The organism is Pseudomonadota bacterium (assembly GCA_039024915.1).
Lineage (GTDB): Bacteria > Pseudomonadota > Alphaproteobacteria > Rhizobiales > MH13 > MH13.
Map to the genome: position 1 here is coordinate 1 of JBCCPK010000001.1, position 461,373 is coordinate 461,373.

Genomic DNA, 461,373 nt, shown 5'->3' on the forward strand with positions numbered 1-461,373 from the left:
ATTGCCCGCGCCGCCGGACAGATCATCGATACCCCCGCCGCCGCTAAGATTGTCATTACCATCGCCGCCGATCAGCGTGTCATCCCCGCCACCGCCATCAAGGACATCGTTGGAGGTACCGCCGTTCAGCAGGTCATTGCCGAGCCCACCATTGAGGGCGTCGAAGTCCGCACCCCCGAACAGCCGGTCATCGCCATCATCACCGTTCAGCGTGTCGTTGCCCGCGCTGCCCAGCAGCAGATCATTGTCGTCACCACCATTGAGCGTATCAGGGCCGCCGCCGCCATTGAGCGTATCTTCGCCATCACCGCCGTTCAGCGTATCCGTTCCCGCGCCGCCTTCGAGCGTGTCGTTGCCGTCCCCACCGTTCAGCTCATCGGTCCCGTTCTGACCGCGCAGCGTGTCGTTGCCGCCCTCACCGTTGATGGTGTCATTGCCGACATTGCCATTCAGCGTGTCGTTGCCAGAACCACCGTTCAGCGTGTCGGCGCCATCGCCGCCGTTTAGCGTATCCGTTCCGAGGCCGCCATTGAGGATGTCGTTATCAGCTTCACCGTTGAGCGTGTCGTTGCCGTCGTCTCCGCTCAACGTATCGTTTCCAGCATCACCATTGACGACATCGTTACCGGCTAGCGCCGAAATGGTATCGTTCCCTGGTGTGCCGTCTAAGGTGTCATCACCTGTGGTCGGGCCGACCGGCAGTTCGGAGCGCGTGTCGTACTCCGTGAACAAAATTGAGGAGTTCACGACGGTGTTTGTTTGCGAGTCGTTCGGGTTGTCGATGAGGTTCCAATAGACTTCACGAGGCCCGTCATCGACAAAGTCATTGAAGCCGATCAGCTTGATCCAGCCTTCCTGCTCCGTCACGCGGATCTCGATAATGGAAAAATCGAACCCAGGTGACACATCGTAGTTGTAGGTGAAGAGGTTCTGCACCCCCTGGAACTCGGGATTGAATAGGAAGGCCGGAAGGTCGAACTGGCTCAATTCGGAGTTTTGACCCGTTACGCGATCGTTCAGGGTCCCGTTCTGGTTCGGCGTCGAGTACAAATACAATGAAACAAAACTACCCGGAGCCGGGGCTTGGTCCAGCGAGAAGCGAAAGAAAACCGCCGTCGCTTCATCCTCGATGGTGAAGGGCGGGTCGATCGAGAACGTAACGTTGGTCATGTGAGGTCACTGTCCGGTGTATGCGCTTAATCGTTCGTCCGTTTGCACAGCTCCGATCACGCCTGAAATGAATGGCTCTTGTCGGGTGGGCAAGGTCAATTGCAAAGCCTGTTTCGCTGATCGCAAAAGCCTGAGTGAGCGTTATTATTGCGTACGATTTGTGTCAATAAGATGATTATCCCGTCAAAGTGATTATCAAGAAAATTGCTGAATAATATGGTTGTTTAGAAGGATTCTACGGTTTCTGCCCGATTTCTCTTATTGTAATTGCGTACGTAAATTGAGCACCAAGACATCCGGTCGGAAGCTGGTAACATCACCTAAGGGCCGCCCATCTGGAAAGCTCTTCGACGGGCTTGGCGCTCTTGCAAAACGCGCGCTGAATTGGCCCGAAAGCATCGAGCGGCCAAGAAGACTGTCAGCGGTTTAAAGAGCTTGGCGGAAAGAGGCGTGGTGCAGGCCCAACTGCCCCTCTTGATTACAGTGAAGTCAGAAAAGAAGCCGAGGCTCAATCATCCGGTGGCAACACAGCGAAGCGGTCACGCTAAACGACTAATTGATGCGCCGGCCGCTCCGGCGTTGGATCAATTGTGGCGCGTTTGCGCACCGTTTGCAGATCGTGTTGGGCGACCCAACCACCACTTGGTCGCCCTACTTGAGAGCGGCAATACCCGGTAACATCGTGGAGTGTTTCGGGCCGCTTGCAGGTTATGACCGTGCTGCCACTTTAGTTGCTTGAGCCAAACCCAGGGACATAACGGTAAGACGACCAGGTCAGGATTGTTTCGTCGGCCTGGGCCGCCCCTCCAAGACGCCATAGGCAAGGAAGTGCACATATCCTGAAGAGAACTTTCCGGAGTAAACCGCCTCTCGGACATCCGCATTGCTTACCAAATAGGCTTCTTCATCAAAGGTTGGGTGAACGCCGAGCGTAACCTTGCGATGATGCTTCTGTAGAACCCTCGATAAAGACGCCATTTGCGTTTCGCTGGCGTTCGATTTGCTCGGATGCAGTTTGGGTCGGTTCCAAGCAGCCCTGAAACCCGAAAGATGGTTCAACAACCACAAGCGATCAATTTCGCGTGTCGCGTCTTCGTTCGGCGCAGGAGCAACCGGGGCCGCAGAAACAGGGGCGACGGGGACCGGCTGTGGTTTATTCAGCCCTTCTGCAAGGTTGCGAACGCTCGCTCGAAGGTCATGCCCGAAGTACGCCATAATCGCGCCAGCCGCGATTGCGTTCGATTCAGCATGTCGGCGCATGAATTTGTTTCGCGCCACCGAGGAAAACTCCTCGTGTTTCGTTTGTCCACCTATGACAGAATTGGAATAGACGGTGTCCTTCGAACTGTCTCCGCGATCACGATGGTGATAATAGGCCAGCGGGTCGGGGATGACTTTGATGTCAGCCTTGAGAAGAAATTCGAGATTGAAAACCCAATCGCCCAAGACCGGGAACTCTTCATCATACCCGCCGATTTCGTCATAAACCGAGCGTCTGTAGAGGAAGGCGATCGGCGGGAATGTGTTCTCCGCCAACATCTCCGACAGATGAATGTTGCGCAGCCAGCCCTTGTAGGGTGATCTCTCATGCTCAACGACAGTGTCGCCGACGATTTCCTCGGACACGTAAATGGATCCGGTAACGACGCCACCATAACGGGCACCGGCCTCGCTATCCAAAAATTCGACCGCGCGTTTCAGGAAATCAGGATGAAGACTGTCGTCGTCATCGTGAATGAGCACATATTTGCTGTTCACAGCTCGGATGCCGACGTTGGATGCGGCTTCCATCCCCAGACTTTTGACGTTTGACACAAACGTTATGCGCCTCAAGTCGACGCAACCACTCAGCACGGTTGTTTTTGCTGCCTCCTCGTCACCACCATCGTTCACCACCACCCAGCTATAATCGGAGAAGGTCTGCCCAGCGACACTTGTGGCAGCGCGCTTCAATAGAAGCGGACGGTTCTTGGTGCGGGTGATAATGGCGACCGAAGGTGGGAGTTCGCTCTCATCGGGTCGCTCAGCCCTATCACTTTCGCCACCTTCAGCGATGGGGTCGAAATAGGTGGAAAGATCGGAGGCGCTGGTGATCCGATCCTGGCGCTCGGTTCTAATCAGGCCGGAAAACTCTAGCGCCGTTTGCCCCTGTGACCACAAAGCGTGCGCGACGCGCAGGTCTGCGTTTGCATGGGCTGGGTTGGATGGGTCCGGGTCCGTGATCAAGACCGGAACAAGAAGAGACTTTCCAAAATCCGCCGACCGATCCTTGCAAGCAAGCGCGAACGCTTCCTCTCGGGATGGTCGCAGCAGAATGCGAGCAAGCTCAGGTAACGCCTTCTGGTAATTCGCGACGATCTCTGCAGGGCCGAGGCCGGCGTTGTCCTTTATGTAGTCCAGAACACGGGCATAAACTCTGTCAGCTTCAGGATCGAGCGGGTCGGCCAGGTTCTGCTCGATTTGCTGGCGAACGATGGCATCTTCTGATCCGCCCGGAATATCCTCAATTGAGGGCCCGTTCGGCTCGAGCATGGTCTCAAACAGATGTCTGTGGGCAACGATAGATGTCTCGGGCCGAAGCAGATCAACGCTTTCGGCCTGAAACAGAATGCCGATTACCTTGTCGGCGATCGCTGGATCAAAACCAGGGGTTAGGATCCGCCCCACATAGAGGCCGGCCCACTCCGTGTCCGGGTAGGCATGCGTCAGGAGCGACTGCATTGTTCCGCGCCAGCCGCTATCGACCAGCACGATGCGGTCGCTATTGTCGGTCCAAGTTTGCAGATGGGCGTCGAACTGCTTGCTGCAATCTTCGAGGTAGCTCCGCGTCGGTTCGACCAGACGATGCTCGCTCTTGAGCCAACCGGGGAAGTTCTGGCCATGCGCATCCAAATCGCGGTCAGTCAGGGCTTCAAGGTTTACGGAAAGTCGCTCATCCGCGTTCCTCATCAGCCCTGCGACCACATCTCGAAGGGGCTGATGGAAGTATTCGTGCGCGATGATCTGCGAGGCCCGTTCGGGCTGTCGGGTGTAGGTGCCCTTGCACAAGGAGATCCGCGACGCCCAAAAGAGATGATGGGATGGAGGAACCTCCCGATCTAACCCCTTGAGATAAAGCTCATAGAGCCGGTTGATGCGCACACCGGCGCGCGCGCAATAAAGAAAAGACGTTCGCTGGTCGCCGAAATAGCTGAAATACTGGTCAAGCCCAAGCAACCATTGGTGGACGACTGGGCCGACAATGTTTCGACCGATGACATCGGTCAGAGCTTGAGACATAGGTATTTTGTTTTCAGGACGACCACGCGGCGTTCTCGCAGCTCACTGTGGACAGGCAACGGATGGGGTGAAACCAAACTCGGATACGACACGGCTCAAACTTTTCATATGATCATCTTTCCGGGCCGCGATCGCCGCATGTGATATTGGTAGGTGCATCGCGGTCCAACCTGATCGTCGAGGCTGCACGAAGTCGCCGCGCAGGCTATCGCCAAAGTGGACAAAGTCATCGCTCATGAGCGACAAGCTATCTTCGGCAAAGCTAAATATTTGGCCAGAGGCTTTCGATAGTTTTTCATCGGCGCTCGATATCAAAAAATCGTAGTCCTGCCGCTCGAGACCGGCCCGCTCAAGTAGCTGCGCAACTTGGCTCGCATGCATATACATGTCCGTCAGCAAAAGCACCCTGCCGCCGTTCTCGCGATGCCGCTCAATCACATCTATCCAAAATGGGTTTAGGGTGACGGTCTCACTTTCGTAAGTGAGTTCGATCTCAACAAATGCATCTGCGTAGGCATGAGAACCGCTCAGCACCCCGCTAGCGGTCTGATGAATCTCCGTCAATGAGCCTTCGCGGCAACCGTTCACAAGCCTCGACGCCCGGTAGGTTGCTTTCGTGCCCAATTCACGGGCAACGAACCCATCGATGTCGTTAACCTCACGACCGGTAACTGTTGCTGTATGTTTTGCAATTCGCCTCCCAATTTCAATAAATCGGCTTAGTTCCGATGAATTATCTCTCAATAATAAAGTATCAAAGACGTCTAAGGATAAAATCTGTCGATGCGCGACAAGTTGATCAACATGCTCGCCGATCTCGTCGGCGAATTGTGGATCGCGATACATTGCCAGGCGATCAGCGGACCCTTCGGTCAACCGATTTTCGAATCTTCCAAATTTTGCGACAGAGGAAAATTTCATGAATATACGTGGACGCGACTTCTTAACTTACTCAAGCGGAAATAGTCGTTAATCAGGCAATACGCGATACTGAAAACACGTGATAAGCTAACCATTTCATTGTGCTCATTCACGCAGCGATTAAACTCTTTGAGGTTATGACCTGATAGCTAAACGAATGTATGACAACCTTTTCGTCCCGAATGGGCGGAACGACGGCACAAGTCAAGATATTCAGCGTAGATCGGTTAAGCCAGCTTGATTGCATCGGAACGCCGTGATTACAAACCACCCTTCGTTTTGCCAGATCACTTAGATCAGCAGAGAGAATTGTCATCGTGCCGGCTACACAACAAGGTACGGTGAGCCGAGCGGGATGGGCCAAAGTCCACCAAACCTTCGGGACGCTATGTGGCAAAGGAATGACCAAGCGATGCGTAAAGCAGTAAATGAAGGAACTGGAATGGCCGAAGAACCGAGCGCATATGTCAAATCGCTGGCTGCTGCGCGTCAATCACATCAGGCGGCGGAACAGTCCATCATGGACACTGTTAAGTACTGCCATTTGCTCCCAGATACGGCACTCCCACCAATCTCTTATATCAACAAAATCGGCAGCGATGGTTACGCTCATTTCAAGGGGGCCATGACCAACATGTTCCGTGAGTTGGCCACCCGGTTCGACTTGGAGCATTCGTCCAACATCGTCGATATTGGCTGCGGTTCAGGCCGCCTTGCCTATCCGTTTGCGCACTTCCTCAAAGACGGGCGCTATTTCGGATGCGATGTTTGGGAAGACGGCATTCGGTGGTGCACGGACAACATCGCAGCTGGCCACGACAATGTTACCTTCCACACCATACCGTCCAAAAATAACTATTACTTCGACGACCGTGATGACGCGGTGCAGAACGAATACACCCTACCCTTCCTTCCGGACGCGGATATCGATTTGGCGTTTGCCATATCTGTCTTCACGCACCTTGTTAGGGAAGACAGCCTCGCCTACATGCATGAACTGAAGCGGATGCTGAAGCCGGACGGATGCGCGTTCATCACCGCCTTCATCATCGATCACCATTTCTTCAAATATGTCAAAGATACCGGTGCGCACCGCGCCGTAAAGGAAGCCGAGCCCGGGTGCTTCTATGCCTACAGTGGGCAAGACTTTTTTGGCGGGTACTCGTACAAGGTTTGGCGAGAAATGATCGAGCAAGCGGGGCTTCAGATCGTTTCTTACGAGGTTGGCAAATGGGCGGCCAAACCAGGCGCGCGAAACTATCAGGACACCTTCGTCCTCGTGCACGAGCCGAGCTAGCATAGCTATGCACGCATATCCCGACTTCCTCATCGTCGGCATGATGAAAGCCGCGACGACAACTATCTACGAGCATTTGTCAAAACACCCCCGGGTGACGCCGGCGAAGTTTAAGGAGCTCCATTATTTCAGTCGGGATTTTGTGGCCCTGCCGCCCGAGGGCTCATGGTCGTACGAGTACCACGAACTGCTCAATTATGACCCAAATGACGCCTCGGCGCTGACCGGCGAAGCGTCGCCGTCATACATAGCTGTGCCTGAGCGTATCTTCGCTTTCAATCCGAACTGCAAAATCATCATCATATTTCGAGAACCAGTTTCTCGCTGTATCTCTCAATTTCGGCAATACAAAGACCATAAACTAAAACACGGTAGCATTTCCGACGAGATCCTGAACACTGCCGACCTTTCTACGATCAATTTTATACATGACAGTGATTACAGCGCGAGATTCAAAAGGTTTCTGGAGACTTTTCCAACTGATAATATACTTACCTTATCTTTTGAAGCATTCGTGTCCGATCAGCAGCCGGCAATGGACCGTGTGTTCCAGTTCCTTGGTCTGGAGCCAGTAATCATCGACAGTGATGTTGTGACATCGAAAACAAAGCCTGCGGACGATGAACATTTGGTGCGCAAGCGACTTTCCGAGCATTTTGCTGATAAGCGAGGCGCCGTGAGCTCACTGATCGAACGCTACAAGCCTCACCTGTACCCAAATGAAATTGAGGCTTTCCACGAATATTGATAGAATCTTTATCGGGATTTTTCTTCTCCAAATCATCCTATCAGTATCCTTAGCTCCGTTAGGATTTATACTGTGATATTTGTTGTGAAATATTTCTTTATCCTATTGATCTGATAGCCAGAAAGTCATTTTTACTTTCCAGGTAATGACGCCCCATAGTGCCGCTAGGATACCTAGCGGTTTGCAGTTTGGGTTCGGCAGAGACCCGCTTTCCAAAGGAGAGCGCCGCCCCAAAAGGTCGACCGCGCGTTGGGCATGGTGGCCCCTGAACGAAGACCGAGCCGAGTTAGCCAATTAACATGACGCGATCAGACTGGTAGATCGTTCGAACAATGATCTGCGTTAGGAGACACACCCCGGCATGAAGAACCCGAAAAGCTCTTTATTCTCCGAGCGTTGGCTCGCAAATCAGGCTTTTTATGGCCGCGATTTGCTGATGCACGAACCTGAAAACTTGATGGCGAAGCTCCACAAACAGGAGCGGCAATTCCTCTCGAGTTTCTTTTGGCATTATTTGCGCACTGATCGGGAAGAGCCAATAGAAAGCGATCTGGACGAGATGTTGGCTTTCTTCTCATTTGCGTTCTTGCAACGACGGCGCTCCCATGCCCAAATACTGCAAGATCTTTGGATACTCTACAAGACGTCGGAAAAACATGGCGGATACTTTGTAGAGTTTGGTGCTTGCGATGGACACGCTCTAAGTAACACCCTCCTGCTTGAGAAGGGCTATGGGTGGACTGGCTTGCTTGCTGAACCGAACCCCACCTGGCACGCGGCCCTGGACGCAAACCGAACGGCGGCCATCTCGAAGAAGTGTGTTCACCATGTCACCGGAGAGCGAATTGAGTTCTCATGCTCCACAATCCCCGAGCTTTCGCGCATTGCGGACCTGGTGCCGAATGACATCCATGAGCGGAATGGCAATCGACAAGAAGCCGAGCGTGTAGAGGTTGAGACCGTCACTCTGCACGACCTTTTGCTCGAAGTTGATGCGCCAAATCGGATCGATTACCTGTCGGTGGACACTGAGGGCAGCGAGCTGGAGATACTGTCCGCCTTTGATTTCAGTTCCTTCCGCTTTGATTTTATGACGATAGAGCACTCCGGTGAGGAGAAGCGGCGACAGGAACTCTATGACCTGCTGACCGGTCACGGGTACCAGCGCTGGCTACCAGAAGTGTCGCTATGGGATGACTGGTATATCCATGAAGATGCCTTGAAGGCTTAAGGTGATCGAGTTGCTGAGACCGCATGCAAGCTACGGCTGATTAGCATTGATCAGCGATACACGTCGCTATGACAAGCGAATGGTGCCCATCTTGGCTGGACGCCGCCTCAAACCAAAAGATCATCGATCAGCTGGACTTGGGTGATGTTTTCGATCGTGAAGGTGTTGGGCCCGAAAGTGAATACCACATCGCCTTCGACATCAGCCGCGAAGGACAAGGCACCGGTCACCGTGGCGAGATTGAACGCAGTGAAATCCAGCTGATCGATATTGTCCTGAAAGTCCGTGACCGTGTCGTTGCCAAAGGCATGCGCGAACACGAATGTATCTGCGCCAGGTCCGCCAATCAGTATGTCATTGCCCGCACCGCCGTTCAGCAGGTCATTGTTTTCTCGGCCTTCCAGCCTGTCGTCACCTGAGCCGCCGAACAGAAAATCATTGCTTGCGCCCGCCTGCAGGACATCATCGCCCCCTTCGCCAAGCAGCGTATCAACCCCAAACCCGCCGAACAGAAAATCGTCTTCCGCTCCGCCCTCCAGGCGATCATTGCCTGCGCCTGAGGAGATAAAATCGGTGCCCGACTGCCCGCGGGATATATCATCGCCCGCACCGCCGAACATACGGTCATTGCCGCCACCACCATTCAACGTGTCATTGTCGGCACCGCCCGCCATGACATCGTTACCACCATTACCCGAAAGAAGGTCGACACCCCCACCACCGCTGAGATTGTCGTTGCCATCACCGCCGATGAGCGTGTCGTTGCCCCCGCCGCCATCGAGCACATCGTTGGAACGGCCACCGTCAAGCAGATCATTGCCCGACCCACCGGTGAGCGTGTCGAAGTCTTCGTTTCCGTAGATGCGATCATTGCCGGTTCCGCCGCTGAGAACATCATTTCCTTCGCCGCCGATGAGCATGTCGTTGCCGCCCCGGCCGTCCAGCTGATCGTTGCGCTCGCCGGCATTGATGACATTGTTCCCGCTGTCGCCAGACAGATCATCTTCGCCGCTGCTGCCATTGATATTCTCAATCGAGACATAGGTATCGCCAGCCGCCTCACCCGTGTTCCGGTTTAGGTTCTGCAAATCCACCGTCAAGCCGATCAAGCCGCCGTAGGCGACGGTATCTTGCCCATCGCCGCCGTCGAGCCGGTCGCCACCCGCGCCACCGGTCAGGATGTCGTCGCCAGCTCCGCCCTCTAGCGTATCGGCACCAGCGTTGCCGACGATGAGATCGGTCCAAAGCGTGCCGATAATGGTGTTGTCGCCCTCATCGCCTGTAATGAAAAAGCGCCCGAATTCGGTCGTCCCGGGCGATACGGGCTGAAGCGCGCTGCCATCGAAACTGGAACCGTTGCCCACCCGAATGGTGATGACTTCCGGCCGATCAACGTCATCGTTAAATGCGACTGTCGCGTCTGGCGCAATCTTCCCGATTCCGAACTGGTTGGCTGCAAGCGTCAGGCCGAAAAAGGCCGTCGAGGGCGTATCATCAAAGCCGAACAGTTCGATGGAACGGATGTCGACGTTTTCGAGGCTCGGCGCAGCGCGGCTGACAACGATCAACTGATCGCCGGTGCTATTGCCCCCATCGATGATCTCAACCAGAGGGTTGGTGTTTTGGTCGACGATAAAGACATCGTTGCTCGTGTGCCCGTAGCTTTCCACCGTGAAGGCGGTCAGCTGCATCTGATCGGTGCCCGGGGTACCAACCTGAACGCCGGAGCTGCCCGCCGACGGTAGATTGGGCCCGTCCCGCCCATCCCAAATCGCCATGCGGATGTCGGCGTCGCCGCTTTCGACGCGGGTCCATGAGATGGCAACCCGGCCGTCTTCGAGCAGAGCCAGGCTTGGGTCGCGGACGTCAAGAAAAGACAGATTGGCGAGGTCTTCGATGACGAAGGCATCGCCGTCCTTGACATAGTCCGTGCCGTCAAAACGGTAGGCTTGCCCCCGCAAGGATACCGTCGGCTCGTCGACCCAGACGAACAACCACCCGCCATCGCCAAGATCGACCGCGGCGGGCATGATCTGATTACCGGAAAACAGATCGGCCGGCACCAGCCGACCGGTCAGCGCGTTGCCATCCTTGTCGTAAACCCGTGCGCGCACGCCAGTGTTCGTCCCGCCAGCGCCGGAGGTATAGGTGATAATGAACTTGTCATCGTCCAGCGGCGCGATCCCGACATCAGCGATCTCATCGCTTGATGCGGCAACAGTGTCATCCTGAACGATGCGCGTGTATCCGGTCGAGGAGTTCTGATCGACGACCCAGATCGAGAAAGCTACGTCATCGGCGCCAGGGTCCTTGTCGCCGACGGCGAATACAAACCGATCATCACCCAAGGCGATAACGTCGGTGCCGGCGAGCCCATTGCCATTGCTGGTGCCATTGTCCCAAATCGTGACGCGGGAGAAATTGCCGGTAAACGGGTTCTGAAAGCGCGCAATGAGATCGCCATTGCCGCTGCCAAACACGGTCTCGAACGCATTGACCCGGAACAGGTCGCCATTGATGACGATCCCCGCCGTATTGGGGTTGGTCAACCCGGGGTCAACAATGCCATCGGGCCCCCCGGAGGCGTTCGTAGTTGCCTGCTGGCGGAAAAGACCTGATAGACCGAAGCTGTTGGACGAGAAAACGCCGTCTGGTTGTGAGACGCTGTCGGAGGTGCCTTCCTGGATCCCGATACCAATCAGCTGGCCATCAGATGTCACCCAATAGTCTTCATCGAACTCGATACTGCTGACGCGTTCCGAAAACCCGACATCGCCGTCCAGCGGCGAAAAGACACGCGTGATCGCCTGTGGCTCATTCGAATTGGGCGCGCTTGGCCCAAAAGCGTTGTTGTTCCAAGTAACCCCAATCACGCCATTTGGCAGAGCTATGATCTGCGAATCGGTCTGATCATTACCGCCGCTCTCCGCGCTATCGGTCAGGTTGACCTGAAAGCTCGGTAGCCATTCGAAGAATTTATGCGCCACGCCAAACTCCCTGTTTTTGCCTGGCACCGCGCAGCGCCATGGGCGTGCGACCGTGCACGAGCACCCAAGCTTCCGCAAGGGCAATCACGGGAGCGTCAGATAGTTCAAAGCGCCATCTCAGGGGTGACGCGCCAAGCCTCAGATCAGGATGTCATCGGTAAGCTGCGCCTGGGTTGTGTTCTCAATCGTGAACGTGTTGGGCCCGAAGGTGAAGACGACGTCGCCGCCGACATCGGCTGCGAACGACAACGCGCCCCCGACGCTGGCGAAGTTGAACGCGGTCAGATCAAGTTGATCAATATCGTCCTGAAAGTCGGTGACCGTGTCGTTGCCGAAAGCGGGCGCGAACACGAAGGTGTCGATGCCCGTTCCCCCTGTCAGGGTGTCGGTGCCCGAGCCGCCATTGAGCGTATCGGTGCCTTCGCGGCCATCAAGCAGATCATTGCCAGCGCCGCCGAACAGAAAGTCGTTGTTTGCGCCAGCCTGCAGCAGATCATTGCCGCCCTGGCCCTGCAAGGTATCCGCGCCCGAGCCACCGAAGAGAAAATCGTTCCCCCCGCCGCCATTGAGCGTGTCATTGCCGGACCCGCCCGCGAGACTGTCAACGCCCGCATTGCCGGAAAGGATGTCGTTGCCGCCGCCGCCATCGAGGCTGTCGTTGCCGTCGTTGCCGACCAGTGCGTCGTTGCCGTCGCCGCCGTTCAGAGTATCGTTGCCCGCGCCTCCGTCGAGAAAGTCCCCATCGCCCTGACCATTGAGCAGATCGTTGTCGGCACCGCCAAACAGCGAGTCTGCGCCGCTGCCGCCATTGAGGGTGTCTTCGCCGGAATTGCCAACGAGGGTATCGTTGCCCACGCCGCCATTAACGATGTCAGCGCCGCCGCCGCCCATCACGGTGTCATCGCCGACATTCCCGTTCAGTCGGTCATCGCCCCCATCGCCATTGATGACGTCGTTTCCGTCGAGGCCGGAAATCCGGTCCTTGCTCGCGCCGCCTGACAACACATTGACACTGTCATCACCGATGATGGTGTCGGGCGCCGAAGACCCGATGACGTTCTGAATGTTGATCAGCTGATCCATACCTTGGCCGAAGGCGTGGATCAGACTAGTGGAGGTCGACCCGGTGAACGGGATACCCTCAAGGAAAACCGAGACGGATCGGGCAATGGAATCGAATGCGGCCGTGTTGTTGCCAACACCACCATCGATGAAGTCATTCCCCATTCCCCCGTCGAGAATATCATCGCCGCCGCTGACGCTGCCGAGGCCGCTCAGGCCGCTTACATTTTGGAAGTCGCCGTACAATCGATCGTCGCCGGCGCCGGTGCGAATAGTGTCATTGCCGAAGACGACCGTCGAGCTGTTCGAAAACGACAGATCGAAAGCATCGCCGTAGGCGGTGAAATGGTACGTTCCACCCGACAATGCAGTGATTGTGTCATCACCGAATGCAACCGTGCTGCCTCCGGCCACATCCGATAGCTCGTTCACGTCGCCGTAGATCGATGTCGAAGCGCTCAGAGAGCCGCGGACATCGTAGATGATCGTATCGTCTCCGAATTCTGCAAACGCAGCGGTAAATTCGTTAACATCGCCAAAAATGATAGGACTAGTAGATGAGTATTGACGATCAAAAACTAAGGAGATGATGTCATCTCCGCCAAAAAAGGAAATACTGTCGCCCAAATGTGAGTCTATATCACCAAAAATGATATCAGAAAAATTATTGATTATTGTGATACGGTCGTTACCACCTCGAAATTCTTCAAAATTTGACCCTCCAATAGATACGAAGTCCCCGTAAATTACATTTGCCTTTCCTTCTGTTTGGAAGTGATTGTTCGTTGGGGTTCGCATGAACGTCGATTCGATGATAATCGTATCGTTTCCACCATCAGCACTTCTGCCAGAGACAGTGTTGAAATCGCCGACAACTCCGACAGTGCTCGCGTTGCGAAGTGTAATGGAATCATCGCCACCCTCGGCTTTGGTGGTCACCGTCGTAGTGGTTATTGCCTGCCCGTCACCAGTTATCACCCCTACTTCTGTAAAGTTTCGTCCGGGAATGAGGACTTCGACCAGAAGTGTATCGTCACCACCGGTGATGGCGCCCTCCACGTCCTCAACGTCCAGATAGACTGCGCCGCCACCGTTTGCGTTCCTGATCGTGACGGCGTCATCGCCACCGTTCACAACGCCGTCCACACCGATGTCACCGGCGTCGCCGAAGATGGTACTAAAGGTGAAACTGCTATCTGAACTTTGCTGGATCGGGTCGGTAATCGAGACGGTATCATCACCGCCATTCAGCGTGCCGGAGAGCGTTGCGCTAGACGCCGTGTCAAAAGCATCGCCGTAAATGGTACCGGTGATGTTTGTGAAAACATCGTCGCCACCGTTCAAGACACCGCCTAGATTAATGATGGCGGCGTCACCGACGTAAATGCCACTGGTGAAAGTGAAGTCCGCGCCGAAGAACTGATCCGCCGCGGCATTGTATGTGGTCGCGATGGGAACCCGCGTTATGTCGCCGAAAATCTCAAGGGTGCTTCCGTTTGTCGGCGCATAGAAAATCGTCTCGCCGTCGAGAACCTTGTTCCAGAATTTTTCGTAGTGCGCTTGCGAGGAACCCGTATCGATGAAGTCGGTGAGCGGATCGTTGAGCCCGCTGATCCCAAAAATTGCGCTGAAGCTGGAATCGAACAGCGTGATCGCGTTGACGGTTCCAGCCAATGTTGTCGCATCAAAGTCACCCAGATAGCCGAACGCCGTGATCTGGTTTCCGCCACCTCCTGAAGCTGTGTCCCACGTGTAGGAAAAATCGGTTCCCGTTCCCGGGTTGAATTCAACGGAGGATGTTTGAAAGGCGCTGAAGGTGCTGTTGAGCGCCGTTGCGTCGATCTGGACCATAGGGATTCTCCAAGGAAGTGGGCGCGGCATTATTTGCCGTAACGGAAATCATAAGTTGCACCGTTGCGCTTAATTTCGAGATTTGGCTAGTTGCAAACCGTCGCATTGAAATTTCTGCTTTTTGGGAAAAGGGACGCCTGCAGTGGTTCAACGAGCCCATAAGAGCGAAGCGGCTATACGCGCTCAGCCTTTTGGTGCTTGCTGAACAATCCGGTAGGCCTCGCAATTGGTCAGATCGCGCCAGAATGCCATGTTTGAATAGCGTTCGAAAAGGTCAGGCGGCAGGATCGTTTTGCGGGGACGCGGCGAAACCTTTGGATGGACTTTGTGCAGTCCGCTGACACCCAGTTGCGTGTCAAAGGCAGGCGCATCGTAATCGACGGCCTCAAAGTCATGCTGGTAGGGCTCTTCATCAAGAAAGGAGTAGAGCAACCCAATCGCATCCGCCGGTTGGTTGACGAAAATATCGTAGTCAATGATCACCAGGCGGTTGGCGTACTCGCCCCAGCATGCCTCGCGCAGGGCGTGGTAGGGAAACCCGACCAGGCGATTGGCGTGAGCCAAGGCCTCAAGGCGCGTGTAGACCGTCGCTCGTTCGCCAGGGTTGTTGTAAAGGCGCGTGTTCTCGAACGCGTTCTGGCGATACTGCCGCTCCATGGAGTCCATGATCCACGCGACATCGCGAACGCAACAGATGAATTTTGCATCAGGGAACAACTGCAGGACCGCTGACATCTTCGCCGTCCAAGCCCGGTTGGTATCGAAGATGACGTCCTCTTGCTGCTCACCATAGTAGCTTGTGAAAAGGCCCTTCAGGATTTCCGCACGCTGGGTATCGCTTACCATACTGGAGAGCTCCGAGCCGGCGGAGACCTGGCTTATGATGCCGTCGAACAGCGAAGCCATCGGGCTCGACATTCCGGCAGCAAAGCGCGGATTTTGCCGTAAAAGCGCGGCGAGCAGGGTCGAACCGGAACGCGGCAACCCGCTGATGAAATGGAAGGTCTTGGGCATTTGTCCTCGGAATGTGTGTTTCCCCGATAACGACAAGCGGAGTGAAGCTGTCAATGCCGCCGTCTGCCGCGAGTGGGCCAATCAGCGCGTGCATGCAGGCTTTTCAGATAAGTATATCGTTTGCCAGCTGCGCTTCGGTCGTGTTCTCGATGGTGAAGGTGTTCGGACCGAAGGTGAAGACGACATCGCCACCGACTTCGTTTGCGAACGATAGAGCGCCATTGATCGAGGCGAGGTTGAAGGCCGTCAGGTCCAGCTCGTCAATATTGTCCTGGAAGTCGGTGACCGTATCGTTGCCGAAGCCAGGGGCGAATATGAAGGTATCCGCCCCCGTTCCTCCTATCAGGGTATCGTCACCCGCACCGCCATTCAGGACATCTATACTCTCTCGACCGTCCAGCGTGTCGTTGCCGGACCCGCCAAACAGGAAATCGCTGCCGCTGCCCGCCTGAAGGAAGTCGTTTCCAGCTTCCCCGATCAAGGTGTCCTGACCGGAGCCACCGAACAGGCTGTCGTTGTCGTTGCCGCCTTCGAGCCTGTCGTCGCCCGCCCCCGAAGATATGAAGTCATTTCCAGCTTGCCCGCGCGATAGGTCATTGCCGGACCCGCCAAACAGACGGTCTACGCCACCCCCGCCATTCAAGGTGTCGTTATCGGCACCACCTGCGAGGACATCATCGCCTTCGTTGCCAGACAGAACATCAATCCCACCTCCACCTTCGAGGTCGTCGTTGCCATCGCCGCCAATGAGCGTGTCGTTGCCTGAGCCGCCAAACAGGCTATCGTTTTGCGCGCCGCCGTTCAGGAAGTCGCTGCCAGTGCTGCCGTTGAGGGTATCGTTGCCTGAGCCGCCAAAAAGCTGATCATTACCCGTGCCGCCATTGAGGTTGTCGTTGCCCGCCTCTCCGAGGAGCTCATCGTCGCCCTCGTCACCGGTAAGGATATCGTTTGAGGCCCCGCCATTCAGCACGTCGTTGCCACCCTGGCCGCGAAGCGTATCGAAATCGGAGCCACCAAAGAGCCGGTCATTTCCGCCGCCACCGTTCAGCGTATCGTTACCAGCACCACCGCTGAGAAGATCGTCACCGAGTTCACCTGAGAGCGTATCTCGGCCGGCGCCGCCATCAAGGTTGTCATTACCGTCGCCGCCGACCAGACCATCATTGCCCGCGTCACCTCTCAGAATGTCATTCGATGACCCCCCGTTGAGGAAATCGTCACCACCCTGACCGTCGAGAGTATCGAAGTCAGCACCACCAAACAGCTGGTCATTTCCATCACCGCCATTGATCGTATCGTTGCCAGCATTGCCGTTAAGGACGTCGTTTCCACCGTCCCCAGACAAGGTGTCGTTGCCAGTTCCTCCGTTCAGCGTATCGTTGCCATTGTCGCCGTTGAGCGTATCGGTGCCTGCACCCCCTTCTAGAAGATCGCTGCCCGTTCCGCCGTTGAGTTCGTCGGACCCGTTTTGACCGCGCAGCGTATCGTCGCCATTGCCGCCATTGACGATGTCGTTGCCGACGTTTCCGTTCAGGGTGTCGTTACCCCCCAGTCCGTTGATGGTATCTGCGCCATCCAACGCGCTTATGGCGTCGGCCTGCGCAGTCCCGGTCAGCAGGTCATTGCCGTTCGTCGGGGTCGTCGATGGACCCGTAACGCCGCCGGTTCCCGTACCCAACGCAAAGGACATCGATCCGGTTGTGTTAAAACCACCGAGGCCGCCTTGGAGAAGGGCCAACCTGTCAGGGAGAAAGCCAATCGGCGTGTCATCTGCGGTTCCAAAAACGTCGTCCGGGCCAGAGCCAATTTGCGCCTGCAGGGGCAAGCCACGCTGATCCTGGGTCGCAATGGGGCTTCCGCCAAGCTGATTTGAGGTGGTCAAATTCCCGAGCAGTTGACCTGCTGCTGCGGCAGCGCTCTGCGCAATCACTTCGGCAACAATCTGAATCTGTGTGACGTTGGACGCCCGAGATAGTGATTGGATAGAGTCAACGTCCGTTCCGGCAGGCGCGGCAAACGCATCGAGCGGAACGATGGCATCATCACCCAGGTCGAAATTGCCGATATCAATGGTTTCAGACAGCCAGCGGACAGGATCTTGGGCGTTGGTTGGGACACCGGCCTGATTGCGTGTCCCACCGATAACGATGCTCGACACGTTCGGGTTGTTGGTCTGATCGGGGTGATCGCGGCTGTTGAGGATTGTGACCGCAAACTCCCCAGGCGTGCCGGAAACCGCGAAGTTCCCGTTCTCGGAGACCGCAGCAATGTTGTCACGAATTAGCTGGGTGAATCGCGCGATAATCGCGTTGATGAGAGCGTTTTCCTGATTTGCCGAGATACCGAAACCCGGCAGGAAATCCGACAGCGGAGAGAAATTCTGCGGCCCAGCATTGGGTAACCCGGACAGGAGACTCCCCGGTGCCCCATTGAAGTCGAGGAAGAAAACCTGCGTTGTACCGACAGGCTGGTCGATGATTGCCCGCTCGGCTACCGTCAAATCGAGGGTATAGTTGTTATCCTGCGGGGACATGATCCCCACCGTGTACGTCCCCGACTGTGTCGCGATGAAACCGCTTGCCACGGTGCTGTTGGCATCGCCGGGCAAGGGCGAAACGGGGGAATACACGTTTGAAAGATTACCAACGGGCTCACCGAATTCGTCAGTCGCAGCCTGACCAAACAGCAGCTGTCCGTTGGGGTCGAAGACTTGAATGATCGCGCCAGGTAGATTGGTCTGAAAGCCTATAACCTGACCGGCACTGGCATCGACGGTATAGAAATCATAGTCGGGCGAAAGCACTTCAATCAGCGTCTGGATCGGTCCAGCCTGACTGAAAATTGGATTTAAGTCGGTCAGGAAGTTCGTCGATGGATCAAAGATGTTGTTCGTGGTGGTCGTCTGGGCCCCGGCTACCGCGAAGAAAAAGTTCTGATTGAAATTTGTGTTGCCGACCTCGATGAGGGCTGGATTGGCGGGAAACTGCGGAGATACGTTGCCGCCAACGGCGAGGCCCTGACCGAATGAATCGTGAATCGCAACACGCAGGGCAGTTTCCTGGCTGAAAGCCGTGAGGCGCACCTGTTGCCCGAAGTAGAGTTCGGAAATTTCGAACAGCTGGATATCGCCAACCCCGAAGCTAAACGGCGCCAGCACGTTATTGGCGAAGACAGCGTCCGATGTGCCCGGCAGTATGGTTGTGTTGGTGGCGTTGTTGGCCGAGTTGCTGGCGTCTGATGAACTTATCTGCCGTGGCTGGTTGGGCAGACCAACGGTGACAATCGAGCCGTTGATCCGGACGGTGGCGACATCGGCATTGCCCAATGCGAGCCCAGTGTTCTGCGCTTGCTGGACGTTGTTGTTTGCGCCCGTTGTTTCGTTGATCATCGTTTGCCCAACCCCTGTTTACTGGCATCGAATAAGCTTTTTGACGCTAAGGCAAGGGGTGCAGCACGAGCATTCGTAGTCCAGTCGGCAACTATGCCGGCTAGGTTTCCTTCGGAACGCTGAATTTAAGCGGCAAGCTCAAAGTAGATGAGCGATCTTAAACCGCTCGATACATGAAAAGCCAAATACCGCCGTGGCTATCGCCACTGGCTAGATCAGAATATCATCCACGAGCTGCGCTTGGGTGGTGTTCTCGATGGTGAACGTGTTGGGCCCGAAGGTGAAGACAACATCGCCCGCCACGTCAGCAGCGAAGGACAGCGCGCCATTGACGGTCGCAAAATTGAACGCAGTCAGGTCAAGCTGATCGATGTCGTCCTCGAAGTCCGTGACCGTGTCGTTGCCAAACCCCGCGGCGAACACGAACGTGTCCGTGCCAGTCCCACCAGTCAGGCTATCGGTGCCAGCGCCGCCGTTGAGAAGGTCGGTTCCTTCGCGGCCTTCCATGATGTCATCACCAGCGCCACCGAATAGGAAGTCATTGTTCGAACCAGCCTGCAGGAAGTCATTGCCGCCCTGCCCTTGCAAGGTATCGCTGCCCGAACCACCAAACAGATTGTCGGTTCCGCTGCCACCGTTGAGCGTGTCGTTGTCGGCACCACCGGCAAGCGTATCATTGCCGTTGTTGCCCGACAGGATATCGTTTCCACCGCCACCATTGAGCGTGTCGTTGCCTTCGTCGCCTACCAGAGCGTCGTTGGCGTCGCCGCCGTTCAGTGTGTCGTTGCCGCTGCCGCCATTGAGGAAGTCCGCATCACCTTGCCCGTTCAGCGTGTCGTTGTCTGCGCCACCGAACAGCTGATCGGCGCCGCTGCCACCATTGAGCGTATCAAGGCCCGAATTGCCAAACAGGCTGTCCGCACCCTCCCCGCCATTGACGATGTCATCGCCGCCGCCGCCGCTGACAGTGTCATTGTCACCATCACCGTTAAGCCGGTCATCGCCACCGTCACCATTGATCGTATCGTTGCCATCGCGGCCGGAGATACGGTCTTTGCTGGCACCGCCGGACAGCACATTGTCATTCGCGTCGCCAATGATCGTGTCTTCTGCCGAGGAGCCGATAACGTTTTGGATGTTTATGAAGCGGTCCATCCCCTGGCCGAATGCATGGATCAAGTTGCTGGAGTTGGAGCCCGTGAAAGGAATACCGTCGAGGAATACGGAAACCGATCGGGCGATGGAATTGAACGCTGCGGTGTTAACGCCCACACCACCGTCCAACAGATCATTGCCCATGCCGCCATCGAGAATATCGTCGCCGCCGCTGACCGTGACGAAGCTCAAGCCGGCCACGTTTTGAAAATCGCCATAGAGGGAATCGTTACCAGCGCCTGTGCGAATGACATCATTGCCAAAATGAACCGTGGACGACGCCGCGAACGATAGAGTTGCCGCATCGCCATTGGCGACGACGGAGTAATTCTGATTGGCCAGAACTGTGACGGTATCATCACCGAACGTTATTGTGCTGCCGCCGCTGACATCGGAAACAGAAGTCGAGTCTCCATAAAGCGCTGTCGACGTATTTTCGGAGCCGCGGACATCATAGGTGATGATATCATCGCCAAACTCCAGCACAGCCGCTGAAAAACTCGAACCATCTCCATAAACACTGGATGAAAAGGAGGTGTATTCTCGGTCGAAGACGACGGAGATGACATCATCACCGCCGAAAAATGACACACCTTCGCCAGACTGCGAGCTGACATCGCCGTAGATCGACGATGTAAAGGTATTGATAACCGTAATCCGATCATCGCCGCCCCTAAACTCTTCCGAGCCACCCCCGGTTACGGAAAGAAAGTCCCCGTAGATATCGCCGATGCTGCCTTCGGAGGTAAACGAATTGTTGGTTGGCGTACGAACAAACGTCGACTCGATTAAGATAACATCGTTGCCACCATCCGCATTTCTGCCAGTTACGTCTTCGAAGTCGCCGTAAATGGTGCCCGCGGACACATTCCGAGCGGTAATCGTGTCATCGCCACCTTCAACTTTGGTGGTTACGGAACCCGTAGTGACGTCCGCAGCGTCGCCGTAAACGTTCCCAAAAGACGTTAGGCTGCGTCCCGTAATCAACACTTCTATGAGGAGCGTGTCATCACCGCCCATGATGACACCTTCAACATCTTCTACGTCCAGATAGACGGTGCTACCTGATGAGGTGTTGCGGATCGTGATCAGATCATCACCACCATTCACGACACCGCCGATTGCGACCCTTCCTGTCTCGCCGTAGATCGTGCTCCAAGCAAAGTTCGTGTTCGTACTTTCGTCGTTGGGGTCGGTTATCTCGACCGTGTCGTTGCCACCATTCAATGTGCCGACCAGTTCACTGGTGCTCTGGTCAAAAGCGTCACCGTAGATGACGGTGGTGATGTTGGTGAAAACATCATTGCCGCCATTCAGCACACCACCGAGATTGATGATCGCGGCATCTCCAACATATGTGCCGCCCATTGAACCGGTATCGGTACCAATGAACTGATCGGCAGCGGCGTTGAACGTGGTCGCGATCGGTACGCGCGCAACATCGCCAAATATCTCAAGGGTGCTGCCGTTTGTCGGCGCGAAAATGATGGTCTCGCCTGCGAGCACCTCGTTCCAGAATTTTTCCCAATGCGCTTGTGACGAACCTGAATCGATAAAATCGGTGAGCGGGTCGTTGAGGCCGCTGATGCCCAGGATGGGATCGAACGACGAGTCGAAGATCGTGATGGCGTTGACGGTTCCCGCCAGCGTCGATGCATCGAAGTCGCCCAGATAGCCGAACGCTGTGATCTGATTGCCGCCACCGCTTGAAACGGTGTCCCACGTGTAGGAGAAATCACTACCCGTGCCGGGGTTGAATTGCACTTCGCTCGGAGAAAAAGCATTGAAGCTGCTATTCAATGCGGTTGCGTCGATCTGCGTCATGTCGTTTCTCCTGTGCGTCCGGCGCGCTTATGATTTCCGGTACGGAAACCCGATTACCTCTATATGCCCAGAAAAACGCGCCTTGGCCATCAAGCAGAGGTCTATGCGCGGACTTGGCTTTAGACGTAGGCGCCAAGTGCGTGATGTTTGAAGCAACTCCGTGTGGAGTTGACTTTCTTTTGCGCATGCCAATGTCTGCGGACCGGATGCGCTTGGGCGGCCAGCCAACCGAAAACTCATGGTGAGCGTTGCTTACGACCACCGAAAGCAGGAATGGGTGTGGGCCGCCAAGCGGACAACGCATGCGGGCGCAACAGCCGGGAAACCAATACCCGAAGGCTTTAGCGTAACGGAGAGATCGAGTAGTCCGTCAGATCAAGATATCATCAGCCAGTTGCGCTTCGGTCGTGTTCTGAATGGTAAACGTGTTCGGACCGAAAGTGAAAACCACATCGCCCGCGACTTGGCTCGCAAAAGACAGCGCACCACCTACGCTTGCGAAGTTGAACGCCGTCAGATCGAGCTGATCAATATTGTCTTGGAAGTCGGTGACGGTGTCGTTGCCGAAGCCAGACGCGAAAACAAACGTATCCGCACCACTACCCCCGATCAGCGTATCGGTGCCCGAACCTCCGCTCAACAGATCATCGTCCTCACGCCCGTCGAGCGTGTCGTCGCCTGAACCACCAAACAGACGGTCATCGCTGGCACCTGCCTGAAGAAAATCGTTGCCCGCTTCGCCAAACATTCTGTCGACGCCGAAGCCGCCGAACAGACTGTCATTGCCCGACCCACCTTCGAGAAGGTCGTCGCCCGAGCCAGAGGAGATAAAGTCAGCGCCCTCCCGACCGCGGGATATATCGTTGCCCGCTCCACCAAACAGACGGTCGTTGCCCACGCCGCCATCCAGCGTATCGTCGTCGGCACCGCCGACCATCACATCATTGCCGGAACTTCCAAAAAGCAGATCCATCCCGCCATCGCCGTTCAGGTTGTCATTGCCATCACCGCCATCGAGCTGGTCGTTCCCGCTGCCGCCAGACAGGATGTCGTTTGAGGCACCACCGCTAAGAAAATCGTTCCCCGCGTCACCATTCAGAGTGTCGAAGTCGGCACCGCCAAACAGACGATCGTTCCCGCCGCCTCCATTGAGCGTGTCGTTACCGGCGCTGCCGATCATCAAATCATCGTCGTCGCCGCCATTGAGCGTGTCGGGACCACCGCCACCATTAAGGTTGTCGTTCCCGTCACCGCCGTTGAGGGTATCGGTGCCCGAACCGCCTTCAAGGGTATCGTTGCCGTCGCCGCCATTAAGGACGTCGGTACCGTTCTGGCCGCGAACGATGTCATTGCCAGCACCACCATTGGCTGTGTCATTGCCAATGTTGCCGTTGAGAATGTCGGCGCCACCCTGACCGTTCAGCATATCCGCGCCGTTGCCGCCGCTTAGGACGTTCCCAAATTGGTTGCCGGTGAAGTCATCGTTGCCGTTGCCGCCGATAAGGTTGTTCACGTTATCAATGCGGTCCCCGCCCGTTTGCGAGCTTTCTGAATTCACAAACTGACCGTTGCGCCACTGCGCTTGGCCGAGGCTGGCCCAGACGTTGCTGGTTACGCCGCTGAAGCTAACGGTGTCGACGTAATCAACCGCGTCGTCGAAAAAGCTGTCCCCCCCAAGGATAATATCATCGCCGGGACCGGCGAGAATGACATCGTTCCCCAGGCCTCCGAACATATTGTCGTTTCCGGCGCCGCCATTGATCGTGTCGTTGCCCTTGAAGCCGCCGACAGTATCGTCTCCGCCACCGGCGTTGATCGTATCGTTCAGGCTAGAGCCAACGATCTCGGAGCTCGCGCCGCCCCAGGTCTGCGTGGTGCTAAACGCTTGTTGGTTAACGATGAAATTGGTGAGGCCGCCGCTTGTAGAAGGCGAAAACGTGTCGAGGCCGTACAAATACTGAATGGCCTCGACATCGAAGGGTCCGAGGTCCGACGTGTTGGACGACCCGAACGTGTAGGACATGATCGTGAAGTCGGTGTTGTCGAATGCAGATGAGAGCTGCGGGTTCCCCGAAAAGGGATGTTTCAGCCCGACCGCATGGCCAATTTCATGGGCGATCAAGTAATCGCTCATTGAATTCATGCGGCTCACATTGATGAATACGTCTCCGCCAATTTCAAACTCAAAAGAGTTGGTCGTGAAGATCGACCGGCCCGGCAGATAGGCAAACCCGCCGGAGCCGGAGAAGCTCGATTGGCTGAAGTCAAAGTTGCCGAACTTGATATCACCCTGACCGGGAGCGACCTCAACGAACGTGATCCCGCTTACCTGCTCGAACTTTGCAAGAGCTTGTTCGGTCGATTGCCTCTGAGCCGAATTGAATGGTTGGAAGCTATTGATGAACGCGGCGCTGAACCCCTCGTCGGCAAGATAGCTTTGAGCCTGCGTTTCAAAGGAATAGGTGAGCACGACCGGTTGCTGGCGATCGACGTCCCCGGTCCAACTGAAGTCGTCGAGCAGCGCGGTAAAATCATCCGAGAATGTGGTACTGGAGGCCGATGGCACCCCGGGCAAAAAACCATTACCTTGCGGGTCCGCCAGGTCACAGCAGTCTGGTAGCGTTGCCCCGTGAGCAATGCAATTTCCGCACATTCGATTATGTCCCCTTTAGTACCGGTCTGCGCTTGTGCACCGATCAAGATAATATTTCGCGAAGTCGCCGATGAAAATTCGAACGAATACGTCGTGGGATGAGCCGATCTGGTGATCGCTTAGTTGCAATGGAAGCTGCTTGGTTTCAGAGTTTCGTTGGTTTGTTCGCAGTAAAGCCCTGCGACTGCCGGCACCCCAAAAGCGACATGTTGAAAGCTTCCAAGCCCATCGCCCTTTGCTGTTTCAACGGCAGGCACCTGTCTAATTCAGCAGTCCTGGTATCTGCTGCTCTGCCAAGCTTATCACCGCATCCAACCTCGCGATCCGTCGAGCACCCGGCCTGAACGTCAGAAACACGGGAAATGGTCGGGAGGTGTAAGCGGGCATGCATCTTATGAGTGTTCCGTTGCTGATCGCTTCACTGACCATGAATTCCGGCAAAAATCCGACACCTTCGCCAGCGAGCACAAGGTCGAGCAGGATGGTGAAGTTCTGAACCCCGAATGGACCGGAGACGGCGATGGACTTTTGCTGACCCGGTGCATGCAGGGTCCAGTTTGTCATGGTCCGGTTGCCGCGAAACACGAGGCACGGTACCTGCTCAAGGTCTTCTGGGCGCCGAATGTCCTGTACCTGCGGCAGCTTGGGCGATGCGACAATCCAAGCTCTGAAGGCCCCGAGTTCACGTGCCACAAGGCGATCATCTTTGAAGGTGCCGACACGAAAGGCGATGTCGGTTCCCGGATCCTGCATATCCTCAAATGCGTATGCCGTGCGCAAGACCAATTTGAGGTCCGGGTGTGTCGCGGTGATGGTCGGAAACAGTGTCGCGGCAACCAGTCCTCCAAACTCAGGCGTCGCGGCGATGCTGACCTGCCCCGACACGCCAGCGCTCTCTTCGCGTGCGATGTCATCGAGCAAATCGACTTCCGCCAGGATGGATGCAACGCGCACCTGAAGCCTTTCGCCAAACGGCGTAAGCTTGACGGAGCGCGCGCTGCGTTCCAGCAGACGAACGCCGAAGTGGCTCTCAAGCTGCGCGACGTGGCGGCTGACCCCAGATTTTGCTATGCCCAAACGATCTGCTGCGGCGCTGATCCCGCCTAGCCGCGCAACGGTGCTGAAGCTCCTGAGCGCGGATAATCCAATCGTTCTAATATCTTGAACCATAGGTTTAAATATATCCGACTGTTCTGAATTATTGGCAAGAGCTATCTCGTTTCCATCATCACGCCCCAACGTCCGCAACGGACCTCTTGCGGCCACCGATAGGAGATAAAAGCATGAACATTCTGATCACAGCTGCCAGCAGCGGCTTTGGAACGCTGATTGCCAACGATCTGATCAAGGCCGGCCACCGCGTCGCCGGCACCGTCCGGGACCCAGAAGGCCGCAATGCCAAAGCGGCGGAGGCCTTGCGGTCCATCGGCGTTCACATTGTAGAACTCGATGTAACAGATGATGCGTCCGTTGAGGCTGGCGTGGCGCAGGCAAAGGCCGCTCTGGGCTCCATTGATGTCCTCATCAACAATGCTGGTGTCGGCTCGCACGGTTTGCAGGAGAGCTTCTCCGCCGACGATTTCCAACGTTTGTTCGACATCAATGTGTTCGGGGTGCAGCGGATGACCCGCGCAGTTCTGCCGGACATGCGCAGCAATGGCAGTGGCTTGATTGTAAACATTTCGAGCCTGCTGGGACGGGTCGCACTTCCATTCTTCGGTCCGTACAATGCGACCAAATGGGCGGTGGAAGCTCTTAGCGAAAACTATCGTGCGGAGCTGAGCCAATTCGGCGTCGATGTTGCGATCGTCGAACCCGGCGGGTTCCCCACCGCGTTCATCGGGAACCTCGTTCGACCGTCATCCAACGATCGCGATGCCGGTTATGGCGCCATGGCAGCTGCGCCGAAGACTGCGATGGATGGTTTTGAAGAATTCCTCAAGGCCAACCCGCAGCAGTCGCCGCAACTGGTGGCCGACGCGGTCGTCGCGGTCGTCAACGCTGACCCCGGGACGCGCGCCTTGCGCACAGTTGTGGACACCATTGGCATGGGCGACCTGGTGCAGCCGATGAACGATCAGCTTTCGGAGGCAACGCAAGCGCTCTTCACAAACAACGGCATGGCCGACATGCTCACGTTGAAGGTCGAAAACTCGAAAGCCGCCTAAACGTCGTGCTGTGCTGGTCGGCAGCCCGCCCGGCCAGCACAGCAAAACAACAATAACGCAGGATTGTTTACCCATGACACACCCAGCCTTTACCCCTGATTCTGTTGCCCTGGTCACCGGAGGCGCCTCCGGTATTGGCTTAGCCACCGCAACGCAGTTCGCGGAGATGGGCATGCGGTTGGTTGTTGTTGATCGAGCGGCGGACAAGCTCGACGCCACTGATCAGGCCTTGCGTCAGGCCGGTGCAGCGGATGTTGTGACTGCGTCGACGGACATCTCCGACCGGGAGCAAATCGAAGCGCTCGAAAAGCAAGTTGCTGATATGTTCGGCGGTGTCGATATTCTGATGAACAATGCCGGCATCGGCGAACGCTCATCGATAACCGGCACACTCGACGCGTGGAAAGCAACGCTGGATGTCAATTTGTGGGGACCAATTCACAGCACGCAAGTGTTCATGCCCCGCATGGTTGAGCGCTCTAGACCGGGCGCGATCATCAATACCGGATCGAAGCAGGGCATCACCACCCCACCGGGCAACCCGGCCTACAATGTTTCAAAAGCGGGCCTGAAAGCTTTCACCGAGGCGCTGGCACATGAACTGCGGAACACCGAGGGTGCGCAACTGAGCGCGCATCTGCTCATCCCTGGCTTTGTCCACACCGGCATGACAGGCGCTGTCGATAAACCACCCAGCGCTTGGACGGCCGAGCAAACCGCGCAGTTCTTCCTTGATAGCATGAACAGGGGCGACTTTTACATTCTGTGCCCGGACAATGATGTGCCGCGCGCTCTTGATGAGAAGCGGATCGCTTGGGCCGCTGGTGATATCATTGAGAACCGTCCGGCACTCAGCCGCTGGCATCCTGACTATGCAGACGCCTTCGCCGAACACGTTGCATCAACTTAAGCGTAAGCAACAAGGGACATCGATCGTTCGCCATAAAGTCAAGGTGCAGTTCCTTATACAAACATCGACCAAAGCAGAACCGCACCAAGACCGAGCAGAGGCCCGACGACCGCAACGACGAAGATGTCGAAATAGCTTTTTGCATGGGTAAGACCGGTGATCGCCAAGAGCGTAATCACCGCACCGTTGTGCGGCAGAACGTCGAAACCGCCGGATGCTAGTGCCGCAACGCGGTGCAGAAGTTCGGGCGAGATGTTCGCTGCCTGGGCCATCTGCAAATAGGTTTCACCAAGGGCTTCAAGCGCGATGCTCATGCCGCCGGATGCGGATCCCGTTACCCCCGCCAGCACGTTGACGGCTATGGCTTCTGACAGGAGCGGATTACCAGGTGCGATATTGACGATGCTATCCCGAAGGATTGCGAAAGCGGCAAGTGAGGCGATCACGGAACCGTAACCAACCTCACTTGCCGTGTTGAAGATGGGCAGAAAGGAAGCCTCTACGCCGCCTTTGATTGTGGTGTTGACACTCGCAAGTCGGCGATAGTTCAGCGCAACCGCGAGGAGAATTGCCGCAACAAGGCCGATAATGAGCGACCAGATTCCACGTACTGAGGCGATTGTCGTTTCGCCGTATTCGGGCTCGGCGAGGTAGGCCGTGTCGAGAAGAGGAAGGAAGAAGCGAGAGGCGACAAAATTCACCGAGATGACAACGACAATCGGAAGGACCGCTATCCAGAAAGCGGGTCTGTCTGCCTCATCATCGGCGTTGTCAGCGCCTGTCCGTGTCGAGAACTCATCCTCCTCCCCATAATGCTCCCCTCGGCTCTGCGCCTTACCGATGCGGGTCTGCAGCCACCACATACCGAACCCGGCAATGATAAAGGCCGCCAGCAGCCCCGGGAGGGGTGCGGCGAAGCTATCAGTTCCGAAGTAGGGCGCGGGAATGGCGTTTTGAATCTGCGGCGAGCCGGGCAAGGCCGTCATGGTGAAGGTGAAGGCACCCAGCGCAATCACAGCAGGGATGAAGCGTTTGGGAATATCAGCTTTCACAAACATGCTTGCGGCGATGGGATACACGGCAAAAGCGACCACAAACAGGGAGACACCTCCGTAGGTCAGGATCGCGCAGGCCATCACCACAGCAAGAGCCGAGCGCCGGACCCCGAGGCCGGAGATTATCGAGTCTGCAATGACCGGAGCGGAGCCGGTGTCGCGCATCACCCGACCGAAGATTGCGCCGAGCAGGAACAACGGAAAAAACCGCACAAGGTACTCGCCAAGCGCGGGAAGAAAGACTTGCGTGTAGGTTCCCAGTATCGGTCCACCATCGTTCAAAACGACGGCCAGGATTGCGAGGGCCGGCGCGAGTACGATGACGCTCACCCCTTTGTAAGCGAGGTAAATCAGAAGGGTCAAAGACAGAAGGATGCCGATCATAACGAAGCCTCGATCTAGCGGAACAACGTGTTTTATGGACATTGTCCATGAATAAAAACTGGGTTATAGCTTCGGTAAAGCGTTGAAAATGCGTATTGTGGCGGTGCACCATGATTAAATTATGTGCAGCGCCCGAAATGGAGGCTGTATGGTCAAGAGCATTGATGTCGCGCTCCAAGGTGGAGGCTCGCATGGCGCATTTACCTGGGGCGTGTTGGATCGTTTGCTGGATGAACCGGGCTTTAAAATCACCGGCGTGAGCGGGACCAGCGCTGGTGCAATGAATGCCGTTGCACTTGCTCAAGGCTTGGTTGAAGAAGGACCGGCAAAGGCAAAGACGCTGCTATGCACCTACTGGGAGAAGGTGACGGCATCAGCAGCGTTCAGCCCGCTGCAACGGACGCCATTCGATCGGTTTTTCAGCGGTTGGAACCTTGATCATTCACCGATGTACAAGATGCTCGATACCTGGTCGCAGTTCTTCTCGCCCTATGACGTGATCGACTTTGGCTCTCACCCGCTCAAAGAGATCGTTGAGAGCACATTCTCCTTTGACGCCATCAATAAATCCAAGAAGATCAAAGTTTTTCAGTCTGCAACAAATGTGAAGACCGGCCGGCTGACCATTTTCCGGCAACCCTCGCTATCGGTCGAGACAACGCTCGCTTCCGCCTGTCTGCCCACCCTCTACCGAGCTGTCGAGATCGCCGATCAGGCCTACTGGGATGGCGGATACATGGGTAATCCGCCGATCATACCGCTTATTCGAGAGACCGACACCCGCGATACGGTGATCGTCCAGATCAACCCGTTTCGCCGCGAGGAGATCCCCAAATCAAGCAGCGAAATCAACAACCGGCTGAACGAGATAACCTTTAACTCGAGCCTTGTGAGAGAAATCGAGGGTCTCGGCTTTCTAAAGGCCCTGGTTACGGATCAGGATTTACCCCTCGACGAATTCCGAAACGGCCGGTTGCACCGGATTGCTGCGGATGAGCAGATGCGGGAGTTGAGCGCATCAAGCAAAATGAACGCCTCACCAGACTTTGTGAAATACCTCTTCGATCTTGGACGGCATACCTGCGAGCAGTGGCTAGAAGAGAACGGTGACCGTGTTGGTCGCGAGACGACCTGGTTACCAAAGGCAGAGGACTGATGGCCGCGTCGCGCGTTCTGCTTGCGGTATCCGTCGTCACGATATTGGGTATCGGCGTTTGGGGCGTACTGAGCCCGCAAACGATGGTGTCTTTCGCCTCAGCACTGGTGAGCCGGTACTTTGAGAGCAGAGGCTGGTTTTTGATGCTGTCAGTCTCGGGGATGCTGGCGTTGTGCCTGGTCGTAGCGATCTCTCCCTATGGGAATATCCGACTGGGCGCCGATGATGATCGACCCGAATTCTCCACGCCCGCGTGGATCGCGATGCTGTTTTCTGCGGGTATGGGCGTTGGCCTGCTCTTTTGGGCTGTCGCGGAGCCCATTACCCACTTTAGCTTTGCCAGCACGGTTTTGCCCGAACCCCTCGCTGCCGAACAGGCGCTGCTGTCCACCAACTTCCACTGGGGTATTCACGCTTGGGCTATTTATGGCGCTACGGCGCTCACGATCGCGTATTTCACCTTTCGTCGCGGCACGCCGATGCTGGTAAGCAGTCCCGTTGTATCGCTATTTCCCAAAGAGCGGTGGGCAAGGTGGGTGGGCAACCTCGCCGACTTCATGGCCATTGTCGCCATAGCAATTGGCGTTGGTGGTTCGATTGCGATGGGCGTTTTTCAGGTTGCCGACGGTATTGATGTTCTTCTCAGTTTCGGTGGCACCGCCACATGGCTGATCTGGCTCATCTTCGCGCTTATGGTGGCGTCCTACACGCCAGCACTCTTGGTCGATCTTGGCGATGGGATGTCGAAACTGTCCAACATAGCGATGGGCATCGCGATCCTATTGGTCTGCTTTGTCGTTATTTTCGGTCCGACCCAATATCTGCTCAATTCAATTTTATCGAGCTTCGGCGACTACCTGTTTTCCGCTCTCCCGCGTGGGTTCCAGACACTCAGTTTCTATGGCGATGAGATCGAACGGTGGTTCCAGGACTGGACGCTCACCTACATGGTTTGGTGGATCGCTTGGGGGCCGTTCGTAGGCGTTTTCATTGCACGCATTTCGAAGGGCCGGACCATCCGCGAGTTTGTTATTGGGGTTCTTTTGGCCCCGACGATCTTTTCGGTTGTCTGGTTTGGCGCATTTGGAGGTATTGGACTGTTCGATGCGTTGCAAGGCAACGGTGGGCTCATAGCCGCCGCCAAAGAGAATTTCGGGCGCGTTACCTTCGACCTCCTTGAACGTTTGCCCGCGCCTTTGTTGACCACCATTGCGACGGTCATCGCCGCCTTTCTCTTCATCGTCACAAGTGTTGTGAGTGCGGCCTTTGTCCTTGCCACTTTTTCGGTTGGGGGCGACCCGGACCCAAGCCCGAAAGTACGCCTGATTTGGGGCCTTCTTCTGGGTTTGGTGGGCGCCGCGATGGTGCTTTCGGGCTCGATTGACGCGGTCAAGAAACTTATCGCGCTTGGCGCTCTCCCCTTCGTTTTCGTCAGCGTTCTGTTGTGTGTTTGTCTAGTCCGCGCGTTGCGGGAAGAGACCCCCAAGCCCGCGCAAGAGCGTTCCACGGAGAATGCCCATGCTGGTCGGTAGCCTGATTGATACGGCCGCAAACCTTATCACGTTCGCGTTTATCGGCTGGATGCTCTGGCTCCTGTTTCGCCGTGCTGGGTAGGATACAGGAAACATCAGCCGGAACGGGCCGACCCTTTTGTGGATGCTACCTGCGAGAGCCAGCACGCCACACCATCCATTTGCGGGAAGGCCCCTACGATCAGACCGAGCGGGTCATTCCCCCATCAATCCGAAAATTCTGCCCGGTTATGTAAGCTGCCTCGTCAGACGCCAAATAAGCAATGAGTGCGGCGACCTCTTCCATCTTGCCATATCGACCAAGCGGAACGCGGGCCCTGCGCTCATCCTTCTGCGGCAGACTGTCGATAAACCCTGGCAGCACGTTGTTCATGCGCACATTGTCGGCCGCATAGCGATCCGAGAACATCTTGGCGAAGCTCGAAAGCCCCGCCCGAAACACCCCTGAGGTCACAAACGTCAAATCGGGCTGGACGGCCGCGAAGCTCGAGATGTTGATGATTGTCCCGCCGCCTTGCTCAACCATGATGGGCGTGACGAGCCGTGTCGAGCGGATCACGTTCATCAGGTAGTAGTCCATGGCCGTGTGCCAATCATCGTCGCTGATCTCGAGGATTTCGCCCTTTGGCGCGTGACCGGCTGAGTTGATCACTACATCAATCCGCCCCCAGCGATCCATCACCGCCTCAATGAGCTTTTTCAGATCAGCCGTTTCGAGGTTCGATCCGGTCACACCGACCCCACCGAGTTCCTGGGCGAGGGCTTCTGCATTTCCAGATACGGACAGAAGCCCGATGCCATAGCCTTTTTCGGCAAGGTGCCGCGCTGCCGAAGCCCCCATTCCCCGCCCACCGGCCATTACGACCGCTACCTTTTGCGTCACCGCCCCAACCTCATCGTTGTACTTCGTTGATCAACCATGCCTAAGGCATGCGTGCCTCGCAATGCTGGTGAAGGCAATTGACAGCGCTGTGCAAGCCCTGAAGGTTGCAGGCTGGAAAAAGAGGCTAAGACAATGGATATGGGCATCGCCGGCAGGAAGGCGCTCCTGACCGGTGCCAGCAAAGGTATGGGACGGGCCTGCGCGTTCGCCTTGGCGGCGGAAGGAGCAGACCTGACGCTGGTTGCGCGCACCCCAGCACCCTTGGAACAGACGGCTAACGACATTCGTTCGAGCACAGGGGCGACCGTTTTGACGGTGGCGGCGGACATCACCACCGAAGAGGGCCGGGCAGCCGCGCTTAAAGCCTGTCCGCAACCGGACATTCTCCTGAACAATGCCGGAGGGATGAAACCGGGCGACTTCCGCGAGCACGACCGGGACCAGTGGATCGAAGCGCTGGACCTGATGATGCTGGCACCGATCGAAATGATCCGGGCAACGTTTGATGGCATGGTCGAACGAGGCTTCGGGCGCATCGTCAACATCACGTCGCGCGGCGTGAAAATTCCCCATGCCGAGCTTTCGCTATCCAACGGCGCACGCACCGGTCTGGTTGGTTTTTGCGCCGGGATCGCCCGCCTTGGTGTGGCGCGAAACGTCACCGTGAACAGCATTCTGCCGGGAATCGTCGACAGCGACGGCCAGCGTCAGCACGTTGAAAAACTGGTTGAAACGACCGGGCGTAGCTTCGGCGATATCTGGGGCGCGAGGGCCGAGAAAAGCCCGGCAAAGCGCTTCGGGCGACCGGAGGAGATCGGAGCGTTGTTTGCGTTTCTTGCGTCGGCGCATGCGGGTCTTATGACCGGTCAGTCCATTCTCATGGATGGTGGCGACTATCCGGGGACGCTTTGAAAATCATGCCGTTTCCCAAGTGTGATCTGCTCTCGATGACGAGAATGAACCGGTGACGACGCTGGTCTTGGGAGGTGGTGTGATCGGGCTGGCCACAGCCTACGCGTTGCACAAAGACGGTCGCGACGTTCACGTTGTGGAACGGCTGGATGGTCCCGGACGGGCCACAAGCTTCGGCAACGCTGGCGGGCTTTGCCCAGGATTCGCGGGCCCATGGGCTGCCCCGGGCATGATCACCAAAGCATTCAAATGGATGTTTGCATCGTCTGCGCCGCTCAAGATCCGACCGAAGCTCGATCCGGCGCAATGGGCATGGCTGGTCGCATTTGCGCGCGAGTGCGACAAACGGCGAAGCGCTGAGAACAAAAAGGCGATGCAGGCCATCGCGCATTACAGCCAGGAGCGGCTCGCGGCAATCATCGAGGAGACCGGCGTTGCGTTCGACCACGGCAAGGGCGGCGTGCTGCAAACGTTTCGGTCTGACCAGTCACTTGAGGCTGGCCACCGCTCCGCACGGGTGCTCGAAGAGCTCGGCATCCATCACCGTATCGTCGCGGCGCACGAACTGGCACAAATCGAACCTGCGCTCGCGGGATCGTCAGCAAATTTCGCCGGCGGGCTTCATTTGCCCGACGACCAAACGGGCGATTGCGCAGCCTTTTGCGAGGCCCTTAGCGCTTGGCTCTCCGATCGAGGTGTTCTTTTCTCCTACGGAAAGGATGCCATCGCGATCCGCTGCGATGGCGGTACGTTCAAGGCGCTCCAGACGTCAGATGGCGAGATTGAAGGCGAACAGCTGGTGATCGCCGCTGGGCCCTTTGCCAATCGTCTGCTTGCACCATTGCAGCGGTCGCAACCTCTCTATCCCGTGAAGGGTTATTCTTTGACCTACACCCTTTCAGACGACGTCATCGGTCCGCGCTCATCGGTCATGGACGAAGATTCAAAGCTCATGTTCACGCGACTGGGCAATCGGCTCCGGGTTGGCGGAGTCGCCGAGCTGACCGGCTTCGACACAAAACTGGCCGAGGGTCAGGTCGCTGCTATACGAGGCCATGCCGAGACGCTGTTTCCCACAATCAAGTGCGCTTCGGAGCCCGAGCCTTGGGCGGGACTGCGCCCTATGACACCTGACGGACGGGCACGGACCGGGGCCGTTCGAGGTTTTGAAGGGCTTTGGGTCAATCTCGGTCATGGTTCAAACGGTTGGACCCAGGCTGCCGGCGCTGGGCAATTGCTTGCCGATCTCATGTCAGGACGCCCATCTGCGATTGATGCGGCGCCCTATCGTCCGAATTGATGGGGCCCAGTTGACTTAAGGGGAGCACAGGCGGCATCGTTACGGGAATGTCCGGATCAGTGACCAAAAAGGAAGTACATATGCGCACCCAGTTCATTCGATGGTGTCTTGGCGCCCTGTTGGCGTTCACGCCATTGACGGCTTTGGCCGACGAAATCACGATCGTCATTGGCAGCGAGCCGACAACGTTGGACCCCCACGCAGCGGATGACGGCGGGGAAAAGGCGGTCAATGATAATATCTTCGATACGCTGATGGTGCGTGACAACGAGGGCAACCTCGACCTCGGAATCGCCTCCGAATTTCCCACGCAAGTCGATCCCACGACCTGGGAGTTCAAGATTCAGCCCGGGATTACATTCACCAATGGCGAGCCGCTGAACGCCGAAGCGGTCGCTTTCTCGATCGAGCGCATGATCGATCCGGAACTGAACTCCGAACAGCTTTCTTATTTCTCAACCTTCGCTGGAGCGGAAGCGATTGATGAGTTGACCGTTCACGTCAAAACCTCAGGGCCAGACCCGATACTGCCGGCGCGGATGTACTACTTCATGATTGTGCCGCCCGAGGCGAGCCAATCTGACGACTTCGCGGCTGCACCGATCGGGAGCGGCCCCTTCAAATTTGTCAGCTGGGACCGCGGCAATCAGATCGTTCTTGAGGCCAACCCGGAATATCGGGGCGAAGCGCCCGACGTGACCCAGGTGACCTATCGGTTTATCGAGGAACCAGGCACCCGTTTGTCGACCTTGGTCGCCGGTGAAGTCGATCTTGTGACCAATCTGCTGCCCGAGTTCATGGGGCAGGTTCCGCAAGCCGCATCGATGCGCAGCCTCGAGCACCCGATGGTGCTTTTGAATGCGGACGGCGGCATCACCGCTGACGCACGCGTCCGCCAGGCGCTCAACCTTGCCGTTGATAAAGAGGCACTCGCGTCGGCGCTCTTTGAAGGACAAGCGCAAGTCGAACAGGGACAGCTGCTTGGGCCGACCTATTTCGGCTACAATGAAGGTGTCACCGCCTATCCCTACGATCCCGAGCGCGCGATGGAGCTTCTGGAAGAAGCGGGCGCAGCCGGTGGCGACATCACGCTGGTCAGCACTTCGGGGCGCTGGTTGAAGGACCGTGAACTGACTGAGGTTATCGGTGGGTTCTGGTCCGCCGTTGGGCTCAACGTTGATGTTCAGATCTACGAGTTTGACGAATACCTTCAGCGCCTGTTCCGTTCCGAAGACGGGCAACGGTCGGACGCGATTTTCGTGGTCTCAGGCAATGAGCTTCTGGACGCCGATCGATCCTTCTCCGCCTATCTGGCACCTTCCGGTTTTGGCGCTTCTAACAGCGTCGAAGAGCTGGAGGAACTGATCACGACGGCGCGCACGGAGATTGACCTCGACGCGCGGCAGGCCCTGTATGAGCAAGTGGTCGAGTACGCTCACGAAGAGGCACTTTTGACCTTCCTGCTGAACATCAACAACATCTGGGGCATGAGCGAACGCCTCAGCTGGGAGCCTCGCGTTGATGGAAAAATGTTCGTCAGCACTATGACCGTCGAGTAGGGCGGCACGATCCGGCACGAAGACGATGAGCTGGTTTGTCGTTAACCGGTTATGGCAAGGGGCGATTGTTGTCGTTTCCGTTGTCATCGTCGTCTTCGTGCTCACCCGCCTGATCGGCGATCCGGTCAGGGTGATGTTGCCACTCGAAGCAACCCCCGAACAACGCGCGGTATTCGAACAGCAGTTGGGCTTGGACCGCCCGATCCTTGAGCAGTTCGTCACCTATGTGCGCGATGTCGCAGTTCTGGATTTCGGCGAGTCGCTTTGGCAGCGCCGGCCAGTTCTGGAGATCATCGTCGAGCGCGCACCTGCAACCATTTTGTTGACGTTCTCCGCCATCGCGCTGGCGGTGGCCCTCGCGATACCGCTTGGGGTTGTTGCGGCTCTGCGACCGGAAGGTCTTGTCGACCGTGTTGTCGTTATCGTCAGCCTGTTGGGTCTTTCGATCCCTCAATTCTGGCTTGGGCTCCTTCTGATCGTTCTGTTCTCGCTCACCCTTGGATGGCTTCCGACGTCCGGTTCAGGGGGCGTGGAACATCTCGTTCTCCCCGCACTCACACTCGCCTTGCCCGCCATGACGCGGCTTGTCATGGTCGTTCGCTCGACGATGATCGATGAATTAAACGCCCAGTACGTGAAGGTTCTGCGGGCGAAGGGGTTGCGGCCGTGGCGCGTGGTCGGCGTGCACGCGCTGCGCAATTCAGCGGTGCCCATCCTGACCATCGCCGGCTGGGAACTCATTCGGACCCTGTCGGGTTACACGGTCGTCGTGGAAACCGTCTTTGCCTGGCCAGGACTTGGCCTCACAGCCATTCAGGCGATAGAACGCCAAGACCTCATTCTCCTGCAGGCGATTGTGTTCGTGACGGCCCTATCGGTGGTTGTGCTCAACTTGCTTCTCGATGTCCTTTTCAAGGCGATCGATCCGCGCATCGAAATGAGCGCCAAATGAGCGTTTTGGAAACCGATACCCAGGCACCCGATACCGATATCCAGCCAAGTCGGGGGTATCTTTCTGACATTTTGGGCGACACGCCCGGCCTGATCGGAGTTATCTGCCTCGGGCTTTTACTGTTCATCGCCGTTTTTGCGCCTTTTATCGCGCCGCATGATCCAGCGGCCCAGAACATTATCGCACGCTTGAAGCCGCCCGCCTGGATGGATGGCGGCAGCTGGGCGCACATCCTTGGGACGGACCATCTGGGCCGCGATGTTCTGTCCCGGCTGCTGCATGGTTCGCGCGTTTCGCTTTTTGTCGGCTTCGCAACGGTGCTTGTCGCGGGAACGTTCGGCGTTCTGGTCGGCCTTACAGCCGGCTATGCGGGCGGTCGCACCGATCAGTGGCTGACAGGCTTCATCGACACCAATGTCGCGTTCCCAGGCCTGCTACTCGCGCTGCTCATTCTGGCTGTTATCGGGCCGAGCATGACAACGGTTATCGTCGTTCTCGCCCTCAACGGCTGGATGGTTTACGCCCGCATGGCGCGCAGCGTTGTTCTCAGCCTTCGGCAAACCGCCTTCGTCGAAGCAGCAGAACTGCTCGGATGCCGAACCGGGCGCATCCTCATCCGACATCTGCTTCCCAATCTCGCAGCACCGCTGCTTACGCTTGGGACCCTGGAGTTCGCGCGGATCGTGCTGGCCGAAGCTGCGTTGTCGTTCCTCGGCCTTGGCGTCCAGCCGCCCGCCACCTCTTGGGGGTTGGACGTCGCCCAGGGCAAGGATTACATGTTCCGCGCATGGTGGCTCGTCACTTTCCCTGGGCTTGCAATCGCCTTCACGGTGCTTGCGATCAACTTGATCGCGTCGTGGCTACGGGTCACGACTGATCCGGTTGAGCGCGAGAAGCGATTTGCCCGTCGTTTCGAAAAAACTGAATGACCGAACCGATCCTGACCGTTGAAGGCCTGAACGTTGAGTTTGTGACGCGGCGCGGACTGGCTCACGCTGTGCGGGACGTTTCTTTCGATCTGACGCCCGGCCAGGCCATGGGGCTGGTTGGCGAATCCGGCTGCGGAAAATCTGTTACCTCGCTTGCCATCATGGGGCTCTTGCAGCTTCCGGGTCGGATCGTTGGCGGCGATGTGCGTTGGAAAGGCAAGAGCCTGATAGGGCCGGAGGCCGAAGCCTTCCGCCGCGAGGTTTGCGGCCGTGACATCGCCATGGTCTTCCAGGATCCGATGACCAGCCTTGACCCGCTCTTCTCGGTGGGCAGCCAGATCAGCGAAGTACTGACCCACCATCGCGGCTATTCATCAGGAGCAGCGCGCAAGAGATCCGTTGAGCTTCTCGACCTCGTCCAGATACGAGAGCCCGACAAACGCGTTGATCAGTTCCCGCATGAGTTTTCCGGCGGCATGCGTCAGCGGGTCCTGATCGCGATGGCGCTGGCCAGCGAGCCAGACCTTCTCATCGCCGATGAGCCGACCACCGCGCTCGATGTCACCGTGCAAGCCGGCATCCTCAAGCTCCTCGCCGAACTTCAAGAGCGTCTGTCGCTCGCCTTGCTGCTCATTACCCATGATCTCGGAGTGGTGGCGCAACTCTGTCAGGACCTGGCGGTGATGTACGCCGGTGAAATCGTTGAAGAAGGCCCAGCAGAGCAGTTGCTGCACCAGCCTTCCCACCCCTATACCGCCGGTCTGGTAGCGGCGACGCCAACCCTTCGTGACACGCGCCGGCGGCTCAAGACAATCAAAGGTGAACCGACAGATCTGAAGCTGCCGGAAAGCACCCGTCGCATCCAGCCAAGCCCGGTGAATGGCACGCAGCCCCACACGGCTATGCCGTCGGAAGAGAAGCACGCGGCGCCTTTGCTCGAAGTTCGCGATCTTTCCGTTCACTATCCGATCGGACGTTTGGGCCTGTTTGGCCAGCGCGGTGTCTTAAAGGCCGTAGACCAGGTGAGCTTTGATATCTGGCCTGGTGAAACGCTCGGCCTTGTAGGCGAAAGCGGCTCGGGGAAGACGACGACAGGCCGGGCTGTGTTGCGAGCTGTTGATCCGACATCCGGTTCAATCAAATTCGATGGTCAGGAGATCACAAGCCTCAAACATGGCGAGTTGCGTCGCCTCCGGCGCGACATGCAGATCATTTTCCAGGACCCGTATTCGAGCCTCAATCCGCGCATGACCGTTCAAGACATCGTGGCTGAGCCATTGATCGTCCATGGGATCGAAACCAATCCAGCAAGGCTCCGGGATCGCGTCGCACACCTCCTAGAGTTGGTCGAAATGCCAGCCGACGCCGCGACGCGCCACCCGCATGCATTTTCAGGTGGCCAGCGACAGCGCGTAGGTATAGCGCGTGCCCTGACGCTGGAGCCGCGCTTCATCGTTGCTGATGAGCCGGTTTCGGCGCTCGACGTCTCGATCCGGGCGCAAGTGGTGAACTTGATGCAAGACCTGCAGGAACAGCTTGGCCTGACCTATCTTTTCGTCGCCCATGATCTGGCTGTTGTTCGGCATATCGCCGATCGGGTGGCGATTATGCAAGCTGGCAAGATCATCGAAATGGGACCGGTAGATGAGGTCTACGGCAACCCACGGCAAGACTATACGCGAGCGCTGCTAGACGCTGTTCCAGAGATCGGGAGCCCGAAGAAAGCGGGCGCCGCGTCCGCGCCCGAAGCGACCGCCCTCAGCGGCGAACGCGCCTAGGCGGCATGGAGTTCCTTGGCAATAGTGGTGTCCTATCCCTTGCCTTCGCCACTGGCTTCGTGGCTGTTCTATGCGCCTCGGCCGTCCAGTCGATCGCTGGGATCGGTTTTGGACTTATCGCTGCGCCGGTTCTTTTGCTGATTGATCCAAAATTCGTTCCCGGCACGGTCATATTCCTCGGCCTCCTGGTCAGTTTCATGTCAGCGATGCGTGACCTGCCACACATCAACAAGGCCTTCGTTGCGGCTGGTCTTGCCGGCCGTATTCCTGCGGCGATCCTTGCCGCTTCACTCGTCGCGATCCTCTCACCAACAGCGTTTCAAATCATCTTTTCGGTCTTGATCCTGGGCGCTGTAGCCCTGTCACTGTTTGGCCCTGCGATCCGGCCTTCGGTACCCGGCGTTGCGACTGCAGGTGTCGCTTCCGGATTTATGGGCACGCTGACCAGCGTCGGGGCGCCACCATTTGCAATTGCGATGCAAAACATGCCCGCCCAGCAACTTCGCGCAACGATGAACGCCGTGCTGCTCTTGGGAGCGTGCGCCTCCATCGCTTCGCTTGCCGCGTTCGGAAGCTTTGGTTGGGCTGAGGTCGTCCGCGGCTTCGCACTTATCCCCGCAGTGCTTTTGGGATTTTTCGCCGCCCGTTTTGTGATCGCTGACCCCAGGACTGCGCCACGATTGCGCTATGCGGTTTTATCCCTTTGCGTTGCGGCAAGTCTCGCTCTGCTGGCCCGCGCCCTTCTGAGTTGACGGCATGCTGCCAATACCTCACCTTGACCAGAACCAGCCTCATCTATCCCTTTTGGAGTATCACCATGACGCGATTCCGGACTTCAGCTCTTCGCACTTTGGCGGTCAGTTCACTGGTGGCTTTGCTGACGGCATCTGGCGCGGCAGCGCAGGATATGACGCTCAGACTGCACACGCTCGTGCAAGATCCGCACCCCTACAATGACATGGCCGCCTTCGTGGCTGAACAGGTGAGCGAGAGGACAGGTGGGGCGATTGCCGTTCAGGTCTTCGACGCCGGCCAGCTCGGCCAAGATGACGCGGTGATCGGCGAAATGGGGCTTGGGACGATTGATCTCATGATCAGTTCGACCAATAACGCCGTCAGCGCGGTTCCAGAGTATCAGATCTTCTCGGTGCCCTACCTGTTTACCGGTTTCGACGACCTCATGAACCGTGTCGGCCCGGGAACCGCTGCCGAGACCTATTATCGCGATGTCTACGATGCGAACGGCCTCAACATGCAGATGTTGGCGCTGGGCGGCTCCGGTTCACGCAACATGTCCAACTCAATTGGCCCTGTGGATAGCCTCGCCGATATCCAGGGCATCAAGATGCGCACCCCTCCATCTCCTATGATTTCCCGCACGTGGGAAACGTTGGGCACACTTCCGGTGAGCGTGGCTTGGGGTGAGCTCTATGCCGCGATCCAGACCGGCGTTGCCGATGGCCTCGAAAGTTCGATCCCGGGTTACGCCGGGGCGCAGCTGTTTGAAGTCGCGCCCTATCTGGCGCTGACTGCTCACACCATCCAGGTCAACCATATCTCGATGAGCGATCGGGCGTGGGGCCGCCTCAGCGAAGAACAACAGCAGATCATGCTCGACGTCGCAGCCGAAGCATCCGCCTATGGGGTTGAACGTGCTGAGTTCTACGAAGCGTCTCTTGTTGACCGCCTTCAGGCCGAAAACGACGTTACGGTGACACGTCCTGACACGTCCGAGTTCAAGGCTGCTCTGTCCGATCTGCAATCGGAACTGGCAGAAGAGCTGAACCTCGAAGCCGCGCTTGCCGCGCTGTTTGCCGAGTAGCCCGCGTTCATGCCCCGGTTCGAGCGCTTGAGCCGGGGCAACCGCTCTAAATCGCCCCGCATTCGGTGCGGACACCCTGCATGTTGACCCGCCTGAACGATCTGGTGGAGCGCGCAGCTCTATGGTTGCTGGCGCTGCTCTTCGCGGGGCTGATCGCGGTCGTTGGCTTGCAGGTGCTCGCGCGCAACGTGCTCCAGGTGCCGATGATCTGGACGCTGGATATGGCCCAACTGCTGTTCTCCTGGTGTATTTTTGTCGGCGCCGCGGTCGCGTTCCGCCAGAAGCGGCATTATGAAGTGAACATCTGGCCGGAAACCGGGGCGATCACGCTCATTCCTCGTATCGCGGCGACCGTTGCTTGCGTGATCGTGATCTACGTCTTGGCTCGGCACGGCTTCGAAATGGCACAGATCACGTTGCCGCGCTTCAACCAGTCTTTGCAGATTTCCGAGGTCTGGTTCATCGCACCCATCCCGCTTGGCGGCGCTCTCATGGCCCTGTTCCTCGTTGAACAGATCGCGGAGGGTTTGACCGGAAGCGCGAAAAACGCCGACGACCCGCCCACGGATACCGCACCTTGAACCCTTTGGTGTTGCTTATCGGCGGGTTCTTCGTGCTCGTTGCCTTTCGCGTGAACATCGGGTTCGCGTTGATCCTATCGTCGGTCATCGTCCTGATTGTCGAGGATCTGCCGCTCGCTTCGACGATCAACCAGATGTATTCCAACATCGACAGCTTCACGCTGCTCGCTGTGCCCTTTTTCATGTTTCTGGGCCGTATCTTGAACAAGGGCTCCATTACGGAGCGTCTGCTTGCCCTGTCGAACGCCTCGGTTGGTCACATAAGGGGCGGGCTCGGCCATGTGAACGTTTTCATCTCCATGGTGTTCGCGTCCCTCTCAGGGTCGGCTGCCGCGGACACGGCGTCCGTTGGTTCGATCCTCATACCGGCGATGAAGAAGGCTGGGTATTCACCCGCCTTTGCTGCGGCCCTGACCGCTGCCTCGTCCACGCTTGGGGTGATAATTCCGCCATCGATCATCCTGATCGTGTATGGCGCCTTCGGAAATGTATCGATTGGGGCGCTATTTCTCGGCGGCGTTGTGCCGGGGCTCACAATCGGTCTTTCCATGATGGCATACACCTACTTCATGGCGGTCCGGCAGGGGTTTCCGTCCAGCCCATTCCCCGGCCTCCGAGCGGTCGGCAAGGCATTTTTCCGCGGTGCCGCGCCAATGCTCATTCCAGTCTTTGTTTTGGGCGGCGTTATCGGTGGGGTCTTCACACCGACCGAAGCTGCAATCAGTGCCGTCGCTTGGGCGTTAATCCTGACCTTCATCATCTATCGCGATGTTCCATGGCGTGAGCTGCCAAAGCTCCTGATGCTCGCGACGGTCGACTTTGCCGTTCCCCTGTTTACTGTGGCTGGCGCGGGTATCTTCGGTTGGCTGATTGCTTTTCTTGGCGCCGCCGAGATCGTGGTCAACTTCATCACGTCGATAAGCGAAGACCCCAAGATCATTATCCTCCTGCTGATCGGCTTCCTGCTCTTGGTCGGGACTGTCCTCAACCCCATTTCGGCGGTGCTGATTTTCCTGCCGATCATTCAGGGGCTGGGTGACACCGCTGGCATGAACCCGGTCCACATGGGTGTGCTTGCAACGATTACGCTGTCCGTAGGCTTGATCACGCCGCCCTATGGCATTTGCCTTTTGATCGCCTCGCAGATCGCGGAGGTGCAACTTGGAAAAGCAATGCTTGCAGTCTTGCCCATTGTCGGGCTTACCGTCAGCATCGCCATTTTATCGGTGTTTTTTCCCGATCTTGTTCTAGCCTTGCCTCGACTTGCCTTCCCGAACATCTTCCCGTGAAGCACAGTAAACGGAGATCCCTGATGGCCCATACGAAACCAACCGGCAGTTTTGTCGCCCTCGTCACGCCGATGAACAACGACGGCACGATCGACTATGCCGGCTTTGCCGATCTTCTGGCGTTTCACAAAGAACATGGAACCCGCGCCGTCCTGATTATGGGGTCGACCGGCGAAGTCTCCATGCTGACGCCGGAGGAGAAAAGAGAGATTATCTCCAGAACCGTCAAAATGGCGCCGGCGGGAATCCAGATGTTCTACGGCTGCTCGGGTAACAACACCCAGGCAACCATCGACATGGTGCGTTACGCGGCAAGCGAGGGTGCCGACGGTGCCATCATTGCCGCTCCGTCCTATATTTGCGCGCCCAATGACGCGATTGCCGACTATGTCGAAGAGGTCTGCGACTCGACCGATCTCGCCATCGGTTTCTACAACAACCCACCACGGGTGAAATCTGACCTACATTGGGATGACATGCTGCGCCTCGCCAAGCACCCCAACATGGTCGTGCTGAAGGAGAGCACAACGCGGGTCGGTCAGGTTGCGCAGATGTGCGCGGCGAAGCCTGATCTTTCGATCATGTGCTGCTGTTCCCCGAACCTTGGCCTTGTTGTGCCAACCATGTCGCTCGGCGGCCACGGTACGGCCAACATGACCGGCAACATCATCCCGCGCGAGTTCGCGGTTATCTCGAAACCGTGGGATAGCGCCGAAGATGCCGAGACCTTCAAGCAGGCCTATTTGCACAATCTCGATATGCTGCATTTTGCGTACTCAGCGATCAATCCGGTGGCGATCAAGACATTGATGCGGGCGGTCGGACTGCCATCCGGCCCGCTGCGTAAACCGCTTAAGCCGCTCGACGATGCAGGTTTGAAACGCGGTCTGGATATCTTCGCCAAGCTGGAACTCGATCGCATCTATGGCTTGAAGCTCAACCCCGATATCGCGGCGTAAGATCGATGCCACTTGTGCGCGTGACCATGGCCGAGGGCCGCACGAAAGACCAGAAGGCGGCCCTCGCCCGTGAGATCACCGACAGTCTCGTGCGCATTTGTGATGCCCATGCTGCGCACTGCTATGTCATTTTCGACGATGTCGATCCCGATGAATGGCTGATCGCGGGCGAGACAATCACAGACCGGCAGATCAAGCGCGGCGAACGCCCCCCGCGGGAACGCGAGCCGGACGCCAGCACCTAGTCCTGTGAGCAGACGACAAGCTGTCAGCCTGTGCCACTGGGGCGCATTTGAAGCAGATGTTGAAGACGGCCGCTTGGTTGCCGCCCGGCCATGGGAAAATCAGGGCGCAAACGCAGCAATGATCGGCGCTCTGCCGGAGCTGGTCTACTCAGCAGAGCGCGTGCTGAAGCCACACGTTCGCGCGGGCTTTCTCAGCCTGGGTTACAAGACTGGAGGTGCGCAACGCGGATCCGACGCGTTTATTCCTGTCGAGTGGGATACCGCGCTTGACCTGGTAGCTTCCGAAGTGGCTCGCGTTCGCGATGACTTCGGCCACACGGCGCTTTTTGCAGGCTCTTATGGATGGTCGAGCGCCGGACGGTTTCATCATGCCCGCACGCAGGTTCGGCGGTTTTTCGGCGCCCTCGGTGGCTTCACTGATCAGGTAACCAATTACAGCTGGGGCGCCGGGCAGGTCATTCTTGAAGAAGTGCTTGGCTCTGCGGACGCGGTCAGTGGAGCGGCCACATCCTGGGATGCTATCGTTGGGCACACTGACACGTTCGTCGCCTTTGGCGGGCTCAATCCGAAGAATTGGCATGTGACGTCCGGCGGTGCTGGCCACCATCACATGCCAAACCATGTGCGCCGTGCGGCTGAGGCGGGGACCAAGTTCATCATCATCAGCCCGTTCGCCGACGACTGCCCCTCGGACATTGAGGCTCAGTGGGTCGCGCCCCGCCCGGGTAGCGACACCGCCATAATGATCGCGCTTGCGTACGAGATGGTGAAGCGGGGGCGCGCGGATCGCGCTTTCCTTCAGCGCACCACAGCAGGCTTCGAGGAGTATGTGCGCTACCTGAATGGCTCTGATGATGGCGTCGAGAAAACGCTTCGTTGGGCGGCGGCCATCGCTGATGTTCCCATCACGCAGCTGCAAGACCTCGCAGACCGAATTGAAACTGGACAGGTGATGCTCACCGCAGCGTGGTCGCTGCAGCGGGCGCAGCATGGCGAGATGACTTTCTGGGCGCTGATCGCATTGGCTGCGATCCTGGGACAGATTGGGCAGCTGGGAGGCGGCTTCGGTTTCGGCTATGGCTCGCTTAACGCTGTCGGCCACGGGTCGATCAAGGGTCTTGTGCCGACCCTTCCAAAGCTACCCAACACCCAAGGTACGAGCATCCCGGTCGCCCGCATCTCAGACATGCTGGAACACCCCGGTCGCGAAATTCCCTTTCGCGGTGGAACCGTGACGCTCCCGGACACCAAGCTGATCTATTGGGCGGGCGGCAACCCGTTCCATCACGCCCAGGACCTGTTTCGTTTGGAGCAGCTGTGGAAACGGCCACAGACCATCATCGTCAACGAGCAGTTCTGGACGTCGACTGCCCGGCGCGCGGACATAGTCTTGCCGGCGACAACCTCTGTCGAGCGCTGTGACATTGGCGGGACATCGCGCGATCGTCACGTTTTTTACATGCCGCAGCTTATCGAGCCGGTTGGGGAGGCGCGCAACGATCATGACATCTTCAAAGGCCTGGCGCGGCGGCTTGGTATCGAAGGTACCTTTGCGGAAGGAAGAGACGAAGAACAGTGGCTGCGACATCTGTGGCGGCAAAGTGAGACCAATGCGGAGCGGCAAGGGATCACTGCGCCCAGCTTCGAGGCGCTAAAGGCCATGAACGTCTGGAGGGTACCTTCCCCCAAACAGCCCGAAGTGCTTCTTGAGGATTATTGCCGCGATCCTAAGGCCAGTCCCTTGAATACCCCGACGGGGCGCATCGAACTGGTCTCGAAGCGAATCGAAAGCTACGCGCTGCAAGACTTCCCGGCTCACCCCGCTTGGCTTGAGCCCGATGAGTGGCTTGGTAATGCTCCGGACGGAGCCCTGTCCCTCCTCAGCCGACAGCCAAAGCTGTTCCTGCACAGCCAGTTGGGTCAGACATCACTGGCTGACCAGCCAATAATCGTGATGCATGCGAGTGACGCACAAGCACGCGGTCTCGCAGATGGTCAGACGGTCCGGGTGCGCTCTGAACGAGGAGCGTGTCTCGCCAAACTCTGTGTGATCGACGCATGCCGACGGGGCGTTGTTGCGATGGAAACCGGCCCCTGGTTCGTGGGCGGTTCCAGCGGTTACGATAAAGGCGGCAATCCCAACGCAGTTACGCACGACCGGCCCACGTCATCGCTGGCGCAAGCAACGGCGGCTCAAACATGCCTGGTTTGGGTGGAGGCCGCGCAAGCCGATAACAACGTCCAAGAGCACCGCTGAGAAGCACGCGTCTTGGGTTCTGCGTCTACGGCTCGCATGTGCATTTCTAAAAGACTGAGATCTTGCCAGTGATTAGCGAGACTGCGTTTTTCAGTGTCAGCACGTCGGTAGCCCAAGGAACTGGCTGGGGCGGCTGGATTCGAACCAGCGCATGGCGGTACCAAAAACCGCTGCCTTACCACTTGGCTACGCCCCATCAACGCAGGGCCGTTCCCTTCCACAGGGCTGAATCGAGGTCAAGAGGTGGAGGCGACGCGGCCTGCACACCCATGTTGACCGGCCATCGGCAGTCAGGCAGGACAGCGCAATGAACGCTTGGCGACCCAAACTATGCATCCGTTGCCGATCTGGTCGGTTTGTCACCATCAGGCAAACCGTCCTTGCCGGGGTCGTAAGCGCTGTCCTGGTCGTCACCCCGACAATGGCTATCGCGCAAACCCAGGCTGAAATCGACCGCGCGCTTTCGCGCCTGTCGGAGATTCTTGGTGCCCTTTCGCATTTGGAAAACATTTGCAGCCCGCAGCTGCGCAGCGGCCTATCAGATGACCAAGCCACCGCGTCGGAACCAGACGCACGACGCGCCCAATCACGTCGTGATATGGAACAGTTGCTCGAGAGCGAGGAGCTGAGCCCCTTGCGCCGGTCCGTTCTCATTGATGCCTACAACCGTGGGTTTCGGACCGTCGCCAATACACATAGACGCTGCACATCGGCGAGCGACAGGTTGATCGGGCTGCATCACAATCGCGGCGCACAGATCGTTGATCAGTTGCTCGATGCGGCACAAGACGGTGCGGTTGGCGGCGAGGCAAGCGATGAAAGCGGCGCTACGCCGCCTTAGTGGAGCGGTCGCCTGCTCATCATATTGGGACAGACGTTTTTTGCCCGACAAAACGGTTTGTTTACGTTTTGCTCAGGCAATCCAACACTTGCCGCTAGGAATGTGTAGTTTGGGCTCATGAACGCGGGCGGCAGAGTGCCGACCCGACGAGACCAAACGGACTGTGCCTGTGACCCACGCTCCCGATCTTCCAAGCCATGCCGGCGAGCCAGAAACCGAACGTCGCGCCGCAATAGCTTTCGTCCTTGATGCGTTCGATGCCGCCCACAAAGCCGGCATCGGCCGCAGCGCGCTTTCTCGCGCCGCATTGTTTCAAGCCATCATGCAGATTGTAGATGAGCTGGGCGAAGAGGGCGCAGCGCGCTTTTTGCAAACCAGCGCAACCGGCGTCGAGCGCGGATATTATTCGCGCGATCTGAGCCCCTCACAGCTCAATTGAAGCTGGTCGGGAAGTCGTCGCCTAATCGAGCGGTTCCAGGGCCTCAACAAACCGGGCAGGCTCGCCTGTCGACGGTGCCACTAGCTCACCTTCCCACATCACCGGTTGACCGCGGACGATCGTTCCGACCGGCCAGCCCTGTACCTGTCGGCCATGGTAAGGCGTCCAGCCGCAAATCGAGGCGATCCACTCGTTCGTGATCGTCTGACGGCGCTTAAGATCAACGACGGTCAAGTCAGCGTCATAACCCACCGCGATGCGGCCCTTTCCAGCCAGCCCGAACAGGCGTTGCGGGCCATGGCTCGTCATATCAACGAAACGAGCCAGCGACAGCCGCCCTTGCGCCACATGGTCCAGCATGACCGGCACAAGCGTCTGAACACCCGGCATACCAGACGGGCTTTGCGGATAGGGTTGTTCCTTTTCCTGCCGGGCGTGCGGAGCATGATCTGACCCGATCACATCAGCCACGCTTTGGTTCACACCCCACCAAATTCCTTCCCGGTGCTCCGCATCGCGAACCGGTGGGTTCATCTGCAAGTAGGTACCCAGTTGTGCATAATCATCAGCGCTGAGCGTCAGATGATGCGGGGTCACCTCAACGCTGACGTTACGTCTATGTTGGGCCAAAAACGGCATCTCATCAGCCGTCGATATGTGCAGGATATGGATACGCGCGCCGGTTTCTTCGGCAATCGAAACAAGCCGCTTCGTGCAGCGCATGGCGGCTTCCACATCACGCCAGACAGGATGGCTGGACGGGTCGCCGTCAACCCGTAAGTGGGCACGTTCGCGCAGCCTGGGTTCATCCTCGGAATGAAAAGCTGCCCTGCGGCGGATAGCGGACAGAATCGCGCGCACACCCGCATCATCCTCGACCAGCAAGTTGCCGGTTGAAGAGCCCATGAACACTTTCACGCCGGCGGCACCGGGCAGTCTTTCGAGTTCCGGGAGATCGCGTGCATTTTCATGTGTACCACCGACCCAAAACGCGAAATCGCTGTGCATCCGGTGCGTGCCGCGGCGTACCTTGTCGGCAAGCGCCGCCTCGTCAGTGGTCGTCGGATTGGTGTTGGGCATCTCAAAGACGCAGGTGACGCCGCCCATGACAGCTGCGCGCGACCCCGTTTCAAGGTTTTCCTTGTGCTCGGAACCAGGCTCGCGAAAATGAACCTGGCTATCGATGACACCGGGCAAAACGTGCAGCCCGGTGCAATCGATCACGTCTCCAGCCCGGCTTGGATCAATCTGCCCAATCTCGACAATAAGGCCATCGCGAACTGCCACATCACGCAGCCCCTCGCCTTCATGATTGACAACAGTGCCGCCCTTGAACAGGCGGTCGAAGGCTTTTTGCCCCGCCATCGCATCCTCACTTTGTGATGAACGTGCACCTACCAGCCAGCACGCACTGGCAAAAGCCCACCATCTTGCTATCAGCGGTCGATACCGCGCTGGAGTGGGCCATGAAGACTGAATATCGTGAAGCCGATGACGCTGGCTCCTGGCTGCAGGAAGCGGCACGCATCATCCATTCAGGCGGACTTGTCGCACTTGCTACAGAAACCGTGTACGGCCTTGCGGGTGATGCGACATCGGCAGATGCGGTCGCGGCGATCTATTTCGCCAAGGGCCGCCCATCCAATAACCCACTCATTGTCCACATACCGGGTCTGGCAGCTGCAAAACGGCTGGCCGTGTTTTCCGATACCGCCGAAGAGCTGGCCAACAGGCACTGGCCAGGACCGCTCACCCTTGTCTTGCCAGTTGTTCCAAGTGCCCAGCTCGCGTCAGCTGTGACCGCTGGGGGCGCAAGCATCGCGGTTCGCTGCCCGCAAGGCCCGCTTGCCGCCCTCGCCAAAACCAGCCAGCGCCCCCTCGCCGCACCGAGCGCAAATCTCTCAGGGACTGTGAGCCCGACAACTGCAGAGCACGTGCGGGCGGACCTTGATGGCCGCATCGCGATGGTTATCGACAGCGGTCCGGCCGCGGTTGGTCTGGAGTCCACGATTGTCGATGTGCGCGGCGACGAACCGATTATCTTGCGGCCGGGCGCGTTGAGTGCTGAGGCCTTATGTATGGGCTTGCTGAACGATGCGTCCGACGACGAGGCACCCGTCGCGCCGGGTTTGCTGTCGCGCCATTATGCGCCGTCACATCCGCTGCGCCTCGACGTTTCGCCGGGGGATGTTGCGCCGCACGAGATCTATCTTAGCTTCGGCCAGCCAGCACGCGGCTCTGCCATTGCGCTGTCCGAAGCAGGCGATCTTGAGGAGGCTGCCAGGCACTTGTACGCGGCCCTGCGCCTTGCTGATCGGCATGCAGCGAGCTCTGGAAAACGGGGGATCGCGGTCGCCCCGATCCCTGAAACCGGCGTCGGCGTTGCCATCAGGAACCGCCTTCTGCGCGCAGCAAGCGCATCTGGCTAGTTGAATGCGGGTGAGCGTCCGTGCACGGCATATCGAACGACCATGCCATCATCTTGCGGCCCACTTGGTGAGCGGCTATAGGGTGCGCTGTTGACGGGGAGGCGCTTGCTTCACAAAGGTCAGCAAGTCGGAGCGTAGCGCAGCCTGGTAGCGCACCTCGTTCGGGACGAGGGGGTCGGAGGTTCAAATCCTCTCGCTCCGACCAATCTTTTCAATACCTTAGGGTTTTTATAGAGACGCCTGCAGGCAGCGTTGGTGCGGAAATGGTGCAAAAAATAGCCTATTTGAAAGGGCTGTTCGTTGTGCCTGTGGCCATGCGCGCGATCTTTCTTGCCCACTCTATGGCTTCCGCGCGGGTCCATCGGCCTTGCCTTTCGCGTCGACCCGCGTCGAGATCATCAAAATAGATGTAGGCGATAACGCGTCCATCAGCTGCCCAGACCTGGATAGATTCGCCACGTTCCTTGATCTGCACCCGGCCAGACATGTCCGTGAACATTTGCGGAACATAGACGGACGGTCAAGGCCTCAGATCGTCGTGCCCCTGACCGCGTCTATGGCGTCCCGGTGGTCTGTCTGCGTGACCCTGAGGAACGGCGAACACATGTTTGGCCCGTCGATCATGCCCAAAAGAGCGCCGCGGTTGGGCACAACCACGATGATTGCGCTCCTGCCTTCTGAGTTGCTCGGACGGCCATGGCCCAGCTGGTCAAGATAGCGGTCCGTCTCAAGCGGATTAAGTGAGATCATGGCCGGCGCGGTGTCGGGAATGCCCGCGCGGACGTCGGCAACCGTGCTGAATTGCGGGCCGCAGGTGAGCGCGGACATGGCATTAGCAACGGACGGCGGCCATGCAAAGAACAGACCCAGAGCGACAAGCGCTATACCTGTCCAGGCACCGGTTTTCAGACACAAAAAAACCGCCTCTCGGCGGCGGACAATATCAGCATTGGGGGTCATGTCTGGTTCTCCTACGTTTTCACAATCGAGAGGAGTTGATCAATGCGATCCGTGAGGCGGTCTATGGCCACAGCAAGTCTCGCCTCCACTTCTTTCAGATGCGCTACCGACGCATATTTTTCTGCGATCTCCAGCTTGAGATCAGTTACCTCCTGACGAGCGTCGCGAGCAACTCGCACTGCAGTTTCAGCCTTGGCAGAGTTTTGCTTGGCCGTCATTTGCAGACGGATCAGCCAGATTAGTGCGCCGACAATGAAGCCGATGATCGTGGACAGTTCGCTGACCGTCAGACCGAATACGCTCATTCCTCACCTCGCAATCCATCACGCAAATCATTGTACCAGCCAGTGCATCGATCGATGCGCGCATTGGCGCGCCCAGTGGCCTGATCACCCTTGAGCGTTGCGACGTTGAGCGGGTCACCGGCAACGACGCCTGTGCGCTCATGCACGCGACAGTCGGGCGGCCACGGCGGCAGGTCGCGCGTCACGGTGAGCGCTTCGCTTACCTGACTAGCGGTCGCCTCGACCTCTGCCGCCGCCTCGACAGCACGCAAAGAGTCACTCGTTCCGCAGCCGCTCAAGCAAAGCATCATCGACAACACACTGATCGTTGATCGGTTGGGCGAGCAAGTCGGTAAGCTCAGCCTGGGCAGTTTCAAGGTCACGTGTCTGGTCCTGTAGTCTTGTTCGAAAACGGGTGTTGGCCGCTTCTGCGGCGGCGGCGCGTCGGCGCTCTTCGTTGGCGATGGTTTCGGCGGCGGAGAGTTTGGCACGCAGGGCACGCAATTCCGCGCCCGCCACAAGCTCGGTGACGGCACGATCAACAGCGGCACGGGCCGTCGAGCTTTTATCGAAGTGCACCCAAAGGCCCGCAGCGAGGATAAGGCCCAGCGGTATGGTGACGCCAACACCAAGCAAGCCCAGCACCCAGCGCAAGCCCTTGATGATCAGCGCACCGCTAAGCATCGATACCGCCCCGAAGGTCGCCGCCGTGCCTTGCCAGGTCGAACGGCTCATCAAGAGGTCGCTCGTACTGAGCACGCGCTTGAAACGGCGATTGCTTCCCCGCCCAGTCCATGCCGAAAGCCGCTGCCGCATAGGCCAGAACGGGAAAGGCAAGACCAGATACAACCGCGGCCCGTGCGTCGACCAACGCAGGATCGGTTGGCCACATCGCGAACCCGGCTAGTGCAAACAGACCGACGCACATCAGAAACGCCAGCTCTCGTTTGAACGTTTTGGTCTGCGGTTTCATCAGGCTTCGTTCCGCAGTGCAGCGCCCGTGCTATCAACAAGCGGCAGGTGCCGCATGCCAATATCATCCGGGATCGGGTAGTTGTCGGGCCAATAGTAGCGGGCATCGCGCGCATGCTCATCATAAGGATTGATGCTAACGCGATTGCCCTGATTGCCACCAAGGCCGGCGATCTTGCCACTGCGCGTGCGGCCGGCGACAAAGGTGATATGCCCGGATCCCGGACGCCCGGGCCGCGTCATATCCATGATCGCACCGAGCGCCGGGCCCTTGAGGCGGACGCCAGTGCCGGTCCAACGCCAACCCAGCGCGGCGGCCCGGTACTTCGGCGGGATTGGGTAACCAGCCTCTTTGACGACTGCGTTCAAAAAGCCCGCACACCACGGGGTTTCGTCGTCGCGGAAATGCAGCCCCAAATCCTTCCAGAAATTGACGATCGTCGAGTTGTGCCGACGGCCGCGATATTCCTGCAAGCCCAAATACCCGCGTGCGATGACGAGCCAAGGCGGTGACCCTGCGGGCCGCTTGTTCGGATCGACAGGATCAACCACGTTACCAAGCAAAGCCGCGCGTGTCAGACGGCCGTAATACGGCCTCGCGCGATACCCGATCGACCGCTTGAAGGCGACCAGCGCTTTGTCAGTGAGTGGCCCCATGACGCCATCTATCGGACCAGGGTCGAACCCCTTGGCTAAAAGAGCACGCTGCATTTTGAAGACATCGGCTTTTGTCAGGCGCATGGCCGGACTCCTTCTGGCTCTGCCGTTGGGCGGCAGGCCCAAACGGCGGACACAAAAAAACCGCCTCAGCGGGCGGTGTGGTCGGTTGGAATTGGTGAGTGTTGGCTAGGCGGCGATTGCCTGCGCACGTGCGGCGGCTACCGTCGTGGGGATTGCCGTATAAGTCGGGAACCGTTCGAGACCGGAGTCGGCAGGAAGCCCGGATGCTTCAGCCGTGAAATCACCGTTTGCCGGGTCGGCTAGCTGCGGGTCGACTTGCACGGAGTTTGCGTCGGTGTTCTCGTTTGCCTGCAGGTTGGCCAGCGTTGCGCTGACCGTGCCGTTGATCGATGCTTTTGGATTAGCGGAGTAGACATTGTTGTCCGATGCAGCATTCAACGTTCCGGAGCCGATGCTGATCACACGGTTCCAATCCCCACCTTGGTCGTCGAAGATAACGCCATCGACAAGCAGGTTGGTGTTGTTGGCGACCGATCCTTGGATCATAAACGCCGTGCCAGGATCGCCGTCCGCACACAGGACTGAGCGGGTCACCTGACCATTGTCACCAATCTCACGCAATTGACCGAAATCGCAATCGCCGTAGGCGCGCATTCCGGTCACGACATTGGTGCCGAAGTTGTAGAAGCGTAGGATATGTTCGGAATCGCTTGCAGCTTCGCCCCACAAGTCACGCACAAGCGATGTGGTGTGCTGCTGCAATCGCACCTCGCCGCGATCGACATGGACGCGGTCGAGCGTCATCGCCCCGGCCCAGCCCGTGGCGGTTGTGTTGATACCCGCAAAGCGCGTCGCGCAATCCTCGATTGTTATGCTGTCGTAGAGATGTGCGTTGGTCTGGGCATGCCCGCCAATGCCGTACATCAAATAGTTCTCGACCTCGACGCCAACGAAGACGCAGCGCCGCATGATGCCTGTCAATCCACGCGCATCATCGACATAGAATTCAAGACCGATGTGCTCTGACCGTCGATCAACAAAATCCTGCCAACCAAAAACATCTTCGTACAGACCGCTGGCCGCATACAGCGAATGGCAGCCATGCACCTGGTTCAGGAATACGTTGCGCACAGTCGCGTTGAGACCCAAACGACAACCGTTGCGATGAAGCTGACGGCCGAACTCCAAATATTGCAACGTGATATCGTTGCCAAAGACAGGGCCGGCAGCGTTCGTGTATGTGTATGTCTTGTTGTCAGAGCGCGGATCAGTGCCGCCGACCGGGTGGACAAAGAACGTCCAAGTTCCTGCAGTCAGTTCGCCTTGCTGGTCGCCATTTGTCGTCACATGAAACGACCCAGCCGCCGCATTGGCGTTCGCCACGGAATCCACCCAATCGTGCACCGTACCATTCTCAGCCGTAAACGGCACAAGGCGCTGGCTGTCCGGCGCAGCGAAAATCGGAAGGTCGATACTGTAGACGTTCGTAAAGGCGTCGCCTCGGTCAGCACTTGTCTGCCATCCGGTCATTGCCGCTTCGCTGCGGATAATCGGCAAGCCGGAGGTTGCAAAGTCGCCGTAGCCCTCCAATGTCAAACCGTTCAGCGACCGCAGGTCAAGCCCACCTTCATTAATGTTGGAGCCGGCAGCGATGCCGATTGATTGATTGGGCGCAGCCTGCGCGATGGTGTGCGCCAGCGTTGCAAAAGGCGCTTCGCGGCTACCGTCGTTGGAGTCGGACCCGATGACGGTATTGATGTGAAAGTCGAAACCAGTCCGACGCCCCATGCCCGGTCGTGGTCGCGGGCGGTGATTACCCTGTAATGCGGGCATGCCTCGTTGTTGACGTGTCAGCATAACGCGTTCCTCGTTTTCTAAAGACGATGTGTGTCAGGATTGGTCTTGCGGCGGGTCCGCTGGTGCTGGCGGCTGCGTCGCAATCGCTATAGCCTCTTCCGCAGTGTCTCTGTCTGGCGCGACAAAGACTTTGCGCTGAGACAGCACCACGTCTCCGTCGAGTTCTTGCACAAGCCAGCCGTTTGGCCGGCCTTCAATCGGCGTTGCTTTGAAGGTCATTGGATGTCCAATTGTACTGTGACGGTGAAGCCCGCCCGGTTTTCGATGAAGAATGTTCCGGCAGCGCCGCCGACATAAATCGTGATCCTGCCGTCCGGCCCGGTCGTGCCTGTGGGTGCTCCCCCGGTCTCGACAGCGATGTTGCCGAGTTCGCCGTAGGTAAGCAGGTTCGCTGGGTTGTCGCTCCACGCCAGCAACCATTGCCCGCCTCGAGACAATGGGCCGGCGGCGATATGGCCGTTGAGAACGATGGAAACGTTGCCTGAGAACCGACCGGAAGGCGTGATCGTCGCGAAAGCATTGTCAGCGATCGTGATCTCTTCGGAGTAGGACGCGCACCCGTCGCGGATCATCGTGCCGTCAGCCAAGCTCACAACGCCATTCGAGCCCACGCTCAGGCTGTTTGACGGCGCATTGGGCTGCGAAGCCAGACCGTTCGCAACGACGGCGCCGGTCGCGTTGTTGATAGTCAGCGCGGTATTCCAGGTCACGCCATCGGTTGATCGCTGGAGAACAAGATTATCACTGGCATTGAGCGCCATCCGAAACCGCGCGGCGCTGTTGGTCAGCCATTCGATTGATGCTTCACCGGCTGTGGTCGCACGGTCCAACAGCAAGGCAATGCTCCCGGTCGCCGTCCGCAATCGGTCTCGGAAAAACGACAGGGCGCTCGACAGTGCCTCGCGAAGCGCGCCGAGATTGTTCGCACGACCATACAGAATGCTGTACTCGATTGATGAGCCAGCGGTCAGGGGCGTAATCACCTCGACGGTCAACGACGTGGCAGAGTTCTTCGAAATGACCCGCGCGCGACCGCCATTAGCCGGGAACAGATCGTCGTTGACCTCAAACTCATTGGTCGTGTTCCAGGCCGTACCACTCCCCGTGATCGTGACCTGTTCTCCAATGGTCAGATCAACGGACGGGATGGTGATGGTGCCGACTGAATAGGCCATACATCAGTGTCCTTCTGGCAATAAAAAACCCGCTTCATCGGGCGGGTGCGTGTGCATGTTCAGGGTCGTTAGGGTCAGGTGAAGCGACCAAACCAAAGGTCGAATTCGATGGTCATTGGCGGCAATTCGAAGTAGCCCCAGGCAGACAGCGGACCGCCAACGCCTTGCGCGAGCAGAACCTCATTCAGCGCGGCCATTCCTGAACGCTCCAAACGTGCTTGCGTGCCTTCGGCAACAAAGTGGATACTGTTGATCACGCCGTTTCGCTCGATTCCCCGGTCCCATGCCGTGGTCAGCGCGGGATCCCCGGTTTCACGTGTCGAGACTGTGTTTGCGCCCTCATAGTAGCCCTTGTTGCGAAAGCAATCGAAGGTCGTCGGGCCAAGCGCACTGTGGCGCTCGCCTATCTGGATGCCTGGGTTGTAATCGTAATACCAGTTGATCTGCGGACCGGCGGAGATGATCTCTTCAATGAAGCGGGACTGTCCGGGCGTATTCAGACCGTCTAGGTCGGTGACAGCCCAAGAGCCGCCAACAATCTCCGGTGCGGTGTTCAGGTTGGCTAGAAAGAAGCTCTCTTGGTTGAAGTGGAACGGTTGACCACTGAATTCCGACGCGGGGCTGCCAAAGCGTGGATAGGGCAGGCGCGGCAGTGTGATCGAGCCGGATAGATACTCCACCGTGTGCAGCAGCCGCTCGTTCGTATCAAATGTGATGTTGCCTGCGCTGTCCCGAAGCAGCACCCGGTCTGCCAAGATTTCCAAAGACATCAGACGTTGAACTCAGCATAGACCGTGTTCAGTGTAACAATCGGGTCGAGAGTGGCACCGTCATTCGAGTTGTAATTCTCGTGCGAGAGATCCCAACGCCAGTTTGACGCGTAATTAAGCGTTCGGTCCCAGCGATATTCGCGCTGCGCACTGACCTGATACTTTGCGTGGATCGCGCGGTTCTTGGCCACCGATAGCGGGTTGGTCGAAGTCCGCCGCATGTGCAGATTTTGGGATGAGAACACGCCATCGGTGCCTTGGATTGAGACCCCCTGCCCTGCGCTGAGCCGCGTCTCATTGGGTGTGCTGTTGATCAGGTCAGTTGCTGGTGTGGCGCCAGTGCCTGTAGCGGGCTGATTCCCGACATAGAACTCAATGTTCAGCGTGAACGCCGGATACCCACCTTGGTTCGAAGCGGCCACCGATTGCTGGTACGTCAAATACAGATTGGTTGCATCCGCGCCCGCACCAGCAAACAACGCCTGGTCATTGTTTTGGAACGCCGCCGATGATCCTGAAATATTGTTCGTCTGGCCAAACTTGCGCTCTCTGATACGACAGACACCGCTATTGTCCGGCCGCTGCGTTCGGTAGTCCAAAAGGACACCACCGCTCAACACGATGTTCTGACCGACCCCGTTCTGATTGGGCCAGCCGATAAGAACGGGGATTGTTATCGGCGTGAAGCCGCGACCATGCGGCCCCAAATTGATCCGCTCGCGTGCATACCCGCCAACTGGCATGGCTGGGATTGTGAAAGTCTTCGTGACCCGCTCGAACCCAACATACTGCAGGTCAGAATGGAATTTGATCCGCGCCAGATTGCTGAGTGGGTTAGCCTCAAGCGCCGCATCCGGTGTGCCTGAGTACACAGCCATTCTTCCGTTCTGACCGTCGATAACCGTCGTATGCACCATCACTTGGTCATCCTGAAAATCTTGTTGTCGAGGTCGATGACCATGTTGCCATCCGCTGACTGCAGACGGCCGGCAGTGATGATGCCGAGATTGGCATTGATCGCTGACAGGCTTGTGGCCTGCAGCTTGTCGGCTGTGATTGTACCGTCGACAATCAGGTCTCCATCGATCTCGAGTGTGTAACTCACTACGCCGTCCAGCCGCTGCACACCCGTGAACTGAAACCCGCCGGTAACCCCATTGATTGTGCCGAGAACGCCAAACCGGAGTTCGACACCATCAACCGACGATTGCAGCGTGCTCAGGCTGGCGGTGTTCCCATCCACTGTGGTCGTCAGTGACGAAACAGCGGTGGTCCGCGCTGAGGTTTCATCCGCGATCGCCTGATTGACAACTGCGAGTTCCGCAGTCCGTGTAGCCGCCTCCGCAGCGATCGCGTTTGTCCGTGCCGTGGTTTCAGTGTTCAGGTCCGCTTGGAACTGCGCACTGAGATTGGTGATTGATGTCGCCAGTGCCGACGTATCGTTAGCCACCGTCTGCTCGAGTTGCGTCAGGCTGGCGGTGATATCGCCTGCAATTTGCGTCTCAAGGTCAAGGATGCGCTGGGCCGTTGCCTCTCCATCCTCGGTGATCCGCGTCGATAAGGCATCGGACGCACGCGCAAGTGCAAGCGCTTGGACACCGTTGGCTGTCAGCTGGCCAACGCCAAAATCCAGATCGGTGACAAAGCCACGAACACTCTCTGCGAGATCGTGGATCGTCGCCCCGCTCGCGTCCGCCAACTGCGTTTGCTGGACCTGATCAATCTGGACCTGGAGCGCATCGGTTGTCGATGTCTGGGCAAGGCCCGTGTATACGTTGCCGCCCACGGCGACGATATCACCAGAACCGTCAACGCGGTCCGTGAACGTGCCAAACTGCGTGTTGGTCACCCGGCTGGCGATCTCGCCCGCATTCGCATCAATTGATAGCTCCGCCGCTGTGACCCGCGCCTGCAGCTGCGAAATGTCCTGAGACAGGGGAGACGTCAAACCGATCTGGACGGTATCGATCTCGAATGCTTCCCCTGCCCCGCCGGTGAGGATCTTGAGTTTGTCGACCGTGCCCGACCAATCCGGGTTACCGGACAGGTCCAACTCAACGGTGGTGAGAACCGACTGATCCGCTGGTTCTGGCAAGGCAATGGCCGTCACATAGCCGGACCCTGCGTCAAAGCTGAAAGCAGCGGGCCATGTCGCATCCGAGCCAGCAGACCGGCGGAGGCGAACCGTCAAACGCGGGGCCGTATCAGCATCAATCGACAAGCCGGTCCGCGCTGCCTCTGCGTCGGCGCCAGTGTTGGTCACCGTCATGATTGAGCCAGACTGAGAGAGCGTGCTGTTCGTACCCACCCAACCGTCGAGACCCGTGTCGAACTGCGCCGTATAAGCTGGGGCTAACGCAGACGCGAGCGTGTCGTTCACATAGTCGTTGACGTAGGTCGTCGTGGCCGAGAGCTGGATAAGCGCCTGCTGTGCCGAGAATAGCGCCTCAATGTTGGTACGCTGGTTATCGACGGGGTTGGTCGCGAAGATACCGACTTCCCCCTTGGCCGGATCAATTTCAATGCCGGCGTCCGCGAGACCGCTGACAATGCGGACTTGCTCAAGCGCATTGTTGACCGTTGCTATAAAGTCCGCTTCCCAGTCTGGCTGTGGGCGGTTGGCCTCGACAAGGGTTTGCGCGCTGGTCAGCGTAACCTGAATATCGTTGGTCAGCCTGGAAAGGTCGACACTCGCGTCTGGCACCGTCCAACTGTTGTCGGTGGTGACCACGCCCCACGTCGTCCAAATCGCTGTTCGGGGCGGGTCCGTGGCCAGTGTATGACGAAACTCGTACAGCTGCCCTGCGAGAATGCCATCGCGGACCACATGCCGCGTCACCTCATCGACATTGGCCACCGCAATGCGTGTTGCATCTGACGAGCCTGCAAGCCGATATTCGATGATGACGCTGTCAACGCGCGGGTCCGTCGTCGCATCCCATGTGAACACCAGGGTCGGCAGGGACTGGCCATTGCTGCTTGTCTCAACACCGGGCGTGCACGCGAAGTTCTGCAGAAGCTCAACCGGCGTTGGCCCTGTCGGCACAGCCGGTGCGGTGACGATCGGTCCGACCGCGATATCCGTTTCCGAATAGACCGACGCATCGGTCTGGGCGAGCGTCAGATTGCCATCAGCCTTGTTCGTGACCAGCCATGTTCGATTGTCCCATGTACACCAGTCGCCAGCCTCTGCCGTGCGGTACAGCCGCGGCATCACGGGAATGGTCGCCTGTCCGCCGAAACGCCCCTGCCGGTAGCGGATGTTGAGGAGGTATTGCGCAACATCTGGATCGAACACCTGCGTAAAGTCATAAGCCAGAGACCGCTTGCGTTTGTCCGCGCTGACATCAGCGGCCACGGTCACCGGCTTGAGCGGTTCCGGCTTCCAATGGCTTTCCCGTGACATGAAATCGCCGGTCAGATGATTATACAGGGCGTCCGTATCCCGGCGGTTGCGCACACTCTTTGTCGCGTCCATGCGGATGTCATTAGCTGTGATGGCAAACGCCGGGATCTGCGGTGCGCCGACGATGATCCCCGCAAGCCCGCCCGCGTCGAACCTGTATCCCGCGACAGCATCGTCGAAGTCGCTCAGCACCTCTGTGTGGTCCATGTCCGCGTCAATCACCATGCCGCATTGATAGATCTTGAAAGTGCGCCCGCCCTTGGTGCGATCCGTATCAGCCACGTTTGCAGCCACGGTGTAAGACGGCAAATGCAACTGAGCGAAGGTCTTGCCCTGCCCAATCAGCGTTCGGCCTGATACGGTGCCCTGTAGGCCCAGTTGGAACGCGGCCCGAAGGATGGCTGGGTTGGTTGTGTGTTCCCACGTCACAGGATCATTGAAGCGATGATCACCGACACCGCCGGCAACGCTGCCATCCTTGCGCCAATCGTAGGCACGAAGGCCCCGAAGCACGAAGGTGAACTCAGGACGCCCACGCTCGAATGCGTCTTTGTCGAACTCCAGGACAACGACCACATAGGCTTGGTTGGTCATGCGGTCCGTTGATGACCAGCGCCGTTGCGCGGATGACGTCTCGCTGACCAGTTGCGCATCCGCTGTCTGACCAGGACGGCCATCGTAGAACCGAAACTCAATCAGGTCGTCAAAGCCTGAAACCTTCCAGCGCTGCGTCTCGCCCCCGATTGGTGTTGCGCTGACGAGCGTATGCTTCTCACCGTAGAAATAGACCTCGGGCTCGAGGCCATCGCACCATCCGTCCGACAGTTTGTAGACGAACCCGTTATAGCGGTCGCCCTTGCCCCACTTGCCCCAGTAGTGCAGATGCCCTTTGACCGCAGCGGTTCCATAGACTGCAAACCGCGGGACGTTGGCGCCGAACTGCACCTGCTGCGAGAAGGCAACGCGCTTGTCCTGATTGGGCGTCGGGCCCTGTTGGCGCGTGAAGTATGAAACCGCGAGCTGTGCAGCAACGCTTAGGCCCGCGGCGATAACCGATGTGGCGACCGCGCCAAGGCCCAGCGCCCCGCCTATGAGCGCTGCGGCAGCAGAAAAGATTGCCATGGATCAGACCCGGAAAGCCGCTAGGGCCTGCGTGTAAGCGAAGGTGATCGGACCATTCTCGCCCTTGATCCGGAAGTTGCGACCGTCATGCACGCCCACATGCTCCGCGGCACGTTTTGAGCCTTCGACAGGCAACGCATAGATGCCGAGATCCCCGATCGCAGCACGGGCTGGTGCGATGGGCTCAAACATCCCCTGAAAGAGTGTAACGAGCGATGTGTGCCCCTCGTTGCGCAACACTCGGTGTGCGCCCCTCAGTGTCGAATAGCGACCTTGAAAGTCGCCAACTAGCTTGGAGCCGCGCACGGCATCCGCCACGGTCAAGCCAGTCAGAAAGCAGTCGGACACTCCATACGCGTAAGGCTTCTCAAATTCTGCTTGGAGAACATGGGACACGGTTTCGAAGCGGCTCACACCCGCCCCCATTCGATTGCCCACTCGCCAACGGTGCCGAGGAATTGTGAACTCGTATCCGTCGGGTCGTTGTCGAACTGCTGTTCTTGCTGACCCGTCGTGGCCGCGGTTTGCTCTCTGATCGCTCGGCCCGGCGCGTCGAGGGTAATGCTCATCGACAGTGCACGCGTACCGTCATCAGCTATAGGCTCGTCGCCAAACACGACCGATGAGATCTCAAAAGATGCCGTCTCCACCGCCCCGGCAATCTCGCCGGTCTGCGGGTCAATGGCCAAAGACGTGATCTGCACCGGTGCGTTCTGATAAGCGTAGCCCTCTATTGCGGCGATGGAGTCGTCGGCATTTTCAGTGGGTACGTTTGAGAACTGCAACTCCCTCTGCGTGATCGCACTGCCAAGCGAGCTGATGCCTTCAATTGGCTGCAAATATCGGTTGGGCAGGTAAGTCAGAGCGTTGTACGTCACCGGGCGAGGACCGTTGACGTAGCCGACCGTTCGCCCTGGCAGGTTAAAGCGAACCAGGTAGGCTTCTCCCGCCCAGCCCTGATCGTAGAGGGCTTGCGCATCGGCCGGAAGTACGACGCTCACGGTAGGAAAACTTCCTCGGCATCGAAGCCGAACCCGCGATTGACCGTCGGCTGCACGCCTTGGGTGTCGCTCGTGATCGTCATGACGCAGCCCGGTCGTTCGAGATGAACTGTCGCTGACGTGGTAAAATCAGACGGAATGGGGTAATCGAGCGGCAGCGTGACGACCCCGCTCGAATTGCCCGTAATCGCCGTGCTCACCATATGCAGGGACCGCACCGTGTCTGATTGCCGGAACTCGACCAAATCGCCCTTCGTGAAGATGAAGTTGGCCGGCAGACCGGAGATTTCCGGGGACGCGCGATCCGCCAGACTGTTGAGAACCGCGTCACCGTTGAAAGCCCCGCCGGCCGCCCTTGTTCCCGAAAGGGGCGCGGATCGATAAGCTAAGGGCCTAGGCTTTTTAGGGTGTGTCGCAACGAATGGCGCGCGATCGGACAGGAAGACCGACAACTCCCATGCCTGCTGATCGGTCAGCGGAACGATCGTGTAACGCGCGATCCAAAACCGGTAATAACTTTCCAGCGAGGCTGTTTGACGGCCTTCTGACCTTGAGACCTGCAGCGGTCGCACCGCGCGAAATTCGCCTTCTTGTGTGCCAAATGTTGGCATGGCGACGGGCGTCACCATTAGATTTGCCCGCCATATTTTTTGTGCTTGGCAACCGACCGGACCGCAATGCCCGGAAACTCTTGACGCAGTTGGTTCGCTGCAGCGCCGACGACATCCTGCATTTCAGCGCGGGACACCGATCCGTTGACGGATATCGCCATGTTGATCGATGAGGCGCCGCCACCACCCATCGACATCGATGGCATGGCGCTCAGGTTGTGGTCGTTGACAGTCTCGTTCGGGTGCAGGACGGCGGCAAAGCCGCCACGACCATCAAGGCCACCGGAGCGAAGCCCGCTCCCCGTATAACCGCCACCCTCATAGCTCCGGCCCAGCAGCGACGACCCGAGCCTACCACCGAACACGCTGCTAAGCAGCGAGGTAAAGAAATTGCCGCCGCCCGTGCCGTTAACATCGCCCATCATCGTTAGAACACGGCTGAGCGCATTGAGCGCAATTTGTGCCCATTCGTGCCACTCGATCTTTCCGTCCTGCAGCGCGCTGCTGACATCGTTGACGATGCTGTCTGCAAGGTCGGTGAACCCCTGCGTCATCCGCTGCAGATTGTCGTTGGCGATGCGGATGTTGTCGTTGAGCAAATCCATGGGCTCGCCAGCTGCATCACGCAGCGCGCCACCCGTCGCGCGCGCGGCCTGTGTCCCGGCCTGTTCAAAAAGGCCAAACGCTTCAACGATGCGGCGGGCGTCTTGTTCAGTCGCCTCGAGCTGGCCGCGGAGTTCGCGAAACGCCTCGATACGGCGCGGGTCAACAATTTCGCCGACCGGATCTTGTGCCGGCATGCGGAACGTCGAGCGGTCGAAAAAGTTGTCTGGGGTTTGAAACCCGCGTGCGTCAATGGCCGCAAGCATGCCAGAAAGGTTTTGGCGCGCCGCGCCCTCCACTCCAAAAAGGGCCGTCTGAATTTGCGCCGCTTTTTCGGTGAATACATCCGCTGCTTGCGAAAACGTATCGGCAAAATCAATGGCGATATTTGCAGCGCCAACCATGCGGGTTTGTGACCAGAGCCACAGGTCGCTGGTCAGACGGTTAAACGCATCGTTCATCCGTTGCGCATCGTCTACCATTTCGTTGGACATCAATGTGCCGGTAGAACGCAACTGATCTCCAAAGCTACGGAGGGCGTCCTCCCCTTGCATCAGCAACGGCACAAGCCGCGGCCCGGCATCATCGCCGAACAGCTGGGCAGCGTACGCGGCCGCGACCGCCGGGTTTTCGATTTCGCCAAACCGTGCGGCGATCTGCCGAAGGATCTCATCCGACGACCGGAGATTGCCGTCCAGATCGAAGACCTCGAGGCCCAGGCCTTCGATCGCTGCCTTGGCCGGTCCCGCGCCGCTGTTGGCAAACTCACCCATTCGCCTTGTCAGGCGGCGAAAGCCGTCATCGGCATCGCGCGCGCTGGCGCCGTTCTGTTCGAGCGCGCGGCGGAAAATCTGCAGAGACTCCGCACTGGCGCCTGCACGGTCCGCTGCATCACCCAGTTCAGCAACAGACGCCACCGCACTCTGCGCCAGCACGGGCAAGCCCGCCAATGCCGCAGCGCCGGCGCCTCGCGCAAAGCCGATCATGAATTTTTCTGCTGACAGCGCAGCTGCTTTAAAGCTTCGATCAAGCCGGTTGACGGACGCTGTGTTGCGGCGCATTGACCGGCCAACCTGACCTTCAAGCTTATTAAGCTGGCGCTCGAACTGGCGCGTTTGCGCCTCAATCGCGACGACAAGGCGCTCGACATCAGTTGTCATGTTTCGCCTTTCTGTCGAGTTTCGCGCGGTGCGCGATCAGGTCGTTGAGATCGGAACGGGTCATGGGCTTGCGCTTGGTCGATCCGCCTTGCGCATCGTTCCAACCGTTGATAGCTGCGAGAATGTCGTTAAGGGTGGCGGACCAGAACACGTCTGGCGTCCAATGCAGGCACCCGAATGCGAAGCGCTGCATACGACAGATAAAGTCTTTCAGGCTTTCGTCTGGTCCGCTGCTGGCTTTCCCTCAACGGGACCCATCAACTCCGCGATAGCTGCTTGCGCGCCTTGCCCGATTGCGAACAGATGCAGACCCGACGTAACCGCTTCGCGCAGGTCTTTGTTCGCCGGCGATTGCAGCACGGCCAGCATGGCGCGCGGTTCCGCCCCAATGATTGCGCTGACTGCATCGCCCAGTGTCAGGCTGGACACCGACGCCGAAACCCGAGCAAGCGCATCCATGTCAATGACCAGCTCGTACGCCTGCCCATTGATTTCGACACGCCCCTCACCTCTAAGTGCGTTCAGCATTACGCTTCCGCTTCAAAGGTAATGTCACCTGCGCTTTCGACGGTGACGGAGACCTGACCCTCAGCATTGTGATCGCCGCTCGCCTCGACATTGATGATCTGGAAGTTACCGGCGAACGTGCCGACCCCAGGAACCGTGACGCGGTACGGGTCCACGGTCTGCGCAAGGCAGTCGGTCCACAGCGCCTTTTGCGCCGCGCTGTTGTTGATCACGCCCGAGCCAGTAAACGCCAGGCTCTTGATGCCCGCACCAGCCAGCAGCTCGCGAAACTTGTTGACATTATCGTCGCTGGTGACGTCGACCATCTCTGCGTTCAGCGCGATCGACTTCGACCGAAACCCGCCGATTGTCGTGTAGGGGTCAGCCCCCTTTTCCAGCAGAAAATCGCTGCCTTTAACGCCCATCTGTCTAGCTCCTGTGAATGATTTCGAGGGAAGCGATACCGTGCTGCGTCATGCCATCGGTATCGGTGAACACTTGCTTGTTGCGGACCCAGCAAAGCGCGGACACGCGGCCCGGCACGGTCAATGCGGCTTGGTGCAACCGCGTATGGATTTCGGCCACGATCAGCTTGGCTTCGCGCTGGCCGCGATACCGCGACCACACATGCAACTCGACGAACTCCGAACTGCCTTCATCACCGCCGGACCCCGACTTGTCCGCGTCATCCGGCACCGCCTGCGTCTCCCCGATGTGAATAAACGGGAAGTCCTCAGGCGAGGGTGTCGTGTTCGGCGTGTCGCGCACCGACTGAACACCGCTAATCACTGGGCTTGTTAGCGCTTGGTAAAGCGCCGTCTGCAGAGCGAAACTGTAATCGGTCATCGGGCCGCGATGCGCTTGGCGGCTTTGCTGATCGCCCGTGCCATGCGTGAACGGATGCGCTTACGCAGCGTCCTGTAGGCGGGCATCAGGTGTGGCCATGCCATGTTGTTCACGGTGCCGTACTCGACAAAGCGCCAGCGCCACGAGGCGAACACACCAGCCGCGCCAACCGCCCGCGACATGTACGCCTGACCCTGATGACGGCGGTCGCGATGCAGAAGCTGCCGCGCCACAATCGACTTGTGATACTCCGATTTGGTTGCCGGGTTTTTCGGCGCCAGACGGGCGGCCATACCCGCCACTTCCTCGGCGCCTTTCAAACTTGCCTTAGCCAGATCGGCTTCCATGGCGTCATCCATGGCGCGGAGCTTGTTGAACAGCCTTTCCTTGTTGCGCACATGCATGGTGACGGATGTCACGTCGCGATACTCCCGCGCTCTGCAACAAACTCTAGGTAACGATTACGCTGGTCCGGGTTTGACGGTGGGCCGAGATTGTACGGTTGCCCGTCGATCATCGCCCGGAAACCAGCGGTGACCTGACGGGTTATGGAACTGGACCGAACCTTGATCACGCCGCGCAGACTGTCTTCAAGCCGACCGGCTTCAACGCGCTCGGTTCCCCTTTCGGGTTTGAAAGAGCCCCACACAGTGGTTAGATCAATCCACGACAGATCGTGCCCGCCGGCACCGTCTGGCGCCTTGACTTCCTGTTGAAACGTGATGCGCTTGCGCATCGGTCCAGCCGCCATGGGAGAAAACCTTGCAGATATTGTTGGTTATTATTGCGATTGCGATCTGGCTAGGCGGTGTGTTGGCTATTTTTCTTAGCGCCGGCGCACCGATGACTGCGTTTGGGCCTGCGATCTCTACGATAGGGATTGGGACACTGTGCTTGGCAGCGGCACGGGCCCTGACACACATGGAAGATCAGGCAAGAGAAGCGAAGCGGGCGGCGGACGAAATCCAATCGATGCACCGCACCCTCGCACTCAACGCGCCGATGCCCAAAGACTAAGTCCACCTCTAGGCCTTTAGACACTGACGCATCGATGCTGCATCAAGAGCGCGTCAACGCCCTTGGGAACATCGGCAATCACCACCCCCGCTGACGCAGCCTCCCGATGCTCATACCAGTGCGCGATCAGCAGAAGCATGGCCTGCTTGATCGTCCATGGCACATCCGTCGCGTTGGCACCGAACCCCGCGGTCAGATCGATTGTGACCGGCTCGGCGGCATCGTCGTACAAGGCAGGATAGTCAAACGCCTGCCGCATGCGGATCGCCCCGCGACCTGGACTCGAAACCAGTTCGTAGACGCCGGAATCAAGCGTTTGCTCGGCATCGGCAGCATCGCGATAGCGTATAGCGACGTCCGACACATCGGGAAACGGCAACGCGATTTTTCCGGCCCAGCCACTAAGCCGCATGCGCCATGTCTGGTTGATCAGGCATCGCCCGAGAACGCCGCGATATCCGTCAACGTGCGCAACGGCCGCATTGATGTAGCCGTCAATCAGAACATCCTCATCGGGGTGATCCACGCGGCAATGCGCCTTGACCTCATCCCTTGTAAGCGGCGCGCTCACGGGTGCCGTGACGAGCGTCAACTTCACGCGTCGGCAGCCTTGTTCTGCACGGTTGGGGCGCCTTTGTTTGCGGGTTTGGTGGCCGCCTTGGTTTTACCGCCAGCTTCAACTGGCACCAGAACACCCTTTGCCACGAGATGCTTGACCGATGTCTCCGTTGCCTCGCGCGTGTCGCCAACATTGTACCAGCGATCGCCTTGGTGCGGGCGTTTGACTGTGAATTTCATGGTGCGTTCCTTCCGCGCTCAGTTCACAGAAAAGGCGGCCTTATGGCCGCCTTTTTTAGTCAACTGATCGCTGCGATTACGCGACGTAGCCTAGGTCACCAAAGATGAACGCTTCGGGGCGATAGACCGCCAAGGCGAGACGCTCTTCGCAAAGCATCGTCACAAGGTTGCGAACGAAATCGTCTTCGTTCTCGGTGGAGATCTCGACGCGCGCCTGCCACCGATCAAACAGCTGCGCACCAAGCTGGAATGCGCCGGTCAGGAACTTGTCAATGGTCAAGGCCTGTGTGGCAACAACCGGCAGTCCCCAAAGAGTCGGCGGTGTCGTGCCCTGCGGGTTGCTCATAATGTACCAGCCGGCATCGTCCTTGGTCAGTTCGATCCGCGTCCAGTCGGTCGGATGCATGACGTGACCGGTCGCCGGATACTCCGCCAGGGCAGCCTGCAGCATGGCGAGGCGCATCGTGTCGATAGCTGTTCCACCGGTCACCGTGAAAGGCGCAGAAAACGTAGTGGCCTGCGGGACGATGCCATGAAGGTTCTGGCCGGTGCCGTCGCCGTTTAGAAGCTGAAGCTCCTCGGCAAAGGCTAGCCCATAGCGCAGACGTCCATCGATGTAGGTGCGCAGCTGCGCCGCGTCATCGAGAATCTGCCGCGAGGCCTTTGCGGTGTGGGCGATGACCTTCGCGGTTGTCGGCACGAGATCCATCTTGATATCCGACTGCGGCTTGGCCGCGCCCTCCGCGACCGTGGCCGCGTTGTTGTTGAAGCCAATCTCCTGAACATATTCGAGGGTATTGCCGTCCATTTGACCGGGCGTGATCAGATCGCGAATCGTCATCCGACGGTTGGGCGGCGCGATAACGCCAGGCAACCGGGTCTCGTTAACCAGATCGCCGGCGGAACCGTCTGCGTCGGTCGTTGCGGTGGTGATGGTTGCTTTCTGCAACATCTGGACCTTGCCGCGCTTTTCCTCGGTCCCGAGGAACGACTTGACCTTGTCATCCTCAATGAACATCTGACCAAGCGATTTGCGAGCTTCGGAATCGCCATTCGGCCCAGTCCGATCAAGCTTTTGCTCCATCGTCGTGACTTGTTCGGTCAGCTCGTTCATCTTGACCAGCGCTTCGTCGGCAGCGTCTTTCAGAGACGTGGACAGCGTTTCGTTTTTTGCGGCCTTGCCCAGCGCCTCCTCTGCGATTTCACGCGCCTTGTCGACGGCTTCCTTGTGCGCGGTCTTGATTTCGTCGGCGAGCTTTGTGACCTCAGGTGAGAGGGAGCCGGTCTCGGTCGGTTTGTCAAAGGTGATGACCGGCGCGAAAGGCATGTCGGACATGGCCGCAAGCGCAGCCACGCCGCCGAGCGCCACCGCCCGCTGCGTTCGAAAAGACATGATTGTCTCCTATGTTGTGGTTTGGGGCCTGTCAGGCCGAAAGGGCGCGGAGAAATTCCGCGGCTTGGTCCGCCTTGGCAGGATCCCCCTGCCCTTTCAGGTGAACGCGGGCGGCGCGTTCGGCCTGTGAGTTCGACAAGTGCCAAGTCCCCTTGGCCAACTCTTCGAACTCGCGCTCGGTCAGCCGATCCCCGGCTGCTACCTTTGCAATGAGTGTATCTATGTGAACACGGGCACCTTTAGCTGACTTAACGTCATCGACGGTTCCGTGCCGGTTTGCCGGCATGCTGACAACTGAAATCTCATGCAAGTCGATTTCTGTCAGCGTCCAGAGAGATGGGTCGCTTTTGTCTGGATCATAATCCATGAGCCGATACCCAATGGAGAGACCGTTCACATCGCCGTTTTTCAAGTGCTCGTAGGTCTCGGCTCCTAACGCGGTTGTCGTCCGCAACTCACCGCGAACCTTAAGCCCGCGGCTGTCCTCTGTGACCTCTAGCCACTTTCCGATCCACGCCTTTGGGTCATGCTCTCGCAGCATGATGGGTAAGGTGTTGCGAGCGGCGTGCACCGCTAAGCTTTTGGAAAAAGCACCAGCCGCGATTATGTCGTTATAGTCATCCGGCTCGCCACCGAACGTGCTGGCATAGCCCTCGATTTCACCCTTGCTGCCAGTCGCTTTCACGTCGAGAATTGCGGCACCGGTCGTGCGTGTGTAGGTCATGCACCCTCCATGGGCGGTCCGCCATTGTGGCCGATCCCCGCCTCGGTGATTGGAACGTTCTGCATTTGCATGCGCGGAACCTCTCCGCCCGCAACCGGCGGCAGCCCTTCGAGCGCACGCACCTCATTGATGGTCATGGCCCCGATGCTGGTCATCTCGCGATAGTACGCGGCGCGGGCGGCGCTGTCGGCGCGCAGCAGACCTTCAATCGCAAACTTGACACCGATGCCCCGAGCCCGTTCAGCCCCAGTCAGCAGCTGCTTCTCGACCGCCTGTTCAACGCGGCGGAGACGGCGCCGTAACGTGTACTTCTGAAAACCCAGCGTTTGCTGCTCAAGCCCCGTGCCCCAGCTGGTGGATTTTTCGGTGTGCCCGATCATGAACGGCGGTACGCCGAAGAAACGGCATATGTCCTCAACCGAGAAACCCCGGCTTTCCAGCATCTGGGCATCTTCGGGATTGATCGAAAGGCTTGTCCAGCTCGCGTCCCCTTCGAGGATCATCGGCTTGCCGGCATTGTGAGCGCCGGCAAACTGTTCAATCAGATCGTTCCGCGCGATGGACCGGTTTTCCTGCGACAGGAACTCCTTGAACGACAGCACGCCGGACGGGCGCAGGCCGTTGGCGAAGGTTTTGCCCGCGGCCCTGTCGATTGCCCGCGCCAGGCCGAAGGCGTGGCGCGCGTAACTCAGCGTCGACAGCCCGCCGAGCGGGCTGCCGCCAAACCCGCGAATGTGAAACACGTTCGTATCGGGTTTGACAAAACTGGAGCCGTTATCGTCGGTCCAGCTGTACTCAATCGATCCGCTTTGCAGCCGACGGGCCTGCACCGCATCGGGAGCGATCGGGACGAGCGACGTAACACGCGAGCCTGATCGCAGGATCTGTGCATAGGCATTGCCCCACAGTTCCAGCGAGGCGAACATGAACTCCCAGAAGTCCATGGCCGTCTGATCGAAGTTCGGGCTTTCCTGAAGCAGCCCGGAAAGCGGATGCGTGGGATCGGTGCGCACCACACCAGCGCTGTCGCGTCGCCTGACATCCAGCGGTAGACTGGCGCTGGTGCCGGCCACCAGATTGACGCACGCCCAGACCGCGCCGATCGTCAGGGCATCCTTGCCGCCGACCAGCTCGCCCGCGTCGGACATGTGGCCCGTGCTCCACCATTCGTTCAGATTGCGAAGCGTCACAACCCGACGGAACAAGCCGCTCTTGATGCGGTCCATAAGTTTCATGAGGTAGCCTGGCCAGCACGCACCGACCGGAAATAATCGTCCATGGCGCCGCGCGTGGAGGGCTCAGGCCCGCGCGCCATGAACTGATATGAATTGAAACCAGCGATCAGCGGATCGATTTTAGCAGTACCGGAAGCCTGCTTGGTGATAACGGTAGCACTGCCGGAAAGCGTCGCCTTGGCGTTGCCGACAACCCAGTTCATCATTTCCGATCCGTTGTGCCACGCCGTGCCGTCCTTGAGTTTGCGCTCGAACCCCTTGATCGCGGAGTTCAGTCTGTAGCCCTGCGGGACGGCCTTAATCTGGTCCATTGTAAAACCAGCCTGCACAAGCAGGTCGACGATCTCCGCAACACCAACCGGGTCGAGGCCGATGGCATCTTCATCTGGGCAAAGACCGGCGAGCAACAACCTTTCGCAGATCTCCACCAGCTCGCGAAAGTCCCGCCCCATATCATCGTCATCGCAGATCACCAGATCGCAATCCGCCGCGAACGCCTCAAGTCGCGAGGCGATTTTTTTGCGCTTTTTGAGCACGTCCTTTTGGCACCAGGCTTTGAACCAGAACAGCCAATCGCGGCTGATGGCATCGCGACCCGTGACCGAAAGCCCTAGAAGATCGTCGAGCCCGCCGCCATCGACACCGACCGTCACGACATCGCACCGTTTGATTATCTCTTCTAGCGTGATTGAGTCGTCGGCCGCGCCCATCCAGTAGTCGGCGCCGGCCCACTGGTCGCCCGCCCGCGCCATGCCCACCTGAATGTTCAGGTGCTGCGATGCCCAGATGCGCTCATCTTCCTCGCCCTTTTCGACCGCTTGGGTATATTGCGGGATCAAACGGTCAACCGTAATTGAGCGGCCATTGTTCGGAGTCACAAGGTGCCACAGGTCAGGGTTCGCCCACGGCTTTTGCTCATCGCGTTGTATCGTTTCGGGGAACTCGTACAGCACCGGCAGCATGCGAACGCCTTCGGTTATCCGGCCATCGCGCACGCCTCGGGCATACTCTAGCTCCGTTCTGAAAACGCCGGTCGGTGCATCGTCGCTTTGGGTGGTGATCATCACCAGACAGCTTTCCGGGTTCGGCAGCAGCCCGCCCCTGATCTGCGCGAGAATGCGGCTTGCCGCACGCATAACACCCATCAAGTGCAGCTCGTCGAGCAGCACAAAAACCGGCTTTGACCCGGTGACGACTTTGAGGTCGAACGTCTTGATCTTCAGCTGCGCTTTCGTGACCAGATCGACAATCGTTTTGTTGTGGTCGCGAACATGGAAGCGCTGCCGCAGGAAAGCATCCGCTTCGATCATGCCCACCGCCTGGCGAAAGGCGACTTCGGCGACCTCTTGCGTCGGCCCGACATAGATCAGTTCGGCGCGCGGCCTTTGGTTCATCAGCAGCGCGGTAACCGAGATCGCGCCGCCGCCGGTGGTCTTCGAGTTCTTTTTCGGCACCATCCAGAAGACTTCGCCGACTTGGCGTTCACCATCGACAAGTGAACCGAAGATTGCGCGCACCATGTCGCGCTGCCACTCTCCAGCAGCCTCACCGAGCGTTGGGCACCCCGGCACGTCGGGCAGGTGCAGCTTGTTGAAGATGTTGACAGCTTGGGTGGCCATCCGGTCGTCAAGCGGCAGGTTAGGCAACAGAGTGCGGCCGTGTTGCAACCGATCCCACCAATCGAGAACGGCGAACGACCAACCGGTCACTGCATGGTTTCCGTATTAGGCAACAGACCTTCCCAAGGGGTGTCCTTGTGGGCCTCGGGCGCGGCGGCCTCGCGTGCCTGTTTCTTGCCCACCTGCTCTTTCTTCGGAGCCTTGCGCATGCGCGCTTCGGCAAGCGCCAGGTGCTCGCGTTGCAGCATCCGGTCGAATTCCTTGTGCGCCGGCACGCTGCCAGCCTTCATTTGTTCGAACAGCATTGAGAACCGCTGAGCCTTGACGCGATCGTACGCCACCGCGCGCATCTGCAGTTCGGAAAAATAATGCTCGCGCAAGGTGGGTGCCGAAATGCCCAGCGCCTTTGCGATCCGGACCACCGTCCATCCGGCCGCCAGTAACATCATGACTTTGTTGCGGTTTTCTGATGTCGCCACATGTTGGGGTCGACCGCGCTCGCCGTGATTGGCGGGCAGCTGCTCACCAAAGAGGTTGAAATCACAGTCCACCGAAAAAAAATCTCCGCGTAACACCACACCCGGTGCTTGGGCGGCGGCGCTGATGAAGTTTCGACCCACCCCCCACGGGGTTACCGGTTGCGGGCGCGCTTGGCTCTTGCGGTCTTCGTGTTGTGGCAGGCCTGACACAAGCACGCGCCGTTGCTGTCGTCGAACGGGGCGCCGGCATCTTTGCGCTCGACAATATGGTCCGCGATCAGCCGCACGCCATCGCCCGCTGCGCCGCATCGCTCGCACGTATAGCCAGCCCGACGCTTCACGCGCGCTGCCCACGCAAGGTGCCCCTTCGAGCGATAGAACGGTTCGGTGTGCTTAGCCGGCGGGCGCAGACGCGATCCCGCACGTTTCAGCTTAGGCGTCGCAGACTTGAGCGGCACGGCTCACGTTCATTCTTTGTGATGTAATCCGGTCAGCCGACAACCGCACGTGTCATGAACTGTTACGGCATGATCTCAAGTCACGTTCGCCCATGGCACCTTCGTTAAGGACACAGGCCAGCGCAAACGCAAAACGCCCCGGCGATGAACCGAAGCGTTTTAAGGTGCAGTTGTCGACTGTGCGTCATAAGTGCCGTTCACGTGCGCACGTGTCAACCCCCTTTTCGAAGACGGGTGTTGATTAGGTCTTGTGCATGGCTCAGACGCGCCAGACGGGCCGATGGCGTCGTATCTTGCGATTTGAAGCCAAAATGTACCGCAGCCTCTGTGAGCCCGCTCTGCACAGTCTGGGAAACGAACGTCAATTCATCGCGCGTGGCCTTGCGCCCCGCCCAGCGGTTGGCAACGGTCCGCAGGTCCAGACATTCACCGGCACACAGGATCACCAACGCATATTCGCTCTTGCCCAGATCTCGCACCAACCCGCCCAATGCCTCGATAGCCTGCAGCTGTGACAGCGATTCGGACTTGGCCGTCTGCCCGCCATCGACGCGCACCGCCTCAAGATCAACGCCGCGCGCACCGCCCGACTGCATCCGCTCATACAGCGCCCGGATACGGTCACCCGCATGCTTTTGCGCCGCATCGATCCGCCCGCGCGCATACAGGCTTTCGATCGCATCGGTCTTTTCGTTCACCTGCGCCTTGATCCGCTTTGGCCCGACGCCGTAAGGGTTGTCGATTTCGCGCTCGCCGATCTTCATACGGCCTTCGCTGCCATGCTTGGGCTGTGCGGCTTTGGTTCTCGGCATCGTCAGAGGTTCTCCGCGATATCTTGTGGTGATGGCGGTGCCAGCGGGCGCAACCCAACCGGCGTGATTTCCCACGCTTTGGCCAGATCGTCGGGCGGCACGAACAGCCAGAAATCATCCGGCAGGCGAAGCGTTTCGGGGTTCCACAATTGGTGACCTTCGAGGCGCGCGCACAACCATGCCACAAAGGCCCTGCCCTTCGGGCTGTCCACTTGCGCGCGCCCAAACCGTTCGGCCATGGCGACCAGTTCATCGTCGCGCGCCTTGCCAAAGCGCAAATAGCCGCCTTGACCGCGCTGGGCGAACCGCAACAGGGTGATGGCCGCCCTTTGCCCTTCGGGCGCCTTGGCGTGTTCGATCAACGCTGCAGTCCACAAGGGCGAATAGGGCTTGATTTCCGGCGGCAGGTACGCAGCGCCAGACACCGCCTCGCCGTCCAAATCTTCCCATTTCCGCTCGGCAAGATAGGTTGATGCCGCAGGTATCGCGCCGCGCTTCTTCCGCTTCAAAACCTCATGGAACGGGGTTATCCCGTCAATCGCGGCTTGCCGATCGGAATCGGTGATCGTGTCCCAAACCCGTTGAGCTTGCGGCTTGCTTGAGGCGACACGATCAGGCCATTTCGGCCAGAATTTCGAAAACGGGATCGTTTTGGGTGGGGCTGGTGGTGGGATTTGGGTTTCGGTTTGGGTGCTGGTTTCACCCGTTCGCTCCGTCGCAAGCGACGACCGCTCACGGGCGACGGGCTCGCGCGCCTGCGCGCCCTCTCTCTCAACCGATGATGGTTCTAATGGTGGTTCTGATGATGGTTTATCCTTTATAGGACCGGCGGCAGTTGCCGCTGGATGTGCGTCAGTTGCCGCTGGATGTGCGTCAGGTTCCGCTGGTGAAGACTGCTCATCACCAGCGGCGATATCTGCCGGTGGACCCGCCTCTTTTGACCCATTTTCGGCATGCAATTTCGGCTTACCTTCAAGCGCCAGTTTGTACCGGTTGCGCCCCAATGTGCCGTCTTGGTTGCGTTGCCGAACCTTCGTAACCAGCGCCTTGTCTTCCAGCCGCTTGATGGCGTCGCGCACCGTGCGTTCAGACAGGTCGGTATCGCCCGCCAACATGGCGATCGTCGGAAAGCATGTGCCCTCTTCGTCGGCATAATTGGCCAGCATGTACGCGACGAACCGCGCCGAGGAATCCCCCAGCTGCATGGACTTGACCCAGTTGAGCGCTTGGAAGCTCATGATGTGCCGTCCCCGGCACGCACGTAGGATTTTTGACGCGGGCAATATCGTATGGCCTCAGGATTGCGCTTCTGAAACAGCCGCAAATCGTTGACGGCCTGAGGCAGCGAAACGCCGAACTTTTCGCAGATATGGCGACGGTTGATGAAGCCCCAGATACGCACGCTTTCGGCGATCCAAGCCATTCTCTGTTCAACAAACCAGGTCACCCCGCCACCTCACCAGCCGCGAGCATCGCGTCCACAATCCGAAGACGCTCAAACACCAGCTGCCCACAATTGACCGCCCAAGAATTGCCTAAGGCCTTATATCGCGGCCCGTCTGGGCATTGGTCGGCGGGTTTGCCGCGATACGGTATCGCCGTCCAGCCATCGGGGAAGCCTTGCAGGCGCTCGCATTCCAGCGGTGTCAGACGGCGGACGGCGTAGCTTATGGCAACATAGGACCGAGAAGAACCGCCAGAGGCGGCACGCATATTTGCCGTTTCATGTGGGCCTTCTAGAACCGCGCCGCCCTCGCGTCCACGCAGGTCGAAGGCGACCGCTGTCGTGTGCTTGACCGACAAGGCGGGCGAGAGATCAGGCGTACTTGCAGCCTGAGTACTAGACATCTCGGCTGGGAAGGCAATCGCAGGCGGAACACCGGCATTCGCATGGCTGCCGTCATGCGCGCCCGCGCGCAAGGTCGGCGACAGGTTTGTCTCAACGTCACCGCCATGGTCCTTGCTTGAAAAGGCCATCGGCACCAGTGGCGTTCCGCGACCGGTGCCATCCTCGCCCGCGTCAAATCCTTCGGCTCGCAAGGCATGGCTGACATACGTATCCAGATCAGCGGAATGACTGTCGTTTGCTTTGGCAAGCAGAGTGTGCGCCACAACCGTCGATAAATCGGCTTCGGGCAATGCGCCCTTGCGTTCCCGCGCGGTCAATGTGCAGGCAGGATCGTCCGAAACGATCAATCCGCCGTCGCAGTCAAAGTCTGTTCTGAGACCACCGCCCGCAGAGCGGCGGCTAGGGACGGTGGGAGCGCTTTGCCCCGCTTCTCGGCGCGGCGGAGGATCCCCGCGCAGGCCCTCGCGCTCAAAAAGTACCGCGGCGGCACTGGCCCATCCTCGAGCACATCCGACAACGAACACACGCCGCCGCCGTTGGGGGACAGCGTGTGGCAGGCCGGATGTTCGGACATATTGAGCGTCCAGAACGCGGTAGGCCCACCCGTACCCGCACTGCCCCAGCCCTGCGAGGAAGGTTCCAAAATCCCGCCCTGCGTTTGTCGACAGGACACCGGGGACGTTTTCCCAGACGATCCATCGAGGACGGTATCGGCGAGCAAGGGCAAGGAAGGTGAGCATGAGGTTCCCGCGCGGGTCATCAAGTCCGTTGCGAAGTCCGGCCACCGAGAAGCTTTGGCAGGGTGTTCCGCCGACGAGAACATCTGGGTTTGCATCCGGCCACCTTTCAAATTGCGTCATGTCGCCAAGGTTTATAGTGCGACCAGTCTCAGGCAGCGCGGCAACGCGCTTGATCGCTGCACGGCGCGCACGACCGTCCTTTTCGCTCAGGTCTGGCCTGTCTGGGTCGGGCATGAACAGCGGTCGGGACGACCCGATACGATGGTGCAGCACGTGACACGGAAACGGATCGATCTCCGCCTGCCAGCGCCAGTCTATCCATGGCGCCGCCACCTCAGGCGCACCGATCCCGCTGCAGACCGTCATGCCGCGCATGCGACTCGCCCCGCTGCGTTCCATCCCTGTGGCTCCGGGCCGTTGGCCCGACCGCTCGTGACCAACCGCACCTTACGCCGCCCTTGGCGCATCTTCGGCCAATTCACGGGACATCGACTGGAACCGCTCAATCAACGGGTGTTTGGGATCTATTGAGCTTTGCATCGGCATCAAAAGTCGACCGCCATTCCCGTCCGTCGTGCCGATGGGTGCGCCGACTTGGAAGCTGCGCGGGTCCATTAGGCCGTGCACGGTGCAAACCTCGCCTGCCGCATGCTGCAGGAACCGTTGCAGATAGCGATTGTTGAACGATGCATACAAAGTATGCGGATCCGCCCATGTCGCTGCCTGCAGCTTATGCGGCTGCGGCAGCCGGATTGATTCCATCAACGCCAACCGCTCAGTGTCCGCGACGGTCTCAACGACAAGATCGAGCCTGTGCGTGCCCTGCGGCACCAGACGGACTGCTCTATCGCGATCATCCTGCAGCGCACCAAGCCGCCGCAGAGCCGCGCGCACGGCATCGACGGGAAGAATCATTGACCAATCGGTCTGGCCATACTCTGCGTTGCCGCCCAGCCTTTTAAGAATGACGCGATTGACATCGGGAAAGGCACCGTCAATCAACTTGCTGTGCAAGGTGATGCCAGGCGCGGTCGCCGTGAGACGCTTAACACCCGACGCTGAGCTGTCACCGGTATCATTCTGCACCGTTAGTCGGTCGATTGTGCCGATGAGCAACAAGGTTTCTATGGTCAGCCGCGGAATAATCGCGCCATACCACGCGTCGGGCATGGGTGCGTTGAGGAGGCCCCATGCCAGTTCATGCCCGTTCGTGGCGACCGCCACGGCTTCGCCATCAATGCGTGTCAGGCAGGCACCGTGTAGATAGTATCGGGTCTCTTCGGTCGACAACGCATAGCGCACGGCGCGCAAGGCGGGCAGAAGCCCAGAGATGGCATTACCGCCCAGGCTTTGACCTGTCGCTGCAGCCGTGGTCGGAAAGTCCGCAGCTGGCACACATGGCAACTCGTACCATGCGTGACCGTGGCGCAGATTGAGCGCGCCAGTATCGCGCGACAAGGTGATCACCGAATCGGGATCAATCAGCCGCACCACCCGCAAAGCACGAAGCGGAATCGCCAAGGCACCGGCATGCGCCAGCGTCGGCACGGTGACCGTCAATGTCTGGTCAAGATCGGTGGCCGTCAGCCGCCCGCCCTTAAACAGAACCGTGGTCAGGACGTTGATAGCCGAGCGGGACATGACGATGCCCTTAAGCAAGCCCAAAGCCTGCGCGAGATCGCCAGCGCGCATGCGCCATTCAAACGTGGTTTTGGTCATGATCCATCCCTTTTTAGAAGCTCAAACGATCAGCCCGACGTCCATTAAAAGGTGCCATGTGAATGTCGCGGCACAGGCCGCCCACACCCAGTGCGACAGCCGATCCAACATGGCGTCACGATCAGCGCGGGCCTGAATGCGGGCTATGCGCCGGTTGCTGGCGGCGATGATTTCGTCATGGGTCAAGGCGCGATAGCGCTCAGCGTCGCGCAGCGCGGCACAAAGGTCGCGCGCGCCGGATTTGCTCAAAGTCACGGTCGCGCCGTCCAGCGTAGGATGTTCCGCTATCCGACGTAAATGCGGTTGCATCCATCGGGCGGTGTCAGATACGCGGTCGTCGGACCGGTCGTTGCGGACAAACCTAGTCATGCCGCGCCACCTGAAAACAACGGCCCAGCATCGGGTGCAGGCTGCGTCTTAAGCTTAGCCACGGTGGCCTCAACCGACCCTTGCCACGCCTCTTCGATGCGCTTGCGCGCTATGTCGGCATAGGCCGGGTTCAATTCGATCAGATCGCAGGTCATGCCCTTTGCGAGAGCGACAAGCGCCGTTGTGCCAGCGCCGCCAAACGGATCAAGAACGCGCCCGCCCTTGGGCCCGCCGGCATCGAGGCAGCGCTCAACCAGTTCCGGCGGAAAAGTTGCGAAATGCGCATCCGAGAAAGACGCTGTGGCCATCGACCACACAGCGGGTGGCGCGGGCTCATAGTTGCGCAGGTAACGGCCACCGGATTGCTGTTCAGCTTTGTCCCAACGATCGTTGAACCCGGCATGGCGGCGACTGTGACCGCGTTGTTTGTCAGATATAGGCCCGCCAACAGCCTTCATGGTGCCATTTGTCTTCGCACCGCCGTTCGCGCGCGTTGAACCCGCTTGGCTGTCGATGTCCTGTGACCACCTCTGCAAGCTTGAGGGCTGCGCAGGTATACGAACGCTCTCTGCATCAAAATAATGCCCGAGCGCCGTCCACCTGTTGCGTTCCTTGCCGTTCGCCCCAATGCAGGTTTCGCCAAGGTCGGGGCTGTCGCTAACCTCTTTGGTATCGCGCGCCACCCACCACCCCTTGGCGTCCACCGACTTGGTCAAAAGGAAAATCTTTTCGTGCGCCGTCGCGGGTCGATACAGGCCGCTTGAGTCTGGCATGGCGTTCGGCTTGGCCCAGAAGATTTCCGACCGAACCCACCAGCCCGCGTCCTGCAGCGCGATCGCCAGCCGGTTCGGGATCATGCACAAATCTTTGGGTTTCAACGTGCCGCCAGCGACAATGCGACCGCAATGGCCGGTCTGCCGATTGTGGCCCTTGTTGGCGCCACCGCCACGCCGATCCGCCATGTCGTATTTTTGTGTGTAAACCGGTCCGGACGGATTGTTGCCACCGCCGCGACATCCAGAGCCGTTTGCAGCCTCTTGCGCCCCGCTCAGCGCGCCATAAATCGGCCCGACGGTCGAGAACGGTTTGTCGCGAAAGGTCCGGTCGTCGGTGCCTGCGGCCTTGGTGTCCTGTGCCGAACGCCCGTTGGGCTGCGTCGCATAGCAATCGCCATAGTTCAGCCACAGCGTACCCGTCGGCTTAAGCACGCGGCGAACCTCATCAAACACCGCGGCCATGACGTCGAGATGCTCGCCAAGCGTCCGCTCAAGCCCAATTTGACCATCGACGCCATAGTCACGCAGGCCCCAATAGGGCGGCGATGTCACGACGCAATCGAAATGATCGTCCGGTAGATCAGCAAGCCGCGCCAGCACATCGCCCATATGCATCGTCACGCGCCCATCCAGAAAGGTTTGCGATGCCGTCATACTGACCCCTTCGGCCGACGCAGCAGATCGATCTTTCCGACAAGCCGCAGCGGCCCGCCGGGGTGCGTGTTGCCTATGGTGCAGTCGAGATCATCGAGCTTGGCGCGCAGCCGCGACAACAGCGCGTCAAACGCGGCGGCCTGGTCGCGGTGACCCAGTCTATTGAGCTGCGTACACACATTGTTGCGGGTGCAATTTGAGGCATACATGAGCGCATGCAGAACGGCCGTTTCGGCCGCGTCGAACCCATGGCTGTGGTGGACCGACGTACGGTTGCCCGCATCATCGGGCGTTGACGGCAGGGGGAACGGGGAAGCGGATGGCTTGGTTGGCGATGCCTGCGGCGCAGCAGGAGTTTTGGGCTTGCTCTGGGACCCTTCCTTGGCTCCAGACCGTTGGTCCGACCGCGGCGGCACAACCGCACTTTGCCCTTTGCTCTGCTCCTGCGGCCCAACCGCACTTTGACCTTTGCTCTGGGCCTGCGGCCCAACCATGCGTGTTTCATCGGCCCAAGGCGGCAACACCAGCTCCAGGGTGCCATCGTCCAGCATCTCAAACGCGCAGCCTTGCGCCCGCTCTTTCCGGTTGACGAAAGACGGCACGTGACCAAGGTCCAGCCGGTAGTATTGGCCGGTGCCACGCGAGAATTTCCGCTTTTGCAAAGCGAAGCCGGACGCGCCAGACTCAAGCCGCCTCAGATGCAGCAAACCGTGATGCTCGCCGCTACCAAGATCGACTTGGAAGATGTCACCTTCGCTCCACTCTTGCGCTGCGACGAATGCACCGCTCAACGTAAGCCACAGGCGGGCATCACTTGCTTTGCCTGGGCGAGATAGCCACGCGCGGATGACATGCATGGCGGTTGGTTTGGGCGCGGTCGGCGTCAGCGTCTGAAAACCCATCAGTCCACCTCGCCAACGACACGCTGCGCGGCCCGCGCCGCACACGCCTCGCAATAGGAGCTATGCGCTGTCTTTTCGCTCTGTGCCTTGATTTCAGACCCGCGCGCATCGCCCGACCGCACCGGCACAACCGCAGTGCTATTGATCGGCGCGCCGCAAACCATGCCGTAATCGGGATGGAAACGATCCGCGTCATGCGGCCAGATCGGCCATGCGCATTGATTGGCGCGACGGTCAACAAGTGAGATGGGATCATTTTTGCTTGGCTCCGTTCCTGTGGAACGACCGCCGCTGTTTCCTTGCTCTGGGCCACCCCGTTGGCTCCGGACCGTTGGTCCGACCGCTGTGGCCCAACCGCTAGCATTCCCGCTCTGCTCTGGGCCTTCGGCCCAACCGCTTCCGTTAGAAAAGACCGCCGCAGATTCGGGCGCTGACGATGAAGACTGCGGCGGCAAGTTGGCGGCACAGGATGCACCGCCTTCGGGAGGCGCGCCCGTCAAATCCATGCAGGGCGCAGGGTTTGCCGCTACCGAAAAGGGATCGGCAGGCGGCAAATCTGTTGCATGCGATGCAAGCGGAACGGGGCGCTTTGCTGGGCTGCCACCACGGCGGCGCAGCTCGCGCTGCGGCTTGGCTTGCCGAACGGGCGCACCATTCAGGCCGTTGCGATCAATCAGCCCGCAAATCGCGTTGCGCGTCACGCCAAAATGCGCGGCAATATCCGAACGGCTCATGCCGTCGTCGAGCATCGCCGCGACATGGCGTTTTTGGCCGTCTGTCCATCGCGCGGCAGGCATCACGCACCACCATCAAACGTGCCTGCACGCGGCACACGGCTCAGACTGGTTTCAGGGCCATCTTTGAGACTGTCCTCGCGGGCAAACCGGTCGAACAGATCGCGCACCTTTTCGGTGCTCATCAGCATCGCGCCCGACACCTTCATCACCGACCATTCGGCACGCCACAGCATCCGTACGGCGGCCATACGCGCCGGGCTGATCACCGGCTCGTAATGGTGCTCGCCGGTACTCACGGCATCACCCATTGCTCTGTGCCGTCGGCACAACCGCCAAAACCTGCCTTTGCATAGGCTTCTGTCTGCCGAATGTGCTCAAACCCTGCGTTCGTTATGCCGTAACCAGCCCCTGCAGGCTGGCCGTCTTCGGTCCACAGACCCCGCTCATACACGACGAAATTGCGGGCGCGCAGGTCAGCGATCACGCCGCGAATGACCTCGCGATTGAGTCCAAGCGCATCTTGCAGAACGCGCAGACCAACGCGGCATTCAGGAAACCAGCCATGGATTTCGCACCGCGCCAGTTCGATCAGGATCGCATCCTCGACCCGTTGGATAGCAACAAGCGCGGCGCACGCGTGATCGGGCAAATGCGAGGGGGTATCTTTGGACTGATCGGGGTTGGCCTGGGCGGTCATGAACCAAGACCCGGCGCCAGATAGCCCGCAACGGCGGCCACGGTGGGAACCGCAAAAACCAAGAAGAATATCGACCAGAACGCGAATCGCCGCACCTGAGCATCGTCGCGGTTCTCTTTGTAGACCATGGCGGCAATCGCCAACGTCATGGCCAGAAAAAGCGACAAAGCCGATAGGACAAACGCCATCAGAAGCATACTAACGCCCCTCCCCTTGATCAGCCTGTCGCGCGGTCTCGAGTTCGGCAAGACGCCCCTCCCATTCAGCGTAAAAATTAGGCTGATCATTCATTGCAGACGCGGACTCAACGCTCTGAAAAATGGGAACCTGAGCAGATGCCTGACGTGGAAAAAAATGATCGACACGCAAATCATGCGCTCTTGCTTCGGCGTGCAGCTGCTCAATCAAGCTGCCCTTTCCTAAGCGGTTCAATTTCTCTGCTGTGCGCCGCACAAAACCGGACAAGACCTTAGAGCCATATTGATGCTTAACCATTGTCGGCCTCTTCCGGGGTCATCTTTCCGCTTCGCTTAGGCATCCGAACGCCCCTCCCTGCGGTCGTCGGCGCGCGATTGAAACCGCGCGTGCTGCTCAAGGCCGCGCTCCAAAAACCGCACCATGTCCATGTCGCTCGCCTTGCGGTCGACGCGCGTGGCATGCTCGCCAAGCCAATCGGACGCGAAAAAAAACGGCAGCGCAGGGATCTCAAAAACCCATGACAGCGCCCGCGCGCACACCGCCCAGACCCGCAAAGCGGTAATGGCAATCGCCCGCTTCATCGCGCAGCCCCGTCATCTTTTGGCATGTGAGCGTGCGGCCCGACGGCGTGTTTCCACTTGCTCTGTGCCTTCGGCACAACCGCGCGTTTAGCCCGCAAATCCGCGAGCATTCCTTTGCGGCGCTTAATGTCGGCGATCATCGCCGCCTCGGCTTCGGCAACCTGCGCCGCGGTCAGCCAGTCAAACGCAGACCCCGGCCAAAGCGCGGCGATAACCTGCGGGCCGTAGGCGCTGACGAGCGCCCAGAAATGCTCAAGCCGCATGCCCGAGCGACGCTCAAGCCAGTTGCGTACGGTGTCGGCGGGCAAGCCTGTGTCGGCGGCGACGGCGAAGCGGGTTGAATTGGGGTGCAGGCGGCGCAGGAATGCGGCCAGCCCGTCATAATCGGGCGAAAAGGACGATGGGCAGTTTTGACCATGCTTTGGGGCAGTCATGACAGGAACTCCGTGACAAGGTGAACTTGTCGCGGGGAAATCCTGCGGTTGTGCCGAAGGCACAGAGCAAGAAGCAAAACGCCGTTGGGCGGAATGCCGAGAGCAGACAGAAACGGCACCAAGCGGTCGGTCGGAAGGACCGTAGCGCGGTGCGCAAAGCGAAGATGCACCGGAGCGCGGTGCAGAGATTGAAACAGAGCGACTCATTCCGCAGCCTCCGCAGGCTGCGCAGGATCGGCACCATCGGCGGCAACCGATGGCGCCAAAGCGGCAGGGCCGGGGCGGGGCACATCGTCCGGCCAAATCGCATCAAGGGGCCAATTTTGAGAAAGCCATGAAACCAGCTGATCATGCTTGCGGACGTTAAAACCCCGCGCGTCGCTCCGAACCGCCAACATGAAGTCTGGTTGTCGTAAAATGCGATGGCAGACGGTGTTAATCGACCACGCGCGTTGCGATGCCGCTTCATAGGCGTCGCAAAGCGCTATCAGGTTCCGACGCAGTTTCTGTTCAAGCAAAGGCTCCATGGGCCGTCATAGATTTATGACGATTATCAGTTTGTCAATCAGATTTTTATGATCTGCGCAAATTTCTCAGTCAGCTAAAACTGACCGGTATGGACACAGTCTTTCAAAGTCGCGTCAAAGAACGCCTTCGCGAACTGAACATCAACGAGTACGACGCGGCCCAACGTATGGGCAAGAGCCGCACCTTCGTCTACGATATCGTCACAGGCAAAAAGACCAGCGTGCAGGGCGAAAACCTCGTGCATTTGGCACGTGCCCTCAATGTCAGCGCTAACTGGCTTTTGGGCGCTTCTGACGAAAAAACAGCGCGTATCGATAAACCACAAGAACGGCGCTCAGTCCCAAATTCTGACCCGCTTGAAATTGCAAGCATGACACCGCGCGACGTACCAGTCTTCGGCACCGCATCCGGATCGATCCTTGGCACCAAATCGGGTGCATGGCAGCTCACCGACGAGCCCGTTGACTGGGTGCATCGCCCTCCGGGGCTCATTGGCGCGCGCGACGCTTATGCGCTCTATGTTGAAAATGAGAGCATGGTGCCGCAGCACAACCCCGGCGATTTGGTCTATGTCCACCCAGGCCGGCCTGTTCGATCCGGCGACAGCGTCATCGTCAAGATCCAGAATGCCGAGCGCGAAACCTACATAAAGCGTTTCCGCAAGCGCGAGAACGGCGACGTGCGGTGCGAACAACACAACCCGAAATCCACAGTCACATACAAGCGCGACACCGTCATCGGCGTGCACAAGGTCCTGTCACTGGCCGAACTTATGGGGGTTTGATTTGATGGGTGTTCTTCTCGGCATTGTGCACTGGATCATCGCGCTGCCCTTACTGGGCTTCACGCTGGTCACGATTGTGCCCGTCGGCTTGTTTCTGCTCTTCGGAGCATTGATCCCGGCGGCCATCGCCAAAAGCAAGGACCGCAGTTTCTGGCTTTGGTACGCCTATGGCGTGAACCTTTGGATCGTGGCGCTGATTCACGCGCTCGTTCTCAGCCGACCGCCGCAGCGCGTGATTGTCGAATATCGCGACCGACCTGAGACCGACTGATAGTGCACAGAAAGGCCGTCTACCTTGGTTGGACCCACTATCAGCGACAACTCCAGGCGGGTATTTCCGAGCGCCGGCCTAAAGCACGATTGGGCCAACCATCACATCCAAGCTCTGCATCAACAGTGGCGAGCTTTCCTCGAATCGGATTTCTGCGAAGTCGCGACCGAGGACGATGCGACTGGGGGTCAAACGCTTCGGATCTACAGTGTCAAGAAGATGCCGGCAACCATCCCGCTCATGCTTGGAGACGCGATCCACGCGTTGAATTCTGCCCTGGACCACATGATTACTGACTTGGTCGACGTCAACGACCACCGGTCCAATTTTCCCCGAGACGAAACGCGGGAGCAGCTTGTAGCCGCCTTCAGAACTGAACCTGAGACCATCGCCGGCCGCACAAAGAAAAAAGGACGGTACGCGGCGATAGAAGAGGCTGTGCCCGGAATCGCCCAATTCATCATCGACGACATACAACCTTACCGGGGCGCGGATAACTTTCTTTGGGCCCTCAATAAGCTCGACGTCCGTGATAAGCACCGCATGCTCATCCTGATCACGGGGCTCAGCCATATCAGCGGCATCAACGCCGTAAACGAAAATGGCGAGCCGTGTATTCGCGACTTCAGCGCAGTCTTGAAAACCGATGGATCGATTGGGCCGATTGGCTTCACGAGGCAAAAGATCGAGATCACCAGTTATAACAAGCCCTCTGCCGAGATATTCATAAACGAGCCCGGCGTTATGACGCAGCAACGAGTCATGCCAACGCTGGTTTATGCTTCGCAAACCGTTTCTGAGACTATCGATCGCGTTGCTCAATTTGTTCTTTCCAAGAAACGTTGACGATCAGCGTTGCGCCGATCCAGTGCGATGCCGATCAATCACGCTAGACAGAGCAAGCGACATCGTACTCAGCGCCGCGCTGTAGGCTTCGCTTCCAGAAACATCGTCGTCATGGACGAAGTACGGCTTTGATGACTGAGCTTCCAACTCGCGTGCAAGGTCCGTGAGTACCGTCATCAAAAGCGGTTGCGATTGCGGCTCATCAAACCGAGCTTTTGTCCCGTTATCGTCTTCGTCCTGAGCCCGCGCCACCCATGCCTCAAACCGAACCAGATCTCGGATCACAGCGCGAAACAAGTCGCGCGTGGTCTCGCCATCGTCTAAATCGTCCCAATCGGCGGCGCCAGTTGGGTCCAGCCGTTCGATGTACGAGTAGAGGCGTTCGGCAAGTTTATCGATGGCCTCGTTTGGGCTCAGGTCCTCAGCCACCGCGCAGATCCTCCAGAACCGAGACAAACCAAAGTGCCGCCAGCCAACCGAATGTATCGGCAACGCGCATGTTAAGCAGGGAAGTCAGCAGGTCGGTTATATAAAGCATGTTTCTTCGTTTGTTTTCGACGCGGCTAGATTAAGCCCAGATCGAACAGCGAGGATAACAATAAGCAAACCCTCTACCACACCGATTGAGAATCGTCATTTTAAAATGATCATATATTTATGATTATCTGATTGACAGTCATATTTATCTGACTTACCGTCCGCCGCCATCACACCGATGGAAGGCGCGACGATGACGCATCACCCGAACCCCGCAAGCCCCCGACCTGTTACGTACCATCTGGACGTCGACGCGACACTGGCCATGATGCTGCACGCGCGCACCGCCGACGAGGCGCTGGCGTTGTTGCAGACCCCGCCGGGCGGCGCGGCAATCGCCAAATCTATAGCATCCGAATGGGCGGCGGACCCTGCCGCGGCCATGGCGCAGGTTGCTTTGCAGCGCCGCGCCATGGTCGCCTCCCACGATGCGCACAACCCTCACGACGTCGAGCGGGTCATCCCACTGTTCAAGGGTTTGGGCTACAGTTATGACGACCTGTTCGCCCACCTTCCTCGCGCCATTGAACTCTACGCCGCCGCCGTCACGGCGTCCGCGCAAGTGCTGGCGCGCACCTGCGGCGCGGTTGTGCCACAGGCACAGAGCGAAGCGGAATGTCCGGTTGTGCCGAAGGCACAGAGCGGAGCGGACGGAAAAGCGGCATGACCCACTCGCACACGATGCACGCCGTCTCTGTCGCGGCCATTCTGGCGGTGCTATTCGTTGCGGTGCTGGCATGAGCGCGAACACAAAGCCTATAGGCCCCGCCCAGCAGGAATGGGTGCTGCAAATCCCAATCATGCAGCAATCGGTACTGTTCGCCGCCGTGCGCGCGCCAGACGGCATCCGCAAGAACCATCCGGTCAAGGTGCTGTTGCGCTGGTATCGCCGCTGCGTGCTCTTGTCGGCCTTTGATCAGACGGCTTTGCTGTCGCCGTTTGAGCTAGGCGGCGGCAGCTTCACCGGACCGTTTGAGAACCATCACGCCGACGAATTCGTCTGGTCACGGCTTCCGGAACGCGGCTTGCTGGCAACCGCGTTCGACATGATGCGCGACGTTTATCTTGAGCACGTGGACGAGCTACCGCACCATTTTCAGCTGCACTTTATGCACGCCGCACAGATCGTCGGCGTGCACCATAGCGAGCAGTCGATCCGCAATTGGTGGTGGCACTTTTATTTGATGATCGTCAACGACGCGCATCTGCAGCCTGAATCGGTGGCGGACATGAACCGTCGCCTTTCGGACGATCGCGACGAATGGAAAGCACGCGAAGAGGTAACGGCCCGATGACCGAAGACCATTACGATTTTGGGCCGCGGCCCGTGCCCGAAGCGGCGACGCCCAAGGCACCAGCGAAGGCAAAGGCTAAACCCGCTGCGAAGCGGAAACCCAACAGCGCGGCAAAAACGCGGGCAAAGACCAAGGCAACAACCAAACCAAAGCCGACGCCTAAGCCAACGCCCAAGGCAGAAACGCCGCCAGAACCGAAACCGCAACCGGAAACAGTCAACCGTGGTGGGGTCGCCGGTGGCAAGATTCGCGCTTTTGTCGAGCGCATTGAGCGCTTGGAGGACGAGAAAAAGGGCATCGCGGAGGACATCAAGGATGTCTACGCCGAAGCCAAGTCCGACGGCTTTGACACCAAAGTTCTGCGCAAGCTGGTCGGCATCCGCAAGCAGGATCCCGCCGAACGGCAGGAGGAAGAGTCGCTTCTCGACATTTACATGCACGCGCTGGGCATGACCCCGCTTGAGAAGGCCATAGCGGGGGATGAGGCGTGAGTGATTTCGGCGGCGCGTCCGCCGATCAGGTCCACAGAAAAGCCGCCATCAGCGCTCGTAGCGAGGGGGACGGGTGATGGCAGAGAAGTTTGGCGGCTTCGCCACAACGCACGACGGGAAACACGTCACCCTGTCCCAGGATGAGGCTAGGGCGTTGCTGGACTCTGCGGAGAAGCAAAAACAGCAGCGCGCCTCAGATATCCCGACATCCCATAATGCGCTGGCGATCATATCGAACGCCATGATCAGGCTCCGCGAACTGGGATGGCGTGACGCCTGTTACTGCCCCAAAGATGGCAGCGAATTCGCAGTTCTTGAACTGGGCTCCACTGGCATTTTCCGCTCGTTCTACATGGGGGAATCGCCGGACGGGCGTCTGTATCTCGACGACTTCTTCGTGCACCCGGACGGCTGCTTGTTTAAGCCGCTGGACCGCCTCACTGACGACGAGCGCACGCAGCTCGAACAGTGCGACGAGCAAACCAGGCGCAACATAGAGCGTGATTGCGAGCGCTTCGCCTCCTTCAAGGATCAGCAAGATGAAGGGTGAGCGCACACAAACCGTCAAGCCCGCGCAGGGACTGGCTGAGTTCGCGAAGCACGTGCTGGGCGAAAGCAAGTTCTTTGGCGAAACCAACGGATCAGTGGGCGGAACCACTCACTACATTTCTTGGTTCCACATCCGGCGTGCGCGCCAATCCCTAAACGCGTTCAACAAAGCTATGGAGGCGGACAATGGATGAAACACTGACGACGGATTGGCGGCAGCATCTGGCAGAAGCACATGGAAGGCTGTCGGAAGGTCAGAAGCTCATTGACGCTCTCAATGAGTGGTCGATCGATGTCCACAACCATCTAACAGATGTAGGGGCGTCGTTGTCAAAAACGCAGCCGCACAGTGTCGAAACCCTCAACGGCAAGATCGCGTCCCTCACCGTCGAACGCGACGCCCTCACAGCACAGGTAAAAGAGTTGCGGGGAGCTTTGGCAAGCTTGCTGGCGCGTGTTGATGAACATGGTGTAGAGCATTGGGACGACGACATGCTGCCTGATCGTATTGAGGCAATTATTGCTGCGAGCGACATCGCCCATAAAGCCCTCGCCTCCACCCCATCACAATCGCTTAAAGCCGTTATCAAGCGGGCGAAAGCGGAGGAACGTGAGGCGTGTGCGAAGGCGGCAGACAACATGGCTGATGATGCCATTTACGAGCAGAGCGGCGACGAGGACGCGGACATAATGGAGTCCGTTCACTATCGAGAGATAGCCGCCGCCATCCGCGCTCGTAGCGAGGGGGACGGGTGATGGCTCCCCTAGAAGCAACGGAAATTAAGCGAGCGGCTGCTGCTATTGATGGTGTCGTTGCGATCGACAAGACCATCGAATGGTTGATGAAAGACGACAAGGCGCAATTGGCTCAGCATGGCCAGAAAGCCCGCGAATCCTTTGGCCGCAACCGACTCAGGCATTTTACCGACGAGCAGCTTGGTTCAATCGTTCGGCGCTCGATCGTGGAGGAGCTTCTACTGGAGCGTGAAGGGGTTGTCGCCGAGCACGGTAAGGTCGTGCAGTTCCCCTCACCGCCAGCAGTCATCGCCTCCCTCAAGGAGCAGCAAGATGAAGGGTGAGCGACCGATTCGCGTGCAGCGGCAACGCACAAAGGGTTGGGAGATGCCGCCAAACACGATTTACGTTGGGCGACCAACCCGCTGGGCGAACTTCTATCGTGTTGGACAGCCGATGTGTCGCGAGACAATTCTTCGCTGGGGCCACTCGCTTAGGGACTTCAAGAACCTTGACTATTGCTGCACCGACGCAGCCGACGCCGTTCGCCGTTTCACTGCGGTGCTAGGCTTCGACGAGGCCATATGGCCACAGCTCAAAGCCGAACTCGGCGGCAAAAATCTTGCTTGTTGGTGCGCACTTGATCAGCCGTGCCACGCCGACGTGCTGCTGAAAATCGCCAATGACTGACCCCACCACGCCACTCACACTTGAACGCGCTGCCGCGCTGGCTTTCCCCGAGGGGGGTATAACCGCCCGTTCACTGCGCACCGAGCGCGAGAACGGCCGGTTGCGCACGTTCAAGATCGCGGGCAAGGTCATGACGACCCTTGCCGATATCGACAAGATGATTCAGCGATGCCAGCAAAACGAGGAAGACCGGCCGAAGGCCCACGGCTCATCTACCGCGCGGACCGCGGCACATGGTCGATACACGACGGGGCGGTGCGGCGTAGCACGGGATGCGGCCGCGATGACCGCGCGTGCGCTGAAAGAGCGCTCGCAACCTACATCGCCGAAAAGCACGAACCGGGCGACACAGACCAACGTGATCCCTCTGCAGTCCCCGTAGCGGACGCTATCAACCTGTATTTGCGCGACTGCGCGCCTCACCACAGCCGGCCGCATGAAACCGCCGGTCGCGCGATGCGTTTGCTCGATTTTTGGGGTGATCGAACCATCGCCGATGTGACGTCCGCGACGTGCCGGGCCTACGCAGCACAAAGACCGTCGACGGCCGGCGCAAGGCGCGACCTCGAGGATCTTCGCGGTGCACTCAACCACTACATGGCCGAAGTCTTCGCGCGGCCCGGTCCGCCCGTGCGGCTGCCGCCGAAGCCAGCGCCGCGCGATCGATGGTTGGAGTCCGGAGAAGCGGCGCGCCTGATCTGGACCGCCTGGCGATATCGAGAAGTGCAAAAAGGCATGACCACACAGCGGCGCACCCGCCAGCATATTGCGCGCTTTGCGATCGTCGCGCTGTACACTGGAAGCCGCGCCGGCGCGATCTGTTCGGCCAGTTTCGAGCGCATGCCAGGGCGTGGCTATGTTGATTTGGAAAGCGGGCTGTTCTACCGCCGGCCGGAAGGCGAAGCGGAGACAAACAAGCGCAAGCCGACCATCACCTTGCCGCGGCGATTGCTCGCGCACATGCGGCGCTGGCGTGCTAATGGCCAGACCTATGTTGTCGAGTTTGGGGGGAAGCCGGTTGCGCGGATCGGCAAGGCGTTTCGGCACGTTGTCGCCGATTCGGGACTTGGTCCGGACGTGACGCCGCATGTCTTGCGGCACACCGCGATCACGTGGGCGATGCGCGAAGGCATGCGCCCATGGAAGGCCGCCGGCTATTTCGGCCTATCGGTTGACATGATTGATCGGGTGTATGGTCACCATAGCCCTGACGGCAACGCCGAGACCGGCGAAGCCATTACACGACGCGGTGCAGAAAAGGTGCGTAAATTATCGGCAATCACCGCCTGAAACGTCAAACGGCGCACCCAGACGCCTTGAAACTATTTATCTTTTACAAAAACACAATCGTTCGGGACGAGGGGGTCGGAGGTTCAAATCCTCTCGCTCCGACCATCCACTCAAAAATTGACGCGGTGGTTGGGCGACAGACTGAACCGGGCCGAACTTTTGTGCGGCAATTGCTCGCATTACAGGCTGCACTGGTCGTTCACCGAAGCTTACGAATTGGCGCGCTATGGTAGGGTTTCATTCACCTTGCCGATCACGAGCATGAGTGCGCCATGCTACCCGAACTTTCCGTATCCCTTTCTGATCCGATCTGGCTCATCCTCGCCTTTGCGCTTGGAATGGCCTCCCGAAGTATCGGGCTACCACCGCTGGTAGGCTATCTCATCGCAGGCTTTGGGCTTGCAGCCTACGGGGCGGAGACCGGCGATCTGCTCACCGGTATCGCCGACCTCGGCATCACGCTGATGCTGTTTACGATTGGGCTCAAGATTTCGCTGGGCAGCTTGAAGGCTCCCGAAATACTGGGCGTTGCCACAATACACATGGTGGTGACGATCATCGGCGGCATGCTGGGATTGATGGTGTTAGGACTGCTTGGGCTTTTGCTGTTTGACGGCATCAGCTGGCAGACTGCCGCGCTCGTTGCGTTTGCGATGAGCTTCTCGTCGACCGTATTTGCCGTGAAGGTACTCGAAGATAAGGGCGAGTTCTCCTCGCGTCATGGCCGCATTGCGATCGGTATTCTGGTCATTCAGGACATCATTGCGGTGGTGTTCATGGCTGCGTCATCCGGCACGGTGCCGAGCATCTTCGCGCTGGCGTTGTTGGGCCTTGTGTTTCTGCGCAAACCCCTGGACCGACTTGCCCAGAGGGCGGGTCATGGCGAACTTCTGATCTTGTTTGGCTTCGGCATGGCGCTCGCCGGGTATGCCCTGTTCGACTTGTTGAACCTGAAGGGCGATCTGGGCGCGTTGATTTTCGGTATGCTGCTCGCCTCTTCACCAAAAGCAAGCGAGCTGAACAAAGCACTTAGCTCTTTCAAAGACATCTTCCTGATCGGCTTCTTTCTATCGATCGGCCAATCGGGCCTGCCAGACCTGCAGATTGCGCTAACATCTCTGGTGCTGCTGCTCCTGATGGTACCAAAAACGGCGCTCTGGATGGTGCTGTTTCTGGGTGCACGGCTGCGCAGCCGTGTCAGTTTCCTGTCGACGCTCACGCTGGGAAACTACTCTGAGTTTGCCCTCATCGTTGCGGCGGTTGCGGTTGAGGCGGGATGGCTCGGATCCGAATGGCTGGTCGCGCTTGCGGTTGCGGTTGCGCTCTCGTTCTGCATTTCAGCCCCCATCAACGCATCAGCCAACCGTCTGTTTGCCAAGAGCCGTGGACGCCTGCAGCCGCTGGAGTCCGAAAAGTTTCTGACCGAAGACAAACCCGTCGATCTCGGCGAGGCTCAAACTCTCATATTCGGGATGGGTCGGGTCGGATCAGCGGCGTTCGCGAAACTTGCCGATGATATTCCTGGCAAAGTCATCGGGTTCGATGTCGATAACAAGGTCGTCGATCGTCACTATGCGTTGGGTCGCAATGTGATGCGCGGCGACGCGAACAACCCGGAACTGTGGTCCAAGCTGCACGGCTACCAAACGCAAATTGATCTGATCATGTTTGCCACGCCTTACCTTGCCTCCAACCTCTCCGCGATCGAACTTCTCCGGGAGAGCGGGTACAAGGGAAAAATCGCGACCATTGCCCTGTATCCAGACGATGAGGCTGAGCTTTACGAAGCGGGCGCCGACAGCGTTTACAACATCTACAAAGAGGCCGGCGACGGAATTGCCGCCGAACTGGAAGAGATCATTGAAGCGGCTGCCTAGGGCAGCACAATGGTGCGTCAATGCGTACGCGAAGTAGGCTTGATCCAATCAGCGCCGAATGGTGTATGTCGTTTTGAACAGTTCTAAGGTAGGCTTTTGCGTAGATACGTAAGCCGGACGGATATGGGGATGGTTGCGGATTTCGCGCGCACGTAATTTGCGCATCATGCGATCTGCACTAATCGTGGCGCTGCCGCTCGGGAGGCTGGAAACGTCACAAGGTTTTTCGGGAGCATTTGATGAATTACGAGCGCTTTTTTCAGTCTGGGCTAGAAGCGCTGAAAGACGAAGGCCGGTATCGGGTCTTTGCCGATCTTGAGCGTCATCGTGGCGATTTTCCACGTGCCACGCGTTACCGCGAAGACGGTTCTGTTCAAGAAGTCACGGTGTGGTGCTCAAACGATTATCTCGGCATGGGCCAAAACCACGATGTACTCGGTGCGATGCATGAGGCGCTTGATAAGTGCGGCTCTGGCGCCGGCGGGACGCGGAATATTTCGGGGACCAATCATTACCATGTGCGCCTGGAGCGCGAGTTGGCCGATCTGCACGGAAAAGAAGCTGCACTGCTGTTCACGTCGGGCTATGTGTCCAATTGGGCAACACTCTCCACGCTTGGTGCAAAACTACCCGACGCCGTTATTTTATCTGACGAAAAGAACCACGCCTCGATGATCGAAGGTATCCGTCATTCGCGGGCCGATAAGGTTATCTGGAAGCACAACGACCCCGATGACCTCGACCGCAAGCTATCCGCTCTGAGCCCGAACTGCGCGAAGATCGTGGCGTTTGAATCGGTCTACTCGATGGATGGGGACATCGCACCGATCAAAGAGATTTGTGACGTGGCTGAGGCACACGGCGCGATGACCTATCTAGACGAGGTCCATGCCGTCGGCATGTACGGTCCACGCGGTGGTGGTATTGCGGAGCGCGAGGGCCTGATGGACCGCCTTACCGTCATCGAAGGGACGCTGGGTAAAGCGTTTGGTGTGATGGGGGGCTACATTACAGCATCCTCTGCGCTGTGCGATTTCGTCCGAAGCTATGCATCGGGCTTCATTTTCACCACATCCCTCCCCCCGACGCTGGCTGCCGGCGCTCTGACGTCCATCAGCCATCTTAAGCAGAGCGACGTCGAACGGCGCGGCCAGCAGGCTAATGTGCAAAAGGTCCGGCGCCTCCTGGACCGGGCGGGTATCCCCTACATGCCAGCGCCGAGTCACATCATCCCCGTCATGGTGGGCGATCCGCGCAAGGCAAAGTTCATCTCCGACTACCTGCTGGACGGCTACGGAATTTACGTCCAGCCGATCAACTACCCGACAGTTGCTAAAGGCACCGAGCGGTTGCGCATCACGCCTGGGCCGCTGCACACCGATGAAGACATCGATAAGCTGGTCGGCGCACTTTCGGATCTGTGGTCGCAATGCGCGCTCGCACGTGCCGTTGCGTGAGGTGATAAGCGCCGAAAAGCTTAAAGCTAATTAAGAATAAGCGCTGCAAGTCTTAACCCCTTCTATTAACTGCATAATCGACTTTCGATTGTCGCAGCAAAGACCCGTTGCTACCGTTCAAGCTGCAAGAATTGTATGCAAGGCAAACGGTCCATGCTTGGGTCAACTTCACTATCGAAGACATCAAATGTCGCGTTGTACGCTGCCCTCGCTGAGGTGCTGCGGACGGCTGACAAGGATCGGCTCGCGCGCCATCTTGGGCTGGTAAGCGCAGGCGCAGCGGAGGCGCTGATCAGCCATCCAACCGCTCTGTTCCGTCTGTGTGAACGTCTGGCCGAAGGCTGTGGCACGATGGATCACGAGGTTGCTGTCGACGCGGCAGCCCAGCTGTTCAAAAGCCCGAAGCGCGCGACGCCAAAAGTCCCGCCGCAATCGGTTTTGGGCTGAGGTGAGACGCTATGAGCAAGGTGCTCACCAAAGCCAAGATGAACGAAGCAGCGGGACAACGCGAGCCGCTTGATCTTGAAGAACTTGTTGCGCCTTCAGCAGATGATCTGCTGGACCTGACCCAGGCAGCGCTAGGGGATATCGATCCCCCTTTATGGATGTCCAATAGCCAGCGAGAGCAGCTTCGTCTCGCGCTCAGAGCGCGGCTTGCCAGCGACCTGATCAGCGCTTCGGCGCGGCGCAGTGCAGCTTTCGCGCCCAAGCCGTTTTCCCGTTCGGGCAGCCCCATCGGCTCCGGAGATGAGTGAGATGAACATCATCAACCAACCTAAAGCGCTGGAGCGCGCCGCGCTGGTCCCCAGCCGTCCTGAGCGCGTTCTAAGCCAGAACGATCTTTCGCGGTGGTCCGCCGACGAGTTTGCGCTTGCGATTGCGTTGGCGCGCCGCCCGGCCCGCTTCATGAGCGGCATGAACGCTCAACCGGTGTCCCTTCAGCCGCTGATGAAATCCCAACTTGAGCCAGTGCTGGCCCATGTGCCACTGGAAACCAAAGATGGTGCGTGCACTTTGCACCTGACCGCGGAAGCCTTGGATACGTTAGCAGCATTGCTGACACCGGAAGTTGACGACCCGCGCGGGCTCGGCCGATCTCTTTCACTTGATGCATTAGAAGCGATCCTTGTGGCGTTGCTGTCGCCAGTTGACGGTCTGACGGTTGGCCGGGCGGCATGGATGGATGATCCTGCCCATGGCGCAAGTGCCGCGCTGTCGTTTGCTTCGATTGCGATGCCTATCTGGGGGGCAAGCGGCGCGCTCGTTGCCCTTTACCGGCTCATTGCCGCCGCCGGGATGGCCTCGCCGGACTTGCTGGCAGGCACGGTCGCAGAACGGTTGGCGCAGGCCGAAGCAATCGGCGTTCAAGCCGAGCGACTGTTTGGGACGGTCGAACTTAGCCCGCAAGACCGTGTTGCACTGGAAGTTGGTGGCGGCATCATGCTCGATACCTATTGGCCCAACGGCACGGTTGCCCTTGGCCGGCGGTTCTCGAAGGTGGGGAATGGTTGGCGCATGCTGCCTGACTTGCGCAAAAGTAAAGCGCTTGTGCTGCGTTCACATCACGCGATCCAGGCCCTCAGCGATCCAGAGCTTGGTTACCTTCCCGAGAGCACCCGCCAGCTCGACCTGCTAGACGGTCACACCGTGATCGCGACCGGTCGTCTGGTCCCAGCGGTCGTCAACGACAGTGAAGCCTTGGTGCTCCGTATCGACGAACTGCGGTAGCGGTCGATAAGCCTTTTGATCAGCCACTCCTCAAACGCTCGCGAAACGCCGGCATACCCATCAGTTCGCGCACCACTTCTTCCGCCCAAAGCTTCGCGCCAGTTTCGTTGACATGAAACCCATCACGGGCAAATCCCTCCGCTGGGAAATCCATATGGCGCGCGAACCGCACCACGCCCCCCGCTGCACAGAGGCAAGCCGCCCGTGCATCGATGACGTCTGAGCGCCAGCGCAGCAGTGTCTTCAAGGGCTGTGGCAGAAGCGGGATCACAGAAAGGGGCACGATCGGGCAATGCGCGACAAGCGCGCTGGGAAAGCGCGCCTTCAAACCATAAACCAACGTCGAAAAGGCACGCGAGAAGCGCTTTACGGTGTGCAGGTTCTTGGCATCGTTTACGCCAATGACGAGAACAATAACGTCAAAGCTGTCGCGCGGCAGATGTCGCAGTACGTGGTCGCGCAAGTCGGACGCAGTCGCTGAACTGTTGCCGGCGATATGCAAAGCGACGGGCCGGTCTACGGCGGCGCTTAACACCTGGGCAATCTGGACCGGAAGCGCGTCCTCGAGCCGCCCGGTTCCCACGCCGGCAACCGTGCTGTCACCCATGACAAGCAGCCGCAACGGAGCCCTATGGGGCTGATCGATGGCACCGCTGCTACCAACTGTTCGCAACAGTGGTCCGGCTGGTGGCATCAGCCGCGACTGGCGGCGGCGTACCCAGAAAGCTTGAGGAAGGCAAACTGGCAGCAAGAGCCAGCTTGCCCACGCTTTCAACCTGGTTCGGCGAACATCGTCCAGAAAGGGATTATCGCGCGGTTCGGAAAGCGGGTCTTTCATGAAGCCGCTGCCCGAACCAGCACGTGACGTTCGATTCTGCCGCTACTGGCCCCTGCGGGGTGAAAGCAGTGCCAGACCTGCGGGAACAGCTAAAGCAGCGAGCGCAAGCTTGGTCGCATCACCGAGCACGAACGGCAACAAGCCATGGGTGATAGCGGCTTCAAAGCCGATCAGCGTCGCCAGGTAGCCCACACCAAGGATAAACAGAACGATCAAACCGACGAGCATTGCGGCGCCGATTTTGAGGACCGAAGCGCCCCAGCCCCGGTCTGCGGCTGCCCCCACGATGGCTGAACAAGCAAGGAAGCCCAGTAGGTATCCGCCCGTCGGCCCCATCATGTAGGCCAACCCAATACCCCGTTCCGGCGTGCCTGTGAAAACGGGCAAGCCAACAGCACCTTGCGCGAGGTAGAGAAGAACCGTGGCAATCGCCAGGTTACGCCCATAGGCGGCGGCAATCGCCAAAATGGCGAACGTCTGCATCGTCATTTCGACGGGGTAAAATGGAACCTTGATCTTGGCCGACAGCGTCAAAAGGATCGAACCGATAAGCGCAAGGCCAACAAATCGAAGGGCTTTCACAGTTGCACTCGCCGCGTCTGAGGACGGCCAGATGCGATCAGCGAGTGTCGGCGCAATACCCGTGGGGGATAGGGATGCGGTGGTCATCAAAAAATCTCCATGGACCAGAAGCCGACAACGCAGTCTCAGCGGTAGCGGCGGTAGACGTCTGTGTGCTCGACTGATTAAACCGCCTGTGTGGGAGCGTAAAGTGTGCCGATCACCGTCGAAGGGATAGGATGGCGCTCCCATCGCCGAACCTTGAGCGCCGAGCCAAATGGTAAGCTTGCACTTCGATCGAAGTTTCAGCGCCCGGCCGGGCGAGGTTGTGGAAATCGCACCCGGACTTCGCCGTATCACAGCCAACAACCCCGGGCCGATGACCTTCACGGGCACAAACAGCTACCTTATCGGCTCTGACCCCGTAGTTGTCCTCGACCCCGGCCCCGAGGATGACGCCCACTTGCGGTCGCTTGTACGGGCAATCGGCGGTGCCAAAGTTGATGCGATCATTGTCAGCCATAGTCATCGTGACCACTGCGCCCTCGTCCCGAGCCTCAAGGCGAAACTGCAGGCTCCGGTTATCGGCGCGGCAGCACATATGCCTGCGCGCCCGGCGCATCCTGGGGAGGCCGCCGCTCAAGAAGCGTCGGACACCGTGTATGCGCCGGACCGGGTGTTGCTCGCCGGTCAGCATATCACGTTTGGAGGAACGGAACTGGAGGTCATCGAGACGCCCGGCCACACCATGAACCATCTCTGTTACGCAGTCGGCGGAACTGATTTCCTTTTTTCTGGCGACCATGTGATGGCTTGGTCCACGACCCTTGTTGCCCCACCCGATGGCGCGATGACACCCTATCTTGCGAGCCTTCAGACCCTCCTGGGTAGGAGGGAGACGATCTACCTGCCGGGCCATGGGGCCAAGCTCAACGATGCCCATCACTTCACGCAAGCATTGTATGCCCACCGAATGGATCGGGAAGCCGCCATTATGACCGCACTGGGCGTTGATGGGCTGACCGTACCGGAGCTGGTCGAAGCGCTTTATGACGGGCTGGACCCGCGTTTGCGCTACGCCGCTGGTCTGTCGGTTTTGGCTCACCTTGAACGGCTGCAGGCGCTTGGGCACGCTAGCAAGAGCCTTGCCGGCGACGATCGATGGATCGCAGCGAGCACAGCCTTCGAGAGCGCGTCTTGATCACGGGATCGACGAGCGCGCTAAAGATCCGACGCTGGCGGTGGTGTTGCCGATAAGGCTTGGTCGAAGGTGACCAGCACGCGCCGGAGGACCCGGGCATTGGTGCCGAAATCATGCATTGGCGTGGTTGCCACAGATCGAAAGTCAACCAGTGACCCGCGCCCATCATCAATAATACGCACCGCCACGAGATGCGGGACGAAGGGAATTGCCCCGGTCGCCGACAATTCGATTTCGAAAGTTTGATTACCGACCTGCTCGATGCGCGCCTGTTCCCAACCGTTCCCTTCGGCCAGATCTTCGACAATGTTCGCCAGATGCCACCCCGGCCTCTCGATATAAACGGTGGTGAAGTCAGGAAAGGCCTGAAGCAGTGCGCTGCGCTCTTCGGCACTGGTATCGTCAAGGCGCGTCAGGGAAGCGCGATCTCCGGCAGTAAGCACAGAGAATTGCGGCGGATTGGAAAGGTTGGTCGTAAGGTCTGGGTAGCTGGGCGTTCGCGTCAACACGAAATACAGCGCCGAGGCGCAAACGATAACCGGCAGCGCCCACACAAGAGCGATCAAGCAATCGATCGTGCCCTTCCCGGTTTCCCGCCAGATGCGCGCCAGACCATAAATGCTCTGCAGCAAAGCGAGCGCAGCGAGCGCCGAGGCTACGCCCAGTGCAACCAAAGCACCTTCAAAGGAGATCGCGCCGAAGCCAATGAACACAAACGCCACAAGGATCGACATCAGCCCGAGCGCGGAAACGGTACGCGCGCGGCGCGGAGCGAGCAAAGGTTTGCGCAAGGGGCGAAATTTCATCTCAGTGCCGCATCAGCCTATTGGGGGCTCGTCGTTGTCGAGGTTTAAGCGCCTGCTATGCCGGTATCTGCAGCGACCCGCAACAGGTACCGTGGCGGTCTTTGTCGCCGATCAAGCTCACAAAACAGCGCGGCCGAGCTGCAATCGGCTAACCATCTGTTCACCATGACGCAGATCGCTGGCAAAAGTCTCGGGAATACCCGCTCCTTGCCATGGTTTCGTCATAGCAGGCCGCGATCGTGTTTAGGTTATCAACCAAAACCCAAAGGACCTGCACTCCAGTGACCCTTCTGAACACCCACGACATCACGATGTCCGACCTTCACTCATCTGATCACAATGCTCTGCAACACGCTTCGCGTGGCGCGGCCGACGCGGACGGACAGATCAAGACTGCACTGGATTGCGACATCCTTACGCTGGCGCGTAGGACAAAAGCCGCCGAGAAAGCGGCTGTCACGCGTCATGATCGTTCTGCTGATCCGCTGGCACGCCATTACCGACCGCTCGGAAACCCGGACGTGCGCACCGTCATAGGCCAGCGCTGAGCCCAAACCTACGGATAGAGCCGCGCGCTGCTCCAGGCCGTGCCGGCTCTATCTCGTTTGAACTGAAGCCGATCATGGAGCCTGAACGGCCGATCGTGCCACAGCTCAAACTCCAACGGCGTCAGCTCGAAGCCAGACCAATGCGGCGGTCTCGGGACTGGCCCCTGTTCTCCATAACGCGCGGTCATTTCATCGACGCGCGCTTGCAGTGCGCCATCGGCTTCAAGCGGCTGTGACTGCTTGGACGCCCAAGCGCCAAGGCGCGAATTGCGCGGACGGCTTTCGAAGTAAGCGTCAGCGGTTGGATCGGACACCTGGGCCACGGTGCCCCGTACCCGCACTTGCCGACCCAATGTCTTCCAATGGAAGTTTAGCGCGGCGGCGCCTTGGCCAAGCAGTTCCTTACCCTTCGCGCTGGTCAGGTTGGTGTAAAAGACAAAACTGTCATCGCCGACAGCCTTGACCAAAACGACCCGCACGTTGGGCATACCGCCGGCATCGACGGTGGCAAGCGCCGCCGCATTTGGGTCGTTAGGTTCGCTGCCTGCTGCCTCTTCGAGCCACCCCCGGAAGACGGCAAATGGTTCGGTTGCGTTGAGAAATGTCGTTTCCGTCATCAAACCCGCTCAATTTTTAAGGTTTCAAAAACCGTTTATCCACATATTCGAAGTTGGTGGCTTGTTGGCCTGCTGGGCATTTGTCCACAGTTGTGTCACGGCGCAAGGGCGGCTGATCGTGTAGCTAGGGTTGGGTTATGTCCATATTGGGGAGCGTTTTAAAGCGGCAAGCGCCGCACCTTATGCCCCTCGTGCTTTCTGCCTTTGTCCTTTCCGGTTGCGCCAGCGTCAGCATTCCTTTTTCTTCGCTCGGCGGTGGAACATCAGACGCACAACTTACCACCGGTTCGATCGATAGCTCCACGGACCTCTCATCCTCGCAAACGGAAATGCCGCCACCCCTGGCAACTGCGGTTGCGCCACCTCAGCCTGTCGAGGTCGTTCGACCAGCAGGTGGAGACCGTCCTGCCGAGGCGCTGGTCGCGGTCGTTGAGACCACGCCTCAGCCCATGAGCTTTACACAAGCCGACCTCGACGCGCTCGGGGCCCAGCTCACGCGCAAGCTCGCCGCCGACGCGGCGGTGGGGACGTTTGACTGGTCGATCGAAACGTCGGGCCTGTCCGGGGCCATGACGCCGTTCCGGTCCGCGCAGACCGGTAATGAGGCCTGTAGAATGGTGTCCGTCGAGGTCAGCGATGGGAACCGCGATGCAATCGTTCTCGCTGACGCCTGCCAACGCGACGGCCAATACGTCTTTACAACGCCGCAAGCTGGCCAAGCGCTCTAACACAGGGGTATGGGCCGGCCTCTACCGGGGTGATGCTGGAATCCAGGCCTCATCGTGCTTATTTGAGCACAATCGAATGTTTCCCAACTGAGCAGTAGGTTTGTCATGCGTGATCCCTATTCGGTGCTCGGTCTTACCAAACAGGCCGACAGCGGCGCCATCAAATCGGCCTATCGGCGGCTTGCCAAAGCCCACCATCCTGATTCCAACCCCGATGACCCTAAGGCGAAGGAACGTTTTTCTGAGATTAGCGCGGCCTACGATATTCTTGGTGATGCCGACAAACGCAAGCAGTTCGACCGTGGCGAGATCGATGCTGACGGCAACCCGACGATGACCGGGTTCAACCCGTTCGGCGGCGCGCGCGCAGGCCGGGCCCAAGGCGGGCCGAACGCCGCATTCGACGATCTGTTTGCGCAGTTTCACGCTGGACAAGGAGGCGGCGGGTTTCGGCCTTCGGGGTTCGGCGGTAGCGGCGGCGGTGGTGGCGCCGAGGATATCTTCAATTCAATCTTCGGCGCTGGTGGGCCGCAGCCGGGAATGAACGGACGCGGTGGCCCAAGACAAGCCGGCGGACAAACACGCAAGCCGAGCCGCGGGGCGGATGTTCAGGCAACCGTTACCGTAACGCTTGACGACATTCTGAAAGGCGACAAAGTCACCGTCAGCCTTCCCGGCGCAGGTGCCGTCAAGGTCGCGCTTCCCAAGGGCGTTACCCATGGTCAGGTAATCCGTCTCAAAGGAAAGGGTTCGCCTTCGAACGCACCAGGCGGCCAACCTGGCGACGCGCGCATCACCGTTCGCGTTGCACCCCATGCCAACTTCAGGGCTGAGGGCACGAACCTCCTGATGGATTTGCCTGTAACGCTTGATGAAGCCGTTCTTGGTGCTCGTATTTCGGTGGAGACACTTGATGGAACGGTTGCATTGAGCCTGCCCGAGGGCACGCAGTCTGGTCGGGTGATGCGACTTAAAGGTCGCGGACTGCCGGACAGTGGTGGCGGGCGTGGGGACGTGTTGATCAAGGTGATGATCAAACTACCCGATGACGGTGATGAGGCTCTGCAGACGCTGATGCGACGGTGGCGCAGCACCGGTCGCTACTCCGTCCGATAGCACCGCTATTCGCCTAATTGGACCGGGCGGCAAGTGTATGACACCATGGCAAAGGTTGCCGCTTTGAGGAGGGCGGTGAGCCGATCCGGGGGGAGCCATGCACCAAACGCTTTATCTTTCGCATCCGAGCTATCTCGACCATGCGACGCCGACCGGCCACCCCGAGCGGCCTGACCGACTGCGCGCGATCGATCGGGTGCTGGAGGAAGAGTGCTTCATGGCGCTCGACCGCGATACCGCGCCTTGGGGAACCCTGGAGCAAATCGCTCTGGCCCACCCAACGCGCTACGCCACAGCCATTCGAGATGCATGCCCCGATGAGGGCTTGGTTCGCATCGACGCGGACACGACAGTGTCACCGGGAACATGGGAAGCGGCGCTTCGCGCCGTCGGTGCAGCCTGCCAGGCGGTCGACGAGGTGATGACGCGCAAGGTGAAAAACGCATTCTCCGCGTCGCGACCACCGGGCCACCACGCCGAGTATGCCACATCGATGGGCTTTTGTTTTTTCAACAACGCTGTCATCGCAGCCCGCCATGCACAAAAGCACCATGGCGCCGAGCGCGTCGCAATCGTCGATTTCGACGTGCACCATGGCAACGGTACGCAGGATATCGTCTGGAACGATCCGACAATCATGTACGCCTCCGCACACCAGGCACCGCTTTTTCCAGGGACCGGCGCCAAGACCGAAACCGGCGAGCACGATACCGTGGTCAATGCGCCGCTCGCGTCCGGCGATGGTCGGGCCGAATTCGCTTCGGCATTCGGTGAGGTTCTCTTACCGAAGCTTGAGGCCTTCGGTCCCGATCTGGTGGTGATCTCGGCGGGCTTTGACATGCACACCCGCGACCCACTCGCGAATATCCATCTCGATGAGACCGACTTTGCGTGGATCACCGAGCAGCTGATGGGCTTGGCCGAGCGAAAAGCGGGCTCCCGCGTGGTTTCGCTGCTGGAGGGCGGTTACGATCTGCATGGGCTGTCCCGCTCGGTGGCGGCCCATGTACGCACGCTTATGCAAGCCTAGCTTGCAACCAACGCATCGAGCCCCGGTTGTCCAACGCCGAGGGCCGGCCCTTTCTTGACGTTGCTGGCGCTGCCCGGCACGGTCAGAAGCACCTCCCAAAAAAGCTGCGGAATACGAATCACATGAGCGACGCAAAACCTGCCGATGTCACCAGCCTGACCTTCGAAGCGGCGATGGCAGAGCTTGAGCGAATTGTGGAACAGCTTGAGCGGGGCGAAGTCCCGCTGGAAGATTCCATCGCGATCTATGAGCGCGGAGAAGCGCTCAAGGGCCGGTGTGACGCGCTGCTTAAGGCAGCCGAGGAGCGGGTTGAAAAGATCCGCGTCGACGCTGGAGGGAGCGCGGTGGATACAGAACCGCTCGACCCCTAGCAGGTTGAACGGCGCGCGCAGATGCTGGCGGCGTTTTGCATTGTCTGCGGTTTGGTCCTCCTGGCTAGCTGGGCCTACATCGTGCGCGTCTGGTTCCTAAGCATGCGATGGGACTTTGCCCTGGGCACGGTTCGGGGAAGCCTCATCGAACCGGCGCGAAGCGATGATGCTCTTCGGCAGGTTCAAGGTTTCAAACCGGTCATCCGCTACGCGTATGATATCGATGGCCAAACCTACGTCTCATCACGCTTTTCGGCGACGAAAGAGCCCTTCTTCAGCGAAGAATCGGACGCGCGAGCGTTCATCGAACGATTCCCACATGGCGCGAAGCTCCGCGTCCGCGTCAATCCGAACAACGCCCGGCAAACGGTGCTTGAACGCCGGCTGACATTCATTGACGCGCTTCCGGCCTACCTTGCGATCGGCTGCATCGCGCTCGGTCTCTTGCTGGTTTGAAGAAGCAACCAATCTCCAAGCGATTGTCTCCTTGAAGGTGACAATGCGTTCGGCAACGGCTCTCTGGCTCTTTGTGGCTTGGGCTATACATTGGAAGCATTCCAAACCAAACAGGATAGAGTTCCATGAGCTGGTTGACCGACGCGGACCCCGTAGCGGGTGATCCGACTTCATGCGACGCCGTTGAAACGATCATTGTGCCACGCGCGCGCGACCTTGGCGGATTTGAGGTTCGCCGGGCCCTTCCGTCTGGCAAACGCCAAATGGTTGGCCCCTTCATCTTCTTCGACCAGATGGGTCCGGCGGAGTTTCTCGTTGGTGGCGGGATCGACGTTCGGCCCCATCCCCATATTGGTCTGGCGACGGTGACGTATCTGTTCGACGGCGAGATCAGCCATAAGGATTCGCTGGGATCCGATCTGGTGATCAAGCCGGGCGAGTTGAACCTCATGACCGCCGGACAGGGTATTGTGCACTCTGAGCGTGCGACCGAAAACACCCGCGCCTTCGGTGGCAAGATGTTCGGTATCCAAAGCTGGATCGCCCTTCCTGAGAACGTCGAAGAGAGCGAGCCCGCCTTTCTTCACTATGGCGCTGACCAACTGCCGATGATCAACGATCATGGCTTGTCCGTGCGTGTGATCGCAGGCGAACTTGCCGGGGTGAAAGCTCCCACGGAAACGACCTGGCCCACCCTTTACGCCGACGCCGTCCTCGCGGCGGGTGCGCGGCTTCCGTTGGACACCACCTATGAGGATCGCGCGATCTACACCCTGAAGGGCACCGTCCAGATTGCGGGCGATTCGTTCGAGCCGGGGCAGTTGCTGGTTTTCAAGCCGGGCGACCCGGTCCACATCACCGCAACCACCGACGCCCGTTTCATGGTGGTCGGCGGTGCGCCGATGGATTCGAAGCGGTACATCTGGTGGAACTTTGTCTCGTCGTCCAAAGAGCGAATCGAGCAGGCCAAGGAAGACTGGAAACAGGGCCGCTTCGACACGGTTCCCGGCGACGCGGAGGAGTTTATCCCGCTGCCCAATTAGGCGGTGCGGGCTTAGCCCGAAACTGCCGCCCAATTCAGCACCTGTACAAACGAAAGCGGAAGCTCATTGGCTTCCGCTTTTTGCTGATTTAAGGGACACAGCGCCCATGCTATCGGCGGTCGCATCACGGTGGCGTGACCGATCAAGGTGTCTTCTATGCACGGCCTGAAGTGTCAAATAAACTTTACACTTTATTGCGGCAGGCGTAGGCTGCCCTGTCATGCGCCCCTTCGCCGCGTTTCGCAACGTGGCCAACGCGCCGAATGAAGCGATAGTGTGCTCCCATGGATTTAATTGAACGCCCCCAGACCCCCCTGCTTGATACAGTTTCGAGCCCGGAGGATTTAAGGGGTAAGTCCCATGAAGAGCTCCAGGCAATCGCCGAAGAGGTGCGCGCCGAGATGGTGTCTGCCGTCTCGGTAACAGGCGGACATTTGGGGGCGGGTCTCGGCGTGGTCGAGCTATCGGTCGCCATCCATGCGGTCTTCGACACCCCTGCGGATCGGCTGATCTGGGATGTCGGCCACCAATGTTATCCGCATAAGATACTCACCGGTCGTCGGGATCGCATCCGCACCATCCGTCAGGGTGGGGGCCTTTCGGGTTTCACCAAACGCGCGGAAAGCGATTTTGACCCGTTCGGTGCGGCCCATTCCTCAACGTCGATTTCAGCCGGCCTTGGGATGGCCGTGGCGCGCGATCAGTTGGGTAAGACCAACAATGTCGTCGCTGTGATCGGCGATGGCGCGATGTCGGCCGGTATGGCTTATGAGGCCATGAACAATGCCGGGGCGATGGACGCACGGCTTATCGTCATCCTTAACGACAATGACATGTCTATCGCGCCGCCCACCGGCGCGATGAGCGCGTATCTGGCTCGGCTTGTATCGGGCAACACCTACCGCTCGGTGCGTGAAGGCTTGAAGCGTGTCGCCAAGAAGTTCCCGCCCTACTGGCACAAGAAGGCGGCGCAAGCGGAGGAATTCACCCGCTCGTTCTTCACCGGCGGCACCATGTTCGAGGAGCTGGGCTTCTACTATGTCGGGCCGATCGATGGGCACAATATCTCCCATCTCATCCCGGTTCTGGAGAACGTCCGCGATGCCGAGACCGGGCCGATCCTCGTCCATGTCCGCACGCAGAAGGGCAAAGGCTACGCGCCCGCTGAGGCCTCAGCCGACAAGTATCACGGCGTCTCGAAATTCAACGTCATCACGGGCGAGCAGGCCAAGTCCAAGCCGAACGCGCCCAGCTACACGCGCGTTTTCGGCCAGGGTCTTATTCGCGAAGCGCAAGAAGATGAGCGCATCGTCGGGGTGACGGCAGCCATGCCTGGCGGCACTGGCATCGACCTGTTCGGACAGGCGTTTCCGACCCGCACCTTCGATGTAGGCATCGCCGAGCAGCACGCCGTGACGTTCTCAGCGGGGATGGCCGCCGACGGATTGCGTCCATTCTGCGCGATTTATTCGACGTTCCTGCAACGTGGCTATGATCAGGTCGTCCATGATGTGGCCATCCAGGGCTTGCCGGTGCGCTTCCCAATAGACCGCGCCGGTCTTGTCGGCGCTGACGGGCCGACGCATGCCGGCTCGTTTGATATCGCCTATCTGGGCTGCTTGCCCGGCTTCACCATCATGGCCGCAGGCGACGAAGCGGAACTGATGCATATGGTGCGCACCGCCGCCGCTTACGACGAAGGCCCCGTCGCCTTCCGCTACCCGCGTGGCGAAGGCGTTGGGCTCGACCTGCCCGAACGAGGCGAATTGCTTGAGATCGGCAAAGGGCGCATCGTCAAGGAAGGCTCGACGGTCGCGATCCTTTCGCTTGGCTCGCGTTTGAAGGATGCGCTTAAAGCGGCGGAACGCCTTGAAAGCGATGGCCTGTCGACGACCGTCGCCGACGCACGATTTGCCAAACCACTTGATACCGATCTGGTCACTCGCCTCGCCCGCGAGCACGAGGTCCTGATTACCGTTGAGGAAGGATCGGTCGGAGGCTTCGGCTCATTCGTTCTGCACACGCTTAACGACGCGGCTCTGCTTGATGGTCGCTTGAAGTTGGCGACGCTCACACTGCCCGACCGCTTCATCGATCAGGATTCGCCCGCAAAAATGGTGGCGGAAGCGGGTCTTGATGCGGACGGAATTGTCGGCGCGGTGTTCCGGCTTCTGGGCCGCGACGAGGTTCCCCCATCAGTCGTGGCGCCAGCCATCGCCTAGCGATCTGCGGGGCGCCTGCGGGGCGGCGGCTCAAAACATTATCGGAAGATCACTTTCCGCTTGCGATGCGCCCGATTGCGGTGCAATGCGCGCTCAGATGCGTTGTCTCGCTTGCGAAGTGATGCCCCATGCGCGCTCTTGCCCCTTTTACGGCCCTCCTGATCTCTACAGCGCTGCTCGTTGCGGGGTATGCCCTCCAAAACGCGCTTATCCCTCTGCGCGGTGAAGCAGAAGCCTTCGGTTCCTTCTGGGTCGGGGGCATGGGATCGGGTTTTTTCATCGGTTTCGCCATCGGCTGCTGGTTTGCGCCATCGCTGGTTACACGCGCTGGGCATATACGTGCCTTCGCAGCACTCGTCGGCCTGATGTCGGGCACCATCATCTTGCATCCGCTGGCAATCGAGCCGGCCTTCTGGGTCTTCCTGCGTATGGTCACCGGCTTCTCGATCGCCGCGCTCTACATCATAATCGAAAGCTGGCTCAACGAGCGCACCGACAATGCCAACCGGGGCGCCGTCATGTCGTTCTACGTTGTCATGAACTTTGCGATGATGGCGGTTGGGCAGATGCTGCTGACGCTCTACCCGCTTGAAAGCTTCGCACTTTTCACCTTGGCATCGGTGCTGATCTCCTTTGCCGCGCTGCCCCTCGCCCTGAGCCGTGCGACGCAACCCGCGCCGCTGTACGATGTGCGGCTGAACCTACGCCGACTGGTCGACAATTCTCCCGTTGGTGTTCTCGCCATCTTTGGAACTGGGCTTTCCACCGGTGCTTTCTGGGCATTTGGCGGCGTTTTCGCGACGCGTGCCGGCCTCGATAGCGACGGGGCGGCGCTGTTTCTCACAGTCACCATCGTAGGTGCCGCATTGCTTCAGTGGCCGCTGGGCCGATTGTCCGACACGATGGATCGGCGCTATGTTCTGCTTGGTGTTGGCGCAGCGGCGATCATCATCTGCCTGATCGTCTTCATCATGCGGCCGGAAACCCCAAGCTTTATCTTCCTCGCCGGCCTTGCTTTTGGTGCGGTGATCTTCCCCGCATACGCGCTGGCCGTCGCGCACGCCTTCGATCATGCCGATGCAGATCAGCACGTCATGGTGTCTTCAGGGCTGTTGCTGGCCTTCGCCATTGGGTCCGCAGTGGGGCCGATCCTCGCATCGGTCACCATCGAATGGGTCGGAACGCATGGGCTGTTCGCATACGTTGCGGTGATCCAGTCGCTGGTTGCCGCCTTTGTTGTTTTGCGCCTTTCGACGCGCAGCGCGGTTGCGGCGGCCGACAAGGAGGATTTCACGCTCTACGGAACGTCACCACTGGGTGCCGTCCTCGTCGATTCCGAACTCGAAGATCAGGATATCGAGCTTTACGAGCCCGTTCCCATCGAGTTTGACTATGAAGAACCGCCAGACGAGCCCGCGCCGCGACACGATCACCCACAAGCAACACCTTGAGATCGCCACAAAAATCTATTTAGACGTTCTTGATGACTGCCAGACGCTCCTCCGTCCAGCTCCGCGGCCCACTCGTCGCCCTTGCTCTGTGCGCGCTGTGCGCGCAGCAGCTTGTCGGCTTTGTCTTGGTCGCGTCCCCCGCGATGGCCGACGATCTGGCATGGACACTGTGTCTTTCAAGCTCGGACAGCGACCAGCCCGGCGAAAAAGGTCTCGTTTCCGCCGAGCTGTGCGACTGTATTATGCACCAGACGGGGGCTATCCTGTCGAGCGGCGATCCTGCCGTGTTGGTCGCCCTTGGTCTGGCCAAGCAGCAATCACCCCTCATCGGCGAACGTCCGATTGGGATTTATCCAACGGGTCCTCCGCCTGCGCGTGGACCCCCGGTTTTCCTCATTTAAGCCAGTTACTTCGCCGGCTGTATGGGTGCGTCCCTGCAGGCGGCACCCTGCTTTCCTGAGGAAAAATCGATGATGATCACTCTACAAAAAACCGTTCTGGCCGCCGGTACAGCCCTTTCACTGATCGCTGTACCCTCCGCCGCATTCGCCTGGTGTTCCGGCGGTTATGCGCAAACGACAATCGCTGAGCAGCTTGAGGAAGCGGTATCAACGCACGGCGCTGATACGATTTCCGTTGGCGACTTGCACCTTTTCAACCGCCATGCGCTCGAGACACCGCCGAATGCCCGCAGCGCTGGCGGTTTTCTGTCGATCCACAATTATTCGTCCGAACCAAACAGGCTGGTGTCGGCCAGTTCCCCGGTGTCTGAGCGGGTCGAACTGCACACCATGACGATGGAAGACGATATTATGCGCATGCGTGAACTCGAAGACGGCATTGAGCTGCCTGGAGAAACGCAGGTCGATCTTGAGCGCGGCGGTCTGCATATCATGTTCATCGGTCTTGAAGATCCATTTGTGGAAGGCGATGAAATCCCGGTCACGCTGACGTTCGCCAGCGGCGAAAGCCGGGAGATCATGCTGCCGGTTCGGGCGCGGACGATGGATCACGGCTCAATGGACCATGGGAATGGTCACGGACACGATCACGGGAACCATAACTGATGCGTACGGTCAGACTTGTTGTTTGGGCCCTTGTGGGGCTTGCGCTCGTGGCGATGGGCCTGATCGCTTGGCAAGCGGCTCAGCGAGCCGGAGATGACCAGGCACTCTATGACGAGGCCGTTGAAACAATCGGCGGACCGTTTGAGCTGGTGCGTTCCGATACGCTCGAAACGGTCACCGACGCAGACTTCGCCGACAAACCGAAGGCGATCTTTTTTGGCTTCACCTTTTGCCCGGATGTTTGCCCGACGACTTTGTTCGAACTGGCGAACCACCTCGAAGCGCTGGGTGAGAACGCCGACAACATCCACGCCTTGATGGTGACCATCGACCCAGAACGGGACACTGCGGAGTTCCTGCAAGACTATGTGGGCGCGTTCTCCGACCGCATTGTCGGGCTGACCGGAAGCCAGGAAGCTATCGATGAAGTTGTCGCCAACTTTCGTGTCTACGCACGCCGCGTCGAGCTCGATGATGGCGACTACACGATGGACCACACCGCATCGATTTTCCTGATGAACACCGACAATGAGTTGGTGGGCACGATCGCCTATCAGGAGAACCCCGATACCGCGCTGCAGAAACTGCAGCGCCTTGCGCAGAGCGAAGGCTAGGATATGGCCGCGTCGGGGCGCACGCGCCTCGACCAGGCGTTGGTTGCGCGGGGATACTTCAGTTCCCGCGCCCGCGCCCGCGATGCGGTGGAAAGGGGCTGCGTCGTCGTCGATGGACAGGTCGCGCGGAAACCCGGGCAGCTCATCTCGTCGGATGACCCTGTGTCGGTGGATGACCCGGCATCCCGATACGTCGCCCGCTCAGCGCTGAAGCTGTCGGCCGCTCTGGATGCGTTTGGAGTTGATCCCGCTGGCCGGCATGCGCTCGATGTCGGCCAGTCGACCGGAGGCTTTACCCAGGTCCTTCTCGAGCGCGGAGCGGCGCACGTCACCGGCGTCGATGTCGGCCATGGCCAAGTGCACCCCAGCTTGCAGGACCATCAGCAAATCACGATCCTTGAGGGGATCAATGCGCGCCACGCCGACCAGATGCCCGTGGGCCCATTCGATCTCGCCGTCATCGATGTAAGCTTCATTTCGCTACGGCTGATCCTACCCGTCGTGGCGAGCCGACTTAAGCGCGGCGGCCCGGCCGTCGCCCTGTTCAAACCCCAGTTTGAAGTCGGCCGCTCGTCAGTCGGCAGCGGCGGCATCGTGACTCAACCGGACGCCGTTGACGAAGCGCTCGATGGCCTCGAAAGAGCCGTGCCACAGCTCGGTTTGCGCTGGCATGCGTCAATCCGCTCCCCCCTTCCCGGCGCTGACGGCAATGTCGAGCGGCTCGTGCATCTTGTCCGCTTGTGAGGGGCGAGCCATTTTATCAGGACGCACGACGCGACATACGACACCAGTTGGAAGCGGGGCCTCCTCCCATGGCTGAAGCACAATCCCTGAAACCCACACCAAGGCCAGCGCTTGGACGCGTGAGGGGCCTTTCGCAGCTTGCACAACGCGCCCGGTATGTTGCGCAACAAGGCACCCGCGTTGGCTGGTACGCTGGCCAGGCCTACCGGATGCGGAGGGTTCAACAGGCCGCGATCGAGGCTGACCCGACGCTGAGACCAAAGGTCGAATCCCCGAAGGGTCACGTTCCCGGTGTGCCCGAATTGCTGCGCGGGGTCGCGGCGCTGTCAGCCCGCGATCTGGCGAACGTTGAGGCGGGCCTGTACCCCGCACCACGCGACAACGCAGACTGGGGCCAGCGCATTCGCGACGCGCGGGCCTTTTTTGCGGACCTGCCAGAGGTCGCGCGCCGCCGCGCCGAACAGAACCACCAGGAAGTCCACGAAAGCGATGTGGCCGGCAAACGCCCACGCTACTATGAGCAAAATTTTCACTTCCAGACCGATGGCTGGATGTCCGAGCGTTCGGCGCAGCTTTACGACACGCAAGTCGAGGTTCTGTTTTCAGGCGCAACGGAAGCCATGCGGCGGCAAGCTCTGGTTCCCATAGCCGACTTCATGCGCGGCCAGGACCAGCGGTCGGTGCGCGCGGTCGACCTCGCCACCGGCCCCGGCAACATGGCCGACGCGTTGAGTCACGCGTATCCGCGCATGCCATTAACAGCGGTTGACCTGTCGGAGGCCTACACGCGACACGCACTGGGGCGTTTCAAGAAGGCGCGCCACCATCGGGGCATGGTTGCGAAAGGGGAAACGCTGCCGTTCGCCGATGGATCGGTCGACCTGCTGACCTGCGTTTTCCTGTTCCACGAATTACCACCGAAGATCCGCAAGCTGGTTGCGGCGGAGATCGCCCGCGTTCTCAGGCCAGGCGGCCTGTTCGCGTTCGTCGACAGCCTTCAACCGGGCGATACGCCAGCCTATGACGGGCTGCTGGAGCTGTTCCCGCAGTTGTTCCATGAGCCCTACTACACAAGCTACGCGACCACGGATCTGACCGCGCTTTTTACAGACGCAGGTCTGGAACCCGCCCACGATGATACCGCATTCGTCTCCAAGGTCCTCGCCTTCCGCAAGCCCGTCGGGGCCTAATCAAATGGCAACCAGTCGGCGTTAGTGTCGCCGATCTCAACGGGTACGGGGAGCGGACGTGACCAAGGTCGTCAAAGGTTGGATCATGCGCATCATAGGCTGGGGGCTGACGGTCCTTGGCTTTGTGATGTTTGTCCTGCCGATACCGCTCGGGATACCTGTCATGGCAACGGGCATGATGATCCTGATCACGACGTCGAAAACGGCGCGCCGGTGGTTTCGCTTTATCCGGATGCGTTCGCCAGTCACCGACAAGAGCTTTTCGTATATCGAGACGCGCGTTCCGGCGCGCATCGGTGCGGTCCTGCGCAAAACGCGGTTTCGGGCCATTGGCCGCAAGGTGGCGCAGGCAGTCAGACAAGGTGATCCCGCTTAGGCCAGCGTTCAGTCGATCGAGATATCGAGACCGAGATCAAGCGCCGGGGCCGACGCTGTGAGCCAACCGGACGAGATGTAGTCCACACCGCTCTCAGCGACAGCTGCTATCGTTTCCAGCGTGATGCCACCAGAGGCTTCAAGCACGACGCACCGCCCAATGGCCTCCTCGTTGAGCAGCACCGCCTGGCGCAGTTGATCGGGCTCCATATTATCGAGCATGACAACATCCGGCCTCGCCGTATCTGGAAGCTCCAGCAGGCTGACAAACTGGTCAAGTGTGTCGACTTCGATCTCGATTTTCACCAGATGGCCGGCAAACGCCCGCGCCGACGCCATCGCCTCCACAACGCCGCCGCACACGGCAACATGGTTGTCCTTGATCAGGATCGCATCATCGAGGCCGTACCGGTGGTTCGACCCCCCGCCCATGCGCACCGCGTACTTCTGTAGGGCCCGCAAGCCAGGAAGGGTCTTGCGCGTGCACGTGACCTTGGCATCAGTGTGAGCGATCGCGTCAGCGTAGGCGCGCGTTGCGGTGGCAATGCCGGACAGATGGGTCAGGAAGTTGAGGGCCACGCGCTCGGCTGACAGGACGTGGATCGCCGGCCCCTTGATGGTTGCAATGGTCGAGTCAACCTCGACGGCTGCGCCGTCGGCTGTGTGGGCTTCAAAACGAACGCCCTTGCCGATCTGTGCAAAGGCTTCCTCTGCAAGCGGCAATCCGGCGATGACGCCGGGCTTACGCGCCTTGATAACCGCGCTTGCCGTTGATCCTTCGGGCAAAGTCGCAAGGCTGGTGATGTCCCCTGCCCGGCCCAGGTCCTCCCGCAGAGCCATGCCCACAGCATCTACAATGATTGGATGCGGCAGCAGCGCGATAGAGCTGTTCATACGATGTGAGACCCTAACCACCAAACGTCACCCTCGCCCTCTTGGCGGGGGCCGGTATGGAACCAAACATGGAATGAATTCTCGCCACAAGGGCGAGAATGACACCGGCGCAGTTCACACGCTAGGCCGCTACAGCAGCCGGACCCACCGCAGCGCGAAGCCTATCCAGCGTCCAGAATGACCGCTGGGATTGGGATGGGTCGCTTTGCGGATAGTCTGATCGGGCGTGCCCGCCCCGGCTCTCGGTCCGACTTAAGGCGCTGGCCGTCACGATCCACGCGGCGAGCGCCATGTTGCGGATCGAAAGATTGATCGCGTTGGTCCGTATCTGATCCAACGTGACAAGCGCCGCGTTCAAGCCGTCAGCGTTACGTTCGACGCCGACATGCTGGCCCATCACCATGCGGATCGCCCGGCTTGCCTCCTCATCGGAATGGCTAAGCGCAATCGCTGATCCATCACCTTCGATGGTCGTGCGGTTGAGTTCGGCGACGGGCATAACTTGCACAATGTCCTGCGCTATGCGCGCCCCGAACACGACAGCTTCCAGCAAAGAGTTGGACGCAAGGCGGTTCGCCCCATGCGCGCCGGTGGAGGAGACTTCGCCCGCCGCCCACAGACCATCGAGGGATGTCCGGCCTGCCGCATCGGTCAGGATACCACCCATGTGGTAGTGAGCCGCCGGCTCGACTGGCAGGGGCTCTTTCACCGGGTCGAGACCCGCCTCAATGGCGCTCTGGTAGACCGTCGGGAACATGTCCGGGAATGCATCGCCGACCGCTTGCCGGCTATCGAGGAACGCTCCCTTGCCCGACTGGACGGCCCGATGGATTGCGCGTGCCACGATATCGCGGGGGGCAAGTTCAAGGTCTGGATGGATACCCTCCATCAACCGTGATCCATCTGCATGGATCAGGGTTGCGCCCTTCCCGCGCAGGGCTTCGGTCGCCAGCGGCGCAGGGTCCTTACCGACGGACAGGGCGGTTGGGTGGAACTGGACAAACTCGGCATCCGCAATCACCGCACCGGCACGCGCGGCCATTGCAAGGCCCTGGCCACGCGCTTCGACAGGGTTCGTTGTCATGGCGTACAGTCCGCCAACACCACCGGAGGTCAATACCACGGCGCGGGTGTTAATTCGCGTCGCTTGCTGCGCGTGGCCCCCGTCTGCGCGCGCCTGCACGCCAACAACTTGCCGACCCTGGGTCAGCAGCACCTCAACGGCGTGGTTCTCGATGATACGGATGCTCGGCGTCTTTTGAACCGCGTCAATCAGAGCCGCCATGATGGCTTTTCCGGCGCGGTCACCTTGAACGTGGACGATGCGATCGGCCGAATGGGCTGCTTCACGGCCGAAGGTCAGCTTTCCCTCGAGATCGGTATCGAAGGGCACCCCATAGCGCAGCAAGTCTTCGATGCTGGCATTCGCTTCGCGTACCAGAAGCGTCGCCATGCCTTCATCGACCAGCCCAGCGCCCGCATTGATCGTGTCGGCAAGGTGCGCCTGCCACGTATCGCCCTCGGCAATCGCCGCCGCGATGCCGCCTTGGGCCCAGGCGGAAGATGCGCCAAGTCCCAGCGGTGCGGACGTGATCACCGTGACAGGGCGAGGTGCCATCTTGAGGGCACAGAACAGCCCCGCGAGGCCGCCGCCGACAATCACAACGTCATCAGTATGGGTGGGTGAGTTCATCATCGGTCCACCGGGTTGGCTGCAAGGCCGGCTGTCGGCCCCGCGCTTAGTTTTTCAGATTGACCATCGCCTCGACCGAACGACGGGCGCGCTTGGCCATTTCCTCAGGGATAAACACCTCGCCCTCCATCGTGAGAAGCGTGTCGAGGATCTTGGGCAATGTGATCCGCTTCATGTGCGGGCACAGATTGCATGGCCGAACAAACTCGATTTCTGGCGCCGCGGTGGCCACATTGTCGGCCATCGAGCATTCGGTCACCATCAGCACTTTTCCGTTTTTGTGCTCGGTTACCCAATCGATGATCCCAGCCGTGGAGCCGGTGTAATCTGCTTCCGCGATAACATCAGGCGGGCACTCGGGATGTGCGATGATCTTGATCGACGGATCGCTTTGCTTGTAGGCGCGCAACTCTTCGCCTGAGAAGCGCTCATGCACTTCGCAAGCGCCTTTCCATGCGATGATGTCGACCGATGTCTGCGAGGCGACCCAACGCGCCAGATACTGATCAGGCAGGAAGATGACCTTGTCGGTATTCAGGCTTTCGACAATTTGAACTGCGTTCGAGGAGGTGCAGCAAATGTCGACCTCGGCCTTCACGTCTGCCGACGTGTTGACATAAGCCACGACAGGGATGCCCGGGTAGGCTGCTTTCAAGGCGCGAACGTCCGACCCTGTGATAGACGATGCGAGGGAACAGCCGGCGTTCATGTCGGGAATGAGAACCGTCTTCTCCGGGTTCAGCATCTTCGACGTCTCGGCCATGAAGTGCACGCCGCACTGAATGATGACGTCTTCACTGACCTTGGTGGCCTCTTTGGCCAGCTGTAAGCTGTCGCCAACGATGTCGGCGACCCCATGGAAGATCTCCGGGGTCTGATAATTGTGCGCCAGAATGACCGCGCCGCGCTGTTTCTTCAGCCGGTTGATCGCGGCGATCGTCGGCGCGTGAACGGGCCACTCGATGCGCGGGATCGCATGTGCCATCTTCTCATACAGATGACCGACTTCGGCCTCCACAGCTGGTGTGTAGGTCAGATCGGGCATCGGCAAATGGTCAAAACGAGAGCTGGCGGGCGGCGCTGCGGTGGCGCGAGCCCAGTCGGGCATTGCAACCGGCGACAGCGTACGCGGGCTTTCAAGTTTGAAGTCGCCACCTATTTGTAAACTCATGCGACCGTCCTCCTTGTGTCGCGGGGACCGAACGGCTCTGAAGACCGCTTCATCGGCTCAAATCGGTTTCAAGCAGCGCAAGATAACCGATCACTGGCCCCTAATTCTCATGATGAGCAAAAAGCGATTGGAAACGATACTGCTTTTGCTCAAGTTGAGTTTATACATAGAGCCAATCGCGCCGTGACGCAAGGGCAGCCTTGGCTCGCTGGGGAAAGTGGCCAGATTTCGCGGGCGACAAAAAGGCATCGTTGAAAAAAGTTGACGTCTGCCTTGAAGAAATTGCGTTTGGCTTTGGCCGTATGGGCGTGTAGGCGGGAAATCCGACCGGTGGCGGACATCGCGCCCCCTGCGGCGGGCAGATGAGGGACAGACATGGCCGATAATCCAGCAAAACAGGTGCCTGCGACGGGTATTTCCGGAAACGCGCTTTTGCTGGTGATCGTCGCCGGTTGCCTCATTGCGCTTTTGTCATTTGGCCCGCGTTCGATTCTCGGCCTTTTTCTCGTCCCGGTGACCGAAGCACGCGAGTGGAGCCGCGAAATATTCGCGCTGTCTCTGGCGATCCAGAACCTGATGTGGGGAATCGGGCAGCCTTTTGCAGGCGCTATTGCCGATAAGTACGGCAGCGCCCGCGTGCTGGCCGGCGGCGGTATTCTCTACGCGGCCGGGCTGATGCTGATGGCGTGGGCGCCAACGCCGCTGTGGCTTTATTTCTCCGCCGGTATCTTGATTGGTCTTGCTGCCTCGGCAGGTTTCTCGATCGTTTTGGCGGCCTTGGGCCGCCGCGTCCCCCCAGCGAAACAGGCTTTGGTCTTCGGCATCGGTACGGCCGCCAGTTCGATGGGGCAGTTCCTGTTTGCACCCTTAGGCCGCTCGTTCATCGCGGACTATGGCTGGGAGCAAGCTTTGCTGATGCTCGGGGGCCTGATGCTGGCCGTGCCACTTCTGGCGTACGCCCTGCGCGGCAAGGCGGACTCCGAAGCCGCCGCAGACTTCATCAAGGACCAGACCCTCACCGACGCATTAAAGCAGGCACTTGCTTACCGGTCCTATGTGCTCTTGGTCGCTGGCTTTTTCGTATGCGGGTTCCACGTTCAGTTCATCGCGGCACACATGCCCGCCTATATTGAGGATATTGGTCTCGATCCTGCCATTGGGGCGTGGTCGATAGCACTGATCGGCCTGTTCAACGTATTCGGTTCGCTTGCCTCAGGCGTCATCGCCGGGCGTTACTCGAAACCGATCTTTCTGGCGCTGATCTATCTGGGGCGCGCAGCCGCGATCACGCTTTTCCTGATCCTGCCGGTCTCATCTCTGACCGTTCTCGTCTTCTCGGCGACCATGGGCCTTTTGTGGCTGTCGACCGTTCCGCCCACCTCCGCCTTGGTCGCGATCATGTTCGGCCCAAAGTATCTCGCAACCCTGATGGGCATCGTGTTCTTCAGCCATCAAGTCGGCGCTTTCATCGGCGTCTGGCTGGGTGGGCGGCTGTTCGATACGACCGGTTCCTATGATGTCGTGTGGTATATCAGCATTGCCCTTGGCATCTTCGCGGCAATCGTGCATTGGCCGATACGCGAAGCTCGCGCCGACAGCCCACTGGCGACTCCCGCCGAATAAAGGATCACACCCATGGCAACTCCCGACCCGTTCAAGGCGATCTTGATCACGTCCGATGACGGCAAGCGCGCCAAGCCGGCCGTCGTGCAGGAGATCACGATGGATGATCTGATGGACGGCGATGTGACGGTGAAAGTCAGCCACTCCACGGTGAACTACAAGGATGGCCTCGCTATAACCGCCAAGGGGCCGATCGCGCGAAAATTCCCGATGATCCCGGGCGTCGATCTCGCCGGAACGGTGGTCAGCTCAGACCATTCGGACTTTTCGGAAGGCGATGAGGTCATTCTCAACGGCTTTGGCGTCGGCGAAGGCCATATGGGCGCCTATGCACCTTATGCGCGGCTCAACGGCGACTGGTTGATCCATCGACCGAAAGGGCTGACCGCAGCGCAGGCCATGGCGATCGGTACGGCGGGCTACACCGCCATGCTCTGCGTGATGGGCCTTGATGAGGCTGGCGTTAAGCCAGACGATGGCCCGATCCTTGTGACCGGTTCGGCCGGTGGTGTTGGATCGGTCGCCATCGCGATCCTCGCCAAACGCGGCTACCATGTCGTGGCATCGACCGGGCGGCCTGAAGAGGAAGCCTACCTTAAGGGCCTTGGCGCTGCGGAGATCGTCGACCGGAATGAATTCAATGGCGATGTCCGCCCGCTGTCGCGGGAAAAATGGGCTGGTGCGGTCGATGCCGTCGGCTCGAAGACGCTTGCCAACGTTCTTAGCCAGGTGAAGTACGGGGGCGCAGTCGCAGCCTGCGGTCTCGCGCAAGGTGGTGATCTGCCATCCTTCGTGCATCCATTCATTCTGCGCGCGGTCAAACTCATCGGCATTGAGTCCGTGATGAGCCCAATTTCAAAGCGCAAAGAAGCCTACGCCCAACTGGCGCAGGACCTCGATATGGACAAGCTCGACACAATGACCCGGCACATCGGCTTTGACGACCTGTTGCAGGCCGGAGCCGATATCGTCGAAGGCAAAGTGCGCGGACGCCTCGTCGTCACACTTTAGGCTTCGCACTGGCTGTCGACGTTACAACTTGGCGCTGACATCCGCATTGCGGATCATCTCGGCACGGGTCACGAGGTCGAGTTCCGCGCCCTGCTTGAAGTCAGCATCGCGATACAGCACGGCGGCAGCCCCGCCCGCGAGAAGTGCAGGCACGATGATGCCAAGAAGGTTGGACGCGTAGGCGCGACGCCGACCTACCCGCTTAGCCACCCTTGTGCGGGTCTGCCGCAAAGCTTCCCTGTTGGGCGCTATATGATGTCCCATTTGGCCAACCCACCAACCTGTTTTCCAGCGCTTTTGGTCTAGCAAATGCCGGGTGGGAAACCCTTACCTGCCGTAGAGAATTTGCGGCCAGTTTGTGGCAAAGCAAATCGTTCGTTGGGTCCTGCGTTCAAATGAAAATCGCATTTCAATCAAATGCGATGTTTCCGCGTAACCCGCCGCACGCTACCGCACGACGGATTGACCCAATCGCAGACCAGCGGCAGGGCGTTCAGCTGTCACTTCGCGGCGGAACCGATACAGCGCAGCGGGTCTTCCGCCGGTGGCCACAGCGGTCCCGCCGGTTGGCTCCACCAGTCCTGCCCGGTCAACCAGGCGGCGGAAATTCTGCTTGTGCAAACGCCGTCCGGAAATCGCCTCAACGGCCAATTGCAGGTCGGTCAGGGTGAAGGCTTCGGGCATCATTTCGAAAACCACCGGGCGGTATTTCATCTTGCCGCGCAGCCGCGCGATTGCGGTGGCGAGAATGCGCCTGTGATCGAGCGCCATACGCCTTCCCAGCGGGGCGTCTTCATGGGCCCGATCCGTGCGGCCATCACGCCATGCTTCGCCCACAAGTCCCGCCTCATACAGCAGTTCATACCGTTCCAGCACCCGCTCCTCATCCCAGATGGCCTCGTCTGCGGGACCGGTTGGAGAGAGCGTTGCACCAAAAGCCAACGCCGCACGCCTTTGGCGCGACATGGTTCGTCCCGGGGGTTCGTCTCCCGACGTCTCAGCAAGCCAGTGGCGGAGCCTTGGCAACAAGTTTGCCTCGAGAATGGCCGGGCGCCCATCGCGCCAGTCTTCCCAAGGGAAAAATCCATACCAGTGTTGCCACGACCACTCGTCGTGGGGTTCGGGTTGAACGACGGATTGCGCAGGCTGGCTGTCTGTGTACGCCCGGGTCAGCGCAACATAGCCCACTGACAACATGTGCGGCGTGTCGGTTTGGGCGGTCGCGTGCCGCCCGCGATCACCGAATGCGTACAGCTGTTCAATGTAGCCCAGGCGAAAGCCCGTTTGCGCTTCAACAAAGCCGCGCAGGCCAAGCTCCAACGTCCGATGTTTCAACGGCTCGAAGGGACCCGATGGCAGCGCTGGGTCAGGGGCATCGGTCTTACCGGCGTCCACGCTTTGGGGGACGGCAACAATGGCTGGGTTCCCATCAACCAGCGCGACGACCGCGGCCGTCAAATCAAGGCCAATCGACTGCACGGAAGGCGGCTGCTGAGCCTGTTGTGATGACCTGTCCGCCGAAGGGTCCGTTCGAGGCACGCTGATCAGCCTGCATCCACCGGCAGTTGAAAGGGGCGTCCCTCGTAGGCATTCGCACCCCGCCCGATTGCCTGGATCGCTGCCTGCATCTCGCCACCAGCACCGAGCGCCGCGTCTGCCAAGGCGATCATGCGCGCATTCGGCGTGGCCCAAGGAGCGCGCGAGCGCAAAAGGCGAGCCGTCGCGTGGGGCTCAGCCCCTTCGCTGAGGGCCAATGATAAAATGTAACCCGCTGCAGTCGATCGGCTGACCCCGGCCCAACAATGGACGATCATCGGCGCTTTGCGATCCCAGGCCCGGCCAAAAGCAAGAAGAGCATCGATATGTTCGCGCCCTGGGGGCGTCAGGCCATGAGCTGGGGCGGTGATATCATTGAATTCCAGAAACAGATGATTGTCAGCCGCAATGGATGCGGGGCGCTCAACTGGGCTGCCCGAGCTGAGAACGGACAACATATGGCTGGCACCGGTTTGTTCGGCGACCGCATCAATGGCCGAAAGTGAACAAACGTAAAGTGCAGCGTGGGGGGCGGACATGGGATTCGCCTAGCACACAGGCTCCGACCTAGTCATCACCTTCCGCAAGAAAGGAGGCGTTGAGGCGTCGGTGCCGGTTGAGAAAGGCCTGCGCAGCCTCCTCCGGCGGCATTGGCTCGAGCGTCACATCATGCAGTGCTGGCGGGAGTTTGCCAAAGAACTTGGTGGCCTCGGTTGGCTCAAAACCGGCGAGCTGTGTCGCCTCAAGCAGCGCGCATGCGCGGTCGGCGCGCTTGATCAGTTTCTGCCAGGCGTCAGGCAATTGGGCCGGAAGGCCATGACGGACAAAGATGGCCGACGCGAGACGCGCCTCAATCTGCCGATAGCTGTCGCCCAACAGCGCCTTGAAGGGCGAAATCATGTCCCCGATCACATATTCAGGGGCGTCATGCAGCAGCGCTGCAAGGCCAAGTGCAGCGGGCCGACCGGCCTTGCGCCGCGATACGGCATCCAGCGACTGAAGAATATCGACGACAACCAGGCTGTGTTGAGCGACCGAAAAGGGGTGTGCACCAATCGTTTGGCCGTTCCACCGCGCAACCCGCGCCAGCCCGTGCGCAATATCGTCTATCTCGACATCCAGCGGAGACGGATCGGCCAGATCAAGCCGCCTGCCTGACAGCATCCGCTGCCAAACGCGCGGCGGGGTCTGTTTTGGCACGGTCAGCCGCCCTGCAAGGTGATTTCCACCTCAAGCCCATACGTTGCGTAGGGCGGCACCGAAACCGATACAGCACGGCCCGCAACACTGAGCGGTCCGCGAATATGGTCGAGCCGAACCACCGCGATCGCTTGGCGGGCTGTGGCTGACCGCGTGACACCAATCTCGCGTTCGCCACACAGGACTGGCTCGCCTGCCCCGATACTTTCGCCCGTCAGAATCACTGGCCTTCGCCTTGCGGTCCCACGGTGTTTGACGCGGCTGACCACCTCCTGGCCGACAAAGCAGCCCTTGTTGAAGGCAACCGCCTCCGTCAAATCCAGCGCTACGTCATGCGGGAAATCCTGCCCGCTGGCGATCTCCTGCGGACCCTCAAGGACGCCGGCCGCCACGCGACGCGCGGTGTAGCGGGCCAATGCGGCCCCATCGTCTTGCGCGCTGCTATGCCCATAGGTCCGCGCTTCGCGGCTGCCAGCCACGTTGCTGAAACGCAGGTCCCTCAAGGCGCCCGGCGCTTCTGTTTCCCAATCGGTTGAAAAAGCACCCATCGCTTCGGGTTCTATGGTCACATTTGCCCGCAACTTATACAGCGTCAGCCGCTTGATCAGGGCATCACGTTCGGTCGCGTCGCACTCCAGACGGAAACCCTCGGGCGTACGGCTGAGGAGGAACGTGAACAGGATTTTTCCTTGCGGGGTCAGCAATGCCGATCCCACAACGTCTGATTCACCGGGCAGGCGGGCGGTCACCAAGCCTTCAAGCAGATGCTCGGCGTCCGGGCCGGAAAGGGCGATCAGCGAACGGTGGCGCAGCGGCGTAAGGGGCATGGTGCTCGGTCCGTGGGGCTTCGATAAGCCCAACGGACATAGGCGCGTTACTGGATGATCTCAAGCTCGGGTTCAAACGCGTACACCACGAAGGCGAAGGTCACGTCGTGGACAACGGGCTCGTCGTCGCGCATGACTGTGATGCTGCCGACATCGCGACCCTCACTCATGGTCGATGTATCGAGCGCCGAGGCTTGGCCTGCGGCAAAACGCAGTGTCACCCCTTCCATTTCGATCGTTCCTTCTTCGGCGATCTTGGCCGTGCTGATGGCGAAAACATTGTCGCCGTCACGCACCATCACCACACGCTCAAGCGGTGCGATGCCGTCGGGAAAAGGTCCATCATAAAGGAATGGCTGTGCGAGGGTATCGTAGCCCGGATAAGGGTTCTGGCCGTAGGGGCGGCGGAAATTGTTCGGGTCGTCGAGGACGAGTGCACTGGGATACTGCTCGGCGAACTGTTGCCAACTGATCAGCTTGCTGGGCAGCATTGTCAGTTCGGTTCCGGCATAGCTGCCAGCGATCGCTTCGCCGGAGAACTGCTGCCACCAGCTATCGGTCTGGCGGTCGTACATCACCAGGTCGGAGCGCCGCAGTTTGCCGGTCGTACCGAAATCAACCACCTCGCCATCAATCATGCGATCGAAGACAATCGCGGCGTTGCACAGCGGGCAATACGTTACGGCAACCGGATCGCCAGCGATGACGTCGTTGACGATCTCATGAAAGGTCATCACGCGCAGCGGGTACCCTCGGGTTTCGCCCTTGTGCGTGAAGCTGAGGATCGGGTCGCGCGGGTCGAGATGATCCACCTCCGCGACCGGCTCAAAGCGTGGGTTGTCAATGGGCGGGATGCCATCGCGCCGCGGTCCTCCGTCGAGGATCTCACCCAGATCAACCGTGGATTGGGAGAAATCGGTTCGCCAACCCTCCGCAGCCCAACGGTCTGGGTTTGCGAGGGCCGGTATTGCCGTGGCCATCGCGACGAGGGCGATCATCGTGGCAATCGCAATCACCGAGATTGCGGTCTCGCATGGCGGTCGAATATGGCGCAGCATGGATCAACTCTCCTGACAGGACTAGGACACCATGCCAAGCTTGAGCTGGATGCGCCACAAACGGCCGTTCACTTTGACGCGAGCGGCGCACGGATGGGTTAAAGCTGGGGCGGAGACTTGTCGCGACAAGCAGGCCGATTTGTCGCGACAAAGTGGGGGTGTTGTCGCGACAAGATTGGCCCGTTACGGCCGCGTTTCTTGTGCGGTGAAATCAGCTGAAAAGCTGATCGACTGCATCTTGCGCGCGCATGGATGTTTCGCTGACCGGGAGCGGCGCTTCAACACGGGTGCTGTCCGTCCCGTTAATGATCGCGCTGGCCCGGTCTATCGCCGGACGAATCTCGCCGGCAATTATCGAGGTCAGGCGGTCGCTGACTGCCGGGTCCAACGGTTCGTCAGGCGACAGACCGGACAACAGGATCTGCATTTCGCCGATCCAACCGTTCAGCTCGTCAACGACCGCTTCAAATCGCGTGCGCGGCTCATCGGGCGCTTGGGTGTAGGCGAGAACGGCGAGGTCCTTGTCGGCGAATACCGATTGCTTGAAATGCTCACAGTAGGACCGCGGCTCCCATTCCAGCACATCTTCAGCCATGTCGGGCATATCGGCGACCATCTCGATAAGCATCACCACCTCATTGAAATGGTTGAGATAGTCGGTCGCCAAAAAGCTTGCAGGGTTGATGTTGGCGGCAGCCAAGCGCTCCGGCGACAGGGTTGTGGTACTGGTCATTTTGGGGTCGCATACACTCAAATATTTGCGGCTTGCCGGGAGTTTATCCAATAAGGGTTACAGAGCTTTGAACGGCGCTTTTGTTGGCGTCGCAGCCCAAAAGGGTCAAACGAGCAGCTGAGGGTAGCCATGTGTGGACGGTTCGTTCTCGAAGCCTCGCGGGAAGCGGTTGAGGCCCTTTTCGAGGTCGAAGTGACCGGGCTTTTCGAACCGCGCTACAACATCGCGCCAAGCCAACCGGTCTTGTTCGTTCACGCCTTTCAGGGCGTTCGCGCCACCGACTACGGCCGTTGGGGGCTCGTGCCGCATTGGCACAAAGAACCCGACAAGGCCCAGATGATGATCAACGCCCGCATCGAGACCGTAGCGGAGAAGCCTTGGTTCAGAACAGCGGTGCGTCACCGCCGCGTGCTCGTACCGGCAACACATTTCTACGAGTGGCGGCGCGAGGGCAAGGCGCGGCAGCCGTTTGCCGTCAATCGGAAAAATGACGCGAAAACAGAAGGTTTATTCGCATTTGCCGGCATCGTTGACGAGACGCATGGCGGGGATGGGAGCGCCGTTCCGACGCTTGCGCTACTCACCGAACAAGCCGAAGGCGAGGTTGCCGACATCCATCACCGCATGCCCGTTGTCGTGCCCGCCGAGCATTTCGCGAGCTGGCTCGACTGCCGGACTGTTGAACCGACCATGGCGCTGGAGGCCTTGCGGCCACCGCCCGACGACGCCTGGACAATGTGGCCTGTGGATCCGGTCGTGAACCGCGCCGGCGTCGATGGCGCAAAGCTGCTGCTCCCGGTCGATATCGAAGCGGATGCCGCCAAGTCCGCGACCGCTGAGCCCAAAGCGCAGCTCGACCTGTTCTGAAGGCTAGGGCTGCCTTGTACAATCGCGAAAGAGGTCAGCCCCTCTCATCGGGCAGAAGTTTGCCCGGGTTCATGATGCCTTTCGGATCGAGCGCCAGTTTGATAGTGCGCATCAGCGCCAAGGCCACCGGATCCTTCACCCCGGGCAACAGATCGCGCTTCAACTGCCCGATACCATGTTCGGCTGAGATTGACCCATCCATATCGGCGACGATCGCATGGATCATCTCGTTCATCGCATCCCAGCGCTCTAAAAACGCTTGTTTGTCGGCGCCTTCCGGCTGAGAAATGTTGAAGTGAATGTTACCGTCACCGAGATGGCCAAACGGCACCGGACGGCAGCCAGGCACAAGCGATTGAGCGGCTTCGGTTGCCGCTTCGATAAACGAGGGAACCGCGCTGACGGGAACCGAGACATCGTGCTTGATCGAACCACCCTCGGGCTTCTGAACCTCGCTCATGCCATGCCGCAATGACCAGAACGTCCGGGACTGCTCGAGTGTTTGCGCGACGGCGGCATCCTCGATCAAGTCTGCTTCGAACGCTTCTTCCATGCATTCCATCAGGAGGGCCTGCGCATCGTCCTCGCTGCGCCCAGATGACAGTTCAGCCAACACATACCACGCTGAAGGACTGGTGAGCGGGTCACGGGCACCAGGTAGATGACGCAAGACGAACTCTAAACCAAGCCTTGGCATGATCTCAAAACCTGTCAGCCCATGTCCGGCCCGTTGTTCCATCGCCTCATATAGGCGAAGCGCGTCGTGGGGGGTCTTAAGGCCAATAAAAGCCGTGCGGACCCCACGAGGCTTGGGGAAGAGCTTCAGGCTGGCCGCTGTGATCACCCCAAGGGTGCCCTCTGATCCGATAAACAGGTTCTTCAGATCGTAGCCCGTGTTGTCCTTGCGCAGCTTGCTCAACCCGTTCCAGAGCCGGCCATCGGGGAGCGCAACTTCGAGACCGAGAACCAGATCACGCGTGTTACCATAGGCCAGAACGCCCGTTCCTCCGGCGTTTGTCGCGATGTTGCCACCGATCATGCAAGAACCCTGCGCGCCCAGCGACAGAGGGAAAAATCGACCAGCCGCATCGGCCTGTTTCTGCAGCGCTTCAAGCACGACGCCGGCTTCTGTGGTTATCACATTGGCCTGAGCATCGATCTGCCGGACGCGATTGAGCCTGGCAAGCGATAAAACAATGGCACGGCCGCTGGTATCGGGTGTCTGGCCCCCAACTAAGCCGGTGTTTCCGCCTTGTGGGACAACCGGCAAGCCGCGCTCACTCGCAAAACGCAGCACTGCACAGACGTCTTGCGCTGTCCGCGGCTGAACGATCGCGATCGCTTTGCCTTGGAACAGGTCCCGCCACTCGCGCAAGAAAGGCGCTTTGTCCGAAGGCTCAGTCAGCACCGCACCATCATCGATAAGTGCCGCCAGCTCTGCCCCAAGATCGGTTATGTGCTCCACTGCCTCACCCGCAATTTCGGCCCTCATTGGATATTTGCGGTACTGCCGCCAACCGCGCTGGTCTCTCATCCGCAAGCGGAAGCGGAAAACCAGCATGATGGTTCGTTTGCAGGCTTTTCCTGCCGCATCTCCTACGGTAAAGACCGCCCATTCGCAAAGCGGCAAACCCTACCGACGAGCTTGAGGCTATCCCCTTGACCGTTTCGATCATGCAAGGCAAGCGCGGCCTGATTTTGGGCCTCGCAAACAATCGCTCCATCGCTTGGGGCATCGCGCAAGCGTGCCGTGAGCACGGCGCCGAGCTGGGCTTCACCTATCAGGGAGACGCCCTGCGCAAGCGCGTCGAGCCTCTGGCCGAGCAGCTGGGTGGAACCGTGTTTGGCCATTGCGACGTCACCGACACCGCGAGCATGGACGCCGTTTTCGGAGAGATCGAAGCGCAATGGGGCACGCTCGATTTCATCGTTCATGCGGTCGCCTTCTCCGACAAGGACGAGCTGACGGGCCGCTATGTCGATACGAGCGCTGAAAACTTCGACCGTTCCATGCACATCTCGGTCTATTCATTTACCGCGCTTATGCAGCGGGCCGAGACGCTCATGACAAATGGCGGATCGGCGCTCACGCTGACCTACTACGGTGCCGAGCGCGTGATGCCGCATTACAATGTGATGGGTGTTGCCAAAGCGGCGCTTGAAGCATCGGTGCGCTATCTGGCTGTGGACCTTGGCGGCAAAGGCATCCGGGTCAACGCACTGTCCGCTGGCCCCATCAAGACACTCGCGGCCTCGGGCATTGGTGACTTCCGCTACATTCTCAAGTGGAACGAGTACAATTCGCCCTTGAAGAAAACAGTGACGATTGAAGAGGTCGGTGATGCGGCCGTGTATCTCCTGTCGCCACTATCGCGGGCGGTCACGGGCGAAGTGCATCACGTCGATTCGGGCTACCACGTGGTCGGCATGAAATCGGTCGATGCGCCCGATATTTCGGTGGTCAAGGACTGACCTGCCCACTGTGATCACCCTTTCTCATCCGCTGATCTTCATCCGGCACGGGCAGACCGACTGGAACAAGGAAGCCCGGCTTCAGGGCGGCCAGGATATCCCCATCAATGCCCTTGGCGCTCTACAGGCGCAGCGCAACGGGCGGGCGCTGTCGGAACTGTTCGCCGGCGGGGCTTTCGCTCTGGACGATTTCCATTTCACGGCCTCCCCCCTGTCGCGATGCATTGCGACCATGGGCCACGTGCGCGATGCACTCGGACTGGCACCGGACGACGGATTTGACCGCGACCCGCGCCTTCGTGAGATCACCTTTGGCCAGTGGGAAGGCAACACGTTCGCTGAACTGGAAGCAGCTCAGGCTGACGCCGTTGCCGCAAGAGAGGCTGACAAATGGGGCTTCGTGCCCCCCGGTGGCGAGAGCTACGCAATGCTGAGCGAGCGCATTGCGCCATGGTTGGAAAGCTTGGATCGTCCGACACTTGCGGTATCGCACGGTGGTGTGATGCGCGCAGTGCGCGGGCTGCTTTTCGATCTTCCCTCTGCCGAGATACCGCAACTGGACACACCCCAGGACCGTGTTTTCGTTTACGAAGACGGACAAGGCATGTGGGTGTGACGGCAAACGGGGACCGTCCGTTTGACGCTCTGGGGCGCGCGGTGTAGCACCTGCCAGTCCTGTTCAACGGCGATTTTTCATGTCTCACAATAGCTTTGGCCATCTGTTCCGCTTCACGACCTTTGGCGAGAGCCATGGTCCGGCGATCGGCTGCGTCGTCGATGGCTGCCCGCCATTGATTGCGCTGACCGAAGCGGACATCCAAGCCGATCTCGAGCGCAGGAAGCCGGGCCAGTCGAAATACACCACCCAGCGGCGCGAGCCCGACAGCGTTCGGATCGTGTCCGGCGTTATGGACGATGCGGAAGGCGTGCAACGCACCACCGGCACACCAATCGGGCTGTTGATCGACAATACCGACCAGCGCTCGAAGGACTATTCCGAGATCAAGGAACGCTATCGTCCGGGTCACGCCGACTTCACCTACGACGCAAAATACGGCATCCGCGATTATCGCGGCGGTGGGCGCTCGTCGGCACGCGAGACAGCGATGCGCGTTGCGGCCGGGGCCATCGCGCGCAAGGTCGTTCCTCGCATGGTTGTCCGCGGGGCACTGGTGCAGATGGGCCCGCACAAGGTCGACCGGGCGCGCTGGGACTGGGAGCAAACGCGGGCCAATCCGTTCTTCTGTCCTGACCCTGTCGCAGCCGAACAGTGGGCCGCCTATCTCGATGAGGTCCGCAAGGCCGGGTCATCGGTCGGCGCAGTCATCGAAGTGGTGGCAGAAAGTGTGCCTGTTGGCCTTGGCGCGCCGATCTACGGCAAGCTCGACAGCGATTTGGCAGCGGCGATGATGACAATCAACGCGGTCAAAGGCGTTGAGATCGGCAACGGGTTCGACGCCGCGGCGCTTTCAGGCGAGGACAATGCCGATGAGATGCGGATGGGCGATGATGGCCAGCCGGTGTTTCTCACCAACAAAGCAGGTGGGGTCTTGGGCGGCATTTCAACAGGCGACCCGGTCGTCGTCCGCTTTGCCGTCAAGCCCACATCCTCCATTCTGACGCCGCGCCAGTCCGTTACCGCCAGCGGTGAAGAGGTTGATGTGCGCACCAAGGGTCGCCATGACCCGTGCGTTGGTATCCGCGCGGTGCCAGTGGGCGAGGCGATGATGGCCATTGTGCTTGCCGACCATTATCTGCGGCACAGAGGCCAAAATGGCGGGAACGCCAATGAGACAAGTTCAGGAGTAGCCGTTGGATCGTGATCTTAGCCATGTCGAGGCCGCCATAGCCGCCTTCAAGGCGGGTGCCATGCTCGTTGTCACCGATGATGATGACCGCGAGAACGAGGGGGATCTGTTCGTTGCGGCTGAAATGTGCACGCCCGAGGCGATGGCGTTCATCGTACGGCATACCTCCGGGATCGTCTGTGCCCCGATGGAGGCCGAGAACGCCAAGCGGTTGCGCCTCGACCCCATGGTTTCGGCCAATGACGCACCGCTGGCGACGGCGTTTACCGTCACCGTTGACGTCAAACATGGCCTGACGACCGGCATTTCCGCCGAAGAACGCACCAATACCGTCCGCGCGCTCGCCAACGGCAACGTTGGAGCGGACGATTTCGTGCGTCCCGGCCATGTCTTCCCGCTCATCGCGCGCGAAGGTGGCGTTTTGGTCCGCTCGGGACACACTGAAGCGTGCATCGATTTGTGCAAACTGGCTGGGCTTGAGGCGGTCGGCGTTCTCGCCGAACTCGTCAACGATGATGGCTCTGTGAAGCGTGGCCCGGAGGTCAAGGCGTTTGCAAAAGAGCATGATCTTCTGATGATTTCGGTCGCCGATCTCATCGCGTGGCGGCAGCAATCCGAACGGCTCGTGGCGCGGGTCGATGAAGCGGACATCGATACGCCACACGGGCCTGCTAGGGCGTACAGCTACGAGGTCCCCTTTGATCCGATGCAGCACCTAGCCGTTGTCTATGGCGACGTTCGCGGCAAGACGGACGTACCGGTCCGGCTGCAGCTGGAACGCGTTGCCGATGATGTATTCGGCGCTTCTGGACGGCTGAATGCGGTGATGCAGCGGCTTGCGAGCGAGGATTGTGGCGTGTTGGTGTACCTGCGCGAGGGCTCGGTAGGCGTCGCCAATGTCAGCGGCCGGCACACGCGGACAATTGAGGGCCAGGACGAGCACGGCAGCGCGGACAAACGGCATAGCCAGTGGCGAGAAATCGGCCTTGGAGCGCAGATCCTGCGCGATCTGGGCCTAACATCCATCCGTCTACTGTCCAGTCAGAAGCGAACCTATGTCGGCCTTGAGGGGTTTGGCCTGACCATCTCGCGCACGGAGATCGTGTAGGCGTGGACCACAAGGAACCCACAGCGCAGCCTCGATCCCTGGGGGTCAACTATCTGCCCGGCTCCGGCGACATGATGGCCTATGGTGGCATCGTGCTCGCGGCTCTGGGGGTGCTGGCGTGGCTGGTCCGGGGCCAGCCGATTTTTCTCTGGATGGTTCCTGTCGGGCTTGGCGTTTCCGCTTACTTTTATCCGCTGATCGAAAAAGGCGTTGTGCGCCTGGGCGCAGATGCACGCGGGCTGTTCTTCGAACGGCTGGGTATCGTCCCCTGGGATGCAATCCAGTCGGTGCGCCATGAACGCCGGGCGCTGCGGACGCTGCGCCTTCACACGCTGCACATCGTCCTGACAAGCGAGCCGGAAACGGTTGTCGTCGATACAGACCCTGCGCCAGCATGGAAGCAGTGGATGTCCAAGGCTTGGAAAGCGGATGGCCGGACGATCAGCATCGATCTGCACCCGCTGGCGAAAGACCCCGTCGATCTTATCGATCACCTGCTTGCGTTCCGGCCAGACCTACTGGACGAGGTGCGCAGCAACCGGGTGGAGCTGGATTAGGCATCAAGCCAACCGTATCACCAAACGTCACCCTCGGGCTTGTCCCGAGGGTCCATGCAACGGTTGCGCCTGTGCTGTTGCTACACGCTTGGCGTGGATCCTCGCCACAAGAGCCTGCGCCGGGCCCGTTCCGGGGGCGAGGATAACCTTCGGGGGTGTCGCCTATCCCTCGACCTTGGACAGGTCGGCGATGGCGCTGATCTCAGAGCGCACGCCTTCGAGCAGCGCGAGGCGATTGGCCCGGACCTTCTGATCCTCTGCGTTCACCAATACAGCTTCAAAGAATGCGTCGATAGGAGCGCGAAGCGTTGCCAGCGCCTGCATCGCGGCTTCGTAGTCGCCGGAGGCAACCGAGGCGTGGGCCTTGGTGGCAGCATCTGTCAGTGCCGTATGGAGCGCGCCCTCTTCGGGCTGCTCGAACAAGGACGGATCGACCGAATCCGCAACTTCAGTGCCCTTCTTGGCCTCGGCGGCGAGGATGTTCGCCGCGCGGTCATAGCCAGCTTTCAGGTTCTGGCCATCGTCAGTCTTGAGCAGCGCCGAAAGGGCTTCTCCCCGCTGCACAAGATCGAGAAGATCGTCAAGGTTATTATCAAGGACAGCGTTTACAACGTCATGCCCGATGCCTTCGCCACGAAGATAATTCTTCACGCGGTCGTGCAGGAAGGAAATCAAATCACCGCTGTATATCTGGTCAGCCTTTCCCTCCAGCGAGACGCCATCCGGCTTCAGATGCTTCGGAAGGTGCTGGTATGATACCCAGAAAATGGGGTTCAAGGAGAGTTTCAAACCGTTTTCCCGCACAAGGCGTGCGACTCCCTCGGCCGCCCTTCTAAGCGCATAAGGGTCCTTTGAGCCCGTCGGCTTTTCGTCAATCGCCCAGAAGCCCGTGAGTGTGTCGAGCTTGTCGGCCAGCGTGACGGCAACGGCCACCAAATCGGTGGGCACCGAGTCCGACGGGCCTTGCGGCTTATAATGGTCTTCAATGGCCACAACGACTGATGGGTCTTCACCCTGTAGAGCTGCGTAGCGCGCGCCCATGAAGCCTTGAAGCTCGGGGAATTCGCCCACCGCCTCGGTTTGCAGATCCGCCTTGGCAAGCTTCGCCGCGCGTTCGGCAAGATCTGCATCGGCACCGATTTCACCCGCAATGGTCCGCGCCAAGGCCGCGATACGCGCGATCCGCTCACCCTGCGTGCCAAGTTTCGCGTGGAAAATCACGCCCAGGCTATCGAGCCGCGCCGCGCGCTGATCAAGCGGCTTGGCGAGATCAAGGCCCAGCCTCTCCGCGCTTTCTTTCAGCGTATCGAGATCGGGCAGCGGCGCTTGGTCGGTCTGCCAGAAATAGAGCGCATCGGCGAGCCGCGCGCGGATCACCCGCTCATTGCCCGCGACAACAGCCGCGCCACCATCATCGGGCACGATGTTCGAGGTCAGGAGGAACTTGTTCGCCAGATCGCCAGTCTGACGGTTTTTTTGGGGATCGCGCAGGACGAAGCACTTCTGGTTCGCGCGGATCGTCGCGCGGATAACGGCATCGGGGATCTGCAGGAACGCTTCATCAAACGATCCCATCATCACGACCGGCCACTCGACGAGACCGGCTACTTCTTCGAGAAGGCCCGGGTCTTCGACCAGTTCCAGCCCTTGCGCGAACGCCAGATTGCGCGCCTCGGTCTCAATGATCGCCTTGCGCCGTTCGGGGTCGAGAACAACTTTCGCGGCTTCAAGCTTGGTCTGATAGTCGTCAAGACGGCGCACCGTGAACCGCTCCGGTGCATGGAACCGATGACCTTCCGTGGTGTTGGACGCGGTGATGCCGCCAACCTCGACGGGAACGACCACAGGATCTTCGGTCTCCGGCCCGAACGTGCAGACGATTGAATGCAACGGGCGCACCCATTTCAGCGAGCCGCTGCCCCAGCGCATCGATTTCGGCCACGGGAAGGTCTCGACGACCTCCTTCACAGCACCAGCGATGATCGTCTCCGCATCCTGCCCCGGCTTGGTGATCTTCGCGACATAAAAGTCGCCCTTTTTGGGATCAGACGCAACCTGAGCCTCGTCAATCGAAGAGAGCCCAGCGCCGCGAAGGAAACCTTCGATAGCCTTGTCCGGCGCACCGACGCGGGGGCCCTTGCGCTCCTCGATCACGTCGGGCGAGCGGGTCGGGATCCCGGCAACGTGCAGAGCGAGCCGGCGCGGCGTGACAAAAGCTTTCGTTCCCTCATAGACCAGACCGGCATCCACCAGGCGGTCTGTGACACCCTTGCGCAGATCGTCTGCGGCGCGCGCTTGCATGCGTGCGGGTATCTCTTCGGAAAACAGTTCGAGCAAAAGGTCGGGCATTGGGGATCAAAGTCGCGGTTGCGGCAAAGAAATACCGGCTAGCCGAGGTCCTGTCCGAAGGCAATATCGTGCCCGTCGAGGTCCTGAATGCCGAATTCCAGAACGTTGTAGGGTTGTTCGCAAAGGCTGTAGTCGATCTTCGCGCCGCTGCCTAGGAATTCCTCGTAAAGCGCCTGCGCATCATCAACCCAGAAATAGGCGTTCCACATCGTATCGACCACTTTCCAATGCGGCGTGATGGTATGGCCCTCGGGCGCCTGCGAAAGCATGATGAAGCAGCTGTCGCGCTTGCCGATGGCGAATGTTGTCTCCGGCTCGCCATATTCGGCGAATGTGAAGCCGATCGATTGCCGCCAATAGGCGAGGCTCGCCTTGATGTCACTGACGAGCAGAACCGGCGCTTGTTCGAGCAGTTTTGGCATAAGAATTTCCTCCTCTTGGGGAGAAGTCACCAACCTCCGCCGCCGCCTCCGCCGCCGCCGCCGCCAGACGATCCGCCACCGCCACCACTTGAGCCCGACGAGCGCGGCATGGATGACGCGTACGCGGCACCAATGGTCGACGCGATGGCCGCCGTCGATGCGGCGATCGAACCCGAGTCAAACGAACGGCCGTGATAGTAGCTTGGCTGGTAGGTTGTCCGCTGCGCTGCGGGTATGGCCTCTAGATGCGCTTCGAGCGCCTCCGACCACGGCTTCTCGACGCCAAGGCCAATGGCGTACGGTAGGAAGCGCTCGTACAGATCGAGTGAAAAATCAGGCGCGCCTTCCATGTTCATGCGCTCGGATTCGGCCACAGAAAGGTAGAGCCGGAAACCCTCGATCTCATCCATCAGAGCCTGGCCCTCAACCGTGGGCGCGAACATCAACCGGGCGAACAATGTGATGGTGAAACCCATCGCGGCAGCGACCAACATTGTCAGCTGGATAATCCAGCCGGTCGCGAAGGCGCGCGGCGGCGAAATGTGAAAAGCGGCCGCCAGCCCCGCAACCACGCCGGCAGCGATGATCACAAAGGTAACGGCTAGAAGCCCCCCGACGCGCGTTGAGCGCCCTGCAAAGTGTGCCCATGCGCCGCCCACGGTGATGCCCACTATGAGACCGCCGACAAAGTGAACAACCACACCGGTCGCAATCGCATCGGTTGAGGCGAACAGGGCCAGAAAAGCAAAGAGAGCCAGAACGGCAATCACAACCCCGATAATGGTGTAGCCAGGATTGCGCTTGAAATAGCGGCCCTTGAAGCCGTCATAAATTGTCTTGCGGAACGTCGAGGTCGTCCTCGTAAGGATCGGAGCATTAATGGGCAGGAACGACATTGCCTCCCGCTGGCCGAACAGCCCCTTCATCAGCGCCCGCTCGCCCGGGGGCAGGTCCTTATGGCCGGAACGCCCCATGTCACCGGTGCGCCGGACGGTGACGGTGCCGCCCTCCTCGTCAATGCGCAGCTTGCCTTTCGCGCCCAACGAAACCAGCGCCGCCATGAAACTCTTGCCGGTCGACCCGCCCTTGTGGCCGCGAAACCAGACCCAGCTCAACTCCGCCGGGCTCATGCCGCGCGGCGGCTCGAAGCGCGGGAAAACAACGCCGCGGGGCGGGTCGCGCCCTACCCGCCACCAGCTCGCGACCATATAGGCAAAGACCGCAAGAGCCCCGACAAGTACCGCAGCGATCCCGGCATTGTCGCGGAGCAGCTTGAGCTGAACATCACCCTCGCTTGGAGGTTCGATGATGCCGCTTTGAAAGCTAGCGGCGACTGTCAGCCCTTCGCGTGGACCGAGCGGACCGACGGTTTCGAAACGAACGGCACCAGGCCCAACGATCCGGCTTGCGGCTTTCGAAGCAGTCGAACCAAATCGCCCGGTGAACGCCGCCGTTTCTTTGATGGTTGCACCTTCGGGCAAGCGGATGGTCGCAATCGCGCGCTGGATCGGGAACGACCAGAAATTACCGGTGGCGTTCCAGTAGACTTCATCAAATTCGTCGAAGAACCGCATCTGGTGCCGCGAGCGATAGCGCAGTGTGTACGTGTAGACGCCCGACCGAAGGAACACGTCAGCGCGGCCAATATAGACCCGCGTCCCACCAGTGATCGGCTCGGTGTGATACGGCTCTGCTTGATCATCGCGTAGCACCTCGATCAGTTCGAAGCTTGTCCGATATATGAGGCCCGAAGGCTCCCGCTGGACCGTGGGAAAGTCGCGGAAGATGCCGCGCCGAATTTCGACGCCTTCCGCCCTCACCGTGATGCGTTCGGTCACCAGGAATGCGCCGTCCGCTTCGACTTCGACGACTGTGTTGAATTCGATAATCTCTTCACGGGCATGGGCGGATGATAGGCCAGCCCCCAACAGGAGCAGTGCGACGATCAGCGCGTAACGAGCGAGTTCGGCCATCAGCTTGGAAGAACGCACGATGACGGCCATATTCGCGCTCACCCTCAGCCGAATGAAACCTGCGGATTGGCCCGGTCGGCCGGGTCCTCAAGCTCGAAATACTCAGCCTGAGCGAAGCCGAACTGGCCTGCGATCAGATTGGACGGAAATTGCTCGACCAGCGTGTTGAACTGCCGCACGGCGCCGTTGTAGTAGCGCCGCGCAAGCTGGAGCTTGTCCTCGGTTTCCTCAAGGGCCTCCTGGAATTCGATGAAATTGGCGGACGCCTTGAGGTCGGGATAATTCTCCGCCACCGCAATCAGCTTGCCCAGCGCTGCACCAAGCAGGCTTTCAACGCCTGCGCGCTCGGCGGGATGTTCCTCGCCCATGGCCTGTGCTCGTGCGCGCAGTGCGGTCACGTTCTCCAGAACCTATTTCTCGTGGCCCATATAGCCTTTGACGGTTTCAAGCAGGTTGGGAATAAGGTCCGAGCGGCGCTGCAACTGCACGGAAATCCCCGACCAGCCCTCGCGAACCATCTGCCGCTTCTTCACCAGAGTGTTGTAGACGATGATCGCGTAGCCGATCACCACGACGATCAGCACGAGAATGATCCATTCCATCGCCCTGCCCTCCGTTTAGGCCGCGCTGCGCTCGGCGGTGTGGCCGCCGGCGCTGGTCAGTAACCATGCTTCTCCGCAAGCCTTGGCCAACTCGCGAACGCGCAAAATGTAGGATTGGCGCTCGGTCACCGAGATCACCCCGCGCGCATCAAGCAGGTTGAAGACATGGCTCGCCTTGATGCACTGGTCATAGGCCGGCAGAACCGCACGGTGCTCCGCTCCCGGCTCGCTGGGCTCCGAGGCGCGCAGGATGGCTTTGCACTCGGCTTCGGCGTCTTCAAAATGCTTGAACAGAGCGGCGGTGTTCGCAATCTCGAAATTGTAGCGGGAATATTCCTGCTCAGCCTGTAGAAACACATCGCCATAGGTCACCTTATCGGGACCCTCGCGGCCGTTGAAGTTGAGATCGTAAACGTTTTCAACGCCCTGGACGTACATCGCGATGCGCTCAAGCCCGTAGGTGAGTTCGCCTGAAACCGGCGAGCATTCCTGCCCGCAAACCTGCTGAAAGTAGGTGAACTGCGAGACCTCCATCCCGTCACACCAACATTCCCAGCCAAGCCCCCAAGCGCCCAGAGTTGGGCTTTCCCAATCATCTTCGACGAAGCGGATGTCGTGGGTGGCGCTATCGAGGCCGATGGCGGCCAGCGAGCGCAAGTACAGATCCTGCAGATCGGGTGGCGATGGCTTCAAGAGCACCTGGTACTGGTAATAGTGCTGCAACCGGTTGGGGTTTTCACCATAGCGGCCATCCTTGGGGCGGCGCGAGGGCTGGACGTAGGCCGCCTTCCACGGAAGAGGGCCAAGCGCCCGCAATGTGGTGGCGGGGTGGAAGGTCCCCGCGCCCATTTCCATGTCGTAGGGCTGCAAAATCGTGCAGCCATGGTCTGCCCAAAACTGCTGAAGTGTCAGGATCAGGCCCTGAAAGGACCGGGTGGGATCATTGTGCGCAGACATGGCGCCTTATCGCTCATCAACGGAAAACCAGCCTTCCCGTACCAGCGCCAGCGCAAGGGTCAAGCCGGAGGCGTGTTAGCTCTCGTCACCGGGCTTGTAGTTACCGGTCGCCGGATCGCGCTTGAGCTGCGGCATGGCCTCGCGATCGTCGGTAGTTTTGGCGCGTCGCGTGTCGTCCATTGCACGGTTCACCCGCATCCATTCGCGGCGCATGATTCGGGAGGCTATGAAACCGCCGACAGCTAAGGCTGCCAAACCAAAGAATGCCGGCATTCGCGAAGTCCCCCGATCACTTTTTGTGTGCCGCGTGTCTCGATAGGCTGAAAGCCACGACGCCACAGACTAATGCGAACGCTCCCATCGGCCAATAGTTCGTCAACCAGACCATCAAAGCGCCCACGTCTTAAGCCCCTCAAAGCCCGAATCGGGCCCAATGGGCGCGGTCTTCAATGGAAGCAATTGCGCCCTCAATCAGCGCATCGCCGAGGGCTGCGGCCGAGAAGCCTCGGGCTGCCTGGGAACGAAAAAGCGCGCCGAAACCACGCCGCTGGGTCGGGATCGCCACCAGCTTCACCTTGTCGCCAAGGCGATCCTTCATCGTCGCGTCGAGATTGTCGATCCGGTCGGCGAGGCCAAGCTCCACCGCTTTCTTCCCTGCCCAGAACTCGCCCGTGAAAAGCTGCTTGTCATCAGGGTCGATACGGCCTTCACGTCGGGCTTTAACCAGACCGACAAAGGAATCGTGGATTTCCTTCTGGATCGTTTTCAACCGCTTGATATCATCAGGTTTTTCCGGCTGAAACGGGTCAAGCGATAGCTTCTTCTCGCCTGCGGTATAGACGCGCCGATCGACGCCCCACCGCTCGATCACCCGGTCGAAACCGAAGCTGGCGGAAATCACGCCGATGGACCCGAGGATCGAACTGTCGTCGCAAATAATCTCATCGCCCGCGCAGGCCAGCATGTAACCACCTGACGCGCCGACATCTTCGACCATCACCACAACGTCTTTCTCTTTCTCCTTGGCAAGTTTTCGGATCCGGTCGTGGATCAGCCGGGATTGAACCGGTGAGCCGCCCGGCGAATTGATGACGATACCAACAACGGGCGCATCGAACGAGAACAGCTTGGCCAGCGGACCGGCGACGGCGGCTAAAGACAGCCCGCGGTTGACCCGACCGCCACCGCCAATCACCCCGCTCAGGCGCAAGACCGGCACGAGCGGCGTTTTGGGTCGGATGGCCTTGGGCAAGTAGCGGCGAAGCACGGCAGGGTCCTTTTTGGTCGCGGCGGGTTGATCTCGACATGGGGTGGTTGTGTTGCCGCCGCAAGGGGTGGTGGATCGTTAGCGGCCTGCGGCCATCTCGATCCCCTCTCGACCCGCAAGAATGGCACGGGCGGAGGGCGTGTAGCTGCCGTCAGGCCCATGTAGAGTGATCCCCGGCAAAAGCGCGGGGCGGGTTCGCCGGCCCTTGATGGCCCGGATGAGGAGACGTTCGGCTGGCATGTCGGGCCCAGGATGCAGACCGCGGATGCATAGCGCGCCGAAGCGTCGCTCAAGGACAGCCAGGAGATCACTTAGCCCGTCAGCCGCGAAAATCATTGTCAGTGTCCCACCCGGCTTCAGGACGCTGGCAGCGGTGCGCGCCCAGCCTTCGAGCGCCTCGGGCGAGATGACGTGAGCGGCGAGTTTGCTGGCTTGAGCCCGCACATGCCCCTGCCGCCGATAGGGCGGGTTTGCCACCACATGATCAAACGATGCGCGTTTCAGCCCGGCCGCTGTTCGAGCGGGCTCAGCGGCCAGAAGGTCGACGTCGCACACCTTGACCCGGCGGCTAAGCGAAGGGTTCGCCGACACGCTTTGCCGCGCGCATTCGAGCAGAACCGGATCATTTTCAGCAAGGATCACGCGCGCGTCCGGGTTAGCGTGGGCGGCCATGAGGCCTACCGCACCGGCACCGGCACCCATGTCGAGAATGTCGCCAGCCGCTCCTGAAAGCGTGGCTGCGAGCAAGACAGCGTCCGAGCCGGATCGATGCGACCCGCGTGCTGGCTGAATGAGTGTCACGGCACCACCGATGAAGGCATCGCGCGTGACCTCTCCAGCCCCTTCGCCCGCCATCGCGCTAACGGTCACGGCACCAGACCTGCATCCGCCATCGCGCGCTCGGCCTCCTCCTTGCGGTCCGCGTCGACCATGACCCGGCGGGGCAAAACGCCGATCGACCCCTCCAGAACCGACATGTGCTGGTCGGCCACGAAGTAGATGATGTCCAACTCCTTCAGCAGCGCCTCAACAGCGGAGATCAGCACGATGTCGTTGGTCCGGAACAGTTCTTCCATCGGTCTTTCGCGTTGCGGTTGGTTTGCGCTGCTTGTTTTTGCGTCCACTGGCCTTTGCTTGCAAGTGGCGGGGGCCAACCGCCGCCAGGCCGATGCAGCTTTTGGGGCGTGACCGTTTGCCGGACTGTTCAGCGGGGCTGCATTGTGCTTTGCACCGCCCACTGAGAAAACGCGCGCATTCGAGCGCGCATGTGGGAGACCAAGATGGGCGTCGTTGTTCCGCTATCGCATCACCAGCAGGGCAAAGCATCGCTTGAGCGGGTGATGGGGCTGTCTTCCGAGCCGATGCAGCGGGTCAATCAGATTATCCTGAGCCGCACAGGCTCCGACGTCGAGATGATCCCCGAAGTCGCCAAGCACCTGATCGATTCGGGCGGGAAGCGTTTGCGTCCTATCCTGACGATCCTTTGCGCGCAGATGTTCGGATACGGCCACGACACAAGCCAGATCGGGCATCTCAAGCTCGCTGCCAGTGTTGAGTTCATGCACACCGCAACCCTGCTGCATGATGACGTTGTCGACGAAAGCGATATGCGCCGCGGCAAACCCGCTGCCCGCATGCTGTGGGGCAATCAGGCGAGCGTCCTGGTGGGCGATTTCCTACTTGGGCAAGCGTTCCAGATGATGGTCGAGGTCGGCTCGCTTCCCTCTTTGGAAGTGCTGTCGCACGCCTCAGCGGTCATCGCGGAGGGTGAGGTCATGCAGCTGACCACCGCCAAGAACACCAACACGACCGAAGACGAGTATTTGCAGGTCATCAAGGCGAAGACGGCTGCGCTGTTTTCTGCCGCCTGCGAGGTCGGCCCCATCGTCGCAAGCCAGCTCGATCCCCAAATAGGCGAAGTGGGGCGGGCGGCCTTGCGTTCCTATGGCACCAATCTGGGCCTCGCCTTCCAGCTTGTCGATGACGCGCTCGACTATGGCGGTTCGGCCAAGGACCTTGGCAAGGACGTCGGCGACGATTTTCGCGAGCGAAAGGTGACCTTGCCCGTGATCTTGGCCTACCGGCGCTCGGAAGGTGACGAAAAAGCGTTTTGGGACAGGGTGATCGTGCAAGGCGAACAGCGCGAAGGCGATCTGGAACGCGCCACGGCATTGGTCCGCGATCGTCAGGGGCTCGCGGACACGATCAGTCGCGCCCAGCATTTTGGTGCGGTTGCGTGCGATGCGCTGGATGGTTTGCCTGCCAGCGAAGAGAAAGCGGCGCTCCTCGACGCCGTGGCATTTTGCATCGACCGCGTCAGCTGAGCCCCGCCATAGGCTTCTTCTCTTAGCCATCGGTCAAAAAGGTGATGGACCGGCGCGCGCCCACCCGGTAGGTCCATGGCGGCTGTGCTGCACTGCACGCAAACCTGCTCGAAGCCGGGAGACCCCCAATGACGACCGCAACCGAAAAATGGGTCTATTCGTTTGGCGACGGAGCTGCCGAAGGTCATGCGGACATGCGCAACCTTCTTGGCGGGAAAGGCGCAAACCTGGCTGAAATGAGCCGCATCGGCCTGCCGGTTCCACCTGGCTTCACGGTGACAACCGACGTCTGCACGCACTTTTACCAAAATGGCCGCACCTACCCCGCCACTCTTGAAGGCCAGCTGGCCGCCGCGGTCGGCAAGATCGAAACGATTACGGGCAAACAGTTCGGTTCGAACGAGCGGCCGCTGCTCCTGTCGGTCCGATCGGGTGCGCGCGTATCGATGCCCGGCATGATGGACACCGTCCTCAATCTTGGCCTCAACGATCAGACCGTGGAAGCACTGGCGACCTTGTCCGGGGATGACCGCTTCGCGCGCGACAGTTACCGGCGCTTCATCCAGATGTATGGCGACGTGGTGATGGGCGTCGAGCACGACCTGTTCGAAGACGCACTCGGCGAGGTCAAGGACGCAGCGGGATATGCGCTCGACACCGAACTGACCGCTGCCGATTGGGGCAAGTTGATCGAGCAATTCAAGCGGATCGTTGAGGAAGAAGCGGGTGAGCCCTTTCCCCAAGACCCGCACCAGCAATTGTGGGGCGCGGTCGGCGCGGTGTTCAAGAGCTGGATGGTCCCTCGCGCGATCACCTACCGGACACTTCACGATTACCCTGAAGACTGGGGCACTGCCGTCAACGTCCAGGCCATGGTGTTCGGGAATATGGGCGAAAGCTCAGCAACCGGCGTTGCGTTTACGCGCGATCCATCAACCGGCGACAACCATCTGTACGGCGAGTTTCTTGTTAACGCTCAAGGTGAGGACGTCGTTGCCGGCATCCGTACGCCCCAGTCCCTGACGCGCCGAGCCCGGGAACAGGGTGGCGATACGCAGCCCTCGCTTGAAGAAACGATGCCGGAGGCGTTTGCAGAGTTCCAGCGCTATTGCGGTGTGCTCGAAAAGCACTACCGCGACATGCAGGACATGGAGTTCACCGTAGAGGCGGGCAAACTGTGGATGCTGCAGACGCGCAGCGGCAAGCGCACCACAAAGGCGGCGATGAAGATCGCTGTCGATATGGTCGACGAAGGCCTTATCTCGCAGCAGGACGCACTTTTGCGGCTCGACCCTGCTGCGATTGATCAACTTCTCCACCCCACGATCCGCGAAGACGCTGAGCGCACGGTCATCGCACGCGGCCTGCCCGCATCGCCCGGCGCGGCCACCGGCGAGATCGTCCTGACCTCCGCCGATGCCGAGGCTGCCGCAGCCGCCGAGCGCGACTGTATCCTGGTGCGTGTGGAAACCAGCCCCGAAGACATCCACGGCATGCATGCCGCGAAGGGCATTCTGACCGCTCGCGGCGGAATGACCTCGCATGCGGCGGTGGTGGCTCGGGGCATGGGTACGCCGTGTGTATCGGGTGCTGGGGCGATCCGGATCAATGCCGAACTTGGCATCGTCTCGGTCGGTGCGACCAAGCTGAAAGCAGGCGACATCATCACGATCGATGGCGCAACTGGCGATGTCATACTCGGCACCGTCGCGATGCAGGAACCGGAGCTGACCGGCGCCTTCTCCGCCGTCATGAAATGGGCGGACGAAGCGCGCCGCATGACCGTGCGGACCAACGCCGAAACCCCACAGGATGCCGAAACCGCGCGCAAATATGGGGCGGAGGGCATAGGGCTTTGCCGCACCGAACACATGTTCTTTGATGATGACCGGATCGTCTCAGTGCGCGAGATGATCCTCGCCGACGATCCGGCGGTGCGTCGCAACGCCCTTGAGAAAATCCTGCCCATGCAACGGGCGGACTTCACGCAACTCTTCGAGATCATGGCTGGTCTACCGGTGACGATCCGTCTTCTCGATCCGCCATTGCACGAGTTCCTGCCCCATTCGGCCTCGGAGTTCGCCGAGCTGGCGCAACAGATCGGCGTGGATGCAGATGAACTGCGGGAACGCGCGCGCGCGCTGCATGAGTTCAACCCGATGCTGGGCCATCGCGGCTGCCGCCTTGCGATCTCCTACCCCGAGATCGCACGCATGCAGACACGGGCGATTGTCGAGGCGGCCATTGATGCGGCCAAAACCACTGGACAGCCGGTCGAGCCGGAAATCATGGTGCCGCTGGTTGCGACACTCGCAGAGCTCGACTTCGTCAAAGCGGCAATCGACGAGGTTGCGCAGGCCGTGATGGAGGAACGTGGCCAGTCTATTGTCTACACGGTCGGCACTATGATCGAGCTGCCGCGTGCGGCGCTGCGGGCGAGCGAGATTGCGCAATCTGCGGCATTCTTTTCCTTTGGCACCAACGACCTGACGCAAACGACGTTTGGCATTTCGCGCGATGACGCGGCCCAGTTCATGGGAACCTATGAGCGGCTCGGGATCATGGAAAAGGACCCCTTCGTCACCCTCGATCAGGATGGCGTCGGCGAGTTGGTCAGGCTGGCATCTGAGCGCGGCCGGGCGCAACGCGGCGACATCAAACTGGGCATATGCGGCGAGCATGGCGGCGACCCGGCATCCATCGGCTTCTGTGAGACGATCGGGCTCGACTACGTTTCCTGTTCGCCTTTCCGGGTGCCTATCGCACGGCTGGCGGCTGCGCAGGCGGCGCTGCGGACGTCAGAATCCGGGGCCTAGGATAGAGCGGTGACCGACGCCGCACCCTCGCTCGAAATGCTGGGCACAGGCGGCAAGCGCGCCATTGCACGGGCGTTGTCGACGCTGGACCGCCCAACGCTTCGCGAGGCCGATGCCGCGCTTCTCGACGCTGCCTTTGAAAGTCAGAAGGGCCGTGTCTTGGGTCTCACCGGTCCGCCCGGTGTTGGAAAGTCCACTCTCCTTCAGGCATTGATCGGCGCGATCAGAGCCAAAGATCAGACGCTTGCAGTGATCGCCGTCGATCCCTCCTCTCACGCCACGGGGGGCGCACTCCTTGGGGACCGGACGCGGCTGTCGCTCGATCCGGAAGATGGTGGACTGTTCGTCCGATCGCTGGCCGCCCGCGACCGGCTGGGCGGGCTGTCCCACCACGCCATCGCATCGACAATTTTGCTGCGCGCGCTTTTCGATATGGTGCTGGTGGAAACGGTGGGGATCGGCCAATCGGAAGCGGACATACGGCTGGTGGCGGATCAGTCAATTTTGTGCGTGCAACCCGGATCAGGCGATGCCCTTCAATTCATGAAGGCGGGCATCATGGAATGGCCCGACCTGATTTGCGTCACCAAGTCCGATATGGGGCGGCCCGCCCGGCGCGCCGTGGCAGACGTGGAGGGCGCACTTGGCCTTGCAAGCCACGCCAACACCCCACCGACCGTCCTGGCAGTATCGGCGAAGACTGGCGAGGGCATGGACGCGTTGGTTGCCCACGCTTTGGCGCTGCCCGTCCACCGCCGCGCCGATCAAGCGCAGTTGATTGTTAACGATGCGATCCGCCATCGCTTTGGGACCGATGGGGTGGAAAGGCTGACCGAAGCGGAAGTTAAGGTTAACCTTAACAAACCGTTTCACTGCATTTTTGCCACAAATCGCGCTTTAAGCAGATCGCGTTAGCCCAACAATGACAAGGGCTTAGCGTCGATGTCGAAGGCATCGTAAGCCACTCTTGTCATACTGGTTTAACGAGTGATTACCGGACTGTCCCAACTCATAACGGAAATTCACCGGCAGCTTTACGGGTTTGCAAGGTTAACCACCCATAACCAAAATTGTTCGAATGCGGCGAATGGGAGCTTGCTGCGTTTGAACGGTGTGTATGGCGATGGGTCGGACACCCGGCGGTGGTACCGCGCTTCGGTTTGGGTATTGCGTAGGAGTTGCGTAACCATGTTTGGTGTAGGACCTGTCGCCAAGCGCGCCTTGGGACGTTCTCAGGGTGCAAAGCTCCCACTATTTGGGCTTAGCCCACAAAAGGCGACGGGCATCGCAGCGGTTGGCGCGCTTATGGCTTTGTCGCAACCCGCTACGGTTGGCCATCTCGATGCCGCTCATCTGCTTGGCCTCGATGGCCCTGGTTCTGAGCGTTGGCAAAGTTTCCTCACCGCTTCTCCGGCCGGTTCCATACACAGCGCAACTCTGCACCTCGACGATGAGCGCGGGCATGCCCTCCAACATGGCGGTGTGGCGAACCTGTCCGAACCAGCGGCGCTGGCCGCAATCGCTCCGGCGTCCTTGAACGAAGAACTTGTAACGGGATCCATTCCCGATAACCGCCTGCCTGTCGGACGCGACCAAAACGTTGCGCGGGACAGTCGCGAGCATCAACTAGTGACGCCTGCGGTCCACGCGATGCGCGAAGCGCGCCGCCTACCGGTTTCTTTGGTCGAGCAGCACCCGTTCGCGCAACTTGAAGTTGCTGCATTGCCCGATGCGGCCTTTTCCGGCCATATCGGCATGATCGCGCCGCAGCCGGAAATCATGGTCGCCGAAGACCCCGTCGGCGCTATCGAAGGCGTTGCGGCACGCGGCGACGAGAGCTCTGAGCCAGGAAGCGACGCCGCCAGCCCCTACGCGCTCGCGATGATCGATCCATCCGCCGCCGGCTCGCCGCTGGACGACACCGAAGGGCAGCAGCAGATTTCCGCATTTCTAGGCAATGATCGGCAATTCCGCTGTCTTGCCGAAGGCATCTACTTCGAAGCGCGCGGTGAGCCGCGCCGTGGCCAGGTCGCGGTCGCGCAGGTCATCATGAACCGCGTGCATCACGACGAATTCCCCGACACGATCTGCGGCGTCGTTTACCAGAACCAGCATTGGCGCAATCGCTGCCAGTTCTCGTTTGCCTGCGACGGTATTCCCGAGCGGATCACCGAACAACGTGCCTGGGAAGAGTCCGAAGATGTCGCCAAGCAAGTCCTTGAAGAGCGTGATCTGATCGATTCCATCAAGGAATCAACGCATTACCACGCCAATTACGTGCGCCCGCGCTGGGCACCGCGGATGATCCGGCTCGACCGGATTGGTCTGCATATCTTCTACAAAGGCCGTTACGGCGGCTGGCGATAAACAGACGAAGCGGGTTCGCGATCGCGGACGCCGTCCTTACCCCAACAACCCCTCTGCGATCCACCAATCGGGGCGCGCAGCTCTCAGGTCCGCCGCTTTCTCGCCAGCATCGACCTCGCTTTCGAACAGCGCGAAACAGGTCGCACCCGAGCCGCTCATCCGAGCAAACGGCGCACCCTCCAGCGCATCCATAACGTCAGAAATGGCTGGCTCCAGCGCACTCGCAGGCGCCATCAAATCGTTGCGTGTACCGCCAAGCCACGTAATGAGATCATTGAAGTTGGGCGGGGGCTCCGGATAAGACGGCAAAGGTGGGTTATGCCTCGATTGCAAGGCGGCGAACACCTTGGGCGTCGAGACTTCTCTGAGTGGGTTCACCAGCACGCAAAAGGCTCGTGGCAAATCCACCGCGCTGACCACCGAACCGATTCCATCGATCAAGGCCGGGGTGCCCGTAAGACACATGGGGATGTCCGCGCCCAGCGCGAGGCAGTCGGCTGTCTGTGCGTCCGTGAGAGCTGCGCCATTGGTCAGCAGCTCCACCAGTGCCGCCGCATCTGCCGAGCCGCCGCCTATTCCTGCTGCGATGGGCAGGTTCTTCATCAAATGGATGTGGACAGGCTCGGGCTGCAAGCCCCAGCGCCGCACCATCGAGAGGGCTTGCCCGAGAATGTTTCCATCGAGGGGCGGAACATGCGCCGCAAACGGCCCATCGACCGTCAATGTGTCTTCGCGGGCCGGTTGGATGCGAACCTCATCGCCCACATCGACAAAGGCTACCAGGGAACTGAGCGTATGGTAGCCGTCAGAACGTTGCCCGGTGACATGCAAGGCGAGGTTGACCTTCGCCCGCGCCCGCGCCCGCGCGCTTGCCGATCCCGACATCGGGCAGGCTGCGTTATTGGATCGTCGGAATCTTGTAGCCTTCCGGCCAGACGCCAACCGACTCGACTTCCTGCCGGGTCAGACCGCGTTGCAGCTTCCGTTGGATGGCTTCCTCGTCGATCTCATCGTGCGTGTCATCAAGATCGCGGGCATGGCTCCATTGGAAGCGAGCTTCCAGTCGCCGTCCAACCATCCAGTAGGCATCGCCCAGATGATCATGAATCACGGCTTGTGTCGGATCGAGGATAACCGCTCGCTCCAACTGCTCGACAGCGTCCTCGAACCTGCCCAGGCGGAAGTACACCCATCCAAGGGAATCCACGATGTAGCCGGAGTCGGGGCGCATCTCGACGGCGCGCTCCAGCATCTGAACCGAACGATCAAGGTTCTCACCACGATCAACCCAGGTGTAGGCGAGGTAATTCAGGACGTCGGGCTGATCTTCATTGAGCTCCAGCGCCTTAAGAAAATCGGCTTCAGCCAACGGCCAGCGATCGGTCCGCTCGAAGGCGATCCCGCGTTGGTAGAAGAGCCGCCAGTGCTCAAAAGTGGGCTTTTCGATCGTTTCGATGCCCATGCTGTAAACCTCGGCAGCGCGCTCAAAGTCACGGCGCACCCGCAGGACCGTGCCGAACGTGCTGATCGCGTTCAGGTCGGACGAGTCCGCTTCGATCAGCGCCTCAAGATGTGCATCGGCCTCATCGGGGCGCTCAAGCTGGTCTAGAAGAACACCCAAGCGGATTTCTGCAGTCCGCTTGAGCGCTGATTCATCGGTGATGCCCTCATACACATCCACCGCTCTTTCCCACAGTTCCAGCCCCTCATAGGTGCGGGCGAGCCCGAAGCGGGCCAGATCGAACTCGGGCGCAGCGAACAAAGCGAGGTTCAGGTAGATCGCGCCCACTTCCTCTGCGCCATCCTGCCCGAGGGCGACGCCCAACCCGTAAAGCACTTCGGCAGCACCTTGCTGCGCTGTGCGCACGCGCATCGAAATCGGCTGATCAGCCAACGCAGCCGCGATATCGCCAGCAATGACTTCATTGCTGGGGGCAAGCATCCGAAACCCTTCAAGGACTTCCAGCGCTTCATCCTTGCGATCGTTGGCGATAAGCCCCCTCGCATAGCCCTGCACGAGCCGAAGCGCGCCCGGGTCCGCGGTGTACGCGCGTTCGAGATCGGCGAGCGCTTCCTTGGAATCCCCGTTTGCGAGCCGGATCAGCCCAGCATGAAACGAAGCATAAAGCTCCACCCAAGCAGGGCCGTCCATCGCATCGAGTATCGCGAGACCTTGCTCCGCATCCCCAGCCCCATAATGCGCCCAGGCACCCACGAGGCTCGCAACGATGTCGCCGAAGCCATCACTCTGGTATGCCTCCAGTTCGCGCAAGGCGACGCGGTGTGATCGTTGGCGCATGGCGTCAAGGGCAATTGCGAGCCGCGCCACGCCGGTGTCACCTGCGGCAACCAGCAAACTCGCCAGATCCAGCGCACCGGTCATGCGGCCGTCGGCAAGCTCCATAGTGAAAGCGCTTTGCAGAAACCGGCTCGATGATGGGTCAAGCTCGTGCAACCCGCGATAAAACTCCGCAGCGCGAGGCAAATCCCGTTCGGTTTCCGCTAAAGTAGCCGCCAGGAACAGCCCGGATAGAGAGGTTGCGGACTGTGCTTCGACCGGCGGCGCCAGGGCTTCAGCCTCGTGGGTTTCTATCGCCACCGTATCCGCTTGCGCGACGCTGACCAGAGAAACACTCGCCGACATCAGGGTTGCAACGAGTAGAGCGGGGAAGGTTAAGCGCACGGTTGCATGTCCTCTCAAGGCCCAACTGTCAGGGTGCCAGCAAATCAGTGAAGCGGTTCGTGGTGCCTAACCATGGCTTTTTCCCGGCAGGCGCACAAGCGCCTAAAAAACCGCATGGTCACCGCGCTCAACGGTTGCTTCGCCGCTGGCAAGCTGCCGGAAGAAGCCCGCGAGCGTGTCGTTTCCGAAGCTGGGCGTTGCATCCGCGTCGTAGCGACCCTGCTCGGGGTCCCACACCAGCATCGACTCGGTCGCGTAATACCGGCCGATGCGTGCCAGCTCGGCCTTGACTGCCAGCTTGGGAAACATGCGACCTCCTAAGCTCAAGCCGGTGATAATTGCGTCCATCATGCCGATGGGTACCGAACGAAACTTCGGCGGCAGCCCGAGGGCTTCGAACAGGTCTTCACCCTGCTGCCGGGGCGTCTGTGCCGGGCCCGGCCCACCAATCGGCAGCACCACGTTGTGCATCTGCGTGTCGCGCACGGCCCTCACGATGTAACGCGCCAGATCCTCGTCGCTGATTGGCTTACAGGCGGTCAGCGCACCATCCGCAAACAGGAGGAAGGGCTTTCCCGCTTTGACCCGATCAAACTGTCCCGACAAGGATTTGAAGAACGCGGTCGGGCGGATGATCGAATGGGTGATGTCGGCGGCAGTGAGGCGGTCTTCGAACGCGATCTTCGCCCTCTGAAAGGCGAGAACGGGCTTCTGCACGCAGATCGCCGACAACAAAACAAAATGCTGACACCCGGCCATTGCCGCCGCCTCAAGCGTATTGAGGTTGGCGTGGTAGTCAATGGCCCAAGCGTCATCGGGTGCGCCAGTGCGGGACGCAAGGCAGGAAATGACGACATCGAAGGGCTCGGCCTTGAAGCCATGCTCAAGCAGGTGAGCGGCATCGGTAACGTGAGCCGTCCGATAGTGCGCGCCATCGATTGTAGCGGCTCGGTTGGCGCGAACAACGCAAACCGTCTCAAAGCCCTGCGCCACCAGTTCTTTCGCTACAGCGCGCCCGATTGTCCCGGTCGCGCCAACAAGCAGCGCCCGCGCCACCCGACCTACATCCCCGGATAGTTCGGACCGCCGCCCCCTTCGGGAACTTGCCAGACGATGTTCTGGTTGGGGTCCTTGATATCGCAGGTTTTGCAGTGAACGCAGTTCTGCGCGTTGATCTGGAACCGCATGTCACCTGCGCCGTCATCCACCCATTCGTAGACGCCAGCAGGGCAGTAGCGCTGAGACAGGCCGCTATAGAGGCCAAGTTCGGAAATGCGCTGCAGCCGCTGATCGGAAACCCGAAGGTGGACCGGCTGATCTTCCTCGTGGTTGGTGTTCGACAGAAAAACCGACGACAGCCGGTCGAAGGTCAGTTTCCCGTCGGGTTTTGGATAGGCGACGGGCGGCGCGTCGAACTCTTTGCCGGTCGCCTCGTGATCGGGCTTGCCGTGGGCAAGGGTGCCGAACAACGATGTTCCAACTGTCTGGTTGAGCCACATATCGAGGCCGCCCAACATGACACCCAGCCGGGTACCATAACGCGACCATAGGGGTTTCACGTTGCGAACAGGCGCCAGATCCTGACCGATGGGGCTGGCGCGCCAGCCCGTCTCATAGTCTCCCAACTCGTCCTGTGCCCGTCCGGCGGCGAGCGCCTCAATAACCGCATCGGCGGCTTGGATTCCCGACAGCATCGCGTTGTGCGAGCCTTTGATGCGCGGAACGTTCACAAAACCTGCCGAGCAGCCCAGGAGGGCACCACCCGGGAAGGTGAGCTTCGGGACGGACTGGTAGCCGCCCTCGGAAATCGCGCGGGCGCCATAGGCCAACCGTCGCGCGCCTTCGAACGTTGGCGCGATCATCGGGTGGGTCTTGTAGCGCTGAAACTCTTCGAACGGCGACAGGTGCGGGTTCTTGTAATTGAGGTGGACAACGAAGCCGACTGCAACCTGATTGTCCTCAAGGTGGTAGAGGAACGACCCGCCACCGGTAGCGTTGTCGAGTGGCCACCCGAAGGAATGCTCAACGCGTCCGGGATGGTGCCTGTCAGGCTTGACCTCCCAAAGTTCCTTCAGCCCAAGCCCATACTTTTGATGATCGGCATCGCGCGCCAAATCGAACTTGGCAATGGCCTGCTTGGACAGCGACCCACGCACGCCCTCGGCCAACAGCACATATTTGCCGTGCAGCTCCATGCCCGGCGTGTGCTGGTCGTTCGGCTGGCCATCGCGGCCGATACCCATGTCGCCGGTCGCCACGCCGTACACCGCGCCATCATCATTGATCAGAAGTTCGGCAGCCGCGAAGCCCGGATAGATCTCGACCCCAAGCGCCTCAGCCTTTTCGGCGAGCCAGCGACAGACATTGCCAAGCGACACGATGTAGTTGCCATGGTTGGACATCAGCGGCGGCATGGCAAAGTTGGGCAAGCGCACGCCACCGCCCGGCCCGAGATAATAAAACCTGTCCTCGGTTACGGCGGTCTTGATGGGCGAATCGTCTTCCCGCCAGTCCGGCAGCAACGCATCAAGCCCAATAGGATCGATGACAGCGCCTGACAGAATGTGCGCGCCCACCTCCGCGCCCTTTTCGAGAACAACGACCTCGCAGTCCGGGTCAGCCTGTTTGAGGCGGATGGCAGCTGCAAGACCGGCAGGACCCGCGCCGACAATCACAACATCGAAAGGCATGCTTTCGCGTTCGCTGCTCATCGATGCTGCTCCGATTCCTGACAAATTGCTGCATTGCACACTTCGCGCGCTCTTTGTTTCCTTATAAACAGACAACGTCAATTGGCCTTAATGTCTCGAAACCGGTTTACCAGACGGATGGATAACGCAGCTCTGAGATCAATTCTTGAGTTCTACCGCGATGCTGGCGTCGATGCAGCGATCGGCGAGGAACCGGTAGATCGGTTCGATGAGTCAAAGCGCGACGTTGCGCGCAAACAAGCCGATCAACAGGCGCGAGCGGATGCGCTGGCCGCCCAAATAGCCCCGCCACCGGGCGAAGCTCCTCCTGTCATTCAAGCCGCCCAGCCGCTACACGCTGCAAAGGGAAGGTCGGTGGAAGGTATTGAAGCCGCACAGGCTCTGGCGGCGCGTGCGCAAAGCCTCGATGAGCTGCGGCAGGCACTCGAAGCGTTCGACGGGTGTGCGCTGAAGAAGACCGCGCGTCGGCTGGTCTTTTCCGACGGAAACCCAAAGGCGTCGATCATGCTGATCGGCGAGGCGCCTGGCCGGGAGGAAGATGAACGGGGCCTGCCCTTTGTCGGCCGATCGGGGCAACTGCTCGATAAAATGCTCGCTGCGATCGACCTGGATCGCTCATCGGTCTACATCGGCAACGCAATTTACTGGCGCCCGCCCGGCAATCGCACACCAACCGCCGAAGAGCGCGCCCTGTGCGAGCCGTTCATCCGGCGTCAGATCGTGCTTGCTCAACCGAAAGTCCTTATGACGCTTGGCGGCTCAGCGCTCTCTAGCTTGTTTGGCATCCAGGGGATCATGAAGACACGGGGCCGGACGTTGAGCTACGAGTATGACGGCCTGACGATCCCGAGCGTACCAACGCTTCACCCGGCAGCGCTGTTGCGCACGCCCAGCAATAAGAGACTGGCATGGCAGGATTTTCTCGCGCTGGAGCGGATCATCGACGAAACCGGCGCCCGGCAGTAGGAACCTCCCATGACGCTTGACCAAACCCTCCCCTTTGTCCCTCTTGGTATTGCCGTTCTAACGGTGTCAGACACGCGAACATTGCAGGACGACAAGTCTGGCGACACGCTCGCGGGGCGTATCGAGGCCGCGGGCCACAAGCTGGCCGCACGTGTGATCGTACGGGACGATGTTCCTGCCTTGCAGGCGCAAGTCAAAGACTGGGCGGCCAATGACGCGATCGACGTCATCATAACGACGGGCGGAACCGGGTTTACCGGTCGCGATGTGACGCCTGATGCGCTCGAGCCGCTTTTTGACAAGCGCATGGACGGTTTTTCAGCACTCTTTCACCGCATAAGCTTTGAGAAGATCGGCACGTCGACACTGCAGTCGCGCGCCACCGCAGGGCTTGTCGGAACCACATTTGTGTTCTGCCTGCCGGGCTCGACAGGCGCCTGCAAAGACGGTTGGGACGGCATACTGGCCGCGCAACTCGACTATCGGCATCGCCCGTGCAACTTCGTTGAAATCATGCCGCGCCTTGACGAACATCTGCGCAGAGGACAGGGCGCAAGCACCTGAAACGCATGCGCTTTTCAGGAGTGATCGGCCACATGCGCCCCGCGTGGCGCTGATATCATTTCGTCCTTTGGCGCGGGCAGTGGCCGCGCGAGATAGCTGCGACTGCGTAACCGCATAAGGCCCGGGGCCGTCATCGTCGGCTCACCTTCTCGCCAGTTAATCACCGGCGCGCGGGCACCCATCAACACGGCGCGGCGCACCAGGATGCCTTGGCTTAGAAAAGCCCGCGATGCCAAACGGTTCGTTGCCAGAACCGTTATCCGTCGCCGCAAGTCTCCACTGCCGAGCTCTGGCTCATGTTCCGGCCGAAAACAGGCGGCAGACCGCGATTGGCTCACCCGCAACCGATCTTGCCGTTCGACAAAACCAACGCTCTCTTCCATCCAGCCGGCCGCAAGCACAGTGTTCTGGTCAAGCAGTAAAAGCCATGAGCCACGGTGCGCTTGTGCCAAGGCGCCGTCAAAGCCATCGCTTTTGGCGGACACCATCGCGGCACCGGCGGTGTCGGCGATCATGGCTGTCCCGTCACGAGATCCCAGGTCAAGGAAAACAACGTCGCGCACAACCCCTTCAGCCGCAGCTGAAATCAAAGGCCGCAAAACCTCCGGCAGCAGCTGTTCGCCATTGTTGGTGCGGATGACCACGCTAAGCATGCGGCAAATCTACCAGCCCTGCGCGCGGTTGGCGATAGGGCTGGGGATTGCACCATAGATGTAAATGTTCTATATTTGTTCTCATTTAATCGGCGATACCGGGCCGGAAAAGCGAGCCCTTCAAATTGGAAACGAGCGATGGGACATAATCCCCAAAAGGTGAAAGGTCGAGCAGCTGTTACGAATATCAGCGGCCGGTTTGAAAACTTCGCGCGCGTGCCGACCGACGATGGCTGGGAATCCTTCGATGATCTGCCACCACTGCGCACCGATGTTACAGCGGAGGCAGCACGTCACATCATCACGCGGAACACGTCGCCTGATGTCGGCTTCGACCGATCGATCAACCCCTATCGAGGTTGCGAGCATGGCTGCATCTACTGCTTTGCGCGCCCAACCCACGCTTATATGGGGCTGTCGCCCGGACTGGACTTCGAAACCCGGCTGTTTGCGAAGCCGAACGCTGCGAAGTTGCTGCGGGCCGAATTGTCCAAGCCAGGTTACAAACCAAAACCGATCGCGATCGGCACCAACACCGACCCCTACCAGCCAATCGAGAAGAAACAGCGGATCATGCGCGCTTTGCTGGAGGTGCTTTGGGAGTTCCGGCACCCCGTCCTGATCACAACCAAGTCGGCCATGGTTGCGCGCGACATTGATATTCTGCAGGACATGGCGCGCGAGGGCCTGTCACACGTCACGATGTCAGTGACAACGCTTGATCGCAGGCTCGCCCGCGCGATGGAGCCGCGCGCCTCGACGCCCCCTCGGCGGTTGGCGGCGATGGCGGCCTTGCATGAAGCCGGCATTCCCGTTTCGGTCGCCGCATCGCCGATGATCCCGGCGCTCAACGACCATGAGTTGGAAGCGATCCTGACCGCGGGGCACCAGGCGGGTGCACAGGCAGCAAACTGTATCGTTTTGCGCCTGCCGCTTGAGGTTCGCGATGTTTTCCAAAGTTGGCTGCTGGAGAACTATTCGGGGCGATACCGGCACGTGATTTCAGTCCTGAAATCGATGCGCGGCGGGGCAGATTATGATGCGCGTTGGGGCTACCGAATGCGCGGAACCGGGCCCTATGCCGATATGTTGGCCAAGCGGTTTGCACTGATCTGTGAGAAGCTGGGCTTGAAAAAAGACCGCTTTGGCTTGCGCACTGACCGTTTCCGCAAGCATGATCCGAGCACTCAGCAAATGGATCTGTTTGGAGGATGATGTGGGGCGCGCACAACGGGCCGGACGGTCAAGTTGGGCCCCTCGACGGGCGTCGCAGGGGCCTGATGCGCAGGCCGAGCAGCAGGCGCGACGTCTCGGCTTTCGCACCATTTGCGGCGTGGACGAAGCCGGGCGCGGGCCCTTGGCAGGTCCGGTCGTGGCCGCAGCGGTGGTCCTGCCGTTTGATTTCATAGGTGAAGGCGAGCCGATCTCGGGTTCCGAGGGCCCCGGTGCGGCTGTGCTGCCCGATGAACTTGCGGGTCTCAACGATTCAAAACAGCTGACAGAGGCCAGGCGGGAGCAGCTTTTTGCCGCCTTGTGCCAGATGGCAGACGTCAGCATCGCCTCGCTGAGCGCGCCAACCATTGATTCGCGGAACATCCGAAAAGCATCGCTCGACGCGATGCGGCTCGCGATTCTTGGCCTGCCGCATCGGCCGCATTTCGCCCTGATAGACGGTACCGACGAGCCCCCGGCCCTGCCCTGCGCGGCTGCAACCCTTATCAAAGGCGATGGACGAAGCCTTTCGATTGCGGCGGCTTCCATCTGCGCCAAGGTCGCGCGAGACCGCATGATGGTGGCGGCAGATAGGCTGTATCCAGGCTACCGCTTCGCTGCCCATAAGGGCTATGCAACCCAATCACACCGCGACGCGCTCGCACGGTTGGGGCCTTGCCACATCCACCGGCGCAGCTTCGCTCCGGTCCGGGAAGCCGCTATCGCGAAGGCCAGCCGATAAGGGTTATACCTTAGCAATTCCTGTTGAACCTTCATACTTCGGCAACGCTTTCTCAACGTCGCCTTTACCTTAACCGTCCACACTGGGGATGGTTTCGAAGTAATGCGTATGAGCGGACCATGACAGTATTGCGTAGGGGGGCGCAGCGTATCAGCGCCTCCCAGTCAGCCTCTGCCGGCGCGTTCGAGCCGGACCTGAACGATGTGATCGACACGGTGCGTGTTGGTGACAGTATCGCGCTGATGCAGCGCCTGCCGCCGGGCAGTATCGACGTCGTTTTCGCGGACCCACCCTACAATTTGCAGCTCCAAGGCGACCTCCAAAGGCCGGACCAGAGCGCGGTCGACGCGGTCGATGATGCGTGGGACCAATTTGAAAGCTTCGCAGCTTATGACGCTTTCAGTCGCGCATGGCTGTTAGCCGCCCGCCGCGCACTCAAGCCTTCGGGAACGCTTTGGGTAATCGGCTCGTATCACAACATTTTCCGTGTTGGCGCAACGCTCCAGGACCTGGGCTACTGGGTGCTCAACGATGTGATCTGGCGCAAAACGAATCCAATGCCGAACTTCAAGGGCCGGCGCTTTGCCAACGCCCACGAAACGCTCATCTGGGCCGCGCGCTCCGAGCAGGGCAAACGCTACACCTTCAATTACGACGCGCTCAAAGCAGCTAATGATGACATTCAGATGCGCTCGGATTGGACCTTTCCGATATGTACGGGCGCGGAGCGTCTCAAGGATGAAGATGGCCGCAAGATCCACCCGACACAGAAGCCCGAAGCGCTGCTTGCGCGTGTGCTGATCGCATCAAGCAAGCCCGGCGATGTGGTTCTTGACCCTTTTTTCGGGACCGGCACGACCGGCGCGGTCGCCAAACGGCTTGGTCGGCGGTTTATCGGGTTCGAGCGCGATGCGGGGTACGCCGATGCGGCACGCATGCGCATCGATGGCGTCGAGCCAGCGCCCGAGGCGGCGCTGCAGATGATGCGCGGCAAACGCACAGAGCCCCGGGTTCCGTTCGCGACACTGCTTGAAGCGGGCTACATCATGGCGGGCGAGGAGCTTGTCGATGGACGCGAAAGGCATAGCGCGCTTGTGCGGGCAGACGGCACGCTCGCCAGTGGCGACCATGAGGGGTCCATCCACAAGGTGGGCGCTCTGGTCGAAGAGCAACAGGCCTGCAATGGCTGGACCTTCTGGCACGCGCGCCGCGGCGATAATCTTGTCCTGATCGACGATTTCCGGGCGGAAATCCGCAAGAAATCGGCCTAACGTCCCTTCCCGCCTCGCAAGCTTTCTGCCCGCTCTGGCAACGCAGCGCGCAGCACCTTGATCATCACCGTCGGCCAGGCCTGCTTTGCGATCTGCTCGGGGCCCGCCCACCATCCGCCATCGGACGGTGCCTTTGACGAGGCAACGCGGTAAACATCGAGCGTCAGCGCAAAATGGGTGAATACATGCTGGATCGTTCCGATCCGCTCGCCGTCGAACACCGGTGCAGGCGACGCAGACCAGTCCGAGGTTGGCACCTGCGTCATACCAGGTAGCAGCCCATCTTCCGGGCGCTTTTCGCACCAGATCGCACCGTCTGCGGGCCGGACGATGACCTGAGCGGCACCGAAGCGCACAGGCTTGGCCTTCTTCGGCTCCTTGACGGGAAAGCGTTCGGCGTCGCCGTAGCGATGCGCATCGCAAGTGCTCGTTAAAGGGCACAGCGCGCAGACCGGGTTGCGGGGCGTGCAGATCGTTGCGCCCAAATCCATGGTTGCCTGGGCGAAGTCGCCCGGCCGGTCACGAGGCACCAAGGGACGGAGCTTGTCCGTCACCTCTTTCTTGAGCTTGGGTCCGCTGGAAGTGAGCCGGAAGACCCGCGAGAACACCCGCTCGACGTTGCCATCAACCACCGGCACCGCTTCACCAAACGCGATACTCGCAATGGCGGCGCTGGTGTAGGCACCGATGCCGGGTAGATCAGCAAGCTGCGCCGCAGTGGTCGGAAAGTGGCCGCCTGTCTCGGCAACCACCTTGGCGCATTTGTGCAGGTTGGCCGCGCGCCGGTAATAGCCCAGCCCCGCCCATGCCGAGCGGATGTCGTCGTCGCTTGCCTTCGCCAAATCCCCGACCGTGGGCCAGCGCTCGATGAACGCCGCGTAGTAGGGCGCGACCGCCTGAACGGTGGTCTGTTGCAACATGATTTCCGACAGCCAGACCTTGTACGGATCTTGTCGTTCGCCGCGCTTGGATTGCTGGGGCGGGATGCGCCAGGGCAAATGGCGGGCATGCCGGTCGTACCAACCCAAGAGGCTTTGCGCGGGCGTCACGCGCGCGACGGCACGGCGCGAATAGCGCCGGTCGCCACCTGAACCCGATTTGATGACGTCAGTTGATACGCGATTTGACGTCTGCGATCGCACTGTCAATCAGCTTGGCTGCCTCCGCACCCTTGGTCTGCTCGGCAAGCAGCTTCTCAGACGCAGCAATCGCCAGCTCAGCCGCGCGCGCCCGCACTTCTGATAGTGCCTGGCTTTCCGCCTGCGCGATACGCGCTTCCGCGGCCGCCGTGCGGCGCGTGATCATCTCTTCGAGCGCCGCTTCGGTTTCTTCAGTCATGCGCTGGGCTTCGACCTTAGCCTGATCGAGGATCGCCTCAGCTTCTTCGTCGGCATTCTGGGTCTTACGCCGAAAATCCGCGAGGACCGCCTGCGCCTCCTCCCGAAGTCGGCGGGCCTCTTCCAGCTCGCCGCGAACCTTGTCAGCGCGCGCATCAAGCGCCCGGGTCACCATTCCCGGCACCTTGAGATAGAAGATCAGCGCAAAGAAAATGATCAGCGCGACCAGAGCCCAAAACGATGAATCCATGGTGGTCTCTCTTCTTTAAGTCGACGCCTAGCCTTTGGCGACGTCGCCAATCGCTTGGCTGATAGCGCCTGCATCGGGCACTTTGGGTGCCAGCTTTTCCAAAATCGCGCCCGCTGCGTCCGCCGCGATGGTGTCGACCTGCGTCAGGGCTTCGCTCTTGATGGAAGCGATACGCGTTTCGGCCTCAGACAGCTTTTCGCTCAGCGCCTTTTCCGACGCTTCACGCTTTGCGGTCGTCTCGGCGGTCAGCTTGTCGCGCGTCTCACTTGCGACCGCCTGCGCTTTTGAACGCGCATCGGACAGAGCGCTTTCATAGCTCTCCATGGCCGATTGCGTTTCGCTCTTAAGCCGCTCGGCCTCCGCCAGATCGCTCGCAATCCGGTCGTGCCGATCCTCGAGGATCCCTGAAATACGTGGGCCGGCAATCTTCGAGATCACGTAGTAGGTCAGCCCGAAAGCGATGACCAACCAGAACAGCTGGGAAGCATAAGTCGAGGTATCAAACGGCGGAAAAAGGCCGCTTGATGCCGCTTCGGCGCCATGCGCTGCATCTTCTGTTGTTGCCATTGTGAGCAATCCTCACTGCGCTGCGACGGTGTGTGCGGGAAAACCCGCAAAAAAGTGCTTGAGTTAACCGGAAGGATGGCACGTTGGCCCCGCGACAAGCACGTAGACCGGCGGACCCCCAACCTATCGGCACTTTGTGAGTTCAACCGGGAGAGCGGCGCGCTATGTGTGCGCGTCGCACCCCATTCCCGTTGTGCGGGCGGAAAGCCTTAGACAGCGAACAGCAACAGAAGCGCGACGAGCAGCGAGAAGATGCCCAACGCCTCGGTCACGGCGAAGCCGAAGATCAAACGGCCGAACTGACCGTCAGCGGCTGAGGGGTTACGCAGGGCGCCGGACAGGTAGTTGCCGAAAATCTGGCCAAGGCCGATGGCCGCGCCACCCATGCCGAGACAGGCGATACCGGCACCGATAAGGGCTGCTGCATCTGCTTCCATGATTGAACTCCTTTGGAAAGATAGCGTGTTGATCGAAGGGGGCCGTGCGGGTGCCCGGCCTAAGGTTTGAGACTGGATCAGTGTGATGGGTGAAGCGCGTCGTTAAGATACATGCAGGTCAGCACTGCGAAGACATAGGCCTGTAGGAACGACACGAGGAATTCGAGAGCGGTCATCGCGACGGTCATGATCAGCGGCAGGATCGAACCACCGATCCCCAAAACGCCCATCCCGGTGAGCGAAACGATGAAACCGGCAAACACTTTCAAGGTGATGTGGCCCGCCAGCATGTTGGCGAACAGGCGCACAGACAATGAAATGGGCCGCGACAAGAACGAAATGACCTCAATCGCTGTCACCAGGGGGATCAGATAACCGGGGACGCCGCTCGGCACGAACAGCTTCAGGAAACTGAGCCCGTTCTTCATAAAACCGTACACAACGACCGTTCCGATCACGAGCATCGCGAGCGCAAACGTGACAATGATGTGGCTGGTGACGGTGAAGAAATAGGGGAACATGCCAAACAGGTTGGCGAACAGGATGAACATGAAAAGCGAGAACACGAGCGGGAAGAATTTCATTCCCTGCGTGCCCGCCGCATCCCTGAGCATGTTGGCGACAAACTCGTAACTGATTTCCGCAGCCGCTTGCCAGCGCCCGGGAACCAGCCCCCGTCCGTTCGTGGACAGTACGAGAAAGGCGGCAACGGCGCCGGTTGTCGCCAGCATGAACAGCGAAGAGTTCGTGAAGGAGAAATCGAGATTGGCGATTTCCACCGGAACAATTGTGGAGATCTCGAACTGTTTAATCGGATCGTTCGCCAAAGCGCATCTCTCCTTGCCCGTGCCGGGCGCCGGGCGTGTCCGGCGTTTCTATCTCTTAGCGCACGCGTGTGCGCCAGTGTTGCTTTCGGCCCACCGCGTCGCTGCGCGGACCGCTTGATCGCTCTAGCCCTTACCGGCCATCGCGATCCGAATTGACTGTGTCATCTCGCCGCGCCCGCAGGGGGCGTGGCTGCGCGATCAACCCAAGCGTTCTCATGACGTTTAGAACGCCCGCTGCAAACCCCAACAAAAGCAGAACAATCAGACCGAAAGGCCCTGTTCCGGCGACCTCATCAAGGCCCCAACCCAGCAAACCCCCAACAAAAACCGCCGCAATGAAGTCCGACGATACCCGCATCGCCATCGACCATTGCGATCGATCCTGTTTCGCCTGCTTTTCGAGCACCGGATCGGGGCGATGCGCATCCAGTTTGGCGTCCAAGGCTTCGAGGCGCTCCTGCACATCGGATAACTCTTGGTTCGCGCCAGACTGCGCTTTTGGACCGCGATTGCTGTCTTTGCCCTGTGAGCCCGGACCGGGGTCGGCTGGGTCACCCACCCAAGCTCTCCTGCATGATGCTCTAGTGATGCTGCATTTGCGAAAATCGGCGGGACCATAGGGGCGGTCGCCCTGCAAAGTCAACGGCCCTCACGCCAGCCCTCTGCAACCGCAAACCAGCGGGTTTTGGCGTCCGTCAGGCGGCGCTGCCGGCGTCCACCAACGCCTCTGCGTCGGCAAGATCGACCGAAACGATCTGGCTGACGCCGCGCTCGGCCATTGTAACCCCGAACAAACGCTGCATACGGCTCATCGTGATGGGATTGTGGGTCACCACAAGGAACCGGGTCGAAGCGCGTTTTCCCATCTCGTCCAGAAGATCGCAGAAGCGTTCAACGTTGGCGTCGTCGAGCGGTGCATCGACCTCGTCGAGAATGCAGATCGGTGCAGGGTTGCAAAGGAACACCGCAAATATCAGCGCCATGGCGGTCAGGGCCTGCTCGCCGCCCGACAGAAGCGTGATCGACTGAGGCTTCTTGCCGGGCGGCTTGGCGATAATCTCAAGGCCGGCATCCAGCGGATCGTCAGCGTCGACCAGTTGAAGCTCCGCATCGCCGCCACCAAAAAGCTGGACGAACAACTCGTTGAACCGCTCGTTGACGCGGTCAAACGCTTCCAGAAGCTTCGCTCGCCCTTCCCTGTTCAACGTTGATATGGTCGAGCGCAACTTGGTGATCGCCTCGGCAACGTCGTCGCGCTCCAGCACCAGCATATCGCGTCGCTCGGCCACCTCATTGGCCTCCTGTTCCGCCGCAAGATTGACGGCGCCGATGCGTGCACGGGCGTCCTTAAGGGTTGAAAGCTCTTTCTCCAATGCCTCCAGCGTTGGGGTCTGCATGCCGGGCTCAAAGCCAGCCATTGCCATGAGCGCATGCGGCGCAGCATCGACCGCTTCGACGATCATCGCTTCAAGCGTGTTGCGCCTCTCATCCGCAGCCGCTTTGCGCTCTTCGGCCCTGCCATGCGCTTCGCGCGCCGCGAAATAAGCCTCTTTGATCTCGCGGGCACGGGCATCCGCCTGGCGCTGCTGCCCCTCAAGCGCTGCAAGCCGGTCTGCAGTCTTGCCGCGTTCCGCTTCGGCCGCTTCGATCTGCGCCGCCAAAGCCCGGCGCTTAGCAACCAACTCACCCGGCGCTCCATCGAGTGCCTCAAGTGTCGCCTCGAGCTCAGATTTGCGGCGCGCAAGCGTTTGCGAATGGGCGGCTGCGGCTTCGGCGCGGCGGCTCCATCCTTCGAGCGCGCGCTGAACAGTCTCAACCCGGCGCGCGGTATCGTCCAGGTCGCGCTCAATCGCTTGAGCAGCCGCGACCGCGTCGTTTGATCGTGTTCGCGCCGCGCCCTCCGCTTCTGAAGCTGCCCGGAGCTCAGCTTCCAACGCTTCAAGCTTTTCCGGCTCAACGGTGGAGGTCTGGGCATGCGCCACCGCTTCTTGCGCAGCTTGCAAGGCTTCTTCGAGCCGCTTGAGATCGCCTTGCGCCGCTGCAAGTTGCGCGGCTTCGCGCTCTGCTGCGCGTTCAATCCCGACCAGAGCGTTCGCAGCGTGGTCATATGCCCGGCGCGCATCTGCCTCGTCCTTGCGGGCCTGAGAGTAGGCGTCACCCGCCTGCCGCATCGCTTCAAGCGCGTTGGTATGGCTTTGCGAAAGAGCCCCGACTTCCGTCTGCGCGGCTGCCAAATCCGAGCGGAGCGCGCCAAGGCGGTTGCGCTCGGCCAACTTAATGGCGGCGGCTGATGGTGCGTCGGCCTTGCGGGCATAGCCGTCCCAACGCCAAACCGCACCGTCCTTTGAGACCAGGATCTGTCCAGCCGACAGCTGGTGTTGCAGCGTGTCACCTTGCTCCGGCTCGACGAGCCCAATCTGCGCCAGAGCGCGCGCGAGCAACGGTGCGCCACGCACATAACGAGCGAAAGCGGTAACATTGGCGGGCAGCTCTGGTCCGTCGGGATGGTCGTCCCCCAGATTGGCCCAGAAATGCGGCGCATCAGCACTGGTAGCGGCTTCAAGCGCCTCGCCGAGCGCCGCACCAAGCGCAGCTTCGTATCCCGGCTCCACCGTCAGCGCGTCAAGAACAGACCCGTATTCGCGCCCCGGATCGCTGTCTGTCGGCTGGGAGCCGACAAGCTTCTCAAGGGTATTGACCTCAGCCTGAAGCAGGTTGAAGGCCTTCTCCTTCGCCCGCAGGGGCTGTTCTGCCGCAGCCGCGGCAGCCATCGCCTCGGTCCGGTGAACTTCCGCAAGAGCGGCCCTTTCGGCGGCGCTCTCCGACTTGTGTTTGTGGGCCTGTGCGTCCTGCCGGGCGTTTGCAAGTTGCTGTGCAGACTGCGAGTGAACAAGCTTATCGGCGGCCAAACGTGCTGCAGCATGTTTTGCTTCGGCGTCAGCCAACTGAGCCTGGGACCGCGCGGTCATCTGCTTTTGGGCGTCCACCTGAGCGCGGGCCGCGGCAAGCGAATCGCGCGCCGCGTTGCTGGCGGCAAGGGCCCGCTCAAGTTCATCTTGCGCTTTCTCGGCCGCCAGCTTCCGGTCTGGAAGTTGATCCTGTGCCGCTTTGCGCGCGGCATCGAGCGCTTTAAGATCCTCTTCCAACGCGGCTCTCTCCGCAGCCTGTTCGGAGGAGATGCCCGTCTCGCGGGCGATGTCCGCGTTGAGGGTTTCGAGTTGGCCCCGAGCGGTATCGAGGCGTTCGGCAATGCGCTTTTCCTCCGATGCCAGCTCATCGCGAGCCCTCAGCAGCCGACCCAGGGCGGCACCGGCTTGGGCAGCCTTTTCGCGCGCGTCGGGCACTTGTGCTGCGGCGCTTGCCTGGGCGGTGGCAGCAGACAGTTGGCCCTCGTCGGCGCGCGCCAGAAGCTCTGTCGCCTCTTTAAGGTGCGACGCCGCCTGGTTAGCGGTGCTGTTAGCTTCCGCCCACTTCAGCGCAAAGACACCCGCCTCGACCTTGCGGGTCTTGGCAGCGATGTCGCGAAAGCGCGCAGCCTGCCTTGCTTGCTTGCGCAAGCCGTCAAGCTGGCGATCCAGCTCGGCGACCACATCGTCAAGGCGCTCGATGTTGGCTTCTGCCGCTTTGAGCCGCAGCTCGGCCTCATGGCGGCGCGTGTGCAGGCCCGATATGCCCGCCGCTTCTTCGAGCAGTGCGCGCCTTTGCGCCGGCTTCGCAGCAATGATCTCGCCGATCTGACCCTGCCGGACCATCGAAGGCGAGCGCGCCCCTGATGCAGCGTCAGCGAACATGAGCTGGACATCGCGCGCCCGCGCTTCGCGACCGTTGACGCGGTAGTTCGAACCCTTGTCCCGCTCAATCTTGCGCGAAACTTCAAGCTGCTCATGTTCGTTGAAGGCGGCTGGAGCCTTGCGCTCGGAATTATCGAGAAAAAGCCGGACTTCCGCCCAATGGCGCGCCGGGCGTTTGGCCGAGCCGGAGAAGATCACTTCTTCCATGCCCGACGCGCGCATGGCCTTGTATGAGCTTTCGCCCATGACCCAGCGCATCGCCTCGACCAGATTGGACTTGCCGCAACCATTGGGCCCGACAATACCGGTGAGACCATTCTCGATCAGAAGGTCGGTCGGCTCGACAAAGGTCTTGAAGCCTGTGATGCGCAGTTTGTTGAATTTCATGGGCGAGGACTGCCTATGAAATACCGTGCGCGTAGACGCGCTGCCCCGGCGCTAGGCCAGCAGCGGATCGATGATTTCGGCGTACTCTTCAGGGCTCCGCGCACCGGGGAATCTCGCACCATTGATAAATATCGTCGGCGTCGAGGCGACCCCAAACTCCTGCGCGCCTCGCTCCGCGCCGGCCACAATAGCCCGTTCAAGCTCCTGATTCGTCAAGCACGCGTTGAACGTCTCTTGGGTATAACCGGCTTGCGCGACAATGGCGAAAAGCGCTTCGGCAGGGTTCGCCGCCGCAGCCCATTCGCGCTGGCGCTCGAACAGGATGTCTATGACGTCGTGGTAGAGGCTTTCGTCGGCACAGCGGGCCAGCATGGATGCCGCGCGCGCGCGCGCATCAAGCGGAAAATCGCGGAAAACGTAGAAGGCCTGACCGTTGTCGATGTATTCCGCCTTGATCGCAGGAAGGGCACTGGTGTGAAAGCGGGCGCAGTGCGGGCATGTCATGGACGAATAGTCGACAATAACGACCGGCGCATCGGGATCGCCCAGCGTAACGTCCGGAAGACCATCGGTTGGGGTGAGAAGCTCCGAAAGGCTGACTTCATCCTCGCCACCGGACGGGACCTGCCGCGTTGTTCCATCAGGCGCTGTGGCCGTGGACGAATCGTTACAGGCCGCAAGAACGGCGCCCGAGGCGGTCAAAAGGGCAGACGTCCGCAAGAAAGTGCGGCGGTCAGTCGGCAGTTGGATCGGGTTGCGCATGGCGGATCGCATGTCCTCGTCAAGTGTTTGGCGCGGCTAAGCGGCGGAAACTCGTTTGGTCAGGGGGTTACCACGTTCGCGCGCTGCGGCAAGTCGAACCCCACATCTGCAGCTTTTCTTTCAGGCGACCATGGCAAAACAGCGGCAGTACCGGTCTAGTCCTCTCGTCGCTCACCGGCGGCGAAAACCTGTGAGCCCAATGCCTTAAGGGCCTCACGTAGGTTCTCATCATGGATACCATCAGTCGCGGCCGACGCCTGTTCACGGTTTTGTGAAGTTGGCGCGGAAACGGTCTTATCGGCCCTGTTGGCGCGCGAGCCGGCGGTCCCGTCATTCACCGCGCCGGGCAGCACCTTGAGCCGAGCTATTGCGCTGTAGCCGAAGACCGCATTGGCGCGCTCGACGATCAGCCCCTGGCCATAATCGAGATCGACCGCAACTGACGGGTCCGCGCGCACCTCAAGCAGCCCACCCTCCTTGTACTTGGCATGGCGGCTTCGGGACTTCGGCAGAGGCTTCAGGCTGATAGGAAAGCATGCGGAAGCCAGACGCGGCCCGACAATCTCTGCCCAAGCGTCGATGAGGGCCGCTGGCACGAAAGTCTTGCCCTTGCGCATCGGCTCCATGACGCTCGTCACCATGGCCCCCAGAGCGACCGCCGATGTTGGCTGCACGCCTTTGGTGGTCACGGCATGACCCAGCACGGTCCCGGTGGTCCGCTCTGCGAAGCGCACCCGCGGCGATCCGACGTTCTTGTCCCTATCGGCCATCGAAGATCTATCCGCCCTTTCCTAGGGGTGCGATCCCTGATAGCGGCTAGCCGCCGAGATGCCCACCGGCAGCCACCACCCACACAAGGACCTGACCTGCGTGTTTGAGCTTATCATTTTCGACTGCGATGGCGTTCTGATCAACTCCGAAATGATCGCCGCGCGGGTTCAATCGGTCGCCTACAAACGCGAAGGTTTTGAAATGGAACCGCTGGGCTTTGCGGAGCATTTCGCGGGCAAAACCCATCACGCGATCCGGGCAGAGATCGAAGAGGATCTGGGCAAGCCACTGAGCGAGGATTTCGCCCAGAAGCTGGAAGAGGCTTTCTTTGAGCTGGCCGACGCTGAAATGACGGCCGTCGGGGGTGTCGATGAGATGCTTGACCAGATTGAGTTACCGCGCTGCATCTGCTCGAACTCCGATAGCGATTATTTGCACCGCTATTTGTCCGATGTCGGCCTGATCGATCGCTTCGAGCCGCACATTTTTTCGGCCATGGAGGTCGGCACCAAAGCGCCGAAACCCGACCCCAATGTGTTTTCCTTCGCCAGCCAAAGCTTCGGCCTGCAAGCTGATCGCTGTCTGGTCGTCGAAGATTCAGCGGCAGGCGTCAAAGGTGCGGTCGATGCCGGCATGACCGTGATCGGCTTTGTCGGCGCGGATCACACCTGGCCGGGACATGCCGAGATTTTGATGCAAGCTGGCGCTCTGACCACCGTCAATCGCCACGCCGAGCTCGCCGAAACGATCAATGCGCTCGCCCAATGGGAAGGCGAACCACTCGGCTAAGCGGCCAGCAGAGGCGTGGCAGCGGCCAGCAGAGGCGTGGCAAGCGCGGTGCCGGTGCCTAGGTTTCCTGGCTGTCGAAGCCGACAATCACCACGAAGTTGGTGCGGCGCTGGGGCAGTGGCACCGAAAGATCGCGGTAAATCGTCGTGAAATTCGCCGAAACCTCGGTCGGTTCGATGACGGCTCGCGGACGAATGACATCGCTCGAAAGGACGGTGTTCTCAAAACGATCGAGTACGACCACCCGGAGCGGCAAATCAATTGACGCCGGCGCGCCTTGCGGCCCCATCAAAACGCGACCGGCAATTCCAACGGACAGAGCCAATGCTGGGCCTATCGAGGTGCACTCAACCGCCGTCTGTGTGATCTGCGCCTGGTAGCGAAGCGCCTGTGGCGTTGGCTCTTCACCGGGAACGTAGAGCTGCAAGGACTGTGTGCCTTCCCGGATCGACACCTCCGGGCAGAGCTGATCAGCGCGCAACTGGTCAACCGAAACCCCGCCAATGGTGGTCACGGTGGCCGGCTCAGCCCGCTGACCGCCACCGCCTCCGATAACGCTGGTGACCGCATCAATAGCGCCACCGCCGCAGCCCGATAGCGCGACCGACAGGCAACACAGCGCCGCCGTGCGAACCAAAAGCCTTGGGGAAAAAGCCAAACGCGCTACACCACTTACCGACATTCCGCTCACTCAAATACCACACGATTCCGCGCCGACGTCATCGCCAGCGGCGGCTATTTAGCAAGTTGCCAGCAGCTTGGCGAGGGGATAGCAACCGCTTCATGACACCGACCCATCCATCGCTCACACCTGACGCACTGCGGCATCACTGGTCGTTGCGGGTCCTTCCACGATGGGCCCGTCCGTATGGGCGCCTGATGCGGCTTGAACGTCCCATCGGCTGGCAGTTGTTGTTCTGGCCGTGCGCCTTCTCGTCTCTCCTGGCGAGCCTCGCCACCAGTAACGGGCCGGCGTGGGCTCATCTGGCGTTGTTTCTGATCGGCTCAATCATCATGCGCAGCGCCGGTTGCACCCTCAACGACATCGTTGATCGCGATATCGATGCGAAAGTCGCGCGCACGGCAGCGCGTCCGATCCCCGCCGGCGAGGTCAGCGTCCTTGGCGCACTGATCTTTCTGGCCGTGCTGCTTTTCGCTGGCCTGATCGTGCTTTTGCAATTCAATTGGTTCACCATTGGAGTTGGTGCCAGTTCGCTCATCCTGGTGGCGATCTACCCCTTCATGAAGCGCATCACCAACTGGCCTCAACTGGTCCTTGGCCTGGTTTTTTCATGGGGAGCGCTGGTTGGCTGGGCGGCGCAACTGGGTGCGCTGGGGTGGGCGCCATTGGCCTGCTACGTCGCATGCGTTGCTTGGATCGTTGGTTACGATACGATTTACGCATTCCAGGATCTTGAAGATGACGCACTGATTGGAATTGGCTCAACGGCGCAGATCGTTGGCCAGTCCGCACCACTTTTTGTCGGCGTTTGTTACACCCTGACGATTGTAGGATTGGGTACTGCGTTGGCACTCGCCGGCAGCGGGCTGCTTGGTTTTGGCGCACTTGCCCTCGCTGCCGGGCACTTTGCCTGGCAGGTCACGTCAATCCGTACGGACGATCCGCAACTTTGCCTGCGACTGTTCAAATCGAATCACCCGCTCGCAATGATCATTGCAGCGGGCCTTCTGGTGGAGGTCCTGGTCTGATCGGACGCCTGAATCGAATACAGACTTAGCGCTGTGCACGGCGCTTGGAGAAGCGCGGGCGACGGCGGACAAGTTTGCCTTTGCGCCGTTCCGCCGGTTCGCCAACCGCAACGGCTCCCAACATCGGACGCACAACACTGTCTGGGCCGCCATCGGTGCGCAGTATCATGGCCACCGAAAGCCGGTCTGCCCACCGTCGCCAGACCGCAACGGCGTCATCCAGCGCAAGATCGTCAGCAAGGACAACTGAATGCACGGCACTGTCATGGCGCAGAACCAACTTGACCGTGGGCGGCGTATCTGGCCCCTGCAAGGCTTTGAGTTCCGCCGCCACACCGCGATAGGCGTTGAGCGGGATGCGCTGAAGCGTCAGCGTGCCCGCCAGACGTTGTGTGATGACGATGGCGCGATCGGCTCTGTCGAGCCGCGCGCGCCGTGGCATCGACACCGCCATGGGTATGGCGTCGACGCATCCACTATCCAAAGATGCGCGCACGCGTGCCGGGTTTGTTCGGGACGGCTGTGATCCCATTGGTCTCGCCTCTTTATTCCTGTCCGCCGAACCATCTTTGGGTTCAGCTAAGCTGAGCCAGTGGTTGATCCGCTGTGCTCGCCACCAATGTTTAAAGGGTGGGACTTCGCAGGCACTTAAGCAACGAGGTTAAAAAAGACTGGTTTGTGAGAGGGTTATCAGAACACAAACGGAAAAACGAAGACTGAGATGACACGGCGCCCGTGCGCAGCGCATTCAATCATGGCACGCTGGGTGGCGCTGGGTTGGGATTCGGACATGACAAGAGGCTGGTGATTTGGGCGAGCACGAAGATGATGAGGCGACAGCCACCGACGCGACAGCTTTGCCCGATATAGGCGTGCTGTGTGACGCAGCGCGCGAAGCGGGCGAGATCGCCTTGCGGTATTATGGCAACGCGCCCAAAACCTGGATGAAACCCGGAAACTCGCCCGTGACCGAGGCTGACCTCGCGATCGACCGGATGCTCCACCGCGAGCTGAGGGACGCGTTTCCGAGCTTTGGGTGGCTATCGGAAGAAATCGAGGATGACGGCTCGCGCTTGAGCGGCTCGCCAACGTTCATTGTCGATCCGATTGACGGCACCAAGGGCTTCATGGCTGGCAGCGACGATTGGGCGGTCTCGATCGGACTGGTGCATCAGGGTGAGCCGGTTCGGGGCGTGTTGTTCAATCCCGTTCGCGGCGAGATGATGATGGCCTCCAAGGGCATGGGCGCATCCGTGGAAACGGCGGACGGGACCGTAAGCGCACTGACCCCATCGGGTCGTGAGCAATTGAGCGGCTCACTCATAGCGCATCCGGGGCGGGTGTCTCCAGGCCAACCGCACCGAAAGGCACCGAGGCTCGCGTCACTCGCACTGCGCATTGCAGCCGTCGCCAGCGGGCGTTTTGACGGGTGCGTTGCGAGCGGCGGGGCGCGCGACTGGGATCTGGCCGCCGCCGATGCGCTGATCCGGGAGGCCGGTCTGGTCATGCAAACACGTGATGGGTCGCTGCCCCGGTACGACCGAGCCTCAACCGCACACGCCGTTCTGTTCTGCGGGACGGCGGGGCTTTGCGCGGCCATGGCGGAATTTGCGCCGGGTCGCTAGCCGAACGGATCTGCGTCCGCGCTTGACCGCTTGGGGTGCTCCGGTAGAACGCCTCGCATCGGTGCATTTGGCGTGCGCCATCCCTCCCCCCAATTCATGAGGTTACCGACGATGACGGAAACGACCAAAGATCAGAAGCCGCAGCTTCTCCACCTTGTTTTCGGTGGCGAGGTTGAAAGCCCCGACTCGCACACGTTCGTCGATCTGGATGCTCTGGACATCGTCGGCATTTACCCCAGCAACGCCGAGGCCGAGGATGCGTGGCGCGCGAAAGCGCAGGCGACCGTCGACAGCGCGACGACCCGGTACTTTGTGGTACACATGCATCGGCTTATGGATCCTGATCGCGACGGCGACGCCTAGCCAGCCTCCCGACGTCTAGCCGCCTGCCCAATGTCAACGTGAAACCGCCAACGTGCCCGATTCTGTGATTAAACGCATCAGCCGATCGCCAGCCGTCCAGAACGGGATCGGTTCTGCGCTTGCCGGTTACCTGGGGTTTGTGAACGCAACGGTGCGTCGGACACGCAGTGACCTGGTCAGCGGCGATGATCATATCGATCGCAACCTACCTGCGATCCTGACTTGCTGGCATGGCGAACACTTTATGTTGGCCGCTGCCAGTGAGCCGCAGTGGAAGCTGCATGCCATGATTTCCCGTAGCGCTGACGGTGCCATCAACGCCATCGCAGCACAGAAACTGGGCATTAAACCGGTTCGTGGCTCCGGCGAAACCAAGCGGGGTGCTTTCGCAAAGGGCAACATGAAGGGCGGGATGACGGCTTTCCGGGCCTTCACCCGCATCCTTGAAGAGGGCGCCTGCGTATCGATGACAGCCGACGTTCCCAAGATCGCGCGCGTCGTTTCTCCGGGACTGGTCAAGCTTGCCAGACTATCGGGGCGACCAATTTATCCGTGTGCCTACGTCACCCACCCACATATTGTGCTGTCGAGTTGGGATCGGGCAAAGCTCAACCTGCCGTTCACGCGGGGAGCTCTTGGCACACATGGCCCAATTTACATCGGAGCGGACGAGGGCGACGATGCGGATTGGTGTGCCCTCATCAAAGCGCGTCTCGATGAGATTACCGATCATTGCTACGCGCTTACCGGACGCCGCGCGGTCAAACATCCGCCACGGGCACATGCGCACGGTGAGCCATCATGACCCGTGGCCTCAATCGATGCGCCAGTAAAGGTGTGAGCGCGATGAGATTGCCGCGATGACCGATACGCTTTCCACAGGGCTCCTGGCCAGCTACCGGCTTGCCGGTGGGCTGGTATCGCCGTTTGCAAGTTCGCTGGTGCGGGCACGGGCGCGCAAGGGAAAAGAAGATCTTGTCCGGCGGCGTGAGCGCTATGGTCAGGCGTCGGTGCCCAGACCGAACGGGGCTGTGGTCTGGATCCATGCGGCGAGCGTCGGCGAAACGGTGGCCGTACTGCCGCTGGTCGAACAGATCGAGATGACCGGCGCATCGGTTTTGCTGACAACCGGCACCGTCACCTCGGCGCGCCTGGCAACAAAACGGATTAGTGACCGAACCGTGCACCAATATGCGCCGCTGGACTTGTCACCGTTTATCCGCCGGTTCCTCGACCATTGGAATCCGCAACTGGCGATTTTCGTGGAATCGGAGCTGTGGCCCGCGACTTTCCATGAACTGGCGCGCCGGGCGGTTCCGCATGTTCTGGTGAACGCACGCATGTCCGAGCGGTCTTACCTGCGTTGGCGCCGCGCATCAGGCTTGATCGGTGCCATGCTGTCGCGTCTCACGCTGTGTCTGGCGCAAACCGTTGACGACGCGGAGCGGTATCGCGTCCTGGGCGCTCCGCGGGTCCAGGTCACGGGTAATCTGAAGTTCGACACGCCCGCGCCGGGCTTCGACCCAGACCAGCTGTCGGTGATGCAACGGGCGATCCGCAACCGACCGGTGTGGCTGGCCGCCTCGACCCATCCGGGCGAGGAAAACGTTGTGTTGCGGGTTCACAAGGCTCTGCAGCACAGCTTGCCGGGCTTGTTGACCATTATCGTACCCCGCCACCCCGAGCGCGGCCGGGAGATATCGGAATTGGCAACGGGCGAAGGCTTTACCGCACTGAGCCGCTCAATCGGCCGGCTACCCGACGACAAGACGGAGATCTATGTCGGCGACACGATAGGCGAGATGGGGCTGCACTATCAGATCGCTCCGGTCTCGTTCATCGGCGGCTCGCTGGTTTCGCATGGCGGGCAAAATCCGATTGAGGCAGCCAAGCTTGGATCGGCGATCCTGCACGGGCCAGCGGTGACGAACTTTCCGGAAATCTACGCCGCCTTGGGCGCGGCTGCCGCATCGCGTGAAGTGAACGGCGCTGAAACCCTTGCCAGGGGCGTGCAGGAGTTGTTGAGCGATGAGGCGGAACGCGAACTGCGCTGCCATTATGCGCGCCGGGCCATCATGGAGTTTGAAGGCTCCCTGAAGGCAACGGTCGATGCCATTGAGCCATTGCTGACCGCCTTCTCGGTTTCCGCCGCCTTGGAGCAGGCACGGGCGTGAGCGGTACCTCGAGCCTGTGGTGGCCGAAGCCCGATGAGCCTGCAAGCCTGTCGCGTGGGCTCGCCAAAGCCCTGCTGTACATCCCGTCAGCCCTCTATGGCCAAACCGTTGCGAACCGCATGGCGATGCCCGGCAAGCAGGCCGCCCTGCCTGTCATCTGCGTCGGCAACTTCATAGCAGGCGGCGCAGGAAAGACCCCAACGGCGCTGGCCATCGCAGCCATGATGAGTGAGCGTGGAATAGCGCCAGCGTTCATTTCGAGAGGTTATGGCGGAACGCTGACCTCCGGATCGACGCGTGTGGAGCCCGAGCGCCACAACGCTGCGGAGACCGGCGATGAACCGCTTCTGCTTGCTCGCCAGGCGCCAACGTGGGTTGGCACAGACAGATTGGCTTCCATAGCGGCCGCATCCGAGAACGGTGCGCGCTGCGCAATTCTCGATGATGGTTTACAAAACCCAGGGGTCATCAAAAACCTGGCTTTCGCTGTCGTCGATGGCCGTTCCGGCGTAGGCAACGGTCTTTGCCATCCTGCGGGCCCGCTCAGGGCACCCCTCGACAGGCAAATGGATCATGTCGATGCCGTTGTGCTGATCGGTGAGGGCAACGCGGCCGCGCCAGCGGTGCGTCGAGCGGCCCAGCGCGGCAAGCCGGTCCTCAGTGCCCGCATGGAAATCGAGGTCGCTGAGCATCTGCGCGAGAAACCCGTCATGGCCTATTGCGGGATCGGGCGGCCGGAGAAGTTTTTTGACAGCCTCAAATCAGCTGGTCTCGACGTGGTGCACGGTTTGCACTTCGCTGATCACCACCGCTACACCAAGGCGGACGCCGAGCGCTTGATCCGGGATGCGCAAAGCCGCAACGCGCTGTTGGTAACCACCGAAAAAGACCATCTTCGCTTGAAAGATGCCGAAGGCGTGTTGGCGGACCTCGCAAATCTTTCGACCGCGATCCCAGCGCAGCTCAGCTTTGAAGACCCAGCCTATATCGGCACCTTGCTCGACGCCGCAATTGCGAGATGGCGCCGTGAATTGTTGCTCGTGTCGATAGACTGAAACGGCCAGAGAGCCGCAGGTTACGGCGAAAAGGGTTTAACCCGTTTTGCCGGCGCGCAATTCGGCTTCCAGCGAGGCGGCGGCGTCACGGTAAGGCTCCTGGCGAGCAACGCTCCAATATTTCAGCTCGGCAAGCGGAATGCGCTCAAACGTCACCGCGCAAACCACAAAATCGCCCGGACGCAGCACATGATATTCAGGCGTATCGTAGCGAATGATGGCTTCGCGTTCATCGTTCGAAAACACCATGATCAGGGTCCCTCAACCTCTGTTGCCAATTCACGATACGCCTTTACCGACGCGCTGCAAAGAAGTCTCGCAAAAGCCGCGCGGATGCGTCCGCGTCGATACCGTCATAGACCTCCGGCGCATGATGACAGGTCGGCTGAGCAAAAAAGCGCGGCCCGTGGAGAACGGCGCCCATCTTGGGATCATCGGCGCCATAATAGAGCCGCCGGATGCGGGCGTGGCTGATGGCGGCCGCGCACATGGCGCAAGGCTCAAGCGTCACGTAGAGATCAACGCCCACGAGCCGATCCGTCTCAAGCCTCTTTGCCGCCGCTCTGATCGCGACAATCTCCGCGTGGGCCGATGGGTCATGATCGGTGCGCGTTCGGTTGCCCGCTTGAGCGAGAATGGCCCCGTCGCGGACTAGTACAGCGCCAACGGGCACTTCACCGAGCGCCGCCGCGGCGCGCGCTTCCTGCAAAGCGACCTGCATGGGTTTTAAGGCCCGACCGGTGTGGTGAAGGGTATGCACGACCATGAAAGGGGCTTGCCACAAGTGGCAGAGCGCCGTCAAAAGAGCGGCAATGGTGCCAACGGATCAAACAAAGCGGCGAGCGCAGACTGGCAAAGGCGCGGAGACCGCTCGCAAACACGGCGAGCGGATCGCGAAGGTCATTGCGCGATCTGGGCTTTGTTCACGGCGCACAGCCGAGGTGTGGATCGAGGCCGGTCGCGTGGCCGTGAACGGCAAAACCCTTCACACGCCTGCACATCTGGTAACATCCAGCGACCGGATCGAGGTGGACGGAGCACCCCTCCCGCAGGCTGAACGAACGCGTCTATGGCTGTTCCACAAGCCGAAAGGTCTTTTGACCGCAGCGCGCGACCCCGAGGGCCGGCCCGTCTTGCCGGACGCTTTGCCTGATGAGCTGAAAACGCTTCATCCCGTTGGCCGTCTCGACTTCAATACCGAGGGGCTGCTGTTGCTGACCAATGATGGCGGGCTCAAACGTGTGTTGGAACTGCCTTCAACCGGCTGGTTGCGCCGCTACCGGGTTCGCGCTTTTGGCGACGTTGACCTGCCTGCGCTTGATCGCGCTCGGGCGGGCATGACGGTCGATGGTGTTCGATACGGACCGATGGAAATCGCTGTCGAGCGGCGCCAAGGCGGCAATCAATGGCTGACAGTCGGTTTGCGCGAAGGCAAGAACCGCGAGGTCAAGGTGGTGCTGGGCGCACTCGGTTTGCAGGTCAATCGCCTCATCCGTGTGTCTTATGGCCCGTTTCAACTTGGCGATCTCGCTTCTGGCGACGTTTCCGAGGTGCGAGCGCGGATTCTGAAGGATCAGTTAGGGGCCAAACTGGCCGAACAGGCGGGCGCGGATTTCGACGCCGGTTTGCGTGCGGAGACCAACAACCGGCGCGGAAAGCAGTCAGAGGCCGGAGCGGCAACCCAACCCTCAAAACGCGCGAAGACACGCGAACCGAAGGCAAAACAGGACGCTGGCGGGCGCAGTTCAACGCCGCGACGTCCCGCACGCGCAAGAAAGTCCAGCCGAAACGACACCCGGAAACCTTCTAAGGGTAGCAGTACGCCACCCGACCGGCCCCGAACGCGAGGAAAGCGGCGGTGAGAATCGTCGGTGGAAGCTTCAAGGGCCGCGCTTTGAAAGCGCCGCGCAGCGATGCGGTCCGCCCCACAACGGACCGGGCGCGCGAAAGCCTGTTCAATATTCTGGAACACAGCAATCTGTTCAGTCCAAGCCAGGAGATTGATGGTGCGCGGGTCATCGATGTGTTTGCAGGCACCGGCGCGCTCGGGCTGGAAGCACTGAGCCGGGGGGCTGCATTTGCGCTGTTCGTCGACGCGTCGATCGAAGGCCGAAGCCTTATCCGCCACAACATCGAAGCGTGCGGCGTCGCGGCGAAAGCCCGGCTGTTCAAGCGAGATGCGACACGGCTCGGGTCGCGTGGGTCGATGGCACCATTTACGCTCGGCTTTCTCGATCCGCCTTATGCCCAAAGGCTTGCGGAATCAGCGCTTTCGGCTTTGCATCAAGGCACCTGGCTTGAGCCTGGCGCGCTGGTCATTGTGGAAGAGAGTGCGTCGGTGGAATTGTCCGTCCCGGCCGGCTTTACCATCGCTGAAATCCGTGGATTTGGAGGGTCGCAAATCATCTTTTTGCGCTATAGTGGCGAACGATGATCCGTAAGCTCTTCATCATGATCGTGGCGCTTGCAGGCGCTGGAACAATGAGCCAAGCGCCTGAATTCGCACAGCAATACCGGCAGGCGCTCAGTGGGGCGGTGGCTGAGTTGGAGCAAGTGGCCAACGATTTTGATGCCGCGAGCGCTCGCGCCGGGCTGACGCGGGAACAGGCTCTAGCGCACTATCAATTGCCCGATAACAGCTTCTTATCTGATCGTGGGCGCCAGATTGCCAGCACACTCGAACGCTACCAGGCCCTCGTCAGTCAGCAACGCGCCTTCGAAGATGCCGGGTCTCTGGAGCGGGTTTGGCTCGTTGCCAGCAGCCCCGATGTCGCTCTGGTCAGGGGGGTACAAACCCGTTTTGAGCCGGCGGTGCCGCTAACGGTTGCCGGCCTCATCATGGTTGCAATCGGCTTCTTGCTTGGGTGGATGCTCGCGCGGTTCGCTCTCGCAACAGGAAGATCGGGTGTACAAGCGGTGCGCAAAATGGCGCCAGGGCCGCGCACAGCAACTTTGTAAGCTGTTGATTTATCAGGGTTTATCGATTGGTTCTATCGGCCGAAAAGCCGATCCAGCGCTTTTTTGTCGAGCTTCATGAACGTCGGGCGGCCATGGTTGCATTGCGCGGAGGCAGGCGTACGCTCCATCTGCCGCAGCAACGCATTCATTTCCTCGGTACGCAAACGGCGACCCGCGCGAACCGAACCATGACAGGCCATTGAGCTTGCAACCCGTTTGAGGCGTGCATCAAGACGCTCCGATGTGCCCATTTCTGCAAGGTCATCGGCAATGTCGCGGACCAGCTGCGCGCCGTCACATGGCCCGAGCATGGCGGGCGTCTCACGAACCAGGACCGTCTCCGGGCCGAACGGTTCGACAACAAGACCCATTTTCGCAAGCGCGTCCGCCTGATCAAGCACCGTGGCAGCTTGCCCGGCAGGCAGCTCCACAACATCAGGCACGAGCAACGGCTGCGAGCCAACGCCATCACGTTCCATGCCCGCCTTGAGCTGTTCATAGACCAACCGCTCATGGGCGGCGTGCGCGTCAATCAGGATGAGACCGTCGCGACTTTCAGCAAGGATGTAGGTCTCGTGGACATGGGCGCGGGCGGTGCCCAGTGGGTAGTCGTCGAGCGCCTCGGGCTCGTGGTGATGATCATCGGTCTGTCGCGACGATGGCGCATCGAGGCCGGACAAACGGGGGGTCATGGCTCGCCCATATGGCTGGGCCACCCTAACCTTATTCCAGTTAAAGTCCGGGGCGGAGTAAGCTGCCTGCTGCGGCGCTTCGAACCCGCCGGGGTTTTCCGGGCTGCTGGCGCCGGAACCCACCGTGAGGTGATTGAGAGCTTGCTGCTCAAGGCTCGCAGACGTCGCAAGGCCCGCTTCACCGAGGGCCGAGCGGATAGCAGAGATCACAAGCCCCCGGACATGGCCAGGGTTCTGGAAGCGCACATCGGCTTTCTGCGGGTGAACGTTGACATCAACCCGCGTCGGATCGATGGCAATTGCCAGGACGATCGCCGGAAATCGGTCACGCGGCATCAGATCGCCGTAGGCTGCGCGAACGGCCCCCATCAGCAAGCGATCCTTAATTGGGCGATCGTTGATGATGAGATGGATGTCGCGGCTTGTCGCACGATGCCAGGTCGGCAGGCCAAGCCGCCCCTCAATGGAAAGCCCCTCTCGGCTTGCCAGCAATGGCCGCATGTTCGCATCGGCCTCGGGGCCAAAAAGCATGCGCATGCGCTGTGCGATCGCACTGTCGAACGGCAGCGCCGCATCGGCCGGCGGCAAGTCAAGGACAGTCCGTTGCCCCGACTGAAGCCGGAAACCCACTTTCGGAGCGGCCAAGGCGAGCCTTCGGACCGTGTCCGCGATGGCGGTTGTCTCCGCGCCGTCAGATTTGAGGAACTTGAGGCGAGCGGGAACGGCGGCAAATAGCCTTTCCACACGCACTTCAGTCCCCTTGCGACGGGCGGCAGGGCGGGCAGACGAGATGTGGCCTGCATCAACCCTTAGTTCATAGGCCCCGCTCGCGCCTTGCGAATGGGAGGTGACCGTCATCGTCGAAACGGCACCGATGGAGGGCAGCGCCTCCCCGCGAAAGCCAAGCTGTGTGATGTGCACCAATTCGTCATCGCCCAGTTTGGACGTCGCATGGCGCTGTACGGCCATCGCAAGATCATCCGCACCCATCCCGTGGCCATCATCGGACACGCAAACAAGTGCCTTGCCGCCCGCGTCGATCGTGATGTCGATCTGATGAGCGCCTGCGTCGAGGCTGTTTTCAACGAGCTCTTTGGCAACGCTGGCCGGCCGCTCGATCACCTCTCCGGCGGCTATGCGATTGATCAGGGAATCGGGAAGTGCACGGATGGCGGCGCGAACGCCCCGAACGTTGATGTCGGGCTCAGCTGCGGGTGCGGTCTTGGCCAAGGCCGCCTCTCCTGATCGGCTAACGTGGTTCGAGGCCGCTGCTATACTACGCCTCAGCTCAACGGCTGTCCCACGATGACAAGCGACAGCGGTGCCTTCAAGAGGCGGTCGGCAACCCGGCGAATGTCGTCCACCGTTATCGCTTCAATCAAACCAGCGCGTTCGGTCATGTAGCTGATGGGCATGTCCTCGAGCTGCATGCCGACCAGCTGCTGGGCGATCTTCTGAGATGAATCGAAACGAAGAGGATAGGAGCCAATCAAGAAATCCTTGGCTGCCTGCAACTCTTCCGCCGTTGGACCTTCACTGACGAACTCATCGATCACCTGCCGGATCACGTCGAGTGTCTCCTGCGCCCGTTCGGGGCGTGTCGATGCGCCCCCGCCAAGGAAGGGCGCGTAATCGCGGGCTGTTATGTAGGAATAGACGGAATAGGTCAGCCCCCGCGCCTCCCGCACCTGCTTGAACAGACGCGAAGAGAATGTCCCGCCGCCCAGTATATGGTTCATGACAAAGGCAGTGAGAAATTCGGGGTCATCGCGTTCGAGACCCGGCAGAGCGAAGCGAATGGCAGTCTGCGCAACCGCTTCGGTTTGCTGGGTAAGTGCCCCGGTCGGGACTTCGGTTGGCAGCACATCCGCTAGGTCGGCGGTCTCGCGCAACCCGCCGAACGCCTGGTCAACCAAAGCGTCCGCATCGCCTGAGGTGATGTCGCCGACAATCGCGATATGGAGCCGATCCCTCCCCAGAGCGCGGGCGTGAAGGTCGCGCAAGTGCTGGGCCTCGATCTGCGGCACGCTTTCAAGCGTACCGCGCACAGGCCTGCCATACGGGTGATCGGGGAACAGCGTGCGAGCGGACAGGCGCGATGCGATCGCCTCAGGATCGTTCAACTCTCGCCGTAGGCCGGCCATCATCTGCCCTTGCGCGCGCTCAATTGCATCGGCGTCAAAGCGCGGCTGCGTCAAAGCGAGGGCCAGAAGCTCCGCGCCCAAGGCGACAGTGTCTGAAACAACGGTAAGTTCGCCCGAAAAAGTATCGTGGCTTGCGTCAAACGACAGCCTTATGGCGTTGTCTTCGAGCAATGTCTGGAATGCGATTGCGTCATGCGGACCTGCCCCTTCGTCGAGAAGGGCTGCAGCAAGATTGGCCACACCGGGCACGGCTGCCGGATCCTGCACAGCGCCCGCGCCTCGAAAGCCAAACCGCATGGCAACAAGCGGGACGGTCGCATCTTCCACGAGCCAGTAGGAAAGACCGCCTGGAGACGTCCGTTCGGCGACGTTAACTGCCGCTTGCGCATCCGATGGCGGGGTGAGGTGTACTGTCATGACAATCAATCCTAGCAGCCCCAGAACAATTCCGGGTATTGGCTTGAACGGTCGAACAACCGGCGTGATGCGGCGCAAGGCTATCAATTGGCAGGCATCTCCGCAGGACCTTCCGCCGGATGCTGGACGCCGACCACGACCCGGTGGGGCTGAATGACCGCGCGGGCAGCGCGCATCACCTCCTCGGCGGTAACCTCGGCTATCCGAGCGGGCCATTGCTGAACGTCTTCGAGCGCTTCGCCGACGGCGAGTGACGCGCCGAAGATACGGGCCAAGGATGATTGACTGTCCTGCGCAAAAACGGTCTGAGCAACCAAATTACGTTTGGCGCGTTCGACTTCTTGCTCGGAAATTCCTTCCTGCAAGAACGTGGCAATCTCCGCTTGAACCGCAGCTTCAAGGTCATCGGTTGAGGTGCCCTGAGCGGGGTAAGCGAATATGTACAGACCGCCATGATCGAGCGATGCGCCATTGTAGTAGGCGCCAATGGCCGCTGCGCTGCGCTGCTCTATGACAAAATGCCGGTAGAGGCGCGATGTAGTCCCATCACCGAGATAATGGGAAAGGACGTCGAGCGCGGGCGGAAGGCGGGGGTCGTCATTGAGGGTGTAGGACGGGGCCAGATAACCCATCTGGACAATGGCCTGTGCGATACGAGGGTCGCGCAGTTCCACGCGGCGTTCCGCAACCGGCTCCGGCTCGCGGGGGCGTCGACGCTCGGTGACCGCGCCTTCGCGCGGAGGGATCGTACCGTAGGTTTCTTCGGCCAGTTCTCGGACGCCCTCTTCATCAACATCACCGGCGACAACGAGGATTGCGTTCTCCGGTGTGTAGTAGCGCGCGTAAAAGGCCAGTGCGATTTCCCGCGTCAGCTCTTCGATCTCATGACCCCAGCCGATGATCGGCACACCATAGGGATGGTTCTGATAGAATGTCGCAGAGTAGCTTTCGCGCATTTGAGCGGACGGATCGTTATCGACCCGGCTGGCGCGCTCCTCGAGGACGACGTTGCGCTCGGAGGCTACTTCATCCTCAGCGAGCGTGAGATTGCTCATGCGGTCAGCCTCCATCTGCATCATGAGCGGCAGATGCTGGACGGCAATTCTCTGAAAATAGGCGGTGTAATCGTATGACGTAAAGGCGTTTTGGGTCCCGCCCAAACGCGCAATCTCCTGTGAGAATGTGTCACCAGGGTAGTTGGTCGTGCCCTTGAACATCAGGTGTTCGAGAAAGTGCGCGATACCGGACTCGCCAGGGACTTCGTCCGCCGCGCCGACCTTGTACCAGATCATATGCGTCACGACTGGCGCTCGGCGATCAGGGATGACCACAACGTGCAGCCCGTTGTCGAGGGTGAACTCGCTCGCAGCGGGTGCGAAGGCAACACTCGCTTCTGCCGCATTGGCCGGCGTCAGGCCTGCCGTAGTGGATTGCATGGCGGTAACGGTCATCAGAATACTCCAAACAAGCGCGGAATAGAGGTGGGTCAGGATTATGGAGTATCCCACCGATTGGGAAGACGAACTGCAAAAACCTACATAGGCACCCAGGGAGCGCCCGTGTAGGGGCCTGCGACCATGACCGCCGAGAAACTTGGCTCCACTACTGGGTAGGGGCTGCGCCGTTTGGTCGCCCGGCTCTACCAGAGTTGCCACCAAGGCTTCTCATCTTCAACAATTTCGCCGCTTTCGGAGATGGCAAACTCCGCGTCCGGCGAGGGCTGTCTTGCACTTTCGGGCGGATCGGTCAGATAGCGGCGCTCGCGTAGACGGGTTTCCGGGTTGATCTCCGCGGTGCCTGCCAAGCGACTACGCTCGATTTCAGTTTCACGCTGCATCTCGATCACCGACAAGCGCGAATTGTCGTCCCGGTCGCGATCAGGTCGGCGTTCTGGGGCACCCCCAGCGCTGGCCAGTCTTTGCGTTGCTTCGATGTCGACTGTCCGGCCATCGCGACCGAACACCAGCACTTGTTCATCGCTTTCCAGAACGCTGGCGGCACGCGCGTCGCGGTCGGTCGGCCAATTCGGATCATTCGCCGCAATGCTGCTTTCCTGAGGCGCGGGAAGCTGAGAGCTGTCCGGTGGTACAACCAGTGGAGCGCGGGCGGAATAATCGATTGGCTCTTCGGGGACAGGATCACCCAAAACCCCCGCAAAGTCGCCGATCAGACTCTCCTCAATACCGGGCTCATTTTCGTCAAACGAACCGTAGCTTGCGCAACCACCCAGAAGCGTTGCGGTAGCAGCGCATAGGATGATCAAGCGCAAAGGGTGACGGATGAAATGATTACTCAACTGCATGATATGCCTTCAGTGCGTGGCCTACGCGCCCACTAAGCGCCGATTGCGGCAAGACCGTGCCGCCTCGCTCACCACGGTTGCGCTCGCTGCTGACCATCAGTCCGCAACCTTCTGACCGCGATGGACGATGAAAGCGTCATACAGAAGAAGCGCTACACCGGCAACGACCCAGACATCGGCCAGATTGAAAACGTACCAGTAAAACCCGGCGGCATGCAGGGAGACGAAATCCACCACCGCTCCGTGGATAATCCGATCGATCGTGTTACCGATCGCGCCACCGATCAGCAGCCCAAGAGCCACAGCAGTCAGCAGGTCGGTGTTGCGCACAAGCCAGATGATCAGTGCAAGCGTGATCGCAACTTTGATGGCGATCAGAAAAAAGACCTCGGCCTGGCTTCCTGCCTGAAAAAGGCCGTAGGAAATCCCATAGTTCCAGACCAGAACCAGATCGAAAAACGAGGTCACGGGTATCTTTGCGAACGGGTCGGCTTCGAAGGTCGACAGGATCGCACCTTTGGTTGCCTGGTCGGCCAACAGGCCGACCAGTGCGATGACAATCCCGATGAGGACCGTTTTGTGCATCAAGCGGCCTTCGAGATACCCAGTTCACGCAGCGCATCGGCGTCGCGAAGGGTGACATCGGGGAAGTCGGTATCTGTGCCGACCTCGGGCAGGATTTTCCATGAGCGCGCGCACTTGCGGCCCTCGGCCATCCCGGGGACGACCCCAACGCCATGGACGTCATCGAGGTGGAACGCCCCTTCGGGCGCATCGCCAAAGTGCATGCTTGCCTGCGATGCGATGGCGATGTCGGCCCAGTCCACATCCTTGACCGCGGCGAACAGGTCGGCATCTGCGATGTAGATGGCGGGAGCTGCTTCAAGCGACGAGCCGATCCGCTTTTCGCGGCGTTCGACTTCCAGCGCACCGGTCACGACGCGGCGAACCTGGCGTATGGTCTTCCAACGGGCGGCAAGCGCTTCGTCGCGCCAATCACTTGGTATTTCAGGGTACTGCTGCAAGTGGATCGACGGTGCGTCCATCGCGCCGTCCGAGCTATGACGGGACTGCCATACCTCTTCCATCGTGAATGGCAGAAGCGGCGCCAGCGACTTTGTCAGCGCGTCCAACGTCGTGTCGAGGACGGTGAGGCAGGCGCGGCGCCGATGGCTCGACGGCGCATCGCAATACAGCGCGTCCTTGCGGATATCGAAGTAGAACGCCGAAAGATCGATGGTCGCGAACGCAAACAGCGTCTGAAAGACCTTCTGAAAGTCGAAAGTGTTATAGGCCTCGCGCACGGTGGCATCGAGCGTCGTTAGGCGGTGCAGCATGTAGCGCTCAAGGTCCGGCATCTCGGCGGCGGGCATGTAATCGCGGTGGCGATCGTAATGGGCGACCGATCCAAGCGCCCAGCGCAGCGTGTTGCGCAGCTTTCGATAGCTATCGACGACCGTCTTGATGATCTCCGGGCCGAGGCGCTGATCGTCGGAATAGTCGACCGAAGCAACCCAGGCGCGCAGGATGTCTGCGCCATACTGGCTTATGATGTCCTGCGGGAAAACCTGATTGTTCAGCGATTTCGACATCTTGCGACCGTCTTCGGCCATCGTGAAACCGTGGGTCAGGACATCGTCATAGGGCGCCCTGCCCCGCGTGCCGCAGCTTTCCAGAAGCGATGAATGGAACCAGCCGCGATGCTGATCGGAGCCCTCGAGATACATCACCCGGTCGCGACCGCCATCGATCTCGCGATGGGTCGCAAGGTCCTCGCGCTTTTCGAGCACATAGGCATGGGTTGAGCCTGAATCGAACCAGACATCGAGAATATCGGTGACCTGCTCCCATTCGTCGGCGTCATAGCCATTCCCCAGGAACCGGGCCTTCGCGCCCTCCTCGAACCAGGCGTCGGCGCCTTCGGCATGAAACGCCTCGACGATGCGCGCATTGACCTCGGGATCGCGCAGTACCTCACCGCTCTCTTTGTGGGTGAACACCGTGATCGGCACGCCCCACGCGCGTTGGCGTGAGAGCACCCAGTCGGGCCGGTTCTCGATCATCGAGCGCAGGCGCTTCTGGCCCTGTGCCGGGTAGAAGGTCGTGGCGTCTATCGCGTCGAGCGAGCGCTTGCGCAGGGTGTCGCCCGCCTGACCAGCGATATCCTCATCCATGTAGACGAACCATTGCGGCGTGTTGCGGAAGATGACGGGCTTTTTCGAGCGCCAGGAATGCGGATAGGTGTGCTTGAGCCGCCCGCGCGCGAACAGCATGTCTTTTTCGATCAGCGCCGCGATGACGCGCTTGTTGGCGTCGCCTTTCTTGCCCTTATCGTCGATGACGCGTGCGCCTTCAAAGCCCGGCGCGTCGCTGGTGTAGAAGCCTGCATCGTCGACCGGAAACGGGATGGTGGTGTCGATGCCGCGCGCCTTAAGGTCCTGCGCATGGTCCATCCACGCTTCAAAGTCCTCACGGCCATGGCTGGGCGCGGTGTGGACGAACCCTGTGCCTGCGTCGTCAGTGACGTGGTCGCCGGCGAGGAGGGGGATGGGGAAGTCGTACGCTGGGACGTCACCCTCGCCCTCGTGGCGAGGGTCCATACCTGCTCCGCCGTTCTCCATGGATCCTCGGGACAAGCCCGAGGATGACGATAGGGGGTGATGGCAGGTTATCAGGTCAAATAGTTTCGTTGCTGGCGGCAAGGCCAAGCGGAGGCTCAACTCAACTTTCGCTTGCGCGGCGATCTCATTAGCCTGACTTTGTGCGACGACAATTCGCTCACCACGCTGTGGCCCGAAGTCGTTTTTGGCGGCCGTGACCTCGTAAAGCGCGTAGTTAACACGGGGCGAATAAGCGATGGCTCGGTTCCCCGGAATGGTCCAAGGGGTGGTTGTCCAAATCACCACAAACGACCCCAGCAGCCGATCCACAATTTTCGGGTCAACGTTTTGGCTGTTGCGAAGTGCGTCAATAGAAACCGGAAATTTCACCCAGATCGTATCAGACTCATAATCCTGATACTCGACCTCGGCCTCCGCCAACGCCGTGCGCTCGACGACCGACCACATCACCGGCTTCGAGCCGCGATAGAGCTGGCCATCCATCGCGAACTTCATCAGCTCCTCTGCGATGGTCGCTTCGGCATCGAAGCTCATAGTCAGGTAGGGATTTTCGAAGTCACCCTCGACACCGAGCCGACGGAACTCTTCGGCCTGAACCTTGATCCACTTGTCGGCAAACTCCCGGCACAGGCGCCGCAAGGTCACCTTGTCGAGATCGTCCTTGTTCTTGCCTTTGCCGCGCAGCTCTTCCTCGATCTTCCATTCGATCGGAAGGCCGTGGCAGTCCCAGCCAGGCACATAATTGCTGTCATACCCCGCCATCTGCTTGGAGCGGGTGACCATGTCCTTGAGCGTCTTGTTGAGCGCGTGGCCGATATGCAGATGGCCGTTCGCGTAGGGTGGCCCATCATGCAAGATGTAGCGCGGACGCCCGGCGGCATCGGCCCGAAGCTTTTTGTAGAGATTCTGATCATCCCAGCGCTTGAGGATTTCCGGCTCTTTTTTCGGCAAGCCGGCACGCATGGGGAAATCGGTTTTGGGCAGAAACAACGTCTGCGAATAGTCGAATGGTTCGGACATGGGTCACATCATTGAGGTGTGAAGGTTGGACGGCGCACAGTTCCCGGGCCTGCGGGCTGGGTTATCCCTCAGCGCGCAGCCGGGCCGATAATTCGAAAGATCGCCATCCGGACCATGCGCGCTCTTATCAAGAGGCCCGATGAAAATAAAGCACCGGTCATGTGAAGTTACGCCGCTGCTGCGGTGGCGTGGACAAGGCCAAGCTCCAGATCCAGCGCAGAAAGCGGTTGCGCTGCGGCAAGTGCGGCGCGTGCTTGAGCGCTATCGGTATCCATCTGATCGATGAGCGCGTCAACACCGTCGAATTTCAACTCACCGCGAAGATGGCTGTGAAAGGCGACTTCGACGTCCTGACCGTACAGGTCGCCCGAGAAATCAAACAGGTGCACTTCCAAAAGCGGTGGCTTATCCCCGAAGGTTGGACGCTGCCCATAGTTGGCCACCGACAGGTAGACCGTATCGCCAACCTTGATGGTGGTTGCGTAGATTCCGTGCTTGAGTGGGCTGGTCTCGGGCAGAGCGATGTTCGCCGTTGGATAGCCCAACTGTCGCCCGCGCTTTTCGCCATGTTCCACCGTGCCGCCGACAAAGTAGCGATACCCCAAGAGCCCATTGGCCTCGGCAAGTGACCCATCCCGCAGCAAGCCGCGGATCCGGCTCGATGAAATCGTCTGGCCGCCCTCATCGACAAAAGGCTCAACTTCCGAAACTGAAAACCGCCCATCGGCGCGCAAAGTCTCGGCGCTGCCTTTACGCCCCTGACCGAAGCGGAAATCATGCCCCACGACGACAGCTGATGCCTGAATCGCACCAACGATGTAGGTGTCGATGAACTCTTGGGGGCGCTGTGCGGCCAGTGCCCGGTCGAAGAGCACCGTCTTGTGACCCTCAAGACCCAGCGCTTTCGCGAGCCGAAGCTCCACCTGTTGATCCGCCAGCACACTGTGCGGCGCGTCGGGCGCAAAGAAACGCCGAGGATGCGGGTCGAAGGTCAACAGCCAAACAGTGCCGCCGATTCCAATTGCTGCCTCTTGGGCCTCCTTTACCACCGCCTGGTGGCCCCGGTGAAAGCCATCAAAATTTCCAATCAGCGCCACGCGTGGGCGCGTCGGCGCGGGCGGCGTTTGAGAGGGATCGAAGGAGCGCAAGAAACGAAACCGTGAAAGTTCGGGGCCCCCGCTGATAGAAGGCTCCCCTTTCTGAGGTCAAGACAGCCAGCTCAATCTACGCTGAGCCCTCATGCTCCATGTCTGACCGCGAGGGCACCATGACGATCGCCTCGCCCACCAGGACGTCCTTCTCGCCGACCGAACACAAGCACCTCAGCCGCGCCCTGTTCTTGCCGTCGATCAGCTCCATCACCTCGACGCTGACGTCAACAACGTCATCAATGTGTACCGGTGCGAGGAATTTGAGTGTCTGCGAGAGATACACCGCTCCGGGTCCAGGCAGTCGCGTCCCTAGAACGGCTGATATCAGGCTTGCGGTATATAGACCGTGCGCGATGCGAGACTTGAACGGCGTGTTGGCAGCGAAGTGTTCCGACAAATGGATCGGGTTGCGGTCGCCCGACAGTTCCGCGAATCCGACTACATCCGATACCGAAACCGTACGCCGATAGCTTTCAGATTGTCCGATATACAAGTCCTCGAACGCGAAGGCGTGCAAGGGCAGTTGGGCGCTGGCGAGCATGATGGTGTTTCCAGATCGTCGATGAGAACGGTGTTGCGGTGCACCATAAGCTAGCCATTTTCTCCCGCCTGGCCATTGGATGTTCTGCCAAGCTCCGAAGGTCGTGGCGTTTTTTGCCGCTCTCAATGCCAATTGATCACCCGATGAGGGTTTTTGCTTGTCTCATTAACTGAAATTTCAAAGGCGGCGGGTAGCTTCGGTGTTCGAATTCGGGACGCCGAATGGCTCACAATGGGTCGTTTTCGGCATTAGGTGTGGGATGAGCGGCGGCTTTCGCTGCTGGCATGGAGTAGTGAGTATGCCTGTTGACACTTCGATTCCGGTGCTTGTTGTCGATGACTACAAGACCATGGTGCGGATTATCCGCAACCTGCTGAAACAGCTCGGGTTCAGCGACATTGACGACGCCAAGGACGGCGAAGAAGCGCTCGATAAGATGAAGATGCGCAAGTACGGCCTGGTGATTTCGGATTGGAACATGGAACCGATGACTGGCTACGAACTTCTGAAATCCGTCCGCTCCGATGATGGCCTACAGCGCACGCCATTCATTATGGTCACCGCTGAGTCCAAGACGGAAAACGTTATCGCCGCGAAAAAGGCTGGCGTGAACAATTACATCGTCAAGCCGTTTAACGCGGCAACGCTGAAATCGAAGATTGACGCCGTTTTCGGCGACTAATCATCCAATCCAATAGACCGATCGGCGGTCTGCCGGTCCGCAGACCCGGTCCTGCCCTCAAACGCGATTTGAGGGCAGACGGGGTCGGCTGACCTCATCAAGGAGTTTGGATGATGACCCGATCTTCCGACACTGCCGCGGCGGCGAAAGTGCATGTTGCCGCTCTCGACTTCGATGCATTGGCCAGCAAACAGGCTGCCGCACTGATGGAGTGCGTCGAAACTGCGCCTGCCCATCGCCTCGACATGGGTCGCGCGCTTGATGTCGCACGAGCCATGACAGCGCAGCTAGAAGATTCGTTGCGAGAAGCGGAGCACGTGTTTGCCGACGCTGTGCGCGACGCCGCGAACGATATTCAGGGCCTGCGGACACAGCTTTCCAGCCTCGGCGTCGAAGATATGCGCACTGGCCGCCTGCCTGAAGCAGGCATGGAGCTCGATGCCGTCGTGGAGGAAACCGAGCGCGCAACGGACCGGATCATGGAGTCCGCTGAGAAAATAATGTCAGCTGACCGAAGCGATGCGACCGCTTTTGAAGCGCTTGTCGACGCACAGATGATCGACATCTTTGAAGCGTGCACTTTCCAGGACATCACCGGCCAGCGGATCGGAAAGGTCGTGGAAACGCTCAAGCGCCTTGAGACACGGTTCGACCGACTTCTGGATACCTTGCCAGACGGCGATGGCCCTGCGCTTGTTTCCGAAGAAGAGAAAGCTCGTGACGAGCGGGCCGAAGAGCAGATCCTCAATGGACCGCAGCGTGATGGACCTGAGGTCTGCCAGGACGATATCGACGCGCTTTTTGATTAATTCAAACCTTGCGCTTCGCTCCGCTCAACGTGCGGTTTGAAGCTACTTGATTGATCCAATCTTGCGCTTCGCCCAGCTCAACGTGCGATTTGGATCTACCAACTCAACCGATGCATCCAACCGATGGCGGGGTAAGGGGCTTCAGCGAGGAAAGCCTCGACCCGCGCAGCGTTCGGCATGAGCGATGGACCGAACTCCGAGGCGTGAATGCCGCCAGTGACGAAGACGCAGTCGATGCCTTGGTCGGCTGCACCGCGTAGATCGGTGCGCACCGAATCGCCTAACGCGAGACACTCCGCGACAGGCGGTCCACCGGCGAGCGAAAGCGCCGCCTCATAAATCGGGGCATGCGGTTTGCCTAAAACAATCGTTTCGCCGCCCATCTCTTCGTAAAGATCGGCCAACGCTCCCGCGCAGTACATCAGCCGGTTGCCAAGCTCCACCACCTTATCAGGATTGGCGCAGATCATCGGAACGCCGCGGTCAACAAGCGCTTGAAGGCGCGGTCTATAGTCTTCTGGCGTCTCGGTCTGGTCGTCATTGAGCCCCGAGCACAAGCAAACCTCCGCCCGCTGGTCCGCGGTGAAGGTCACGGGCAGGCCGTCAACCAGCGGTTTGTCCTTGTCAGGGCCGATATGGCTGACACTTGCGCCCTTGAAGCGCCCCTCAAGAAGGCTCCGGGTCACATCGCCGGACGTGATGATCGCGTCGAACGCCGAGCGGGGGACACCCAACCCCTGAAGCTGAGCAATGACCGGATCGCTGGGGCGCGGAGCGTTGGAGATCAAGATGACGGTCTTTCCGTCCGCCCGTGCTTGTTGCAGGGCATCGACTGCCTCCTGCCAAGCCTGCAAGCCGTTATGAAGCACGCCCCAGATGTCGGAGAGGATGACCGTGTAGCGGTCCATGACCTCGCCGAGGCCGGTCAAGCGCGAAGGTCGGGCATCAGCCACGGAAAAGTCCTCAGTTGAGAAACCGCGCAGGGAAGACCCCCCACGTCAGGCGGAGCGTGTGATCGATTGACCGGTCCCGCTGATGCGCTCCGGTCTGGCGGGTTCGGTCGGCGTCGTTTGCGCCTTAACGGGTGGCTTGCTGTTGCCCGGCGGGCGCGGCGTCACTTCCACGATACGTGGGCGCGCAAAAAGATTGCCTTGCGCGTAACCGAGATTGCAGTCGAGCAACTCAACGACCTGAGCTTCGCTTTCTACTCCGGTCACGATCATGTCCATGCCGTTGCGTGCGGCGAGATCGGCGAGGTCTTCGGGGTGTATGTCGCTGCTCGCGCCCGTATCCGACCCCAGGAACAAGGGGACGGGGGCCTTGAGATAGCGGAAACCATGCTTGGCCAAATCAAACAGATCCGACCGCACGTCCGTCAGACTGCTAACCGCCATGCGGAAGCCCAAATCGTTCAGCGCGCTCATCAAGTCGATGTCCAGCGGGGAAAACGCACGCACATCAGCCTGCGTCACCTCCAGCACCAAGCGACCGGCGAGATCGCGACCATCGGTCATGGACTTGATGAGCCAATCGGCAAAACTGCTTGAGCGGACCGCGTCCCCGCTGACCGGCGCGAAAACCATCGAAGCGGATTCGCGCGCTGCAAACCGATCTGCCAGCGTCAGTGCGCGCGCGATGACGCCCTTGGCATACGCATCGGCGACACCGGCCGCTGCCGCCGCTGCTGGCACTTGAGCACTGTCTAGTGTGCCAGCGCCGTCGAGCTTGAGGCTGTAAGAGGTTGCATAGGCGCGCGCGCGGCGATGTGGCAGGGTCACGATGGACTGCATCGAAACTTCGATACGCTGACGCTTCACCGCAAGCTCAACGCGTTTAAGCAGCGCTTCGGATGCCTCGTCTTTCGGCGGCTCAGCAGTCATGGCCTGCTCGTGATCGACATGCAGCGGCAGAGGCTCCGGTTCGTCAGCCTTCAGCGGTACATCTGCGCTCGGTTTCGGCGCCGGCGTTTTCTTGGTGACTTTCTCGGGTTTTGGAGGCGCTGCTGGGCGCTGACTGCTCGTCGCGGCGGTTGCACGTTGCGCTTCAAGCGCCGTGATACGATGATCGGTATCGGCGACGGTTTCGGTCACTTGTGCAAGCAGGGCACCCACTGCCTGTATATCCTGGGCGACTGGGGCAACCGTTGCGTCCATCGCCTGTTGGGTGTCGGTCTCAAGCGCGACAAGCCGCCCACGGATCATGTCGATCTCGTTGAATGCGTCCTGCAGCGCCGTGTCGGTGACGGCAATCTGTTGTTCAAGATGCTTGCGATCAGCCTTGCGTGCCATCGCCTGATCGGCAAGCGCCATAGCGAAAAACCCAAGCGCGGAAACCATGACCGACACATCAAGGCTCAGCGGCGTAAACTGGTAGAGCCCCGCCCCTACACACAGGCAGATGACCGCTATCGCCGTATAAATGATGATCGAACTTGGCCGCATATTCGCTAAAGCAGACTTTGGAACCTTGAATGAACCCACTGGCTCCAGGCGAATCATACGCCAGTTGCCGCACATATCCCTGATATGGCGCATCTAGGGGCATCGCTCAAAGCTGCTGGCCCGATAGGCCCCACAAAACTGTGGGTGCGCAGGCGTGCGATTATCGCTGGCAAGCCCCAAGTGACGTCCAGCGGATCAACTCACCGCCTGGATGACCGATCTTAGCTGCGAGAAGGTTTGATCGATTTCACTCTCGGTAAAGGTCAAGGGCGGGGAAAGCGCGATGGTGTCGCCTGTCACGCGGATCATCATGTTCTGGTTCTCATAGGCTTCCACCATCGCGCCATACGCACGCTTGGTGGGCTTGCCTTCAATCGGCGTCAGATCGATCCCAACAACGATCCCGCAGGACCGGATATCCTCGACGTTTTCGAGATCGCGCAGGTAGCTGTGCGCAGCATCGGCAAACAGCGCCTCATGCTCAGCCGCTTGATGGTACAGGCCGTCATCGCGGTAGATGTCGAGCGTCGCCAACGCCGCGGCGCATGCCAGCGGATGACCAGAATAGGTGTAACCGTGGAACAACTCGATCATCCCCTCGCCCGAGCCGTCCATGAAGGCGTCGTAGATATCGCCTGTGGCGATCACCCCGCCCATGGGAACGGTTCCTGAGGTAATCCCTTTTGCAAAGACGATCATATCGGGAACAACGTCGTAACGCTGGGCCGCAAAAGCGTGACCCAGGCGACCGAAGGCCGAAATGACCTCATCGAAAATCAACAGGATTCCGTGCTTTGAGGTGATCTCACGCAAGCGCTTCAGGTAGCCATGGGGCGGCGGCAGAACCCCTGTAGAACCCGCCATCGGCTCCACGATCACCGCTGCGATGGTGTCGGCGCCGTGCAAGGCGACGATCCTCTCAAGGTCATCAGCGAGATGTGCACCCCAATCCGGCTCACCCTTCGTGAAGGCCTGGTGCTCACGATTGTAGGTATGCGGCAGATGATCTACACCACCAAGCAGCCCGCCGTAAAAGCGGCGATTGTTGACGATGCCGCCAACCGATATGCCGCCAAAGCCTGAACCATGGTAACCGCGTTCGCGGCCAATAAGGCGCGTGCGGCCCCCTTCACCCTTCATCTTGTGGTAGGCCAGCGCGATCTTCAGCGCGGTATCGACGCCCTCTGAACCAGAATTTGCGAAGAAAACGTGATCGAGCCCCTCCGGCGCCTCACCTGCAATGCGCGCGGCCAACTCGAACGCCATCGGATGCCCAAACTGGAAAGTTGGCGCGAAATCGACCTGCTCAGCGGTCCGCTTGATTGCTTCGACCACCGGCGCCCGGCAATGACCCGCGTTACAGCACCATAGGCCTGCGGTCCCATCGAGGATCGCGCGGCCATCGGACGTAAAATAATGATTGCCCTTTGAGCCGGTAATCATCCGTGGCGAAGACTTGAACGCACGATTGGCACTATACGGCATCCAGAACGCGCTCAGATCGTTCGGTGCCGATAAGGGCGTGGTGCCAGCGACAGGATGGTCAGCGTCGTGATCGAGCATTGTTTTTGTCCTCAAAGACCGGCTTGGTTGGCATCAAGCTTCGGATTGCCATGGCTGGACGCGCGCACCGATGCCGCCTAAGAGCGACCTCGGCCACGCTTTTAAATTGTATCAAAAGCTTATGCCAGCTTCACCAGACGCGCCAAGCAGTTTGTGCCGCCTGTGACGCCCCGTACCGGATCCGAAGAGCCACGCGTGTCGCAAACCGATCAACACACCGCGGTGGCGGCCACCCAGGCTGCCCACCCTGCTCAGGCCCCTGTGGCAGAGCCTGCCACGCCGGCGCCGGTGGCCGAGCGCAAGGCCATGAGCTCGGTCTTGATCGCTATCGCCATCCTTACATTGATGGACGCGGGTGTTAAGCTGTGGACCCAATCGTTCGGGACACCGCAGATTTTGGTCATGCGCTACGGCGCAGGCGTGCTGGTCGCATCCGTTATCGTCGCGTTTCTCCTCGTCACGGGCCGTTTGAATATCCCCAGCTTGGGGAGCGTGAGGCGTGGTGCCCAGCGATCGGTGCTGGTGGTTACCGTTGCTGGCATGTTCTTTTATGCCCTATCGGTCATACCCCTTGCGGAGGCGACGGCCATCGCGTTCACCGCACCGATATACGTGGCGCTGCTCGGCTGGGTCATCCTCAAAGAACCCGTGGCACCCCAAACGTGGCTCGCAATCGCGATCGGCTTCCTAGGCGTTGCCGTCATCTCATCGGGTGCGCTGTTCGGGGACGGTGCGTTTGCCGGTGAGTTGGTGGGATACATCTGCGCGGCGATCGCCGCTTTAGCCTATGCCGGTGCGCTGGTGCTGACGCGGCTGCATGCAGCCAGCGACCCGGTACCGACGATGATCATGCTGCAATCGGGGTTTTCCGCGCTCTTCGCGCTGCCGTTCCTTGCCTTGACAATTGCCGGCTTACCGATCGATGGACGCCCTTTCCTTGCACCCGATCTTCAGACGCTTCTGCTCGCACTGGGGATTGGTACGCTGGGAACGGTCGGCCATCTGTTCATGGCGTACGGCTTCAAGCACGCCAAAGCGGCCCGGCTCGGCCCGATGGAATACACCTCCCTCGTTTGGGCGGCGCTCTATGGTTATGTGTTTTTTGCGGAAGTTCCCGGCTGGCGACTGGCCGTCGGTTGCGCCCTCATCGTTGCGGGCACTTGGATTGTGATGAAGCGGCCATAGTGCTGCAGAGCTCGCAGCATGACTAACACCAATCCAAGCTCAAACAGACCACCACGCTTCCCAGTCTATCCCGTTGATTTGCTCTCGATATCGACTAGCCAACTATTGACAACTTAATGATCGACCGCAGTCGGAATATCCAAAAAATCTGATAACATAACCAACAAAACCAAATGACTAGGAAGTCTATTACCCGCCAATCAAAATAGACGCTCAGCAATTGCACATCGCCAGTAACATCATCTACCGCTTCAATCGTATTGAAGAATAATCGCTGGTCGAAAATATCCACCATCGCGAGTATGAACGATGATGCAATAATGAAGGTACTCATCATAAATGATATTTGAAAAATGGCATACTTAAATGGATTTTCTTCTTTTATGTTTCGGAAGAACATGTACAAATAAAAAAGCGCGATATTGATTATAACGGATGTGTAGAATGCAAAATGTAAAAAATGTCCGAATTGTCCGGAGCTAAAAACAGAAAATATGGCGATAAGAGATGCGCATATAATTATTGATCTTGAGAATTTATACTGTGCATCCATTTCTCGTTGAATTTCAGCAATCTTTTCTGCGTCTTTCTCGTTCTTTATGATCTCGAGTTCCTCGGGTACAAATCTGAAAGACATGTACAAAATGAATAGGAGCGTCCCGTATATTGGCGCCCTATACAAAAAATCGTACAAATTTCCTTGATACTCAGAACCATAGATGACCAGCAAGATCGATAGGACAATCGAAATCAGGAGATACGGTGATTTTGACGGTCGCAGATAGTTTAAGAACGGAAGTATGGCACCGATCGTGCTCGCCAAAGGGTCCATTTCACCGCGCCCCAGCAGTCAATGTTATTCACGCGTGCTGATCCTGGCGTCAGAACATAGCGTGAGTCTACCCCGATCTTTGCATCGCTAAGCTCATGACCGCGGCGCGACCAGATACCAGCTATTGGACGAGACCAACGGCCTTGATGCTTGAGCGGTCAAGTGCGGCGTCCGGAGCTCGCTTGCTGATAATTTTCGTGACCGGACTTCTTGACTCCCTACGCAACCATCCTTATCTCACCGCCGCGTTAGCACTCCGTGTTTGTGAGTGCTAATTTGCGTTTGGGGCTCATGAAGACGCCCCATCCTGTTAACTCGCGAGGTTAGGGCGCAGCAGCGCTGACGACCTCCCAAAGCCAAGGAAGACAAAGATGGCATTCCGTCCCTTGCATGACCGTGTGGTGGTGCGCCGCATCGACAGCGATGAGAAAACCGCTGGCGGGATCATCATTCCCGACACCGCGAAAGAAAAGCCACAGGAAGGCGAAGTTGTTGCAGTTGGCCCAGGCGCCCGCGACGACGATGGCGAGCGCATCCCAATGGATGTGCAGGCTGGCGACCGCATCCTGTTCGGCAAATGGTCCGGCACCGAGGTGAAGATTGACGGTGAAGACCTGCTGATCATGAAGGAAAGCGACATCATGGGTGTGATCGCGTCGTCTGGCGAGGCGAAAGCTGCCGCCTGAAGGCCGACATTCGTCGTTTCAAACCGCTAGTTCAGCGTTTCACGCTGCGCTCGCGAGGAAACGATCGCTTGAAACACATAACTTTTTTCTTGCCCACCCTGCTCCGTTCCCCGGGACGACCGGCAGGTCGGGCGTGACCCACAAGGATCCAGAAAATGGCTGCTAAAGAAGTCAAATTTGGCCGCACAGCGCGCGAACGCATGCTGGACGGCGTCAACACCCTCGCCGACGCGGTGAAGGTGACCCTCGGCCCGAAAGGCCGCAACGTCGTGCTCGACAAGTCGTTTGGCGCTCCCCGCATCACCAAGGATGGTGTTTCGGTCGCCAAGGAAATCGAGCTTGACGACAAGTTCGAAAACATGGGCGCGCAGATGCTGCGTGAAGTCGCCTCGAAGACCAACGACATTGCGGGTGACGGCACCACCACCGCTACCGTTCTCGCCCAGTCGATCGTTCAGGAAGGCCACAAGGCCGTTGCCGCCGGGATGAACCCGATGGACCTCAAGCGCGGCATTGACATGGCCGTCAGCGAAGTCGTCAAGAACCTGCTCGCAGGTGCAGCGACCATCAACACGTCTGACGAAGTTGCCCAGGTCGGCACCATCTCTGCCAATGGCGAGGCCGAAATCGGCAAGATGATTTCCGAAGCCATGCAGAAGGTCGGCAACGAAGGCGTCATCACGGTTGAAGAAGCCAAGACCGCCGAAACCGAACTCGAAGTCGTTGAAGGCATGCAGTTCGATCGTGGATACCTGTCGCCTTACTTCGTCACCAACGCCGACAAGATGACGGCTGAGCTCGACGATCCTTACATCCTTCTCCACGAGAAGAAGCTGTCGAACCTGCAGGCCATGCTGCCAGTCCTCGAAAGCGTTGTGCAGTCCTCGCGTCCGCTGCTGATCATTGCAGAAGATGTGGAAGGCGAAGCTCTGGCGACCCTCGTCGTCAACAAGCTTCGTGGTGGCCTCAAGATCGCTGCCGTCAAGGCGCCGGGCTTCGGTGACCGTCGTAAAGCCATGCTCGAAGACATCGCCATCCTCACCGGTGGACAGGTGATCTCCGAAGATCTCGGCATCAAGCTGGAGAACGTCACGCTCGACATGCTGGGCACTGCCAAGCGCGTTTCGATCACCAAGGAAGAAACCACCATCGTTGATGGTGTTGGTGAAAAGGCCGACATTGAAGGCCGCGTGAACCAGATCAAGGCGCAGATCGAAGAAACCACCTCCGACTACGACCGTGAGAAGCTCCAGGAGCGTCTGGCGAAACTGGCCGGTGGCGTCGCTGTGATCCGTGTTGGCGGTTCGACGGAAGTTGAAGTCAAGGAGAAGAAGGACCGCGTTGACGACGCGCTGAACGCAACCCGTGCTGCGGTTGAAGAAGGCATCGTTGCTGGTGGCGGCACCGCTCTTCTGCGCGCGTCCAAAGGCATCACCGCAAAGGGTGCGAACGCCGATCAGGAAGCTGGCATCAACATCGTCAAGCGCGCGCTGCAGTCGCCTGGCCGTCAGATTGCTGACAATGCTGGCGAAGAGGCCTCCGTTGTCGTTGGTGCGATCCTCGCCCAGGACAAAGCGTCCTATGGCTTCAACGCTCAGACCGGCGAGTACGGCGACATGATCGAGATGGGTATCGTTGACCCCGTCAAGGTCGTGCGCACCGCGCTCGAAGACGCCGCGTCGGTTGCTGGTCTGCTGATCACCACCGAAGCGATGGTCGCCGAACTGCCGAAGAAGGATGCTGGCGCTCCGGCCATGCCCGACATGGGCGGCATGGGCGGCATGATGTAAGCATCCGCCCGAGCGGAGCTTGCGACTAAACCGCCCATCGTTCCCACTGGTTGGGTCGACCAATTCGGCCCAACTGGCGGCATGATGTGAGCACAGCGGTCGGACCGAAAGTCCGGCACCTTCAAACATCGCTAAGAAGACGAGAAATGCGGGGCTCAGGCCCCGCATTTGTGCTTTGGATTTGTTGGTCCTCAGCGCCGATGTAGGGTGAGCAAAGCCCGACCAAGGTACCGGTATCGCAGCGTTGTCACTGACGACAGCCGGTTGTCATTGCCCGCTTGGGTGTCATCGCCCACTTACACATTTGCGGGATCAGCCACCCCGATTGCGCCCATGGGATGCCAAACCTCCTCGCGCGGTTTGCCGTCGGCGGCTTCGCTCTTGCCAGCGATAATCGACTGGAAGAACGGCAGAAACTCATTGCGCACCACCGGCAGAGAGAGCGGGTCCACGCCATTCCAAGGCAAGAACGGATTGCGGCGTAGATGGCCATGAAACTCCACCCGCGTTGTCGGGTGGGAAGAGGGCGTTCGCGCATGGAAGCCAAATGTGTCGGCGACCACCAGCGTGTTCGCCTTGACGGTCACCGCTTTTGGTTGCGGCAGTTTCATTCGGTCAAGATCGCCCGGCTTGAGGCGAAACGATCCAGCCCTGTGGTGAACATCTTCGGCGCAGGATGCCGTCAAGCTTTGCTCGTACTCCCACGCCAGCCGCTCAGGTGTCAGCTTATGGGAACCCGGCACATACTGAAAAGGCCCATTATCCGGACCGACGTCCTGTAAGAACAGCCAGGCCTTTGAAGTGGCATGAAAGGTATCGGCATGCACCATGGTCTGTGGATCAACGATCGACGTTGATGATCCATCGGCAATGACGGTCTGGATGAAGTAGAGCGGCGCACCGGTACGACCCGCAGCGTACCCGAGCTGCGCGCGGAAACGGTCGTTCGAGATCAATTCTCGCGCACCGTCGACCTGCGCGCGCAGTTCACGGCCGATCGGGGTCATACGCGTAACCGTCGCGCCTTGCCGCATCTCGTAACTGGGGAAGCGGCCCGCAAACAGCGAGTCACGGAAACGCTGATAGGCCCCATCTGGCAGAAAGTTTTCGGTGACGAAGAACCCGTTGCGTTCGAAGCTTTCCACGTCGTCAGATGAGAGCGTCCGCGCAATCGACGCGCGGCGCCGTTCTGCCAGCCTTGCAGCGGTACCAACACGCCAGCGGTGCAGCCCCTGCCGGTTCAGCTCGGCGTCGCCAATGATCACGTTACGGGCAAAACTCTTCTGGGTTCCAAAAACCCCAACCGACTGCAGCGGGTGGCGCAAATATCGGAGGCTGACACTCATACTTTTGGTTCCGCGCTTGATTTTGAACGAGGCCAGCAGGGGCTACAGCTGGGATCGAGCCGTATTATGGACGGGCGGCGTTGGCGGCTCAAGGTACTGCGCATGGCAGCTGAATGGCCAACGCGCTTGCCCTTCCCAGCTGCCTGCAAATCTCAATTCGGGCTTGGGGCGTTAACCGTTCGCAAACCACGTACAGCAGCGGTAACGCTGCCGGTTGAAACAGCTCACCGGATTGGCTGGAGAATCTGAAATTGCATTTTTCACACTGCCAACGCGGCAAAACGGCATTTCTTTCTACCAAGTCGATGCTTTGACACCATGAGGGCTCATTCGTGCGGTGGCACGTGCGCGCAAAACAAGAAGGGCCTCGCAAATGACAACCCCTCAGATGCAAGCCGAGATCCCGGCCGATTATTCCGTTTTCAATCCAACGAACCCTGCCCGCGCGCCAGAACCTCGCTGGTGGACCGGAACCGCACCGATCGCAAAGAGCACTTACCAGATTGACGCTAGCGCCTATGTTTCGGCCGCGTCGGGCGTTGAAAGCAGCGAGGTGCTTGCTGCCCGTATGCGCGAAACTTTCGATCGCGTTGGGCTGGTGCACGTCACCAACACAGGCCTGACCGATCTTGGTCGGATGCGCGCGCTCGCTTCTCATGTCATCCAAACTGACATGGATTATAAGGGTGGAGCCAATCCGCGCGATGCTCTGCAGCCCAACGTCTACGAGATCGGAGCGCCGCTGCCCGCCTGGCTGCACTACCATCACGAGATGGCCTATGTTGGCCACAGCACCTCAATGCTTGGCTTTCTGTGCAAGCATGCGGCGGTGGGCAAAGGCGCAACCTTCGTGTCCGACAATGTGCGCGTGACGGATGCGCTGCTCGCCACGTCGTTCGGTCAGAAGCTGAAGAACCATGGACTTTGCTACCACCGCAAGCTGACCGACCGCGATGCTTTTACCGACAGTCGCAACGAGGGCGTCTACAATCATTGGCAAAAATCGATGATGACGGACGACCCTGCAGAAGCGGAGCGCGCCGCGCGGGCACGAGGACTTGAAACCGAGTGGGGCCCCAACCGGCTGCTGATCACGCGGTACACCACGTCAGCGTTTGAGTACTTCCCGGGGCTGGACCGCAATCTTCTGTTCTCCAGCATTGCCGACGACTCAGTGTGGTTCGACGCATGGCCAAACGTGATGCACCTGCCGCATGAAGAGCGCCCCTTGAAGCTGACCTTTGGTAATGGTGACGAGATCACCCGCGAACAGGTCCGACAATTCATCGATGTTTACGATGACTTCGGCATGCCCATCGAGTGGAGCCAGGGCGATGTCGCCATTGTGTGCAATTACCGCTTCGCGCATGGACGTCCTGCGATCCACCTGGGGCCTCACGAGCGCCGCGAACTTGGTGTGATGATCGGGGCCGCGTTTGAGCGTGTCGAAGCCCTTGCGGGCAAATGGTGACCTCGCTGGATCAAGGGGGTTGCTGAACGGTAGAGGACGCCTAAGCCTCCATTAACCTTAATCGCTTATCAATCGGTGCAGATGGTAACTGCGGCGCTCGTGCCGTGGCCAATCCGGAGTCGCACAATGGTTCAGCGTTTCACCCTTACCGCGCTCTCGAGCGCCACACTCTTGGCAGTCATCCCTTCCACGGGCTTTGGCGCTGATCTTGGCGCAGGCGGTTTTCCTGCTGTTCCGGAGATCGTAGCCTTCGACCACAGCTTCCGTGATGCAAGCTTTTATGCAGGCCTTCGCGGCGGCTTTGGCATGGCCGAAGATACAGACTTTGACATTGCCGGGCCGATCAACGTCGTCAATGCGTACGATGACTTTGGTCTCGTGGGTTCGGCTTTCTTTGGCTATGAGGTTCCAGACCTTTTCCATAGCCTGGGGCTTCGTCTTGAAGCCGAACTGGGTCTCACAACCTACGAAGTGGACACGCACACCGTCGGGGGCGTTGCCACTCCGACAGCCGACTCCTTTGGTGATACGTTTGCCGTAACCGCAATGGCGAACGGCTATGTTGACGTCGACTTGGGCTTTGTACGCCCGTTCGTTGGCGCGGGCGTTGGGTTTGCTCGGGTCAACTTCGAAGAGCATGGCGTCACCGGTTCGCTGAACGTGATGGATGACTCGAACGGCGCATTTGCCTGGCAGGTGATGGGGGGCCTCGCCTACGACGTGACACACAGCATTTCGGTGGAAGGTATGGTCCGTTATCAGAGCATCATGGGCGTCGATCTATCGTCGAGCACTGGACCGGAAAGTGAAATCGATCTGGATACGACAACGCTTCAGCTTGGTGCGCGGGTCGCGTTTTAAACCGCAACGCATGCTTTCATCCTTAACAGGAGCTTAAGCTCCGTTTAGGATTATGTTAATCAATATTCTGACTTTGAATCAGGCGCTTAGCTCGTACAGCTAAGCGCCTGATTCACGTTCGGGCTCACCCAACACATTTCGAACATGTTTTGGCCGCGCAAACACCTTCCCGCCGCCATTTGGGCTCCACTCACTCGGCGCAATTCAGGCGCATCACCACTTAGTGCGCTGATGCCGCTGCCGGTGCGTTTGTTTTTGATTTCAGACTTTCGGAGTTCTTATGCCCCATTCCGTTTCCCCCCAATCGGCAGGTGCAAAGCCCCTCGCATTGGGGATTGCAGCAGCACTGTCCCTTGGCGTCATAAGCGCCCTGCCCGGCCTCGCTGAGGCTGCAGATATCCCCCTTGACCCGGCGCCTGCGCCAGCACCCTTCATTGAGGATCGCGTCGCCTCGACGTTTTCGCGCTTTGGCCCTTATATCGGGGCACGCGGGGGGTTTGCGTTTGCGGAGGACACTGATTTCCGCATCGCTGGACCAACAACCGTGACCAATCAATATGAAGATTGGGATTTGAGCGGGAGCGTTTTTGCCGGTTGGCAAACAACCCTGTTTTCAGGCCTGACCGGCCGCGTAGAGGCTGAACTGGGTTATTCGGATTTTACCGTTGAACGCCATGTCGCCGGCGGTGTGGGCTTGGCTGGCTCAACCGGAGACACCACCGCGTTATTTGGTGCTGTAAACGCCTATGTTGACGCCGAGCTTGGCCAATGGCGCCCCTTTGCAGGGATTGGTCTGGGCATCGCTGATGTCACCTTCGATCAGCACGGCGCGGCCGGGCCTGGCATCGTCATGGATGACAGCGACAATGCGTTTTTGTGGCAGGTATCAGGTGGCCTCGGCTATGATCTGACCGAGAACCTGACGCTCGAAGGCCTTGTTCGCTACCAGTCGATTATGGATGTCGAGTTGACCTCAACACCTGCCAGCGGGTCCGTCGGCAGCAGCACCGACCTGAGCTCAACGTCCGCACAAGTTGGTCTTCGCTACGGCTTCTGATCACCTGATCGGCAAAGCATAAGAACGCTCTGCGCGAGAAGCGCGGAGCTTTTTTTATTGGGTCACATCGCTTTGAGGCGCTCAAGAGCACCTTTGTCCTCGATGCAATAGTAACCCGAAAGCCGAGAGATCAGTCCCTCACGCTTCCAGCCGTTCAGAATGCGGCTGACGTTCTCACGCGCAGCGCCGGCCATGGCGGCAAGATCACTTTGCGAGATCTTGTAGTGGACCAAGGTCCGGTCATTTGGCAGTGGCTTTCCAAACGTTTCGCTGAGTTGCAGAAGTGCGACCGCTACCCGACCTGGCAAGGGCAAAAACGAGCGCGCTGCAAGGACGTCATTTGCCGTTCTCAGCCGCCGAGAGATCAAAGCAAGCATGTGTTGGTACACGGCAGGGTTTTCTGTCGCGAAGCGCTCAAAGTCCCGCTTGTCGAGGCGTGCCAACGTGCTTGGCTTGAGTGCGTCGACAGTCGCCGAGCGTGGCTGCCCATCGAGAAGAGCCATCTCACCAACGACCTGCCCCGCGCCAACGATCGCGAGCAACTGCTCGCTGCCTTCAGCTGAAACAATGGCCACCTTGAGGCTACCTTCGAGCACGGCGAACATGGCGTCGCCGGGATCACCGCTCATAAACAGCGTCTCACCTGCAGCCAGCTTGGCTTCACGTGTGAGGGCGTTCAAGCCATCCGCCAGCTCGGGATCAAGTCCGGCAAAGGCAAGGCTCTCTGCAAAAACGGCACTTGCATCAGCGGGTCCAGACATCGCTTTTTCCTCAGCTGTTTGGCACAGGCAGCTTACCTACGCCCATCGGGAACAGAAACAAAACGCAAACCTGACGCAGGGTCCAGTGCTGCATGCAAGGGAGCCTCAAGTTGGCAGGCTGGCAATGAAGGGGTGCCGCAAACAGCGCGAATAAACTGTGATGCGCGGCACATCGTGGCGGCGCCGCGTATGGGATTGGTGATGACAGATACTTCAAACAATCGAGATAAGATTAGACCAAACCATGAGCCGTATTTTCCTCTCGTTCGTCACCGGTATGATCGTACTGTCGGCAATCGTCTTTGCCTTTGTCACCGGTTTTGGGGCAGACGCTGTGGCCGCAACGACCACGGTGGTCGATACCGCACCCGCAGCCAGTGCGACCTGCCGGACAATTGCCGTCACCATCACCGACCCCTTTGCCGGTTCGGTTTCCAGCGTCGCCCAGCAGGTTTGCAGCGCCCACTAAGCGACGTCGTACCTGATCAAATTCACGAGCTTGCATCAGCGGTCGGGCGCACCAAGTAGAGCGCATGACAGAGACTAATATGCAAAGCAGCCACATTCGTGGCACTCACCACAACCATCCAATGGAAGATGTTGGGACCTATCCGCGCCCTCCAAGGCTTGAACCGGCCCCCTACCCGATCCGCATCGAGTTTGGTGGACAGACCATTGTTTCAACGAGCGGCGCGTATCGTACCCTCGAGACCTTTCACCCGCCGACCTATTACTTTCCGCCGGAAGACGTCGCAGATGGGGTTCTGCAGCCTGTGGCGCGGCAATCCATCTGCGAGTGGAAAGGCCCGGCGCGCTATTTCGATGTCGTCGTAGGGACTTCTCGAGCAGCGGCCGCAGCCTGGAGCTATCCCAAACCGGTCGAACGCTTCGCGCCCATTGCAGGCTATATCTCTTTTTATTGCCACCCCATGGACCGCTGCCTTGTCGACGGCGAGGTTGCCGCGCCCCAGCCAGGCAACTTCTACGGCGGTTGGGTAACGTCATGGATTACCGGTCCGATAAAAGGCGCGCCGGGCACCAATCATTGGTGACAGCAAGAATAGTCAAAAAAACGTATGCGCGCATGATCCGCGCCAGAATTGTCGGCGTAATATGGATACGAAAGCGATAGCCGACTGCGTTCCCCCGAGCATGGACGGCGACCCCTAGCCCGCTTTCAATTCGCCTCCGCGTCCCCCAAATTCGCTGAGAGGCAAAGGACCGCTTTCTCCCCCGGAAGCGGTCCTTTTTTATCGTCGCTACAGCTTTCGAGCGTCACGACCAGGTCGCGGCTTGTACTGGGGCAAACACCAGCCAAAGGCTATGGCACCGGCCCGCAAACCGAATGCTGCAGAAAAGCCAACAAGCGCTGGCACTGGCGAGGCGAACCCAAGTTCGCGCATCCCCACATAGACGACACCGGCAACCAAAGCGCTTGTGATGTAAATTTCACGCCGCATCAGGACTGATGGCTCGCCTGCGATCACGTCTCGCAAAATACCGCCGACAGTTCCGGTGATCATCCCCATCGTAATCGCAACGACCGCAGAGCCAGTGACGTCCAGACCCTTGAAGGCGCCAAACACGCCAAAGGCCGACAGGGCGGCAGCATCAAGCCACAACAAGAGACGGTAGCGCTGCTCGATCATCGGCGCAGCAATGTAGACGAGCCCTGCGGCACCGACGCAGACGAGCAGATAAATCGGTGCTTCTATCCAGAAAACGGGAACGTCGAGCATGATGTCCCGGACGGTGCCGCCTCCGATACCCGTGAGGGTCGCAAGGAACGCAAAGCCGACGATATCCATCTGTTTGCGCGAGGCGACAAGCGCGCCGGTCGCAGCGAACAGGGCTACGCCCAGGTAATCGAGGAGAACAAGTGCGCTCATCTGCGCGCTTTAGTTCGCGATGCCGAGGGCCGCATAAACACCATTGAAGCGCCCAACGCTGTCATCCGCCACGTAGGAAAGCTCTCCAACGGTGACCGTTCCCGCACCCTTGCCTTTGAGAAACGCGACAAGATCCCAGATCCTCTCGCGCGGGCAGTGCAGAACCAACTGGCCTTGCCCAGCGACTGCGCCAAATGGGACAGAACAGCCGAACGCATCGACAGCTTGTCGGGAAGTCTTGGCCTGTTCGGCGACAACGACCCGAACCTCATAGACCGAACCGGCGCGATGCTGCGCGGCAACCCGGTCCAGGATCGCGCGCAGCGTCGCTTGCTGCCCTCCCGACCAATCGGCACCGCGTGCCGCCATCAGCGTGGCCTCGCTCCGCAGGATCGTGCCGTTGTCACCCGCCAGAACGCGCAGATGGTTGGCATCCAGCGTTGCGCCGGTCGTGGTAATATCAACAATCAGATCGGCCGCGCCCGACGCAGGCGCCCCTTCGGTCGCGCCAAGGCTTTCGACAATCTGATAGTCCGCAACGCCGTGTTTGCGGAAATGCTGACGGGTCAGCCGGACAAATTTGGTTGCAAGTCGCATGGGCCGTTTATGGCTGGCACGGAAGCTGGCTGCGACATCCTCGAGGTCATCCATTGTCTGGACGTCGATCCAGCTGTCGGGAACCGCGACAACCACATTGGCAAAACCGAAACCCAAAGGCGCGACCGTAACCATCTTCTCGTCGGGGACGGCGAGTTTTTCATAGACAAGATCGAGACCCGTAACGCCCAGGTGCACCGAACCAGCGGCAAGCTCTCCGGCAATCTCGGAGGCCGAAAGAAAAGCGACCTCGACGCCATCGAGACCGTCGATGGTGCCGCGATAATCGCGCGCACCGCCCTTCTTGCGGATAGGTAGACCCGCCCGTTCGAAGAAGGACACGGTCGCTTCCTGTAAACGGCCCTTTGATGGCACACCGAGCACGAGTGGGGCGGGATCGCTCATGGGGCCATGCCTTCAGGCAGCCTGTCCAGCCAAACGGCAGCCCCCACAGCCGGGACGCTCTGGCCGGCGCCGAGGCGCTCCATGAGGCTGTCGAAGCGCCCTCCCGAAACGGTGGGAGGGGCGGCGAAGTCTTCGCTTGCGCGCAGCTCGAACGAGAAGCCGGTGTAATAATCAAGGCGACCGCCTGCCCAACCGCAGAAGGTCATGCCGTCCGGCGTCAAACTGCGATCGGCGAACGCTTCCAACCGGTCAGCGAGGTGCGCGATCGGTGCGCCGATATCGAGGCCGGACACATCCGCAAGCCGCTTCAAGAGACCTGGCGCTTGAGGTGCCGGAACCTGCAAGTGAATAAGCGCCTCGAGACAGGTCAGCGCCGCGTCGCGGACCGGTACACTCTGGCGTTCGGCCTTGGCGATGAAGCGCTCGGCGATTTCCTGCGGTGTGCGGCCACCAACGGGCTCGATGCGCGCCAGCATCATCATCTGCTCGACCATCGCCCGCGCCTCGTCAGGCGCGGCGGCGGCGATGGCTCCCATAAGGGCCTGGCCATCCTCAGCGGGTGGTTTGGCGACCTCCGCAAGGGCTGCTTCAAGGCGCGTTCGCGAACCAAGCGCCCGCCTGAGGCGGCGGCGGGCGCGGGCTGAGAAACCCAGGCCATCAATGAAGGCGGTGAAGATGGACGAGTCGCCCAGAATGGTGACCGGTTCCGTCAGGCCACCGGCCGACGCAAGCGACGCGGACAACGCCATCACCTCGGCTTCGGCGGCCAGCCTGTCGTCGCGACCGATGCTCTCGATGCCCGCCTGCAGAAATTCTCCGGTCTCGCCCGGTCGGAAGCGGAACGTCGGGCCAAGATAGCCATAGTTCGCGGGGCGCGCGGCGTCGCCGGTCTCCATGTGATGACGGCAGATCGGAATGGTGTGCTCGGGGCGCAGGCAAAGCGCCTGGGCATCCTCATCCTCGGTCAGGAAAAGGCGCGTGCGGATATCTTCACCGACCAGATCAAGAAACACGTCCGCCGGCTGCAGGATCGGCGTTTCGACCGGCATGTAACCGGAGCTTTCGAGAAGCTCGATGATCTGCCGTCTGCTCATGGTCTGGGCAACATCTACGCGTCCGAGTCGCTTGCCTGTTCGGAGAGGCGCTTCTTCACCTCATCGATAAGGCGATCCTGAGGCACGGCATATTGGCCGGGGCGCGCGGCTTTGTACTCCTCATTGGTCTCGATAGCTGCGGCTTCGCGCTTGCCCTCGATCATGTCCTTAATCTGCACGGTTCCCGCTTCACGTTCATCCGAGCCTTGGATGATGCACAGCGGCGAATTGCGGCGGTCGGCATATTGAAGCTGCTTGCCGAACTGCTTGGGATTGCCCTGGAACATCTCGGCTCGGATGCCTGCACCGCGCAGCTCCTGCACCATTTTCTGGTAAGAAGCGAGCGCGCCGATATCGCGGTCCATCACGCAAACAACGACGGGGCCTTGCGGCGTGTCGGTCGAAATCTTGCCGAGATTCTTGAGCGCCGTCATCAGGCGCGAGACGCCTATGGAGAAGCCCGTTGCGGGCACCGGTTCGCCGCGAAAGCGCGATACGAGGCCGTCATACCGGCCGCCGCCACCAACGGAGCCGAACACGACCTCCTCACCCTTTTCGTTGGTGACGGGGAAGAGGAGTTCCGCCTCGTAGACCATGCCGGTGTAGTATTCGAGACCACGGACAACGGATGGGTCGATCTTGATGCGGTCCTCGTAACCGCACTCGCCGATCATCTGACGAAGAGCAATCAGGTCTTGTGCCCCAGTCATGTAACCTGCGTTGGTCACGAACGGGCTCAATGCAAGCTTAAGTAGCTCGGGAACAGCGACTATCTGGCGTACAGCTCGCGCCGAGAAACCCGCTTGTAAAAGACCGTCCACACGCTCGTCGTGAAAATCCCTAAGAAGTCTCTCGACCTCGCTGTTGCTTATTGGCTGGCGTTCAACGTCCTCTTCCCGGCGACGCAGGGCTTCAGCAATGTTTTCGATAGCCTGAAGGCGAGCTGTCTTTTCGAATAGCTCGAGAATCGCTTCAATTCCATTGGGGCTTAGACCAGCTCCGTCTGTGTAGTCCCCGCTCTCATCTTTTCGGCCAGGGCCGAGCCGCTCTCGGACACCTTCGAGCTTTATACGGTCAACGGCATCGATCGCCCGCAGCACGGCGAGCTTCTGGCCTTCATCGGTGACGCCGATGGCTTCCATTACGCCGTCGAGCACTTTCCGATTGTTCACCCGGATCACATACTGGCCGCGCGGGATGCCCAGCGCCTCCATCGTGTCGGCCATCATCATGCACATTTCCGCATCTGCCTGGACGCCCGGCGCGCCGACCGTGTCGGCGTCGAACTGCATGAACTGGCGGAAGCGGCCCGGCCCGGGTTTCTCGTTCCGGAAGACGTACCCGGCCCGATAGGACCGGTAGGGCTTGGGCAGCGCGTCGTAGTTTTCAGCAACGTAGCGGGCGAGCGGCGCCGTCAGATCATACCGCAGGCTCATCCACTGCTCGTCATCATCCTGCACCGAGAAGACGCCCTCGTTCGGGCGGTCGGTGTCGGGCAGGAACTTGCCGAGCGTGTCGGTGTATTCGAACAGCGGCGTCTCCACCGGATCGAAGCCGTAGCGCTCATACACCTCGCGGATTTTCGAGGTCATCTGTTCAAGCGCACGGATGTCCCCCGCATCACGGTCAACAAAGCCGCGCGGCAGACGTGCCTTCACCTTTTGAGGCTTCTTTTTCTTCTGTTTTTTCGGTTCGGACATTCGGGATGGTCGCGCGGGGTCAAGGTCGCGCGTGGGATAGACGGGCATGGGGTGGGATGCAAGCGCCGCTCATTGCAGACGTGATAGCCTCAGCAGACGTGCCCCACCTTACCCCTCCCTAGAACGGGAAGAGAACCGCAGCATCGGAGCGCGTTTGCTGGACCCGAGGCCCTGGCGTCTCCGCCCCCCTCCCCGCTCTGGGGAGTGGTAAGGGTGGGGCTAAGGCTTGGGTAAGCCCAGACCTTGCCGCTTGCTCTGACTGACCTCACAAAGTAATATTTCAGCGGTTACTGGGAATATTTGGCGAAATGATGAATTGGACGATATACTATTCGATAGGTTTCGGATTGGCTGGGCTGCGAGCAATCATCGAGGCGACTATCGAGCTGAGAAGAGGCCCGAAATACGCTTTTAACACGCTATGCCTATTCTATGTTGTTCTCGGTCTGCTGAACCTCGATTACAGCAACATGGAACTACCATGACGGATCACTAGGAACTACGCAGCCCTTCAAGCCGGTCGGACGAAGGCACGGCGCGCCTCTTCAACCTTGGGATAGATGAAGCACTTTTCTTCATGATCGTTCACGAGGCCCATCGCTTGCATGAACGCGTAGCAGGTGGTCGGGCCGACAAAGCTCCAGCCCCGCTTCTTGAGATCTTTGGACAGGCGCGTCGAGGTGGGCGTCTTGGCGAGGGCCATAAGCGCCTCTTTGGTGTTTTGTGCTGGGCGTTCATCCGCTGGCGGCTCATAGCGCCAGAAGAAGGCCGCCAATGACCCTGCCTCTTCGACGAGCTCAAGCGCGCGGGCAGCATTGTTGATGGTGGAGCGGATCTTGCCTTGGTGGCGGACAATGCCTGCGTCGCCCAGAAGGCGTGCAACGTCTGCTTCGCCGTAGCGCGCGACCTTGGCGAAATCGAACCCGTCGAACGCAGCGCGAAAGTTCTCGCGCTTCTTCAGGATCGTCAGCCAGGAAAGGCCCGACTGAAATCCTTCGAGGCATATTTTTTCAAACAGGCGCCGGTCATCGCTCACAGGGAAGCCCCACTCATCATCATGGTAGGCGATGTAAACGGGGTCGTCGGTCACCCAGAAACAGCGGTATGGTTGCGTGGTCATGACCGCTTTGTGCATCAGGTTGGACAAGCGCTCCAGCCCTTCGGCTGCTCATCCTGACGCGGGGGTGTCAGGAGCCTTCACCAGCTTCGCCACCAACCGCCGCGTTATCGGCGCAACGACCAGCACCGCAGGGAAAGCTACGGCCCATGAGTTGAGCCATGATAACAGCCACAGTGCCACGAAGTCAGCGGGCATGCCCGCTGCGCGCCATGTCGCAATTCCAGACACGAGCAAAGACATCAGGCCGGACAGGATGAAACCAAAGACTATCGGCGCAAATTTCGGGGGTATCATGCGTGGTACTCCAATGAAAACGAAGCCCCGACCTTTCGGCCGGGGTCTCGATGTTCGGTAAGCTGAAGGTCCCGGGCCAAGCCCCGGACCCGCGGTGGTTTATGCCGCTGGCTGCTCCTTGATGAACGTGCCCTCGCGCAAATCGCGGATGGCCTCAATCAGCTCCTGATTGGTGTTCATCACGATTGGGCCGTGCCACGCCACCGGCTCCTTGATCGGCTGGCCGGAAACGAGCAAGAAGCGCATGCCTTCCGGACCAGACCGCGCAACAACCTCGTTACCGGTGTCAAAGTTCACCAAGGTGCGGTTGCCCGACATGTCACGGACATGCAGCTCCTCCCCCTGGAACTCCTTTTCGACCTTCACGCCGATCGGGTTGGAGGCGTCGCGGAACGTGCCCGAACCACCGAATACATAGGCGAAGGTGCGCGCATACGTTTCCACGGGGAACGTTTTGCGCGTGTTCGGCGGCATGGAGATATCGAGGAACAATGGATCCGCGGCTATACCATCCACGGGACCTTTTTTGCCCCAGAACTTGCCGATAACGATTTTCACGCGGGTACCATCATCGTCGACGATCTCTTCAATGTCAGAACCTTGGATGTCCTGATAACGCGGCGTGGTCATCTTCAGGCTCGACGGCAGGTTTGCCCAAAGCTGAAAACCATGCATCTGGCCAGCCGCGTTACCGCGCGGCATCTCCTGGTGCATGATCCCCGAGCCGGCGGTCATCCATTGCACGGACCCCGGTCCAAGCAGGCCATGGTTGCCAAGGCTGTCGCCGTGCTCAACCTCGCCTTCCAGAACGTAGGTGATCGTTTCGATGCCGCGGTGGGGGTGCCAAGGGAAACCCTTTTCATAGGCCCGTGGATCGTCATTGCGGAAATCGTCCATCATCAGGAACGGGTCGGTCAGCGACGTATCGCCAAAGCCGAACACCCGGTGCAGGTGGACACCCGCACCTTCCATGGTCGGCGTAGCCTGTGTTTCGGACAGGATTGGACGGAAGCTCATCGGTTAAACTCCTGAAACGCTTGGCGCCGCGAAAGGGGGCGCGTTGGGGAGAGAAATAGGCGGTTTATGCGTCGTTCAATAGAGCGTAACGAGGCGATGCATTGTTCGCAATTTGCGGACAATCTACACCTTTGATAACGGCTTGCCGAACGACGAGGCATGCCTCGATAACGGCCCACTTGATTGACTGACGGTGTTTATGAGACCGGAGTGAACAGTCCGGTGGCTGATCAGGCTGACGTCTGCCTAGTCAAAAAGAGCGTCGATATCATCTTGGCTCGCAACGTTCTGGTCGTCTTGCGATGCTGGACCGTTGAGGAGTGCCAGATCACCCTTTGGCCCCACATCAAGAGCCTTAACGTCCTCAAAGCTCTCCATGCCGCCCCAAATCTCCATCATCGAATCAATACGTTCCTCAATGAACCGCATCGTCTTGACGACCTTGGTAATCCGCTGACCTGTGATGTCCTGAAAGTTGCAAGCCTCAAAGATTGCCATGACGGCTTCGGTTGCATCGTTGGCCATGCCCTGGTCGTCGCCATCCAGTTTTGCTGACAAGTTGCCAACCTTTTCCTCAATCGTCTCCGCAGACGACAAAATCACTTCCGTTGCTTGCTCTGTCCCTTGGACGACCGCATCGAGTTCATCGGTGACTTTACCCAGTTCCTTGCCTTGGAACCCAGCGCTGTGCAGGGTCGCGATCTCCGTCTTTGTTTCGCGAATGGCCGCCCGGATCGCGGCCATTTCAGCCTCAAGTCGTTTAACCTCGACAAGGTCTTTATTGAACGCGTCAATCTTAGACTGATCGAGCTCCTCGGACGGTTCGACAAGTGATTTGATTTCAGCGATCGCGGCGAGGATCGCTGCTGTATCTGAGCCGTTAAGCTTTGGTGCAGCGCCGGACAGGTCCGCCCCGCTCACCCCCGCCACTGTGCCGCCCATGGAGGCTTCAATCCGAAATGCTTTGCGCGCTGCAGTCGCCATACTCAATTCCCCGCCGCGTACCTGACGAGGCAAGCGCCCGTCGATCAAAGAGTGCAGGCTAGGGCGGCAGGGTTAATATCACGTTGGCATACAACTCTGGCCCGCGCGCCTGCGGTCCGTTGATCGCCGGCTGCTTTTGGTGCTTGCCCTCCTCGGTACAGCACGGCATGTGTTGGACATGAGGGGCTTTTTGATACAGCTGTTCGAAATTCTTCGACGAGGCGGACTCGGTCTGCGTTCGGCGCTCGCGCATGCAACGCGGCGCGCGCTGGTGGGACTGATCGCCGTGGTAACAGCCGCAAGCGTCTTTGCGCTTCCGGTGTGGGCACAAAGAAGCTTTACCAACGAGCAAATCGCCAACGGCTTCTATCGAACGGTTTTCGGCCTCGAATACCAAAACAGCGGTCGCGGCGCACGCGTCGTGAAGAAGTTCGTCGGGCCGGTACAAGTCTATATTGACCAGAGGGCGCGGCAGGATCGTCGCCGAACCGTAAGCCGATTTATCCGCCAAGTCGCAAGCAGTGTCCGTGGCCTCGATATCCGGGTGGTTGATAGCCCGCTGCAGGCGAACTTCACTGTCTATGTGGTCGATCGCGCCAACTATGCTCAGGTCATCCAAGACGACGTCTACAATTCCTCGCGCGCCCAAGTTCGCGGTCGCTGCATGGTGCGGGTGCTGACAGGACGGGGCGGGATCAGCAAATCCCAGGCGGTGATCGTATCCGATGAGGGTGACTTTTTGTTCAACCGCTGCATGGTTGAGGAAATCCTCCAGGGGTTAGGACCGCTCAACGATGATGCGTCTCTATCGGCGAGCGTGTTCAACGATACCTCCCGCCATACCCGTTTCATGCTGCACGACCGATACATCCTGAACCTTCTGTATCATCCCGCCGTCCGGCCTGGCATGCGCATGAACGACATTGCTCCGCTACTCCCCCGTCTCATCGCGGATATCCGACGCTATGTGAGGTGAATTGCCGGTTAGCCGGCAATTTATGCGACCTTAACCAAGGCGCTTTCCCATACGTTCACCATGAACAAACCTTTAGCGCGCTTCGGCGCCTTTTCGCGCATGCGTTCATTGTTCGGTTTTGGCTTTCTGGCTTCGTGATGTGACCGCGCCCGGTTTTTGGGCGCCCCAGCGTGTAACTTGTCGGGGACGAAGGCATGAAACTTGGAAAATGGATTTTTACCGCTGCGCTCGGCGCCGTTGTCGTTGGGTTTACCGGAGCGCTCACGACGGTTGATGCGAAGGCGCAAACCACCATGCATGTGCCGCCAAGCGGTTCCCCGTATGTCATGTTAAATCAGGAGCGCGCGGCTCCATGGCTGCTGCAGCTGCAACCGGGCTACCGTGTTCGCCAGCGGGCACCGTCGGGCCGGATCATTGATCGGTCCCGCCATGTGCAACCGCGGCATGCGCGCCCGATGCAAAGCCCACATGCTCATGTTCCGCATCAGCGCCGCGCTGCTCACGGGCGGGCGATGGGACAGTTCGGACACACACAGCGGCAACGTGTTGTTCCCGTGCCCGTGCAGCAGGGCCGACACCTTCAGCGCCATATCGCGCCGGGCGGCCATCCACATGTCCAACATGCTTCAATCCAGCCAAGCCATCAGCTGAATCCCATCTATCTGCCACAAGTTGTTAGCTATCAAACGCATCACCCAGTTGGTACGATCATTGTCGATCCGCACAACCATTTTCTCTATCTGGTTGAACCTGGCGGCCAGGCACGCCGGTATGGGGTTGGCGTTGGACGGGCCGGCTTTGGCTGGTCGGGCCAGGCAACTATCCGCCGGAAAGCCGAGTGGCCGACATGGACGCCCCCCGCTGCCATGATCCGTCGTCAACCAGAACTTGAGCGTTGGCGCAATGGCATGCCGGGTGGCGTTGAGAACCCTCTGGGTGCACGCGCGCTCTATCTGTACCAAGGCGGGCGGGACACACTTTATCGGATCCACGGTACAAATGAGCCATGGACAATCGGGCAGTCCATGTCGTCTGGCTGCATCCGCATGCGCAACGAGGATGTAGAAGACCTTTACACGCGGGTACGCATCGGTGCCCGGGTGGTGGTCCTGTAGCCAGCCACTGGCGGCAAAAGACAAAAAGGGCAGCCACCGGGCTGCCCTTTTTGTATCAACTGTCCCGCAAGCCCTTCGCCATAGCGGCCAAGGTTCCACGCAACGCTTCTGCTTTGGCGAGCGGTTTCGGATAGGGGACGCGGAGTAGCCGCTCTGCGCGCATCAAGTCGATCCCTTCCGCGTCGAGAGATACGGCTGACCAACCGCTTTGCGTCTTCGACAAGACTGAACTGGCATACAAATCAAGCGCGTCTTTGTGGTCGTCGTTCATATGCGACACCGCCCCTGGCTCGAGCTCCAACAAGCCGGCAGCGATTGGGCTCAGAACGTCGTTTGATGCGAGGGTGTAGGCCTTCCCGTAACCGCCATTAAGGGCAGCACCTGTTGGCTCAAGCACCCAGAAAGCAAAATCGGCGAAGTCGACATAAAGCGCCGCCTTCGGATGCCGGGCCAGATACCGCCCTCGCAACGCCGCTCGTTCCGCCGCATCGGAAACCTGGCGAGCAGTCGCCATCACGGTAATCCGCGGGTGGGCCAGCGGATCACCTTTGCCCGGCTCCCCCAAAAGGACCGAACAAGCGGGGTTCGCCTCAAGGCCCGCAAAGTGTGGGGAAAGCTGCGAGATCAAAATTGTCGGCGCGCCGTTGATCGCCGTCGCGACGCCAACCCGACTGACATGTGGTAAACCAGAGTGGGCGTCGGCATGCGCCAAAGCACCGTATCGGGCCGTTCGAACCAGAGATTTTGCGAGTGCCCGCGCATCGGCGTCGACGGGTTGCAGAACAGATTTGTTTTCAGCCATACCTCGTCCTATGCCAAATTCAGTCACCTTGGTAAGCGGCTTTGTCGCCGCGGCAATTGTCTCGATGGCTTTTGTGTTGTGGTTTGCGCAAGGCGATGCCAACGAGGACGGCCTCGTGCTCGCCGTTTTTCCGCCGATGACCTCGGAGGCCACCATCATGCGCTCAATCGCATTGGCCGATGGAACTTACGTTCGCGCAAGCCTGCCCGCTTCGATCATCATCGCACATTCCTCTCATCCCGGATTCGCTGATCGGCTTAAGAGCAACGGTGCGTGGCTCACTTATTCAGAGGCACCGTTTGGCGATCAGCTTGCAGGCTGCATGGCGCTGGCAACCGATTTCGATTTCGGTTCAATCGCGGACCGTCGCAACCGCCTCTAGGCTCGGGCGAGGTCCCTCGGCTCGTTCTCCGCTTTCATTCGAAGCGCTGACGCGTAGGCATCCTCGAAATAGCGCATCCGCTTTTCTTGGCTTGCCAGATAAACCGTTCCGTCCGACGTGCCCATGTTGGTCTGCAGCCCCTCGCAAACCTCATTGTCCTCAGCGATCACAGTCCGCGCAGAACGGCCAACAAAGTAGCTGCGGATTCGCTCGAAAAAGTCGTGACCTATTCCCATCACGCCCTGCCCTCGTGTGCTGAACGGCGATGGTTGGTAAACCACGTGTAGCCGTGTTCGATCGTGCGCGATTGGCTCATAATAAAGTGCCAGCATGTACCAAACCGACAACCCGCCGATCGATAAAACGTGGACATGCGACAGGACGAGGTTGGGAAAAACGAACCAGGTCTTGTACCACTCCGGCTTCAACGTTCCGGTCGCACACGCGCTCGCGACAGACTGCATGGTCTCATCTCCGCCGCGAGAAAAAAATGCGCTGTGCCATCCGTCTTGCAGGTAGCTGACATTCTCTGGGTCCAGATATCCGGACTTCCCGAAGGACTTCGGATGGACTGCGACGATATGGTAGTCATCAAGACTGATATGCGCGATCAAGCGCCAGTTTGCGCGCACATCATTGACGAAGCGGCGTTGGTGCTGGTCCTGCGCGCTCATCGCTTGAACGACCGGGTAGGTCGCGCCCAGATAAGTTTTGAGGCTTGGCGCGCCGCCAGGGGGCGCAAACCTGGCAAAAATGAGCCCGCCACACTCCTCCACGTCGAGGCGCGTCAACTGCGCATCCAGCTGCTTGGGCCTCGCGCCGTACATCTCCAGGCACTTCGGGATGCCTAGCGCCAGTCCATCATCGTCGTAACGCCAGTGATGAAACCCGCAAACCATTGGCCCGATCCCATTGTCGGCTGTTCGCAAGGGATAGGAACGATGAGCGCAGCGATTCTCAAATCCGCGAAGCCCGCTGCGGGTTTTCTGCAGGAAGATGGATCGCCCACCGAGTGTGGTGCGGAACCACGACTGATTATCCTTGAGGGCTTTGGTCGTACCGACGCACGTCCAAACCTGCCCAAGCCGCGCCTGCTCCTGCGCAAACCCGTCTGGACGCTGCAGTGCGGCGATGTTTGTAAGCGATGATTGAAACTCATTCATTCCAGCACAATGCCAAGGAATTTGGCGTTGGCAACAGGCACGCTGTTCGTACGCTCTTTAACCGCGCATGCGACGTGGCCTCAGCACCGCCTCGACTGGTGGAACGTCTGAACGCTGGCAAGGCGACATGACCACGGCCCAGCCGCCCGGGATTCTCTCGCCAACCCTTATCATGACCAATGCGCGCTGAGCGTGGCTTGCTCGCTGGTAGCCACAAGAGCGGGGCAGAAATCCATTATCGGATGCGGAACGTAACACAAGCATTGAGGCGTTTACTGGCACAATGCGCACAGCGTTGGTCAGTGCCACCTGGCGCTTAACTGTTTTCACCAGGCGCGCACTGTGTCGCGCTTGCATCGTGAGTGTAAGTAGTTTCTTATATAAGCGTACACAAATGCACACTCCTACGCGGGCACTTTGGAGAGGCATGATGAAGAAATATCACGCGTCCTGCTACCGGACGTCAAACATTAGCGACGATGCGGCGGCTGTGTTGTCACAACCGAGGCATCTAGCATGAGCAATTTTTTAGATCTTGAGATCTTCTCGCGGGTTGTCTCTGCGGGCAGCATGTCTGCTGCAGCAAGAGATATGTCCCTGTCGCCGGCAGTTGTCTCCAAGCGCCTTCGACGGCTTGAAGATCGTCTCGGGACGCGGCTCTTGCAACGGACCACGCGGCAAATTGCGCTGACCGAAGCTGGTAAAGGTTTTTACGAGCGCGTTGTTGCTATTCTGGCAAGCGTCGAAGAGGCGGAGAGCTTTGTCACCCGGCGTTCGGCAATGGCATCAGGCGTGCTCAAAATATCGGCCCCAACCAGCTTTGGGCGCATTCACGTTGCCCCTCACCTCGCCGCGTTCACGGAGGCAAACCCGGAGTTGACGCTCCATCTGGAGTTATCAGACGATTTTGTTGATCTGGTTTCCGATGGCTTTGACGTGGCCTTACGGATTGCAGAGCTCAACGACTCGACACTCGTAGCGCGCAAGCTCGCCCCAATTCATCGCGTCCTTTGCGCAACGCCAGATTACATCAAAAGAAACGGCTTGCCGGAGACTATCGAGGCACTCTCTGACCATGCGCTTCTGACCACACGCCAACAGGACAGTTGGCGCATGGAAGAAGCCAACGGTGATGCTCTTTCGATTAAGCCCTCAAGCGCAGTCATCACCAACTCCAACGAAGTTATTCGTGAAGCGGTTCTGGCAGGGATGGGCATTGCGCTCAGATCGACGTGGGATGTTGGACCAGAGCTGGCGTCCGGTGAGTTGCAAATTGTGCTCCCACAATACCGTGCGGCAAGGGGCGTGGGGCTGTTCTCAGTCTATCCCACGCGGCGGTTCCTGCCTGCAAAAGTTCGCGTGTTCATCGATTACATGGCCAGCATCTATGGCCCGTCACCCTACTGGGAAAAGGGTTTGGACGACGTTCTCAATCCGGTCGCACAAGACTTGAGAGCAGCCGCTGAATAACGGCCATGTGCTCGCCTTGCGCGCCAATTTGACGGACTAGACATTGCAAAATGTCGCCATAAGCTTGGCGTAGCGCAAACAAGGCGCCGCACTCCGCTTACTGGCTCTATCAAGCAATGCCGCATATTCGCATTCTCCTCTTTTTGATCACGCTATCGGCGGGCGTTGCTGTTTCAAGCCTCGCGCCGACGCCGGTATTTGCGCAGGACGCGACGGCTGGGGCGGACCAATTTCGACGCTGCTCAGCATGCCATGCCATTGGGCCGGGCGCCCAAAACGGTCGCGGGCCACACTTGACCGGGGTCATAGGCAGGCCGATCGCGTCGGTTCCCAGATACCCATACTCCAGCGGGCTGCAAACTCGGTCTTCAGAGGTCTGGGACCGCGACAAACTTGCCGCGTACATCGCCAACCCAACGGGCTTTATTGGCGAGAGAAGCAGCATGCCCGCCCAGCGACTTCGGCCGCGGCAGGTTGCGGACCTGATTGCCTACCTTGAAAGCCAAGCGCGATAAGCAGGGTTGCTAATGGCTGATCGGCTGCGAGGCGGCCTATAGTGGGCGCTCCGGGCGGCTTGTCCGCACGGCCTACAGTTTGTTTCTGCGCAAGCGCGCTTCTTGGTTCCGAGGCCTTCTTATGACCGTCACCACCATCCACGATTTGCAGGTGCTCGCAGAGCGCCGGGTCCCGCGCATGTTTTACGATTACGCGGACTCAGGTTCGTGGACCGAACAAACCTATGACGACAACGAAGATGACTTCGAACTCATCCGGCTCCGGCAGCGGGTCGCCGTCAACATGGAGGGCCGCTCGACCGCAACCAAAATGGTTGGGCAAGATGTCGCGATGCCGGTGGCCTGCGCACCAACCGGTCTAACGGGCATGCAATACGCTGACGGCGAGATGCTCGCGGCCCGCGCGTGCGAAGCATTCGGAGTGCCGTTCACATTGTCGACCATGTCGATCTGCTCGATCGAAGATGTCGCTATGGTGACGAATAAGCCTTTCTGGTTCCAGCTCTACATGATGAAGGATCGGGACTTTATGGCCCGACTTATCGAACGGGCGAAGGCGGCTGAATGCTCGGCGCTTGTGCTCACCCTTGATCTGCAAATCATCGGTCAACGGCACAAGGACATCCGTAACGGCTTATCGGCGCCACCCAAACTGACCATTGCCAACATCGTCAATATGATGACCAAGCCGGTGTGGTGCTGGAACATGCTGTTCACCGAGCGGCGAGAGTTTCGCAACATCGTCGGCCATGTATCGGGTGTCGATGACATGTCATCCCTGTCGGAGTGGACGGCAAGTCAGTTTGATCAGTCTTTGACCTGGGACGATGTCGAATGGGTGAAGGAGCGCTGGGACGGTCCACTGATCATCAAGGGCATACTCGATCCCGAGGATGCCAAGCTTGCTGTCAAGACGGGCGCCGACGCGATTATCGTGTCCAACCACGGAGGCCGGCAACTGGATGGCGCCTTCTCTTCGATCCGTATGCTACCGGTCATTCTCGATGCTGTTGGCAGTGAGATCGAAGTCCACATGGACGGCGGCATCCGCTCGGGCCAAGACGTGCTCAAAGCAATGGCTTTGGGCGCGAAGGGTACCTATATTGGCCGAGCGTTTCTGTATGGCCTCGGCGCTATGGGCAAGGATGGTGTCACAAAAACGCTCGAGATCATCCACAAGGAACTCGATACAACCATGGCACTGTGCGGCCAGACGCATATTGAACAGCTCAATCGGGACAATCTGTACCTGCCCGAGGGTTTTGAAGCGGGCTAGTCTCAAGCCAATGTGAGATTGCGAATCCCGCCTTGATTGACCCCACCGGTATCGTCGCTGTCTGATGAGACACCAAGCGCCACAAGGGTTTGGCTTGGGCTTCCAAATGCACGTTGATGGTCGCCGGCAAGGTCAACTGTCTCATTGGTCCAACCAGCAGTGCCAGCTGAGCGTAACACAATCGTTTTGCCGCGAGAGCGCAAATATGGGCTGTCCAGAATTGCGCCGCGACCCGATTGTCCGCCCCACACGTAGATGAGTGTGCGTCCATTTCGCATCCCCAGCAACCGCGAGAGTGCAGGCGTCTGATCGCCGAACCGGGCGGCGGTGTCGGCATCAACGAAAACGAAATACAGGGCCAGAGCCCGATCATCACCTCCTCGCCGAGCAAGGTTGGTAGCGCCAACGGCTTGGCTGACCTGCCACTGCCAAGTCGCCTGCGTTGCGGCTCGAGCGTTTGTGGGAACGACACCATAAAGCACCGAGGACGACTGCTGTGCCGTTACCGAAAGCGTGCTGCCCGAGGGTGCAAACTGAGTTGGTGAGATGCCATTGAACTCCCAGCTACGCCATCCCGAAAAGCTTATCGGCGTTGACGCCACCGTTTGAGACGCGACGAATGGCATGCTGGCCAGTCCAGCAATTCCGGCGATGACACCCCTGCGGGTCGTGCCGCTTGGTTCGGTCGAGAGCAGGGCGTTGTGATGAATGTGATTGCGGGTCATGGTGATCCTTAACGATCGGATGTAGCGTCGCGGCATCTTACGCATGCCTTGCCATTTCCGATGTTGAAACTTCTTACCGTCCAGATCACGCTTGCGTGATGATGTGCAGCGTGTCGATCCTAAAAAGGCCCTTGCAAAACAGGGTCCACCCGAGCGGCGACCTTGCATCGGTGGCTGCTCGGGGCACCTTTATGGGTAATCGCGGGGGTCGGATTCACACGTCCGAGCAGTGTCTCAAACGCGGCAAACCCTGGGCTGGCAAAAGATGGATCATCTGCATGCTTCGTTTCAAGGAACGGAAGCGAGAGGTCTGGGGTCCCGGATACAGCGAACTGTTTTTTCTGGACGAGGTGACGGCCTTGGCAGCTGGACATCGACCCTGTTTTGAGTGCCGACGCCGAGATGCTGAAGCCTTCCGCGGGGCGTTTGCAGACGCTGTGGGTGTGGCTCACGCAGCTCTGTCAGCCGAGGCCATCGACGAGCGATTGCATGCCGAACGCACGCGGCAGGACAGAACTCAGGCGCTGTGGGCAAGTCTGCCAGTTGGTACGTTGGTCGAAACCTCACAGGGGGTTCTTGCAAAAGCGCCGCACGGAGCAATCGGGTGGTCCTTTGGCGGTTATCAGTCTTCATACACTCCCTCAGGCTCTGATAGAATAAGGCTCCTTACGCCACCATCGACGGTCGCAGCTTTACGCGCTGGCTATCGTCCAAGCTGGCACCCAAGCGCATCCGAAGGTACGCACCATGGCTGATAAAGAAGCGGATGCGGATGGCGGTGTCTTGGCCTTCTTGGCGGCTTCCGGGGCGCTGAAGGATACGATGCGGTCCGCCTTCACAGATGCTGGTGCGCGGGAAAACACTGCGGCGCATAGCTGGCGACTCGCGCTTTGGATTGTTGCACTTGAGCCAGAACTCGACGGTTACGACCTCGCTCGACTTCTCAAGATGGCGATTGTGCATGACTTGGGTGAAGCGATCACCGGTGATGTGCCGGCAATCCAGCAAAAAGGCGATCAGGCACAGCGCAAACAGGCTGAAAGCGCTGCGCTTCGCAGTCTGGTTGCGAGTTTGCCCGACACCGCGCAGCAAGCGATCACCGAGGTTGCGGAGGCATATGATGACGGCGTTGAATCCGAAGCCAAGCTTCTTAAGGCCCTCGACAAGCTTGAAACCTTGCTCCAACACGCAACCGGGGAAAACCCAGCCGATTTCGATTATACCTTCAACCTGACCTATGGAACGGACTGGACGAACGCGCTTCCTCTTACGGCATCCTTACGTACACGGATCGACGCTCTGACGCGCCAGAGGCTCGCTGGCGACAGTGGCAAATATGTCAAAAAGTCATTGGTCTGATCCGATGGTGGAGCTTGGCCTTGTGCGGACTACTCGTCGATGTCATGGTTTTGCCGCAACGCAGCATTATACCTGCTTCAGGGGGAAATGCCTGATTCTCCGAACTGGAAAATCAGATGTCGATTCAAAATCTTGATGCGTTTTTTGCACCGCAGCATATCGCGCTGATCGGTGCTAGCCCAAAAGATGGTAGCGTTGGCCGCGCGTTCGCGGAAGGCCTCGTTGCGTCGGCAAGCGGGCGCAGGATTTCTTTTATAAATCCCAATCATGAGATTGTTCTTGACCACCCATGCGTCGGGTCTCTGGCCGAGCTTGAAAGCGCGCCGGATCTGGCAGTCGTGGCGACACCAGCCGACACCGTTCCCGGGCTGATCGCGGAGGCGAAACTGACCGGCGTTCGCGCTTCGATCGTCGTTTCTGGCTGCACAGGCGGCGATCAGGGCGCTCTGAAGCGGGCGATGCGCGCGGCGGCTCGACGATCAGACATGCGAATTCTTGGTCCCGATTCCGAAGGGGTTTGGTCCGCGGCTTCCGGATTGAACGCAACGCTGGCGGCTGCGCCGCCCTTGCCCGGTTCGCTGGGCCTTGTTGCCCAATCAGGCGCGATCATGAACGCGGTTATTGACTGGGGTAACGCGGTCAAGGTTGGCTTTTCCAAAGCCGTCTCGCTCGGTGAAGCGTCCGATGTTGATCTCGACGACCTGCTTGATCATCTCGCTTACGATATTCGGACACGGGCCATTCTCGTTTGCGTTGAGACGATTGGCGATCCACGGCGCTTCTTTTCGGCCGCACGAGCCGCCGCCAAGGTCAAGCCGGTGGTCATCCTCAAGTCCGGTCGCCACCCCGTAACGCTTGAGCGCAGCGGGACACATGCTGCGATGCTGGCCAGCGAGGATGCTGCATATGATGCGGCATTCAGGCGTTCTGGGCTTTTGCGCGTACACGACCTCGATGAGCTTTTCGATGCCGCAGAAGCCCTTGCCCGGCTCAAGCGACCGTCAGAAACGGGAAAACGACTCGCCATCATCACCAACGACCGAGGGATCGGCATGCTTGCCGCCGACCGGTTGCGCGACGAAGGCGGCATGCTAGCGGGGCTGGGCGAACAGGCGCACAGCGTCGTTGAGAAGCATACAAATCCGTATTGGCTAGGCGAAACCCCAGTGGTGTTGGAGCCTGCAGTACCAACCGAAGGACATGTGGAAACGATAGAGGCGTTGATCGACGACCCGCAAAACGATGCGGTGATGTTGGCCTACAGCCCCAACCGGCTATCGGGGATGCTCGACCAAGCAAAAAGCTTCGCCGAACTGATCGCACAAAAGACAAAGGATCGCTCACGCCCCAAGCCCGTGCTTGTTTCATGGCTTGAGCGTGACCCCGCTGCGATGGCCGCGTTTGATGAAGGCAATGTCGCACGCTACCGCACCCCCGGCGACGCGGTGAGGGGCTTCATGGACATTGTGCGGTATACGACCGCCCAACGCGAATTGTCGGAGACCCCGCCAGCTCTCCCCGAAGATCTCGCGAGCGCTGACGTCACGCGGGTGCGCGCCCTGTGCGATGACGCGCTGGCGCAAGGGCGACATTGGCTGAACCCTGATGAGATCACGGACGTCTTGGCGACTTACGGGTTGGTCTACGTCGCGCCAATCCGTGCGGCCGATCCGTATGCAGCGCGCGCTGCGGCTGAAGCATTGAAGCCGACCTGCAGGGCGATGGCAGTGAAGATCGATTCACCCGATCTGCCGCACAAGTCCGATGTCGGTGGCGTGGTGTTGGATCTGGCGCTTCCTGAACATGTTGCAGCTGCCACCGAAGCGCTTTTGAAGCGGGTGCGCCAGCGCGCTCCGCAAGCCCGTCTTGATGGGGTGACAGTCCAACCTATGGCGGATACTTCGGGTGGAATCGAGTTGTTCATGGGGTTGTCTGACGACCCGGTTTTTGGACCGGTTTTGCTTTTTGGCCGTGGCGGTGTTGCGGTTGAGGCAATGGGCGACATCACCCTCGAATTGGCCCCGGTGGACATGAGACTGGCCGGACAAATGATTGATCGGACGCGTGTCGCCAAAGTGCTGGCAGGGCATCGCGGTCGCCCTGCGGTCGACGGTCAAGCCGTGCTGGAAAGCCTTGTTCGGCTCTCCCAGCTTGCGGCCGATGTTCCACAGATTAAACGGCTCGATCTCAACCCCGTCCTTGCCAGCCCAAAAGGCGCACGCGTGCTCGATGCTCGAATACAGCTGGCGGAAGCGGATGTTGGCGACCGGACTTTTGATACCAACCCGCGCTTCACGATCCGACCCTATCCACGCAACTGGGAACGGTGGCTTGATCTCAAAGGCGGTGATCAAGTCTTTGTTCGGCCAGTTAGGCCGGAAGACGAACCGGCGTTCCGAGATTTCTTTGCAAAAACGACAGCGGAAGACCTGCGTTTACGGTTCTTTTCGAGCGTGCGCGACTTTTCTCACAAGTTCATCGCACGGCTCACGCAGATAGACTATGCGCGCGACATGGCGTTTGGGGCCTTTGATAGCCATGGCGAACTGATCGGCGTCGTTCGCCTCCATGCAGACCCGGAACGCAAATCCGGCGAGTACGCCATCCTTCTGCGGTCAGATCTCAAAGGTCAGGGCCTTGGCTGGGCACTGATGCGACTGGTGATCGAATATGGCCGCGCCGAGCGGTTTGAGCGGATCGAAGGGCAGGTGCTGGCTGAGAACACCACCATGCTCAGTATGTGCCAAGCGCTGGGTTTCTCGCTCAAAACAGACCCTGAGGAGCGCGAGATCGTCAATTGCAAGCTTGAGCTCAAGGATCTCGGAGACCAAGAGTTGCCGATCGATCAAGGCTAGCCGTCCACGCGCGGATGGGCCTTGGGCCCACCAACGCAGATGCGTGTTCTTGCGACTGCCGGGCAGGATCAAATTCTGGGATACTCTTTCCGAAGTGAAGACCGTTCAGCCTCCGCAAGAGCTCGGTCGGTAGGTCGTCAGCGACAAGAGCGTGTCGTCGGGCCTTTATGAAGCGCCGAACCGACGAAAAAGCACTTGTTCGGCCAAAGGAGCCGATCACAATGACGGCCACAGCACGACGCAGACCAGCTGACCGATCGGGAGAGCCCGACGCTAAGAAGCAACCAAGTGAGCCATACTCGTCTCATGAAAAAGACGCTGTCGATGGTTCGACCAGGTGTTCGTCAAGTCCGGCTGTCACAGGCCGCGAACGACCGCACAGGAACCCGTCACACACAGGAATCCGCTCCCAGGGCGACATTACCCACGTCGTTGGTGATCAATCAGCGGTCATCGCTTTTTTGAGCGACCCACGAAGCTACGGGCTTGATCAAGCGTTTGATCCGGTCGAGCGTATCGATACCCATGGTGCGATTGTCTTCCTTGCAGGCACGCGAGCTTACAAGCTCAAGCGAGCGGTTTGCTTTCCATTCATGGACCTCTCAACGTTGGCCCGTCGCGAAGAAGCCTGCAAAGCGGAGATCGCCATCAACAAGCCGCTTGCACCGGAAATCTACATTGATGCGGTTGCGATCACCCGCGGGCCATCGCGTGAGCTGACCATCAATGGGCAAGGCGAAGCCATTGATTGGGCCGTTGAAATGCATCGGTTCGACACTGGCCAGACGTTTGATCAACTCGCCGCTGCAAACGCGCTTGATGATGATGATCTCGACAAGGCCATCGATGTTGCGGTGGCCTTCCAAGCGCGCGCACCGGAGCGCCGAGCGAGCGACTGGATCGCAGACTTGGGGGGCTATATCGAGCACAACGACCAGGCCTTCCTTGAGGCACCGGCTATATTCTCACGCCCAGCGGTCAGTGAGCTGACCGCCAGAACCATTGAAAAGTGGAAGAGCCTGGAGCCTCTGCTTCTGCAACGCGGGCAGGCGCAGCGTGTTCGGCGGGCACATGGCGACATGCATCTGCGCAACATCGTCAAGCTGAAGGACAGCATCCGACTGTTTGACGCTATCGAGTTCGATGACCGCATCGCAACAGGCGATGTCCTGTACGATTTAGCGTTCTTGCTGATGGATCTGGACCATCTTGGTCTTCGGGACAAAGCGAACCGGGCACTGAACCGATACCTGTCAGCACCGACGGGGCCAGGTGATCTCGATGGGCTTGCTGCGCTGCCGTTCTACATGTCTATGCGCGCTGCGCTTCGGGCGAAGATTTGCGCAATGAGTGCAGCTCATCAAACGGGGACAGATGCAATGCGCTCAAAAGCTGAAGCTCGAAATCTGTTTACCTACGCGGCGGACATGCTCGAACCAAGAGACCTCTCCCTTACCGTCATTGGTGGACTGTCGGGGACCGGAAAGAGCAGATTGGCGCAAGCCCTCGCGCCACGCTTGGGCTGCTCCCCAGGAGCGGTGATCATTCGCTCCGATATCGTCCGCAAATCGCTTCTGGAATCCAGGCCTGAGGAGAAATTGGGCCCGTCCGCCTACCAACGTTCCGTATCGCAAACCGTGTACGCTGAAATGGCGCGGCAGGCCGCTGTCACGCTAGAAGCCGGTCAGTCGGTTGTGGTCGATGCTGTTTTTGCGACGGCCCAGGAACGGCAGGCAATTGAAGATGTTGCGCTGGCGGCAGAGTGCCATTTCGCTGCGGTTTGGCTCGACGCGCCGCTTGAAACCCGATTAGCGCGGGTCGAAAAGCGGTTTGGTGATGCATCCGATGCAGATAGCCGAGTCGTGGCGCTTCAGCAGGACTACGACTTGGGGGTCATGGACTGGCCCCTGCTTGATAGCAGCGGCTCGTTTGAGAAGGTTTGCGAACGGGTACGGCGCGCCATCGATCGACTGAACTAACGTCAGCCTCAGAACGCAGCGCGAACGAACCCAACAACCGCCAGCCCGCCGGCCACCGCAAGCCAATCCTTCCGGAAAGCAACCATCATGACGGCTGCAGCGAACAGGCCGGCTAGTCCAGCCACGCCGCTCTGCAGCGTGATGGGGACGACGGTGGCCAGTATGACGCCACCGGGAAGGGCCTCCAACCCGCGCCGCAATCGGGCGGTCAGCGGAACACGGCCTAGAATGAAGAAGCCCATTGTCTTGGCCAACACCGTCATGGCGACCATTGCAGCAATCGCGATCCAAGCGCCTTGCGTCATCAGAACGGCATCTTCGCTCAAGTCGCGCCGTCCCCTTGGGCAGGCATCACGGCTGCGGTGATCGCCGCAGCCAACCCCCCAGCCAGGACGAACCAATAACCAGGCGCCAAGGCCTGCACAGCGAGCGATACGGCGATCGCCATCAGCCACGGAACTGCGTCCGTTCGCCCACGCCACAGCGGCACCAACATGGTGATGAAGAAGATCGGCATGATGAGATCAACGCCAAAGCGTGCCGGGTCTTCCAACGCCGCGGAGGCAAAATAGCCGGGGAATACCGAAGCCACCCACAAGAGATACATGAAAACGCACGCGCCCAAATAGACGCCCCAATCGCTGCCGCCTTCACGATGGTATCGGATGCCTATCAACCAAGCGGGATCCGATAAAAGCGCCAAAGCTGGGTATGATTTATAAGCGGGAAGGCCTCCCATCCATGGTCGCAAGGCTGCACCAAGAAGCATCATTCGCAGGTTGACTGTAAAAACGACCGCGCCCATCGCAAAGGCTGTCGTCCACGTTATCGGCTCAGTCCACAGACCCAGCGCGACATATTGAGAGGCACCTGCAAGCACCAGAGACTGGAAGAAGAAGGCATCGAGGAACGTCAGCCCTTGCACAGCAGCGGCGGCACCAAAACCGGCGCCAAAAACCACGATTCCGGGTGTTACGACGAAAGCACGGCGGAACCCCATCCAGAAACCACCCATCGAAAAGGGTGCTGGAGATTTTGCGAAGTCGACGTTTCCGCTACTCAAGGCTGACGCAATCCCGTGTCGGCATAACCGCTACGCAGGACCGCGAGCACCGCAGCCATCGGATGCGATACCTTGGACAGGCGGACGATCTGACTGTTCAAGCGGCGGCGACCGAACTCAACCTTCAAGGACAAGCAACAAGTCCTTTGCGTCGACGCTTTCGCCGGCACTCACCAACAATTCAGCGATCGTGCCATCCTTATCAGCGTGGATGACAGTCTCCATCTTCATCGCCTCAACACCAAGCAAGGGATCACCAGCGCGTACCGTGTCACCTGCCTTATGGGCTACGGACGAGATAACACCGGGGACAGGCGCCGCTATGTGCGCTGGATTATCAGGGTCCGCTTTCTGGCGTACACCAACACCTGTCGCTCCGTGGGATCGATCTGGAACCTTGATTGTTCGAGGTTGGCCATTGAGCTCGAAGAACACCCGCACCATGCCGGTTTCGTCGGCTTCGCTCCGTCCCAGACACCGCACGATGAGCGTCTTGCCCCGCTCGAGTTCAATGGCAATTTCGTCCTCAACTTCAAGCCCATAGAAGTACACCAACGTCGGTAATACCTGCACCGGGCCGTAGGTTTCTGCGACCCGGGCGAAGTCGGTGAACACCTTTGGATACATCAGGTATGACGCCAACTCGGTCGATGAGACCGGACGCTCAAGGGCCTCCTCAATCGCCTTGCGCTCTGCATCCAGATCGGCGGGTGCGAGCCGCGCGCCTGGTCGCTCGGTGTAGGGCGCTTCGCCTTTCAACACCTTTGCCTGGATCGTTTCCGGCCAACCGCCCGGCGGCTGTCCGAGATCGCCACGCATCATCGCGACGACGCTCTCGGGAAACGCAATATCCTTGTCGGGATCGAGCACGTCCTCGATCTTGATGCCTTGGCTGACCATCATCAGGGCCATGTCGCCGACGACCTTCGATGATGGCGTGACCTTCACGATGTCACCGAACAGATGGTTTACTTCTGCATACGTCTCGGCAATCTCGTGCCAGCGGTTGGCGAGGCCGACCGAACGGGCTTGCTCCTTGAGGTTGGTGAATTGCCCGCCGGGCATTTCATGCAAGTAGACCTCCGACGCGGGCGCCCGCAGGTCACTTTCGAACGCCGCATATTGGCGTCTGGTATCTTCCCACGCGAATGAAATACGCCGGATCGCTCGTTGGTCGAGGCCAGTGCTGCGATCCGATCCTTCGAGCGCAGCCACCAGCGACCCAAGTGGTGGCTGTGAGGTCATGCCCGACATAGCGTCCATGGCAGCATCGACCGCGTCAACGCCTGCATCGAGAGCCGCTAGCAAGGTAGCGCCCGAAATCCCGGACGTGTCATGCGTGTGCAGATGCAGCGGCAAGTGCGTCGCTTCGCGCAACGCTTCAACCAGCTCGGTCGCGGCTGCGGGCTTCAAGAGCCCGGCCATATCCTTGATGCCGATAATGTGCGCGCCCGCATCCTCGAGTTGCCGCGCCAACTCGACGTAATAGGCCAGATTGTACTTCGGTCGCGATAGATCGTGGATGTCAGCTGTATAGCACAGGACACCTTCGCATAGTCTGCCAGCATCCCGCACGGCCTGCATCGAGACGGTCATGTTCTCGACCCAGTTCAGGCAGTCGAAAACGCGAAACAGGTCCATCCCAGCTTCGGCGGCGTCGAACACAAACTGGCGAACCACATTATCGGGATAGTTCGTGTAGCCGACTCCATTTGACCCGCGCAGCAGCATTTGCGTGAGGATGTTCGGCGCACTTTCGCGGATGCGGGTAAGCCTTTCCCACGGGTCTTCCGTGAGAAATCGCATCGCGACGTCAAAGGTCGCGCCGCCCCAGCATTCCAGTGAGAACAGCTCAGGCAGTCCTTGTGCGTATGCTGGCGCCATCGCGATCAGGTCGAAAGAGCGCATCCGGGTCGCAAGCAAGCTCTGATGCCCGTCGCGCATGGTGGTGTCGGTGATGAGCGCGCGCGTTTCCGCTTTCATCCATTTCGCAAAGCCATCGGCGCCCAACTCCTCAAGCTTCTGCCGCGTTCCAGGCTTCACCTCACCCGTCATTGCCGGCAAGTCCGGCGGCCCCGCGTCGGCGGGCGGTTTCGGCCGGTCACGCGCTTCTGGGTGCCCGTTGACCGTTACGTCCGCGATGTAGGTCAGGAGTTTTGTCGCACGATCCTGCCGCTTGACGCTTTCGAACAATTCGGGCGTCTCGTCGATGAAGCGTGTGGTGTAGCTGCCGTCAATGAAGCTCGGATGGCCGATGACATTCTCGAGGAAAACCAGATTGGTCGCAACGCCTCGAATCCGGAACTCACGCAGCGCACGATCCATGCGTTGGCGCGTCTCCTCAGGGTTCGGCGCCCAAGCTGTCACCTTTTCGAGCAGCGGGTCATAGAAGCGCGTGATGACCGCGCCAGAATAGGCTGTGCCGCCATCAAGGCGGATACCAAAGCCCGTTGCGCCTCGGTAAGCTGTGATACGGCCGTAATCAGGAATGAAATTCTGGTCAGGGTCTTCGGTCGTGATCCGGCACTGCATCGCGTGACCGTACAGCGTGATCGCGTCCTGCCCCGGTACGCCGCATGTTGCCTCGTCACCGATACGCGCGCCCTCTGCAATATGAATCTGGGCTTTGACGATATCGATGCCGGTGACTTCCTCGGTCACCGTGTGCTCGACCTGAACGCGTGGATTGACCTCGATGAAGTAGAACGCACCTGTCTGCGCATCCATCAGAAACTCGACGGTGCCCGCTCCACGATAGCCGACAGCCTCGCCGATACGCTTGGCGTACGCGCACAACTCCTGTCGCTGCGTTTCGCTCAGGTAGGGCGCGGGCGCGCGTTCAATGATCTTCTGGTGGCGCCTCTGAACCGTACAATCACGTTCAAACAGGTGTACCAGCGAGCCATGGCTGTCGCCAAGGATCTGCACCTCAACGTGGCGAGCGCGCTCGACGAGCTTTTCCAGATAGACCTCATCCTTGCCGAAGGCCGAGCGCGCCTCCTTCTTGGCAATGGGTACTTCGCGCGCAAGATCTTCTGGCGTGCGGATGACGCGCATACCTCGCCCGCCGCCGCCCCAGGACGCCTTGAGCATGACGGGATAGCCGATCTCATCGGCCAGCTTCGCCACAGTCTCCATATCGTCGGGGAGTGGATCCGTCGCCGGCATGACCGGCACGCCTGCTTTGATCGCGAGATTGCGGGCGGAGACCTTGTTGCCGAGACTTCGCATGGTGTCCGACGTTGGGCCGATGAAGACGATGCCGGCTTGGGTGCACGCGTCGACGAACTCGGGGCTCTCGGACAAAAAGCCGTATCCAGGATGGATCGCATCGACCTCATGCTCCTTGGCGATGCGGATTATTTCATCGATCGACAGATAGGCATCGATCGGTCCAAGCGGTTCATCAAGGTGGGGTCCGCGGCCGATCAAGTAGGCTTCATCCGCCTTGAAGCGATGCAGCGCCAACTTATCCTCTTCGGCGTAGACGGCGATTGTCTGCAAGCCGAGCTCATTGGCCGCTCGGAAGATGCGGATAGCGATCTCCGACCGGTTGGCGGCTAACAGGCGTTTGATCGGTCGTTGAGGGGATGCGGTCATTCGATTACCGGCAAGGAAACGGAGAAACTGCTAGCTGCGTAGCATGGGCGCTTTGTGCGATGCACTAGGACAGTCGCTTAGATCATGGGCAATCCAAGCCTATCACGCGCCTCTTCTTTGGTAGCAGGCGTCAGTCCCAGTTGCTGCGCGAGATGGACCATCCGCTGGACGCGGTCGGCATTGTTGGCCGCGAGCGTGCCATCGGCGTTCCACAAGCTGTTTTCAAAGCCGACCCTTACATCACCTTCGAAGGTTAACGCAGCCGCGAGGGACGCGGTTTCACCGCGGCCGAAGGCACAGACCATCCATGGAACGTTTCGGAAGACCGAATGCTTCTCGTATTCCGCTACGAAAGCCATGATGTGGCGTGGTTGGCTATCCTGCTCCGGGTGATAGCGCCCGAGCACAAAAAGCAGACTCTGCACCTTAAGCGATACATTCGCTGCAAAGTATCGAGCCAGACTTTCCAACTCTTTTGCGCTGTAGACGATCCATTGGATCGCCGTTCCTTGCGCGATCGTGCGTTCGATGAATGCCGAATTCTTGGCCAGCTCCGCCGGTGTAGCAAACAGTTCCTTGAACGCAATTGATACCGCTGCAGGCTTAACCTCATCGATCAGCGCCCGCTGTTCTGCGGGTGTGTATCGGCCCACCGCTTCTGTTGTGATCTGTACAATCAGATTGGGACATCGGAGTGATACTGCATCGAGAAGACCAATGTATCGGTCGGCATCGAGAATATGATTGCCGGCAAGGTCACGCACGTGAAGATGTGCAGCATGGGCACCGGCGACATGGCAAAGCTCGGCTGCTTCGACGATCTCGGCATCGGTAACCGGCAGCGCTGGATGGTCAGCCTTGGAACGGCGAGCCCCGTTGGGCGCCACCATCAAGACGTAAGGCGTCCTGTTCACGCGGCCTGTGCCACTTGGGAAAGTGCGTTTCCGATGGCTGTCTCAAGCTTGTCGGTGATCTGCTCGATATGTTCGTCATCGACGATGAAGGGTGGGGCGAGGAGGACATGATCGCCGTTCTGCCCGTCAATGGTCCCACCCATCGGATAGCACATAAGCCCATGGGCCATCGCCGCTTTCTTGATCCTTCCAGCGAGACCAAGATGGGGGTCAAACGGCTCTTTCGTGCCGCGGTCCACCACCAGTTCCAAACCGAGAAAGAGGCCTCGGCCCCGGATATCACCGACATGGGGATGGTTGCCGAAGCGGGCCGTTAGCGATGAACGCAACGCCTCGCCCATGGGGCGGACGCGATCGAGCACTTTGTCATCTACCAAGCGATCGAGCACCGCGTTGCCGACTGCGCAGGCCATCGGGTGGCCAAGATAGGTATGGCCGTGCTGAAAAAAGCCCGAGCCTGCCGAGATGCTGTCGTAGACAGAGTCTGATACCATCAGTGCACCAATCGGCTGAAAGCCCGCACCCAGTCCCTTGGCGATTGCAATCATGTCGGGAATGACACCGTCCTGCTCACAGGCAAACAAGGTGCCGGTGCGTCCCATTCCGCACATGACCTCATCGAGAATGAGCATCACGCCATGGCGGTCACAGACTTCCCTTACGGCTTTGAAGTAGCCGTCGACCGGTGGCACCGCGCCCATCGTGGCGCCGACGACAGGCTCCGCGACGAAGGCTGCAACGGTTTGAGGGCCAAGACGCAAGATCGTCTCTTCCAGTTCCGCTGCCAAGCGTGCAACGTAGGCCGAATCCGTCTCGCCTTCTTCTTGCCCTCGATAGGCGTTGCAGGCCGATACATGGTGCATGGCGGCTGATAGCATCGGCTCGAACTGAGCCCGCCGCCAACGGTTGCCGCCCGCCGACAAGGCACCGAGCGTATTGCCGTGATAGCTCTGCCAGCGCGCAATCACATGCCTGCGCTCCGTCTCACCGCGTTCCATATGGGTCTGGCGTGCGAGCTTGAGAGCAGCCTCGATGGCCTCCGAACCGCCGGAAACGAAATAGACGCGATTAAGACTGCCTGGTGCAAGCCCTGAAAGCCTCTCGGCCAATCGCTCCGCGGGCTCGGAGGTGAAGAAGCCTGTGTGGGCGTATGCGAGGCGGTCAACTTGCTCGTGAATGGACTGACGTAGCGCTTCATCGGAATGTCCCAAGCATGAAACCGCCGCGCCGCCGCACGCATCGAGATAGCGTTTCCCATCAGTGTCAATAAGAAACGGTCCGTCTCCAGCGGCGGCAACGGGCAAGTCTGATTTTGTATGGCGAGGAAAAACGTTGCGGGAGTGCATGACCGTCTCGGATGTTTGCGTGATAAGCCGCTATAGCGGTTCGGCGAGCGGCAACCAGATGGAAAAAGCTCAACGCATCCATGCACCCCTTGCATGGCAGGTGGATGCCTAGTCCCGAATGACCATAACCGATTGCTTGGCGTGCCGAACGACACGCGCCGCATTCGGCCCGAGCAGATAGTCTCCGAATTCCGGTCGGTGCGCCGTCATGACGATCGCGTCACAGCTCAAGTGGTCGGCACTGTGAATAATCTCACGGTAGACCGACCCCTTGACGACGTGCCCTTGCAGGCTCGCCGGGCCGCAAAGTGCCTTCTTATCCTCAAGCGCCTTGAGGAGCGCCTCACGCGCGGCGCTGATTGCCTTATCGGTGTAGTCGTCCGGAAGATAGCTTCCCACAACCGCCATCCCGGAGGTTGGAACGACCGAGACAACATGAATCTCTGACGCCTCGCCCTTCGACAGCGAAGCCGCGACAGGCAAGGCCTTATCGAGGCTCGAGGGATCGCTCAGATCAACGGGTACCAGGAGGCATTCGTACATTGTACTGGCCCAAGCTTAGAAGGCGGGAACTGTTTGGCGGCGCCGCTGCATCATGATCACGAAGCCGAGCAATGCTAAGGCAGGGATGTAGAACACCTCTTTGGGCATCCGATCACGCTCAAGCTGCACGTTGGCGATTGTAACGAACTCATCGCCGTAGAACTCGAACATCTGGAACGTTGTGAAGAAGGGTGTGCCGGCGAAGGGCTCTTCAAGGATCGCGTCCTCGCCTTCATTCACGACGAGAATTCCCTGTCGTTCAAGTCGCTCCTCCCCGGAGCCCTCCGCGCCCAAATCCAACAGCACAGTCGTCTGGGTCATCTCATCAAGGTTGTCGAAGTCCGGCCCCTGAATCTCGACGCGCAAGCGGGCGTCGGCAGGCATCGATTCGGCGATCTCAATAAGTTCGGTTCCAGGTCTGAACTCGTAACGTGGATCGACCTGGTCGAGCCAATAGCCCGGACGGAACAGGGTAAAGGCTATGAGCAAAAGGGCAATCGTCTCCCACCAGCGGTTCTTCGCAAAGAAATAGCTCTGCGTCGCCGCTGCGAACAACATCATCGCAACGACGCCGACGATGAAGACAAAGATGGCTTTCGCAATTCCGACGTCGATCAGCAGGAGTTCGGTGTTGAAGATGAAAAGGAACGGCAAAAGCGCCGTACGAATATCGTAAGCAAACCCCTGCAGACCGGTCTTGATGGGGTCACCGCCGGAAATCGCAGATGCAGCGAACGCCGCGAGGCCAACCGGTGGCGTGTCATCGGCCAGAATGCCGAAATAGAACACGAACAGGTGAACCGCGATCAGCGGCACAACCAAGCCCTGAGAGGCACCAACCGACACGATTACTGGCGCCATGAGAGAGGACACAACGATGTAGTTGGCCGTCGTTGGCAAGCCGAGGCCCAGAAGCAAGCTCATCACCGCGACCAGTAGGAGCATGATGATCAGATTGCCGCCGGACAGGAACTCGACGAAATCACCGACCACCTGGTGTGCGCCGGTCAGCGTGACCGTGCCGATGATGACGCCCGCAACACCGGTCGCCACCGCGATGGGGATCATGTTCCGCGCACCGGCGATCATCCCGATAACAAAGTCCTCAACGCCGCGGCGCCACTCATCAGAGGATGACGGACCAGCGAGCTCTGAGCCAGCGCGAAACATGGCTTTGAGGGGGTGCTGCGTAACGACGACGAAGATCATCGACAGCGTTCCCCAATAAGCCGAAAAGGCAGGCGATAGGCGCTCGATCAGAATGCACCACAAAAGCACAACGATCGGCAGGAGGAAGTGCAGACCGGTCACCGCCACCTCGCCGGGTCGCGGCAGCACTTCGATGTCCGCGTTGGGATCATCGATTGGCAAATCAGGCCGCTGCGCCGCGACACGGATGAGAAAGAGATAGGCAATCATGAACAGGGCAACCCCGGTCCAGAAGCCGAAACCGGGAAACGCCTCCTTGACCCAGCCCAGCCCGAAATAGACGACACCGCCCAACGCACAAATTCCAAGAAAACCTGTGAGGAAACCAATCAAGCGCTGCGCAAGTGTGCCCACCGCACTGGGCTTTTCCATGCCCTTGAGACCAAGCTTCAGGGCCTCCAGATGCACGATATAGATGAGCGCGATGTAGGAAATCAGCGCAGGCACCAGGGCGTGCTTGAGGATGTCGGTGTAGGAAATGCCGGTAAATTCGGCGATCAGGAACGCCGCGGCACCCATCACCGGTGGAGTAAGCTGGCCATTGGTCGAGGATGCAACCTCCACCGCACCCGCTTTCTCTGGTTTGAAGCCGGTCTTTTTCATCAACGGGATGGTGAAGGTGCCAGTGGTGACCACGTTGGCGATCGAAGAGCCGGAGTAGAGGCCGGACGCAGCCGACGCTAAAACCGCTGCCTTGGCGGGACCGCCTCGCAGATGACCCAGCAATGCGAAGGCAAGCTTAATGAAATAGTATCCGGCGCCAGCGCGCTCGAGCAGCGAACCGAATAACACGAACAGAAAGATCATAGTGGCCGAAACAGCAAGCGCGACACCGAAGACGCCTTCGGTCTGCATCCAGTAATGCCACATAGCTTTTTCGAAAGACGCGCCGCGCCACTGAATGACTTCTGGCACCCACGACTGGTTACCGAAGAAGGTGTAAGTCAAAAAGACGCCCGCTACGACCAGCATCGGCAAGCCGAGTGCGCGGTAGACGCCGATGGCGAGGCAGGTCATGCCGACCGCAGACGCAATCATGTCTGCCGGAGTAGGAAGGCCGGCTCGCATCACCAGCGATTCCTTGACGATGATGAGATAGAGGCAGCATGCCGCCCCTACTGCAGCAAGCATCCAGTCGTACCAGGGGACGGCGTTTTTTGGCGCACCTTTAAACAAGGGGTAGGCAAAGCACACGAGGATCAACGCGAAGGCAAGGTGCACGTTACGCGCTTCAACGTTGTTAAACGTAAAATTGACCCCAGTCAGTTCGGTCAGGAAAAATGGCAGATCAGAGGCGATGTATAGCTGAAAGGTCGACCACAAAAACGCAATCGCGGCGATGACGATCCCGACTGTGCCCGGAACCGCGCGGGAACCGGAATCAGCCTCTGCGACAATTTCGTTGACGTCGATTGTGTCGCTGGCCGTTGCCTCGGGATTGGACGCCCCCGCCGATACCGGTTCCTGAGTGCTCATGGTGGCGCAATCCCCTTTTTGCCGCACAACGAGCCAGACCATTGGACGCCCGCCCGCACCGTTTTCAGCCGACAATCAACCAAGCGCTTTGCGCTTTCCCCACGTTCACCGTGTCGGCCCTGCTTGAGTAGACAGGCCGGGCGGTTGTGCCGCCCAGCCCTCTATTGCTTTATTCGATCCAGCCGCGCTCGCGGTAGTAGCGCTCAGCGCCGGGATGCAGTGGCGCAGACAAACCGTCCGAGATCATCGACTCTTCGCTCAGGTTTGCAAAAGCTGGGTGCAGGCCCGTGAAGTCCGAGAAATTGTCGAACACACCTTTGACGACGGTGTAGACGATTTCTTCGTCCACATCGGCCGAGGTGACGAAGGTTGCCCCGACGCCAAAGGTCGTCGTGTCCTCATCGGTCCCGGTATACATGCCACCCGGAATGACGGCTGTCCGGTAGTAGCTGTTCTCTTCGATAAGCTGGTCGATAGGCGCACCGACCACGTCAACCAGTTTGGCGTCGCAAGTGGTCGTCACTTCGGTCACGGCAGCTGCCGGGTGGCCCACTGTGTAGATCATAGCGTCAATCTGGCCATTGCAGAGCGCTTGAGCCATTTCCGCGCCCTGGAACTCAGTGGCGACCGCAAAGTCGTCCATCGTGATCCCATACGCATCCATCACGACTTCCATAGTCGCGCGTTGGCCGGAACCCGGATTGCCAACGTTCACGCGAAGCCCCCGAAGATCTTCGAAGGTCTCAACTTCGGAGTCGCCCGGAACGATGAGCGTAAACGGTTCAGGGTGTACCGAGAAGACCGCGCGCAGGCCTTCAAAGGCCCCCGCTTCTTCAAAGCGCGACGTGCCGTTGAAGGCGTGATACTGCCAGTCCGACTGGGCAACACCGAACTCCAGCTCGCCGGAGCGAACGGTGTTGATATTGAAAATCGAGCCACCGGTGGATTCCACCGAGCAGCGGAAGCCGTGGTCGCGGCGGTTCTGGTTGACGAGACGGCAGATCGCACCACCCGTCGGATAATACACGCCGGTCACACCGCCGGTGCCAATTGAAAAGAATTGCTGCTGTGCGGATGCTGAGCCCATACCAAGTGTCAGGCCGGCGGCGACCGTTACCGAAGCAAGCGCAGATGTTGAGAATTTCATGCATGTCTCCCTTGAGCATGTTTTGCGCGCCGCCTCTGTCGGGCGATCGCGCGCGATCAAACCTACAAACGAAGGTTCGAGCCAGCAGCCTAGACCAGTGTTAAGAAGATGCGCAACTGCTTTGCATGGCGCGCTTTTGCGCAACGCGGCACAATGACGGTCTCATCGTCCCACTTTGGGGCAGTTTGGGAGTGGTACAGCAGGGTGGATTTGAACCACCGGCCTCCGGAGCCACAATCCGACGCTCTAACCAACTGAGCTACTGCTGCGCAAGCGACACAAGCCGCGTCACCGCGGGTGTTTAGTCCCTCACCGTATCGATTGCAAGCAAGCTGCCGGCCCCTCAGGCCAGCATTGCCGGGTGGACCTCTTCAGACCTCTGCGGCCTCCCGACCGGGCTCGCATACGGCCGGACCTAAAACGGCCACTCAACGGCAAAAAACCCGGCACGAAGCCGGGTTTTCATGAGTTAACGGTGCGAGGTCAGATGCTCGCGCTGTGACCGCGAACGCGCAGGTCAGGCCGCCTTGAAGGCATCCATGGACTTGGCAACAGCATCCTTCATCGGCTTGGTTGCATCTTCGGTCATCTTGGTAACCGTCGTCTGCATGTCCTTGGCCTGGGCGGTTGTTGCATCGAAACGCTCACGGGCAAACGCGGTCTGCAATTCGACAGCTTCCGAAACGCTTTTGACGTTCATGAAGTCTTTGAGGAACGCAAAAGATGCATCCACATTGGACTTCATCGCATCGAGCGACGTTGTCGACAGGGTCATGGAGTTTGTCCGAGCGGTTTCGAAACCCTCTTCGAGCATATCGGTCGCATCTTCAGCGGCCGCTTTCATTTTGGCATAGCCATCGCGGGCCTGAGCGACGGACTTTTCAGCCATATCCCGGAATGCTTCGGGCACGTCAGCCGTCGACATTGGGAACAGTTCGGTCACGTTGCTTTCGATGGTTTCCATCACATCAGCGACTTTCGCCTGAGCGGCCTTTGCGGGTGATTTACGAGCAGCCATTGGTCATATCCTTGTCTTGTCACATGATGGACCGGGCAGCGGTCCCTTCCGAGCCGGCGATACGCAACTTCTCTCCAGCGTTGACAAAGCTTGTAGCATCGATTTTTGTGCATTGCAACATTTTTTGCGCACTGCACAAAAATTTGTTGGCTGTCCAAACGAAAAAGGGCGCAAGATGCGCCCTTAGAAATCCCGTTCCCTTTGATGCAGACGTCAGGGCTTCATAGATTTGGCCGCTTCCTGCGCGACGGCTGTCATCTTGTCACCCATCTCTTTGCCCTGTTTGGTCATAGCTTCCATCTGCTGGCGCATGTAGTTCGCCTGAATGGTCATCAATTCCTGGGCATCTTTCGCGCGCACCATTTTTTGCGCTAAATCGAAAGCATCGGCGACCTGCGTTTCAGCAAAGGACATCGCTTCCTTTTGCATATCACTGCCAGCGGCCTGAGCGCTGCTTGCACTCACTTCAACTTTGCCGATCGCATCCTGGGCGTTGGCCATAAAAGTATCGAAGGCTTTTCGCGCCTGGCCAACGCTCTGATCAGCAAAATCGCGCATCGCTTCCGGAACTTCGAGTTTTGGTGTTGTGCTCATCGCGTCACTCCTTCGCGGGGCAGGCCGACGCTCAGCTGCGCCGGTACTGAAGAGACCCTTGTCTAGCGTGAACGTCACATATCCGCACCCCCGGCGTTCTGCTTAGAAGTGAAGTCTAGTTCAGCGCGTTTGCGTTCCCGAGCCCGCCCATCACAGCCGCCGACCAGCCGGTCGTTTACCCTAATCGGTATCGACTGCACCCTTAGCCTTGCTAGGGTTGGACAGGGGGCTCAGTTCAACAGTATGAATAAAAGGTAAACTGGCGCTGCACGGATCGGGCAGTCAGCGTTAGAGCCTGAAGGATAATACTGTGATCGGCAATCAGCCTGGCAGCGATGAGCTCGACGCGGCAGCCCGCGAACTGCTGGCAGACCATGGCGGCAGGCCAGCATGGGTGTTCTCCGCTGATGGCGATACACTGATCTGGGCAAACGATGATGGGCTTGCTTTGCTGCTTGCCGATAGCATGCAAACAGCGCGCGCTGCTGGCATCAAGCCCACCGTTCCAGCGACCCGCTCGCTTCAGGCTGTGGCGCGAACCCCGGTTCAAAGTGCTGGCCGCGGGCGCATTGAAATCTTGCGGATCAATACGGGTGGCCAACAGGAGACACTGGTTGCGACCTGCAAGCCGATCGAACTTGCTGGCCAGCGAGTCGTTCTTGCGCTCGGAAGTCTGCGCAACACACGATCTTTGAGGCAGACAGTTGCGCCGCCCACCGAGCCCCGCTCACGCGAGGTAGCGACTAACACTATCATGAACCCGAGACCATCGTCGGTTGATGCAGGGCGTCAGTTGCCAGAGCAATCAGTGCGAATTGATGCGCAGGGAAGACGCCACAGTGCTTCGGAGTTCGAATTCCAGCCTCGATCGCGTCCACATCGTTTTTCGTTCACCATCGAACTGGATGGACGCATCGCGGGCTTGTCCTCGGGCCTCGCGGACGCGGTGGGCGAGGATCGCGGGCTGAATGATGGTGAAACCGCCAGTCTGGCCGTCGCCGAACGCACGCTTGATGCGACACCTGCTTTAGTCCGGGCACTCGCAAATCGGCAGCGGTTCAGCGAACAGACTGTGCTTTGGCCCGTTACCAATACCTTGCTAGCCGTTCCGGTCCGACTATCAGGATTTGGCGAGGATGACGGTTCGCTGCGTGTCTTCGGTACGGTCTTGACCGCGAAAGCTCAAAGCGCGGTTTCCGCCGAGGCTGTCGCGGAACCTGCCGTCAAATCGGACACCGCAAATGTGGAGCCTGAGCCACCACTAGCGTCAGACGTTTCACCCATCGCCAATCCAGAAGAGACGATATTGGTCGATGCAACCAGCAACCAAACTGACGCATCAGGATTGCTGGATGCAGCCGCTGCCATTGTGAGTGGGTTTAAATCTGGCCTTTCCAAGACCGTTATGTCCGAGCAATCGGAAAGCCCAGGCTCGGCTATTGAGGCTCCCAATACTGACACTCCCACCACCGGTGATGCTTCCCAAGTCGCAGATCGTGATGGCCTGCCAGAGGTTGACGATGCACCATGGGATGGCTTGTCGGATGCGGACGGTGATCGCGTTGCCGAAGAACCAACTCTCCTTGAGCCCGCAGATGATGCAAGCGTTCCTGATCAGGTCTACCAAGAGCGCGTCGCCGCTGAGCAGCCGCCTGTTTTGACGAATATGGATCATGGAGCGACGGCGAGCGGTGGCCAGGTAGCCTTGGAGGGCGCAGACGCCGATGAGGTTAAAACCTCCGTCGCCTCGATCGAAGCGCCCGAGCCCAACACTGAAACACAGTCAGCTGCATCGGCGGTGGAGACCAACCCCAGCCTTTCGCGGCCCGAACGACTGACGTTTCAAGAAATCGCTCGGCGGCTCGGTGCCCGAATTACCGGTCGGGACGATAGCGAAAAGCCGCAGGAAGCCATCCCTACCAATATCGATGAAGTCGAAACGATGCCCGCGGAACAGGCCGACGTTCCTGCGCCTGAACGATTGCTGTCAACGTCCACGACTGCGTCGCCGTTTAGTGAAGAGCAAATTGGCGTTGGGACGTCAGACGAACAAGATGTCCTTGACACAGACCTGACGAATTCGACGCCGGGCGATGGGGATGCCGATATCTCCGAACCCGACGAGATTGATGATCTCGATGATCTGGTGGATGGCGATGAGGTCTTCGATGGCGAAGAACGCCGTACATCGCTTCCACCCCGCTTGCGCGTCGTTGACCGCAATACGACGCCTCAGGATGCCCTGCGGGCGGTTGAAGAAACCATCGGCCCACGAACAACCGGGCAGATCCTGCCATTCCGGGTTGTCGAAGGGACTGCGGAACGGCAGTTGCTGGATCGTATTCCCCTGGGGTTGATCGTCTACGCGGACGATAAGCTTCTGTACGCCAACAAGACCGCCCTCGACATGATCGGACTGCAGAGCATTGACGCTCTGCGCGCCTACAGCCGCGTGGAAAAACTGTTTGAGGGTGGAATGGCAGGGCGCGACGGCGCAATGACCCTTCTGCGTCTTGACGGAACGAAAACCCGGGTGACCGGTCGCCTACAGTCGATCCGCTGGGACAACCAACCGGCGGCGTTACTATCCATTCAAGATGCGCGCGGCGACCGATCCACTGCAGTGAGCATGCCGGCCACGGCAGCGCTCGCAAGCGCTGCGGATCAGCCAACTACAAGGGAAAGGTCCCAGGCCCTGCAGTTGGTACAGGCCCAGGTAGCCGAGCTTGAGGCAATCATCGACCTGGCCAGCGATGGGGTCGTGACGCTTGACAGAACCGGCGAGATAAAGAGTCTCAATCAAGCGGCTCAGGCGCTTGTCGGGTACGGTGCTGACGACCTTGTGGGTCGTCCATTCCGCTTGTTATTCGCCGAAGACAGCCGACAAATGGCTCTGGATTATCTGGAAGACATGGCTGGCCAGGGCAAACTCTCTCTGTTCAATCAAGGACGCGAGGTTGAGTGCCTGACAGCTCAAGGCGGGCTGGTTCCTGTCTTCATGACACTGGGTCTGCTGACGGACGAGCAGCCACCGCTTTTTTGCGCGGTCCTGCGCGACCTATCGCCCTTCAAGCAAGCGGAAAGCGATCTGGTTGAAGCACGGCGAGCTGCAGAACGCGCCAACGCGCACAAGAGTGACTTTCTGGCGCGTGTCAGTCATGAGATTCGCACACCGCTGAATGCGGTTATCGGTTTTTCCGAAGTCATGCTGGAAGAGCGCTTTGGCCCAGTAGGTTCGGAGCGCTACCGGCAGTATCTGCGCGACATTCACACCTCCGGCGAGCACCTAATGAGCTTGCTCAATGATCTGTTGGACCTGTCTAAGATCGAAGCCGGGCGAATGGAATTGTCATTCGGCGAGGTTGACCTCAATGACGTTGTTCAGCAGTGCCTCGCCATCATGCAGCCACAGGCTAGCCAAGCGCGCATTATCGTCCGCACATCGCTTCCACTTTCTGTGCCGAAGGTCGTGTCTGACGTCCGATCCATTCGCCAGGTCGTGCTGAACCTGATGTCGAACGCGATCAAATTTACCGATGCGGGCGGGCAGATCATCGTGTCGACCTTGTATGAACCAACGGGCGAAGTGTCCTTGCGCGTGCGCGACACCGGCCGCGGGATGACCTCAGCCGATGTTGAGCTTGCGCTTGAGCCCTTCCGCCAGGTTCCCACGACGATCAATCAAGTCATCACCGGTACGGGGCTTGGGTTACCGCTTACCAAGGCGCTCGTTGAAGCCAACAAAGCTCAGTTTGCGCTGGAATCAACGCCCGGCGAAGGGACGCTGGCGAAAGTAACCTTCCCGTCTCAACGCGTCCTGGCGGAATAAATCACGCCACCAACCCCCTGAAAGTTAGAGCGGTTCCAGCCCCTAAAGGGGCTAGTGCGCATGCACTCTAGAAACGTTCCAAGGTGTACGCAAAAAAAACGCCAAAAGCTGCGTTTTTTTTGAAGTTGAACTTGACCTGCAACTTTGAAGGCTACTACCAGAAGGCTCCGGGGGAATAACAACGACATACCAATCGGAGCAGTGTTTATGATCACGTCCAATCTCAAAAAAGCGCTCTTTGCAGGCGTCGCCAGTGTCGGCATCGTTGCAATGGCCGCCCCTGCACTCGCTGAAGGCGAGCTCAACCTCTATTCGTCGCGGCACTACGACACCGATGAGCGTTTATATTCCGACTTTGAGGAAATGACGGGCATCACGATCAATCGTATTGAAGCCAGCGCTGACGAGCTGATCACGCGTATTGATGCGGAAGGCGCCAACAGCCCCGCAGATATCCTGATGACGGTTGATGCGGGCCGGCTATGGCGTGCAGATCAGCTGGGTCTCTTCCAGCCTTATGAATCCGACATGCTTGATGAGCGCGTCCCGTCTTACCTTCGGCACCCTGCGGGCCACTGGTATGGGTTCTCGCAACGCGCACGCGTCATCTTCTACGACACGAATGATGTCGAAAATCCGCCGATGACCTACCAGGATCTTGCCGACCCGGCTTATGAAGGCATGGTCTGCGCACGCTCATCGTCCAACATCTATATGCTGTCTCTGATGGCTGGCCTTGTCGGTCACCTGGGCGAAGACGCTGCGCAGGAATGGGGCGAAGCATTTTACGGCAACTTTGCTCGCGAGCCGGAAGGCAACGACACCGCTCAGCTGCGCGCGCTGTTATCAGGTGAATGCGACATCGTTGTTGCCAACACCTACTATTTCGGCCGCATCATTCGCCGCCTGGCGGAGGGCAACCCAGTTGAGGGCTTTGAAGATCAGGCGGCTGTCGACCAGATCCGTTGGGTGTTCCCCAATCAGGAAGACATCGGGACACACGTGAACATCTCCGGTGCCGGCATTGCCGCAAACGCGCCAAACCCGGAGAACGCTGCGAAGTTCCTCGAGTATCTCGCTTCCGATCAGGCTCAGGCCTACTTCTCGGCAGGTAACGACGAGTATCCGGCTGTGATGGGTACACCTATCAGCTCATCGGTCGCTTCACTCGGGTTCTTCCGCCAGGATACGCAGAATCTCAGCGTTCTGGGTGAAAACCAAACGCGTGCACAGGAGATTTGGAACGAAATCGGCTATCCGTGATGAACGGATAGTCGTGGCGCTGGGCGACTGTATGCCGTATCCCGATTAACGGCACGCGCACTCCCGAAACTCGCGCTTACCGGCTGGCGTTTCCCGATGACGCCCCCGGCTCACAGCCCAGCACCATCCCAAGGCGGCTGGCATCTGTTCACACAGATGCCAGCCGTTTTGCGTTTGGGAGACCATCCAAAAAGATCTAAAAGGTGATTGAACGGTCACATTATTTATGTGACTATGTTGACACGTGATTGATTAGGAACATAATGGACCGCGTTGACGTGATCTTTAAGGCCCTGGGTGACGAAACCCGCCGCCACTTGCTCGATGAACTGCGCCGCAAAGATGGTCAGACGCTGAGCGAACTGGAGGCGGTCATGAGCACTCATGTTTCCATGACCCGGTTCGGAATCATGAAACATCTCAGGGTCCTAGAAGACGCATCACTGGTGGTGACCCGCAAGTCGGGACGTTTCAAGCACCACTTTCTCAATGCGGTTCCGCTTCAGGAGGTCATCGACCGCTGGATTGAGCCGTTGATCGTCAAACCGGCGGCCAAGGGGATGCTCGATCTCAAGGCCGCGCTTGAAGGGAACAGTCCAATGGCCCCCACATCAGAGGCTAAGCCGGACTTTGTCATGAGCACCTACATCAGGTGTTCACAGGATGCGTTGTGGGACGCTTTGACCGACGCTGAGACCAATGCACGCTGGCTCCACATCGAGTGCACCTGCGCTCGTGAGGGCGATACACTGACCTACAGCTTTCCTGATGGTTCGAAGATGCTGGTGTGCAAGGAAACACATCTCGATCCGAAGCGGCGCATTGAATCGACGTTTGAGCCGCACTGGGAGGGCCCGGCGGTTGCGCTCGAAGCCTCACACTTCGTCTACGAGATCGAAGTGGAAGATGCGCACTGCAAGCTGACGCTTGAGCACTTTAGAATTCCAGCTGGCCAGGAAGATGTCGCCGATGGTTGGAACCGCAGCGTTGCGGGACTGAAGACCCTTCTTGAGACGGGTTCTCACGTGCGCTTTGTCGAGATGGGGGCCATCCAATGACACTCGAGCTCTGGTCACTGCTTGGCTGTAGTGTGCTCGTGGCGAGCCTTTGGATACCGTATATCGTCGGGGTCAATCTTCACTTGCCGCACACCGAAGCGCCGGGGTTGCGGCCGCCCGATACACGGCTGCTTCCCGATTGGGTCCAGCGCGCCAACCGCGCCCATATCAATCTGGTGGAACAGTTCGCGCCGTTCGCCGCACTGGTCCTGCTATCGACTCTGACTGGACTATCAAGCCCTATGATCGGCTGGGCGGCTATCGCCTTTCTCGGGCTACGGATCGCGCATGCGATCGGCTACATCACCGCTAGGGCTCAGCTGCCGTTACGCCCGATCATCTTCACCGGAGCATGGTTATGCCTTTGCATCATCGCGTTCGAGATCGCGCGTCTCGCCCTGATGACCTAAATCCGTCAGCGCAAGCGGATCATTGCCGCCCAGCTTTCTGATCTGGCGGCTGATGAGGTAAACTGGCAAAAGGCCGACAGCGACGATCACCAGCGACGGGGTCGCCGCTTCGGCTAATCTCTCGTCGGAAGCCAACCTGAAAGCCTGAGTGGCAAGCGTCTCAAAGTTGAAGGGCCGCAAGATCAACGTGGCAGGCAACTCCTTCATCACGTCAACAAAAACGATCAGTGCACCGGTGAGGATGCCGCCGCGCAGAAGGGGCGCATGAATGGCTGCGAAGACCCGCCGTTTGCGCGCGCCCAAAACACGGGCCGCCTCATCCATATGCGGTGTTATGCGTTCAAACGTGCTGTCGACTGGCGCAAGCGCAACGGCGAGAAAGCGGACGGTGTAGGCAAACAGAAGGCCAACGATACTGCCGGTCAGCAACAAGCCGGTCGATACGCCAAAGCGCTCTCGCATAAAGGCATCTAGGGCATTATCGAAGCCTGCGAATGGCAACAGGATGCCAACGGCGACGATCGATCCCGGTATGGCATATCCCAACGCGGCAAAACGCATTGCAACCGCGAGGATGGGTGCCTTTGCAAGCCGTTGAGTGGCAGATAGCGCGAGCGCGATTACCACCGTTATTGCGGCAGCGGATGTTGCGAGAAGAAACGAGTTGCTGATGAAGCGGGCGTAACGTGGCCCGAACAGACTGTGCCCCCCACCGATTGCAAGATCGAGAAGCATCCAGACGGGTACAACGAAGCCCAGAACCAACGGAAGGGCACAGAAACAGAATGCGCCTGTCGCAGCGCCTCCACGAAGCTCAAAACGCTGGATGGGTTGTGTGCGACGTTGAGTTTGGTAGCGGGCGCGTCCCCGTTGGATGCGTTCGATCCAGATCAAAACGAAAACAAACAGAAGCAGCGCCCCTGCCAACTGAGCCGCAGCAATCCTGTCTCCCATCGAGAACCAAGATCGATAGATACCGGTGGTGAAGGTTGGGACGGCGAAATGCGCAACAGTGCCGTAATCTGCCAGTGTCTCCATGAGCGCCAACGCAATCCCAATCACGATGGCTGGTCTCGCCATGGGAAGCGCTACCTTCTGAAAGGCCTGCCATGGCGTCTTGCCCAGCACGCGCGCCGCCTCGAATGCGGCCACCGACTGCGTCATGAATGCCGTCCGAGCAAGCAGGTAGACGTATGGGTAAAGCACGAGCGTGAACATCAAAGCTGCGCCCTCAAGGGAGCGAATCCGCGGAAACCAGTAATCGCGCGGGCCCGAGCCAGTGACGTCTCGCAGAAGCGTTTGAACAGGACCGGGATGGGACAGAAATTCGGTGTAGGCGTACGCCATCACATAGGCAGGTACGGCCAACGGCAAAACCATCAGCCATTCAAATACGCGTCGCCCCGGAAAGTCGCAGGCTGATACCAGCCAAGCGCTGCCCGTACCGATGATCGCAACACCAAGCCCGACATAGACAGACAGAAGCGCCGAGTTTGCGACATACCCCGGCAGCACCGTATCAATCAGCCCGCCCAGTGTTTGCCCAGCGGCTGGCTGAACAAAGGACCAGACGATCACGACGAGCGGCATCGCCAGGATCGCCGTCGCGAGCATAATGGACAGCGCCAGCTTGGGATTGTCACCCAGAACGGAACGCAAAACCCCTGCCGCTGGCCGGCGGCCCAAAGGCTCTGGCCTAGATGATTCCTGGGTCGCCACGCGATACCTTTGATGCGAGAAACTCGTACGCATTCCCTTAACGCCTGAAGGGACCACAGACTAGCGGCATATCGCGCCTTGCGCAGTCGAACGTGACCGCATGCGCCCTGACTGGGCCTTTCGAAAAAGGCTGACTTACTGCGCGGCTAACCAGCCGCATCGGCACGCAACAGCCGATGCTTGGACGCAACGGACGCCGCCAGAATTCCGAAGGCGACTAGCCCGATCAAGATGGTACAGATCGCGTTGATTTCAGGCGTTACACCAAGCCTGATCTGCGAATAGATCTTGATGGGTAAGGTGGTCGCCCCCGGTCCGGTCGCGAAGCTTGCGATGACCAGATCATCCAAGGACAGTGTGAACGCAAGCATCCATCCTGCGAGTACGGCGGGTAAGATGACCGGTAGCGTGATCAGAAAGAAGCTCTTGAAAGGCGGACAACCGAGGTCTTGAGCTGCTTCCTCGAGGCTCTGATCAAACGTGATCAGGCGCGACTGCACGACAACAGCGACGTAGCACATGGAGAACGTGATGTGCGCGATCACCACGGTCCAGAAGCCGCGTGCGAAATTCATGGCGACGAACAGCAGGAGCAGAGAAAGGCCGGTGATTACTTCGGGCATAACAAGCGGCGCGTAAATCATTCCGGAAAATACGGTGCGCCCCCCGAACCGACCAAAACGGACCAGAGCCACTGCCGCCATGGTGCCGAGAACGGTGGCAACGGTGGCGGTCACCAATGCAACGCGCGCGGTCACCCAGGCTGCGTCCATCAGGCCCTCATTTTGAAACAATTCGCCGTACCAGCGCGTTGAGAAGCCTCCCCAGACCGTGACGAGCCGGCTGTCGTTGAACGAGTAGATGACAAGGATCAGGATCGGCAGGTATAGGAACGCGAACCCTAAGGTCAGCGAAGTAACGTTGAATGCGCTCATCCGGTTCATGGCATACTACCCGCCTTCGCGGCCTGGAGGGCAAGATAGTCCCAAACGACCGTGGCGGCTGTTAGGGCAGTGACCTCGGCATGATCAAAGGGGGGCGATACTTCGACCACATCCATACCGACAAAGTTGATGGGCGAGAGCCTCCGCATGATAGCCCGGACCTGCCACGCATGCAGACCACCCATCTCTGGGGTCCCCGTTCCCGGCGCAAAGGCCGGATCAAGCCCATCCACATCAAAGGTTAGGTAGGTAGGACCATCGCCAGCAATCTCTGTGACCTTTTGGGCGACTTGAGCCGGACCCAGTTCGTGCACGTCTTCAGCAGACAGGATGGTGATCCCCCGCGCCAGAACAGTTTCCTGTAGGAGCATCTGGCTCATCGGCGCGCGGATACCAATTTGGATTGTTCTTTTCGGGTCCGTCAGCCCTTCCTGCATCGCGTGGTAGAATGGCGTGCCATGGGCGAGGCTTTGACCGAAATTGTCTTCCCAGGTGTCCGCATGGGCATCAAACTGCACCAGACCAAGTGGACCATGCTTCTTTGCGACGGCGCGCAGAAGCGGCAAGGCCACGGAATGATCGCCGCCTAAGGTACACAGGTGGTTGAGACCGGTCGCGGCCTCTTCGATGCGGCGATGGCTTTCGGCAATATCACCAATCAGGACATCGACATCACCAAGATCGCTCAGCCCAAGTGAAAGCGGGTCAAGGCCGAAGTTGGGATGATCGCCATCGATCAGGAGCCTTGAAGCGCGGCGGATTGCGTGCGGACCCTCACGGGTACCGGAACGGTTGGAAGTCGCCCAATCCATCGGCGCGCCCATCACGCAGAACGGCGCATCGCGTTTTCCAAACGGAGCATCGATGAAACTCGTCCCTGAGGAGAAGGTGGGCCGCTCATAGCCACTCATCGGCCCGCTTCCTGCTGACGTTGCTGGACGTGCTGAAAGGCGACAATGGGCACAATCAGAACAAGCAGCAGCAGAACTGCGACGGCCGATGACACAGGCCAATCGCGGTTGTTAAAGAACTCGTTCCACAGAGTGCGACCGATCATCAGGGTATCCGAGCCACCTAAAAGATCAGGGATGACGAATTCACCGACCGCTGGAATGAAAACGAGGAAGCAACCCGCAATGATGCCCGGAACGGCCAACGGCACGGTGATCACCCAGAAGGCCTTGAGCGGTGTGCAGCCCAGATCCTGCGCTGCCTCAAGCAGCGAGCCATCAAGCCGCTCCAGCGCAGCGTAGAGCGGCAGCACCATGAACGGCAGATAGGAGTAGACGATGCCGACATAGACGGCGGCGTTGGTGTTGAGGATGCGAAACTGATCCTCTGGACCGAGCAGACCGATGGTCTGGCCAAACAGCGTGAGCAGGCCCTCAGGCTTCAGAATGCCGATCCATGCGTAAACGCGGATTAGAAAACTGGTCCAGAACGGCAAAATAATCGCCATCATCAGGATGGGCCGAAGCCCGCGCGGCGCACGCGCCATGCCGTAGGCGATAGGAAAGCCGATCAGAAGCGTCAGGAACGTCGAGACGCCAGCGATCCAGAGGCTGGACAGGTAAGAATTGATGTAGAGCGGATCGCCTGCAAGCCATTCATAGTTGGCAAACGACAACTGCTGAACGTCACGCCAGAACTGCCCAAGCCCTGCGGCCAGATCGAATGTGGGCGTGTAAGGCGGCATCGCGATAGCGACTTCCGAAACCGAAATCCGCAACACGATGGCAAAGGGCGCGAGGAAGAATACGAGCAGCCACAAGTACGGAACTGCGATGACAAAACGCCGGCCCCAACCGCCTGACGAGGCGCCGCCTGCCCTCATTGTGTCAGCACCACCCCAGCATCGACGTCCCAGGATAGCCAGACCTTATCTTCCCAGGCGATTGGCCGCTCGACGAGCCGGGTTGTGTTCGCAATCGTTGCGCGCATCAGGCGCTCGCCGTTCTCATCGCCCGGAAGCTGAACGTGGAAGATCGAGACATCGCCCATGTACCCAATGTCCCAAACCTCACCCTCGATGACTGCACGGGCGTCATCTTGTTCCGGCGCGGTCAGGCTGATCGCGAGCTTCTCGGGCCGGATCGCCAGCGTCGCTGGACCGGGAGCGACCTCGTCTGGTGGTGTTACGGAAATTGCATTCGGCAGCGCGTTCGGTTTCAGTTTCCAGTGGCCACCTTCGCGCTCAATTGTGCCTTCGATCATATTAACATCGCCGATAAAGCCCGCGACGTATCGCGATGCTGGCTCCTCATAAATTACCGACGGGGGATCGATTTGCTCGAAACGGCCAAGATCCATCACCGCGATACGGTCAGCAACCGTCATCGCCTCTTCCTGATCGTGGGTAACGATCAGGAAGGTCATGCCCAGCTTCTCCTGAAGGTCCATCAATTCGAACTGGGTTTCTTCGCGCAGTTTCTTGTCGAGCGCGCCCAGCGGCTCATCGAGCAGAAGAACCTTTGGTCGTTTGGCCAACGACCTTGCCAGCGCAACGCGTTGCCTTTGTCCGCCCGAGAGCTGATCAGGCTTGCGCTTTGCGAACGGTTCGAGCTTCACCAGCGCCAACATCTCGGAAACGCGAGCGTTGATTTGGTCGCCGGGCAGCCCGTCCTGCTTCAGGCCGAACGCGATGTTCTTCTCCACCGTCATATGCGGGAACAGCGCATAGGACTGGAACATCATGTTTACGGGGCGCTGATGCGGGGGGACCGCCGAGATGTCGTGGCCATCAAGGAAGATGCGCCCCTCTGTCGGCATCTCGAAGCCAGCAAGCATGCGCATAAGCGTGGTCTTGCCACAGCCGGATGGGCCTAGAAGCGCGAAGAACTCACGCTCATAAATGTCGAGTGTGATGTTGTCGATCGCGATGAAATCACCGAACCGCTTGGTGATATTCTCAAAGCGAATCAGAGGTTTTGCGATGGGGTCGTCCCAAGGTGCGAACGCGCGACGTACGGGTCCCAACGTTTTCGCCATGCATGCTCCCCCGAAACCTATCAACCCCGCGACGCTGCCGCGGGGCTGATGAATGCTTACTGACCAGTTTTGACCGTGGTCCAGCTGCGCGTGACGACCCGTTGCGTACGCGGGTCATAGGGCAGGATGGTGTAAAGCCGCCCAACCGTTTCTTCGTCAGGATAGATCGCTGTGTCTCCAATGACGTCTTCGTTCAACAGCGACTTGGAGGCTTCGTTGCCGTTCGCGTAGTAGACGTAATTGGAAGCTGCCGCGATGTTCTCGGGGTCCATGATGAAGTTGAGGAATTCATGCGCTTCCTCAACGTTCGGCGCATCGGCTGGAATGGCCATCTGGTCGAACCACATCAAAGCGCCCTCACCCGGAATGAGATATTCCACGTTCACACCATTGTCGGCTTCGGCAGCTCGGTCGCGGGCGATCAGCATGTCGCCGGACCAGCCGACAGCTACGCAAATGTCACCGTTCGCGATTGCGTTGATGTTTTCGGAGTTGTGGAACTTCTGGACCGTGTCGCGGGCAGCCATCATCATATCTCTGGCTTGGGCAATCTCGTCGGGGTCAGTTGAGCGTGGATCAAGACCGAGATAGTTGAGCGCGGCGGGGATCATCTCCGTCGGTGCATCGAGCCAGAAGATGCCACAATCCTCGAGCTGGGCCGCAACCTCAGGGTCGAAGACCAGGTCCCACGTGTTGTAGTCGAAGTCTTCGCCCAAACGCTCGCGTACCATATCGACATTGATCCCGATGCCGGTCGTGCCCCACATGTAGTTGATCGAGTAGGCGTTACCGGGGTCGTAGAGTTCCATGCGCTGTTCGATATCACCCCACATGTTGGCGAGGTTTGGTAGTGCATCCTTGTCGAGTTCCTGAAAGACACCGGCCTGAATTTGCCGCGCCAGGAACGTTCCTGTCGGCACCACAATGTCATATCCCGTCTGGCCGGCGAGAAGCCGCGTTTCGAGTACTTCGTTGGAATCGAAGACGTCGTAGGTCACCTCGATCCCCGTCTCCTCGGTGAACTTTTCGAGGATACTCTCGTCGATGTAATCCGACCAGTTGAAGACCCGCACCTCGCGAGCCTGAGCGGTGAATGCCGTGGATGCGATAAGGGCGCCTGTGAGCGCGGTCAGAACGGTGAAATGGCGGCGCATAAGTGTTGAATTTCCCTGATTGTTAGCTGCTACCCGGTCGGGTCTTTCCGCCCGACTTTCAATCCACGCTATTGCGCTTTGCGCCGACGGACAAGGGTATTCGCGCATGGCTGGCGCCTGCTTACGCCTCATTAACGGGCACGCTGTTTATTTGGGCTGTTACAGGAAAATGCTGTGCTCGATCGACGAAATGTGGTCAGCGAAGCTGCGATATTCAGCTCGTTTGAGAGCGCAGAAAAGCTTGCAATAGTCCGGACCCAAAGAATTTGAAACGAAGTCACTTGTTTCAAAGCGCGTGATCGCGTCCTCCATCGATGAGCTCAGCCGGGTCAGTTCGCTGTCTTCGTAGGCGTTGCCTTCAGATGCAGGAACCGGAGGTCGGCCCTCGTCCATCCCTTTGACCATGGCCGCTAAAACAAGAGCCATAACGATATAGGGGTTCGCATCGGCACCGGCGAGACGGTGTTCGAGCCGTCGCGCGGGCGGATCGGCTCGGGGCAAACGAACCGCAACCGAGCGGTTATTTTCGCCCCAGCTGAGCGACGCAGGAGCATAGGAACCTGGCTCCATTCGGCGAAAGCCATTGTAGGAATGGACAAAGCCCAGCTGTGCGTCGGCCATGGTCTCAAGGCATCCCGCGACCGCGAGGCGCAAAGTATCTTCGCCTGTCTGAGGATTTGCAAAGACGGGCCCACCCTGCCCCACCAACGACACATGTACGTGCATGCCATTTCCCGGCTGATCGGAGAAGGGCTTGGCCATGAACGTCACATCGGTTGCATGGGCCTTGGCGACGGCGCTGATTAAGCGCTTCAACATCACCGCATCATCGGCGGCGCCGAGCGGGTCGCGATGCTTGAGATTGATCTCGTACTGGCCCGGAGCAGCCTCAGATACGCACGCGTCGATGGGTATATCTTGCTGTACGCATGCGCTTAGGATGGCGTCCATCAACGGCCGGTGACGGTCCAGATCACGCAGCGCATACATGTCCTGTTGATCGGGACCGGCGGGCAGTGTGCCAATGGGGTGCGGACGACCGGTGTGCTCACTGCGCTCGTAAATATAGAACTCAAGCTCCAGAGCCACTTGCGCCGTAAGCCCTCTCTCCTCAAGACGCGCGACTTGCGCGGCGAGCACGTGCCTCGGATCACCCATGAACGGGCTGCCATCGCTGTGATGCATCGTGAGCATGGCCTGGACCGTGGGGCGCTTCGCCCAAGGCATGCTCAAGGTGCGCCCAGCAACGGGCAGACACAGCGCATCCTTGTCGCCGGAGGAAATGTGCAGCCCGGTTTCATGGACCTCCCGGCCCCAAACATCGACGCCCATAAGGGAGTAGGGAAAAGCGACGCCATCCGAGAGCTTGCTCAAAGCTGAGCCGGGCAGCCATTTGCCGCGCAGGATAGCGTTGGGATCGGTGAGAAAGACCTCGATCGACTGAGGGTCGGTCTGCGAGCTAGCGTTCATAGGCGTTCGTCGACTTGGGCCGGAGGGTGGGAGCAGGACGGCATTCATAGAGCATACCCCCCAAAACCTCCGTTCTCAGCGCTTTTCGCTCCATTGTCGAGGACCGAGGTTGCCAGAAACCTCAGCCTTGAGACGCCAGCGGATCGGGTCTAACGATGATGGTCAACGTATCAGCTTGGAAAAGCCATGCATCAGCCCCAGCACCAGGCAACGCCACCATTGGAGTTCGCTGAAGACGCTCCCATCAGCCTGGAGCGAGGCGTACGCGACGCTGCCGAGGCGCTTGCCTGGCTGTCGGAGCGCGGCATTGAGGACATTGAGTGCATCGTGCCGGATCAGGCTGGCGTTGCGCGCGGCAAGATGATGCCTGTCTCGAAGTATTTTTCGAGCGCAACCATGACAATGCCGAGCGCCATCTTTCGGCAGACCATCGCTGGCGAATACCCCGAAGAGAACAAGTTCTTCCGTTACGATCCGCGCGATGGTGATCTGTTATTTCAGCCCGACTATTCAACGTTGAGCGTCGTTCCGTGGGAGAGCGATCCAACGGCACAGCTTATTCACGACGCCTACGAGCGCACCGGTGAGCCCTTTTCGTCTTCACCGCGTCAGGTCTTGCAACGGGTGGTAGGCCTTTATGAGGCGCGTGGCTGGCGGCCCGTGGTGGCACCGGAGGTGGAATTCTACCTTATCAAGCCAAACAAGGACCCCGACTACCCGCTTGAACCGCCAATTGGGCGCTCGGGACGTCCCGAATCGGGGCGCAAAAGCTACTCCATCTCCGCACTCAATGAGTTCGATGATGTGATCGACGACATCTACGATTTCTCCGAGAAGCAAGGGCTGGAGATCGACACGCTAATCCATGAGGAAGGCAAGGCGCAGATGGAAATCAATCTGCGCCATGGCGACCCGATTACGTTGGCGGATCAGGTCTTTCTGTTCAAGCGGACCATTCGGGAAGCGGCCCTGCGCCACGAGATGTACGCGACCTTCATGGCCAAGCCCATGTCGCCGGAGCCTGGTTCAGCGATGCATATCCACCAATCCGTCGTGGATGCGGAGACGGGCCAAACGATCTTTTCGGACGCCGAAGAGGGTGGGGCGACACCGGCCTTCCACGGCTTCATAGCCGGCCAGCAACGGTATCTGCCGCATGTCATGGCGATCCTTGCGCCCTATGTGAACAGTTATCGCCGCCTCGCCCGGGGCGCGCTGGGCTCGCCACCGATCAACCTGCATTGGGGTCATGACAACCGCACTGTGGGGCTGCGCGTGCCGACATCGTCGGCGTCTGCGCGGCGGCTCGAGAACCGTGTTCCGGGATCGGACTGCAACCCTTATCTTGCGCTCGCTGCGTCGCTGGCCTGCGGCTATCTGGGCATGGTGGCAGGACTGATGCCGGATGATCCCATCGAAGATTGGGGCCATGACCTGCCTTACGGTCTGCCACGCTCGCTTAACGACGCGCTCGATGAACTGACCGCTGATGAGGGCTTGGTGGATATCTTAGGCCGAACTTTCGTTTACACTTTCAAAGCGATCAAGGAAGCGGAGTACGACACTTTCATGCGCGTTATCAGTCCCTGGGAACGCGAGCATCTGCTGCTAAGCGTTTAACGGAATGCGTCGGTCATGAACGAGCTATCCAACGCCTATCCCACCGCCGCGTTGCGCGAGTTAGACGCGCGACACCATCTGCATCCGTTTACCGATCATGGGGCACTTCGTGCGGAGGGCAGCCGTGTTATTGTGAAAGGCGAAGGCGTTTGGCTCACCGATAGCGATGGTAACCGGATCATGGACGGTATGGCCGGCTTGTGGAACGTCCAGGTTGGCCACGGGCGACACGAAATTGTCGATGCGGTCGCCACGCAGATGCGTGAGCTGTCGTATTACAACACTTTTTTCAAGACGACCCATCCGCCGGTGGTCGCGCTCTCTCACAAGCTCGCGGAACTGGCGCCTGAGCCCTACAATCAGTTTTTTTATGTCTCCTCGGGGTCCGAGGCTAACGATACAGCCCTGCGATTGGTGCGGCATTATTGGGACCTTCAAGGAAAGCCCGAGAAAAAGACCATCATCACCCGCTGGAACGCCTATCACGGCTCAACCGTCGCAGGGGCGAGCCTGGGCGGCATGGCGGCGATGCACAAACAAGGCGATCTCCCGATCCCTGGCATCCACCATATCGACCAACCCTACTGGTTTGGTGAGGGTGGCGATAGGAGCCCGGACGAATTCGGGGTCGTTGCCGCGCGAAAGCTCGCTGACGCGATCGACGCCATCGGACATGACAAGGTGGCCGCATTCATGGCGGAGCCGATCCAGGGGGCTGGAGGCGTCATCATACCGCCCGAAACCTATTGGCCGGAAATCAAGCGAGTGCTGGCCGATCGCGATATTCTACTTGTCGCAGACGAGGTGATCTCGGGCTTCGGTCGCCTTGGCGCGTGGTTTGGCTCAACCATCTACGACATTGAACCTGAAATCGTGACGCTCGCCAAAGGTATCACGTCGGGTTACCTGCCATTGGGTGCGGTGATGGTCCATGACGACATTGCGGCTGTGATTGAAGAGCAAGGCGGGGAGTTCTTCCACGGCACAACCTACGCCGGCCATCCGGCCTGTGCGGCTGCTGCGATGGCCAATCTGGAGATCATGGAGCGGGAAGCCGTCCCTGACCATGTCCGCACGGTGGCGGCGCCGATGATGGCAACACTGTTTGAAGAAATCGGTGATCATCCATTGGTTGGGGAAGCGCGGACCAAAGGCCTGCTTGGTGCACTGGAGTTGGTGCCTGGTAAGCCCGTGCGCGACCGATTCCCAAGTGAGGGTGAGGTCGGAACGATTTGTCGGGATATCGCCTTCGACCATGGGCTCGTCATGCGCGCGGTGCGCGATACTATGATCCTCTCGCCTCCCCTCGTTATTACACCGGACGAGTTGGCTTGGATGGCGAAAACGGTGACCGAAATTTTCGATGAGACGGGAGCGGAACTTAAACGCCGTGGGCTTTGGTAGAGCACGCGTCAAGTTGGTACGCCGCCAGCCTGCCGCCAGACCTCGATACACTTCGTGACCCGCTCGATGGCGATGCAAGTTTCGACGTCAGCATCGTTGGTGGCGGGTTCACGGGCATATCAGCTGCATACCATCTGGCGAAAGCAGGCTTCCGCGTCATCGTCCTTGAGGCGCAGCGCGTTGGTTGGGGCGCGTCTGGCCGCAATGGCGGGCAAATCCATCCCGGGTTCCGTAAAGAGCTTAGCTGGTTCGCCGAAAAGATGGGCGACGATATCGCCGAACGCGTCAAGAGCGCAGCAGATGATGCGCTTGCACATCTCGACGGGCTCATAAGGGACCACGCGATTGCCTGTGACCGCAAGTATGGGCTCATCACAGCATGCCGAAGCCAGAAAGACTTCGAAGAGGAGATCTTGGCTGCCGAGGAAGCGCAGACGCGCTTTGGTGCCGATGCTCCCGATATTCTCGATGCCGGACAAACCAGCGATGCGCTTGGTACGAGCGGGCATGTCGGTGGGCTTGTCGATCATCGTGGAGGCCACCTGCATCCGCTCAGCTTTGTAACAGCACTTGCAAAGGCTGCAGAAGCCGAAGGCGCCGTGGTCTGCGACAGGACGCCTGTTTTGTCCATCGAGACTGGTAGCGGGCATGTCGCCGCTGTCACCGCTCGCGGTACGGTTTCGGCGCAGACAATGGTTTTGTGCGGCAACGGGCTGATGAAGGGCCTTAATCGGGAAATGGATTCTCGGGTGCTGCCCATTACCAACTTCATCGTTGCAACCGAGCCCATTGGTGCAGGCGCACCCAACGGCATCCTACAAGGAGGTATGGCCGCCGCCGACACCCGGTTCATCGTCCGCTACTGGCGCCCAACGCCAGACGGTCGGTTACTGTTTGGTGGTGGCGAGAAATTCCACACAGCTTTTCCCGATGACCTGGCGGCGTTCGTACGCCCACACCTGGTGGATATTTATCCCAGTCTTGCCGAAACTCCGATCGCATTTGCCTGGGGCGGGACGCTGGCGGTGACGCAGCATCGTCTGCCCTTCATACGGAGGGTGGACAACAGGATCACCGTCGCTGCGGGCTTCTCGGGACAGGGGGTGGTTAACGCACCCTTCGCTGGCAAAATCATCGCCGACGCTCTTCGTCATGACGATAATCTGCTCGACTTAATGAGCACCTTTCCTTGTCCACGTTTTCCAGGTGGTCCCGCCTTTCGGGCGCCGATCCTTTTCCTGGCGATGAGCTACTTTGCGCTGCGCGATCGGATCGGTTAGCCCGCCAGAGAACGTTTCCAAATTGGAACAGCCGCTTTTCCAGATTGGAACAAATGCAGCGATTTAGAAACCGGTTGTTAAGCTGGATAACGTAGCGGTATTGCGTCGGGGTCAGTCGGCCGCCGATCTACGGTAAGCCCAATCCCTTGTTTCGTGTTAGGATTGTGACCGACGATGGCATCGAAGCCAAAACAAACTGCGACCAGCCATAATGCGCCAAAGGCGCTCCACCCGCTGATTAAGCAGCAGGTGACCGATGCAACGCAATCAGGCAAGCTGGACGTTGAGCGACTGCTGGAGGCAGTCAGCGCTTGCTATTCTGCCAGCAGTGCAATTGCTGAAGAAGTCCTCGACCGCGGCCTCACAACGTCCCAAAACCAATTTCAGGGACGTACGCCGACCCAGCACGTTGCTGCGGGTGGGCTCAGCCTGCCAACCACAAGCCTCGACTTGTTGGACGATGGCGTCATCATGGTCGACCATCGGGGACGCATCGCGCTTATCAACAAAGCAGCCTGGCAGCTGCTGGGCCTCGAAGTGCACGTACCGCGTGCCGCATTATCTGAAGCGCCACTTCGCGAAGCGTTTCGGCACGTCTCAAACGCGACGGAACCGCGATTAAGCCCCGCTGCGGACGGCAGCAGGCAGCCCGGCGCAACCGCTTCACCAACCCTCGAAGACTTGATCACGGCAATTGCCGACGGTGAACTAGCGACCCGCTTCGAAGCCGCGCCGCTGACGGTTAGCGGAAAAGTTGGTGGAGACCTGATGATCTACACCCAGTCTATCGAGGGCGGCAACTGTCTGTTGACCGTTCGTGCAAGCCATGAACAGGCAGAGCAGGTTCGACGCCTCCGCATGGCTGAACAAGAGTACAACAGCCTCTTCGATAATGCTGTGATTGGGATTTATCGCTCTAGTATCGAAGGTCGGCAATTGCGCGCCAACCCTGCCCTGGTACGCCTGAACGGTTACCGTACCGAGGATGACTTACTTAAGAGTGTCAACGACATAGCCCGCGAATGGTATGTTCAACCCGGTCGGCGCGAAACGTTCCGGCGCGAGATGCTCGAGAAAGGTCGCATCACCGACTTCGTATCGGAAGTCTATCGCCATAACACCCGGGAACGGATTTGGGTTTCCGAGAACGCTTGGCTCGTGCGCGACCTAGACGGCAATCCACTTTACTTTGAGGGGACAGTGGTCGACGCCAGCGACCGCATGGCCGCCGAGGAGGAGATCAGCCACCTTGCGCACCATGATCACCTGACAGGCCTTCCCAACCGCTTCATGCTTCTGAAAAAGCTGCGCGAGGCGATCCTGCAACCCCATACCGCGTCATCAGTGGCTGTGCTGTGTCTCGATCTCGATCACTTTAAAGATGTGAACGATACGCTCGGCCATCAGGCTGGCGACCGTCTACTGGTCTCTGTTGGCAAACGGCTCCGGCGTTCGATCAAGGCGGGTGACACCCTTGCGCGTCTAGGCGGTGATGAATTCACGATCCTTCAGACAGGTGTGCGTAACCGCAGGGACTCCGAAGCCCTCGCCCGCAGGATTGTTCGCACTTTGAATGAACCGTTCATGATTGGCGAAAACCAAGTGAACATCGGCGTGAGCGTCGGTGTTGCCAGTTTCCAGGGTCAGGAACCCGCTGAACTTCTTCGCGATGCTGATGTCGCGCTTTATGAAGCCAAAAAGGCTGGCCGCAAGACGTACGCTTTTTACACCGAAGCGATGGGCGAGGCCCTACGAGATCGGCGCGAGCTCGAAGACGATCTTCGTGTTGCGATCGAAAAAGGCGAATTCCAGCTTTACTTGCAACCGATCGTCTGCGCGCAGACCGCCGAGGTTAAAGTCTATGAGGCGCTTTTGCGGTGGGATCACCCGGCACGTGGGGCAGTTTCTCCAAGCCGGTTCGTATCAATTGCTGAAGAGAGCAGCCTTATGCTGGCTTTGGGTGATTGGGTCCTCGAGAAGAGCGTTCAGACAGCCTCACGCCTACCGAGAGGCCGTCGATTGGCCATGAACCTTTCTCCCTTGCAATTACGGGATCCAAAGTTCGTGCAGCGAGTGAGCGACACGCTTAAGCAATACAAGGTCGAAGCAGACCGGTTAGAGCTCGAGATCACCGAAACGGTGATTATGTCAGACGATGCCCGCACAATGCAGACGCTTAACGAGCTTCGCGACCTCGGTCTAAGGCTAGCGCTGGATGATTTCGGCACGGGACACGCATCGCTGAGCTACTTGCGGCGGTTCCCCTTCGATAAGATCAAAATAGACAAGTCGTTTGTCGAACGCATTATCGAAGACCCCATCAGCGCGGCCGTTGTACGGGCAGTCAGTTCGCTCGGTGCAGACCTCGGTGCTGAAGTCGTCGCTGAGGGCGTCGAAACTGAGGCACAGGTCGAAGCTCTGCGCCGAGAGGGTTGCGGACTGTTCCAAGGGTTCCTATTTGGCAGACCGGAGCCATGGGCGCAGCAGCTGGAAAAAGCGTGAACTGATCCCGCGTCTGTTCATCGGAATGAGCGCTGAGCGACGTAAAACCTCGCTGAGTAACGGCCTTTTACACAGTGACTGGCAGGTCGCTCTGTCGCTCCAGATCTTCAGGGCCCATCATCGGGTCTAAGAGATCACGTCTGGGGCGCTGCGTCCGGTGTGCCGATTGATGCCAGCAAGCAATTCAGCCGCTTTGATCACCGCAGCAAGCGCCGTTTGCGTGTCTTCGGCGAGCTTTTCTGGATCGGTCTCCAGCCGTTCGAGGTAAACGCGCAGCGTCGCGCCCTGTGTTCCGGTTCCCGAGAGCCTGAAGACCACGCGGGCCTCGCCTTCGAAAAGAATTCGAACTCCTTGGGCTATCGCTGTCGAGCCATCCACAGGGTCGGTATAGGCAAAGTTGTCAGCGGCGGCGATTGTCATACCAGCGACCTCTTGGCCAGGCAGGTCTTTCAATTTGGCCTCCAGCGCTTGCATGAGCGCGTGTGCGCTTTCACTGTCGACACCCTCATAATCATGCCGGGAGTAGTAGTTTCGGCCGAATTTGTTCCAGTGCTCCGCGGTCAGCTCAGCAACGGAGGCGCGGGCGACTGCGAGAATGTTGAGCCAGAAGAGCACAGCCCAGACACCGTCTTTTTCTCTGACATGGTTTGAGCCAGTGCCTGCACTTTCTTCTCCGCATAAGGTAGCTTTACCGGCATCAAGCAAAGAGCCGAAGAACTTCCACCCAGTTGGTGTCTCAAAGCAGGGGATGCCAAGCGAGGCGGCGACGCGATCCACCGCAGCGGATGTCGGCATTGAGCGCGCGACGCCTGACAGGCCTTCACGGTAGGCGGGAACCTTAGTCGCGTGGGCAGCAAGCAGAGCAAGGCTGTCCGACGGCGCAACATATTGTCCCGGACCGACGATCATGTTGCGATCTCCATCGCCATCGGACGCGGCACCGAAGTCTGGAGGGTTCGGCCCAAGCATCTCGTCCATCAGTGTCCTTGCCCAAACCGGATTTGGATCCGGGTGGCCGTTGCCGAAGTCCGGGCTCGGGGAACCATTAATGACCGTGCCAGCCTCAGCACCCAGCCGTTGCTCGAGCAGCGCTTTGGCGTACGGTCCAGTCACCGCGTGCATTGCGTCGAAGCGCATGCGAAAGCCGGAGCGGAAAAGGGCTGCGATCGCATCGAAGTCAAAAAGGCTTTCCATGAGCGCCGCGTAGTCGGCAACAGGATCGACGATCTCAACCGTCATCGCGCCGAGCGTCCATTCGCCGGTGGTGCTCAGATCGAGGTCCGGCGCATCAAAAATACGATAGGAGCTGACCGCCGCTGCTGCCTGCTCGATTCGCTTGGTAACGTCCGACGGTGCTGGGCCGCCATTCGGCGTGTTGTACTTCACGCCGAAATCACCATCAGGCCCGCCTGGGTTGTGGCTGGCCGACAGGATAATGCCGCCATCTGTCTGCCGGAGGCGTATAAGATGCGACGCGGCCGGCGTTGAGAGCAACGCGTTTTGGCCCACAATGACCCGCGCTGCCCCAGCTGCAGCCGCCATTTTTAGTACGATCTGGCTGGCCCGCTCGTTGAAGTAGCGACCGTCGCCACCCAAAATGAGAGTCTTGCCCTCAAGGCCCCCCATGCCCTGCCAAATCGCTTGAACATAGCACGCAAGGTAATGCGGCTCCTCGAAGACCCGCGTCTGTTTGCGCAGGCCGGATGTGCCCGGTATCTGGCCGTCGAACGGCCCCGCGAAAACGGTCTGAACGGTCATGCTGTTTCCTTTCACCGGCCGCTTCTGGCCATAATGCTTGCAGCGCGGCGGACACCGTTATGGTGCGCCAAGGCGGCTGGCGGTTCGGGCAGTCTTTGCCGCCAGTTCGGATATTGGGTACTGGTCCCGGGCAGGTTGGGTTGAGGCGTGATCTCCAGCAGGTTCTCAATCTGCAACAGCACAAGAGCACTTCTGGTCGACGCCAGAGCGCTGTGCATGGTGTCGACGTTGGCAACGTCCACAGTCCCCGCCATATGGGCAGACGTCATTGCATCGAACGCCGTTACGTCTTGTCGCCGCTCTTCGCACGCGGCAGCTGCCTCAACCTCGTCGATATGGCCAAGCCGTTGATGAGACCTGATATCGTGGCTCTGCCTCCAGCCCATCCAAGTGGGCAGATCGTGGGTGGAGAAGCTGGCCATCGAACGCTCCGGGAAGTCATCGGGGCGTTTGAACGCTGACCGATCCGAACGGTCACGTTCAAACAGCTGCAGCTGACACCCAAGCAGGCCCGCTGCTTCCAAAGCGGGACGCAAGCCGCGCGGTACGTTGCCAAGGTCCTCACCAACAATGAACGCGCCAGCGCGCGCAGCGGCGAGGCGCGCGACCGCAAGCATCGCGTCTCGCGGCATCCGCACATAAGCGCCCGGCTCGCCGGATTCGGGAACCCAAAAAGTCCTGTCGAAGCCTAATATATGATCGATGCGAAGAGCACCGGCGAACCGAAACTGGCGTTCCAACGTTTCGGCAAGGGGCCTAAAGCTCTTCACGATTAAGCTGATCGGATTGAACGGGGCCAGTCCCCATGCTTGTCCATCGGCAGCAAAGGCATCGGGCGGTGCGCCTAGCGAAACGCCATAAGCAAACGTGTCGCGGTCTTCCCATGTTTCCGCACCCGCAGGATGAGTCCCGACCGCAAGATCGAGAAAGAGCCCCGTCGCCATGCCAGCAGTTTGCATGCTCCGCTGCGCATCTCTCAAGGCGTCTTCCGCCTTCCACTGAAGCCAGCAGTGAAAGTCTACTTCCGGGGCCAACTCTTCAGAAGCTCCCCGGGCGGCCTGCCCAGCGGGTTCCTGCAGCTCGCTCGGCCAAGACGTCCAAAACGGTCCATGTTGATCTGATAGGGCTTGATGAAGCGCAAACCGGTGCAGTGGCTCACCTTCATGTGATTTGAATGCTGTAAAATCCTCATCGCCGTCGAAAGCTGCGTAAGCAGCTTCGAGCGCCTGCCGCCTTCGAGGGACTTCCACGCTATAATCTAGCAGGTCACCGGTTGGGCCGTGATCGTCGTTTGAGGGGATAAAGAAACTGCTGAGCCGCCGTCTGTGGGATGGCATGTAGGGGCTGTATCCACTTGCATCGCCCCAAAAGCCGGCATGGATCGGATTAAGACCTACGAAACTTGCGCCAAGCTGTGCAAAGCCCTCGGCCGCTTGCGTCAGATCCTTTGTGGTCGCGAGCCCCCCAAGCCTCGGGCTGCGCAGTGCGTGCAAGGGAAGCATGACACCCCAGGCGCGCGAAGGCAGCGGCAATTGTTTGGGGCAGGAAATGAGGATACTCCGATCAGTCGAACTGCCAGCGATAGAAAGCTCATGAAGCCCAAACGGCAAAGCTTCGAGCGCTGCCCCCCCTTCCAATTGGCGGCCGTCCTCCAAGGTCAGTTCCCAAGGTATCCCCTTAGGCATTCGAGGGGGCTTGCCGTCATTGCAGATCAAACACGGCGGTAAGCGCCTCGTGGATGCCACCGATTGCATGTGTGCCAACTGCTGAGCTGCGTTCGATGGGTCGTACCCCATCGCGGCAATAAGGGCGCGTTTGGTATCCCGTGAAGTACGGCGGCGGCGGTGCAACTGGTCCGTGTATGACCCACTGACTCCAAGAAACTTGGCAAGGCTATCGATCGGCTCAGCCATCGAAGCTTTCAAGCACACAAGCGCAGACCGTTGTGCCGGTCATACGCACCGACCGGCGAAGAGGCTTCGCGTCGAACGACGCAAGCGCACTGTCGAGCCGCTGAACCCATCGAAAGCCTTCCGGCGTCGGAGGAAGCTTGGCGCTTACAGGCTTTCCGCTCGCATTGAAGACAATGAACAGCGCGCCTTCACGCTCGGCATATCCGGGGGTGCTGGAGGCCATACGGAGCTCAACACACAAGACATGGTTGCTTGGGTCGTCCCAGTCTTTTTGGAGCAAAGGCCTTCCACTTGGGTACCACCAGAAAAGGTCTTCCTTGCCATCGTTTGGGCGTTCCTCCGAGTGCAGGAAGCGAGACTGGCTCAAAATGGGATGCATTTTCCGAAACCCGATCAGCTTGCTGGTGAACTCGAGGAAGGCATGGTCGGCCTCATCCCAATTCACCCAACCGATAGGGCTGTCCTGGCAGTAAGCATTGTTGTTGCCGCTCTGCGTATTGCCCAGCTCATCCCCCGCAAGCAGCATGGGTGTGCCTTGGCTGAGCAGTAGGGTCGCCATCATGTTGCGCCTGCGGATTGTTCGCGCAGCTTGAATGACTGGATCGTCGGTGGGTCCCTCGACCCCCATATTATCCGAGAAATTCTCATGATGGCCGTCGCGATTGTCTTCCCCATTGGCACGGTTATGCCGCTCCACGAAGCTGACAATATCAGCCAGTGTGAAACCGTCATGGGCGGTCAGAAAATTGACCGACGATGAAGCCGGCCTTGCGGAATGATCGAACTGGGTCGCCGAGCCCGAGACCCGCTCAGCAAGTCCAGGTACCTGTCCATTATCCCCGCGCCAGTACCGGCGAACGCAGTCGCGATACTTGTCATTCCACTCAAGAAAAGGGTGCGGGTACGCGCCCAATTGGTATCCGCCGGGACCGATATCCCACGGTTCTGCGATCAACTTGACCTTTGATAAAATCGGGTCTTGGCGGATCGCTTGAAAGAACGGGGCGTCGCGGTCAAATCCACGGGGCAGACGCCCCAGTGTCGAGCAAAGATCGAACCTAAAACCGTCGACATGCATGACCTCGACCCAGTAGCGAAGGCTATCAAGGATCATGCGCAAGACCATCGGATGTGCGGAGTTCACCGTGTTGCCCGTACCGGTGTCGTTGATGTAGCCGCGCCTGTCTTCGGTCAGCCGGTAGTACGCCAGATTATCGAGCCCGCGAAAGCACAGGGTTGGGCCGGTCTCATTGCCTTCACAGGTGTGGTTGTAAACGACATCGAGAATGACCTCGACGCCAGCGCTGTGAAGGCGCGCGACCGTATGCTGAAACTCAGCCAGACCGCCAACACCCATGTAGCGAGGCTCAGGCGCAAAGAACCCGAGCGTTTGATAGCCCCAATAGTTCACCAGTCCCTTCTCAACGAGAAAACGGTCATTGAGGAAGGCATGGATGGGCAGAAGCTCGATCGCGGTGACCCCGAGCCTTGTTAAGTGCTCCAAGACCGGTTCTTCCGCGAGGGCCAGGAAACTGCCGGGAGTTTTGACGCCGGGGAGGAGTTGGGTCAGCCCTTTGACGTGCGCCTCATAGATGATGGTTTCTTCAAGCGGGGTACCCAGGCGCGGCTTGTCCGCCCATGCAAAGGACGGGTCCTCCACTATGCAACGAGGCATGTGCGGAGCGCTGTCCCGAGTATCGAAACTGAGATCGCCCTGATCGTCTCCGACCGTGTATCCCATAAGTGCGTCGTTCCACACCGGATGGCCGGTGAGGCGTTTGGCGTAGGGGTCCACCAGCAGCTTGTTGACGTTGAACCGGTGGCCATGATGCGGCGCATAGGGCCCCGATGCTCGCAAACCGTAACGTTGCCCAGGTCGAAGGCCGGAAACATAACCGTGCCAGATGCCGCCAACATGTTCGGGGAAGGCAAGCCGTTGGAGTTCCGTCTGGCCGCTCTCATCGAACAGGCATAGCCAAAGTTGGTCTGCGTGTTCGGAAAAAACGGCGAAGTTGACACCCCCGCCATCGAACGTCGCGCCAAGCTGAGCGGCGCTTCCTTCGATCATGGAGTATTCGCTCATTCCGCGGCAACCATCTCGCGATACAGCGCCGTGTATTTTGCTGCGGCCTTGTCCCAACCCACCGGCAGCGCCATCGCTGTTTTTTGCATCTGAGCCCAGACATCGGGTTGGCGGAAGAGCGCTGACAGATCCTTGATGCTGAGCCGAAGCCCTTCTTCATCAAGTGGATGGATATGCAGGCCGGTGGCAGACCTTAAGGCCAAAGCCATTGGGCTGGCATGGATCACGGTATCGGCGAGGCCACCGGTGTAGCTCACAACCGGGATTGTACCGTACCGCAAACCATAGAGCTGAGTTAGCCCGCAAGGCTCGAACCGTGATGGTACCAAAATCGCGTCGCCTCCCGCGATGAGCCGATGCGCAAAGGCCTCGTCATAACCAATACGGACCGAGACATCGGGGTGACTGGCGGCCTGCTGAAATCCCAACTCAAGCGCGGGTTCTCCCGTTCCAAGCAGCGCTAGCTGCCCCCCTTCATCAAGCAAGGTTGGAAGGGCTTTGAGTAGCAGGTCCAGACCCTTCTGCTCTGTCAGACGAGAGACGACCACGCATAGCGGACCGCTGGCATCACGCAAACCGAGCTCCGCCCTTAGCGGCGCGCGGGCCTTTTGCTTACCCTTTGGCCGTTTGTAGCTCACCTTCAAATGCGGATCAGTCGCCGGGTTCCAGACGTCCAGATCGATGCCGTTCAAGATGCCCGAAAGCTGGTCCGCACGGCTGCGGATCACCCCATCAAGTCCGTGACCAAATTCCGGGCGGGTCAATTCCCGCGCATAAGTTGGAGAGACCGTTGTTATGCGATCAGCCCACACGAGACCCGCCTTCAGTGCGTTGATGTTGCCCCAAAACTCAAAGCCCTCCCGGTTCAGGTCGGACGGGTTGAGCCTAAGTTTTGAAAGCCGGTCTGCAGGGGCGGCGCCATGAAACGCGATGTTGTGAACCGTCAGCACGCTTGGAATATGGGCTGTGGTCTGGCGCAGATAGTAGGGTGCAAAACCGGCCTGCCAGTCATGACAGTGAAGACAATCGGGCCGCCAGCCTCCAGCGCCGTCCTGCGCGATGATGGCCCCCATCATGGAAAGGGCGGCAAACCGTTCGGGATTATCCGGCCAATCGCGGCCATCGGCGCCGAGATAAAGCTCGCCGCGTCTGTCGAAGAGATGGGGCGCATCAAGGACATACAGGTGCAAATCGTTGAAGACAGCCTCCAGCAGCTTTGCTTCGCCGCCGAAAAAATCAGGCTGACGGAAGATGACACCACCATCGCCAACCCGGTCCATCACGGCCGGATAGCCCGGAAGCAAGACCCGCATATCGACGCCCATGCCCCCAAGCGCATTAGGCAAAGCTCCGACGACATCAGCAAGGCCGCCCGTTTTGACCAATGGTACGCATTCGGACGCGACAGAAAGAACCCTCATCCCAGTGCAGCGGCCCTCTTGTCCAACATGTCCTGGGTGATCAGCGTGACCCCCGCATCAGAAACACGGAACCATTTGGCATCTTCTTCAGGGTCTTTGCCCACAACCAGTCCTTCGGGTACGTGCACACCTCGGTCTATGACCACCTTGGATAGATCGGCTGAGCGTTCAACGTAAGCGTACGGCAGCACAACGGCCTGATCGAGGGTCGCGTAGGAGTTGGTGTGCACACCGGTGAAGAGCAGGCTGCTCCTGATCTCCGTTCCGGAGATTATGCAGCCACCACAGACCAGAGAGCTGACTGCCGTGCCACGTCGATCAGCCTCATCATGAATAAATTTGGCCGGTGGTGCGTTTTCCGAATAAGTCCAGATCGGCCAATCGGTATCCCAAAGGTCCAGATCGGGGGCAAAATCTGTCAGATCCACATTGGCTTTCCAAAACGCGTCAACAGTCCCGACGTCACGCCAGTAAGACAGCGCTTCTGAACTGCTGCGAACACAGCTTTCTTCAAAGCGGTGAGCCATAGCCTTTCCGCCCTTCACAATCTGGGGGATCAGGTCACTGCCAAAATCATGGGTTGAAGTCGGGTCCTGAGCGTCCTGCAAGAGCAGCTCGCGCAGGAAGTCCCACTTAAAGACGTAGATACCCATCGATGCCAATGCGACGTCCGGATCATCAGGCGTACCGGGCGGGTCGGCAGGCTTTTCAAGAAAGCTGGTAATGCGATCCCGTTCATCGACGGCCATAACTCCAAACGCACTGGCTTCTGTCCGCGGTACGGTCAGGCAGCCGACGGTTACATCGGCGCCACTGTTCGCGTGCGCCCCGATCATCCGCTCGTAGTCCATCTTATAGACATGATCACCCGCGAGGATCAGCACGTAATCGACGTCATAACTGTCCACGATGTCGTAGTTCTGGGTCACGGCGTCGGCGGTCCCCAAATACCAGCGTTCCTCTGATATTCGTTGGCTGGCCGGGAGGACATCAAGATATTCGTTGCGTTCGGCACGAAAGAAGCTCCAGCCGCGCTGGCAGTGGCGGATCAATGAGTGTGCCTTGTACTGGGTGGCAACCGCCATCTTGCGAATGCCTGAGTTGAGGGCGTTCGATAAAGCAAAATCGATGATACGCGCCTTACCTCCGAAAAAAACCGCCGGTTTGGCGCGCCGATCGGTCAGCTCTTTCAATCGGCTCCCTCGCCCCCCGGCCAGAACGAACGCCATACTGCGCTGCGCAAGCCTCCTTTGTGTTGGCGCCATGATATTCCTCCCGTTTTGCGCGCGCCCTTGAGGCTGCGTCGTTTACTCCGCCAACAAAATGACGGTTGAAAGCGGTGGTAGATAGATTTTCGCGCTCGCAGCCTGCCCATGGGACGGATCAGCGGTAGCCTCTATCTCACCCAAATTCCCCCGACCGCCGCCGCCATAGGTTTCGGCGTCGGTGTTGATCACTTCACGCCATCCGCCGACTTTGGGAAGTCCGATGGTGAAGGCTTTTCGTTCGACCGGTGTCAGGTTGCAAATGATGACGGCGTTGGGTGAATCACCATGACCGCGCCGAAGCCAAGCGAACACAGAGTTCTCTGGGTCGTTCGCCTCGATCCATTGAAAACCTTCTGGGTCAGCGTCGCGCTGATGCAGCGCGGGCTCAGTGCTGTAGACCGCGTTCAGATCACGGACCAGTCGCTGGACACCAGCGTGGCGCGGATCGCCAAGAGCATCCCAGTGGATTTGCTCATCGTGCTTCCACTCGCTGCGCTGGGCGAACTCCTGGCCCATAAATAGCAATTTCTTGCCCGGGTGACCCCACATAAACCCGTAGTAGGCGCGCAGGTTGGCAAACTTCTCATCCTCGTTGCCGGGCATTTTCTGAAACATCGAACCTTTGCCATGCACCACCTCGTCGTGACTGATCGGCAAAATGAAGTTCTCCGAGAACGCGTAAATCAGCCCAAACGTCATCTGGTTGTGATGGTATTTTCGGTGCACAGGGTCGTGCTCCATGTACGACAGCGTGTCGTTCATCCAGCCCATATTCCACTTGTATCCGAAACCGAGCCCGCCCTGATCAACTGGCGCGGAGACTTTTGGGAAGCTTGTGCTCTCCTCCGCTGCAGTCAGAATTCCTGGAACCGCGCCATAGGCCGCTGCGTTCATCCGCTGCAACATGGCGATAGCTTCAAAGTTTTCGCGTCCGCCATCCTTGTTCGGGACCCATTCGCCCTCCGTACGCGAGTAATCGCGGTAAAGCATGGACGCCACCGCATCGACACGCAGGCCGTCAATGTGGAACTCTTCAAGCCAATAAAGCGCATTTGACACAAGGAAGTTTGCGACTTCAGTGCGCCCATAATTGTAGATCAGCGTGTTCCAATCCTGATGAAATCCCTCCTTGGGGTCGGCATGCTCGTAAAGGGCCGTTCCATCGAATTGCCCTAGTCCATGCGCGTCAGTGGGAAAGTGTCCCGGCACCCAATCGAGAATAACGCCAATCCCAGCCTGGTGAGCGGCGTCGACAAGGTCACGAAACTCGTGCGGCGGGCCGTGGCGGATCGTTGGGGCAAACAGGCCAACTGGCTGGTAGCCCCACGATCCATCAAAAGGATATTCGCTGACCGGAAGCAGCTCGATATGGGTGAAGCCCATGTCCTTGACGTACTCGACAAGTTCTTCTGCCGCTTCCTTATAGGATATCGGCCGCCCGCCCTCTTTACGGCGCCATGAGCCGAGATGAACCTCATATATCGAAATCGGCGCACTGCGGTCGTTGCGGCTGCCGCGCTCACCCATCCAGGCATCATCGTGCCAACCATACCCGGAGATGTCGCGGACAACGGAGGCGTTTGCCGGTGGATGCTCCGAGCCGAATCCAACCGGATCGGCCTTCAAGGGCAGTAATTCGCCAGTTGGCCCTCTAATTTCGAACTTGTAGACGGTGTTTTCGCCCAGCCCTGGCAGAAATATTTCCCAGACCCCTGTGGTGCCGCGCTTGCGCATCGGGTGCCGACGACCGTCCCACTGATTGAACAGACCAACCACCGAAACCCGCCCTGCATTGGGTGCCCAGACTGCAAAGTGGGTGCCCCCCACCCCTTCGCGAACGATTGTATGGGCACCTAGTACCGTCCAGATGCGTTGATGCGTTCCCTCATTGAAAAGATACTCATCGACCTCGCCTATCACCGGACCGAAGGCGTAGGGATCATGGAAGCTCCAACTGTTCCCTGCGTGGCCGGTCGCTGCCAATGTATATGGGGCGGAGCCCGAAACGCGGCCGGCAAAAAGACCGTCAAGGCCTGGCACTGGCGCAAGCGGAAACGACTTTTTGCCAACGTCTGCAACCACAGACACAGCGTCCGGAACAAACGCGGTCACGTGGCGGTTACCGTTAAAGATGTGCGGGCCAAGCACAGAAAAGGGGTCGCCGTGGCGACCTTCTAGAATTGCCGTAAGGTCTTGCCGGGAAGCGGGGTGATGGGCTTCGGGTACTGTGGAAACGGCCATGGTTGATACGCTAAGCCTTTGCGCACGAACTGCAACCGTGACGACCTAAATCAATGAACGGGCGTCCCACACATCCCTCATATAGCCGCGGATGGTACGGTCCGATGAGAACCAACCAGAGCGCGCGGTATTGAGCGCCGCCATTCGGAACCAGCTATCGCGATCCTTGAACTTCGCATCCACCTCGCGCTGTGCGCGCCAATAATCGGTGAAGTCAGAGGAAACGAGGAAATAGTCCGGGCCTGACACATTCTCGACGATCCCCTTATACCGATGCGGCTCTTCGGGGCTGAAGACACCTGTTTGAATTGCGTCCAGTGCCGCTGCAAGGCGCGGATCGTGCGCGATCGCCTTGCCTGCGTGGTCATCAACCGCGCGACGTGCCACGACCTCGTCGGCTGTCATGCCAAACAGGAAAAAGTTATCGGATCCAACCCGCTCGCGGATTTCCACATTGGCACCGTCGAGTGTGCCGATGGTCGGCGCGCCGTTAAGCGCGAACTTCATGTTTCCGGTCCCTGAGGCTTCCTTGCCAGCGGTGGAAATCTGCTCTGACAAGTCGGCCGCGGGGATCAGCCGCTCAGCCAGCGTTACATTGTAATTGGGGACGAAAACGATCTTCAGATAGGGGCTGGTGTCTGGATCGGCGTTCACGACGGCAGCGACGTCGTTGATCAGGCGGATTATGTCCTTGGCAAAGAAGTAACCAGGCGCCGCTTTTCCTGCGAAGATCTTCACTCTCGGCGTCCAGCCCGCATCAGGATCGGTTTTGATCGCTTGCCAAAGCGCGACCGCCTCGATGATGTTCAGATGCTGGCGCTTGTACTCATGCAAGCGTTTGATCTGCACATCGAACACCATGGTTGGATCAATGGTAACTCCAAGGGAATGGCTGAACCATTGTGCCAGTTCGACCTTGTTTGCGTCTTTAGAGGCAGCGTAGGCCAGCCGAAACTCCGGATCATCGACATGCGGTTCCAGCTTGGCGAGTTGTTCGAGGTCGGCGACCCAGCTTTCACCGATCCGCTGTGTGATAAGCGCGGACAGAGATGGGTTGCAGGCGTGCAACCAACGTCGCGGGGTGACGCCGTTGGTCTGATTGACGATCCTGTCGGGATGCAGCCGGTTCAGTTCGTCGAAAACCGTGGACTTCATCAGCTCGGTATGGAGCGCTGACACACCGTTCACGCGGTTGGCCATGATGAAGCTCAGTTCACCCATTTTGACCACACCCGGCTCCCGGATGGCCAGCTTTCGGCTCGGGTTCTGTTTGGAATGCGCCCCATCAATCTGGTCTATGATCTCCAGATGACGGGGTAAAAGGCGGCCAAACAGGCCCTCCTCCCAACGCTCCAGCGCCTCCGGCAGAAGCGTGTGGTTGGTGTAATTGAGCGTATGGCGCGCAAGCTCCATCGCGTCATCGAACGGAAGCCCGCGTTCATCGCTCAACAAACGGACCAGTTCCGGGCCGGCGATAGCCGGGTGGGTGTCGTTGAGCTGGATAGCAACCTTTTCTGGCAAGAGCCGCAGATCGTCATGTTCGCTCTCAAACCGGCGCAGAATGTCGGCGAGCGATGCAGCCGTGAAGAAATACTCCTGTTTGAGCCTTAGTTCTTTTCCAACATCCGTTGTATCGTCCGGGTAGAGAACCCGGGAGATTGTGCGCGCCATCGCTTCCTCGCTGGCTGCGCCAACGAAGTCCCCCTCGTTGAAGCTCTCAAGGTCGAAGGCTTGGATCGGTTTGGCTGACCACAGGCGAAGGGTGTTCGCCCATGCGCCGTTCCAACCCACTATTGGGGTATCATAAGCAGCTGCAACGACCGCATTGGTTGGCGTCCAATTGGCTCTGCCGTCCTTTTGGCGAACCTCGCCACCAAACCCCAGGCGGTACCGGGCTTCGGGACGTTCGAACTCCCAAGCATGGGTTTGCTGCAGCCAGGTTTCCGGCTTCTCGATCTGCCGACCGCCAGAGATCGATTGCTTGAAAAGGCCGTGTTCATAGCGGATGCCATATCCATAGGCTGGCACGCCGAGGGTCGAAAGCGATTCAAGAAAACAGGCTGCCAGACGGCCAAGCCCGCCATTGCCCAGCGCCGCGTCGGGCTCGTCAGTGATGACAGCCATCGGGTCAAGGCCAAGTGAGGACAGACTTTCGCAGGTCTCATCAAACAGGCGCAAGTTCACCAGACCGTCCTGGAGCAGCCGCCCGATCAGGAACTCCATGGAGAGGTAATAGACCCGCTTGCTACCGCGCGCATACGCTGTGCGCGTCGAGGCAAACCATGCGTCAACTATGCGATCACGCAAGGCATACGATACGGCCATGCGCCAATCGTAAGTGGTTGCATGATCAGCATCTTTTCCGACCGTATAGATGAGATGGTGCCGTATCGCGTCGCGCATGGGCATAGACAACCCGGAAGGCTTGTCGAGCATTGGGGGAACCTATGTCTGGTTTTGGATCGCCACAGGCTGGCAGGGGCTAATCAACGTACTTTTTTACGCTCTATGCATGCAGCAAAAAGGACACTCCGAAAGTATGTATGCAACACAGCGGTGCCGAAGGTCGCAAGTGGGCAGTGCTGAAAAAGAACCTCGCTTGACCCCGTTTTGAACAATTTGTCCCAGATGCCCAGAGGCGTGTTAACTGGGCCTGTCTCTGAATCTGCTTTCGCTAGAGCGTATTGCGGCGTAAATCCTCCGTTACCAAGCGCCTCTTTGCTCCGGTGGGGGCGATGCATGAGCCCGGAAGGGAACCCCATGGAGCCAGTCCAAACAGCAATTGGTTACCAAAGAATCGCCGTTCTTGGCGCCGGTGCCTGGGGAACGGCGCTGTCGTGTGTTGCCAGAAGTGCCGGTCGGAGCGTGGTCCTTTGGGGCCGTGATGCCGAAGCGTTGCACACAATCGCAAACGAACGGACCCATCCCAAGCACCTGCCTGGTGTTCCGTTACAAGCGGGGATCGAGACGTCCCCGGTTATGGAGCAAGCCGTCAACGGCGCCGAGGCCGTGCTCGTGGTTGTGCCCTCCTACCATACACGTGAAATATGCACTGAGCTCGCGCCGCTGCTTGCGACCGATGTGCCCGTCGCCCTCTGCGCAAAAGGGATCGAAGAAGGCACCGGTATGATCATGACGCAGGTCGCCGAAGACGTCCTGCGAAGCAATCCGGTGGGTGTCTTATCGGGCCCGACATTTGCGCGGGAAGTGGCACTCGGACACCCAACATCGGCAACCGTGGCATTCGCTTTTTCACCTTTTGATCGTGTTCAACCCATCAGCAATCCGGCATCTCGGCTCTCTGTCACGCTGGGGACGGAAACCTTCAGACCCCACGTTTCCGACGATGTCGTTGGGGTTGAGATCGGTGGCGCTATCAAAAATGTGATCGCCATAGCCTGCGGGATGATGACAGGAGCTGGCTTTGCAGAGAACACCCGCGCAGCCCTTATCACGCAAGGGATCGACGAGATGCGTCTGATCACCGAGGCGCTCGGCGGGCGGCTTGAGACAGTGACGGGGCTGGCGGGGATCGGCGATCTTTCGCTGACATGCTCCAGCCCAACCTCACGCAACATGAGTTTGGGCGTCCAGCTTGGAAGCGGTCGCAAAAGGGCTGAGTGCTTCGACGGTCAGCCTGTCGTCGTCGAGGGGGAGCTAAACTCCAAAACGGTCACCGATCTGGCGCGTCGGCTCAGACTGTCGCTGCCCGTATGCGAAGCCGTCCGCTCCGTACTTCACGACGGTGCCGAGTTCGGCACAACGTTTGCGCGCTTATGGGCTCGTCCTCTGGGTGCCGAACCATCGGCCATGCGGCTTTCGCTCCAGCATCCTGCGTCTGACGCTGCAATTACCGAATTCGCCAAGCGCCTGGCCTGACCACAACCCATCATACCGTGGCACGAGGCACCGTTGGGCGCCCGACGCCAGCATGGTCAAATGATGGGAAGCAAGTCGCTTGCAAATGGTGCCCCTGACGGGAGCAACATTGAACTCGGTTCTCGAGGAATTGGCGAGTTGGGAAGAACAGCTAAACCACGTTGAGCCGCATCCGTTCGAGGCCCGTTCGGAGCGTGAAATTGAGGAGCCGCAGCCATGAGCGGTTCCGACGTTCCAACTATCAGATCGGTGTTTTCAGCGAGCGTGATACCGAAGTCCAAACGCCGTCCACCTGTCTCGATCCGGTTTTCGGATGACGAGCTCGAACAGCTGCGGTCGTGGGCGGATGACCGTCCGCTTGGAGCCGTGGTGCGTGAACGGTTGTTTGGTGCGAATGCAAAGAAGGGCCGGAAGGTCGCGTCGCCACCAAGGCAGCGGAAGGCAATTGCGGGAGCGTTGCGTCGTCTTGGGCAGTCTCAAATCGCGGCATACCTAACATCGCAGATTACCGCGCTTGAGGAAGGCCGTTTGATGTTATCGACGTCAGAAGAGCAGCAACTGCGTGATGCAGATCGCGAGTGCTACCTCATACGCGGCGATCTCGTGAAAGCGCTTGGTATCGATGCCGATCATGGTGAGAGCACCTCGCCATGATCCTGCACGGCAATCAGCGAGGTGGCGGCAAGGATTTGGCGCTTCATCTCATGAAGGATGAGAATGAGCGTGTTCAAGTGCATGAGCTGCGCGGCTTTGTCTCCGACACGTTGATTGGTGCCTTCACCGAGTCTTACGCCATCAGCAAAGCAACCCGCTGTAAGCAGCATCTCTATTCCCTGTCGATTAACCCGTCCAAGGATGCGGATGTTGACGACAGCGCCTTTGTGGACGCGGTGGAGCAGGTGGAGAAGAAGCTGGGGCTATCCGGTCAGCCTCGCGCCATCGTGTTTCATGAGAAGCGCGGCGAGGATGGCGAACTGCGCCGTCATGCCCATGCGGTGTGGTGCCGGATCGATGTTGATCAGATGAAGGCGGTGCAGATGTCGCATGATCGGCACAAGCTACGGGATGTCTCTCGTGATCTGCATATTCAGCACGATCTGACCATGCCCAAAGGCCTGATTAATTCCAAAGACCGAGACCCGCGCAACTTCACCCTTGAGGAATGGCAGCAATGCAAGCGCGCAAAGAAGGACGTTCATGAGGTCAAGGACACATTCAAAGATGCGTGGGCTATCTCAGACAGCCAAGCGTCCTTCGCCCATGCTTTGGCAGAACAAGGCTACATCCTCGCCAAGGGTAACCGCGGTCATGTGGCGGTCGACTACAAAGGCGAGAAATACGCCATATCCCGCTATGTAGGGATCAAGGCCAAGCAGGTGCGCCAGAAGCTTGGTGAGGTTGACGCGCTGCCAGATGTAGAACGGGCGCAGCAACTTGCTGCTAAGCAGGTCATAGATCGCTTAAACGTTCTGAAATCAGAAAAGCAGGCTCAAGCGAACCGCATAGCCAAAGCTGCGCGCAGCGAACAGAATCAAGTTAAGAAACGACAAGCTCGCGCCACGGATGCTCTAAGACTGGCACACGCCCAACGACAGGAAGCAGAGGAGCAATCACGCCAAGACCGCCTCCGGAAGGGGTTTATGGGCCTAGTGGATCGAGTGACAGGTAAGCGCAAGCGCACACTGCTTAAAAACCAAATGGAGAAAGCCGCAGCCGATCAGCGCGACCGAACCGAAGTACAGTCGTTGCAAAACCTGCAGTGGCAAGCCCTTGCGGAGCGCCGCAAACGGAACATCACAGCCGAACAGCCCTTTAGAAACGCCATTAAGGAGCTTGAGACCGACATTGACGCCTGCAGGAAACCGACACAACAAACACTGCATCGCGATCAAACACGATTAGCGGCTAAAGACTTAAGACAACGATCTTCGTGCGGCTCTCATTCCAGGCAAAGCCGGCTTAATCCATCGCCGGAGATCTAGCAGTGGCAAACCCATGCTTAATCGCATTTCCACTTAGTAAACTGAAACTTGTAAAACTGCCGCCTAAAGCAGAGTTTTCGAGCATCGTCTCTGCCAAACATCTTATGTGTTACCATCCACAGAAGAACGACGTTTGTCACAAACCGCAGTAAGCAGCTTGACGCATAAGTTTTTTTTCCATTAGTTCAAATATCGCATTTTTGACACAAATTGGTCATGTTCAGTTTTCTCAGAGTTTTTCTCAGAAATTTTCGCCTCGCGCTTTTGAGTTCCGGTTTTTGGGCCGGTTGCTGGGCCGTCGCATTTCTTCTATCGAATGCCATTGTTGAATTTAGCATAAGAACTTCCGACCTAAACGGGGCTTTGTCCGAAGGAAACCAAGTGCAAATCACAGCTTTTGCACTTACGGTGACCGTTGCTTCCAGCCATATACCAAAGTTGATTTCCTACCTTATGGAGTGCGGCACTGATTTTCAGAACGTGTTTGACAGCGGAACGAGAAAATCCGAAGGCCTGCACTACACCAGGTTCTTTTATGCTTCGTTTTTCCTTATATGCGCGTTCGCAATGATATGGGATCGAATCGAATTTTCTAACCAGAGTGTAGATATTATTTCATTAGAATTCGGCATATACTCAGCTAATCTTTGGCCTATTATTGCCTTAATCTACTCTACACAGTTAGTTTTTTCTTGGCCCCAGGAAGACAGCGGTGCGCAGCTCATGGGCTCACCAACAGCATCAAGCAACGCGCCGGTACAACAAAACCAACTGTAATTATCCACATGTCATTGACTTCATTCTTTGAATCATGTTTCCAGTACGAGGGTTTCTTGCGATCCTTCGGGAGATGGAACAGTTGAAGGATCAAGATACCCTAGTGCCATGGTTCACCCGAGCGGTGACGCATTTGCTTGGCGTTAAGATGGTGTCTTGTGCACCCGTTTTGGCAGGGTCATCTGATAAGCGTTCCGTTACGGATGCCGCGCGTCGCGATTTGCCTCTGTCTGAACCACCCATAGAGACGGTATTTTACAATTTAAGACCTGATAGGACGGTTTTGAACGACCATCTTGGATCACGATTTGACTACGTCATTGGCGATTCAGACGCAGAGAATGATCCAGTTCTGAGGATCGGCAACTTTGACATGATTTACTGGTCGAAGATTGGCCTTGATCACGTATATGATTACAATCAGGCTATCATACTCAGGTCCGCTGACTTACCCGCTCAAGATGCCGATCCGCAAAGTACAGATAAGAATTGGCTTTGTATAAGGCGTGTAGGCGATGAGAGTAGAAAAGTATTCGCTGGCAACGGAGATATATTAGTTCGGTCAAAGCAATCAGATGGAAGCCTACTGACACAAGCTGTCCCCAGAAGTATAATTGTGGGTTACGTTTACGGAAAATATCATATCGTGAATAAAAACTTTGTGAGGGCCGCTACATCGGCGCCTCTATATAAGCCTGAAGGCATCTCATTTGATAACTTTTGAATTCATTCATCTGATTGGGTGAAGCAAGTTCTTTAGCATAGTTGCACAGCGCCAATGCAATGAAGAACTAATATGCAATTATTATTTGAAGATTTTGCAAACAGACTGCGCCTGGATTTCGTCGCAGAGCAATCACCAAGTCTTAGCGAACGCACCTTTGGCAGGGGGGAGAAACGGGGGGCGGCACGCACCCCTACCAATTGCCGCTCGCGGCGTTTGGCAAGGGCGCTGGTATGACCAGCGCACACCTTGCGTGCATTAGATTTTCCCAATTTCACCTTTCAACAGGTGTTACCAACGGATCGGACTTCCCGCCCGGTGGTCCTTGCGCGTCGGCACCGAACGTCGTCAAGAAACGTCTTTCGTTTTCGATATCCTTTGTATGCACAGCCCACCCAGGGACCGAGAAGCAATCCCGTTCGTCTCTAAGAAGAATGCCGGAGCATCAAGCAGTTCGGTAGGTCTCTAACTTACCGGCGATAAAGTCCGTTCTTCTGCTCTGACCTGAGACCCGTTTCTCCTCCAGCCATTAGAAGAACCCGCCGGTTGGTGCACTGAGACCGAACTTTGGACCGCCGGGAGTTGGATTTTTCCGGCTCTTGCACTGAGACCGAACTTTGGACCGCCGGGAGTTGGATTTTTCCGGCTCTTTCACGATGACGGGCTGATAGCGCCACCGGGATTTTGCAATGCGACCGGGACGTTATATCCGATCGCGCTGTGGGGACGAACCTCGTTGTAGTCTCTACGCCAAGTCTCCACCTTTTCGCGGGCATCGGCAAGCGTCAGGAACCAGTGAGCGTTTAAACACTCTGCTCGGAAGCGGCCATTGAAGGCCTCGATAAACGCATTTTCGGTGGGTTTGCCGGGCCGAGAGAAGTCGAGCGTGACGCCGTTGGCATAGGCCCACAGGCCCATGTCTCTTTATACGAACCCCAACCCTTGATCGACCCGAATGGTCTTTGGATAGCCGCCCTCTCCACACACACGATCCAGCGTAGCTACGACGTCCTCACCTCGATAGCTGAACGGTAGATCAAGAACCGGGACGTAACGATAGAATGTGTCGATCATGGTCAGGACCCTGATCTTCCGCCCAGTTGCGAGCTGATCACATTGCGACACCAATATTCTAACTTTTATCTCCATGATCAGGTCATGCTCGACGGAAAATTCGCGTACATTCTTAGCGATCTTGCCCGACAGATTATCGTTTTCGTGTACTCGTTTTGCGCCAAAATATTCGGATGCTTTATTTTGCTCCTGCACGTATTTTCACTGTTGTACACGCGCGCTCTATTTGCTCCACTATGATCAAACTAAATAGCTCAGTGGTCAATATGCGTACCTTTTATGGTCGTCCTCTTAAAGCGATTAATGGTATTTCAGCGAGCGTTCGCCGATGGAAATTGAACATATTATTGCTTGCGGGCATTATTGCGCTGCACTCTTCTCCAACTGTGAGCAATGACGCCCAGACAAATAACGTGGATACTGTGGGGCTTTTTGGGAACGGTGGTATTTCTATATATACCATTAGTACCGATGTATCATTTAATAATTTTTCTTATTCGATTCTTTATAATTATTTTTACCAGATTGGTTATGATATTATTTCAGGCAATCCACGCGGAATATACGTTATTTTCGGCGACGATATCATCGTCCGTCAGTCTATCTCTCCCCCAATCCCAGATACACCAGACGCCCTTCTATCTCTTATTAACTCTCACACGTACGAGGATACTAATTGTCAGTCGCGCGCTGGTCCTGATCTATTCATTATTGCAATCTCCAATCTACTTCCAGCTCAAGCTGAGAAGTGCGTCACATGGCTATTGATGGATTTCTTAGGTCATCGCCAAGACCCACGAGATGACACTGCGCGGACCCGCAGCCCCCGGGAGGATCTCATGGTCTTAAATTCACTGATCGCGCCAAATGACTGACAACACCCAAAACACTTCGTCTCAATCCGCAGGAATAGTAAACTTCGGCTTGACCGCATTTGGCCAAGCCACCGTTCGTGTAGGAGAGTTCGAAGTCGGGCCAGAGTTCGACGCAGACCTAATCAGCCGCGCGATTAGTTTCGACTTTCTATATGGCGTCAGCGAGGCCTCTCAGTCTGCCGTGAACGGCAGAACAACGATTGGACCGAGTTTTCTAAACCTTAGCTTGGGCGATCAAGGCTTCTGGCAAGTAAATGTTGATGTAGGTTCACCCTTTTATGATTATGAAGCTACTCTCCGAGATGACTATCTGTCCTTAGGCGTCACGCCCAACTTAGGTCGTCGACTCTTTGAGAACTCGCCCGTAGGCTTCGATATTTCTGCAGGCGTAAAGGTCTCCGCCAGTCTCTTTAACGAAAGCGAGATTGATTACAACTGGTTTGATTTCTTAAACACTGGTGTCAACTACCTTTATAATTATCCCAGTCTGTTATCCCCATCCTCAACACCAGACGACCCATTTGTTCAGCCAGGTGACCCTTATATCACCGAGGATTGGTTCTCGGTCGGCAGTCGTTTTCCGTCCGATGAAGCAGGATATTTACTTCCTACCCTTTATCTCACCAGTAGCACAAGTTTTATAAGCCGCTTACTAAATGGCGTCCGAGACTTTTTTACGGTCATTATAGATGAGGTTACTTGGCTCCTGGGTTTACCTATTGTTATCGATATTGGAGCAGACGGCGTTGAAATTGCGCCCCAGCATCAGAACTATACATTTTTCGATTTTGACAACGATGGATATGCAGAGCGCACGGCATGGGTCGGCAAAAACGATGGTTTACTAGTCTATGATGCAAACGAAGACGGCGAGGTGACGGCCTCTGAAATTGCCTTCGCGACACTTACAGATGTTGACGATACCGACCTGCAGGCGCTGGCGGCCTTATTCGATACCAATAACGACGGCTATCTTGATAACGCGGACAGCGAATGGTCAAAGTTTCGTGTTTGGCAAGACTACAACAGCGACGGCAATGTTGATGCCGGGGAATTGAAGCCAATACAAGACGTAGTCCAAAATATTCGTTTAATTCCCGACAATGACCAACAAGGACTTTCTCTTTCTGACGGAACATTTTTGTTTAACGTAGTTGACGTTCTATTGACCGATGGAAGGACAAGCTCAGCAGCAGATGTGGCCTTTGCGTATAGTGAAAGTGGCGTGAAGCGGGACGATCAAAATAATAGAAGCATATTTATTTATGAAGATGGTGGCGCCGTTGAACACGTCCGATTAGATAATACAGAGATTAATTTCTTAATCGATAATAGACAGGCGGCTAGCGGATCCAATCATCCATATTATAATGGACCTTCGTATATTACTTCAGTCATTGGAAATGATTTAGACAATATTTTAGATGGTGGAGACGCGATTATAGACATCGGTTTATCGGGCGCAGCGGGTGATGATACTTTAATCGGCGGTATCGGAGACGATTATATATCTGGCGGAAATGGTGCTGACATTATTATTGGTGGTACCGGCGTCGATATTCTACAAGGCGGAGCTGGCTCCGACAGCATACAAGGTGGTGCCGGTGATGATACACTGATTATTGACACCGAAGACCTCATGGGAGCGATCAGCGGAGGAGAGGGGATAGATACGCTCGTTTTTGATGGGGATCAGGGCAAAACGTTTTATATGCAGGGTCTGGACGTTGAACTGCTTATCGCGGGTGGCGGTAATGATCATATATACATTCCTTCTGATCCTGATCAAAGAAACCAGGCCTTTGACCCCAACGATAATCTTACACCTTCGTGGTTCCTTATTTTTCCTTCAGATAGCGAGCAACCGGCGCTTAAATCGTTTACTGTAGATGCTGGGGGCGGAGACGATTACCTGTATGGCTCCATGTCGAGTGATGTGCTGATCGGTGGCGAGGGTAATGACCATTTACTTGGCGGCTTAGGAAGTGATCACTATCTGTACAAAATTGGGGACGGAACCGATATTATTTCTGAGGGACAAAATATTTCGGATGACATCGATACCATTCGGTTCGTGGATGAGACGACTATAGAAGATCTTGCATTAGACTTCACATCAGCAAAGGATCTAATAATACACCTTCGAAATCCGGTCACAGGTGACTTTGACAGAGATTCTCAGACAGGACTTTTGAACGGGGATTATATAAAGATAAATGGTCAGTACGACCCCGCGTTGGCGTCTTCCGTTGAATATCTCGTATTCTCTAATGGCTTATATATTGAGCTCCAGTATTTACACCTCACTTTTACGCCAGGGCAACTCTGGCATCTGAGTCAATTCCACAATCAATATTGGGCCTATGGCAATGGTGCATATGCGAGTAGCGTAATTGGAGACGGCGAAGACGGGGTATACGGGCAAGCTAATGATATAATTGATCTTGAAACAAGAAACCAACTTATTTCAGGTGAGCAAGCCTTTTCACATACCTTTATATATGCAGGCGTAGGCGACGATCACATCACGGGCACGCCAGAGAATTCCCATTATTTTTACGCGTTGGGTGATGGCAACGATACAATTATTGATCGTGGTGGTGACGACAGTCTTTTCTTCGGAAGGGACATTAGCCGAGACAACCTCGAATTCTTGATTTCCGGAACGGATCTTACCGTCCTTATTCGCTACGCGGATGACCCAAATAAAGATGGGTCAATATTTCTTAAGGACGGCGCCGCAAGTGCGGCGACTGGCTCGGGGGATGCCGCTTTCGAACGGCTAGTATTTACTGACGGGTCAACAGTTAGTTTGGCCGAGATGGTGGGCTTAGCATTAGCATCGAACGGCGATGATACCATCAGTTGGGATAATACGGCTCTCTCAATTGATGGAGGAGACGGCAATGACACAATAATATCTGGCGCCCGAGATGATTATTTGTTTGGCGGCAACGGAGTGGACACTCTCTCATCAGGGGGTGGTGATGATCTTCTCAATCCCGGCAAGTCTGACGGATTTACACCACAGATTCTAAAGGGGGGGGATGGCGACGATGTGTATGTCGTTGATCGCAACGCCGGCGAAGTTCATATTGCACCAGACGCGGAGTTGATTGATGGCGGCTTTGACGTACTTTATCTTCCAGACTTATTATTCGCTGACATCACAGTCTCTGTAGTCGCGGACTCTAGCATTTCGTGGCTTGTTCTATCTTGGGATGGAGATCCAAACGGAAGCGTTCGTGTTGCGCAGGATGGGACGCGAATTGAGCGATATGTTTTCGCGGATGGGACTACAATCGATGGGTTCGATTTTGATGCTAGTGGTCTTGCGGTTCCTCGTCTGAACATCAACCAATATCCAGAGGAATTTTCACAAGACGGCTGGTTGCGTTCTAACGTGCCAGGTGGCTATCGGCTTACCGATCAGTCTGATCAGACCATTTTCGTAGACTTTGCTCAATTGCAGCCGTCGGACCCGGCTAACCTTGAGATAGACGGCACAGGCTATCAGGGTATTGAGGGTGACGACCGCGCGAACTCTCTTAGCGCCGTTGAAGCCACCGAAAGCAGCATTCTCATTGGAGGTTTGGGCGCGGACACCCTCACAGGTGGAATAGCTGACGATACCCTGTACGGCGACGAGGGCGCTGATACGCTTCACGGCAGACGGGGCGACGACATACTGCTCGGCGGAGACGGCGCTGATAAGCTCTTCGGGGATGGGGAGGAGTATATAAGCACCAGAACTTTCAACCAATCGATTGCAAGTGCTTGGTGGACTTCTCGAGAAAAACTCATTGGTGATGTCGATGGAGACGGACGGGATGACTTAATCGCTTTCACCGAAGTTGATGATGAGAATGAAAATGGCCAGATTCATGTCTGGCTCGGGCAAGGCAATGGGGACGCGGCGCCAGGCACACTGGACTTCGATGCGGCCGCCCAAACGACCACCCACGGTTTAGCTGGAAGTTGGTGGGCCGAGCGGGAAAAACTGGTCGGTGACGTGAACGGTGATGGGCGCGTTGATATCATCGCGTTTGTTGGCGGTGATGCCACTGACACTGAAAAGGTTATTGTTCTGTTCGGTCAATCATCAGGCAGTTTTGCTGGGGTGGCCCACACCTTCGACGGCATCGGCGGCTCATGGTGGGCTGATCGAGAAAAGTTCATTGGTGATGTGAACGGCGATGGCTTTGACGATATCATAGCTCTAACCGGCGGAAACATCGACAACGGTCAAAGCATCAACCATGTCAATGTGTGGTTCGGTAGCCAGCAAGGGACATTCACGCTTGGCCAACAGACAATGGATGGCCCAAACGGTAGCGCCAACTCTGCAATCGCAAACATCTGGTGGGTCACACGAGAGAAATTTGTCGGCGACTTCAACGGCGACGGTCACACTGACATTCTCGGATTGATCGGCGATTCTACAAACAACGCGTACGTCTGGTTTGGCCAAAGCGACGGGAGCTTTGTGGCCGGTCCGAGTACACAAACGGAGCTAGCCGGCGTCGACTGGGTGGGACGCCAGAAGTTCACCGCGGACATTAATGGTGATGGCCGCACGGATATCGTGGCATTGTACGGTGATGGATCCGGAAAGGTCTACTCGTGGCTTTCCACCTCAAATGGTCAGCTGGTTCGAGGCGATGTCGTCGCAGATGACCTAGCAAGCGCCTGGTGGGAGTCGCGTCAACATCATATTGGCGACGTAAACGGCGATGGTCTCGATGAGGTCATCGCGCTAGCCGGCGACGGCAGCGAGGAAGTTCTTATACGGACTATCGAGACGGGTCACGACCGTCTTGTTGGGGGAGCCGGAGACGATGAGCTGTACGGCGGCTCAGGCAACGACATATTGGCAGGCGGCCCCGGAGATGATCGACTTTTTGGTGATGATGGGATTGATCACCTGCTTGGGGGAGACGGCAGTGATGATCTTTACGGTGGCGATGGTGGCGATACTCTAGACGGCGGCGCGGGTAAAGACAGAGCTAACTACACCAACGCGCGCTCAGGGGTTACCGCCAGCTTGGCGGACCGGTCACTCAATCAAGGCGCTGCCCTAGGTGACGTCTATTATCGTCTTGAAGATCTTATGGGGTCATCTTTTGACGACGTGCTAATCGGAAATTCGCAAAGCAATAGTCTTTGGGGTGGCGAGGGCCAAGACGAACTCCTCGGGGGCGATGGAGACGATCAACTAATCGGTGGATTGGGACCTGATATCCTGTCAGGAGGGGCAGGTGTTGACTTGGCCGGATACTTAGGCGCATCCGCGTGGGTAATCGCCAACCTTTCTAATCCAAGTCAAAACACTGGCGAGGCAGCTGGCGATACGTTTAACAGCATAGAAGGTCTGCAGGGTTCAGCTTACGATGATACGCTGATCGGCGATAGCGGGAATAACCGGCTATTTGGGGAGAATGGATCAGACACCATTTATGGTGGAGCAGGCTCGGATGAATTAGATGGCGGTGACGGAAACGATAACCTGAGTGGTGGGTCGGGTTATGATACGCTCTGGGGAGGTGGCGGAAACGATACGCTGGCTGGCGGGGAAAATTTCGATATCCTCTACGGCCACACTGGTAACGATATACTGGATGGGGGTGGCGACGATGATATCCTGTCGGGTGGTGGAGGGAATGATACCCTTATTGGGGATGAGGGTAACGATACCCTAAACGGAGACGGCGGCAACGACCTTCTTTCAGGCAATCAGGGTGATGATGTACTTGTAGGCGGTGCCGATAACGATGTCCTCAACGGCGGCGATGGCAATGATCAATTATTCGCAGGCTCAGGCGACGATGTCTCGCGGGGGCAAGCGGGTGATGATTTTATCTCCTCCGGCGCGGGTGACGACACACTTGAAGGCGGCAGCGAGAATGATAGCCTCTTTGGTGGCTTTGGGGTCGATACGCTCTTAGGCGATGCTGGAGACGATTACCTTCATGCGGGCGCTAGCAACGATTTCCTGTTTGGGGGTTCTGGTAACGATATTTTGGAAGGCCGAGAGGACGACGACGTTTTAAATGGAGGCGCGGGCACTGACACCCTCACCGGCGGAACCGGAGCCGACACATTTGTCTTTGGCGTTGCATTTGGGCACGACACCGTTAAGGACTTTCAAAACAACATTGATCAGCTTGATCTGACGGCGTTCAACTTCGCCGCCGTCAACGGCGCTCTGTCATTTATGACCGAGGTGGCTGGCGATGTGATCTTCGCCTCCGGACCCAACACGTTCACCATTGAGAATATCACAAAATCGCAGCTGACCGACGATATCCTGATTTAGTGAGGACGCCAGATCGTCAAGATAGATAGGTGCTAGCCCTATCTGTGCATTTGTGCGGCCGTTTGGCCTGTTGGCGGGCTCCAAGGTGGCGATGAGCACTGCTCCGCAAGCATATGATCTCGAGGCAATTCGGCGATTAAGCGAACACGGCACAAAGGCGGATATTGAGGCCACCCTAAACTCCCTTCTCCAGGACCACATGAAACTGTTGGATTACGTGCGAGAATTGAGTTCGGCTCAATGCAGCCCCAAACTAAACCGCGCTCGACACGCAGAGTTGGACACGCTTGCAGATGAGGCATACGCCCGGCTTTCAGTCATTGGTGAAGCCATCAACGTGCTCCGAGGTTAGGCTGCAAAGAGAAACGCTAGGTCAGCGATACGACTAGAGAAGCCGCCCCGCGCCGGGTTTCGGCGCGGGGCGATTTTCGAGTTCCATAGTAGATCTATGAAGCTGGCTGTCGATCCTTGAGGCTCTCACCAGTCGTTACGGCTTCAATGGTGTTCTGCCGCCTTGTGTAACCCTGCATGGGGAAGGCCATGTAGCGCGGTTGCCAGTCGGGCTTGGCTTGCATGCCATTCTCACCCTTAATGCAGTCCTGGATGATCTGCTTCTGGGTCTTGGCCGTGGCTGTGAGGTTGCCCTTGGCGACGGCTTCTCCTGCGATCTCGGATACCATCGCATTGATCGCCTCCTTGTCGCGCAAGAGATCGAAGAAGGTGGTATCGGGTTCCCAGACAGCACCCATCTCGACCTGCATAGTCACGCCGAGGGCTTCCACCAGTGCCGCACCCGCGTCGAGGTTCTCAGCCGCGAAGAACGCCATGAGGTCGCCGATCTCTGCATCACTCAACGCTATGAGCTTCGCCAGCAGCGTCTCAGTATCCAGCCCCATAAGGGCATAGGTCAGTCTGGGATAATCGCGTTCCGATACCAGATCGGTGGTGCCCAACATCTCCCAAACGGCTTCGCGCTTCTCCTGCCGCGCGATGGTCGCTTTGTTGGTCTCAAGGGATTCGGCGACCGCTTTGGACTGCGGAAGGCGCGGCCGGACTTCTGTCTGCATGATCTGCTTGGCCAGCATCACCCGCATCGCAAGGGCGGGATTGCGCCCGAGTTCTACGCACACCGCTGCGTGACGATGGTGGTCGAGATAGCTTTGCATCGCCTTGGTGAGTTCGGGTCGTTCGGAAGCTGCGTCCTGCTCGTCCGCGCTTGCTTGCAGCCGTTTGGCCTCCTTGCGAGACAATAGCCCTTCATGGATGGTCACTTCGCCGTTGGCGCGGACTTCGATGAAGACCTTCCCGCCATCTTCCTTGGCGACAGGCTCGTGCTCCCACTTGCTCCACGACTGTCCGACATCAAGGACGATCACTTCGCTCCAGCCATCGTCCTCAAACTCCAGCTTGATCTCGGCAAGGGCGCGGCTCTGATGCCCCCAGAACAGGGCTGGATCGGCAAACGTACGTTCGTCCTCGAACAGGTCTGAGACGATCACCCCCTTGTAGGTGGCAAGATCGAACAAGGCTGCATCAGTCGAGATAGCCTCACCGCCGAACAGCCATGCCTTGAGCTGCCACGCACGGGGATGCTCATCATCCTTGAACAGCTTGAACCAAGCCTTTTGCTGCTTGGTGGATGCCATGGTCAGTAAGCGCACTTCTTTCGCTTCGATCTCCTGTTTGCGGTAGGCATTGAGGATGGGTGTGTAGAGGTTGGCGATGGCAAGCCGCTGCTTCACCAGCCTTGGTGTCACCCCAAAATGGTCGGCAATGTCCTCAACGGACTGCCCAGCTTTGGACAGCACTCTGAACGCTTCGTACTGATCGATCTCATCCATCGGCAGGCGCTGGATGTTCTCGGCAAGGGATGCCTCTATCGCCTTGGCATCATCGCCATCTTCCATGATGGCACAGGGGATGGGATCGAGTTCCCCTTCCCGCGCCAAAGCCTGACAGGCTGCAAGACGGCGCTGGCCTGCCACCACTTCGAAGCCGTCACAGTTCGGGCGCACCAGTAAGGGCTGGATCACGCCCATCGCACGAATGCTGGGGATCAGATCATCCCCGTTCACTGTGCCGTGCTTGCGCACATTCACAGGTGAGGTTTTGAGGTTTGTGATGTCAATAAAGTCGAGTTTCATGGGGTTTTCCTTTCACTGTTGTGGTGCGGTAGTGCACCCGCGAAGCCAGCAGCCCTTGGCCGCCGGCCTCTGGGCTGCACTCACGCGCAATGGAAAAGGAAAGGCGTTCCCGCGATTACCGTCTCGGCATAGTCGACCGCCAGATCACGGGCGATGGCGTCATAGTCGAGATAGGCTTGAAGGCGCTCCGGTATCTCCCCGAACAGCCCCTCATCGACAAACTGCTCGGCAAGCTCGCGCATGCTGATGTCTTGATAGAAGGTGATATCGATCTGATCGGGATCGCTTGCGACCTGCCCATGATCATAACCGCACTCTCCGACGGCGATGATGAAGCGGGTCTTCTGATCATCATCCCATAAGTCACACGCCTCAAGGAACGCTCCGACGTTCGCTTGGTTCACGCCCCAAGCCTGCGCCAAGGCGCAATCGAGCGCCTCACCATCGATGAACTGGATTTCGTATTCTTCGACCGGATCGCCGTACTCGTTCCGGTTGGTCTCGGCCTTTGCTGCGTAGTCATTGGCGCTTTCGAAGTAAAAGCCTGTCGCTGCAATATCATAGGGTTGTGCATAGAGCTGGGTCATGGCTGCCTCTCTTGGTTCGGGTTCTGGCAGCGAAAAGAGAGTCACCCCTTCCGCTTGAACCCTTGCCAAGCGGCGAGCGCCCACACCCCACCCAAAACAAAAAAGCCGGCCACCAACGGTGGCCGACCTACTGGGCGATCGTTCAAGTTCTGGGCATTGCGATGGGACCGGGATGCTAGCGAGACACGCCATCTATGATGGCGATGACGAGGTTATGTTTCGAAGCGCTTCGCCATGCTCAGGTTTTGAAGTAAGCTGGAAATAGGGTTCCAAGCGCATGGGACATGCGCGCCAACAAACAAGCGGCGTCACACCTGACGCCTCACCTTTCCCGCACGAAGGATGGTTACCCGCATGGGCCGAAACCGCCCTTTCTGAAATTGCTTGGGCGGGTTCGGTGGAGCTTGCCGAGGCACGAGGCTAGCGCAATACAGCCTGGTCGCAGAAGGCGGCGTGTGACGCAAAAAAGGCTCAGCAAACGCCTAACGCGTGCCTCTAGGTACTAGGTCAAGGGCTACGGGGAGATGGTCCGATACGCCAGTCAATGCGACAGGATCAAATCGCCTGGGTTCAATGAAGCCCCCCGCATCGACCTCAAGTTGATGGTCAGACGAAATAACCGTTCTGAAGCTTCCCAGGTCAGCAAACCAATTTGCCTCTGTACGTCGGTCAACGAGAGCATTGCTTACAAACACTGCATCCAGAAAAGACCATGTAAACCAGTTCTGCGAAAAACCGCGCTGGCGGAACTTCTTTGTGCCGGGCTGCCCGCAACCGCTCAGGATTTCCGGGGGCGACCACCACTCGCCATCGCGCAACAGTCGCGCGAAAAACTCGGATTCGGTCTCATAGCATGGGAAATTAATGTCCCCCGCCATCACTGCGAGCTCCGGAGACCCCTCGCCACTTTGGGCATCACGAACCGTCGTCATAGCAATCTGACGACAAATTAACGGGTTGCTGCCTGATGGGAAATGGACACCGTAAACCCTCAAGGGTGCTCCATCGGGCAGAGCAAGGTCTGCAACAGCTACGTCTCGCGTGGCGCGACATTCTTCCTGGTTGTCACCAAAATCAACCCGCAACGCTTCTGCTTCGCCGATGAGTGCCAGATCTGTGAGAATTGCCACGTCGATCCCGCGATCCAGAACCTCATCTGTACTGTCGAGATGAATGAGTTCGGCAAAACGGTGCTCACCGAGAAACTCGTCATTCAATCTCGCAACGATCTCTGCGTTTTCCGTCTCTTGAAGGACTAAGATATCTGGCCGTTCCGGCATCGAGAGAATGACGTCGGCAATGTTTTCAAGCTTGGCTGCCAAAACCTCCTCAGACCAATCGAGCTGCTTGCACTGGTCGGCAAAGAACGGAATCGAGATATTTGCATCGCAGTTTGAGTTGTGTTCGGGCCGTGCCTCTTTCAGGGATAGTGGCAGGTAGGTATCATCTCCAAAGTTATCGGGATCGTCTTCCGCATCGAACAAGTTGCCGACATTAAAGCTAACGATTGTAACGCGATCTAACGCCGCTGCGGGTGTCATCAACCCAGCAAAAACGACCAGGATCGGAAGGACCATACGCATAGAGTTTCTCCGTCTTTACAAACGTGCCGCTTGGCATTCGCGGTAATCACCGTCACGGCGAACTTATACCAGTAGATATTGCGTTCATTACTGAGTGTGTGCGTGATCATTTGACAATACTATACATATTTGCCCTTATGTTCGCGATGAATTCAGGTTCAACAAAGCAATCAAGTTCTGCGCGTCGGCATTCAAATCGTTTAACGCACGGCTTGCAAACCCAAGAGCTAGTGCAGCATGGGCAAGAACATCGTTATTTTGTGTGATGGCACGTCCAACGAAATTGAGCACGACCGAACCAACATTCTTCGCCTGTACGGCTGCTTGGTGAAGTCTAAGCCCGCTGAACAGATCGTTTTCTATGACCCCGGAGTTGGAACGTTTGGGGCAGAGGAATCGGCCTTTGGGTTTTGGCGGAAAGCTACAGAGATTTGGGGTTTGGCCACAGGATGGGGCCTCGATCGGAACGTCAAAGAAGCCTACGAATTCTTAGTGCACCACTACGATCACGATGCAGTCGATGCTGAAGGCAACTCCGAGCCCGATCGTATTTATGTTTTAGGCTTTAGCCGCGGCGCCTATGCATCGCGGGTTTTAGCGGGGTTCATCCACGCGTTTGGTCTGATCCAACCAACACAGCTCAATCTCCTAGATTATGCTTACCGGGCGTACAAAGGCATTGGAGAGAAGGCTGGGAACGCTGCAAACCCGAACACTGCAGATGCATTTGCGCGAATACGCCTCTATGAGCGAACGCTCCGTCCAACCCGACCAGTCGTTCACTTCTTGGGGCTGTTCGATACCGTGGCTTCCATTATTGAAGCTGGCCAAGTGGGGCTGCGCCAAGGTAAATACGCCTTCTCTCACACCAATCGTAGCGTAGCTCACGTTCGCCACGCTGTCGCCCTTGATGAGAGACGAACGGCCTTTCAACCGATGCTCTGGCCTACGGGACAAAAACACCGGCCGGATTACTGGCATAAGACGTCAGAGGTCGAGCAAGTCGCCAAAGAGCTTTGGTTCCGAGGCGTTCACGGCGATATTGGCGGTGGCTATCCTGAAGGATTGAGTGCGCTTGCCAAGATACCGCTGGCCTGGATGATCAATGAGGCGACGGACTGCGGTCTGAAGTTCACCACCAATACCGTCAATAGCATTGTCCTTGGCAAGGAACGCCGGGGCAGCGCAAAGTCCTATACAAAGCCAAACCCGTGCGCCGAGATGCAAAACTCGATGACCTGGGGATGGAAAGTGCTTGAGTTCATCCCCCGGAGAAAAGGCGATCAAGTCAGAACAAAGAAGGGGACTCTGGCCGGGTTCTTTGTTCCCAATGGCGAGCGACGGATTGTTCCCGATGACGCCGAGATTCATCCGTCAGTCTATGCGTGCGAAGACATCGATATCGCAAAGGCGCATCCGAACCTGCCTCCTGAGAAAGCAAAGATCGCATGAGCATCCAAGTGGAAGACTGTAAGCCCTATCTCTCCGGCGTGCTGTTTCACACCGGTACGGCCATTACGGCACCAAGGTTGTTGAAGATCCATGATGCCATCTTTGAGCTCATTGCTAGCTTGGAAGACACCGATCGTGCCGCGCGCGAACTCCAGGCCGTGGCTAACAAAGTGGGCCAAAGCGGTTCTATGCATTGGGCCTGCATCCACTATCGCGAAAAACGAAAGCCTGCTTGGTACTCGGATTATACGCTTCTCGACAGCTCCAACCACATCATCATCCTGAGCGGTGCAGGCAAGTACCTGATCGCAAACTTCAGCGATCCCAGTCTTCGCAACAAGATCGTTGGTATGATCAGCAAAACAAAGGATCAACCTCTGGCAAGCTTGCGCAGGTTTGAGCGTAAGGACGTGGTCGCATCACTCGTTGACGACGAAGTTCGCACCCTATGGATGACCGGGACCCATCGACAGTCAGCCGTCAAGGCAGACAGCAAGACCCTATCTGGCATCGAGCTGGAGGCGGCCATCGATCCGCTCGGCGACCAAACCTACTACTTCAGCTCGATCCGTTCGACCGTGAATTCGGAAACATTCCCGAAAGCCGTGATCGGCAGTAGCCCAGCGCACGGTCGCTTTTGGATCAGCCCGTCAGAAAACTGGGAGAGTTTCCTCGAACGCACGGAAGCGCTCTTAGGTCACGTTTCAGCCTCGCTCCTGGATCCGAGTGAGAAAAGAGTCCTTCCCTCGTTGGCACAACCAAGCACTGATCTTAGTGCTGTTAGTGAGCCTTATGGCTTATCGCTGGTGGTGCCTGAGGCGCAGTTTCCGGATGCGGTTCGCGATGGTGACCAAGATTGGCTGCAGAACTTCGCGGATAGCGCCCGTTTTGTGCTGGCGACACGCGATGGAACACCCGACTTCGAAGCGACAGTGTGGTGGCACGAAGATAGGCTGGGGACGATTGAGTACCGCTTTGAGATCACCTCCACAGGCAAAACGCGGCTCGTGACTGACGTGCTGCAATGGACTGATGACACGGAAGAACTCTCCTCTCTCAAGCAGCTATGCCAGTCGAGAGACTTGCTGACGATTTACTTCGACACCGGCCACACTTTTTCGCGTGGCAGCTTTTATGAGACAGCCTTTCGAGACCCCAATTATGATGGGTGGAAATGGGTCAATTGTGCAAACTGTGATGTCAGCAAGGAAAAGCCCATTCGCAAAAACAGCAACAACAAAAGCGTGTTCGATCCGTCCAAAATCGGAGAGACAGGTGAGGACTCTTTGTTCTCCTTGGTTGTTCATCACTGGCCGAACATGGAAACCCTCGGTGAACCAAAGGGTTGGTTGTTGTGTGACGATGGCTCCATGGAGTCGGCAGATTTCATCCACCTTGAGCCTACTGCCAGCACACCGCAGCTGACGCTTATTCATGTTAAAGGCAGTGGGAGCGATGCCGCGAGCCGGCAGATTTCGGTGGCTGACTACGAGGTCGTTGTTGGACAAGCAATCAAGAACCTACGCCATCTTGATCGCAATGAGCTTCATGAAAAACTGAGCGCCAGTGATGGCGGATCGGTTGCAAAAGCCGTTTGGTTTGAAGGCAACAAAGCCAACCGTGATGACTTTCTGGAGGCACTGAAGACTATGGGAAGCAACCTTTCAGTTGAGGTTTGCATCTTCCAGCCGAGCGTACGCAAGGATGAATGGACGACGGTTAAGGACAGGATCAACCAAGGCTTGCCGGATAATCAGAGGGCAAAGCGCATGCGGCAGCTCGATGCTCTGCTTCAAGGTGCAAGCGCGAACTGTTTTGCTCTCGGCGCCAAGCTTATCTGCCTTGGCGAAGCTTGATGCGCAACTTCACCTATGGCCATTGTTTAGCCCACCACGCGAACGTTGCCCATGCGCAGTTCCGCAAGTCACGCTCTCCAAGAGCTCAGTTGAGACCATTCCAACCGCGAATGCGGTTGGCCAATTGATCGAGTTGAGCCCTTAAATCTAGGGATCCGTTGATGTCTGTTAGTTCGAATTCATCGACCACCGCTCTGGCGATTGCCACTTTGTCTTCTTTGAAAGACGGTAAAATGCTTTCCTTCCAAACCTGATCATACGGGCTAAGCTGGGGCATCTCCTGATCCTCTATGCGTTGCAGAACGACCGCCGGAATGTAGTTTTCCACCTCTCGTCCGGCTGTGACCCAGGCAAAACCACCTATAGCTTCAATTTCGCCAACCATACGCTGTTTGGTGTCATTCAGCCTGGGCCGAGGGCGGCGACTAGCGTTGGTGTTTGGCCTACGATCACTATCCAATAAAATCGCTGCGTTGCGGTTGATGGATATCAGCGAGATCAGCTCGTCGGTCTCGTCAGGAGGAAGTGCATCAAGGTGGCTGAGAAGCCTTCCGCCATAAAACATAATCGTGTAGTGCACGCTCTCTTTCAGCGTTCCGTTTGATATGAGATCGATCCATCGCCGAAGATATAAACGGTCGGTCGGTCCCTCGACCCAAAGCACGCAGTTCGCCTGGAGAATATCGGAAGCTCGAATATCGAGATCATCCAGGACATCGCGCTTCGCCTTGTAACCAAGGGCACGATGGCAACTTGATTGCCCGGCCTTGTGCCTCACATGGATCAGTTGCGTGTCGTTCCGACCGGAAGCCCAATCGATGCAGATCGGAGAGTGCGTTGTAATCACCAGGGAGAAGGATTTCTCATCTCGTTGCCTAGCAAGAAACTCAAGTAGTCGACGCAGAAGCGCAGGGTGCAGATTGTTCTCTGGCTCTTCCACGACGAAAATCGTCTTCGACCAATCCGTGTTATCGATGCGCGGGACGAGCCGGAGCATAGCGAGAATGATGAAAACCGATTTGAGACTGCTGCCCGATTGCGAAAGCGGTACATCGCCCTTTGAGGCTTCAGTGAGGTAAATCTCCCAAATCCCGCCCCCATCCTCTTGGCACGTTAGGCGTTGGAACCGATTGTCAGCTTGATAGATCTCGTTGAGTTCGCGAAGAAGCTCCTCCTCCACCTCTGCACGAGGCAGGTCGACGCTGTTAATGAAGCCTCGAACAATGTTCGTGAGTCCCTTACCGTTCGCTTCGACCTTAAAGTTGGTGCTACCGCTACTCCCCTCCGGGGCGACATCCCGCTCCGAGTCCACCTCGACCAACTTAAGACCGTCGAAAGGACTTGAGTTGTAGCCCGCCATTTTCCGACGAGCTCCCTGCAGCGCACCAGTAGGGATGGACTTAAAGGCCTCGCCAGATACCTCCTTTACCTTCCAGTCCGCCCCGTACGTTCGCACAAATTCACTTCCCAGCAGGTGAGCCCCGGCAGTCGTCCAATGGTTGCCGCGGATATCGCCGCCACTTGTGCCCTCGTGAAACAATTGACGAAGAACCGCCTCATCGGTCGCCTGAGTGATCTCGAGCGAAAAATCGCCAGACCCGCGTGCATGTTTCGATTCGTCGTAAGCCTTTCCTTTGCTGACACAAATTTCGATTGCGTCGATCAGCGCCGACTTTCCAGAGTTATTGCGGCCAATAACGATGTTGATCGGAGCAAAGGGTTCAAACCCGCCACCCTCTTCCCCGAAACATTTGAAGTTTGTCGCTTTGACGGAGATGTCTTTTAGCGGGTGGGTAGTCAAAGGTTGCTCCTATGACGGCCGCAGGCTTTGATCGTAGAAGTTTCTTGAACATCGACGCTTAGCCCGTTCGATATTTATCGTGGAACTTGCTTTGCTTCGCTCAGCTGCTCAATAGCCGACAGGACCTCCGCGGCTAATTTCTCGATCTCCGTTCGCTGATCGTCCTTCGGCTTCGAACTGATGCCGAACATGCGCTGCTCTCTGATGTAGCCCACAAGGTCCATCCATGGCGTTCGGTGGTGCCCGGACCTTCGGCCATCGAAGCTGCTGTGCATCCAGCCATCCTTCATTTGCTCCGCCTATCTGGATTTGCTTACTTTAGGCGGCTTTCAGCAAACTGAGTTGGATTGACAACTTAACCCCTGCCGCGTGTGGTGTGGTTCCTTCACCGATAATGATGTTCCCGTCGACACTCCCCCTGATTTGCAGGCTTGCATTATCGGTGCCGAGTACGCTTGGAAGGCCGTCAGAGTGGCGATTTACCTGAATGGTCGAGGAAAACGTCCCAGCATCGACGGTATAACTCCCTGTATAGGCTATCGCGGAGTCCCCGCCGTTTGCCTTTCCGTTTTCCAAGTTGATCACGCCAAATCCCATTCCCAAGGGGGTCTGAAACTGCACTTTGTAAAGTCCTTCAATCATCTCGAATTTCCTTTTCGAACCTCGCATTGCTAGCGGGGCGATTTAGGGCTCGCCCCGCAATTACTCCCGTCGTGGCATCCTCATTTTTTCCGGTTGGGGCGTTGAGTGAGAGCTGAAGCTGCGGCGGTTTTCGCAGCTTTGCTCGACTTTGGATTTCTCAATACCTTGCTCGCGGCCGACGCGGCTCGTTTGCTGGTTACTTCGCTATTGGCGTTACGTGTCATATATCAGTCTCGATATTGCTGGGGTGGCTGTTCGTTGCTAGTTTGCAACTGCAAGGGGTAGCCGATTCTCCAAAAATTGCAACAGTGAAACTTGAGGTCATATGTCGAATTTTTTTGATGCCGAGGGCTTCTACGCAGCCCTCGATGCAATCAGGCGGGGTAAAGAGTTCTCATGGAAGAAGGTTGCAGAGAAGTCGAATGTCTCTGCTTCAACGCTTACACGTATGGGTCAAGGAAAGAGGCCAGACGTTGATAGCCTTGCTGCATTAGCCTCCTGGTCCGGAATTGATGTTAGCCAGTTCTACAGAGACAAGGTGATCCCACGAGCACAAAAAGACACTATGGCGGAAATAACGACGCTCTTGCGCGCTGACAGACAGATTGCCGGTGAGGATGCTCAAACGATGGAGCTGATGATCAAGACGCTGTACGAAGACATGAGGAAGCGCAGAGCAAGTGGGCTATAAGTTCAAGCATGGCTTTAAAGCGGAGGCTGAGCGTTACGCTGAAGAGTTTCGAGGGGAACTCGGCCTAGCGCCTGACGCGCCTATGTGCCCGCGAAAACTGGCTTCGCACCTGGAAGTTCCTGTTTTCGGCATCAAGGACAATCCTGTGCTGCCAGCCGAAATGACGGCGTACTGGGCGAGGCATCCGAATGATCCGTTCTCTGGACTTATAATCTCCGACAATTCCTACAAAGAAATCCATCACAACGATTTCCATCATCCTCGTAGACAAAACTCCGATTTAGCACATGAGCTTGCGCATATAATCCTGGGTCATGACCTGAACACTCCGATCAGGGAAAACGGCGAACGCGCTTACGATAGAAATACTGAGGAAGAGGCAAAGTGGCTGGGTGCAACACTGTTACTGCCAAAAAAAGCCACTGTGATGATGGTATTGAACTCATACGATCGCGGACGAGTTGAAACCGAATTTGAGGTTAGCTGGGCGATGTATCAATACCGCCTGCAGGTCACGGATACAGTTCGCGCCGCACGGAACATCAGGAAGAAGTACGCCGCCTGAACCACGTTACGGAACGACGCTGCTAACGCTCAGAAAGGTAGTGAAGTGGGAATGGTTCCCTGGGCTTGGGACAGTTTGGCAATTACCTTCCATGCGGCTGCGCGCCAATAAATTTCACACAGTGAAGAGGGGGGCTGCCAGGATTGGAAACAGCTCTGCTATCGCCCAAGCCAGTCCCAAGACCGCGACCATGCAAGCGAGCAGGAACTGCTTCCGTTCGATGCGATCGAGCTGCTCCTGGATGGCGATAATCTTGAGATCATTGATCATGATTTAAGGGTGTTGCATTGCGAGCTTGCTGCAAAGCTAAAGCGACAAATCGCCCAATGATGCCTGTGGGTAATTTGAGCGGCGGTCCGAAGTGCTGTTGCCCACAGTGTAGGTATGGCCGCGTTCATTCAGGTCCTGGCATGCTGATCCCGCGCCCACGCTTCGAGCGTTCGCAGGAACTCGGCGCGGATACTCGGGTCCTCAATGGACGTATAAGCGACCTCCAGCCTGTACAGTTCGGTCTCCGTGATGTGGATGATGGTTTCAGGCATTGGAGCCTCCTTTCGGTTTGTGTGGAACTGGGTAGGCGTAGCCGCCGTCGTGAAAGGCACGTTCGAGAGTTGTACGTCCGACACCGATTTCAGCGGCGACGGATGCGGACGGCCTTCCGGCTTCGCTGACAGCACGGTAGGCATCTGCGACTTGTTCTGCTGTCAGGATTGGTGGCCGCCCTAGGCGCTGGCCGCGCTCCCTTGCAGCTGCGAGACCTTCTCTCGTGCGGCGGCTGATGATACGGCGCTCGAACTGCGCAAAGGCGGCGAGGAGCGTGTAGAACAGCTCGCCCTCCGGTGTGGTGGTGTCCACTTGCAAGGAGAGAATGCGGAAGGCGACATGGTGCGCCCGTAGGTCCGCAGCAATCAGCATCGCATCAACTGACGAGCGAAACGCGCGGTCCAGATCCATGACAACGAATGTGTCGCCGGGCTGGAGTCGCTGCATCACCTCATCAAAGACGGGTCGATCGTCTGCTACCGCCGAGACATGCTCGATATGCAGGGTGTCGCACTCCGCGCGAAGAGCATCGACCTGACGATCGGGGGCTTGGGATCGGGTGGAGACGCGGATGTAACCCAGACGGCGCGGTGAGCGGGACATGGCAGGTGTGCGAAATCGATCCTTTCTCGACACACCTGTTTTGCGTTTGAGCGTTTGCTGACAATGCGCGCAAACCCCCGCTGACCCTGGTCTCGTGTTTACCGTTGTCTCGGAATCTCGTAAAGCTCGTCCCTGCCAAAAAACCATGATTAATGAACAGCATAGCGAGGCGAGTCGCGGCAATCACGATTGTTGGTGCCTGCGGATTCTACCCACAGATTCTCTCAGCAGATGGGTTCACTGGCGAACAGTTCTTGGAATGGAGCGACGCGGCTCAGGACAGCTACATTCAGACATCTGTTACGATGGCCGCGATTCTGGCCACACAGACCAACAAGCCATCTGGAGACTGTTTGACCGATTGGTACTTCGAGCCGGCTGCAAACCGCGCGGAACGCCATAACAGCATCAAACAAACAATCGCGCGCAATGGAGAGCATCACCCCAGCTCGGTTATCTATCTGATCTTGGAGGAAGCGTGCGGGCCTTTCGCAATTGATCCTAGTTGAGAGTGGTGGGCAGGCTCGGTGCGGATGGCGTGGCCGGTGGCGCCGCGATCACCTCCGGTTCAGCTGCTGGAAGGGCGAAGATCGCAGGTTGAGTGCTCTCTATCCTATCTAACGCATCGTCCATCTCGTCGAGGCTCATTGGATTGTCGTCGTTGTCGTGCCGGTCACGTATGCTGCCAAGAGTGTCAGTTCGATAGCCGCGCCATTGATGGAGCTCATTCTCAAGTGAGTTTAGCTGTTCTTTCGCCGCAAAATACGCTTCAGCCGACGGAGCATTCTCGGGCCATGTGATGCCCGCAGCAATCTCCGGCGTCACATCCCGACCGTCTGCATCAACGACCCGCCCGTCGGCATATCGAAACACGAGCTGACCATCCGGTCCACGCGCGGCATCTGCTTCCATATCCGCAAGCAGGGTCTGCGCGGCTTGGATCGCGGTCTCGTAGCGCTGGATGGTCTGATCAGCGTGTGTTTCAGCCTCAGAGAGTTGACTGCCTAATCGTTCGTAGGTCGCCCTGTAGATCGGATCGGTTAGCAGCTCGACCAATCGGCGCTGCTCGGCCTCTTTGACGCGTTTACGGCGCTTCGCTCCAGGCGAACGGCCGTCGCCCTCGGACAGAAACCGCTGTATGCGTCCTGGATCCATACCTGTGATCTCATTTTGCAGATCATCAAAATCGCGGCGCTTCTTAGCGTCATTGGAAGAGAGATCATGTCTCAAGGCACACCTGCTTTGTCGCGAGCATCTGCCGCCAGATCGAAGTATTAGTTATTCGTAGTCTTACACTGTTCATATATATGATAATAATAGCACAATATCTTTTGCATTTCCAGAAAACATGCTAATGTATACATGTGACTATTGCAGAAATAATAAGACAGCGCTCAGCTCTACAGAAACAGATTACACGGCAGTTCGTGGCGGAGTTAATGGACGTTCGCGGATTGGACGTCTTGTCCACCGAAGGGGCGGCGGCGAGTCATGTGCAAATAGACCCTGCTTTGCCATCTGAGGGCCTGGCGGAGCAGGACCGAAGTGACTGCGGTTTCAATATCAGTATCGAAGGTAGCGGCACGATCGAAATCATCGTCGGCATGTGGAGCGACGAGCACAATCCGTCGTGGCGCGAATGGCAACGAACGATAACGTTTGGGATTGAAGATAATCCTCAAGATGTGGCTGCAAGGCTTCTGCTGGACTTGGCTGGACTGTCACGCCGCCAGCCGGTGGCCAAAATCCTTAACCAGCACCTTTTTGAAACGCCAGTAAGCCCAGACCTGAGGCCCGATCCATCGGGGATGGCCCATGAGCCACGCTAAGGCTGCTTACAATTCCGTGAGGGCAGAACATCGCGCCACATCGTACATAGTTCGGGTGAAGCAAAGACTGATGCATCTGTGCTGAACGCGTACTCCACGACCCGCCACTGCTCACCTTCACGACGTAGCAGGGCCTCGATGGTCGGAAACTCGGAACTTGGCTGAAAGTCCGGCATCCCAGCGCGCGGCGTTTGCATCATATTGATTTGTACGCCGCCGGGTCTTTGCGCCCGCAAACTCGCATGAGCGATATCGCCAAAAACCGCCAGGCGTATGACGTAAAACTCAACTGGGGCACCCAAGTCGCGAACGGCCTGAGGACGCACCGCATCCATGAGTACGGCTCTTTCGTCTGAGCCGCGCCTAGGCTCGTATGCTGATTGGGCGTTCCATCCAGCGAACTGTGCGAAGAGGCCAGCTTCCTCGTCTGCTGAATCGAAAGTGGAAAACACCGCGACGACGGAGACCGCCAACAACGAAAGTGCGATCAACCAAACTGGTCTTTGATTGGCGGCGTCCGCGAGCGCTTCAAGATTTGGGGAAAGCCAACCCACCGGGCCGGAGCGAGGCTCCGAGACGTCGTCGTCAGCAACAACGATCTCGTCGGCTATTGGTTGGGGCGATTCATCGACGAGCTCAATATCCACATCGGCATGCACGAATTGGCCAGTGAACTGGATGCCCGGTGTGGATATAGCCTTGGCATCTTCCGACGGCTGGTCTTCAGTTTCGACGCTAACATCGTCTGATCCCACACGATCGACGATGAATTTCTTGTACAGGGTAGCGATTTCACCCTTAATGCTAGCATCATTTGTATTGTCGTAAATGCTGACTAGCAGTTTGCTGAGCGTCTTTAAAGTCGTTCGGCTACCGTCAGAGTGGGTTATCAACCCGATCGTTGATTTTCCCACATCAACGATTTGGGCAGTGGCCACCCGGTCTATTCCTTGCTCTTTTTCAAACTCTTCAATGATTAATTTTATGTTTTGCGCATCGCTTGGGTTAATTTTACAAGCATCAATACTTCCGATTTTTTTGACATCCATGCGTTAGCTCGAAATCTAATCGATCTAATAGATAATTTAGACCACCCCTCCCCACCAATACATGCCATCAAGGCGCTCAACAAGGCGGCGCACACTCAATCGCGTCGCCTGATAGTTCGAGCGGCACCGTAGACGGGAGATAGATTGATGTTTCGAGCTGGTTTCGGCGGTTCCGGTGGCGGCCTGATGGGTGTGATGCAAAGCGTGACGTCGCTTGTGGCAATCGCAGGCACAGTGTTCATCGCCCCGTTGATCTGGCCGATTATCGAAGCTCCCGTCATGGGTGCACTGACCGATCTGTACGGACGCGCCAACGCCCAATGGCTCGGTTGGCTGATCCTAATCCTGACCTATCCGATTTCGTTTTCACTCATTCGCGCCGGGCTGATGGGGGTCTTGATGGCCGTCTCTGCCTACGCGAGCAACCGGCTCATCTGAGGTGAGCCAAACTTCTACTCAGAGGAAAGGAGGCCGTCATGGCCAAATATGAACGCGTTGGTACCGTGTACCGCAAAAAAGAAAACCCGTGGCCCGCAGTGATTGGCATCGTCATCATGCTGATCGTGATCGGCGCAGCCATCGGCTGACGCTTCACAACAAACCGATACAACCATGGAGAACGCCAATGGCAATCTATGACCCTGTGGCGCGTACCACGATCTACAAGAAGCGCCGCGATCCCATCGCCGTCATAGCAGCACTTGCGGTTCTGGGGCTGGGGCTGCTCGCCTTCCTGACCTAGCGCGCAAGAGAGGAGAACGAACGATGCGGATTAATCGCAAACCGAGCGGCGGCGAAAGCTTCCGCGACTTCCTGGCGCTCTTGTTGTTCGGTGGCGGTGCCTACTGGTGCTTTGCCGATCAGCCGGTCGAGAACTGGATGCTCTACGGGCTGGCCAGTGGCGGCATGGCGTGCCTCGCGCTCTACGCGCTAATCTGGGGCTATCCCAACGGGTGAAGTGACCATGGGTAAGACTATGCTTACTCATGATCACCTCGGCAAAACAATGATTATCCCGGCCAATATGAGCTGGGGTGGTCAAAGCCGGGAGGGTGTTCACAGCACCGCTCCCGGCGCCCTTATCGCCCAATCAGGGTGATCAACGCAAACCGCACAGAAAGACCATGTTGGATTTAACCGAAGACTGCTTTGGTTCGGCGGGCTTTGCGGACGCACGTGCGCGCAAGAAAGCGAAGCTGAACAAAGGCCGAGGTGCCTATATCGGACATGATGCTGCTGGCCGCCCGTGCCACAGCGATCAGATGTCCGCGATCCTGCTGTGCGGCGGCGCACGCTCGCTGAAGGGTTCATTGGTTGTGCCCTGGCTCGTCGATGGACGGCTGGGCGGCAAGCACGGCCTCGATCACATCGTGACCCTCGACTGGAAGGGGCAGGACACCGTCATCGCAGCACAGCAAGTGTCCAACGGGCGCTTTGTGTTCGCATTCAATCCACGCTCCAAATGTGATTTACCCTTCAACCGGATGAATCCGTGCTCCCACTTGGTTTCGGATTCCCCGACACTCATTCCCGATGTCTTGGCGCTGATGGAAAGCTGGATACCCGTCACCGATCCACGGGCGGCGTACTTCCAGCGCAACGCGCAAAAGATCGTTACGGCGATCTGCGTGACCGGCGTGCGGCATTATGGGTTCATCACGCTGCCGATGCTGGCGGACCTGTCGGCAGGCTTTGGCGAAGCGACCGATGATTGGCTCGCCTTCGAATACGAAATCGCCCAACAGCCCGAACCCCAGATCAACGAAGTTGCTTTGATGCTGCAACGCTTGCGCGAGGGCACCCACGATGGTGGAGGCTGGGAAGGCATAAAGGGGGAGATCACAAAGAGCTTTATATGCATGATCGATCCCCAGCTGCGCGAAGCCTTGTCGCCGCCGTTTGATTTTTGCTTCTCGGAACTGACCAAGCCTGTTTGCCCGCCATGCCTGGTCTCGATCATGGAAGACCTGGAGTTTGCCGAAACCAGCGGGCCGGTGGTCCGCGCGCTGTTCAATTCGGCGCTGATATGGAAACGGCGAGCGCTGTCTGCGCGTCCCCAGTTCTGGTGTCTGCAAGAAATCGGCAATGTCGGCGCCTGGCCGCTGGCGCAAGATCTTGCGACCATCTCAGCGGGCTACGGCATCCGCACGGCCTATGTCGTTCAGTCGACCGAGCAACTCAACAACCTCAAAGCCGGCGCCAGCAAGGTCATTCCGAACTCGTGCGGCACGCATATCTATCTGGGTACCCGCTGCCCCCATCAAGCGTCGCTGATCCAAAGACAGCTTGGCCATATGACGCTGGAGTATCCGGACGAGCGGGCGATCGAACAGGCAAAGGTCGCCCAAAGGCGCGCGCTGATGAGCCTGTTTAACAAGGATGGCGATCCGTTCACGGCCATGATGGACGCCACCGAACAAAAACGCCAAGCGATGCGTCCGCAGAAGATGGGTCGTGAACTGCGCGGGATCGACGAGATCCTCAACGAAGAAAACGGCAAAGCCTTCGTCTTCATGCCGGGCGTGTTGGAGAAACCCGCCTATCTCACCATCCGCCCCTATTGGCAGCGCACCGATCTGCGCGGGCGGTACCTGGGCGATCCCTTCCACAACGCGCCGGGGACGGTCGCAATCCGGACCCGCTTTGGTAACCGCATCGTTCGCGAAGTGCACGAACCGGTACCGCACATCTACCGCGATTGGCCGCAGTACCGCGACAGCGGCATGTGGCGCTACGTCAAAGGATACCGCCCATGACCAAACACGCACCGAAGGCTCGGATCGTCACCCGGGATGAGATCGAACGGCTTGAGGCCGAGCGACCGACCCATAATGCCTTCCTCGACTACACGATCGATGGTCCCATCAAGACGGTTGTGCATGCCAGCCAGTATGCCCAGCGCGAGGGTCAGATCCGGCAAGGACGCAAAGTCCTTGCCCAAGCTTCCGAGCGGCTGCGGCACGATCAGTCCGCTGCGCGATTGCCCGGCCATGCGAAGGTGGCGTTCACCGGCGTCGCGAAACCGACAGCGAAGCCAACGCCCGAACGACAACCCAGCGGGCAACACAGCAAACCCGCAAAGCAGGCAGCCAAACAGGACAAAGACGCCTATGTGCGGGCGCAAAAGCGCGCGGCGACCAGGTCTCCGCAGCGCAGCAACACCCGATCCCATTCCCCGTAACCGATCCAACCGACGAAAGGACAATCCATGGATCAATTTGACGACAACACCCCGCCAACGCGGGACACCAACAAGCCCTATGAGAAGCATCGTGATGGCGGCTTGGAGATCGCTGTGTGGAAACGGTCGACCGACAAAGGCACCGTCTACAACACCGAGATGAAACGCTCCTACAAGGACGATCAGGGTGAATGGCAGAGCACGCACGCCATCCCCGAGCGTGATTTGCTGAAGGCCGCACGGCTGCAGGAACAGGCCTACACCTCCATCCAGATGTCCCGTGAATACGATCGTGTGCAGTACATGGAGCAGCAGAAGGCGAACAATGCTGATCGCAATCGCGCTGCAGGCCACGACCGCAGCCGTGATCACGGCCGAGAACGCTAACCAACGGGCCTCACGGCCCACCAAAATCCTTGATGGAACGGTGCATCTGCGTTACGATGTTCACTTTATGTTCTTATCAAGGGGAAGGAGCAAAACGATGACAAAAACCTAGGACGAAAAAGGAACCCACCGACCGTGCCAACACAAACCAAGGACCCGCCCCACAAAACACAAAACACAGCCTTCAAAACCCTCACCCTGGACGTCGACCGCTACCAAGCGCTTCTCGATTATCCCGAACTTACTGAAGACCAGCGGACGCAATTTCTTGTAACGCTTTGGTCGATCATGGTGCAGTTGGTCGACTGGGGCTACGGCATTCATCCCGTCCAGCAGGTACCCGGCAGTGATGCCGGTGACCTCGCAGGCTCTGAAGCGCTCATCGCAAGCCTGTTTGAAGACGTGGCAAGCCCCGAGACATCGGATAGCCCAACAAACCAGAAGGAGATGGAAGAGGAAGGAGCAGCGCTATGACACAACCCGAAAACCCCCAACACGCAGTCCTGTATTGCCGCGTATCGAGCCTCAAACAGGTCGATGAAGGCCATGGCCTTGATAGTCAGGAGACCCGCTGCCGGGAATACGCCAAACGCAAGGGCTATGAGGTAATCGCCGTCTTCGCCGACAAAGGCGTATCCGGCGGTACGCTTGATCGCCCGCAAATGCGCCAGCTTCTGTCGTTCCTTCTCGCCCAACCCCAACCCAATACCGTTGTGATCGTCGATGACCTCAATCGCTTCTCACGCGATGTGCGGGTGCACTGGCAGTTGCGTGAGCTCGTCAAGAATGCGGGCGGCTTGCTTGAAAGCCCATCGATGAAGTTCGGCGATACCTCCGATGACAAGCTCATCGAGAACCTCCTCGCCTCGGTCTCGCAGCATCAGCGCGAGAAGAACGGCGAGCAGGTCGTCAACCGTATGCGGGCGCGGGTCCAAAACGGATATGCGGTAACGGCAAAGGTCATCGGCTATCGCTACGAGCAAACCAAAACCGAAGGCAAAGTGCTGGTGCGCGATGAGCCGGTCGCCTCCATCGTCGCCGAAGCGCTCGAAGGCTTCGCCAGCGGCAGGTTCGCCACGCAGAGCGAGGTCCAGCGCTTCCTTGAAAGCCAACCTGACTTCCCCAAGCAGAACCATGGCGGGATCCGGCTGCAAAAGGTCACCGATATCCTCAAGCACCCGATCTATGCGGGCTACGTCCATTCCAAGGCCTGGAAAGTCTCGTTACGCAAAGGCCGTCATGAGGGACTCATCAGCTTTGAGACCCACAAGGCGATTCAGGATCGCCTGGAACAGAAAGCCTATGCGCCGACGCGCAAAGACATAAGCGAGGACTTTCCGTTGCGTGGCTTTGTAACATGTGGCGACTGCGAGAAACCCCTAACTTCGGGTTGGTCGCGCAGCTGCACCGGCAAGCGCTACGCTTACTATCTGTGCCAAACAAAGGGCTGCGAGAGTTACGGCAAGTCTATTCGCCGCGACACGATTGAAGGTGAGTTCGCGACCGTCCTCAAAGCCATGAGGCCGTCTCAAGGACTGTTCGATATCGTCAAGGCGATGATTACCGACGCTTGGGATCAACGGGCCGCGCAAATGAACGAGACGCGCAAAGCGCTCAAGCGTCAGATGCGAGCAATTGATGAGCAGATTGACGGCTTCCTCAACCGGCTGGCCGATGCGTCCAGTCCAGCGGCGATCAAGGCCTATGAGCGCAAGATTGAACAGCTGGAAGGGGAGAAGCTGCTGGCGGCCGAAAAGCTCGAAACAAGCGGCCAAACCAAGGCGACAGCACCGCAGCTGCTAGAACTCGCGATGCGCTTCCTGTCAAACCCTTGGAAAATATGGGAAAAAGGTGATCTAGCACTCAAGAAACTGGTGCTCCGACTGGCCTTCCAGGAGCCGCTGCCCTACCACCGAAAAGGAGGGTATAGAACTCCAAAAACCACCTTGCCCTTCAAGGTGTTAGAGCAGTTCTGTACCCAGCAATGTAAAATGGTGCTGCCGGAGAGATTTGAACTCTCGACCTCTCCCTTACCAAGGGAGTGCTCTACCCCTGAGCTACGGCAGCAATGGCAATGGGCAAAACGTTTCAAAGCCTGGGCGGGTGTTGCCACAGGCCAAAAGACCACGCAAGAGCCTACGACGCCAAGGACACCGACAGAGCTAAGAGTTAACACACGCGAGACTGCTGCCTATGCTTAGTGCGCAATTCATCAAAACAGCCACCCTTGAACAATGCCTTACGACGACAAAGACAAACGCTCCTCCAAACCAGACCCCCGCGCCGCGGCACTGAAGGCGAACATGGCCAAGCGGAAGGCCCAAGCCAACGCCAGGCGTGGCGGTAAGGCGATCGGGAAATCGGAACCGAGCGCCTTTCAGCCTCGCGACGGCAAGTAACCGCGCGACAAGTATCCGCGCGACCTGCATTCACGATTGGAAACGGCAGTTCGCGAGCGCGATCATGCCTTGCTTGTTTTGCACCCGCGAAAGGCTTAAACCCACCGCTCGTTCATCACCACGTGAGTTCAATCAATCATGGACAAGATTCGGATTGTCGGCGGGAACGCACTTAACGGCGTTATCCCCATTTCCGGTGCGAAGAATGCCACGCTCCCCCTGATGATCGCCAGCCTCGCCAGCGCTGAGACGCTGACGTTGCACAACGTACCCGGGCTGCAGGATGTTGTGACCTTGTCCCGAATTTTGGGCAATCACGGCGTGGATTATGCGGTCGCGGGCCGGCGCGCCGGCCAAAGTGGACGCAACGGCTCAACAGTTCGGCTCACCGCCAGTGAAATCGTCGATACGACAGCACCTTACGACTTGGTTCGGCGCATGCGCGCCAGCTTCTGGGTCATCGGGCCGCTTCTCGCGCGCATGGGTGAGGCGCGCGTCTCTCTGCCGGGCGGCTGCGCCATCGGCACGCGCCCCGTCGATTTCTTCCTTGATGCTCTCGCGGCGCTGGGCGCCGATATCGCAATCGAAAACGGGTATGCGGTGGCCCAGACCAGAAAAGGCCTGGTAGGCAACCGGATCACCTTCCCGAAGGTCTCGGTGGGAGCGACCCATGTTGCCATGATGGCGGCGGCTTTGGCGCGCGGCGAGACCGTGATCGAGAACGCGGCCCGCGAACCCGAAGTGGTCGACGTTGCCGATTGCCTGAACAAAATGGGCGCCAAAATCGAAGGCGCTGGGACCTCGACCATCCATATTCAAGGCGTGGACGTTCTGCATGGGGCAGAGCATTCGGTCGTCCCGGATCGGATCGAAACCGGCACTTATGCCATGGCGGCAGCCATGACAGGCGGTAAGGTCACCCTTGAAGGCACGCGCGCGGAGCATCTATCGGCAGCGCTGGATGCTTTGGAACAGGCCGGAGCCAGCATCGAACGCGGCCCTCAAAGCATCACGGTCGCACGCAACGGCAATGGCCTGTTGCCCGTCGATGTCACCACCGACCCCTTCCCCGGCTTCCCAACGGATCTTCAGGCCCAGTTCATGGCGCTGATGACCCGTGCGCAGGGCACGGCGACGATCACCGAAACGATTTTCGAGAACCGCTTCATGCATGTCGCCGAGCTGGCGCGTCTGGGGGCCCAGATCCGTCTCGATGGCCAGAGAGCGCATGTGGATGGCCAACCCGGCCTTACCGGGGCTGAGGTGATGGCGACCGACCTACGCGCGTCGGTGTCATTGGTCATTGCGGGTCTCGTTGCCGACGGTGAGACAACCGTCGGTCGCGTCTACCATCTCGATAGGGGCTTCGAGAATCTGGAAGCCAAGCTGTCTGCGTGCGGGGCGCAAATCGAGCGCCTGGCCGCCTGAAGTCGACCATCCATGAGTGCACCCCCCAGCCTCTTGAAACTGGCCGCGTTCGATGCCGACGATCTGGCGGTTGTTTCCGCAGCGATGCAGGACTGCGTCATCAAAGCGGATGACATGGCGTTCCTACAACACGAGAAGCGATTTGCACTCGTTGGCAACCGTTTCGCGTGGGAGGTCAACCGCAACCGTAAAGCGCCCCCTTATGAGCGGCGACGGACGGGGCTGCAGGTTACCCGCGTGCTGCGCGCGGAGCGCGCCGGACTGGCCGACGACCGTCCCGACGATGTGTTAAATCTGCTCTCGATTGCCTTTACCGAGGGCGATGCGCCAGCCGGCCTTGTCGAATTATCGTTCGCAGCGGGCGCCTCGGTGCGGCTTCATGTCGAGTGTCTTGAACTTGCCATCGCCGATCTCGGCGGGGCATGGACCACTGACAGCCTGCCAGATCACCAACTGAGCGGATCCGACGAGGACTCTGCCTGATGCAGGCATGTCGCTGGGAGGTGGCAATGCAGACAAAGCCCTCGATGCGGCTTTCAACCCAAGATGCCGACTTTGAAGCGTCGTTCACCCGTCTTCTCGCCGCTAAACGAGAAGACGCGCCGGACGTCCGCGCTGCCGTCGACGCGATCCTTGCTGACGTGCGTGAGCGCGGCGATGAGGCGGTTTGTTCATACACAACCCGCTTCGACCGCCACGAAGTTACGCCCGATAACCTGCGTGTGACGGACAAAGAAATTGACGACGCAATGGCTACGGTCGACGCCGATGTCATCAAGGCGCTCGACCTCGCCGCCTCCCGCATCGAGTCTCATCACCGACGCCAGATGCCCTCGGACGATGCGTACTCGGACGACCTGGGCGTTCGGTTGGCGTCGCGCTGGACACCGATCGATGCCGTTGGACTGTACGTTCCTGGCGGAACGGCGAGCTACCCATCCTCCGTCCTCATGAATGCTGTACCAGCCAAGGTCGCTGGAGTAGCTCGCGTTGTCATGGTCGTCCCAACGCCCGATGGCGTTACAAACCCGGCAATCCTCGCTGCTGCAAGGCGCGCCGGCGTTGATGAGATCTACCGGATCGGTGGTGCGCAGGCTGTGGCGGCGCTCGCCTATGGCACCGAAACAATCGCGCCGGTGTCCAAGATCGTCGGCCCAGGAAACGCTTACGTAGCAGCGGCGAAGCGAGCGGTCTTCGGCACAGTTGGGATCGACATGATTGCGGGCCCTTCCGAGGTTCTGATCATCGCTGATGCGACGGCGAACCCCGATTGGGTGGCCGCCGACCTTCTTGCTCAAGCCGAACATGATGTCGCTGCCCAATCCATTTTTATCACGCTTCACGCCGAACTTAGCGAGAAGGTCGCAGAAGCGGTCGATCGTCAGCTGACGAGCCTGCCACGGGGTGAAATTGCTGGACGCAGTTGGCGCGACTATGGCGCAATCATCACCGTTGAATCGCAGGAACAAGCCGTCTCACTTGCTAACCGCGTTGCTGCGGAACACCTCGAACTTGCGGTAGCCGATCCAGAGGCACTTCTACCGCACATTCGCCACGCCGGAGCCATCTTCCTTGGCCACCATACCCCGGAAGCTATCGGGGATTACGTTGGTGGCTCAAACCATGTTCTGCCCACCGCGCGGTCCGCGCGGTTTTCGTCGGGGCTGTCGGTTATGGACTTTATCAAACGCACATCTGTCCTCGCCTGCGGGCCGGACGCCCTTGCTGCACTTGGCCCAGCCGCCATCACACTGGCCGAGACGGAGGGGTTGACGGCGCATGCCCGTTCCGTTGCGATACGGACCAACCGTTTCTGATCGCCCGCTTTGTTGGCGGCAACCCATCAGCTGAGCCCGATCCGCGCGTGACCGATACCATGACCGCTGACTTCAGAACCTCCGATCGGCTGATGGGCGTGGTGATCGACGAGGTGTCGATCGGACGCTCCAACCCAGCCGTTGACCATGAGCGGCAGGTCGCAATCCACGATCTCATCGAAGAGAACAGCTTCGCGCTACCGGGCCATGACAAAGGACCTTACTGCCTTAACCTTGCGGTGGTGGAACGGCGTCTGGTGTTCGATGTTCGCAATGAGGCGAACAGTGAGCCAGTCGCGGCCCACATGCTGGCTCTGTCGCCTTTGCGTCGCGCTGTGAAGGACTACCACATGATCTGCGACAGCTATTATGAGGCGATCAAATCAGCCAGCCCGCGGCAGATCGAAGCAATCGACATGGGGCGACGCGGCCTCCACAATGATGGCTCGACGTTGCTCATGGAGCGGCTTGCCGGCAAGATTGAGATGGATTTTGAAACCGCTCGCAGGTTGTTCACGCTTGTATGCGTTCTGCATTGGAAAGGTTGAGGGCTCAGGGTGGCGGCCCATCCCGACCAACTCCATGATGAGCCCAGCTCAGTCCTGTTTGCCTGCTCCATGAACGCCGTTCGTTCGCCAATCGCCGAACGGATCGCAAAGCATCATTTTCCAGGCCGCTTTTACATTCAGTCCGCAGGTGTGCGGGCCGGCGAACCCGACCCTTTTGCGATAGCCATCATGGAAGAAATGGGCCTCGAAATGGGCCGGCACCGGCCGCGTACCTTCGAAGACATCGAAGACAGCTTCTTCGACCTGATCGTCACACTAGCTCCCGAGGCGCATCACAAGGCACTCGAGTTGACCCGAGATCAGGCCGTTGATGTCGAATACTGGCCTACAATGGACCCCACGCTGGTCCAGGGCAATCGAACGGCGATTCTGGATGCTTACCGGAGCATGGCCAACGGGCTGCTCATGCGCATGCGCAAGCGCTTTGCACGATCATAGCTGGTGACACGCGTAGCGGCCGCTCTCGGCTGGGGTGCCCGAGCCTTCACTTTGCTGGGCTTTTCGGATACATCGCGCTGCAGATGTATATGGGCTCGCTAATAAGGCTTGCTCCACAGGATAGGAACCGAATGACGAAAGAAGAAGTACTTGAGTTTCCCGGCGTGGTCACGGAGCTGCTGCCAAACGCGACATTTCGCGTCAAGCTTGAGAATGAACACGAAATTGTCGCCCACACGGCTGGGCGGATGCGCAAGAACAGAATCCGTGTTCTCGCTGGCGACAAGGTCCTTGTCGAAATGACCCCTTACGACCTTACAAAAGGTCGCATCACCTACCGGTACAAATAGGCTCTCCGTCCAATTGATTTGCCAGCGTAGCAATTATGGTAATGCCTCAGCATCCCCGCTCATCTGGTGAATTGCAGTGTCGCTAACCTCCCCCGATCCGTCGGATGTTCCACTGTTGGTGTTGGCGTCAGCTTCGCCGCGGCGACTGTCTCTGCTGGAACAGATTGGCTTGGTTCCCGACCGACTTGAACCGGCCTATGTCGACGAGTCACCGCAGCGCCTGGAGCTGCCGCGCAATCTGGCGTTACGTCTTGCAAAAATGAAGGCCGTGACGGCGCAACGGCGACTGGCGGTCGAAGACAATTACCGTGGCGCACTTGTGCTGGCCGCAGATACTGTTGTCGCAGTTGGCCGCCGCATCTTACCGAAAGCCGAAACAAAAGCGCAGGCTGAGCGTTGCCTAGAGTTGCTGTCAGGGCGCGCGCACCGCGTTTTCACGGCGGTTGCCGTCGTTGATCCAAATGAAAAGGTTGTCACCAAAACGGTCGAAACCCGCGTGCGGTTCAAACGCCTGTCGCGCGTCGAAATTGCGGCCTACCTGACGACGATGGAATGGGACGGAAAGGCCGGAGGTTACGCTATCCAGGGTAATGCGGGAGCGTTTGTCGTGCAGATCGTCGGCTCTTACACAGGGGTTGTGGGTCTGCCGCTATACGAGACAGCGCAACTGCTAGCCGGACGCGGGCTGCCCATAACCGAAAGTTGGGTGCAGACTTCGCCCGCTTCAGTGGATGTCTGAGGCATCAATCGATGGCTGCACGCTCGAAACCTTGTCCGATCTGCGAACGCCCCGCAACGAAGGCCAACGCACCATTTTGCTCGGACCGGTGCAAGCAGGTCGATCTCAACCGCTGGCTTGATGGAAGCTACGCCATCCCAGCCGCTGAGAGCGATGCACCCGATGCTGAAGACTATGCGGCAAGCGTGCATGATGATCCAATTGTGAACGCGTCTGTTCGTTCGCGGCCAACGAAGCACTGACCGTTCGGCGTGAAACGCGGGTGGGTTCGTCCTAAGCCCTTTCTGCCGCGCGCCGCGCATGCCCAAAGCAAAAGACCATGCTTAACCTGTCTTTAAGCTCAACTGTGGCTATTCATACTACAACTTTAGATTGAATAATCACACAGAGCATCTTGAGGTGTAGGCATGCTTGAGCGAATTTCCCTGAAAACGATGATTGTCGCTGGCTTCACTTGCACGCTTGTCTTGCTGGTACTTCTGGCAGCGGTGGCGCTACGCGGCAACGCGATCATTGGCGCCGACTTTACCGATTATCGGCAAGCCGCCCGCGAAGGTTTGCTGATGAATGAGGCCAATGCCGCGCTGCTGGAGACCCGTTTGGCGGTCACGCAGTTTCGTATGACGCATGACATGGCGCGCGCGGATGCCGTACGGGCGTCACTAGACAGTCTTGACGGCATCAAGGCGCAGGCAGACTCCATCATCACCGAGCCTGCAGTGATTGAGCGGCTCGAACAGCTGCGTGCGGGGGTCGGGCACTATCGCGCCGCGTTTGAAGAGATGATGCAGGTTCATCAGGAGATGGCAGTTCTCACGCCGGAGATTTCAAATGAAGGCCGAGCCGCGCGTTCGGCAATCAGCGAAATCATGCAAAGCGCCTATGCCGATAATGATGCCGAAGCGGCCTATCTTGGCGGGGTGCTACAACAGAATATCATGCTCGCTCGGCTGTATGCCGATCGCTATCTTGCGACCTCCTCACCTGATCACCTCGAACGCGTCTCGCTTGAGCGTGAACGGGTGCTTGAAGCAGGCGCAACCTTGTTGCGGGCCCTCCAGAATCCGGCCCGTCGCTCGCTTCACCGTCAGTTCATCGATCATTTCAACCGCTTTTCATCCAGCTTTGACGATGCGGCAGCGTTATTGCAGCAGATGAACGCCATCAAGAATGAGCGACTTAATATCCTCGGTCCGCAAGTCATGGCCGGCTATACAAGCTTGCTCCGCGCGGCAACCGATACCCAGAACACGCTTGGGCCAAAGGCAGCGTCCGAGATTGCAAGCGTCAGCCGTACGACGGTCATTCTTACGATTGTTGCGTTGGCGATTGGCGCCCTCGCCGCCTACCTTATTGGGCGGACGATCACCAAAGCCCTATCGGCTGCTGTTGGCCGGATGAGTGCTCTGGCGGAGGGTTCACTAGACATCGAGATTGAGGGCGACGCGCGCGCCGATGAGTTGGGCGACATGGCCCGAGCACTGCGCATCTTCCAAACCAATGGTCATGAAAAGGTGCGCCTTGAGACTGAGCAGGCGGCGCAAGCCGAACGCGCGGAGGAGGAAAAACGGGCCTCGATGAACGCGTTGGCGGATGGCTTTGAAGCCTCCGTGAACGAGGTCGTCGCAGCAGTGTCAGCGGCTGCGGAGCAAATGCTTGGCTTGGCGCAGGCCATGAGTGAAGCCGCTGACCGCGCCAATCATCGGTCATCGGCGGTCTCAGCGGCGTCCGAAGAGGCTTCAACGAATGTTGAGACCGTTGCGGCAGCATCTGAAGAGATGACCAACTCGATTGCGGAGGTCTCTGAGCGTATCAGTCAGTCAGCAACGATGACGGACGACGCCGCACGCGGAGCCGAGCGCGCAACCTCTACTGTGTCGCAACTGTCGACGAGTGCCCAAACCATCGGCGACGTGGTCAGGCTGATCTCAGACATTGCGGAACAGACCAACCTGTTAGCCCTCAATGCGACCATCGAGGCAGCACGTGCAGGTGAGGCAGGCAAAGGCTTTGCAGTCGTCGCATCGGAAGTCAAAAGCCTCGCAAACCAAACCGCAAAAGCGACAGAACAAATCTCTAACCAGGTGAACGGCATGCAAGGCGACACCAATGCTGTCGTCGACGCTATCAGCTCCATCGGCAGCATGATCAGCGAGCTCAACACGACGGCGTCGTCGATCGCTGCAGCCGTCGAAGAACAGCATTCGGCTACCCAGGAAATTGCGCGCAACACCCAACAGGCTGCTGACGGTACCCGCGAGGTTTCTTCGAATATCACAGAGGTGTCTACGGCCGTTATGGAAACCGGTGAGGCGGCCCGGGAAGTGCTCTCGGCGTCTTCCCAATTAGCCGGTGACGCAGAGCGATTGCGCGACCGGATGCGCGCGTTCCTTGAACAGGTTCGCGCCGCCTAAGTCCGGGCCTGACCATCAAGGGGCGCCGCGTGTCGAAAAGATGCGCGGCGCTGTTTTTTCTGCACGCTGATTTCTGTTGGTATCGGTGTTGCACCGCCCAACGGCCCGACCTATAAGACCGCTCGTGCCGCTTCGCAGGCGCGTGCCCAGGTAGCTCAGTTGGTAGAGCATGCGACTGAAAATCGCAGTGTCGGTGGTTCGATCCCGCCCCTGGGCACCATTCATTTCCGAACCTCAATGTTTACAGTGGGTTGGGTGGCGATTTTGTCCCACCGTCTGCCACCACGTCGAAAAGTGGGACACTTTTGTCCTACTTCCGTTCCGCCGTCATGCGCTTCAGGGCGCTTTCCGCGCGGGTCTTCTGACTGGCGGCACGGGTGTAGCGGGTGACTTCCTTCGAAGTCCGGTGGCCCGTAATCGCCATGATCTCGAATTCGGTGCAGCCCATTTCGGCGAGCCGCGCGGCGGCGGCCTTGCGGAGTCCGTGGACAGAGCATTGGGGCAGCCCTGCTTCGTCGCACCACTTGCGGAAGCGATTTCCGAAACCGTTCGACGTGAAGGGCCGATTGAACGCCGTCACCAGGAACGTCAGGTCCCCTGTGGGGCTGGCGTCGATGATCCGCTGAAGGTCTTCCACGATGGGGATTTCCTGACGGACAGGCGAGCGGTTCCGGTTCTTGTGCTGAGTGAAGACCAGCCACCCGTCGCGGACGTGCTGTTTGCCCAGCGTCACCAGATCGGAACGCCGCTGGCCCGTGTAGAGCGCCAAGGCGAGCGCCAGACGCGCCATTGTCCCCACCGGATGCGTCTCTTCGAATTTCTCAATTTCGGCCAAGGTCCAAGAATGGAATCCATCTGCATTCTTCGGGCTGAGATATTCGATTTCCGTCGCCGGATTCCGATCATGCAGATCATAGCGGACAGCGAATTTGTAGAGTTGGCGAAGCGCCTTCACCATTCCATTCGCAGCTTCAGGGCGGTCCATCATTTCGTCGCGCCGCGCCCGGATGTGCTTCGGCTGAAGCATCGCGAAGGGCTTGTCCCCGTCGTTCTTGTGCTGACAGAAGCGGCCCAGGATTCCCCGGCGGACCTTCTGGGTCCGGGGGTCCAGTTCCCGAAACATGGCGGATTTGAAGTATTCAGCGCAGAGGAACCGCACCGAACCGGGCACCAGATGCCCCACCTTGGGCGCAGTCTTCGCCTTTGATTCGCCCGCGAAAGCGGTCTTGTAGGCCGCCAAGAATTCGGGCGAGCCAACAGGGCTGGGAAGCCTGATTTTCTTGCCGTTCCGCCGGAAATACAAACGGACGTTGCCGTGGCGATCCACGTCTTCGACGACGTATTTCAAGCGTATCTTCATAGCGTCCCCGGTCATCTCAATCGTCCCAGGGATTGTCGTCTATGTCGCCGTCACTCGGCAAGGCTTCAAAGAATCTGTCCAGAGCGCGCACGTCCCAGACCTTCCGCCCGTCGATCCTCTTCGGCTTTGGCATTCGCCCATCGGAAACCATTTCGTCGAATTTCGTCGGGCCGACGCCGACATAGCCCGCCGCCAGGACACGCGACAATCCCCGCTTCGTGGGCGGAAGGACTGCCGGTTCCCGGCTTTGGGTATGGTCGGCGACGCCCATCGGGGGAGCGTCAGAAGGTGCCGTTGAGACGGACGCCGACGCTCGCCGCGCCGTTGCCCGCGACGGACACGGCGACGCCAACTTTCGTGTTGCCGCTCGCCGTCGTCGTCACCAGCCCGTCGCTCGACCGCCAGTAGACGGCAGCGCCCAGGTCGAAGTCGTCGGCGGCCACCTTGGGCATGTCGAAGACGCCCGCCGTCACCAGGACCAGCGGTTCGCCGATGGCAGCATCGCCCGACGCGATGCCGAAGAGGTTGCCGATCTTCACGCCGTCCCCGCTGGTGGCAGCGGCGGCGGCGGTCACGGTGATGTTCTCACCGGCTTGGACGAAGTTCTTCATGGTCACAGTCCTTTCGAAGTCTGGAATCGGATGGTGTGCGGGGGCGTCCGTGCCCCCGCGACTTGGGCTTCGAGGTCCGCGACATACCGCTGAAGGTCATTGCGGCTGACGGGGCGAAACTCGATTTTCTCGCCGTTCTGGTCCGTGACGGACACCGCTTGGGTGCCGGTCAGAAGCTGGTGAAGCGCCTCTTGCGCCTCTTCCAGCCGCTCTTGGGTGGTCAGGACGGCCATGGGTTACGCGCCCGGAATCTGGTGCGCGCCGCGCCAGTCCAGCCAGCCCGCGCCGAAGTCCAGGAAGGCGCGATACTTCATGCCCAGCGTGTCCCAGGCTTCCGTCCGCTGAATCTGGACGCCCTGGGCGGACGACAGGTAGGCGTATTGCATCGCTGCCAGCCGCGCCGGGTCCGCGAAGACATACCACGTCCCCGCCGGAAGGCGCGGTTCCACCAGAAGAGTGAGCTTCCCGCCGAAGGGGTTCACGGCGCCCGTGGTGGACGGCTGGATCGACGCCAGCACCCGTTCCGCTTCGGTTTCGAGGTCCGCGCCCACCAGAAGGAAGCGGGGCGCGGCGGCGATGATGGTCTTGCCGTCCAGGCCCTTGCGGGTCCGCATGGCTTGCCGCGCTTCGGTCAGGGCGTCCACGTCGGGGGCGCTCGCCGTGCCGATGTTGTCGCGGCTGGCGTCGAAGACCGGGTTCCCGTCCGACAGGTTCGGGTTGCCGGTCAGAAGGTCCACCAGAATGTCGGCTTCGGTCTGGGCCGCCGCTTCGCCCAGGGCTGCCGTCATGTCCCCCAGAAGGCCCAGATCGTCGTCGATCATCAGCTTCCGGGACACCGTGACGCCGCGCGCGAAGGTCTTCAGGCGCATCGTCTCGCCGTTCTCCGCGCGGCTGGTGTGGGTGATCTCGCCGGACTCGGCGAGTTCTTCCAGGCGGCCCATTTCGCCCAGGCGGATCGACGTGGACTCCTTGAAGTTCGGAAGCGTCCGCTGGCGACAGAGCCGTTTCAGCGGCGACTCGGCGGCCCGGTAGGTGTCCAGAGCCACCTTGCCCATGGCGTTGCTCACGGTCAGGGGGAAGTCGCTGGTGGTGTGCTCACCGGCCCTCGTGAACACTTCGTCCGCCGACATGCCGCGCGTGGACACGCCCGCGCGGGTGAGGGAGTCGACGGCCATGTCCCGAAGGCTGAGGTTCAGGAAGGGCCGAACCTCTTCGGCGGGGTCCCCGCCCGCGCCCATGCGGAAGGCCAGCGCGTCGGACTGGCGGCGGGTGATCGTCGCCGGGTCGTCGTTCGCCGGGGCATGGGACCGGATGATCGGGGCCGCACGGCGACGCTCTTGCAGGGCGTCATAGACCTCGGCCTTGGCCCGCGTCATGTCCGCGCCCGCGTCGATCAGATCGTCCGCCACCTGGGCGTCCAGGCCAGCGGTGCGGACAAGAGCGCGGATGTCGCGTCGGCGGGTCGTTTCGAGTTCCGCCGCATCCGGCGAAACCGTTTCGATGATGTCGTCAGGCATGGGGGACTCCTCTTTTTGCCGCAGACGGGCGGACGGGTCCGCCGGGTTCGAGGTCAGGGTGACTTCGGTGATCTTCCAGGCGGTGGGCGACTTCACCCGTCCCGCGCTGGTCTGTTTCTCGGTCCATCCCGCGACTCGGTAGCCGATGCTGACACCGCTGACGGTTCCGTCCGCGATCCGCTGCACCACGGGCGCAGCATCTTCGGCGGCGGTCATCTCCAGAACGGCGGTCACGGACCCACCTTCCAGAGCGACAGACCGAACCCGCCCCAGGGTGTCACGCACCGTCGCGGTTCGGTGACTGTCCAGGACCGGCAAGCCTTCGGCGGCGGACAAGTCCAGCGTGTCCGCCGTCAGGATTTCGAGGAACGGGCCGCGCGCATCGCGACGGCGCACCGGGGACGGCGTGGCGATGACCGCCGAAACCGTTCGGGCGTCGGGGTCCCAGGTGTTCGAGCGCGTCGGCGCGGCCCGCGTCAGGGTGTCAGTCGTCATGGGCGGACTCCGGGGTGTCGGCGGGGCCAAAGGTCAGCCCAAGGTCGCGTTCGCGGGCGCGGTCGGCGGCGATCTCTTCGTCCAGATCGTCCGCGTTCCAGCCCAATTCGTTGATGGCCTTCGTTCGGCTGGTCAGCCCCAGGGCCAGTGCCTCTTTGACCGCCGCCAAGTCCTTCTGGGGGTCCACTTGCATCGGGCGGGGCATGATCCATTCCGCCGCCAGATCGGGCGTCAGGTCCAAGCGCCCGGACAGGACTTCGGTGACGATCCAGCGTCGCCAGACAGGCCGCAGGAATTGCGGGACCAGCGTTCCGTATTGCGCTTGCTCCACGCGCGCCCGGAAGGGCAGCAGGCCCGCCCGAAGGGACGAATAGTTCGCATTGGTCAGGTCGCCCGACAGAAGGTGTTCGGGAAGTCCTAGGGCGGCGGCGAGCGCTTGAAGGTTCATCCGCAGGAACGCGGGCGAGTCCTTGGCTGCGTCGGGCGCGCTGAATTTCACGTCCACGCCAGCAGGCAGCACCTTCAGGGTTCCGGGTTCCAGGCCGGTATCCATGATGTTCCCGGCTTGCTCGCCGTCGAAGGGCAGCGCGCCCGTCGAGTTCAGATCGGTCAGGAAGCCCGCGAACATGGCGCTAGTCTTCACCCCCACCAGAAGGGCGTCCATGAGCTGGTCCAGTTCGGACGCGGACAGAACCGCCGGGGCCAGCCATGACAGGCCGCGAACCTGCCCCGCGCCTAGGGGGCGCATGATGTGCAACACGTCGGCGGCGTCGAAGCGGATCGACGGGGCGTAATCGGTGAAGGTCGAATGCGGGCGGTGGGGAAGTAGCCAATAGGCGACGCGGCGGCCCTGGGCGTCGAATTCCACGCCGCCCGCAATCATCCGCCCGCCGCCCAATTCGGCGGTTTTCGCTTCGTCCAGTTGTTCGGGCGCGACGACTTGAAGGCGCAACCCGTCCGTGTCGTCATGGACGATGACCAGAGCTTCCCCGTCCACGATCAGGTGACGGGCAATGTCGCGCTGAAGCCCCCAGAAGTCCGACCGCCCCGCCGCGTCCGCGTCGTCCGCCCAGGTCTCGAATGCGCGGCTTGCGGTGCGTCGCGTGTCGGCGTCATCGGCGCGCGGTGTCGGGCGTATTCCGGCACCCACCAGTGCGGCGGACCAGTTGTCCACGCCGTTGGCCAGGAAGGGGTTATTCGTTGCCAGATACCGGGCGCGGGACCGCGTGAGCGTCGCACCTGCCGCGACTTCCGGGTTGATCGGCCCGAAGGTGCCCATGCCCCCGCCACGCCGCCCACCAGCCGCCGCGTCGATCATTCGACGGGCGGTCGGCGGACTGGTCCGAAACAGTTTCGGCAGGCGAAGGCGAAGGGCCACGGCTAGTCGCTTTCCAGGGTGTCGAGAACAGGTTTTGCAAGTGTCGTTACGGGCCAGATAAGAACCTGCGTTGCGCCTTCAGCGGGTTCCGCTTTTTGAACGCTTGCGTCCCCCATGAAGGCGGGGTTCTGCGGAAACGGAGAGGGGATGTGCTCAATACGAGCGAAGATCGGTTGACCGGATTTGATCGAAGCCAGATTTCGTTCAAACATCGGTTGTCCGGTCGCGCTCTTCACCTTCCGTAGTTGAAGGTTCAACAACTCGATTGTTCCCCAACTGACGCCGTTCAGGCTGGCGGCCAAAGCGACAACGGCGAACGCGCAATCCGCTTCGGTGAAGGTCATGGTTTTCCCCTGGGAACGGGGATTGGTGCTACAGATTAGCCCTTTGTCTCGGAGCATCCGCGCGCGGTCATAGATGCGCTGACGATCATCGTCGTTTTGATCGACGCCCCAGTTTTTCCAGTAGGCGTCGGCAATTTGTCGAAGGGTGTAGTTCATGGCGATCTCCCCGGTGTAGGCAAGGCGACCATATCACTTGCAAAGTAGATTCGCAAGTTACTTGCAAAATCACTGCGCAAGACCTACACTGTCTCCCACAGTGCGGCTCATCACCGGGCTGTCCTTCTCTAAATGAGTCGGGGGGCAGGTCTTCCAGGGTTTGCCCCCCGGCAACTCGAAAGCCTCCCCCATGCACCGAACGGACGAACACAGGGCCAAGGCCCGCTGCTACACAAAAGCCGCCCGCCGGGGGTTGTCCTTCAGGTCCTGCTGGGACGTGAAGCGTGGGGTGTCGAGATACCACATCGTCCGCGACGGGGATTTCGAGGTCTGGTGGGCCGATCACATCGGAGACGCTGAAGCCTATCTCGACAAGGCCCCGCCCAGGTTGTGGACCGACTAGCTATCGAATAGGTCCAAATCGACCTTTGAGAGCAGCCAACCAAACGGGAAATGTTGATTTGTGAAGCATTGGTCACAGTCTAGGCGCTCGCCGATGAAGAGGCGCGGTGCATCCGCCTTCTTGATACGAAGCTGAGCCTCACAGACCGGACACTGCATGAATTCGGCGAAGTTCGAATTCACAAAGTTCGTCATCCGAGAGCGGCCCTTGGTAAAGAGAGCTTCATATGCACCAAGGGAAGTGAACAACATCCAATTTTGGTATTTCTTGCTGGGTTCTCTCATCCGTCCATACAATTCAATCTGCATGATATGAAGAAAGAGAATCAGCATTGCTAGTTGGGCATATGTCCCACCGGCATAGATGTCTTCATCCATCGGATTCTTGAAGATGAAATTGAGGTTATAGTCTTCGGTCTGGTTTCTTCGAAACTCCGTCACTAGGTGCGTAGCTTTATCGAAAAGCCCTGCAAAACCTAGATCGTTCTGAAAGTTGAAAACGGTGTCATAGACCGCATCGGGGTTTGTGAAGCTGCACCCCCGGCTCGCCTTCATGGCGGCCTCAAGCAGAGCCTTTATCCCTGCTTCGTCCAAGTCCCTCCGATTCAGCAGGTTCTTTGCGTCAGACTTCATCTGGTCGAAGAACGCCACTTCGTCCGCGCACATCTGAGCGACGATCAACATGCCTTCTTTCAGGGGTTTACGAAGGAGGGAGAAAGCGACAGTAAATTTTCGCTTCTCCAGCGCCCGAAGAGCTTCGTAAATGAAGTGGAGCATATCAGAAAAAAGCGCATTACAGACGTGATTTACGACCGCGCGCCTTTCTAAGTCCCCGCGTCCCGACTTATCCAGAAACTCCAAGATATGGATGCCGCTTGCCAATAGGCGGCGATCTTCTTCGGACTCGATCTCAAATTGAATATGCCCCGCCTTCTGGATTTCCATTTGCACAAGCAGCGCTGCCATGAGGTCGTGCAGGTGGAAGCAAAATTCGTGCTGCGCCCTATACTTTTCCGGGATGTTTTGTAGTCTGTCCGGGTCGATCAGTCCGATTGTCTTCAAATCATCACCCTCCAAGCCAGCGTGACTTAATGACAGTAGGTCTATTCGGAGTCGCAGCTTTGGTCGAGACTTCCGCTTCACGTCGTTCCAGGTCCACGCCCACCAGCGGGCGCACGGCGAGCGCATAGACCATGCAGTCCAGCGACTCGGCCCGTCGCCCCGTAATCCGTTCCCAGACGCGCACGGGCGCGCCCCGCTTGTAGCGCACCAGACGGCGTTCGCTGGCCAGTTCTTCGAAGAACCTGTCTTCCAGGCTATCGCTGAAGCGCACCGTGCGCCCGCGCGACAGGTGCGACGCCAGCGTGGCCTTCAGCCCGTCCACGCCCAGGATGAAGAGCCGGGACCCGCGCGTTTCGCTGGCCTTGATCGACGGGCGCGCGCCAGGTGCCCCCTTAATGGCCACGATCCGGCGAGCGAAGCGCGGGCGGCAGAAGGACATAACCGGGTCCATGGTCTCGCCGTCCCCGGCGTCGATTGCCACGGCGTCCATGCGTAAGGTCCCGCCGCCAGGGTGCGGCCACTGTCCGCAAAGGAAGTCGTCCAGTTCCGCCCAGGTGTGATCTTCGTGGGGAGTGCCCCAGATGACATGCTGCGCCAGAACGAAGAAGTCCGTCTTCCCGTGTCCCAGGATCACGATTTCCAGGCGGTCCCGCTGAACGTCGACTCCGGCGGTCAGGACCAGCACGTCCGGGGGCAGTGCGTCCAGCCCGAACCGTTCCCGCCGCGCGGCCAAGGCGGCTTCGTCGATCTCTTCCGCCGCCTCTCGCCAGCCTTCGGCCAGGATCGTGTTCACGAAGGTCTGTAGCTGGTCCGGGTGCGCTTTGGCCGCGATGAATTCCACCGCCAGCTTGCCCCAGGATGCGTTCGCCAGCGTGGACACCAGGGCGTTGAGCCGGAAGCCCGCGTGGCATTCGATCTCGGGGCGCGTCGCTCGCCATGCCCCGGCTTCGACCATGGCCGCCTTGTGCGTCTCTGCGATCAGGGACTCGCAATGGGGGCAGCGGAAGGCCGCCGTCTGGGGCTTGTCCGGTTCCCATTCGATGTGCCGCCATTGGATTTCGGTGAAGGCCCCGCAGTCCGGGCACGGGACTTCGAAGACGCGGGCGTCGCTCTGGGCGTAGGACCGCAGGACGTTGGACGTGTCCAGAAGCGTCGGGGTCGATCCCAGGATGATCTTGCGGTTCGCGAAGCTGAGGGTCCGCCGTTCGGCCAAGGTGATCGGCGAGCCTTCGGCGGACGGTTCCATCGCGTCGGCTTCGTCGATCAAGAGAATTCGCACGTTGTGGCGGCGCAGGTTCCGGGGGGATTTGGCGGCGACGATCTTCAGCGACCCGCCTGGGAAGCGGCGGGACAGAAGCGTGGACCGCCCGGACTCGTCAGCGTCACCAGAGATGAGGCCGCGCAAGGCCGGGGTCGCGTCGAAGATCGGTTCCAGATCAGAGACGACGTAATCGCGGGCGTCGGCTTCGGTGGGTAGTAGGGCCAGAATCGGGGACGGCTCATTCGCAACGTAGCTGGCGAGTGCGCCAGTCAGAAGCGTCGTGAACCCGACGCGCACGGGCTTCACCAGCGTCACACGCTCCACCAGCGGGTCGCTGATGGCCTCTGCAATGCCCCGCTGATAGGGCCAGAGGGTGACGCGCCCAGGTAGGGCAGAGACGCCTTCAGGAAGCCGCATGTGAGCTTCCATCCAATCGCCCAGGGACAGGCGCGGCGGGGGCTTCAGGGCGGCCAGCGCGCGGCCTCTGGCGGCGGTCAGGGTGTCAGTCGTCATGGCTGGCCTCTTCGAGCGCGTCGCGGACTTCGCGGTCGATCATCTGCACGTCATGGGCGGTCAGGTGCCCAAGACGCTGTTGCACCCGCGCGGGGATGGCGAGCATGGCGGCGCGCACGTCCCGAAGGACCGACGCCCAAGCGGCTTCCACGTCCGCGACGGGGACCAGCGCCGCACGGGTCTTGGCGTTGGCCAATTCGATCTTCTCGGCATTGGCGCGGGCCAGCCGCAGCTTCTCGGCATTCAGTTCGGGGTCCGTCGTCGTCCGCCCCTGCCGCGCGTCTCGAAGGTGGGCGGCATAGGCGAGGATGGCGGCCCGCAAATCGAACCGCTTGTCGTCCGTCCGGGGGATGACGCCCTGACGGGCCAGCCGGTGAACCTGGGTCCCGTTGACGCCCAGCCATGCGCCGACTTCATCCGCGCTCACCGTGTCCGCGTCGGCAGGTTCGGGGCCGCCGCCCAGGACGGCTTCAATGTCCGGGTCATAGGCGGTCATGCGTGTCCCCCATTCCAGGATTTCTTGAAATTCCAGAGATGCTGAAATGCCCCTGCGCGAGTCCCAGATTCCAGAATTTCTGGAAAGCGTGGAAAGCCGGGGCTCCGCGCCCCCCGCGACGCGCCACGCCCAGGAAGGACCCGCGCGGCATGTCCCCGGTCCCTGGGATTTCCAGAGTTTCCAGAGATTGCCAGAATGCTTCTGGTTCACGGGGCAGCGGGTGAGACAACGAGACAGCCCCTAAAGGGGCTTGTCTCGGTCTGTCTCGCCTCCCGCCGCAATGCCGGGGTGAGACAATCGAGACTTGTCTCGCCTTTGTCTCGGTCTGTCTCGGTTTCACGGGTCCGTCTCCCCTTCGTCCAAGTCGTCAAAATCGTCCGTCAGATCGTCCCCCGTTCGCACCAGGGACACTTTAGACTCGGCCAGTTCGATCACGTTCTTCCGCACAAGTTCTCGCAATGCCCTGTTGAACGTGTCCTTACGGCTGGCGGGACGATCCGAAGTTGAAACTGAAGCGTCGTTTATGGCCGCGTCCCGAAGGGCCGTCCTGTCCACACTTGCCGCGCCGTTCGCTAGTCGTCCGACGACCGCCATGACCGCCCGTTCGGTGGGCGACAAACTGGGCGTCGTCTTGGCCGCCCCAGGGGGCAATTCGTCCGCGAACGCCGCCTGAATTTCGTCGCCGTCGTCGTCGGGGCCGAACCCGTGAACGCCGATGGTGAAGGCAATGTCCAGATCGCACGGGCCGTTGCGGTTCTTCGTCAGTCTGCCCCGGACTATCCCGTTCTGGTCCTTCGCCGTCAGGTGCAAGGCCATGTCGAGCGCGCCGTTCAAGACGCTATGGCCGCGCGGCGTGTTGCCTTCCGCCTTCGTCCCGTGGTGGACCAGAATGACCGCCGCGCCCCACTTGGTCAGCGCCCGCGCGACGGCGACGACTCGGCCCATGCCCTTCGCGTCGTTCTCTTCCAGCCCAGGGAAGGTCATGGCCAAGGTGTCGATCACGATCAGGCCGGGACGGTCCCGCTTCACCGCGCGCCGCAGTTCCTTCAGATCGGGCGCGTCCTGGGCGAAGAGGTTGGACACGCCGCCCACCAGCTTGAAGTCCTGGGCGCTGCCATGGGCGGCCCTGAGCGCCCGCACACGCCAGCCCATGCCCGCTTCGTCTTCGGCGGCCACATAAAAGACGGACGCTTCTTTCGTCCGCAGTCCGAACGTCTCGCGTCCCTGGGCGACGGCATAGCCGATGCTGGGGGCGATCAGGCTCTTGCCCGCCCCAGGGTCGCCGAAGATGCAGCCGATTTGCCCAGGCGCGATCAGGCCCTTCACCACATAGCCTTGCGGGGCTTCAGCGGCGCATTCGTCGGGCGTCCTGAAGGTGAGCTTCCCAGGCTTCGCGGGCGTAGGGTCGTCCAGGCCCAGGATGCGGGCGATCTCGCCATCCAGATCGTCGTCGGCGTCCAGGTCGTCGAAGTCGTCTTCATTGACTTCCGGGTCCGGGGGATAGCGCGGGACCTTGCGGCCCGTCTTCCGTCCACTCTTGATCGTGGCCAGACAGGCTTCCTTGCCGTCTTCCTTCAGCAGCCCGTTCGCCGCGCAGGCGGCCAAGAGCCGGAACCCGACTTCGTTCGCGTCCAGCAGCCCCAGGGCTTCGACGCCGCCCAGGCGGAAGGCCGCGTCGTTCAAGGCATGGTTGCGCCCGCCGGGTTCTGCGTCTGCCAGGGCCGCGCACACGTCGTCCAGTTCCCGCCGCGCCCAGGCGCGGTCATGGTCGCTCGCGTCCGGGGCCATGGGCTTCACCGGCTCTTCCGCGCGCCGCATGGGCTTCAGCGCGTCGGGCCAGTCGGGCAGCCCCAGCACGTCGTCGGCGATATGTGTGTCCAGAACTTCGAAGACGCCCTCTCCGTTGACCGCGCCCATGGCGTGGACGTAGCCGCCTTCGCCCCGCACATCGACTCCGTCTGCGATCTTCGACGCCGAATTGGTCAGGCCCTTCCGGTGCCGGAAATAGATGTGACTTCCGCCGCTGGGCGTCTGGACGCGGACATGGCTCAGGGCGTCGGGGTCAAGCCCCAGGGACCGAAGGGCAGCGTGGCCGTCTTTCCCATTCTTCATGTCCACGTCCAGGACGCTCACGCCGCTTTTCGCGCCCGTTGGCATGGCAAACATGGCGTCGGGCCAGCGGTCCCACCAGCGGCGCACCTGGGCGGCGTCCGCCGTCGCCGCGTCCTTCCACTTCACCAGCGGCTTGCGGTCCTGTGACACCGGGAAAACAGGGATACCAGCGCGGGCGAGCTTCAGCGCGGCGGCCATGTTGGGGTTGCTCTTCGGTTGTCGAGTGTGGTATTCAGATACCGCGCTGGTCATGCTTCTTCTCTCCGGTTTGGCAGGACCCGCGTGAGTCCCAATCGGTCTTGCCGCCGTCCAGGTCATCCCCCTGGGCGGCGGTTTCCGTTTCAGGTCGATTGTCGTGAGTTGGCGGGGCTTTTTGGTGGGACACTTTTCCCGAAAAACCCTGAGAAATCATGGGACATTTTGGTGTCCCACTTTCCGTTATCTATCTGATTTTTATAGGTTTCTGCATTCCGCCCCTGGGCACCACTTTTCAGAAAACGGCAGCTTGACCCTGTGGGCCGCAACCTCAACTCAGTCTTCGCGGGCCGCGTGCTCGGTCACAGCTCCCATTCTGTCCCGTGGCCCATATGAGCTATCGAGGCCTCAGCGTGTATTGGCGTCAGGCCAGCCCATGGATCTGATGGCGATCGCTTCGAGGTCGTTCCAAACGCCAGGAGCGGCTCCAAGAACCGGGCCCGGTGCCTGATCGGCGGCGAAAGGCTGGATGACGCCTCCCGCCTCGTCGATCATCAAGAGACCTGCGACCGCATCCCAGCTGTTCATTTCTGGCTCAATGTAGCCACCTAGACGCCCCGCAGCCACGTTGGCCAACATATTTGCGCCCGAGCCGTTGCGGTAAAACATGCCGCCGCTGGCGAGCAGCCCGTCCATGATCGAGGTTACCACCGCACGATCCGCACGATCGTTCGCGCCCACAGCGACCAGAACTTGATTGATGCGCTTCGATGGATCGAGCTTGAGCGGAGAACTGTTCAAGCGTGCGCCCTGCCCCTTTCGGGCGGCGAAGTGCTCGCCAATGCAGGGAACCTCGATAATGCCGACCAGCGTTTCCGACCCCTTGGCCACCGCGATGACGACACACCAGTGCGGCAGTCCCATCAGAAAGGGGACAGTTCCGTCAATCGGATCGATGATCCACGTGTAGCCGCTTGAGCCCGAAGCCGCGCCGCCCTCTTCGCCCACGATGCCATCATCCGGAAAGGCCGCTTTGATCCCATCACGGATGAGGTCTTCGACGGCACGGTCAGCTATGGACACCAAATCCAAGGCGCTTGCTTTGGTTTCGATCTCGAGGCTGTCTCGGTTGGAGTAATAGTCAAGCGCGAGCTGGCCAGCACGTTTTGCCAGCGCTGATGCCAGCTGCTCGCGCGCGGCGACGGGGTCGGTCATCGGCAAGTCAGTCCTCGTGAACCAAGATCAGGTCTTCAGGGTCCAGCGCCAGGGATACGGCGTCCCCAGCATCAAAGCGAGGCTCCGAAATCGGCCGGGAAATGAGAAACTCGATCCCCTCATCCTGAACCGCATATTCAACGCGGCTTCCCAGATAGGTGGCCGACAAAACCTCAGCTGCCCCACCCGCTACAAGGCCTACTCGCTCGGGCCGAATGGTTGCTGTTACTGCGCCATCGGGCGCATCAACTGGAAGATGAAGATGAGCCGCGCTGAATGTACCGCCATGGACATGACCATGGATAAGGTTTGCGTCCCCGATGAAGTCGGCGACAAACGTCGAGGTCGGATGTTCGTAAAGCTCGGTGGGCGTACCAATCTGGGCGATCTTGCCCATCTTCATCACAACGATGTGGTCGGAAACTGCAAGCGCCTCTTCTTGATCGTGGGTGACGTAAACGGCCGTCAAACCGAAACGCTGTTGCAGCTCACGAATTTCAGCGCGCACTTTTCGGCGCAGCTTTGCATCAACATTTGATAACGGTTCATCGAACAGCAGGACATCGGGCTGCTGAACGATGGCGCGGGCAACCGCAACGCGCTGTTGCTGACCACCCGACAGCTCGGACGGCAGGCGTTCGTGTAAGCCACCCAAACCAACTTGCTCAAGAATATCCCGCGCCTGTTTTTGCGCGTCTGCCTTGGTAACGCGCCGGATCGTCGGGCCGTAGGCAACGTTGTCCAAAACGCTCATGTGCGGGAACAGAGCATAGGATTGGAACACCATTCCGACATTGCGCTCCGAGGCCGGGTCCCGGCTGACATCGCGGCCGGCGATCTTCACCTGCCCTTCGCTCGGTAGCTCCAAACCAGCGATGAGCCGCAAAGACGTCGTTTTCCCGCAACCTGAGGGCCCCAGAAATGTCACCAGTTCCCCCTTCTGGATGGAGAAGTTGATGCGGTCGACGGCAGTGGTTGCCCCATAGCGCTTGACCACGTCGACGAACTCGATGGCGCTTTCAGTCATGAAACGGCCTTCACTCTGCAGGAACGGCGGTCGAAGCCGCATCATCTGATGGCGGCGAGCGCCCCTGCAGTTCCTTGCGTCGGCCCAGCTTGCGGGTGCCGACAAGCAGCTGAATGAGCGCAACGCAGACAATCATCACGATCATCAGCGTGGCCGAATAGGCAATAGCCAGTGCGTACTCCCCAGCCTCGACGCGGCCCATAATGTATGCGGTCGCCATGTTGTGGCGCGCCGAAACGAGGAATATCACCGCCGAAACCGCCGTCATTGCCGTCACGAACGAATAGACCAGTGCCGTGAACACGGCAGGCTTGATGAGCGGGAGGACGACCCGCCTCAAGGTCGTCAGGCCGCCACCGCCCATGGTTTGGCTCGCCTCCTCCATACTTTTGTCGATCTGCGCCAGCGCGGCGAGCCCCGCGCGCATACCAACCGGCATGTTGCGGAAGACAAAGCAGATAACGAGGATTGCCGCCGTCCCGGTCATGTCAACCGGTGGCACGTTGAAAGCCGCAACGTACGAGACGCCGACCACGGTGCCGGGGATCGCGAAAGAGAGCATGGTACCGAACTCAAATGCTCGGCGGCCGGCAAAGTCTTGCCGAGCGACGAGCCAAGCCGTCAGGATGCCCACCAAAGTTGTCAGTGGAGCGGCAAGGCCTGAAACCCAAAGGGTCGTCAGCATGGAGTCCCATGCTGAACCGAACAGGCGCAAACCTTCCTCGTTGATCTCGAAGCGGAACGCGGTGACCAGATGGTTGAAGGTTGGTGTCAGGTCCCAACGACCGATGTCGGTGACGAAGCCGCCGGCGGCGACAATAATGTAGACCGCCAACGTGAACACGACCCAGGGGATAACGACGGCGAATACACCGATTTTGAGGATCGGAGGCAACGGCGCCGCGAGGCCAGCGTCCGACTTACCGGTCACCGTGACGTAGCTTTTGTTGCCCATCCACTTCATCTGCAACCAGAAGGCGATGAGCGTCAGGCCCAGAAGGATCATGGCAAGCGTCGCCGCGTTGCCCAGATCGTAGCGCGCACCGACAACGGCGAAGAATATTTTCACCGACAGAACTTCGAAGCCACCGCCCAAAACGATTGGATTACCAAAGTCGGCGAGGCTCTCGATAAAGGCCAGCAGGAATGCCGCCGCTAAGCCCGGTCGCAGCAGCGGCCAGGTGACCGTTCTGAAAGTCTTCATGGACCGCGCACCGAGCGTGCGCGCCGCTTCCTCAAGCGTAGGATTGATTGCTTCCAGCGTGGATAGAAGAACCAGAAAGGTGATGGGCGCGAACGCGAGAACCTGCGCCATCAAAACGCCGGGCAATCCGTAGACCCAGCGCGATGGCCTTACGCCCAGAAGATCCGCGCCCCAGCCCGTGACCAGCCCTGTGCGGCCAAAAAGGACAATAATGGCGACGCCGACCACGAAGGGCGGGGTAATGATCGGCAGGATAGAGACCGCCCTTAGGGCCCGCTTCATGCGGAAATCTGTGCGGTTGACCAACAGGGCGAGCGCAAGGCCAAGTGCCGTCGCAAGGGTCGCCGACAGGACTCCCAGTATCACGGTGTTGACCACAACGCCGCACCGCAGGCCGCTATAAAAACACGCCATGCCCCAGAGTTCGGGTGCAATCAGCCGTTCGACGAAAGTCACCAGCGCCAGATTGCCATCAACGTCGATGAAGGCGGCGAGCCCAAGCTTAAGGATCGGAAAGAAAACAAAGGTCGTCAGCGCGGCGACGATGCCGACGATCGCGAGAGACGCGAAACGTTCGCCGCGGCAAAATCCGCGCGCGGCGAAGATATCGGACAGGAGGCCTACAAGCATGGCGCCTGCGATGAAACCGCCCCACCCAAGGCCGGTTTGACCTTGGAGTGCATCGGGAAACACGCCGCCCAACCAGGCAGCATTCGGGCCGCGAAGGCCAACGGAGAACGCCTGCCAAATATAGAGGGCAATCGCCGCGACCACGAGACCCAACGCAGCATCACTTGCCTGCCATTTGCGGCGTGTCGCCAGCAAGCAAAGCGCCGCGATGACGGCAAGCATAGGCCATAACCAGCCGTGACCGCCTAGCGCTTCAGAAAGCGCCGAGGTCGCCGGTCCCGCCCAAAGTGCCTGCGCCTTGTACCAAGGCAACAGAACCATCGACGCCACGAGTGCACCGAGCCAGATTGCTCCGGCTCGGTCCGATGTTATGGTTCGCGTTTCCACCTCGCGACGCCGCTCAAACGGGTGGTCTTACTGCGGCAGAGAGCCGATCTCATCGTCCCAGCGGGCGAGCAGACGGGTGCGCTCCTCACTCGAACCATAGAGCGCAAAATCGTAATCGATCAGCTCGATATCCTCCAGACGAGGCGACGCGTCAGGGGTCGCCGCGTTGACGTTCGATGGGATCTGGAAGCTGTTGGCCGTCGCGCCGATTTCCTGTGCTTCTGGCGTCAGGGCCCAGTCGTAAAAGGCTTTGGCGGAATCCGGATTTGGACCACCCGCAACAATAGACATTGAACCGACCTCGTAGCCTGTGCCCTCGCACGGCGCGACGGCTTGAATGGGCGCTCCCTGCACTGTCTGTGCGACAGCGTCGTGCATGAATACAATACCGATGGCGGTTTCGCCGGTTGCGGCCGCGCGGATCGGGGCCGAGCCTGACTGGGTGTACTGGCTAACATTGGTATGGAGCTGGGCAAGGAACTCAAACGCTTCGTCTTCGCCCATCAACTGCACGACAGTAGCCAGCAGCGTATAAGCTGTACCAGACGAATTGGGATTGGCGACCTGCACGTCATCGGCGAAGCGTTCATCGAGCAGATCCGCCCAGCAAGACGGCGGATTGTCTTCCACCAAGTCGGAATTGTATCCAAATCCGAGGCCACCGGCGTAAATTCCGACGGTTTTGAAGTCAGCGGTTTCCGCCTGACGCACGGCCCAGTCCTGCAACTGGTCGAGCATTGGGGAGCGATACTCCATCGTCAGGCCTTCTTGCGCGGCCTGCAAATGTGGATCGCCAGTTCCACCCCACCAGACATCCCCGCGTGGCTGTTCAGCCTCTGCAGCGAGCTGTGCGAACGTTTCACCCGAAGACCGGCGGGTCATCAGAACCTCGATGCCGGTTTCGCGCTCAAAGGCTTCCGACATCGCCCGGCACCACTCCTCCTGGACGGAGCAGTAAAGTACCAGTTCGTCCGCCTGAGCGGCTGTCGTCGGTACAAGCGTCGCAGTCCCCGCCATCAGTGCCGCGAGCAGCAGAGGTGTCTTTGTCATAATTGTCTCCCGGATGGTGTTTTGGTTTTTATGACGCGCATAAAGGCGCACACCGCAAACAGGCGCAAGCCCCGAAAGGAACTTCGAGGTGCGTTGCGCTCAACCGGAGAGCAGGAATCGTACCGGGCTTGGGCAAGACGGCCTTAAATCGGGGGAGATCGGTTTCAACAAGAACCGAGTCAGGCTGTGCCCTGTAGGCGCCCACTCCCAACTGCAATGCTCTATCAGTACAGACCCACATGCAAAAACGCCGATGGTTTTCCTACCGTTTACCACACCCAAATTTGTGTGACGGTGGGCAGCTGCTTTTGCCATGGGTATGGTGCGCCCAAGAGAGCCGGAGGAGCCGATCATGCCCCCCACGAAAAGCATTGTAACTGTTGGCGAAATCCTTGTGGAATTTGTCTCTCATGAGCGCAACTGCGGTCTGGAGCGGGTGGCGCGCTATTCCGGGCCCTATCCGAGCGGTGCACCGGCGATCTTTCTCGATCAGGCTGCGCGGATGGGCGCAAGGGCGCAGCTTATAGGCGGCGTTGGAGATGACGGTTTTGGGCGTAGTGTGCTGGAGCGCCTGCGGACCGATGGTGTCGGTACCGAGGGCATTACTGTCTCACCCGATCATGCGACGGGGGTCGCGTTCGTGTCCTACTACAATAGCGGAGAGCGCACATTCATCTTCCATCTGCCAGGAACGGCGGCCGACCGCTTCGCAATTCCGCTGGCAAAGCTGAGGGCAGACGACACGATCCTGCATGTCTCGGCCTCGTCTTTGGGCGCACCAAGTCTGCGAGAGAAGATCATGGAAGCGGTCGACGCGGTCAGCGATGCCGGTGGTATGATCAGCTGTGACCCCAATGCGCGGCCCGAGTTGATGCGTGACGCAGCCGCCAAAGCTGCTGTCATGGATGTGGTCGGGCGCAGCACCTATGTCCTGCCCAGCATCAGTGATCTGCAGTTTCTTTATCCGGACATGAGCGAAGACACCGCGATTGCGCACCTGTTGGAAAACGGCGCACAGATTGTCGCGGTTAAACGCGGCGACAAAGGCGCCACGGTCATAGGGCCAGATGGGCCATACGAGTATGACGCGCACCGCGTTGACGAAGTCGACCCAACCGGGGCCGGCGATTGTTTCTGCGGGACTCTGATGGCGCTCTTAGCCCAGGGCGTCCCACTTCAAGAAGCCGGAAGGCAGGCCAATGCAGCGGGCGCAATTGCCGTCACGCGGCTTGGGCCAATGGAAGGCAATTCCACGCCGCAGGAGATCGCAGCCTTCCTTGCTCACGCGGATCAGCCGGGCCTAAGTGCATGAGCGTCGTTCGCAGTCTCATCGAAGCGAACCGCTTGGGCGCTCGCAAAGGTCTGCCGTGCTTCTGCACGGCCAACGAACATGTTTTGAGGGCGGTTCTGGACCAAACGGCCGCCACCGGCTTGCCAACGGTCATTGAGGCCACCTGCAACCAGGTCAATCAGGATGGTGGCTACACGGGCCTCGCCCCGCGGCAGTTCAAGGCCTGGTTAGACGAGCTTGCTACCGATGCCGGGGTACCGATGGACCAGATCATTTTGGGCGGCGATCATCTCGGCCCGAACCCGTGGCGCGCGCGGCCCGTGGATGAGGCAATGGACAAGGCAGGCGAGATGGTGCGGCTGTATGCTGAGGCCGGGTTCACCAAGATCCATTTGGATGCCAGTATGGCCTGCGGCGGCGAACCTGACCCAAGCTTTGAGCAAATTGCGAACCGCGCAGCTGACCTGTGCGCAGTGGCCGAAGCGCACGCTCCCGATCCCGGCAAGCTTATCTATGTCATCGGGACTGAGGTCCCCATACCCGGCGGTGAGATTGACGAACCTGATGCGCTAGACGTGACCTCCGTTGAGCGCTTTCATCAGACGATTTCAACGCATCAGGAAGCGTGGAACGCCCGCGGACTGAATGGAGCGTGGGAGCGCATCGTGTCCGTGGTGACCCAGCCGGGTGTCGATTTTGGTCACACCTCGGTCTACCCGTTTAAACCGGAAAAGGCGCAGCCGCTTGCGCAGTCCATTGCTGAGCATTCGGGCCTGACATTTGAAGCGCATTCAACGGACTACCAAAGCGATGACGCTCTGTCGGCGCTGGTCGACGCACACTTCTTTTTTCTCAAAGTGGGACCGGAGCTGACCTTCCGTTTTCGCGAAGCGGTGTGGGCGCTGGCGAGGCTCGCGGCTGAAAGCGAACAGCCACCAAAACGCGATGTGCGCGCGGTGGTGATGGACGCGATGCAAAAAACGCCGCAACACTGGAGGGACTATTATCGGGGCAACGCGCGCGAAGTGGAGACACTGAAGGTCTTCAGTTACAGTGATCGTATTCGCTACTACTGGTCGGACGCCACGGTTGCAGAAGCGCTCGATGAGTTGATGTCGTTACTCGAGGCTCAACGCATCGCCGAAACCGAGATATCGCAAGCCTTCATGGGCCTCGCGTTCGGCGCGCTTACGTCGGATCCAACAGAGCTGATCAAGCGGCACATCCAGACAAGCGTCCGTCGGTACTTCCAAGCTGCGGGGCATGGCTGATCGGGAGATCCTAGCTATCTGCTTTCACACCATGGAGAAGATCGCCTCGCGCCGCAGATCGCAGCATCCGCGTGCAACGGCATGCTGCGCAAAGGGGAGCAGCACAAAGCGGGGTTTGGCCGTGCCATGCATGAGCAATCCCTCGTAGGCTTCGTCAAGCAGCGGAAGCGATCGTTCCAAGAGCGTCGTGAGGGGTCCGCCGAAAACGAGACTGCCGGGGTTCAGGACGCTGGTAATCGTGGACAGAGCCTGGGCGAGAACCTCGACCCATTCGTGTTGAACTTGCCGTGCGGCGCGCTCGCCTTGGTCTAACGCGTCAACAAAAGCGTCAAGCGAAACGCCTTCGCCGCCCAGCGCACCATAACGCGCCAAAAGGGCAAAGCGGCCAATGAAATTCTCGAGCCTGACAGGCGCTTCGGCAGAGCTTGGTTGCACGAACATGTGGCCAAACTCGCCCGCAAGCCCAGACTGGCCATCCATCAGCTTGCCGCCGCTGAGAATGGATCCGCCCACGCCAACATCCATGGACAGCACGATGGTCATCTCGTCGGGCGCGACATGGCCGCGAATGACCTCGCCCATTGCAAGTGCGTTCGCATCGTTTTCAAGCGAGAGCGGGCCATAATCACCCAAATGGCGAGCCAGTTGATCGCGGAAGGACACATCTTTCCATCCAAGAAAAGGTGCGCGCATGACATAGCCTTCGCGGGTGATGATACCCGGCACCGCAACCGATACCCCGCCGATAGATGGCGCGCCTATCGCGACCTCCTGCACAAGTGACACCACACGATCCAGCATAGCTGCGGGCGCCCTGTCTTCGGTCTTGATTTGTTCGGCGGCCACAACGGTGCCAGCAAGATCCATTCGCAGCGCGATGACGAAACCAATGCCGGCATCAACTCCGATGACGTGACAGTGGTCGGGGTTGATGGACACGCGCTCGCCTGGGCGACCAATGGTGCGGTGCGTATCGTGCTCAGCCGAGCCTGCGGTCCGTACAATGCCTTCTTCCAGCAGCCGCGCGACGACGTTGCCCGCGGTCGCGCGGGTCTGCCCGATCGATCTGCCAAGATCTGCCCGGCTTTGCGGACCTTGCTGTGCAAGGCTCTGCAACAGATTGGCCTCAGCCTTTGAACGCCGCCTCATAATGTTAGGCTCCTGCCAAAGGGAGCAGACGAAGGCGCTGCTTAACCAGTAGCTCCCATCATCAGCCGCACGATCTCCTCATCATTGGTGTCTGCCGGCCTGCGCTCGCCCGCCACGATCCCGCGCGCCAGCACAATAATGCGGTCCGCCGCCGCGAAGATATCCGGCAGATTATGCGAGATCAGAATGATGCCAACACCTTGGGACTTGAGCCTCTCGATCAGCGCCATGACCTCGCGTTGCTCGGGGACCCCAAGGGCGGCGGTCGGCTCGTCCATGATGACCAATTTGGCTTTCCAATGAATAGCCCGCGCGATCGCGATCGCCTGTCTCTGCCCGCCTGAAAGATCGCGCACCGGAGCCGAAGGATCAGGGATAACGATCCCCAGTCCCTTGAGCACCTCCTTGGCCGTCTCTCGCATGGTCCGGCGGTCGACGACGGGAATGCCCAAAAAGCGGCGCGTAGCCTCACGACCAAGATAGAGATTGAGGCCAGGGTCGAGATTGTCGGCCAAAGCTAGGTCCTGGTAGATCGTTTCGATCCCGGTCTGCCGTATTGCGTTCGGTGTCTTACCGGTGAGGCGTTCATCCTGGAACCGAACTTCGCCGCCTGTCGGCGTGTGTACGCCAGAGATCATCTTGATGACCGTTGATTTCCCGGCCCCGTTATCACCCGCAAGCACCACGCACTCGCCCGCGTTGACGCCAAAGGAGACGTCCTTCACGGCCTCGTTGCCGCCGAAGCGTTTGTTCAGGTTCCGAGCTTCGAGGATCGGCGTCATGATTGTGCGCCGGTGAGTTTGTCTCGCGACTGATCGACAAGCACGGCGACGATAATCACGAGGCCCACGGCGACAAACTGCCAGTAGGGCGGCAGACCCGAGAAGACGAGACCGAATTGGATGACAGCGATGATGAACGCTCCGATGACCGTTCCCGTGATCGTCCCCTGTCCGCCCGTCAGGGATGCTCCGCCGATGAACACAGCGGCGACCGCGTACAGCAAGATCGGCTCACCCGCATTGGCTGCACCGGCAGAGAAGCGTCCGGTGTAGACCAATCCGCCCACACCGGCTGTCACGGCCGAGATCACGAAAAGCCAGATCAGATGCTTCTTGACGTCAACGCCGGCCCGCTCAACCGAGGCACGGTTCGCCCCCAGCGCGTAGGTGTGCACCCCGAAACGGGTGTGTGCCAGAAGGTAATGGCAAAGAAACGCCAGCACAGCAGCGACAACCACTGGCACGGGAAACCCCAGAATATCGCCGTTGCCGAAGGCCCGAGCCTCATCGCTTCGGATGGAAACGGTTGCACCACCGGCGACGATCAACGCTCCGCCGCGCGCGACGCCGTATGTTCCCAAAGTTCCGATGAAACTTGGCACGTTGAGGATAGCCACGAGCCAGCCATTGACGAGGCCTACAATGACGGCGGCGAACGTTCCGACCAGCATGGCGAGGATGACAATTCCCCACCCGGAATCTGGCCCCGCGACGCGGATCACCAACGCCATGACGACGGCCGAAAGGCCGGTCGTGAAACCGATCGACAGGTCAATGTGCCCTGCCACGATGACAAGCGTCAGGCCCAGAGCCAGCAGCAGAATCTGAGAGGCTGCGATCGCGATCGACTGGATGTTGTAGACCCGGAAGAGAAATGTCTGCCCGGTTTCAGCGCGCGCATACAGCTCGAAGAAAACGAGGATCGCGAGCAGAAAGATCCATGACCACGCGCCCAAAAGGGGCTTCAGAAACGAAGCCCCTACTGGTTTTTGTGCAGATATATCGCTCATTCAGAGTAGATGAACTTAGCGATATCCGGATCGTCCACATTGTCAGCGTTGATGACCGTGAAGCCGGTACCGATGGAGGTCGGTACCGAGTTACCCGTCAAGACGGCATAGGCGGCCATGACACCGAAGTAACCGATCTCCGCGGGATGCTGCGCAATGGCCGCGTCCACCAAGCCGGTGGAGATATTATCGACAATGCTCTGCGGCGCATCGAACGCAATCACGGTCACGTTGTCGGCTGCCCCTGCCGCTTCAACGCCGTTACCCGCGCCGAGGGCGGAGAACAGGTTGGCACCGAAAACGCCGCTGACGTCGGGGTTACGTGCTAACACGGCGCTAAACTGCGATGCCGCAAGCGAAGCATCGTTTTCGTTGTACTGCGTGTCCAACACGGTGACGCCCGGGAAATTCTCGGCCATTTCAGCCTTGAAGCCCTCTTCGCGCTGGTCTGTGGTCGAGATACCCGGACGCACGTTCGACACGTACACCGTGCCTTCGCCACCAATCGCTTCCGCCATGAAGCGTGCGGCCATGCGGCCACCGCCGACATTGTCGGAAGCGACATAAGCCATTGGGAAGTCGCCATCGCCAGCACCATCCTGGTACAGGCCATCGTCGATGAAGGTGTCGACGGTGATGACGGGAATGCCGGCTTCATGGGCGCGGCGCAGCGGCTCGATCATCTGCGTGGTGTCGGTCGGCGCAATCAAAATGGCATCGGGACCGCGCGCAATCACAGCGTCGAGAACAGGGGTCTGGAGCACGGGATCAAACTCTTCGGCACCCTGGAAATTCACGGTTATGCCGAGAGCTTCAGCGGCAGCTTGTGCGCCGCGGTTCATGGTGATGTAAAAGGCGTCCGTTGTGAGACCCGGCACCAACGTGATATTGATGTCGTCCTGGGCGACGGCGGGCCCCGCCAAACCCAGCGTTGCCGCGCACACTGCGGCCTTCATGAAATTGCGCATGCTGACTTCCTCCGTTTTATAGCTGGCCTTTGGCCATTCTTGTTGTTTTCGGCACATGGCCGGGGCGGTCTGAACGTGAGCTCGACACGACCACCTTCCGACATCGTATCCTTCTTTTACAAATTGTCCAGAACGCAGCGACCGTTACGGCCAGCGGCTCAGCAGGCGGTGTAACCGCCATCAATGGGAAGCGCGACTCCGGTGATCATGGATGCCCCATCAGACAGCAGGAAAGCGACCGGTGCCGCGATCTCATCCTCAGTGGCCCAACGCCCAAGGGGCATCGCTTCAAGGAACGGCTTTTCAATATCTGGCCGTCCCCAATACCAAGCCGACATTGGGGTCATGACAACAGTGGGATGAACTCCGTTGACCCGGATGCCGTGCTTGCCCAGTTCGAGAGCGGATACCCGTGTGATGTTGTCGAGGGCCGCCTTCGATGCGCCATATGAAATGTGACCCTTCAAGGCGACCAGCGCGGCTTGGCTGGAAACATTGACGATCGCGCCGCCCTGACCCAGTCGGATCATCGTCTGCGAGGCATATTTGGTGACCAGCAGCGCCCCGCGCGTGTTGATCGCAATTGCCTTGTCGAAAATCTCGATGTCGGTATCCATCGGCGTCGCGATCTCGCCTCCGAAGCCCGCGCAGTTGACGACGCCCCACAGATCGAGGCCTTCCAAAGCCTCGCGAACGCTGTCTTCGCTGGTAACATCAAACGCCAGCGCCTGTGCTCCGGTTTCCTTCGACAGTGCGTTGAGCTTGTCCGTATCGGTGCCGCTGGCGATTACCGGGACTTGAAGGCTGGTCAGATGCCGGACAATGGCACCGCCAATGCCGCCGCTTGCGCCGGTTACCAGAACGGGTCCAGCGATGTTCAGACCGCTTGCAGAAGACGCCATCAAAGCCCTCCCTTTCTTCTTGTTTGCCACCATGGATGGCCGGTTTTATCGCGTGGCAAGAGCCCCCGCAGCTTGCCTTTGTCGGTTGGCCATAGCATAGCGACCTGCAAACAAAAGCAATGCTACATGAGCTTCGAACGTTCGCATGACCCATGAAATGACGACCGCCGAGCGGCGCGGATACCAACAAATCTGCGCCCAGAACGGAATGATGATGGTGGTTGCAGCCGATCAGCGCGGCGGGATGCGCAAGGTCCTTGCAGACACGCCAGAAGCGCAATCAGCTATTGATGAGAAGACCCTCGGACACGTCAAATCGGGGATCGTCAGGCATCTGGCCAACAAGGCGTCCTGCATCCTCCTCGATGCGGTGTGCGCGGTACCTGACGTGGTCGATGACGGCACACTGGCACGAGACACCGCCCTTCTGATTGGACTTGATGCGTCAGGCTGGGACACCGATGAAAATGGCTTCCGGATCTCCAAACTGGTTCCCGGAACAACCGCGCGCCGGGTCCGTGAATTGGGCGGAACAGGCGCCAAACTGATGGTGTATCTGCGCTCGGACACGCCCAACGCCAATACCGCTAACATGGAAACGATCCGTCAGTGCGTGGCAGACTTCGCCACCGAAGACCTTCTGCTTGTGGTGGAGTTCTTGACCTATCAGCTCGAAGGGGAGAGCGATGCGGACTACGCGGCGGCCTTTCCTGACCTGATTATTGGCGGCACGAAGATCTGCATCGAGTTGGGCTCCAAGGTCCTCAAGCTACCCTATCCGGGTCATGCGGAAGCGTGCCGGAAAGTCACCGATCTGTGCAACGGCATACCCTGGGCCGTTCTCTCAGCGGGTGTCGATCACGAGACTTTCCTTGGCCAGGTTGAGACTGCCATGCAGAACGGGGCTTCGGGTGTCATCGCTGGGCGTGCGCTTTGGAAGGATTGCATATCGCTCGATGATGCTGTGCTCGCCGACCGCCTTGAGACCATCGCGAGCGCTCGTCTGGCTGAAATCCAGGCGATTTTGCAGCGCTACGCATGACGTACCGCGGCGTGCGATCGCCGACTGGTCACCATCGATGAACACGCCTGCGCGCACGGCAATCGGCGTGGATGTCGGCGGCACCAACATCAGGGCAGCGCGCATCGATGCCTCTGGAAGCATCCTTGAGCATCGCATTGAAAAGGTTGAGCGGGGCCGCGAAGAGTTCGCCCGACAGATCAGCGCAATGGTCGGCGGCGTAAAGGATGCCAGCTGCATCGGCGTTGGGGTCGGCATACCCGGTCGGGTTGAGGCTCACCACAATCGCATTCTATCCGCAGGTTACCTTGATATCGCGGGCCTCGACCTTGTTGGCCTTCTCGACGGCACGCATGGTCTACCAGCGACCTTGGAAAACGACGCTCTGATGGCCTTGATCGCGGAGGTGCATTGGCGACCGCAGTTGAAGGACGGGCTCATCCTGATGGTAACGATCGGCACCGGAATTGGTGGGGCAATCGTTCACGATGAGATGCCGTGGTATGGCGGTGGCCTCGCCGGGCAGTTCGGTCACATCGTTGTAGGGAACGCGGACGGCGAACCGGGCGACGTGCGATGCAATTGCGGTCGCTATGGCTGCGTTGAGACTTACAGCTCTGGGACCGCACTGCGCGCCCTCATCAAGCAAGCAGGCCTCCCCGAGGACCTTAGGGCAAGCGATCTGTTGGCGCGCGCTCAAGCGGGCGACAGCATCGCTTCCGACATCCTGGACCGTTGGAGCGTGCCGTTTCAGCGTGCGCTTGAAACGCTGACCTCGGCGTTTGATCCGCGGCTGATCATCATCGGCGGTGGGCTAGGTGAGCAGATGGTCCAAGCGCTGCAAAGAACCGAGCAGCGCAGCGCGTGGTTTGAGGTGCCGGTCGAGGCCGCCATCTTGAAGGATGATGCGGGCGTGATCGGCGCGGGGCTGCATTGCTTCCCCCTATCACAACGCATGGCAGCACGGGCATGAAGCGCGCGGTGCTCATCAATGGCGTGCCCGCAAGCGGCAAATCAACGGTGGCTGCCAGCCTGGTCGCCTACTTACAAACGAATAGTGTCATGGCGATCCCTCTGACCCTGGATGTGGTCAAGGAGGCGCTCTTCAATCATGTTGGCACGGGCGACCGGGAGCACAACCGTATGCTTGGCCGCGCAAGCTATGAAGCGATCTTTTCGAGCATCGCCGCTTTTCCCGATGAGGTCGTACCCGTGGTGGATGCATGGCACGGCTTTCAGCCGACCGAGATCGTTGAACAACGCCTCAGCATGGCAAAAATCGAGCGCTGCGTTGAGATTTGGTGCAAGGTCTCACCACAGTGCGCGGCGGAGCGTTACAGGGCTCGCGCTGATGAACGGCGAACGGGCCACCCGCCAGCCTCTTATGCGCTGGAACTTCAAGCGTTGGCCGAAAAGGCCAAACCGCTCGGCTTAGGGCCGGTTATTGAGATCGACACCGAAAGGCCACTTGATCAAGTGCGTTTTGCGCGCGTCTTGGCACATCTGGCGACCAGTTCTTTCTGATAGACAAGGATGGCAGCAGGCTGCAAACCGGCTTTGTTCTGATCGAAAAGGAACATTTGAAGACTGTTCACGCCGTGGTCGCCGGGTGCTGCTTGGCTTCCAAGTCTCTATCAGACGTTCGGACAACCGCCTTTTGCAAGCGTGTTGGCAAGGTCGCTTGAACCTGTGAAATCATCGCCGTTGCAACCAAGCTTCATGGTCATCTTTCAAACCCGATTGAGGCCCATGCCCGATAACAACTCCACCAGGACATCGCGCGCATGCATGCGATGGAGCTGGTGGCGGGTTCTGGCCTGCTCGGCGTCTCCCTTGCGGATCGCATCGCTCACGGCCCGATGATCCTCGTTAGATTTCAACGGCAAAGGTCGAACAAAAAGCGTGACCCAACGGGCTCGACGAACCTGGTTGCTCATTCGCTCGACGATTTCTTCGATACGGCTATTGCCGCCTAGGCGCACAAGCTCGCGGTGGAAGTCATCGTCCGCCACGGCCCAAGCCTGTCGGTCCTCGCGAGCAATGGCCCGGTCCATGCGCTCGATGGCATCTGTCAGGTCAGCAAGGTCCTCGTCTTGATACCCAGCCTTGGCGGCATTCTCAGCAGCCAGACTTTCAAGCGCGGTCAGGACATCGTAGATATCGCGCATATCGTTGGGAGAGATCGGTAATATGCGAACGCCCTTGCGCGGGCGCACCGACAACAGGCCCTGCCCTTCCAACATGACGACGGCCTCGCGAACCGGCGTTCGGGACATTCCCAGTCGATCTGCGAGTTCGGATTCCAGATGGTCGGAACCGGGGGACAGGTCGCCGGAGAATATCAATTCCCTGATCGCGGCTGCGGCCCGCTGGGAGTTTGATTGGGTTTTTTCGGTCTGCGCGTCCATCACATTGCCAGTTCTAGCTTCTGTCCGGTTTCGGCAGACTTATAGATCGCCTCTTCGACTTCGATAACCTTCAGGTAGTCCTGCGCCGCATTCTCGACCGCGCTGCCATCAACAATTCCCTCGATAACGTGACTTTGAAGCGCGTGGACGCAATCCCCGCCAAACTCCGGGCTCGTATCTGGGGAACGGATCATCTGACGACTGGAGCGTCCGAAACGGCGCAGGCCGACCGAGCCATCACCAAGCAGGTCGATCGAACCCTTTGTGCCTTCGATCAACGCCTCACCCATAGTCCTGCGAGGGTTATCACTGGCGTGGTCAAGCAGACGGTTGCCATCGAACAACGCCCGAACCCCACTGGCATGATCAAACAGAATGTGCCCCGAATCCTCGCCTGCGATAGCAGGGTTTAGACGCCGCAGATCAGCGTAAACAGCGACCAACTCACCGAACAAATATTGGAAGGTGTCGATCCAGTGCACAGCCGTTTCGTGGACCAGAAACCGCTCCATGGACTGAAAATAGGGCTGACGGTCGAGGTAAGCGCGAAGACCCTGACCATCGCCCGGCCGCAGTCTGAAGGTCATCTGCAACACTTCACCGATCAGGGCGTCATCAATCGCTGACTTGATGCACCGATACCAGGGTTGAAAGCGAAAGTTTTCGTGGATCACAAGGATAGCATCGGCCTGTCGCGCTTTGGCGACAATCGTGCGTGCCTCGTGAAGTGATCGGCAAAATGGCTTCTGGCAGATGATCCACTTCACGCCGTGCGCAAGGGCGGTCGAGATAGCTTGAGCCTGAGCTGCCGGTGGGACGATGATATCCAGCACCGTGGGGTTCTGGCTCTTGAGCATCGCTGGCAGGTCATCGAACGAGGCAACGCCGGTTGCCTGCGCCTTCGCGATATCCTGATCGCATACACCAACGAGCTTGACGCTGGGCATGCGTAACCAGCTGCGGATATGGAACTGACTGAAGTAGCCCGCGCCGACACAGGCGACCGTTACTTCATCGACGGGCTGCGGGTTCATGAGACGAAGAGAGCGCTCAATACCGCTTCAGCCGCCTCATTTGTGGTCGCCCGCCCCTTCAGATCGCGGGTGAGTGTGGACGCCTCATCGATCACGGCGTCAACGGCGTCACGCAGCTTTCGGCCGTCGCGACGCATCTCACTGAGGTCGTGCTGGGTGCCCAGCCATTCCAACATCATCGCAGCAGACAAGATCATCGCGAGCGGGTTTGCGATGCCTTGGCCCGCAATGTCAGGAGCCGACCCGTGGCATGGCTGAAAGACAGCGTGGTTCTCACCAATATCCGCCGACGGGGCCAGACCGAGACCGCCCATCAAGCCCGCTCCCAAGTCCGACAGAATGTCCCCGAACATGTTCTCGGTCACCATGACGTCGAAAGACCAGGGCTTTTCGATCATCCACAGCGCCGCCGCATCAACATACGCATGATCGGCGGTCAGGGCCGGCCAGTTGACGGCCTCGTCGTTAAACAGCTGCCGGAAATAGGCGAAGGCACGAAAGACGTTTGCCTTGTCGACGCATGTCACGCGGCCTGGACCGTCACCGTTCGCCTTGCGGTCTGCTGCAAGGTTGAAGGCAAACCGAAAGAGCTTTTCTGATGTTGTCCTGGTTATGCGCAGAGTTTCCCGCGCTTCGTTCTCGCTGACTTGCCCCGCGCCCAGCGAGAAGAACAAACCCTCGGTGCTCTCACGTATCAAAACGAAATCAACCGCCTTGCCTTTTGGTATCCGTAAGGGGCTGGCCTGTCCTGCGCGAATGCGAACCGGCCGCACACCGGCAAACAGATCAAGCTGCATGCGTAGTTCGATCTGCGGCGTGATCTCGGTACCGTCAGGATAGCGGACATCGGGCAGCCCCATGGCCGCCAGCAGAATGGCATCCGATCGACGCGCACGGTCCAGCGACTGGTCCGGAAGAGATGCGCCCGTTTGAGCGTAATGCCCCGCACCTGCAGCTAGGCTGACGAGATTGAGGCCATAACTCTTGGCACCCTTCTGTATCTCACGGAGGATCTCGAGGGTTGGCGCCATGATCTCCGGACCAATCCCATCACCGGGGAAAACCGCGATCTCAAAAGTCTTAGCCATGGTTTCTTCTCTGTAGGTCGCCTGCAGTCGGGAATGACAGGTACGTGGCGAATGTCAACTTGACAACGCATACATTAATGCATACACAAAATAATGCAATACAAAATGCGTTAATGAGGGGAAACGTCAATGTTTGAGAAAATCAATACGGTTGCCGCACTGGCGATCAGCGCGGTCGCACTGGGCTCCGCGGCAACAACTGCCACCGCTCAGGAATATCCATTCCGCGACATAACCACGGCCGTCGTCTGGGGAGCGGGTGGTGGTACCGACACCATCAACCGCATGATCATGGCCGAGATGGAGGCATTCCTTCCGGTGTCGATCAATGTGATCAACCAGACCGGTGGCGTCGCTGGATCCAACGGGATGGTCTACGTCGCCAACCAGCCAGACGATGGTTACACGCTGGTTGGCCTATCAGAATCAAACGTTACAGCTGCCGTTCAAGGCGGTTGGACCGAACGCTTCGATTACTGGTACCCGTTCATCGTCGGTGGATCACCGGACCTCGTGTCGGTGCCAGCCAACAGCCCGCATGAAACCCTCCAAGAGCTCATAGAGGCAGCACAGGCAGCTCCAGGTACGATCCCCGCCGCCGCCAGTGGCGCAGGTTCCATTCACCACCTCAACCTACTTGCCCTGCAGAACGGAGCAGATGCTGAGTTTCTATTCGTGCCCTATCAAGGCTCCGCTCCGGGCCAGGAGGCGGCGATCGCGGGAGAAGTTCAGCTTGTGGTCACCTCGCTTGCCGAGCAGGCAGCTCTGATCGAAGGTGGACAGTTGTTGCCGCTGGCCATGCTCACACCGGACAGCGTTGAGATCGCAGGGATGACCGTTCCATCGGCCTTCGACATGTATGATGGGCTCGACCAGTACCTGCCGCTTATGCAAGCGATCGGCTTTGCTGTTCATGACTCTGCGCCTGATGAGGTCAAGCAGGTTCTGAGCGAAGCCTTCTCACAAGCGATTCAAAGTGACACCGTCGCGGAGTGGGCCGCCGCAAACAATTACGCGGTCTCCGGCGCCCATGGTGAGGACGCTCAGGAAATATTCTCCACGCTTGAATCCAACTTTGCCTACACCTTGCAGGAACTGGGAGCGACGACCGTCGATCCATCCTCGCTGGGCATTGAAGCGCCCTGATCGAGACCCTAGACACCTGACGCGCGCGATGATGGTTGCGCGCGTCGGCATGCCACGGAGACGCGTCGATGGCCGAAAGCAACGATATCGCAACGTTGCGCACGCGCGACTTTTGGGCAGCGCTCGTTCTAATTGGGCTGTCACTATTCTTCCTCGCCGAAACGCTTACCATCCCCATCTTGGGAGAGAACCGGGCGGGCGTTAGCGGCGCAGCTTGGTACAACTCGGCTGCAATCGTTCCCTTGGGGATCTTCTCAGGTCTTCTGGTTCTCGCACTGGTTCTGTTGATGACGTCCATCCGGGCCGGTGGAGCAGCGCGGGCCATGTCCGCCATCGGCCTTGGCTGGAACGCGCAGGAAGCATGGCGCGCAGCCGCGGTTGTGATCATCATCGCAAGCTACATCGCCGGACTGGTGCCACGGGTGGACTTCATCGTCTGCACCGGTCTTCTGATCACCGCCCTGATCTTTGGTTTCCACGGCGGGTTTCGCGCACGCGCACTGATCGCGATGGCGTTCGTGGCGGCACCGGCAGCCTTTGCGCTCGTGTTCTTCCCCGCCCAAGCTGATTGGCGGTCACACACCGATGACTGGGTCACGCTGACCTGCTGGGTTGCGCTGACCGGCGTCGTGCTGTGGATGGGGCGAGGATCGCGCGTGACGCGGTTTATCCCGTTCGTCTCCGTGCTCGCGCCGGTCATTCTTGTGACGGCGATGGCATTCGGCTTTCGCCAGAATGTGCCGGCGCGAACGGGTTTGCTGTTCACCAAGATCGAGTACCACTACTATGTCACCCTTCGCCCGCTGTGGAGGGACTGACGTGGAGTTCGTTGCCTCGCAGCTTTCAGGATTTGGCGTGCAGTTCGCTGGCCTCGTTGTTGACCCGCTTACTTACATCTATCTGGTCAGCTCGGTATTCCTCGGCATTACATTCGGCGCGCTGCCGGGGCTGACCGCAACGCTCGCGGTGACCATTCTCACCGGGTTCTTCGGCAACAAAATTCCACTCGATTATTCGCTTATCGCGCTTTTGGGCGCGTATGTCGGCGCCATTTATGGCGGCTCCTACCCGTCGATCCTTCTCAATATTCCGGGCACCGCGGCAAGTGCGGCGACCGCCATGGATGGGTACCCCTTGGCCAAGGCTGGCCGGGGTGGGGAAGCGCTTGGCCTGACCACCACCGCCAGTTTCATCGGCACGGTGATTGGGACCATGGCCTTACTGATTTTCGTTTGGGCGCTTCTGTTGATTTCGCAGAACATTGCAAGCCCGGAAAAGGCAATGCTGGCGCTGTTTGGTATTCTTTTGTCCGGCACGTTGATGAGCGAGGACCTCGCGATAAAGGGCTGGATCGCGGGCCTGATTGGCCTCGCAATGGCGATGGTTGGCCTCGACCCACTGCTTTCGGAGCCGCGCTACACCTTTGGCTGGTCTTACATGTTGTCCGGGTTCCAGGTGGTCCCGGTCCTGATGGGCGCATTTGCCGTTCCGCAGATCATCGAGGGTATGCGGCATGTCGCCAGTGGCAAGGTCCAGCCATTGCAAGGGCGGATCTTGCCCAACATGGCCGCCATCCGCCGCCATCTCCCGACCATTGGCCGTTCCGGTGTCATCGGAACCGGCGTTGGCGCACTTCCCGGCGTCGGTGAGGATGTGGCGGGCTGGGTGAGCTATGGCGTCGGGAAGACAGTCAGCAAAGATGGCAAGAACTTCGGCAAGGGGAGCCTTGAAGGTCTGCTGTCATCGGAGACCGCCAACAATGCCTGCATCGGCGGCGCGCTGATCCCGCTGTTGGTCCTGGGCATACCTGGCTCGCCGCCAGCAGCGGCTCTCATGGGAGCGTTGAAGATCAACAATGTCATTCCCGGCCCCACAATTGATCCCGCGCTGATCCTGCAGGTTGTGGCGATCCTGGTCCTGGCATCCCTGACCATGTTCCTGATGGGCCTGTTCGCGGCCCGCGTCTTTATCATGATCCTCCGGCTGCCGCAGACCGTTTTCTTGCCCATCGTGATGGCGCTGACGACGATCGGCTCTTTCAGCGTCGGTGGCGGTATCAACGACCTCTACCTGATGTTGGGCGTCGGGGTGGTCGCCTATTTTATGAACCTCATGAAGTACCCCATCGCGCCGCTGGTGATTGGCGTCATCCTTGGTGGCCTGCTCGACGAGACCTTTCGGCGATCGTTGCTGATATCCGGTGGCGATCTCTCAGTTTTCATCTCGCGGCCGGGCGCAGCCATTCTTTTGTCGCTCAACGTCGCCCTGGTTCTCAGTCAGCTACCCCTTGCAAAACGCATGTTCGCCAAACTGACGAACAAGGAAGCGTGATGTACGCCGTCACGGTCCACTTCTCGGTCAGGAGTGACACAGTCACCGCGTTCCTACCCCTTATGTTGGATAATGCGGCGACGTCTTTGCGGGACGAGCCCGGCTGTCACCAGTTCGACGTGTGCTGGAACGATGATGAGCCGGCCGAGATCTTTCTCTACGAGATATACCAGGACAGAGCGGCCTTCGACGCTCACCTCAACAGTTCACATTTCCAGCGCTTCGACACGGCCGTCGCTGACATGGTAGTGGCCAAAAGCGCGAAGACATTTCAGCAGGTTCAGCATGACACCTTGGGAAGTATACGCTGTCAAATATGCGGATCGGAATGCACGCCTTCGTGGCGACAGTTTTATCTTCGATGACCGCCATGACGCGCCGCATCCCATGGACTACTTCATGTGGCTGTTACGCCGGGACAACGAGATCATTCTCGTCGATACTGGCTATGACGAGGCGGAAGCAGCGGCTCGCGAACGGCCCATCCTCAAAAACCCGCGCGAGGCGCTGGCGCCGCTTGGTGTGACGCCAGAGGACGTCACCGAACTGATCGTCACCCATTTGCACTATGATCATGCCGGCGGGCTTCATCTGTTTCCCAATGCCCGACTCCATATCCAGGCCGCTGAGATGGCCTACGCAACCGGTCCGTGCATGTGCCACGATACGCTGCGTATGCCCTTTACCGCTGGCCATGTTTGCGAGGCGATCAGACGGCTGTATTCGGGAAAGGTCGCTTTCTACGATGGCGACGCGCAGATTGCCGAGGGTGTCACGGTGCACCGGATCGGCGGCCATTCGCGCGGGCTCCAATCGGTGCGTGTATCAACGTCCGCTGGATGGCTTGTGCTCGCATCCGACGCGGCGCACTTTTATGAGAATTACGAGGCTCGCAAACCTTTTCCCATCGTCGTCGATCTGCAGGACATGTTGGACGGATTTGACACGCTTTATCGTTTGGCCTCCTGGCCTAACCTCATTATCCCTGGCCACGACCCATTGGTCATGCAGCGCTTCCCATCCGGTCCGGCGGACCACATCGTGCGGCTGGACAGCGGCCCCGAACGATAGTTTTGCCCGGTGCTACCAACAAGCGCAGCACGCCGGTCGGCGCTTTGGGCACAACACGTCTGGGTCGTCACCGGCTCGGTAGAGACGAAGATACACATCGAGGCGTGGTTGCGCCCTTCCATTGGTTGTGAATTCGGTAGGCGGACTTGCCACGCGCACCAGATGCGCACCAGTCCGCACCTTCGGCAAGCCTAACGCCTAGACCGGAGCCGATCACTGCCGATAGGTGAACGTGACATGGATTACTGGACCGAAATCAACACCGCTTACTGCGTCGCGAAGGCGGGCACGATCAGCAAGGCCGCAAGGATGCTCGGCGTCCACCGAGCCACCGTGAACCGGCATATTGACGCCCTCGAAAAGCACCTGGGGGCGCGGTTGTTTATCCGGCACAATCGCGGGTACCAACTCACGGAGATTGGTCAGGAATTTTTCGATTCAGCCGATCGCGCCCATGACATCTTGGACGATTTTGTCGGGCAGGCTAAAGTCAAGAACGTCGGAGTGGAGGGGGAAGTGATCATCACGACCCTCTTGCCGATCTCGACATTCCTGATGCCAGCCCTGCACGCGTTTCGCCGGGACCATCCGAAATCGAGGGTGGCCCTATTGACCGGCGCCGAGCAGCTCAGACTGGAGCGTGCCGAAGCGCATATTGCCGTTCGAGCCGGGCACAAACCCGATAAGGGCGACTACGTCGTGCAGCAGTTTTGCGTGCTGGACTTCGCGCTATTTGCACATGCGTCCTACCTTGAAGCTCACGGCCAACCGGGCGGCCTCGACGACCTGGCCGACCATGATTTTGTGGGAAACCCGATAGCCGATTCGCCAAAGAGATTTGAAGCATGGCTGAGCGAGAACGTTCCGATTGAGCGTGTGGTGTTCCGTTCCGGCGATGCTTTCCTCCAGGAGCGCGCGATCCGCGACGGTATGGGGATCGGCTTTCTGCCGGTGGCCGAGTCAGAACCGAACCCCGACTTGCATCAGATCGGTCCGTCACTTGACGAATGGACGGTCAATGTCTGGCTGGTGACCCATGCCGATGTTCATCGCACACGGAAAATACAAGCCATGTTGGCGCACCTTAAGGCACTCAAGCTCTGAGCGCGCGATGCCTATCGTGGGGCGAAGGACAAACTGGTTGTCGAGGGTTGAGGGTCGCCACCGTCCAGCGGGCGATCAAACAGCACCCCGGGGCGGTTGCCTGCGAGGTCTTCCAGCCGCTCATCCACGATCAGCTCATAGGGCACCGCCCGCCATGGCTGTGCGGGCGTAAAGCTCCAACTGCGTTCCCCGGGGCCAAGATCGATCGATCCGGGCACCACCGAGGCTGTCTGGTCGAAAACACGCAGACGATAAGCCAACGAAAGGTGATCGTGCGAGCTACCTAAGTCGAGCTGAACAGGTTCTTTGGTGCCCGCAGCGGGCGCCGCAAAGGTCCAAGCCTCGGGGTCGGGGGTTTCGAGGTCAGCATCGATCACGGAAAAGCTGTAGCGGGCGGATGTGCCAAGTTCACAGCCGTTCGCGGCTTCCATGTCCGCAGGCACCTCCAAGGTATAGCTCTGCCCGGGAACAAGGGCGCGCCCCAAAGCATTGTGAGCAGCTAAGCCCGACTTCACGCGTCCGGGGTTCAGCAATAAGGTCAAACGCCGCCGGTCTGGCGACCACAGCTCCTGCCGCGACACCAAAAACACGTCGTCTATCGGCGTCCCATCCTGTCCCAAAAGCCGAACGCTCTGGACCCCCTCATCAGCTGCCATGGCATGGGGGAAATAAACATACATCCGCAGGAGATTTTCCGGCAGCGTCGCCGCGGTCGGGTAGATGTCGACCAAACTGCCCGCTTGTGGCTGGCAGGCAGCGGATACCGGCGCGCTCGCAATCATCAAAGCCGCGAGCGCTGCACTTACCCTCACAGCGATCATTGCACGATTTCGCCGGGGAAGCCTTCATCCGCTTTCAGCATGTTCTGGAACATGCGGATACCCTGTGCCTCTTCAGAGTAGGCATAGTCGGGAAAGTTATACTCGCTGATGAAGTCGCTGAGGCGGAAGAAGGCGCCCTTGCGGAACGACACGAGCTCCATGGCGCCGGTATCAAGATCACGCCGCATTGTCAGCAGAAACTGGTTGTCCTGATCGGCACCGTGGAGGACGCCAGACAGCGGGAGTGGCACCGTGTTGACGCCTGCCGTAGCACCCAGGAACGGAATGGGCTGGGATAAGCCCGGGCCGTTTGCGGCCGCGGTGAGATCACCCAAGGAAATCAGGTCGGCATCCATTTCCCGATTGATCACCAAAACGTAGCTTTCAATGTCGCCCTGCATGTTGGCGGCAGAAAACGGTATGACGTCCAAAGGCGTGTTGCCGTAGCCCAATTCCGCAATGGTCTTCCCGAACACATGTTCTCCATCCTGGAGCGCATCGACCGCGACAGTGACCAACGGTGTGCATGTGTACGCAGCCACCACCGTTGGCTCTCCGTCCAGATCCAGGACGGTCATGGCGCGTATCGGAGCCCGCGTCTCGTTCTGGCCGTGAGCAGCGTGGTACATCTCGACACTGGTTGAGACCTTTGACCCGTCAAATGGATAGGGGACCCGCCTCAGCGTCGAGGCAAACTCACCGGTCGAAATACCGGAGATGAAAAGTTCACCATCCACGAAATCCATGTCCGTGACGGTCAATGTGGGAGCGGGAATATCGCGCCAGAATGCGACTGCATCGTCAGCAGGATTTTGGATCGCAAAACGCGTCGAGGGGATTTCCTCGAGGTTGAGCGGGACCACTTCGCCATCATGGCTTATCGAGACAATGGCGCTGGTTTCCTCGCCATCGATCTGAGTGGTCAAAGAGATGTAAGCCGCCCGGGTGACGGGATGGACTGCGAGATCATTGTAGATGATCCGTCCCTCGGAACCCAAGGCATCAGCAATGAGTGCATCGATGTCCAAAAGGTTGAATGCGCGATCTTCGGCGGGTGCGGATCCGTCATCTGGCAAATCGTAGGCCCAGATTTCACCGGCCGCCGAATCCGCGACAAACAGCGTGTCATCCAAGCCGAATTCGAGCACGCCATAGCGGGGAGATGTCTCCGCCGCAGCCATGCCCGTGGACAAAACCAAAGCGCAAACAGACGTTGTAAGGCGAAGGGGCATGATTGCGAGCTCCAATTCCAGTTGCGATGCAGCGCGCTGGGCGCACCCTACGCAGCCTGCGAAACCGTTTGCGTAACGGCAATAGCCTCTGGCGCGCTATGGGTGCGCATCTCGATCGCTTCCCAGTTCAACTTCGCTGCCGCACGCTTTTGCGAGTTAGAGCGCAATGGCTCCGACATGAAAGATCAAAATGCGTAATCATTGAGGGCTTTTGATGTCTTACTTATGTATTAAAAAAATATATTGATTTTTTACATGCGGATTTAAGAAATGCAAATGTATAATGGTCGATATCACAGAAATTTTAGATGGATATTGCTGATCAATTCTTTCTTATATTTATTGTGTTCGATCTCATTTGCAAATGATACTCCAGCCGCTGACAGGGCGTTGAATTATTATGATCGACACCTGATCGATATCTCCAACCTGAGGGAGTTCACCGAAGGATCGATGGTCGGGGATGCCATGATCCACCGCGGTGCCATGTTCGAGGAGACAACGAAATGGAAAATGACGTTGTTTCAGATGATCCGAGCCGACAGCCGCCATCATCAAGCGCGCAGTGCCTTTCAACTCTCATTTCTGGGCGTGCCTGACGACGAAATCCTGGCGGTGTGGAAACCTGATTACATCGACAGCATCGAAGACCCCCGTACGAGGGCTGCGTTTAGATTTGTCGATGAGCTGGCCACCCTGCCAGGTCGGGTGACCGCCGGTTCCCACGCCAATTTACGCGCACACTTTGTCGATCGTCAGATCGCTGAGCTTATCGAACTGATCTCCTTCAACGCAGCCAACGCCGTCCACGATAACATTCTACCGATACCGACCGATCAACAAACTCTGGAGTGGGCACATTCCAAGCTCGCGAGCGTGGGCTGGTCGGCAGCCAAGAATGTGGCCAGCAGCAGCGACGAGCAGAGGGCTGCCCTGTTTGCGGGCGAACTGATGGAGGCAGCTCGCCAAGAGATACTCGACGGCTGGGATCGCCAGGATCTTTCGGCTCCTTCCCCACGGTTTAGCCGCGACTGGCTAAACTCCGTCACAGGCTACGGCATTCCTCGGGTCACGATGGACAGCGACCGGGATGGTGTTGAAGACCCGTTCGACGATTTCCCGCTCGACCACAGCCGTTGGGCCGCACCCGGGCGCTGGGAGAGCAATCTTCCGGGCGATGACGTCTTGCCTTTCGATGGGGCGGCCTACGACGTCCCCTATTATTTCGCGCCAGAAGCCCGTCCGGCGGACGTTCCGTTCAGCGACCGGATAAACTTCGATACCGAATGGACCAGACAAACCGCCATGGGCACATCGCGGATCGAGGGCTACTTTGCCGCCGGCGATCGCGCACTACCCATGAAGTTTCTTTGGCAGACCTTCGTCACCTACCAATTGGCTTCAGGCTGCGTGCACTGTCAGGTTCATGGCACGCGTTGGCTCTACGAGTTTCTGGAAACCGAAGCCTCCGATGGCGTTGTCGGCGACGAAGCGCTGCGCGACATCTACGATCTTTTCGACATTGAGCGCTCGGACAGGTTCTCACCAGCCGAGTTGGCAGCACTAAGGTTCGCGCGGGACGCCGGCCCCCTCCCCACCCGGACGACGGCGGCCCACATCGAAGAGCTCCGTCGATATTATGCAGACCGGGAAATCCAGGAACTCATGATGGTGGTGATAGCGGGCGCCCGCTTGGCCGCCGGGCAACAGGGAAACGTTACGGTCACCGACAGAACCTCAATGGCATGGGCCTTGCGCGCTCTGCCTCCAATCGGGTGGCGGCCGGGCGATCATCTTGGGCTCCCGCAAGAGCAACGCCGGCTTTTCATGTCGGAGGTTGAGCCGACAATGGCCGGAATTGTGATGTCTGGGGCCGAACTTGATTTCGCCTCCGAGTGGGTGGGCAAACACGTGCCGCTGGCGGTTGATCGAGATGATGACGGCGTTGAGGACGCCTTCGACGGCTTTCCTGACGACCCAACCCGTTGGGAGGATACCGACAGAGATGGCATCGAAGACGGCGCTGATTCAGACATTGATGGAGACGGTCTTTCCAACGAACTGGAAGCGCAAGCGCGAACGTTCCCTTACAAGGCCGATTCCGATGGCGATGGCATCCTTGATCCCGATGAGCTGAGGGACAGAAGCGACCCCTTGGACCCCAGAAGCTTTTAAAGCGAGCCGCGAGCACTATTGCTGGCCAGGTGCCCTCTGTGAGCCGTTCAATGCTCCGACCTCTACTTTGTCTTCCGACCCAACCGGTTTGAGGCGATGGCCAGCCACGTAAACAGCGCAGTCGAAAGCTCCACCTTCGGTGCCATCTATGGAACGATCACCGTGCTCTCGGTTCTGATCGCACACGCCCCACCTATCGCTGACCCTTTCAAGCTTGCAGTCGTCCTGTTTGGCGCGGTCCTTGCCGTCGCACTTGCCGAAGCTTTTGCCGACATCTGCAAACTCATGATGGACACCGGCCGAACGGCCGCTTGGGCTGATTTCAAGCTGGCTTGGCAGCATTCATCGACGGTTCTGCTCGCAGCCAGTTTGCCATCAGTTTGTATGCTGTTGGCGGTCATGAACCTGCTTTCGAACCAAGCCGCTTACACCGCCGCACACATCGCAGCGATTGCAACGCTGACCGTCTTCGGTGCCCGGATCGGATGGAAAGCGAAAAGGACCATCTGGTCTTTACTGGCGGGCGCCCTCACAACAGCTCTCATCGGCATGCTGATCAGCTCGATGAAGTACTTTGCACATTGATAGGCTGGTCCCCTCAACTTTCACTGAGGAGGTACAAAGTTGTTTTGCTCTTTCCATGTCGGCAGCATATCGCCCGGCTGGGGCGTCGCTTCGAACACACCGCGCGCGATGGCGCGCGCAACGCAAACCGCAGCGCCGTGACCGATCTGCGCAAGTGTAGCGTCATCAACGATAGGGCCAGACCCCGTCGCGGCTCCAAACACCAGATCACCATCAAATGGCGAGTGGGCGGGCTGGATCGCCCGAGCGATGCCGTCATGCGCCGCCACTACAAGCCTATGACACTGCGCCTTGGTTAAGGACGCATCGGTGGCAACAATGCCGATCGTTGTGTTAGCGCGATCCTGACCGGCTTTCGCAATCAACTCCGCCTTGCGGCTAGCCGGAGGTTCAACGAGCCCACCGCGTGGGTCGGGTCCCCGCCCGCCAAACTCGTCATTCATCTCGTAAGGTGCCGCCCAAAAGTGCTGCATGCCGGGCGTGGTGACAGACCCAACAGGGTTCACAGCCATCAACGCTGCAACGATGATCCCGCAATCGAGGCACAGTGATGCCGAACCCAGACCGCCCTTGACCATACCATCAAGCGCGCCCGTACCTGCGCCAGTGGATCCGAGCTCGAATGTGTCGGCAGCGGCCTCAAAGGCGGCTTTGCCGATCATCGGGTAAGGGTTCTCGTCCCACACCTTATCTCCGCCATTCACGAGATCGAACACGATAGTTCCAGGCACAATGGGCACCCGCGCTGGGCCAACGGCAAAACCTCGCCCAGCATCGCGTAGACCCGCCATGACACCATCACAGGCGGCCAAACCAAAGGCGGAGCCACCCGATAAAACTAGAGCGTCGACCGCCTGAACGGATTTGTCCGGAGCAAGCAGGTCAGTTTCCCGCGTTCCGGGCGCACCGCCCATAACATGAACGCTCGCAGTGAAAGGCGCGTCCGACACGACCACGGTCACGCCTGATTTCAGGCTCTGATCTTGCGCGTTGCCGACCCGCATGCCCGCGACGTCAGTGAGCAGGTTCTTAAGTCCAACCTTCATGCGGAAGCCTCCGGGTGCTTTGCTGTTTCGAGGTGCGCGTCCAGGCGGTTGGATACCGCGTTTCCAATGCAATCGAGAAGGCCGCAAAGCCTAATGGGAATTAAGCCTGTCGCTTTACCGAACAACAAGCACAGTGAAGCTAACGTGTGCGCCAATGGACGCAGCAGCGCGAACGGGTTCACAGACCATGCGAGGCGCTGCGGAAAGGTCGGGGCGCTATGGCAGATGGCCGCCAAACACACCGTCGTACGGCTCATGCCAACCGCGGCATCATCGACGCTGAGCAACTCAAACTCATGTTCGAGACGTGGCCGCATGGCGTATTTGCGCTCGATAATCGCGGTGCTTATGTCTACCAAAACGCGCTCGACCGCGCAGCCTTCGGTGACCTGACAGGCAAGGTTGCGGCAGACCTCAATGACGATACAGCCGAAGCGGAAAATTGGGCGGAAATCCACCGCCGGGTTCTGTCAGGCGAGACGGTTTCTCTGACCATCACCAACGAGGAAGGTGATCCTTCGGCGCGTGAAGTCGAGGTTACCATGTCGCCGCTCCATGAAGACGGCCAGGCAATCGGTATTCTTGGCATGGCGATCAATCGTTCCGATGCGTGGCGCCTGCAGCGGGAACGGGAGCTTGCGGCAAAGGAAGTCGAGGCGTCCCGAGATCGTCTCAAGCGGTTAACCGACAGTGTTCCCGGAGGGATCTTCGAGTTTGTAATCGATAGCGAAGGGCGCTCCAGGTTCCCTTATGTCAATTCAGGCATGGGGCCACTGCTCGGCACCACGAGCGAGGCTATCGTCGTCGACGCGGAAGAGGCGTTCGCCAACGACCACCCTGAAGACGCCACGGCGGTTCGGCTTTCTGTCGAACGCTCTTTCCAGACGCTGGAACCGTTTAGAATGACCCATCGCATCAATCACCCGGAACTGGGGTTGCGATGGAACCGGGTGCAAGCCACGCCGCGCCGCCGCGCCGATGGTGGTGTTGTCTGGCACGGCTGCGTCTTCGACGTTACCGAGGAGCGCGCGCGGTCCGAAGAGTTGGAAAAAGCTCGCAACCGCATGGCTGCGCTGTCGCTACTTGATACCCTGACCGGGCTGCCCAACAGACGCGCATGCGATCAGGAGTTGCTCCGCCGAGCGAACGATCCGGACGCGCATAATCAGTCAGCCACCGTTATTCGCATCGACCTCGATCACTTCAAGGCTGTAAACGACACCCTCGGCCATGAGGCTGGCGACGCAGTTCTATGCCGGGTTGGCGAATGCCTGTTGGAGGTCAGCGAACAAGGCGATTTCGCTGCAAGGCTTGGGGGCGACGAATTCGTGATCCTCCTCGCGCCAGGCAAAACGATGGAGTGCGCAAAGCAGGCCATCGACCAGTTGCGCGATCTGATATCGGTGCCCTTAACCCATGATGGCCGCCATTGCCGCTTTGATGCGAGCTTTGGCGTTGCCTCAGAACCCAAGTTGCCGCGCGATCTTGCAGGCTTGTTGAGTTCTGCTGACGCCGCCCTTTTGCAAGCGAAAGCTCGGGGTCGGGGCCGACTGGCGGTGTTCACGCCCGAACTTCAACGCGAAATTGCGCACACGCGGAAACGAGCGGCACAAATCAAACTGGGCCTCGAACGCAGTGAATTCGTGCCGTTCTTTCAGCCGCAGATTGATGCCACCAGTGGTGAGCTGGAGGGCTTTGAGGTCCTCGCGCGCTGGGAACACCCCGAGGAAGGTTGCCTTGCGCCCAGTGAGTTCGTTTCGGTCGCCGAGCAGATGCGAGTTGTCCAGGACCTTGATCGCATGATGTTTGAGAAAGCGATCGACGTGCTGGGGCAGCTTCAACGGGATGGTATTTCAGTCCCCAAACTGTCCTTTAACGTCTCTGCCGCGCGGGTCCATGATCCGCACATCATCCAATCGGTGAGAGACCTTCAAACCAATGGTACGCGGGTCGCCTTTGAGCTGTTGGAGTCGATACTGCTTGAAGATGAAACCGCCCTGTTCGCCCACCATATCGATTTGTTGAAGGACATGGGCATCGATATCGAGGTCGATGACTTTGGGTCAGGGCGTGCGTCAATCCTGGGCGTCCTCAAGATTTCGCCGAATACGCTGAAGCTGGACCGGCGACTTGTGCTGCCGATCTTTGAAAGCCGGGCGGCCCAGGATTTGTTGAGGGCAATGGTTGATATTGGACGATCATTGAACCTCAACGTAACGGCAGAGGGTGTCGAAACCATGGAACACGCTTGGGCGGTGCGTGACTTGGGCTGTCAGACGCTGCAGGGCTATGCGTTTGGCCGACCGATGCCAGAAGCGGCGTTGCGGCAGTACCTTGCTTGCTTCAAGCCGGCCTTTTCAAGCTTGCGTTCAGCGAGCTGACGGCTTCTGCACATTCCCGGCATGAAAGCGCGCCGCAATTGGCCGCTGCCGGCAACGCAACAACCGATCGATTGGACTTGGCCTTGCGTCGATCCGTGAACGAGCGTTTGCTTGCCTGCGTCGGCCTTATCGCCGCATAATGGAGCGTCTGCGGTGTCGGCTTGCGAGCCAACATCGTATCGCGCCACTATGAGGCTTCACGAAAATGCTAGAGCGACGCTCAGCCGGGCACGGCCCAAGTTTAGCACCCTTTGATTGGGCCGATCCATTCCATCTGGGCGATCAGCTCCATGAAGATGAGCGGCTGATTGTCGACAGTGCGCGCGCCTATGCAACGGACAAGCTTCTGCCGCGGGTGACCGACGCCTACATCAACGAGACGGCAAGCCCTGAGATTTTTGCAGAGATGGGCGCCATGGGCCTGCTTGGTGTCACCATTCCCGATGCTTACGGCGGTCTTGGCAGTGGCTATGTCGCCTACGGTCTGGTCGCCCGCGAAATTGAGCGTATCGACTCGGGTTATCGCTCGATGATGAGCGTTCAATCCTCGCTCGTCATGTATCCGATCCACACCTACGGCAGCGATGCGCAGAAACAGACATACCTGCCCAAATTGGCATCAGGCGAACATATTGGATGCTTTGGACTGACTGAGCCCGATGCCGGCTCCGACCCGGCGGGGATGAAAACCACCGCCAAAAAGACCAATAGCGGCTATGTTCTATCGGGCTCGAAAATGTGGATCTCCAATAGCCCGATCGCCGACATCTTCATTGTCTGGGCGAAATCAGAGGCCCATGACGGCAAGATCCGAGGGTTCATCCTTGAAAAGGGGATGAGGGGCCTGTCCGCGCCCACCATCAAGGGGAAGCTGTCACTACGCGCCTCCGTCACTGGCGAGATCGTCATGGATGACGTCGAGGTCGGCGAAGAGGCGCTGCTGCCCGGTGTTGAAGGCCTCAAAGGTCCGTTCGGCTGCCTCAACCGGGCACGGTATGGTATCGCCTGGGGGGTCATGGGCGCAGCCGAAGACTGTTGGATGCGGTCGCGTTCCTACGGTCTTGAGCGGAGCCAGTTTGGGCGACCCATTGCCCAGACCCAGCTGTTTCAGAAGAAGCTTGCGGACATGCAGACCGAGATCAGCCTTGGACTGCAAGGCGCGCTGCGGCTGGGGCGGATGCTCGACGAGGGCTCCGCGTCGCCCGAGTTGATCTCCTTGATGAAACGCAACAATTGCGGCAAGGCACTCGCTATCGCGCGCGAAGCCCGCGACATGCATGGCGGCAATGGGATCATGGGCGAGTACCATGTGATGCGTCACGCGCAGAACCTCGAAACGGTCAATACCTATGAAGGCACGCACGACATCCACGCGCTGATCCTGGGTCGGGCGCAAACTGGCTTGCAGGCTTTTTTCTAGGGGATGGACAACCCGCAATCGGCCCCTGAAGACAAGGACGGTTTCGCTGGGGGCGACCCACCCCTCAAAGGGCTGAAGGTTCTCGAGCTAGCGCGCGTTCTCGCAGGCCCATGGGCCGGTCAGGTGCTGGCTGATCTCGGCGCGACGGTTATCAAGGTTGAAAGTCCAGACGGCGATGAAACACGCGGCTGGGGCCCGCCATTTATATCGCGCGATGGCGATACCACTGCAGCCTATTTCTACGCGTGCAATCGCGGCAAGACGTCCGTTGCCGTCGATTTGAAGACGGCCGAGGGCGCTGCCTACGTCCGCGAGTTGGCTGCCGACGCCGATGTGCTGATCGAGAACTTCAAGACCGGCGGACTTGTGCCGTTCGGGCTCGACTTTGCCAGCGTGGACGCGGCCAATCCGCGCATCGTGTATGCCTCGATCACAGGTTTTGGACAGGATGGACCCGCTGCGCACCGGCCCGGCTATGACTATCTGCTGCAGGCGATGTCGGGGCTCATGTCGATCACCGGTGAGCCGGACCGACCGCCACAGAAGGTTGGTGTGGCCATAACGGACCTGTTCACGGGGCTTTATGCGGTGGTTGGCATCCAGGCCGCGCTTGCCGAGCGCGAACGCTCGGGCAAGGGCCAGCACATTGACCTGTCCTTGTTTGATTCAGCGACCGCCATGCTTGCCAATCAGGCCATGAACTACCTTGCCAGCGGAACCGCGCCAGGTCGCATGGGCAACGCTCACCCAAACATCGCGCCCTACCAGGTTTTCGACGTCAGCGACGGCGCGTGCGTGATTGCAGTCGGCAATGATGGGCAGTTTGCCCGCCTGTGCGAGGTGCTCGGACTGGCGCACCTATCCGCCGACACACGGTTCGCCACAAACGCCGCGCGCGTCGCACACGCACAGGCTCTTATCCACGTGCTGCGTGGGCCTTTGTCCTCATGGCATCGGGACGAGCTCCTGGCAGCGCTCGAAAGTGCCAATGTACCCGCTTCGCCGATCAACAGTGTCGCTGAAGCGCTCAATCATCCACAGATCAAGGCGCGCAATATGGTGATCGAGCCTGAGGACATTGCAGGGCTCCGGACCCCCTTACGCTTTTCGCGCAGCGAGCTGGCGCTGGGCCGCAGTGCGCCGACAAAACCTGGGACAACCCAAGGTGGACTGCGCGTCTCCGTGCCACGCTTTGAGCGCGACTGAACCGTCGGTCAGCCCCTTCATATCCGATGAACGGTGCTAATAGGCCCAGATTTGCAAGCCGAGATTACAAATCTTGACAGCTTTTGGGGCGCTCGCTATCCCTTTCATAGCTGGTTTTGCGCACTCAAAAACCACCGTCAAAACGGCGGTAAACAAACAGCGCAGACAGCCTAACTGGGAGGTATTCATGAAACATGTCGGGCGCCTTGCGCGCACTTCCGCGGTTGCTCTGCTGTGCTCCACAACAGCGCTGTTCGCGATGGACTTTTCCGAAGCACCCATGCTCACGGAAATGGTGGAGGCGGGGCAGCTTCCGCCGGTCGAGGAGCGGCTGCCGGCCAATCCCGAAGTTATCACGCCGATTGAATCGGTCGGCGTTTATGGCGGCACGATCCGTCGCGCTCTGGGCGGGTCGAACGACCACAACTCCATTCTGCGCTTCGTCGGCCCGCAAGGCCTTGTGCGTTGGAACCCCGAGTTCACCGCAGTGGTGCCGAACGTCGCCGAAGCGTGGGAAGTGAATGAGGATGCGACCGAGTTCACCTTCACTTTGCGCGAAGGCATGAAATGGTCCGACGGCGAGCCTTTTACCGCTGACGATGTGATGTTCTTCGTCGAGGACCTGCTCAACAATGAGGAGTTCTACCCCAACGCGCCGGCGCGCTTTGCCATTGAAGGCGAGCGGATGCAGGCCGAAAAGATCGACGACACCACCGTGCGGTTCACATTCGCCGGGCCCTACGGCACCTTCATGAACGAGCTGGCGACGCCACTCGCTCAGGAACCGGTTATCTGGGCCAAGCACTACTGCCAGCAGTTCCATCCAACCTACAATCCCAATGTTCAGGACTTGGTCGATGCGACTGAAGCCGTCGAGGATTGGGCAGCTCTGTTCCGGCTTCGCTGCGGCGAAGTTGAAGCGCCGAACCGCTGGAGCAATCCGGACCGCCCGACGCTTGATCCGTGGGTTGTGACCGAGCAGGCCTACACGGCCGGTGCCACGCAAGTCGTCATGGAGCGCAATCCGTATTTCTGGCAGGTCGACACCGAAGGCAACCAGTTGCCCTACATTGATGTCTTCAACAACATCGTGTCACAGGACAATCAGGCTCTTCTCCTCGAAGCTATCGCCGGGAATATCGACCTGCAAAGGCGGCGTCTCGATGGTCTCGCAGATCGTCCGGTCATCGCTGAAAACCGCGATGCTGGTGGGTACGAATTCTACAATTTGACCCCGTCCGCGTCGAATGACATGGCGATCCACCTGAACATGACGCACAAGGACCCGGACATGCGTGCGGCGATCAATGATCGCAGTGTGCGCGAGGCCCTGTCGATCGCCATCGATCGCGAGGAGATCATCGACATTGTTTATCAAGGTGTCGGCGAGCCCTGGCAGATCGGCGCGGTGCCCGAGCATCCGCTGTACAATGAACAGCTTGGACGGCAGCATACCGAGTATGATCCTGACCGGGCGAACGAGCTGCTTGATGCTGCCGGTCTCGACCAGCGCGATGGTGAGGGTTTCCGGCTTCTGCCCAACGGCGAACGCTTTGCTTTCAACGTCAACTACAGCGCCGAGACAACCCGCTGGGGTGATGCGCTCGAGATCATTCGCGAGCAATGGCAAGAGATCGGCGTTGACGTAACATCGTCGGGCGTCGAGCGGTCGATCTACTACAGCCGCGGCGAAGCCAATGAGCACGACTTCATGGTCTGGACGGCGCCCGGTGGCCTCGATCCAACCCTGTCGCCGCGCAACGTGATGGCTGTTCACCCTCAGGCATCGTGGTTCGCAATTCCGTGGACCCGCTGGTACCTTTCCGGCGGTACCGAGGGAGAAGAGCCGCCCGCATCCATGCAGCGACGCTACGAGCTGTTTGAAGAGTACAAGGCCACCGGCGACCCGGCGCGCCAGCAGGAGCTGTTCGCGCAGATCCATCAGATTGCCGCCGACGAGTTCGAGGTGATCGGCATCACCAAGGCGCCGCAGATGACCGGCGTCAAGAACACACGGCTTCGCAATGTGCCCGGTGCCATGCCTGCCTCCTGGATGTACCCGGACCCGGCTCCAACGCTTCCTCAGACGTATTTCTTCGCGCCTGAGTAACGCCACGATACGCGCCGACGCAGTACCAGCTGCGTCGGCGTTTCGGTCTCCGCTGGAATGGGCACTCGCCGATGCTGCTGCGCTACATCGTCAAACGCATCATTTGGATGATCCCGTTCCTGTTCGGGATCTCGCTGGTGTCGTTCCTGCTTATTCAGGCGCCGCCAGGCGACTATCTAACCACCTATATTGCGACGCTTGCGGAATCGAATGAGGTCCTGAGCCAGGAAGCTATCGACAATCTGCGCGAGCGGTTTGGCCTCGACCAGCCCTTGCTGGTTCAATATTTCAAATGGATCGGCAACATCGTTCAGGGTGACTTCGGCATGTCGTTTGAGTGGCGGCAACCGGTGTCCGACCTGATCTGGGAGCGCATGGCGCTGACGCTGCTGCTGTCTTTCGCAACCCTTCTGTTCACCTGGGCCGTCGCGTTCCCCATCGGCGTCTACTCCGCAGTCCGCAAATACTCGGTCGGCGACTATGTCGCCACGTTCGTGGGCTTCATTGGACTGGCCACCCCGAACTTTCTGCTCGCCCTGATCCTGATGTACATCGGCGTCGTCTATTTCGGCTCGTCGGTTGGCGGGCTGTTCTCTCCGGAATACCAGAACGCGCCTTGGAGCATGGCGAAGTTTCTCGACCTTCTCAGCCATCTCTGGCTGCCGGTCATCGTCCTTGGTACCTCGGCGACGGCCAGCCTCATCCGCATCATGCGGGCCAACCTGCTCGATGAACTCGACAAACCCTACGTTGATACCGCTCGCGCCAAGGGCTTGTCCGAATTCTGGCTGATCGTGAAGTACCCTGTGCGCGTCGCGCTGAACCCGTTCATCTCGACCATCGGGTGGGTACTGCCATCTTTGGTTTCGGGAGCCGTCATCACGGCCATTGTTCTCAGCCTGCCGACGGCGGGGCCCTTGATGCTATCCGCGCTCAAGTCACAAGACATGTATCTTGCCGGCGCATTTGTCCTTCTGCTGTCGTCTCTCACAGTCGTCGGCATGCTGCTTTCCGACATTCTTCTGGTGCTTATGGACCCGCGGGTGAAATATGACTGAGCAGACGCATGACTGACGTCGGCCTCAACGTCGGCGCCATCGCGGATAAAGCCAAATCGCGCGATGTTGAAGTCGCCTCGCAATGGCAGCTGACCTGGTGGGCGTTCAAGAAGCATCGCCTTGCCATGATCGGCATGTGGGTGATCGGTTTTCTGTATCTGTTGTCGCTGTTTGCGGAGATCATTGCCCCCGCTGATCCGCTGCAGCAGAACCGCCGCGCGGTGTACCACCCGCCACAGGGCATTCACTTCATCGACCGGACCGAGGATGGGACGGCCATCCGCCCCTATGTCTACAAGATGGAGCGGGAACGCGACCCGGTGACCCTCGCGATCACCTATGTCCGCGGCGATGAGAAAATCTATTTGCGCCTGTTCGGCGAGGGCGAAGAATACAGGCTGTGGGGCGTCATCCCCATGACCTTGAAGCTGTTCGCGACGGTGAACCCGCGCGACCAGTTCTTCTTTTTCGGGGCGGACCGGCTGGGCCGGGACATGTTCTCGCGCGTGATGTATTCGACCCGCGTGTCCATGTCGATTGGCCTGGTCGGCGTCGCGATCTCGCTCGTGCTCGGCGTCGTTCTAGGTGGCTTATCCGGCTACTATGGCGGGCGAACCGATGCGCTCATCCAGCGCCTGATCGAGTTCATCCTGTCGCTGCCGACGATCCCGATCTGGATGGCATTGGCCGCGTCGCTACCGCCTGATTGGCCGATCTACATGCAGTATTTCGTGATCACCGCAATCGTCAGTCTTGTCGGCTGGACGGAGCTTGGCCGCGTGGTGCGGGGTCGGTTTCTCGCCATGAAAAATGACGATTTCGTCCTCGCTGCACGCATTGACGGCGTGTCCGAACGCAGGATCATCTTCCGCCACATGCTGCCATCGCTGACGAGCCACATCATCGCCTCGCTGACGCTGGCGATCCCCCTGATGATCCTCGCGGAGACGGCGCTCAGCTTTCTCGGACTAGGGCTTCAGCCGCCGGCGCTAAGCTGGGGCGTCCTTCTCAAGGAGGCGCAGAACATCCGCTCGATCAGCCAGGCACCTTGGCTGTTCATTCCCGGCGGCTTCGTGGTGATCGCCGTTTTGGCCTTCAATTTCCTGGGCGACGGTCTGCGCGACGCCGCCGACCCGTATGGCCACTGATATGGACGCGGTTGTCGAAGACGGCACTCTGGCAACGGACGCCGAGGGCGGGACCACGCCGATCCTTGCCATTCGCGACCTGAACGTTGGCTTCGACCTGCGGCTTGGGCGCGTCGAAATCCTCGACAATGTGAGCTTCGATCTGCATCGCGGCAAGACGGTCTGCGTCGTTGGCGAAAGTGGCTCGGGCAAATCGGTCACCGCGCGCGCCGTCCTCAACATGGTCACCCGCCCCGGCTCGATATCGTCCGGCAGCATCATGTTCACCCCAGACGTGGGGATGGTAGGTTTTGACCTTGCCAAGATGAACCCACGCGGGCGCGCCATTCGGGACGTTCGCGGCGGCAAGATCGCAATGATTTTTCAGGAACCGATGAGCTCTCTGTCCCCGGTGCACACCATCGGGGCGCAGATCATCGAAGCGGTGATGCTGCACCAACGGATCTCCAAGGCGGAAGCGCGGGAGCTTGCCCGCAAGGCCCTTGAGCAGGTCGAGATACCTGAACCGGAACAGGCACTCGACAAATACGCGTTTGAGTATTCCGGCGGGATGCGCCAGCGGGCGATGATCGCGATGGCGCTGTCCTGCGAGCCGGACATTCTGATCGCCGACGAGCCGACCACCGCGCTCGACGTGACGACCCAAGCCGAAATCCTCGACCTGATCCGCAAGCTGCAGGACGAGAACGATATGGCGGTGATGTTTATTACCCATGATATGGGCGTCGTGGCCGAAATCGCCGATGAAGTGGTCGTCATGCAGAAGGGCCGCGTCGTCGAGCGCGGCGACGTCTTCCAGATTTTTGAGCGCCCGCAAGACCCCTACACGCAGCAGCTGCTCGGCGCCGTCAAACAGCTCAACGGGCGCGCGGCGCGCAAGCGCGACGTCCCCGCCGATGCCCCGGCGATCCTCAAGGTGCGCGACCTGACCCAGCATTTCGAGAAGCGCTCGGGCTTCCTGCAGCGGGTCACCAGTTCGACGCGTGCCGTCGATGGTGTCACCTTCGACATCCGCAAAGGTGAGTCGTTCGGTATTGTGGGCGAAAGCGGGTCCGGCAAAACAACCGTCGGGCGCTGCCTGTGCCGGATTTACGATCCGACGTCCGGGCAGATGGAGTTTGACGGCTTCGACCTGTCGGCGGCCACCGGCAAACAGCTCACGCCGATCCGCCGCGACATCCGGATGATCTTCCAGGACCCGTTTGCCTCTCTGAACCCGCGCATGACGGTCAAACAGATCATTGCTGAACCACTGCTGGTGAACGGCATCGCATCGGGCGCGGAACTCGATACCCGCGTTTCAGAACTTCTGGTGAAGGTTGGCCTCGAGCCAAAGATGGCCGAGCGCTACCCGCACGCGTTCTCCGGTGGCCAGCGCCAACGCATCGTGGTTGCGCGCGCCATCGCCCTCGATCCCCGCCTGATCATCGCCGATGAGCCGACCTCGGCGCTCGATGTGTCGATCCGCACCAAGGTCCTTGATCTCCTCCTCGACCTGCAGGACGATCTCGATCTGAGCTTCGTTTTCATCTCCCACGACATGGCGGTGATCCGCTATTTCTGCGACCGGGTGGCGGTGATGTATCGCGGCAAGATCGTCGAAGTGGGCGAGACCGAACAGATCATCACAGACCCGCAGCACCCCTACACCAAGGCGCTGCTGTCTTCGGTGCCCATTCCCGAACCGAGCCTGCGCGGCACGCGCACGCGCCACCGCTACGTTGAGGCGGCTGGAAACTAAGAGCCTCCCATGAAGATTGAAAGCGTCGCGGTCCGCACGTTCCGCACCACGACCAACACCATGTCCGATAGCGACGGACATGCGCACCCCGGGCCGGAGCGGCAGACGACGAACGCGCTGCTGGAGATTACCGTAGATGACGGCACCGTGGGTCGCATGGTTGCCGGGCCCAGCCTGCTGCGCGAAGAAATCCTCGACAAATTTGTCCGTCCTGTCCTGGTTGGCGCGGACCCGATGCGCACCGAACAGCTCTACATGGGCATGTACAAATGGCAGCGCGGTAGCGCGCTGAACTTTACCGACCAGACACTTGGCGTCGTGGATCAGGCGCTTTGGGATTTGAAAGGCAAGATTTGCGGCCAACCGGTCTGGAAGCTGCTGGGCGGCTACCGGGATAAAATCCCGGCCTACGGCTCAACCATGTGCGGCGACGATATGGACGGCGGGCTGGCAACGCCTGAAGACTACGGCCGCTTCGCCGAATGGATGGTCAAGACGCGCGGCTATCAGGCCATCAAGCTGCACACCTGGATGCCGCCGATCCCCGGCGCGCCCGATGTGAAGCTCGACTATGCGGCCTGTGCGGCGGTGCGCGAAGCGGTTGGGCCGGACATCAAGCTGATGCTTGACCCGAACCATTGGTACAGCCGCACGGACACGCTGTGGCTCGGTCAGCGGCTCGAAGAGCTGGGCTATTTCTGGATGGAAGAGCCGATGGAAGAGGCATCGATCTCGTCTTACGTTTGGCTGACTGAGAAACTGCCGCGCCTCAACATTCTCGGGCCGGAGACGGCGCCCGGCAAATACTGGACGCGGGCCGAGTGGGTGCGCGCTGGCGCGTGCGACATGCTACGAACCGGCGCTCGCTCCGCAGGCGGGATCACGCCGTCGATGAAGGTCGCGCACCTCGCCGAGAGCTTCCATATGAGCTGCGAGTTGCACGGCACGGGGGTCGCCAACCTCGCCATCGCCGCGGCCATTCCCAACACACATTTCTACGAGCGCGGCCTGCTGCATCCCTTCATCGATTACGAACAACCACGCGACTATCTCAACACGCTGGAGGATGCGATGGACGCCGAAGGGTACGTGCACCTTTCCAACGATCCCGGTTTGGGGCAGGATTTGAACCTCGACTATATCGAGGCGAACCTGGCCTGAGAGCCGGGGCCTGAAGGGAGCGGTGTGACGATGACGAATGTGACGCCCTTACGGGGGTTGGACGATGCCACGCGGAAGGCTGTCGAACGCAAGTCCGGTGGCGTCTTTGTTCTTGATCCGCAAAAGCGGTCCGAACTTCTCGAATGCCTTGAATTGCGCCTCGCCATCGAAGCGGAAGCCGCGGGCTATGCCGCGACCCGGGCGACTCCAGCGCAACGCCAGCGCATCGCCGAGTGCCTTGAAGACATGGCAGCGATGGTCGACAAACGCCGATCAGCAAGTGCGGCGGATTTCGCCTTTCACATGGCTGTCGCGGACGCCGCCAACAATCGCTATTTCGTGAAGTTTCTGATGGCGCTGGGGATGCGCGCCGTCCCGCGCGCCCGACCTGAGGTCCACGCGCTTCTGACCGAGGAAGGCATCACTCAGGAACGCGCGCTGATCGATGAACATGAACGGGTGCTGGGCGCGATCAACTCCGGCAAGCCGGAAGTTGCGCGCGAGGCCATGCGCGGTCACCTCATCAAGGCGATCAAGCGCTACAGCGCCAGCCACGACCGGGGCACACCCAACCCGGCCTAGATCCGTTCAGCTGGAAAACCGCATCAGCGGCATATCAAGCCCTTGAATACCGGGAACGTGCACTGTGAGGACCAGCCCCGATAAAGGCTGCTCGGCATCGTCCGGCACGGCAATCGATGTTGTATAGATGACGTCCCGATTGGGTCCGCCGAACGCGATCCGCGTCGGTTTCTCAACCGGCATATCGACCGTCCTGTCGACCTCGCCCGCCGGCGTGATGCGCACCAGCTGCCAGCCCGAGACGCCCGCCATCCAGTAGCAGCCGTCGGTGTCCATCGCGCCGCCATCAGGGCGAGCAGCGATACCCGAACAATCGAAAAACACCCGCTTGTTCGTCCAGGCACCGTCATCCATGTCGTAATCGTAAGCCCAGATCGTCTGGATGGCCGGGTTGCTGTCGGAGACGTAGGCTGTCTTGCCATCGGGGGAGAACGCAAGCCCATTGATGGTCTTGAAGCCGACCATGACCTCCTCGGCCCGTTTGCCATCAAACGCGTATAACCTGCCTTGCGCCGTTTCCGCCGTCGGACCATCGAGCCCCATCGTTCCGGCCAGAAACCGCCCGGCGGGATCGACGGTTCCGTCGTTGAAGCGGTGGTTGTCTTCTCCAGGTTTCGGGCCGCCCAGCGGGGTCATGGTTCCTGCTTGCGGATCGAGCAGCGTGAAGCCATCGGTCAGCGCGGCGACGATCTGGCCGTCTTCGGTTTCCGCAACGCAGCCGACGGGCCGGCCGAACGCCCATGTCTGTGTCTGTCCTGTAGAGGGATCGGAGCGATGCAGCTTTCCGGCGGGGATATCGACCCAGTACAGCGCGTTGTGCCGCGCCGACCAGATGCTCCCCTCGCCCACTTTGGCGCGAACCCGAAAGGCGGCGTCGACGTCAAATCCGCTCATCTGTCGCCCCTAGTGCTTTACGTTGAACCACGGGCCCGACCCTTCGGGCCATGGTTCGCGCTTCCGGAAATGCCCCGGCGGCTTGAACACATATTCGTGGCGCGCGGCCGCGTGCTCATCAAGCTCGATCCCGAGGCCCGGCGCATCGGGGATGATCATCTCACCAGCTTCCAGAACGCAGGTCTCCTGCACCACCTCACCGCGCCACGGCACGTCGATCATCATGGTTTCGAGATAGGTGAAGTTGGGAATGACAGCGGCGAGTTGCAGCGTCATCGCGTTGCCAACGGGGCCCATCGGGTTGTGCGGCGCGACCGGCAGAAAACGCGTGTCGGCGATCGATGCGATGGCCTTCATCTCGGCCAAGCCGCCGACATGGCAGACATCGGGCTGCCACCAGTCGAGCGCCTTCTTCTCGGCGACTTCCATGAAGCGGGCCTTATCCATGTACCGTTCGCCGCCAGCCACAGGTACGGGGATGCGCGACTTCACCTCGGCCAAGGCTTCGAGGCTGTCAGGCGGTATAGGTTCCTCGAACAAAAGCGGGTCCCATTCCGCTATCGCATTGCCCACCGTCACGGCGGTCGGGACGTCGAGGCGGCCATGCCCTTCAATCAGCAATTCGATACCGTCACCGCCAGCCGCTCGTGCGCGCTTGATCTGCTCAAGGGCTGTGGCCCGCGCCGCGCGGTCCATGTGCATCCAGGCCTGCCCGAACGGGTCCCACTTGACCGCGCCGAAACCCATCTCGAGCGGCTTTGCGATAGCCGTTTCCATCGTGTCGGCACCCGGTATCGCCTGCACCGGTGCCCAGTTGTTGGCATACGCCCTGATCCGATCCCGGCACTTACCGCCCAGAAGCTCATAGACCGGCACATCCAGCGCCTTACCCTTGATGTCCCAAAGCGCCGCTTCAATGCCCGACAGGGCCGAGCGGTTGACCACACCGGTGCGCCAGTAGCTGTCGCGGATGATGGTGCGAGCATGGTGCTCGACCGGAAACGGGTCCTGGCCGATCAGATAGTTGCCGATGCTTTTAACCGCTTCGGCCGATGCGCGCTCGCGCCGTTCAACCGTCGCTTCGCCAAGGCCGTATATGCCGGCATCGGTCTCGATCTTGACGATCACCCAATTGGTGCGGTGGGCATCGACGATGAAGGTGCAGACATCGGTGATTTTCATGGTCGCTAGTTCCAGAGCGCCCGCTCAGCGTCACCGGAGAACTCTTCGGATGCAAAGCCACCACCTTGAAACCGGTCGGCTACCGGGTCGGCGGGAATGGCTTTCTGCGCTTCGAGCGCTTCTGCGGCGAAATCCTCGGCGCGATGCTTGGGCCTGTAGCCAAGCCGAAACGCCACGTCATTATCCCAGAAGCCGCGAATGTTGTTGGACGCTCCGAATACGATCTCGCTGTGCAGATCTGGGTGTTCAAGCCCGATGGTGCACAGCTGAAACAGATCTTCGGGATGGAGCATAACCGACAGAAGCCGTTCGTTGGCCGGTTTCTCGCAAACGTTCCCGATACGGATCGAAAGCGTGCGCAAGCCGTGCTTGTCGGCGTAGAGCGCGCAAGCTGCCTCGCCGAACGCCTTTGAAAGCCCATAGCGTCCGTCGGGGCGAACCTTCTCGCCGGTGCCGATCTTGCGGGTCCGAGGATACATGCCCACCGCATGATTGGAGGAGGCAAATACGAAGCGCTTCACGCCCTGCACACGGCTTGCTTCGAGCATGTTCATCATGCCCTGAACATTCGATGTGCTGACTGTCTGCCAATCGGTCTCAGTCGGCTGCCCGCCAAGATGGATAATGCCGTCAACACCAGCGCACAGCTCCATGACCTGTTGAGCGTCGCCCAGTTCGGCTGGACGGTAGCTTTCATTGCCCGCCAGATCGTCCACCGGATGACGATCCGACAAGATGATGTTCGCATAGCGCTGACGCAGCATGGGGCGCAGCATGCCGCCAACCTTGCCGGCGGCGCCGGTGAGCAGAACGGTCTGGGTCATTGGGTGTTGTGCCTTTGGGTGTTGTGCCTGTGGGTGTTCGATGAAATGGCGGTGCGCGTAAGCGAATAAGCACGCCCGACAATGCGTTTCGTGACGGTGTCTCTGCCCACTGTAAGCGGCATCATCAATTTGTCAAAAGTCGTGCTTTTTTGTTCTTTCTAATTGACATATACGCGATTTCGCAACAAATTCTGCGGACGTTTGCGCATGCCCTATCACGTGTCTCGCTCGCATGTTTCATCGCATGCTTCGGTCGTGGCCCAGCACCCGTAAAGAGGTGCGGCGTTCAGCGCACACCGAGGAACGCCCCCCTCTATTGAGACGCCATGACTGACGTTGCCAAATCTCTATCGCTATCGGCCCCCATGCGCGACTGGTCCCTCGCCGATCAGGTTCATGAACGCATCTTGTCGCTGATCGTTGACGGGACATTTGCGGAGAACACCAAGCTTCCGCCCGAGCAGACTTTGAGCGAGAACCTGGGCGTCTCCCGTCCGGTCCTGCGGCAGGCGCTGAAGCGTCTGCGCGACGATGGGGTCTTGATCTCCCGGCAAGGGTCCGGCTCGTTCGTCAAGAAGCGGCCAGAATCGGCGCTGTTTGCGTTCTCACCGGTCAGTTCGTTCTCCGATATCCGCCGCGTGTTCGAGTTTCGCGCGGCCATCGAAGGGGACGCGGCGGCCGCAGCCGCCCAGCGCGCCAGCAAACAGGACTGCGCATCGATGGTCGCAGCCATGATCGCCGTCGAACGCAGCGCCAGCGATGATGGCTTTGACAGCACGGCGGACGCCGCGCTGCACATGGCCATTGCCGAAGCATCCGGCAATCCGTTCTTCAGCTCGGCACTTGCCTCAATGAAAGCCAATATCCTCGCCTGCGAGACGCTGCGGCGGACGTTCAAGCAGCACACCTCATCGTCTCATCCAGTGATTGCGGAGCACCGCATGATCGTTGACGCCATCGTGGAAGGCGACGAGGCAGTTGCGCGACAGTCGATGCGTGAGCATATCGATGCAACCTGCAAGCGGCTGTTCGATGGACCGGATGCCTTCTAGAGAGCATCTGGCAAACATCCATGAAAATCACCGCTATCGAGACCATCCGGCATAAACGCTGGACGAATTTTCTTTGGGTGCGGGTTCAGACCGATGAGGGTCTGGTTGGGCTGGGCGAGACCTTCCGCCACCCCGAGCCGATTGAAACCTATATTCACGCGCACCTGGCCGACTACCTGCTCGGGCAAGACCCAAGCGACCTCAATCGCCACGCCCATGCCATGCACACCTCGGGGGGTCTGCGCTTTCTCGGATACCCGACCCGCTCGGTCGAGATTCGTGCCAATTCGGCCGTCGATATCGCACTGTGGGACCTGAAGGGCCGCGCGACAGGGCAATCGATCGCGCAATTGCTCGGCGGGCCGGTGCGCGCAAAGATCCCGATCTACAACACCTGCGCGGGACCAGGCTACAACTGGACGGCCGGGCTGCACCGGGCACGCATGGTGGATGAGGCCGGGGACGACAGCCCCAGCGACGCGGTGCCCGACGATCTTGAGCTCCAGAACTCCGACCCGGCAGGTCTGGCGCGCTCGCTCCTTGGTGACGGCATCGCGGCGATGAAAATCTGGCCGTTCGATGTCGCTGCCGAAGCAAGCGGCGGCATGCGGATCAGCAGCGCGCAGATGGATGATGCTCTGTCAAAGATCGCGGCCATCCGCGAAGCGGTTGGCAACGAGGTGGACGTGCTTGTGGAGTATCACGGCTTGTGGAAACCTGCTGTGGCGCGGCAGATTCTGCGCGAGACCGACGCTTTCAAGCCATTCTGGCACGAAGATATCATCGACATGACCGATATCGGCAACCTTGTCGAACTGCGCCAGCGCAGCACCAGCCCCTTTGCAGGCAGCGAAAGCCACGGAACGGTGCCATGGTTCCGTGATGCGTTGGCCGCGCGGGCAATCGACTATGCCCACTTCGACGTCGGTTGGGTTGGCGGGCTCTCACAGGCGCAAAAGATTGCGCATCTGTGCGACGCGCACGAGGTGATGATCGCACCGCACGACTGCACCGGTCCCGTGGTCTGGGCGGTGAACCTGCAACTGGCGCTGGCTATGCCCGCTGCGGTGATCCTTGAAAGCGTCCGCGCCTACTATCAAGGCGTTTACCGGCAAATGGCGACAGGTCTGCCGGTTATCGAGACCGGTATGGCCCGAGCACCGGAAAGCGTCGCCCGGTCTGGCGGGCACGGGTGCGCTTTGGCGCAGCGCCTACTGGATGATCCCGATAGACTGGTTCGGGTATCAAAGGTCTAATCACTGCCACCGGCCCGCGCGGGGAAGCCTTAAACTTATCTGTCGCCTTGCTCGGCACACACCGCCAGAAGAATGGCTTGCCAACCCATACAAAAGTAGCTTCACTGGCGCTTGTTAGACAATGTCCAGCGTTCTTGTGTCCTTGACGCACCACCAATCTGGCGGAAATTCCACCAATGAAACTCTTTCACCTATGCGTATGCGTTGCAGCGGCGGCCGGGCTTCTCCCCGTTTCGCAGGCAGTGTCCCAAGAGGCCTCAGACCAACTTCGCCCGGCGGCGTTGATTACGGTCCAAAGCATGGAGGACGCATCGGAGCGGGTTTTCTTCGGGCGGGTCAGAGCTCGAGAAACAGTTGATCTCGCCTTTCAGGTTGGTGGGCAAATCCTGGAATTGCCTGTTGATGAAGGTCAGCTCATAAACGAGGGCGACTTAATTGCAGAGCTTGATCTCGAACCGTTTGAATTGAGCCTGTTGCGTGCTGAGGCGGAAGAGGCGCAGGCGCAACTCGACTTCGACCGTTTCAGCAGTCTGAGCGATCTGGCGGTGACCCAAGCAACAATCGATGAAGCCGAAACGGCCCTGCAACTGAGCCGTATCGAGACCCGCAATGCCCAGAGGGACCTCAGGCTGGCGACCCTCCGCTCGCCGTTCGAGGGGATCGTGGCGAGCCGAACGGTACCCAACTTCACAACAATCAACGCGGGAACATCCGTTGTTCGCTTGCACGACATGTCCGATCTGCGGGTCGAAATCGAGGTGCCGGAAGTCCTTTTTCAACAAGCAGGTCGCGACCCCAACGTCGCCCTGCAGGTGGAGTTTGCCGCAAACGACAGACGCTATGACATTGAGTTTCGCGAGGTCGTGGCCGAGACGACCCAAGTCGGCCAATCGTTCCGCCTGACCTTGGGAATGGAACCACCTGACGATCTGTTTGTGCTGCCGGGTGCATCGGCAACTGTGTATGCACGCATGCGCGACCAATTGGGATCACTCGTGGTTCCACCCGCTTCGCTGGTCTTTGATCCCAACGGCGCAGCGTCGGTGATGGTGTTCGAACCGACGGGTGCAGAAAGCGGTTCCGTACGCCGCCAACCTATCGAAATAGGCTCGACAGGCTCGGGAGCGGTACAGGTGCTATCGGGTCTAGAAGAGGGCCAGGAGATTGTCGCGTCCGGTGCCGCACTTCTGCGCGACGGTGATCAGGTAACCCGTTTCTCAGGCTTTGTGAGGTAGACCGTGGATATCGCAGCGGGCGCCATCAACCGGCCCATCTACACATGGCTGATCATTCTCATATGCTTCTTTGGCGGCCTTTGGGGCTTCGATACGCTCGGCCGGCTGGAAGACCCGGCCTTCACCATCAAGGTCGCTGTGGTGGCGACCGCCTATCCGGGTGCATCGGCAGAGGAAGTTGCGATTGAAGTCTCCGAGCCACTGGAATCGGAAATCCAGAAAATGGGCGAAGTCGACGAGATCGAAACGCTCAACCAGCCAGGCGTCTCGATCATCAATGTCACGATGCAAGACATTTATGACGGGACTGAACTTCCAGATTTATGGACCAAGCTGAGAAACCGTGTTGAAGCGGCCGAGCTACCTGATGGGGCCTTCCCACCCAGCGTCAACGATCAGTTCGGGGACGTTTACGGACTGTTTTATGCTGTTTCCGCGCCGGGCTATTCCGATGCCGACATCCATCGGCTCTCATCATTTCTCAGGCGCCAGATGCTCGCACTTGATGGCGTGAAAGATGTTACGCTTGCCGGATTGCCCGAGGAGGCGATTTACGTTGAGCCAGACCTTGCGGTGACCACCGCACTGGGAATTCCGCCCTCAGCCATAGGCGGTGCCTTGGCGGAGGCTGACGAAGTGGTTTCCGCGGGCAGTATTGTGGGTAATTCCGGTCGGCAGTTGCTGCAGAGGCCGACCGGAAGCGACACGGTAACGTCCATCTCCGCGCTTTCGATCGGGGTGGCGGGCGAGGTTCTGACGCTCAGTGACTTTGCCACCATCAAACGCGAACGCGTCAGCGACCCAAGTATTATCATCCGGCATAACGGAGAGGAGGCGTTTACGTTCGGGGTGGCTGGCATCGCTACCGAGAACATCGTGGAGATCGGTGAACGGGTCGACGTGCGACTGGCAGAGCTTCAATCTCAACTCCCGCTTGGCGTGAGTGTCCAGCCGATCTACCAGCAACACCTCATCGTCGATGACAGCGTCAACGATTTCCTGGTTAACCTCGCCACTTCGGTGAGCATCGTCATCGTCGTTCTGGCGCTGTTCATGGGGGTCCGGGCCGCGATCGTCGTTGGCATGACCTTGATGCTGACCGTGGTTGGCTCGCTGCTGTTCATGGCGCTGGGCTCAATCGAAATGGAGCGGATTTCGCTTGGGGCGCTTATCATCGCCATGGGCATGCTGGTCGACAACGCCATTGTCGTTGCCGAAGGCATGCAGCAGGCCATGGCGCGGGGCAAGAACTCCCGTGAGGCAGCGCGCGAGTCCGCCAACAAGACGCAAATCCCGCTGCTTGGAGCCACCGTCATCGGCATCATGGCGTTCTCAGGTATCGGGTTGAGCAACGATTCAACGGGCGAGTTCATGTTCTCCCTGTTTGCCGTGATCTGCATTTCACTGCTGCTTTCGTGGATCCTCGCAATCACCGTCACACCCCTGCTCGGCCATTACCTGTTCAAGGTGGGCAATGAGGACAGCGCTGATGCCTATAGCGGCGCCATCTATCGCGGTTATGGAGGCATACTGCGCTTGATGCTGAAGGCTCGGTGGGCGGTGGCTGTTGTTTTGATCGCGATCACGGCGGCCTGCTTCGCCCTGTTCGGCCAGGTGAGGCAGCAGTTCTTCCCCGACAGCAGCACACCGCTGTTCTTCGTCCACTACAAGCTGCCGCAGGGCGCGTCGATCCATAAGGTGGCGAGCGATCTGCAGATCGTCGAACAGTGGCTTCAGGAACGCCCCGGCGTGACGGACGTGACAAGCTTCGCCGGGGGTGGCGCCGCCCGCTTCATGCTGACCTATGAGTCAGAGGACGATAACGCCAGCTATGGGCATCTGATCGTTCGCGTCGCGTCTCTTGATACCATCTCGGACGAAATGACCGCGCTTGAGGAGTTTGCCGCCGATACCCTGACCGCCGGACAGTTTCGCACCGAGCGCCTGGCGTTTGGTCCCGGAGGCGGGGCGTCCATCGAAGCGCGGTTCTTCGGGCCCGACCCCAAAGTGCTGCGCGCGTTGGCGGTTGAAGCGCGTGCGCGGATGGAGGCGGCGACCGAGAACGCGCTCAATATCCGCATCGACTGGGCCGAGCCCGAGCCTGTACTGCGGCCGATGTACGCCGAAGCGCGCGCGCAGGAATCCGGCATCTCCCGCACCGACATCACGCAGACCTTGGAGTTCGCGACAACCGGGAGCAGAGCTGGCACCTATCGGGAAGAGGATCGACAGATCCCGCTTATCCTGCGGGCACCGCCGGACAACCAGCTGCTCTTGACCGATTTCGTTCTGTACTCTGAGGCGACCGGCGAATTCGTTCCGATGGAGCAGGTCGTCGACGGGCTCAGCTTTGAGATCCAAGACACCCTCATTGAGCGGCAAGACAGGGAAAACGTCATCACCGTTGGCGCCGATATTCCGCGAGGATTCACGGCCACCGAAGTGCAGGTGGAGGTCAACGAAACGATCGAAGCCATGGAGCTTCCGCCCGGCTACCGCTTTGAATGGGGCGGAGAGTTGAAGAACTCAGCAGATGCGCAAGAGTCTTTGGGCACGCAGCTACCGACAGCGATCTTGATCATGCTGTTGATCACAATCCTTCTGTTCAACGGCTTGCGCCAAACCGCCATCATCTGGCTGCTTGTGCCCATGTCGGTAAATGGTGCGGCGCTCGGCCTGGTGGGAACCGGGCTGCCCTTCACGTTCACCGCACTTCTCGGGCTGTTGTCGCTGTCGGGCATGCTCATCAAGAACGGCATCGTTCTGGTGGAGGAGATCGACCTCGCCCGGGAGGCTGATCCGCAGAAACCTCTCGCCGATGCCATCACCGAAGCATCGGTTTCGCGCTTGCGACCCGTCCTTCTGGCAGCGGCGACCACCATCCTGGGCATGATCCCGCTTCTGCCGGATGCGTTTTTCTCCTCCATGGCGGTGACCATCATGGGAGGTCTTGCCTTTGCGTCCATTCTGACGCTGATCGCCGCCCCGGTGTTCTACATGATCTTCTTCAACGGTTCCGTGCGGCGGGCGCAGCAGCGCATGGCGGAGGCTGGCGACGCTGAGTTGCAACCAGCGGGCTGACCATCGCGCGGCCCGCGGGTGCTAGGGCGCTAATAGGCTTTGCTTATCGGGATTGTCCTGCAAGTACGTGCGAAATAGAGCAAGGCAGGCTTCGTCATTCTGAACGAGGACGTCGACGCCGTTTTGTTCTAGAAAGCTCTCATTGCCAGTGTAGTGCTGCGCATCGCCGATAACGACGCGGCCGACCCCAAGCCACAGGATCGTACCCGCGCACATGATGCAGGGCGACAAGGTGCTGTAGAGCGTTGCATCGCTCAGATCGCCATCAGGAGCACCACGCAAACAGACCGTTTCGCCATGCGCCGTTGGGTCGCCGAGCTGAGCGGTCAGGTTGTGCCCCTGTGCCAGGACGGTCTGGCCGCGTGCGAGCACCGCTCCCACCGGAAACCCGCCTTCGGCGAGGCCCTGCTTGGCCTCCTCGAGGGCGAGCGCCATGTGTTGCGTGTCGATTGGATCGACTTGTCCCTCAGCCTTTTCCATAGGTCTTGTCGAACATCGCCTGCACATGGTCGCCAATGTTGGTGGCGGGGTAAAGCGGCTCACCGCTAGCGGGCATACAGGATGGTACGCAGGCGATCCGTGTTTCATAATCGGGATCAACAAATGTCGGTGCGGAATAGCGGTCGCGGCCACTGGTGTTGCTTTGCACCCGATGGGAATTCGATTTGTACAGACCGTTGGTCATGATTGGCACCATGTCGCCCATATTGACGACGAATGTGCCGGGAACAGGCGGCGCGGGTATCCAACCGCCATCCGGACCGGCCACTTCAAGACCGCCAACATCATTCTGCAACAGAAGCGTTAGCATACCCCAATCAGTATGGGCACCGGCGCCAAGCTGCCCTTTGGGCGCACCCGCTGGCTTGGGCGGGTAGTGCAGGATGCGCGTCTCCAGCATCGGCGTTTCCATCGGCTTGTCGAAATAGTCTTCAGGCAGATCGAGTGACAGGGAAATGAGCTGCATCAGCTCCCGCGCGAGACCAATCATCTGTTCGCTATACGCCTCGAAATGATCGCGAAAGCCCTCCGGGCGTTCGGGCCACAGATTGATGGCCGTCTTGCCCATACCAGCCTTGAACCATCGGTGATCCTCGGTCACCTCCATACCCATCTGGTAGCCCTCTTTAAGGTCCGGGGCGGTCCCGACATCGAGCGTTTGCGCCGCAACGGGCTCATACCCGCGCATCGCACCGCTCTTGGTTCCGTCGATGCGCATTTTCTCGTCGATTGGGAGCGCAAAAAACTGCTCGGCAATCTCGAAGTGCCGGCCGATCAGATCGTCCGGGACGGCGTGACCGGCAATGTAGAAGAAGCCAAGGGTCTTGCAGGCATCGGCAATCTCGCGCGCCACCTGCTTGCGCTCAGCCGCAGCGCCAGCAAGCGCGGGCTGTAAATCGATGACGGGCACAGATGCCGTGCCGCCTGCATCGCTCACCGTTTCATGAAGTGCCACCGCCATGTCCTCCCGTGTCCTCCCGTGTCCGTCTGCCTCACTGACCCTGGGACGCGCACGCAGCCCGTCAGGTTACGGCAGCATCACTGTTGGCCAAGCATTCTGTCGTTTTCGCACGGCCATAGCTGCGAAATAAGGGTTCTTACCGGTCAGAGACGGCTAGTTTTCGGGCAAATACGGTCAACGCATGCTGATTATTTCAGCATGCCCACAATAGAGGCAGCTGACCTGTTTACGCCTCACCGGAAACGTTGGCAGACTTGCTTCGATCACTTTCGACAAGGGGAAGTCCATGCCAAGACGACTGTCAGACCTTCATTCAACTGTTGCACGCCTGGCCATCCCAACCGCGATGGCAGCCGGTTTGGCGAGCGCGACCATGCCCGCATCCGCTCAGGACCTTGAGCAGGTCAGCTTTGCGCTCAACTGGGTACCCGTCGCCGAACATGGCGGCTTCTATCAGGCCATGCTCGACGGGACTTATGCCGCGTGCGGCATCGAGGTGGAGATCATCCCCGGCGGTCCGCAGGTCAACAATCGCGCCATGATGATGGGTGGCCAGATCGACTTTCACATGGGCGGCGACCTTCTGCAGGCCTTCAATGCGGTCGCTGAAGATGTGCCGATCGTCGCCATCGCTGCAATCTTCCAGAAAAACCCACAAATCTTGATGACCCATCCGGGCCGTTCGGAAGGCCTGTCCGATATGGATGACATGACGGTGCTGGTCGATGATAACGCGTTCCTGAGCTACTATCAGTGGCTGATCCAAGACTTCGGCTTCACCCCTGGCCAACGCGAGGTCTACACCTACAACGCTGCCCCGTTCCTTGTTGACGAAGACAAGGTCATGCAGGGGTATCTGACCTCCGAGCCCTATCTCATCGAGCTTGAGGGCGGCTTTACCCCCGATGTCTGGCTGCTCGCCGACTTCGGCTTCGACAGCTACGCGACTACCATTGAAGCGATGCAATCGACGATCGACGAGCGGCCCGACGCCACCCGCTGCTTCGTCGAGGGTTCGATCATCGGCTGGTACAATTACCTTTATGGCGACAACACCGCCGCAAACGCTGAGATTCAGCGGCTGAACCCAGACTTCACCGACGACAAGATCGAGTTCGCCATCTCGCAGATGCTTGAATATGGGGTGCTGCTGTCGGGCGACGCCGAAACACTTGGGATCGGCGCCATAACCGAAGAGAAGGCTGGCGCTTTCTTCGAAAGCATGGTCGGCGCGGGCGTGCTCGATGGCGATCTCGATTGGCAGTTGGCGTTCGACACGCAGTTCATCAATCAGGGTCTGGGGCTTGACCTCGTGCCTGATAATTGATGGCACTCGCGCATGCGCGCGCTTGTCGTCTTCTGCCATCCCAGCCCCGAAAGCTATTCGGCGGCGATCTGCGAGACGGTTGCCTCCGAGTTGCAGGGGCTCGGTGCCGACGTTCGCACACTCGACCTTTACGGGCGCGGCTTCCAGCCGATCCTGACCCGCAAGGAATGGGAGACCCACACCGATACCGCGCAGAACGTCGACAAGGTTGCCGACGACGTTGCGCAGCTTCAATGGTGCGACGCGCTCATCTTCGTCTACCCCACCTGGTGGTACGGCCCCCCGGCGATGCTCAAAGGCTGGCTCGAGAAATCCATGGTGGCCGGCGTGGCATTCCATATGCCAAGTGACGAGCAGGCCAACATCCAACGTGGCCTTGAGAACATCCGCACCCTCGCGATCTTCACCACCTGCGGGGCGACGCGGCTCCTGTCCACCATGATCGGGCATCCGGGCAGGAAAACCATCCTGCGGGGCCTGCGCATTCTGTGCCATCCGCGGGCGCGCACGCACTATCTCGCCCTGTACGACATGAACCACGCCGATGACGCCAAACGCACGGCGCATTTCGCCCGCGTGGCCCGCGCCTGCAAGAAGCTTTTCGCCCGGCACAGCCCTACCCGCGAAACCGCTGCGGCCACACAGGTCATTGCGAGCGAGCCGTAGCTCTACGAGGGCTCACGAAACGATTGACGGCGCGGGCGGCTCGCATAAACTAAGGGAACTTACCTAGTCCCTGATAGACCTATGCGCGAAAGGGGATTTGGTGAGATGGGCTGGCAAAGCAAAGCGCGTCGAAGACGCTCACATGAGGATGTGCCATGGCAACCGTCATTGACCAACCCAGCCCTCAATTTCCTCCCGGCTCGCTGCGCTTCTTCGGCTCCTCGCGATGGCCCGTTATCACGCTATTGGTCTATGTGGGCCTGTCTATCGCGGCGTTCACGCCACGGCTCGTCGATTACGTGACCGAAGGCCATTGGGGGCGCTCGGCGACGAACGCGTTCGAGTTTGCGCCGATGGCGCTCAACACCCATGCGCTATTCGGCATGGCGCTCATCCCGCTCTTCCTGCTCCAGCCGATTCTGGGGCTCAAGATGGATGGAAACCGGTCTTCCGGCATTCGGCTGTTCCATCGATGGCAAGGCCGTTTCCTCGCGCTCGCGTCGGTCGTCCTGTCCCTTCTGGGCCTGTACATCACCTACACGTTTGCCATGAACTCCGACAGCATCACGTCGGTCATCTTCATGTTCCTGGTGGCCCTTTTCGTCATCATCTTCTTTGTCCAGGCCATCATAGAAGCACGGAAACACCGGATCGCGCGCCACCTCGACGCACTGGTTTTCGCGATGATCTTCCTGTCGGTCCCGGCGACCGGCCGCATCATCGAGAACAGCATGAACGCGCTGGGCGTGGAGAACACACGCTCCAAGGAGCTGGTCTCCATCGGGTTCGGTTTCGAGGTCGAACTGGTGGACCTGACCATCCTGATGGTTGCATCCGGCCCCCTCATTCTGTGGGCCCTGTTCGCCATCCCGCGTGGCGTGTTTCTCGCCCATGGTGCGAAGCTGTCGATTGCGGTTGCCTTTGTTGCGCTGCCGCTGGCCGCAATCTTGATGCAGACCCTCACCCGGTAGAACGCGAAACAATGGCCCCAGGCTGGACCGGAGGCCATTGCGCGCGGGCAGGTTGCGGACCGCTACTGGGAGCCGTTTTCAGTGAGAACAGCCTGTAGCTGTTCGATTGCCGCCTGCGTGTTGCCGGTCTCGGCGTACAGATCACGTAGCTGGAAGCGAATGATGTTGCGCGCTGCGCGATCACCGGGAAGCTCGGTCAACGCGCCTTCAAGGATCGCAATGGCCTCGGGTAGCGTTTCGTTTTCCTCGTGGATTTCCACGATCCCTTCAACAGCGAAAAATACCGCTGCTTCGGGCTTGCTCGCAAGCTCCACGAATTGCTCGGACAAGTCGAAATACGACATGAGCTCTTCGAGGTAGTCGAGCTCGGCTTCAAACTCCGCATCGTGATCTTCGGCGAAAGTCGGCGCGGCAAATGTCGTTGAAACGGCCACAAGTGCAGCGAGTACAAGCGTCTTCATCAGTCAGGCTCCTGTGTTGGATGCTGCCCCAGATACTGGCGCAGCGCTTGGGTGGCCCGGTTGAGATGGGCCTTCACGGTACCGCTGCGACAGCCCACAATGGCGGCCGTTTCGGCGGTATCAAAACCTTCGTAGTAGCGAAGCAAAACCACTTCACGCTGCCGCAATGGCAGGTGTTGCAACGCCCTGTGCATGTCTTTCAGCGCATCACGCAGCTCTGGATCGGCGCTATGGTCGGGAAGCTGTGTAAGATCGTCACCAGCCCCTTGCCCACCCCAGATGCGGCGACGCTTACGGGCATGTTCCCGCGCTGTATTGATCGCAACCTGGTAGAGCCAGCTTCTGAACTTCGCCTGTGGCTTGGCATTCTTGAAGCGGTTCTCACGGACCCGGGTGAAGACGTCTTGGACCACGTCTTCGGCCGCAGCGTCTTCGTTGAGGAGGCCCCAAGCCAGGCGAAAGACATAGCGCTTGTGTCTGTGAAACAGCGTCTGCAACGCACCATCATCGTCGCAAGCGCGCTTGAGCAGCGTCCAATCATCGCTTGGGTCCTTCATAGTGCTAGCCGTTGGTCGGCGTTGGGCGCCGCGGCATGGTCATTGTCGGGCGCACGCTCATAAGCGTGGTCAGAGAGGCGCGTGATGGCGTGTTTGTCCCGGTAGCGGGCCTCAAGGTAAGGGGCCGCTGCGACGGCGGTGAAAACGACAACAGCGATGGCCGCTGCACCGATGGAGATGACGGGTTTTGCGAGACCGATAGAAACGTGGCCATTGTCACCACGCCGATACATATGGACGCGGCCAGCGCCCATCTCGGCGCTCGCGATCGGCGGGCAGCTTTGGAGGATCGGACGAACTGATCGTGCTGGCTGTCGAGCGACGCGTAGGCCGGACGGCTGTGGCCGAGCAAGGCATCGAGGTCATCAAGGTCGCGGTCGTTTGTGGTCATGGTTTCGTCCTGTCTGCTCATGAATGCACCGAACGGGCCGTTTGGTTTACATCGCAATCGGCTTTTTTTGCCTTGGCGTGGGATACGTGTCCGCATGAGATCGCCAAACGGCGCGCGGTTCCCGGCTCCAGCCCGAAACGATGTTTGACAGCCTCCACGCGCTTGCCTATCTCATCGATCAGCCAGGGGCGCCTACGGGCTGAGATGTACCCTTTGAACCTGAACCAGATCATGCTGGCGTAGGAAGGCGAGAACGGGTGCAATCCCGGTCTGCCCCTGCGCGAGCGAGGGAGACCGATGAACCCGAACGAGGCTCTCGCGAAGCTGCGCGCCGACGTACCCTTGGTGCATTGCATTACCAATTATGTGGCCATGAACATCGCCGCCAATGTGGTCCTCGCCGCTGGCGCGTCACCGGCCATGATCCATGCGGAAGAAGAGGTGGCCGACTTCGTGCCCATCGCGGGGGCGCTAACGATCAATATTGGCACGCTGTCCGCCCCTTGGCTCAGGGGCATGCTGAAAGCTGCCCAGACGGCCAAAGCAAAGCAGAAGCCCTGGGTGCTCGACCCGGTTGCGCACTTCGCGACGCCCTACCGCGCGCAGGCGACCCGGTCGCTACTGGCCTGCAAGCCGACGATCATCCGCGCCAACGCTTCGGAAATCCTGGCGCTCGCGGGCGAGATGGGTGCCGGTAAGGGCGTCGACAGTGGCGACAGTGTGGAGACGGCCAAGCAGGCCGCCACCCACTTGTCGGAAACACATGGCTGCGTCGTCGCGGTCACCGGCGAAACCGACTTCGTGACGGATGGCTCGCGCAGCGCCACGATTAGCGGTGGCAGCGCGATGATGCCCCAGGTGACCGCACTTGGTTGTTCGCTAACCGCGCTAGTCGGAGCGTATGCAGCCCTCGATGCACCGCTCGATGGAACAGTCGCCGCCCTCCTGCACTTTGCCGAGGCCGGCGAACGGGCGCATGCGTCTGCGTCAGGGCCGGGCAGCTTTGCGACGCATTTTCTCGACCAGCTGAACGCGCTGCAACCGGGCATGCTCGACGAGGGCCGGATCGCATGGTCCTGAACATAGAGGCTTTGAAGCTCTATCTTGTGACGGACCGGGCGCTTTGCGCCGAGCTGGGTGTCGTCGAGACGGTGCGCCGAGCGGTTGCTGGCGGGGTGACGTGCGTTCAGCTGCGCGACAAGCAGGCCTCGACCGCAGACCTCATCGATCTTGGGAAGGCCATCAAGGCCACGCTCGCCGGAACAGGCGTTCCGCTGATCATCAATGATGATCTCGAAGCCGCTCACGCCTGCGGTGCCGATGGCGTGCATGTCGGTCAAAGCGATACCAGCGCCGAGGAAGCCCGCGCCGCGCTCGGTTCCGGCAAGACGGTCGGTCTGTCCTGCGAGACCATGGCGCATGTCCGCGCCGTCGACCCGGACGTGGTCGATTATCTCGGGCTTGGTCCCGTGTTTGCCACCGCGACGAAAGGCGATCATGCCGCGCCGATTGGCCTGGATGGGCTCAGGGAGATGTGCGCCGCGACGCCGCTGCCGACGGTGGCGATTGGCGGTCTCAAGGCCAAGCATTTTCAACCAGCGCTGGGTGCGGGCGCAGACGGCATCGCGGTCGTCTCCGCCATTTGTGGCCAGCCCGACCCGGAAGCCGCCGCCCGCGCGATCCTTCAGCCATCATGAGGCCCTAGCCATGATCCCCAACGTTCTATCCATTGCCGGGTCCGACCCGTCCGGCGGCGCCGGTATCCAGGCAGACCTCAAGGCCATCTCTGCCAACCGGGCCTTTGCGATGGCTGCGCTGACCGCTCTGACGGCGCAAAACACGCAAGGCGTCACCGGCATCGAACTGGTCCCGGCAGACTTTGTGCGCTCGCAGATCAAGACCGTGTTCGATGATGTGCGCGTGGATGCCGTCAAGATCGGCATGATCGCGACAGCCGAGATCGCCGAAGCGGTCGCGGACAGCCTCGCAGATCACGCAGACGTGCCTATCGTGCTTGATCCGGTGATGGTGGCAAAGGGCGGCGCACGCCTTCTGGCCGCCGATGCCATTGCAGCCTTGCGCACCCGCCTGCTGCCGCTTGCAAGCCTGCTCACGCCCAACCTTCCCGAAGCCGCCGATCTGTTGGGCGTTCCAACGGCTGAAACCCGCGCGCACATGCAATCCCAGGGCGAAGCGATCGTGGATCTTGGCGCGAAGGCCGTTTTCCTCAAAGGCGGGCATCTCGCGAGCGATGAAAGCCCTGACTTGCTTGTAACGTCATCCGGCTCGGTCTGGTTTGAGGGACGACGAACGCCCACCGCCAACACACACGGCACCGGCTGCACCTTGTCGTCAGCCATCGCGGCACAGCTCGCATACGGCAAGTCGCTGGAAGATGCGGCAAGCGCTGCCAAAGCCTATGTTTCGGACGCTATCGGGCGCGCCGACCAGCTTTCCGTCGGCCACGGCCATGGCCCGACCCATCACTTTGCAAACCTCTGGAGCCAGTAGCATGAGCCAAACCCTTGCCGATCAGACCGTTCTCGTCAGCGGCGGAGGCCGCGGCTTCGGCGCGGCAATCGTCCGCGCCTTCGCCCGCGAAGGAGCGCGCGTGGTGATCAATTACCGCAAAAGCAAGGACGCAGCGGAAGCGCTCGCAGCCGAGCTTGGAGAGCGGGCGATGGCGGTTCAGGCTGATGTTCGCGATCCGGCAAGCGTCAAAGCCATGTTCGACGCCGTTCAGGCGCACTTCGGCGCTCCGACGGCGGTCGTCCACAACGCACTGGCTGACTACAGCTTCAATGGCGACGCCCGCGATACGCTCGCCTCTCTGTCGGCTTCCGCGGTTTCCGGCCAACATGAAACAGCGGTGCTCGGAGCGCTCAACCTGATCCAGGCCGCTTCGCCTGCGATGGAAGAGGCCGGGTTCGGGCGCGTCATCACCGTGGGCTCGAACCTGGTGCAAAACCCGGTTGTTCCCTATCATGACTACACTTCGGCCAAGGCGGCCCTGCTTGCCATGACACGGACAGCCGCAGCTGAGCTTGGCCCCAAGGGGATCACCGTCAACATGGTCTCGGGTGGCCTGCTGCGCACCACAGATGCCAGTGCGGCGACGCCCGACGCGGTGTTTGACCTGATCGCGTCCAGCACGCCGCTACGCACAGTGACGACGCCCGAGGAAGCGGCTGATGCGGTGCTGTTCTTCGCCAGCCCGTGGGCACGCGCGGTGACCGGCCAAAACCTGATCGTCGATGGCGGCTTGGTGTTCGGCTAGCATCGAGCCCGGGCGCTTAGCCGCGATCCAAAATCCGGTTCAGCGCGAAGGCAACGAGCGCCGTCGCGCAGACCGGCGCCAGCACCAGGCGCGGTTCGGAAAAGACAAACATTCGGTATTCGTGGATCATCGTGCCCCACTCGGGCTGTCCCGTGTCTGCCGACAGGCCGAGAAAGCCGAGCGAGGCGACCAAGATGACGGCGCGGCCCGCGTCAGCACCGGCAAGCGCGCCTATCATGGGCCACGCATTTGGCAGCCCGTGGCGGCGGACGGCTCCAAGCGTATCAGAGCCGAGCGCGATGCTTGCAGCCCAATAGGTTTCCGAGCGCAAACGCTCCAGCAATGCGGCGATAGTGAGCGCGTACGGTGCCCAGGTACTCGCGACAAGCGCGGCGGAAATAGCGACAATCCCCGCACCGAACAAAGCGGATAACAGAAGCGCGACGATGAGCGTGGGAAGTGCGAGCGCGGTCTCCGCGAGCCAGCGGACACAGTTCGAGAGCGACGCCGGACCGAAGCCGATAGCGACGCCCGCCAACAGGCCGATCCCAAGGCTCGAGATCAGAACGATGACGATCGCAAGCAGCGAGGGCTGCGCCCCCGCAAGCAGACGTGAGGCAAGATCCCGGCCCAGATGGTCAGTTCCAAGCCAGTGCTGCATTGATGGCCCTTCAAGTGCAGCTTGCAAATTCACAGCATGCGGGTCGAAAGGCTGCCAGATGGTCCCCGCCAGCATCAGTCCCACAAGGCTCAGCGCAAGGACAGCGCCTCTGCCGCTGAGCGCAGCCGTCATGATCCAAACCTCGCCTTGGCGAGGCGCGGATCGAGCGATCGCCGGGCGGCTGCACAAAGCTGCAAGCCGATGATGATCCAAACTGCCACGAGCGCAACGTAGGCCTGCAGAACCGGGTAGTCGCGGGCAGCGACCGCTTGGATGACACGCTCGGAGAGACCGGGAACGCCGAAGACGATCTCGGCGATCGCCGTACCGCCGACGATCCACGCCAGATCGGGCGCAATACTCGCAAGCAGACCTATGGCCGCGCGCCGCCGGCCATGTCGCCAAAGCGCCAGGCGGTAGGGCAGGCCCTTGGCGAGCGCGGTCCGCAAATAGGGCGCGTCGACGGTTTCCATGAAGCCCGCGCGCACCAGCCGCGACACGCTACCGATGGAAAAGAAGCCGACAAGCGCGATCGGAAGCAGAAGGCGCTCGATGGGGCCTCCCGCAAAGGGCTGTATCCAGCGCAGCTCCGCCGCGAGCAGCCACAAGGCGATGACGCCCACGGCAAAGGCGGGGAGCGCCTGCCCGGCAACAGCCATCCCCCGCGAGAGCCGATCGGCGAGACCGTTTGGGTTCGCGGCAGCGAAAAAGCCAAGCCCGGAGCCAACAACCAGCGCACAAATCATGCCACCCAAGCCGATGCCCGCGGACCAGCGCAGACGTTCAAGCAATTCGCCGGTGACTGCCCCGCCGGTGGCGAAAGATTCGCCCCAGTCGAGCGTCACAAACCCTTGGAGCCAGAGACCGAACTGAACCAGCAGGCTGCGGTCCAACCCCCACTGCTCCCGGTAGGCCGCGACAAGCTCCTCGGTCGCGCGGATGTTCACATGGTTGATGAACACTTCGACCGGATCGCCGGGCACGAGGCGGATCATGACGAAGCTTAAGGCGACGGCCGCGAGCCATGACACACTTGTCATGGCTGCAAAACGTGCTGCCGTTGAGCCCATCATGATCACAAGACCAATCGTGTCAGGCTTTACTCAGCCAAGCCGAATTCGGGGCGGATGACGTAATAATCCGACCCCCACGGCTCATAGCCCGCCACGGCTCTAGATAGCCCGACATGCCATTCCGGCGTCACAAGGAAGGATACTGGAGCGCTCTGGGCGATGAGGTCCTGCGCTTCCTGCGCTAGGGCAATCCGTTCGGCCGGATCAACCGCCGTGCGCAGTTCGGCAATCGTCGCGTCGTACGCGGGATCGGACCAACCCGCATAGTTGCGCGCAGCATCCGTTTCGAAGAACAGCGACAGAAACAGGCCCGGGTCTCCGGCAGGTGCGGTGTGCTGCGCCCACAGGAAGAGGTCGAACGCGCCGCTGCCTGCCACATCGCTCGGCGACTCGGTCACCTGCGTCGTCACGCTGATCCCAAGATCGGAGAGCGCTGCGCGCACCACGGGCTGGAACGTGATGAGGTCGGGGCGTTGCGGGTAGGCCCACAGAACCAGTTCGAGGGCTTCGCCGTCCTTCTGGCGGACGCCATCATCGCCCATGACCCAGCCGGCTTCATCCAGAAGCTGCGCGGCTGCTTCCGGGTCGTGCGGCAGCGGGCCGTCGGCGGCAAAGGGATAGGCGGCAGCGAACGCACCGGTCGCGGGCTGCCCGGCGCGGGCTGCGGCGACCAGATCGTCCCGGTTGACCGCCAGATCGATGGCGCGACGGACCCGCACATCGCTGAGCGCAGGCGTGCGCGTGTTCATCCACATCATGTATTGGTAGGCCACTGGGAATGACGTCACCGACTGGTCGTCATTGCCGTCAAACATCGACAGGGTTTCGACGGGCAGGTTGAACGCCAGATCAATCTCGCCTGACGCAAACGCCAGCGCCAGAGACTGCCCATCGGCGATCCGGCGGATCGTGACATCGGACCGTTCGTCCGCGCCCTCATAAAACGCATTGGGCACCATTTCAATGGCGCTGCCAGCGTCGATGGCCTCAACCGCGAACGGCCCCGTGAACAGCGGATCGCCATCGGTTTCGAGATAGACCGGGAAAGCCCATTCGGCGAGGATCGAAGGCAGGATGGGCGTGGGTTGCTCGCTGGTTACGCTCAGCGTTGCGTCATCGATGGCTTCAAAGGTCAGCCGCCCCGCCGTTGCGCGTGCCGAAGCGTTGGCCTCGCCGGTTCGGTTGAGCGCGGACGCGACCAACGGCGCTGTCACGGGCGTTCCATCGGAGAAAAAGCGGTCGGGTGCGAGGGTAACGACCCATGATCCGTCTTCCTGCTGCTGGGCGGACGAAGCCAGGTTGGGAACCACTTCACCCTCGCGGGAGACGCGGAAAAGCTGTTCCGCAATGCCATGGGTGACCAGCGCCCAGCCGGTGGAACCTTCGGCGGGGTCGAGCCCTGACGCAAGAAACGTCTGACCCACGGTTACGCTGTCAGCAAGGGCTGTGGTTGCCGCCAATTGCGACAGCAACGCGGCGGCGCACAAGGCCGATCCAAGCACCCGGCGGCGCAAGCCGGCTGGCGCGCGATCGCGGGCGTGGCGAGGGGAAATCAGAAGCGTCATAACGTTTCCTTTTGGTCGAAGCTGTTGGGAGGGAATGCGAAGGTTTCGTCGATCGCGTCGCCGGTATGTCCGAGCGGCGGAATACGGCCCAGTATGCCGGAGCGCAGCGGCGCCGGCCGCCGATCGCGTGGCACATAGCCATCGGCCGATACGGCATACTGATCAGCGAGGGTGAGAATGGCGGGTGCAGCTGCCTCGGGCGCGATGGTCTGCGGATCGAGATCGCCGAACAGCAAGGTGTATTTGCCGGGCGCCGAAAGCGCGAGCACGCATGGGCGCTTGCACTGGCTCATGCAGCGCACTCCACGCAGAACCAGCCGATAGGCCGGCGTCTGCCGTAGTGCGCGCAGGACGGCTTCCGCCAAAAGGTAGCCGGGGCGCCGATGGTCCGGGCCCGAAAAGCCCGGCGGCTTACAGCGCGTGCAAACCGATAGGCAGATCTGGGACTGGTGGTCCACGCCTTATGCTCCCCTCGCGCAGAAACGGGCAAAGGGAGGCGGATGATGAGGGTGCGCGATTCAGGTCAAAGCAATCGGTGTCACCTGGACACTGTTCGCGCGGATTCAAAGGGACGTTCTGCGTCATACCATCACCATCTCGAGACACCCCGCCCGAGGTTTGAGTTCACGTGATGGCAGGTCTCCTGACTCGCGGGTCCTCGCCTCTCAGCACCTTCCCAGGACGGCGTGCGCGCCGTTCCCAGTGGTTTCACGCTGATGGGCTTTCCGCTCACAGTTGCGGGGGCAGTCACGGATTTGGCGCCTGTTGGCTACACCGCACCGTGTTCCCTTTTTCATCCGACCGTCATTGCTGCCCGGCCAGAACCATCACCCGCAAGGGTCGTTCAGCAGAGGCAAGAGGTCAACCCAACTTAAGACAAAGCGCGCCAATAACACCGATTGTGGGTGGAGATCGTCTGCCGGCTGTGACACACAGCACGATCATCGCCCGCGCCCCCATCGCCCGCGCCCCGCGTCTTGCTGTTGACCTGTCTGCTGTATGTCCAAAGCACTGAATGCTCTCGTTTTCCTAAGGCAGTTGTGGGAGATACGCGCGATCCGCCCGCACTTCGATGAAACGTTTTACTTGCGGCGCTACGGCGATGTTGCCGAAGCTGGGGCCGATCCGGTCATCCATTATGTCCGCTATGGAGCCTCGGAGGGCCGAAACCCGACGCCTCACTTTCACACGCGCTACTACCAGCGGCAGTATGAGGATCGCCTCAGAGGCGGAACCAACCCGTTTTTTCATTACGTCACTGCTGGGAAGAAGGAGGGACTTTTCGCCCTGAGGGCGGATGAGTTCTTCAGTGAAAGCGCCGCCGATGGTGATGCGCGTGCGATAGATCATCAGGCCCGGCCGTCGCTCGCAACCGTTCTGCAGCCACATGTCGCCGCGCAGGCTCAAGACTTTGGAGGATTTGACTTCGAGAGCGTCAAACTCTTCAGGCAATCGGCGTTACCGCCCGACCTCAAGCCAATCGCAGCAGAGGACGTTGAGAGGGAGGTCGACGAGCAATTTGTGGCAAAAGCCCTCGAAGCGCTGCCTGGAAAAGTGCTGTCGCTCGACATCTGGGACACGATTCTGCGCCGGTCCTGTCATCCCGATGAGACCAAGCTCAGAGCCTCGCGTCTGCTGTGGCTCACTGCTCAATCAGGTCAAGCCAAGAGCAAGAGCCTGCATCCCGTTGACGTTTTCCAGCTACGGCGCGCTTGCGAGCACGCTGTCGCAGACGCCGCGCATGAGTATCGCTTTCGCGATGCTGTGCCGATGTGGCTTGATCTTCTCGGTCTCGAAAAGGGAGAGCTTGCTGAAGCCGTCCACCAAAACGAAATCGCCATTGAACGATCGTGCACATCGGTCGATCCCACGATCGCGGCCTTGATCGAGCGGCATGACGGCGAGGTGATTGCGGTCTCTGACTTCTATCTGGGCGCGGACGCGCTGCAGTGTCTGCTCGAATCCAAAGGCGTGACCGGAATCAGGAAAGTGTACGCATCGTGCGACGTCCTCGCCACCAAGCGCCAAGGCGACCTGTTCGATCACGTGCTCAAGGCCGAGGATCGCGCGCCAGACGAATTTGTCCATATTGGCGACCGGCAAGGCGCGGACGTCGATAAACCGCGTGCAAAGGGCCTCAATGCGCTGCATTACGAGGTGCCCCGCGAAGTGGGTCGCGCCGACCGTATGGGGCAATGCCTCGACGCTCATCTTCGCGGCGATTTCAGTCTGCACGCGAACCACCTTCTCGGACTGATCGGGGGCACTGATCGCGATACCAACGATGGTTTGCCGGCGACAGCTTTGGCGATCCCCATCGTCGGTTTCGTCCTGCAGGTCATCGAGGATGCTGTGCGCAACGGGGTCGCCGAGATCTTTTTCTTCACGCGCGAAGGCGTGTTCTTCCGCCGTATCTACGAAGCGATGTGCCGCGCCGATGTTTATGACCGCGGCCACTATCCCACCGGCAAACTGCTTGAGGTCAGCCGGCGGGCGACCTTCGCGGCATCCCTCAACGGTCTTTCAACCGACGAGCTGATGCGCCTGTGGAGCCAGTATTCGACGCAGTCCTTGCGGGCGCTTGCGGTATCGCTGAACCTCGATGCCGACGCATGGGCGGCGCCGGCGTCCGCCCATGGTCTCGATCTCGACACCCCTATCCAATATCCGTGGCGCGATGATCGCGTTCAAGCATTCCTCAAGGATCAGACCGTCAAAAACCCGGCGGTAGCGTCGATCGCTCGCCAGCGAAGCGACCTGCTGGCCTATCTCGAAAACGCCGGCTTCCGCCCGTCGGATGAAGTGGATCGCCTTGTCGTCGATATCGGTTGGAGGGGTACGATCCACGATAACATCGCGAGCCTGTGCACCGGCCGCGTTCATGGCTGCTACCTGGCGCTTGAACACTTCCTCAACCCGCAGCCCGCCAACACCTCCAAGACTGGCTATCTATCGGACCGCAACGGCCCGGACGATGACTATTCGATCCCCGAGCACGCGGCGATCGAATTCATCTTGAACGCCGAGGGCGGCTCTGTTGTTGGCTATGAAAACGCTCAGGCTATCCGCGAGACCTTTGCGTCGGAAGAGCGTGTCATCGGGGACAATGTCCTGCCACTTCAAACGCAGATCGAAGCCGCCGCAGACCTCATCATTGCCTATGTCAAAGACCATGGCCTGATCGCCAGCGATCTCCGCCAGCTCTCACGTTCGATCATCGACCAGTACATCGGCGAACCTTCACACGACGTGGCGAACGCTTTCATCGCGCTTGAGCACAACGAGACCTTTGGCACAGGCGAGACCGATGCCATGGATGCGTCACACACCGAGCTTGCCGCGCTGGACGACAAGGCGGGCGCTGACTTTCATGCCAGTATGGGCGATGTCATGAACGGTCTGCGCTGGATTGGCGCGCACAAGCAGGCCGGGCCCGTGCATGACTTTCTCAAGAACCGGTCCACCCAGCAGCGTATCGAAACGCCTCTGCGGATCGCGGCCCCTGCCCTGCTGCCGAGGGCACGGATCGGCACCGACCAGATTTGCGTGTTTGCGCCCCCGCCGCTTGAGGGCTCAGGTGGGCACCGGACGATTTACAACCTTTGCAGGCGATTGTCGTCCGCTGGCTTTGATGTGCACCTGATGAACGACGGGCCAGGCGAGGAAGCGGCAAACGACTGGCAGGTTCAGGTCATCGCGGGTGCTGGACTGAAGCTGCATAATTCGTGGGAAACAACGGTTGTGCCCGCGGCGGCCATCGCCACCATCGACTACAGCGCGTTCTATGTCGATCAAACGCACGCGCAATCGAAGGGGTTTTATTTCATCCAGGACTATGAGGCGATGTTCAATCCGGTCAGCGATGGATATTTGCGCGGGCAGCGTTCCTATGCGCTCGGTTTGCATTCCATCACAATCGGGCGCTGGCTGACCCATGTGCTTCGCACGCAGTACGGCGCAATTGCCGCCTCAGCGGGCTTGGGCGTTGATCACACGATCTACAAACCCCTGGATGCGTCGGAACACAGTGCGCCAGGCTACAGACCGAAAACCGTTGGCTTTCTTTATCAGCCCGAGAAATTTCGCCGTGCACCGCAGCTTTGCATCGACGCGCTCGCCGAGGTTAAACGGCGTCTTCCCGAGGTGGAGATCATCACCTACGGCTCGCCCGCCCAGCCAAAACTGCCCTTTGAGGCCGCGCACCGCGGCTTGATCAACGATCTGCAGGACGTCAATCGCCTGTACAACGAATGCCGCGTTGGACTGTGCATCAGCGCGACCAACCCCTCACGCATTCCCTTCGAAATGATGGCGGCTGGCTGCGTGCCGGTGGATATCTACAGCTACAACAATCTGTTCGATTATGGCGCCGGGACGGGTTTCCTCGCCTATCAGTCGCCTCAGTCACTTGCTGATGCCATGTGCCAACTGCTTGAAAACGATACGCTTTGGGCCGAGCGCTCGGCGGAAGGCAGGCGATACGTGGCACCGCGCTCCATGCAATGGGAAGCAGACGTGGCCGTCAATGTGGTGCGTGAGGTTTTGGAGCGGGGGGCTTTGTCGGATTTGCCCTACCCGGAGCCATTGTATACAGACCCGGCGGTTGTCTCCGAGTTCTGCGAAGGCAACGCTGTTGAGGCTTATGTCGCGTGGCAATTGGCTCAAGCACAACGATAAGAAGGCGCCGAACAGGGCAAAGCTCGTCGATGCAAGCACGACCAAATCCCGACAGTGGAGTTGAACCAGTCGATTTGAAAGCAAATCAGTCCGGTCTGCCGAACGTCACACTCGTTGGCCTCCATATTCCCAAGTGCGCGGGAACCAGCCTGCTGGAGATGGCGCAAAGCCAGCTTCAGGACCATCAGATTTATCAGTCGACAAATCTGATCAGGAACTGGAACCGGTCCAAACCGAGCTTCCTTGATATCCGCGACCCATCGGCTCTGCGGATGGTCTGGGGGCACTCGGTCCACGAAGAAATGCTGAAATACGTCACGCGCCCTTTCCTGTTCACCGGGCTGCGCCATCCAAGAGAGCGTCTGGTGAGCGAATACAGGTGGCAGGCCCGCCTGCGAACCGCTCAGGGCCGGGAAGTCCCACCGATCTCCGAATGGAAAAAAGGGCGGTCTGCGCAGATCTGCAATTTCATCGTGGAGCGGTTCCCATCGCTGGGATCGGGCAATGATCTGTTTGAACGCGCGCAATCCACCCTCAACAAGTTTCAGTTCGTGTACTTCACGGAGAATTTCGAGCGATCTTCAAAGAGCATCCTGAAACTCATCGGCTGCTCGTCGCCTGCGCGACGCAGCCATGTGGGTGTCGGCGACGTCCCTGCCGAACAGTTCGACGATGTGGACATCGAGATGGACCTGGCGTTGTACGAGTGGGCCAAGAAAAGATTCGCCAAGACGCCCATCAACCGTAAATTTGAGTATCTACCGCGCCTGAGGCAGTTTGTGCGTCAACGCAAAGATGAGGACGCGCTCAATAGGTTCCTGCTGCGCGCGGAAGCAGTCGAACTGGTTGATTTCAACCGAGCGGAGGACGCGGTGAAATCGTTAAAATCGGCGATTGCCCGCAAACAGGCTGTCATTGACTACATTGAAGACGAGGTCCGCAGGCGCGGCAAATAGAACGAAAGCTGTCGCGACGATCGTCCAGAAGGTGGTGTCAGCGCCTCAGCCTGGGTACCAGATGGCTTCATGACGATTACCGGTGCGACCATGACCGTCGACTATAAGCGCGTGACCGGCTCGTAGCGGGAGGCGAACAACGGACCCGTTATGACAGTTGGTCAAGTTCTCCAGGCCGAACATGAAAGCGCGCGGCGATCTGCTTAAACATTTGCCGGTAGCTCTCGTTCAGCTGCGCACGCGTCGTCCCATCAAGGAAGTCAAACTCATCTCCCACCGGTTTTGTCGGCGATTGGGATAGGATGATGCGCCGCATACGCTGTTTGGTGTCCATGCTCATATCGCTGGCGTTCACCTCGCGCAGCAGCCTGATCGCATCACCCGACGGCGAAGGATTGGCCTTGCTTTTCGTCCACACGATCGCAAGAGGAGGCCGCGGGAGACCCGCCACCCGAAGCAGGTCGGCGGCAATATTCGGCTCGTCGTGCAGCCGGTCGTAGTTGCGCACGATGACCCGGTCAGGCGACGTGATCTGGCCCCAACCTTCAAGGACCTTGAGAAAATGGGACGGCTCCTGGGGATGCGACGCGTTGCGTTCATGCCAACGGTCGAATTCCACGCCAGTGCCCGACTTGAGGGCCTGCACATAGGATGACTGGAACCACTGGTCCGGTCGTCGAACAACGGCATAGACAATGATCTCATCGACGCTGGTGGGCTTCCATCTTGGATAAAGGTCTGGCTCGAAGACCCCCCAAAGGTACTCGCTGCTGAGGATCACCGTGTGATGGCGGTTCATGGTCTGAGGCGAGAAAATTGTGTCCCACAAGTGCCCGAATTGCGCGATGCGCTGCTCGCGGTCTGCGGAAAGCTCACCTGGGTGCATGGCGTGCGATTGCGGATGGACGGCCGCCGCCAGAATGTGATGGGCGTCCGAGGCAACGCCAACATCAGGGTAGAGAATGCCGCGTCGCGCAAGGCGGTTTCGGTTCTCGTAGAGCACCCGCTGCATCGCCGACGAGCCGGTCTTCGTCGCACCAATGTGCAGGATCAGCCGCTTAGGATGATCGGATGTCTTGGAACCAAACAACATGAGCGCGCGGTCGTTCTTTGTCCCCACTGCGGCCCACCGAAGATGGAACGCAATGCGGGTCGGGCGGGGGGTGACCGCTCCGCTCTAGCAGCTGTTCGGCTGCCGGTGCAGTGGCGATAGCGCGCCATGGTTAGGCGCCGCATGTGGTCAAGGTTGGGCGGCCGGTATGGGGAGTCAGCCAGCAAAAGCGTTCCTAAGTCAGATGCCCTTCCGCTTTCAGCGCTTCGAGCTGCGCGGCGATGTAGCCATAGACGAAGGCAAATGCCGCATTTTGCGGGTCTTTGCCCGAGATCGTGGGCACATGATCGGGCATCAGCATGTATTCGTAGCCGACCTCTGCATAGACCTTGACCGATTTCCACATGTCCATGTCGCCCTCGTCGGGGAACACCTCCATGAACGACAGCTTGTGGCCGCGAATGTTGCGAAAATGGACGTTGAACAGCTTCTTGCGCTCGCCGAACCATCGGATGACATCGAAAATCTCCGTTCCGGGATCGTCGAGCATCTCACCCACCGTGCCCTGGCAGAAATTCAGTCCGTGATAGGGGCTCTCGTGCATCTGGACGAAGCGTTTGAGCCCATCCACGGTGCCAAGAACGCGGGTCACGCCCTTGTAGCCCGGCGGTGTGTAGGGGTCATGGGGATGGCAGGCGAGCCGAACTTTGTTGGCTTCGGCGACCGGCACGACGCGCGCGAGGAAGTAGTCGATCCGCTCCCAGTTTTCATCTTCTGACAGGACGCCCGCCGCGCCCGGCGGCGCATCCTGATCGGTCTGGTCCCATCGGAACGAGGCGTTCTTTGAGCCGCCCCTGCCCGGCTCATCGGGGGTGCGCGGAATGCCGATAATATTCATGTTGTATTTCGCAGCGGGGATGCCCGCCTTGGCTAGCCGCTCGATCAACGCGCAAATCGAATCGATCTGGCGATCACGGTCGGGCCCGGCGAGGAGAATATCGGGACTTTTGCTCTGCTCGATCGGTCGCGACGAGAGCGGAAGCTGGACCATATCGTGCGACAGGCCAAAGCCGGCGAGCTTGTCGCGAAAGCGCTGCAGATCATCGAGCGACCAATCGTGCGGGCTCCCCGGCGGGTCCGCGCAAATGTGTTTGAGGCCGAGTTGCGCCATGACCCGATAATCATCATCGTCGCGCGCGGCGACCTGCGTTCCAAGATGCATGCGCTGTGCCTCACCAAGCTTGTTGTCGCGACAAGACGCCAACTATTCCGGCTTTGTCGCGCCGTATTCCGGACGAGTTGTTACAATTTGTCAACGCGGCGAACGTCTTCGATGGCTTGAGATGATAACGCACCGCCTGCGCGGGGAATACGGCACGCGGTTTTCTCACACCTGTGCTGCTCTAGGCGCTTGCCCCAACAAGGTTTTTTGATAAACAGGTGTCTCAGGGATGAAAACGAAGACGGCCGTTTCACAAGGCTGCGAAAGCGCTCAAGATTTGTTAGCTACCGGTAAAACAAGGTGCTTAGCGTGAGCCGCAAGCGTTACGCCGATCTGCGCAGCGCGCGCTTCATGGCACCCGACGATCTGCGCTCGTTCGGCCACAGAAGTCGCCTCAAGCAGATGGGCCTGTCCTCCGAAGACTGGGAGGGCAAACCGGTGATCGCGATCATCAACACATGGTCCGAGGCCCAGCCCTGCCATATGCATTTTCGCGAGCGGGCTGAGCAGGTTAAGAAGGGAATCTTCCAGGCCGGCGGGATGCCGATGGAGATGCCGGCGCACGCGTTGTCCGAGACCTTCCTCAAGCCGACCTCAATGCTCTACCGCAACATGGCGGCGATGGAGGTGGAGGAACTGCTGCGCTCCCACCCGGTCGATGGCGCGGTCCTGATGGGTGGCTGTGACAAGTCTACCCCTGCCCTCGTCATGGGCGCGGTCAGTATGGGCCTGCCGTTCATCTATCTGCCTGCCGGGCCGATGCTGCGCGGCAATTACGCGGGCAAGACGCTGGGTTCGGGCACAGACGCCTGGAAGTATTGGGATGATCGGCGATCTGGGGCGATCGACAAGGCGGAGTGGGACGCCGTTGAGGGCGGGATTGCGCGCTCATACGGGCATTGCATGACCATGGGAACGGCGTCGACCATGACGGCCATCGCCGAAGGCCTTGGGCTCTGCCTGCCCGGTGCATCGTCCATTCCAGCCGCCGACGCGAACCACCAGCGCATGGCCGCCGCCTGCGGGCGGCGCGCGGTTGAGATGGTCTGGGAGGACCTCACCCCGGACGCCATCCTGACGCCCGCCGCCATCCGCAACGCGACGGTTGTCGCGATGGCAACAGGTTGTTCGACCAACGCGATCATCCACCTGATCGCGATGGCGGGCCGCGTGGGCGTGCCGTGGACGCTCGACGATCTCGACGCCGTCAGCCGCGAGGTTCCCGTGATTTGCAATGTGCGACCGTCGGGCAAAGACTATCTGATGGAGGACTTTTTCTACGCTGGCGGCCTTCTGGCGCTCATGAAAGAGCTGGGCGATGCTCTCGACGGGTCTGCGATGACCGTGACAGGCCGACCCATAGGCGAAGCGATCGGGCGCGCGAAAAACCACAATCCAAAGGTCATTCGGCCCGTATCGGACCCGGTTTACGCAGAGGGCTCTTTAGCGGTTCTGAAGGGTAATCTCGCCCCCGACGGCGCAGTGATCAAACCCGCGGCTTGCGACCCGAAGTTTTACAAGCATGCAGGACCTGCGATCATCGCCGACAGCTATGATGAGCTAAAGCGCATCGTTTCCGACCCGGACTATCCGATGACGCCCGACCATGTTCTTGTATTGCGCAATGCGGGGCCACAGGGGGGGCCGGGTATGCCCGAATGGGGCATGTTGCCGATCCCGCAGGCGCTATTGAACCAGGGCCATCGCGATATGCTTCGCCTGTCGGATGCGCGCATGTCCGGCACATCCTATGGCGCCTGCGTGCTGCACGTTGCGCCGGAGGCCTACATCGGCGGACCGCTCGCGCTGATTGAAGATGGCGACATCATCGAATTGGATATTCCGAACCGAAGCCTCTCGGTCCGTTTGTCAGACAAAGAGTTGTCCCGACGACGCTCATCTTGGATTCAACCCGTACCGCGTTATGAGCGCGGCTATGGATGGATGTTCAGCCAACACATTCAGCAGGCGAATGAAGGCTGCGACTTTGATTTTCTGCGCACCGATTTTGGCGCGCCCGTGCCTGAGCCGGAGATCAATTGATGGCCATCGATCTCGCCCATCGCCAGATCGCTGCGCGACCGCCGCTTGCGGGTGCGCCCAAAGGCTTGGCGACGCAGGATGCGCTTTCTGGCCTGAAAATCAGCCATATCGAGATCCCGCTCGAGATGGCTCTATCGGACGCCAAGGTGCTGACCGGGCGGCAGTCGCCCCTGACCCATGTCGACATTCTGACCGTGGAAGCGGTCAGCGAAGCGGGCGCAAGCGGCATGGGCTTTGGCTATACGCTGCGCGCGGGCGGCGCTGGCATGTTCGCGCTCGCCTGCGAGATCGCACCGCGCATCATGGGACAGGACCCGAACGATATCGGCAGGTTATGGGAGTTGTTGCGCTGGCAGACAAACAGCCTTGGGCGCGGAGGCATGTCGTACCAGACCATCGCGGCTTTCGACACTGCGCTATGGGACATGAAGGCGAAGCGCGCCGGGCTGCCGCTTGCGAAACTGCTCGGTGCGCACCGCGATAGCCTGCGAATCTACAATTCTGAGGGGCAGTACCTTCAGGCTGGCATCGATGAGATCAAGGCGGCGGCAGACCGCTCACTGGCCATCGGCATCGGCGGCATCAAGATGAAGGTTGGACAACCGGACGGGCAAGAGGATTTGCGCCGCATAGACGCGCTGCGTTCTCACCTTCCAGATAACGTCGCCCTGATGATCGATGCCAACCAGCAATGGGACCGGGCGTACGCGCAGCAGTTCGGGCGCATCGTTGATGATCTGGGCCTCGCCTTTATCGAGGAGCCGCTTGATGCCCTCGATTTTGAGGGACATGCGGCGCTTGCGCGCGATCTCGCGACCCCCATCGCCACCGGCGAGATGCTGACCTCACCGACCGAAGCGATCGGCCTGGTGCGGGCTGGTGGATGTGACGTCAGTCAGGTGGATGCGTTGAGGATCGGCGGCGTAACCCCGTTCCTGCAGGCGATGACGATGGCGGAGGTGCACAAGGTTTCAATAGCGCCGCACTGGGTGATGGAGCTGCATGTGCATCTCGCTGCGGCCTTCCATGAGGAACCGTGGATCGAGCACTTTTTGTGGCTGGAACCGCTGTTTGAGGAACGGCTGGAGATCGCCGATGGCCGTGTAGCGGTCCCCGCGCGGCCCGGCCTTGGTTTGACGTTGTCGGCGCAGGCTCGCGACTGGACAAAGACCGTATGGGCGACCGGGGAGCCGGTTGACGCATGATGGAAGGTGGCAGGGTCTTTTCGTGGTGAACCGGGGGACAGGGATGCAGGATCTAAAGACGGCACTGGGCGGCGTGTCGGGCATTCTGGCGACGCCATTCGATGCCGCGGGCAAGCTGGCGCCGGAACGCCAAGCGCCGATTGTCGAGCGGGCGCTCGCGGCTGGCGTGCACGTACTGACGGCCAATGGCAACACGGGCGAATTCTATTCGTTGACCACCGATGAGGCGCTGGCGATGGTCCAGTCGGCGGCCCAGCATATCGCGGGCCGGTGTCCGCTGGTCGCGGGCGTCGGCCGCGCGCTGCCGGATGCTTGCCGACTGGCGGAGGCGTCGGAGAAGGCAGGCGCGTCTGCGCTCATGGTCCATCAGCCGCCCGACCCCTTCGTCGCGCCGCGCGGCATTCGCGCCTATGTCGAAGAAGTCTCACGCGCAGCGCCAAGCCTGCCCCTGGTCCTTTACCTTCGCAATGATGGTATCGGAATTTCGGCCATCGCCGATCTGTGCAGCGCGCCGAAGGTGGTCGCCGTCAAGTGGGCAACGCCGAACCCGATGCACTTGAAAAAGGCTATCGACGTCTCGCCGGGCCACATTATCTGGGTCGGCGGTCTCGCCGAAGTCTGGGCACCGCCACTTTACGCGGTCGGCGCACGCGGCTTCACCTCCGGGCTGATCAATGTCTGGCCCGAACGGTCGGTGGCGATCTGGAACGCGCTTGAAGCGGACCGGCTCACGGAAGCGCGCGCGCTCATAGCCGAAATGCAGGTGTTCGAAGATATCCGCGCCGAGGAACAGGGCGGCGCGAATGTCGCCGGGGTCAAGGCTGCGCTAGCGCTCATGGGCGAGGATTGCGGGGGCGTACGCCCTCCGGGAGCCTGGCCGCTAACCCCCAACCAGTTGGACCGGTTGGAGGCGTTTCTCCAATCCAACGGCTTGTTGCCCGCCGAACGAAAGGCAAGTTGATGATAGATCATGCGACCGTAACCGTCTCGACCGAGGCTATTGAAAAACTCCGCCACGTCTCGGTCGCAACGCTCGCGACGATCCTGTTCAAGCGCGGCCTGCGAAACCAGACGATCCAGGACGTCCGGCCCGTTCGTTACATCGGCCGCAACATGGTTGGACCGGCTTTCACGCTCCGGTATATGCCAGCCCGCGAGGACCGCAATACCGTCGCTGAATTCCGCAATCCGAAACATCCGCAACGCTTCGCGATTGAGACATGTCCTACCGGTCATGTGCTGGTGATGGACAGCCGCAAAGACGCACGCGCGGCGTCTGCCGGGGACATTCTTGTCAATCGCCTCGCCGCGCGCGGGGTCGAGGGTATCGTGACCGATGGCGGGTTTCGAGATGCGTTGACGATTGGTCAGATCGATATGCCCGCTTACCACCAGAGGCCATCGTCGCCGACCAACCTGACCCTCAATGAGGCGATCGATATGAATGTGCCCATCGGCTGTGGCGATGCGCCGGTCTTCCCGGGCGACATCCTGGTGGGCGACGCGGACAGCGTTATCGTATTGCCTGCGCACCTCGCCGAAGAGATCGCCGAGGAAGCCGCCGAGATGACGGTCTATGAGGATTTCGTGCTCGAAAAGGTGAAGGCCGGCGAAACCATTATCGGTTTGTATCCAGCGACCGATGATCGGCACGAGGCGGATTTCGCCGCCTGGCGTAAAGCCAACAATCGCTGAGGGGTCAGCTCCCTACCGTGCGCGCCAGTAAGTTTCGCTGCGATGCAAGTGCTATCGGCGCGTAAGGTGGCCCGCCCGCATTTCTGCTTTCTCACGCGGTCTGTTCGCCGGCGGCACCGCTTGCGATCAGCGCTTCGATCGCATCGTTTTGATAGCCCAACTCCGCAAGAATCTCCCGGGTGTGCTGACCGACAAGCGGCGCTGGTTTTTCAATCGAGGCAGGTGTCTCGCTGAAGCTCACTGACGGCCCGACCACCTTCACATTTCCGGCGGTCGGGTGATCATAGGTCTGGATCAGTCCGAGATGCTGCACCTGCGGATCGGCGGCGGCTTCAAGATGGCTCTTGACCTCGCCGCACCAGATATCGGCGGCCAGCATCGCGTCCATCAATTCGTCGGTGGTCCACTTGCCGGTTTCCGCCGCGATCTTGCGCCAGACCTCATCGCGCTTGGCGAACAGCGTTTCAGCATCATCGTAGGCGAGCAAATCATCGTTGCCGAGAACGCGCACCAGCGTCTTGAACGGGCTCATCGCGATCGTCACCCAACCATCTGAGGTCGGGTAGGTTCCGAACGGCGCGTCCATACCCGGGTGGCCAATGCCGGAATGGGGGCGCTCGAAATCCTCGTCGAAGTTCATCGCCATAACCATTTCCTGGTTCTGGTGGGCGAGCATCCCGGCGAGGAGGTTAATCTTCACCTCCTGACCTTTCCCCGTGCGCTCGCGGTACAAAAGCGCCGACAGGATACCGTAGACCATGTTCATCGCACCGACCTGATCTGAGAAGCCCGCGCCAACGGGCGTCGGCGGCTGATCGGCCTGGCCGGTGGCGGCCATGATGCCTGTCAGGCCCTGTACCAGCATGTCCTGGCCGGGCCGGGAAACATAGGGGCCATCCTCGCCATAGCCCGATCCCGAGCAGTAGACGATGCCGGGGTTTACGGCCTTGAAATCCTCATAGCCATAGCCGAGTCGCGCCATAACGCCGGGGCGGAAATTCTGCACGACCACATCCGCCGTCTCCGCCAGTTTCATGATCGCATCACGCGCCTCGGGCGCCTTGAGGTTGAGTGCAAGCGAGCGTTTGTTGCGGTTCCAGGCGAGAAAATTCGGGCTCTCGCTGCCGCCCACCCACTTGTTGCGAAAGGTCAGCGACCGGAACAGATCGCCAGCGCCGGGGCGCTCGATCTTGATGACGTTCGCGCCGGCATCGGCAAGCAGCTGTGTGGCAAACGGCCCCTGCAAAAGATGGGAGAAATCGAGGATGGTGATGTGGGACAGGGCTTTGTCGGTCATTGGCTCAAACATCGAGTTGGCAGATTGCAAAAGACTTCAGGCGGCGCGGGCGGGATGGAGCGGGCCAACGGCATGGCTGCGGGCGTCGCGCCACAACCCGCGAAGCGTATCCAGCGTGCGCTCGGGGTCTTCCCGCGCCCTCAGCGCCTGCCTGATCCGCTCGGCAGCTATGGTTTGGAAAGCAATGTATCCATCGAAACGCGGGCGCACACAGGCGCGCTCCGCCGTCGTCAGGCAGTTCGCATAAAATCGGTTCCATCGGCTGTTGAGACCTTCATCCTCCCATGCGACACGTGCGGAGGGTTGGCCGCCATGCCGCGGGATCATGGTCGTGTGAACGTCCGCCTTCATGAGCCAGGCAAGATGGTCCAGCAGGTCCTTGTTCGGTGTGCATCGTGCAGAGATCGCAAGTCCCGTTCCGCCGAGCACACCCCCCGTATCAGCCTCTCCAACCCCGATCGAGTTTGAGAACGCAATCGCGTTGGACAAATGGGCATCCGCGTAGTTGACGTAGCCAAAGATCAGCCCAACGCAATCGATCGAACCGTCGGCCATGGCTTCGCACATCGCGATTGGGTTGAGTGCTTCTGAGCCAGCTGGTCGAAGGGCGTAGAGCTGCTGCATGGTCTCAAGGGCGAGCAGCGCCGGCGCGTCGGCAAACAGCCCTTCGCCTCCCGGCACTGCGCCGAACGCGGCGACCATCGACAGCAGGGTGAGAAAAGCGTGCGGGCCTGCAAGCGATTGAGCAACCGCGTATTGCTGAGCGGCCGCCACCAAGTCGTCCCACGATGCCGGCGGCTCGGCCAATCGATCGGGACGACGGGCCATGACCTGGGTCGCAACATCAAGCGGCAGCGCCCATTGCGTCGGCGTACCAGATGCGTCGGGCCAGTTGTAGGACGCAAACGACGGGCCGACGCTCTGCTTTTCCCAGAGCGCCAACTGATCGTGGCTGAAGCATGTATCGAGAGCCATAAGGCAGCGCTTGGCGACCGCTTTACCAACGTGCGGATGGTCGATGATCAGCAGATCGTAATGCTGGGCCAGGGCATCAATTGGCGCGCTTTCGAAGCCCTCAAGCGGTTGGGTATGCCATTCGATGAGTGGCTCCTTGTGCCCCTTATTGACCCGTCCGGCCGCGGCGACCAGAGGGTCGCGGCCGCGCGGGTGGTCCCAAGTCAGCCCTCGATACGTCATACCGACGCCTTCCAAAGCGGATCAGCGCCTGTGTCCATCGCGATTCTGGTCAGGTGCCAACGGCCGAGGTTGGCCGTGTAAAGCGTGTCGCCGTCGAAAGCGATGTTGGTGGGATGGCACAAAGTGTGGGCGGTGACGTCCTCGATAAGGATATCGACGCGTCCGCCGTCCGCCGATGCGCGCAAAATGCGGGACGGCTCATAGCAGGAGATCAAAAGGCGGCCATCACGATCAAAGGCAAGCCCATCAGGCAAGCCAGGCAGGTCACCGGCAAAGATCTCGGGAAGGCCCGCCGACCCATCGCCATGGATCGGTATGCGCGTTACACAGGGCGCGAAGGTTTCACAAACATAGAGCGCATCCTCCCCAGGTCGTATCGCGAGCCCGTTGGCAAAGTTCATGGGGCCGCCGTACCAGAGTTCGCCTGCACCGCTTTGCAGATCGTAAGCCCAAACACCCGGCCCTGGCACGCCGGATTCATGGCTGTCGGAAACGAAGAGCCTTCCGCGCTGGCGATCAACAACCGGGTAGTTTGGAATCTTGATACCCTGCTCGGTGAAGCGCCTTGTCTCACCTGTATTGAGATCGTAGCGGAAGACAGCAGCGTGTTTGACATCGCAGACGAACAGCGCTCGGTCGCCGTCGAACGCCAAACCCAGCGCAAAGCCGCCGGTAGACGTGACCCGCTCATAGTCTGTGCCATCAGGCTGGACACGAATGATGTCGCCATCCTGATTGCCTGCCCAGATCGCACCGTCCGGACCCACGGCCACACCCTCTGGATGGCTCAGTTTTGGCTCTGCGAATGTCCCATCAAACAGGATCGTCGCCCGCTCGGTTGGCAAGATCGGAGTCTGCCCGCGATGGAAATGGAAGCCCGCCATGTTAGGCGCGCCGCTCGCCGGTCTGCGCGTCAAACAGGTGCAGCTTTTCGGGCTGGAACAGCAAGCCGACCTCGCTGTCCATGGCGCGGCCCTCTTCGGGGCCGACTTTGGCCGCCAAAAGGGTATCGCCGACCTTGATGTTCAGCAGCACGCAGTCGCCGAGCAGTTCGCTCGAATAGATCACCCCAGTCAGGTCGCCCTGAGACGCCTCAACGACCGAGACGTCCTCGGGCCGTACGCCCAGCACGGTGGGGCCGCTTTCAGCTTCGAGCGCGAGCGAGCCTGCAACATGATTGAACCGGCCTTCCGCAACGGTGCCGCTGAGCAGGTTCATGGGCGGGGAGCCGATAAAACCCGCAACGAAGGTGTTGGCCGGGCGCGCATAGATTTCTGCTGGGGTTCCGATCTGCTGGATCTTGGCGTCGTTGAGGATGACGATCCGATCCGCGAGCGTCATCGCCTCGACCTGATCGTGGGTCACATAAATGGTCGTGGTGCCCAGCTCGCGCTGAAGGTGCTTGAGTTCGGCGCGCATGACCGTCCGAAGCTTGGCGTCGAGGTTTGACAGCGGCTCATCCATCAGGAAGAGCTTCGGAGTACGGACGATTGCGCGCGCTAGGGCAACTCGTTGTCTTTGGCCGCCAGACAGTTCGGCCGGTCGCCTGGCAAGCAGCGTATCCATCTCCACCTTGGAGGCCGCCTCCTTCACCCGTTCCAGCCGTTCGGCCTGGCCGACCCGCGCGATCTTCAACGGATAGCCGATATTTTCGCCCACCGTCATATGCGGGTAAAGCGCGTAGTTCTGGAAGACCATCGCCAGGTCCCGACGCCGCGCTGGGACTTCATTGACCCGCTTTCCGCCGATGAGAATCTCGCCTTGGGTTGGCTCTTCGAGGCCCGCCACAAGCCTCATCGTGGTCGACTTTCCACACCCAGAAGGGCCCAGAAGGACCAGAAACTCGCCGTCATCGATCGACAGATCGAGGCTTTCGAGCGCGGTGAAGCCGCCGAAGCGCTTGCCAAGGCCCTTCAGCTCAACGGTTGCCATGGTTGGCCTCATTGCCCGGCGCGGCTCTGCCGAACAGGTGATAATCATGGAATGGCACGCGAACCGTGTCGCCGTGATCGCCCTCGATGGCGATGGCGTGCTTTTCCATCACGATGGATTGGACACTGTTCCAACCTTGCGCGTTCGGGATTGCGCCGATGACGTGGCGGATTGTCGTCCGCCTGTTCTCTGCGAGTTTGAAGGTCGTCGGCACACCAAGCGCCTTGATCGGATTGTCGCCGATTGCCGCCTTATGGCCTGAAGCAGCCGCTGATCGACCGTCCTCGATCCCCAAGACGCCCCGATTGCGCCCGTTCCACGGGAAGTCTGTCCGTGCGCCGTTGGAGTGCCAAAGCATCGTGATGGGAAGATCGTGCAAATCCTTCAGCACGAAGACGATGTCATCTTCACGCTCACGGATAACCGCCGTCCAGCCCAACCCTTCGGATGCCTCATCGACAAGGGTGATGAAGTCTTCGCCACTCCCCGGGATGGGCAGTTTGTGAAGGTTTATTGCTTCGCCATCGCTGCCCGGAATTGCGGTCAGATCAGAGGTGCTCTCACCCAGCGTAAAGGCGTGGCGGCCCGGCACAATCGCAAAATCATTGGTCATCGCCACGCGCTTGGCCGAACAGGTCAGCCTTGCCCCCCCGGATACATCGATCATGGGGTGATGGGCGAAGGTTAGTTCGCCCTCCCCGCCATCAATCGTGTGGACCTGAACCAGCAGGGGTGCATTGGCCTTAAGGCTGAGCTTCTTGGTGATGCGCGCGCCCATGACGGGGCGCTTCAACGTGGCTTCCAGCCAACCATGGTGGCGCGTGTGGACATCCCATGCGCTATTGGCCGTCCATCCGTGCTGAGGTGCGTCCTCCACATCGCTCTTGCCGAAAGGCATACAAACAAAGTCACCCGCCAATTTACGGTCTACCGGCGGCACTGCTTCATCCGCGAGCGCATCGGCGTCATCTGTCCACGCAGCGCGGTGCAAGGGCGTGAGCGTCTTCCCCTGCCAGCGGAAATTGAGGCGCGGGATGTTGCCCACGGACGGATCGAAGCTCAGCGCACCGATCTCTGTTGCAATCTCTTCCATGCTCATTCTCCTCGGATGGCGAGCCCGCCATCGACCCGCACGATTTCACCGGTGACGAAGCTCGCCCTTTCCGATGCCAGATAGATGACAAGATCAGCAACTTCCCGAGCTTCGCCGAAACGGCCGATGGGGTGGGCCTTGTTCCACGTCTCGATGAGCTCCGAGGGGTCATCGAGGCTGTCGAACAGCTTCTGATTGAGCGGTGTCATGATGGTGCCGGGCGCGACCGCGTTGACCCGGATGTTATGAGGCGCCAGATCGACGGCTGTTTGTTTGGTGAGCGCATTGATGCCGCCCTTGGCTGCTGCGTAGGCCGGCCAGCCCTTGAAGCCGATCAGGCCTTGAACCGACGATACATTGACCACCGCTCCGCCGCCGCGCTTGCGCATCTCGGGCACGCACACACGCATACCGCGCCAGACCGAATTCAGGTTGGTGTCGATAACGGTTTGCCAATCCGCTTCCTCGATCTCATCCACCACGCCACCCAGCGCGCGGGCGGCGTTGTTGACGACGATATCGATGCCTCCGAACGCTTCGACGGCCAAATCAGCCATCGCGCGCATCGCATCCATCGAGCGCACATCAACCTCGATGAAGCGCGCCGCCTCGCCCAACACATCCGCCGCTGACTGTCCGGCCGGTGCGTCGATATCAGCCATCACGACACGCCCACCACGAGCCACGAAGGCCTCTGCGCAGGCTTGGCCAATGCCCATGGCCGCTCCCGTGATACAGATGACCTTGCCTTCGAACTCTTGATCCGACATCACTCAGGTTCCTTCAAACTTGGGGCTGCGCTTTTCGAGGAAGGCGTCGATGCCTTCCTGGCCGTCCTGGGTCGAGTAAAGCCGGAACAGCACTTCCTGCTCAAAGCTTTTGGCAGTCTCGACCGGCGCATCAAAGCCTTCCCGCATCAACCGTTTCATTTCAGCCTGCGCCAGCGGCGCGACTTTAAGGCACGCTCGCGCACGGGTGAGGATCGCTTCGGAAAGTTCTTCTGCAGGGACGCACTGCGCTGCGACGCCAAGCTCATAAGCACGCTGTCCCGACATGCGCCAGCCCGCGAGCATCAGGTCGGACGCGGCGTACTTGCCAACCGCGCGCACGAGGCGCTGCGTGCCGCCGCCACCCGGCGAGAGCCCAAGCCGCCCCTCGGGCAAGCCAAGCTGCGCCGCCTCGGATACGAGGAGGATATCGCAGCACAGTGCGATCTCGAAACCGCCGCCGAGCGCAAAACCGTCAACGGCGCAGATGACGGGTTTTGTGAGTGCCTCGAGTTTATCGAACACACGGCGCGAATTCATTTGGTAGGCGATGAATTCAGCGCGCTTGTCGCCCTGATATTCCGCAATGTCGGCACCCGCAACGAATGCCTTACCGCCCGCGCCTCGCAGCACCAGAACCCGCACCTTTGGGTCTGCAGCCGCCGCGTCCAGCGCGGCATCGAATTGCACCATCAGGTTTGTTGATAGGGCGTTGAGCTTGTCGGGGCGGTTGAACAGAAGCTGTCGGACGCCAGGATGAAGCTCTGAACTTTCAATGAGTGCCATGAGGCTAACCCTTGACCGCGCCAGCTGTCAGGCCAGCAACGAAGTAGCGTTGGAGGAAGAAGAAGACCGCTATAACGGGTACCGAGACCATAACGGATGAAGCCATCAGTTCGCCGTAGCGAATGCCGTATTGACCAATGAAATCGTTGAGCCCGACGGGCAGCGTCCGCATCTCGCGGGTGGACGTGAAAGACAGCGCAAACAGGAATTCCTGCCAGGTCACGATCAGCACGTAGACCGCTGTCGCGATGATGCCGGGCCGCGCAAGTGGGACGACAACCTGCCAGAAGATGCGCACCGGGCCTGCGCCGTCGATCGCAGCAGCCTCTTCAAGCGAGATGGGCAGCTTCAGAAGGAACCCGCGCAACATCCAGATCGCCACAGGCAGCGTCACGGAGACATAAGCGATGATCAGCGACAGATGCGTGTTCAGAAGCTCCGCTTCGCGCATCAGTTTGTAGATCGGAATGATGATCGCCGAATGCGGGAACATCTGTGCGAGCACCACACCGGCCATAAGCGCGGTGATGATCGTAAGCTGGGTGCGCGAGAAGGAATAGGCCGCGAGCAGGCCAAGCGTGACGGTGATGGCGACCGAAGCGCCAGACACAATGAGGGAATTGAGAAAGTACGTCCGAAACTCGGGCCGGAAGGCTTCAACATAATTGGCGAAGGTCGGATCCTGGGGCCACAAACGTGCGGGGATCGCGAACGGCTCAGTCGGCGGCTTGAGCGAGACCGACAACATCCAGAAGAACGGCAGCAGCACGAAGAGCGCGAGCAACGCTTGGCATGCAATCAAGATGAGGCGAGTGGTGAACGGCTGGGTCATGCCAGTGCCCTGCGCTTGTTCGCACTGACCTGCACAAGCACGTAGAGCGCCACCAACAGCGCAAGGACGGCGATCGAGACGACGCCGTACGTTGCCGCTTCGCCGAAGCGGAACTGGCCGAAACCCGTCTCAAATATCTTGGTCGGGAAGATGTGTGTGGCGTCCCGTGGCCCGCCTCGCGTCATCACCCAGACAATGTCGAAGTAGTTGAACGTTAGGATCAATGTCAGGACGATGTTGACCAGAACCACGTCCTTGATAGCAGGGATCGTCACGTCGATAAGCCGCCGCCAAGGGCCCGCCCCGTCGAGCGTCGCCGCCTCAATCTGGCTTTTGTCAACGTTCTGCAGAGCGGCCAGATAGATCAGCATGGAGAACGGGAAGCCCTTCCAGACGGCGACAAAAATCACCGCCGCCATCGCCGTGTCCGGGGATGCGAGCCAAGCGGCGTTATCATCGAGTGCGCCCAACCGGATCATCAGCGAATTGATCAGACCGAGTTGCGGATCATACATGAAGCGCCACAGGATCGCGGTCACGACCCCGGGGAGCACGAAGGGCATCAGCACAAGCGCTCGTGTCAGACCGCGAAAGGGCAGCTTTTCGTTCAAAAGCAACGCTGTCGCAAAGCCCAACAGGTTTTGCAGCAGCACGACGCCGACCGTCCAGACAACAGAGTTCCAGACGACCGACGGGAAATCACGGCTGGCAAAAACCTTCTCATAGACTGCGGTACCGACAAACCGCGGATCAGGCGAAATGAACGATGTATCGTAGAAGCTCTCAATGACCGTTCCGATCATCGGGTAGTACAGAAACACGCCCAGGAGCAGTAGCGATGGGGCCAGAAACAGCCAAATCAGCCAGCGGTCGGAACGAAGCATGAGCGTGGGTTTCGAAGTTGGTTGTGGTGCTGGAACGCAGTGGCAGAGAGGGTCCGCCACCACGAGATCGATGGAGTTTAAGGTCGGTCGTGACCTAGTTCAGCGCGTCGATATCGGAGCACGCCGCATCGGCCGACGCTTGAACATCCTCGCCCGAGAAGATGTCCTGATACAGCGTCATCTGGATATCAGCGACTTCGAGATAGCGCGCAGAAAGCGGGCGCGCTTGCGCGTTACCCAGATGCTCCATGATGGCTTCGGGACCCTCGCGGTTCTCTGCAAGGAACGCTTCAGCGGCCGCCATATTCGCCGGGATGAGGTCGACCACGTCACCATTGACGTCTTCACGGACCATGAACTCGATGAACTTCCAGGCCGCTTCCTTGTTTTCGGAACTCTCGAAGATCGCCAGGTTCCAGCCACCAAACGTGCCGACAGCGGTCATACCCTCCGGAGCCGTGCCGTTCACGAAGCCCCAATTGATGTCGGAGGCCTGAAGGGTCGGCTGCTCAAGCGCGGGCCAGAATTCGATGGCCAGCGAACCGTTGAGGAACAGCTCGCGCATCGTGCCGGAGTTGGCGTTGAGGATGCCGTCCGGTGCAAATTGCGCGAGATCCTGAAGATAGGTCATCGCTTCGACGGCAGGCGCTTCGTTCAAGGCGCAAGAACCATCGGCTGCCAATACAGAACCGCCGTTCGAGAAGATGAAGGAGTTGACGACGACGACGGTGTCTTCGCCACGGTGGCCAAACAGCCCGACCCCGAACTGCCCGTCGCCCGTCATGGCTTCCGCAGCAGCGCGCAGCCCATCGAAGGTGGTCAGGCTTGCCGGATCGACGCCCGCGGCGTCGAGCAGGTCCTGATTATAGAACGAGAACTGCCAGACATCGACATTGAAGGGGATGCCGAACAGCCCGTCATTGAAGACTGCTGAATCCCAAGCGCCGCCGAAAAACTGGTCACGCGCAAGACCGCTCATCTCAGCCATATCTGACAGATCCGCCACAGCACCGGCCTGCGCAAAAGCGCCGACCCAGATCTGGTCCAGGGTGGCGATATCGGGGGCGTTGCCGCCCTGAACGGCGGTTAGGAGCCGCTGCTGGTATTCGGGGTAAGGAATGGTTGTGACCTCGACGGCGATGTCGGGGTTCTCGGCCATGAAGCGATCAACTGCCTCTTGCTGGAATTGCGACAGGCCGCTTTCGGTTTGCTGGTTGTCCCAAAACTGCAGCGTTACCTCTTGAGCCAAGGCCGCGTTGGACGCGAACAAGGCACCGGCTGCGGCAGATGCGAGAAGTAGCTTCTTCATGGTTATCCTCCCTTGTGGTTTCTAAGAAGCGAAGCGGGCAGCGCGAGCGAGCGGCTGGCCGATTTCTGGGGTGGCGGGCTCATCGGCAACGAAGACGTCGATACCGGCTGCACGCAGCCGCTGACGGTCGCCTGGCAAGGCGCCATCATCGGTGATCAGTTCATCAAAGGCGTCGGCCCGGGCGATGCGGTGGTTGGCATCTGTTCCGACCAAGGTGTGATCGGCCAGTGCGATTGTGCGCCTGGCAGCTTGGGCAAAGCGGGAACCTGCCAGAGCGAGACGTTGGTCAACGGCGGATATCCCGAACTCGGCAGAGATCCCGGCAACGGAAAGAAATGCGATATCGGCCCGAACCTGCTCAAACAGGGCTCCGACGCTGGGTCCAACAAGGCAGCGGTCGGCGGCCTGATACTCTCCACTGGTGAGAATGGTTTTGACCTCGGGGGCGTCTTCGAGCCGGGAGAGAATATCAAGGGCGTTGGTGATGACTGTGACGCCTCGCAAGCTCGTCGGATCATCGAATGCGCGCGCGCGAATGGCCTCCGCGAGAAGCAAGGTCGCTTCGCCCTCGCCCAAAATGATGGTGCTGTCGCGTTCGATCCGCTGGAGAGCAGCCTGTGCCAGAAGCCTGCGAAGACGCGACAACTCGGCCGCAATTCCCTGATGGGGCGGCGCGGTAAGAAGCGTTAGGCCATGCAGTTTGCAGCGGCTTGCGATCGCTTGGCCCATAGCCCGGTACCAATCATGGGCTGGGTAGTGAGGCATGAAGCCCACTCGACCGGCCACCTCACCGATCCGCGCGGACCGCATCGGCGCATCGGGCAGTTGGTCGGCAACGTCCGCGCGTACCCGCCAACTGCCCTCTTGCACGACGTAGAAGTCCTGAAGGGTCTGCGCTGATACGATGGCGTGGGGCGTCAACGCCTCTGTGGGGAGCTGCCCTCCGCGCATCGCATCGGCGATGAGATCAATCGCATAGGTCCCGACCAGCTCTGGAAAAAAGGCCGCCACAGCTTGAAGCGGACCATTTTCTGCCAACCGGCCAACGAACCCCGGACTTTCGCCGCCGCAGGCGTAAACCATCATCGAGCGGTCGGCCGACGCTGCCGCGTCGATCAGGGCCAAAGCGGAATGGTCGTTCACTCCGAACCCGATCGTTGCGTCCTCCGAAGCGGCCAGCGCTTCAGTTACTACGCGTAACGCTGAACGATAGGCGCCCTTGCCATCGACGCGCATGAAAGTGACGCGTCCGCCAAACGCGGCTTCGAAGCCAGCGGCAAAACCGTCAGCTCTTGCTCGGGTGTTTGCCAAGTCCCGTTGGCAAACCAGCAGAACTGTCGCCTCGTCTGAAACCGTCGATTGGCCGGCCAGTCTGCCAAGGGCGTGTCCTGCCTTGAAGTTGTCCGGCCCCAGATAAACGCCACCTGGCTGCGGTGCCGATTCGGCAAGAAAAGGGATTCCGCGTCTGACCAGTTGGCGACGTAAAGCGTCGCTTCCCCTTCCTTCCAGAGGTGGCAGTACAACCGCGTCCATGTCGGCAAGCTCCTGGCCGGACGGCTGCATCGGCAGAACTTTGGCATCCGTTGCCGGCTCGACACGACCGAGCGCCTCGCGATCGTGGAGAATAGCGCCGCCATGGGTGCGTTTGAGCGCACCAGTTTCCGCCAGCTCGCTGATGTCTCGGCGCAACGTGACGCGTGATACTTCCGGCATGATGCGCGCAAGCTCGTTCAGGTCGACGAGACCGTCCCGGTACAACAAGCTCATGATGCGCTTTTGGCGTCGTTCTTTGAGCATGATCACTCCCTACGTCCAACTGCGTAGGCAAGATGACCAGAATCAATCATCGCTTCTCGATAAACACCAAAAAACGTCAAAAACGATCAAAAACGATCAACTTGAGCCCGTCTTCCTTTTGAAACCAACCGTTCGAACGCATTGATCAGCAAAAAGCAGCCACCATATCGAGGCGGACGCAAACAAAGGACCTCTTGCCATGCGCGACGCCAAATCGCTTCTCGATCAGTTTCTCGGTCAGGTTGATCTGTCTTCCATCACAGGCTCGGGCGGCTCGTCGCAGGCCGACGCGCAGCCGGGTGCTGCGGGTGGTTCCCAAGAGACCTCCCCGCAAATTGGTGGGCTGAACCTCGACAGCCTTTTGTCCGGCAAGGGCGGGCTGGCGACAGGAGCGGTGGCTGGCGGTCTGGTTGGGCTGCTCATGGGCGGCAAGAAACCCAAGAAGCTCGCAAAGGGTGCACTGAAGATGGGTGGCGCAGCTTTGATCGGCGGGCTCGCTTACAAAGCATGGAGAGACTATCAGGCGGGGCAGCCACCAGCAGGCCCACAGGCGCCGAACTCTCCCCCAGCCGGCGGGGGCGGCGGAGCGCCTACTGGGTCGGGAGCACCCCTGCCGATTGAAGATGCGTCGGGGACCGCTTTCATGCCTGAAGACAGGAGCGAGCAGGAAGCGCTGAGCCATTCGTTGATTGCCGCAATGATCGGAGCTGCGAAGGCCGATGGGCACGTCACCGATGATGAGCGCCAACGGATTTCTGCGGCGCTGGACAAGCTTGAACTGGCCGGCGATCAACGGGCGTTCATCGCGGAAGAGCTCGCCAAGCCTCTCGACGTGGGCGCCATCGCCGCAACCGCGCAATCCGAAGAACACAAGGTTGAGATCTACGCCGCCTCCCTGATTGCGGTCGATCATGAGGCGCCCGCAGAAAAAGGCTATCTGGCGATGCTTGCGGCGCGGTTGGACCTTGATCCGGAGCTTGTCCGTCACCTTCATGCGAACGCGGACCAGCTTCTGGCGAGCTAACGCGGGGATCATACGGGCAATGTCTTTGGGCAACCCGCCCGCTTGCGTAAACGCGAGTGGACAAGCTCGAACAACCGTGACAACGAAGGCGCCTTGAAAAATTAGGAAGCCTTTATGTTGGTACTCGAATTGGCAGCTCAGTGCATACTGGTGGGGCTTCTCGCTGGCTGGCTCCTTATCGGTGCATACGAAAACATTCGCGCTCCAGAGGTCAATTATGCCCTGGTGCAGGATGTGTTTTCGATGACGTCCATGTCGCAGACATATCCCGAGATTTATGAGCAGGTGAAAGGCAACGCGATCACCTCACCTGCGATCCACAAGCTGATCTTCCGCTCGGTCGTGATCGTTGAGAGCGTCGTGGCACTGGCTCTCGCTGCGGCGACGTGTTTGCTCATCCTTGGTCTGTTGGGCGCAGCGTCGGTCTCGTTCGCGACCCTGTTTGCTGGATGGGCCACCCTTGGTTTCATCATTATCTGGGGATCGTTTCTGGTAGGAGGTAACTGGTTTCATTATTGGGTTTCGCACCAATCAAGCCAGCAGACCCATTACCTCATGACGGTCTGGGGCATCACCACGCTCATCCTGCTGCTGATATGATCGCCAAACTGCGCGCTGTTTCGGTTGCGATTGGCGTCTTTTTGGCCGCTGTCTCTCCGGCGACCGCATGGCAAGTGGAGCCGTTAGCCGCCTTGCCTCGTGCTCTGGGCGCAGAGCGTTGCGAGCGCGCCCCGAACGGTCTGCCTGATGGCTGCGTCGCTCGCAGCTCAGGCGATGTCGCGCGTGCATGGTACGAAGACCCCACCGACCGCTACCGCCATGCCATTCTTGGGGATGCGCTCGAAGCGGCAAGCCTTACTGTCCGAACGAGGAACGGTCAAACGGTGCGGCTTACCCTTCCCGGCGATCAAGTTTTCGAGGACCGCACACCGCGTATCGCAGACCTTGATGGTGATGGCCGCATGGAAGTCGTCACCATTCGTTCTTCCGCGCGGGGCGGCGGATCGGTTGCGCTCTTTGGCGTACGATCCGGAGAGCTGCGCGAGATCGCTTCCGGGCCCTTCATCGGTCGATCCAACCGGTGGTTGAACATCGCCGGGATCGCCGACTTCCTCGGAACCGGTCGCCAGCAGATTGCTTATGTCGAAACGCCCCATATCGGCGGGGTGCTCAAACTGCTGACCTTCGATGGTACATCCGCTCGCGTCGTCCTGTCCCGTTCGGGCTTTTCCAACCACGAGATCCGGTCTCGCGAAATGCGGCTGTCCGCCCTCGCCGACCTCAACGGGGATGGACTGCCCGACCTGATCTTGCCGAATACGCGACGGACCGCACTGGAACTGGTCACGTTCGCATCCGGTCGTGTGGATTCGCTCGCGAGCATCGCGATGCCCAATACGATCATAGGCCCCGTGGCAGCAGACGGCACCGGCGGGAACTTTCGCATCCTTGTGCAGCTGAGTGGTGGCCAGGCGGTTGCCGTTCGTCCTTGACCGCAACGACAGCGCTTTTCACACCAGCGAAACTTCGCTAGTGAGCCGAAAAAAAGCGATCGCAAATTGATGGACGCGATTGACCAACGGGAGCACCGACGCCATGACATCAATCTCACACTTCATCGATGGAGCCCCGGTACCCAGCTCCGGTGAAACGCAGCCGGTTTTCAATCCCGCGACTGGCGAAACCCCGAGCGACGTTGCGCTTGGCGGCGAGCGGGAAGTGGCTGCTGCCGTCGCTGCCGCGAAAAAAGCTTTTCCCGCCTGGGCATCAACACCAGTTCTGCGGCGTGCGCGTATCCTCGACCGCTTCAAGACCATCTTATGGGATCGCATGGATGAGCTTGCTGAGACGATCTCCCGCGAGCACGGCAAGACCCATGATGATGCACTCGGGGAGGTTACGCGCGGCATAGAGGTCGTCGAATTTGCCGTCGGAGCACCCCATCTTCTGAAGGGCGAATTTTCTGAAAATGTCGGGTCGGGGGTGGATAGCTATGGTCTTCGCCAACCGCTGGGCGTTGTCGCCGGCATCACCCCGTTCAATTTCCCAGCCATGGTTCCGCTTTGGATGTTCCCGATTGCCATGGTGGCGGGCAACACTTTTGTCCTCAAGCCATCCGAGCGTGACCCGTCTGCCTCAATGACCCTCGCGGCCTGGCTCAAGGAAGCGGGACTTCCCGACGGCGTCTTTAATGTCGTGCATGGCGGCAAGCCCGCTGTTGATGCAATTCTGACGCATCCAGACATCAAGGCTGTTTCGTTCGTCGGTTCGACGCCTATCGCACAGTACATCTACAGCACCGGTACAGCCAATGGGAAACGGGTCCAGGCATTGGGCGGTGCCAAGAACCACATGGTCATCATGCCCGATGCCGATCTGGACATGGCGGCTTCAGCGCTGATGGGTGCAGCTTTCGGTTCTGCTGGTGAGCGCTGTATGGCGATCTCCGTGGCGGTCCCGGTGACCGACCAGGTCGCCGACGCATTGGTCGAACGGCTCGCTCCTAAGATCGAAGCGCTCAAGATTGGGCCGCACACCGATCGCGAGGCCGAGATGGGCCCGTTGGTCACCGCCGATCACCTTGCGAAGGTCAAGGGTTATGTGGATCAGGGCGAACAAGAGGGCGCGAAGATTGTTGTCGATGGGCGCCCGTTCAATCAGACCGCACAAGGCTACGAAAATGGCTTCTACATGGGCGGGACGCTGATTGATCATGTCACGCCAGACATGTCGATCTGGAAGGAAGAGATCTTTGGTCCCGTTCTTTCGATTGCTCGACGAAACAGCTACCAGGACGCCGTTGATCTGATCCACGAGCATAGCTACGCCAACGGTGTGGCGGTTTTTACGCGTGATGGCGATGTTGCCCGCGGCTTCGTCGACGAGATCGAGGTCGGTATGGTTGGCGTCAACGTGCCGATCCCCGTCCCGATGGCTTTTCATTCATTTGGTGGCTGGAAAGCATCCATGTTCGGCGACCACGCGATGTATGGTTCTGAAGGCTTTCGCTTCTACACGCGCCTGAAGACGGTCACGGCGCGCTGGCCCACCGGCATGCGGACCGATCCGGAGTTCACCATGCCAACTCTGGGCTAGACAGACAGAATTTCCGATCGCAGCCCTGTGATGGCCACCGCGCAGGCCGGTAACCCGCGCCGAGCCCAAACCAACTCAATTGATCCTACCATGACATCACCGACCGTTTCCGACCTGATCCTGACGATTTCGTGCGCCGATCGCAAAGGTATCGTCGGCGCTGTCGGCGCATCAATTACGGCGCAAGACTGCAACATCGTCGAGAGCGCTCAGTTTTTTGATCAAGGTTCGGGCGGCTTTTTCATGCGGGTTCGCCTGACGCCGCCAGATCAGCACGGACCTGAAGCGTTTGCCCGGGGCTTCGAACCGGTCGCGACTGCCTATGGAATGACGTTCAAAGTCACCGACGTCTCGAAGAAGCCACGGGTCATCCTGATGGTTTCAAAGACCGGCCACTGCCTCAATGACCTGCTGTACCGTTGGCAGGTCGGGCAGCTGGAGATGGATCTGGTTGCGGTTGTCTCAAACCACGAGACGTGGCGCAGGCGGGTCGAAGCCGAAGGCATTTGCTTCGTTCATCTTCCGATTTCGGCGCACAACAAGCTGGAGCAGGAGGCGACGCTCGAAGCGTTAATGGAAGCCGAGCGCGTCGACCTTGTGGTGCTCGCCCGCTACATGCAGATACTGTCCCCGGAGCTTGCCGAGCGCCATGCGGGCAAGATCATCAACATCCATCACTCATTTCTGCCCAGCTTCAAGGGTGCGCGGCCGTATCAACGGGCGCATGAGCGTGGCGTGAAGCTCATCGGGGCTACGGCCCACTACGTGACGGCAGACCTCGATGAGGGACCAATTATCGAACAGGACGTCACCCGCGTTGACCACGCCATGACCTCTGCCGAGTTCGTCGCCGCCGGGCGCGACGTTGAAAGCCAAGTCCTTGCGAGGGCCGTTCGTTCGCATCTCGAACAGCGGATTCTGATCAACGGTAGCAAGACTATCGTGTTTCGCTGATCCGTCCCGAGCCTGATCTGCACGATAGAGCCGGACTATTTCCGACACGGCTTAAGTCGGGCTTCACTTTTTTTGTGCAATGCAGCATAAGCATGACGTAAATCAATTCGTGCGTCCCACCGATGCTTCAGGACAAGCGTATTGAAACCGGTTCGAGCAATCTGATCAGACCAGAAGTGCTTCACCGCCCCGCAAAAAGAGGAAGCCAAGGTGGACATCCGAACCGTCACGGAGAGCTTTGCAGTCAGCCCTCAGATCAAGGTGTCCGATGTGGGAGCAATCGCTGACGCGGGCTTCTCAGTCATTATCTGCAATCGTCCAGATGAGGAGGAGCACGGCCAGCCGACAGTTGCTGATATCGAAGCAGCCGCCCGCGACGCTGGGCTCGACTTCCATCATCTGCCCATAGCATCCGGCATGTTCGGACCGCAGCACGTTGCACAGATGGAGAGTCTGCTGGATTCCGCAGATGGTGGGGTTCTTGCCTATTGTCGTTCAGGGACCCGTTCCATCATGCTCTGGGCGTTTCAGGAAATCCGCAAGCGGCCTCGTGATGAGGTTCTAAATGATGCCGCTGCGGCTGGTTACGATTTGTCTCAACAGCTTTGATTATCCGCTGTGGCCGCCACATAGCTCCCGGTGCACCGCTCGGTACACCGCGAGATCAAGTATGAACTGCCCATAGCCATCTGGTACCTGGCCACCGTTCACGGTCGGCACCCGCAGGTATTGCCGTACGCCTTCGCTAACCTCAATCGATGGTAAGCTGCACAGCGCAGGCGGCACGATGACCTGATCTGACTTCGGCATGCCAGCACATCCAGCAAGCCAAACCGCGCATATGGCGGCTAGCAGCAGGCGGCTAAACACGGTCGATAAGGTCATCAAGGTGTTCGACCCGTGAGAGCCTTCGCCGATTGCTGGAGACGCTGACGTCCACATGCCTTTGCACCGACCCAAGGTCTCGGCTTGCGCTGCGATGTGCGGATGATTGGCGTTGCGCCCAGTGTTTGAGTTGCTCGAGCAGCACCCCTGCCAAGGCAACGAGCAGCGCGACAAGCAAGTCGCTCATCGCACTTTTGCCGGCTGATGTGTGTTCATCAGGTGCAGCAAGTCAGGGCTAAGATGCGCACGGATCAAGCGGTCAAGCGTCTCGTCGTTCAGGCCAAAATGCGCCAGTGCATCAGGCATAAGCTGTTCCAGATAAATGGCGGTCTCGGCCACCAGCCGGCTCTCAACATCAAGCACAGCCCGCTGCTTGAGTTCATCGCGCACAAGCGATGCTGCGTGCCGGACCCCACGTTCCACCGCTTGCTGCAGAGCCTCGGCATGCCCGCGATCAAGTTTCAGGCCCAACAGACGATTGAGGCGTGACGTTACCCAACCGACAATGAGCGCCGCAAATCCCACAACGAGTGTTTCAATGAACGGAAAGGCCAGATCAACAGCCCACCCGAACTCAACCGGCGTGGCAGATGCAGTGTCTGGGAAGAGGGGCAGCGCCGCACATAGGGCAACGGCGAGTTGTGACGGGGTCCTCATGGACGAGTCTCCTGGTTCAGAAAGCTTTTTGTCCGCAGTTCGGTTTGGGTAGGAACGCTCGCCGGCCAGCGCAAACCGAGCAGCTTCGAGCGTGGATACGCGCTGCACGTCACGGCGTCGGATTGGTTGCCACCCAGAATATCGAGATGTGTGGCCGTTGATCCGACCACGAAACCAACATGGCCTTGCCACGTTGATCGCCCACGGCGGAAGACCGCGACCGCACCGCGCTCGGGCGTATACAAGGCGCGTCCCCATTTTAGGAATGAGCGCGCCGTCAGTTTGCCGGTCCCAACATGGCCGGCCTGCTTCAGGACCGCATTTGCAAAGGCCGCGCACCACGGGGTCTCGTCGTCGCGAAACCCAGGAAAGCCGGCCAGCTTAAAGAACGCCACAATCGCGGGGTTGTGGCGCGCGCCTGCCCATTCCTTGGTGCCCAGGTGGAGTTGGGCCTGTTCGAGCCACAGGGGATCGCTCATGATGTCTCCTCAAATGAACCGAGCCGCACTGGCTCGATGAGGAGGACAAGCTGATGGGAGCTTTAGGTACTGAGGAAAGAAACGGCAGTTATGCCCGCTTCTCGTCCATCTGGGTCCCTTGCGGCGGCGACGCGATCGCCTTGTCGCCAGAGGGCGCTTGCGCCACCTGCATCATACCCAGGCGCTGGAAAACAAGCGGGGCAAGGAGCGCGATCAGCAGGAAGCGCGCAAGATGATGGGCGGCAACAAAAGCTGGATCAAGGTCTAGCGCAAAGGCCAGAACCACCATCGCCTCCAGCCCGCCGGGAGCGAACGCCAGCAGCAGTTTCAGCACTTCAAGGCCAGTGATAGCGGCCGTGGCAAGGGCCATCGCCGCAGCTATTGTCGCCCCGATTGCAAAGCTTTCCAGCGAGACAACCAGGATGCCGGCGAGCGCGGACCAAGTAACGGACAAAAAACGGGTCCCGATCATGGTGCCCAGCACCACAAAGCCACAAACCGTGACCACTTCGGGGATGACACCATTGATCAGACCGAAGCCGTGCAACGCAGCGCTGGCCGCAAGTCCACCCACGAGAAGTCCAGCCGGTACAGACAACAGATGCGCGAGAATGGCAGCACCGATGCCACCGACCGCCAATAGCAACGCCCCATCAAGCCCAATCAACAGGGTTTCCGCGACCTGAGCTGGGGCCGGGTCGCTCAACCAGACAGCGGCGACAGGCAAGACGGCAACAAGCATAGCGACGCGCGTGGATTGCAGGGTTGCGACGCGGGGTATGTCGGCTTTCGTGGACGGGGCAAGCGCGAGCAGGAAACTCAACGCGCCGGGCAATGCCGACAGCATGGCTGTGGGGGCGTCCCACTTTGCGCGGCGGGTGAGAAAGAAGAATATCGCGCCTGCAATGATCGGGACGGACACCGCCACCAAAGCCAGCGAGACCGGCCAGCTTGGAAGCCGAGCGAGCGTTTCAGGTGTGACGCCCGCACCCATCGAGACGCCGATGCACACGAATGCCACCGAGACAAGCGGCACCGGCAAGCGCGTCGGCATTCCCGACAATGCCGCCGATGCGACCGCCAGCATAGAACCGGTGATCCACGCACCTGGCAGCCCTGTAAGCGCCATCAGGCCGCCGCCGGCGGCCCCGGTGATCAGCGTCGCCCATGTCCAACGACCACGCCGAAAAGCGGCAAGAAAACGCTTAGGGTGCCACCCGATTGCCTTCATTGTATCGCGGGCCGGCGATGCCAGCGCCTCTGCACGTCGCGCACTGTTTCAGGTTGGGGCGTGGGCATGCGGCTTCATAGGGCTAAATGATACGGCAGCAAACTTGGATGTTTGGCCGAATGCGTGCGAGCGCTCAGCGCAGCGGTGCGTGCCAAAGGTAAAATGGGCGCGGTCGTTTCACACCTTCTCCAAACCAGAGCAAGCGGTGCAATACACACACAGCGACATATAAAGACTAGCTTATCAGAGCGCTGCACCAACACGGGGCGTTGCGCTCACGCCCGCGGGATCGCGACACCTAGGTCTCGTCGGCGTGTATCCCGGTCAGCTGGCACAAGGAACATATCCGGTTGATAACAACTTGGTCATGGCGCTCGAGCCTGATGACGCCCTTACGCTTCATGTCGGAGATGACCCGGCTCACAGTCTCGATCGTCAGCCCGAGATAATCCGCGATTTCCTGCCGGGTCATATTCAGAACCACGCGGCCTTCGTCACGATTAGGATCACTTGGTCCGGGGCAGCTGTCGGTTCCCCTGTCGGGTACGAATCGCATCAGGAAGGTGGCCACGCGCTCATAAGCCGACTTCCGGCCCAACAAAACCGCATGGTTGTGCATGGCTGAAACCTGCTGCAAAGCGCAACGTGTGAGATGCGACTGGGCGGCACTTGATTGCTCAACCTCACGCCGGTTGAAAACCGTCAAAACCGTCAGGACCAGCGTTTCAGCGGAACAATCATGGTAGGCGTCCAGATTGAAACCGAACAGGTCCCCGGGACCGAGCACCTCCACAACTTGCCGCCTGCCGTCCGGCAGCAGCTTGTAAAGCATGACTGAACCCGACGTGATTTCGTAGATATGGGCTGCTTGATCGCCTTCAAAGTACACCATGTGGTGCGCTTCACATGTCTGCTGGCGGGTTGTTCGCGACTGCCGCAAACCCTCCCATCCGACATCCGGTGGCAACGGGTTGCCGCTCAGAGCGCCATCGAGTGTTCCGACCTCATGGCTCAACTGGCTAAGCGGCATGCCGTATCCTTTCACGTTCCCTCGGCCTTTTTCGTCTTGGCCCGGGCTGCGCGTAAGGCACAGATAGCGAGGGCTGCGAACTACATGCCGTTATAAGCGGAAGGTTATCGGTTACGGCGGACGATGGCACCTTGGCTGAGACCCGCTCGGGCTTAATACGTATAAGCCTTGGCCGATATGGTGCCACATATTGGATGCTGCAGGTTGCTCCAGCTTGGCGACGCCAACACACGATGGAACGCTGCCGGCGTTAGAAGTAGATCGCCAGCTCGTTGGCCGAAAGCGGCTTGCGCAGGAGATCGACCCGCGGCATGCCTTCCAGAAATTCGCGGATCGCGGTCTGTGATTGGCCTGTGATGGCCAACACGCGTGGAGGATCAGCAAGAGCGTTGAGCCAATCGATCACCCGCGTTCCGTCGATGCCAGGAAGCCCAATATCGACGATAACCATGTCTTCTCCACCCGGGACGGGCGCCGCGAAGAAGCTCTCTGCATCATGATAGGTGCAGATGGGGTAGCCCATCTGTTTGACGAACGTGGCGATCGCATCGCACACCGCAGGATCATCTTCGAGTATGATAACAGTCACGGTAGGGGGCACCTATACATCCATGGGACGCATTGCATACGCACGCGCGCCGAAACGGACCACACCGTCATTTGGTTGGTCGTAGTATGGGGTTTGCAGCGCAGCTCAGGAATTAGGGCAAGCGCTTAGCGCATACTTCGTACAGGCGATTACGTGCACCTAGCGAGCGTCGTCACCTGTTGTCATCGACCCAGACAAGACGATCCGGACAAGATCTGCAGCGTTTTTGGCGCCGAGCTTTTCCATAATGCGTGCTCGGTGCACTTCGATCGTCCTTGGCGAGATACCCAAGGTGCGACCGGCTTCCTTGTTTGATGCGCCGGCGGTAATCTGCTCGAGAACTTCACGCTCACGAGGCGTGAGCAATTGCAGATCGGGGTGCTCGACGACGTTTGCCTGATCGTTTTCCAGGCGAGCCTTCACCGTCTTGATACCCTCACGAACCCGCTGGACAACGGTCTCGGCATCGAACGGCTTTTCGATGAAGTCAAACGCGCCTGATTTGACCGCAGAGACTGCCATCGGGATATCGCCCTGGCCGGAGATGATGAAGACCGGCGCCCTGTATGTATCGGGGCTGATCGATTTGAGTATCTCCATCCCAGATCGTCCGGGCATATGAACGTCGAGAAGGACGCATGCCTGCGGGAGGTTCGGCAGAGCGCCGAGGAATGCATCACCGCAATCGAAGGTTTCGACATCGAACCCTTCAAGCGAGAAAACCACGGACAGCGCATCGCGAACTGCTGGGTCATCATCAACGATGAAAACGGCGTTCTCGGCATTCATTGAGCGGGCCATCATTGTCGGCCTCCTGAGGTTTGACGTTTGCGAAAAAACGATGCGCCGGCCATTGTTACCGCGCTTGGCGCATCGCCTACTTGTTCGGGAAGTGTGGTGCTGGTGGGTAGTTCGGTGCGCGGTAACTTTAAGAAAAAACGAGCTCCTGATAGGTGCCCGGGTGCGGGCTTGCCGCCGGGGTCGACCGTGAGGTCGCCGCCATGGTTTTGTGCGATGGATCGGGAGATTGACAGCCCGAGGCCCATTCCTGTGCGTTTGGAAGTCGAAAACGCCTTGAACAGCCGCTCATGGACTTCCTGCGGAATTCCTGGACCTGAATCTTCGACAACGACGCTTACGAAGTGCTTGTCAGCCTCCGCAGAGATTCTCACGTGTGGATCAAGGCTGCCACGGACAGCTTCGAAGGCATTGCGCAGCAAGTTGACCATCACCTGCTGAACTTGGACCGGGTCGGCCTCAACAGTTGGAAGCTCATCCGAGAGCGTCACATCAATGCGGATACCTTCCGAATTCGTCCCAACGCGGGTCAGTTCGAGTGTCTCATCAAGCAGCTGGAACAGGTGAACTGTGCGGCGATCGGGCTCACGCTTTTCAACAAAGTGTCGCATCCGCTGAATGATGTTGCCCGCCCGCTCAGCTTCGCGCTTAGCCTTTTCGATCGTCTCGAGCAGCATCGGATCTTTCGGGCCATCACCATTCAACGCGTGCATACGCCGTGTGACCGCCTGCAAATAAAGCATCACCGCTGTAAGCGGCTGGTTGAGTTCGTGCGCAACCGCAGAGCCCATTTCATCCATCGCAGAGACGCGAGCTAGGTGAACAAGTTCAGCCTGAAGCTGGTTCACTCGACGTTCGACCGCTTTGCGCGGACGCAAATCACGCAAGATACCAACAAACTGACGACCCTCAGGCGTGAGCGCCTCGCCAACGGATAGCTCAAGGGGAAATTCGCTACCATCCCTATGCCGGCCACTCACTTCACGACCGATCCCAATGATCCTCTTCTCACCCGTGTTCATATAATGATGAACATAATCATCATGCTTGGACGAATAATCAGTCGGCATCAGCATCGATACATTGCGGCCAACAACTTCCACGGATGCATACCCAAACAGCTGTTCACAGGCAGAATTGAAGACAAGAATCTTCATTTCGTCGTTGATGAGGATGACCCCATCAACGGCGGTATCGAGAAGACTGTCGAGGCGTACCTCTGAAACCGATTTGGGCATTATCGCCCTTTCCTCAGCGCGCTGAGGGTTAAATTGCCATATTCAAACCGGTTTGAAAACGTGCCTATAGGTTCAAATGACTAGGGATTTGTTCTAATCCAACCGGCCAAGCCATTGGCCACATCGGCGATTTGAGCGGGATCCCGCGCGAAACACAGACGCAGAAATGGCTCGCCGCCCGGGCCGAATGCAGTGCCCGGCGCTAAGCCAATTCTAAGATCGTCCACCAATCTACGTGCAAGCGCGCTCGTGTCGTCCTGCCCGTGCACCCTGAAAAACAGGTAAAACGCGCCGTCGGGAGCACTGACTTCCACACTGTTGAGTGGACTGAGAGCATCGACAAGCGCTTGGCGATTGAGCGTCGCCCGGTCAATCTGCGTCGAGATAAACGCATCGCCCTCATCGAGCGCAACACAAGCGGCGCGCTGCATGAATGCAGCCACCCCGGAGGTTGAGTACTGGATCAGGTTTTCCACGATCTGCCCCATGTGGCTCGGTGCCTCGACCCAGCCAACCCGCCAGCCCGTCATCGCCCAATTCTTTGACATCGTGTTGACGTAAATCACCCGCGATGATTGCGGGGCAACGTCCTTGAAAGAGGGCGCACGCATCGGATCGGAGCCTTCAAGCGCCGCACCTCCGTACACGAAGCGTGCGTAGATCTCATCGGCGATTATCCACAGGTCGTGTTCTTCGGCGAGGTCGTGGATTGCTTTCAGCGTTTGCTTATCCGCGACCCACCCGGTGGGATTGGAGGGCGAATTGATGAAGATTGCGCGCGCGCGCTCATCACGCGCCGCCAGCGCGATAGCATCAAGGTCCGGAGTGAACCGACCTTCCTGAAATGGCATCGGGATCTCAGCGACATGAACCCCCCGCACGCCAGCGGACGTGACGATGTTTGGCCAAGCCGGGGAGGGAACGATGAGGCTATCACCCGGGTCCAAGACCATTTGAACCGCGATCTGAATGGCCTGCATTCCCGAACCCGTTACAAAAAACCGATCAGGGTCATGTGGCGTTCCAATCAATCGGCCCATGTACCGGGCCAAGGCAGCGCGAAGTTCCGGTAAGCCTCTTTGCCAAGTGTAGAATGTTTCTCCCGCTTCAAGGCTTTCCGCAGCGGCCTTTCGAATGAAAGCGGGTGTTGGCAGATCGCCCTCACCTGCCCAAAGCGGCATAATACCTTGTCTTGCCCGACCATAATTCATGATCCCGACAATGCCGCTTGGCGGGGTCCGCAATGCAATGCTGGCGGCGTCTGGCTGAGTGGAAGGCGTGGGGGAGGTCATGGCCATGAAGCAAGCCCGGTCGTACTGATGCTGTCCAAAGAAAAAGCGGGCCGCAAGGGCCCGCGATCAATCTTATCGCACGTCTGCGAAAGTTGCGAGATGCTAGGGCCTAATTGACCTGCTTGGCCATAAGGTCGCGTATTTCGGTCAGAAGCGTTTCTTCTTTTGAGGGCTCGGGCGGTGCCTCGGGCGCTTCTTCTTCCTTGCGCTTCATGTTGTTTACACCCTTGACCACCAGGAACAGTATGAACGCGATGATGAGGAAATTGACGACCGCCGTGATGAAGCTGCCATAAGCGAGGACGGCTCCCTGCTCTTTGGCAGCATCCAAGGTCGACGCATCGACCGCGGAAGACAAGCCAAGGAAATAGTTGGAGAAGTCGAGGCCGCCAAAAATTGACCCAACGATCGGCATGATGACATCGTCAACCATCGACGACACGATTGTACCAAAGGCGCCACCAATGATAACGCCGATTGCCAAGTCGAGCACGTTGCCCTTCATGGCAAATTCTTTGAATTCCTTAAGCACGCAACCGCTCCTGCTTTGTGTTCGGTGGTAAAACTGTCGGCGGCTTCGTTTGTACGCACGCACCGCGTAAAATCGTGATGCGAAACAGTACGGAGCAACCATGACCTTGAAAAGCGCAAATCGTTGGTAATTGCGCATGAATATGCGGCCGCTTATGCGGCATACAGCCATCAAGTGAGCATACCAAATCAATCGACAACTTGCGCGGAAACCGGTTCGGGCGGTACGCTATCGCCTGAAATGTTGGTGAGATTTTCATACGGTCAGCGGGCACGGCGGGGCCCGTTTGGCTTGGAGGCGTCGGCTTGGTTCCCAGTTGGTTAGCCCTAGCGGCCGCGCTCCTGTATATCGGCTTGCTTTTCTGGCTCGCGAGCTACGGTGACAAGAGAGCGGCGCGGAACCCCATCAGGCGTCCGCGACCGACGATGTATGCCTTGGCGCTAGCTATTTATTGCACAAGCTGGACCTTTTTCGGGTCAGTCGGACTGGCGGCGGTCAGCGGGCTCGACTTCCTTACAATCTACATAGGCCCGATTTTGATCCTCACACTCGCGGCACCCTTACTGCGTCATGTGATTGCGCTTTCAAAAGCAGAAAAGATCACCTCGGTCGCTGACTTTTTGTCGGCTCGCTATGGCAAGAACGGGAGCGTTGCTGCGCTTGCGGCGATCATCTCATTTATTGGGGTGGTTCCGTACATTGCGCTCCAGTTGAAGGCTGTCTCGAGCTCCGTAGGGCTATTCTTCCTCCCGCCGGCTGTGGAGCTTAACCCGACCTTCGTTTCGGATACCGCGTTCTTGATCGCTCTGGCCCTGGCTGCGTTTGCAATCCTATTTGGCACACGAACGGTGGATGCAAGCGAACATCAAGATGGGTTGATGTTGGCGATTGCAACCGAGTCGGTGGTAAAGCTCGTCGCGTTTGTGATTGTCGGTGCCTTCGTAACCTTCAGCATGTTCGATGGGTTCGGCGACCTCGTCAATCAAGCCGCTGAGGCAGGTGCTTTGGCGCCGATCACAAGCTCAATTTCCGGTGGAAGTTTCATTGCCATGACGTTTCTGAGCGCATGCGCAGTGATGCTACTGCCGCGGCAGTTTCACATTCTGGTCGTCGAGAACAATCACCCTGCGGAACTGCAGAGGGCCCGCTGGTTGTTTCCAGCGTACCTGATCGCCATCAACATTTTCGTGCTGCCCATAGCGCTCGCAGGCAAGATCCTGCTTGGCGGACAGATGGATCCGGACCTCTTTGTTCTGGGCCTGCCGATGAGCGTTGACGCGCAAGCGATCGCTTTGATCGGCTTCATAGGTGGTCTTTCGGCGGCAACCGCGATGGTCATCGTGGCGTGCGTTGCGTTGTCAATCATGATCAGCAACGACCTTGTCATGCCATTTGTCGTTCGTCAGCGCGCCGCGAGCGGGCAGCCCCACGAGTTGGGACGGTTGGTCATCAACATTCGGCGCGCCGCGATCGTCGCAATCGTTTTGTTGTCGTATGTCTATTACCGCGTTGCCGGCGGCACGGCGGCGTTGGCCGATATCGGTCTGCTTTCCTTTGCAGCGATCGCGCAGATGGCCCCACCCTTCTTCATTGGCCTGGTTTGGAAGCGTGGGACTGCGCGTGGCGCGGTGGCGGGGATGCTGGCGGGTTTGGCTGTATGGACTTACACGCTGCTCGTTCCCAACCTCATCGCCTCGGGCGCGCTACCGGGCGGACTACTGGAAAGTGGGCCGTTTGGCCTGATGTTCTTGCATCCGCAGCAGCTGTTCACGATTGCATTCGATCCGCTAACCCATGGCGTCTTCTGGAGCATGGTTGCGAACATCGGCGCGTACTTCCTTGTATCTCTTGCGCGGCGACCTGAACCTATTGAGCGGCTCCAAGCGCAAATCTTCGTGCCGTCAGACCTCTCTCCGACACCCGCGCTGCGCATGGCCCGTACGAAGGTGAACATTGCCGAGCTGCAGGCGACCGTTGCGCGTTACCTGGGCGAAGAAAGGACGCGACGGTCCTTTCAGAGTTTCGCGCAGGAAAAAGGTGCTCGCCTGCTCCCGTCCAGCGAAGCCGATATTCACGCGTTGCGCTTCGCAGAGCAGCTGCTAGCCAGTGCGATCGGCGCTGCGTCCTCGCGGCTTGTCATGACGCTGATGCTACGCCGTCATCAAACCTCCTCTCGAGAGGCGATGAAACTGCTCGATGAAGCCAGCTCGGCTATCCAATACAATCGGGACCTGTTGCAAACCGCACTCGATCAAGTGCGACAGGGCATTTCGGTGTACGACCGCGACCTCAATCTGATCTGCTGGAACCGGCAGTTTCGCGATTTGCTCGGCGTACCACCCGAGCTTGGACAGGTGGGAACGTCGCTGCACACGATATTGCGACACATCGCGGAGGCCGGCGGTTTCGGACCGGGTAGCCCCAGTCGGTTGGTGGACGCGCGCATCGAGCGGATGGTGCTGGACATGACCACCTTTACCGAAACCCTTCATCCGTCTGGATTGGTTCTGGAAGTGCGGACCAACCCGATGCCCGACGGCGGCATCGTGACGACCTTCACCGACATCACGGAAAGGGAACGCGCCGCCGAAGATCTTGCGCAGATCAACGAGGATCTCGAACAACGGGTCAGAGACCGCACGGAGGAACTGACCGCAGTCAACCAGGAGCTCGATCGCGCCCGGCAGGTCGCTGAAAGTGCCAACATTTCAAAGACACGGTTTCTAGCAGCAGCAAGTCACGATATCCTTCAACCACTGAATGCGGCACGCCTCTACACCTCGACGCTCACAGCAACTGACCTCCCCGGTGCAGCAAACAAGCAAGCTCAAAACATCGATCGGTCGCTGCTCGCCGTCGAGGATATCCTTGGCGCGCTTCTGGACATATCGAGGCTTGATGCTGGCGTTATGAAGCCTGATCCCAGCATTTTCCCGCTGCAGGACATGTTTGATCAGCTCGAGTTGGAATTTGGACCAATCGCGCGCGAGAAAGGGTTGCGGCTCTGCTTTGTTAAAAGCTCCCTCGCGATCCGTACCGACCGCAGCCTGTTCAAGCGGGTGCTGCAAAATCTGGTTTCCAACGCCATTAAGTACACCAAAGATGGCGGCGTGGTTGTGGGTGTTCGCCGACGCGGCAAGCCTGGCGTCGTCGCGACCTATGACACCGGGATCGGTATGTCAGAACGCGAACAGCGGGTCGTCTTTGAGGAGTTCAAGCGCCTCGACGACGGTGCGCGGACCGCAGGTGGTCTTGGGCTTGGCCTATCGATCGTCGATCGGATTGCGCAGGTTCTCGATCTCGATATCTCCGTTGCGTCAAAGCAAGGGAAAGGATCGTGTTTTGCAGTAAAGCTCCCGCAAACGGTCGAACTACCTCTCCCGGCTCCGGCAAGCGACATACCGCGGCTGTCGACCGCATCATCGCCCGGGCGCAACGCTGATCTCGCAGGCATGGTGGTCTTTTGTATCGACAATGAGCGGGCAATACTTGATGGGATGCAAGGACTTTTGAGCCGTTGGGGCGCGATCTCGGTCGTCGGTGCCACAGCACAGGACCTGAAGGCGGAAGCTGCAAATGCCCAGCTCAGGCCAGACGTCATCTTGGCCGATTTCCATCTTGACGAGGGCACAGGCATTGAGGCGGTCAAAGCACTGCGCTGGACATTTGGCGCCAGCGTCCCTGCTATTTTGATCACCGCGGATAGGTCTGAAGAAACAAAAACACAGGCCGAGCGTGTCGGCATGAATATCCTGCACAAGCCGATTAAACCGGCTGCACTGAGAGGCCTTTTAGCGAAGTATCGCGCCGTAGACCCGGCGGCCGCAGAATAGACTGCGCCCCCAGGTCAGAGTTATCGATGGTAACCGCAAGGTACGTGCGACTAGTGCGCCAGCTCAGCGACGGCATCCTGCCAATTGCCCATCTCGATGCGCGAAGCAGCGATGACGGCCTGAGTACGACTTTCGACGTTCAGCTTTTGCAGGATCGCAGAAACATGCGCCTTCACCGTCGCTTCGGAAACGCCGAGTTCATAAGCGATCTGCTTGTTGAGCAAGCCCTGGCTGAGCATCATAAGGACGCGCACCTGTTGGGGCGTTAGCGAAGACAAGCGCTTGGCTAGCGCTGCCGCCTCGTCATCGTCTGGAGCATTTGCGAGGTCGAGACCGCGCGGCGTCCAGATATCACCCGCAAGGATCGCTTCGATTCCTTCGGAAATCTCCTCAACAGGAAGTGACTTGGGCATGAACCCGGCGGCACCAAAATCAAGGGCGCGACGAATGATGGCTTGATCTTCGGTTGCGGAGACGATGCAAACCGGAACCGCTGGATACTGGGCTCGCAAATACATCAGACCAGAGAAGCCTTGAACGCCCGGCATGTTCAGATCGAGCAGGATAAGGTCGACATCATCGCCTGCCTGCAACTGCGCGGTGACAGCATCGATATCGCCTGCCTCTGAGATAGCAGCACCCGGAAACTGGGTTGCCACCGTTATCTTCAACGCATCGCGAAACAGCGGATGGTCGTCGGCGATGATGAAATGCTGGCCAGTTGACATTGATGATTGCCCCCGATTTGAGCGGCAGCCCGATTACGCGCCGCTTTCTATTGAAACCGTTTTCGGCATCATTCCGATTGTGACAGTAATTTCAAGCCCTATGCACCTTTAGTAGGCATTCTTGCGTATCAGAAAGTGCTAAACTAGCTGCCTACTCCTTGGGCAGCGAGGACAACCGGGCCCGAAGAGACTGCCAGCGCAAGAGCAACCAAACAACTGCAACTGCATTGCCCAGCAAACAAAGTGCGGCGATCCATAAGGCAGTTGCCGCGCGCCAGCCGTCCGCAAATGCGATAATGACAGCGAAAAGAACAAAACCCAGGTAGAGATCGAAAAGCGAAACAACACCCCAGGGATCGCTGGCGATCGCCGAGAAGCTCTCCAGAAAGTTGGCGGATGTTGACGCCCAGACCACAAGGCCAATGAACACAACACCGAGGGTGGCAATGGTAATGGGCCATATCAGCTGTGATTTTGGCATTTCGGAGCCTTGTGGGTTTTGACTTCCTCAGCAGTGTTTTACGAAGGCGATGCTATTTGGTTTGTTGAGAAGTAGCCGTGCATGACTGAAACACCCGACGCGGTTTCCGAGCCGCCATCCGCATTCAGCGCCTGCCATGGTGTGGCTGCCGCCCGAAACCCGTTCGATCCCTCTTTGGTTTCTAAAGAAACTGAGACCTTCAATCAGAGCTTGCTTGAAACGCTCTCCGCGCTCGCTGATCCATGGGCGAGCCCGCCCCACATTATCCGAAAGGCGCGCGCGGAGGGCAAAGGACCATTCCCGCTGGAACCTAAGCTTGAGGCTGCTCAATGGATAGAAAAGGACGGCGTCCGACTGAGGGTGATCGCACCGGATGTGGGTGAACCGCGCGGTGTTTTCCTTCACATCCACGGCGGGGGATGGATGTACGGGCAGGCTGATTTTCAGGACCCGATGTTGGCGCGCTTTGCCAACGCAACCGGCTTTTTGTGCGCAAGCGTCGCCTACCGCCTCGCGCCAGAACACCCCTTCCCCGCTGCACCAGACGATTGCATGACCGCAGCACTTTGGGCCTTTTCAAAGGGGCTGCCAGTTGTCCTTGGCGGCGAATCGGCGGGGGCAAACCTTGCAGTCCTGACCGCACTTGGGCTACGCGAGCGCCGCCTCGATGCTGCGGGCCTTGTCCTGCTTGCGGGGTGTTTTGACCTGTCTTTAACGCCGTCGGCACGCAGCTGGGGCTCTGACAAGCTGGTGCTCAATACCCGGGATATAAGCCTGTTTGCGGCAAACTATGTGCCAGCTTTCATAGAGCCGCGCAGCCCAGCTGTGTCCCCGCTTTACGCGTCCCTCGAAGGACTGCCGCCATGTTTCATCAGCGTTGGGACCGCCGACCCGCTGCTGGACGACAGCCTGTTTCTGCACAGCCGTCTTTGTGCAGCTGGCGTACGCTCGGAGCTTGCTGTCGCGCCAGGCGGCTGCCATGTGTTCCACGTTTATGATTTGCAGATCTCGCGAGAGGCCGAGACTGCCACACACGCTTTCATCGATACGCTGGTAGATACAACACCATGATAGGGCCCATCGAGACGCTTCGCGACACCGCAAACAGTTGGGAGTGCGACGAGAACGATCATATCAATATCAAGTCCTATGCGCGTCGGTTCGACGATGCTGTGCGGGCCTTTCTGGTTGAAGCGCGCTGGCAGATACCGCATCGCACCTCCCGGCTGATCCGCTTTCATGCCGAATTGCGAGGCGGCGAACCGGTCAACGGTACGACGGCGATCGTCGCGATCGACGGTGGACAAGTGGCGCTCGAACACCGGCTGTACGCCAGCCACAGAATGGTGAACGGCGAACCACTGCTGTCCGCAACAGCGCTTGACTTGTTGCCAGATGTCGAGCGCGAAGACCTTTCGGCGTTTGATCTAACGTCTGCAAGCGCAGATGCTCTGCCCAAAACCGGAGGATTGGACGCCAACCAAACCCTCCATGTGAGCGGGCTGGATCGGCTACCGGTTACCTATAAGGGGGTTGTGCCAAACGACGCGTTCGGGCCAGAGGCGGAAAGTACCAACGGTCCCAGGCTAAATGACCATTACCTGGTGGGCATCATTTCTGATGCTGCCACCCATATTTGGGCGGAAGCAGGTGCAACCGACGACTGGCTGCGAGAGCGGGGCTGGGGTCGCGCAGCGGTCCAATTGAGACTTCGCTACGGCACGCGGCCCCAAGCCGGAGATGTCGTCGACATCCGCAGCGCTATCGTAGCGTTCACGCGCAAGACGGTGAGTTATCGTCACCTGATCGTCAATCAGATGACCGAGACGGTTATCGCCGAAGCGACCATAACCAGCCTCATGCTTGACCTGTCGGCTAGACGGGCCATGCCGTGGCCCGATGAAAACCTGAAGCACCTGCACCAAAAAGTCGCCGAATTTGATGAGAGCTACTCGAGCTGATCGGCGGAAGGATTTTGTTGAATGTCGTCTCGCAAGCGGTGCACCATACCAAAAAAGCGACGCATAACTTCTTCAGCAGTATCCATCACAACATCAATTTCCTGATCGCTGGGGAGACCCATCCTCGACGCAATTTCATTGTCGGGAGCCCGATCTTGACCGGCACTCGCAACAACCTGTTCGAGCTGGTCGACTTCGGCACGCAGCCGTTCGTTCTCGGTATCCAGACGATTGATCTCGGCCTCGTATGCGAGACGATCATCGGGCGACAGGCGGCAGACCCATCCGATATCTTCGTTTCGACACTGTGAAACGTCGCCCGTGCGTCGATTGATCCGCAAAAGCCCGTCGTCAGTCTGCACAACGTGGAACTGGTCGTCGGCAAGAGGTTCTGTGACAAGTTGAGCTTGCGCACCGGTGGCAAGCAAGGCCGTACTAGCCCATATCAAGACTACGGAAGTTCGCATCTTACGCTGGCACATGGCAGCCCCTCTTGCCGCGGACAGGAATCAATATGAACGTAACGGCAAACACTGTATGAGAATGCCGAGCGACAGCCAAGCGCCCAGTTCATCGTTCGGCAGCAACGTTAACAGCGACCGTGCAATGCTGGCATCGGCTATGCCGCCAGCTTTCTCGCAATGGTTTTCGTCGCGCGGATGGGAACCCCGACCACACCAGCTCGCTCTGCTTGCCCACGCGAGCAAGCAACGCGATACGCTGCTTATCGCCCCGACCGGCGCTGGAAAAACCCTAGCGGGCTTTCTTCCATCTCTCACCGATGTGGCGGACCGCATCGAGCGCGGACCGAAGCAAAGACGGCACGAGCTACACACTCTGTACATCTCGCCGCTTAAGGCGCTGGCGGTTGATGTGGCGCGCAATCTGACTCAGCCCGCGGAAGAGATGGGCCTCAATCTGCGCATTGAGACGCGGACAGGCGATACGCCCGCCTCCCGGCGGCAGCGCCAGAAGCGCAATCCGCCCGATATCATGCTGACAACCCCGGAGCAGTTGGCACTCCTGTTATCGCATGTCGACGCCGATCGCTTTTTTGGAAACGTCAAACGCGTCATCTTCGATGAACTGCATGCGCTGGTGACATCCAAGCGCGGCGATCTCCTCGCGCTCGGACTTGCTCGCTTGCGCCAGCTCGCGCCCAACCTCACCGCGACCGGACTATCGGCCACCGTTGCCGACCCTGAGGCACTCGCCGGCTGGCTGGTGCCGCAATCGGGCGGTGCAACGCATACCGCTGAGATCGTCACGGTGGCAGGCGGGGCGAAGCCGGATATCTCGATCCTCGACAGCGAACAACGCCTGCCATGGGCTGGCCATATGGCCCGTTACGCGATGGGCGAGGTGCTCAAAGCCGTCAAGGATCACCGCACGACGCTTATTTTCGTCAATACCCGGTCGCAGGCGGAGCTGATCTTTCGCGAGTTGTGGGCGATCAACGAGGAAAGCCTGCCAATCGCCTTGCACCATGGCTCGCTCGATGTGGGGCAGCGCCGGAAAGTCGAACAGGCGATGGCGCAAAACGCGCTTAAAGCCGTCGTGGCGACGTCCACGCTCGACCTTGGGATCGATTGGGGCGATGTCGATCTTGTCATTCACATGGGGGCACCAAAAGGTGCCAGCCGCTTGGCCCAACGCATCGGCCGCTCCAACCATCGGATGGACGAACCTTCAAAGGCGATTTTGGTTCCAGCGAACCGCTTCGAGGTACTGGAGTGCCGCGCAGCGCTCAAAGCTAACTACGACCGCGCCCAGGATACGCCGCCGATCCGTGACGGCGCCCTGGATGTTCTTGCGCAGCATATTGTGGGTATGGCGTGCGCGGATGCGTTCGAAACCCAAGATCTCTATGCGGAGGTCAGGTCGGCCTACCCTTATCGCCTTCTGACGTTTGAAGCTTTCGAACGGGTTGTCGAGTTTTGCGCCACCGGTGGCTATGCACTGAAGACCTATGAGCGCTATGCGCGCATCCGCAAGCGCAAGGACGGCAAGTGGCGCATCTCCAACCCCGACGTCGCGCAGCAGTATCGGCTCAACGCCGGAACAATCGTCGATGTTCCAGTGCTCAACGTGAAGCTGGTTTCGGCCCAACAAGCAGCACAACGATCGAAAGGTGCGCTCCGCGGCGGACGAATTCTCGGCCAGGTCGAAGAGTACTTTCTTGAAACCCTTGTGCCGGGCGACAGCTTTCTGTTCGGCGGCGAGGTCGTGAAACTGGAGGGCATCCACGAGGAAGACGCGCTGGTTTCGCGGACGACGACCGAGACCCCAAAGATTCCCTACTACGCGGGCGGAAAGTTCCCGCTATCGACCTACCTTGCCAGTGAAGTTCGCCGGACATTGGCCACGCCGGACGACTGGCACCTTCTTCCCGATCAGGTAGGTGACTGGTTGCGCATGCAAAACGACAAGTCTGCCCTTCCCGGCCGTGATGGGCTGTTGGTGGAGACCTTTCCACGCGGCGGACGGCACTATTTGATCTGCTACCCATTCGAGGGCCGCCTTGCTCACCAGACGCTGGGCATGCTGTTGACCCGGCGCATGGAACGCATGCGCGCCAAGCCTCTTGGATTCGTTGGCACCGACTATGCACTGGGCATTTGGGGTCTTGCCGACTTTGGCGAGATGATCACCGATAAGCGGATGCGGCTCGATGACCTTTTTGCGCAATCGATGCTTGGCGATGACCTCGAAGAGTGGATGGGCGAGAGCTACCTGCTCAAGCGGACCTTCAGGGCCTGTGCCCTTATCTCGGGACTGATCGAACGGCGCCATCCCGGTAAAGAAAAATCAGGTCGGCAAGTGACCGTTTCAACCGACTTGATCTATGACGTGCTTCGCCAGCACGAGCCGGATCATATCCTGTTGCAAGCGACATGGGCCGATGCGGCGACCGGGCTTCTCGACATTGCTCGACTGGGAACTATGCTTGCGCGGATTGAGGGTCGAATCACCCATCAACGCCTTGAACGCATTTCGCCATTAGCGGTTCCGATCATGCTCGAAGTGGGCCGTGAACCTGTTTATGGCGAAGCGCGCGATCAGGTGCTTGAAGATGCCGAAGCGATGATCGACGAGGCAATGGGAGACAACCAAGCAATCCGGCGACCGCCGATTTTTCTCGGCGCGTGATACCTTTGGAGGCGTGAGGCGATGGCTGCGTGGATGCAGCAGCAGGCTGAGCACGATACAGATACAAGCGCGCGTGTTGATCTCGATTACGCCCAGTTTGTCGCAGACCGGGCGGGCGCGCTGTACTGGCCTGATCAACAAACGTTGATCGTTGCCGACCTGCACCTTGAAAAAGGCTCATCATTCGCCCGCTTCCGCACGCATCTTCCGCCCTACGATACGGCAGCAACGCTTCGCCAACTGGCCAGTCTGATTGAGATTTATGCGCCACGAACAGTCATTGCACTCGGTGATAGCGTTCATGACCGGACGGCATGGGAACGGCTATCAAAGACTGACCGTGAGCAGCTGGTAGGGTTGATTGCGACAACCACAGACTGGATCTGGATTACCGGCAACCATGACCCGGAGCCACCATCAGGAGTTGGTGGGCAAAGCCTTGACGCGATCACCGTCGGCCCCGTCGTCATGCGGCATCATCCCGGTGGCATTCTCGCGGCGGATCAGATGGAACTGGCCGGGCATCTTCACCCCGCCGCACGGGTCATAGGTCGCGGGGGATCCGCCCGGCGCCCTGCGTTTGCCACCGACGGGCGGCGGATGATCCTGCCCGCGTTTGGTGCCTACGCAGGGGGCCTGTGCCTGTCGGCGAAACCGTTCCGCCCCCTCTTCGAAGCCGAGACCTTCACCGCCTACGTTTGCGGTCGCTCGCGGGTCTTCGTTGTGCCCGGCAAGCGTGTTCTTGGTTGGACGTGACGGTCTTCGCTAGACAATCGTTAGAACCGCTAAGACGGTCAGTAGCGAACACACGATCGCGGTCAGCAGGATCCGCAATGTTGGGTACCAGTCCGGTGCGCCGTCCCGAGTTGCGTCACCCGCATCCCACGCTCCCTGCGCTGCAAACGCCATGGCGAGTAGGACCAGCCCGGGGAACGCGGGGAGAAGAAGCGCAACCCAGCCCAATAGCGATGGAACGACGGATACGGAAAGGCGCGCATCACGCCGCGCAGCATCGGCTAACAGCAGCCCTAAACCCCATCGGATACCGGCAAGAAACGAAAGAATGACGGCGCCGTATGCCAACGTCGACTGTAAGGCGAAGGGTGCGCTAACCGGGCCGATACCACCTGATGCATAGGTCATAACACCACCGGCGAAAGGTAAAGCGCCGGACAAGCCGAGCCACAGGGGTGCACGGGGTACCGACGCAAGATCGAACTTCATGGATTCACTCAGCTTGGATGGTGACGATATTGGCCCGCCGCGACAGTCGTTGAGCTAAGTCATGAGCGACGAAACACAACCCCACCCAACCAACCGGTGAACAGTGCGAGCACAACGGCGAGAAGGCCATACACGACGGGCTGACCTTGCGAAGCCGAAAATATGAATTGCTCAAAACCGGTCTTGCGCACGAGGATCGCAACCTCGTCTTCCGCCAGCAGCACGCCACCGGAGAACAGAAAAACGCGAACCGTGAAGTTGCCCAATGGGACGTCCGCCGGAAACGTTGCGCGCGCCCGAAAAAGCTGGTTGTTTATGATCTCAACGGCCTCCGGGCGCGCGGCATAAATCTCGTTTTCAGTCTGAAGGCGCAAAAAGGCACGGCCGAAAACGCCTTCCCGGCTTGCCGCTGAAATCACCGACCCCAACCCCTCAGCCTGATCGTCCGTGCCCTCTTCGTCATCGTTTTGCGCCGCGACAAGCAGATGCTCTATTCCGATCTGAAAGCGCCGCAACAGGTTAGGATGGGCAATCTCTTGAACAGGTCGGTTTGATAGCACCGAATAAGCGCTCGGCACATTCTCGAACGTTTCGGCCTCGCGGTTGATCCAGACACCGAGAACGCGGTCTTTCCGACGAGTAATCGCATCAACCGTCGGACCAGTGACGGTTACGACCACATCGTAGTCAGAAGCGCGGGGCACGGTGGCGGCATCGCGTAGCACCGCACCGAAGACGGTGATTGCCGACCCCGTGAAGTTGGAGGTGATGTCAACGGTGCGCTCAGACAACGTTACAAGAAGATCCTCAGCTTTGCCGGACGTACAAAGCAAGCAAACGCAAACAATCGATAAGACGAACCGGATCATCTCAGCACCTGCGCGACTGAGAAAAGATCGACCGGTTGGACGACCAAATCGACCAGGAAACGCACGCCCACCGACAAGATGAGGAGAGCAAGGAGCAGCCTTAGCTGTTCACCTTTCAGTTTTTGACCGGCGGACACGCCGAACTGGGCCCCAATCACACCGCCGACCATTAAGATAAAGCCCAAAACGATGTCGACCGAACCCGTTGTCAGCGCATGAAGGATCGTGGCGACCGCCATGGTGACCAGAATCTGCACAAGCGAGGTACCGATGACGACGGTTCCAGGTACGCGCAGAAGGTAGATCAGCGCAGGCACCATGATGAACCCGCCACCGATGCCGAGAATAGCGCCAATGAAACCGATCGACATGCCCAGCGCGACGATGGGAATGACAGAAATATACAGGCGCGACTTTTTGAACGCGACTTTCAGCGGAAGCGCCTGCGCAATGCCGCGTTTGCGTGGACGTGGAGCGGACACCTGGCGTCCTGATTTTCCTCGCCAAATGGCCCTACTGGCCTCGATCAGCATCAGCCCGCCCACGGCGCCCAGAAAGAGCATGTAGGATACGGAGATGATCAGATCGAGCTGGCCAAGGTCGCGCAAAACGCTGAACAGCCAGACCCCGATGGCAGATCCTGCAATACCCCCGGACAGCAGAACACCCGCAAGCTTAAAATCGACGCCGCCTTTGCGCCAGTAACTCAAAACGCCGGAGGTGGATGAGGCGACGACCTGAGACGTGACCGTTGCGACGGCGACCGCTGGAGGAATGCCCGAAAAGATCAGCAAAGGCGTCAAAAGGAAACCGCCACCAACCCCGAAAAGACCGGACACAAAGCCGACCGCCCCCCCCATGCCCAAGATAATGAACATGTTTACGGCCAGTTCGGCGATGGGCAGATAAATCTGCATGGGGTTTGATCGCGTCCGCGGAGGTCAAGATGCGGCTACGCACCCGCTATGCGTTCCGTGTGTCGTGTATGGCGTGCGGTGCCGTAACCGGTCAATCGGGCGGGATACGCACATCTAACCACCAGATAAGAGCGCTGTGCGACACGGTTTTGGTAAATTTGCTCTAGAGTTGTGAGCCCTCACGCAATGCATTCAGCAGAGCGGCATCGATCTGTTCGGAGTCACCGAGACCCGCCGACTGCCGGAACGCCCGAACCGCCTCGCTTGTCCGCGGACCCACGAGGCCATCCGCCGGACCCGGATCATAGCCGCGCTCGGCCAAAAGACTCTGGGCAATCGCCACCATATCGCGCGTCGCACTTGCTTCAGCGCGCGCGGGGACGTCGTCATCCCATCCGCCTTCAGGCTGCGGAACGGCTATGGCAGCAGAGGCGACTGGAATGGCCTGCCAGCTTTCCGTCCGCGCGGTGGCCAGCGCAAGAGCTTCCTGACCCAGAACTGCTGCGACCTCATCGCGCCGGGCAACCGCTTCTTCGTCTCCGGCAAGTGCGGCGAGCGCGAACCACTGATAGGACCGCATCAGATCGCGCTCGACGCCCATACCCCGCGCAAACAGGACCGCCAGGTTGAACTGGCTATCAGACAGACCACGTGAGGCTGCGGGCTCGAACCACGCTGCTGCCCGTTGAAAATCAGGGCCATCAACCCCGGTTACAGGCCCGCTGCGCCCTTCAGCTGCCATCACAGCGAGGTTATGCATCGCACGCGGATTGCCGGCCATGGCAGCCAATTCGTACCAAGCGATGGCAGCTTCCGGGCTCCGCTCGACGCCCCTGCCCTGCTCGTAGAACGTCGCAAGCCGGTAAGCGGCAGGAACAATGCCTTGCTCAGCAGCCTGACCATACCAATAGGCGGCTGCCGCAAAGTCTTGCGCTACAAATCGGCCTTCGGTGTAGCGTACAGCGATCTCAAACTGCGCAGCCGGGTCGCCGCCGGCCGCCGCCACACGCAGGCGCGGCGAACCGATTGCTTCGGGCAAGGAGTCAGCCACCGATGTCGGCAGCGCGGGTGGCGTCAGCCCAGACAGGGGCCCCATGCCATTGCTTGACGCGGTTTCGGCGGTCGGAGCATCGGCTGGAACGGCGTCAGCATCTTGCGCGCTTTGGACGGACGCATTCGTAGGATCAAGCGCGGCTTCACCGTCTCCGGCAACACCAGGCGTCACATCCATCACCGGCGTTTCACCACGCTGAAAGCCTTCACTCAATTCAGTGTTTTCTGTCGTTTCCGCTTCGAGTGCCGCGAGCGCGCCTTCGGCTGCCGCATTGGCAGATACAGCGCCTTCCGATGCTGCGGCAGCCACGTCGGTGACCGGCGAACTTTCTTCGGGGCCAACGACCCGGACGCCCGTTTCTTGTGTTGTCGTGCCAACACTTGGGGAAAGCGGTGCGACAACCGTGTCGTTTCGGCTGCCCGTCACAAAGAAACCTGCCAAAAGCAAGGTCACCCCAATCACAAACAGGCCAATGGCGACGGTTGCGGCACGGGATAGAGGGCGCTTTGGAGTGCCAGATTTGTCTTTTGGCTTTTGCTCTTTTCTAAACTTGCCCTTGAAGGCGGTGGCAACCGAACCATCGTCTTTCGGCATGGCAACGCCGGTTTCGGGATCGACGTCTGCATCGGGGCTATGGCCTGCGCCTACATCGGCCTCATCGTGCGTATCAGGCTTTTTCCAGGTCTGATGGCCATCGGCGGTCATGCCCGGCTCGATGCGCTCGCCGTCGGCTTTGGTCCCGCCACCGCCATCAAGTGCGTTCAGTCTGGCAACCGCATCGGAGGCGGCAACGCTCCCCGGTTCAGCACCAGAGGCAGCCTGCAGCGCTGCGGCCTGGGCTGCTCGGCGCGCGGCGGCAATAAAGCTTGCGCGCTGGGCACCACTTTCATCGGCCAAACCCTTTTTGGCCTGCTTTGCTGCTGCTCGTTTCTCCGCGCGCGTTTGACGCGGCTCGGCACGTTCGGCTGCGCCTTCCAGGTCGGACGGCTCCCCGTCAGCATCCATGGCCCCCGACAATTGCCTCAAAAGGTCTTGGGCATCGCCAGGTTGTTGAACGGCCGGCGCTGGTGCGGCTGCTTCAACCGCCGCCTCTGGATGCTCCGGGCTGACCACTTCGGCGTGCATCGGCGCACTTGGAGCATCGTAAGAAACGTCTGAAACAACCGCTGGCTTGGCCGGTGCTGCGGCCTGGCGACTTTGCTGTGCAAGGCTGAGAGCCGCCTTATCGTCCGACTCGAGGTTCTCGATCCGGGCGATCACCGTTTCAAGCGCGTTTTGGACGGAGCCCAGTGTCTCGTGCAGGCGACGATCTTGCTCCCCAGCGGACTGGCGCAGCCCAACAAGTTCAGCCCGCAGCTCTCCGACCTCGGGAGACGAGACCACAGCGGGTGTTGGGGCCGGTGCCTGCGCGCGCATCTGACCGAAGCCAATTTGGATCTGACGCGCCACCTCATCGGAAAGCATCGTACTTTCCGAATTTTGGCTTGATGCACCAAGCGCATCGATGCGGCTCGACAGGGCCTGAATCTGATTCTCGATCGCTGGCAGCATGGCAGCGTTGCCACTTTGCCGGGCGGCGTCAAAATTGTCGGCGAGCTGCCGAACTTGGTCAGCGATCGCCTGCTGCAGATCGTTATTGGTGCCGAGCTCAACGCTCGCACGAACGCGCGACAACTCACCGCTCAGCTCACGCACTTCGTCGCGGCTGATCATACCTGCTTCGTCGTAACGCCTATTCAGGTCGACAATGTGCTGCTCTAGCTGAGCCAACCCTTCATCGGCACGCGGACCGGGCATGGAGGAGATGAGCTTTTCGATACGTGCAGCAATTGCATCGATGATCGGACCGTCTTCCGCGGAAATTGCCTGGTAAATGGCATCGACTTTGCTGTCCAACTTACCGAAATGGGGCTCGAGCCGCGCCTCAACCGCATCAACCAACGCGTCGCCGTTGGGCATCGCGGCGATGCAGGCGTCGACCCGCTCGTTCAAAACGTGCACTGCCGTCGTCAGCCGAACATTGGTGTCGTCCTCCTGGAGGGCCGTCACGCGCCCCGTTAAATCCAGAAGGGCCTGCTCGATCTCGCGAACGGGAATCGTATTGGTGAACGTATCCACCTGGCGGGAGAGCGCGGCCACCTGGCGCACCACTTCCGACTGATCGGCAAGGTTCCCGCCGAGCGCTTCAAGCCGCTGATTGAGGGCATCAATCTGCTCGCCATATCCACCAGTCGCTTGCTCGATGCGGTCAATCGCTCCAAGTCGATTGTCGAAGAACGACATATCAACGGGCGATGGTGAGGTATCGCGCACTTCGTCGCGTATCGTGTCCAGAGCACTGTGCAATGCGCCGATCTCGTCGCGAAAGCGGCTCAGCTGACTGAGTTCGCTTTGGATAGCGTCCAGCCGCTCGGCTGTCTGATCGCTACCGGTATCCGGTGAAGAAAGCGCTTCGATCCTGGCTTCAAGCGCCACCAAGCGCTCGACAATCGCTCCGATAGAATCCTGCATCGCATCGGGGCTCATGCCGCGTGCCAATTGCGAGACTTCTTCCAGCGCTGCGGTTATCCGGGCCTGATCGGTCTGCCCATCGCTCTCAAGACGCGAGAGCGCACTGCGCATCTCATCGAGGACAGCACCAGTCCCGCTCTGGCTCAGCGTGTCCAGCGCCTCTCGCAAGCCTGTCACTTCGCTGTACAGCGCGTCGACTTTCTCGTCGGCGGTGCCATCTCCCTTCAGGCCGTCCAGGCGCTGAAGGATATGGTGGTAGCCCTCTTCAAGCGATCGGATTGCGTCCGGGGTCGGCATATGCGCCAAGGTTTGCTGCACGGCACCGATTTGTGCCTCCAGCTTGGAAAGCCCATCGCTTTGATCAATGTCGACGGGCTGACCTTGCTCCATCAGTCGCTGCTCGAGAGCGGCAACCTGCGACTGTAGCGTCGGCAGAACCTCAAGCGCTGGCAGGGCACGGCTTGCCAAGTTGGCCTGCTGCTCCGCACTGGACTGGGCAAGCGATCGGACGTCGGCAAGTGCATCGGTCAGCCGGGCAAACTGCGCATCAAGATGGGCGGTGGTGTCAATTTGCGGTACGGTCGGTGGTGCAGGCATCTGCGCGGCGGGCGCCACGTCAGGCTGGTATCGCGGCTGCGGCTGCGGCTCGTCGGCAGCAAAGACATCGGGTTCCCCGGCCCCACTGTCCAATTCCCGCTTTCTGCGGCGCAAGGCTTCCAACGGATCGTAATCGCGATCCTGGGCAGCGGTCGGCACATCCGGAGCCACTTGCTGATGTATTTGGGACTCATCGGCAACCGGCAACGGGGCAGGCAGATCGGCGTGCTGCGGGTTCTCCGTCGGCTCGGGCGCGGCCGGCGCAAGACCGCCATTTCCGGTGACCTTGTTCTCCAGGCTTTCGATATTCTTGGCAATCGCGGCGAGACGAGACTGAAGGTCAGGCCCGGGCTGCTGGCTGGGGGCGACAAATCCATCATCGATCTGCGCGCTGGCGCCAGGCGACGTCGCCCAGTCGTCCGTGGACTGGGTTTGCGGGGCGGTTGCTGGCGACTGGTTTGCGGGCGCTTGGCCGAGGACGTTTTGCATCCAATCGCCAACCGTTGGCGTTCGCGGCGACGCCGAAACAGGCGCTTCCTGCGATTTGTGATGCCTAGAAATTCGGGATTGCTGAACCATCCCTACCCCAACTGTTCCATAACAAGCCGAAAGCCGCCGGACCTTCGACCGAAGCGCTTTGCGGCAAACTGCGACGAACATGGTAAACGTGGGGTAAACGTTTCCGGGCAGTAAACGCATCACGATGGGCCATTCACGACCTTGACGTAAGCTGGTTTACGTCCATTATACATCTTATAGTTGTATTTTTTGTTTGCGCTCGCAAAGCGTCCTTGCGAGCGATTGGTACCGGACCGGAGGCAAATCCCGTGCCGCTGCGTCGGCTCCTAAGCTGAACCCACGGCTGGCTGGACAGGCTGAGCCGCAACCATTAGCCAGAAGGAATTCGCAATGAGACCTTTGGAACCCATGCCGTCAGTCGAAGCCGGACCCGTTGAGACCGAATACGCCATCGGCGAACTAGCGCGTGAGTTTGATCTGACCTTGCGCACCTTGCGCTTTTACGAAGACAGAGGCCTGCTCCGCCCGCGGCGCGTTGGAATGCAGCGCATTTATTCGCGACGTGACCGGGCTCGGCTGAAACTGATCGTAATGGGCAAGAAGGTTGGGTTTTCGCTTCATGAGATCGGAGAGATGCTCGATCTGTACGATCTCAAGGACGGCCAAGCTGGACAACTCATCACAGCCCGCGATCGCTTCCTTGGGCAGATTAATGTCCTGGAGAACCAAAAGCAGGAAATCGAGAGAGCGATCGGCGAACTGCAGCGGACCGTTGAAGTGGTAACGGGCATGTTGAAGGCCAAACAAGAGAACGAAGCGGCTTAGCCCTCAGGGATACCGTCGGCGTCACCTCCGGCGGTCACGCAGGTTCAAATTGCCGAGAGTTCCGTTGTCTATAGACAGCGAAAGCTCTAACTCGGTTCAAGGCGTTTCTCTTCTTTCGCGCTAAGAAGGCAAATACCGACGATCCGATCCGGCAGTTTGTTCCTGGGCAAAGATGATGGCGACCCAAATTGATTACTACTTCACCCTGATCTCACCTTTCTCCTATCTGGGTCATCAAGCGTTGATGGAGGTCGTCCGGACCCACGGATCGGCTATTGCTTACCGTCCCTTCAACCTGTTCGATGTTTTCAAGACCTCAGGTGCTGTTCCCGTCCCTGAGCGCCCGGCTCCACGGCAAGCCTACCGATTGATCGAGCTGCAGCGCATTGCGCATTATCGTGATTTGCCATTGACCTTGCGCCCCAAGCACTGGCCGACGAATCCATCGCTGGCAAACGGCGCGGTGGCTGCCATCGCGCGGGAAGGTGGTGACCCGTCAGCCTTCATGTTTTCAGCGTTCCAAGCCTGCTGGGTTCATGATCACGATATCTCAGATCCGGCGACGATTTCGCCGCTACTGGAGCAGGCCGGGCATCCCGTCGATGCAACACTCGCCGCGGCCCAAAGCGACGCAATTGTCGCCGAGATTGCAACCAATACCGAGATGGCCATCACCGCTGGCGCAGTTGGCGCGCCCGTCTATGTTCTTGATGGCGAACCATTCTGGGGTCAGGATCGTATAGACTACCTCGATCATGCGCTCGCCACAGGTCGCGCGGCGTTCTCTGCCGACTGATACTTCCACACTGCCTCCACACAGTCAGAGGGCTGCCCGTGTTTCATTCGTTCTTCCCAAAGCCGAAGGTCTTCTTCTCCTCGTTCGCCATCTACGCTCTGGCGATGGTGATCTTCTGGTACGCCGCTGGACAAAACATGCAGTTTCTGTCGTTTGGCCCCTTATTCGGCGTTGAAACGATGCAAGCGATACCGGACGGTATTGCGCCCGATGTACCGGCCACTGGGGACACTGCTGACGCTCAGACGGGCGAGCCCGCTGCGGCCGCGGAGAGTTGGACGAGCCCGGAAACCTTCTGGTTCTACCAATACATGCTGACCGCTATCGCGCTGTTTGTCGGCTTCTGGATGTGGTACGCGCCCCATCCTTGGCAGCTTTGGTCGGTTGCTGGTTCGGCGCTGATCTTTTTCACCAACTGGTTTCTCGTCCAACTCGATGTGATGATCAACGAGTGGTTCGGGACATTTTACGATCTGATCCAGCAGGCCCTGTCTGAACCAGGCTCCATCGATGGCCGGGACTACTATCTCGGCATCGCCACATTCCTTCAAATCGCACTTGTCTACGTCTTTGTCGCGGTGATGTTCCGCTTCTTTGTCAGTCACTACGTGTTTCGCTGGCGCACAGCGATGAACAATTACTACACCGGAATGTGGAAGCGCGTGCGGCACATCGAGGGCGCATCGCAGCGCGTTCAGGAAGACACGATGCGGTTCGCATCCATCACCGAGAGTCTCGGTGTGGCCCTCCTCGACTCGGTGATGACGCTGATCGCGTTTCTGCCCCTTTTGTGGGGCCTTTCGGCGGCAGTCACCGAACTACCGATCATCGGCGAAGTCAGCCAAGGATTGGTATTTGTCGCGATCATCTGGTCGATCATCGGCACGGTGCTGCTGGCCGCCGTCGGCATCAAGCTGCCGGGCCTGGAGTTCAATAATCAGAAGGTGGAGGCGGCCTACCGCAAGGAACTTGTTTACGGCGAGGACTATGTCGAGCGCGCGCAGCCGCAATCGCTCGTTGAGCTATTTGCCGATGTACGCAAAAACTATTTCCGGCTCTACTTCCACTACCTCTACTTCAACGTGGTGCGGATCTTTTATCTGCAGATCGGCAATCTCATCCCCTTCATCGCGCTGGGACCGACGATCATTGCGGGCACAATCACACTTGGCACCATGCAGCAAATTATGCGCGCCTTCGGCCGGGTGGAGAACTCGTTCCAGTATCTGGTGAACTCATGGACGACGATCATCGAACTGATGAGTGTTTACAAACGCCTCAGCGCCTTCGAGCGCGCGGCGCTGGCGAGCCCGGAAGGCGGTGTGGGTACCCAGGCGGCCAACCCAGCAGAATAAGGCTACACTCTTTGAATCTCCCCGTCTCGCTCCACATGGTTGGGCATGCGTGCTGACGAGTTCATGACGATCCGCCCCGAGGGGCTTTATTGCATCCCAGGTGATTTCTTCATCGACCCGGTTACCCCGGTCGATCGGGCACTCATCACGCACGGCCACGCCGACCACGCGCGTCCCGGCCACGGCTCTGTTTTGGCAACCTCCGAAACACTGATAATTATGGCCATCCGGTACGGCGCCAATTTTGCAGGCCAAACGCAGTCGGCGGAGCTGGGCGACGCGGTATCGATCGGCGACACTCGGGTGAGCTTTCATCCAGCGGGTCATGTACTCGGCTCGGCTCAGATCTGCATCGAACATGCCGGGCACAGATTGGTCGCCTCGGGCGACTACAAGCGCCACGCCGACCCAACGGTGACGCCCTTTGAGGTGGTACCCTGCGACACGTTCATCACAGAGGCTACGTTTGGACTGCCGGTGTTTCGCCATCCTGCCGGTGCTGATGAGGTTGCGAAGCTGCTCCGATCCCTCGAGTTATTTCCCGACAGGCCACATCTTGTTGGCGCTTATGCTTTGGGGAAAGCGCAGCGGGTCATCGCCGAAGTCCGAGCCGCTGGCTACGACGCGCCAATCTACTTGCATGGAGCGATGGAGAAGCTCTGCAACTTTTACCAGGCGCAAGGCATCGACTTGGGTGAGCTGCGCCCGGTGGCCGGCCTCAAGGGTAAGGAGGTTGCAGGACAGATCGTTGTTTGCCCGCCAGGTGCGATGGCAGATCGCTGGTCGCGAAAGTTTGGTGATGCCATGACCTGTTTTGCGTCAGGGTGGATGCGGGTTCGCGCTCGGGCGCGCCAGCGTGGCGTCGAACTTCCGCTTGTCATGTCGGATCATGCTGACTGGGATGATCTTTGCCGCACAATCATAGACACCGGGGCATCAGAGATCTGGGTCACACATGGACAGGAGGACGCGCTCGTGCACTGGTGCGGCACCCAAGGCATCGCCGCGCGCCCGCTCAACATGATCGGCTATGGCGACGATGATGAGGAGCAGGTGGAGGCCGCTGCATGAGGGCTTTTGCTGCCCTCCTGGATAGGCTTGCCTATGAGCCAAGGCGCAATGGAAAGCTGCGCCTTATGATCGACTATTTTCAAAGGACGCCGGACCCTGAGCGTGGCATTGCCCTTGCTGCGATCACAGGTGGACTCGACTTCAAGAACGCTAAACCGGCGCTTATTCGCGGGCTGGTCGAGGAGCGCACCGACCCGGTTCTGTTCGGGCTGTCTTACGATTACGTTGGAGACATGTCGGAAACGGTGGCGCTTATCTGGCCGACGCACCACGGCACGAACGAGCCGCCACCGTCGCTCGGCGACGTGGTCGAGGCTCTGGATACAGTTGGCAAGGCGCAGATGCCGGCCCTTATCGCTCGCTGGCTGGATACACTCGATGAGACGGGCCGCTGGGCACTGCTGAAGCTGATCACCGGTGGGCTGCGCGTGGGCGTATCTGCCCGGCTCGCGAAGACCGCCGTGGCAGGGCTCGGTGATCTGGAGCCCGACGCCATTGAGGAAGTCTGGCATGGCCTCAAACCACCCTATGTGAGCCTTTTCGCATGGGCCGAGGGGACAGCCGGTCGGCCAGAAAACGATGATCCAGCACCGTTTGCCCCAGCCATGCTTGCACACCCTGTAGAAGACAAAACGTTCGAGACGCTCGATGCATCACTGTTCACGGCCGAGTGGAAGTGGGATGGCATCCGCGTGCAAGCTGCCACTGGCACCGCGAAAGATGGACGTCCTGTGGCGCGGCTCTACTCACGTACCGGCGACGATATTTCCGGAGCCTTTCCCGACCTGATCGGTGCACTTCCAGGTGATTGCACCCTCGATGGCGAACTATTGGTGATCATCGACGGGCGCGTGCAGACCTTCAACACGCTCCAACAGCGCCTCAACCGAAAGACTGTTTCCAAGAAACTGCTCGCCAGCCATCCCGCCGCCATCCGCGCATACGATCTGCTGCGGTTAGGCGACGACGACCTCCGCCCCCTGCCCTTTGCCGAGAGGCGGGCACGGCTTGAAGCGCTCGTCGCAGATCATGCTAATCCGCGCCTCGATCTATCGTCGATGGTGGCGTTTGGCGAATGGGATCAACTGGCGGAAGCGCGCGCCGACCCTGCCTCTCATGGTGCCGGCGCTGATGCCGATGCGGTCGAAGGCGTTATGATCAAGCGTGCAGATTCCGCATACGTTCCCGGGCGGCCGAAGGGCCCGTGGTGGAAATGGAAGCGTGATCCGATGTTGATAGACGCGGTTCTGATGTATGCGCAGCGGGGGCATGGCAAACGCTCAAGCCTATACTCTGACTACACGTTCGGGGTCTGGACGGATGAGGGCGCGCTGGTGCCAGTCGGCAAGGCCTATTTCGGCTTCACCGACGAGGAACTGAAACAGATCGACAATTTTGTCCGTAAGCATACGACCAACCGCTTCGGTCCAGTTCGCGAGGTGGTTCATGGCAAGGATGCCGGCCTCGTTCTCGAAGTCGCGTTTGAAGGCTTGCAGCGCTCAACGCGGCACAAGAGCGGAATTGCCATGCGCTTCCCGCGCATCTCAAAACTGCGATGGGACAAGCCACCGCACGAAGCCGATACGCTCGAAACCGTGACTGCGCTTCTACCCGCAGCAGAGCGCGCGTAACCGGTTTCACGCCTCAGCTATCACAATGTTGGGAGGCTGCGTTGGTAAGCGGAAGAAGAGTGCTTATGTCGAACGCAACCTCCCAAAGCGAGCCCATCAGCGGAGACCCGCCGATGCGTTCGAACTCTCAAACAGAAAAGACCATTTTCGATGACCGACCTATCCGCTTTTCCGATCACAAAACGCTGGGCGCCTAAGGACCCTTCAGTCATCCAGCTTTACTCCTTCCCAACGCCGAACGGCGTCAAGGCTTCCATCGCGCTGGAAGAGCTCGGACTGCCCTATGAGCCGCACAAGGTGACGCTCGCCGACGAAGACGTGAAAAGCGACGCGTTTCTGTCTCTTAACCCCAACAACAAGATCCCCGCCATCATCGACCCGAACGGGCCGAACGGTGAGCCGATCGGCCTTTTCGAAAGCGGCGCGATTCTGCTTTATCTCGCCGACAAGACAGGCAAGCTGGGCGGCGCCAACGCGCATGAGCGGGCGCACGTCACACAGTGGCTTATGTGGCAGATGGGCGGGCTTGGGCCGATGTTCGGCCAGATGGGCTTTTTTGTGAAGTTTGCCGGGGCACAGATTGAAGACCCGCGCCCGCGGGAGCGGTATGTGGACGAAGGCAAGCGGCTCCTTGGTGTACTCGATGGCCATCTTGACGGTCGTGAATGGGTCGCCGGCGATTTTTCGGTCGCCGATATCGCCATCGCGCCCTGGCTGGCGGCGCTTGAATTCTACGGCGCCAAAGAGCTGGTTGGTTGGGCGGGTTTCACCAACGTAACCGCTTACCTCGACCGCTTCTTGGCCCGGCCAGCCGTGCAGAAAGGTCGGAACATTCCGTCCCGCGACTAGGCTTCTTGCTCCCTTGAGAGGTAGCGCTGCGCGTCGGCGGGGCGTTACCTCCGGAGCATTCCAAAACCATGAAGCTTGTTACCCGTCCCGCGCGCCGTTCCGATGCACACAGCATGTGCGCGCTTCTCAACGCCATCATCGTAACAGGTGGGACAACCGCCCATCGCGAACCTTTCACGATAGACCAAATGGTCTCGCTATACGTTGAGGCCCCGCTTAGCATTGCTTGTACGGTGGCGTCGGAAGGATCAAACCTATTAGGTTTTCAATCGGTTGAGTGGTGCGACCCGAACTGGACAGGAGAGGACGCGCTTCCCGATGATTGGGCCGTGATCGCCACCTACGTTGCCCAATGCGCCCACGGCCGAGGCATTGGGCGCCTGCTGTTCCGCGAGACCAGGCAGGCCGCGCAAGCCGCTGGCGTGACAACGATTGATGCCACCATTCGGCGCGAGAATACCGGTGGGCTCGCCTATTACAGCAAGATGGGCTTCGCCGATTATCGCGAAAGCGCAGACGCCGTTTCAAAGCGCCTGGATCTACTCTGAATTGCCCTCGGCGTCGGGCCTGCGTCGCCACCATGCGACGCCGACGACACCGACGAGGCACGCTGCCAGACCGTACCAGGTGATGGCGTATTCGAGATGCCGGTTTGAGAAGGTGAACTTCGTTTCGCCAGCCTGAGGCAGACCGCCAATTGCAGAAGCGGGCATATCGATTGTGATGGGCAAAGCAGCCGGAATGCCCGTAGCTTGCAAAAGCTGTGACACCGAGCGGCGGTAAATCAGTCGGCCTTCATAGTCCGGGTCGGGTGTAAAAGCTCCGACAGTGTCGTCGGGCCTGATCAGACCCTCAAACTGAACTTCGCCAGTTGGCGCTTCCCGAACGGTGACGCCCGGCGGTAGCTCAAAGGGGACAAACCCCCGATTCACAAAAACGATGTCGGAGTCGGCGAAGCCAACTTCAAAATCGCCTTCGAAAGCGTGCATAAGCCAGAAACCGGGGCCCTCATAGTCACCAATCGAAGCTGACAGGGTGGTGAAGACACGCACTGGATCGCCAACAAAATGGCCCTGCAGGATCACTCGCCGGTAGGCGTTCTGATCGCCGAAGTCGGCAGGAAACGTTGGGCCCGTTGCGGTAGCTTCAAACCCAGCCTCAGCAAGCAACTCGGCGATCGGCATGGCTGGAAGGTCCGGCCTGCTCTCAGCTCGCGCAATCAAATCCTGTTTCCACGCCAGCCGCTGTACTTGCCACGTCCCTAAGCCAAGCAAGGTGACCAGCGCCCCAAGGATCAGCACAGCCGTCAGCAAGCGCTTCATCGGCGCGCCACCTCATCGTTGCGGACCTCGGTTGCGCTCATCTGATATTGCCGCGCGATCATCCACCCCTTAAGGGGCCGCAGCGGCCCGATGGCGGTGATCAGAATAATCGGCAAGGACAGCAGCGCGTGGACCCAGTAAGGCGGTTGATAGGCAAGCTCCAGCCACAGGGCAAAACCCACTGCGATCGCGCCTGAAAAGAAGGTGATGAAAACGGCGGGCCCATCGCCCGAGTCGGCAAAGCCGTAATCGAGCTCACACACGTCGCAGCGCGAACGCACTTTGAGGAAACCATCGAACAGTTTGCCTTGGCCACATCGAGGGCATCGGCCACGCAATCCTGCGGACAAAGGGGAAGCGGTCAGGGTTCGGCTCATGCAGACACGCCTTGAAAAGCAAACGGGCGACCGAAGCCGCCCGCGTTTCTGGGAGGGGATCGTTCGCGCGCCTTAGTGAACGGCGCCCGCTCCCCAAACATAGATCGCAACGAACAGGAACAGCCATACCACATCGACGAAGTGCCAGTACCAGGCGGCCGCCTCAAAACCGAAATGCTTCTTCTCGTTCATCTGGCCCTGCATGATCCGGAAGAGGCAGACCGCGAGGAAGATGGTGCCAACGAAGACATGGAAGCCGTGAAAGCCTGTCGCCATGAAAAACGTCGCGCCATAAATATGGCCGGAGAAGTCGAAGTGGGCATGGGTGTACTCGTAGACCTGGAAGCCCGAGAAAAGAACCCCGAGGCCAACGGTCAGTGCCAGCATCTGCTTGAGCATCTTGCGGTCGCCTTCGATCATGGCATGGTGCGCCCATGTGACCGTGGTGCCAGAGGTCAGAAGGATAACCGTGTTCATCAAGGGAAGGTGCCAGGGGTCGAAGGTCTCGATGCCCTCGGGCGGCCAGACACCTCCGGTGAGCTCCGTCCGCATGGGCTGCTCGGCTGGGCCGGGGAAAAATCCAGCATCGAAATAGGCCCAGAACCACGCCACGAAGAACATCACCTCGGAGGCAATGAACAGGATCATGCCGTAGCGCAGATGCAGCGAGACAACGGGAGTGTGATCGCCGGCAAGGCTCTCACGAACCACATCACGCCACCACATCGTCATTGTGTACAGGA

General features: G+C 59.3%; 429 protein-coding genes, 5 tRNA genes, 5 pseudogenes and 2 riboswitches (1 of these 441 only partly in view). Of the genes and pseudogenes, 199 read left to right on the forward strand and 240 right to left on the reverse strand.

The genetic code is table 11. The features are described 5' to 3' along the window. The 3 genes from AAF739_00005 to AAF739_00015 form a co-directional block, all read right to left on the reverse strand. Positions 1–1,170 (reverse strand): calcium-binding protein (locus tag AAF739_00005; protein MEM6381030.1); only part of this gene is annotated, 1,170 nt, incomplete at its 3' end. 774 nt (positions 1,171–1,944) lie between these two features. Continuing rightward, entirely contained in the window at positions 1,945–4,449 is a 2,505-nt protein-coding gene (locus AAF739_00010) for a glycosyltransferase (GenBank protein ID MEM6381031.1), read from the reverse strand. A gap of 42 nt (positions 4,450–4,491) precedes the next feature. Next, positions 4,492–5,370 carry an HAD family hydrolase gene (locus AAF739_00015; protein MEM6381032.1) on the reverse strand — a complete coding sequence of 293 codons (879 nt, stop codon included), beginning with the start codon at positions 5,368–5,370 and terminating at the stop codon, positions 4,492–4,494. A gap of 625 nt (positions 5,371–5,995) precedes the next feature. Between AAF739_00015 and AAF739_00020 the strand changes: the two genes are divergently transcribed. The 3 genes from AAF739_00020 to AAF739_00030 all read left to right on the forward strand — a co-directional run bounded on the left by AAF739_00020 (position 5,996) and on the right by AAF739_00030 (position 8,646). Next, on the forward strand, positions 5,996–6,667 hold the full coding sequence (locus AAF739_00020; protein ID MEM6381033.1) for a class I SAM-dependent methyltransferase: 672 nt from the start codon (positions 5,996–5,998) through the stop codon (positions 6,665–6,667). A 7-nt stretch (positions 6,668–6,674) separates the two neighbouring features. After that, the gene (locus AAF739_00025) at positions 6,675–7,415 is read left to right on the forward strand and encodes a sulfotransferase (protein ID MEM6381034.1); all 741 of its coding nucleotides are present in this window, start codon (positions 6,675–6,677) and stop codon (positions 7,413–7,415) included. Positions 7,416–7,776: 361 nt separating this feature from the next. Next, the gene (locus AAF739_00030; GenBank protein MEM6381035.1) at positions 7,777–8,646 is read left to right on the forward strand and encodes an FkbM family methyltransferase; all 870 of its coding nucleotides are present in this window, start codon (positions 7,777–7,779) and stop codon (positions 8,644–8,646) included. Positions 8,647–8,753: 107 nt separating this feature from the next. On the opposite strand, the gene AAF739_00035 is transcribed toward AAF739_00030, so the two are convergent. The 7 genes from AAF739_00035 to AAF739_00065 all read right to left on the reverse strand — a co-directional run bounded on the left by AAF739_00035 (position 8,754) and on the right by AAF739_00065 (position 25,750). Continuing rightward, entirely contained in the window at positions 8,754–11,633 is a 2,880-nt protein-coding gene (locus AAF739_00035; GenBank protein MEM6381036.1) for a calcium-binding protein, read from the reverse strand. A gap of 138 nt (positions 11,634–11,771) precedes the next feature. Further along, positions 11,772–14,546, reverse strand: coding sequence for a calcium-binding protein (locus AAF739_00040; GenBank protein ID MEM6381037.1), 2,775 nt, complete (start codon positions 14,544–14,546; stop codon positions 11,772–11,774). Between the two features lie 183 nt (positions 14,547–14,729). After that, the gene (locus AAF739_00045; protein ID MEM6381038.1) at positions 14,730–15,560 is read right to left on the reverse strand and encodes a sulfotransferase; all 831 of its coding nucleotides are present in this window, start codon (positions 15,558–15,560) and stop codon (positions 14,730–14,732) included. Between the two features lie 103 nt (positions 15,561–15,663). After that, entirely contained in the window at positions 15,664–18,948 is a 3,285-nt protein-coding gene (locus tag AAF739_00050; GenBank protein ID MEM6381039.1) for a calcium-binding protein, read from the reverse strand. A gap of 210 nt (positions 18,949–19,158) precedes the next feature. Next, positions 19,159–21,927, reverse strand: coding sequence for a calcium-binding protein (locus AAF739_00055; GenBank protein ID MEM6381040.1), 2,769 nt, complete (start codon positions 21,925–21,927; stop codon positions 19,159–19,161). 370 nt (positions 21,928–22,297) lie between these two features. After that, positions 22,298–24,493 carry a matrixin family metalloprotease gene (locus AAF739_00060; protein MEM6381041.1) on the reverse strand — a complete coding sequence of 732 codons (2,196 nt, stop codon included), beginning with the start codon at positions 24,491–24,493 and terminating at the stop codon, positions 22,298–22,300. Positions 24,494–24,841: 348 nt separating this feature from the next. Beyond that, on the reverse strand, positions 24,842–25,750 hold the full coding sequence (locus tag AAF739_00065; GenBank protein MEM6381042.1) for a LysR family transcriptional regulator: 909 nt from the start codon (positions 25,748–25,750) through the stop codon (positions 24,842–24,844). A 113-nt stretch (positions 25,751–25,863) separates the two neighbouring features. On the opposite strand from AAF739_00065, the gene AAF739_00070 reads away from it, so the two are divergent. Both AAF739_00070 and AAF739_00075 read left to right on the forward strand, forming a co-directional pair. Then, entirely contained in the window at positions 25,864–26,748 is an 885-nt protein-coding gene (locus AAF739_00070) for an SDR family oxidoreductase (protein MEM6381043.1), read from the forward strand. Between the two features lie 73 nt (positions 26,749–26,821). After that, positions 26,822–27,658, forward strand: a complete 837-nt coding sequence (locus AAF739_00075; protein ID MEM6381044.1) for an SDR family NAD(P)-dependent oxidoreductase — start codon at positions 26,822–26,824, stop codon at positions 27,656–27,658. A gap of 53 nt (positions 27,659–27,711) precedes the next feature. Here the strand turns inward: AAF739_00075 and AAF739_00080 are convergent, their stop codons facing one another. Further along, positions 27,712–29,097 carry a GntP family permease gene (locus tag AAF739_00080; protein ID MEM6381045.1) on the reverse strand — a complete coding sequence of 462 codons (1,386 nt, stop codon included), beginning with the start codon at positions 29,095–29,097 and terminating at the stop codon, positions 27,712–27,714. Positions 29,098–29,245: 148 nt separating this feature from the next. On the opposite strand from AAF739_00080, the gene AAF739_00085 reads away from it, so the two are divergent. Beyond that, positions 29,246–30,253 carry a patatin-like phospholipase family protein gene (locus AAF739_00085; protein MEM6381046.1) on the forward strand — a complete coding sequence of 336 codons (1,008 nt, stop codon included), beginning with the start codon at positions 29,246–29,248 and terminating at the stop codon, positions 30,251–30,253. Beyond that, on the forward strand, positions 30,253–31,785 hold the full coding sequence (locus AAF739_00090) for a BCCT family transporter (protein ID MEM6381047.1): 1,533 nt from the start codon (positions 30,253–30,255) through the stop codon (positions 31,783–31,785). Before AAF739_00085 ends, AAF739_00090 begins: the two co-directional genes overlap by 1 nt. A gap of 181 nt (positions 31,786–31,966) precedes the next feature. Here AAF739_00090 and AAF739_00095 read toward each other — a convergent pair whose 3' ends face one another. After that, positions 31,967–32,668: an SDR family oxidoreductase gene (locus AAF739_00095; protein MEM6381048.1), complete on the reverse strand. Its 702-nt coding sequence runs from the start codon at positions 32,666–32,668 to the stop codon at positions 31,967–31,969. A gap of 132 nt (positions 32,669–32,800) precedes the next feature. On the opposite strand from AAF739_00095, the gene AAF739_00100 reads away from it, so the two are divergent. The 13 genes from AAF739_00100 to AAF739_00160 all read left to right on the forward strand — a co-directional run bounded on the left by AAF739_00100 (position 32,801) and on the right by AAF739_00160 (position 47,251). Then, positions 32,801–33,580, forward strand: coding sequence for an SDR family oxidoreductase (locus AAF739_00100; protein ID MEM6381049.1), 780 nt, complete (start codon positions 32,801–32,803; stop codon positions 33,578–33,580). A gap of 52 nt (positions 33,581–33,632) precedes the next feature. After that, complete coding sequence (locus tag AAF739_00105; protein MEM6381050.1) at positions 33,633–34,880, forward strand: D-amino acid dehydrogenase; 1,248 nt, start codon at positions 33,633–33,635, stop codon at positions 34,878–34,880. Between the two features lie 80 nt (positions 34,881–34,960). Next, positions 34,961–36,439 (forward strand): ABC transporter substrate-binding protein, encoded by a 1,479-nt coding sequence (locus AAF739_00110; protein MEM6381051.1) that lies wholly within the window; start codon positions 34,961–34,963, stop codon positions 36,437–36,439. 25 nt (positions 36,440–36,464) lie between these two features. Further along, complete coding sequence (locus AAF739_00115) at positions 36,465–37,391, forward strand: ABC transporter permease (protein ID MEM6381052.1); 927 nt, start codon at positions 36,465–36,467, stop codon at positions 37,389–37,391. Then, the gene (locus AAF739_00120; protein MEM6381053.1) at positions 37,388–38,320 is read left to right on the forward strand and encodes an ABC transporter permease; all 933 of its coding nucleotides are present in this window, start codon (positions 37,388–37,390) and stop codon (positions 38,318–38,320) included. The genes AAF739_00115 and AAF739_00120 overlap by 4 nt, the downstream gene beginning before the upstream one ends. After that, positions 38,317–40,098, forward strand: coding sequence for an ABC transporter ATP-binding protein (locus AAF739_00125; GenBank protein ID MEM6381054.1), 1,782 nt, complete (start codon positions 38,317–38,319; stop codon positions 40,096–40,098). The genes AAF739_00120 and AAF739_00125 overlap by 4 nt, the downstream gene beginning before the upstream one ends. A 5-nt stretch (positions 40,099–40,103) precedes the next feature. Next, positions 40,104–40,850, forward strand: a complete 747-nt coding sequence (locus AAF739_00130; protein MEM6381055.1) for a sulfite exporter TauE/SafE family protein — start codon at positions 40,104–40,106, stop codon at positions 40,848–40,850. A 65-nt stretch (positions 40,851–40,915) separates the two neighbouring features. After that, the gene (locus tag AAF739_00135; GenBank protein MEM6381056.1) at positions 40,916–41,920 is read left to right on the forward strand and encodes a TRAP transporter substrate-binding protein; all 1,005 of its coding nucleotides are present in this window, start codon (positions 40,916–40,918) and stop codon (positions 41,918–41,920) included. Between the two features lie 80 nt (positions 41,921–42,000). Next, on the forward strand, positions 42,001–42,501 hold the full coding sequence (locus AAF739_00140; GenBank protein ID MEM6381057.1) for a TRAP transporter small permease subunit: 501 nt from the start codon (positions 42,001–42,003) through the stop codon (positions 42,499–42,501). Next, complete coding sequence (locus tag AAF739_00145) at positions 42,498–43,790, forward strand: TRAP transporter large permease (GenBank protein MEM6381058.1); 1,293 nt, start codon at positions 42,498–42,500, stop codon at positions 43,788–43,790. The genes AAF739_00140 and AAF739_00145 overlap by 4 nt, the downstream gene beginning before the upstream one ends. 23 nt (positions 43,791–43,813) lie before the next feature. Continuing rightward, positions 43,814–44,749, forward strand: coding sequence for a dihydrodipicolinate synthase family protein (locus AAF739_00150; protein MEM6381059.1), 936 nt, complete (start codon positions 43,814–43,816; stop codon positions 44,747–44,749). Positions 44,750–44,754: 5 nt separating this feature from the next. Further along, positions 44,755–44,994, forward strand: coding sequence for a 4-oxalocrotonate tautomerase family protein (locus tag AAF739_00155; protein ID MEM6381060.1), 240 nt, complete (start codon positions 44,755–44,757; stop codon positions 44,992–44,994). A 4-nt stretch (positions 44,995–44,998) separates the two neighbouring features. Further along, positions 44,999–47,251: a molybdopterin-dependent oxidoreductase gene (locus AAF739_00160; GenBank protein ID MEM6381061.1), complete on the forward strand. Its 2,253-nt coding sequence runs from the start codon at positions 44,999–45,001 to the stop codon at positions 47,249–47,251. A 121-nt stretch (positions 47,252–47,372) separates the two neighbouring features. Here the strand turns inward: AAF739_00160 and AAF739_00165 are convergent. After that, positions 47,373–47,447: transfer RNA gene (locus tag AAF739_00165), tRNA-Gln, on the reverse strand. Between the two features lie 111 nt (positions 47,448–47,558). On the opposite strand from AAF739_00165, the gene AAF739_00170 reads away from it, so the two are divergent. After that, the gene (locus AAF739_00170; GenBank protein ID MEM6381062.1) at positions 47,559–48,092 is read left to right on the forward strand and encodes a TIGR02301 family protein; all 534 of its coding nucleotides are present in this window, start codon (positions 47,559–47,561) and stop codon (positions 48,090–48,092) included. A 169-nt stretch (positions 48,093–48,261) separates the two neighbouring features. Then, positions 48,262–48,531: a hypothetical protein gene (locus tag AAF739_00175; GenBank protein MEM6381063.1), complete on the forward strand. Its 270-nt coding sequence runs from the start codon at positions 48,262–48,264 to the stop codon at positions 48,529–48,531. Positions 48,532–48,552: 21 nt separating this feature from the next. On the opposite strand, the gene AAF739_00180 is transcribed toward AAF739_00175, so the two are convergent. Further along, positions 48,553–49,896, reverse strand: a complete 1,344-nt coding sequence (locus AAF739_00180; protein ID MEM6381064.1) for a dihydroorotase — start codon at positions 49,894–49,896, stop codon at positions 48,553–48,555. A gap of 101 nt (positions 49,897–49,997) precedes the next feature. Between AAF739_00180 and AAF739_00185 the strand changes: the two genes are divergently transcribed. After that, a complete protein-coding gene (locus tag AAF739_00185) occupies positions 49,998–50,960 on the forward strand; it encodes an L-threonylcarbamoyladenylate synthase (GenBank protein ID MEM6381065.1) in 963 nt (320 codons plus the stop codon). A gap of 128 nt (positions 50,961–51,088) precedes the next feature. After that, a tRNA-Pro gene (locus tag AAF739_00190) sits at positions 51,089–51,165 on the forward strand. A 75-nt stretch (positions 51,166–51,240) separates the two neighbouring features. On the opposite strand, the gene AAF739_00195 is transcribed toward AAF739_00190, so the two are convergent. The 23 genes from AAF739_00195 to AAF739_00305 form a co-directional block, all read right to left on the reverse strand. After that, positions 51,241–51,447 (reverse strand): hypothetical protein, encoded by a 207-nt coding sequence (locus tag AAF739_00195; GenBank protein MEM6381066.1) that lies wholly within the window; start codon positions 51,445–51,447, stop codon positions 51,241–51,243. 41 nt (positions 51,448–51,488) lie between these two features. Next, a complete protein-coding gene (locus tag AAF739_00200) occupies positions 51,489–51,920 on the reverse strand; it encodes a hypothetical protein (GenBank protein ID MEM6381067.1) in 432 nt (143 codons plus the stop codon). An 11-nt stretch (positions 51,921–51,931) separates the two neighbouring features. Then, positions 51,932–52,225, reverse strand: a complete 294-nt coding sequence (locus AAF739_00205) for a hypothetical protein (protein ID MEM6381068.1) — start codon at positions 52,223–52,225, stop codon at positions 51,932–51,934. Next, positions 52,222–52,476 (reverse strand): hypothetical protein, encoded by a 255-nt coding sequence (locus AAF739_00210; GenBank protein ID MEM6381069.1) that lies wholly within the window; start codon positions 52,474–52,476, stop codon positions 52,222–52,224. The genes AAF739_00205 and AAF739_00210 overlap by 4 nt, the downstream gene beginning before the upstream one ends. Positions 52,477–52,480: 4 nt before the next feature. Further along, positions 52,481–52,939: a hypothetical protein gene (locus tag AAF739_00215; protein MEM6381070.1), complete on the reverse strand. Its 459-nt coding sequence runs from the start codon at positions 52,937–52,939 to the stop codon at positions 52,481–52,483. After that, positions 52,881–53,177 carry a hypothetical protein gene (locus AAF739_00220; GenBank protein ID MEM6381071.1) on the reverse strand — a complete coding sequence of 99 codons (297 nt, stop codon included), beginning with the start codon at positions 53,175–53,177 and terminating at the stop codon, positions 52,881–52,883. Before AAF739_00220 ends, AAF739_00215 begins: the two co-directional genes overlap by 59 nt. After that, the gene (locus AAF739_00225; protein ID MEM6381072.1) at positions 53,177–53,917 is read right to left on the reverse strand and encodes a TIGR02594 family protein; all 741 of its coding nucleotides are present in this window, start codon (positions 53,915–53,917) and stop codon (positions 53,177–53,179) included. Before AAF739_00225 ends, AAF739_00220 begins: the two co-directional genes overlap by 1 nt. 105 nt (positions 53,918–54,022) lie before the next feature. Beyond that, complete coding sequence (locus AAF739_00230) at positions 54,023–55,645, reverse strand: hypothetical protein (protein ID MEM6381073.1); 1,623 nt, start codon at positions 55,643–55,645, stop codon at positions 54,023–54,025. A gap of 102 nt (positions 55,646–55,747) precedes the next feature. Continuing rightward, positions 55,748–55,933, reverse strand: coding sequence for a hypothetical protein (locus AAF739_00235; GenBank protein MEM6381074.1), 186 nt, complete (start codon positions 55,931–55,933; stop codon positions 55,748–55,750). Further along, the gene (locus AAF739_00240; GenBank protein MEM6381075.1) at positions 55,930–56,889 is read right to left on the reverse strand and encodes a hypothetical protein; all 960 of its coding nucleotides are present in this window, start codon (positions 56,887–56,889) and stop codon (positions 55,930–55,932) included. The genes AAF739_00235 and AAF739_00240 overlap by 4 nt, the downstream gene beginning before the upstream one ends. 74 nt (positions 56,890–56,963) lie before the next feature. Further along, positions 56,964–57,659 carry a hypothetical protein gene (locus tag AAF739_00245; GenBank protein ID MEM6381076.1) on the reverse strand — a complete coding sequence of 232 codons (696 nt, stop codon included), beginning with the start codon at positions 57,657–57,659 and terminating at the stop codon, positions 56,964–56,966. Further along, positions 57,659–58,576, reverse strand: a complete 918-nt coding sequence (locus AAF739_00250; GenBank protein MEM6381077.1) for a hypothetical protein — start codon at positions 58,574–58,576, stop codon at positions 57,659–57,661. Before AAF739_00250 ends, AAF739_00245 begins: the two co-directional genes overlap by 1 nt. Next, positions 58,576–62,187 carry a fibronectin type III domain-containing protein gene (locus tag AAF739_00255; protein MEM6381078.1) on the reverse strand — a complete coding sequence of 1,204 codons (3,612 nt, stop codon included), beginning with the start codon at positions 62,185–62,187 and terminating at the stop codon, positions 58,576–58,578. The genes AAF739_00250 and AAF739_00255 overlap by 1 nt, the downstream gene beginning before the upstream one ends. A gap of 3 nt (positions 62,188–62,190) precedes the next feature. Further along, positions 62,191–62,601: a hypothetical protein gene (locus AAF739_00260; protein ID MEM6381079.1), complete on the reverse strand. Its 411-nt coding sequence runs from the start codon at positions 62,599–62,601 to the stop codon at positions 62,191–62,193. Further along, positions 62,598–63,188, reverse strand: coding sequence for a DUF2163 domain-containing protein (locus AAF739_00265; protein ID MEM6381080.1), 591 nt, complete (start codon positions 63,186–63,188; stop codon positions 62,598–62,600). Before AAF739_00265 ends, AAF739_00260 begins: the two co-directional genes overlap by 4 nt. After that, a complete protein-coding gene (locus tag AAF739_00270; protein ID MEM6381081.1) occupies positions 63,185–63,817 on the reverse strand; it encodes a hypothetical protein in 633 nt (210 codons plus the stop codon). The genes AAF739_00265 and AAF739_00270 overlap by 4 nt, the downstream gene beginning before the upstream one ends. Then, positions 63,817–65,562 carry a phage tail tape measure protein gene (locus AAF739_00275; protein ID MEM6381082.1) on the reverse strand — a complete coding sequence of 582 codons (1,746 nt, stop codon included), beginning with the start codon at positions 65,560–65,562 and terminating at the stop codon, positions 63,817–63,819. Before AAF739_00275 ends, AAF739_00270 begins: the two co-directional genes overlap by 1 nt. Further along, positions 65,552–65,755: a phage tail assembly chaperone gene (locus AAF739_00280; protein ID MEM6381083.1), complete on the reverse strand. Its 204-nt coding sequence runs from the start codon at positions 65,753–65,755 to the stop codon at positions 65,552–65,554. Before AAF739_00280 ends, AAF739_00275 begins: the two co-directional genes overlap by 11 nt. 17 nt (positions 65,756–65,772) lie before the next feature. Continuing rightward, complete coding sequence (locus tag AAF739_00285; protein ID MEM6381084.1) at positions 65,773–66,090, reverse strand: hypothetical protein; 318 nt, start codon at positions 66,088–66,090, stop codon at positions 65,773–65,775. Then, on the reverse strand, positions 66,090–66,494 hold the full coding sequence (locus AAF739_00290) for a phage tail tube protein (protein ID MEM6381085.1): 405 nt from the start codon (positions 66,492–66,494) through the stop codon (positions 66,090–66,092). The genes AAF739_00285 and AAF739_00290 overlap by 1 nt, the downstream gene beginning before the upstream one ends. Before the next feature lie 4 nt (positions 66,495–66,498). Next, complete coding sequence (locus tag AAF739_00295; protein ID MEM6381086.1) at positions 66,499–66,915, reverse strand: DUF3168 domain-containing protein; 417 nt, start codon at positions 66,913–66,915, stop codon at positions 66,499–66,501. After that, entirely contained in the window at positions 66,912–67,319 is a 408-nt protein-coding gene (locus AAF739_00300) for an HK97-gp10 family putative phage morphogenesis protein (protein MEM6381087.1), read from the reverse strand. Before AAF739_00300 ends, AAF739_00295 begins: the two co-directional genes overlap by 4 nt. Before the next feature lie 11 nt (positions 67,320–67,330). Next, a complete protein-coding gene (locus AAF739_00305; GenBank protein MEM6381088.1) occupies positions 67,331–67,666 on the reverse strand; it encodes a phage head closure protein in 336 nt (111 codons plus the stop codon). A gap of 11 nt (positions 67,667–67,677) precedes the next feature. On the opposite strand from AAF739_00305, the gene AAF739_00310 reads away from it, so the two are divergent. Beyond that, positions 67,678–67,932, forward strand: a complete 255-nt coding sequence (locus tag AAF739_00310; GenBank protein MEM6381089.1) for a hypothetical protein — start codon at positions 67,678–67,680, stop codon at positions 67,930–67,932. Positions 67,933–67,948: 16 nt separating this feature from the next. Here AAF739_00310 and AAF739_00315 read toward each other — a convergent pair whose 3' ends face one another. The 24 genes from AAF739_00315 to AAF739_00430 form a co-directional block, all read right to left on the reverse strand. Continuing rightward, positions 67,949–68,530: a head-tail connector protein gene (locus AAF739_00315; GenBank protein ID MEM6381090.1), complete on the reverse strand. Its 582-nt coding sequence runs from the start codon at positions 68,528–68,530 to the stop codon at positions 67,949–67,951. Next, entirely contained in the window at positions 68,527–68,730 is a 204-nt protein-coding gene (locus AAF739_00320) for a hypothetical protein (protein MEM6381091.1), read from the reverse strand. Before AAF739_00320 ends, AAF739_00315 begins: the two co-directional genes overlap by 4 nt. A 76-nt stretch (positions 68,731–68,806) precedes the next feature. Continuing rightward, the gene (locus AAF739_00325; GenBank protein ID MEM6381092.1) at positions 68,807–70,123 is read right to left on the reverse strand and encodes a phage major capsid protein; all 1,317 of its coding nucleotides are present in this window, start codon (positions 70,121–70,123) and stop codon (positions 68,807–68,809) included. A gap of 31 nt (positions 70,124–70,154) precedes the next feature. Continuing rightward, the gene (locus AAF739_00330; protein MEM6381093.1) at positions 70,155–70,847 is read right to left on the reverse strand and encodes an HK97 family phage prohead protease; all 693 of its coding nucleotides are present in this window, start codon (positions 70,845–70,847) and stop codon (positions 70,155–70,157) included. Further along, positions 70,844–72,082: a phage portal protein gene (locus AAF739_00335; protein ID MEM6381094.1), complete on the reverse strand. Its 1,239-nt coding sequence runs from the start codon at positions 72,080–72,082 to the stop codon at positions 70,844–70,846. The genes AAF739_00330 and AAF739_00335 overlap by 4 nt, the downstream gene beginning before the upstream one ends. Next, positions 72,079–73,791 (reverse strand): terminase large subunit, encoded by a 1,713-nt coding sequence (locus tag AAF739_00340; protein MEM6381095.1) that lies wholly within the window; start codon positions 73,789–73,791, stop codon positions 72,079–72,081. Before AAF739_00340 ends, AAF739_00335 begins: the two co-directional genes overlap by 4 nt. Further along, positions 73,788–74,390, reverse strand: a complete 603-nt coding sequence (locus tag AAF739_00345) for a hypothetical protein (GenBank protein ID MEM6381096.1) — start codon at positions 74,388–74,390, stop codon at positions 73,788–73,790. Before AAF739_00345 ends, AAF739_00340 begins: the two co-directional genes overlap by 4 nt. Then, positions 74,333–74,638 (reverse strand): HNH endonuclease signature motif containing protein, encoded by a 306-nt coding sequence (locus AAF739_00350; GenBank protein ID MEM6381097.1) that lies wholly within the window; start codon positions 74,636–74,638, stop codon positions 74,333–74,335. Before AAF739_00350 ends, AAF739_00345 begins: the two co-directional genes overlap by 58 nt. A gap of 212 nt (positions 74,639–74,850) precedes the next feature. After that, positions 74,851–75,450 (reverse strand): hypothetical protein, encoded by a 600-nt coding sequence (locus AAF739_00355; protein ID MEM6381098.1) that lies wholly within the window; start codon positions 75,448–75,450, stop codon positions 74,851–74,853. Positions 75,451–75,452: 2 nt separating this feature from the next. Further along, the gene (locus tag AAF739_00360) at positions 75,453–76,688 is read right to left on the reverse strand and encodes a helix-turn-helix domain-containing protein (GenBank protein MEM6381099.1); all 1,236 of its coding nucleotides are present in this window, start codon (positions 76,686–76,688) and stop codon (positions 75,453–75,455) included. Then, positions 76,685–76,873 carry a hypothetical protein gene (locus AAF739_00365; GenBank protein MEM6381100.1) on the reverse strand — a complete coding sequence of 63 codons (189 nt, stop codon included), beginning with the start codon at positions 76,871–76,873 and terminating at the stop codon, positions 76,685–76,687. The genes AAF739_00360 and AAF739_00365 overlap by 4 nt, the downstream gene beginning before the upstream one ends. A 20-nt stretch (positions 76,874–76,893) precedes the next feature. Then, a complete protein-coding gene (locus AAF739_00370) occupies positions 76,894–78,414 on the reverse strand; it encodes a DNA cytosine methyltransferase (GenBank protein ID MEM6381101.1) in 1,521 nt (506 codons plus the stop codon). Positions 78,415–78,486: 72 nt separating this feature from the next. After that, positions 78,487–79,758, reverse strand: coding sequence for a DNA polymerase III subunit beta (locus AAF739_00375; GenBank protein MEM6381102.1), 1,272 nt, complete (start codon positions 79,756–79,758; stop codon positions 78,487–78,489). Between the two features lie 21 nt (positions 79,759–79,779). Beyond that, positions 79,780–80,127 (reverse strand): hypothetical protein, encoded by a 348-nt coding sequence (locus tag AAF739_00380; GenBank protein ID MEM6381103.1) that lies wholly within the window; start codon positions 80,125–80,127, stop codon positions 79,780–79,782. Continuing rightward, positions 80,124–81,557 (reverse strand): site-specific DNA-methyltransferase, encoded by a 1,434-nt coding sequence (locus tag AAF739_00385; protein MEM6381104.1) that lies wholly within the window; start codon positions 81,555–81,557, stop codon positions 80,124–80,126. Before AAF739_00385 ends, AAF739_00380 begins: the two co-directional genes overlap by 4 nt. After that, entirely contained in the window at positions 81,554–82,459 is a 906-nt protein-coding gene (locus tag AAF739_00390; GenBank protein ID MEM6381105.1) for a hypothetical protein, read from the reverse strand. The genes AAF739_00385 and AAF739_00390 overlap by 4 nt, the downstream gene beginning before the upstream one ends. Further along, a complete protein-coding gene (locus tag AAF739_00395; protein ID MEM6381106.1) occupies positions 82,459–83,256 on the reverse strand; it encodes a GcrA family cell cycle regulator in 798 nt (265 codons plus the stop codon). The genes AAF739_00390 and AAF739_00395 overlap by 1 nt, the downstream gene beginning before the upstream one ends. After that, complete coding sequence (locus AAF739_00400; GenBank protein MEM6381107.1) at positions 83,256–83,504, reverse strand: hypothetical protein; 249 nt, start codon at positions 83,502–83,504, stop codon at positions 83,256–83,258. Before AAF739_00400 ends, AAF739_00395 begins: the two co-directional genes overlap by 1 nt. Beyond that, positions 83,489–83,893, reverse strand: a complete 405-nt coding sequence (locus AAF739_00405) for a hypothetical protein (protein MEM6381108.1) — start codon at positions 83,891–83,893, stop codon at positions 83,489–83,491. The genes AAF739_00400 and AAF739_00405 overlap by 16 nt, the downstream gene beginning before the upstream one ends. Then, positions 83,890–84,090, reverse strand: coding sequence for a hypothetical protein (locus AAF739_00410; GenBank protein ID MEM6381109.1), 201 nt, complete (start codon positions 84,088–84,090; stop codon positions 83,890–83,892). Before AAF739_00410 ends, AAF739_00405 begins: the two co-directional genes overlap by 4 nt. Before the next feature lies 1 nt (position 84,091). After that, positions 84,092–84,388: a hypothetical protein gene (locus AAF739_00415; GenBank protein MEM6381110.1), complete on the reverse strand. Its 297-nt coding sequence runs from the start codon at positions 84,386–84,388 to the stop codon at positions 84,092–84,094. Between the two features lie 35 nt (positions 84,389–84,423). Beyond that, the gene (locus AAF739_00420) at positions 84,424–84,672 is read right to left on the reverse strand and encodes a hypothetical protein (GenBank protein ID MEM6381111.1); all 249 of its coding nucleotides are present in this window, start codon (positions 84,670–84,672) and stop codon (positions 84,424–84,426) included. After that, positions 84,669–85,106 carry a hypothetical protein gene (locus AAF739_00425; GenBank protein MEM6381112.1) on the reverse strand — a complete coding sequence of 146 codons (438 nt, stop codon included), beginning with the start codon at positions 85,104–85,106 and terminating at the stop codon, positions 84,669–84,671. The genes AAF739_00420 and AAF739_00425 overlap by 4 nt, the downstream gene beginning before the upstream one ends. A 203-nt stretch (positions 85,107–85,309) precedes the next feature. Further along, on the reverse strand, positions 85,310–85,633 hold the full coding sequence (locus AAF739_00430) for a hypothetical protein (protein ID MEM6381113.1): 324 nt from the start codon (positions 85,631–85,633) through the stop codon (positions 85,310–85,312). 89 nt (positions 85,634–85,722) lie between these two features. On the opposite strand from AAF739_00430, the gene AAF739_00435 reads away from it, so the two are divergent. The 3 genes from AAF739_00435 to AAF739_00445 all read left to right on the forward strand — a co-directional run bounded on the left by AAF739_00435 (position 85,723) and on the right by AAF739_00445 (position 87,535). Continuing rightward, on the forward strand, positions 85,723–86,418 hold the full coding sequence (locus AAF739_00435) for a S24 family peptidase (protein ID MEM6381114.1): 696 nt from the start codon (positions 85,723–85,725) through the stop codon (positions 86,416–86,418). 4 nt (positions 86,419–86,422) lie between these two features. Continuing rightward, on the forward strand, positions 86,423–86,689 hold the full coding sequence (locus tag AAF739_00440) for a hypothetical protein (protein ID MEM6381115.1): 267 nt from the start codon (positions 86,423–86,425) through the stop codon (positions 86,687–86,689). A gap of 240 nt (positions 86,690–86,929) precedes the next feature. Further along, positions 86,930–87,535, forward strand: a complete 606-nt coding sequence (locus AAF739_00445) for a hypothetical protein (protein ID MEM6381116.1) — start codon at positions 86,930–86,932, stop codon at positions 87,533–87,535. A gap of 3 nt (positions 87,536–87,538) precedes the next feature. Here the strand turns inward: AAF739_00445 and AAF739_00450 are convergent, their stop codons facing one another. Beyond that, positions 87,539–87,964 carry a hypothetical protein gene (locus AAF739_00450; protein ID MEM6381117.1) on the reverse strand — a complete coding sequence of 142 codons (426 nt, stop codon included), beginning with the start codon at positions 87,962–87,964 and terminating at the stop codon, positions 87,539–87,541. A 301-nt stretch (positions 87,965–88,265) separates the two neighbouring features. Between AAF739_00450 and AAF739_00455 the strand changes: the two genes are divergently transcribed. From AAF739_00455 to AAF739_00525, 15 genes are all read left to right on the forward strand, one after another. Continuing rightward, positions 88,266–88,739 carry a hypothetical protein gene (locus AAF739_00455; protein ID MEM6381118.1) on the forward strand — a complete coding sequence of 158 codons (474 nt, stop codon included), beginning with the start codon at positions 88,266–88,268 and terminating at the stop codon, positions 88,737–88,739. 70 nt (positions 88,740–88,809) lie between these two features. Further along, the gene (locus tag AAF739_00460) at positions 88,810–89,367 is read left to right on the forward strand and encodes a hypothetical protein (GenBank protein ID MEM6381119.1); all 558 of its coding nucleotides are present in this window, start codon (positions 88,810–88,812) and stop codon (positions 89,365–89,367) included. Further along, positions 89,364–89,858 carry a DUF2312 domain-containing protein gene (locus tag AAF739_00465; protein MEM6381120.1) on the forward strand — a complete coding sequence of 165 codons (495 nt, stop codon included), beginning with the start codon at positions 89,364–89,366 and terminating at the stop codon, positions 89,856–89,858. The genes AAF739_00460 and AAF739_00465 overlap by 4 nt, the downstream gene beginning before the upstream one ends. A 76-nt stretch (positions 89,859–89,934) precedes the next feature. Continuing rightward, complete coding sequence (locus AAF739_00470; protein ID MEM6381121.1) at positions 89,935–90,408, forward strand: hypothetical protein; 474 nt, start codon at positions 89,935–89,937, stop codon at positions 90,406–90,408. Further along, positions 90,398–90,601 carry a hypothetical protein gene (locus AAF739_00475; protein ID MEM6381122.1) on the forward strand — a complete coding sequence of 68 codons (204 nt, stop codon included), beginning with the start codon at positions 90,398–90,400 and terminating at the stop codon, positions 90,599–90,601. The genes AAF739_00470 and AAF739_00475 overlap by 11 nt, the downstream gene beginning before the upstream one ends. Next, on the forward strand, positions 90,594–91,163 hold the full coding sequence (locus tag AAF739_00480) for a hypothetical protein (GenBank protein MEM6381123.1): 570 nt from the start codon (positions 90,594–90,596) through the stop codon (positions 91,161–91,163). Before AAF739_00475 ends, AAF739_00480 begins: the two co-directional genes overlap by 8 nt. Further along, complete coding sequence (locus AAF739_00485; GenBank protein MEM6381124.1) at positions 91,163–91,486, forward strand: hypothetical protein; 324 nt, start codon at positions 91,163–91,165, stop codon at positions 91,484–91,486. The genes AAF739_00480 and AAF739_00485 overlap by 1 nt, the downstream gene beginning before the upstream one ends. Continuing rightward, positions 91,476–91,832, forward strand: coding sequence for a DUF4326 domain-containing protein (locus AAF739_00490; protein ID MEM6381125.1), 357 nt, complete (start codon positions 91,476–91,478; stop codon positions 91,830–91,832). Before AAF739_00485 ends, AAF739_00490 begins: the two co-directional genes overlap by 11 nt. After that, entirely contained in the window at positions 91,825–92,214 is a 390-nt protein-coding gene (locus AAF739_00495; GenBank protein MEM6381126.1) for a hypothetical protein, read from the forward strand. The genes AAF739_00490 and AAF739_00495 overlap by 8 nt, the downstream gene beginning before the upstream one ends. Positions 92,215–92,288: 74 nt before the next feature. After that, positions 92,289–93,122 (forward strand): site-specific integrase, encoded by an 834-nt coding sequence (locus AAF739_00500; protein ID MEM6381127.1) that lies wholly within the window; start codon positions 92,289–92,291, stop codon positions 93,120–93,122. 272 nt (positions 93,123–93,394) lie between these two features. Beyond that, positions 93,395–94,999: a cation:proton antiporter family protein gene (locus AAF739_00505; GenBank protein ID MEM6381128.1), complete on the forward strand. Its 1,605-nt coding sequence runs from the start codon at positions 93,395–93,397 to the stop codon at positions 94,997–94,999. Positions 95,000–95,238: 239 nt separating this feature from the next. Then, positions 95,239–96,456, forward strand: a complete 1,218-nt coding sequence (gene hemA / locus AAF739_00510) for a 5-aminolevulinate synthase (protein ID MEM6381129.1) — start codon at positions 95,239–95,241, stop codon at positions 96,454–96,456. A 153-nt stretch (positions 96,457–96,609) separates the two neighbouring features. Then, a complete protein-coding gene (locus tag AAF739_00515) occupies positions 96,610–96,903 on the forward strand; it encodes a hypothetical protein (protein ID MEM6381130.1) in 294 nt (97 codons plus the stop codon). Between the two features lie 11 nt (positions 96,904–96,914). After that, a complete protein-coding gene (locus AAF739_00520) occupies positions 96,915–97,211 on the forward strand; it encodes a hypothetical protein (GenBank protein ID MEM6381131.1) in 297 nt (98 codons plus the stop codon). Beyond that, positions 97,204–98,184, forward strand: a complete 981-nt coding sequence (locus AAF739_00525) for a hypothetical protein (GenBank protein MEM6381132.1) — start codon at positions 97,204–97,206, stop codon at positions 98,182–98,184. The genes AAF739_00520 and AAF739_00525 overlap by 8 nt, the downstream gene beginning before the upstream one ends. 19 nt (positions 98,185–98,203) lie before the next feature. On the opposite strand, the gene AAF739_00530 is transcribed toward AAF739_00525, so the two are convergent. Then, on the reverse strand, positions 98,204–99,022 hold the full coding sequence (locus AAF739_00530; protein MEM6381133.1) for an SGNH/GDSL hydrolase family protein: 819 nt from the start codon (positions 99,020–99,022) through the stop codon (positions 98,204–98,206). Positions 99,023–99,064: 42 nt separating this feature from the next. Beyond that, entirely contained in the window at positions 99,065–99,691 is a 627-nt protein-coding gene (locus AAF739_00535; protein ID MEM6381134.1) for a biotin transporter BioY, read from the reverse strand. Positions 99,692–99,911: 220 nt separating this feature from the next. On the opposite strand from AAF739_00535, the gene AAF739_00540 reads away from it, so the two are divergent. Then, entirely contained in the window at positions 99,912–100,784 is an 873-nt protein-coding gene (locus AAF739_00540) for an MBL fold metallo-hydrolase (GenBank protein ID MEM6381135.1), read from the forward strand. Positions 100,785–100,804: 20 nt separating this feature from the next. On the opposite strand, the gene AAF739_00545 is transcribed toward AAF739_00540, so the two are convergent. Next, positions 100,805–101,590, reverse strand: coding sequence for a DUF1499 domain-containing protein (locus tag AAF739_00545; protein ID MEM6381136.1), 786 nt, complete (start codon positions 101,588–101,590; stop codon positions 100,805–100,807). Between the two features lie 281 nt (positions 101,591–101,871). Here AAF739_00545 and AAF739_00550 point away from each other — a divergent pair, with 281 nt between their 5' ends. Further along, the gene (locus tag AAF739_00550) at positions 101,872–102,138 is read left to right on the forward strand and encodes a hypothetical protein (protein MEM6381137.1); all 267 of its coding nucleotides are present in this window, start codon (positions 101,872–101,874) and stop codon (positions 102,136–102,138) included. An 8-nt stretch (positions 102,139–102,146) separates the two neighbouring features. Here AAF739_00550 and pdxH read toward each other — a convergent pair whose 3' ends face one another. Further along, positions 102,147–102,755 carry a pyridoxamine 5'-phosphate oxidase gene (pdxH, locus tag AAF739_00555; protein MEM6381138.1) on the reverse strand — a complete coding sequence of 203 codons (609 nt, stop codon included), beginning with the start codon at positions 102,753–102,755 and terminating at the stop codon, positions 102,147–102,149. Between the two features lie 137 nt (positions 102,756–102,892). Here pdxH and AAF739_00560 point away from each other — a divergent pair, with 137 nt between their 5' ends. The 14 genes from AAF739_00560 to AAF739_00625 all read left to right on the forward strand — a co-directional run bounded on the left by AAF739_00560 (position 102,893) and on the right by AAF739_00625 (position 115,163). Further along, positions 102,893–103,483, forward strand: coding sequence for a hypothetical protein (locus AAF739_00560; GenBank protein MEM6381139.1), 591 nt, complete (start codon positions 102,893–102,895; stop codon positions 103,481–103,483). A gap of 105 nt (positions 103,484–103,588) precedes the next feature. Beyond that, positions 103,589–104,599 carry a J domain-containing protein gene (locus AAF739_00565; protein MEM6381140.1) on the forward strand — a complete coding sequence of 337 codons (1,011 nt, stop codon included), beginning with the start codon at positions 103,589–103,591 and terminating at the stop codon, positions 104,597–104,599. Between the two features lie 97 nt (positions 104,600–104,696). Continuing rightward, positions 104,697–105,629, forward strand: a complete 933-nt coding sequence (locus tag AAF739_00570; protein MEM6381141.1) for a histone deacetylase family protein — start codon at positions 104,697–104,699, stop codon at positions 105,627–105,629. Positions 105,630–105,751: 122 nt separating this feature from the next. Beyond that, on the forward strand, positions 105,752–106,000 hold the full coding sequence (locus tag AAF739_00575) for an exodeoxyribonuclease VII small subunit (GenBank protein ID MEM6381142.1): 249 nt from the start codon (positions 105,752–105,754) through the stop codon (positions 105,998–106,000). 21 nt (positions 106,001–106,021) lie between these two features. Beyond that, entirely contained in the window at positions 106,022–106,456 is a 435-nt protein-coding gene (locus tag AAF739_00580) for a DUF3592 domain-containing protein (protein ID MEM6381143.1), read from the forward strand. A 125-nt stretch (positions 106,457–106,581) separates the two neighbouring features. Beyond that, positions 106,582–107,499 (forward strand): pirin family protein, encoded by a 918-nt coding sequence (locus tag AAF739_00585; protein MEM6381144.1) that lies wholly within the window; start codon positions 106,582–106,584, stop codon positions 107,497–107,499. Positions 107,500–107,792: 293 nt separating this feature from the next. Further along, positions 107,793–109,721, forward strand: coding sequence for a 1-deoxy-D-xylulose-5-phosphate synthase (dxs, locus tag AAF739_00590; protein MEM6381145.1), 1,929 nt, complete (start codon positions 107,793–107,795; stop codon positions 109,719–109,721). Between the two features lie 128 nt (positions 109,722–109,849). Further along, a complete protein-coding gene (locus AAF739_00595) occupies positions 109,850–111,172 on the forward strand; it encodes an MFS transporter (protein MEM6381146.1) in 1,323 nt (440 codons plus the stop codon). A gap of 32 nt (positions 111,173–111,204) precedes the next feature. After that, a complete protein-coding gene (locus tag AAF739_00600; GenBank protein MEM6381147.1) occupies positions 111,205–111,573 on the forward strand; it encodes a hypothetical protein in 369 nt (122 codons plus the stop codon). Between the two features lie 69 nt (positions 111,574–111,642). Then, positions 111,643–112,239, forward strand: coding sequence for a copper chaperone PCu(A)C (locus AAF739_00605; protein ID MEM6381148.1), 597 nt, complete (start codon positions 111,643–111,645; stop codon positions 112,237–112,239). Next, positions 112,239–112,853, forward strand: coding sequence for an SCO family protein (locus AAF739_00610; protein ID MEM6381149.1), 615 nt, complete (start codon positions 112,239–112,241; stop codon positions 112,851–112,853). The genes AAF739_00605 and AAF739_00610 overlap by 1 nt, the downstream gene beginning before the upstream one ends. Positions 112,854–112,856: 3 nt before the next feature. Next, positions 112,857–113,597: a TlyA family RNA methyltransferase gene (locus tag AAF739_00615; GenBank protein MEM6381150.1), complete on the forward strand. Its 741-nt coding sequence runs from the start codon at positions 112,857–112,859 to the stop codon at positions 113,595–113,597. A gap of 68 nt (positions 113,598–113,665) precedes the next feature. After that, positions 113,666–114,787: a class I SAM-dependent methyltransferase gene (locus AAF739_00620; GenBank protein ID MEM6381151.1), complete on the forward strand. Its 1,122-nt coding sequence runs from the start codon at positions 113,666–113,668 to the stop codon at positions 114,785–114,787. A gap of 58 nt (positions 114,788–114,845) precedes the next feature. Beyond that, positions 114,846–115,163 (forward strand): hypothetical protein, encoded by a 318-nt coding sequence (locus AAF739_00625; GenBank protein MEM6381152.1) that lies wholly within the window; start codon positions 114,846–114,848, stop codon positions 115,161–115,163. A gap of 8 nt (positions 115,164–115,171) precedes the next feature. Here the strand turns inward: AAF739_00625 and nadC are convergent, their stop codons facing one another. From nadC to nadA, 3 genes are all read right to left on the reverse strand, one after another. Beyond that, positions 115,172–116,056 carry a carboxylating nicotinate-nucleotide diphosphorylase gene (nadC, locus tag AAF739_00630; protein MEM6381153.1) on the reverse strand — a complete coding sequence of 295 codons (885 nt, stop codon included), beginning with the start codon at positions 116,054–116,056 and terminating at the stop codon, positions 115,172–115,174. A gap of 121 nt (positions 116,057–116,177) precedes the next feature. Next, positions 116,178–117,752 carry an L-aspartate oxidase gene (locus AAF739_00635; protein ID MEM6381154.1) on the reverse strand — a complete coding sequence of 525 codons (1,575 nt, stop codon included), beginning with the start codon at positions 117,750–117,752 and terminating at the stop codon, positions 116,178–116,180. A 43-nt stretch (positions 117,753–117,795) separates the two neighbouring features. After that, positions 117,796–118,857 carry a quinolinate synthase NadA gene (nadA, locus tag AAF739_00640; protein ID MEM6381155.1) on the reverse strand — a complete coding sequence of 354 codons (1,062 nt, stop codon included), beginning with the start codon at positions 118,855–118,857 and terminating at the stop codon, positions 117,796–117,798. Positions 118,858–119,295: 438 nt separating this feature from the next. Here nadA and AAF739_00645 point away from each other — a divergent pair, with 438 nt between their 5' ends. Both AAF739_00645 and AAF739_00650 read left to right on the forward strand, forming a co-directional pair. After that, positions 119,296–120,543: an MFS transporter gene (locus AAF739_00645; GenBank protein MEM6381156.1), complete on the forward strand. Its 1,248-nt coding sequence runs from the start codon at positions 119,296–119,298 to the stop codon at positions 120,541–120,543. Between the two features lie 12 nt (positions 120,544–120,555). Further along, positions 120,556–121,554, forward strand: coding sequence for an MDR family oxidoreductase (locus tag AAF739_00650; protein MEM6381157.1), 999 nt, complete (start codon positions 120,556–120,558; stop codon positions 121,552–121,554). Positions 121,555–121,575: 21 nt separating this feature from the next. Here the strand turns inward: AAF739_00650 and AAF739_00655 are convergent, their stop codons facing one another. The 7 genes from AAF739_00655 to AAF739_00685 form a co-directional block, all read right to left on the reverse strand. Then, complete coding sequence (locus AAF739_00655) at positions 121,576–121,818, reverse strand: hypothetical protein (protein ID MEM6381158.1); 243 nt, start codon at positions 121,816–121,818, stop codon at positions 121,576–121,578. 183 nt (positions 121,819–122,001) lie between these two features. Further along, positions 122,002–123,033, reverse strand: a complete 1,032-nt coding sequence (locus tag AAF739_00660; GenBank protein ID MEM6381159.1) for an NAD regulator — start codon at positions 123,031–123,033, stop codon at positions 122,002–122,004. Positions 123,034–123,098: 65 nt separating this feature from the next. Further along, positions 123,099–123,629, reverse strand: a complete 531-nt coding sequence (locus tag AAF739_00665; GenBank protein ID MEM6381160.1) for a tyrosine protein phosphatase — start codon at positions 123,627–123,629, stop codon at positions 123,099–123,101. A 28-nt stretch (positions 123,630–123,657) separates the two neighbouring features. Further along, on the reverse strand, positions 123,658–124,254 hold the full coding sequence (locus AAF739_00670; GenBank protein MEM6381161.1) for an HD family hydrolase: 597 nt from the start codon (positions 124,252–124,254) through the stop codon (positions 123,658–123,660). Between the two features lie 38 nt (positions 124,255–124,292). Then, on the reverse strand, positions 124,293–125,117 hold the full coding sequence (locus AAF739_00675) for a folate-binding protein (GenBank protein MEM6381162.1): 825 nt from the start codon (positions 125,115–125,117) through the stop codon (positions 124,293–124,295). A gap of 47 nt (positions 125,118–125,164) precedes the next feature. Beyond that, positions 125,165–126,175 (reverse strand): DUF3179 domain-containing protein, encoded by a 1,011-nt coding sequence (locus tag AAF739_00680; protein MEM6381163.1) that lies wholly within the window; start codon positions 126,173–126,175, stop codon positions 125,165–125,167. A 211-nt stretch (positions 126,176–126,386) separates the two neighbouring features. Beyond that, positions 126,387–126,908: a hypothetical protein gene (locus AAF739_00685; protein MEM6381164.1), complete on the reverse strand. Its 522-nt coding sequence runs from the start codon at positions 126,906–126,908 to the stop codon at positions 126,387–126,389. Between the two features lie 129 nt (positions 126,909–127,037). Here AAF739_00685 and AAF739_00690 point away from each other — a divergent pair, with 129 nt between their 5' ends. Next, entirely contained in the window at positions 127,038–127,775 is a 738-nt protein-coding gene (locus AAF739_00690; GenBank protein MEM6381165.1) for an SOS response-associated peptidase, read from the forward strand. Positions 127,776–127,809: 34 nt separating this feature from the next. On the opposite strand, the gene AAF739_00695 is transcribed toward AAF739_00690, so the two are convergent. Next, positions 127,810–129,267, reverse strand: a complete 1,458-nt coding sequence (locus tag AAF739_00695) for an FAD-binding oxidoreductase (GenBank protein MEM6381166.1) — start codon at positions 129,265–129,267, stop codon at positions 127,810–127,812. A gap of 182 nt (positions 129,268–129,449) precedes the next feature. On the opposite strand from AAF739_00695, the gene fabI reads away from it, so the two are divergent. The 5 genes from fabI (at position 129,450) to AAF739_00720 (ending at position 133,720) form a co-directional block, all read left to right on the forward strand. Then, a complete protein-coding gene (fabI, locus tag AAF739_00700) occupies positions 129,450–130,247 on the forward strand; it encodes an enoyl-ACP reductase FabI (GenBank protein ID MEM6381167.1) in 798 nt (265 codons plus the stop codon). A 10-nt stretch (positions 130,248–130,257) separates the two neighbouring features. Continuing rightward, complete coding sequence (locus tag AAF739_00705; GenBank protein MEM6381168.1) at positions 130,258–130,863, forward strand: histidine phosphatase family protein; 606 nt, start codon at positions 130,258–130,260, stop codon at positions 130,861–130,863. A 79-nt stretch (positions 130,864–130,942) separates the two neighbouring features. Then, entirely contained in the window at positions 130,943–132,070 is a 1,128-nt protein-coding gene (gene aroC / locus AAF739_00710) for a chorismate synthase (GenBank protein ID MEM6381169.1), read from the forward strand. Then, positions 132,060–133,163, forward strand: a complete 1,104-nt coding sequence (gene ribB / locus AAF739_00715) for a 3,4-dihydroxy-2-butanone-4-phosphate synthase (GenBank protein ID MEM6381170.1) — start codon at positions 132,060–132,062, stop codon at positions 133,161–133,163. Before aroC ends, ribB begins: the two co-directional genes overlap by 11 nt. Positions 133,164–133,165: 2 nt before the next feature. After that, positions 133,166–133,720 carry a hypothetical protein gene (locus tag AAF739_00720; protein MEM6381171.1) on the forward strand — a complete coding sequence of 185 codons (555 nt, stop codon included), beginning with the start codon at positions 133,166–133,168 and terminating at the stop codon, positions 133,718–133,720. Positions 133,721–133,882: 162 nt separating this feature from the next. Here AAF739_00720 and glyS read toward each other — a convergent pair whose 3' ends face one another. From glyS to AAF739_00765, 9 genes and pseudogenes are all read right to left on the reverse strand, one after another. Beyond that, the gene (glyS, locus tag AAF739_00725) at positions 133,883–136,069 is read right to left on the reverse strand and encodes a glycine--tRNA ligase subunit beta (protein MEM6381172.1); all 2,187 of its coding nucleotides are present in this window, start codon (positions 136,067–136,069) and stop codon (positions 133,883–133,885) included. 38 nt (positions 136,070–136,107) lie between these two features. Beyond that, positions 136,108–136,491 carry a VOC family protein gene (locus AAF739_00730; GenBank protein MEM6381173.1) on the reverse strand — a complete coding sequence of 128 codons (384 nt, stop codon included), beginning with the start codon at positions 136,489–136,491 and terminating at the stop codon, positions 136,108–136,110. A gap of 26 nt (positions 136,492–136,517) precedes the next feature. Next, complete coding sequence (locus tag AAF739_00735) at positions 136,518–138,494, reverse strand: DUF2207 domain-containing protein (GenBank protein ID MEM6381174.1); 1,977 nt, start codon at positions 138,492–138,494, stop codon at positions 136,518–136,520. Between the two features lie 14 nt (positions 138,495–138,508). Beyond that, positions 138,509–139,066 (reverse strand): annotated as a pseudogene (locus AAF739_00740) (LemA family protein). A 15-nt stretch (positions 139,067–139,081) separates the two neighbouring features. After that, positions 139,082–140,023 carry a glycine--tRNA ligase subunit alpha gene (locus AAF739_00745; protein ID MEM6381175.1) on the reverse strand — a complete coding sequence of 314 codons (942 nt, stop codon included), beginning with the start codon at positions 140,021–140,023 and terminating at the stop codon, positions 139,082–139,084. Positions 140,024–140,098: 75 nt separating this feature from the next. After that, positions 140,099–140,296 carry a hypothetical protein gene (locus AAF739_00750; GenBank protein ID MEM6381176.1) on the reverse strand — a complete coding sequence of 66 codons (198 nt, stop codon included), beginning with the start codon at positions 140,294–140,296 and terminating at the stop codon, positions 140,099–140,101. 139 nt (positions 140,297–140,435) lie between these two features. After that, complete coding sequence (locus tag AAF739_00755; GenBank protein MEM6381177.1) at positions 140,436–141,290, reverse strand: S49 family peptidase; 855 nt, start codon at positions 141,288–141,290, stop codon at positions 140,436–140,438. 78 nt (positions 141,291–141,368) lie between these two features. Next, the gene (locus tag AAF739_00760) at positions 141,369–142,160 is read right to left on the reverse strand and encodes a methyltransferase (protein ID MEM6381178.1); all 792 of its coding nucleotides are present in this window, start codon (positions 142,158–142,160) and stop codon (positions 141,369–141,371) included. Then, entirely contained in the window at positions 142,157–142,366 is a 210-nt protein-coding gene (locus AAF739_00765; protein ID MEM6381179.1) for a DUF2007 domain-containing protein, read from the reverse strand. Before AAF739_00765 ends, AAF739_00760 begins: the two co-directional genes overlap by 4 nt. A gap of 204 nt (positions 142,367–142,570) precedes the next feature. On the opposite strand from AAF739_00765, the gene AAF739_00770 reads away from it, so the two are divergent. The 4 genes from AAF739_00770 to AAF739_00785 all read left to right on the forward strand — a co-directional run bounded on the left by AAF739_00770 (position 142,571) and on the right by AAF739_00785 (position 148,797). After that, positions 142,571–143,614, forward strand: coding sequence for a polyprenyl synthetase family protein (locus AAF739_00770; protein ID MEM6381180.1), 1,044 nt, complete (start codon positions 142,571–142,573; stop codon positions 143,612–143,614). 128 nt (positions 143,615–143,742) lie between these two features. Next, the gene (ppdK, locus tag AAF739_00775; protein ID MEM6381181.1) at positions 143,743–146,430 is read left to right on the forward strand and encodes a pyruvate, phosphate dikinase; all 2,688 of its coding nucleotides are present in this window, start codon (positions 143,743–143,745) and stop codon (positions 146,428–146,430) included. Positions 146,431–146,439: 9 nt separating this feature from the next. Beyond that, complete coding sequence (locus AAF739_00780) at positions 146,440–147,345, forward strand: ATP-binding cassette domain-containing protein (protein ID MEM6381182.1); 906 nt, start codon at positions 146,440–146,442, stop codon at positions 147,343–147,345. A gap of 273 nt (positions 147,346–147,618) precedes the next feature. Beyond that, positions 147,619–148,797, forward strand: coding sequence for a cell wall hydrolase (locus AAF739_00785; GenBank protein ID MEM6381183.1), 1,179 nt, complete (start codon positions 147,619–147,621; stop codon positions 148,795–148,797). A 36-nt stretch (positions 148,798–148,833) separates the two neighbouring features. Here AAF739_00785 and AAF739_00790 read toward each other — a convergent pair whose 3' ends face one another. From AAF739_00790 to AAF739_00805, 4 genes are all read right to left on the reverse strand, one after another. Continuing rightward, positions 148,834–149,682, reverse strand: coding sequence for a 4-(cytidine 5'-diphospho)-2-C-methyl-D-erythritol kinase (locus AAF739_00790; GenBank protein ID MEM6381184.1), 849 nt, complete (start codon positions 149,680–149,682; stop codon positions 148,834–148,836). A 13-nt stretch (positions 149,683–149,695) separates the two neighbouring features. Then, positions 149,696–151,480 carry a tetratricopeptide repeat protein gene (locus AAF739_00795; protein MEM6381185.1) on the reverse strand — a complete coding sequence of 595 codons (1,785 nt, stop codon included), beginning with the start codon at positions 151,478–151,480 and terminating at the stop codon, positions 149,696–149,698. Between the two features lie 102 nt (positions 151,481–151,582). Beyond that, positions 151,583–152,536, reverse strand: a complete 954-nt coding sequence (locus AAF739_00800; GenBank protein ID MEM6381186.1) for an NAD(P)H-binding protein — start codon at positions 152,534–152,536, stop codon at positions 151,583–151,585. 5 nt (positions 152,537–152,541) lie between these two features. Then, complete coding sequence (locus AAF739_00805) at positions 152,542–154,191, reverse strand: electron transfer flavoprotein-ubiquinone oxidoreductase (protein ID MEM6381187.1); 1,650 nt, start codon at positions 154,189–154,191, stop codon at positions 152,542–152,544. A gap of 117 nt (positions 154,192–154,308) precedes the next feature. Here AAF739_00805 and AAF739_00810 point away from each other — a divergent pair, with 117 nt between their 5' ends. Both AAF739_00810 and moaB read left to right on the forward strand, forming a co-directional pair. Then, positions 154,309–155,157 (forward strand): uracil-DNA glycosylase, encoded by an 849-nt coding sequence (locus tag AAF739_00810; GenBank protein MEM6381188.1) that lies wholly within the window; start codon positions 154,309–154,311, stop codon positions 155,155–155,157. A gap of 9 nt (positions 155,158–155,166) precedes the next feature. After that, entirely contained in the window at positions 155,167–155,721 is a 555-nt protein-coding gene (moaB, locus tag AAF739_00815) for a molybdenum cofactor biosynthesis protein B (GenBank protein ID MEM6381189.1), read from the forward strand. Positions 155,722–155,735: 14 nt separating this feature from the next. Here moaB and AAF739_00820 read toward each other — a convergent pair whose 3' ends face one another. After that, positions 155,736–156,374 (reverse strand): hypothetical protein, encoded by a 639-nt coding sequence (locus tag AAF739_00820; GenBank protein ID MEM6381190.1) that lies wholly within the window; start codon positions 156,372–156,374, stop codon positions 155,736–155,738. A gap of 138 nt (positions 156,375–156,512) precedes the next feature. Between AAF739_00820 and AAF739_00825 the strand changes: the two genes are divergently transcribed. The 3 genes from AAF739_00825 to AAF739_00835 all read left to right on the forward strand — a co-directional run bounded on the left by AAF739_00825 (position 156,513) and on the right by AAF739_00835 (position 159,599). Then, entirely contained in the window at positions 156,513–157,589 is a 1,077-nt protein-coding gene (locus AAF739_00825) for a PA0069 family radical SAM protein (protein ID MEM6381191.1), read from the forward strand. Between the two features lies 1 nt (position 157,590). Then, positions 157,591–158,328 carry a ribonuclease HII gene (locus AAF739_00830; protein MEM6381192.1) on the forward strand — a complete coding sequence of 246 codons (738 nt, stop codon included), beginning with the start codon at positions 157,591–157,593 and terminating at the stop codon, positions 158,326–158,328. 194 nt (positions 158,329–158,522) lie between these two features. Beyond that, positions 158,523–159,599 carry a site-specific DNA-methyltransferase gene (locus AAF739_00835; GenBank protein MEM6381193.1) on the forward strand — a complete coding sequence of 359 codons (1,077 nt, stop codon included), beginning with the start codon at positions 158,523–158,525 and terminating at the stop codon, positions 159,597–159,599. Here the strand turns inward: AAF739_00835 and mutY are convergent. The 9 genes from mutY to AAF739_00880 form a co-directional block, all read right to left on the reverse strand. Next, entirely contained in the window at positions 159,596–160,648 is a 1,053-nt protein-coding gene (gene mutY, locus AAF739_00840; protein MEM6381194.1) for an A/G-specific adenine glycosylase, read from the reverse strand. The two genes, AAF739_00835 and mutY, sit on opposite strands and share 4 nt — an antisense overlap. A 58-nt stretch (positions 160,649–160,706) precedes the next feature. Next, complete coding sequence (locus tag AAF739_00845; protein MEM6381195.1) at positions 160,707–161,186, reverse strand: ATP F0F1 synthase subunit B; 480 nt, start codon at positions 161,184–161,186, stop codon at positions 160,707–160,709. 27 nt (positions 161,187–161,213) lie between these two features. Next, positions 161,214–161,753 (reverse strand): F0F1 ATP synthase subunit B, encoded by a 540-nt coding sequence (locus AAF739_00850; GenBank protein ID MEM6381196.1) that lies wholly within the window; start codon positions 161,751–161,753, stop codon positions 161,214–161,216. 209 nt (positions 161,754–161,962) lie between these two features. Further along, on the reverse strand, positions 161,963–162,190 hold the full coding sequence (locus AAF739_00855; protein ID MEM6381197.1) for a F0F1 ATP synthase subunit C: 228 nt from the start codon (positions 162,188–162,190) through the stop codon (positions 161,963–161,965). A gap of 77 nt (positions 162,191–162,267) precedes the next feature. After that, positions 162,268–163,017, reverse strand: coding sequence for a F0F1 ATP synthase subunit A (locus AAF739_00860; protein ID MEM6381198.1), 750 nt, complete (start codon positions 163,015–163,017; stop codon positions 162,268–162,270). A gap of 130 nt (positions 163,018–163,147) precedes the next feature. After that, positions 163,148–163,576 carry an AtpZ/AtpI family protein gene (locus tag AAF739_00865; GenBank protein ID MEM6381199.1) on the reverse strand — a complete coding sequence of 143 codons (429 nt, stop codon included), beginning with the start codon at positions 163,574–163,576 and terminating at the stop codon, positions 163,148–163,150. A 136-nt stretch (positions 163,577–163,712) separates the two neighbouring features. Next, the gene (locus tag AAF739_00870) at positions 163,713–167,195 is read right to left on the reverse strand and encodes an AAA family ATPase (protein ID MEM6381200.1); all 3,483 of its coding nucleotides are present in this window, start codon (positions 167,193–167,195) and stop codon (positions 163,713–163,715) included. A 51-nt stretch (positions 167,196–167,246) separates the two neighbouring features. Then, positions 167,247–167,957 (reverse strand): DsbA family protein, encoded by a 711-nt coding sequence (locus AAF739_00875; protein ID MEM6381201.1) that lies wholly within the window; start codon positions 167,955–167,957, stop codon positions 167,247–167,249. A 155-nt stretch (positions 167,958–168,112) separates the two neighbouring features. Continuing rightward, positions 168,113–168,727, reverse strand: a complete 615-nt coding sequence (locus AAF739_00880; protein ID MEM6381202.1) for a DciA family protein — start codon at positions 168,725–168,727, stop codon at positions 168,113–168,115. Positions 168,728–168,827: 100 nt separating this feature from the next. On the opposite strand from AAF739_00880, the gene AAF739_00885 reads away from it, so the two are divergent. Next, a complete protein-coding gene (locus tag AAF739_00885; protein MEM6381203.1) occupies positions 168,828–169,517 on the forward strand; it encodes an HAD-IA family hydrolase in 690 nt (229 codons plus the stop codon). 58 nt (positions 169,518–169,575) lie between these two features. Here the strand turns inward: AAF739_00885 and AAF739_00890 are convergent, their stop codons facing one another. Continuing rightward, positions 169,576–170,199 carry a hypothetical protein gene (locus tag AAF739_00890; GenBank protein MEM6381204.1) on the reverse strand — a complete coding sequence of 208 codons (624 nt, stop codon included), beginning with the start codon at positions 170,197–170,199 and terminating at the stop codon, positions 169,576–169,578. Between the two features lie 101 nt (positions 170,200–170,300). Here AAF739_00890 and ubiA point away from each other — a divergent pair, with 101 nt between their 5' ends. Next, the gene (gene ubiA / locus AAF739_00895; GenBank protein MEM6381205.1) at positions 170,301–171,227 is read left to right on the forward strand and encodes a 4-hydroxybenzoate octaprenyltransferase; all 927 of its coding nucleotides are present in this window, start codon (positions 170,301–170,303) and stop codon (positions 171,225–171,227) included. A gap of 25 nt (positions 171,228–171,252) precedes the next feature. On the opposite strand, the gene AAF739_00900 is transcribed toward ubiA, so the two are convergent. After that, a complete protein-coding gene (locus AAF739_00900; GenBank protein ID MEM6381206.1) occupies positions 171,253–171,759 on the reverse strand; it encodes a DUF6101 family protein in 507 nt (168 codons plus the stop codon). Between the two features lie 277 nt (positions 171,760–172,036). On the opposite strand from AAF739_00900, the gene AAF739_00905 reads away from it, so the two are divergent. The 5 genes from AAF739_00905 to lpxK all read left to right on the forward strand — a co-directional run bounded on the left by AAF739_00905 (position 172,037) and on the right by lpxK (position 176,444). Beyond that, the gene (locus AAF739_00905) at positions 172,037–172,852 is read left to right on the forward strand and encodes a 3'(2'),5'-bisphosphate nucleotidase CysQ (GenBank protein ID MEM6381207.1); all 816 of its coding nucleotides are present in this window, start codon (positions 172,037–172,039) and stop codon (positions 172,850–172,852) included. 111 nt (positions 172,853–172,963) lie between these two features. After that, positions 172,964–173,215 (forward strand): DUF4170 domain-containing protein, encoded by a 252-nt coding sequence (locus AAF739_00910; GenBank protein ID MEM6381208.1) that lies wholly within the window; start codon positions 172,964–172,966, stop codon positions 173,213–173,215. Positions 173,216–173,267: 52 nt separating this feature from the next. Continuing rightward, a complete protein-coding gene (locus AAF739_00915; protein MEM6381209.1) occupies positions 173,268–174,020 on the forward strand; it encodes a DUF374 domain-containing protein in 753 nt (250 codons plus the stop codon). Positions 174,021–174,075: 55 nt separating this feature from the next. Then, positions 174,076–175,389 carry a 3-deoxy-D-manno-octulosonic acid transferase gene (locus AAF739_00920; protein MEM6381210.1) on the forward strand — a complete coding sequence of 438 codons (1,314 nt, stop codon included), beginning with the start codon at positions 174,076–174,078 and terminating at the stop codon, positions 175,387–175,389. Then, positions 175,386–176,444 (forward strand): tetraacyldisaccharide 4'-kinase, encoded by a 1,059-nt coding sequence (gene lpxK / locus AAF739_00925; GenBank protein ID MEM6381211.1) that lies wholly within the window; start codon positions 175,386–175,388, stop codon positions 176,442–176,444. Before AAF739_00920 ends, lpxK begins: the two co-directional genes overlap by 4 nt. Positions 176,445–176,480: 36 nt before the next feature. Here lpxK and AAF739_00930 read toward each other — a convergent pair whose 3' ends face one another. Together AAF739_00930 and AAF739_00935 are read right to left on the reverse strand one after the other, a co-directional pair. Beyond that, positions 176,481–176,693 (reverse strand): DUF2093 domain-containing protein, encoded by a 213-nt coding sequence (locus tag AAF739_00930; GenBank protein MEM6381212.1) that lies wholly within the window; start codon positions 176,691–176,693, stop codon positions 176,481–176,483. A gap of 43 nt (positions 176,694–176,736) precedes the next feature. Then, positions 176,737–177,165 carry a nucleoside deaminase gene (locus AAF739_00935; protein ID MEM6381213.1) on the reverse strand — a complete coding sequence of 143 codons (429 nt, stop codon included), beginning with the start codon at positions 177,163–177,165 and terminating at the stop codon, positions 176,737–176,739. A 91-nt stretch (positions 177,166–177,256) separates the two neighbouring features. On the opposite strand from AAF739_00935, the gene AAF739_00940 reads away from it, so the two are divergent. The 3 genes from AAF739_00940 to AAF739_00950 are packed head-to-tail and all read left to right on the forward strand — an operon-like array spanning position 177,257 to position 179,402. Continuing rightward, positions 177,257–178,306 carry a pseudouridine synthase gene (locus AAF739_00940; protein ID MEM6381214.1) on the forward strand — a complete coding sequence of 350 codons (1,050 nt, stop codon included), beginning with the start codon at positions 177,257–177,259 and terminating at the stop codon, positions 178,304–178,306. Further along, complete coding sequence (gene rsmD / locus AAF739_00945; protein MEM6381215.1) at positions 178,303–178,878, forward strand: 16S rRNA (guanine(966)-N(2))-methyltransferase RsmD; 576 nt, start codon at positions 178,303–178,305, stop codon at positions 178,876–178,878. The genes AAF739_00940 and rsmD overlap by 4 nt, the downstream gene beginning before the upstream one ends. After that, positions 178,875–179,402, forward strand: a complete 528-nt coding sequence (locus tag AAF739_00950; GenBank protein ID MEM6381216.1) for a DUF2937 family protein — start codon at positions 178,875–178,877, stop codon at positions 179,400–179,402. The genes rsmD and AAF739_00950 overlap by 4 nt, the downstream gene beginning before the upstream one ends. A 32-nt stretch (positions 179,403–179,434) precedes the next feature. Here AAF739_00950 and mutL read toward each other — a convergent pair whose 3' ends face one another. From mutL to AAF739_00990, 8 genes are all read right to left on the reverse strand, one after another. Then, the gene (gene mutL / locus AAF739_00955) at positions 179,435–181,324 is read right to left on the reverse strand and encodes a DNA mismatch repair endonuclease MutL (GenBank protein MEM6381217.1); all 1,890 of its coding nucleotides are present in this window, start codon (positions 181,322–181,324) and stop codon (positions 179,435–179,437) included. Positions 181,325–181,377: 53 nt separating this feature from the next. Further along, positions 181,378–182,655 carry a pitrilysin family protein gene (locus AAF739_00960; GenBank protein ID MEM6381218.1) on the reverse strand — a complete coding sequence of 426 codons (1,278 nt, stop codon included), beginning with the start codon at positions 182,653–182,655 and terminating at the stop codon, positions 181,378–181,380. 83 nt (positions 182,656–182,738) lie between these two features. After that, on the reverse strand, positions 182,739–184,106 hold the full coding sequence (locus AAF739_00965) for a pitrilysin family protein (protein MEM6381219.1): 1,368 nt from the start codon (positions 184,104–184,106) through the stop codon (positions 182,739–182,741). A gap of 188 nt (positions 184,107–184,294) precedes the next feature. Next, complete coding sequence (locus AAF739_00970; GenBank protein ID MEM6381220.1) at positions 184,295–184,957, reverse strand: hypothetical protein; 663 nt, start codon at positions 184,955–184,957, stop codon at positions 184,295–184,297. A 96-nt stretch (positions 184,958–185,053) separates the two neighbouring features. Next, positions 185,054–185,542 carry a signal peptidase II gene (gene lspA / locus AAF739_00975; GenBank protein ID MEM6381221.1) on the reverse strand — a complete coding sequence of 163 codons (489 nt, stop codon included), beginning with the start codon at positions 185,540–185,542 and terminating at the stop codon, positions 185,054–185,056. Further along, on the reverse strand, positions 185,542–188,598 hold the full coding sequence (gene ileS / locus AAF739_00980) for an isoleucine--tRNA ligase (GenBank protein ID MEM6381222.1): 3,057 nt from the start codon (positions 188,596–188,598) through the stop codon (positions 185,542–185,544). Before ileS ends, lspA begins: the two co-directional genes overlap by 1 nt. A gap of 167 nt (positions 188,599–188,765) precedes the next feature. Next, the gene (locus AAF739_00985; protein MEM6381223.1) at positions 188,766–189,746 is read right to left on the reverse strand and encodes a bifunctional riboflavin kinase/FAD synthetase; all 981 of its coding nucleotides are present in this window, start codon (positions 189,744–189,746) and stop codon (positions 188,766–188,768) included. A 76-nt stretch (positions 189,747–189,822) separates the two neighbouring features. Then, positions 189,823–190,290: a MaoC family dehydratase gene (locus tag AAF739_00990; GenBank protein MEM6381224.1), complete on the reverse strand. Its 468-nt coding sequence runs from the start codon at positions 190,288–190,290 to the stop codon at positions 189,823–189,825. Between the two features lie 298 nt (positions 190,291–190,588). On the opposite strand from AAF739_00990, the gene AAF739_00995 reads away from it, so the two are divergent. Together AAF739_00995 and AAF739_01000 are read left to right on the forward strand one after the other, a co-directional pair. Beyond that, a complete protein-coding gene (locus AAF739_00995; GenBank protein ID MEM6381225.1) occupies positions 190,589–190,972 on the forward strand; it encodes a response regulator in 384 nt (127 codons plus the stop codon). A gap of 110 nt (positions 190,973–191,082) precedes the next feature. Next, positions 191,083–191,781 carry a protein phosphatase CheZ gene (locus AAF739_01000; protein ID MEM6381226.1) on the forward strand — a complete coding sequence of 233 codons (699 nt, stop codon included), beginning with the start codon at positions 191,083–191,085 and terminating at the stop codon, positions 191,779–191,781. 95 nt (positions 191,782–191,876) lie between these two features. On the opposite strand, the gene AAF739_01005 is transcribed toward AAF739_01000, so the two are convergent. The 3 genes from AAF739_01005 to AAF739_01015 form a co-directional block, all read right to left on the reverse strand. Next, entirely contained in the window at positions 191,877–192,734 is an 858-nt protein-coding gene (locus AAF739_01005; GenBank protein MEM6381227.1) for a TIGR01459 family HAD-type hydrolase, read from the reverse strand. A 45-nt stretch (positions 192,735–192,779) separates the two neighbouring features. Next, on the reverse strand, positions 192,780–194,261 hold the full coding sequence (locus AAF739_01010) for an EAL domain-containing protein (protein ID MEM6381228.1): 1,482 nt from the start codon (positions 194,259–194,261) through the stop codon (positions 192,780–192,782). Positions 194,262–194,417: 156 nt separating this feature from the next. Beyond that, positions 194,418–195,785 (reverse strand): aspartate aminotransferase family protein, encoded by a 1,368-nt coding sequence (locus AAF739_01015; protein MEM6381229.1) that lies wholly within the window; start codon positions 195,783–195,785, stop codon positions 194,418–194,420. Positions 195,786–195,980: 195 nt separating this feature from the next. Here AAF739_01015 and AAF739_01020 point away from each other — a divergent pair, with 195 nt between their 5' ends. From AAF739_01020 to groL, 3 genes are all read left to right on the forward strand, one after another. Next, the gene (locus AAF739_01020; GenBank protein MEM6381230.1) at positions 195,981–196,970 is read left to right on the forward strand and encodes a DMT family transporter; all 990 of its coding nucleotides are present in this window, start codon (positions 195,981–195,983) and stop codon (positions 196,968–196,970) included. A gap of 1,203 nt (positions 196,971–198,173) precedes the next feature. Beyond that, positions 198,174–198,488 carry a co-chaperone GroES gene (gene groES, locus AAF739_01025; protein ID MEM6381231.1) on the forward strand — a complete coding sequence of 105 codons (315 nt, stop codon included), beginning with the start codon at positions 198,174–198,176 and terminating at the stop codon, positions 198,486–198,488. A gap of 155 nt (positions 198,489–198,643) precedes the next feature. Then, a complete protein-coding gene (gene groL, locus AAF739_01030; protein MEM6381232.1) occupies positions 198,644–200,278 on the forward strand; it encodes a chaperonin GroEL in 1,635 nt (544 codons plus the stop codon). A gap of 296 nt (positions 200,279–200,574) precedes the next feature. Here the strand turns inward: groL and AAF739_01035 are convergent, their stop codons facing one another. Next, positions 200,575–201,624 (reverse strand): phytanoyl-CoA dioxygenase family protein, encoded by a 1,050-nt coding sequence (locus AAF739_01035; protein MEM6381233.1) that lies wholly within the window; start codon positions 201,622–201,624, stop codon positions 200,575–200,577. A 373-nt stretch (positions 201,625–201,997) separates the two neighbouring features. On the opposite strand from AAF739_01035, the gene AAF739_01040 reads away from it, so the two are divergent. The 3 genes from AAF739_01040 to AAF739_01050 all read left to right on the forward strand — a co-directional run bounded on the left by AAF739_01040 (position 201,998) and on the right by AAF739_01050 (position 205,013). Continuing rightward, the gene (locus AAF739_01040) at positions 201,998–203,095 is read left to right on the forward strand and encodes a TauD/TfdA family dioxygenase (GenBank protein ID MEM6381234.1); all 1,098 of its coding nucleotides are present in this window, start codon (positions 201,998–202,000) and stop codon (positions 203,093–203,095) included. Between the two features lie 126 nt (positions 203,096–203,221). Then, a complete protein-coding gene (locus AAF739_01045) occupies positions 203,222–203,956 on the forward strand; it encodes an outer membrane beta-barrel protein (protein MEM6381235.1) in 735 nt (244 codons plus the stop codon). A 280-nt stretch (positions 203,957–204,236) separates the two neighbouring features. Beyond that, positions 204,237–205,013, forward strand: coding sequence for an outer membrane beta-barrel protein (locus AAF739_01050; GenBank protein ID MEM6381236.1), 777 nt, complete (start codon positions 204,237–204,239; stop codon positions 205,011–205,013). A gap of 62 nt (positions 205,014–205,075) precedes the next feature. On the opposite strand, the gene AAF739_01055 is transcribed toward AAF739_01050, so the two are convergent. Continuing rightward, entirely contained in the window at positions 205,076–205,774 is a 699-nt protein-coding gene (locus AAF739_01055) for a Crp/Fnr family transcriptional regulator (protein MEM6381237.1), read from the reverse strand. Positions 205,775–206,018: 244 nt separating this feature from the next. Here AAF739_01055 and AAF739_01060 point away from each other — a divergent pair, with 244 nt between their 5' ends. Beyond that, entirely contained in the window at positions 206,019–206,243 is a 225-nt protein-coding gene (locus tag AAF739_01060) for a hypothetical protein (GenBank protein MEM6381238.1), read from the forward strand. 121 nt (positions 206,244–206,364) lie between these two features. Continuing rightward, positions 206,365–206,826 carry a DUF427 domain-containing protein gene (locus AAF739_01065; GenBank protein ID MEM6381239.1) on the forward strand — a complete coding sequence of 154 codons (462 nt, stop codon included), beginning with the start codon at positions 206,365–206,367 and terminating at the stop codon, positions 206,824–206,826. Between the two features lie 207 nt (positions 206,827–207,033). On the opposite strand, the gene AAF739_01070 is transcribed toward AAF739_01065, so the two are convergent. The 9 genes and pseudogenes from AAF739_01070 to AAF739_01110 all read right to left on the reverse strand — a co-directional run bounded on the left by AAF739_01070 (position 207,034) and on the right by AAF739_01110 (position 214,874). Beyond that, on the reverse strand, positions 207,034–207,663 hold the full coding sequence (locus AAF739_01070) for a trimeric intracellular cation channel family protein (GenBank protein ID MEM6381240.1): 630 nt from the start codon (positions 207,661–207,663) through the stop codon (positions 207,034–207,036). 9 nt (positions 207,664–207,672) lie between these two features. After that, a complete protein-coding gene (gene hisG / locus AAF739_01075) occupies positions 207,673–208,665 on the reverse strand; it encodes an ATP phosphoribosyltransferase (GenBank protein ID MEM6381241.1) in 993 nt (330 codons plus the stop codon). Beyond that, positions 208,662–209,759: an ATP phosphoribosyltransferase regulatory subunit gene (locus AAF739_01080; protein ID MEM6381242.1), complete on the reverse strand. Its 1,098-nt coding sequence runs from the start codon at positions 209,757–209,759 to the stop codon at positions 208,662–208,664. The genes hisG and AAF739_01080 overlap by 4 nt, the downstream gene beginning before the upstream one ends. Positions 209,760–209,773: 14 nt before the next feature. Next, positions 209,774–210,736, reverse strand: a complete 963-nt coding sequence (locus AAF739_01085; GenBank protein MEM6381243.1) for an ATP phosphoribosyltransferase regulatory subunit — start codon at positions 210,734–210,736, stop codon at positions 209,774–209,776. Positions 210,737–210,748: 12 nt separating this feature from the next. Further along, positions 210,749–211,459 (reverse strand): annotated as a pseudogene (locus AAF739_01090) (HisS family protein). A 511-nt stretch (positions 211,460–211,970) separates the two neighbouring features. After that, positions 211,971–212,579: a DNA-3-methyladenine glycosylase I gene (locus tag AAF739_01095; GenBank protein MEM6381244.1), complete on the reverse strand. Its 609-nt coding sequence runs from the start codon at positions 212,577–212,579 to the stop codon at positions 211,971–211,973. Positions 212,580–212,627: 48 nt separating this feature from the next. Next, the gene (locus AAF739_01100) at positions 212,628–212,873 is read right to left on the reverse strand and encodes a DUF2798 domain-containing protein (protein ID MEM6381245.1); all 246 of its coding nucleotides are present in this window, start codon (positions 212,871–212,873) and stop codon (positions 212,628–212,630) included. Between the two features lie 99 nt (positions 212,874–212,972). Continuing rightward, positions 212,973–213,890 carry a pirin family protein gene (locus AAF739_01105; protein ID MEM6381246.1) on the reverse strand — a complete coding sequence of 306 codons (918 nt, stop codon included), beginning with the start codon at positions 213,888–213,890 and terminating at the stop codon, positions 212,973–212,975. 246 nt (positions 213,891–214,136) lie between these two features. After that, positions 214,137–214,874, reverse strand: a complete 738-nt coding sequence (locus AAF739_01110) for a protein phosphatase CheZ (GenBank protein MEM6381247.1) — start codon at positions 214,872–214,874, stop codon at positions 214,137–214,139. 178 nt (positions 214,875–215,052) lie between these two features. Between AAF739_01110 and AAF739_01115 the strand changes: the two genes are divergently transcribed. Both AAF739_01115 and AAF739_01120 read left to right on the forward strand, forming a co-directional pair. Beyond that, complete coding sequence (locus AAF739_01115) at positions 215,053–215,850, forward strand: DUF2927 domain-containing protein (protein MEM6381248.1); 798 nt, start codon at positions 215,053–215,055, stop codon at positions 215,848–215,850. Between the two features lie 638 nt (positions 215,851–216,488). Beyond that, a pseudogene (locus AAF739_01120) lies at positions 216,489–216,965 on the forward strand (L,D-transpeptidase). A 55-nt stretch (positions 216,966–217,020) separates the two neighbouring features. Here the strand turns inward: AAF739_01120 and AAF739_01125 are convergent. Then, a complete protein-coding gene (locus AAF739_01125; GenBank protein ID MEM6381249.1) occupies positions 217,021–217,767 on the reverse strand; it encodes a DUF2470 domain-containing protein in 747 nt (248 codons plus the stop codon). 10 nt (positions 217,768–217,777) lie between these two features. Between AAF739_01125 and AAF739_01130 the strand changes: the two genes are divergently transcribed. Then, a complete protein-coding gene (locus tag AAF739_01130; protein ID MEM6381250.1) occupies positions 217,778–218,149 on the forward strand; it encodes a hypothetical protein in 372 nt (123 codons plus the stop codon). On the opposite strand, the gene AAF739_01135 is transcribed toward AAF739_01130, so the two are convergent. Beyond that, positions 218,146–219,312, reverse strand: a complete 1,167-nt coding sequence (locus tag AAF739_01135; GenBank protein ID MEM6381251.1) for an SRPBCC family protein — start codon at positions 219,310–219,312, stop codon at positions 218,146–218,148. The two genes, AAF739_01130 and AAF739_01135, sit on opposite strands and share 4 nt — an antisense overlap. Positions 219,313–219,828: 516 nt before the next feature. On the opposite strand from AAF739_01135, the gene AAF739_01140 reads away from it, so the two are divergent. Then, the gene (locus tag AAF739_01140) at positions 219,829–220,782 is read left to right on the forward strand and encodes a LysR family transcriptional regulator (protein MEM6381252.1); all 954 of its coding nucleotides are present in this window, start codon (positions 219,829–219,831) and stop codon (positions 220,780–220,782) included. Between the two features lie 636 nt (positions 220,783–221,418). Continuing rightward, the gene (locus tag AAF739_01145) at positions 221,419–222,573 is read left to right on the forward strand and encodes an alpha-hydroxy acid oxidase (GenBank protein ID MEM6381253.1); all 1,155 of its coding nucleotides are present in this window, start codon (positions 221,419–221,421) and stop codon (positions 222,571–222,573) included. 2 nt (positions 222,574–222,575) lie between these two features. Here AAF739_01145 and AAF739_01150 read toward each other — a convergent pair whose 3' ends face one another. Then, positions 222,576–223,298: a DUF3047 domain-containing protein gene (locus tag AAF739_01150; protein ID MEM6381254.1), complete on the reverse strand. Its 723-nt coding sequence runs from the start codon at positions 223,296–223,298 to the stop codon at positions 222,576–222,578. Positions 223,299–223,576: 278 nt separating this feature from the next. Between AAF739_01150 and AAF739_01155 the strand changes: the two genes are divergently transcribed. The 4 genes from AAF739_01155 (at position 223,577) to AAF739_01170 (ending at position 229,491) form a co-directional block, all read left to right on the forward strand. Beyond that, positions 223,577–224,053, forward strand: a complete 477-nt coding sequence (locus AAF739_01155; protein ID MEM6381255.1) for a hypothetical protein — start codon at positions 223,577–223,579, stop codon at positions 224,051–224,053. Further along, complete coding sequence (locus tag AAF739_01160; GenBank protein MEM6381256.1) at positions 224,046–224,657, forward strand: HD domain-containing protein; 612 nt, start codon at positions 224,046–224,048, stop codon at positions 224,655–224,657. Before AAF739_01155 ends, AAF739_01160 begins: the two co-directional genes overlap by 8 nt. A gap of 116 nt (positions 224,658–224,773) precedes the next feature. Further along, entirely contained in the window at positions 224,774–227,512 is a 2,739-nt protein-coding gene (locus AAF739_01165; GenBank protein MEM6381257.1) for a bifunctional acetate--CoA ligase family protein/GNAT family N-acetyltransferase, read from the forward strand. 461 nt (positions 227,513–227,973) lie between these two features. Continuing rightward, complete coding sequence (locus tag AAF739_01170) at positions 227,974–229,491, forward strand: AAA family ATPase (GenBank protein ID MEM6381258.1); 1,518 nt, start codon at positions 227,974–227,976, stop codon at positions 229,489–229,491. Positions 229,492–229,499: 8 nt separating this feature from the next. Here AAF739_01170 and AAF739_01175 read toward each other — a convergent pair whose 3' ends face one another. From AAF739_01175 to AAF739_01225, 11 genes are all read right to left on the reverse strand, one after another. Beyond that, positions 229,500–229,817: an AzlD domain-containing protein gene (locus AAF739_01175; GenBank protein ID MEM6381259.1), complete on the reverse strand. Its 318-nt coding sequence runs from the start codon at positions 229,815–229,817 to the stop codon at positions 229,500–229,502. Then, a complete protein-coding gene (locus tag AAF739_01180) occupies positions 229,814–230,554 on the reverse strand; it encodes an AzlC family ABC transporter permease (GenBank protein ID MEM6381260.1) in 741 nt (246 codons plus the stop codon). The genes AAF739_01175 and AAF739_01180 overlap by 4 nt, the downstream gene beginning before the upstream one ends. A gap of 117 nt (positions 230,555–230,671) precedes the next feature. Further along, entirely contained in the window at positions 230,672–234,154 is a 3,483-nt protein-coding gene (gene pyc / locus AAF739_01185; GenBank protein MEM6381261.1) for a pyruvate carboxylase, read from the reverse strand. Positions 234,155–234,231: 77 nt separating this feature from the next. Beyond that, complete coding sequence (locus AAF739_01190) at positions 234,232–235,068, reverse strand: 3-keto-5-aminohexanoate cleavage protein (GenBank protein MEM6381262.1); 837 nt, start codon at positions 235,066–235,068, stop codon at positions 234,232–234,234. Then, on the reverse strand, positions 235,065–236,414 hold the full coding sequence (locus tag AAF739_01195; GenBank protein ID MEM6381263.1) for an aspartate aminotransferase family protein: 1,350 nt from the start codon (positions 236,412–236,414) through the stop codon (positions 235,065–235,067). Before AAF739_01195 ends, AAF739_01190 begins: the two co-directional genes overlap by 4 nt. 108 nt (positions 236,415–236,522) lie before the next feature. Continuing rightward, positions 236,523–236,957 (reverse strand): universal stress protein, encoded by a 435-nt coding sequence (locus AAF739_01200; protein MEM6381264.1) that lies wholly within the window; start codon positions 236,955–236,957, stop codon positions 236,523–236,525. A 15-nt stretch (positions 236,958–236,972) separates the two neighbouring features. After that, entirely contained in the window at positions 236,973–239,642 is a 2,670-nt protein-coding gene (locus tag AAF739_01205) for a TRAP transporter permease (protein MEM6381265.1), read from the reverse strand. A gap of 169 nt (positions 239,643–239,811) precedes the next feature. Further along, a complete protein-coding gene (locus AAF739_01210; protein MEM6381266.1) occupies positions 239,812–240,789 on the reverse strand; it encodes a TAXI family TRAP transporter solute-binding subunit in 978 nt (325 codons plus the stop codon). 192 nt (positions 240,790–240,981) lie between these two features. Continuing rightward, positions 240,982–241,058, reverse strand: a tRNA-His gene (locus AAF739_01215). Positions 241,059–241,306: 248 nt separating this feature from the next. Next, positions 241,307–241,807, reverse strand: coding sequence for a phasin (locus AAF739_01220; protein MEM6381267.1), 501 nt, complete (start codon positions 241,805–241,807; stop codon positions 241,307–241,309). Positions 241,808–242,020: 213 nt separating this feature from the next. Beyond that, a complete protein-coding gene (locus tag AAF739_01225; protein MEM6381268.1) occupies positions 242,021–242,365 on the reverse strand; it encodes a phasin family protein in 345 nt (114 codons plus the stop codon). 346 nt (positions 242,366–242,711) lie between these two features. Between AAF739_01225 and AAF739_01230 the strand changes: the two genes are divergently transcribed. From AAF739_01230 to AAF739_01245, 4 genes are all read left to right on the forward strand, one after another. After that, positions 242,712–246,230, forward strand: a complete 3,519-nt coding sequence (locus AAF739_01230; protein MEM6381269.1) for a histidine kinase dimerization/phospho-acceptor domain-containing protein — start codon at positions 242,712–242,714, stop codon at positions 246,228–246,230. Between the two features lie 270 nt (positions 246,231–246,500). Beyond that, positions 246,501–247,493 (forward strand): extracellular solute-binding protein, encoded by a 993-nt coding sequence (locus AAF739_01235; protein ID MEM6381270.1) that lies wholly within the window; start codon positions 246,501–246,503, stop codon positions 247,491–247,493. A 263-nt stretch (positions 247,494–247,756) separates the two neighbouring features. Then, positions 247,757–248,551, forward strand: a complete 795-nt coding sequence (locus AAF739_01240) for an SRPBCC domain-containing protein (GenBank protein MEM6381271.1) — start codon at positions 247,757–247,759, stop codon at positions 248,549–248,551. Further along, complete coding sequence (locus AAF739_01245; GenBank protein ID MEM6381272.1) at positions 248,548–248,961, forward strand: MAPEG family protein; 414 nt, start codon at positions 248,548–248,550, stop codon at positions 248,959–248,961. The genes AAF739_01240 and AAF739_01245 overlap by 4 nt, the downstream gene beginning before the upstream one ends. Here AAF739_01245 and AAF739_01250 read toward each other — a convergent pair. From AAF739_01250 to AAF739_01280, 7 genes are all read right to left on the reverse strand, one after another. Continuing rightward, positions 248,908–250,680 (reverse strand): iron ABC transporter permease, encoded by a 1,773-nt coding sequence (locus AAF739_01250; GenBank protein MEM6381273.1) that lies wholly within the window; start codon positions 250,678–250,680, stop codon positions 248,908–248,910. The two genes, AAF739_01245 and AAF739_01250, sit on opposite strands and share 54 nt — an antisense overlap. Positions 250,681–250,826: 146 nt before the next feature. Next, entirely contained in the window at positions 250,827–251,624 is a 798-nt protein-coding gene (locus AAF739_01255; GenBank protein ID MEM6381274.1) for an ABC transporter permease subunit, read from the reverse strand. Further along, positions 251,621–252,535, reverse strand: coding sequence for an agmatinase (gene speB, locus AAF739_01260; GenBank protein ID MEM6381275.1), 915 nt, complete (start codon positions 252,533–252,535; stop codon positions 251,621–251,623). The genes AAF739_01255 and speB overlap by 4 nt, the downstream gene beginning before the upstream one ends. After that, positions 252,532–253,458 (reverse strand): ABC transporter permease subunit, encoded by a 927-nt coding sequence (locus AAF739_01265; GenBank protein MEM6381276.1) that lies wholly within the window; start codon positions 253,456–253,458, stop codon positions 252,532–252,534. The genes speB and AAF739_01265 overlap by 4 nt, the downstream gene beginning before the upstream one ends. Further along, positions 253,455–254,612, reverse strand: a complete 1,158-nt coding sequence (locus AAF739_01270) for an ABC transporter ATP-binding protein (protein MEM6381277.1) — start codon at positions 254,610–254,612, stop codon at positions 253,455–253,457. The genes AAF739_01265 and AAF739_01270 overlap by 4 nt, the downstream gene beginning before the upstream one ends. A gap of 56 nt (positions 254,613–254,668) precedes the next feature. Beyond that, positions 254,669–255,766: a polyamine ABC transporter substrate-binding protein gene (locus AAF739_01275; protein MEM6381278.1), complete on the reverse strand. Its 1,098-nt coding sequence runs from the start codon at positions 255,764–255,766 to the stop codon at positions 254,669–254,671. A 159-nt stretch (positions 255,767–255,925) separates the two neighbouring features. Next, positions 255,926–257,236: a glutamine synthetase family protein gene (locus AAF739_01280; GenBank protein ID MEM6381279.1), complete on the reverse strand. Its 1,311-nt coding sequence runs from the start codon at positions 257,234–257,236 to the stop codon at positions 255,926–255,928. A 186-nt stretch (positions 257,237–257,422) separates the two neighbouring features. Here AAF739_01280 and AAF739_01285 point away from each other — a divergent pair, with 186 nt between their 5' ends. The 4 genes from AAF739_01285 to AAF739_01300 all read left to right on the forward strand — a co-directional run bounded on the left by AAF739_01285 (position 257,423) and on the right by AAF739_01300 (position 264,042). After that, positions 257,423–258,856 (forward strand): glutamine synthetase family protein, encoded by a 1,434-nt coding sequence (locus AAF739_01285; protein MEM6381280.1) that lies wholly within the window; start codon positions 257,423–257,425, stop codon positions 258,854–258,856. Positions 258,857–258,871: 15 nt separating this feature from the next. Beyond that, the gene (locus AAF739_01290) at positions 258,872–260,260 is read left to right on the forward strand and encodes an aspartate aminotransferase family protein (protein ID MEM6381281.1); all 1,389 of its coding nucleotides are present in this window, start codon (positions 258,872–258,874) and stop codon (positions 260,258–260,260) included. After that, the gene (locus AAF739_01295; protein ID MEM6381282.1) at positions 260,254–261,540 is read left to right on the forward strand and encodes an FAD-binding oxidoreductase; all 1,287 of its coding nucleotides are present in this window, start codon (positions 260,254–260,256) and stop codon (positions 261,538–261,540) included. The genes AAF739_01290 and AAF739_01295 overlap by 7 nt, the downstream gene beginning before the upstream one ends. Positions 261,541–261,714: 174 nt before the next feature. Further along, the gene (locus tag AAF739_01300; GenBank protein MEM6381283.1) at positions 261,715–264,042 is read left to right on the forward strand and encodes an EAL domain-containing protein; all 2,328 of its coding nucleotides are present in this window, start codon (positions 261,715–261,717) and stop codon (positions 264,040–264,042) included. 126 nt (positions 264,043–264,168) lie between these two features. Here the strand turns inward: AAF739_01300 and AAF739_01305 are convergent, their stop codons facing one another. The 7 genes from AAF739_01305 to AAF739_01335 all read right to left on the reverse strand — a co-directional run bounded on the left by AAF739_01305 (position 264,169) and on the right by AAF739_01335 (position 277,162). After that, positions 264,169–265,800, reverse strand: a complete 1,632-nt coding sequence (locus AAF739_01305) for an alpha-D-glucose phosphate-specific phosphoglucomutase (GenBank protein ID MEM6381284.1) — start codon at positions 265,798–265,800, stop codon at positions 264,169–264,171. 11 nt (positions 265,801–265,811) lie between these two features. Then, positions 265,812–267,485 (reverse strand): 4-alpha-glucanotransferase, encoded by a 1,674-nt coding sequence (gene malQ, locus AAF739_01310; GenBank protein ID MEM6381285.1) that lies wholly within the window; start codon positions 267,483–267,485, stop codon positions 265,812–265,814. Positions 267,486–267,705: 220 nt separating this feature from the next. Further along, a complete protein-coding gene (gene glgX / locus AAF739_01315; GenBank protein ID MEM6381286.1) occupies positions 267,706–269,796 on the reverse strand; it encodes a glycogen debranching protein GlgX in 2,091 nt (696 codons plus the stop codon). Further along, positions 269,793–271,217, reverse strand: a complete 1,425-nt coding sequence (gene glgA / locus AAF739_01320) for a glycogen synthase GlgA (protein MEM6381287.1) — start codon at positions 271,215–271,217, stop codon at positions 269,793–269,795. The genes glgX and glgA overlap by 4 nt, the downstream gene beginning before the upstream one ends. Further along, positions 271,214–272,482, reverse strand: coding sequence for a glucose-1-phosphate adenylyltransferase (glgC, locus tag AAF739_01325; GenBank protein ID MEM6381288.1), 1,269 nt, complete (start codon positions 272,480–272,482; stop codon positions 271,214–271,216). The genes glgA and glgC overlap by 4 nt, the downstream gene beginning before the upstream one ends. 42 nt (positions 272,483–272,524) lie before the next feature. Next, positions 272,525–274,726: a 1,4-alpha-glucan branching protein GlgB gene (gene glgB / locus AAF739_01330; protein ID MEM6381289.1), complete on the reverse strand. Its 2,202-nt coding sequence runs from the start codon at positions 274,724–274,726 to the stop codon at positions 272,525–272,527. A 45-nt stretch (positions 274,727–274,771) separates the two neighbouring features. Continuing rightward, positions 274,772–277,162, reverse strand: coding sequence for a glycogen/starch/alpha-glucan phosphorylase (locus AAF739_01335; GenBank protein ID MEM6381290.1), 2,391 nt, complete (start codon positions 277,160–277,162; stop codon positions 274,772–274,774). A gap of 303 nt (positions 277,163–277,465) precedes the next feature. Here AAF739_01335 and AAF739_01340 point away from each other — a divergent pair, with 303 nt between their 5' ends. The 4 genes from AAF739_01340 to AAF739_01355 all read left to right on the forward strand — a co-directional run bounded on the left by AAF739_01340 (position 277,466) and on the right by AAF739_01355 (position 281,364). Continuing rightward, positions 277,466–278,605 (forward strand): NAD(P)H-dependent glycerol-3-phosphate dehydrogenase, encoded by a 1,140-nt coding sequence (locus tag AAF739_01340; protein ID MEM6381291.1) that lies wholly within the window; start codon positions 277,466–277,468, stop codon positions 278,603–278,605. 216 nt (positions 278,606–278,821) lie between these two features. Then, a complete protein-coding gene (locus AAF739_01345) occupies positions 278,822–279,259 on the forward strand; it encodes a hypothetical protein (protein ID MEM6381292.1) in 438 nt (145 codons plus the stop codon). Next, a complete protein-coding gene (locus AAF739_01350; GenBank protein MEM6381293.1) occupies positions 279,256–280,587 on the forward strand; it encodes a relaxase in 1,332 nt (443 codons plus the stop codon). The genes AAF739_01345 and AAF739_01350 overlap by 4 nt, the downstream gene beginning before the upstream one ends. Positions 280,588–280,968: 381 nt before the next feature. Beyond that, positions 280,969–281,364, forward strand: a complete 396-nt coding sequence (locus AAF739_01355) for a hypothetical protein (protein MEM6381294.1) — start codon at positions 280,969–280,971, stop codon at positions 281,362–281,364. Positions 281,365–282,739: 1,375 nt separating this feature from the next. On the opposite strand, the pseudogene AAF739_01360 reads toward AAF739_01355, so the two are convergent. Continuing rightward, positions 282,740–283,201: pseudogene (locus AAF739_01360) on the reverse strand (integrase core domain-containing protein). 197 nt (positions 283,202–283,398) lie between these two features. On the opposite strand from AAF739_01360, the gene AAF739_01365 reads away from it, so the two are divergent. Next, positions 283,399–284,037 carry a hypothetical protein gene (locus tag AAF739_01365; protein MEM6381295.1) on the forward strand — a complete coding sequence of 213 codons (639 nt, stop codon included), beginning with the start codon at positions 283,399–283,401 and terminating at the stop codon, positions 284,035–284,037. A gap of 181 nt (positions 284,038–284,218) precedes the next feature. After that, complete coding sequence (locus AAF739_01370; protein MEM6381296.1) at positions 284,219–290,353, forward strand: FG-GAP-like repeat-containing protein; 6,135 nt, start codon at positions 284,219–284,221, stop codon at positions 290,351–290,353. 446 nt (positions 290,354–290,799) lie between these two features. Here the strand turns inward: AAF739_01370 and AAF739_01375 are convergent, their stop codons facing one another. The 3 genes from AAF739_01375 to AAF739_01385 all read right to left on the reverse strand — a co-directional run bounded on the left by AAF739_01375 (position 290,800) and on the right by AAF739_01385 (position 294,667). Next, entirely contained in the window at positions 290,800–292,497 is a 1,698-nt protein-coding gene (locus tag AAF739_01375) for a ParB/RepB/Spo0J family partition protein (GenBank protein ID MEM6381297.1), read from the reverse strand. Between the two features lie 80 nt (positions 292,498–292,577). After that, positions 292,578–293,084 (reverse strand): antirestriction protein ArdA, encoded by a 507-nt coding sequence (locus tag AAF739_01380; GenBank protein MEM6381298.1) that lies wholly within the window; start codon positions 293,082–293,084, stop codon positions 292,578–292,580. A 482-nt stretch (positions 293,085–293,566) separates the two neighbouring features. Continuing rightward, the gene (locus tag AAF739_01385) at positions 293,567–294,667 is read right to left on the reverse strand and encodes an endonuclease/exonuclease/phosphatase family protein (protein MEM6381299.1); all 1,101 of its coding nucleotides are present in this window, start codon (positions 294,665–294,667) and stop codon (positions 293,567–293,569) included. 237 nt (positions 294,668–294,904) lie between these two features. On the opposite strand from AAF739_01385, the gene AAF739_01390 reads away from it, so the two are divergent. Together AAF739_01390 and AAF739_01395 are read left to right on the forward strand one after the other, a co-directional pair. Then, positions 294,905–296,119 (forward strand): DUF2235 domain-containing protein, encoded by a 1,215-nt coding sequence (locus tag AAF739_01390; protein ID MEM6381300.1) that lies wholly within the window; start codon positions 294,905–294,907, stop codon positions 296,117–296,119. Next, positions 296,116–297,975 carry a hypothetical protein gene (locus AAF739_01395; protein ID MEM6381301.1) on the forward strand — a complete coding sequence of 620 codons (1,860 nt, stop codon included), beginning with the start codon at positions 296,116–296,118 and terminating at the stop codon, positions 297,973–297,975. The genes AAF739_01390 and AAF739_01395 overlap by 4 nt, the downstream gene beginning before the upstream one ends. An 85-nt stretch (positions 297,976–298,060) precedes the next feature. Here AAF739_01395 and AAF739_01400 read toward each other — a convergent pair whose 3' ends face one another. The 3 genes from AAF739_01400 to AAF739_01410 form a co-directional block, all read right to left on the reverse strand. Beyond that, a complete protein-coding gene (locus AAF739_01400; protein MEM6381302.1) occupies positions 298,061–299,776 on the reverse strand; it encodes an AAA family ATPase in 1,716 nt (571 codons plus the stop codon). Positions 299,777–299,850: 74 nt separating this feature from the next. Beyond that, positions 299,851–300,051, reverse strand: coding sequence for a hypothetical protein (locus AAF739_01405; protein MEM6381303.1), 201 nt, complete (start codon positions 300,049–300,051; stop codon positions 299,851–299,853). A 43-nt stretch (positions 300,052–300,094) separates the two neighbouring features. Further along, a complete protein-coding gene (locus tag AAF739_01410) occupies positions 300,095–300,418 on the reverse strand; it encodes a GrlR family regulatory protein (GenBank protein ID MEM6381304.1) in 324 nt (107 codons plus the stop codon). 325 nt (positions 300,419–300,743) lie between these two features. Here AAF739_01410 and AAF739_01415 point away from each other — a divergent pair, with 325 nt between their 5' ends. Together AAF739_01415 and AAF739_01420 are read left to right on the forward strand one after the other, a co-directional pair. After that, positions 300,744–301,109, forward strand: a complete 366-nt coding sequence (locus AAF739_01415; GenBank protein ID MEM6381305.1) for a helix-turn-helix domain-containing protein — start codon at positions 300,744–300,746, stop codon at positions 301,107–301,109. Then, positions 301,099–301,674 carry an ImmA/IrrE family metallo-endopeptidase gene (locus AAF739_01420; GenBank protein MEM6381306.1) on the forward strand — a complete coding sequence of 192 codons (576 nt, stop codon included), beginning with the start codon at positions 301,099–301,101 and terminating at the stop codon, positions 301,672–301,674. Before AAF739_01415 ends, AAF739_01420 begins: the two co-directional genes overlap by 11 nt. A 114-nt stretch (positions 301,675–301,788) precedes the next feature. Here AAF739_01420 and AAF739_01425 read toward each other — a convergent pair whose 3' ends face one another. The 3 genes from AAF739_01425 to AAF739_01435 form a co-directional block, all read right to left on the reverse strand. Next, positions 301,789–301,944 (reverse strand): hypothetical protein, encoded by a 156-nt coding sequence (locus AAF739_01425; GenBank protein MEM6381307.1) that lies wholly within the window; start codon positions 301,942–301,944, stop codon positions 301,789–301,791. 128 nt (positions 301,945–302,072) lie between these two features. Then, positions 302,073–302,216 (reverse strand): hypothetical protein, encoded by a 144-nt coding sequence (locus tag AAF739_01430; protein ID MEM6381308.1) that lies wholly within the window; start codon positions 302,214–302,216, stop codon positions 302,073–302,075. Next, positions 302,209–302,820, reverse strand: coding sequence for a recombinase family protein (locus AAF739_01435; GenBank protein ID MEM6381309.1), 612 nt, complete (start codon positions 302,818–302,820; stop codon positions 302,209–302,211). Before AAF739_01435 ends, AAF739_01430 begins: the two co-directional genes overlap by 8 nt. Positions 302,821–302,972: 152 nt before the next feature. Between AAF739_01435 and AAF739_01440 the strand changes: the two genes are divergently transcribed. Continuing rightward, positions 302,973–303,329 carry a hypothetical protein gene (locus AAF739_01440; GenBank protein ID MEM6381310.1) on the forward strand — a complete coding sequence of 119 codons (357 nt, stop codon included), beginning with the start codon at positions 302,973–302,975 and terminating at the stop codon, positions 303,327–303,329. Here AAF739_01440 and AAF739_01445 read toward each other — a convergent pair. Further along, positions 303,322–304,050, reverse strand: a complete 729-nt coding sequence (locus AAF739_01445) for a hypothetical protein (GenBank protein MEM6381311.1) — start codon at positions 304,048–304,050, stop codon at positions 303,322–303,324. The two genes, AAF739_01440 and AAF739_01445, sit on opposite strands and share 8 nt — an antisense overlap. A 134-nt stretch (positions 304,051–304,184) precedes the next feature. Between AAF739_01445 and AAF739_01450 the strand changes: the two genes are divergently transcribed. After that, positions 304,185–304,649, forward strand: coding sequence for a hypothetical protein (locus AAF739_01450; protein MEM6381312.1), 465 nt, complete (start codon positions 304,185–304,187; stop codon positions 304,647–304,649). Here the strand turns inward: AAF739_01450 and AAF739_01455 are convergent. Next, the gene (locus tag AAF739_01455; protein ID MEM6381313.1) at positions 304,646–305,698 is read right to left on the reverse strand and encodes a hypothetical protein; all 1,053 of its coding nucleotides are present in this window, start codon (positions 305,696–305,698) and stop codon (positions 304,646–304,648) included. The two genes, AAF739_01450 and AAF739_01455, sit on opposite strands and share 4 nt — an antisense overlap. A gap of 147 nt (positions 305,699–305,845) precedes the next feature. Between AAF739_01455 and AAF739_01460 the strand changes: the two genes are divergently transcribed. The 7 genes and pseudogenes from AAF739_01460 to AAF739_01490 all read left to right on the forward strand — a co-directional run bounded on the left by AAF739_01460 (position 305,846) and on the right by AAF739_01490 (position 310,717). Next, a complete protein-coding gene (locus AAF739_01460) occupies positions 305,846–306,136 on the forward strand; it encodes a hypothetical protein (protein MEM6381314.1) in 291 nt (96 codons plus the stop codon). Between the two features lie 327 nt (positions 306,137–306,463). Next, complete coding sequence (locus AAF739_01465) at positions 306,464–306,655, forward strand: hypothetical protein (protein ID MEM6381315.1); 192 nt, start codon at positions 306,464–306,466, stop codon at positions 306,653–306,655. A 167-nt stretch (positions 306,656–306,822) separates the two neighbouring features. Next, entirely contained in the window at positions 306,823–308,454 is a 1,632-nt protein-coding gene (locus tag AAF739_01470; protein MEM6381316.1) for a type IV secretory system conjugative DNA transfer family protein, read from the forward strand. Beyond that, the gene (locus AAF739_01475) at positions 308,451–308,879 is read left to right on the forward strand and encodes a hypothetical protein (protein ID MEM6381317.1); all 429 of its coding nucleotides are present in this window, start codon (positions 308,451–308,453) and stop codon (positions 308,877–308,879) included. Before AAF739_01470 ends, AAF739_01475 begins: the two co-directional genes overlap by 4 nt. Positions 308,880–308,906: 27 nt before the next feature. Beyond that, positions 308,907–309,266 (forward strand): hypothetical protein, encoded by a 360-nt coding sequence (locus AAF739_01480; protein ID MEM6381318.1) that lies wholly within the window; start codon positions 308,907–308,909, stop codon positions 309,264–309,266. Positions 309,267–309,401: 135 nt separating this feature from the next. After that, entirely contained in the window at positions 309,402–309,740 is a 339-nt protein-coding gene (locus AAF739_01485) for a hypothetical protein (protein ID MEM6381319.1), read from the forward strand. Next, positions 309,737–310,717 (forward strand): annotated as a pseudogene (locus AAF739_01490) (recombinase family protein). The gene AAF739_01485 and the pseudogene AAF739_01490 overlap by 4 nt, the downstream one beginning before the upstream one ends. Here the strand turns inward: AAF739_01490 and AAF739_01495 are convergent. Both AAF739_01495 and AAF739_01500 read right to left on the reverse strand, forming a co-directional pair. Next, entirely contained in the window at positions 310,646–311,041 is a 396-nt protein-coding gene (locus AAF739_01495; protein MEM6381320.1) for a hypothetical protein, read from the reverse strand. The pseudogene AAF739_01490 and the gene AAF739_01495 overlap by 72 nt on opposite strands. A 217-nt stretch (positions 311,042–311,258) precedes the next feature. After that, positions 311,259–311,333: transfer RNA gene (locus AAF739_01500), tRNA-Thr, on the reverse strand. Between the two features lie 470 nt (positions 311,334–311,803). On the opposite strand from AAF739_01500, the gene murA reads away from it, so the two are divergent. From murA to AAF739_01550, 10 genes are all read left to right on the forward strand, one after another. Beyond that, positions 311,804–313,093 carry a UDP-N-acetylglucosamine 1-carboxyvinyltransferase gene (gene murA, locus AAF739_01505; protein ID MEM6381321.1) on the forward strand — a complete coding sequence of 430 codons (1,290 nt, stop codon included), beginning with the start codon at positions 311,804–311,806 and terminating at the stop codon, positions 313,091–313,093. A gap of 12 nt (positions 313,094–313,105) precedes the next feature. Continuing rightward, on the forward strand, positions 313,106–313,576 hold the full coding sequence (locus AAF739_01510) for a DUF2948 family protein (GenBank protein ID MEM6381322.1): 471 nt from the start codon (positions 313,106–313,108) through the stop codon (positions 313,574–313,576). Positions 313,577–313,620: 44 nt separating this feature from the next. Continuing rightward, positions 313,621–314,910 (forward strand): histidinol dehydrogenase, encoded by a 1,290-nt coding sequence (gene hisD, locus AAF739_01515; GenBank protein ID MEM6381323.1) that lies wholly within the window; start codon positions 313,621–313,623, stop codon positions 314,908–314,910. Positions 314,911–314,969: 59 nt separating this feature from the next. Then, positions 314,970–315,458 carry a UPF0262 family protein gene (locus AAF739_01520; GenBank protein MEM6381324.1) on the forward strand — a complete coding sequence of 163 codons (489 nt, stop codon included), beginning with the start codon at positions 314,970–314,972 and terminating at the stop codon, positions 315,456–315,458. Positions 315,459–315,467: 9 nt separating this feature from the next. Then, positions 315,468–315,917, forward strand: a complete 450-nt coding sequence (locus AAF739_01525) for a low molecular weight phosphatase family protein (GenBank protein ID MEM6381325.1) — start codon at positions 315,468–315,470, stop codon at positions 315,915–315,917. Positions 315,918–316,048: 131 nt separating this feature from the next. Beyond that, complete coding sequence (infA, locus tag AAF739_01530) at positions 316,049–316,267, forward strand: translation initiation factor IF-1 (protein ID MEM6381326.1); 219 nt, start codon at positions 316,049–316,051, stop codon at positions 316,265–316,267. Between the two features lie 76 nt (positions 316,268–316,343). Beyond that, complete coding sequence (locus tag AAF739_01535) at positions 316,344–317,006, forward strand: Maf family nucleotide pyrophosphatase (protein MEM6381327.1); 663 nt, start codon at positions 316,344–316,346, stop codon at positions 317,004–317,006. An 11-nt stretch (positions 317,007–317,017) separates the two neighbouring features. Further along, positions 317,018–317,248, forward strand: coding sequence for a DNA gyrase inhibitor YacG (gene yacG, locus AAF739_01540; protein ID MEM6381328.1), 231 nt, complete (start codon positions 317,018–317,020; stop codon positions 317,246–317,248). 165 nt (positions 317,249–317,413) lie between these two features. Then, the gene (locus AAF739_01545) at positions 317,414–319,420 is read left to right on the forward strand and encodes a HAMP domain-containing methyl-accepting chemotaxis protein (protein MEM6381329.1); all 2,007 of its coding nucleotides are present in this window, start codon (positions 317,414–317,416) and stop codon (positions 319,418–319,420) included. Between the two features lie 144 nt (positions 319,421–319,564). Beyond that, positions 319,565–319,640: transfer RNA gene (locus tag AAF739_01550), tRNA-Phe, on the forward strand. A gap of 90 nt (positions 319,641–319,730) precedes the next feature. Here the strand turns inward: AAF739_01550 and AAF739_01555 are convergent. From AAF739_01555 to AAF739_01625, 15 genes are all read right to left on the reverse strand, one after another. Further along, positions 319,731–320,768 (reverse strand): site-specific integrase, encoded by a 1,038-nt coding sequence (locus AAF739_01555; protein MEM6381330.1) that lies wholly within the window; start codon positions 320,766–320,768, stop codon positions 319,731–319,733. Between the two features lie 28 nt (positions 320,769–320,796). After that, positions 320,797–321,051 (reverse strand): hypothetical protein, encoded by a 255-nt coding sequence (locus AAF739_01560; protein ID MEM6381331.1) that lies wholly within the window; start codon positions 321,049–321,051, stop codon positions 320,797–320,799. 10 nt (positions 321,052–321,061) lie between these two features. After that, complete coding sequence (locus tag AAF739_01565) at positions 321,062–321,391, reverse strand: DUF2190 family protein (protein MEM6381332.1); 330 nt, start codon at positions 321,389–321,391, stop codon at positions 321,062–321,064. Between the two features lie 2 nt (positions 321,392–321,393). Continuing rightward, complete coding sequence (gene gpW / locus AAF739_01570) at positions 321,394–321,624, reverse strand: gpW family head-tail joining protein (protein MEM6381333.1); 231 nt, start codon at positions 321,622–321,624, stop codon at positions 321,394–321,396. A 3-nt stretch (positions 321,625–321,627) separates the two neighbouring features. Then, on the reverse strand, positions 321,628–323,403 hold the full coding sequence (locus AAF739_01575) for a prohead protease/major capsid protein fusion protein (GenBank protein MEM6381334.1): 1,776 nt from the start codon (positions 323,401–323,403) through the stop codon (positions 321,628–321,630). Next, positions 323,393–324,682: a phage portal protein gene (locus AAF739_01580; protein MEM6381335.1), complete on the reverse strand. Its 1,290-nt coding sequence runs from the start codon at positions 324,680–324,682 to the stop codon at positions 323,393–323,395. Before AAF739_01580 ends, AAF739_01575 begins: the two co-directional genes overlap by 11 nt. 101 nt (positions 324,683–324,783) lie before the next feature. Further along, positions 324,784–325,281 carry a hypothetical protein gene (locus AAF739_01585; GenBank protein ID MEM6381336.1) on the reverse strand — a complete coding sequence of 166 codons (498 nt, stop codon included), beginning with the start codon at positions 325,279–325,281 and terminating at the stop codon, positions 324,784–324,786. A gap of 399 nt (positions 325,282–325,680) precedes the next feature. Continuing rightward, the gene (locus AAF739_01590; protein MEM6381337.1) at positions 325,681–326,745 is read right to left on the reverse strand and encodes a hypothetical protein; all 1,065 of its coding nucleotides are present in this window, start codon (positions 326,743–326,745) and stop codon (positions 325,681–325,683) included. A 4-nt stretch (positions 326,746–326,749) separates the two neighbouring features. Beyond that, entirely contained in the window at positions 326,750–328,519 is a 1,770-nt protein-coding gene (locus AAF739_01595) for a phage terminase large subunit family protein (GenBank protein MEM6381338.1), read from the reverse strand. Beyond that, positions 328,509–329,015 (reverse strand): terminase small subunit, encoded by a 507-nt coding sequence (locus tag AAF739_01600; protein ID MEM6381339.1) that lies wholly within the window; start codon positions 329,013–329,015, stop codon positions 328,509–328,511. Before AAF739_01600 ends, AAF739_01595 begins: the two co-directional genes overlap by 11 nt. A 336-nt stretch (positions 329,016–329,351) precedes the next feature. Further along, entirely contained in the window at positions 329,352–331,379 is a 2,028-nt protein-coding gene (locus AAF739_01605) for an AAA family ATPase (GenBank protein MEM6381340.1), read from the reverse strand. A 351-nt stretch (positions 331,380–331,730) separates the two neighbouring features. Further along, positions 331,731–332,537: an inositol monophosphatase family protein gene (locus AAF739_01610; protein ID MEM6381341.1), complete on the reverse strand. Its 807-nt coding sequence runs from the start codon at positions 332,535–332,537 to the stop codon at positions 331,731–331,733. A 7-nt stretch (positions 332,538–332,544) separates the two neighbouring features. After that, positions 332,545–333,564: an ABC transporter ATP-binding protein gene (locus AAF739_01615; protein ID MEM6381342.1), complete on the reverse strand. Its 1,020-nt coding sequence runs from the start codon at positions 333,562–333,564 to the stop codon at positions 332,545–332,547. Positions 333,565–333,574: 10 nt separating this feature from the next. Further along, positions 333,575–335,785, reverse strand: a complete 2,211-nt coding sequence (locus AAF739_01620) for an iron ABC transporter permease (GenBank protein MEM6381343.1) — start codon at positions 335,783–335,785, stop codon at positions 333,575–333,577. A gap of 27 nt (positions 335,786–335,812) precedes the next feature. Continuing rightward, positions 335,813–336,835, reverse strand: a complete 1,023-nt coding sequence (locus tag AAF739_01625; protein ID MEM6381344.1) for an ABC transporter substrate-binding protein — start codon at positions 336,833–336,835, stop codon at positions 335,813–335,815. A gap of 352 nt (positions 336,836–337,187) precedes the next feature. Between AAF739_01625 and AAF739_01630 the strand changes: the two genes are divergently transcribed. Together AAF739_01630 and AAF739_01635 are read left to right on the forward strand one after the other, a co-directional pair. After that, the gene (locus AAF739_01630; GenBank protein ID MEM6381345.1) at positions 337,188–338,147 is read left to right on the forward strand and encodes a sugar kinase; all 960 of its coding nucleotides are present in this window, start codon (positions 337,188–337,190) and stop codon (positions 338,145–338,147) included. Further along, positions 338,144–339,397: a class II D-tagatose-bisphosphate aldolase, non-catalytic subunit gene (locus AAF739_01635; protein ID MEM6381346.1), complete on the forward strand. Its 1,254-nt coding sequence runs from the start codon at positions 338,144–338,146 to the stop codon at positions 339,395–339,397. Before AAF739_01630 ends, AAF739_01635 begins: the two co-directional genes overlap by 4 nt. A 24-nt stretch (positions 339,398–339,421) precedes the next feature. Here AAF739_01635 and AAF739_01640 read toward each other — a convergent pair whose 3' ends face one another. The 5 genes from AAF739_01640 to AAF739_01660 form a co-directional block, all read right to left on the reverse strand. Next, positions 339,422–340,546, reverse strand: a complete 1,125-nt coding sequence (locus AAF739_01640) for an ROK family transcriptional regulator (protein MEM6381347.1) — start codon at positions 340,544–340,546, stop codon at positions 339,422–339,424. A gap of 41 nt (positions 340,547–340,587) precedes the next feature. Beyond that, entirely contained in the window at positions 340,588–341,328 is a 741-nt protein-coding gene (locus tag AAF739_01645) for an ATP-binding cassette domain-containing protein (GenBank protein ID MEM6381348.1), read from the reverse strand. Continuing rightward, positions 341,325–342,338 carry a ribose ABC transporter gene (locus AAF739_01650; protein MEM6381349.1) on the reverse strand — a complete coding sequence of 338 codons (1,014 nt, stop codon included), beginning with the start codon at positions 342,336–342,338 and terminating at the stop codon, positions 341,325–341,327. Before AAF739_01650 ends, AAF739_01645 begins: the two co-directional genes overlap by 4 nt. Then, positions 342,335–343,306: an ABC transporter substrate-binding protein gene (locus tag AAF739_01655; protein MEM6381350.1), complete on the reverse strand. Its 972-nt coding sequence runs from the start codon at positions 343,304–343,306 to the stop codon at positions 342,335–342,337. Before AAF739_01655 ends, AAF739_01650 begins: the two co-directional genes overlap by 4 nt. 158 nt (positions 343,307–343,464) lie before the next feature. Further along, the gene (locus tag AAF739_01660; GenBank protein MEM6381351.1) at positions 343,465–344,208 is read right to left on the reverse strand and encodes an SDR family oxidoreductase; all 744 of its coding nucleotides are present in this window, start codon (positions 344,206–344,208) and stop codon (positions 343,465–343,467) included. Positions 344,209–344,353: 145 nt separating this feature from the next. On the opposite strand from AAF739_01660, the gene AAF739_01665 reads away from it, so the two are divergent. The 3 genes from AAF739_01665 to AAF739_01675 are packed head-to-tail and all read left to right on the forward strand — an operon-like array spanning position 344,354 to position 346,753. Beyond that, a complete protein-coding gene (locus AAF739_01665; GenBank protein ID MEM6381352.1) occupies positions 344,354–345,250 on the forward strand; it encodes a tagatose-bisphosphate aldolase in 897 nt (298 codons plus the stop codon). A gap of 37 nt (positions 345,251–345,287) precedes the next feature. After that, positions 345,288–346,202, forward strand: coding sequence for an ROK family protein (locus tag AAF739_01670; GenBank protein MEM6381353.1), 915 nt, complete (start codon positions 345,288–345,290; stop codon positions 346,200–346,202). Next, complete coding sequence (locus tag AAF739_01675; GenBank protein ID MEM6381354.1) at positions 346,199–346,753, forward strand: AAA family ATPase; 555 nt, start codon at positions 346,199–346,201, stop codon at positions 346,751–346,753. Before AAF739_01670 ends, AAF739_01675 begins: the two co-directional genes overlap by 4 nt. Positions 346,754–346,959: 206 nt before the next feature. Here the strand turns inward: AAF739_01675 and AAF739_01680 are convergent, their stop codons facing one another. From AAF739_01680 to AAF739_01690, 3 genes are read right to left on the reverse strand one after another with little or no spacing between them, the layout of a single operon-like run. Next, on the reverse strand, positions 346,960–347,637 hold the full coding sequence (locus AAF739_01680) for a GntR family transcriptional regulator (protein MEM6381355.1): 678 nt from the start codon (positions 347,635–347,637) through the stop codon (positions 346,960–346,962). After that, the gene (locus AAF739_01685) at positions 347,637–348,671 is read right to left on the reverse strand and encodes a Gfo/Idh/MocA family oxidoreductase (protein ID MEM6381356.1); all 1,035 of its coding nucleotides are present in this window, start codon (positions 348,669–348,671) and stop codon (positions 347,637–347,639) included. Before AAF739_01685 ends, AAF739_01680 begins: the two co-directional genes overlap by 1 nt. After that, complete coding sequence (locus AAF739_01690; GenBank protein MEM6381357.1) at positions 348,668–349,759, reverse strand: isocitrate/isopropylmalate family dehydrogenase; 1,092 nt, start codon at positions 349,757–349,759, stop codon at positions 348,668–348,670. The genes AAF739_01685 and AAF739_01690 overlap by 4 nt, the downstream gene beginning before the upstream one ends. Before the next feature lie 129 nt (positions 349,760–349,888). On the opposite strand from AAF739_01690, the gene AAF739_01695 reads away from it, so the two are divergent. The 6 genes from AAF739_01695 to AAF739_01720 all read left to right on the forward strand — a co-directional run bounded on the left by AAF739_01695 (position 349,889) and on the right by AAF739_01720 (position 355,411). After that, positions 349,889–350,905 (forward strand): tripartite tricarboxylate transporter substrate-binding protein, encoded by a 1,017-nt coding sequence (locus tag AAF739_01695; GenBank protein ID MEM6381358.1) that lies wholly within the window; start codon positions 349,889–349,891, stop codon positions 350,903–350,905. Positions 350,906–350,973: 68 nt separating this feature from the next. Further along, positions 350,974–351,723, forward strand: a complete 750-nt coding sequence (locus tag AAF739_01700) for a hypothetical protein (GenBank protein ID MEM6381359.1) — start codon at positions 350,974–350,976, stop codon at positions 351,721–351,723. Between the two features lies 1 nt (position 351,724). Beyond that, positions 351,725–353,236 (forward strand): tripartite tricarboxylate transporter permease, encoded by a 1,512-nt coding sequence (locus AAF739_01705; GenBank protein ID MEM6381360.1) that lies wholly within the window; start codon positions 351,725–351,727, stop codon positions 353,234–353,236. Further along, positions 353,236–353,601, forward strand: a complete 366-nt coding sequence (locus AAF739_01710; protein ID MEM6381361.1) for a putative quinol monooxygenase — start codon at positions 353,236–353,238, stop codon at positions 353,599–353,601. Before AAF739_01705 ends, AAF739_01710 begins: the two co-directional genes overlap by 1 nt. Beyond that, entirely contained in the window at positions 353,522–354,307 is a 786-nt protein-coding gene (locus AAF739_01715) for an N-acyl homoserine lactonase family protein (GenBank protein ID MEM6381362.1), read from the forward strand. The genes AAF739_01710 and AAF739_01715 overlap by 80 nt, the downstream gene beginning before the upstream one ends. A gap of 237 nt (positions 354,308–354,544) precedes the next feature. Continuing rightward, positions 354,545–355,411 carry a LysR family transcriptional regulator gene (locus AAF739_01720; GenBank protein MEM6381363.1) on the forward strand — a complete coding sequence of 289 codons (867 nt, stop codon included), beginning with the start codon at positions 354,545–354,547 and terminating at the stop codon, positions 355,409–355,411. Between the two features lie 11 nt (positions 355,412–355,422). Here the strand turns inward: AAF739_01720 and AAF739_01725 are convergent, their stop codons facing one another. Both AAF739_01725 and AAF739_01730 read right to left on the reverse strand, forming a co-directional pair. Continuing rightward, the gene (locus AAF739_01725; protein ID MEM6381364.1) at positions 355,423–356,232 is read right to left on the reverse strand and encodes a hypothetical protein; all 810 of its coding nucleotides are present in this window, start codon (positions 356,230–356,232) and stop codon (positions 355,423–355,425) included. Next, a complete protein-coding gene (locus tag AAF739_01730; protein ID MEM6381365.1) occupies positions 356,229–357,464 on the reverse strand; it encodes a hypothetical protein in 1,236 nt (411 codons plus the stop codon). The genes AAF739_01725 and AAF739_01730 overlap by 4 nt, the downstream gene beginning before the upstream one ends. Positions 357,465–357,854: 390 nt before the next feature. Here AAF739_01730 and AAF739_01735 point away from each other — a divergent pair, with 390 nt between their 5' ends. Continuing rightward, positions 357,855–359,639 (forward strand): hypothetical protein, encoded by a 1,785-nt coding sequence (locus AAF739_01735; protein ID MEM6381366.1) that lies wholly within the window; start codon positions 357,855–357,857, stop codon positions 359,637–359,639. Between the two features lie 96 nt (positions 359,640–359,735). After that, a complete protein-coding gene (locus AAF739_01740; GenBank protein MEM6381367.1) occupies positions 359,736–360,224 on the forward strand; it encodes a hypothetical protein in 489 nt (162 codons plus the stop codon). Positions 360,225–360,244: 20 nt separating this feature from the next. Here the strand turns inward: AAF739_01740 and AAF739_01745 are convergent, their stop codons facing one another. Continuing rightward, positions 360,245–361,270: a P1 family peptidase gene (locus AAF739_01745; GenBank protein ID MEM6381368.1), complete on the reverse strand. Its 1,026-nt coding sequence runs from the start codon at positions 361,268–361,270 to the stop codon at positions 360,245–360,247. A gap of 218 nt (positions 361,271–361,488) precedes the next feature. Here AAF739_01745 and AAF739_01750 point away from each other — a divergent pair, with 218 nt between their 5' ends. The 9 genes from AAF739_01750 (at position 361,489) to AAF739_01790 (ending at position 374,077) form a co-directional block, all read left to right on the forward strand. Beyond that, positions 361,489–363,651, forward strand: a complete 2,163-nt coding sequence (locus tag AAF739_01750; protein MEM6381369.1) for an EAL domain-containing protein — start codon at positions 361,489–361,491, stop codon at positions 363,649–363,651. Between the two features lie 205 nt (positions 363,652–363,856). Beyond that, a complete protein-coding gene (locus AAF739_01755) occupies positions 363,857–365,071 on the forward strand; it encodes an acyl-CoA dehydrogenase (protein MEM6381370.1) in 1,215 nt (404 codons plus the stop codon). Positions 365,072–365,074: 3 nt separating this feature from the next. Continuing rightward, positions 365,075–366,277 (forward strand): CaiB/BaiF CoA-transferase family protein, encoded by a 1,203-nt coding sequence (locus tag AAF739_01760; GenBank protein MEM6381371.1) that lies wholly within the window; start codon positions 365,075–365,077, stop codon positions 366,275–366,277. A gap of 187 nt (positions 366,278–366,464) precedes the next feature. Continuing rightward, on the forward strand, positions 366,465–368,387 hold the full coding sequence (locus AAF739_01765; GenBank protein MEM6381372.1) for an ABC transporter substrate-binding protein: 1,923 nt from the start codon (positions 366,465–366,467) through the stop codon (positions 368,385–368,387). A 74-nt stretch (positions 368,388–368,461) separates the two neighbouring features. Beyond that, a complete protein-coding gene (locus AAF739_01770) occupies positions 368,462–369,445 on the forward strand; it encodes an ABC transporter permease (protein ID MEM6381373.1) in 984 nt (327 codons plus the stop codon). 8 nt (positions 369,446–369,453) lie between these two features. Beyond that, entirely contained in the window at positions 369,454–370,593 is a 1,140-nt protein-coding gene (locus tag AAF739_01775) for an ABC transporter permease (GenBank protein MEM6381374.1), read from the forward strand. Position 370,594: 1 nt separating this feature from the next. Next, complete coding sequence (locus AAF739_01780; GenBank protein ID MEM6381375.1) at positions 370,595–372,334, forward strand: ABC transporter ATP-binding protein; 1,740 nt, start codon at positions 370,595–370,597, stop codon at positions 372,332–372,334. Positions 372,335–372,343: 9 nt separating this feature from the next. Next, the gene (locus AAF739_01785) at positions 372,344–373,495 is read left to right on the forward strand and encodes an enolase C-terminal domain-like protein (GenBank protein ID MEM6381376.1); all 1,152 of its coding nucleotides are present in this window, start codon (positions 372,344–372,346) and stop codon (positions 373,493–373,495) included. Between the two features lie 30 nt (positions 373,496–373,525). Beyond that, a complete protein-coding gene (locus AAF739_01790; GenBank protein ID MEM6381377.1) occupies positions 373,526–374,077 on the forward strand; it encodes an FCD domain-containing protein in 552 nt (183 codons plus the stop codon). Between the two features lie 6 nt (positions 374,078–374,083). Here the strand turns inward: AAF739_01790 and AAF739_01795 are convergent, their stop codons facing one another. The 3 genes from AAF739_01795 to AAF739_01805 are packed head-to-tail and all read right to left on the reverse strand — an operon-like array spanning position 374,084 to position 376,977. Further along, positions 374,084–374,971: an SMP-30/gluconolactonase/LRE family protein gene (locus AAF739_01795; protein ID MEM6381378.1), complete on the reverse strand. Its 888-nt coding sequence runs from the start codon at positions 374,969–374,971 to the stop codon at positions 374,084–374,086. A 9-nt stretch (positions 374,972–374,980) separates the two neighbouring features. Further along, positions 374,981–376,153: a mandelate racemase/muconate lactonizing enzyme family protein gene (locus AAF739_01800; protein MEM6381379.1), complete on the reverse strand. Its 1,173-nt coding sequence runs from the start codon at positions 376,151–376,153 to the stop codon at positions 374,981–374,983. Positions 376,154–376,158: 5 nt separating this feature from the next. Continuing rightward, positions 376,159–376,977: an NAD(P)-dependent oxidoreductase gene (locus AAF739_01805; protein ID MEM6381380.1), complete on the reverse strand. Its 819-nt coding sequence runs from the start codon at positions 376,975–376,977 to the stop codon at positions 376,159–376,161. A gap of 326 nt (positions 376,978–377,303) precedes the next feature. Here AAF739_01805 and AAF739_01810 point away from each other — a divergent pair, with 326 nt between their 5' ends. From AAF739_01810 to AAF739_01825, 4 genes are all read left to right on the forward strand, one after another. Continuing rightward, positions 377,304–378,029, forward strand: coding sequence for a FadR/GntR family transcriptional regulator (locus tag AAF739_01810; GenBank protein MEM6381381.1), 726 nt, complete (start codon positions 377,304–377,306; stop codon positions 378,027–378,029). A 20-nt stretch (positions 378,030–378,049) separates the two neighbouring features. Next, entirely contained in the window at positions 378,050–379,285 is a 1,236-nt protein-coding gene (locus tag AAF739_01815) for a mandelate racemase/muconate lactonizing enzyme family protein (GenBank protein ID MEM6381382.1), read from the forward strand. Positions 379,286–379,461: 176 nt separating this feature from the next. After that, a complete protein-coding gene (locus AAF739_01820) occupies positions 379,462–380,520 on the forward strand; it encodes an efflux RND transporter periplasmic adaptor subunit (GenBank protein MEM6381383.1) in 1,059 nt (352 codons plus the stop codon). Positions 380,521–380,523: 3 nt separating this feature from the next. After that, positions 380,524–383,601 (forward strand): efflux RND transporter permease subunit, encoded by a 3,078-nt coding sequence (locus AAF739_01825; protein MEM6381384.1) that lies wholly within the window; start codon positions 380,524–380,526, stop codon positions 383,599–383,601. Positions 383,602–383,622: 21 nt separating this feature from the next. Here AAF739_01825 and AAF739_01830 read toward each other — a convergent pair whose 3' ends face one another. Both AAF739_01830 and AAF739_01835 read right to left on the reverse strand, forming a co-directional pair. Beyond that, positions 383,623–384,081 (reverse strand): nucleoside deaminase, encoded by a 459-nt coding sequence (locus tag AAF739_01830; GenBank protein ID MEM6381385.1) that lies wholly within the window; start codon positions 384,079–384,081, stop codon positions 383,623–383,625. Continuing rightward, entirely contained in the window at positions 384,068–385,063 is a 996-nt protein-coding gene (locus AAF739_01835; protein MEM6381386.1) for a 2-oxoglutarate and iron-dependent oxygenase domain-containing protein, read from the reverse strand. Before AAF739_01835 ends, AAF739_01830 begins: the two co-directional genes overlap by 14 nt. 286 nt (positions 385,064–385,349) lie before the next feature. Here AAF739_01835 and AAF739_01840 point away from each other — a divergent pair, with 286 nt between their 5' ends. The 3 genes from AAF739_01840 (at position 385,350) to AAF739_01850 (ending at position 388,027) form a co-directional block, all read left to right on the forward strand. Next, the gene (locus tag AAF739_01840; protein ID MEM6381387.1) at positions 385,350–386,390 is read left to right on the forward strand and encodes an ABC transporter substrate-binding protein; all 1,041 of its coding nucleotides are present in this window, start codon (positions 385,350–385,352) and stop codon (positions 386,388–386,390) included. A 12-nt stretch (positions 386,391–386,402) separates the two neighbouring features. Next, the gene (locus AAF739_01845) at positions 386,403–387,056 is read left to right on the forward strand and encodes an NAD(P)H-dependent oxidoreductase (protein ID MEM6381388.1); all 654 of its coding nucleotides are present in this window, start codon (positions 386,403–386,405) and stop codon (positions 387,054–387,056) included. A 155-nt stretch (positions 387,057–387,211) separates the two neighbouring features. Beyond that, entirely contained in the window at positions 387,212–388,027 is an 816-nt protein-coding gene (locus AAF739_01850) for a DUF2306 domain-containing protein (GenBank protein MEM6381389.1), read from the forward strand. 62 nt (positions 388,028–388,089) lie between these two features. Here the strand turns inward: AAF739_01850 and AAF739_01855 are convergent, their stop codons facing one another. From AAF739_01855 to AAF739_01865, 3 genes are read right to left on the reverse strand one after another with little or no spacing between them, the layout of a single operon-like run. Next, positions 388,090–388,488 carry a hypothetical protein gene (locus AAF739_01855; protein ID MEM6381390.1) on the reverse strand — a complete coding sequence of 133 codons (399 nt, stop codon included), beginning with the start codon at positions 388,486–388,488 and terminating at the stop codon, positions 388,090–388,092. Further along, positions 388,488–389,045 carry an RNA polymerase sigma factor gene (locus AAF739_01860; protein MEM6381391.1) on the reverse strand — a complete coding sequence of 186 codons (558 nt, stop codon included), beginning with the start codon at positions 389,043–389,045 and terminating at the stop codon, positions 388,488–388,490. The genes AAF739_01855 and AAF739_01860 overlap by 1 nt, the downstream gene beginning before the upstream one ends. Next, the gene (locus tag AAF739_01865; protein MEM6381392.1) at positions 389,042–389,299 is read right to left on the reverse strand and encodes a hypothetical protein; all 258 of its coding nucleotides are present in this window, start codon (positions 389,297–389,299) and stop codon (positions 389,042–389,044) included. The genes AAF739_01860 and AAF739_01865 overlap by 4 nt, the downstream gene beginning before the upstream one ends. A gap of 311 nt (positions 389,300–389,610) precedes the next feature. After that, a riboswitch (TPP riboswitch) is annotated at positions 389,611–389,699 on the forward strand. 34 nt (positions 389,700–389,733) lie between these two features. Here AAF739_01865 and thiM point away from each other — a divergent pair. From thiM to AAF739_01885, 4 genes are read left to right on the forward strand one after another with little or no spacing between them, the layout of a single operon-like run. Then, positions 389,734–390,516, forward strand: coding sequence for a hydroxyethylthiazole kinase (thiM, locus tag AAF739_01870; protein MEM6381393.1), 783 nt, complete (start codon positions 389,734–389,736; stop codon positions 390,514–390,516). Next, positions 390,507–391,133 carry a thiamine phosphate synthase gene (thiE, locus tag AAF739_01875; GenBank protein MEM6381394.1) on the forward strand — a complete coding sequence of 209 codons (627 nt, stop codon included), beginning with the start codon at positions 390,507–390,509 and terminating at the stop codon, positions 391,131–391,133. Before thiM ends, thiE begins: the two co-directional genes overlap by 10 nt. Before the next feature lie 10 nt (positions 391,134–391,143). Further along, positions 391,144–391,947, forward strand: a complete 804-nt coding sequence (gene thiD, locus AAF739_01880) for a bifunctional hydroxymethylpyrimidine kinase/phosphomethylpyrimidine kinase (protein MEM6381395.1) — start codon at positions 391,144–391,146, stop codon at positions 391,945–391,947. A 1-nt stretch (position 391,948) separates the two neighbouring features. Beyond that, a complete protein-coding gene (locus AAF739_01885) occupies positions 391,949–392,713 on the forward strand; it encodes a 3-oxoacyl-ACP reductase (protein MEM6381396.1) in 765 nt (254 codons plus the stop codon). A gap of 16 nt (positions 392,714–392,729) precedes the next feature. Here the strand turns inward: AAF739_01885 and AAF739_01890 are convergent, their stop codons facing one another. From AAF739_01890 to AAF739_01905, 4 genes are read right to left on the reverse strand one after another with little or no spacing between them, the layout of a single operon-like run. Beyond that, entirely contained in the window at positions 392,730–393,506 is a 777-nt protein-coding gene (locus AAF739_01890) for an ABC transporter permease (GenBank protein MEM6381397.1), read from the reverse strand. Then, positions 393,503–394,447, reverse strand: coding sequence for an ABC transporter permease (locus AAF739_01895; GenBank protein ID MEM6381398.1), 945 nt, complete (start codon positions 394,445–394,447; stop codon positions 393,503–393,505). Before AAF739_01895 ends, AAF739_01890 begins: the two co-directional genes overlap by 4 nt. Positions 394,448–394,473: 26 nt before the next feature. Next, positions 394,474–396,012, reverse strand: coding sequence for an ABC transporter substrate-binding protein (locus tag AAF739_01900; GenBank protein ID MEM6381399.1), 1,539 nt, complete (start codon positions 396,010–396,012; stop codon positions 394,474–394,476). Continuing rightward, positions 396,009–396,470: a DUF1636 domain-containing protein gene (locus AAF739_01905; protein MEM6381400.1), complete on the reverse strand. Its 462-nt coding sequence runs from the start codon at positions 396,468–396,470 to the stop codon at positions 396,009–396,011. Before AAF739_01905 ends, AAF739_01900 begins: the two co-directional genes overlap by 4 nt. Positions 396,471–396,627: 157 nt before the next feature. Continuing rightward, positions 396,628–396,856, reverse strand: a riboswitch (cobalamin riboswitch). A 155-nt stretch (positions 396,857–397,011) separates the two neighbouring features. Here AAF739_01905 and AAF739_01910 point away from each other — a divergent pair. Both AAF739_01910 and AAF739_01915 read left to right on the forward strand, forming a co-directional pair. Next, positions 397,012–400,689 (forward strand): hypothetical protein, encoded by a 3,678-nt coding sequence (locus AAF739_01910; GenBank protein MEM6381401.1) that lies wholly within the window; start codon positions 397,012–397,014, stop codon positions 400,687–400,689. Between the two features lie 29 nt (positions 400,690–400,718). Further along, positions 400,719–401,645 carry a sulfotransferase family 2 domain-containing protein gene (locus tag AAF739_01915; protein ID MEM6381402.1) on the forward strand — a complete coding sequence of 309 codons (927 nt, stop codon included), beginning with the start codon at positions 400,719–400,721 and terminating at the stop codon, positions 401,643–401,645. Between the two features lie 148 nt (positions 401,646–401,793). On the opposite strand, the gene AAF739_01920 is transcribed toward AAF739_01915, so the two are convergent. Together AAF739_01920 and AAF739_01925 are read right to left on the reverse strand one after the other, a co-directional pair. Next, the gene (locus tag AAF739_01920) at positions 401,794–402,738 is read right to left on the reverse strand and encodes a hypothetical protein (protein MEM6381403.1); all 945 of its coding nucleotides are present in this window, start codon (positions 402,736–402,738) and stop codon (positions 401,794–401,796) included. 193 nt (positions 402,739–402,931) lie between these two features. After that, complete coding sequence (locus AAF739_01925; GenBank protein MEM6381404.1) at positions 402,932–403,918, reverse strand: mannonate dehydratase; 987 nt, start codon at positions 403,916–403,918, stop codon at positions 402,932–402,934. Between the two features lie 309 nt (positions 403,919–404,227). Here AAF739_01925 and araD point away from each other — a divergent pair, with 309 nt between their 5' ends. The 4 genes from araD to AAF739_01945 are packed head-to-tail and all read left to right on the forward strand — an operon-like array spanning position 404,228 to position 408,861. Continuing rightward, positions 404,228–405,961, forward strand: coding sequence for an L-arabinonate dehydratase (gene araD, locus AAF739_01930; GenBank protein MEM6381405.1), 1,734 nt, complete (start codon positions 404,228–404,230; stop codon positions 405,959–405,961). Next, complete coding sequence (locus AAF739_01935; GenBank protein MEM6381406.1) at positions 405,961–407,166, forward strand: mandelate racemase/muconate lactonizing enzyme family protein; 1,206 nt, start codon at positions 405,961–405,963, stop codon at positions 407,164–407,166. Before araD ends, AAF739_01935 begins: the two co-directional genes overlap by 1 nt. Before the next feature lie 43 nt (positions 407,167–407,209). Beyond that, positions 407,210–408,127, forward strand: a complete 918-nt coding sequence (locus AAF739_01940; protein MEM6381407.1) for a dihydrodipicolinate synthase family protein — start codon at positions 407,210–407,212, stop codon at positions 408,125–408,127. Then, entirely contained in the window at positions 408,127–408,861 is a 735-nt protein-coding gene (locus AAF739_01945; protein MEM6381408.1) for a ribonuclease activity regulator RraA, read from the forward strand. The genes AAF739_01940 and AAF739_01945 overlap by 1 nt, the downstream gene beginning before the upstream one ends. A 91-nt stretch (positions 408,862–408,952) precedes the next feature. On the opposite strand, the gene AAF739_01950 is transcribed toward AAF739_01945, so the two are convergent. From AAF739_01950 to AAF739_02000, 11 genes are all read right to left on the reverse strand, one after another. Then, positions 408,953–410,158 (reverse strand): CaiB/BaiF CoA-transferase family protein, encoded by a 1,206-nt coding sequence (locus AAF739_01950; protein ID MEM6381409.1) that lies wholly within the window; start codon positions 410,156–410,158, stop codon positions 408,953–408,955. Positions 410,159–410,194: 36 nt separating this feature from the next. Next, positions 410,195–411,355, reverse strand: a complete 1,161-nt coding sequence (locus AAF739_01955) for an extracellular solute-binding protein (protein MEM6381410.1) — start codon at positions 411,353–411,355, stop codon at positions 410,195–410,197. Next, positions 411,352–412,239 carry an SMP-30/gluconolactonase/LRE family protein gene (locus AAF739_01960; protein ID MEM6381411.1) on the reverse strand — a complete coding sequence of 296 codons (888 nt, stop codon included), beginning with the start codon at positions 412,237–412,239 and terminating at the stop codon, positions 411,352–411,354. Before AAF739_01960 ends, AAF739_01955 begins: the two co-directional genes overlap by 4 nt. Before the next feature lies 1 nt (position 412,240). After that, entirely contained in the window at positions 412,241–413,287 is a 1,047-nt protein-coding gene (locus AAF739_01965; GenBank protein MEM6381412.1) for an ABC transporter ATP-binding protein, read from the reverse strand. Beyond that, positions 413,274–414,380 carry a hypothetical protein gene (locus AAF739_01970; GenBank protein ID MEM6381413.1) on the reverse strand — a complete coding sequence of 369 codons (1,107 nt, stop codon included), beginning with the start codon at positions 414,378–414,380 and terminating at the stop codon, positions 413,274–413,276. The genes AAF739_01965 and AAF739_01970 overlap by 14 nt, the downstream gene beginning before the upstream one ends. Before the next feature lie 2 nt (positions 414,381–414,382). Beyond that, a complete protein-coding gene (locus AAF739_01975) occupies positions 414,383–415,150 on the reverse strand; it encodes an SDR family NAD(P)-dependent oxidoreductase (protein ID MEM6381414.1) in 768 nt (255 codons plus the stop codon). A 3-nt stretch (positions 415,151–415,153) separates the two neighbouring features. Further along, positions 415,154–415,933 (reverse strand): enoyl-CoA hydratase/isomerase family protein, encoded by a 780-nt coding sequence (locus tag AAF739_01980; GenBank protein MEM6381415.1) that lies wholly within the window; start codon positions 415,931–415,933, stop codon positions 415,154–415,156. 4 nt (positions 415,934–415,937) lie between these two features. Continuing rightward, positions 415,938–416,765, reverse strand: coding sequence for a carbohydrate ABC transporter permease (locus AAF739_01985; protein MEM6381416.1), 828 nt, complete (start codon positions 416,763–416,765; stop codon positions 415,938–415,940). Next, entirely contained in the window at positions 416,762–417,649 is an 888-nt protein-coding gene (locus AAF739_01990) for a sugar ABC transporter permease (GenBank protein MEM6381417.1), read from the reverse strand. The genes AAF739_01985 and AAF739_01990 overlap by 4 nt, the downstream gene beginning before the upstream one ends. A 94-nt stretch (positions 417,650–417,743) precedes the next feature. Next, positions 417,744–418,958 carry a sugar ABC transporter substrate-binding protein gene (locus AAF739_01995; GenBank protein ID MEM6381418.1) on the reverse strand — a complete coding sequence of 405 codons (1,215 nt, stop codon included), beginning with the start codon at positions 418,956–418,958 and terminating at the stop codon, positions 417,744–417,746. A 21-nt stretch (positions 418,959–418,979) separates the two neighbouring features. After that, positions 418,980–420,755: a substrate-binding domain-containing protein gene (locus AAF739_02000; protein MEM6381419.1), complete on the reverse strand. Its 1,776-nt coding sequence runs from the start codon at positions 420,753–420,755 to the stop codon at positions 418,980–418,982. Between the two features lie 199 nt (positions 420,756–420,954). Between AAF739_02000 and AAF739_02005 the strand changes: the two genes are divergently transcribed. From AAF739_02005 to AAF739_02030, 6 genes are all read left to right on the forward strand, one after another. After that, positions 420,955–421,779 carry a tellurite resistance TerB family protein gene (locus AAF739_02005; GenBank protein MEM6381420.1) on the forward strand — a complete coding sequence of 275 codons (825 nt, stop codon included), beginning with the start codon at positions 420,955–420,957 and terminating at the stop codon, positions 421,777–421,779. 114 nt (positions 421,780–421,893) lie between these two features. Next, positions 421,894–422,379 (forward strand): DUF2165 family protein, encoded by a 486-nt coding sequence (locus AAF739_02010; protein MEM6381421.1) that lies wholly within the window; start codon positions 421,894–421,896, stop codon positions 422,377–422,379. After that, a complete protein-coding gene (locus AAF739_02015; GenBank protein MEM6381422.1) occupies positions 422,376–423,272 on the forward strand; it encodes a hypothetical protein in 897 nt (298 codons plus the stop codon). The genes AAF739_02010 and AAF739_02015 overlap by 4 nt, the downstream gene beginning before the upstream one ends. Before the next feature lie 103 nt (positions 423,273–423,375). Continuing rightward, positions 423,376–424,875: a CoA-acylating methylmalonate-semialdehyde dehydrogenase gene (locus AAF739_02020; GenBank protein ID MEM6381423.1), complete on the forward strand. Its 1,500-nt coding sequence runs from the start codon at positions 423,376–423,378 to the stop codon at positions 424,873–424,875. Between the two features lie 90 nt (positions 424,876–424,965). After that, positions 424,966–425,829: a formyltetrahydrofolate deformylase gene (gene purU / locus AAF739_02025; protein MEM6381424.1), complete on the forward strand. Its 864-nt coding sequence runs from the start codon at positions 424,966–424,968 to the stop codon at positions 425,827–425,829. A gap of 210 nt (positions 425,830–426,039) precedes the next feature. After that, positions 426,040–426,438: a TIGR01244 family sulfur transferase gene (locus tag AAF739_02030; GenBank protein ID MEM6381425.1), complete on the forward strand. Its 399-nt coding sequence runs from the start codon at positions 426,040–426,042 to the stop codon at positions 426,436–426,438. Here the strand turns inward: AAF739_02030 and AAF739_02035 are convergent, their stop codons facing one another. The 11 genes from AAF739_02035 to mscL all read right to left on the reverse strand — a co-directional run bounded on the left by AAF739_02035 (position 426,439) and on the right by mscL (position 434,560). Beyond that, positions 426,439–426,639: a hypothetical protein gene (locus tag AAF739_02035; protein ID MEM6381426.1), complete on the reverse strand. Its 201-nt coding sequence runs from the start codon at positions 426,637–426,639 to the stop codon at positions 426,439–426,441. A 52-nt stretch (positions 426,640–426,691) separates the two neighbouring features. Next, positions 426,692–426,901 carry a hypothetical protein gene (locus tag AAF739_02040; protein MEM6381427.1) on the reverse strand — a complete coding sequence of 70 codons (210 nt, stop codon included), beginning with the start codon at positions 426,899–426,901 and terminating at the stop codon, positions 426,692–426,694. Continuing rightward, the gene (locus AAF739_02045) at positions 426,898–427,371 is read right to left on the reverse strand and encodes a hypothetical protein (GenBank protein ID MEM6381428.1); all 474 of its coding nucleotides are present in this window, start codon (positions 427,369–427,371) and stop codon (positions 426,898–426,900) included. Before AAF739_02045 ends, AAF739_02040 begins: the two co-directional genes overlap by 4 nt. Beyond that, a complete protein-coding gene (locus AAF739_02050; GenBank protein MEM6381429.1) occupies positions 427,368–427,850 on the reverse strand; it encodes a TIGR02594 family protein in 483 nt (160 codons plus the stop codon). Before AAF739_02050 ends, AAF739_02045 begins: the two co-directional genes overlap by 4 nt. Positions 427,851–427,938: 88 nt before the next feature. Then, on the reverse strand, positions 427,939–429,081 hold the full coding sequence (locus tag AAF739_02055; GenBank protein ID MEM6381430.1) for an AbrB family transcriptional regulator: 1,143 nt from the start codon (positions 429,079–429,081) through the stop codon (positions 427,939–427,941). 298 nt (positions 429,082–429,379) lie between these two features. Further along, entirely contained in the window at positions 429,380–430,111 is a 732-nt protein-coding gene (locus tag AAF739_02060) for a helix-turn-helix domain-containing protein (GenBank protein ID MEM6381431.1), read from the reverse strand. A 250-nt stretch (positions 430,112–430,361) separates the two neighbouring features. Continuing rightward, positions 430,362–430,700: a response regulator gene (locus AAF739_02065; protein MEM6381432.1), complete on the reverse strand. Its 339-nt coding sequence runs from the start codon at positions 430,698–430,700 to the stop codon at positions 430,362–430,364. Between the two features lie 159 nt (positions 430,701–430,859). Then, the gene (locus tag AAF739_02070; GenBank protein MEM6381433.1) at positions 430,860–431,501 is read right to left on the reverse strand and encodes a response regulator; all 642 of its coding nucleotides are present in this window, start codon (positions 431,499–431,501) and stop codon (positions 430,860–430,862) included. Beyond that, a complete protein-coding gene (locus AAF739_02075) occupies positions 431,501–432,736 on the reverse strand; it encodes a PAS domain S-box protein (GenBank protein ID MEM6381434.1) in 1,236 nt (411 codons plus the stop codon). Before AAF739_02075 ends, AAF739_02070 begins: the two co-directional genes overlap by 1 nt. Before the next feature lie 80 nt (positions 432,737–432,816). Continuing rightward, positions 432,817–434,034 carry a pyridoxal phosphate-dependent aminotransferase gene (locus tag AAF739_02080; protein ID MEM6381435.1) on the reverse strand — a complete coding sequence of 406 codons (1,218 nt, stop codon included), beginning with the start codon at positions 434,032–434,034 and terminating at the stop codon, positions 432,817–432,819. A gap of 103 nt (positions 434,035–434,137) precedes the next feature. Then, a complete protein-coding gene (mscL, locus tag AAF739_02085; protein MEM6381436.1) occupies positions 434,138–434,560 on the reverse strand; it encodes a large conductance mechanosensitive channel protein MscL in 423 nt (140 codons plus the stop codon). Positions 434,561–434,985: 425 nt separating this feature from the next. On the opposite strand from mscL, the gene AAF739_02090 reads away from it, so the two are divergent. After that, positions 434,986–438,393: a PAS domain-containing hybrid sensor histidine kinase/response regulator gene (locus tag AAF739_02090; GenBank protein MEM6381437.1), complete on the forward strand. Its 3,408-nt coding sequence runs from the start codon at positions 434,986–434,988 to the stop codon at positions 438,391–438,393. A gap of 50 nt (positions 438,394–438,443) precedes the next feature. Here the strand turns inward: AAF739_02090 and AAF739_02095 are convergent, their stop codons facing one another. Together AAF739_02095 and AAF739_02100 are read right to left on the reverse strand one after the other, a co-directional pair. After that, entirely contained in the window at positions 438,444–439,121 is a 678-nt protein-coding gene (locus AAF739_02095; protein ID MEM6381438.1) for a response regulator transcription factor, read from the reverse strand. A gap of 151 nt (positions 439,122–439,272) precedes the next feature. Then, positions 439,273–439,602, reverse strand: a complete 330-nt coding sequence (locus tag AAF739_02100) for a hypothetical protein (GenBank protein MEM6381439.1) — start codon at positions 439,600–439,602, stop codon at positions 439,273–439,275. Positions 439,603–439,683: 81 nt separating this feature from the next. Here AAF739_02100 and AAF739_02105 point away from each other — a divergent pair, with 81 nt between their 5' ends. After that, the gene (locus tag AAF739_02105) at positions 439,684–440,673 is read left to right on the forward strand and encodes an alpha/beta hydrolase (GenBank protein MEM6381440.1); all 990 of its coding nucleotides are present in this window, start codon (positions 439,684–439,686) and stop codon (positions 440,671–440,673) included. After that, complete coding sequence (locus AAF739_02110) at positions 440,670–441,563, forward strand: thioesterase family protein (protein ID MEM6381441.1); 894 nt, start codon at positions 440,670–440,672, stop codon at positions 441,561–441,563. The genes AAF739_02105 and AAF739_02110 overlap by 4 nt, the downstream gene beginning before the upstream one ends. Here AAF739_02110 and AAF739_02115 read toward each other — a convergent pair. Then, a complete protein-coding gene (locus AAF739_02115) occupies positions 441,551–442,030 on the reverse strand; it encodes a hypothetical protein (protein MEM6381442.1) in 480 nt (159 codons plus the stop codon). The two genes, AAF739_02110 and AAF739_02115, sit on opposite strands and share 13 nt — an antisense overlap. A gap of 139 nt (positions 442,031–442,169) precedes the next feature. Between AAF739_02115 and AAF739_02120 the strand changes: the two genes are divergently transcribed. Both AAF739_02120 and pdeM read left to right on the forward strand, forming a co-directional pair. Then, positions 442,170–444,713: a ligase-associated DNA damage response DEXH box helicase gene (locus tag AAF739_02120; protein MEM6381443.1), complete on the forward strand. Its 2,544-nt coding sequence runs from the start codon at positions 442,170–442,172 to the stop codon at positions 444,711–444,713. Between the two features lie 21 nt (positions 444,714–444,734). Beyond that, on the forward strand, positions 444,735–445,469 hold the full coding sequence (pdeM, locus tag AAF739_02125; protein MEM6381444.1) for a ligase-associated DNA damage response endonuclease PdeM: 735 nt from the start codon (positions 444,735–444,737) through the stop codon (positions 445,467–445,469). A 9-nt stretch (positions 445,470–445,478) separates the two neighbouring features. Here the strand turns inward: pdeM and AAF739_02130 are convergent, their stop codons facing one another. From AAF739_02130 to AAF739_02145, 4 genes are all read right to left on the reverse strand, one after another. Then, a complete protein-coding gene (locus AAF739_02130; GenBank protein MEM6381445.1) occupies positions 445,479–445,937 on the reverse strand; it encodes a DUF3429 domain-containing protein in 459 nt (152 codons plus the stop codon). Positions 445,938–445,996: 59 nt separating this feature from the next. After that, entirely contained in the window at positions 445,997–446,806 is an 810-nt protein-coding gene (locus AAF739_02135; GenBank protein ID MEM6381446.1) for a TIGR02186 family protein, read from the reverse strand. Then, entirely contained in the window at positions 446,803–447,723 is a 921-nt protein-coding gene (locus AAF739_02140) for a sulfite exporter TauE/SafE family protein (GenBank protein ID MEM6381447.1), read from the reverse strand. Before AAF739_02140 ends, AAF739_02135 begins: the two co-directional genes overlap by 4 nt. Before the next feature lie 163 nt (positions 447,724–447,886). Continuing rightward, positions 447,887–452,374: a peptidoglycan-binding protein gene (locus AAF739_02145; GenBank protein ID MEM6381448.1), complete on the reverse strand. Its 4,488-nt coding sequence runs from the start codon at positions 452,372–452,374 to the stop codon at positions 447,887–447,889. Between the two features lie 420 nt (positions 452,375–452,794). Here AAF739_02145 and AAF739_02150 point away from each other — a divergent pair, with 420 nt between their 5' ends. The 7 genes from AAF739_02150 (at position 452,795) to AAF739_02180 (ending at position 459,479) form a co-directional block, all read left to right on the forward strand. Beyond that, positions 452,795–453,229, forward strand: coding sequence for a MerR family DNA-binding transcriptional regulator (locus AAF739_02150; GenBank protein MEM6381449.1), 435 nt, complete (start codon positions 452,795–452,797; stop codon positions 453,227–453,229). Positions 453,230–453,401: 172 nt separating this feature from the next. Beyond that, positions 453,402–454,025, forward strand: a complete 624-nt coding sequence (locus AAF739_02155) for a 2-hydroxychromene-2-carboxylate isomerase (protein ID MEM6381450.1) — start codon at positions 453,402–453,404, stop codon at positions 454,023–454,025. A 38-nt stretch (positions 454,026–454,063) separates the two neighbouring features. Beyond that, a complete protein-coding gene (gene sbmA / locus AAF739_02160; protein ID MEM6381451.1) occupies positions 454,064–455,380 on the forward strand; it encodes a peptide antibiotic transporter SbmA in 1,317 nt (438 codons plus the stop codon). A 45-nt stretch (positions 455,381–455,425) separates the two neighbouring features. Continuing rightward, positions 455,426–456,451 carry a ligase-associated DNA damage response exonuclease gene (locus AAF739_02165; GenBank protein MEM6381452.1) on the forward strand — a complete coding sequence of 342 codons (1,026 nt, stop codon included), beginning with the start codon at positions 455,426–455,428 and terminating at the stop codon, positions 456,449–456,451. Continuing rightward, entirely contained in the window at positions 456,448–458,082 is a 1,635-nt protein-coding gene (locus AAF739_02170; GenBank protein MEM6381453.1) for a cisplatin damage response ATP-dependent DNA ligase, read from the forward strand. The genes AAF739_02165 and AAF739_02170 overlap by 4 nt, the downstream gene beginning before the upstream one ends. Positions 458,083–458,232: 150 nt before the next feature. After that, complete coding sequence (locus tag AAF739_02175; GenBank protein ID MEM6381454.1) at positions 458,233–458,931, forward strand: glutathione S-transferase N-terminal domain-containing protein; 699 nt, start codon at positions 458,233–458,235, stop codon at positions 458,929–458,931. Positions 458,932–458,999: 68 nt separating this feature from the next. After that, entirely contained in the window at positions 459,000–459,479 is a 480-nt protein-coding gene (locus AAF739_02180) for a GNAT family N-acetyltransferase (GenBank protein ID MEM6381455.1), read from the forward strand. Here AAF739_02180 and AAF739_02185 read toward each other — a convergent pair. The 3 genes from AAF739_02185 to AAF739_02195 form a co-directional block, all read right to left on the reverse strand. Further along, positions 459,471–460,253: an SURF1 family cytochrome oxidase biogenesis protein gene (locus tag AAF739_02185; protein ID MEM6381456.1), complete on the reverse strand. Its 783-nt coding sequence runs from the start codon at positions 460,251–460,253 to the stop codon at positions 459,471–459,473. The two genes, AAF739_02180 and AAF739_02185, sit on opposite strands and share 9 nt — an antisense overlap. Further along, on the reverse strand, positions 460,250–460,630 hold the full coding sequence (locus AAF739_02190) for a DUF983 domain-containing protein (protein ID MEM6381457.1): 381 nt from the start codon (positions 460,628–460,630) through the stop codon (positions 460,250–460,252). The genes AAF739_02185 and AAF739_02190 overlap by 4 nt, the downstream gene beginning before the upstream one ends. 72 nt (positions 460,631–460,702) lie before the next feature. Then, a protein-coding gene (locus AAF739_02195) for a cytochrome c oxidase subunit 3 (GenBank protein MEM6381458.1) crosses the window boundary here: on the reverse strand, positions 460,703–461,373 show its 3' portion. Its footprint extends 157 nt past the window's final position; only the last 671 of its 828 coding nucleotides appear in the window; its start codon lies beyond the right edge, outside the window — the gene reads right to left on this strand; it ends in the stop codon at positions 460,703–460,705.

Bases quoted from the DNA above. Each gene is read 5' to 3' on its own strand.
- AAF739_00215 (MEM6381070.1), bottom strand. From the start codon at position 52,939: ATGAGCCGTTCGACCTGGCAAGGCACGGCGGCGACCTTCGGGGCGGTA.
- AAF739_00075 (MEM6381044.1), top strand. From the start codon at position 26,822: ATGACACACCCAGCCTTTACCCCTGATTCTGTTGCCCTGGTCACCGGA.
- AAF739_00200 (MEM6381067.1), bottom strand. From the start codon at position 51,920: ATGACCCCCAATGCTGATATTGTCCGCCGCCGAGAGGCGGTTTTTTTG.
- AAF739_02015 (MEM6381422.1), top strand. From the start codon at position 422,376: ATGATCGCCAAACTGCGCGCTGTTTCGGTTGCGATTGGCGTCTTTTTG.
- AAF739_00960 (MEM6381218.1), bottom strand. From the start codon at position 182,655: ATGACAGTACACCTCACCCCGCCATCGGATGCGCAAGCGGCAGTTAAC.
- AAF739_01350 (MEM6381293.1), top strand. From the start codon at position 279,256: ATGATCCTGCACGGCAATCAGCGAGGTGGCGGCAAGGATTTGGCGCTT.
- AAF739_01940 (MEM6381407.1), top strand. From the start codon at position 407,210: ATGCAGGATCTAAAGACGGCACTGGGCGGCGTGTCGGGCATTCTGGCG.
- AAF739_00910 (MEM6381208.1), top strand. From the start codon at position 172,964: ATGACGGAAACGACCAAAGATCAGAAGCCGCAGCTTCTCCACCTTGTT.
- AAF739_00810 (MEM6381188.1), top strand. From the start codon at position 154,309: ATGGATAACGCAGCTCTGAGATCAATTCTTGAGTTCTACCGCGATGCT.
- AAF739_02095 (MEM6381438.1), bottom strand. From the start codon at position 439,121: ATGTCAACTGGCCAGCATTTCATCATCGCCGACGACCATCCGCTGTTT.
- AAF739_01970 (MEM6381413.1), bottom strand. From the start codon at position 414,380: ATGGAAGAGATTGCAACAGAGATCGGTGCGCTGAGCTTCGATCCGTCC.
- AAF739_02000 (MEM6381419.1), bottom strand. From the start codon at position 420,755: ATGCTCAAAGAACGACGCCAAAAGCGCATCATGAGCTTGTTGTACCGG.
- AAF739_01365 (MEM6381295.1), top strand. From the start codon at position 283,399: ATGATCAAACTAAATAGCTCAGTGGTCAATATGCGTACCTTTTATGGT.
- AAF739_00965 (MEM6381219.1), bottom strand. From the start codon at position 184,106: ATGACCGTTACCGCCATGCAATCCACTACGGCAGGCCTGACGCCGGCC.
- AAF739_01145 (MEM6381253.1), top strand. From the start codon at position 221,419: ATGACCGTCACCACCATCCACGATTTGCAGGTGCTCGCAGAGCGCCGG.
- AAF739_01830 (MEM6381385.1), bottom strand. From the start codon at position 384,081: ATGGAAAAGGCTGAGGGACAAGTCGATCCAATCGACACGCAACACATG.
- AAF739_01210 (MEM6381266.1), bottom strand. From the start codon at position 240,789: ATGAAATTCTCAACATCTGCGCTTGCTTCGGTAACGGTCGCCGCCGGC.
- speB (MEM6381275.1), bottom strand. From the start codon at position 252,535: ATGAGTGGCTATGAGCGGCCCACCTTCTCCTCAGGGACGAGTTTCATC.
- AAF739_00655 (MEM6381158.1), bottom strand. From the start codon at position 121,818: ATGGGACATCATATAGCGCCCAACAGGGAAGCTTTGCGGCAGACCCGC.
- AAF739_02090 (MEM6381437.1), top strand. From the start codon at position 434,986: ATGTATGCCTTGGCGCTAGCTATTTATTGCACAAGCTGGACCTTTTTC.
- AAF739_01645 (MEM6381348.1), bottom strand. From the start codon at position 341,328: ATGACGCCGATCCTCGAAGCTCGGAACCTGAACAAACGCTTCGGCGGC.
- AAF739_01565 (MEM6381332.1), bottom strand. From the start codon at position 321,391: ATGAAGAACTTCGTCCAAGCCGGTGAGAACATCACCGTGACCGCCGCC.
- AAF739_01100 (MEM6381245.1), bottom strand. From the start codon at position 212,873: ATGATACCCCCGAAATTTGCGCCGATAGTCTTTGGTTTCATCCTGTCC.
- AAF739_01135 (MEM6381251.1), bottom strand. From the start codon at position 219,312: ATGAATGAGTTTCAATCATCGCTTACAAACATCGCCGCACTGCAGCGT.
- AAF739_00055 (MEM6381040.1), bottom strand. From the start codon at position 21,927: ATGACGCAGATCGACGCAACCGCATTGAATAGCAGCTTCAATGCTTTT.
- AAF739_00410 (MEM6381109.1), bottom strand. From the start codon at position 84,090: ATGCTTCTGATGGCGTTTGTCCTATCGGCTTTGTCGCTTTTTCTGGCC.
- AAF739_00585 (MEM6381144.1), top strand. From the start codon at position 106,582: ATGAGCTGGTTGACCGACGCGGACCCCGTAGCGGGTGATCCGACTTCA.
- AAF739_00850 (MEM6381196.1), bottom strand. From the start codon at position 161,753: ATGGCAACAACAGAAGATGCAGCGCATGGCGCCGAAGCGGCATCAAGC.
- AAF739_00240 (MEM6381075.1), bottom strand. From the start codon at position 56,889: ATGGCCTATTCAGTCGGCACCATCACCATCCCGTCCGTTGATCTGACC.
- AAF739_00940 (MEM6381214.1), top strand. From the start codon at position 177,257: ATGGTGCCAACGGATCAAACAAAGCGGCGAGCGCAGACTGGCAAAGGC.
- AAF739_00455 (MEM6381118.1), top strand. From the start codon at position 88,266: ATGACGCATCACCCGAACCCCGCAAGCCCCCGACCTGTTACGTACCAT.
- AAF739_00440 (MEM6381115.1), top strand. From the start codon at position 86,423: ATGGGTGTTCTTCTCGGCATTGTGCACTGGATCATCGCGCTGCCCTTA.
- AAF739_00870 (MEM6381200.1), bottom strand. From the start codon at position 167,195: ATGAAATTCAACAAACTGCGCATCACAGGCTTCAAGACCTTTGTCGAG.
- AAF739_00275 (MEM6381082.1), bottom strand. From the start codon at position 65,562: ATGACAACTGATGTCGAGCGCCTTGTCGTCGCGATTGAGGCGCAAACG.
- AAF739_02075 (MEM6381434.1), bottom strand. From the start codon at position 432,736: ATGCCCAAATCGGTTTCAGAGGTACGCCTCGACAGTCTTCTCGATACC.
- AAF739_01225 (MEM6381268.1), bottom strand. From the start codon at position 242,365: ATGCGCGATTTTGCTGATCAGAGCGTTGGCCAGGCGCGAAAAGCCTTC.
- AAF739_00135 (MEM6381056.1), top strand. From the start codon at position 40,916: ATGACGCGATTCCGGACTTCAGCTCTTCGCACTTTGGCGGTCAGTTCA.
- AAF739_01675 (MEM6381354.1), top strand. From the start codon at position 346,199: ATGAAGCGCGCGGTGCTCATCAATGGCGTGCCCGCAAGCGGCAAATCA.
- glgX (MEM6381286.1), bottom strand. From the start codon at position 269,796: ATGAGCGAATACTCCATGATCGAAGGAAGCGCCGCTCAGCTTGGCGCG.
- AAF739_01475 (MEM6381317.1), top strand. From the start codon at position 308,451: ATGACCAAACACGCACCGAAGGCTCGGATCGTCACCCGGGATGAGATC.
- AAF739_01130 (MEM6381250.1), top strand. From the start codon at position 217,778: ATGCCAAATTCAGTCACCTTGGTAAGCGGCTTTGTCGCCGCGGCAATT.
- AAF739_00115 (MEM6381052.1), top strand. From the start codon at position 36,465: ATGAGCTGGTTTGTCGTTAACCGGTTATGGCAAGGGGCGATTGTTGTC.
- AAF739_00480 (MEM6381123.1), top strand. From the start codon at position 90,594: ATGGATGAAACACTGACGACGGATTGGCGGCAGCATCTGGCAGAAGCA.
- AAF739_00575 (MEM6381142.1), top strand. From the start codon at position 105,752: ATGAGCGACGCAAAACCTGCCGATGTCACCAGCCTGACCTTCGAAGCG.
- AAF739_00205 (MEM6381068.1), bottom strand. From the start codon at position 52,225: ATGAGCGTATTCGGTCTGACGGTCAGCGAACTGTCCACGATCATCGGC.
- AAF739_01480 (MEM6381318.1), top strand. From the start codon at position 308,907: ATGGATCAATTTGACGACAACACCCCGCCAACGCGGGACACCAACAAG.
- AAF739_00375 (MEM6381102.1), bottom strand. From the start codon at position 79,758: ATGACCAAAACCACGTTTGAATGGCGCATGCGCGCTGGCGATCTCGCG.
- AAF739_00280 (MEM6381083.1), bottom strand. From the start codon at position 65,755: ATGCAGCGCTTCGCATTCGGGTGCCTGCATTGGACGCCAGACGTGTTC.
- AAF739_00950 (MEM6381216.1), top strand. From the start codon at position 178,875: ATGATCCGTAAGCTCTTCATCATGATCGTGGCGCTTGCAGGCGCTGGA.
- groES (MEM6381231.1), top strand. From the start codon at position 198,174: ATGGCATTCCGTCCCTTGCATGACCGTGTGGTGGTGCGCCGCATCGAC.
- AAF739_01710 (MEM6381361.1), top strand. From the start codon at position 353,236: ATGTACGCCGTCACGGTCCACTTCTCGGTCAGGAGTGACACAGTCACC.
- AAF739_01105 (MEM6381246.1), bottom strand. From the start codon at position 213,890: ATGAGCTTCCGTCCAATCCTGTCCGAAACACAGGCTACGCCGACCATG.
- AAF739_01635 (MEM6381346.1), top strand. From the start codon at position 338,144: ATGAGCGTCGTTCGCAGTCTCATCGAAGCGAACCGCTTGGGCGCTCGC.
- AAF739_01625 (MEM6381344.1), bottom strand. From the start codon at position 336,835: ATGACAAAGACACCTCTGCTGCTCGCGGCACTGATGGCGGGGACTGCG.
- AAF739_00970 (MEM6381220.1), bottom strand. From the start codon at position 184,957: ATGCAGTTGAGTAATCATTTCATCCGTCACCCTTTGCGCTTGATCATC.
- AAF739_00100 (MEM6381049.1), top strand. From the start codon at position 32,801: ATGGATATGGGCATCGCCGGCAGGAAGGCGCTCCTGACCGGTGCCAGC.
- AAF739_00395 (MEM6381106.1), bottom strand. From the start codon at position 83,256: ATGCCTGCCGCGCGATGGACAGACGGCCAAAAACGCCATGTCGCGGCG.
- AAF739_01510 (MEM6381322.1), top strand. From the start codon at position 313,106: ATGAGTGCACCCCCCAGCCTCTTGAAACTGGCCGCGTTCGATGCCGAC.
- AAF739_01430 (MEM6381308.1), bottom strand. From the start codon at position 302,216: ATGCCTGAAACCATCATCCACATCACGGAGACCGAACTGTACAGGCTG.
- AAF739_01205 (MEM6381265.1), bottom strand. From the start codon at position 239,642: ATGAGCACTCAGGAACCGGTATCGGCGGGGGCGTCCAATCCCGAGGCA.
- AAF739_00285 (MEM6381084.1), bottom strand. From the start codon at position 66,090: ATGCTGAACGCACTTAGAGGTGAGGGGCGTGTCGAAATCAATGGGCAG.
- AAF739_00155 (MEM6381060.1), top strand. From the start codon at position 44,755: ATGCCACTTGTGCGCGTGACCATGGCCGAGGGCCGCACGAAAGACCAG.
- AAF739_02055 (MEM6381430.1), bottom strand. From the start codon at position 429,081: ATGAAGGCAATCGGGTGGCACCCTAAGCGTTTTCTTGCCGCTTTTCGG.
- AAF739_01000 (MEM6381226.1), top strand. From the start codon at position 191,083: ATGATGACCCGATCTTCCGACACTGCCGCGGCGGCGAAAGTGCATGTT.
- AAF739_00445 (MEM6381116.1), top strand. From the start codon at position 86,930: ATGCTTGGAGACGCGATCCACGCGTTGAATTCTGCCCTGGACCACATG.
- nadA (MEM6381155.1), bottom strand. From the start codon at position 118,857: ATGCCCGACTGGGCTCGCGCCACCGCAGCGCCGCCCGCCAGCTCTCGT.
- AAF739_02020 (MEM6381423.1), top strand. From the start codon at position 423,376: ATGACATCAATCTCACACTTCATCGATGGAGCCCCGGTACCCAGCTCC.
- AAF739_00735 (MEM6381174.1), bottom strand. From the start codon at position 138,494: ATGGCCGTCATCGTGCGTTCTTCCAAGCTGATGGCCGAACTCGCTCGT.
- AAF739_01745 (MEM6381368.1), bottom strand. From the start codon at position 361,270: ATGAAGGTTGGACTTAAGAACCTGCTCACTGACGTCGCGGGCATGCGG.
- AAF739_00565 (MEM6381140.1), top strand. From the start codon at position 103,589: ATGCGTGATCCCTATTCGGTGCTCGGTCTTACCAAACAGGCCGACAGC.
- AAF739_00615 (MEM6381150.1), top strand. From the start codon at position 112,857: ATGGCCGCGTCGGGGCGCACGCGCCTCGACCAGGCGTTGGTTGCGCGG.
- AAF739_00650 (MEM6381157.1), top strand. From the start codon at position 120,556: ATGGCAACTCCCGACCCGTTCAAGGCGATCTTGATCACGTCCGATGAC.
- AAF739_02105 (MEM6381440.1), top strand. From the start codon at position 439,684: ATGACTGAAACACCCGACGCGGTTTCCGAGCCGCCATCCGCATTCAGC.
- AAF739_00430 (MEM6381113.1), bottom strand. From the start codon at position 85,633: ATGGAGCCTTTGCTTGAACAGAAACTGCGTCGGAACCTGATAGCGCTT.
- AAF739_02175 (MEM6381454.1), top strand. From the start codon at position 458,233: ATGACCGACCTATCCGCTTTTCCGATCACAAAACGCTGGGCGCCTAAG.
- AAF739_01055 (MEM6381237.1), bottom strand. From the start codon at position 205,774: ATGTCTGGACCCGCTGATGCAAGTGCCGTTTTTGCAGAGAGCCTTGCC.
- AAF739_01935 (MEM6381406.1), top strand. From the start codon at position 405,961: ATGGCCATCGATCTCGCCCATCGCCAGATCGCTGCGCGACCGCCGCTT.
- AAF739_00560 (MEM6381139.1), top strand. From the start codon at position 102,893: ATGTCCATATTGGGGAGCGTTTTAAAGCGGCAAGCGCCGCACCTTATG.
- AAF739_00300 (MEM6381087.1), bottom strand. From the start codon at position 67,319: ATGCATGTGCGCAACAAGGAAAGGCTGTTCAACAAGCTCCGCGCCATG.
- AAF739_01640 (MEM6381347.1), bottom strand. From the start codon at position 340,546: ATGAGGCGGCGTTCAAAGGCTGAGGCCAATCTGTTGCAGAGCCTTGCA.
- infA (MEM6381326.1), top strand. From the start codon at position 316,049: ATGACGAAAGAAGAAGTACTTGAGTTTCCCGGCGTGGTCACGGAGCTG.
- AAF739_00920 (MEM6381210.1), top strand. From the start codon at position 174,076: ATGACCGATACGCTTTCCACAGGGCTCCTGGCCAGCTACCGGCTTGCC.
- AAF739_00140 (MEM6381057.1), top strand. From the start codon at position 42,001: ATGTTGACCCGCCTGAACGATCTGGTGGAGCGCGCAGCTCTATGGTTG.
- AAF739_01845 (MEM6381388.1), top strand. From the start codon at position 386,403: ATGCGCGCGCTTGTCGTCTTCTGCCATCCCAGCCCCGAAAGCTATTCG.
- AAF739_01885 (MEM6381396.1), top strand. From the start codon at position 391,949: ATGAGCCAAACCCTTGCCGATCAGACCGTTCTCGTCAGCGGCGGAGGC.
- AAF739_02040 (MEM6381427.1), bottom strand. From the start codon at position 426,901: ATGAGCGACTTGCTTGTCGCGCTGCTCGTTGCCTTGGCAGGGGTGCTG.
- AAF739_01220 (MEM6381267.1), bottom strand. From the start codon at position 241,807: ATGGCTGCTCGTAAATCACCCGCAAAGGCCGCTCAGGCGAAAGTCGCT.
- AAF739_00370 (MEM6381101.1), bottom strand. From the start codon at position 78,414: ATGCGCGGCATGACGGTCTGCAGCGGGATCGGTGCGCCTGAGGTGGCG.
- AAF739_00245 (MEM6381076.1), bottom strand. From the start codon at position 57,659: ATGTCTTTGGAAATCTTGGCAGACCGGGTGCTGCTTCGGGACAGCGCA.
- AAF739_00045 (MEM6381038.1), bottom strand. From the start codon at position 15,560: ATGCCCAAGACCTTCCATTTCATCAGCGGGTTGCCGCGTTCCGGTTCG.
- AAF739_00405 (MEM6381108.1), bottom strand. From the start codon at position 83,893: ATGACCGCCCAGGCCAACCCCGATCAGTCCAAAGATACCCCCTCGCAT.
- AAF739_00490 (MEM6381125.1), top strand. From the start codon at position 91,476: ATGAAGGGTGAGCGACCGATTCGCGTGCAGCGGCAACGCACAAAGGGT.
- AAF739_00325 (MEM6381092.1), bottom strand. From the start codon at position 70,123: ATGTCTTTTCGAACGCAGCGGGCGGTGGCGCTCGGCGGCGTGGCTGCG.
- AAF739_00685 (MEM6381164.1), bottom strand. From the start codon at position 126,908: ATGACCAGTACCACAACCCTGTCGCCGGAGCGCTTGGCTGCCGCCAAC.
- AAF739_00305 (MEM6381088.1), bottom strand. From the start codon at position 67,666: ATGGCGGCTGGACCGATGCGCAAGCGCATCACGTTTCAACAGGAAGTC.
- AAF739_01110 (MEM6381247.1), bottom strand. From the start codon at position 214,874: ATGGCGACTGCAGCGCGCAAAGCATTTCGGATTGAAGCCTCCATGGGC.
- AAF739_01840 (MEM6381387.1), top strand. From the start codon at position 385,350: ATGCCAAGACGACTGTCAGACCTTCATTCAACTGTTGCACGCCTGGCC.
- AAF739_00425 (MEM6381112.1), bottom strand. From the start codon at position 85,106: ATGACTGCCCCAAAGCATGGTCAAAACTGCCCATCGTCCTTTTCGCCC.
- AAF739_01035 (MEM6381233.1), bottom strand. From the start codon at position 201,624: ATGAGTGTCAGCCTCCGATATTTGCGCCACCCGCTGCAGTCGGTTGGG.
- AAF739_01200 (MEM6381264.1), bottom strand. From the start codon at position 236,957: ATGTACGAATGCCTCCTGGTACCCGTTGATCTGAGCGATCCCTCGAGC.
- AAF739_00130 (MEM6381055.1), top strand. From the start codon at position 40,104: ATGGAGTTCCTTGGCAATAGTGGTGTCCTATCCCTTGCCTTCGCCACT.
- ubiA (MEM6381205.1), top strand. From the start codon at position 170,301: ATGACACCGACCCATCCATCGCTCACACCTGACGCACTGCGGCATCAC.
- purU (MEM6381424.1), top strand. From the start codon at position 424,966: ATGACATCACCGACCGTTTCCGACCTGATCCTGACGATTTCGTGCGCC.
- thiE (MEM6381394.1), top strand. From the start codon at position 390,507: ATGGTCCTGAACATAGAGGCTTTGAAGCTCTATCTTGTGACGGACCGG.
- AAF739_01685 (MEM6381356.1), bottom strand. From the start codon at position 348,671: ATGAACCCGCAGCCCGTCGATGAAGTAACGGTCGCCTGTGTCGGCGCG.
- AAF739_00530 (MEM6381133.1), bottom strand. From the start codon at position 99,022: ATGAAAGACCCGCTTTCCGAACCGCGCGATAATCCCTTTCTGGACGAT.
- AAF739_00770 (MEM6381180.1), top strand. From the start codon at position 142,571: ATGGGCGTCGTTGTTCCGCTATCGCATCACCAGCAGGGCAAAGCATCG.
- AAF739_01920 (MEM6381403.1), bottom strand. From the start codon at position 402,738: ATGTTGTTTGGTTCCAAGACATCCGATCATCCTAAGCGGCTGATCCTG.
- AAF739_02010 (MEM6381421.1), top strand. From the start codon at position 421,894: ATGTTGGTACTCGAATTGGCAGCTCAGTGCATACTGGTGGGGCTTCTC.
- AAF739_01160 (MEM6381256.1), top strand. From the start codon at position 224,046: ATGGCTGATAAAGAAGCGGATGCGGATGGCGGTGTCTTGGCCTTCTTG.
- AAF739_00070 (MEM6381043.1), top strand. From the start codon at position 25,864: ATGAACATTCTGATCACAGCTGCCAGCAGCGGCTTTGGAACGCTGATT.
- AAF739_01655 (MEM6381350.1), bottom strand. From the start codon at position 343,306: ATGCGCAATTTCATGAAGGCCGCAGTGTGCGCGGCAACGCTGGGTTTG.
- AAF739_00415 (MEM6381110.1), bottom strand. From the start codon at position 84,388: ATGGTTAAGCATCAATATGGCTCTAAGGTCTTGTCCGGTTTTGTGCGG.
- AAF739_00845 (MEM6381195.1), bottom strand. From the start codon at position 161,186: ATGGATTCATCGTTTTGGGCTCTGGTCGCGCTGATCATTTTCTTTGCG.
- AAF739_01790 (MEM6381377.1), top strand. From the start codon at position 373,526: ATGACGAATGTGACGCCCTTACGGGGGTTGGACGATGCCACGCGGAAG.
- AAF739_01600 (MEM6381339.1), bottom strand. From the start codon at position 329,015: ATGACCGCCTATGACCCGGACATTGAAGCCGTCCTGGGCGGCGGCCCC.
- AAF739_01725 (MEM6381364.1), bottom strand. From the start codon at position 356,232: ATGATCGCTGTGAGGGTAAGTGCAGCGCTCGCGGCTTTGATGATTGCG.
- AAF739_00465 (MEM6381120.1), top strand. From the start codon at position 89,364: ATGACCGAAGACCATTACGATTTTGGGCCGCGGCCCGTGCCCGAAGCG.
- AAF739_00360 (MEM6381099.1), bottom strand. From the start codon at position 76,688: ATGAGCTTCCAAGCGCTCAACTGGGTCAAGTCCATGCAGCTGGGGGAT.
- AAF739_00750 (MEM6381176.1), bottom strand. From the start codon at position 140,296: ATGCCGGCATTCTTTGGTTTGGCAGCCTTAGCTGTCGGCGGTTTCATA.
- AAF739_01065 (MEM6381239.1), top strand. From the start codon at position 206,365: ATGGAAGATGTTGGGACCTATCCGCGCCCTCCAAGGCTTGAACCGGCC.
- AAF739_01460 (MEM6381314.1), top strand. From the start codon at position 305,846: ATGTTTCGAGCTGGTTTCGGCGGTTCCGGTGGCGGCCTGATGGGTGTG.
- glyS (MEM6381172.1), bottom strand. From the start codon at position 136,069: ATGCCCGACCTTTTGCTCGAACTGTTTTCCGAAGAGATACCCGCACGC.
- AAF739_02165 (MEM6381452.1), top strand. From the start codon at position 455,426: ATGCGTGCTGACGAGTTCATGACGATCCGCCCCGAGGGGCTTTATTGC.
- AAF739_00525 (MEM6381132.1), top strand. From the start codon at position 97,204: ATGAGTGAGATGAACATCATCAACCAACCTAAAGCGCTGGAGCGCGCC.
- AAF739_00365 (MEM6381100.1), bottom strand. From the start codon at position 76,873: ATGGCTTGGATCGCCGAAAGCGTGCGTATCTGGGGCTTCATCAACCGT.
- AAF739_01265 (MEM6381276.1), bottom strand. From the start codon at position 253,458: ATGAGGGCAGGCGGCGCCTCGTCAGGCGGTTGGGGCCGGCGTTTTGTC.
- AAF739_00220 (MEM6381071.1), bottom strand. From the start codon at position 53,177: ATGAAACCGCAGACCAAAACGTTCAAACGAGAGCTGGCGTTTCTGATG.
- AAF739_01405 (MEM6381303.1), bottom strand. From the start codon at position 300,051: ATGCACAGCAGCTTCGATGGCCGAAGGTCCGGGCACCACCGAACGCCA.
- AAF739_01945 (MEM6381408.1), top strand. From the start codon at position 408,127: ATGATAGATCATGCGACCGTAACCGTCTCGACCGAGGCTATTGAAAAA.
- AAF739_01850 (MEM6381389.1), top strand. From the start codon at position 387,212: ATGGCAACCGTCATTGACCAACCCAGCCCTCAATTTCCTCCCGGCTCG.
- AAF739_00515 (MEM6381130.1), top strand. From the start codon at position 96,610: ATGCTTGGGTCAACTTCACTATCGAAGACATCAAATGTCGCGTTGTAC.
- AAF739_01915 (MEM6381402.1), top strand. From the start codon at position 400,719: ATGCAAGCACGACCAAATCCCGACAGTGGAGTTGAACCAGTCGATTTG.
- AAF739_01285 (MEM6381280.1), top strand. From the start codon at position 257,423: ATGCATCAGCCCCAGCACCAGGCAACGCCACCATTGGAGTTCGCTGAA.
- AAF739_00605 (MEM6381148.1), top strand. From the start codon at position 111,643: ATGATGATCACTCTACAAAAAACCGTTCTGGCCGCCGGTACAGCCCTT.
- AAF739_01785 (MEM6381376.1), top strand. From the start codon at position 372,344: ATGAAGATTGAAAGCGTCGCGGTCCGCACGTTCCGCACCACGACCAAC.
- AAF739_02155 (MEM6381450.1), top strand. From the start codon at position 453,402: ATGATGGCGACCCAAATTGATTACTACTTCACCCTGATCTCACCTTTC.
- malQ (MEM6381285.1), bottom strand. From the start codon at position 267,485: ATGCCTAAGGGGATACCTTGGGAACTGACCTTGGAGGACGGCCGCCAA.
- AAF739_00230 (MEM6381073.1), bottom strand. From the start codon at position 55,645: ATGGGGCGTCGGACTGGTTTCGACTTTCACATCAATACCGTCATCGGG.
- AAF739_00820 (MEM6381190.1), bottom strand. From the start codon at position 156,374: ATGCTTAGCGTGGTCATCCGCACCAACAATGGCGAACAGCTGCTGCCG.
- AAF739_00785 (MEM6381183.1), top strand. From the start codon at position 147,619: ATGTTTGGTGTAGGACCTGTCGCCAAGCGCGCCTTGGGACGTTCTCAG.
- AAF739_00580 (MEM6381143.1), top strand. From the start codon at position 106,022: ATGCTGGCGGCGTTTTGCATTGTCTGCGGTTTGGTCCTCCTGGCTAGC.
- AAF739_00495 (MEM6381126.1), top strand. From the start codon at position 91,825: ATGACTGACCCCACCACGCCACTCACACTTGAACGCGCTGCCGCGCTG.
- thiM (MEM6381393.1), top strand. From the start codon at position 389,734: ATGAACCCGAACGAGGCTCTCGCGAAGCTGCGCGCCGACGTACCCTTG.
- AAF739_01150 (MEM6381254.1), bottom strand. From the start codon at position 223,298: ATGACCCGCAATCACATTCATCACAACGCCCTGCTCTCGACCGAACCA.
- AAF739_01900 (MEM6381399.1), bottom strand. From the start codon at position 396,012: ATGACGCTTCTGATTTCCCCTCGCCACGCCCGCGATCGCGCGCCAGCC.
- groL (MEM6381232.1), top strand. From the start codon at position 198,644: ATGGCTGCTAAAGAAGTCAAATTTGGCCGCACAGCGCGCGAACGCATG.
- AAF739_02045 (MEM6381428.1), bottom strand. From the start codon at position 427,371: ATGAGGACCCCGTCACAACTCGCCGTTGCCCTATGTGCGGCGCTGCCC.
- AAF739_00570 (MEM6381141.1), top strand. From the start codon at position 104,697: ATGCACCAAACGCTTTATCTTTCGCATCCGAGCTATCTCGACCATGCG.
- AAF739_00320 (MEM6381091.1), bottom strand. From the start codon at position 68,730: ATGAAATTCACAGTCAAACGCCCGCACCAAGGCGATCGCTGGTACAAT.
- AAF739_01860 (MEM6381391.1), bottom strand. From the start codon at position 389,045: ATGAAGGACCCAAGCGATGATTGGACGCTGCTCAAGCGCGCTTGCGAC.
- AAF739_00185 (MEM6381065.1), top strand. From the start codon at position 49,998: ATGAAGACTGAATATCGTGAAGCCGATGACGCTGGCTCCTGGCTGCAG.
- AAF739_00620 (MEM6381151.1), top strand. From the start codon at position 113,666: ATGGCTGAAGCACAATCCCTGAAACCCACACCAAGGCCAGCGCTTGGA.
- AAF739_01765 (MEM6381372.1), top strand. From the start codon at position 366,465: ATGAAACATGTCGGGCGCCTTGCGCGCACTTCCGCGGTTGCTCTGCTG.
- AAF739_01195 (MEM6381263.1), bottom strand. From the start codon at position 236,414: ATGCACTCCCGCAACGTTTTTCCTCGCCATACAAAATCAGACTTGCCC.
- AAF739_01855 (MEM6381390.1), bottom strand. From the start codon at position 388,488: ATGAAGACGCTTGTACTCGCTGCACTTGTGGCCGTTTCAACGACATTT.
- AAF739_01455 (MEM6381313.1), bottom strand. From the start codon at position 305,698: ATGGATGTCAAAAAAATCGGAAGTATTGATGCTTGTAAAATTAACCCA.
- AAF739_00400 (MEM6381107.1), bottom strand. From the start codon at position 83,504: ATGGGTGATGCCGTGAGTACCGGCGAGCACCATTACGAGCCGGTGATC.
- AAF739_01300 (MEM6381283.1), top strand. From the start codon at position 261,715: ATGGCATCGAAGCCAAAACAAACTGCGACCAGCCATAATGCGCCAAAG.
- AAF739_00890 (MEM6381204.1), bottom strand. From the start codon at position 170,199: ATGTCGGTAAGTGGTGTAGCGCGTTTGGCTTTTTCCCCAAGGCTTTTG.
- lspA (MEM6381221.1), bottom strand. From the start codon at position 185,542: ATGCACAAAACGGTCCTCATCGGGATTGTCATCGCACTGGTCGGCCTG.
- pdxH (MEM6381138.1), bottom strand. From the start codon at position 102,755: ATGACGGAAACGACATTTCTCAACGCAACCGAACCATTTGCCGTCTTC.
- AAF739_00790 (MEM6381184.1), bottom strand. From the start codon at position 149,682: ATGTCGGGATCGGCAAGCGCGCGGGCGCGGGCGCGGGCGAAGGTCAAC.
- AAF739_01425 (MEM6381307.1), bottom strand. From the start codon at position 301,944: ATGATCAATGATCTCAAGATTATCGCCATCCAGGAGCAGCTCGATCGC.
- AAF739_01895 (MEM6381398.1), bottom strand. From the start codon at position 394,447: ATGATGGGCTCAACGGCAGCACGTTTTGCAGCCATGACAAGTGTGTCA.
- AAF739_01690 (MEM6381357.1), bottom strand. From the start codon at position 349,759: ATGGCTAAGACTTTTGAGATCGCGGTTTTCCCCGGTGATGGGATTGGT.
- AAF739_01415 (MEM6381305.1), top strand. From the start codon at position 300,744: ATGTCGAATTTTTTTGATGCCGAGGGCTTCTACGCAGCCCTCGATGCA.
- AAF739_01965 (MEM6381412.1), bottom strand. From the start codon at position 413,287: ATGGCAACCGTTGAGCTGAAGGGCCTTGGCAAGCGCTTCGGCGGCTTC.
- AAF739_00255 (MEM6381078.1), bottom strand. From the start codon at position 62,187: ATGGCAATCTTTTCTGCTGCCGCAGCGCTCATAGGCGGGGCGCTGGGC.
- AAF739_00595 (MEM6381146.1), top strand. From the start codon at position 109,850: ATGCGCGCTCTTGCCCCTTTTACGGCCCTCCTGATCTCTACAGCGCTG.
- AAF739_00805 (MEM6381187.1), bottom strand. From the start codon at position 154,191: ATGAGCAGCGAACGCGAAAGCATGCCTTTCGATGTTGTGATTGTCGGC.
- AAF739_02185 (MEM6381456.1), bottom strand. From the start codon at position 460,253: ATGAAGCGCTTGCTGACGGCTGTGCTGATCCTTGGGGCGCTGGTCACC.
- AAF739_00435 (MEM6381114.1), top strand. From the start codon at position 85,723: ATGGACACAGTCTTTCAAAGTCGCGTCAAAGAACGCCTTCGCGAACTG.
- AAF739_02060 (MEM6381431.1), bottom strand. From the start codon at position 430,111: ATGCCGCTTAGCCAGTTGAGCCATGAGGTCGGAACACTCGATGGCGCT.
- AAF739_01975 (MEM6381414.1), bottom strand. From the start codon at position 415,150: ATGTCGGATCAAGAGTTCGAAGGCAAGGTCATCTGTATCACGGGAGCG.
- AAF739_01665 (MEM6381352.1), top strand. From the start codon at position 344,354: ATGACCCATGAAATGACGACCGCCGAGCGGCGCGGATACCAACAAATC.
- AAF739_01700 (MEM6381359.1), top strand. From the start codon at position 350,974: ATGGCCGAAAGCAACGATATCGCAACGTTGCGCACGCGCGACTTTTGG.
- AAF739_00355 (MEM6381098.1), bottom strand. From the start codon at position 75,450: ATGCCGAGAACCAAAGCCGCACAGCCCAAGCATGGCAGCGAAGGCCGT.
- AAF739_01910 (MEM6381401.1), top strand. From the start codon at position 397,012: ATGTCCAAAGCACTGAATGCTCTCGTTTTCCTAAGGCAGTTGTGGGAG.
- AAF739_01375 (MEM6381297.1), bottom strand. From the start codon at position 292,497: ATGAAACTCGACTTTATTGACATCACAAACCTCAAAACCTCACCTGTG.
- AAF739_02115 (MEM6381442.1), bottom strand. From the start codon at position 442,030: ATGCGAACTTCCGTAGTCTTGATATGGGCTAGTACGGCCTTGCTTGCC.
- AAF739_02150 (MEM6381449.1), top strand. From the start codon at position 452,795: ATGAGACCTTTGGAACCCATGCCGTCAGTCGAAGCCGGACCCGTTGAG.
- AAF739_01695 (MEM6381358.1), top strand. From the start codon at position 349,889: ATGTTTGAGAAAATCAATACGGTTGCCGCACTGGCGATCAGCGCGGTC.
- AAF739_00020 (MEM6381033.1), top strand. From the start codon at position 5,996: ATGACCAACATGTTCCGTGAGTTGGCCACCCGGTTCGACTTGGAGCAT.
- murA (MEM6381321.1), top strand. From the start codon at position 311,804: ATGGACAAGATTCGGATTGTCGGCGGGAACGCACTTAACGGCGTTATC.
- AAF739_00110 (MEM6381051.1), top strand. From the start codon at position 34,961: ATGCGCACCCAGTTCATTCGATGGTGTCTTGGCGCCCTGTTGGCGTTC.
- AAF739_02180 (MEM6381455.1), top strand. From the start codon at position 459,000: ATGAAGCTTGTTACCCGTCCCGCGCGCCGTTCCGATGCACACAGCATG.
- AAF739_01650 (MEM6381349.1), bottom strand. From the start codon at position 342,338: ATGAGCGATATATCTGCACAAAAACCAGTAGGGGCTTCGTTTCTGAAG.
- AAF739_00675 (MEM6381162.1), bottom strand. From the start codon at position 125,117: ATGCCCCTTACGCCGCTGCGCCACCGTTCGCTGATCGCCCTTTCCGGC.
- AAF739_01165 (MEM6381257.1), top strand. From the start codon at position 224,774: ATGTCGATTCAAAATCTTGATGCGTTTTTTGCACCGCAGCATATCGCG.
- AAF739_01955 (MEM6381410.1), bottom strand. From the start codon at position 411,355: ATGACGTATCGAGGGCTGACTTGGGACCACCCGCGCGGCCGCGACCCT.
- AAF739_00335 (MEM6381094.1), bottom strand. From the start codon at position 72,082: ATGAAACTTATGGACCGCATCAAGAGCGGCTTGTTCCGTCGGGTTGTG.
- AAF739_00505 (MEM6381128.1), top strand. From the start codon at position 93,395: ATGCTACCCGAACTTTCCGTATCCCTTTCTGATCCGATCTGGCTCATC.
- AAF739_01045 (MEM6381235.1), top strand. From the start codon at position 203,222: ATGGTTCAGCGTTTCACCCTTACCGCGCTCTCGAGCGCCACACTCTTG.
- AAF739_01125 (MEM6381249.1), bottom strand. From the start codon at position 217,767: ATGGCTGAAAACAAATCTGTTCTGCAACCCGTCGACGCCGATGCGCGG.
- AAF739_01060 (MEM6381238.1), top strand. From the start codon at position 206,019: ATGAGCCGTATTTTCCTCTCGTTCGTCACCGGTATGATCGTACTGTCG.
- AAF739_02135 (MEM6381446.1), bottom strand. From the start codon at position 446,806: ATGATCCGGTTCGTCTTATCGATTGTTTGCGTTTGCTTGCTTTGTACG.
- AAF739_01950 (MEM6381409.1), bottom strand. From the start codon at position 410,158: ATGACCGACAAAGCCCTGTCCCACATCACCATCCTCGATTTCTCCCAT.
- AAF739_00225 (MEM6381072.1), bottom strand. From the start codon at position 53,917: ATGCGCCTGACAAAAGCCGATGTCTTCAAAATGCAGCGTGCTCTTTTA.
- AAF739_02140 (MEM6381447.1), bottom strand. From the start codon at position 447,723: ATGCAGATTTATCTGCCCATCGCCGAACTGGCCGTAAACATGTTCATT.
- AAF739_01605 (MEM6381340.1), bottom strand. From the start codon at position 331,379: ATGACCAGCGCGGTATCTGAATACCACACTCGACAACCGAAGAGCAAC.
- AAF739_01385 (MEM6381299.1), bottom strand. From the start codon at position 294,667: ATGCGTATGGTCCTTCCGATCCTGGTCGTTTTTGCTGGGTTGATGACA.
- AAF739_02145 (MEM6381448.1), bottom strand. From the start codon at position 452,374: ATGCAAAACGTCCTCGGCCAAGCGCCCGCAAACCAGTCGCCAGCAACC.
- AAF739_01755 (MEM6381370.1), top strand. From the start codon at position 363,857: ATGCTAGAGCGACGCTCAGCCGGGCACGGCCCAAGTTTAGCACCCTTT.
- AAF739_00080 (MEM6381045.1), bottom strand. From the start codon at position 29,097: ATGATCGGCATCCTTCTGTCTTTGACCCTTCTGATTTACCTCGCTTAC.
- AAF739_00500 (MEM6381127.1), top strand. From the start codon at position 92,289: ATGCGTTTGCTCGATTTTTGGGGTGATCGAACCATCGCCGATGTGACG.
- AAF739_01080 (MEM6381242.1), bottom strand. From the start codon at position 209,759: ATGAGCAGACGGCAGATCATCGAGCTTCTCGAAAGCTCCGGTTACATG.
- AAF739_01050 (MEM6381236.1), top strand. From the start codon at position 204,237: ATGCCCCATTCCGTTTCCCCCCAATCGGCAGGTGCAAAGCCCCTCGCA.
- AAF739_00930 (MEM6381212.1), bottom strand. From the start codon at position 176,693: ATGGTGTTTTCGAACGATGAACGCGAAGCCATCATTCGCTACGATACG.
- AAF739_01015 (MEM6381229.1), bottom strand. From the start codon at position 195,785: ATGCTCGATCACGACGCTGACCATCCTGTCGCTGGCACCACGCCCTTA.
- yacG (MEM6381328.1), top strand. From the start codon at position 317,018: ATGGCTGCACGCTCGAAACCTTGTCCGATCTGCGAACGCCCCGCAACG.
- AAF739_01440 (MEM6381310.1), top strand. From the start codon at position 302,973: ATGAACAGCATAGCGAGGCGAGTCGCGGCAATCACGATTGTTGGTGCC.
- AAF739_00855 (MEM6381197.1), bottom strand. From the start codon at position 162,190: ATGGAAGCAGATGCAGCAGCCCTTATCGGTGCCGGTATCGCCTGTCTC.
- AAF739_01585 (MEM6381336.1), bottom strand. From the start codon at position 325,281: ATGAACTACACCCTTCGACAAATTGCCGACGCCTACTGGAAAAACTGG.
- AAF739_01800 (MEM6381379.1), bottom strand. From the start codon at position 376,153: ATGAAAATCACCGATGTCTGCACCTTCATCGTCGATGCCCACCGCACC.
- AAF739_01435 (MEM6381309.1), bottom strand. From the start codon at position 302,820: ATGTCCCGCTCACCGCGCCGTCTGGGTTACATCCGCGTCTCCACCCGA.
- AAF739_00645 (MEM6381156.1), top strand. From the start codon at position 119,296: ATGGCCGATAATCCAGCAAAACAGGTGCCTGCGACGGGTATTTCCGGA.
- AAF739_02110 (MEM6381441.1), top strand. From the start codon at position 440,670: ATGATAGGGCCCATCGAGACGCTTCGCGACACCGCAAACAGTTGGGAG.
- AAF739_00460 (MEM6381119.1), top strand. From the start codon at position 88,810: ATGAGCGCGAACACAAAGCCTATAGGCCCCGCCCAGCAGGAATGGGTG.
- AAF739_00050 (MEM6381039.1), bottom strand. From the start codon at position 18,948: ATGATCAACGAAACAACGGGCGCAAACAACAACGTCCAGCAAGCGCAG.
- AAF739_00690 (MEM6381165.1), top strand. From the start codon at position 127,038: ATGTGTGGACGGTTCGTTCTCGAAGCCTCGCGGGAAGCGGTTGAGGCC.
- moaB (MEM6381189.1), top strand. From the start codon at position 155,167: ATGACGCTTGACCAAACCCTCCCCTTTGTCCCTCTTGGTATTGCCGTT.
- AAF739_01395 (MEM6381301.1), top strand. From the start codon at position 296,116: ATGAGCATCCAAGTGGAAGACTGTAAGCCCTATCTCTCCGGCGTGCTG.
- AAF739_01575 (MEM6381334.1), bottom strand. From the start codon at position 323,403: ATGACGACTGACACCCTGACGCGGGCCGCGCCGACGCGCTCGAACACC.
- AAF739_01960 (MEM6381411.1), bottom strand. From the start codon at position 412,239: ATGGCGGGCTTCCATTTCCATCGCGGGCAGACTCCGATCTTGCCAACC.
- AAF739_00680 (MEM6381163.1), bottom strand. From the start codon at position 126,175: ATGCTGCGCCATATTCGACCGCCATGCGAGACCGCAATCTCGGTGATT.
- AAF739_01740 (MEM6381367.1), top strand. From the start codon at position 359,736: ATGGCCAGCCACGTAAACAGCGCAGTCGAAAGCTCCACCTTCGGTGCC.
- AAF739_01615 (MEM6381342.1), bottom strand. From the start codon at position 333,564: ATGACTGAAAGCGCCATCGAGTTCGTCGACGTGGTCAAGCGCTATGGG.
- AAF739_00670 (MEM6381161.1), bottom strand. From the start codon at position 124,254: ATGCTGTCAGGCAGGCGGCTTGATCTGGCCGATCCGTCTCCGCTGGAT.
- AAF739_02120 (MEM6381443.1), top strand. From the start codon at position 442,170: ATGCTGGCATCGGCTATGCCGCCAGCTTTCTCGCAATGGTTTTCGTCG.
- AAF739_00385 (MEM6381104.1), bottom strand. From the start codon at position 81,557: ATGACGGCATCGCAAACCTTTCTGGATGGGCGCGTGACGATGCATATG.
- AAF739_01305 (MEM6381284.1), bottom strand. From the start codon at position 265,800: ATGACCGTTCAGACCGTTTTCGCGGGGCCGTTCGACGGCCAGATACCG.
- AAF739_00025 (MEM6381034.1), top strand. From the start codon at position 6,675: ATGCACGCATATCCCGACTTCCTCATCGTCGGCATGATGAAAGCCGCG.
- AAF739_01380 (MEM6381298.1), bottom strand. From the start codon at position 293,084: ATGACCCAGCTCTATGCACAACCCTATGATATTGCAGCGACAGGCTTT.
- AAF739_01980 (MEM6381415.1), bottom strand. From the start codon at position 415,933: ATGGCACTCATTGAAAGTTCAGAGCTTCATCCTGGCGTCCGACAGCTT.
- AAF739_00295 (MEM6381086.1), bottom strand. From the start codon at position 66,915: ATGACCGATTACAGTTTCGCTCTGCAGACGGCGCTTTACCAAGCGCTA.
- AAF739_01810 (MEM6381381.1), top strand. From the start codon at position 377,304: ATGACTGACGTTGCCAAATCTCTATCGCTATCGGCCCCCATGCGCGAC.
- AAF739_01775 (MEM6381374.1), top strand. From the start codon at position 369,454: ATGACTGACGTCGGCCTCAACGTCGGCGCCATCGCGGATAAAGCCAAA.
- AAF739_01115 (MEM6381248.1), top strand. From the start codon at position 215,053: ATGAGGGGCTTTTTGATACAGCTGTTCGAAATTCTTCGACGAGGCGGA.
- AAF739_00180 (MEM6381064.1), bottom strand. From the start codon at position 49,896: ATGGCGGGGCAAAAAGCCTTCGACCGCCTGTTCAAGGGCGGCACTGTT.
- AAF739_01730 (MEM6381365.1), bottom strand. From the start codon at position 357,464: ATGCCCCTTCGCCTTACAACGTCTGTTTGCGCTTTGGTTTTGTCCACG.
- AAF739_01720 (MEM6381363.1), top strand. From the start codon at position 354,545: ATGGATTACTGGACCGAAATCAACACCGCTTACTGCGTCGCGAAGGCG.
- AAF739_00730 (MEM6381173.1), bottom strand. From the start codon at position 136,491: ATGCCAAAACTGCTCGAACAAGCGCCGGTTCTGCTCGTCAGTGACATC.
- AAF739_01990 (MEM6381417.1), bottom strand. From the start codon at position 417,649: ATGCTTCGTTCCGACCGCTGGCTGATTTGGCTGTTTCTGGCCCCATCG.
- AAF739_01255 (MEM6381274.1), bottom strand. From the start codon at position 251,624: ATGAACCGGATGAGCGCATTCAACGTTACTTCGCTGACCTTAGGGTTC.
- AAF739_00475 (MEM6381122.1), top strand. From the start codon at position 90,398: ATGAAGGGTGAGCGCACACAAACCGTCAAGCCCGCGCAGGGACTGGCT.
- AAF739_00485 (MEM6381124.1), top strand. From the start codon at position 91,163: ATGGCTCCCCTAGAAGCAACGGAAATTAAGCGAGCGGCTGCTGCTATT.
- AAF739_00765 (MEM6381179.1), bottom strand. From the start codon at position 142,366: ATGGAAGAACTGTTCCGGACCAACGACATCGTGCTGATCTCCGCTGTT.
- AAF739_00065 (MEM6381042.1), bottom strand. From the start codon at position 25,750: ATGGTTCAAGATATTAGAACGATTGGATTATCCGCGCTCAGGAGCTTC.
- AAF739_00290 (MEM6381085.1), bottom strand. From the start codon at position 66,494: ATGGGCGTTAAAGGCAGCGATTTTCTGCTGGAAAAGGGGGCTGACCCC.
- AAF739_00600 (MEM6381147.1), top strand. From the start codon at position 111,205: ATGACTGCCAGACGCTCCTCCGTCCAGCTCCGCGGCCCACTCGTCGCC.
- AAF739_00880 (MEM6381202.1), bottom strand. From the start codon at position 168,727: ATGGCCGATAGGGACAAGAACGTCGGATCGCCGCGGGTGCGCTTCGCA.
- ileS (MEM6381222.1), bottom strand. From the start codon at position 188,598: ATGTCCGAACCATTCGACTATTCGCAGACGTTGTTTCTGCCCAAAACC.
- hemA (MEM6381129.1), top strand. From the start codon at position 95,239: ATGAATTACGAGCGCTTTTTTCAGTCTGGGCTAGAAGCGCTGAAAGAC.
- pdeM (MEM6381444.1), top strand. From the start codon at position 444,735: ATGGCTGCGTGGATGCAGCAGCAGGCTGAGCACGATACAGATACAAGC.
- AAF739_01280 (MEM6381279.1), bottom strand. From the start codon at position 257,236: ATGAACGCTAGCTCGCAGACCGACCCTCAGTCGATCGAGGTCTTTCTC.
- AAF739_02005 (MEM6381420.1), top strand. From the start codon at position 420,955: ATGCGCGACGCCAAATCGCTTCTCGATCAGTTTCTCGGTCAGGTTGAT.
- AAF739_00015 (MEM6381032.1), bottom strand. From the start codon at position 5,370: ATGAAATTTTCCTCTGTCGCAAAATTTGGAAGATTCGAAAATCGGTTG.
- AAF739_00875 (MEM6381201.1), bottom strand. From the start codon at position 167,957: ATGCGCAACCCGATCCAACTGCCGACTGACCGCCGCACTTTCTTGCGG.
- AAF739_00195 (MEM6381066.1), bottom strand. From the start codon at position 51,447: ATGTCTGGCCGGGTGCAGATCAAGGAACGTGGCGAATCTATCCAGGTC.
- AAF739_01245 (MEM6381272.1), top strand. From the start codon at position 248,548: ATGACACTCGAGCTCTGGTCACTGCTTGGCTGTAGTGTGCTCGTGGCG.
- thiD (MEM6381395.1), top strand. From the start codon at position 391,144: ATGATCCCCAACGTTCTATCCATTGCCGGGTCCGACCCGTCCGGCGGC.
- AAF739_00010 (MEM6381031.1), bottom strand. From the start codon at position 4,449: ATGTCTCAAGCTCTGACCGATGTCATCGGTCGAAACATTGTCGGCCCA.
- AAF739_01995 (MEM6381418.1), bottom strand. From the start codon at position 418,958: ATGAAGAAGCTACTTCTCGCATCTGCCGCAGCCGGTGCCTTGTTCGCG.
- AAF739_01580 (MEM6381335.1), bottom strand. From the start codon at position 324,682: ATGGGCACCTTCGGGCCGATCAACCCGGAAGTCGCGGCAGGTGCGACG.
- glgC (MEM6381288.1), bottom strand. From the start codon at position 272,482: ATGGCGCCAACACAAAGGAGGCTTGCGCAGCGCAGTATGGCGTTCGTT.
- AAF739_01815 (MEM6381382.1), top strand. From the start codon at position 378,050: ATGAAAATCACCGCTATCGAGACCATCCGGCATAAACGCTGGACGAAT.
- AAF739_01865 (MEM6381392.1), bottom strand. From the start codon at position 389,299: ATGGGCGCTGGCCGCGTCCATATGTATCGGCGTGGTGACAATGGCCAC.
- AAF739_00665 (MEM6381160.1), bottom strand. From the start codon at position 123,629: ATGTCCGCCCCCCACGCTGCACTTTACGTTTGTTCACTTTCGGCCATT.
- AAF739_00250 (MEM6381077.1), bottom strand. From the start codon at position 58,576: ATGGTGCATACGACGGTTATCGACGGTCAGAACGGAAGAATGGCTGTG.
- AAF739_00900 (MEM6381206.1), bottom strand. From the start codon at position 171,759: ATGGGATCACAGCCGTCCCGAACAAACCCGGCACGCGTGCGCGCATCT.
- AAF739_00170 (MEM6381062.1), top strand. From the start codon at position 47,559: ATGAACGCTTGGCGACCCAAACTATGCATCCGTTGCCGATCTGGTCGG.
- AAF739_01340 (MEM6381291.1), top strand. From the start codon at position 277,466: ATGAGCCCGGAAGGGAACCCCATGGAGCCAGTCCAAACAGCAATTGGT.
- AAF739_01520 (MEM6381324.1), top strand. From the start codon at position 314,970: ATGACCGCTGACTTCAGAACCTCCGATCGGCTGATGGGCGTGGTGATC.
- gpW (MEM6381333.1), bottom strand. From the start codon at position 321,624: ATGGCCGTCCTGACCACCCAAGAGCGGCTGGAAGAGGCGCAAGAGGCG.
- AAF739_00330 (MEM6381093.1), bottom strand. From the start codon at position 70,847: ATGACCTACACACGCACGACCGGTGCCGCAATTCTCGACGTGAAAGCG.
- AAF739_00520 (MEM6381131.1), top strand. From the start codon at position 96,915: ATGAGCAAGGTGCTCACCAAAGCCAAGATGAACGAAGCAGCGGGACAA.
- AAF739_00090 (MEM6381047.1), top strand. From the start codon at position 30,253: ATGGCCGCGTCGCGCGTTCTGCTTGCGGTATCCGTCGTCACGATATTG.
- AAF739_01275 (MEM6381278.1), bottom strand. From the start codon at position 255,766: ATGCGCCGCCATTTCACCGTTCTGACCGCGCTCACAGGCGCCCTTATC.
- AAF739_00390 (MEM6381105.1), bottom strand. From the start codon at position 82,459: ATGGGTTTTCAGACGCTGACGCCGACCGCGCCCAAACCAACCGCCATG.
- hisG (MEM6381241.1), bottom strand. From the start codon at position 208,665: ATGAGCGATCCCGCCCCACTCGTGCTCGGTGTGCCATCAAAGGGCCGT.
- AAF739_00470 (MEM6381121.1), top strand. From the start codon at position 89,935: ATGGCAGAGAAGTTTGGCGGCTTCGCCACAACGCACGACGGGAAACAC.
- AAF739_01715 (MEM6381362.1), top strand. From the start codon at position 353,522: ATGACACCTTGGGAAGTATACGCTGTCAAATATGCGGATCGGAATGCA.
- AAF739_01240 (MEM6381271.1), top strand. From the start codon at position 247,757: ATGGACCGCGTTGACGTGATCTTTAAGGCCCTGGGTGACGAAACCCGC.
- AAF739_01095 (MEM6381244.1), bottom strand. From the start codon at position 212,579: ATGACCACGCAACCATACCGCTGTTTCTGGGTGACCGACGACCCCGTT.
- AAF739_01545 (MEM6381329.1), top strand. From the start codon at position 317,414: ATGCTTGAGCGAATTTCCCTGAAAACGATGATTGTCGCTGGCTTCACT.
- AAF739_02080 (MEM6381435.1), bottom strand. From the start codon at position 434,034: ATGGCCATGACCTCCCCCACGCCTTCCACTCAGCCAGACGCCGCCAGC.
- AAF739_00990 (MEM6381224.1), bottom strand. From the start codon at position 190,290: ATGCTCGCCAGCGCCCAACTGCCCTTGCACGCCTTCGCGTTCGAGGAC.
- AAF739_00125 (MEM6381054.1), top strand. From the start codon at position 38,317: ATGACCGAACCGATCCTGACCGTTGAAGGCCTGAACGTTGAGTTTGTG.
- AAF739_01470 (MEM6381316.1), top strand. From the start codon at position 306,823: ATGTTGGATTTAACCGAAGACTGCTTTGGTTCGGCGGGCTTTGCGGAC.
- AAF739_01660 (MEM6381351.1), bottom strand. From the start codon at position 344,208: ATGGCGTCTTCTGCAAGCGGTCTGAACATCGCTGGACCCGTTCTGGTA.
- AAF739_01560 (MEM6381331.1), bottom strand. From the start codon at position 321,051: ATGGGCGTCGCCGACCATACCCAAAGCCGGGAACCGGCAGTCCTTCCG.
- nadC (MEM6381153.1), bottom strand. From the start codon at position 116,056: ATGAACAGCTCTATCGCGCTGCTGCCGCATCCAATCATTGTAGATGCT.
- AAF739_00695 (MEM6381166.1), bottom strand. From the start codon at position 129,267: ATGAGGGCCGAAATTGCGGGTGAGGCAGTGGAGCACATAACCGATCTT.
- AAF739_01610 (MEM6381341.1), bottom strand. From the start codon at position 332,537: ATGACCGACCCCGTCGCCGCGCGCGAGCAGCTGGCATCAGCGCTGGCA.
- AAF739_01070 (MEM6381240.1), bottom strand. From the start codon at position 207,663: ATGAGCGCACTTGTTCTCCTCGATTACCTGGGCGTAGCCCTGTTCGCT.
- AAF739_02100 (MEM6381439.1), bottom strand. From the start codon at position 439,602: ATGCCAAAATCACAGCTGATATGGCCCATTACCATTGCCACCCTCGGT.
- AAF739_01040 (MEM6381234.1), top strand. From the start codon at position 201,998: ATGACAACCCCTCAGATGCAAGCCGAGATCCCGGCCGATTATTCCGTT.
- AAF739_00040 (MEM6381037.1), bottom strand. From the start codon at position 14,546: ATGGTCCAGATCGACGCAACGGCGCTCAACAGCACCTTCAGCGCCTTT.
- AAF739_00535 (MEM6381134.1), bottom strand. From the start codon at position 99,691: ATGACCACCGCATCCCTATCCCCCACGGGTATTGCGCCGACACTCGCT.
- fabI (MEM6381167.1), top strand. From the start codon at position 129,450: ATGCAAGGCAAGCGCGGCCTGATTTTGGGCCTCGCAAACAATCGCTCC.
- AAF739_02190 (MEM6381457.1), bottom strand. From the start codon at position 460,630: ATGAGCCGAACCCTGACCGCTTCCCCTTTGTCCGCAGGATTGCGTGGC.
- AAF739_02130 (MEM6381445.1), bottom strand. From the start codon at position 445,937: ATGAAGTTCGATCTTGCGTCGGTACCCCGTGCACCCCTGTGGCTCGGC.
- AAF739_02050 (MEM6381429.1), bottom strand. From the start codon at position 427,850: ATGAGCGATCCCCTGTGGCTCGAACAGGCCCAACTCCACCTGGGCACC.
- AAF739_01410 (MEM6381304.1), bottom strand. From the start codon at position 300,418: ATGATTGAAGGACTTTACAAAGTGCAGTTTCAGACCCCCTTGGGAATG.
- AAF739_01595 (MEM6381338.1), bottom strand. From the start codon at position 328,519: ATGACGACTGACACCCTGACCGCCGCCAGAGGCCGCGCGCTGGCCGCC.
- AAF739_01795 (MEM6381378.1), bottom strand. From the start codon at position 374,971: ATGAGCGGATTTGACGTCGACGCCGCCTTTCGGGTTCGCGCCAAAGTG.
- AAF739_00085 (MEM6381046.1), top strand. From the start codon at position 29,246: ATGGTCAAGAGCATTGATGTCGCGCTCCAAGGTGGAGGCTCGCATGGC.
- AAF739_00825 (MEM6381191.1), top strand. From the start codon at position 156,513: ATGGGACATAATCCCCAAAAGGTGAAAGGTCGAGCAGCTGTTACGAAT.
- AAF739_01820 (MEM6381383.1), top strand. From the start codon at position 379,462: ATGAAACTCTTTCACCTATGCGTATGCGTTGCAGCGGCGGCCGGGCTT.
- AAF739_01335 (MEM6381290.1), bottom strand. From the start codon at position 277,162: ATGCTCGACAAGCCTTCCGGGTTGTCTATGCCCATGCGCGACGCGATA.
- AAF739_01805 (MEM6381380.1), bottom strand. From the start codon at position 376,977: ATGACCCAGACCGTTCTGCTCACCGGCGCCGCCGGCAAGGTTGGCGGC.
- AAF739_00120 (MEM6381053.1), top strand. From the start codon at position 37,388: ATGAGCGTTTTGGAAACCGATACCCAGGCACCCGATACCGATATCCAG.
- AAF739_02070 (MEM6381433.1), bottom strand. From the start codon at position 431,501: ATGGCCCGCTCAATGAATGCCGAGAACGCCGTTTTCATCGTTGATGAT.
- AAF739_02170 (MEM6381453.1), top strand. From the start codon at position 456,448: ATGAGGGCTTTTGCTGCCCTCCTGGATAGGCTTGCCTATGAGCCAAGG.
- ppdK (MEM6381181.1), top strand. From the start codon at position 143,743: ATGACGACCGCAACCGAAAAATGGGTCTATTCGTTTGGCGACGGAGCT.
- AAF739_00420 (MEM6381111.1), bottom strand. From the start codon at position 84,672: ATGAAGCGGGCGATTGCCATTACCGCTTTGCGGGTCTGGGCGGTGTGC.
- AAF739_01290 (MEM6381281.1), top strand. From the start codon at position 258,872: ATGAACGAGCTATCCAACGCCTATCCCACCGCCGCGTTGCGCGAGTTA.
- AAF739_00150 (MEM6381059.1), top strand. From the start codon at position 43,814: ATGGCCCATACGAAACCAACCGGCAGTTTTGTCGCCCTCGTCACGCCG.
- AAF739_00995 (MEM6381225.1), top strand. From the start codon at position 190,589: ATGCCTGTTGACACTTCGATTCCGGTGCTTGTTGTCGATGACTACAAG.
- AAF739_00545 (MEM6381136.1), bottom strand. From the start codon at position 101,590: ATGAAATTTCGCCCCTTGCGCAAACCTTTGCTCGCTCCGCGCCGCGCG.
- AAF739_01780 (MEM6381375.1), top strand. From the start codon at position 370,595: ATGGACGCGGTTGTCGAAGACGGCACTCTGGCAACGGACGCCGAGGGC.
- AAF739_00380 (MEM6381103.1), bottom strand. From the start codon at position 80,127: ATGACTAGGTTTGTCCGCAACGACCGGTCCGACGACCGCGTATCTGAC.
- AAF739_01155 (MEM6381255.1), top strand. From the start codon at position 223,577: ATGCTTCGTTTCAAGGAACGGAAGCGAGAGGTCTGGGGTCCCGGATAC.
- AAF739_01680 (MEM6381355.1), bottom strand. From the start codon at position 347,637: ATGGACGCGCAGACCGAAAAAACCCAATCAAACTCCCAGCGGGCCGCA.
- AAF739_01235 (MEM6381270.1), top strand. From the start codon at position 246,501: ATGGCCGCCCCTGCACTCGCTGAAGGCGAGCTCAACCTCTATTCGTCG.
- hisD (MEM6381323.1), top strand. From the start codon at position 313,621: ATGCGGCTTTCAACCCAAGATGCCGACTTTGAAGCGTCGTTCACCCGT.
- AAF739_02035 (MEM6381426.1), bottom strand. From the start codon at position 426,639: ATGCCGAAGTCAGATCAGGTCATCGTGCCGCCTGCGCTGTGCAGCTTA.
- AAF739_00635 (MEM6381154.1), bottom strand. From the start codon at position 117,752: ATGATGAACTCACCCACCCATACTGATGACGTTGTGATTGTCGGCGGC.
- AAF739_01270 (MEM6381277.1), bottom strand. From the start codon at position 254,612: ATGGCGAAAACGTTGGGACCCGTACGTCGCGCGTTCGCACCTTGGGAC.
- AAF739_01835 (MEM6381386.1), bottom strand. From the start codon at position 385,063: ATGGCGGTGGCACTTCATGAAACGGTGAGCGATGCAGGCGGCACGGCA.
- AAF739_01925 (MEM6381404.1), bottom strand. From the start codon at position 403,918: ATGCATCTTGGAACGCAGGTCGCCGCGCGCGACGATGATGATTATCGG.
- AAF739_00030 (MEM6381035.1), top strand. From the start codon at position 7,777: ATGAAGAACCCGAAAAGCTCTTTATTCTCCGAGCGTTGGCTCGCAAAT.
- AAF739_01465 (MEM6381315.1), top strand. From the start codon at position 306,464: ATGCGGATTAATCGCAAACCGAGCGGCGGCGAAAGCTTCCGCGACTTC.
- AAF739_00235 (MEM6381074.1), bottom strand. From the start codon at position 55,933: ATGACCTTCAAAGCAACGCCGATTGAAGGCCGGCCAAACGGCTGGCTT.
- pyc (MEM6381261.1), bottom strand. From the start codon at position 234,154: ATGACCGCATCCCCTCAACGACCGATCAAACGCCTGTTAGCCGCCAAC.
- AAF739_01750 (MEM6381369.1), top strand. From the start codon at position 361,489: ATGGCAGATGGCCGCCAAACACACCGTCGTACGGCTCATGCCAACCGC.
- AAF739_01890 (MEM6381397.1), bottom strand. From the start codon at position 393,506: ATGACGGCTGCGCTCAGCGGCAGAGGCGCTGTCCTTGCGCTGAGCCTT.
- AAF739_01760 (MEM6381371.1), top strand. From the start codon at position 365,075: ATGGACAACCCGCAATCGGCCCCTGAAGACAAGGACGGTTTCGCTGGG.
- glgA (MEM6381287.1), bottom strand. From the start codon at position 271,217: ATGAGGGTTCTTTCTGTCGCGTCCGAATGCGTACCATTGGTCAAAACG.
- AAF739_00270 (MEM6381081.1), bottom strand. From the start codon at position 63,817: ATGGTGACGCCCGTCGCCATGCCAACATTTGGCACACAAGAAGGCGAA.
- AAF739_01630 (MEM6381345.1), top strand. From the start codon at position 337,188: ATGCCCCCCACGAAAAGCATTGTAACTGTTGGCGAAATCCTTGTGGAA.
- AAF739_01390 (MEM6381300.1), top strand. From the start codon at position 294,905: ATGGGCAAGAACATCGTTATTTTGTGTGATGGCACGTCCAACGAAATT.
- glgB (MEM6381289.1), bottom strand. From the start codon at position 274,726: ATGGCCGTTTCCACAGTACCCGAAGCCCATCACCCCGCTTCCCGGCAA.
- AAF739_01140 (MEM6381252.1), top strand. From the start codon at position 219,829: ATGAGCAATTTTTTAGATCTTGAGATCTTCTCGCGGGTTGTCTCTGCG.
- AAF739_01345 (MEM6381292.1), top strand. From the start codon at position 278,822: ATGAGCGGTTCCGACGTTCCAACTATCAGATCGGTGTTTTCAGCGAGC.
- AAF739_00935 (MEM6381213.1), bottom strand. From the start codon at position 177,165: ATGCAGGTCGCTTTGCAGGAAGCGCGCGCCGCGGCGGCGCTCGGTGAA.
- AAF739_00610 (MEM6381149.1), top strand. From the start codon at position 112,239: ATGCGTACGGTCAGACTTGTTGTTTGGGCCCTTGTGGGGCTTGCGCTC.
- aroC (MEM6381169.1), top strand. From the start codon at position 130,943: ATGTCTCACAATAGCTTTGGCCATCTGTTCCGCTTCACGACCTTTGGC.
- AAF739_00745 (MEM6381175.1), bottom strand. From the start codon at position 140,023: ATGTCTGCGCACAATGATCCCACCCGGTCCTTTCAGGGCCTGATCCTG.
- AAF739_01985 (MEM6381416.1), bottom strand. From the start codon at position 416,765: ATGACCCAGCCGTTCACCACTCGCCTCATCTTGATTGCATGCCAAGCG.
- AAF739_01670 (MEM6381353.1), top strand. From the start codon at position 345,288: ATGAACACGCCTGCGCGCACGGCAATCGGCGTGGATGTCGGCGGCACC.